409 protein-coding genes, 2 tRNA genes, 3 rRNA genes, 1 other RNA gene, 4 pseudogenes, 4 riboswitches and 7 other annotated features (2 of these 430 cut by a window edge) are annotated in these 461,373 nt (G+C 38.0%); of the genes and pseudogenes, 109 read left to right on the top strand and 310 right to left on the bottom strand.

The annotated features are described in order from the left end of the window. From NYE61_RS03335 to NYE61_RS03370, 8 genes are all read left to right on the top strand, one after another. A protein-coding gene (locus NYE61_RS03335; protein WP_303447286.1) for a Na+/H+ antiporter subunit A crosses the window boundary here: on the top strand, nt 1–1,400 show its 3' portion. It extends 1,018 nt beyond the left edge of the window; only the last 1,400 of its 2,418 coding nucleotides appear in the window; the start codon falls outside the window, past its left edge; its stop codon occupies nt 1,398–1,400. Continuing rightward, nucleotides 1,397–1,831, top strand: coding sequence for a Na(+)/H(+) antiporter subunit B (locus tag NYE61_RS03340; RefSeq protein ID WP_118889116.1), 435 nt, complete (start codon nt 1,397–1,399; stop codon nt 1,829–1,831). The genes NYE61_RS03335 and NYE61_RS03340 overlap by 4 nt, the downstream gene beginning before the upstream one ends. After that, a complete protein-coding gene (locus NYE61_RS03345) occupies nt 1,831–2,169 on the top strand; it encodes a Na(+)/H(+) antiporter subunit C (protein WP_095307089.1) in 339 nt (112 codons plus the stop codon). Before NYE61_RS03340 ends, NYE61_RS03345 begins: the two co-directional genes overlap by 1 nt. Continuing rightward, nucleotides 2,162–3,646: a Na+/H+ antiporter subunit D gene (locus NYE61_RS03350; protein WP_303447287.1), complete on the top strand. Its 1,485-nt coding sequence runs from the start codon at nt 2,162–2,164 to the stop codon at nt 3,644–3,646. The genes NYE61_RS03345 and NYE61_RS03350 overlap by 8 nt, the downstream gene beginning before the upstream one ends. A 5-nt stretch (nt 3,647–3,651) precedes the next feature. Continuing rightward, a complete protein-coding gene (locus NYE61_RS03355; RefSeq protein ID WP_095307092.1) occupies nt 3,652–4,128 on the top strand; it encodes a Na+/H+ antiporter subunit E in 477 nt (158 codons plus the stop codon). Then, a complete protein-coding gene (locus tag NYE61_RS03360) occupies nt 4,128–4,403 on the top strand; it encodes a Na(+)/H(+) antiporter subunit F1 (protein ID WP_095307093.1) in 276 nt (91 codons plus the stop codon). Before NYE61_RS03355 ends, NYE61_RS03360 begins: the two co-directional genes overlap by 1 nt. After that, nucleotides 4,396–4,737, top strand: a complete 342-nt coding sequence (gene mnhG, locus NYE61_RS03365) for a monovalent cation/H(+) antiporter subunit G (RefSeq protein ID WP_316246654.1) — start codon at nt 4,396–4,398, stop codon at nt 4,735–4,737. The genes NYE61_RS03360 and mnhG overlap by 8 nt, the downstream gene beginning before the upstream one ends. Before the next feature lie 191 nt (nt 4,738–4,928). After that, entirely contained in the window at nt 4,929–6,407 is a 1,479-nt protein-coding gene (locus tag NYE61_RS03370) for a UDP-N-acetylmuramoyl-L-alanyl-D-glutamate--2,6-diaminopimelate ligase (RefSeq protein WP_303447290.1), read from the top strand. A 234-nt stretch (nt 6,408–6,641) separates the two neighbouring features. Here NYE61_RS03370 and NYE61_RS03375 read toward each other — a convergent pair whose 3' ends face one another. The 3 genes from NYE61_RS03375 to NYE61_RS03385 form a co-directional block, all read right to left on the bottom strand. After that, a complete protein-coding gene (locus NYE61_RS03375; RefSeq protein ID WP_303447291.1) occupies nt 6,642–8,138 on the bottom strand; it encodes a sodium:pantothenate symporter in 1,497 nt (498 codons plus the stop codon). A 104-nt stretch (nt 8,139–8,242) separates the two neighbouring features. Further along, nucleotides 8,243–9,610, bottom strand: coding sequence for an LLM class flavin-dependent oxidoreductase (locus NYE61_RS03380; RefSeq protein ID WP_095307097.1), 1,368 nt, complete (start codon nt 9,608–9,610; stop codon nt 8,243–8,245). A gap of 68 nt (nt 9,611–9,678) precedes the next feature. After that, the gene (locus NYE61_RS03385) at nt 9,679–10,344 is read right to left on the bottom strand and encodes a carboxymuconolactone decarboxylase family protein (protein ID WP_095307098.1); all 666 of its coding nucleotides are present in this window, start codon (nt 10,342–10,344) and stop codon (nt 9,679–9,681) included. A 120-nt stretch (nt 10,345–10,464) separates the two neighbouring features. Then, nucleotides 10,465–10,571, bottom strand: a riboswitch (SAM riboswitch). Nucleotides 10,572–11,066: 495 nt separating this feature from the next. On the opposite strand from NYE61_RS03385, the gene sigK reads away from it, so the two are divergent. Beyond that, complete coding sequence (sigK, locus tag NYE61_RS03390) at nt 11,067–11,771, top strand: RNA polymerase sporulation sigma factor SigK (protein WP_095307099.1); 705 nt, start codon at nt 11,067–11,069, stop codon at nt 11,769–11,771. A gap of 85 nt (nt 11,772–11,856) precedes the next feature. Here the strand turns inward: sigK and mtnN are convergent, their stop codons facing one another. The 18 genes from mtnN to NYE61_RS03480 all read right to left on the bottom strand — a co-directional run bounded on the left by mtnN (nt 11,857) and on the right by NYE61_RS03480 (nt 28,672). After that, nucleotides 11,857–12,546 (bottom strand): 5'-methylthioadenosine/S-adenosylhomocysteine nucleosidase, encoded by a 690-nt coding sequence (mtnN, locus tag NYE61_RS03395; RefSeq protein WP_303447293.1) that lies wholly within the window; start codon nt 12,544–12,546, stop codon nt 11,857–11,859. Between the two features lie 24 nt (nt 12,547–12,570). Then, nucleotides 12,571–13,230 (bottom strand): YrrS family protein, encoded by a 660-nt coding sequence (locus tag NYE61_RS03400; RefSeq protein WP_303447294.1) that lies wholly within the window; start codon nt 13,228–13,230, stop codon nt 12,571–12,573. A gap of 342 nt (nt 13,231–13,572) precedes the next feature. Beyond that, complete coding sequence (locus NYE61_RS03405; RefSeq protein WP_095307103.1) at nt 13,573–13,815, bottom strand: hypothetical protein; 243 nt, start codon at nt 13,813–13,815, stop codon at nt 13,573–13,575. 105 nt (nt 13,816–13,920) lie between these two features. Further along, complete coding sequence (locus NYE61_RS03410) at nt 13,921–15,300, bottom strand: type VII secretion protein EssB/YukC (protein ID WP_303447295.1); 1,380 nt, start codon at nt 15,298–15,300, stop codon at nt 13,921–13,923. Nucleotides 15,301–15,325: 25 nt separating this feature from the next. Beyond that, complete coding sequence (locus NYE61_RS03415; RefSeq protein ID WP_303447297.1) at nt 15,326–16,234, bottom strand: serine/threonine-protein kinase; 909 nt, start codon at nt 16,232–16,234, stop codon at nt 15,326–15,328. Between the two features lie 18 nt (nt 16,235–16,252). Continuing rightward, a complete protein-coding gene (locus NYE61_RS03420; RefSeq protein WP_303447298.1) occupies nt 16,253–17,197 on the bottom strand; it encodes a protein phosphatase 2C domain-containing protein in 945 nt (314 codons plus the stop codon). After that, nucleotides 17,194–18,699, bottom strand: a complete 1,506-nt coding sequence (locus tag NYE61_RS03425; RefSeq protein ID WP_251659041.1) for a DUF6382 domain-containing protein — start codon at nt 18,697–18,699, stop codon at nt 17,194–17,196. Before NYE61_RS03425 ends, NYE61_RS03420 begins: the two co-directional genes overlap by 4 nt. 234 nt (nt 18,700–18,933) lie before the next feature. Next, on the bottom strand, nt 18,934–19,452 hold the full coding sequence (locus NYE61_RS03430; protein WP_303447301.1) for an A24 family peptidase: 519 nt from the start codon (nt 19,450–19,452) through the stop codon (nt 18,934–18,936). A gap of 63 nt (nt 19,453–19,515) precedes the next feature. Further along, nucleotides 19,516–20,019 carry a prepilin peptidase gene (locus NYE61_RS03435; RefSeq protein WP_339316854.1) on the bottom strand — a complete coding sequence of 168 codons (504 nt, stop codon included), beginning with the start codon at nt 20,017–20,019 and terminating at the stop codon, nt 19,516–19,518. Nucleotides 20,020–20,063: 44 nt separating this feature from the next. Further along, nucleotides 20,064–20,639: a TadE family protein gene (locus tag NYE61_RS03440; protein WP_303447305.1), complete on the bottom strand. Its 576-nt coding sequence runs from the start codon at nt 20,637–20,639 to the stop codon at nt 20,064–20,066. An 85-nt stretch (nt 20,640–20,724) separates the two neighbouring features. Further along, nucleotides 20,725–21,384, bottom strand: coding sequence for a DUF4352 domain-containing protein (locus NYE61_RS03445; protein WP_303447306.1), 660 nt, complete (start codon nt 21,382–21,384; stop codon nt 20,725–20,727). 21 nt (nt 21,385–21,405) lie between these two features. Continuing rightward, nucleotides 21,406–23,550, bottom strand: coding sequence for a DUF5702 domain-containing protein (locus tag NYE61_RS03450; RefSeq protein ID WP_303447308.1), 2,145 nt, complete (start codon nt 23,548–23,550; stop codon nt 21,406–21,408). A gap of 12 nt (nt 23,551–23,562) precedes the next feature. Beyond that, nucleotides 23,563–24,228 (bottom strand): TadE family protein, encoded by a 666-nt coding sequence (locus NYE61_RS03455; protein WP_339316858.1) that lies wholly within the window; start codon nt 24,226–24,228, stop codon nt 23,563–23,565. 21 nt (nt 24,229–24,249) lie between these two features. After that, the gene (locus tag NYE61_RS03460) at nt 24,250–24,438 is read right to left on the bottom strand and encodes a Flp1 family type IVb pilin (RefSeq protein WP_118889101.1); all 189 of its coding nucleotides are present in this window, start codon (nt 24,436–24,438) and stop codon (nt 24,250–24,252) included. Between the two features lie 47 nt (nt 24,439–24,485). Continuing rightward, nucleotides 24,486–25,322: a type II secretion system F family protein gene (locus NYE61_RS03465; protein ID WP_158586226.1), complete on the bottom strand. Its 837-nt coding sequence runs from the start codon at nt 25,320–25,322 to the stop codon at nt 24,486–24,488. A gap of 33 nt (nt 25,323–25,355) precedes the next feature. Further along, nucleotides 25,356–26,303, bottom strand: coding sequence for a type II secretion system F family protein (locus NYE61_RS03470; protein WP_095307119.1), 948 nt, complete (start codon nt 26,301–26,303; stop codon nt 25,356–25,358). 4 nt (nt 26,304–26,307) lie between these two features. Then, nucleotides 26,308–27,552 (bottom strand): CpaF family protein, encoded by a 1,245-nt coding sequence (locus NYE61_RS03475; RefSeq protein WP_240033757.1) that lies wholly within the window; start codon nt 27,550–27,552, stop codon nt 26,308–26,310. Continuing rightward, nucleotides 27,545–28,672: an AAA family ATPase gene (locus NYE61_RS03480; RefSeq protein ID WP_303447312.1), complete on the bottom strand. Its 1,128-nt coding sequence runs from the start codon at nt 28,670–28,672 to the stop codon at nt 27,545–27,547. The genes NYE61_RS03475 and NYE61_RS03480 overlap by 8 nt, the downstream gene beginning before the upstream one ends. 611 nt (nt 28,673–29,283) lie before the next feature. On the opposite strand from NYE61_RS03480, the gene NYE61_RS03485 reads away from it, so the two are divergent. Next, a complete protein-coding gene (locus NYE61_RS03485; RefSeq protein WP_303447313.1) occupies nt 29,284–30,705 on the top strand; it encodes a hypothetical protein in 1,422 nt (473 codons plus the stop codon). Between the two features lie 265 nt (nt 30,706–30,970). On the opposite strand, the gene NYE61_RS03490 is transcribed toward NYE61_RS03485, so the two are convergent. After that, a complete protein-coding gene (locus NYE61_RS03490) occupies nt 30,971–32,185 on the bottom strand; it encodes a pyridoxal phosphate-dependent aminotransferase (protein ID WP_303447314.1) in 1,215 nt (404 codons plus the stop codon). A 260-nt stretch (nt 32,186–32,445) separates the two neighbouring features. On the opposite strand from NYE61_RS03490, the gene NYE61_RS03495 reads away from it, so the two are divergent. Then, nucleotides 32,446–33,399 carry a LysR family transcriptional regulator gene (locus NYE61_RS03495; RefSeq protein ID WP_303447315.1) on the top strand — a complete coding sequence of 318 codons (954 nt, stop codon included), beginning with the start codon at nt 32,446–32,448 and terminating at the stop codon, nt 33,397–33,399. 46 nt (nt 33,400–33,445) lie between these two features. Here NYE61_RS03495 and NYE61_RS03500 read toward each other — a convergent pair whose 3' ends face one another. The 16 genes from NYE61_RS03500 to NYE61_RS03575 form a co-directional block, all read right to left on the bottom strand. Then, nucleotides 33,446–34,744: an aminotransferase class V-fold PLP-dependent enzyme gene (locus NYE61_RS03500; RefSeq protein ID WP_303447317.1), complete on the bottom strand. Its 1,299-nt coding sequence runs from the start codon at nt 34,742–34,744 to the stop codon at nt 33,446–33,448. A gap of 261 nt (nt 34,745–35,005) precedes the next feature. Continuing rightward, a complete protein-coding gene (gene greA / locus NYE61_RS03505; protein WP_095307126.1) occupies nt 35,006–35,482 on the bottom strand; it encodes a transcription elongation factor GreA in 477 nt (158 codons plus the stop codon). 359 nt (nt 35,483–35,841) lie between these two features. Continuing rightward, nucleotides 35,842–36,468 (bottom strand): uridine kinase, encoded by a 627-nt coding sequence (gene udk, locus NYE61_RS03510; protein WP_095307127.1) that lies wholly within the window; start codon nt 36,466–36,468, stop codon nt 35,842–35,844. Nucleotides 36,469–36,484: 16 nt separating this feature from the next. Next, complete coding sequence (locus tag NYE61_RS03515; RefSeq protein WP_095307128.1) at nt 36,485–37,126, bottom strand: O-methyltransferase; 642 nt, start codon at nt 37,124–37,126, stop codon at nt 36,485–36,487. 84 nt (nt 37,127–37,210) lie between these two features. Next, the gene (gene mltG / locus NYE61_RS03520) at nt 37,211–38,329 is read right to left on the bottom strand and encodes an endolytic transglycosylase MltG (protein WP_095307129.1); all 1,119 of its coding nucleotides are present in this window, start codon (nt 38,327–38,329) and stop codon (nt 37,211–37,213) included. Nucleotides 38,330–38,618: 289 nt separating this feature from the next. Further along, nucleotides 38,619–38,900 (bottom strand): DUF1292 domain-containing protein, encoded by a 282-nt coding sequence (locus tag NYE61_RS03525; RefSeq protein ID WP_095307131.1) that lies wholly within the window; start codon nt 38,898–38,900, stop codon nt 38,619–38,621. A gap of 12 nt (nt 38,901–38,912) precedes the next feature. Beyond that, nucleotides 38,913–39,326 (bottom strand): Holliday junction resolvase RuvX, encoded by a 414-nt coding sequence (gene ruvX, locus NYE61_RS03530; protein ID WP_095307132.1) that lies wholly within the window; start codon nt 39,324–39,326, stop codon nt 38,913–38,915. An 11-nt stretch (nt 39,327–39,337) separates the two neighbouring features. Then, on the bottom strand, nt 39,338–39,604 hold the full coding sequence (locus NYE61_RS03535; protein WP_095307133.1) for an IreB family regulatory phosphoprotein: 267 nt from the start codon (nt 39,602–39,604) through the stop codon (nt 39,338–39,340). Between the two features lie 149 nt (nt 39,605–39,753). Continuing rightward, nucleotides 39,754–42,399, bottom strand: a complete 2,646-nt coding sequence (gene alaS / locus NYE61_RS03540; RefSeq protein ID WP_303447323.1) for an alanine--tRNA ligase — start codon at nt 42,397–42,399, stop codon at nt 39,754–39,756. 209 nt (nt 42,400–42,608) lie between these two features. Then, nucleotides 42,609–42,817: a binding site (T-box leader), on the bottom strand. Between the two features lie 42 nt (nt 42,818–42,859). Beyond that, nucleotides 42,860–43,927 (bottom strand): AI-2E family transporter, encoded by a 1,068-nt coding sequence (locus NYE61_RS03545; RefSeq protein WP_095307136.1) that lies wholly within the window; start codon nt 43,925–43,927, stop codon nt 42,860–42,862. Nucleotides 43,928–43,983: 56 nt separating this feature from the next. Further along, complete coding sequence (locus NYE61_RS03550) at nt 43,984–44,172, bottom strand: hypothetical protein (RefSeq protein WP_095307137.1); 189 nt, start codon at nt 44,170–44,172, stop codon at nt 43,984–43,986. A gap of 66 nt (nt 44,173–44,238) precedes the next feature. Then, nucleotides 44,239–46,557: an ATP-dependent RecD-like DNA helicase gene (locus NYE61_RS03555; protein ID WP_303447327.1), complete on the bottom strand. Its 2,319-nt coding sequence runs from the start codon at nt 46,555–46,557 to the stop codon at nt 44,239–44,241. A gap of 180 nt (nt 46,558–46,737) precedes the next feature. Next, nucleotides 46,738–47,406 carry a tetratricopeptide repeat protein gene (locus tag NYE61_RS03560; protein ID WP_095307140.1) on the bottom strand — a complete coding sequence of 223 codons (669 nt, stop codon included), beginning with the start codon at nt 47,404–47,406 and terminating at the stop codon, nt 46,738–46,740. 15 nt (nt 47,407–47,421) lie between these two features. After that, nucleotides 47,422–48,534 (bottom strand): tRNA 2-thiouridine(34) synthase MnmA, encoded by a 1,113-nt coding sequence (gene mnmA, locus NYE61_RS03565; RefSeq protein ID WP_095307141.1) that lies wholly within the window; start codon nt 48,532–48,534, stop codon nt 47,422–47,424. 110 nt (nt 48,535–48,644) lie between these two features. Continuing rightward, nucleotides 48,645–49,787 carry a cysteine desulfurase family protein gene (locus tag NYE61_RS03570; RefSeq protein ID WP_303447330.1) on the bottom strand — a complete coding sequence of 381 codons (1,143 nt, stop codon included), beginning with the start codon at nt 49,785–49,787 and terminating at the stop codon, nt 48,645–48,647. A 142-nt stretch (nt 49,788–49,929) separates the two neighbouring features. Then, on the bottom strand, nt 49,930–50,349 hold the full coding sequence (locus NYE61_RS03575; RefSeq protein WP_095307143.1) for an Rrf2 family transcriptional regulator: 420 nt from the start codon (nt 50,347–50,349) through the stop codon (nt 49,930–49,932). Nucleotides 50,350–50,480: 131 nt separating this feature from the next. Between NYE61_RS03575 and NYE61_RS03580 the strand changes: the two genes are divergently transcribed. Both NYE61_RS03580 and NYE61_RS03585 read left to right on the top strand, forming a co-directional pair. Next, nucleotides 50,481–51,758 carry a replication-associated recombination protein A gene (locus NYE61_RS03580; protein ID WP_303447333.1) on the top strand — a complete coding sequence of 426 codons (1,278 nt, stop codon included), beginning with the start codon at nt 50,481–50,483 and terminating at the stop codon, nt 51,756–51,758. A 314-nt stretch (nt 51,759–52,072) separates the two neighbouring features. After that, nucleotides 52,073–52,738, top strand: coding sequence for an RsfA family transcriptional regulator (locus NYE61_RS03585; RefSeq protein ID WP_303447335.1), 666 nt, complete (start codon nt 52,073–52,075; stop codon nt 52,736–52,738). Between the two features lie 60 nt (nt 52,739–52,798). Here the strand turns inward: NYE61_RS03585 and ssrS are convergent. The 4 genes from ssrS to NYE61_RS03605 all read right to left on the bottom strand — a co-directional run bounded on the left by ssrS (nt 52,799) and on the right by NYE61_RS03605 (nt 56,751). Further along, nucleotides 52,799–52,993: non-coding RNA, 6S RNA (ssrS, locus tag NYE61_RS03590), on the bottom strand. Nucleotides 52,994–53,185: 192 nt separating this feature from the next. Beyond that, nucleotides 53,186–54,961, bottom strand: a complete 1,776-nt coding sequence (gene aspS, locus NYE61_RS03595; protein ID WP_303447337.1) for an aspartate--tRNA ligase — start codon at nt 54,959–54,961, stop codon at nt 53,186–53,188. Nucleotide 54,962: 1 nt separating this feature from the next. Then, nucleotides 54,963–56,246: a histidine--tRNA ligase gene (gene hisS, locus NYE61_RS03600; protein WP_303447339.1), complete on the bottom strand. Its 1,284-nt coding sequence runs from the start codon at nt 56,244–56,246 to the stop codon at nt 54,963–54,965. A gap of 63 nt (nt 56,247–56,309) precedes the next feature. Next, nucleotides 56,310–56,531 (bottom strand) — a binding site (T-box leader). 46 nt (nt 56,532–56,577) lie between these two features. Next, nucleotides 56,578–56,751 carry a hypothetical protein gene (locus NYE61_RS03605; RefSeq protein WP_158586224.1) on the bottom strand — a complete coding sequence of 58 codons (174 nt, stop codon included), beginning with the start codon at nt 56,749–56,751 and terminating at the stop codon, nt 56,578–56,580. Nucleotides 56,752–56,865: 114 nt separating this feature from the next. On the opposite strand from NYE61_RS03605, the gene NYE61_RS03610 reads away from it, so the two are divergent. Next, nucleotides 56,866–57,921, top strand: coding sequence for an N-acetylmuramoyl-L-alanine amidase (locus NYE61_RS03610; protein WP_095307149.1), 1,056 nt, complete (start codon nt 56,866–56,868; stop codon nt 57,919–57,921). Nucleotides 57,922–58,001: 80 nt separating this feature from the next. On the opposite strand, the gene dtd is transcribed toward NYE61_RS03610, so the two are convergent. From dtd to NYE61_RS03645, 7 genes are all read right to left on the bottom strand, one after another. After that, nucleotides 58,002–58,448, bottom strand: a complete 447-nt coding sequence (gene dtd / locus NYE61_RS03615) for a D-aminoacyl-tRNA deacylase (RefSeq protein ID WP_303447342.1) — start codon at nt 58,446–58,448, stop codon at nt 58,002–58,004. 37 nt (nt 58,449–58,485) lie between these two features. Then, nucleotides 58,486–60,687 carry a bifunctional (p)ppGpp synthetase/guanosine-3',5'-bis(diphosphate) 3'-pyrophosphohydrolase gene (locus NYE61_RS03620; RefSeq protein ID WP_095307151.1) on the bottom strand — a complete coding sequence of 734 codons (2,202 nt, stop codon included), beginning with the start codon at nt 60,685–60,687 and terminating at the stop codon, nt 58,486–58,488. 181 nt (nt 60,688–60,868) lie between these two features. Next, nucleotides 60,869–61,381 carry an adenine phosphoribosyltransferase gene (locus tag NYE61_RS03625; protein WP_095307153.1) on the bottom strand — a complete coding sequence of 171 codons (513 nt, stop codon included), beginning with the start codon at nt 61,379–61,381 and terminating at the stop codon, nt 60,869–60,871. Next, entirely contained in the window at nt 61,371–63,686 is a 2,316-nt protein-coding gene (gene recJ / locus NYE61_RS03630; RefSeq protein ID WP_303447344.1) for a single-stranded-DNA-specific exonuclease RecJ, read from the bottom strand. The genes NYE61_RS03625 and recJ overlap by 11 nt, the downstream gene beginning before the upstream one ends. A gap of 56 nt (nt 63,687–63,742) precedes the next feature. Continuing rightward, the gene (locus NYE61_RS03635; RefSeq protein ID WP_095307155.1) at nt 63,743–64,060 is read right to left on the bottom strand and encodes a lipopolysaccharide assembly protein LapA domain-containing protein; all 318 of its coding nucleotides are present in this window, start codon (nt 64,058–64,060) and stop codon (nt 63,743–63,745) included. 122 nt (nt 64,061–64,182) lie between these two features. Next, nucleotides 64,183–66,435 carry a protein translocase subunit SecDF gene (gene secDF, locus NYE61_RS03640; RefSeq protein ID WP_095307156.1) on the bottom strand — a complete coding sequence of 751 codons (2,253 nt, stop codon included), beginning with the start codon at nt 66,433–66,435 and terminating at the stop codon, nt 64,183–64,185. A 54-nt stretch (nt 66,436–66,489) separates the two neighbouring features. Then, on the bottom strand, nt 66,490–66,792 hold the full coding sequence (locus NYE61_RS03645; protein ID WP_095307157.1) for a post-transcriptional regulator: 303 nt from the start codon (nt 66,790–66,792) through the stop codon (nt 66,490–66,492). Nucleotides 66,793–66,907: 115 nt separating this feature from the next. Between NYE61_RS03645 and spoVB the strand changes: the two genes are divergently transcribed. Further along, nucleotides 66,908–68,458: a stage V sporulation protein B gene (spoVB, locus tag NYE61_RS03650; RefSeq protein ID WP_303447347.1), complete on the top strand. Its 1,551-nt coding sequence runs from the start codon at nt 66,908–66,910 to the stop codon at nt 68,456–68,458. A gap of 33 nt (nt 68,459–68,491) precedes the next feature. On the opposite strand, the gene NYE61_RS03655 is transcribed toward spoVB, so the two are convergent. After that, the gene (locus NYE61_RS03655; protein WP_303447349.1) at nt 68,492–69,784 is read right to left on the bottom strand and encodes an ArsB/NhaD family transporter; all 1,293 of its coding nucleotides are present in this window, start codon (nt 69,782–69,784) and stop codon (nt 68,492–68,494) included. A 149-nt stretch (nt 69,785–69,933) separates the two neighbouring features. Here NYE61_RS03655 and NYE61_RS03660 point away from each other — a divergent pair, with 149 nt between their 5' ends. Next, nucleotides 69,934–70,314 carry a TIGR04086 family membrane protein gene (locus NYE61_RS03660; RefSeq protein ID WP_095307161.1) on the top strand — a complete coding sequence of 127 codons (381 nt, stop codon included), beginning with the start codon at nt 69,934–69,936 and terminating at the stop codon, nt 70,312–70,314. 172 nt (nt 70,315–70,486) lie between these two features. Here the strand turns inward: NYE61_RS03660 and yajC are convergent, their stop codons facing one another. From yajC to NYE61_RS03790, 26 genes are all read right to left on the bottom strand, one after another. Beyond that, a complete protein-coding gene (gene yajC / locus NYE61_RS03665; RefSeq protein ID WP_095307162.1) occupies nt 70,487–70,747 on the bottom strand; it encodes a preprotein translocase subunit YajC in 261 nt (86 codons plus the stop codon). A gap of 29 nt (nt 70,748–70,776) precedes the next feature. Further along, complete coding sequence (gene tgt, locus NYE61_RS03670; RefSeq protein ID WP_095307163.1) at nt 70,777–71,916, bottom strand: tRNA guanosine(34) transglycosylase Tgt; 1,140 nt, start codon at nt 71,914–71,916, stop codon at nt 70,777–70,779. A gap of 16 nt (nt 71,917–71,932) precedes the next feature. Then, a complete protein-coding gene (gene queA / locus NYE61_RS03675) occupies nt 71,933–72,961 on the bottom strand; it encodes a tRNA preQ1(34) S-adenosylmethionine ribosyltransferase-isomerase QueA (RefSeq protein WP_303447350.1) in 1,029 nt (342 codons plus the stop codon). A gap of 21 nt (nt 72,962–72,982) precedes the next feature. Continuing rightward, the gene (locus NYE61_RS03680; RefSeq protein ID WP_168927290.1) at nt 72,983–73,183 is read right to left on the bottom strand and encodes a DUF2905 domain-containing protein; all 201 of its coding nucleotides are present in this window, start codon (nt 73,181–73,183) and stop codon (nt 72,983–72,985) included. Continuing rightward, on the bottom strand, nt 73,180–74,181 hold the full coding sequence (gene ruvB, locus NYE61_RS03685) for a Holliday junction branch migration DNA helicase RuvB (RefSeq protein ID WP_095307167.1): 1,002 nt from the start codon (nt 74,179–74,181) through the stop codon (nt 73,180–73,182). Before ruvB ends, NYE61_RS03680 begins: the two co-directional genes overlap by 4 nt. A 17-nt stretch (nt 74,182–74,198) precedes the next feature. Next, nucleotides 74,199–74,804 (bottom strand): Holliday junction branch migration protein RuvA, encoded by a 606-nt coding sequence (gene ruvA / locus NYE61_RS03690; RefSeq protein WP_095307168.1) that lies wholly within the window; start codon nt 74,802–74,804, stop codon nt 74,199–74,201. 161 nt (nt 74,805–74,965) lie between these two features. Further along, entirely contained in the window at nt 74,966–75,697 is a 732-nt protein-coding gene (locus NYE61_RS03695) for a YebC/PmpR family DNA-binding transcriptional regulator (protein ID WP_095307169.1), read from the bottom strand. Between the two features lie 115 nt (nt 75,698–75,812). After that, entirely contained in the window at nt 75,813–76,370 is a 558-nt protein-coding gene (locus NYE61_RS03700; RefSeq protein ID WP_095307170.1) for a YhcN/YlaJ family sporulation lipoprotein, read from the bottom strand. Between the two features lie 67 nt (nt 76,371–76,437). Then, nucleotides 76,438–77,178 (bottom strand): NAD(+) synthase, encoded by a 741-nt coding sequence (nadE, locus tag NYE61_RS03705; RefSeq protein ID WP_251659052.1) that lies wholly within the window; start codon nt 77,176–77,178, stop codon nt 76,438–76,440. Between the two features lie 176 nt (nt 77,179–77,354). Then, nucleotides 77,355–78,302 (bottom strand): SafA/ExsA family spore coat assembly protein, encoded by a 948-nt coding sequence (safA, locus tag NYE61_RS03710; RefSeq protein WP_118889091.1) that lies wholly within the window; start codon nt 78,300–78,302, stop codon nt 77,355–77,357. A gap of 237 nt (nt 78,303–78,539) precedes the next feature. Beyond that, nucleotides 78,540–79,391, bottom strand: coding sequence for a prephenate dehydratase (gene pheA, locus NYE61_RS03715; protein WP_095307174.1), 852 nt, complete (start codon nt 79,389–79,391; stop codon nt 78,540–78,542). A 33-nt stretch (nt 79,392–79,424) separates the two neighbouring features. Next, nucleotides 79,425–80,705, bottom strand: a complete 1,281-nt coding sequence (obgE, locus tag NYE61_RS03720) for a GTPase ObgE (protein ID WP_095307175.1) — start codon at nt 80,703–80,705, stop codon at nt 79,425–79,427. 17 nt (nt 80,706–80,722) lie between these two features. Continuing rightward, entirely contained in the window at nt 80,723–81,259 is a 537-nt protein-coding gene (locus NYE61_RS03725; RefSeq protein WP_095307176.1) for a Spo0B domain-containing protein, read from the bottom strand. 216 nt (nt 81,260–81,475) lie between these two features. Then, nucleotides 81,476–81,766, bottom strand: a complete 291-nt coding sequence (gene rpmA, locus NYE61_RS03730; protein ID WP_095307178.1) for a 50S ribosomal protein L27 — start codon at nt 81,764–81,766, stop codon at nt 81,476–81,478. Nucleotides 81,767–81,779: 13 nt separating this feature from the next. Beyond that, nucleotides 81,780–82,109, bottom strand: coding sequence for a ribosomal-processing cysteine protease Prp (locus NYE61_RS03735; protein WP_118889089.1), 330 nt, complete (start codon nt 82,107–82,109; stop codon nt 81,780–81,782). 11 nt (nt 82,110–82,120) lie between these two features. Beyond that, entirely contained in the window at nt 82,121–82,429 is a 309-nt protein-coding gene (gene rplU / locus NYE61_RS03740; RefSeq protein WP_095307180.1) for a 50S ribosomal protein L21, read from the bottom strand. A 13-nt stretch (nt 82,430–82,442) separates the two neighbouring features. Further along, nucleotides 82,443–82,513: a sequence feature (ribosomal protein L21 leader region), on the bottom strand. A gap of 177 nt (nt 82,514–82,690) precedes the next feature. After that, on the bottom strand, nt 82,691–83,551 hold the full coding sequence (locus NYE61_RS03745; protein WP_095307181.1) for a M50 family metallopeptidase: 861 nt from the start codon (nt 83,549–83,551) through the stop codon (nt 82,691–82,693). Next, a complete protein-coding gene (locus tag NYE61_RS03750) occupies nt 83,538–84,308 on the bottom strand; it encodes a M23 family metallopeptidase (protein WP_303447358.1) in 771 nt (256 codons plus the stop codon). Before NYE61_RS03750 ends, NYE61_RS03745 begins: the two co-directional genes overlap by 14 nt. A 163-nt stretch (nt 84,309–84,471) precedes the next feature. Beyond that, a complete protein-coding gene (gene minD / locus NYE61_RS03755) occupies nt 84,472–85,272 on the bottom strand; it encodes a septum site-determining protein MinD (protein ID WP_095307184.1) in 801 nt (266 codons plus the stop codon). Beyond that, nucleotides 85,265–85,951 carry a septum site-determining protein MinC gene (gene minC, locus NYE61_RS03760; RefSeq protein ID WP_095307185.1) on the bottom strand — a complete coding sequence of 229 codons (687 nt, stop codon included), beginning with the start codon at nt 85,949–85,951 and terminating at the stop codon, nt 85,265–85,267. Before minC ends, minD begins: the two co-directional genes overlap by 8 nt. A 70-nt stretch (nt 85,952–86,021) precedes the next feature. After that, nucleotides 86,022–86,561 carry a rod shape-determining protein MreD gene (mreD, locus tag NYE61_RS03765; protein WP_187393142.1) on the bottom strand — a complete coding sequence of 180 codons (540 nt, stop codon included), beginning with the start codon at nt 86,559–86,561 and terminating at the stop codon, nt 86,022–86,024. Further along, a complete protein-coding gene (mreC, locus tag NYE61_RS03770; RefSeq protein ID WP_118889088.1) occupies nt 86,561–87,442 on the bottom strand; it encodes a rod shape-determining protein MreC in 882 nt (293 codons plus the stop codon). Before mreC ends, mreD begins: the two co-directional genes overlap by 1 nt. A 16-nt stretch (nt 87,443–87,458) precedes the next feature. Further along, nucleotides 87,459–88,496: a rod shape-determining protein gene (locus NYE61_RS03775; RefSeq protein ID WP_095307189.1), complete on the bottom strand. Its 1,038-nt coding sequence runs from the start codon at nt 88,494–88,496 to the stop codon at nt 87,459–87,461. Between the two features lie 224 nt (nt 88,497–88,720). Next, nucleotides 88,721–89,404, bottom strand: a complete 684-nt coding sequence (gene radC, locus NYE61_RS03780; protein WP_095307212.1) for a DNA repair protein RadC — start codon at nt 89,402–89,404, stop codon at nt 88,721–88,723. 203 nt (nt 89,405–89,607) lie between these two features. Beyond that, the gene (locus tag NYE61_RS03785; RefSeq protein WP_158586222.1) at nt 89,608–90,474 is read right to left on the bottom strand and encodes an SPOR domain-containing protein; all 867 of its coding nucleotides are present in this window, start codon (nt 90,472–90,474) and stop codon (nt 89,608–89,610) included. Nucleotides 90,475–90,599: 125 nt separating this feature from the next. Continuing rightward, nucleotides 90,600–91,871, bottom strand: a complete 1,272-nt coding sequence (locus NYE61_RS03790; RefSeq protein ID WP_303447362.1) for a folylpolyglutamate synthase/dihydrofolate synthase family protein — start codon at nt 91,869–91,871, stop codon at nt 90,600–90,602. 56 nt (nt 91,872–91,927) lie between these two features. Between NYE61_RS03790 and NYE61_RS03795 the strand changes: the two genes are divergently transcribed. Both NYE61_RS03795 and NYE61_RS03800 read left to right on the top strand, forming a co-directional pair. Continuing rightward, nucleotides 91,928–92,818 (top strand): RimK family alpha-L-glutamate ligase, encoded by an 891-nt coding sequence (locus NYE61_RS03795; protein ID WP_303447363.1) that lies wholly within the window; start codon nt 91,928–91,930, stop codon nt 92,816–92,818. Continuing rightward, nucleotides 92,815–93,666: an ATP-grasp domain-containing protein gene (locus NYE61_RS03800; RefSeq protein ID WP_303447365.1), complete on the top strand. Its 852-nt coding sequence runs from the start codon at nt 92,815–92,817 to the stop codon at nt 93,664–93,666. Before NYE61_RS03795 ends, NYE61_RS03800 begins: the two co-directional genes overlap by 4 nt. A 48-nt stretch (nt 93,667–93,714) precedes the next feature. Here NYE61_RS03800 and NYE61_RS03805 read toward each other — a convergent pair whose 3' ends face one another. Beyond that, nucleotides 93,715–96,360, bottom strand: a complete 2,646-nt coding sequence (locus tag NYE61_RS03805; protein WP_118889083.1) for a valine--tRNA ligase — start codon at nt 96,358–96,360, stop codon at nt 93,715–93,717. Between the two features lie 60 nt (nt 96,361–96,420). Then, nucleotides 96,421–96,655, bottom strand: a binding site (T-box leader). A gap of 120 nt (nt 96,656–96,775) precedes the next feature. Between NYE61_RS03805 and NYE61_RS03810 the strand changes: the two genes are divergently transcribed. Further along, on the top strand, nt 96,776–96,994 hold the full coding sequence (locus NYE61_RS03810) for a hypothetical protein (RefSeq protein WP_251659056.1): 219 nt from the start codon (nt 96,776–96,778) through the stop codon (nt 96,992–96,994). Here NYE61_RS03810 and NYE61_RS03815 read toward each other — a convergent pair. The 8 genes from NYE61_RS03815 to hemA form a co-directional block, all read right to left on the bottom strand. Next, entirely contained in the window at nt 96,991–97,998 is a 1,008-nt protein-coding gene (locus NYE61_RS03815; RefSeq protein WP_118889082.1) for a phosphotransferase, read from the bottom strand. The genes NYE61_RS03810 and NYE61_RS03815 overlap by 4 nt on opposite strands. A gap of 64 nt (nt 97,999–98,062) precedes the next feature. After that, complete coding sequence (gene spoVID / locus NYE61_RS03820; protein ID WP_118889081.1) at nt 98,063–99,208, bottom strand: stage VI sporulation protein D; 1,146 nt, start codon at nt 99,206–99,208, stop codon at nt 98,063–98,065. Nucleotides 99,209–99,509: 301 nt separating this feature from the next. Next, nucleotides 99,510–100,799 (bottom strand): glutamate-1-semialdehyde 2,1-aminomutase, encoded by a 1,290-nt coding sequence (gene hemL, locus NYE61_RS03825; RefSeq protein WP_303447368.1) that lies wholly within the window; start codon nt 100,797–100,799, stop codon nt 99,510–99,512. Nucleotides 100,800–100,814: 15 nt separating this feature from the next. Next, nucleotides 100,815–101,801 carry a porphobilinogen synthase gene (gene hemB, locus NYE61_RS03830; RefSeq protein ID WP_095307201.1) on the bottom strand — a complete coding sequence of 329 codons (987 nt, stop codon included), beginning with the start codon at nt 101,799–101,801 and terminating at the stop codon, nt 100,815–100,817. Between the two features lie 6 nt (nt 101,802–101,807). Continuing rightward, nucleotides 101,808–102,563, bottom strand: a complete 756-nt coding sequence (locus NYE61_RS03835) for a uroporphyrinogen-III synthase (protein WP_303447370.1) — start codon at nt 102,561–102,563, stop codon at nt 101,808–101,810. Further along, entirely contained in the window at nt 102,563–103,492 is a 930-nt protein-coding gene (gene hemC / locus NYE61_RS03840) for a hydroxymethylbilane synthase (protein ID WP_095307203.1), read from the bottom strand. The genes NYE61_RS03835 and hemC overlap by 1 nt, the downstream gene beginning before the upstream one ends. Before the next feature lie 32 nt (nt 103,493–103,524). Continuing rightward, a complete protein-coding gene (gene ccsA / locus NYE61_RS03845) occupies nt 103,525–104,334 on the bottom strand; it encodes a cytochrome c biogenesis protein CcsA (RefSeq protein ID WP_303447372.1) in 810 nt (269 codons plus the stop codon). Between the two features lie 110 nt (nt 104,335–104,444). Continuing rightward, complete coding sequence (hemA, locus tag NYE61_RS03850) at nt 104,445–105,818, bottom strand: glutamyl-tRNA reductase (protein ID WP_303447374.1); 1,374 nt, start codon at nt 105,816–105,818, stop codon at nt 104,445–104,447. Between the two features lie 498 nt (nt 105,819–106,316). On the opposite strand from hemA, the gene NYE61_RS03855 reads away from it, so the two are divergent. Further along, entirely contained in the window at nt 106,317–106,802 is a 486-nt protein-coding gene (locus NYE61_RS03855; protein WP_285844516.1) for a DUF5668 domain-containing protein, read from the top strand. 34 nt (nt 106,803–106,836) lie between these two features. Here NYE61_RS03855 and NYE61_RS03860 read toward each other — a convergent pair whose 3' ends face one another. From NYE61_RS03860 to NYE61_RS03940, 17 genes are all read right to left on the bottom strand, one after another. After that, nucleotides 106,837–107,577 carry an amino acid ABC transporter ATP-binding protein gene (locus tag NYE61_RS03860; protein WP_303447375.1) on the bottom strand — a complete coding sequence of 247 codons (741 nt, stop codon included), beginning with the start codon at nt 107,575–107,577 and terminating at the stop codon, nt 106,837–106,839. 17 nt (nt 107,578–107,594) lie between these two features. Further along, nucleotides 107,595–108,257, bottom strand: coding sequence for an amino acid ABC transporter permease (locus NYE61_RS03865; protein WP_303447376.1), 663 nt, complete (start codon nt 108,255–108,257; stop codon nt 107,595–107,597). A gap of 61 nt (nt 108,258–108,318) precedes the next feature. Continuing rightward, a complete protein-coding gene (locus NYE61_RS03870; protein WP_187393139.1) occupies nt 108,319–109,128 on the bottom strand; it encodes a transporter substrate-binding domain-containing protein in 810 nt (269 codons plus the stop codon). A 513-nt stretch (nt 109,129–109,641) separates the two neighbouring features. Next, complete coding sequence (gene yihA / locus NYE61_RS03875) at nt 109,642–110,229, bottom strand: ribosome biogenesis GTP-binding protein YihA/YsxC (protein ID WP_303447378.1); 588 nt, start codon at nt 110,227–110,229, stop codon at nt 109,642–109,644. Beyond that, a complete protein-coding gene (gene lon, locus NYE61_RS03880; RefSeq protein WP_303447379.1) occupies nt 110,216–112,546 on the bottom strand; it encodes an endopeptidase La in 2,331 nt (776 codons plus the stop codon). Before lon ends, yihA begins: the two co-directional genes overlap by 14 nt. A 532-nt stretch (nt 112,547–113,078) precedes the next feature. After that, nucleotides 113,079–114,356: an ATP-dependent protease ATP-binding subunit ClpX gene (clpX, locus tag NYE61_RS03885; protein ID WP_095307219.1), complete on the bottom strand. Its 1,278-nt coding sequence runs from the start codon at nt 114,354–114,356 to the stop codon at nt 113,079–113,081. A gap of 488 nt (nt 114,357–114,844) precedes the next feature. Then, nucleotides 114,845–116,134 (bottom strand): trigger factor, encoded by a 1,290-nt coding sequence (gene tig, locus NYE61_RS03890; RefSeq protein ID WP_095307220.1) that lies wholly within the window; start codon nt 116,132–116,134, stop codon nt 114,845–114,847. Between the two features lie 135 nt (nt 116,135–116,269). Continuing rightward, complete coding sequence (locus NYE61_RS03895; protein WP_095307221.1) at nt 116,270–117,250, bottom strand: tetratricopeptide repeat protein; 981 nt, start codon at nt 117,248–117,250, stop codon at nt 116,270–116,272. A 1,042-nt stretch (nt 117,251–118,292) separates the two neighbouring features. Further along, the gene (locus tag NYE61_RS03900; RefSeq protein WP_251661677.1) at nt 118,293–119,297 is read right to left on the bottom strand and encodes a metal-binding protein ZinT; all 1,005 of its coding nucleotides are present in this window, start codon (nt 119,295–119,297) and stop codon (nt 118,293–118,295) included. A 354-nt stretch (nt 119,298–119,651) separates the two neighbouring features. Further along, nucleotides 119,652–119,725 (bottom strand) — tRNA-Arg (locus tag NYE61_RS03905). Between the two features lie 10 nt (nt 119,726–119,735). Continuing rightward, nucleotides 119,736–119,809 (bottom strand) — tRNA-Gly (locus tag NYE61_RS03910). Between the two features lie 185 nt (nt 119,810–119,994). Further along, nucleotides 119,995–120,504, bottom strand: a complete 510-nt coding sequence (locus NYE61_RS03915) for a metallophosphoesterase (RefSeq protein ID WP_095307224.1) — start codon at nt 120,502–120,504, stop codon at nt 119,995–119,997. Nucleotides 120,505–120,543: 39 nt separating this feature from the next. After that, a complete protein-coding gene (locus tag NYE61_RS03920; RefSeq protein ID WP_095307225.1) occupies nt 120,544–121,137 on the bottom strand; it encodes an XTP/dITP diphosphatase in 594 nt (197 codons plus the stop codon). A gap of 13 nt (nt 121,138–121,150) precedes the next feature. Next, the gene (rph, locus tag NYE61_RS03925) at nt 121,151–121,906 is read right to left on the bottom strand and encodes a ribonuclease PH (protein ID WP_095307229.1); all 756 of its coding nucleotides are present in this window, start codon (nt 121,904–121,906) and stop codon (nt 121,151–121,153) included. A 185-nt stretch (nt 121,907–122,091) separates the two neighbouring features. Beyond that, the gene (locus tag NYE61_RS03930; RefSeq protein WP_095307230.1) at nt 122,092–123,159 is read right to left on the bottom strand and encodes a GerMN domain-containing protein; all 1,068 of its coding nucleotides are present in this window, start codon (nt 123,157–123,159) and stop codon (nt 122,092–122,094) included. A 165-nt stretch (nt 123,160–123,324) separates the two neighbouring features. Further along, a complete protein-coding gene (gene racE, locus NYE61_RS03935; protein WP_095307232.1) occupies nt 123,325–124,149 on the bottom strand; it encodes a glutamate racemase in 825 nt (274 codons plus the stop codon). A 21-nt stretch (nt 124,150–124,170) separates the two neighbouring features. After that, the gene (locus tag NYE61_RS03940) at nt 124,171–124,629 is read right to left on the bottom strand and encodes a MarR family transcriptional regulator (RefSeq protein WP_095307233.1); all 459 of its coding nucleotides are present in this window, start codon (nt 124,627–124,629) and stop codon (nt 124,171–124,173) included. Nucleotides 124,630–125,044: 415 nt separating this feature from the next. On the opposite strand from NYE61_RS03940, the gene NYE61_RS03945 reads away from it, so the two are divergent. Then, nucleotides 125,045–125,269 carry a response regulator transcription factor gene (locus tag NYE61_RS03945; protein ID WP_010651078.1) on the top strand — a complete coding sequence of 75 codons (225 nt, stop codon included), beginning with the start codon at nt 125,045–125,047 and terminating at the stop codon, nt 125,267–125,269. A 59-nt stretch (nt 125,270–125,328) separates the two neighbouring features. On the opposite strand, the gene NYE61_RS03950 is transcribed toward NYE61_RS03945, so the two are convergent. From NYE61_RS03950 to NYE61_RS03965, 4 genes are all read right to left on the bottom strand, one after another. Continuing rightward, entirely contained in the window at nt 125,329–125,796 is a 468-nt protein-coding gene (locus NYE61_RS03950) for a thioesterase family protein (protein WP_251661408.1), read from the bottom strand. Between the two features lie 705 nt (nt 125,797–126,501). Continuing rightward, a complete protein-coding gene (gene sdhB / locus NYE61_RS03955; RefSeq protein ID WP_095307236.1) occupies nt 126,502–127,266 on the bottom strand; it encodes a succinate dehydrogenase iron-sulfur subunit in 765 nt (254 codons plus the stop codon). A gap of 16 nt (nt 127,267–127,282) precedes the next feature. After that, on the bottom strand, nt 127,283–129,034 hold the full coding sequence (gene sdhA / locus NYE61_RS03960; RefSeq protein ID WP_095307238.1) for a succinate dehydrogenase flavoprotein subunit: 1,752 nt from the start codon (nt 129,032–129,034) through the stop codon (nt 127,283–127,285). Between the two features lie 41 nt (nt 129,035–129,075). After that, on the bottom strand, nt 129,076–129,696 hold the full coding sequence (locus NYE61_RS03965; protein WP_095307239.1) for a succinate dehydrogenase cytochrome b558 subunit: 621 nt from the start codon (nt 129,694–129,696) through the stop codon (nt 129,076–129,078). A gap of 385 nt (nt 129,697–130,081) precedes the next feature. Here NYE61_RS03965 and NYE61_RS03970 point away from each other — a divergent pair, with 385 nt between their 5' ends. Then, a complete protein-coding gene (locus NYE61_RS03970) occupies nt 130,082–130,519 on the top strand; it encodes a YslB family protein (RefSeq protein WP_095307241.1) in 438 nt (145 codons plus the stop codon). Nucleotides 130,520–130,604: 85 nt separating this feature from the next. Here the strand turns inward: NYE61_RS03970 and uvrC are convergent, their stop codons facing one another. The 12 genes from uvrC to zapA all read right to left on the bottom strand — a co-directional run bounded on the left by uvrC (nt 130,605) and on the right by zapA (nt 144,291). Then, nucleotides 130,605–132,383 carry an excinuclease ABC subunit UvrC gene (gene uvrC / locus NYE61_RS03975; protein ID WP_095307242.1) on the bottom strand — a complete coding sequence of 593 codons (1,779 nt, stop codon included), beginning with the start codon at nt 132,381–132,383 and terminating at the stop codon, nt 130,605–130,607. Between the two features lie 96 nt (nt 132,384–132,479). Then, nucleotides 132,480–132,794 (bottom strand): thioredoxin, encoded by a 315-nt coding sequence (gene trxA, locus NYE61_RS03980; protein WP_095307243.1) that lies wholly within the window; start codon nt 132,792–132,794, stop codon nt 132,480–132,482. Nucleotides 132,795–133,046: 252 nt separating this feature from the next. Then, complete coding sequence (locus NYE61_RS03985; protein WP_095307245.1) at nt 133,047–134,018, bottom strand: electron transfer flavoprotein subunit alpha/FixB family protein; 972 nt, start codon at nt 134,016–134,018, stop codon at nt 133,047–133,049. 217 nt (nt 134,019–134,235) lie between these two features. Beyond that, a complete protein-coding gene (locus NYE61_RS03990) occupies nt 134,236–135,009 on the bottom strand; it encodes an electron transfer flavoprotein subunit beta/FixA family protein (RefSeq protein ID WP_095307246.1) in 774 nt (257 codons plus the stop codon). 32 nt (nt 135,010–135,041) lie between these two features. Continuing rightward, nucleotides 135,042–135,815 (bottom strand): enoyl-CoA hydratase, encoded by a 774-nt coding sequence (locus tag NYE61_RS03995; RefSeq protein WP_251661406.1) that lies wholly within the window; start codon nt 135,813–135,815, stop codon nt 135,042–135,044. 47 nt (nt 135,816–135,862) lie between these two features. Continuing rightward, entirely contained in the window at nt 135,863–136,447 is a 585-nt protein-coding gene (locus NYE61_RS04000) for a TetR/AcrR family transcriptional regulator (RefSeq protein WP_095307249.1), read from the bottom strand. Between the two features lie 135 nt (nt 136,448–136,582). Further along, nucleotides 136,583–138,286 carry an AMP-binding protein gene (locus NYE61_RS04005; protein WP_251661404.1) on the bottom strand — a complete coding sequence of 568 codons (1,704 nt, stop codon included), beginning with the start codon at nt 138,284–138,286 and terminating at the stop codon, nt 136,583–136,585. Between the two features lie 241 nt (nt 138,287–138,527). Continuing rightward, nucleotides 138,528–138,935, bottom strand: coding sequence for a DUF350 domain-containing protein (locus NYE61_RS04010; protein ID WP_095307254.1), 408 nt, complete (start codon nt 138,933–138,935; stop codon nt 138,528–138,530). 127 nt (nt 138,936–139,062) lie between these two features. Further along, nucleotides 139,063–141,408 carry an endonuclease MutS2 gene (locus NYE61_RS04015; protein WP_303447384.1) on the bottom strand — a complete coding sequence of 782 codons (2,346 nt, stop codon included), beginning with the start codon at nt 141,406–141,408 and terminating at the stop codon, nt 139,063–139,065. A 194-nt stretch (nt 141,409–141,602) separates the two neighbouring features. Continuing rightward, a complete protein-coding gene (polX, locus tag NYE61_RS04020; RefSeq protein ID WP_095307256.1) occupies nt 141,603–143,321 on the bottom strand; it encodes a DNA polymerase/3'-5' exonuclease PolX in 1,719 nt (572 codons plus the stop codon). Between the two features lie 151 nt (nt 143,322–143,472). After that, a complete protein-coding gene (locus tag NYE61_RS04025) occupies nt 143,473–144,024 on the bottom strand; it encodes a CvpA family protein (RefSeq protein WP_251661400.1) in 552 nt (183 codons plus the stop codon). A gap of 3 nt (nt 144,025–144,027) precedes the next feature. Then, nucleotides 144,028–144,291 carry a cell division protein ZapA gene (gene zapA / locus NYE61_RS04030; protein ID WP_095307258.1) on the bottom strand — a complete coding sequence of 88 codons (264 nt, stop codon included), beginning with the start codon at nt 144,289–144,291 and terminating at the stop codon, nt 144,028–144,030. 128 nt (nt 144,292–144,419) lie between these two features. Between zapA and rnhC the strand changes: the two genes are divergently transcribed. Both rnhC and NYE61_RS04040 read left to right on the top strand, forming a co-directional pair. Further along, nucleotides 144,420–145,361, top strand: coding sequence for a ribonuclease HIII (gene rnhC, locus NYE61_RS04035; protein WP_095307260.1), 942 nt, complete (start codon nt 144,420–144,422; stop codon nt 145,359–145,361). Nucleotides 145,362–145,384: 23 nt separating this feature from the next. After that, nucleotides 145,385–146,080 carry a uracil-DNA glycosylase gene (locus NYE61_RS04040; RefSeq protein WP_303447387.1) on the top strand — a complete coding sequence of 232 codons (696 nt, stop codon included), beginning with the start codon at nt 145,385–145,387 and terminating at the stop codon, nt 146,078–146,080. A gap of 207 nt (nt 146,081–146,287) precedes the next feature. On the opposite strand, the gene pheT is transcribed toward NYE61_RS04040, so the two are convergent. The 3 genes from pheT to NYE61_RS04055 form a co-directional block, all read right to left on the bottom strand. Continuing rightward, complete coding sequence (gene pheT, locus NYE61_RS04045; RefSeq protein WP_303447388.1) at nt 146,288–148,717, bottom strand: phenylalanine--tRNA ligase subunit beta; 2,430 nt, start codon at nt 148,715–148,717, stop codon at nt 146,288–146,290. Nucleotides 148,718–148,743: 26 nt separating this feature from the next. Then, nucleotides 148,744–149,778 (bottom strand): phenylalanine--tRNA ligase subunit alpha, encoded by a 1,035-nt coding sequence (gene pheS / locus NYE61_RS04050; RefSeq protein WP_095307264.1) that lies wholly within the window; start codon nt 149,776–149,778, stop codon nt 148,744–148,746. A 410-nt stretch (nt 149,779–150,188) separates the two neighbouring features. Then, entirely contained in the window at nt 150,189–150,926 is a 738-nt protein-coding gene (locus NYE61_RS04055; RefSeq protein WP_095307265.1) for an RNA methyltransferase, read from the bottom strand. A gap of 96 nt (nt 150,927–151,022) precedes the next feature. Here NYE61_RS04055 and sspI point away from each other — a divergent pair, with 96 nt between their 5' ends. The 6 genes from sspI to NYE61_RS04085 all read left to right on the top strand — a co-directional run bounded on the left by sspI (nt 151,023) and on the right by NYE61_RS04085 (nt 157,018). Further along, a complete protein-coding gene (gene sspI, locus NYE61_RS04060; protein WP_118889061.1) occupies nt 151,023–151,250 on the top strand; it encodes a small acid-soluble spore protein SspI in 228 nt (75 codons plus the stop codon). Nucleotides 151,251–151,647: 397 nt separating this feature from the next. Next, nucleotides 151,648–153,231 carry a DUF6583 family protein gene (locus NYE61_RS04065; RefSeq protein ID WP_303447392.1) on the top strand — a complete coding sequence of 528 codons (1,584 nt, stop codon included), beginning with the start codon at nt 151,648–151,650 and terminating at the stop codon, nt 153,229–153,231. A gap of 104 nt (nt 153,232–153,335) precedes the next feature. Further along, on the top strand, nt 153,336–154,514 hold the full coding sequence (locus tag NYE61_RS04070) for an ABC transporter permease (RefSeq protein ID WP_303447458.1): 1,179 nt from the start codon (nt 153,336–153,338) through the stop codon (nt 154,512–154,514). Beyond that, complete coding sequence (locus NYE61_RS04075) at nt 154,511–155,644, top strand: ABC transporter permease (protein ID WP_303447394.1); 1,134 nt, start codon at nt 154,511–154,513, stop codon at nt 155,642–155,644. Before NYE61_RS04070 ends, NYE61_RS04075 begins: the two co-directional genes overlap by 4 nt. Further along, a complete protein-coding gene (locus tag NYE61_RS04080) occupies nt 155,637–156,308 on the top strand; it encodes an ABC transporter ATP-binding protein (protein WP_303447395.1) in 672 nt (223 codons plus the stop codon). Before NYE61_RS04075 ends, NYE61_RS04080 begins: the two co-directional genes overlap by 8 nt. Nucleotides 156,309–156,373: 65 nt before the next feature. Next, on the top strand, nt 156,374–157,018 hold the full coding sequence (locus NYE61_RS04085) for a lytic transglycosylase domain-containing protein (RefSeq protein WP_303447396.1): 645 nt from the start codon (nt 156,374–156,376) through the stop codon (nt 157,016–157,018). Between the two features lie 201 nt (nt 157,019–157,219). On the opposite strand, the gene NYE61_RS04090 is transcribed toward NYE61_RS04085, so the two are convergent. The 7 genes from NYE61_RS04090 to dut all read right to left on the bottom strand — a co-directional run bounded on the left by NYE61_RS04090 (nt 157,220) and on the right by dut (nt 162,894). Next, the gene (locus tag NYE61_RS04090; protein ID WP_095307273.1) at nt 157,220–157,414 is read right to left on the bottom strand and encodes a hypothetical protein; all 195 of its coding nucleotides are present in this window, start codon (nt 157,412–157,414) and stop codon (nt 157,220–157,222) included. Between the two features lie 294 nt (nt 157,415–157,708). Next, a complete protein-coding gene (locus NYE61_RS04095; protein ID WP_303447397.1) occupies nt 157,709–158,662 on the bottom strand; it encodes a calcium/sodium antiporter in 954 nt (317 codons plus the stop codon). Between the two features lie 299 nt (nt 158,663–158,961). Then, entirely contained in the window at nt 158,962–159,141 is a 180-nt protein-coding gene (locus NYE61_RS04100) for a hypothetical protein (protein WP_095307275.1), read from the bottom strand. A gap of 98 nt (nt 159,142–159,239) precedes the next feature. Continuing rightward, nucleotides 159,240–159,788, bottom strand: a complete 549-nt coding sequence (locus NYE61_RS04105) for a hypothetical protein (protein WP_303447399.1) — start codon at nt 159,786–159,788, stop codon at nt 159,240–159,242. Nucleotides 159,789–160,008: 220 nt separating this feature from the next. Then, nucleotides 160,009–160,992, bottom strand: coding sequence for a ring-cleaving dioxygenase (locus NYE61_RS04110; RefSeq protein WP_303447400.1), 984 nt, complete (start codon nt 160,990–160,992; stop codon nt 160,009–160,011). Nucleotides 160,993–161,201: 209 nt separating this feature from the next. Continuing rightward, nucleotides 161,202–162,287 carry a M42 family metallopeptidase gene (locus NYE61_RS04115; protein ID WP_303447401.1) on the bottom strand — a complete coding sequence of 362 codons (1,086 nt, stop codon included), beginning with the start codon at nt 162,285–162,287 and terminating at the stop codon, nt 161,202–161,204. A gap of 169 nt (nt 162,288–162,456) precedes the next feature. Further along, nucleotides 162,457–162,894 carry a dUTP diphosphatase gene (gene dut, locus NYE61_RS04120; RefSeq protein WP_303447402.1) on the bottom strand — a complete coding sequence of 146 codons (438 nt, stop codon included), beginning with the start codon at nt 162,892–162,894 and terminating at the stop codon, nt 162,457–162,459. A 244-nt stretch (nt 162,895–163,138) separates the two neighbouring features. On the opposite strand from dut, the gene NYE61_RS04125 reads away from it, so the two are divergent. Beyond that, entirely contained in the window at nt 163,139–163,534 is a 396-nt protein-coding gene (locus NYE61_RS04125) for a sigma-w pathway protein ysdB (protein ID WP_095307282.1), read from the top strand. 63 nt (nt 163,535–163,597) lie between these two features. Here the strand turns inward: NYE61_RS04125 and NYE61_RS04130 are convergent, their stop codons facing one another. The 20 genes from NYE61_RS04130 to citZ form a co-directional block, all read right to left on the bottom strand. Further along, complete coding sequence (locus NYE61_RS04130; RefSeq protein ID WP_095307283.1) at nt 163,598–164,197, bottom strand: VTT domain-containing protein; 600 nt, start codon at nt 164,195–164,197, stop codon at nt 163,598–163,600. Between the two features lie 93 nt (nt 164,198–164,290). Beyond that, the gene (locus NYE61_RS04135) at nt 164,291–164,569 is read right to left on the bottom strand and encodes a DUF1294 domain-containing protein (protein ID WP_095307284.1); all 279 of its coding nucleotides are present in this window, start codon (nt 164,567–164,569) and stop codon (nt 164,291–164,293) included. A 101-nt stretch (nt 164,570–164,670) separates the two neighbouring features. After that, nucleotides 164,671–165,027: a 50S ribosomal protein L20 gene (gene rplT / locus NYE61_RS04140; RefSeq protein WP_095307286.1), complete on the bottom strand. Its 357-nt coding sequence runs from the start codon at nt 165,025–165,027 to the stop codon at nt 164,671–164,673. Between the two features lie 64 nt (nt 165,028–165,091). Continuing rightward, a complete protein-coding gene (rpmI, locus tag NYE61_RS04145; RefSeq protein WP_095307287.1) occupies nt 165,092–165,286 on the bottom strand; it encodes a 50S ribosomal protein L35 in 195 nt (64 codons plus the stop codon). A gap of 77 nt (nt 165,287–165,363) precedes the next feature. Next, nucleotides 165,364–165,867, bottom strand: coding sequence for a translation initiation factor IF-3 (gene infC / locus NYE61_RS04150; protein WP_118889054.1), 504 nt, complete (start codon nt 165,865–165,867; stop codon nt 165,364–165,366). Nucleotides 165,868–165,931: 64 nt separating this feature from the next. After that, nucleotides 165,932–166,060, bottom strand: a sequence feature (ribosomal protein L20 leader region). A 157-nt stretch (nt 166,061–166,217) separates the two neighbouring features. Then, complete coding sequence (thrS, locus tag NYE61_RS04155; protein ID WP_303447403.1) at nt 166,218–168,161, bottom strand: threonine--tRNA ligase; 1,944 nt, start codon at nt 168,159–168,161, stop codon at nt 166,218–166,220. A 450-nt stretch (nt 168,162–168,611) separates the two neighbouring features. Continuing rightward, nucleotides 168,612–169,460 (bottom strand): putative sporulation protein YtxC, encoded by an 849-nt coding sequence (gene ytxC, locus NYE61_RS04160; RefSeq protein ID WP_095307292.1) that lies wholly within the window; start codon nt 169,458–169,460, stop codon nt 168,612–168,614. Nucleotides 169,461–169,666: 206 nt separating this feature from the next. Continuing rightward, nucleotides 169,667–170,593, bottom strand: coding sequence for a primosomal protein DnaI (gene dnaI, locus NYE61_RS04165; RefSeq protein ID WP_303447404.1), 927 nt, complete (start codon nt 170,591–170,593; stop codon nt 169,667–169,669). A gap of 26 nt (nt 170,594–170,619) precedes the next feature. Further along, entirely contained in the window at nt 170,620–171,960 is a 1,341-nt protein-coding gene (locus NYE61_RS04170) for a DnaD domain protein (RefSeq protein ID WP_303447405.1), read from the bottom strand. A gap of 222 nt (nt 171,961–172,182) precedes the next feature. Further along, complete coding sequence (nrdR, locus tag NYE61_RS04175) at nt 172,183–172,647, bottom strand: transcriptional regulator NrdR (protein ID WP_303447406.1); 465 nt, start codon at nt 172,645–172,647, stop codon at nt 172,183–172,185. Nucleotides 172,648–172,675: 28 nt separating this feature from the next. Further along, a complete protein-coding gene (locus NYE61_RS04180; RefSeq protein ID WP_339316910.1) occupies nt 172,676–173,125 on the bottom strand; it encodes a cytosolic protein in 450 nt (149 codons plus the stop codon). A gap of 239 nt (nt 173,126–173,364) precedes the next feature. Then, nucleotides 173,365–174,396: a glyceraldehyde-3-phosphate dehydrogenase gene (locus NYE61_RS04185; protein WP_303447408.1), complete on the bottom strand. Its 1,032-nt coding sequence runs from the start codon at nt 174,394–174,396 to the stop codon at nt 173,365–173,367. 181 nt (nt 174,397–174,577) lie between these two features. Beyond that, the gene (coaE, locus tag NYE61_RS04190) at nt 174,578–175,177 is read right to left on the bottom strand and encodes a dephospho-CoA kinase (RefSeq protein ID WP_303447409.1); all 600 of its coding nucleotides are present in this window, start codon (nt 175,175–175,177) and stop codon (nt 174,578–174,580) included. A gap of 13 nt (nt 175,178–175,190) precedes the next feature. Further along, nucleotides 175,191–176,018, bottom strand: coding sequence for a DNA-formamidopyrimidine glycosylase (gene mutM / locus NYE61_RS04195; RefSeq protein ID WP_095307307.1), 828 nt, complete (start codon nt 176,016–176,018; stop codon nt 175,191–175,193). A gap of 14 nt (nt 176,019–176,032) precedes the next feature. Next, entirely contained in the window at nt 176,033–178,675 is a 2,643-nt protein-coding gene (gene polA / locus NYE61_RS04200) for a DNA polymerase I (protein ID WP_303447410.1), read from the bottom strand. Nucleotides 178,676–178,938: 263 nt separating this feature from the next. Continuing rightward, nucleotides 178,939–180,303, bottom strand: coding sequence for an ATP-binding protein (locus tag NYE61_RS04205; protein ID WP_303447411.1), 1,365 nt, complete (start codon nt 180,301–180,303; stop codon nt 178,939–178,941). Further along, on the bottom strand, nt 180,303–180,995 hold the full coding sequence (locus tag NYE61_RS04210; RefSeq protein ID WP_095307311.1) for a response regulator transcription factor: 693 nt from the start codon (nt 180,993–180,995) through the stop codon (nt 180,303–180,305). Before NYE61_RS04210 ends, NYE61_RS04205 begins: the two co-directional genes overlap by 1 nt. 361 nt (nt 180,996–181,356) lie before the next feature. Further along, entirely contained in the window at nt 181,357–182,295 is a 939-nt protein-coding gene (gene mdh, locus NYE61_RS04215; RefSeq protein ID WP_095307312.1) for a malate dehydrogenase, read from the bottom strand. Between the two features lie 257 nt (nt 182,296–182,552). Continuing rightward, complete coding sequence (gene icd, locus NYE61_RS04220; protein ID WP_095307313.1) at nt 182,553–183,827, bottom strand: NADP-dependent isocitrate dehydrogenase; 1,275 nt, start codon at nt 183,825–183,827, stop codon at nt 182,553–182,555. Nucleotides 183,828–183,894: 67 nt separating this feature from the next. Then, complete coding sequence (gene citZ, locus NYE61_RS04225) at nt 183,895–185,016, bottom strand: citrate synthase (protein WP_095307314.1); 1,122 nt, start codon at nt 185,014–185,016, stop codon at nt 183,895–183,897. 407 nt (nt 185,017–185,423) lie between these two features. Between citZ and ytvI the strand changes: the two genes are divergently transcribed. Beyond that, complete coding sequence (ytvI, locus tag NYE61_RS04230) at nt 185,424–186,530, top strand: sporulation integral membrane protein YtvI (RefSeq protein WP_095307316.1); 1,107 nt, start codon at nt 185,424–185,426, stop codon at nt 186,528–186,530. A 5-nt stretch (nt 186,531–186,535) separates the two neighbouring features. Here the strand turns inward: ytvI and NYE61_RS04235 are convergent, their stop codons facing one another. From NYE61_RS04235 to dnaE, 8 genes are all read right to left on the bottom strand, one after another. After that, entirely contained in the window at nt 186,536–186,925 is a 390-nt protein-coding gene (locus NYE61_RS04235) for an FxsA family protein (RefSeq protein ID WP_303447414.1), read from the bottom strand. Nucleotides 186,926–187,077: 152 nt separating this feature from the next. Then, on the bottom strand, nt 187,078–188,838 hold the full coding sequence (pyk, locus tag NYE61_RS04240; protein WP_095307318.1) for a pyruvate kinase: 1,761 nt from the start codon (nt 188,836–188,838) through the stop codon (nt 187,078–187,080). Between the two features lie 73 nt (nt 188,839–188,911). After that, nucleotides 188,912–189,871 (bottom strand): 6-phosphofructokinase, encoded by a 960-nt coding sequence (pfkA, locus tag NYE61_RS04245; protein WP_095307319.1) that lies wholly within the window; start codon nt 189,869–189,871, stop codon nt 188,912–188,914. A 253-nt stretch (nt 189,872–190,124) separates the two neighbouring features. Continuing rightward, nucleotides 190,125–191,081: an acetyl-CoA carboxylase carboxyl transferase subunit alpha gene (gene accA, locus NYE61_RS04250; protein ID WP_303447415.1), complete on the bottom strand. Its 957-nt coding sequence runs from the start codon at nt 191,079–191,081 to the stop codon at nt 190,125–190,127. A 2-nt stretch (nt 191,082–191,083) separates the two neighbouring features. Then, nucleotides 191,084–191,938: an acetyl-CoA carboxylase, carboxyltransferase subunit beta gene (gene accD / locus NYE61_RS04255; RefSeq protein WP_095307322.1), complete on the bottom strand. Its 855-nt coding sequence runs from the start codon at nt 191,936–191,938 to the stop codon at nt 191,084–191,086. Between the two features lie 428 nt (nt 191,939–192,366). Then, nucleotides 192,367–193,020, bottom strand: a complete 654-nt coding sequence (locus NYE61_RS04260; RefSeq protein ID WP_095307323.1) for a GntR family transcriptional regulator — start codon at nt 193,018–193,020, stop codon at nt 192,367–192,369. 28 nt (nt 193,021–193,048) lie between these two features. Beyond that, nucleotides 193,049–194,284 carry a malic enzyme-like NAD(P)-binding protein gene (locus NYE61_RS04265; protein ID WP_095307324.1) on the bottom strand — a complete coding sequence of 412 codons (1,236 nt, stop codon included), beginning with the start codon at nt 194,282–194,284 and terminating at the stop codon, nt 193,049–193,051. Nucleotides 194,285–194,604: 320 nt separating this feature from the next. Then, the gene (gene dnaE / locus NYE61_RS04270; protein WP_303447416.1) at nt 194,605–197,955 is read right to left on the bottom strand and encodes a DNA polymerase III subunit alpha; all 3,351 of its coding nucleotides are present in this window, start codon (nt 197,953–197,955) and stop codon (nt 194,605–194,607) included. A 140-nt stretch (nt 197,956–198,095) separates the two neighbouring features. Here dnaE and NYE61_RS04275 point away from each other — a divergent pair, with 140 nt between their 5' ends. The 3 genes from NYE61_RS04275 to NYE61_RS04285 all read left to right on the top strand — a co-directional run bounded on the left by NYE61_RS04275 (nt 198,096) and on the right by NYE61_RS04285 (nt 199,238). Then, a complete protein-coding gene (locus NYE61_RS04275) occupies nt 198,096–198,428 on the top strand; it encodes a YtrH family sporulation protein (protein ID WP_095307327.1) in 333 nt (110 codons plus the stop codon). Beyond that, complete coding sequence (gene ytrI / locus NYE61_RS04280) at nt 198,428–198,931, top strand: sporulation membrane protein YtrI (protein WP_095307328.1); 504 nt, start codon at nt 198,428–198,430, stop codon at nt 198,929–198,931. The genes NYE61_RS04275 and ytrI overlap by 1 nt, the downstream gene beginning before the upstream one ends. Nucleotides 198,932–199,034: 103 nt before the next feature. Continuing rightward, nucleotides 199,035–199,238 carry a hypothetical protein gene (locus NYE61_RS04285; protein ID WP_336623541.1) on the top strand — a complete coding sequence of 68 codons (204 nt, stop codon included), beginning with the start codon at nt 199,035–199,037 and terminating at the stop codon, nt 199,236–199,238. A gap of 44 nt (nt 199,239–199,282) precedes the next feature. Here the strand turns inward: NYE61_RS04285 and NYE61_RS04290 are convergent, their stop codons facing one another. Then, nucleotides 199,283–200,230, bottom strand: coding sequence for a bifunctional oligoribonuclease/PAP phosphatase NrnA (locus NYE61_RS04290; RefSeq protein ID WP_303447417.1), 948 nt, complete (start codon nt 200,228–200,230; stop codon nt 199,283–199,285). Between the two features lie 118 nt (nt 200,231–200,348). On the opposite strand from NYE61_RS04290, the gene NYE61_RS04295 reads away from it, so the two are divergent. Continuing rightward, nucleotides 200,349–200,645 (top strand): YtpI family protein, encoded by a 297-nt coding sequence (locus tag NYE61_RS04295; RefSeq protein ID WP_095307332.1) that lies wholly within the window; start codon nt 200,349–200,351, stop codon nt 200,643–200,645. Nucleotides 200,646–200,700: 55 nt separating this feature from the next. Here the strand turns inward: NYE61_RS04295 and NYE61_RS04300 are convergent, their stop codons facing one another. From NYE61_RS04300 to NYE61_RS04325, 6 genes are all read right to left on the bottom strand, one after another. Next, nucleotides 200,701–202,008 carry a DRTGG domain-containing protein gene (locus NYE61_RS04300; RefSeq protein WP_095307333.1) on the bottom strand — a complete coding sequence of 436 codons (1,308 nt, stop codon included), beginning with the start codon at nt 202,006–202,008 and terminating at the stop codon, nt 200,701–200,703. Between the two features lie 71 nt (nt 202,009–202,079). After that, nucleotides 202,080–202,307 carry a hypothetical protein gene (locus NYE61_RS04305; protein ID WP_095307334.1) on the bottom strand — a complete coding sequence of 76 codons (228 nt, stop codon included), beginning with the start codon at nt 202,305–202,307 and terminating at the stop codon, nt 202,080–202,082. A 332-nt stretch (nt 202,308–202,639) separates the two neighbouring features. Then, nucleotides 202,640–204,493 carry an LTA synthase family protein gene (locus NYE61_RS04310; RefSeq protein WP_303447418.1) on the bottom strand — a complete coding sequence of 618 codons (1,854 nt, stop codon included), beginning with the start codon at nt 204,491–204,493 and terminating at the stop codon, nt 202,640–202,642. Next, on the bottom strand, nt 204,481–206,100 hold the full coding sequence (locus NYE61_RS04315) for an aminotransferase class V-fold PLP-dependent enzyme (protein ID WP_303447419.1): 1,620 nt from the start codon (nt 206,098–206,100) through the stop codon (nt 204,481–204,483). The genes NYE61_RS04310 and NYE61_RS04315 overlap by 13 nt, the downstream gene beginning before the upstream one ends. Further along, nucleotides 206,097–206,657 carry a glycerol-3-phosphate acyltransferase gene (locus NYE61_RS04320; RefSeq protein ID WP_339316922.1) on the bottom strand — a complete coding sequence of 187 codons (561 nt, stop codon included), beginning with the start codon at nt 206,655–206,657 and terminating at the stop codon, nt 206,097–206,099. The genes NYE61_RS04315 and NYE61_RS04320 overlap by 4 nt, the downstream gene beginning before the upstream one ends. A gap of 495 nt (nt 206,658–207,152) precedes the next feature. Then, entirely contained in the window at nt 207,153–207,914 is a 762-nt protein-coding gene (locus tag NYE61_RS04325) for an A24 family peptidase (RefSeq protein WP_303447421.1), read from the bottom strand. A 181-nt stretch (nt 207,915–208,095) separates the two neighbouring features. On the opposite strand from NYE61_RS04325, the gene NYE61_RS04330 reads away from it, so the two are divergent. Beyond that, nucleotides 208,096–208,926, top strand: a complete 831-nt coding sequence (locus tag NYE61_RS04330; RefSeq protein ID WP_095307339.1) for an STAS domain-containing protein — start codon at nt 208,096–208,098, stop codon at nt 208,924–208,926. A gap of 146 nt (nt 208,927–209,072) precedes the next feature. Here NYE61_RS04330 and NYE61_RS04335 read toward each other — a convergent pair whose 3' ends face one another. Further along, nucleotides 209,073–209,753 (bottom strand): metal-dependent hydrolase, encoded by a 681-nt coding sequence (locus NYE61_RS04335; RefSeq protein WP_095307340.1) that lies wholly within the window; start codon nt 209,751–209,753, stop codon nt 209,073–209,075. Between the two features lie 336 nt (nt 209,754–210,089). Beyond that, nucleotides 210,090–210,755, bottom strand: a complete 666-nt coding sequence (locus tag NYE61_RS04340) for a PspA/IM30 family protein (RefSeq protein ID WP_303447422.1) — start codon at nt 210,753–210,755, stop codon at nt 210,090–210,092. A 268-nt stretch (nt 210,756–211,023) separates the two neighbouring features. Between NYE61_RS04340 and NYE61_RS04345 the strand changes: the two genes are divergently transcribed. After that, complete coding sequence (locus tag NYE61_RS04345) at nt 211,024–212,121, top strand: Xaa-Pro peptidase family protein (protein ID WP_303447423.1); 1,098 nt, start codon at nt 211,024–211,026, stop codon at nt 212,119–212,121. Nucleotides 212,122–212,357: 236 nt separating this feature from the next. Here the strand turns inward: NYE61_RS04345 and ald (NYE61_RS04350) are convergent, their stop codons facing one another. Next, a complete protein-coding gene (gene ald / locus NYE61_RS04350; RefSeq protein ID WP_095307343.1) occupies nt 212,358–213,479 on the bottom strand; it encodes an alanine dehydrogenase in 1,122 nt (373 codons plus the stop codon). A 196-nt stretch (nt 213,480–213,675) separates the two neighbouring features. After that, nucleotides 213,676–213,834, bottom strand: coding sequence for a hypothetical protein (locus tag NYE61_RS04355; protein WP_168927288.1), 159 nt, complete (start codon nt 213,832–213,834; stop codon nt 213,676–213,678). Between the two features lie 136 nt (nt 213,835–213,970). On the opposite strand from NYE61_RS04355, the gene NYE61_RS04360 reads away from it, so the two are divergent. Continuing rightward, a complete protein-coding gene (locus tag NYE61_RS04360) occupies nt 213,971–214,399 on the top strand; it encodes a universal stress protein (protein WP_303447424.1) in 429 nt (142 codons plus the stop codon). A gap of 205 nt (nt 214,400–214,604) precedes the next feature. On the opposite strand, the gene NYE61_RS04365 is transcribed toward NYE61_RS04360, so the two are convergent. The 5 genes from NYE61_RS04365 to NYE61_RS04385 form a co-directional block, all read right to left on the bottom strand. Further along, nucleotides 214,605–215,789 carry an acetate kinase gene (locus NYE61_RS04365; RefSeq protein ID WP_118889045.1) on the bottom strand — a complete coding sequence of 395 codons (1,185 nt, stop codon included), beginning with the start codon at nt 215,787–215,789 and terminating at the stop codon, nt 214,605–214,607. Between the two features lie 93 nt (nt 215,790–215,882). Continuing rightward, complete coding sequence (locus NYE61_RS04370) at nt 215,883–216,866, bottom strand: class I SAM-dependent methyltransferase (RefSeq protein ID WP_303447425.1); 984 nt, start codon at nt 216,864–216,866, stop codon at nt 215,883–215,885. A gap of 254 nt (nt 216,867–217,120) precedes the next feature. After that, nucleotides 217,121–217,621: a thiol peroxidase gene (tpx, locus tag NYE61_RS04375; RefSeq protein WP_303447426.1), complete on the bottom strand. Its 501-nt coding sequence runs from the start codon at nt 217,619–217,621 to the stop codon at nt 217,121–217,123. A 150-nt stretch (nt 217,622–217,771) separates the two neighbouring features. Next, nucleotides 217,772–218,242 (bottom strand): GerW family sporulation protein, encoded by a 471-nt coding sequence (gene ytfJ / locus NYE61_RS04380; RefSeq protein WP_095307349.1) that lies wholly within the window; start codon nt 218,240–218,242, stop codon nt 217,772–217,774. Further along, entirely contained in the window at nt 218,242–218,838 is a 597-nt protein-coding gene (locus NYE61_RS04385; RefSeq protein ID WP_095307351.1) for a DUF2953 domain-containing protein, read from the bottom strand. Before NYE61_RS04385 ends, ytfJ begins: the two co-directional genes overlap by 1 nt. Nucleotides 218,839–218,981: 143 nt before the next feature. On the opposite strand from NYE61_RS04385, the gene NYE61_RS04390 reads away from it, so the two are divergent. Continuing rightward, a complete protein-coding gene (locus tag NYE61_RS04390) occupies nt 218,982–219,782 on the top strand; it encodes an NAD kinase (protein WP_303447427.1) in 801 nt (266 codons plus the stop codon). Nucleotides 219,783–219,832: 50 nt separating this feature from the next. Here NYE61_RS04390 and NYE61_RS04395 read toward each other — a convergent pair whose 3' ends face one another. The 6 genes from NYE61_RS04395 to refZ all read right to left on the bottom strand — a co-directional run bounded on the left by NYE61_RS04395 (nt 219,833) and on the right by refZ (nt 227,074). Beyond that, the gene (locus NYE61_RS04395) at nt 219,833–221,422 is read right to left on the bottom strand and encodes an amidohydrolase (RefSeq protein ID WP_303447428.1); all 1,590 of its coding nucleotides are present in this window, start codon (nt 221,420–221,422) and stop codon (nt 219,833–219,835) included. Nucleotides 221,423–221,604: 182 nt separating this feature from the next. Then, nucleotides 221,605–221,802: an alpha/beta-type small acid-soluble spore protein gene (locus NYE61_RS04400; RefSeq protein WP_095307354.1), complete on the bottom strand. Its 198-nt coding sequence runs from the start codon at nt 221,800–221,802 to the stop codon at nt 221,605–221,607. A gap of 149 nt (nt 221,803–221,951) precedes the next feature. Further along, nucleotides 221,952–223,154 carry a tRNA uracil 4-sulfurtransferase ThiI gene (gene thiI, locus NYE61_RS04405; protein WP_095307355.1) on the bottom strand — a complete coding sequence of 401 codons (1,203 nt, stop codon included), beginning with the start codon at nt 223,152–223,154 and terminating at the stop codon, nt 221,952–221,954. A 7-nt stretch (nt 223,155–223,161) separates the two neighbouring features. Continuing rightward, on the bottom strand, nt 223,162–224,301 hold the full coding sequence (locus tag NYE61_RS04410) for a cysteine desulfurase family protein (protein ID WP_303447429.1): 1,140 nt from the start codon (nt 224,299–224,301) through the stop codon (nt 223,162–223,164). 116 nt (nt 224,302–224,417) lie between these two features. Beyond that, nucleotides 224,418–226,112, bottom strand: a complete 1,695-nt coding sequence (gene ezrA, locus NYE61_RS04415; RefSeq protein ID WP_303447430.1) for a septation ring formation regulator EzrA — start codon at nt 226,110–226,112, stop codon at nt 224,418–224,420. A 329-nt stretch (nt 226,113–226,441) separates the two neighbouring features. Further along, nucleotides 226,442–227,074 carry a forespore capture DNA-binding protein RefZ gene (gene refZ / locus NYE61_RS04420; RefSeq protein ID WP_118889043.1) on the bottom strand — a complete coding sequence of 211 codons (633 nt, stop codon included), beginning with the start codon at nt 227,072–227,074 and terminating at the stop codon, nt 226,442–226,444. A 427-nt stretch (nt 227,075–227,501) separates the two neighbouring features. On the opposite strand from refZ, the gene NYE61_RS04425 reads away from it, so the two are divergent. Both NYE61_RS04425 and rpsD read left to right on the top strand, forming a co-directional pair. Continuing rightward, complete coding sequence (locus NYE61_RS04425) at nt 227,502–227,984, top strand: GAF domain-containing protein (protein WP_303447431.1); 483 nt, start codon at nt 227,502–227,504, stop codon at nt 227,982–227,984. Between the two features lie 469 nt (nt 227,985–228,453). Then, nucleotides 228,454–229,056, top strand: coding sequence for a 30S ribosomal protein S4 (gene rpsD, locus NYE61_RS04430; RefSeq protein ID WP_095307362.1), 603 nt, complete (start codon nt 228,454–228,456; stop codon nt 229,054–229,056). Between the two features lie 219 nt (nt 229,057–229,275). On the opposite strand, the gene NYE61_RS04435 is transcribed toward rpsD, so the two are convergent. The 5 genes from NYE61_RS04435 to tyrS form a co-directional block, all read right to left on the bottom strand. After that, the gene (locus NYE61_RS04435; protein WP_118889042.1) at nt 229,276–229,986 is read right to left on the bottom strand and encodes a hypothetical protein; all 711 of its coding nucleotides are present in this window, start codon (nt 229,984–229,986) and stop codon (nt 229,276–229,278) included. Between the two features lie 416 nt (nt 229,987–230,402). Further along, nucleotides 230,403–232,106, bottom strand: a complete 1,704-nt coding sequence (locus NYE61_RS04440) for a methyl-accepting chemotaxis protein (RefSeq protein WP_303447432.1) — start codon at nt 232,104–232,106, stop codon at nt 230,403–230,405. 278 nt (nt 232,107–232,384) lie between these two features. Further along, a complete protein-coding gene (locus NYE61_RS04445) occupies nt 232,385–232,852 on the bottom strand; it encodes an SRPBCC family protein (protein ID WP_118889040.1) in 468 nt (155 codons plus the stop codon). Nucleotides 232,853–232,883: 31 nt separating this feature from the next. Then, a complete protein-coding gene (locus tag NYE61_RS04450) occupies nt 232,884–233,459 on the bottom strand; it encodes a GNAT family protein (RefSeq protein WP_303447433.1) in 576 nt (191 codons plus the stop codon). Nucleotides 233,460–233,569: 110 nt separating this feature from the next. Then, nucleotides 233,570–234,838, bottom strand: a complete 1,269-nt coding sequence (gene tyrS / locus NYE61_RS04455) for a tyrosine--tRNA ligase (protein ID WP_095307368.1) — start codon at nt 234,836–234,838, stop codon at nt 233,570–233,572. 132 nt (nt 234,839–234,970) lie between these two features. Further along, nucleotides 234,971–235,263: a binding site (T-box leader), on the bottom strand. Nucleotides 235,264–235,453: 190 nt separating this feature from the next. On the opposite strand from tyrS, the gene NYE61_RS04460 reads away from it, so the two are divergent. From NYE61_RS04460 to NYE61_RS04475, 4 genes are all read left to right on the top strand, one after another. Next, complete coding sequence (locus tag NYE61_RS04460) at nt 235,454–238,363, top strand: transglycosylase domain-containing protein (RefSeq protein ID WP_303447435.1); 2,910 nt, start codon at nt 235,454–235,456, stop codon at nt 238,361–238,363. Between the two features lie 181 nt (nt 238,364–238,544). Then, a complete protein-coding gene (locus tag NYE61_RS04465; RefSeq protein ID WP_095307371.1) occupies nt 238,545–239,198 on the top strand; it encodes a GNAT family N-acetyltransferase in 654 nt (217 codons plus the stop codon). Nucleotide 239,199: 1 nt separating this feature from the next. Then, a complete protein-coding gene (locus NYE61_RS04470; RefSeq protein WP_095307372.1) occupies nt 239,200–239,847 on the top strand; it encodes an acetoin utilization AcuB family protein in 648 nt (215 codons plus the stop codon). Then, on the top strand, nt 239,847–241,004 hold the full coding sequence (locus NYE61_RS04475) for an acetoin utilization protein AcuC (RefSeq protein ID WP_303447436.1): 1,158 nt from the start codon (nt 239,847–239,849) through the stop codon (nt 241,002–241,004). Before NYE61_RS04470 ends, NYE61_RS04475 begins: the two co-directional genes overlap by 1 nt. 98 nt (nt 241,005–241,102) lie before the next feature. On the opposite strand, the gene motP is transcribed toward NYE61_RS04475, so the two are convergent. From motP to NYE61_RS04490, 3 genes are all read right to left on the bottom strand, one after another. Then, nucleotides 241,103–241,927 carry a flagellar motor protein MotP gene (motP, locus tag NYE61_RS04480; RefSeq protein WP_118889034.1) on the bottom strand — a complete coding sequence of 275 codons (825 nt, stop codon included), beginning with the start codon at nt 241,925–241,927 and terminating at the stop codon, nt 241,103–241,105. Nucleotides 241,928–242,059: 132 nt separating this feature from the next. Further along, nucleotides 242,060–243,061 (bottom strand): catabolite control protein A, encoded by a 1,002-nt coding sequence (gene ccpA, locus NYE61_RS04485; RefSeq protein ID WP_095307375.1) that lies wholly within the window; start codon nt 243,059–243,061, stop codon nt 242,060–242,062. Nucleotides 243,062–243,435: 374 nt separating this feature from the next. Next, on the bottom strand, nt 243,436–244,509 hold the full coding sequence (locus NYE61_RS04490) for a bifunctional 3-deoxy-7-phosphoheptulonate synthase/chorismate mutase (RefSeq protein ID WP_095307376.1): 1,074 nt from the start codon (nt 244,507–244,509) through the stop codon (nt 243,436–243,438). 233 nt (nt 244,510–244,742) lie between these two features. On the opposite strand from NYE61_RS04490, the gene NYE61_RS04495 reads away from it, so the two are divergent. After that, nucleotides 244,743–246,875, top strand: a complete 2,133-nt coding sequence (locus NYE61_RS04495) for a cell division protein FtsA (protein ID WP_303447438.1) — start codon at nt 244,743–244,745, stop codon at nt 246,873–246,875. A 51-nt stretch (nt 246,876–246,926) separates the two neighbouring features. Here the strand turns inward: NYE61_RS04495 and NYE61_RS04500 are convergent, their stop codons facing one another. The 17 genes from NYE61_RS04500 to NYE61_RS04580 all read right to left on the bottom strand — a co-directional run bounded on the left by NYE61_RS04500 (nt 246,927) and on the right by NYE61_RS04580 (nt 270,819). After that, nucleotides 246,927–247,418, bottom strand: a complete 492-nt coding sequence (locus NYE61_RS04500; protein ID WP_118889032.1) for a YtxH domain-containing protein — start codon at nt 247,416–247,418, stop codon at nt 246,927–246,929. 21 nt (nt 247,419–247,439) lie between these two features. Then, nucleotides 247,440–247,847 carry a DUF948 domain-containing protein gene (locus NYE61_RS04505; protein ID WP_118889031.1) on the bottom strand — a complete coding sequence of 136 codons (408 nt, stop codon included), beginning with the start codon at nt 247,845–247,847 and terminating at the stop codon, nt 247,440–247,442. 449 nt (nt 247,848–248,296) lie between these two features. Beyond that, complete coding sequence (murC, locus tag NYE61_RS04510) at nt 248,297–249,607, bottom strand: UDP-N-acetylmuramate--L-alanine ligase (protein ID WP_095307381.1); 1,311 nt, start codon at nt 249,605–249,607, stop codon at nt 248,297–248,299. Nucleotides 249,608–249,743: 136 nt separating this feature from the next. Then, entirely contained in the window at nt 249,744–250,859 is a 1,116-nt protein-coding gene (locus NYE61_RS04515) for a nicotinate phosphoribosyltransferase (RefSeq protein WP_303447443.1), read from the bottom strand. A gap of 240 nt (nt 250,860–251,099) precedes the next feature. Further along, entirely contained in the window at nt 251,100–253,466 is a 2,367-nt protein-coding gene (locus NYE61_RS04520; protein ID WP_303447444.1) for a DNA translocase FtsK, read from the bottom strand. Between the two features lie 489 nt (nt 253,467–253,955). Next, a complete protein-coding gene (ytpR, locus tag NYE61_RS04525; RefSeq protein ID WP_095307385.1) occupies nt 253,956–254,561 on the bottom strand; it encodes a YtpR family tRNA-binding protein in 606 nt (201 codons plus the stop codon). A 14-nt stretch (nt 254,562–254,575) separates the two neighbouring features. Next, complete coding sequence (locus NYE61_RS04530) at nt 254,576–255,382, bottom strand: DUF1444 domain-containing protein (RefSeq protein ID WP_095307386.1); 807 nt, start codon at nt 255,380–255,382, stop codon at nt 254,576–254,578. Between the two features lie 29 nt (nt 255,383–255,411). Continuing rightward, nucleotides 255,412–255,729 carry a thioredoxin family protein gene (locus tag NYE61_RS04535; RefSeq protein ID WP_095307387.1) on the bottom strand — a complete coding sequence of 106 codons (318 nt, stop codon included), beginning with the start codon at nt 255,727–255,729 and terminating at the stop codon, nt 255,412–255,414. Between the two features lie 77 nt (nt 255,730–255,806). Beyond that, the gene (locus NYE61_RS04540) at nt 255,807–256,331 is read right to left on the bottom strand and encodes a hypothetical protein (RefSeq protein WP_095307388.1); all 525 of its coding nucleotides are present in this window, start codon (nt 256,329–256,331) and stop codon (nt 255,807–255,809) included. A gap of 335 nt (nt 256,332–256,666) precedes the next feature. Then, a complete protein-coding gene (locus tag NYE61_RS04545; RefSeq protein ID WP_303447445.1) occupies nt 256,667–257,368 on the bottom strand; it encodes a 4'-phosphopantetheinyl transferase superfamily protein in 702 nt (233 codons plus the stop codon). Continuing rightward, the gene (locus NYE61_RS04550) at nt 257,361–258,785 is read right to left on the bottom strand and encodes an MDR family MFS transporter (RefSeq protein ID WP_303447446.1); all 1,425 of its coding nucleotides are present in this window, start codon (nt 258,783–258,785) and stop codon (nt 257,361–257,363) included. The genes NYE61_RS04545 and NYE61_RS04550 overlap by 8 nt, the downstream gene beginning before the upstream one ends. Nucleotides 258,786–258,787: 2 nt before the next feature. Next, nucleotides 258,788–259,009 carry an MbtH family protein gene (locus NYE61_RS04555; RefSeq protein WP_245347693.1) on the bottom strand — a complete coding sequence of 74 codons (222 nt, stop codon included), beginning with the start codon at nt 259,007–259,009 and terminating at the stop codon, nt 258,788–258,790. A gap of 14 nt (nt 259,010–259,023) precedes the next feature. Beyond that, on the bottom strand, nt 259,024–266,178 hold the full coding sequence (locus tag NYE61_RS04560) for a non-ribosomal peptide synthetase (RefSeq protein ID WP_303447448.1): 7,155 nt from the start codon (nt 266,176–266,178) through the stop codon (nt 259,024–259,026). Nucleotides 266,179–266,200: 22 nt separating this feature from the next. Next, nucleotides 266,201–267,112: an isochorismatase gene (locus NYE61_RS04565; RefSeq protein ID WP_095307394.1), complete on the bottom strand. Its 912-nt coding sequence runs from the start codon at nt 267,110–267,112 to the stop codon at nt 266,201–266,203. Nucleotides 267,113–267,140: 28 nt separating this feature from the next. Continuing rightward, nucleotides 267,141–268,754, bottom strand: a complete 1,614-nt coding sequence (locus NYE61_RS04570; protein WP_303450113.1) for a (2,3-dihydroxybenzoyl)adenylate synthase — start codon at nt 268,752–268,754, stop codon at nt 267,141–267,143. Between the two features lie 49 nt (nt 268,755–268,803). Next, nucleotides 268,804–269,979: an isochorismate synthase DhbC gene (dhbC, locus tag NYE61_RS04575; RefSeq protein ID WP_303450239.1), complete on the bottom strand. Its 1,176-nt coding sequence runs from the start codon at nt 269,977–269,979 to the stop codon at nt 268,804–268,806. A gap of 54 nt (nt 269,980–270,033) precedes the next feature. After that, nucleotides 270,034–270,819 carry a 2,3-dihydro-2,3-dihydroxybenzoate dehydrogenase gene (locus NYE61_RS04580; RefSeq protein ID WP_303450116.1) on the bottom strand — a complete coding sequence of 262 codons (786 nt, stop codon included), beginning with the start codon at nt 270,817–270,819 and terminating at the stop codon, nt 270,034–270,036. Nucleotides 270,820–271,437: 618 nt separating this feature from the next. Between NYE61_RS04580 and NYE61_RS04585 the strand changes: the two genes are divergently transcribed. Further along, nucleotides 271,438–271,614, top strand: a complete 177-nt coding sequence (locus NYE61_RS04585; protein WP_303450119.1) for a hypothetical protein — start codon at nt 271,438–271,440, stop codon at nt 271,612–271,614. A 45-nt stretch (nt 271,615–271,659) separates the two neighbouring features. Next, nucleotides 271,660–272,100, top strand: coding sequence for a YtoQ family protein (locus tag NYE61_RS04590; protein ID WP_095307397.1), 441 nt, complete (start codon nt 271,660–271,662; stop codon nt 272,098–272,100). Nucleotides 272,101–272,180: 80 nt separating this feature from the next. Here NYE61_RS04590 and NYE61_RS04595 read toward each other — a convergent pair whose 3' ends face one another. Continuing rightward, a complete protein-coding gene (locus tag NYE61_RS04595; RefSeq protein ID WP_303450123.1) occupies nt 272,181–272,699 on the bottom strand; it encodes a DUF84 family protein in 519 nt (172 codons plus the stop codon). Nucleotides 272,700–272,744: 45 nt separating this feature from the next. Beyond that, complete coding sequence (locus NYE61_RS04600; RefSeq protein ID WP_118889025.1) at nt 272,745–273,809, bottom strand: M42 family metallopeptidase; 1,065 nt, start codon at nt 273,807–273,809, stop codon at nt 272,745–272,747. Nucleotides 273,810–274,003: 194 nt separating this feature from the next. On the opposite strand from NYE61_RS04600, the gene NYE61_RS04605 reads away from it, so the two are divergent. The 6 genes from NYE61_RS04605 to NYE61_RS04630 all read left to right on the top strand — a co-directional run bounded on the left by NYE61_RS04605 (nt 274,004) and on the right by NYE61_RS04630 (nt 277,652). Beyond that, entirely contained in the window at nt 274,004–274,318 is a 315-nt protein-coding gene (locus NYE61_RS04605; RefSeq protein ID WP_095307401.1) for a PepSY domain-containing protein, read from the top strand. 276 nt (nt 274,319–274,594) lie between these two features. After that, the gene (locus NYE61_RS04610) at nt 274,595–274,729 is read left to right on the top strand and encodes a BA3454 family stress response protein (RefSeq protein WP_095307402.1); all 135 of its coding nucleotides are present in this window, start codon (nt 274,595–274,597) and stop codon (nt 274,727–274,729) included. 368 nt (nt 274,730–275,097) lie between these two features. Then, the gene (locus tag NYE61_RS04615; RefSeq protein WP_095307403.1) at nt 275,098–275,283 is read left to right on the top strand and encodes a hypothetical protein; all 186 of its coding nucleotides are present in this window, start codon (nt 275,098–275,100) and stop codon (nt 275,281–275,283) included. Continuing rightward, nucleotides 275,283–276,752: a sodium:solute symporter family protein gene (locus tag NYE61_RS04620; RefSeq protein WP_095307404.1), complete on the top strand. Its 1,470-nt coding sequence runs from the start codon at nt 275,283–275,285 to the stop codon at nt 276,750–276,752. Before NYE61_RS04615 ends, NYE61_RS04620 begins: the two co-directional genes overlap by 1 nt. A gap of 144 nt (nt 276,753–276,896) precedes the next feature. Next, nucleotides 276,897–277,352: a YndM family protein gene (locus NYE61_RS04625; RefSeq protein ID WP_095307406.1), complete on the top strand. Its 456-nt coding sequence runs from the start codon at nt 276,897–276,899 to the stop codon at nt 277,350–277,352. Between the two features lie 111 nt (nt 277,353–277,463). Further along, on the top strand, nt 277,464–277,652 hold the full coding sequence (locus NYE61_RS04630) for a hypothetical protein (RefSeq protein ID WP_303450133.1): 189 nt from the start codon (nt 277,464–277,466) through the stop codon (nt 277,650–277,652). Between the two features lie 109 nt (nt 277,653–277,761). Here NYE61_RS04630 and NYE61_RS04635 read toward each other — a convergent pair whose 3' ends face one another. From NYE61_RS04635 to NYE61_RS04665, 7 genes are all read right to left on the bottom strand, one after another. After that, nucleotides 277,762–277,950 carry a hypothetical protein gene (locus tag NYE61_RS04635; protein WP_095307408.1) on the bottom strand — a complete coding sequence of 63 codons (189 nt, stop codon included), beginning with the start codon at nt 277,948–277,950 and terminating at the stop codon, nt 277,762–277,764. Between the two features lie 265 nt (nt 277,951–278,215). Further along, nucleotides 278,216–278,710 (bottom strand): Cys-tRNA(Pro) deacylase, encoded by a 495-nt coding sequence (gene ybaK, locus NYE61_RS04640; protein WP_118889022.1) that lies wholly within the window; start codon nt 278,708–278,710, stop codon nt 278,216–278,218. Nucleotides 278,711–278,810: 100 nt separating this feature from the next. Continuing rightward, the gene (locus NYE61_RS04645; protein WP_118889021.1) at nt 278,811–279,353 is read right to left on the bottom strand and encodes an isochorismatase family protein; all 543 of its coding nucleotides are present in this window, start codon (nt 279,351–279,353) and stop codon (nt 278,811–278,813) included. A gap of 36 nt (nt 279,354–279,389) precedes the next feature. After that, nucleotides 279,390–280,229 carry an alpha/beta hydrolase gene (locus tag NYE61_RS04650; protein ID WP_095307630.1) on the bottom strand — a complete coding sequence of 280 codons (840 nt, stop codon included), beginning with the start codon at nt 280,227–280,229 and terminating at the stop codon, nt 279,390–279,392. Between the two features lie 127 nt (nt 280,230–280,356). Next, the gene (locus tag NYE61_RS04655) at nt 280,357–280,674 is read right to left on the bottom strand and encodes a hypothetical protein (protein ID WP_118889019.1); all 318 of its coding nucleotides are present in this window, start codon (nt 280,672–280,674) and stop codon (nt 280,357–280,359) included. 328 nt (nt 280,675–281,002) lie between these two features. Then, entirely contained in the window at nt 281,003–281,233 is a 231-nt protein-coding gene (locus NYE61_RS04660; RefSeq protein ID WP_095307411.1) for a hypothetical protein, read from the bottom strand. Nucleotides 281,234–281,477: 244 nt separating this feature from the next. Continuing rightward, nucleotides 281,478–282,374 (bottom strand): DMT family transporter, encoded by an 897-nt coding sequence (locus NYE61_RS04665; protein ID WP_095307412.1) that lies wholly within the window; start codon nt 282,372–282,374, stop codon nt 281,478–281,480. Nucleotides 282,375–282,467: 93 nt separating this feature from the next. Here NYE61_RS04665 and NYE61_RS04670 point away from each other — a divergent pair, with 93 nt between their 5' ends. Further along, nucleotides 282,468–283,130 carry a GntR family transcriptional regulator gene (locus NYE61_RS04670; RefSeq protein ID WP_303450148.1) on the top strand — a complete coding sequence of 221 codons (663 nt, stop codon included), beginning with the start codon at nt 282,468–282,470 and terminating at the stop codon, nt 283,128–283,130. A 216-nt stretch (nt 283,131–283,346) separates the two neighbouring features. Here NYE61_RS04670 and NYE61_RS04675 read toward each other — a convergent pair whose 3' ends face one another. The 7 genes from NYE61_RS04675 to pruA form a co-directional block, all read right to left on the bottom strand. Then, nucleotides 283,347–285,311, bottom strand: a complete 1,965-nt coding sequence (locus NYE61_RS04675) for a methyl-accepting chemotaxis protein (RefSeq protein ID WP_339316948.1) — start codon at nt 285,309–285,311, stop codon at nt 283,347–283,349. A gap of 231 nt (nt 285,312–285,542) precedes the next feature. Further along, the gene (locus NYE61_RS04680; RefSeq protein ID WP_251659991.1) at nt 285,543–286,592 is read right to left on the bottom strand and encodes an aromatic acid exporter family protein; all 1,050 of its coding nucleotides are present in this window, start codon (nt 286,590–286,592) and stop codon (nt 285,543–285,545) included. Between the two features lie 261 nt (nt 286,593–286,853). Continuing rightward, nucleotides 286,854–287,819, bottom strand: coding sequence for a bile acid:sodium symporter family protein (locus NYE61_RS04685; RefSeq protein WP_095307416.1), 966 nt, complete (start codon nt 287,817–287,819; stop codon nt 286,854–286,856). Nucleotides 287,820–288,055: 236 nt separating this feature from the next. Further along, a complete protein-coding gene (locus NYE61_RS04690) occupies nt 288,056–289,447 on the bottom strand; it encodes an NAD-dependent succinate-semialdehyde dehydrogenase (RefSeq protein ID WP_118890292.1) in 1,392 nt (463 codons plus the stop codon). A 154-nt stretch (nt 289,448–289,601) separates the two neighbouring features. Then, nucleotides 289,602–291,083: a sodium/proline symporter PutP gene (gene putP / locus NYE61_RS04695; RefSeq protein ID WP_095307418.1), complete on the bottom strand. Its 1,482-nt coding sequence runs from the start codon at nt 291,081–291,083 to the stop codon at nt 289,602–289,604. Between the two features lie 182 nt (nt 291,084–291,265). After that, nucleotides 291,266–292,273, bottom strand: coding sequence for a proline dehydrogenase family protein (locus NYE61_RS04700; protein ID WP_251659987.1), 1,008 nt, complete (start codon nt 292,271–292,273; stop codon nt 291,266–291,268). A gap of 95 nt (nt 292,274–292,368) precedes the next feature. Next, entirely contained in the window at nt 292,369–293,916 is a 1,548-nt protein-coding gene (gene pruA, locus NYE61_RS04705; protein ID WP_303450161.1) for an L-glutamate gamma-semialdehyde dehydrogenase, read from the bottom strand. Between the two features lie 262 nt (nt 293,917–294,178). On the opposite strand from pruA, the gene NYE61_RS04710 reads away from it, so the two are divergent. Further along, nucleotides 294,179–295,546, top strand: coding sequence for a sigma 54-interacting transcriptional regulator (locus tag NYE61_RS04710; RefSeq protein ID WP_095307421.1), 1,368 nt, complete (start codon nt 294,179–294,181; stop codon nt 295,544–295,546). A 156-nt stretch (nt 295,547–295,702) separates the two neighbouring features. On the opposite strand, the gene NYE61_RS04715 is transcribed toward NYE61_RS04710, so the two are convergent. Together NYE61_RS04715 and NYE61_RS04720 are read right to left on the bottom strand one after the other, a co-directional pair. Beyond that, the gene (locus tag NYE61_RS04715) at nt 295,703–295,852 is read right to left on the bottom strand and encodes a hypothetical protein (RefSeq protein ID WP_158586301.1); all 150 of its coding nucleotides are present in this window, start codon (nt 295,850–295,852) and stop codon (nt 295,703–295,705) included. Between the two features lie 433 nt (nt 295,853–296,285). Further along, on the bottom strand, nt 296,286–296,564 hold the full coding sequence (locus NYE61_RS04720; RefSeq protein ID WP_095307422.1) for a CD3324 family protein: 279 nt from the start codon (nt 296,562–296,564) through the stop codon (nt 296,286–296,288). Nucleotides 296,565–297,077: 513 nt separating this feature from the next. Here NYE61_RS04720 and NYE61_RS04725 point away from each other — a divergent pair. After that, nucleotides 297,078–297,650: a biotin transporter BioY gene (locus NYE61_RS04725; protein WP_303450168.1), complete on the top strand. Its 573-nt coding sequence runs from the start codon at nt 297,078–297,080 to the stop codon at nt 297,648–297,650. Between the two features lie 40 nt (nt 297,651–297,690). Here the strand turns inward: NYE61_RS04725 and NYE61_RS04730 are convergent, their stop codons facing one another. After that, on the bottom strand, nt 297,691–298,143 hold the full coding sequence (locus NYE61_RS04730) for a hypothetical protein (protein ID WP_303450170.1): 453 nt from the start codon (nt 298,141–298,143) through the stop codon (nt 297,691–297,693). Between the two features lie 181 nt (nt 298,144–298,324). On the opposite strand from NYE61_RS04730, the gene NYE61_RS04735 reads away from it, so the two are divergent. Genes NYE61_RS04735 through NYE61_RS04745 form a run of 3 tightly spaced genes read left to right on the top strand, consistent with a single transcriptional unit; the run spans nt 298,325 to nt 300,337 of the window. Further along, the gene (locus tag NYE61_RS04735) at nt 298,325–298,699 is read left to right on the top strand and encodes a GntR family transcriptional regulator (protein ID WP_095307428.1); all 375 of its coding nucleotides are present in this window, start codon (nt 298,325–298,327) and stop codon (nt 298,697–298,699) included. After that, nucleotides 298,699–299,574 carry an ABC transporter ATP-binding protein gene (locus NYE61_RS04740; RefSeq protein WP_095307431.1) on the top strand — a complete coding sequence of 292 codons (876 nt, stop codon included), beginning with the start codon at nt 298,699–298,701 and terminating at the stop codon, nt 299,572–299,574. Before NYE61_RS04735 ends, NYE61_RS04740 begins: the two co-directional genes overlap by 1 nt. Then, complete coding sequence (locus tag NYE61_RS04745) at nt 299,567–300,337, top strand: hypothetical protein (RefSeq protein ID WP_303450177.1); 771 nt, start codon at nt 299,567–299,569, stop codon at nt 300,335–300,337. The genes NYE61_RS04740 and NYE61_RS04745 overlap by 8 nt, the downstream gene beginning before the upstream one ends. 221 nt (nt 300,338–300,558) lie before the next feature. Here NYE61_RS04745 and NYE61_RS04750 read toward each other — a convergent pair whose 3' ends face one another. The 3 genes from NYE61_RS04750 to NYE61_RS04760 form a co-directional block, all read right to left on the bottom strand. Beyond that, a complete protein-coding gene (locus NYE61_RS04750; protein WP_095307434.1) occupies nt 300,559–301,914 on the bottom strand; it encodes an MATE family efflux transporter in 1,356 nt (451 codons plus the stop codon). A 537-nt stretch (nt 301,915–302,451) separates the two neighbouring features. Next, nucleotides 302,452–303,618, bottom strand: coding sequence for a hydroxymethylglutaryl-CoA synthase (locus tag NYE61_RS04755; protein WP_339316956.1), 1,167 nt, complete (start codon nt 303,616–303,618; stop codon nt 302,452–302,454). A gap of 194 nt (nt 303,619–303,812) precedes the next feature. Beyond that, complete coding sequence (locus tag NYE61_RS04760) at nt 303,813–304,466, bottom strand: reverse transcriptase-like protein (RefSeq protein WP_303450188.1); 654 nt, start codon at nt 304,464–304,466, stop codon at nt 303,813–303,815. A gap of 237 nt (nt 304,467–304,703) precedes the next feature. Beyond that, nucleotides 304,704–304,809: riboswitch (SAM riboswitch) on the top strand. 187 nt (nt 304,810–304,996) lie between these two features. Between NYE61_RS04760 and NYE61_RS04765 the strand changes: the two genes are divergently transcribed. Continuing rightward, a complete protein-coding gene (locus NYE61_RS04765) occupies nt 304,997–306,862 on the top strand; it encodes a bifunctional homocysteine S-methyltransferase/methylenetetrahydrofolate reductase (RefSeq protein ID WP_303450191.1) in 1,866 nt (621 codons plus the stop codon). 37 nt (nt 306,863–306,899) lie between these two features. Next, the gene (gene metE / locus NYE61_RS04770) at nt 306,900–309,191 is read left to right on the top strand and encodes a 5-methyltetrahydropteroyltriglutamate--homocysteine S-methyltransferase (RefSeq protein ID WP_303450194.1); all 2,292 of its coding nucleotides are present in this window, start codon (nt 306,900–306,902) and stop codon (nt 309,189–309,191) included. A gap of 121 nt (nt 309,192–309,312) precedes the next feature. Here metE and NYE61_RS04775 read toward each other — a convergent pair whose 3' ends face one another. The 3 genes from NYE61_RS04775 to NYE61_RS04785 all read right to left on the bottom strand — a co-directional run bounded on the left by NYE61_RS04775 (nt 309,313) and on the right by NYE61_RS04785 (nt 315,592). Continuing rightward, the gene (locus NYE61_RS04775; protein ID WP_303450197.1) at nt 309,313–312,405 is read right to left on the bottom strand and encodes an SMC family ATPase; all 3,093 of its coding nucleotides are present in this window, start codon (nt 312,403–312,405) and stop codon (nt 309,313–309,315) included. 30 nt (nt 312,406–312,435) lie between these two features. Next, nucleotides 312,436–313,629 (bottom strand): exonuclease SbcCD subunit D, encoded by a 1,194-nt coding sequence (locus NYE61_RS04780; protein ID WP_339316961.1) that lies wholly within the window; start codon nt 313,627–313,629, stop codon nt 312,436–312,438. Nucleotides 313,630–314,128: 499 nt separating this feature from the next. After that, nucleotides 314,129–315,592, bottom strand: coding sequence for a DHA2 family efflux MFS transporter permease subunit (locus NYE61_RS04785; protein WP_095307446.1), 1,464 nt, complete (start codon nt 315,590–315,592; stop codon nt 314,129–314,131). 468 nt (nt 315,593–316,060) lie between these two features. Between NYE61_RS04785 and qoxA the strand changes: the two genes are divergently transcribed. The 4 genes from qoxA (at nt 316,061) to qoxD (ending at nt 319,868) form a co-directional block, all read left to right on the top strand. Further along, a complete protein-coding gene (gene qoxA / locus NYE61_RS04790; protein ID WP_118890290.1) occupies nt 316,061–316,969 on the top strand; it encodes a cytochrome aa3 quinol oxidase subunit II in 909 nt (302 codons plus the stop codon). 73 nt (nt 316,970–317,042) lie between these two features. Further along, entirely contained in the window at nt 317,043–318,992 is a 1,950-nt protein-coding gene (gene qoxB, locus NYE61_RS04795) for a cytochrome aa3 quinol oxidase subunit I (RefSeq protein WP_095307449.1), read from the top strand. Then, entirely contained in the window at nt 318,989–319,585 is a 597-nt protein-coding gene (locus NYE61_RS04800) for a cytochrome (ubi)quinol oxidase subunit III (protein WP_095307450.1), read from the top strand. The genes qoxB and NYE61_RS04800 overlap by 4 nt, the downstream gene beginning before the upstream one ends. A 1-nt stretch (nt 319,586) precedes the next feature. Further along, nucleotides 319,587–319,868: a cytochrome aa3 quinol oxidase subunit IV gene (gene qoxD / locus NYE61_RS04805; RefSeq protein ID WP_095307453.1), complete on the top strand. Its 282-nt coding sequence runs from the start codon at nt 319,587–319,589 to the stop codon at nt 319,866–319,868. A gap of 362 nt (nt 319,869–320,230) precedes the next feature. On the opposite strand, the gene NYE61_RS04810 is transcribed toward qoxD, so the two are convergent. The 3 genes from NYE61_RS04810 to NYE61_RS04820 all read right to left on the bottom strand — a co-directional run bounded on the left by NYE61_RS04810 (nt 320,231) and on the right by NYE61_RS04820 (nt 322,763). Continuing rightward, the gene (locus NYE61_RS04810; protein ID WP_095307455.1) at nt 320,231–320,464 is read right to left on the bottom strand and encodes a hypothetical protein; all 234 of its coding nucleotides are present in this window, start codon (nt 320,462–320,464) and stop codon (nt 320,231–320,233) included. A gap of 191 nt (nt 320,465–320,655) precedes the next feature. Then, nucleotides 320,656–321,789 (bottom strand): DUF4145 domain-containing protein, encoded by a 1,134-nt coding sequence (locus tag NYE61_RS04815; protein WP_095307457.1) that lies wholly within the window; start codon nt 321,787–321,789, stop codon nt 320,656–320,658. A 137-nt stretch (nt 321,790–321,926) separates the two neighbouring features. Continuing rightward, the gene (locus NYE61_RS04820; RefSeq protein WP_095307458.1) at nt 321,927–322,763 is read right to left on the bottom strand and encodes a TetR/AcrR family transcriptional regulator; all 837 of its coding nucleotides are present in this window, start codon (nt 322,761–322,763) and stop codon (nt 321,927–321,929) included. A gap of 100 nt (nt 322,764–322,863) precedes the next feature. Here NYE61_RS04820 and NYE61_RS04825 point away from each other — a divergent pair, with 100 nt between their 5' ends. Further along, nucleotides 322,864–325,959, top strand: coding sequence for an efflux RND transporter permease subunit (locus tag NYE61_RS04825; RefSeq protein ID WP_303450209.1), 3,096 nt, complete (start codon nt 322,864–322,866; stop codon nt 325,957–325,959). A 103-nt stretch (nt 325,960–326,062) separates the two neighbouring features. On the opposite strand, the gene NYE61_RS04830 is transcribed toward NYE61_RS04825, so the two are convergent. Further along, on the bottom strand, nt 326,063–327,160 hold the full coding sequence (locus tag NYE61_RS04830) for a hypothetical protein (protein ID WP_095307462.1): 1,098 nt from the start codon (nt 327,158–327,160) through the stop codon (nt 326,063–326,065). A gap of 221 nt (nt 327,161–327,381) precedes the next feature. Here NYE61_RS04830 and NYE61_RS04835 point away from each other — a divergent pair, with 221 nt between their 5' ends. After that, nucleotides 327,382–328,602 (top strand): helix-turn-helix domain-containing protein, encoded by a 1,221-nt coding sequence (locus tag NYE61_RS04835; protein ID WP_339316967.1) that lies wholly within the window; start codon nt 327,382–327,384, stop codon nt 328,600–328,602. A gap of 111 nt (nt 328,603–328,713) precedes the next feature. Beyond that, nucleotides 328,714–329,844 carry an alanine dehydrogenase gene (gene ald, locus NYE61_RS04840; protein WP_095307467.1) on the top strand — a complete coding sequence of 377 codons (1,131 nt, stop codon included), beginning with the start codon at nt 328,714–328,716 and terminating at the stop codon, nt 329,842–329,844. 420 nt (nt 329,845–330,264) lie between these two features. On the opposite strand, the gene argH is transcribed toward ald (NYE61_RS04840), so the two are convergent. Further along, nucleotides 330,265–331,665: an argininosuccinate lyase gene (gene argH, locus NYE61_RS04845; RefSeq protein ID WP_303450214.1), complete on the bottom strand. Its 1,401-nt coding sequence runs from the start codon at nt 331,663–331,665 to the stop codon at nt 330,265–330,267. Between the two features lie 527 nt (nt 331,666–332,192). Here argH and NYE61_RS04850 point away from each other — a divergent pair. The 4 genes from NYE61_RS04850 (at nt 332,193) to NYE61_RS04865 (ending at nt 336,319) form a co-directional block, all read left to right on the top strand. After that, the gene (locus NYE61_RS04850; RefSeq protein WP_303450243.1) at nt 332,193–333,101 is read left to right on the top strand and encodes an ROK family protein; all 909 of its coding nucleotides are present in this window, start codon (nt 332,193–332,195) and stop codon (nt 333,099–333,101) included. Between the two features lie 61 nt (nt 333,102–333,162). Further along, the gene (locus tag NYE61_RS04855; protein ID WP_303450216.1) at nt 333,163–334,452 is read left to right on the top strand and encodes an extracellular solute-binding protein; all 1,290 of its coding nucleotides are present in this window, start codon (nt 333,163–333,165) and stop codon (nt 334,450–334,452) included. Between the two features lie 64 nt (nt 334,453–334,516). Next, entirely contained in the window at nt 334,517–335,491 is a 975-nt protein-coding gene (locus NYE61_RS04860) for a sugar ABC transporter permease (RefSeq protein ID WP_118890284.1), read from the top strand. Nucleotides 335,492–335,509: 18 nt separating this feature from the next. After that, nucleotides 335,510–336,319, top strand: coding sequence for a carbohydrate ABC transporter permease (locus tag NYE61_RS04865; RefSeq protein WP_095307476.1), 810 nt, complete (start codon nt 335,510–335,512; stop codon nt 336,317–336,319). 50 nt (nt 336,320–336,369) lie between these two features. On the opposite strand, the gene NYE61_RS04870 is transcribed toward NYE61_RS04865, so the two are convergent. The 3 genes from NYE61_RS04870 to NYE61_RS04880 form a co-directional block, all read right to left on the bottom strand. Next, nucleotides 336,370–338,871, bottom strand: a complete 2,502-nt coding sequence (locus NYE61_RS04870) for an NEW3 domain-containing protein (RefSeq protein ID WP_303450221.1) — start codon at nt 338,869–338,871, stop codon at nt 336,370–336,372. A 294-nt stretch (nt 338,872–339,165) separates the two neighbouring features. Beyond that, nucleotides 339,166–339,867, bottom strand: a complete 702-nt coding sequence (gene chbG / locus NYE61_RS04875) for a chitin disaccharide deacetylase (protein ID WP_303450223.1) — start codon at nt 339,865–339,867, stop codon at nt 339,166–339,168. A gap of 26 nt (nt 339,868–339,893) precedes the next feature. Beyond that, nucleotides 339,894–340,622, bottom strand: coding sequence for a GntR family transcriptional regulator (locus NYE61_RS04880; RefSeq protein WP_095307482.1), 729 nt, complete (start codon nt 340,620–340,622; stop codon nt 339,894–339,896). A gap of 230 nt (nt 340,623–340,852) precedes the next feature. On the opposite strand from NYE61_RS04880, the gene NYE61_RS04885 reads away from it, so the two are divergent. From NYE61_RS04885 to NYE61_RS04900, 4 genes are read left to right on the top strand one after another with little or no spacing between them, the layout of a single operon-like run. Continuing rightward, on the top strand, nt 340,853–342,178 hold the full coding sequence (locus NYE61_RS04885) for a 6-phospho-beta-glucosidase (RefSeq protein WP_339316973.1): 1,326 nt from the start codon (nt 340,853–340,855) through the stop codon (nt 342,176–342,178). Then, nucleotides 342,175–343,461 (top strand): PTS sugar transporter subunit IIC, encoded by a 1,287-nt coding sequence (locus NYE61_RS04890; protein WP_095307485.1) that lies wholly within the window; start codon nt 342,175–342,177, stop codon nt 343,459–343,461. The genes NYE61_RS04885 and NYE61_RS04890 overlap by 4 nt, the downstream gene beginning before the upstream one ends. 2 nt (nt 343,462–343,463) lie before the next feature. Beyond that, on the top strand, nt 343,464–343,805 hold the full coding sequence (locus NYE61_RS04895; protein WP_118890280.1) for a PTS lactose/cellobiose transporter subunit IIA: 342 nt from the start codon (nt 343,464–343,466) through the stop codon (nt 343,803–343,805). Further along, on the top strand, nt 343,802–344,107 hold the full coding sequence (locus NYE61_RS04900; RefSeq protein WP_095307488.1) for a PTS sugar transporter subunit IIB: 306 nt from the start codon (nt 343,802–343,804) through the stop codon (nt 344,105–344,107). Before NYE61_RS04895 ends, NYE61_RS04900 begins: the two co-directional genes overlap by 4 nt. 265 nt (nt 344,108–344,372) lie before the next feature. Here the strand turns inward: NYE61_RS04900 and NYE61_RS04905 are convergent, their stop codons facing one another. The 9 genes and pseudogenes from NYE61_RS04905 to NYE61_RS04945 all read right to left on the bottom strand — a co-directional run bounded on the left by NYE61_RS04905 (nt 344,373) and on the right by NYE61_RS04945 (nt 351,115). Continuing rightward, nucleotides 344,373–345,725: an LLM class flavin-dependent oxidoreductase gene (locus tag NYE61_RS04905; protein ID WP_095307490.1), complete on the bottom strand. Its 1,353-nt coding sequence runs from the start codon at nt 345,723–345,725 to the stop codon at nt 344,373–344,375. A gap of 56 nt (nt 345,726–345,781) precedes the next feature. Beyond that, nucleotides 345,782–346,630 (bottom strand): MetQ/NlpA family ABC transporter substrate-binding protein, encoded by an 849-nt coding sequence (locus tag NYE61_RS04910; protein ID WP_095307491.1) that lies wholly within the window; start codon nt 346,628–346,630, stop codon nt 345,782–345,784. A gap of 32 nt (nt 346,631–346,662) precedes the next feature. After that, nucleotides 346,663–347,313: a methionine ABC transporter permease gene (locus NYE61_RS04915; protein WP_095307494.1), complete on the bottom strand. Its 651-nt coding sequence runs from the start codon at nt 347,311–347,313 to the stop codon at nt 346,663–346,665. Then, nucleotides 347,255–348,332: pseudogene (locus NYE61_RS04920) on the bottom strand (methionine ABC transporter ATP-binding protein). The gene NYE61_RS04915 and the pseudogene NYE61_RS04920 overlap by 59 nt, the downstream one beginning before the upstream one ends. Nucleotides 348,333–348,364: 32 nt before the next feature. Continuing rightward, the gene (locus NYE61_RS04925) at nt 348,365–349,183 is read right to left on the bottom strand and encodes a MetQ/NlpA family ABC transporter substrate-binding protein (protein WP_095307497.1); all 819 of its coding nucleotides are present in this window, start codon (nt 349,181–349,183) and stop codon (nt 348,365–348,367) included. Continuing rightward, on the bottom strand, nt 349,173–349,295 hold the full coding sequence (locus NYE61_RS04930) for a hypothetical protein (protein ID WP_285844896.1): 123 nt from the start codon (nt 349,293–349,295) through the stop codon (nt 349,173–349,175). The genes NYE61_RS04925 and NYE61_RS04930 overlap by 11 nt, the downstream gene beginning before the upstream one ends. A gap of 33 nt (nt 349,296–349,328) precedes the next feature. Further along, complete coding sequence (locus NYE61_RS04935; RefSeq protein ID WP_251659964.1) at nt 349,329–349,847, bottom strand: GNAT family N-acetyltransferase; 519 nt, start codon at nt 349,845–349,847, stop codon at nt 349,329–349,331. Further along, entirely contained in the window at nt 349,840–350,850 is a 1,011-nt protein-coding gene (locus NYE61_RS04940) for an LLM class flavin-dependent oxidoreductase (protein ID WP_095307499.1), read from the bottom strand. The genes NYE61_RS04935 and NYE61_RS04940 overlap by 8 nt, the downstream gene beginning before the upstream one ends. 100 nt (nt 350,851–350,950) lie before the next feature. Beyond that, entirely contained in the window at nt 350,951–351,115 is a 165-nt protein-coding gene (locus NYE61_RS04945; protein ID WP_095307500.1) for a DUF2292 domain-containing protein, read from the bottom strand. Nucleotides 351,116–351,213: 98 nt separating this feature from the next. Further along, nucleotides 351,214–351,316: riboswitch (SAM riboswitch) on the bottom strand. Nucleotides 351,317–351,955: 639 nt separating this feature from the next. Here NYE61_RS04945 and NYE61_RS04950 point away from each other — a divergent pair. From NYE61_RS04950 to NYE61_RS04960, 3 genes are all read left to right on the top strand, one after another. Further along, complete coding sequence (locus NYE61_RS04950; RefSeq protein WP_095307502.1) at nt 351,956–352,222, top strand: DUF1292 domain-containing protein; 267 nt, start codon at nt 351,956–351,958, stop codon at nt 352,220–352,222. Nucleotides 352,223–352,520: 298 nt separating this feature from the next. Next, a complete protein-coding gene (locus NYE61_RS04955; RefSeq protein ID WP_303451298.1) occupies nt 352,521–353,024 on the top strand; it encodes an Lrp/AsnC family transcriptional regulator in 504 nt (167 codons plus the stop codon). Next, nucleotides 353,021–354,226, top strand: a complete 1,206-nt coding sequence (locus NYE61_RS04960; protein WP_095307506.1) for an aminotransferase — start codon at nt 353,021–353,023, stop codon at nt 354,224–354,226. The genes NYE61_RS04955 and NYE61_RS04960 overlap by 4 nt, the downstream gene beginning before the upstream one ends. Before the next feature lie 159 nt (nt 354,227–354,385). On the opposite strand, the gene NYE61_RS04965 is transcribed toward NYE61_RS04960, so the two are convergent. Both NYE61_RS04965 and NYE61_RS04970 read right to left on the bottom strand, forming a co-directional pair. Continuing rightward, nucleotides 354,386–355,402 (bottom strand): aromatic ring-hydroxylating dioxygenase subunit alpha, encoded by a 1,017-nt coding sequence (locus NYE61_RS04965; protein WP_303451294.1) that lies wholly within the window; start codon nt 355,400–355,402, stop codon nt 354,386–354,388. Between the two features lie 129 nt (nt 355,403–355,531). Further along, a complete protein-coding gene (locus tag NYE61_RS04970) occupies nt 355,532–356,887 on the bottom strand; it encodes a solute carrier family 23 protein (RefSeq protein ID WP_303451309.1) in 1,356 nt (451 codons plus the stop codon). Nucleotides 356,888–357,151: 264 nt separating this feature from the next. Beyond that, nucleotides 357,152–357,253: riboswitch (purine riboswitch) on the bottom strand. Nucleotides 357,254–357,463: 210 nt separating this feature from the next. On the opposite strand from NYE61_RS04970, the gene guaD reads away from it, so the two are divergent. After that, nucleotides 357,464–358,834, top strand: coding sequence for a guanine deaminase (gene guaD / locus NYE61_RS04975; RefSeq protein WP_118890276.1), 1,371 nt, complete (start codon nt 357,464–357,466; stop codon nt 358,832–358,834). Nucleotides 358,835–358,942: 108 nt separating this feature from the next. Here the strand turns inward: guaD and NYE61_RS04980 are convergent, their stop codons facing one another. The 3 genes from NYE61_RS04980 to NYE61_RS04990 all read right to left on the bottom strand — a co-directional run bounded on the left by NYE61_RS04980 (nt 358,943) and on the right by NYE61_RS04990 (nt 361,214). Further along, the gene (locus NYE61_RS04980; RefSeq protein ID WP_118890275.1) at nt 358,943–359,302 is read right to left on the bottom strand and encodes a CHY zinc finger protein; all 360 of its coding nucleotides are present in this window, start codon (nt 359,300–359,302) and stop codon (nt 358,943–358,945) included. A gap of 270 nt (nt 359,303–359,572) precedes the next feature. Further along, a complete protein-coding gene (locus tag NYE61_RS04985) occupies nt 359,573–360,433 on the bottom strand; it encodes a Cof-type HAD-IIB family hydrolase (RefSeq protein WP_118890274.1) in 861 nt (286 codons plus the stop codon). A 1-nt stretch (nt 360,434) separates the two neighbouring features. Continuing rightward, complete coding sequence (locus tag NYE61_RS04990; protein ID WP_303451285.1) at nt 360,435–361,214, bottom strand: DeoR/GlpR family DNA-binding transcription regulator; 780 nt, start codon at nt 361,212–361,214, stop codon at nt 360,435–360,437. Between the two features lie 239 nt (nt 361,215–361,453). Between NYE61_RS04990 and NYE61_RS04995 the strand changes: the two genes are divergently transcribed. From NYE61_RS04995 to NYE61_RS05005, 3 genes and pseudogenes are all read left to right on the top strand, one after another. After that, nucleotides 361,454–362,389 carry a prenyltransferase gene (locus NYE61_RS04995; RefSeq protein ID WP_339316983.1) on the top strand — a complete coding sequence of 312 codons (936 nt, stop codon included), beginning with the start codon at nt 361,454–361,456 and terminating at the stop codon, nt 362,387–362,389. A 191-nt stretch (nt 362,390–362,580) separates the two neighbouring features. Then, nucleotides 362,581–363,114, top strand: coding sequence for a helix-turn-helix domain-containing protein (locus NYE61_RS05000; protein ID WP_303451402.1), 534 nt, complete (start codon nt 362,581–362,583; stop codon nt 363,112–363,114). Continuing rightward, a pseudogene (locus NYE61_RS05005) lies at nt 363,075–363,941 on the top strand (IS3 family transposase); the annotation flags it as partial. The gene NYE61_RS05000 and the pseudogene NYE61_RS05005, both read left to right, overlap by 40 nt. Before the next feature lie 110 nt (nt 363,942–364,051). Here the strand turns inward: NYE61_RS05005 and NYE61_RS05010 are convergent. Further along, nucleotides 364,052–364,999, bottom strand: coding sequence for a DUF4349 domain-containing protein (locus NYE61_RS05010; protein ID WP_303450927.1), 948 nt, complete (start codon nt 364,997–364,999; stop codon nt 364,052–364,054). 229 nt (nt 365,000–365,228) lie between these two features. On the opposite strand from NYE61_RS05010, the gene NYE61_RS05015 reads away from it, so the two are divergent. Continuing rightward, a complete protein-coding gene (locus NYE61_RS05015; RefSeq protein ID WP_303450924.1) occupies nt 365,229–366,785 on the top strand; it encodes an ABC-F family ATP-binding cassette domain-containing protein in 1,557 nt (518 codons plus the stop codon). Nucleotides 366,786–366,962: 177 nt separating this feature from the next. On the opposite strand, the gene NYE61_RS05020 is transcribed toward NYE61_RS05015, so the two are convergent. Continuing rightward, a complete protein-coding gene (locus NYE61_RS05020; RefSeq protein WP_303450921.1) occupies nt 366,963–373,793 on the bottom strand; it encodes a lamin tail domain-containing protein in 6,831 nt (2,276 codons plus the stop codon). A 449-nt stretch (nt 373,794–374,242) separates the two neighbouring features. Between NYE61_RS05020 and NYE61_RS05025 the strand changes: the two genes are divergently transcribed. The 3 genes from NYE61_RS05025 to NYE61_RS05035 all read left to right on the top strand — a co-directional run bounded on the left by NYE61_RS05025 (nt 374,243) and on the right by NYE61_RS05035 (nt 377,346). After that, nucleotides 374,243–375,436 (top strand): LL-diaminopimelate aminotransferase, encoded by a 1,194-nt coding sequence (locus tag NYE61_RS05025; RefSeq protein ID WP_303450917.1) that lies wholly within the window; start codon nt 374,243–374,245, stop codon nt 375,434–375,436. A 49-nt stretch (nt 375,437–375,485) separates the two neighbouring features. Next, entirely contained in the window at nt 375,486–375,956 is a 471-nt protein-coding gene (locus NYE61_RS05030) for a DinB family protein (protein WP_118890266.1), read from the top strand. A gap of 460 nt (nt 375,957–376,416) precedes the next feature. After that, nucleotides 376,417–377,346, top strand: coding sequence for an AEC family transporter (locus tag NYE61_RS05035; RefSeq protein WP_303450913.1), 930 nt, complete (start codon nt 376,417–376,419; stop codon nt 377,344–377,346). Nucleotides 377,347–377,405: 59 nt separating this feature from the next. On the opposite strand, the gene NYE61_RS05040 is transcribed toward NYE61_RS05035, so the two are convergent. The 13 genes from NYE61_RS05040 to NYE61_RS05100 all read right to left on the bottom strand — a co-directional run bounded on the left by NYE61_RS05040 (nt 377,406) and on the right by NYE61_RS05100 (nt 392,855). Further along, the gene (locus NYE61_RS05040; protein WP_303450908.1) at nt 377,406–378,815 is read right to left on the bottom strand and encodes an amino acid permease; all 1,410 of its coding nucleotides are present in this window, start codon (nt 378,813–378,815) and stop codon (nt 377,406–377,408) included. Nucleotides 378,816–379,045: 230 nt separating this feature from the next. After that, nucleotides 379,046–380,398 (bottom strand): aspartate aminotransferase family protein, encoded by a 1,353-nt coding sequence (locus tag NYE61_RS05045; RefSeq protein WP_303450905.1) that lies wholly within the window; start codon nt 380,396–380,398, stop codon nt 379,046–379,048. Between the two features lie 284 nt (nt 380,399–380,682). Next, nucleotides 380,683–381,369, bottom strand: coding sequence for an aspartate/glutamate racemase family protein (locus NYE61_RS05050; RefSeq protein WP_303450902.1), 687 nt, complete (start codon nt 381,367–381,369; stop codon nt 380,683–380,685). After that, on the bottom strand, nt 381,369–382,721 hold the full coding sequence (locus NYE61_RS05055; RefSeq protein WP_095307543.1) for a TRAP transporter large permease subunit: 1,353 nt from the start codon (nt 382,719–382,721) through the stop codon (nt 381,369–381,371). Before NYE61_RS05055 ends, NYE61_RS05050 begins: the two co-directional genes overlap by 1 nt. A 5-nt stretch (nt 382,722–382,726) precedes the next feature. Beyond that, nucleotides 382,727–383,902 carry an FAD-dependent oxidoreductase gene (locus NYE61_RS05060; RefSeq protein ID WP_303450893.1) on the bottom strand — a complete coding sequence of 392 codons (1,176 nt, stop codon included), beginning with the start codon at nt 383,900–383,902 and terminating at the stop codon, nt 382,727–382,729. A 50-nt stretch (nt 383,903–383,952) separates the two neighbouring features. Next, the gene (locus NYE61_RS05065; RefSeq protein WP_251659949.1) at nt 383,953–385,164 is read right to left on the bottom strand and encodes an FAD-dependent oxidoreductase; all 1,212 of its coding nucleotides are present in this window, start codon (nt 385,162–385,164) and stop codon (nt 383,953–383,955) included. After that, nucleotides 385,154–385,459 (bottom strand): (2Fe-2S)-binding protein, encoded by a 306-nt coding sequence (locus tag NYE61_RS05070; RefSeq protein WP_095307546.1) that lies wholly within the window; start codon nt 385,457–385,459, stop codon nt 385,154–385,156. The genes NYE61_RS05065 and NYE61_RS05070 overlap by 11 nt, the downstream gene beginning before the upstream one ends. Next, the gene (locus NYE61_RS05075) at nt 385,459–385,749 is read right to left on the bottom strand and encodes a (2Fe-2S)-binding protein (protein ID WP_118890372.1); all 291 of its coding nucleotides are present in this window, start codon (nt 385,747–385,749) and stop codon (nt 385,459–385,461) included. The genes NYE61_RS05070 and NYE61_RS05075 overlap by 1 nt, the downstream gene beginning before the upstream one ends. Before the next feature lie 324 nt (nt 385,750–386,073). Continuing rightward, complete coding sequence (locus NYE61_RS05080; protein ID WP_303450886.1) at nt 386,074–387,033, bottom strand: ornithine cyclodeaminase family protein; 960 nt, start codon at nt 387,031–387,033, stop codon at nt 386,074–386,076. Between the two features lie 242 nt (nt 387,034–387,275). Then, nucleotides 387,276–388,766: an aldehyde dehydrogenase family protein gene (locus tag NYE61_RS05085; protein WP_303450883.1), complete on the bottom strand. Its 1,491-nt coding sequence runs from the start codon at nt 388,764–388,766 to the stop codon at nt 387,276–387,278. A 22-nt stretch (nt 388,767–388,788) separates the two neighbouring features. Next, nucleotides 388,789–390,456, bottom strand: a complete 1,668-nt coding sequence (locus NYE61_RS05090) for a thiamine pyrophosphate-dependent enzyme (protein WP_339316992.1) — start codon at nt 390,454–390,456, stop codon at nt 388,789–388,791. Then, nucleotides 390,453–391,619, bottom strand: a complete 1,167-nt coding sequence (locus NYE61_RS05095; RefSeq protein WP_095307555.1) for an aminotransferase class I/II-fold pyridoxal phosphate-dependent enzyme — start codon at nt 391,617–391,619, stop codon at nt 390,453–390,455. The genes NYE61_RS05090 and NYE61_RS05095 overlap by 4 nt, the downstream gene beginning before the upstream one ends. Before the next feature lie 69 nt (nt 391,620–391,688). Next, entirely contained in the window at nt 391,689–392,855 is a 1,167-nt protein-coding gene (locus NYE61_RS05100; RefSeq protein WP_095307556.1) for an FAD-binding oxidoreductase, read from the bottom strand. Between the two features lie 158 nt (nt 392,856–393,013). Here NYE61_RS05100 and NYE61_RS05105 point away from each other — a divergent pair, with 158 nt between their 5' ends. Next, a complete protein-coding gene (locus tag NYE61_RS05105) occupies nt 393,014–394,198 on the top strand; it encodes a sugar diacid recognition domain-containing protein (RefSeq protein ID WP_095307559.1) in 1,185 nt (394 codons plus the stop codon). Between the two features lie 403 nt (nt 394,199–394,601). After that, nucleotides 394,602–396,038, top strand: coding sequence for a sodium/proline symporter (locus NYE61_RS05110; protein WP_251659942.1), 1,437 nt, complete (start codon nt 394,602–394,604; stop codon nt 396,036–396,038). A 126-nt stretch (nt 396,039–396,164) separates the two neighbouring features. On the opposite strand, the gene NYE61_RS05115 is transcribed toward NYE61_RS05110, so the two are convergent. The 9 genes from NYE61_RS05115 to nadC form a co-directional block, all read right to left on the bottom strand. Then, on the bottom strand, nt 396,165–397,709 hold the full coding sequence (locus NYE61_RS05115) for a sodium/solute symporter (RefSeq protein WP_095307561.1): 1,545 nt from the start codon (nt 397,707–397,709) through the stop codon (nt 396,165–396,167). After that, nucleotides 397,706–398,053, bottom strand: a complete 348-nt coding sequence (locus NYE61_RS05120; protein WP_095307563.1) for a DUF485 domain-containing protein — start codon at nt 398,051–398,053, stop codon at nt 397,706–397,708. Before NYE61_RS05120 ends, NYE61_RS05115 begins: the two co-directional genes overlap by 4 nt. An 88-nt stretch (nt 398,054–398,141) precedes the next feature. Then, entirely contained in the window at nt 398,142–399,866 is a 1,725-nt protein-coding gene (gene acsA, locus NYE61_RS05125) for an acetate--CoA ligase (RefSeq protein WP_303450871.1), read from the bottom strand. Nucleotides 399,867–400,008: 142 nt separating this feature from the next. After that, entirely contained in the window at nt 400,009–400,761 is a 753-nt protein-coding gene (locus NYE61_RS05130) for a LytTR family DNA-binding domain-containing protein (protein WP_095307564.1), read from the bottom strand. 7 nt (nt 400,762–400,768) lie between these two features. Next, on the bottom strand, nt 400,769–402,508 hold the full coding sequence (locus tag NYE61_RS05135; protein WP_303450934.1) for a LytS/YhcK type 5TM receptor domain-containing protein: 1,740 nt from the start codon (nt 402,506–402,508) through the stop codon (nt 400,769–400,771). Continuing rightward, complete coding sequence (locus NYE61_RS05140; protein WP_251659940.1) at nt 402,508–404,052, bottom strand: cation acetate symporter; 1,545 nt, start codon at nt 404,050–404,052, stop codon at nt 402,508–402,510. Before NYE61_RS05140 ends, NYE61_RS05135 begins: the two co-directional genes overlap by 1 nt. 298 nt (nt 404,053–404,350) lie before the next feature. After that, a complete protein-coding gene (locus NYE61_RS05145; protein WP_303450865.1) occupies nt 404,351–406,288 on the bottom strand; it encodes a TRAP transporter permease in 1,938 nt (645 codons plus the stop codon). A gap of 89 nt (nt 406,289–406,377) precedes the next feature. After that, entirely contained in the window at nt 406,378–407,385 is a 1,008-nt protein-coding gene (locus NYE61_RS05150; protein ID WP_095307573.1) for a TAXI family TRAP transporter solute-binding subunit, read from the bottom strand. Between the two features lie 23 nt (nt 407,386–407,408). Further along, complete coding sequence (gene nadC, locus NYE61_RS05155; RefSeq protein WP_251660028.1) at nt 407,409–408,254, bottom strand: carboxylating nicotinate-nucleotide diphosphorylase; 846 nt, start codon at nt 408,252–408,254, stop codon at nt 407,409–407,411. Nucleotides 408,255–408,499: 245 nt separating this feature from the next. Here nadC and NYE61_RS05160 point away from each other — a divergent pair, with 245 nt between their 5' ends. Then, nucleotides 408,500–409,027, top strand: coding sequence for a transcription repressor NadR (locus NYE61_RS05160; protein ID WP_095307577.1), 528 nt, complete (start codon nt 408,500–408,502; stop codon nt 409,025–409,027). A gap of 90 nt (nt 409,028–409,117) precedes the next feature. Continuing rightward, on the top strand, nt 409,118–409,249 hold the full coding sequence (locus NYE61_RS05165) for a hypothetical protein (RefSeq protein WP_262366407.1): 132 nt from the start codon (nt 409,118–409,120) through the stop codon (nt 409,247–409,249). A 27-nt stretch (nt 409,250–409,276) separates the two neighbouring features. On the opposite strand, the gene NYE61_RS05170 is transcribed toward NYE61_RS05165, so the two are convergent. Next, nucleotides 409,277–410,371: a glycerol dehydrogenase gene (locus tag NYE61_RS05170; RefSeq protein ID WP_303450860.1), complete on the bottom strand. Its 1,095-nt coding sequence runs from the start codon at nt 410,369–410,371 to the stop codon at nt 409,277–409,279. Between the two features lie 353 nt (nt 410,372–410,724). Here NYE61_RS05170 and NYE61_RS05175 point away from each other — a divergent pair, with 353 nt between their 5' ends. After that, complete coding sequence (locus tag NYE61_RS05175; RefSeq protein WP_158586311.1) at nt 410,725–411,135, top strand: CHRD domain-containing protein; 411 nt, start codon at nt 410,725–410,727, stop codon at nt 411,133–411,135. 238 nt (nt 411,136–411,373) lie between these two features. Here the strand turns inward: NYE61_RS05175 and NYE61_RS05180 are convergent, their stop codons facing one another. Further along, on the bottom strand, nt 411,374–412,591 hold the full coding sequence (locus NYE61_RS05180) for an EAL domain-containing protein (protein ID WP_303450855.1): 1,218 nt from the start codon (nt 412,589–412,591) through the stop codon (nt 411,374–411,376). A gap of 218 nt (nt 412,592–412,809) precedes the next feature. Here NYE61_RS05180 and NYE61_RS05185 point away from each other — a divergent pair, with 218 nt between their 5' ends. Next, entirely contained in the window at nt 412,810–413,946 is a 1,137-nt protein-coding gene (locus NYE61_RS05185) for an acyl-CoA dehydrogenase family protein (protein ID WP_303450850.1), read from the top strand. A 54-nt stretch (nt 413,947–414,000) separates the two neighbouring features. Here the strand turns inward: NYE61_RS05185 and NYE61_RS05190 are convergent, their stop codons facing one another. Further along, nucleotides 414,001–414,450, bottom strand: a complete 450-nt coding sequence (locus tag NYE61_RS05190; protein ID WP_303450847.1) for a MaoC family dehydratase — start codon at nt 414,448–414,450, stop codon at nt 414,001–414,003. 181 nt (nt 414,451–414,631) lie between these two features. Continuing rightward, complete coding sequence (locus NYE61_RS05195) at nt 414,632–415,051, bottom strand: lipocalin-like domain-containing protein (RefSeq protein WP_303450845.1); 420 nt, start codon at nt 415,049–415,051, stop codon at nt 414,632–414,634. Between the two features lie 191 nt (nt 415,052–415,242). Here NYE61_RS05195 and NYE61_RS05200 point away from each other — a divergent pair, with 191 nt between their 5' ends. After that, on the top strand, nt 415,243–415,689 hold the full coding sequence (locus NYE61_RS05200; RefSeq protein ID WP_303450842.1) for a MarR family winged helix-turn-helix transcriptional regulator: 447 nt from the start codon (nt 415,243–415,245) through the stop codon (nt 415,687–415,689). Nucleotides 415,690–415,805: 116 nt separating this feature from the next. On the opposite strand, the gene NYE61_RS05205 is transcribed toward NYE61_RS05200, so the two are convergent. Further along, complete coding sequence (locus tag NYE61_RS05205) at nt 415,806–416,849, bottom strand: hypothetical protein (RefSeq protein WP_303450838.1); 1,044 nt, start codon at nt 416,847–416,849, stop codon at nt 415,806–415,808. Between the two features lie 129 nt (nt 416,850–416,978). Between NYE61_RS05205 and NYE61_RS05210 the strand changes: the two genes are divergently transcribed. Continuing rightward, a complete protein-coding gene (locus NYE61_RS05210) occupies nt 416,979–417,164 on the top strand; it encodes a hypothetical protein (RefSeq protein WP_339317003.1) in 186 nt (61 codons plus the stop codon). Between the two features lie 995 nt (nt 417,165–418,159). On the opposite strand, the gene ptsG is transcribed toward NYE61_RS05210, so the two are convergent. The 3 genes from ptsG to helD form a co-directional block, all read right to left on the bottom strand. Beyond that, on the bottom strand, nt 418,160–420,172 hold the full coding sequence (ptsG, locus tag NYE61_RS05215; RefSeq protein ID WP_303451253.1) for a glucose-specific PTS transporter subunit IIBC: 2,013 nt from the start codon (nt 420,170–420,172) through the stop codon (nt 418,160–418,162). A gap of 167 nt (nt 420,173–420,339) precedes the next feature. Beyond that, a complete protein-coding gene (locus NYE61_RS05220) occupies nt 420,340–421,182 on the bottom strand; it encodes a PRD domain-containing protein (protein ID WP_118890383.1) in 843 nt (280 codons plus the stop codon). A 159-nt stretch (nt 421,183–421,341) separates the two neighbouring features. Continuing rightward, nucleotides 421,342–423,648, bottom strand: a complete 2,307-nt coding sequence (helD, locus tag NYE61_RS05225) for an RNA polymerase recycling motor HelD (RefSeq protein ID WP_303451250.1) — start codon at nt 423,646–423,648, stop codon at nt 421,342–421,344. A gap of 401 nt (nt 423,649–424,049) precedes the next feature. Here helD and NYE61_RS05230 point away from each other — a divergent pair, with 401 nt between their 5' ends. Together NYE61_RS05230 and NYE61_RS05235 are read left to right on the top strand one after the other, a co-directional pair. After that, nucleotides 424,050–425,612 (top strand): peptide chain release factor 3, encoded by a 1,563-nt coding sequence (locus tag NYE61_RS05230; RefSeq protein WP_118890385.1) that lies wholly within the window; start codon nt 424,050–424,052, stop codon nt 425,610–425,612. A 134-nt stretch (nt 425,613–425,746) separates the two neighbouring features. After that, complete coding sequence (locus NYE61_RS05235; protein ID WP_095307602.1) at nt 425,747–425,953, top strand: YjzC family protein; 207 nt, start codon at nt 425,747–425,749, stop codon at nt 425,951–425,953. Nucleotides 425,954–426,031: 78 nt separating this feature from the next. Here NYE61_RS05235 and uraA read toward each other — a convergent pair whose 3' ends face one another. Further along, on the bottom strand, nt 426,032–427,291 hold the full coding sequence (gene uraA / locus NYE61_RS05240; protein ID WP_095307605.1) for a uracil permease: 1,260 nt from the start codon (nt 427,289–427,291) through the stop codon (nt 426,032–426,034). Between the two features lie 479 nt (nt 427,292–427,770). Further along, complete coding sequence (trmB, locus tag NYE61_RS05245) at nt 427,771–428,406, bottom strand: tRNA (guanosine(46)-N7)-methyltransferase TrmB (protein ID WP_095307608.1); 636 nt, start codon at nt 428,404–428,406, stop codon at nt 427,771–427,773. 137 nt (nt 428,407–428,543) lie between these two features. Here trmB and NYE61_RS05250 point away from each other — a divergent pair, with 137 nt between their 5' ends. Next, a complete protein-coding gene (locus NYE61_RS05250) occupies nt 428,544–428,831 on the top strand; it encodes a YtzH-like family protein (RefSeq protein ID WP_303451256.1) in 288 nt (95 codons plus the stop codon). Here NYE61_RS05250 and NYE61_RS05255 read toward each other — a convergent pair. From NYE61_RS05255 to NYE61_RS05280, 6 genes are all read right to left on the bottom strand, one after another. Continuing rightward, nucleotides 428,818–429,633, bottom strand: a complete 816-nt coding sequence (locus tag NYE61_RS05255; protein WP_095307611.1) for a phosphotransferase family protein — start codon at nt 429,631–429,633, stop codon at nt 428,818–428,820. The two genes, NYE61_RS05250 and NYE61_RS05255, sit on opposite strands and share 14 nt — an antisense overlap. A gap of 91 nt (nt 429,634–429,724) precedes the next feature. Beyond that, nucleotides 429,725–430,654, bottom strand: coding sequence for a diacylglycerol kinase family protein (locus tag NYE61_RS05260; RefSeq protein ID WP_303451246.1), 930 nt, complete (start codon nt 430,652–430,654; stop codon nt 429,725–429,727). 3 nt (nt 430,655–430,657) lie between these two features. Next, complete coding sequence (locus NYE61_RS05265) at nt 430,658–431,620, bottom strand: NERD domain-containing protein (protein WP_336623572.1); 963 nt, start codon at nt 431,618–431,620, stop codon at nt 430,658–430,660. A gap of 32 nt (nt 431,621–431,652) precedes the next feature. Beyond that, on the bottom strand, nt 431,653–432,207 hold the full coding sequence (gene thpR, locus NYE61_RS05270; RefSeq protein WP_303451244.1) for an RNA 2',3'-cyclic phosphodiesterase: 555 nt from the start codon (nt 432,205–432,207) through the stop codon (nt 431,653–431,655). Nucleotides 432,208–432,221: 14 nt separating this feature from the next. Then, on the bottom strand, nt 432,222–432,938 hold the full coding sequence (locus NYE61_RS05275; protein WP_303451242.1) for a pseudouridine synthase: 717 nt from the start codon (nt 432,936–432,938) through the stop codon (nt 432,222–432,224). 38 nt (nt 432,939–432,976) lie between these two features. Then, nucleotides 432,977–434,593 (bottom strand): polysaccharide biosynthesis protein, encoded by a 1,617-nt coding sequence (locus NYE61_RS05280; RefSeq protein WP_303451240.1) that lies wholly within the window; start codon nt 434,591–434,593, stop codon nt 432,977–432,979. 301 nt (nt 434,594–434,894) lie between these two features. On the opposite strand from NYE61_RS05280, the gene NYE61_RS05285 reads away from it, so the two are divergent. From NYE61_RS05285 to NYE61_RS05295, 3 genes are all read left to right on the top strand, one after another. Next, nucleotides 434,895–436,169 (top strand): NAD(P)/FAD-dependent oxidoreductase, encoded by a 1,275-nt coding sequence (locus NYE61_RS05285; RefSeq protein WP_095307622.1) that lies wholly within the window; start codon nt 434,895–434,897, stop codon nt 436,167–436,169. A gap of 66 nt (nt 436,170–436,235) precedes the next feature. Further along, a complete protein-coding gene (locus NYE61_RS05290; protein ID WP_095307624.1) occupies nt 436,236–436,442 on the top strand; it encodes a hypothetical protein in 207 nt (68 codons plus the stop codon). A gap of 259 nt (nt 436,443–436,701) precedes the next feature. Further along, the gene (locus NYE61_RS05295) at nt 436,702–437,889 is read left to right on the top strand and encodes a dicarboxylate/amino acid:cation symporter (protein WP_095307626.1); all 1,188 of its coding nucleotides are present in this window, start codon (nt 436,702–436,704) and stop codon (nt 437,887–437,889) included. Nucleotides 437,890–438,132: 243 nt separating this feature from the next. Here NYE61_RS05295 and rrf read toward each other — a convergent pair. The 4 genes from rrf to NYE61_RS05315 form a co-directional block, all read right to left on the bottom strand. Then, a 5S ribosomal RNA gene (rrf, locus tag NYE61_RS05300) occupies nt 438,133–438,248 on the bottom strand. 118 nt (nt 438,249–438,366) lie between these two features. Next, nucleotides 438,367–441,285, bottom strand: a 23S ribosomal RNA gene (locus NYE61_RS05305). A gap of 202 nt (nt 441,286–441,487) precedes the next feature. Further along, nucleotides 441,488–443,049: ribosomal RNA gene (locus tag NYE61_RS05310) — 16S ribosomal RNA — on the bottom strand. The 16S, 23S and 5S rRNA genes sit together here, the layout of an rRNA operon. 395 nt (nt 443,050–443,444) lie before the next feature. Beyond that, nucleotides 443,445–443,753, bottom strand: a complete 309-nt coding sequence (locus NYE61_RS05315; RefSeq protein WP_303447873.1) for a rhodanese-like domain-containing protein — start codon at nt 443,751–443,753, stop codon at nt 443,445–443,447. Between the two features lie 210 nt (nt 443,754–443,963). Here NYE61_RS05315 and NYE61_RS05320 point away from each other — a divergent pair, with 210 nt between their 5' ends. Further along, nucleotides 443,964–444,677 (top strand): hypothetical protein, encoded by a 714-nt coding sequence (locus NYE61_RS05320; protein WP_339317010.1) that lies wholly within the window; start codon nt 443,964–443,966, stop codon nt 444,675–444,677. Between the two features lie 67 nt (nt 444,678–444,744). Here NYE61_RS05320 and leuS read toward each other — a convergent pair whose 3' ends face one another. Then, a complete protein-coding gene (gene leuS, locus NYE61_RS05325) occupies nt 444,745–447,159 on the bottom strand; it encodes a leucine--tRNA ligase (RefSeq protein WP_303447875.1) in 2,415 nt (804 codons plus the stop codon). 212 nt (nt 447,160–447,371) lie between these two features. Next, nucleotides 447,372–447,591 (bottom strand) — a binding site (T-box leader). 153 nt (nt 447,592–447,744) lie between these two features. On the opposite strand from leuS, the gene NYE61_RS05330 reads away from it, so the two are divergent. Further along, nucleotides 447,745–448,326: a class I SAM-dependent methyltransferase gene (locus tag NYE61_RS05330; RefSeq protein ID WP_095309109.1), complete on the top strand. Its 582-nt coding sequence runs from the start codon at nt 447,745–447,747 to the stop codon at nt 448,324–448,326. Nucleotides 448,327–448,496: 170 nt separating this feature from the next. Here NYE61_RS05330 and NYE61_RS05335 read toward each other — a convergent pair whose 3' ends face one another. The 11 genes and pseudogenes from NYE61_RS05335 to NYE61_RS05385 form a co-directional block, all read right to left on the bottom strand. Continuing rightward, the gene (locus tag NYE61_RS05335) at nt 448,497–448,763 is read right to left on the bottom strand and encodes a hypothetical protein (protein ID WP_303447877.1); all 267 of its coding nucleotides are present in this window, start codon (nt 448,761–448,763) and stop codon (nt 448,497–448,499) included. A 36-nt stretch (nt 448,764–448,799) separates the two neighbouring features. Continuing rightward, nucleotides 448,800–449,360: a GNAT family protein gene (locus tag NYE61_RS05340; protein ID WP_303447878.1), complete on the bottom strand. Its 561-nt coding sequence runs from the start codon at nt 449,358–449,360 to the stop codon at nt 448,800–448,802. 20 nt (nt 449,361–449,380) lie between these two features. After that, nucleotides 449,381–450,140 (bottom strand): annotated as a pseudogene (locus NYE61_RS05345) (AAA family ATPase). 86 nt (nt 450,141–450,226) lie between these two features. Continuing rightward, nucleotides 450,227–450,427, bottom strand: coding sequence for a hypothetical protein (locus NYE61_RS05350; protein ID WP_339317014.1), 201 nt, complete (start codon nt 450,425–450,427; stop codon nt 450,227–450,229). Nucleotides 450,428–450,445: 18 nt separating this feature from the next. Continuing rightward, nucleotides 450,446–450,697 carry a hypothetical protein gene (locus tag NYE61_RS05355; RefSeq protein WP_339317016.1) on the bottom strand — a complete coding sequence of 84 codons (252 nt, stop codon included), beginning with the start codon at nt 450,695–450,697 and terminating at the stop codon, nt 450,446–450,448. A 40-nt stretch (nt 450,698–450,737) separates the two neighbouring features. Then, a complete protein-coding gene (locus tag NYE61_RS05360) occupies nt 450,738–451,076 on the bottom strand; it encodes a DUF1992 domain-containing protein (RefSeq protein ID WP_095309120.1) in 339 nt (112 codons plus the stop codon). Nucleotides 451,077–451,171: 95 nt separating this feature from the next. Then, nucleotides 451,172–451,570 carry a VOC family protein gene (locus NYE61_RS05365; RefSeq protein WP_303447881.1) on the bottom strand — a complete coding sequence of 133 codons (399 nt, stop codon included), beginning with the start codon at nt 451,568–451,570 and terminating at the stop codon, nt 451,172–451,174. 196 nt (nt 451,571–451,766) lie between these two features. After that, nucleotides 451,767–452,327, bottom strand: a complete 561-nt coding sequence (locus tag NYE61_RS05370) for a VanZ family protein (RefSeq protein WP_095309124.1) — start codon at nt 452,325–452,327, stop codon at nt 451,767–451,769. 15 nt (nt 452,328–452,342) lie between these two features. Further along, nucleotides 452,343–453,566: pseudogene (locus tag NYE61_RS05375) on the bottom strand (FtsW/RodA/SpoVE family cell cycle protein). A gap of 35 nt (nt 453,567–453,601) precedes the next feature. After that, the gene (locus tag NYE61_RS05380) at nt 453,602–454,015 is read right to left on the bottom strand and encodes a PadR family transcriptional regulator (RefSeq protein ID WP_303447884.1); all 414 of its coding nucleotides are present in this window, start codon (nt 454,013–454,015) and stop codon (nt 453,602–453,604) included. After that, nucleotides 454,016–454,552, bottom strand: a complete 537-nt coding sequence (locus NYE61_RS05385; RefSeq protein ID WP_303447885.1) for a sigma-70 family RNA polymerase sigma factor — start codon at nt 454,550–454,552, stop codon at nt 454,016–454,018. 222 nt (nt 454,553–454,774) lie between these two features. On the opposite strand from NYE61_RS05385, the gene NYE61_RS05390 reads away from it, so the two are divergent. From NYE61_RS05390 to NYE61_RS05400, 3 genes are all read left to right on the top strand, one after another. Beyond that, nucleotides 454,775–455,842, top strand: a complete 1,068-nt coding sequence (locus NYE61_RS05390) for an AI-2E family transporter (RefSeq protein WP_251661349.1) — start codon at nt 454,775–454,777, stop codon at nt 455,840–455,842. 549 nt (nt 455,843–456,391) lie between these two features. Further along, nucleotides 456,392–456,748, top strand: a complete 357-nt coding sequence (locus NYE61_RS05395; RefSeq protein WP_303448032.1) for a PadR family transcriptional regulator — start codon at nt 456,392–456,394, stop codon at nt 456,746–456,748. Further along, a complete protein-coding gene (locus tag NYE61_RS05400) occupies nt 456,738–457,496 on the top strand; it encodes a hypothetical protein (RefSeq protein WP_303447886.1) in 759 nt (252 codons plus the stop codon). Before NYE61_RS05395 ends, NYE61_RS05400 begins: the two co-directional genes overlap by 11 nt. Nucleotides 457,497–457,551: 55 nt before the next feature. On the opposite strand, the gene NYE61_RS05405 is transcribed toward NYE61_RS05400, so the two are convergent. Together NYE61_RS05405 and NYE61_RS05410 are read right to left on the bottom strand one after the other, a co-directional pair. Further along, nucleotides 457,552–457,989: a DUF1801 domain-containing protein gene (locus tag NYE61_RS05405; protein ID WP_095309139.1), complete on the bottom strand. Its 438-nt coding sequence runs from the start codon at nt 457,987–457,989 to the stop codon at nt 457,552–457,554. After that, the gene (locus tag NYE61_RS05410; RefSeq protein ID WP_095309284.1) at nt 457,982–459,004 is read right to left on the bottom strand and encodes a tetraprenyl-beta-curcumene synthase family protein; all 1,023 of its coding nucleotides are present in this window, start codon (nt 459,002–459,004) and stop codon (nt 457,982–457,984) included. The genes NYE61_RS05405 and NYE61_RS05410 overlap by 8 nt, the downstream gene beginning before the upstream one ends. 152 nt (nt 459,005–459,156) lie before the next feature. Between NYE61_RS05410 and NYE61_RS05415 the strand changes: the two genes are divergently transcribed. Further along, nucleotides 459,157–459,678 (top strand): gamma carbonic anhydrase family protein, encoded by a 522-nt coding sequence (locus NYE61_RS05415; protein ID WP_303447887.1) that lies wholly within the window; start codon nt 459,157–459,159, stop codon nt 459,676–459,678. A 42-nt stretch (nt 459,679–459,720) separates the two neighbouring features. Here the strand turns inward: NYE61_RS05415 and NYE61_RS05420 are convergent, their stop codons facing one another. Both NYE61_RS05420 and metK read right to left on the bottom strand, forming a co-directional pair. Continuing rightward, the gene (locus NYE61_RS05420) at nt 459,721–460,161 is read right to left on the bottom strand and encodes a DUF4181 domain-containing protein (protein ID WP_251661355.1); all 441 of its coding nucleotides are present in this window, start codon (nt 460,159–460,161) and stop codon (nt 459,721–459,723) included. Between the two features lie 101 nt (nt 460,162–460,262). After that, nucleotides 460,263–461,373: the 3' portion of a methionine adenosyltransferase gene (metK, locus tag NYE61_RS05425; RefSeq protein WP_251661357.1), read on the bottom strand. 86 nt of this gene lie beyond the right edge of the window; the window shows 1,111 of its 1,197 coding nt (coding positions 87–1,197); its start codon lies off the right edge, out of view; it ends in the stop codon at nt 460,263–460,265.

The raw sequence follows: 461,373 nt of genomic DNA on the forward strand, positions 1-461,373 counted from the left end.
CTGCTGTTTTCCATTTAATAAACCATGCGACATTTAAAGGTAGTTTATTTATGACAGCAGGCATCATTGATCACGAAACAGGTACACGTGATATTCGTAAGCTTGGTGGTTTAATGACACTCATGCCGATTACTGCTACTGTTTCTTTAATCGGGTTAGCAGCAATGGCCGGACTACCGCCGTTTAATGGCTTTCTCAGTAAAGAGCTTTTCTTTACTGCAATGGTAAACGTAACTGAATACGGCATTTTCAGTGTGGAAACATGGGGAATAGTTTTACCTGTTTTGGCGTGGATTGCTAGCATCTTTACATTTTTATATTGTGCTATTCTTTTCTTTAAAACGTTCACCGGAAAATTCCAGCCTGAAAAGCTTGCAGTCAAACACGTGCATGAGGCTCCAATTGGGATGCTGATCAGTCCAATTATTCTGGGTTCACTTGTAGTTATTTTTGGTTTATTCCCAAATATTCTTGCTTACACATTGATTGAACCGGCTATGGCTGCCATTCTTCCAGGTATTCTAGAGCCAGGAGAGCAATTTTATGTGAACATTTACCATTGGCACGGGTTTATTCCAGAACTGTGGATGACGATTGGTGTCATTGCTATAGGAACCGTTCTTTTCCTAACCATGAAAAAGTGGTCACAGTCTGCTTTTTATCAACATGAGCAAGATATATTTAACCATGTATATGACAGTGGCTATAATGGATTGATTAAAGGTTCACAAGTACTTACCAGAGCACAAATGACAGGAATGTTACGGGATTATTTTCTTTATATGTGTACGTTCATCGTCCTGCTCATCGGTTATACGATGTTCCGTTACGATGCATTTGCAATCAATACGGATAACTTGTCACCAATTGATCCTTATATGTGGATCGTTGCGATTCTATTAGTAATTTCTGTTGTAGCTGTACCATTTATTAATAATCGAATTACAGCTATTATTGTGGCGGGTGTTGCCGGTTTCTTAGTAGCACTAATGTTTACGATATTCCGTGCTCCTGATTTAGCATTAACACAGTTATTAGTAGAAACAGTTTCTGTTATCTTGTTTATGCTTGTTTTCTACCACTTACCTGAACTTCGTAAAGAGAAGATTAAACCGTCGTTTAAACTCATTAATTTAATTGTTTCAATTGCTGTAGGTGTTATGATAACTCTCGTTTCACTGAGTGCATTCGCTCTAGGCAGTGAAACAGATTTCACTTCCATTGCAGCATATTTTATTGAGAATTCCAAGGTTTTAGCTGGTGGATACAATATTGTCAACGTTATTCTCGTCGACTTCCGTGGACTTGATACGATGCTTGAAATCCTTGTATTAGGAATTGCAGCTATTGGAGTGGTATCAATGATCAAATTGCGACTAAAAGGGAGTGAAGATGTGTGAAACAAATGAGACCAAATGATATGATGTTACAAGTCTCTATGCGGCTCATAACATTAATCATCTTTGCTTTTTCATTCTACTTATTCTTGGCTGGTCATAATAATCCAGGTGGTGGTTTTATCGGTGGATTAATGACAGCAAGCGCTATTTTAGTTTTATATTTAGCTTTTGATATGAAAACAATTAAGAAGGCAATACCTTTCAATTTCACGACCATGATCGGCGTTGGATTGCTGTTCGCTGTTTTTACGGGAGTCGCATCCATGTTATTTGGATTTCCGTTCTTAAAACATTTCTTTGATTATTTCCAATTTCCGATCTTTGGCGAGGTAGAATTAACGACTGCACTCCCATTTGATTTAGGAGTGTATCTCGTTGTAGTCGGAGCTGCCTTAACAATTATTTTAGCAATTGCGGAGGATGATAAATAATGGAAGTACTAATGTCAATTGTAATAGGTATCATCTTTACCGTAAGTGTCTATTTATTCTTGTCGAGAAGTATCATACGCGTTATTTTAGGAACTTTACTGTTATCTCATGGTGTGCACTTACTACTGATCACGATGTCAGAACTTCAGCGTGGTGCACCACCACTATTAAATTTAGATGCCGATGCCTATACAGACCCATTGCCACAAGCTCTCGTCTTAACAGCGATTGTTATTGCTTTTGGAGTTACTTCGTTTCTTTTAGTAATGGCTTATCGGACGTATAAAGAACATAAGACAGATGATTTAGAAGAATTAAGGGGATCTGCTGATGAATAATTTAATTATCCTTCCGATAATTATTCCATTTATTATCGGAGCTGTATTAATTATATTCCCAAAACACCATCGCCTTCAGCGAGTGGTGAGTGGGTTCACTGCTGTTGGGATGCTGTTGCTGTCAATCTATTTAGCAATTGTTGTCTATCAGAATGGGATTATTGTTTTAGAAGCAGGAAATTGGTCTGCACCATTTGGTATTGTACTGGTTGCTGATATGTTTGCAACATTAATGATCTTACTTACCAGTCTATTAAGTGCAGCTTGTTTATTCTTTGCATTTAAAACCATTACACCACAGCGTGAGAAGTTTTACTTTTATCCTTTCTACTTTTTCTTGCTGGTTGGGGTAAATGGTGCTTTTTTAACAGGTGATATATTTAACTTGTTTGTATTTTTTGAAGTAATGCTGTTGTCCTCTTACGCTCTTATTGTTAACGGTGGGACAAAATATCAGCTTCGTGAGTCATTTAAATATGTCATTATAAATGTTTTTGCCTCAGCGCTATTTGTCGTTGCAGTTGCATGGCTATATTCTGTGACAGGCACACTAAACATGGCTCATATTTCGGAACGAATTGCTGAACTTGAACAAACTGGAGTGGTAAATGTCATTGCGATTATGTTCTTTATTGTATTCGCATCTAAAGGAGCCTTATTCCCACTTTATTTCTGGCTTCCAAAATCATACTTCGGTCCACCTGCTGCTATCGCTGCCCTGTTTGGAGGCTTGCTAACAAAGGTTGGTATTTATGCTATTATTCGTGTATTCACATTGGTTTTCTACCACGAACCGAGCTATACACATAAAGCTGTTATAGTTACAATTGCTGGATTTACAATGTTGTTTGGAGTGTTAGGTGCAGTTTCTCAATTCGATTTCAAACGAATACTTTCTTATCATATCATTAGCCAGGTTGGCTATATGGTAATGGGACTTGGAATCTTCACCCCTCTAGCAGTTGCCGGTGCAATTTATTATATTGTACATCATATGATTGTGAAAACCGCTCTCTTCTTATTTGCAGGAGCTGCTGAGCGAGTTACTGGTACAACGGATTTGAAGAAAATGGGTGGGCTGCTTAAAACGCACCCTGTATTATCTTGGTTGTTTTTTATTAGTGCTATTTCACTTGCTGGTATTCCGCCTTTCAGTGGTTTTTTCAGTAAGTTCCCGATTATTTTAGCTGGTTTTCAGGAAGAACAATATATTATTTCCGGTGTTGCTTTACTAGTCGGTTTACTAACCCTTTTCTCTATGATGAAGATATTTAGTTATGCTTTTTGGGGAAAACAAAAACATACAAATGAACGAGCAAAGCTGCCTATCGGTAAACTTTTATTACCAATTGCGCCTCTCGTAGCACTAACAATCATTTTAGGTATTGCTGCTGAGCCTATTTTCCAATATTCGTTACAAGTAGCTGAACAAATCATGGATCCATCAATTTATATTGAATCTGTTCTGAAGGAGTAGTTGCTATGGCTTTCCAAATTTTAGTCAATATAATAATTGCCGTTACATGGATGTTTCTACAGAATAGTTACACGGCTACTAGTTTTCTTTTTGGATACATAATAGGAATTATTATATTGTTCATCCTGCGCCGTTTTCTTGTTTTTAATTTTTATATGAATCGAGTGTGGGCAATTATTAAGTTGATCATGCTTTTCATTATCGAGCTCATTAAAGCTAATCTTGATGTCATTAAAATTGTTCTAAGCCCAAAACTTAATAATCAGCCTGGAATTGTAGCAGTAGAAACGAGATTAGAAACGAATGTTGAAATAACCTTACTTGCTGCACTTATTTCCTTGACACCTGGTACTGTATCAATGGATTTCTCAAGCGACGGAAAGACTATTTATATTCACTCTATCGATGTACCGGATAAGGAAGATATGATCGAACAAATTCGTAACTCATTTGAACGAGCGATCATGGAGGTGACGAAATAATGTTTCAAGTTATTCTTTATTTTTCACTTTTAGTATTATCAATTTCTTTGGTTCTGTTCTTAATAAGAATAATTAAAGGTCCCTCCACTCAAGATCGAATACTTGGATTGGACTGTATTGGAGTAACATTAGTTGGTTTTATCGGGATTATCATGATCCTTCAAGAAACCATTGCATACTCCGACATTATCCTTGTGTTAAGTATTCTGGCTTTTGTTGGAACGGTGGCCATGTCAAAATTCATGGAAAGAGGTGCTGTCTTTGACCGTGATTGAGATTATTACGAGCATATTCATTTTAATCGGTACGTTTTTCACTATTTTAAGCGCAATTGGTGTCATTCGCCTTCCGGATGTATATAGTAGAATGCACGCTGCTGGTAAAAGTTCAACCCTTGGGGTTGTCACATTGATGCTAGCTACGTTCATCTATTTCATTCCGACAGGTATAATCAACGGAAAGGTTTTGCTAGCCATTCTATTTCTGTTTATCACAGCACCTTTATCAGCGTTGATGGTTAATCGTTCTGCATATTACAATGGGGTACCTCTCGCTAAAAACAGTATACAGGACGATTTAAGAAAGAAATTTGAACAAGATAAAGAATAAAGATAAATCTTATTCGTATTGATAAAGAATTAAATTTTAAAAAATGGATCATCACAAGCTGATGATCCATTTTTTAATTTCCTCTCCTGCTTCATATGTAAATTCTCGATTAAAAAATAATAGAAACGGGAATACCTATGGTTAGATGAATTTATTCGTTTTGTTAACACTGAATAGAGAGGTTTTCCACGTTGAATACTTACGAGTTACTAAGCAGCTTAAAAATAAAATCAATATATGGTGCACTACCAGAAGAAGTCCATTCCATTGAACAGGATTCCAGAAAAGTTAAAAAAGAATCATTATTTGTTTGTATTAGAGGCTTCCGATCAGATGGTCATTCTTATTATTCACAAGCCATTCATAATGGAGCAACAATTATTATTGCAGAAGAAAAACTTCCTATTGACCTTACAAAGTTTGCTTTAGTTATTGTAAAAGATACTGCAAAAGCACTGGCAATTCTTGCAAATAAGTTTTATCATTATCCTTCAAACAAAATGACTGTGTACGGTGTGACTGGAACAAATGGTAAAACAACAGTCACAACACTAATTAAGCAGTTACTTGAAAAGAATAATCAGCAAGCTGCATTGCTTGGTACAAATGGAATTGATCTTCTAAATGAATCCGTAGAAAGTGATAACACCACATGTGATGTACTAACGAATCAAAAAATACTTCATAGAGTAGCCGAGCACGGAATGGGTCACATAGTTATGGAAATATCTTCTCATGGTCTCGCACAAGGAAGGCAACGTGGAGTTAATTTTGATGTAGTAACTTTTACAAACCTTTCACAGGATCATCTTGACTATCACAAGACGATGGAGCAGTATGGCTACACAAAAGGTCTCCTTTTTGCGCAGCTTGGAAATAATTTGACAGAAGAAAAAAATGTTATTCTAAATCGGGATGATCCGTGGTATGAGATATATAATGGCATGACACCATTTGAAGTAATTTCTTACGGCATTTATAACGAAGCTGACTTTCGAGCAACCAATATTATCTACTATGAGGACCATACCTGCTTTACATTAGGATCTCCAGAAGGGAATTTTCCCGTCACTACAAAATTAATTGGCGAATTTAATGTATATAATGTAGTAGCTGCAATCGCAACCGTATATAGTAAAACAATGATTTCTGTAAAAACGTTAGTCCGCTCACTCGCTAATATAGCCCACATAAATGGCAGAATGCAAAAGCTCGACCTTGAAGCACCAATATCAATTTACATTGACTACGCACATACCCCAGATGCGATAGAAAAAGTAATCGCTTCTGTCCAACCATTTAAGCAGAATCGTATTCTATTAGTGGTTGGTACCGGCGGAGATCGAGATGAATCGAAACGTCCCATTATGGCTGAGAAAGCATCTGTAGCTGATTTTGTAATTTTAACAATTAATGACTCAAGATATGAGGATTCTAATGCTATCTTAACGGATATGGAACAAGGAATGAAGCACAATAATTATATCTGCATTCCGAATCGAAAGGCTGCCATAAGCCTTGTTATCGACAAGAGTGAACCTGGAGATATTATTATCATTGCTGGTAAAGGGCTTGAGAAGTATCAAATCACAGAAGATAAGAAACACCCGCATAGTGACAAGGAAATCGCAATACGAAATTGTTCGATTAAGTATAATCTAAGTGTGTAGATCTAGAATCAGTAAGGACTAATTTACATTCAAACTGCAAACATACAACAAATTGCCTTAGGCTCTATCAAAGATCCCAGGGCAATTTGTTATTTAAAGAAAAGGTTAATCTTTTCCAAAGTACCATTTCCAAAGAGAAAAACCAACAATAGCATATATAGCAATTAGACCATATAGCCAAACTGTTAACATTTCATTAACAAACAATCGCTTCTCCCCCATTCTCTAATCCATTCACTTTGCTTCTTGTATACTTTCATATTCTTGGTCGGGTTCCTTAAAGATTTTTGACAAAATCAATATGACTGCGATTCCAATAAATGTTGCTACTGCACCGGCAGACATTGTACTGGGGATGATCCCGCCAAAATATAAGATAAGATATGATAATAATCCAATAAACATCGATCCTTCTGCTGCGCGTGGAGATACTTTCCTTTTAGCATAAACAGCATACAAGATTGGACCGAGGGTCCCCGCTGCTACACCTGAAATCCCAATCCACATGACGTCCCCCATATACCTTGGTGGGTTAAGCACAAGCAGAAATGCTGCTAATCCGACTAGTGGAACACTCCATCTGCTAATGAGAAGAGCGATTTGTTGCGCCTTTTCTTCACTCACATTTACATATCCGCGTTTCACTAGAAATTTAAGAAAAATATCATTAGCAAATACGGTTGAAATCGATACAAATAACCCATCAGTCGTTGACATAGCTGCAGCAAGTATAACTACACCAAATATCGCAACAAAAATTGCTGGGAATGCCCATGCGATATACTCCATAAGGGCTAAGTCAGTTGTTTCTGTTCCACTACCAATAGCTACTCTGCTATACAATCCACCAAACAGTACTAACACACATAGGGAAGCTGTTATAACATAAACTAAAATCATTTTTCCTAAATCACTTTCTCTTTTCAAACCCAATACCTTATTAAATAAATGGGGTGCCGAGGCAAAAGCCCACTGGATTGTTATGGCACCTATTACCGGTCCGATTGAATAAAAATGTAGTGATTCCGGATTAAAAACCTTAACAAGGTTACCATCCTGCGCAGCTAAATTATCAACAATACCTGCAAAAGTTGAGGTGACTCCCCCATCCCAAAATATAACAATCCCTGAAATAAATACTGCTAATCCAGCAATAGCCATCATAATTACCTGTACAGCATCTGTATAGATATCCGCAAGTGCGCCACCTGCAAACACATATAACACCACAATAGCCGTAATAAGAATCAAACCTGTTGAATAATTCATACCAAGCAGATACTCAAATATCCTTGCACCAGCTACAAATTGCGCAGCTATGTAAAAAATATTAAAAAGTAAAATTAACCCTGTTCCCACTCGCAAAATATCACTATTATAAAAATCGCCAAGCCAGTCTGGTAATGATAGTGATTTTTGTTTGGTATTCAACTTTCTTACCTTTTTTGCAACCATTAGCATTCCTATTGGGCCGCCACCTATCATTGCTAAGAAAAGCCATAAGTTAGATAGACCCCAGTCATAAGACCATCCTGGATATCCTAGAAAGGTTGCAGCGCTCAAATAGGTTGCAGCAAAAGATAGGCCTAAGATGACTGGTCCTAACGTTGTTCCTCCAGTTGCAAAATCACGGACATTTTTCGTTTTTCTGGCGCCAATATAACCAAGAAAAAGCATAACCACAAGAAAGAGTGAAAAACCTATCCATGTATATAATGTGGTAGCTTGCATGCACTGACCCCTTTCTCTGAATTATCAGCTAATTAATCGTAGTAAAAACACTATGTGCTTGGTTTTTGAATGTAAGTATAAGAATTTAAAAATACCATCACACCTTATACATGTAATTTCAATTTTCTTGCCGGATGATTGTTGGGCAAATATGGACTTTTGGTTTCAAAAAGATTTTCTCTTAATGTATTACCTTCGTAATCTGTTCTATATATTCCTCGCCTTTGTAATTCAGGTACAACATGGTCAACAAATTCCCGAAAAGTTTCTAATGAATACGATTGTGCAATATTAAAACCATCTACGTTAGCCTCAACAGCCCATTTCTGTAATTTATTTGCTATTTGTTCTGGTGTGCCAATAAATTTTGCCGTGCCATTGCCTAGACCATGATTTTGAAGTGCCTCACGAAGTGTCCACCTTTTTTGGGGATCCTTTGTATACATGTCTAAATTCCCCTGTACTGCTTCTGTTTCCATATCATCTAAATACTGATCCGGATTATATTTAGATAGATCGATACCTGTATGCCCAGAAAGCAATGCAGCTGTCCCCTCATAACTAACAAGGCTTTTTAATTTCTCGTATTTAGCAAATGCTTCTTCCTCTGTAGAACCAATAATGGGAAGAACCATTGGAAAAATACGAATATCCGTTGCATTTCTTCCCTGCTCTACTGCACGTTTTCGAATATCTGCAGCGTAATTTTTCATTGCTTCCAGTGAATGTCCCTTTGTGAAAACTGCTTCAGCGTGTTTGGCTGCAAAATCTCTTCCTCTCGAAGAAGCACCAGCTTGAAAAAGTACTGGAGTCCGTTGTGGTGATGGCTCCGTCAAATGTGGACCAGGTACATGATAAAATTCACCTGTGTGATCGATCGTATGTACTTTTTTAGGATCTGCAAAGGTATCCGTCTCCTTGTCATAAACAACCGCTTCGTCTTCCCAGCTGTGTTCCCATAACTTGTAAACGACTTCAAGAAATTCATCAGCACGGTCATAGCGTAAATTTTTAGGCAATCTACCTGACAGGCCCAGATTAATTGCCTCACTCTCTAAATACGATGTGACTACATTCCAAGCAATTCTTCCTTCTGTCAAATGGTCCAGTGTTGAAAGCTGGCGTGCAAGTGCGTATGGCTGGGCATAGGTTGCTGAAATCGTTGGAGCGAATCCGATGTGCTTTGTGACCGCTGCCATAGCTGCAATTGGCATTAATGGATCATGTGCCGGCAATTGCACAGCATGCTTAATTGCAGCATCATGATTACTACCATAAACAGAATACGTGCCTAGCACATCGGCAATAAATACGGCATCAAATTTTCCTCGCTCTAACACTTGCGCTGTTTCTGTCCAATAATGAATTCGATTATGAAAAGCCCCCTTATCTTTTTCATGTTTCCATAACCCCATGGAATGAGGCGATGGTGAATTTTGTACAAAGCCGTTCAGATGAATTTGTTTTTCCAACTGGAACACTCCTCCTATAAATTTGCTTAGATATGGCTTTACTGCTCGCACGATTATCAGAAACAATACTACTCGTCAAAAGCGTTTAAGGCATTTACACTATGTGCGATTGCCGATCCAGCTTTCAGTGCTACAGCAACAAAAATTGCTTCAGAAATCTCTGCTAAGTTTGCTCCTGTATTTTTTGCATTTTTCGTATGCAAATTAATACAATACGCACAACCTGTTGTATGTGCACAAGCAACTGCAATTAACTCTTTTTCTTTTTCACTTAAGTTTTCTGCTTTTATGGAATGGTGATCAAAATTTAAAAATGCCTTAAAGGTTTCATCGTTCAACTTAGAAAATTCCTTTATTCGGTTGAAATACGATGCTTTATACAATTCCTCGTCACTATTTCCATCGTAAGCATTTAGTGCATTTACTCCATGTGCCGCAGCTGATCCCGCCTTTAATGCTGTTGCAACGAAAATCGCCTCTGCCACCTCTTCCTTACTTGCTTTCTGCTTTTTGACATTTTTCACATGTAAATCAATACAATACGGACATCCAGTAATGTGTGCCACAGCAACTGCAATTAATTCCTTTAACTTTACGGATAATTCCCCTTCAGCCAATGCTCGATTATTAAAAGCAAAAAATGACTCGAAGGCATCTGGTGCATATTTCTTTAGTTCCTGAAGCCTTCCAAAATAATCCTTTCTGTACAAGCTATCTGTTTTTGTTACACCCATTTTCTTCGCTCCCTTTTCAAATTTACCTATTCATCGCAATATAATCTTTCCCATGATATTACTTGGTTTTTAATCAAATGAAAAAACCTCTTCTGATGAGGAAGAGGTTCTAAATCACTCATCTCATCTTTCAAGCATTTGCTTGCTGGAATTAGCACCTTGTTACATCATTGTAACGGTTGCCGCAGGATCGTAGGACCAGTTCCTCCCCTGACTCTTGATAAGAAAAATCATATTCAATTAATAGGAATTGTTCACATCATACACCTGGTAACGAATCATGTCAACTCTGTTTTTTGAATTTAATACAAAAGTTAGATATTTAGTGCAAGATGACGTTCATTTGACCTATATGAAACTATTTATTGTAACGTGCTCATTCCAAAGTTATATCGTCAAAATCTATTGCTTTGCTAGCTCCTGTGCTACTCCAATAATCCAATCCTCTTGACCACCTACTGCACCCATTTATTGGATGCGATGAACGTTTTTTTAATCTTATCGCTAGTATGTAATATAGGTACGAGTTACAAACCAACCTTTATCTTTTCACAAAGTATTTGATGAATAAGTCCGTTATCAAATCAACTAAAACCTTAAAAAGCCTGTTTCCATAACAAATTTTCGTGGACAGACACGAATCCTCTCTTTAAGTCATAAAGATGTTATATAGGCAAAAGCCCAATCTTGAAGCAGACTGTTCACTTAGGAGGTGATTGCGTTTGTCCGGGATTTTATCTGTGCTTGCTCTTCTAATTAAGGAAGCCCTCTTTTTTGTTTCTTATGTAAAAAACCATGCATTCCCGCAACCATTACCCTCTGATGAAGAAGCGAAATACATCGAGGAAATGCAAAATGGAAGTGAAACAGCCAGAAACAAACTTATTGAACATAATTTAAGACTCGTTGCTCACATTGTAAAAAAGTTTGAGAATACTGGTGAGGATATGGAGGATTTAATTTCAATTGGAACCATTGGTCTTATAAAAGGGGTCGAAAGCTTCTCAACAGATAAGGGAACAAAATTGGCAACATATGCTGCTCGTTGTATAGAAAACGAAATATTGATGCACCTTCGCGCATTAAAAAAGGTGAAAAAAGACGTTTCCTTGCACGATCCAATTGGTCAAGACAAAGAAGGCAATGAAATCAGTCTAATTGATATTCTTGAGGCAGAGAATGATAATGTAATTGAATACATCCAATTGAATATGGAGATCGCCAAAATGCAAAAGTATTTTTCTGTTCTCGATAAACGAGAGCGAGAGGTAATTGTTTATCGCTATGGATTAAATGACTATAACGAAATGACACAGCGAGAAATCGCAAAAAAGCTAAACATATCACGAAGCTATGTCTCACGAATTGAAAAAAGAGCGCTCATGAAAGTGTTTCATGAGTACTATCGAAAAGAGCGCAATAATTAATTTGGAAGGCTTCCAAATTATAAAAAAGCCCAGAAACATGAATTTATCATTGTCTCTGGGCTTTTGCTTTTTATTTAATTCTCGTTTATAAACTCTTAACTACAGCGATAATGAGCTGGGCTGCATTTTTAGCCGCTGTTTCAAGAAATTGATCAAACGAGATGGACGATTTTTTTCCGGCAATATCAGATAATGCACGAATAATAACAAATGGCTTGTTATACTGATGGCAAACCTGTGCAACAGCTGCTGCTTCCATCTCTGAAGCAAGCATCGTCGGAAATTTTTCATGAACAAATGCAACACGCTCGGGATCTTCCATAAACGAATCACCAGTTGCAATAATTCCCTGTTCACAATTTATATCCATATTTTTTACTGCAGCTACTGCTTTTTCAACTAACGTTTTATCTGCCTCGTACATTGGAGGTAGTCCAGGCACCTGTCCATAGCTATAATTAAAGGAAGTTACATCAACATCATGATGTACAACCTCAGTAGAAATGACGATATCTCCCACTTCCAGATTGCTAGCAAAACCGCCAGCAGATCCTGTATTAATAACATGTGTTGGTGCAAAACGTTCATGCATGATGGTAGTAGCCATTGCCGCATTCACTTTCCCAATCCCTGACTTTAACAGAACTACAGATTTATCCTGTAATTTCCCTTGAACAAATAAGCAATTTGCTACTGTTTGTTCTTGTTTTTCTGTCATCTGGTCTAATAATAGTGCAACCTCTTCATCCATTGCACCAATAATTCCGATTGTCATACTATATCCTCCATCAATCTACTTCTATTTTTTATCATTTTCAATTAGAATTTCAACCTTCGTAGGCTGCCATCCTTCATTATCAACCCACGATAGAAATACTCGAAATACTTCCGTTTCTGCTGTGTCAGATACAGTAGCAATTACCTTTTGATCGCCACCATTTTCAATCCACCATTCAATCATATCATCTCCGGTTAAACCAGTAGCTTGTGTAATTGCTCTTCGCATTTCGATTCGATCTTGTGAGCCTTCATCAAATGTTGTTGTATGTGGACCTTCTTGTTCAGTTCCAACAGGTGACCAATCTCCAGTATATGCTTCTGCAACATTATCATCTGAAGGTTCAGCGGTCTCTGTTTCAATTTCCTCATCAGCATTATTTTCTTCATTTTCATTTTCAGCTTCCTCGTCTGAAGCTAAATCATTTTCGCTTTCTTCCTGTTCAGGATTATTACCCTCAGCGTCCTCCTCATCCTCTTCCGTAATTAGAAAATCTGAGGATTCATTTTCATTTTTTCCTGTTTGCTCTTCAGTTTCATCATCGCCACCGCCAAATAACCACATACCAAGCAATATGATGATGAGAAGTGCACCAGCGATAAGGAAAATGGAAATTAATTTTGTGTTTTTTCTGCGTTTTTCAAATTTGTTTAAACGTGAATGTTTGTCTGATTCACTCATTTCATTTCCCCCTTCCTAAAGTTCATGTTCAAAATAAAGAATAACATAAGTTTATTACATCTGTTACGGGAAAATCAACCGAACTCCCAATGACATACTGATAGTTTATTGAATATCATCTATCTCTATTATAGTATCATACCATATATAATATGCTGATTCATATACATCAATCACTTTTTGCTTTTACGGTTCTTATGTCGATAAAAACCCTTTTGATAAACACTTCTTTTGTATATCGGACCGATAATGATAGGTATACAGAAAGCAACCTCTCCAGCATTATCTGCGTGAAAAACAGTGGTTCTTTGCGAAAAAGAGCATATGTTATATATTATTCATTTAATCAGATCCATAAGTTCTTCGTATTGGTCCCCATATCCATCCTACCAATACTAGGAAAATACCTAACAGCACTACAATAGGTATGACAGTAGCTGTTATAACACTGTCAACAATCCCTGTTTGAAGCAATAGATCTCTAAAGAATATAATTACCCATAGTATTGACTCAAAAATAAAGCGAAAGATAGGCTCAATTATACCTCTGACAAAATCAATTATGGTTGCAAAAAAATCAGCCATTCATGAATCCCTCCTTCTAAATTAATTAAAGCTGTATAATGCAATATTATACAGCTTTCTCGATGTATCAGTACCAATTTACGCAGTAAAATTCAGATTTACACATTAATTAAGGTCATCAATCTGATCATCAATTTTCTCGATTGCCTCTTCTTTTTCATCTTTATCCAAATCATCATTTGCTTCAATCAGCTTTTTTTCCCTTTTCAGTGCTGTAATGTGAAGCTTTTTATTATCAAGATCTTTTGCTAGTTTAATTGCTTCCTCTGTATCATCTAATTGAATATAACTTCTTGCTGCTAATAATTTTGCACGCTTGTTATCTGCTAATGCATCATGAAGCGTTACAACTTCCTCATAAGATTTATTGATCCAAGCTTGTTCAATTTGTACCTCGGCCAGACTGGATTCAATTGCTAAAATTGCTTCTTTTGCCTTATCTGAATTCTTTGCAACAAGTGATTTTATAACCTCTTTATGATAAGCTTCCCCCAGGCCAGCTGCAGCTGTAAGACTTTCAACAGTATCTAATTCAATATATTGTTCCATTAATGTACGTTCTGCACTTTCATCCAGTTGATTTGCTGATTCAAATTGCGTAATTGCTTCTTCAGTATCTCCTACAATCGTAGAACGATATGCATGCATAACGGTTCGGTTATCATCTAGTAACTGCTGAATCTCTTTATTTTTCTCAGTTAGCATTTCGATATTCTCCGCCGACTTCGCTTCCCCTTCAGCTGCTGCGGAATTTACTTCGTTGTTAAGTGGAATAACTTGAATCACATAAATGACAAGCATCCCAATAATAAGACCGAGAAGCACTCCTGACAAGAGCGTCATTTTTTTATTCGGATTTTGCGTTTTTTCAGCTTGCTGCTTAATCGGTGGCGGTGCAGGTGATCTTTGTTCCGTATGAAGGATTTGTTTTAAATCACTTATTGACTGAACGCGACGAATACTTTCTGCAATCGGCTCATTAAATTTCAGGCCGGCCAGCTTTTCGCTAATTTCATTAAATTGATAGGAACTGTAAACGTATAACAAAACCCTCTTCAGTTCTTCTAAAAGCTCAGCTGTATTCATTTCCTCTTTTGGAAAGACAGAACGAATTCCTCGGTGAGCAAATTTAATATCACCTTCTGCATTTACATAAATATTTTCCGGATGAACCAATGTTGTATACTGGGTACCAATCAAGCTCTCTATCTTCAACATGTTCAATGCAGCTTTTTTCTTTAATTCATTGGATACATGCCTATAATCTTTTAATTTTTTATAATTGCTTTCTTTTTTATAAAATATCCGAATGATTTGCTGTTCAACTACATAATGCTGACATTCAAAAAACAAAGCATCCTTTCGTTTCAACTCTTCAAGCTGCTCTGCTTCTACTAGATTCGTTTCCGCTATTGGTATTTCATATACGACGACATCATCTTTTTCCTCAATCGTTCCAAATTGCAGCTTTTCTTGCTCTGCCATGCATGTTACCTCCTCAAATTTTAGTTTAGATAAATGAAATGATAATGTAACCAATTAATAAAATCGATATCGATACAATTGAAATGGGACGAATAATCGACCAATCCCACTTTTGGCTCCTTTTATTTTCCCATTCTTCTTTTGCTTTTAGCATTAATATCTTTGCCTCTCGAGCATCTTGAAGGCGATCTTCTGGCTGGAGTTCAACTAATTGTGTAACACATCTATCAAGACTTTTGGGAAGCCTTTTATGTAATTTTTTGATTGGCTTTTGAACGATATAGACATATTTCCCTTGGGATAATAAGTAATATAATAATGCTCCGAGTGAAAATAAATCAGTTCGCGTATCGGTTTGTTTTTTTTCAAATTGTTCCGGGGCTGCAAAACCAACTGTGCCAACTTGAACGGTGTCCTTCATCCGATTATGCTGAAACTTCCTTGCAATTCCGAAATCAATTAGCTTTATCTCTCTATCCTTATTGATCATAATGTTTCCTGGTTTAATATCTCGATAAACAATAGGAAATGGTTTCTGTGTATGTAAATAGTGAAGTACATCGCACAGCTGTACTCCAATTTTTATGATCGTATCTACTGACAATTGATTATTGTATAGCTGAAAGTAATCCGATAATGACACTGCATCAATGTATTCCTGAACTAGGAAGAAATAATTCTCTGTTGAGAAAAAATCAATGACACGTGGCAAGTTAGAATGTTCTAGTTCACTTAGCAGCTTTGTCTCGTCAATTAATTTGGATGCTAGCTTACTTTCCATATTTGTAATTTTTACCGCCCAGCGCCGATTTGTATCGTTCACTTCCTCAACGAGATAAACTTCTGACATACCGCCTGAAGCTATATGTGACAGAACGTGGTATTTTCCATTTAAAATATCGCCTTTCTTAATATGGATATTATGTTTATTCATCGCAAAACACCTCGTCTATCACAATTTGGTTCCTTTTAAGAATGAAAAGAACCCTTTCTTTTCTGCTGCATAATCCGTATTTACATATAAATTACGAATAAGCATGAGCGTAATATTATCATTTGCATCGGAAAAATTAGAGAAATTAATTAAGTAATCACAGATCGCTTGAAGATTGGTGTACTCTTTTTCCAAACTAACCAGCATATTCTTAATTTCTTCATTGGAGAACAATGAGTAAAATCCATCACTGCAAACTAGAAAAAGGTCACTTGCTTGATAAGTTCCTTTATGGCTATACACATTAATTGTACTTTCAATTCCAAGACATTGCGTGAGTACATGTCTTTTTGGGTGACTTCTTGCCTCTTCTTCACTCAATATTCCATTTGTTACTTGTGCCTGCACCCACGAGTGGTCTTCCGTCAGCTTTAGAAGCTCAGGCTCTGTTTCAAGAATTTCTGTGTGCTGTTCCTCTAATAGACTCGACAGATATTGCTCGTTTACAGCTTCTTGTTGAAAATATTGCTGAAGACCGTAATTCCAGTTTTTCATATGATAGATTCTACTGTCACCTATATGAATAACTGCGTACGATCCTTGATACATGACAATCATCGAAAGTGTAGTACCCATCTTCTTCCCTGTTTGCTGTGATAGAGCTTTAATTCCTTTATTAATCTGCTGCAATATATGTTCAGTTTCTTTTAAAACACGCTCGATTGTATCTTTTCTTCGAATTAACTTTGATATTCGCTTATTCCACCATTTCTCCAGCTCTGCAATCGCAAAACGACTTGCAATATCACCAATTTGATAGCCACCCATGCCATCTGCAACTACAAATAAAGCAATTTCATTTCCATTTGTATCTTTCTCCATCAAATGTAAATAGGAATCTTCATTTTTACTTTTTTTCATACCTTGGTGTGTAGCTACACCGGTTTGCCAATTTCTGCTCATTGTGAACTGCTCCACTTGAATGTATAATGTGCTTTTCCAAGTTCGAATTCATCATCTTCCTTTAATGCGTAGACCTTATATGGAACCATTGGATCTCCATTTAATTTAGAGCCATTCTTCGAGCCTAAATCCTTAATACCAAAGCTTGAACTATCAATTTTAATAATTTCAGCATGTATTCTTGAAACGCCAACAGCTGTATCAGGGTAGTTAACTGCCTCTTCGTTTCTGCCGATTAAGAAGTTATTTGTATGGATTGCAATCGTTTGTGGTGCTTCATCTGCTGACGTACGGATGAGTGTAGCCGAAATGTCAACTTCCTTCTCCATCGTAGCAACGGATAAATTAGATTCTTCCTCTAAAAGCACTGTATCTTCATTATCTGGTGCTAATAACGTTGTATCTGCCTGCGCTGCTGCAACTGGCGCAACATTTGAAGGACTAAACTGTGTTTGATACTGTTGTTTCGGTATCTGTACATTAAATCTTTGCTGCTTTTGTCTTACTTTTGGTTCCGGATTTGATTGATTATGTATTGGTTGATCTATTGCTTGTGGTACTTCTGTCTCAACTGCAGCAACACCTGGTCGCCAGATTTTCCAAAATACAAATACGGCTACAATGACAGCAACTGTTAAGATACTGCTTGTTAGCAGTACGGCTGGATTTCTATACATGTCGTAAAGCTTCCAAATGAGAGCTATGGCTAATAATGAGCCCATGATTAGATATACTTTCGTTCTAGAAGTCAATGGCGGTAGCTTCTTTTTCCCTTTTTTCTTCGTCATACTTTGACTGCCAGCAACAATTGGCTCAGAACGCGTCTGCTCTGCTGCGTTTTGATTTTCCGTAAAGCTTCCTTCCATCTGGTTACCATTCAGATAATCATGATTCGAATACATTTGGTTGACATTAGAACGAAGTGAAATCAACTCTAATAATAATGTTTTTAACCCACTTAAACTAAAGGATGCATTTTTAATGTAGTTCAAAATACTTTTAAATTCATTTCCTTGTAGACCTTCAATTTCACCAGCGACGTCCGTTAATAGTTTTTTCATATCTTCTATTACACTAGTATTTTTATCAAGGTCAATAACTGGTAAATAGGTTAAATATACATCGCTCGCATTTTGCCCGATAAATAGAAATTCCATCTGTAAGATATAATTTTTCTGATCAAGCATATAGGAACTGGCTTCCTCAAGTGTATTGATAAGAGAAAGAAATAACTGATAATAATCATTCATTGATGCTTTATTATCACGAAAGTAGGAAATTAGCTTCTGTTTTGAATTTATATCATAATGGAGCTTTGTAACCAGGTCAATATGCTCCAATGACATTGGCAGCATATGTGGTATTCGATTAGACTGAATCATCTTCAATTGAACCGCATTTAAATCATCTGCCGTTAATTTTTTGTTGTCTTTTTTGGAAAATACGATTGATTGACCATTCTCTGTCGAATAATCATATTCCAGATTGTAAATTGTTCCCATTCTTTTTCCTCCTACATGATTATGTACTATTTAAATAAATAGTTGATTGTTTTCCAGCTAGCCTTAAATACCATTCTTAATCTTTAATAGACACAACTATTATTGCTGTGCATCAGCATTCTTAAAAGGAAAACAAGTTGCTTTTGTGACTTTATATTCATACAGCTTCCTAAAATCTCGATTTAATATGAAAATGAGGTGTTGGAAAAATGCGTTTGTTCATTTTTTCATGCATCAAATAATTGGATATATGTAAGTGATAACAACTGCTGGAACTACTGCATACATAAATGGAAATCTTGTAGCCTTGTTTTTTTTATAATCCTCTAATTTACGATAGTCTTTCATATATAATGAATCTCTTAAATAAAAAAACGCATCAATCATTTTTTTCATAAATGTTTTCGTTAATAATAAAATTAGTGCACTAAGTATTCCAGCAAAAACGATTGAAAGAACCATCATATTAACCACCATATCGAAGCCTACCAAAGAACCAATTGCTCCAAATAACTTAACATCCCCAGCTCCAATAGCTTTAAAGGTGTACAAAATCAGGAAAATCCCGCCAGCAGTTAATAACCCAAGAAGAGAAAATAAAAGACCGCCAAAACCATCTGTAATGAAATGATAAATTATCCCGACAACTATCCCGCCGGCAGTTAGCCAGTTCGGTAGTTTTTGATTTTTAATATCGGAAATGAAAGCAATTATTAAAAATAGAAAAAGTATATAATCATGAACCCCGAGCATCTGACTCTCCCTTTCTCGTAACTAGAAACTTCCTTTACATACAAAAAATGAAATTAAGAATACTTAAATGAATAGAAAGGTATAAGTTAATATAACCCCTGGAAGGACTGCATACATAAAAGGGAAAGAAATAATTTTCGATTCTTTATCAATAATGGCAAATTGTTTATCCCATTTTCTATTTAAAAAAAGGATTCCTTTATTATACAAAATATACAGCTTCGTTCTAGTAATTATTAATAGAAGTATACCAATTACCCCTCCACAAACAATGGAATACATAAGGATATATAATACGATTTGAATCCCTACAAATCCACCTATTGCTGCAAATAGCTTCACATCACCTGCACCAATTGCTTTAAAACCATAAAGTACCAGGCATACCACAGTTGCAACGATCAAACCAAAAACAGAAAACAGGAATCCATCAATACCATTTGTAATAAGATGCAAGATAAATGCTAGCAACATCCCACCTGCTGTTAACCAATTTGGTATTTTTTGGATTCGGATATCCCATAAAAATGCAATTATGATAAATAAAAAGAGGAAATAATCATTCATTTGCAACATGTGTTCACCTTACCTACGTATTATTCTTCTTCAAATTAGTATCCGCCAACCCAAAGACGTTCATATGCCTGCTTTTTAATTGTTATCGTCCTATCAACAAATGGTACAGTTAAATCTAAGTCGTAAGTTGCCGTAATGCCAATGTACGAGTCAGCACCACCATTGATCGATCCTGGTAATTCAACTTCAACATTTATATTAGATCCCGTGGCGGAATTGGAATTCATATTATCTGCAAATTTCTCCTGAACGATTGGAGTTACAACTGACGCTCCAAGTTGGTCTATATAATTTGAACTTGAAGGATCAAAATCCAAAAGCTCTTTTAACGATTTGCCAACTAATTTTTCAACGTCCTCCAAACTAATAATATTGGTACTAATACCAGACAGTTTATCGCTTGCAAGATTCTCGACTTGATCTGATAGAATCGTTGCCGGATAGGCATGTGTTGAAATGATTTGTGCTGTTTCAGATACAGACTTGTTCAGTGCAATTTCTGCTACAGAGATACGGATGATAGAAGCCATAAAAACTATAAATAACATAAAGAACGGTAAAACTAGCGCAGCTTCCAGTGTAATACTTCCATTTTCACTTTTTAATCGCATTCTGCATCCTCCAAACAGACTTATAAACCAGAACTATTCTTACTATTATAAGAATAGCCCCAGTATGTTCGTCTATATTTCCATGTTATTTAGCTTCGTCTTGTGTAAATTCAAATGCTACTACATTGGATAGACCAGAAAAATTTCTTCCGGTATTTAACACATACAAGTCATTAACTGGAAGATCATACAATAAAACTCCAGTATGTGACTCACCGGGGGCTATTTCTGGCCACTCTTCTGCAACACCATCCATATTAAACCATCCAAATCCAGTTGATTCCCTGTCTGTAGATAGGAATGTATTACCTAATGCATCTGCACCAGGAATCGGTTCATTCGTCAGGTTTTTAACAGTCACGTCTACAAGTACATAATTCCCTTCTCGTGATGGATCATTAGCAACTTCATCTTTTATTTCCACTGAATTTAACGTAATCTCAAATTCGCCAAAGTTGCTGCCGATATGTCCAGTATCGCCAATACCTAAACCTTCTTGATTCTCAGGATACTCCCCGTTGTTTTCTGATGCTGATTCATTTGAATCATCTTCCTGATTATTTTCTTCACCTTCAGAAGTATCTTCATCTTCATTCTCGGTAGCCTCATCCTCAGGTGTTTCTGATGTCTCTTCTTCCGTAACTGGAGTGTCCTCCACTTCTTCATCTTGTTCATCATTATTACAAGCAACGAGCAAGCTTGATAATAATGCAATAGAAAACAGACCCATAAACAGTTTTTTCATTTCATATTCCTCCTGTCATACTTAGTAAGAGTAGTTTGTTTCCGTATCGATATAGTATCTGCCATTTCTTACCTGACCTTCTAATATATTTGTACTTCCAAGCATATCAATGATTCCTGGAAGAAACCACAAATCAATCGAAGCTTCTGCATTTGCTGTGGCATAGATGGGTGCATTTTCTAAATCATCAGATGATTTCTGATCAATGACAGACTGAATTCGAGTGATACGTTCATCATCCGGATCTGGATGCAGAAACAAGAAAAGCCTTAAATAAAATTTGTAATCTGTTGAGAATGATCTAACTCCCCTAATTTTCAATAATGGAACTTCCTCACCTTTAGTCAACTTTGTAATATCATTTACTGTCTCGGTAAAAGACCAACCTACTGCGGCCAAAAATTTTGGTAACGGAAGTACTACTGCTTGCACTTGCGGTTGTGAAAATGATGAAATAAAATTAAACGCAAATCTTGTTGCTGATAATTCCAATAATGCATTTGCATAATTTATTCCCGGTGCATGATGACCATATAAAATATATTCCACTTCTCTATTTATAAATAGAAAATTTTCCGGATAACTGCCAGGTTCCATTATACCTAAACTGTCATCTGCTTCAAATCTCGTAAGAATATACTCATTTATATATGCTTTGTTTCTAATTTCAGTGGATAGGTCCCCAAGACTCTTAAATAAATTTGATACGATATCAAATGCATCTGATGCACTATCTTCAGGATCCTCCAAGTCAAGGTTTCCCGGGTTGTTCAACGAAGCATTGCCATATGTTTGAACTAATGATTCTAGTTCAGTATAGACTGGGAAATCCTGCGTAAAAGCAATTCCTTTTTGAAAGATGTCTTTTATTTTTTCAAGTTCTCTCAATGCATCCGAAAGACCACTGTTATCTTCTCCACCATCAACTCCAGTGTCTGTTTCCTCATAATTATTATCAATATATTTTCTGGCCTCATCTGTATCATTCAGTGCTGTATTAAACTTACTGATAATATTATTGAATGGTGGACGAAATGCTGTTAAATCAAATTCAAGTATCTCAGATAATGTATCAATTTGATATTTTACATATGGCAAAAGCCTTGTCGATGCTCCTGGTTGACCGCCATCATCAACACTATCCAAAGCCTCTTCAATATTAGAACGGGCTGTTGTGAAAAAAGAGCTATCCAAAACATAATCGTTTATCATATCCGTTAATTCACTTATTTCATTTTGAACATCTGACATGGAGCTATCACTACATTGACTATCGGAAAGGTCTCCATATTTTCCTTCAACTTCTTCCCTTGTATCATCAATTTTTTTCTGAATAGCTTCATTAATTTCCTTTGCATTGTTCAAATCAACAATTGCAGCTTCTAATTCGGTTTTATTTGTATTTGCATTATCCCGAATATCTTTCAATAAATTCCTGAGGTCATCTTCAAACTCTGAATCTTCATCTTCAATGTATGTTGGAAAATGATCTATCGCATTACCAAGATTATTTAGGTTAGGATATGTAGATGCATTTGTACCATTAACCTTATTATCAACTGAATCTAATTGATTATAGGCATTCTTCATATGGTTAATTGCTTTTTCCATTTCTGCATCTCTATCTTTAACTAAATCGTTAACATCTTTGGAAATATCAACATATATTTCTGCTTCCAGCATGGTACAGGAATAAGGCAGGATACCATCTAGTATAACTTTCCCAAACTCTATCGGTGCAGTGTATTTCATATCCTCTAATATCTGGTGTTTAACAATTTCCTTATTAGAAAAAGTACGCCCAGAATCAGGTGCGAAGCTAGTACTCTCCATTTTCGTATCTACAAATCTGAAATAGCTACCTTCTTCTACTTGTAAATTATTTTCAAATACCTTCTCAAATATCTCTCCTGGATCTTCAGCATTTTCATTTATGATAAACAATCCTTTATTCTGTACGTCCTTATTGTAGGAAGAGAATGCAGAACGAATTGCGCTTTTAGAAGCCTGCTCCACCTGATTCTCAGCCACCATTATTCGAACAAAATCTATTAATACTGCATTAAATAAGAATAGTAAGAGGGTAACTATAATAACATAAATAGAAACAGCTCCATTTTCATTCACTATAAAGTGCCGAAATGCTGTTTTAAATCTTTTCTTCAAAATTACCCTCCTTTAATTTCCAGATATAAATTTTGTTATATACCCGGAGTAATCTGCTATTGATTTTACAGCATACATAACCAAGTCTGTTGTTCGAATAAATTCAGCAGGTTCTGTAACTACATGACTGGCCTCTGCCTCAATTTCATTTATACCAAACAAGCTGCTTAATGAGGAAGGCAAATTCAAGGGACTTCTTAATTTAACAACGATTTCACTACCTGCTAACCCATTGTTGTATTGCACTTCACCAGTGGCTCCGGGTGGCAGGATATCCGTTGTAGCTCTTCCCAGCTTCTGCTGTGGTAAACTGCCACCACCGCCAGAACCAATTTGTACGGTTGCATTTCCTCTGGAGAATATATCAATTCCAAACTGAGATAGGTACTGATCACTTGTTAATCTCCAGTAGAGACCATCTCCACCAGGGAAAGTAGTATATTTATCAAATTCCCCAGTATCAATATCTTTATCACTGTTATCCCAAACAAATGCCAGTCGTTCTGCTACTGTATTTGCACTGTAGTGGAGAACGGATTGCTGATAGATTACCAGTGCAAAAAAGATAAAACTTAAGGTTAAAAGTAATAATATCGGGAATATTACTGATGCTTCGATCGTAAATGCCCCATGCTCATCCTTTTTAATTCTTTTTAAATATTTTTTCATGAATTGCATAATTTAAGTCCCCTCAAAAGGTTACTCCTGCTGGAATTCACCAATATTCTTATCACCGAAATTCAATAAATCCTCAATCCAAACCATAATTCGATCTCTAAATAGTAATGCAATTACGACAATAACAGCTATAATCAACATAATTTCCAATGTCTGTAAGCCTTCCTCATCATTCCAAAAGTTCTTAATCGATTCTTTAATCATATTCATTTTTCTTCCTCCTAAAATTCTTTTGTTTTATATTTTGTAACCTGTACTTACAAGATGGTAAGTGCAGGAAAACCAACAATAATCATAACCGCTACAAAAATGAGTATAAGCGGGAATACGAGCTTAGATGACGCCTCTTCCCCTTTTGTCTTGGAAATGGACTTTCGCTTCTCCCATAACTCATGAGACAATTCACGTAATGCAAGAATTAAATCATTACCACCCTTACGATAATTTAATAAAATTGTTGTAGTAAAAATCGAGATTTCTTGTACACCACATTTTTTACTTAAATCATTCAATACTTGATGAAAAGGTTCATTACTCACCATTTTATTAACTGTTTCAGTTAATTCTTTAATTAGTGGAGAATTCGGGTCATTTGTTTGCGTAACACATCGGATTAATGCTTGCTGCACTGTTTCCCCGGCATTCACTAACAAAATAATTTTATTCACTACTTCTGGGAGCTCCGTAAGAATTTTTTCCTTCCGTTCCTTTTCTTGACTCGAGAGCTTGCTAATCATTGCATATGGAATTAGAACAGTGAATAAAATCCCAACGATAAAGATCGTCACATCACCTTCAGATAATAACGTAAATAAAAATGTTCCTAATAAACATACAAGTGACGTTGAAATTAGTTGTGCCACATACATTCTCGTATGCTGCAACGCTGTTCTGTTGCCATATAAACTAATCATTTTTTGTTGTATTTTTGCAATTTGACTGTATAGCCGCTCCATAATCTTTAAATTATCAATAATAAATAATGATACAGGAGCCATAAACATTAGCGGATAGTCGTTTTTAAAGTCCTCAACAACTACATCATATTGCTTCCCAACTTTAACGGAAATTCCAAAATATATAAAAATTATCACTAAGGTCAATATGCCATAGACCATCATACTTCATCACACCTTAATATCCATAATTCGTTGCCCAAACCAATAGGAAAAAATAAGGATCCCCAAACAAACTGTCATAATCAGCGGACCGCCCGAACTCCAATCATACATTGGAGCTAAGTAATCCTCTGCACTGTATTTCAATAATAAAATCATTCCTACCGGTGCAACACTTAAAATTCGTGATTCGAATTTCTTGGATGCAATCATGACGGCAACTTCTTGCTGAATATCAATTTTTTCACTAATAATATCTGACGTTCTTCGAATAACTTCTACGAGGTTCCCGCCAGACCGCTTACACGTAATGAAAACATCCGCAAAATTTTGAATATCTTCAATATCGGAACGGATACTGAAATCTAAAATTGCATTCTCGATTGTCTCTCCATTTTCAATTCGTCGATTAATAATCTCGAACTCCTGAATAATTTCTGTTTTTGGATCTGGATATAGAAGATATAGATCTGACACAACTTCTTTGAAGCTATTCTCGATTGACCTACCTGCTGCAAGCGATGAGGACAGCGAGGCAATTGCTTCCTTAAATTGTAATTTTAATTTTTCCTTGCGTTTTTCTAAGAGTGTTTTCTTCTGGATTTTCGGATAAAACAATCCAGCAGCCCCAAAGATAATCGCAGCTATAAAGCTTTCATAAAATAAATAACCGATAAATGCGAAAAATATGATTGCAAGAGCTGCATAAAAGATATACTCTCTCATCAAGAGGTGATACTCCGCGTAATCGACAAGATGTGACTCGATTTGCTTATCTGATCGATGACGCATCCGTTCCATAAAATGCTTCTTTTTTAGTTGTTCCAGCTCTGTATTTTTGGCAACTTCATCCGCCAGTTCCGTTTGGTTTTCCTCTCGTTTCTTTCTTTTTGATACAGCGATAATATACCCTGCTACTAAAGCAACCAATAGGATAACTAAAATAATATCCGCCATAGCATCACCCGCTTACCTTTTCATGATCTACTTCGATACCTGCAAGATTCGCTTTTGACTGGTTAACCAGATTATTACCTGTAGAAACGAGTTTTCCGATTACTTCACCATTCTCTTTTTCTCCTTCTTCCACGAATTCATAAAGTGGATTTAAAACGACTTCACCATTTTCAACACCAAGCACTTCACTTATCGCGACAATTTTCCTTGAATTATCTCGCAAGCGCATTAAGTGAATCATAATATCAATCGCTGAAGAAATTTGCTTACGAATAACTTCCACTGGTAGGGTTGCACCATTCAGCACCATTGTTTCAAGTCTGCTCAGCATATCTTTTACAGAGTTAGCATGACCAGTGGAAAGCGAACCATCATGACCAGTGTTCATCGCCTGCAGCATATCAAGTGCTTCGGCACCACGTACTTCCCCGACGATGATTCGATCTGGCCGCATACGCAAGGAAGATTTGATTAAATCACGAATTGTAATTTCTCCCTTTCCTTCTGTATTTGCATTTCGTGTTTCCAAACTAACAAGATTCGGAACATTTTTAATTTGAAGCTCAGCAGAATCCTCAATCGTAATGATTCGTTCGTGTTGCGGAATAAAATTTGAAAGTACGTTTAAAAATGTTGTTTTTCCTGAACCCGTACCTCCACCAATAAAAATATTATACTTCGAGATGACAAGTTTCCTTAAGAATTCAGCTGCTTCTTCGGAAATCGAATCATATTTGATTAAATCCTCAATGAGCAGCGGTTTATCAGGAAATTTCCGAATCGTCATTACTGGGCCTTTTAAGGCGATCGGTGGAAGAACCACATTTACCCTAGATCCGTCTTGTAATCTGGCATCAACAATTGGTGAAGATTCATTAACCACACGATCCACTTTCGATACAATAGATTGAATGATATCCTCTAATTTTTGCTCACTTTCAAACTGAATATCTACCTTTGTCGTTGAACCAAATCGTTCGATAAAAATCTCTTTATGATTATTAATCATAATCTCTGTAATTGTCTTATCATCAATTAATGGCTGTAGAACGTCATAACCACGAAATGAGTTATAGACTCGCTCAACGAGATATTTAATCTCCGTAGACTTCAAATGTTGCTCCTTCGCATAGTCAAATACTGCAGCCTCTACATATTCCTTTAATTCATCATTCGTAATCGAGTGCATTAAATCTAAGGTTTCTCTAAGCTGCCGAATGAGATTCTTCACAATTTGTTCCTCAACCAATGGTAGAAACCCCCTCCAGTTCGACTATAATCTTATCGTGAATAATGGATTGAAGCTCTTGATTAAATTGTTCATTTCCTAATATTTCAGAGCTGGATTGCATGTTGATCCAGTTTTCTATAAATGGCAGGTAGCCATCTACGGATATCCCATACTCCCCCATCGTACCTACCATCGATCCAGTATACTTATTTAAAAGAACTGTTAGCTTATCTTTAACGATGTTTTCTTTACCCATCAACTTTAGTTCTTCCTCAAAAAACGACTTTGTTTTTAATAAACTTTGCACATCGTTTGCAATTGGCCAGATGATCTGGTCGCATTCTTTGATAGCTGCGATGTTTCTTTCGTGCAAGGAACTATCAAGATCGACAACAATATAATCATAAGCACCTGTTTCAACAATTCCATTAATTAATCGCTTTACATCAGCCTCATTGAATTCAAGCAACTCATCGGCACTGATCTCAATGTCGAAATAATCAACCATTGAATATGCGTCGTACTTTTTCAACGCTTCAATTTTAGACAAAAGCTGAGGTGATTCTGCTTTTACATAATAAAATATTTGCAATGACGGATTATCTTCAGCAGATGTAAAATATAGTCTTGTAGTATTTAATAGCTCAAGATTTAAATAAAATACTTTCGCATGATTAAGTGCCAACTGCTTACTTAAGTTTGTAGCAATTGCCGTCTTACCGCATCCTCCTATTGGAGAATAAACTGTTATTACTTTCGTTTTCTTGCTTCTTGCCAGCAGCTTACCTGCTGATTGATTTCGCTCATAATAGATTGCAAGGATACTGGAAATAAGTTGATTTAACCGCTGGTATCGAAACACAGCTTCCATCGATTCTCTCCTTGTCGATAGCTGATCATCCTCGAGTAGAATAATGCATGTTTCAGGAGCTATATTTAGCATTCGATCATATAGCTCTGGGCTAATTAACATAATGTCGATTATGTCTCCTCGTTTTAAATAGGATTCCAGTTTACCTTGTTCAGAAAAATATGTAACGATAAATCGTGACGCTTCCTCTGATATGCGCAAAAAGGCTGATAATGATTCCATATAGCTACTATTATGGTCTGCCACGACAATTCGTATTTTTTTCAATTCATTCACCACCATATTAATTATGCCTTCACTTTTTACTCACATAATATTACTAAATCTGTCACATAATTTTAAGGGGTTTTACCAAAAACAGTTATATAGTCCTGGTTTAGTTCGGGAATTATCTTGAATTTAAGATAAGGATATAGTTTTAATTTAAGATATTTGGATAAATACATATGATATATCGACAATTTCGATTTAACGTTCGTCTTCTAGTCTCTTTTTGAAAGAATCATTAAAAAATAGAATGCTTTATTTTATTTTCAAAAAATTATTCATATTTCCGATTGGGAAAATAAGGAATTGTATAATCGCATTGACATAGATCAATATAACTAGATGGAGATAATTAGCTGACTTTTTTCGGGAATGTAATGTAAATGTAATAATAATGAAATGTTTGTTAACGTTTTCCATCTTTCAAAAAATCGCTTTTTGATAGTACTTTATAAATAAATATGTGTATATTACGAACTAAAGTTTGAGTTCGACTAATATTAAATATACTAATATCTATTGAAATAAACAGTCTATAAGTAGCATCCTATTTCGTTCGTCTTATGATAATATGAAAATACTTACATAGATTAAAGGGAGGAACTATTTTTATGAAGTGTCCGAATTGTGGCCACAATCTTTCTGGCGTAAAGAAATTTTGTCCGGAATGCGGGTCTAACGTTTCAGAACAAAAAGCACCGAGAAATAAGAAAATATTTCTAGTCATAGGAGCTATTGTAGGAGTATTATTCATTGCAGTCATCAGTTTATATGTAGTTGGAAACAAGTCTTTTGGTACAGAACAAAGCATATCTGCTTTCGAAGATGCAGTTGCTAACGAAGATACAGCAAAACTTAAGTCCTTACTCGTTCCAGCTGTTGAATCATTTGAAATAACCGATGAGAATACAAGTGCATTTATCAATTATCTTAATTCTAATCCCGAATCACTAGATGAGCTTATTTCCAAGTTTCATAGTCAAGCAGAATTTATCAACCAAACCGATGGAAATAATGGCACTGCATACATGGATGATGTTTATGCGACTTTAAATCTTATCCATGATGGGAAGGCCTGGGCATTATTTGACGATTACAAGTTTGAAGTTATTCCTGCTATGATTACCCTAGCAGCAGAAAATGAAAACATTACATTATCCATAAATGAAGAAGAGGTTGCTACTACAACAGAGGAAACTTTTGAAGAAAGCTTCGGTCCATTTATGCCTGGAGTCTATTCTGTGCAAGCTTTATTTGATAATACATATGTAACGGCAGAGCAACATGATGATCTTGAACTTTTTAATAATCGTCAGCAAGCAGGGTTCCATGAATTTGAACTTCCGCTTGCACCGATTACTGTCCATGCACTTGAGGACGATTTTACGTTATATATTAACGATAAAGAAACTGACATAACGATTTCGGAAGGCGAACAATCAATTGGTACCTTTCCAAATGACAATTCTGTTTCCTTGGATATTAGAAAAGATTATCCATGGGGAGTTGTAAAGAGTGAAGAGATAACAATTGATAGTGACCACGTGAATTTTAACAAACTACATGCACTAAATGACGAAGCCCTCCATGCGTTAATGGAACAATTGAATGAAACGATCGCACAGTATCAAATAGCACTTTCTGAAAGAGATGCATCACTACTAAAAGATGGTATTACTGAGAATTTCAAAGAAAAATTAGAAGATCAAATTACTGACGTCGAGAAGGAAGATCCAGATTATACCGGAAAGCTAGTTCACACTACTTATGATCTATCAAAAGTAAGTGATCCGAAATTTGACGAAAACAAGGATGCTTATACGCTTGAATTTTATGTACACCATGTGTTTCATGAACCAAACAGTAACCTAGGATGGCTATTACGGGATAGGGATGAGGATCAGTACACGAGATCGAGAAAACTAACAGTCATTTATGACGAAAATGCAGGAGAATGGAAGCTTGATTCCAATGTAAATGAATACTTCATTATTGTTGATTCTGAAGCTGAGGAATTTGAGATTGCGGAGTAAATGATTTTAATAAGGGTGACAGATGTACGTTCCAAATATACATCTGTCACCTCTTCTTTTATTCCTGCTGAATTGGCATTTAAACTAAAAATGCCGGATAATAATGTTTTATAAACTCCCCAATTCATTTTTATCTTTATGAAAAGCGTATCGACTTCAATATGCCCACTTCCCCACGTTGAGTCAACACACCATTTTTTTTCTTCATCGTGTTGTCAGAACATAGTTCCCTGTGGAATAGGATTGTTTCTCTTTTCTGAGGTAGTCATTTACGGTACTCCTCTACTACTTGAATAATACGGTCAATTGCATCAGTTGCGACCTGATGATTTTGTGAGAAATTTATGCGAAAGCTATCTTTAAACTTTGGTCCAAATTCAGTACCCGGCGTTACTGTAACAGCTGCTTGAACGCGAAGTACCTTTACGAAATCATATATAGAAATAGTTAATTCGGGGAACTGTGGAAATAGATAACTCCCTGCCTCTGTAGCTCTTACCTTAAAGCCTTGCGCATTCCAGAACTTTTTAACCAAATCATCCCGAATTGCCTGGTGTTGTGCAATCCTTTTTTCCATCCATCCTTTCGGTTCAGAAAACCAAGATTTCAATACGGCTTGGTTATAGCCGCCAGCACGCAGGGACACGATAGCCTGTAGTTTCTCCATACGATCGATGATTTTGGCAGACCCAAATGCTACTCCAAGCCTATACCCACTTAACGACTCAGTTTTTGATGGACCCATAATCGTGATTATATTTTCGGGATTTAAGATATTCTGTGCACAAAGATGTGTATACGCACGTCCATCAAAAATTTGACGGGAATACAGCTCATCAACGATAACTGCTACCCCATAGTTTTGAGCCAGTTCTGCAATCTCATAAATTTCTTCCTGTGAATAAATGACGCCTGTAGGATTATTAGGATTAGAGAATAAAAAGAGTCTAACACCAGCTCGGAAAGCATCCTCTAACTGCGTTAAGTTCAAACCTGCTGAATTGTCATTATCGAAATAGTCCATATGGACAGGGACAACCTCACCATCAAAAAATTCGACTAGTTTTCGGTTAGCAAAATAGTCTGGTTCTACAATTGCAACTTTATCCCCTCTTGAAATAGAAGCTCCCATAGCTAGAAAAAGTGCACCTTGCGTGCCTGGCGTAATAATAAGATTCTGCTCTGCATTAATCGTTGTACCCGCAAAAATCGAAAGCTTTTCTGCTGCATCCTCACGAATATTTTTACTTCCACGATACTCCGTGTAGGCCTGTTTCCCACCAGAATTTACACCTTCAATAAAAACGTCCAATGATCCTGGTATTGGCTCGAAAGCATCAACATCACCATGTGAAAAATCAACAGATGACCCAAGCATTCTCTTCTTGTGAATATCAACCTCAACGGTATTCTGTCGTACTTCTTGTCCTGGCGCATATTCAGCACCTAGTTTTAAAAACTTTTCTTCTAATAAGCTCATACGTATTCCCTCCCTCTCTTTGTCATTCCATACCACTTTGCATAATCCTTGATTATTCTCTATAGTTATAATAGTAGCTCTTTAAGGATTACAACTCCAATACGAAAACATTTATAATGATATATCCTTTTCTCTATATGCCAAATAAAATGGTACATAAAAAGTGAATGTACATACTTCTTTTTAAAAATAGTATAAAAGGGAAATTTTTAAAGTACGTCTATAATAAAGGGGATTCCAGGACTCTAATGCTCAAAAATATGGATTATGTATATGAAGTATATTTGAATAGAAGTTTCTCAAAAGCAGCAGAAAAGCTTTATATTTCACAGCCAGCACTTAGTGCGACAATTAAGAAGGTAGAGGCAGAAATTGGTCTTCCTATTTTTGATAGGAGTAGTAATCCAATCCAACTAACACCAGCAGGAAGATATTATATTGAATCAATCGAGTACATCATGCATCTAGAAAAAGAAATGCGATCCTATTTTAATAGCTTAGCGGATCATAAACAGACGTCTATCAATGTTGGGGGAGCTTCCTTCTTCTGCACTTATATTTTACCAACAGTCGTTCAGGAATTTAAACTTAAATATCCAGATTATATGGTGCATCTCCTCGAGGCTAATGCAGATGATTTAATGAAAGATCTGCGTTCAGGCACTGTTGATATTGTGATTGATGTTGAAATGAAAGGAGATCCTAAAGTATTCGATTCTTATGCTTGGGAAAGAGAAAATATTATACTTGCAGTTCCTTCCTATTATAAAATAAACAATGCCTTGGAAAAATATCGTCTAACTTTCAAAGATGTTGTAAATGGGCAATATTTGAGTGAGAAATATCCGAAAGTCAATCTAAAGGCATTTGAAAAGGAAAATTTCCTATTGCTAAAAAAGGGAAACGATATGTATCAGAGAAGTTTGAAGATGTGTAAAAAGGCAGGTTTCACACCCAGTGTAACCATGTATCTAGATCAGATGCTTACTTCCTATTATATTGCTTGTAATGGAAAAGGGATTGCTTTTGTACGTGCTGGAGTTACCCATTACGTAGAGGCAACCGATAAATTATTTTTCTATAAAATTAATGATATAAACGCTTATCAAAATATTATGTTGTATTATAAAAAGCCCCAACTACTTTCAAAAGCCGGTATGGATTTTATTACATTTTTAAATAAGAGGAGTTTGTCTTCCTTTAAATCAGAATAAACGCTCACTCCAAGATGAGCGTTCAAAAATTTGTTCTATTTCTCTTTCATATGATACTTTTTATATTTCTTTCAACGATTTTTTGTGTAACTTCTAGGAATTCTTCAATTTCCTCTACAGTGTTACAGTGTAAAGGCGATATCCTAATTGCACCTTCCATTCCAAATGATTGCAACATTCTTTTGGAATAAATGCTTGATGCTACACGATCATAGACAATAATGTTTTCAGCTCCATATTGATTAACCGCTTCATGATAGTCAAAAGACTCTATACGAATAGCAACGATAAAATCCCTTTTGGACAAATCTTCATAGTCAAGATAGACGGTGATGCCCGGGATATTTCTTAACCCTTTTGCTTTATCTGTTCCATCCAGCATAACTTCAAGAAGAGATCGTTCATGTAAAGCAATCCGATTCATTCCTTCTACAAACATTTTTCTTCTATCATGCTCATCGGAAAATTTACTTCCTATCCAGCAAACATAATTTACAACCTCACTGATGGAAGCAAAATGTCCAGGTGTTGAACTGCCAAGTTGTAAATCACTGTGATCCTTTCCAAACAGGCGGTGATGTAGAAGTTTTGCAGCTCTTTCAGAAAGATAAGCAATCCCGCTTCCCCTCACTCCGAAAAATTTATACGGTGCTATATTCATCGCATCTACAGGGGTTTTTTCGATATCAATTAAACCATGTGGGGCATGCTGCACAGCATCAATAATAATATATAAATCTGGTTTTATTCTTCTCGCTTCTTTTACAATTGTCTCAATATCTAAAATGGCGCCTGAAATATTCGATGCATAAATAACACTCAAAAAACAAGTGTCGCTGTCAATAAGTTTCGTTATTTCATCTACATCCACTCCTCCTGTTACAGGGTTAGTGTTAGCAACACGAAATTCCTTTCCTAACTTATTTGCATAAAACTTGGCTGCATCAAATGCAGATGGATGCTCTAATGCGGTAGTAACAATATTTGATCCCTCAATATTCTCAGCAATCACACCAGTAATTTCAAACATAGCCTGGGAAGCAGTTAGGTAAGTTGCAATGCTCCCTTCTTTCGCATTAAATATTGTTCGCGTATCATTTATTCCCTGTTGTTCAATTTCAAATAAAAATTTTGCTGTTTCATGGTCACGTCCGGGATGATCTGGAATCAAATCGAACTGCGCAAATTTTTCATTGGCGCTTTTCAGTCGAAAGGATCCTCCTGCGTTGTCAAGAAACAGTCGCTTCTTCTGTGTATGGGGATCAATATCAACAAATGCAAACTTATCTCTGATTTGACTTAGTAAATCATTACTAAACAATGTTTCAGTCGTCAGCTTAACCAATTAGTAGCACCTCCATTATTTTCTAATAGGTCTTACAATAATAGTAATACTTCTAAATTGGTAACTCCAATACGAAAAAGTTTATAATGATATACATTTTTCTCTATGATTATCTAATAAAGATCGAATGTGTTAGGATTAAAAATACATAATATGTTGTTACGGGGAATAAAAAGTTGGGTATACCTATAAAAAATAGTGGCTACCATGTCCATTTAAACATAGTATCCACTACTCATTGTAAGATTGATTTATAAATTACTACTCCACTTTCGTAATTTTAACTTGAATATCGCCACCAGGGGTTGCTACTGCTACCTCTGTCCCAATTTCATGACCTAATAAGCTTTTTGCCATTGGAGAATCATTGGAAATTTTTCCTTCAAATGGATCCGCTTCTGCACTTCCAACGATTGTATAGGTTTCTTCATCTCCATCAGGTAATTCCATAAAAGTTACAGTTTTACCTAAAGAAACAACATCTGGATTATCATTATCATTTTCAATGATGACTGCATTGCGAATCATTTTTTCCACTTGTGTAATACGTTGTTCAACAAATGCTTGGTCATCTTTTGCCGCATCATACTCGGAGTTCTCAGATAGATCGCCAAAGTCTCGTGCAACTTTAATTCGTTCCACAACCTCTTGACGTCGATCTGTTTTCAAATAATGTAATTCCTTCTCTAATTTTTCTTTCCCCTCTTGTGTCATATAATAACTTTTCTCTACAACCATTCAAAACACTCCTTCTTTTCACTATACAAATAAAAATAAGCGTTAAAGCTTATGCTGACGATAAAAAAAATATACTAAAGATTACTATGGCAGATTTGTAACCGTTTTTCAATCTTTTTGTTTTAGTGGTCGTTCAAAAAGTCCGGTGAAAATGACACTTCGAGAACAGATGACCTTCAACTAACTTCCGACACGTCCTGTGTCAACGTCGAAGTCACCACATGCTATAGAAGCTCGTTGGCTTACTTTTCCACTCTTTGGAAAAGAAAATCACTTTTCCTGCGTGTAAAATCGCCCGCTCCAAGCTACGCCGCCTCGAACTGCTCGGTCCTTTCCATCCTTCTTTTTGAACCTACACTTTATTTTTTTGCTAAGATTGTTTCGATTTTAGAAGCCATTATATCAATCGCTACATGGTTTTGTCCACCTTCAGGAATTATAATATCTGCATATCGCTTCGAAGGCTCGATAAATTGTAAATGAGCAGGTCGTACACTATTAATATACTGGTCAATAACGGAATCTAATGAGCGACCTCTTTCCTTAATATCCCTTAATAACCTGCGAATAATACGAAGATCGGCATCTGTATCAACAAATACTTTAATATCCATTAAATCAACTAGCCGTGGATCTTCAAGTATTAAAATTCCTTCAACAATAATTACTTCTTTCGGTTTTACATGTATTACTTCATCTGATCGTGTATGAATTTTATAATCATAAACAGGCTTTTCGATAGGTTTATGATTCATTAAATCACGTAAATGGTCAATTAGCAAATCATTATCAAACGCTAATGGATGGTCATAATTCGTGTTTAACCTTTCCTCCAATGGAAGATGACTTTGATCTTTATAATAATAATCTTGTTCTACAACAAGAATGGTTTTATCTGTAAAGCGTTGACAGATGGAGCGTGTTACAGATGTTTTACCACTGCCACTTCCACCGGCTACACCGATAACTACTGGCTTGTCCCGCACGAAAAAGCACCTCTCCTTATTTCATTTTATAACTTACTGCTACTCCATCTCCTATTGGCAAAATCGTTGTTTTGAAGTCGGGATGATTCGTTAGCATCTCATTGTAATTTCTTATTTTATCTACCATCTTCTGATAACGCTTCGGAACATCAAGAGGGTTCGCGACGAATCCTCGGAATAACACGTTATCCGAAATGATAATGCCATTTGGATTTAACATTGGGTTAGCAAGTTCAAAGAAACGCTCATATTGACCCTTTGCCGCATCAATAAAAATCAAGTCAAACCGTTTTCCATGTTCAGCTAGTTCTACAAGTATGTCTAGAGCATCCCCTTGTATTACCTCGATGTGCTCTTGTTTACCTAATGCTTCAATGTTTTTTACTGCTTGAAGATAGCGTTGTTCGTCTTTTTCAATTGTTATAATGAAAGCATTCGAACTCGCTGCTTGCATTCGTAAAGCAGAATATCCAATCGCTGTTCCTATTTCTAATATTTGCCCGGGACGTGTTAATCGCACGAGCTGTGCTACAAAGTTCATGCCTGACCTATCCATAATCGGCACCTGATCAGCTTTGGCTTCCGATTCGAGTTTAGTTATCCAATCTTCTTGATCTGGTAATAGAGCTGTTAAATATTTAGTTATTTCTTCGTTCATTCTTTTACCTCTTTGCTCGTTATAGTACCTTTTATACTTATAAAAACGGGAAATGTGAAATAGATATTTCACATTCCCAGATAATTATTTCATATATTCATCCCTGTTTTGTAAATGCTCCTCGTACGTTTCAGCATAATATATTTCCCCTTTTTTGTCATGCAGGAAATACATATAATCCGTATCTGCTGGTTCAACTACGGCGTTTAAAGAGCTTTCCGCAAAATTGGCAATTGGGCCAATTGGCAATGCAGTGACTTTATATGTGTTGTACGGGGAATCTATTTCCAAATCCTCATACGTAACAACCTCATTATGCTCTCCTAAAGCGTATAGAACAGTAGGGTCTGTCTGAAGTGGCATCTCCGCTTCCAAGCGATTATAAAACACTCCTGAAATCTGTTGTCTTTGTTCCTCGCTTGCCGTTTCTCTTTCAACGAGTGAAGCAAATGTAAGTGCTTCGTGTACATTAAAATCTAGTTCCTCAATAGCTGGCATATATTTAGATACTACGTTTTGTGTTTGATCAAGCATTCCCTCAACGATTGATTCAATGCTTGGGGATTCGACGTAATAATCATAAGTCGAAGCAAATAAATAGCCTTCTAATGGTGTTCGAATATCGGGATCGAGAATTTCTTCTGATAAAAGATTTGGGTATCGTTCCATCAATTCTTTAACATAAGCTCGATCATTAACGGTTTCGAGAAATTCCTCTTTTGTAAAGTCAAATCGCTCACTATATATTTCAGCAATTTGATCAATTGTTAATCCTTCAGGAATGGTCACGGTATGGACCGCATCCAGTATTACGCGTCCATTTTTCAGTGACTCTATAATTTCATCAAATGTCATGGCAGGTGTAAAGGTATATTCACCCGCTTGAAAATCAGACTCATTATTAAATTTTACATAGAACCGAAAAACTCTTCCATCTTTAATAATTCCGTTTTCCTCTAAAATTGCAGCAATATTTGAGCTTGAAGAACCGATTGGTATTTCTACTGTAATTTCTTCTTCACTTTCTGCATCTACAGGCTCCAGAGCCGATTTCACGTATAAATAGCCTGAAATTGCACCAATGGCTAATATCAGGAACAAAGCAACAAGTATAATCAATACAATCTTTCTTACAGTACTTGCCTCTTGGCTTCTGGTAATAAGGTTGTCCTTAAAACTGCCTGACCCTTTCTTTTTGGACATCCAATATCCCCCTTTCATCCGCTATATTATACTAAAAAATGATATTTTTATCCATAATATAGCGGAATTCAACAAAGGCACATGCGGTTCTATAGCAATAATAGGTTGATTTACAGTTTAAAAGGTTTAGCGGATTTTTATCCTTCCACTTTTTTAATGATTTGGTTTGGATAAGACCTACCTTTCTGAAATAAACGTTTTGATATAGATAGCACGTCTTAACCTTCCATCAATCAAGCAAAAGCTGATGTCAAAAATGACATCAGCTCCGTTTTTATGAAATTAATACTTACGATTCATCTTCTTCCTCTGCTAATGTGTTTAGCATTTCTTCAACGATGTCCCATTCTTCATCTGATTCAATCGGGAAGAGTGATAAGTCGGAGTCGTCTGTTTCCTCATATCGGAATGCATATACTTCTACTTCCTCATCATCTGCTTGTTCAGCAGGAACAACTGCAATATATGTTTGTCCTGTTTCATCTACATCAAATGTAAATAATACTTCAAATAGATGCTCTTCACCATTTTCATCTGGTATAATAATTCTTTCCTTTTCTTCTAATCCCATACTATCACTCCTTTATTTTTGATCAAGATAGCCTTGCAGTATCATCACTGCTGCCATTTTATCAATTATCTTTTTTCTTTTTTTCCTACTCATATCTGCTTCCAAAAGTACGCGTTCTGCTGCGATGGTTGAAAGCCGTTCGTCCCACAACTCGGTTGGTATACCATGTACTTCTTCCAAATGACGTGCGTATCTTTTTGATGCTTCACCACGTTCGCCAATTGTACCATTCATATTCTTCGGTAATCCAACGATAGCTTTTCCGATTTCATGCGTTTCTATAATTGATTTTAGTTCAGCATCCGCTGAATGAATATCGGCTTCATCCCATTTTATCGTTGTTACACCCTGTGCTGTCCAACCAAAAGCGTCACTCACTGCTACACCTATCGTTTTTGAACCTACATCTAATCCTACAATTTTCATCTGCTTATCCTTTACTTATCTTTATGCTGTTCCAAATAAAACTTAACCAATTCTTCAATAACTTCATCTCGTTCAACTTTGCGAATTAAATTTCTGGCATCATTGTATCTTGGAATATACGCTGGATCGCCCGACAATAAATAACCTACTATCTGATTGATCGGATTATATCCCTTTTCTTGCAGAGACTCATGTACCGTCAGAAGAATATCTTTTATATCCTGGTCGAATGGTTCCTCTGAGAAATTAAATTTCATTGTCTTATCTATTGAACTCATCGTGACACCTCGTTCCAAGTTTGCCTTGTTATAATACAATCGCTTCTAATTCATATTCTAACATGTTTATACAAATTATTATATCTTTTTCCAAAGAAGGATACAAACTGTCCCTACTTTTCGTTAGAACTTCAGTCCAAAAATGTTGCTTAAGCCTGCTTAATATTTTCAATTATATAATGTTTAGCTGCTTCTAGTGCTTCTGCAATTTTTGCTGGATTTTTACCACCCGCTTGTGCCATATCTGGGCGTCCACCGCCACCACCGCCGCAAATGGTTGCAGCTTGTTTGATTAGGTTCCCAGCATGTAAGCCTTGCTCAATCAAATCTTTTGACACACCTGCAGCTAATTGAACCTTTCCATCATTTTCAGCCGCAAGTAAAATGACACCAGAATCTAACTTTTGCTTCAATTCGTCGAGCATCTTACGTAATTGATTCATATCTTTCACGTTTACCTTTTGAGCTAGAAGGCTTATATCCTGAATGGATTCTACCTTATCTAAGATAGATGAAGCTTCTAAATTGGATAATTTCGCACTTAAGGACTCATTCTCTTTTTGTAATCCTTTAATTTCTTGATGCAATCCTTCGATTCGTTCTGGAAGCTGTTCTTCTTTTGATTTAGCAAGCTTTGCAGATCTGCTAAATACTTCTAATTTATCATTGAGGTATTCATATGCATGTTTACTTGTAACAGCTTCAATTCTTCTTGTACCAGCCCCAATACCGCTTTCTGATACAATTTTGAATAAGCCAATTTCAGAAGTGTTCGTCACATGGCAACCACCACATAACTCTAGACTGTAATCACCAATTTGAACAACTCTTACAACATCGCCATATTTTTCACCGAATAAAGCCATTGCACCCATCTCTTTTGCTTCATCCAGTTTCTTATTATCTATAAACAAGAAAATTGATTCCCACACTTTTTCATTAACAATGTGTTCAATCTGTTTCAGTTCATCCTTCGTTACAGGATTAAAATGGGAAAAATCAAAGCGTAATCGCTCTGGTGTCACTAATGAACCCGCTTGGTTTACATGTGTGCCTAAAACGTCCTTCAACGCCTGATGGAGCAAATGTGTTGCCGTGTGGTTTTTGATGACTGCTGTACGGAAGCGCTCATCCACCATTGCTTTTACGCTCTCACCTGCATGAAATTCACCTTCTTTAATTTCAACACGATGAATATGCTGGCCTTTTGGTGACTTCTGTACATCCAGTACATACGCAGATGCATTTTCTGTGTATATCCAACCATGGTCTGCAACCTGCCCACCACTTTCAGCATAAAAAGGAGTCCGATCTAAAAATAATAAAACTTCATCACCTTTTTTCATGGTGTTTACAACTTCTTTTCCACCAATAATGGATGCTATCGTTGTATCCACTTCAAGCTGATCATAGCCGACAAATTCACTTTCAATCTTGATTTCACTTAAAACTGTATCTTGAACTTGCATGGAATCTACCTTTTGTCTTGCATTTCTAGCACGCTCACGTTGCTTTTCCATTTCCTGTTCGTAACCTTCCTGATCAATAGTGAAACCTTGTTGTTCTACATATTCTTCAGTAAGCTCTTTCGGGAAACCGTACGTATCATAAAGTCGGAATACTTCCTCACCAGGAAACATCGTATTTCCTGCAGCTTTTTCTCGATCCATAATGGATGATAGTATATGCAATCCATCATTTAGCGTTTCATGGAAACGCTCCTCTTCCACCTTGATAATATTTTGAATAAATTCACGCTGACGTAAAACTTCTGGGTAGAAGTCTTTCATTATTTCACCAACGGTATCGACTAACTCATACATAAATGATTTCTCAATTCCAATTTCTTTTGCAAATCGAACTGCTCGTCGTATGAGTCTTCGTAGTACATAGCCTCTGCCTTCATTTGATGGAACCGCACCATCACCTATTGCAAAGCTTACCGTGCGGATATGATCAGCAATGACCTTAAATGCCGTATCACCCTCATCACTATTTCCATAGGTAGTATTTGCAATAGCTTCCGTTTTACGGATAATTGGCATAAATAAATCCGTATCAAAATTCGTTGGTACCTGCTGAATGATCGATGTCAATCGCTCAAGGCCCATCCCAGTATCAATATTTTTCTTTGGCAACGGTGTGTACGTGTCATCTGGATTATGATTGAACTGGGAAAATACAAGATTCCACACTTCCAAATAACGGCTATTCTCTCCACCTGGATAAAGCTCTGAATCATTGGGATCATTTCCATATGCTTCACCACGGTCATAGAAGATCTCCGTATTTGGTCCACTTGGTCCTTCACCAATATCCCAGAAGTTTTCCTCTAAGCGAATAATTCTCTCTTTTGGAATTCCAATTTCATTCAGCCAAATGTCATATGCTTCATCATCCTCTGGATGTACGGTAACAGATAGTAATTCTTTATCAAAACCGATCCATTTCTCATCCGTCAAAAACTCCCAGGCCCAAGTTATTGCTTCTTTTTTAAAATAATCACCAATGGAGAAATTCCCTAGCATTTCAAAAAATGTATGGTGTCTTGCTGTGAAGCCAACATTTTCAATATCATTTGTGCGAATGGACTTCTGTGCATTCACAATACGCGGGTTTTCCGGAATTACTCGACCGTCGAAATATTTCTTCAATGTTGCAACCCCACTGTTAATCCATAATAATGTTGAGTCTTCGACAGGAACAAGAGAAGCACTTGGTTCTACCTGATGTCCTTTCTCTTTGAAAAAGTCAATAAAGAGTTGTCTTATTTCTGCTGAGCTTAATTGTTTCATGAATCATTCCTCCAAACGTTTTATAAAGCGAAACTTCATTCAGTGGGGTTTTCGTTCTTCCTCCACTGAATGTTAGTTGAACAAAATTAGGAATTTACAGGCTGTTTCCCCCAACCTTCACGCGATTCGGGTTCCCTCACACTTAAAAATGGGGGGATTACAGCTCGTTAATGCGTGATAAAATTAAAAAATCCCCTCTCTGCATTGAATGCAGGGACGAGATTTGTTCGCGGTACCACCCTAATTATGAATGATAAAATCATTCATCACTTAAACATGGTAACGGTATGAGACCGACGGGGATTAGCCGTACTCCAGCTTAGCTTTCCATGAGGCTATGTTTAGGATTTCTTTCAACCAAGGAAACCCCTCTCTTTAAACTAGCTGCTCATGTACTTTGTGCCTTCTTCGCGTTTCATTTATTATGATAGCGTAATTATAAAAAACTTTTGTTGCATTGTCAATGATTAGACCGTAGAGAAACAAACTGTATGGCAATCACTTTTAAAATCGTTAATGCAGGGACAGCCAATATCATACCCCAGACCCCAAATAATTGACCACCTAATAATAAAACAAAGATGATTGCTACAGGATGAATTTTAACCGTTTTCCCCATAATATACGGAGATAAAAGGTTCCCTTCGATTACTTGAATGACAAAAATAGCAATAATCACAAATATTACAGTGTTCCCCCCTATTGTATAGGAAATCATCACCACAGGGATTGCACCAATGATTGGTCCGAAATACGGAATAATATTTGTAACTCCCATTACAATCGCTAAAAGCAGCGCGTAATTAACATCAAGCAATTTAAAAATGATTAGACATGCAATACTAACAAATAAACTGACTATCAGCTGTCCTCGAATATAGCCTCCAAGTCCTTTATCAACTTCTCTCAATAATTCAGCCGCTTCATCCTTATATTTATTTGGAATAAACCACATAAAAAAAGATTCGATCTTCACATAATCCTTGATGAAGTAAAAAACGAGTACTGGTATAACCGTTATAATAAGAATCATGTCGAAAATTCGTGTAAAGCCTAAGGCAAGCCTACCAAGTAAATTATCCAAGGAAGTTTCTAAAGTTGCTATCAGCTGATCAATTTTGTCATGTACTGTTTCAGGTAAAAACGAAGTATAGCTGTATACTTGATAAATCCAGCTTTCATACATGCGAATAAATTCAGGGAGATTTTCGTTTAAATCACGGACCTGGTGAACAATAGCTGGATATCCTTTGTAAAATAAATAACCAACCCCGCCAAAAAATATTAAATAGATTAACAGGATCGCTAGACCTCGATGGATATTCCACTCATGTAGTTTTTCCACTAATGGATGAAGCAAATATGCAATTAATGCTGCAATTAAAAACGGAATGAAAAGCTTCCATAAAAATGAAAAAAAGGCTTCGTAATATGGCATTGTTTTTACAAGTAGAAAGGAAAATATAAATAACACAATCCCAATTAATAGCCAATACAGTAATCGAAAGCGCTTTTTGTCCTCAACCATGATAAACACTCCTCGGGGGCATTTTGTATTATCTCGCTATCCTAAGCCAGGAGTGTTTATGGTAATTTTCTTTCCTCTTTGGTAAACAAATCATCCAATGAGCTTAAGCTTCCATCAGCTTCGATTTGATGCACCATTAATTCATTGCTTGTCACTGTCATTTCAATAAAGCAAGTCCAGCAATAATAATCCTGTGTTCCTATCTTTCCAATGTCTTTTCCATTACAGTTCGGGCATCGTAGCATGATTTTAACTCCTTTTCGAGTATTACGCTACTATACTTGCCCGCTTGTATATTTTTTATACCTTCATTACATGAAATCATACGGTGAGATTTCTTCCTCATCCACTTCTTCGGATTCTTCCATTTTCAAATCTTTCATTCTTCCACTTAATTGCCCTTTCAAGGACGTATAGCGTTTATTTGTATCAATTGTTTGAATCCCTTTTAAAAATGCCTGTTGTTCACCACAAATAATTAAAGACTCTTTGCTTCTCGTAATTGCTGTGTACAATAAATTTTTTCGCAGCATTCGATAATAGGTTGATACAACCGGAAGAATTACAATTGGAAATTCACTGCCTTGTGACTTATGAATCGAAATACAATAAGCATGTGTAAAATTAATATAGTTGTTTCGTTCATAAACAACTTCTTTATCATCAAAAGCAATCACAACCTGCTCCACATTATCTACATTCTCTTCCTCTCGAAAAATAGCAACAACTTCTCCAATATCGCCATTATATACGCCATCCTCTGGTTGATTGACAAGCTGAATCACTTTATCTCCAACTCGGTAAACCACATCATGGTACTTTACTTCCCGCTTCGTTTTTGTTTTTGGATTAATCAACTGCTGTAACTGTTGATTAATCATCGTGATCCCTGCCTGACTTCGATACATAGGAGCCAATACTTGAATCTCCTTGACATCAAGTCCTTTCTCTTTAGCCTTTGTGAAAATTGATGTTACTACTTGAAGCATTTGATGTTCATTACATGCAATAAAACTAAAATCTTTATCATTCTGTAACGATTGGACTGTCAGTTGATTATTTTTTATTTCATGTGCGAGCTGAATGATTTTCGATCCTTCTTTTTGGCGGTATACTTCATTCAGACGAACTAGCGGTAGTAATTTACTATTTAATAAATCTGTTAATACTTGTCCAGGTCCAACAGATGGAAGCTGGTCTTCATCACCAACAAGCAATACTTGCATTTCATCTGGAATTGCCTTAAATAAACTGTTCGCAAGCCAAATATCTACCATGGAAAACTCATCAACAATTAGAATTTTTCCGGATAGCTGTTCTTGTTCATCCTTATTGAACCCATTGCTCCCATTCCAACCCAGTAGTCTATGAATGGTCAGTGCTGGAAGACCAGTCGACTCATTCAAGCGTTTTGCAGCTCTGCCTGTTGGCGCAGTTAAAACGAATGGAAATTCAGCTGGATCATCATAATCTTTCGGATTAAGTGAAACATCATGTATTGTCGCATATGCTTTTAAAATCCCTTTAATAACCGTTGTCTTTCCAGTTCCAGGTCCACCGGTTAGAATCATTACTTTTGAATGCAACGACTGATTAATCGCAGAAAACTGTTCTTTCCCATAGCTAAGTACTTCCGATTCTTCAATATCACCCGTTATTTTCATCATTTCAGCTAGCGGTGTTTCATCTTTAATGGGCTTCTCCATAATCCGTTTTAAATTCGCTGCAAAGCCATCTTCTGCATAATAAAGCGAAGGTAGGTACACCTTATTATCTTTCATGATAACTTTCTTCTCTTTATTCAATTCTTCCATTTGTTCAGTAATAATACGAACCTCTTCGGAATGGATGCTAAGTAGCTCTCCAACTTGGTCTACACAAAGTTCTATGGGAAGATATACATGACCATCCTGAATACATTTTTGCAGGATATAAATACACCCAGCTCCAATTCGGTTTGGGTGTATCATTGATAATCCATTCTGTTTTGCGATGTCATCTGCTGTCCGAAACCCAAATCCTTCTATTGTGAACACATACTGGTACGGATCTTCTTCTAAAACTTCAATAGCTTCATCTTTATATTCTTTATAAATACGCTGTGCCATTTTTAAACCAACACCATAGTTGGCCAAATAAACTGCAACATGTTCAAATCCTTGATTCTCCTGTATACTCGATGCTAAACGTTCAGCAGTTTCTTTTTTTAGTCCTGGAACTCCCTGCAAAATACTTCCATCATTCAAAATTTTGGTGATTGCTGTTTCGCCTAAATGCTCAACGATTCGTTCCGCAGTCTTTTTCCCAACACCATAAAAGAGATCGCTTGATAAATAGGCTACTAAACCATCCTTTGTATTTGGTACAATCGTTTTATAGGAAGAAACCTTATACTGCAGTCCAAACCTGGCATGTCTTTCAAACGTTCCATAAAAGAAATAGGGGGTTTGCTCTTGGAGGTTGGAAAAATAGCCTTTTGCAACTATCTCTTTTTCTTTAAAATCTTCATTTGTATCCTGAACTCGGATCTTAATGATAGAAAAATGTTCTGTTTCATTATGAAAAATGGTATACAAAATTTCACCTTTAATATACCCTCGTTCATCTATTGTTTGTTGATCCTGTTCCATTTGAAACAACCCCACTATCTTATTTCAGCTCCAGACCCCCCTCACCGCATGTCCCATGATGCAAACATCGACACCATACAATTTTTTGGGTCGCTATCTTCTTCGATGGGACGGTCGATACGGCAAATCTCACTAAATGAGGAAGTTATTCGTAAATCGCTAAACTGGAAGCTACACCTTTTATTTCTTGTTTTCGTTTATAAACTGCTCCACGTTTTGCTTACCGTTTAATGCAAGCAGATGGTCTGGTTGAATGCGTAATGCTTCATCAAAATGTTTCAATGCATCTTGCACCTTTTCATTAAACAATGAAATAACGCCTAAATTGTAATGGGCATCACTATGTGCCTGATTGATTTCAAGTACCCGTTTAAAGATCGCCTCTGCATCAGCTAAACTATCACTTTGTGCGAGCGAAAGCCCATATTGGAAAAGCACTTCTTCATCATCCGGATTTAGTTCCGTTGCCCTTAATAAATAGGGTAATGCTAGGCGTGGTTGTTCTTGACTTTGCAAAGTTATACCGAGCATGAAATAGACATCACTTTCTTCTAATCCTAACTCAATTGCTTTTTGAAAATTGGCCTGCGCTTTTGGAAATGCAGACTGTTCAAAATATAGATTACCTAATCCATAATAAGCAGTAGCAGCCGATGGATCTAATTCAACTGCCCTTTCTAAAAAAAGCAGTGCGCGATCATTTTCATTCACTTGCATTAACAAATTGGCGAAATTTATATAACCAACTGCGTCATTTGGATGCTTTTCAATCACTTCATTGAATAACTTTGCTGCTTCTTCAAAATTTTGTTCTTTCATATATTGTATTGCTTGTGCATTCTTGTCCACGATAAAACTCCTTACTTAACCAACATAATCCAATGCGCGATTATTTTTTATAATTTGATCGATTGTAGCTCCACCAAGACAAATATCTCCATCATAAAATACGACTGCTTGTCCCGGAGTAATCGCACGTTCGCTTTCAGCAAATTCCACATAAACGTTTCCGTTTTCTTGAACAGTAACTGTTACATTACTATCTTTTTGACGATAACGGAATTTTGCTGTACATGTAAACGTTTCAGTAATGACATCCGGGTTTATCCAGTTAACATCTGTTGCAACTAAAGCATCTGAGTAAAGTGTTTCGTGACTGAAGCCCTGTTCAACATACAAAATGTTTTCTTTCAAATTTTTCCCCACAACAAACCATGGATCCCCTGAACCGCCGATCCCCAAACCTTGACGCTGTCCAATTGTATAGTACATTAAACCATCGTGACGACCTTTTACCATGCCATCCAATGTTTGCATCTCACCAGGCTGTGCCGGTAAATATTCGCTAAGAAATTCTTTGAAATTCCGCTCACCAATAAAACAGATACCAGTAGAATCTTTTTTATCAGCCGTAACAAGACCGTTTTCCTTTGCGATCTTCCTTACTTCGGATTTTGGTAAATGGCCGAGTGGGAACATCACTTTTTCTAAAACATCGGATGATAATTGATTTAAGAAATATGTTTGATCTTTATTGTCATCTACTCCACGAAGCATTTCGACACGTCCATCTATTTCACGTACTTGTGCATAATGACCAGTAGCTAAATAGTCTGCACCAAGTGCCAAAGCATGATCGAGAAACGCTTTGAATTTAATTTCTTTATTACACATAACATCTGGATTTGGTGTACGTCCAGCTTTATATTCATCAAGAAAATATGTGAACACTTTGTCCCAATATTGCTTTTCAAAGTTTACAGAGTAATACGGAATATCCAGCTGATTACAGACGCGGACGACATCATCAAAATCCTCCGTAGCCGTACAAACACCGAATTCATCTGTGTCATCCCAGTTTTTCATAAAGATGCCAACAACATCGTAGCCTTGTTCTTTCAAAAGCAATGCAGCTACAGATGAATCAACACCTCCACTCATGCCAATTACGACACGTGTATCTTTATTATTTTTCATTTTCTTCACTATCCTTTATAGAGGTTGTTCCAAGTACTTGAGGTTACGGGTTTAATCCGTTCAACTAACATTCAATGAGGTTGTAAAGATCCCCATGTCAAAATTTAACTTTATGCTGTTAATCGTTTGACGATTCGAGAAACACGTTTAGCTGCTTCTTTCACATTTTCCTCTGTATTAAAAATGCCGAAACTGAATCGAACCGAATTCGTTGTGCATGGGTTATCCTTTCCAAACATAGCGGTCAATACATGTGACGGTTCAACGCTTCCTGCCGTACATGCGCTGCCACTAGAAGCCGCAATTCCATCTAAGTCGAAATTCGCTAAAAGTGCTTCAACATTTGTTCCTGGAAAGCTAATGTTAATAATCGAAGCTATAGCCGCTTGCATGTCTCCATTCACTTCAAATTGTACTCCATTTTCTTCTAACGTTCGAATAAATAGCTCTTTATATGCCTGATACTGTTCTTTCCTGCTCACTTTATTTTCCATTGCTAGCTCAACAGCTTTTTGAAAACCAAAAGCACCAGCAACATTTTCCGTCCCTGGGCGACGTTTACGTTCCTGTTCCCCACCATGTTGCAGTGATTTTAACATGACTTTTTCATTTGCATACAAGAAACCGATACCTTTTGGCCCATTTATTTTATGCGAAGAAACCGTAAGCATATCAATTCCCAATTCCTTCACATCTATATCAATTAAACCATATGCTTGTACGGCATCTGTATGGAAATATGCTTGATGGTTATGCAGAAGTTCTCCTATTTCCTTAATCGGCTGAATAATTCCCGTCTCATTATTGACAAACATTATTGACACAAGAATCGTTTGTTCTGTTAATGCAGCTTGTACATCCTCAATCCGTATTTTTCCATTTTCATACACCGGAAGATACGTAACATCAAAACCAAGGGTCTCAAGCTCTTCAGCTGTATGAAGTACTGCATGATGCTCTTGTACCGTTGTTATAATGTGATTTCCTTTTTGCCGATTTGCTAACGTCGTTCCTAAAAGCGCGAGGTTATCTGCTTCGGTCCCTCCACTTGTAAAGGTAATTTCTTTTTCATTCGCGTTAATGCTTAACGCCATAACACGCCTAGCTTCATCAAGTATCTGACGTCCTTTTCTTCCAAAAGAATGCACACTTGATGGGTTACCGAAACTTTCTTTATATACTGGAAGCATTGCTTGAATAACTTCCTCATCCATTGGCGTTGTTGCAGCATGATCCAAATAAATTGGTTCCATAATACATTTCCTTTCTGCTTCCAGCTTAGCGCCCAACGACAAGCGAGACTGACCTCACTTCCGCAAGAATGATCGACAAGCCAGGCTACCCCTAAGTACGGGGAGTCCATATATCGTTACCCCGGCGCTTCCGCTTTTGTCCTTAAATATAAAACATGTAAGAATCCTGCACTTCATCATCATCATGATTTGCTAAATTTTCTAAAGTGGTATTATCTAAAACGTTCTTTACCGCATCACGAATTTGTAACCACAACGCTTGCTGTGCAGGTTGCTCATCTTCAATTCCCTCCACAATTGTAAGGGGACCTTCCAGAACACGGATAACATCCCCTGCCGTAATTTCCTTCGGTTCCTTCGATAAAATATATCCACCATATGCACCACGGATACTTTTAATCAATCCGGCATTTCGTAGCGGTGAAGCAAGTTGTTCTAAATAATGCTCCGATAAGTTATTTTCTTGGGCAATTGCCTTTAACGATAAAGGACCATCCCCGTGCTTTTTTGTTAAAGCTATCATAATGGTTAAACCATATCTACCCTTAGTTGAAATTTTCATCTATTATGCACCTCTGTTTCTTTCAAACGCCCATTCGTTTATAATATTTGTTATTATAGCATGAATGGAGTAGGTCTTGCATTTTAGCAATCCTAATACAATTAATTAATTATATATAAAGGGAGATATAAATGAAACAAAAACCTCTCGCATTTCGAATGAGACCTGAATTAGTTACAGATATTATTGGACAGGAACACCTTGTCGGCGAAGGAAAAATCATAAATCGAATGGTACAAGCCAACCAATTAGCATCGATGATTCTTTTTGGACCACCTGGAACGGGGAAAACTTCCATGGCATATGCACTTGCTAAAAGTGTCGGTCTTCCAGTTAAAATGCTTAACGCAGTTGCTGACAAGAAAAAAGATATGGAAATAGTAGTCGAAGAAGCAAAGATGATGGGACAGGTCGTCTTAATACTTGATGAAGTACATCGCTTAGATAAAGCAAAGCAAGATTTCCTGCTGCCTCATTTAGAAAGCAATTTAGTAACATTAATCGGCTGTACGACAAGCAATCCCTATCATTCAATTAATCCAGCAATTCGTAGTCGATGTCATTTATTTGAATTGCATGGTTTAACTTCAGAAAATGTAAAAACTGCGATTCACCGTGCTTTGGAAAATAGTGAAAATGGTTATGGAAATAAAGATATTGTTATTACAGATCCGGCAATTGACCATATTGCGAATTCAGCTAATGGCGATTTAAGATCTGCTTTAAACGGACTGGAGCTGGCGGTCGCATCCACGCCTGAAAATAACGATAACCAAATTATAATTGATTTGGACACAGCTGAAGAATGCATGCAAAAGAAAAGTTTTTCACATGATAAAAATGGCGACGCACACTATGACGTGCTTTCTGCTTTCCAAAAATCAATTCGTGGAAGCGATGTTAATGCTGCGCTGCACTATTTAGGCAGATTAATTGAAGCAGGTGACCTTGATAGTATCGCCCGTCGAATGATTGTCATTGCCTATGAAGATATTGGTCTTGCAAATCCACAGGCTGGTCCACGTGCTGTTGCAGCAGTTCAAGCTGCAGAAAGACTTGGGTTCCCTGAAGCTAGAATCCCATTAGCTGTAGCGATTGTTGAACTTGCCCTTTCCCCCAAATCAAATACGGCATATAAAGCGCTTGACGCAGCTTTATCCGATATTCGAAGTGGAAAAAGCGGTGATATCCCAGCACACTTAAAAGATGCACATTATACTGGCGCAGCAAAGCTTGGTCGAGGGATTGATTATAAATATCCACATAATTACGATGGGGCTTGGGTTCAGCAGCAGTATTTACCTGACTCTATCAAAAATAAAAACTACTACCAACCAAAAAATAGTGGTAAATTCGAACAAGCATTAAAGCAGGTTCATGATAAAATTCAGAGTGAGAGTAAAAAATAACCTATAAGTGCGTATTCAAAAGAAGGATGAAAAGTACGCTGCAGTTCGACCGGTGTAGCTTTGAGCAGACAATCTGACACAGGTAAAGAAAGCCAACGACCTTCCGCAAAATGTGGTAACTTCAACGTTCGACAAAGGACGTCTCGGGAGGTAGTCGAAGATCCTCTGTTCTCGAAGCGTCATTTTCACCGGACTTTTTGAACGACCTCTATAAGAGATTTTCCCAATATGTATAATTCCTTTTTTATGCGGTAATAATAGACTTAAAACATGCAATCTATTGTTGTGCTACTATGAAAAAGGAGTTGAATATATTGGTTAAAGTTAGACAAGACGCTTGGTCACATGAAGATGATTTACTACTTGCAGAAACAGTGCTGCGCCATATTAGAGAGGGCAGTACACAATTAAATGCATTTGATGAGGTTGGAGACCATTTAAATCGCACATCTGCAGCTTGCGGTTTCCGCTGGAACGCCGAAGTAAGGTCAAAATATGAGAGTGCTATCGATCTTGCAAAAAGACAACGAAAAGAAAAGAAAAGAGCATTATCTACTTCGACAAAGAAAACAAGAGTACCTGCCATTTCATTGTCTCCAGTAAAAGAAGTGGTAGAAACTAATCTTAATACGCATTCTATTGTTGCAGCAGAAGCACCAAGCTTAAACATTGATATGGTGATTCAGTACTTAAGAGAATTAAAAAAGGAATCGAATGCTTCCTCTCAATCAAAAGCAGTATCAGAGGCACTTGAAAAAGAAAATAACCTGTTAAAATCAAAAGTTCAAGAACTAGAAAAACAGCTTTCATCTACAGAGGATCAACTGGTCTCAATTCAAGAAGATTACCAGACTTTCATTCAAATTATGGACAGAGCCCGAAAAATGACTGTACTCGATGATAAAGAAAGTCGTACAGCTCCCGCCTTCCGAATGGATAAGAATGGTAACTTAGAACAATTAGCTCATGGATCAAATTAATATAAACGAGAAAGGAAAAAGGACCCTTTGGTCCTTTTTCCTTTCTCGTTTATGTATTCGGTCAATCCCGATTGTGCCGTTCTATCTTGAGCTTTGATCCCGCTTCAGACAGGTGGGTGCCCAGTTTTATAGATATCATGCTTCCAGGAATGAATAATCATAAAGGCATGCATTCACTACAAAAACAAGAACGAGCTCCCAAGTATACAATTGTTCGGTCAAAATACTTATAATAGACGAACACATCAGGATTGAAATGAAATTTGCTGATTTGTAAATTTATCTTAACACACCAGATGATTTTTTTCAATATTTACAACTATTAAATTTGAACTCATCATTTCTTCCTTCCTAGTTTGAAAATGACTTGTTAGCCATGGTCAATCTAGGAAGGATTGCTTAATTGCTTTCCGTAATATCCGCACTCATTGTAAAAGTGTTTGTAAATTATTTAGTTGCACTTTTCTCTGAAAGCTTGATAGCAAGTTCATCTAGCTGTGCATGACTAACTTCACTTGGTGCATTTGTCATTAAATCAGATGCAGAGGCAGTTTTCGGGAAAAGAATTGTATCCCGCAGGTTCGATCTACCAGCAAGCAGCATGATAATCCGATCAAGACCAAGCGCTATGCCACCATGTGGTGGTGCTCCATACTCTAAAGCTTCAAGCAGGAACCCAAATTGTTCTTGAGCTTCTTCTTCTGTAAAACCTAACACGTTAAACATATGGTCTTGCTGTTCTTTCTGATAGATACGAATCGATCCTCCGCCTAGCTCATAACCGTTCAACACAAGATCATACGCATTTGCTTTAACATTAGCTGGGTCAGTTTCTAATTTACCTAGGTCTTCCTCAACTGGCGATGTAAATGGATGATGTGCCGCAAAATATCTGCCTAATTCCTCATCATACTCAAGTAACGGCCAATCTGTTACCCAGAGAAAGTTGAATTTTGATTCATCGATAAGCTCAAGCTGTTTAGCTAGCTTCAGGCGTAGTGCTCCAAGGCTGTCATATACGACAGAGGTTTTATCTGCTACAAATAAAAGCAAATCTCCATCTGTTGCTTCCGCTTTTTCCAAAAGACTTGATTTTTCATTCTCCGTGATGAATTTAGCAATAGGTCCTTTTAATTCGTCTCCTTCTACCTTCACCCAAGCAAGTCCTTTGGCACCATACACCTTTACAAAGTCGGTTAATTTGTCAATATCTTTACGAGAGAAGGTAGCAGCCTTACCTTTTACATTTAAGAGTGCAACCTTCCCACCTGATTCAATTGCCCCTTGGAACACTTTGAACGTTGAGTCCGCTAAAACATCCGATACTTGGACTAATTCAAGTCCAAATCTTGTATCCGGCTTATCAGAACCAAAACGCTCCATCGCCTCATCATATGGCAATCGAGGCAAAGGAAGTTCAATATCAATGCCTTTTACTTCCTTAACAACCTTCTGCATCATGCTTTCCGTCATTTCCATGATTTCGTCACTCGTCAGGAAGGAGGTTTCAATATCAATTTGTGTAAATTCAGGCTGGCGATCTGCCCGTAAGTCTTCATCTCGGAAGCATCTAGCAATTTGATAATACTTTTCAAATCCACTTACCATAATGAGCTGTTTAAATAACTGTGGTGATTGTGGTAATGCATAAAATTCACCTGAATGCACGCGACTAGGTACGAGATAATCCCTCGCTCCTTCTGGAGTGCTCTTTGTCAATATTGGTGTTTCCATTTCTAAAAATTCATGGTCATTCAAGAAGTTCCGAATGATTTGGGTTGTTTTGTGACGCAGCTTGAACGTTTCCTGTAATTCATTTCTTCTAAGATCTAAGTAACGGTATTTTAACCTTACATCCTCGGAAACATCAGTCTCATCTTGGATTGCAAATGGTGGTGTTTTCGCTTTATTCAAAATCGTCACGGATGAAGCAACAACCTCAATGTTTCCGGTCTTCATATTCGGATTTATTGTTGATTCATCACGTTTAACAACTGTTCCTCGTACTTCTACAACATACTCCGAACGAATCCGCTCCGCAATTTCTAATGCTTCCTGTGAGTTATCTGGATTAAAGACAACTTGAACTAGTCCTGATTTATCACGTAAATCAATAAAAATTAAACCACCTAAATCACGTCTCTTCTGTGTCCATCCTTTTAGGAGTACTTCCTGGTCTATCATTGCTTCTGTTAATTTTTCTGTATAAATTCTTTCATTCATTCTATTTTCCTCCTAAAAGCCTTTTTCGCAATTCTTCAATTAGATTCTCTACTGGCACTTCTAATTGTTGTCCGGTTTCCATTTCTTTCAAATTAATGGTTTTCCTTTCAAGTTCTTCATCTCCAAGTACTAAAACATATTTCGATTGGAAACGGTCAGCAGCTTTGAATTGTGCTTTCATTTTTCGACCTTGATAATCTTTATCCACTTGGATTCCGTTCGTTCTTAGTTCATGTACGAGTCGTGTTGCTTCTTTTTCAACTTCACCTGATCCGGTTGCAACAACAAAGCAGTCAAGACTCTCATCAATTGGAATATCAATGTTTTCTGCCTCAAGTGCCATAAGCAGACGTTCAAATCCCATACCAAACCCTATTCCAGGGGTTTCTGGTCCTCCAAGATCCTCGATTAAACCATTGTATCGCCCACCACCTGCAAGCGTTGTAATAGCACCAAAACCCTCTGCTTCACTCATAATTTCAAATGCAGTATGGTTATAATAGTCAAGTCCACGAACAAGATTTGGATCAACTACAAAATCGATATTCATTATCGTTAAATATTCTTGAACTTGCTCAAAATAGGTTTTCGATGCCTCATTTAGATAGTCAAGAATTGAAGGAGCTGTTTTCATTGTTGGGTGATCACGATCTTTTTTACAATCGAGCACACGAAGTGGATTTTGCGATAATCGTTTTTGACAATCCGAACAAAGCTCTTCTTTATATGGTTCAAAGTGATTGACAAGCGCTTGTCTGTGGTTATCTCTACTTTCTTTATCTCCAAGTGAATTAATCACTAATTTTAATGATGTTAATCCGAGCTCTTTATATACTGTCATCGCAAGGTCGATTACTTCTGCATCAACTGCTGGATCAGCACTACCAAGTACCTCTACACCAAATTGATTCAATTGACGCATACGCCCTTTTTGAGGACGCTCATAACGAAACATTTGAGCAAAATAGTATAGTTTAACTGGCTGATTTGGATCCCCGAACAATTTATTTTCAACAAATGCCCGTGATACGGATGCAGTGCCTTCTGGGCGTAATGTAAGACTTCTTCCTCCACGATCTTCAAAAGTATACATTTCTTTCTGAACGATATCTGTAGAATCTCCAACTCCGCGTTGAAATACTTCCGTATGTTCAAATAAAGGGGTGCGGATTTCTTTAAAATGGAATCGACCACACACATCTTTAATTTTATTTTCTGCATATTGCCATTTGGCTGCGTCTTTTGGTAAGATATCCACCGTTCCTCTTGGTGCCTTCATACTCATCTCAAAACCCCCTGTTTCCTTATTAATTGTAATAAATTAGAAAAATCCCGTCCCTTATATAAAATAAGGGACGGGATTTTTCCCGCGTTGCCACCCTAGTTGATGCTAAAATAACAGCACCCGCTCTTCACAGTTAACGCCTGCAAAACGTTCATACCTACTCTATTTCGATATAAAACCTCAGGAGTGTCTTTCATTAAGCCATCTGGGAAAATGCTCACAGCCATTGACATTTTCTCTCTACACCAGTGGTACTTCAATTACTTTTTCCTTCAACGGTATTTAATATATATTGGAATGTCTATTATATTAAGCGGAACCGAAATGATTGTCAAGCACGATTCAGCTTTTTCTTTAATAATTTGACATCTTCGATTGCAATTCCTAACTCACTTGCTATTTCCAGATTGGTTCCCCTTCCTTCTAATTCGGTAAATCGATGTAAATCTGGAGATAAAATATCCTTTTGATTTCCAATGTTCCATTGTTTTTCATTCATTCGCACGGACGAACTCCTCCTTATAATTGTACATCACTTTACCTCTAGCTTTGCCTTTAAATGAGATTTTTATTATACTTAGTAAATGAAATAAACTACTTAAGGTTAGGGAGGAACGTCGTGCATTCAAGAAAAATTATATTATTTTTATTTATAGCGGTATTTTTCTTGCTATCGGAACCATTTAACGTTCGTGCAGCTGAAGCTACCATAAATGTTTCAAATTTAAATGTCCGTAGTGGACCAGGTACAGACTATGAAAGCATTGGAAAACTTGATTCTGGTCAAACATTTACCGTCACTGGCCAAGAAAACGATTGGGTAGAAATTAATTTAGAAGATGAAACCGGCTGGGTTGCATTGGAATTCGTTACGCTTTCCGAACCTCAATCGAATGAAACAGAGGAAGGCGAAGTACATAGTGATATGGATAGCATCATTATCCAGCATGATAATACACAGCTTCGTGAAGGGCCTTCTACGGATTATGCCATTGTACATTTTGCTGAAAAAGATACTAAATTAGAAGTTATTTCGGCTACAAATAATTGGTATGAAGTTGCAAATGATGAGATTACTGGCTTTGTTAAGAAAAGTCTTGTCGAATCTAAAGACACTAAATCAAACAGTAATATATGGAAAAATAAAACGATTGTTATCGATGCTGGTCATGGCGGACGTGATGTGGGTGCGATTGGCGCATCCGAATCTTATGAAAAAGATATCGCTTATTTAACTGCACATGAACTCGAGAAAGAACTTTTAGCACTAGGGGCAAATGTACTTCTCACTAGGAAGGAAGATGAATTCATTTCACTAGCTAGCAGGATCACCTACTCCAACATTCTCGACACGGATGCATTTTTAAGTATCCATTATAACAGCATCCCTGAATTCCCAAATGTTTCTGGTATCGAAACCTTCTATTACACAGATCAGGGTGAAAATCTAGCAGAAAAAGTTCAACAGGGCATAATTGAAGAAAGTGGAGAACGAGACAGAGGTATACATGAGGGTGACTTATATGTAATTCGTCAAAACCTTAAACCCTCAGTGTTGCTAGAACTTGGTTTTATATCTAATCCTGAAAAAGAGGCACAGCTACAAACACAAACTTATCAGCAACAGCTTGTACACGGTATTATGCAGGGTCTAGCTAAATACCTTGCAGAATAACAGCATTAAAAAATTCAGTTTAATGAATTCCCTAATAAAAAAATAAGGGATGGCAGATTAGATTGCCTCCCTTATTTTTTCTATTTATCCTTGCTATCAATAATTAGTGTAACAGGTCCAACATTTGTTAATTGTACATCCATCATTGCACCAAATTCACCTGTCTCCACAGGAATTCCTTGCTCTTTAATCGATGCGTTAAAAGACATGTACAGTTCATTTGCAAAATCTGGTTTCGCAGCTTGTATAAAGCTTGGCCTTCTTCCTTTTCGTGTATCACCGTACAGCGTGAACTGGGAAATCGACAAGATACTTCCACCAATGTCTTTTAATGATAAATTCATTTTTTCATTCTCATCCTCAAAGACACGCAAATGAACAATTTTATTTACAAGATACTGAACATCTTCAATGGTATCATCATGTGTCACCCCAAGTAACACGACAAATCCATCGGTTATTTCACCTATAACTTCACCCTTTACCGTTACACTGGCATCTTTTGCTCGTTGTATTACTGCCTTCATTATCAAAAACTCCCTTAATCCAATCAATCAGCACAATTTATTGAACAGTTCGTGTTACTGTATATACATCTCTAATTTGCTTAATGCGTTCAACAACCTTACGTAAATGTCCTGTATTATGAATGAGTATTGTAATTTGTATAACGACAATTCGATTGCGATCAGACTTACCATTTACATGTGTCATATTCGTCTTCATCTCATTGACAACCTGAAGGACTTCGTTAAGCAGACCTCTCCGATCATATCCTGTAATTTGAATATCCACATGGTATTGTTTACGATCTGAGTTGCCTTCTTCCCATTCTACATGCAAATAGCGTTCCTTTGCTTCCTGTGTTTGTACGTTAGGACAGTCTGAACGGTGTACCGATACACCTCTACCTTTCGTAATATACCCAAGAATATCGTCACCAGGAACCGGGTTGCAGCATTTCGCGAGTCGAACTAGAAGATTATCAACACCTTCAACTTTTACACCAGAATCCCGTTTATGCGAACGCTGTGTTTTAGTTTCCGTTTTAACTTCTTCGAGCGTTGTTTCTAAATCTTGTACCTTCTGCTTTGTCTGTCTGATTTTTTCTGTCAGCCTGGTAGCGATTAATGCAGCTGTAATTCCTTGGTAACCGACTGCTGCATACATATCTTCCTCGCCAGTAAAATTGAATTTATCAAACACGCGCTGCATATTCTCAGGAACAAGTACTTCCTTCGGTTCAATATTCAATGCCCGAATTTCTTTTTCAACAGCTTCTTTTCCTTTAATTACATTCTCTTCTCGACGCTGTTTCTTAAAAAATTGTTTAATTTTACTCTTCGCTTGCGAAGTTTGCGTCATCTTCAGCCAATCTTGAGAAGGTCCATAAGAATGCTTTGATGTCATAACCTCCACAATATCGCCATTTTCCAACTTGTAATCCAGTGGTTCCATTTTTCCATTGATTTTAGCACCAATCGTTTTATTTCCGATTTCAGTATGGATTTTATAAGCAAAATCAAGTGGAATGGAACCGGAAGGAAGTTCGATTACCTCGCCTTTTGGTGTGAAGACATAGACCATATCGGAAAATAAATCGATCTTTAAAGATTCAATAAATTCTTCTGCATCATGGGTGTCATTTTGCCAATCAAGAATTTCTCTAAACCACGTTAATTTTTCCTCAAATGATTTCTTCCCACTCTTCACTTGCTTTCCTTCTTTATATGCCCAATGAGCAGCAATTCCGTACTCTGCGATTTCATGCATTTCTTTTGTACGAATTTGCACCTCGAGTGGATCACCCTTCGGCCCAATCACAGTCGTGTGAAGTGATTGATATAAATTTTGCTTTGGCATTGCAATATAATCTTTAAACCTTCCAGGCATTGGCTTCCAGTTTGTGTGGATAATTCCCAGAACTGCATAACAATCTTTAATGCTTTCCACTATAATCCGAACGGCTAATAAATCATATATTTCATTGAATTGTTTATTTTGCTTGACCATTTTTTGATAAATACTATATAGATGTTTTGGGCGACCAGACATCTCTGCTTCAATATTGACATCATTCAATTCGACAGCTAATTCCTGAATTACTTCTTTAATATATGATTCCCGTTCTTCACGTTTTTGCTTCATTAATTGAACAATACGATAATATTGCTGTGGATTTAAGTAGCGTAGAGCCGTATCTTCCAATTCCCATTTAATAGTTGAAATTCCCAGTCGATGAGCTAACGGCGCAAAAATCTCCAGGGTTTCATTAGAAATTCGACGTTGCTTTTCTGGAGGAAGGTGCTTCAATGTCCGCATATTATGCAGTCTATCTGCAAGTTTAATCAAAATTACGCGAATATCTTTCGCCATTGCCACAAACATTTTTCGATGATTTTCAGCTTGTTGAACTTCCTTCGACTCGTATTTAATTTTTCCGAGTTTTGTGACACCATCTACAAGCATTGCTACCTCAACATTAAATGCTTGCTCTAAATCGGCAAGAGTTACTTCCGTGTCCTCCACAACATCATGCAAAAATCCGCCTGCGATTGTTTCTGCATCCATTTCGAGTTGAGTAAGAATACCTGCTACTTGCACTGGATGAATAATATATGGCTCGCCAGATTTTCGAAATTGATTATGGTGTGCCTCGTTTGCAAAGTCATAAGCGCGTTTAATTAGCGCCACATCCTCAGTAGCTAGATACTTTGTTGCCATATTGATAATGTCATTAATTGTTACATTTTCGTCTTTTGCCATGAAATCACCTTTACTAGCCGTCTGCATTATTTAATAATTGATATTCTTCAACAATTGTAGCACATAGAATACGAAACCCTTAAATATTTTTAATTATATGCTTTTCCGTATAATGTGTCCATTGTAAAATCTCTATAATAAGAGGTCTGACGAGAAATAGACGTCAGACCTTATAAAAAATTTAATATGTCATTAATGTTAATACATCATAGTCTTTTAGCTTTTCTTTACCGTTTAAGTAGCCGAGTTCAACTAAGAAAGCACAGCCGACAACGATACCGCCGAGCTCTTCCACTAACTTTATCGTAGCTTCAATTGTTCCGCCAGTTGCCAGCAGATCATCCGTAATCAAAACCCGTTGTCCCGGTTTGATTGCATCTCTATGAATGGTCAGTACATTCGTACCATATTCGAGACCATAATCTACTTTAATTACTTCACGCGGCAACTTGCCTTCCTTTCGAACAGGAGCAAAGCCTATTTCGAGTGCATAGGAAACTGGACACCCTACAATAAACCCTCTAGCTTCGGGTCCAACAACAATATCGATCTGCTTTTCTTTCGCATATGTTACGATTTCATCTACTGCTGCTTTATATGCTTTTCCATCCGCCATTAATGGTGTAATATCTTTAAATTTAATTCCTTCTTTTGGCCAATCTTCAACAATTTTTATATGTTGCTTATAATCCATTTACTACTTCCTCCTCGGGGATATTCAAGTAATCCATACAGCTTTCCATCCACATTTTCAATTCTTCATAATTCGAATAATAAAGCTGTTTCTCAATATCCGCTCTATTCAACCGTTCTTGATATAGCTTCGAGTCACTTAAATCCTTTTTCTCCGGATTTGTCTCCAACTCAATAACTCCATTTTCTATTTTAACAAATCCCAGTTCAAAAAACACGTTTGAAATAAAGATAATTCGATCCTTACTCCAGCCTTTATGGTTCATAATAGTCTGTAGCTCTGTTTTTAAATCAAGCACTTTTCGTTTTCGAACAAGTGCGTAGAACCAAACGAACTCTTCCCTAGATGGAAAAGCTGATAGATACGCACTGTCTTCAATATGATAACACGCAACTATATTAACCGGCTTTGTTTGCTTTATAATAGCCTTTAGCTGTGCAAGGTTAGCCGGCAGGTCATAAATATACAGTGTTTGCTTTTCCTCCAAAGCATGAATTGATGTATCATAGTTAATTTGCTCAACATCTGCATAAACAGGTTCACTGGATGTGGTAATTACAAATGCGTTATTTGTATCTAAGTGCACGTTGCGATTTTTCTTTCCCCTATAATCAAATAACTGCCATTCATCAATCTTCATATCCTCAATAAGAAACTGTGCTTTACGATGACCATTCCACTCGTTGATTCCAAGCTCTCCAACTAATGATAATACTGCACTTGGAGAAATATGCTCGTACAATTCCCCCATACCAAAGCCTATACTATCTAGTGTTTGATCATTTTTTTTGAATAGAAGCTTCAGATGGTTCTTTGCACTACCAATCTTCCTGGCATCAGCCGGTGCTTCCTTCAATTCAAAGACTGGTTTAGGGTTCTTCATACCAAATGGTGCGAGTCTATCGATTTCTTGGACAAGTTCTTCATCGATTTCTTCCACTTTTAGCTGTGCACTAATTTCAATTACCTGTTTAAAATCTGATTCTGTAAGCTCTTCTCGAATAAACGTATCTAACTTTTCTTGTACAAGTGGTAGATTATCAAGTGGGAATGTCATTCCTGCAGCCTGTGCATGTCCTCCAAAATGTGTAAATAACTCTCTAATCCGCATCCCATTTTTGAAAAAATCAAAAGCAGGTATGCTTCTTGCTGAACCTTTAACAGTATTCAATTCTGGTTTAATTGTTAATACAATTGCAGGGCGATCATATTTTCGAACTAATTTGGACGCAACAATTCCAAGCACGCCTTCATTCCATCCTTCTTTCGCAACGATAATTACATCGTGTGTTGCAGAGGATTCCACGATTTGCTGTGCCTCTTGAAAAATGTTATTTACAATCTTTTTGCGTTCGTCATTTATCACATTAATTTCTTCTGCCATTTCCTGTGCAATTTCATCGTCATCTGTTAATAACAATTGAACTGCTAAATCAGCGTTTTCCAGTCGGCCAACGGCATTTATTCTTGGGCCGATCAAGAAACCGACATCTTCTTCCGTCACATTGCCCTCAACTTTACAAACCCGTTTAAGGGCTTTAATTCCTGGATTTTGCGATATCGTTAATGCATGCAATCCATAAAATGCGAGTACTCTATTTTCATCCACGAGTGGAACGAGGTCTGCTATTGTTCCAATTGCAGCAAACTCTAGCAAGTGCTTCGGAAAATAGCCGAGTAGACTTTGGGCAAATTTAAATGCTACACCGACACCTGCAAGCTCTTGGAATGGATAACCTTCTGAGCATTTTGGATGAATGATGGCAAAGCAATCCGGTAATTCTTCTTGCGGCTCATGGTGATCTGTAATGATTAAATCAATTCCTAATTCCTTCGCCACATGCGCCTCATAAACGGACGCAATGCCTGTATCTACTGTAATAATTAATGTGAATCCATTTTCTGCTGCTGCTCGAAAAGCTGCTTCGTTCGGCCCGTATCCTTCTGTAAATCGGTTTGGTATATAGAAATCACAATTCGCCCCAAGCTCTTCCAAAGCTTTTATTAAAACTGTAGTTGAACTGACACCATCCGCATCATAATCTCCATAAATTAAGATTTTTTCATCATTATCTATCGCTTTATGTACACGTCCTGCTGCTCTTTCAATTGAATCAATTTTAAGCGGACTGTGTAAATTTTTAATATCAGGTGATAAAAATTGTCTTGCTTCTTCAATACTCGTTATTCCTCTTTGCTGCAATAGTTGTTTGACAATTGGAGATAATGCAACTGCATCGTCTTCCCAATCTACTGCTGCTTCTTGTAGTGACGTATATTTCCAATTTGCTTTACTTTGTAACATGATTTCACCCCTGACTAATCTATTATACTAGAGACAGGCAGGGGTAGCAATTAGAATTATTTTGTTTTCGTTAAATCACTTCTTTTTTTGCGCTCAGCCGTTTGACCGTTCTCTTCTGATTTAGCAAGCAATCTCGTATTTTCGGCCTTTAATCGCTTGAGTTCCCTTTGTATACGATAAAATCGTATTGCGCCCACAGAAGCTGTTATAATCCCACCCATTAACACCGAAAATAGAATAACAAGTATTAATGGGGATTCCTGCGTCCAGAATAAATAGTTCACCTCGACTGCATCCACATTTGTAACAGCAAAAACAGCTACAATAATAACGAAAATAATGGATAAAATAACGTAGGTTTGTCCTTTTGTCATAACTATTCTCCCTTCTTGTGTCTATCTATTTTGTTAGATTACCCTTTCTTGGTAAACTTCAATCAACTTAAAGCAAAAATCCCTTGTCTATTAACTCTAAAGACAAGGGATTCTCCGTCTAATTATACCTGTGGTCCTTCTGCCGCTTTTTTCTTCGTGAAATCTAATGGTTTTTCTTTTACTGATTTACCACGCCATACGAGCCATAACTGGGAAGCTAACAATAAGGAAGAATAAGTTCCTGCAACAAGCCCAATTGTTAATGCAAATGCGAAGCTTGTGATAGAAGAAGCTCCGAGTATTAGGAATGCGATTACGGCAACAATTGTAGTAATTGATGTATTCATTGTTCTTGTAAAGGATTGGATAATGCTTGTATTCACAATAGTTGTAAGTTCCTTAAACGATTTGACACGTTTCTTCTTACGTATGTTCTCTCGAATTCGATCGAAGATAACGATCGTATTGTTAATGGAATAACCCACAATCGTTAGGATTGCCGCAACAATGGTAATATCGAATTCAATTTGTGCAACACTGAATATAGCCAGCATAAAAAACACATCATGCAGAAGTGTCAATAATGCCGTTATTGCAAAGAAAAATTCAAAACGGAATGTGACATAAATAATCATGAAGATCGCTGCAATTCCAACTGCGTAGATAGCATTCTTTACGAGTTCCTGCCCTACAATTGGCGAAACGACACTGACACTAGGCTCATGTCCATATCGTTCATTAAAATAAACGCGAACCTCTTCCACCTCGGTATCCGATAAAACACCATCAAATCTTGCTACTGCAAGCTCACTATTTTCACCGGACAGGACGATTGATTTAACCTCATGTCCTAGCTCTTCAAATCCAGATTCTACCTCTTCTGCAGTCAAGCTGCTTTCCGAAACAACTTCAACTCTGGAACCACTTGTAAAATCAATTCCGGGATTAATCTGAAATATTAAGATAGAAATGGCACCTAGGATAACAAGCACAGATGTTCCAATGAAAAATTTATTACGGTGTTGAACGAAATTAACTTTTCGATTGAACAGTCTAGGTTCTTTTTCTTCTTCTGCAATATCTCTTATCTGATCCTTTTTCACACCAAACCATGTTTTTCGTTTTGTAAGGAATCCGCTTTGCACCCAGAGTCCAAGAAGTATTCTTGTTCCTAAGACAGCCGTTAAAAAGCTAATCAAAATACTAATGATTAACATCGTTGCAAACCCTTTAACAGAGCTTGTCCCAAAAATAAATAATACGACTGCAGCAATAATTGTTGTTAGGTTTGCATCCAGGATGGTCATAAAGGAACTTTTATTTCCTGCTTTGAATGCTGCTTTAACAGATTTTCCAATTCGTAATTCCTCTTTAATACGCTCAAATGTAATAACATTCGCATCAACTGCCATACCAACCCCTAATATAAGGGCTGCAATTCCGGATAATGTTAAGACACCATTTAAGAGCTGAAATACTAATATAACCAAATAAATATAGAAGGCTAAATTAATGGTTGCAATGAAGCCTGAGAATCGATAGAAAACTAACATGAACAATACAATTAAACCAATCCCTATAGCTCCAGCAAAAATCATTTGATTTAACGCTTGCTCTCCAAATTGCGCACCAACTGAAGTTGAGAATATTTCTGTCATATGCACTGGCAATGAACCAGAATTAATAATATCCGCTAATTGTTTCGCAGATTCAACTGTAAAATCACCACTGATCATTACATTTGTTGTATGTAACGGTTCACTAACATTTGGTGCAGATACAAACTTTGGCTCACTCTTAGAAGCTTCTTCTTCATACGAATCCCCCTCTTGGAAATCCATCCATATGACAAGCTTGTTGTCAGGGATATTCATTTGGCTGATTTGTGTTGTCACTTCTCCAAACTTTGCTGCATCTTTTAATTCTAAAGTTACAATTGGAGCATTTGTATTTGGATCGAAATCCTGCTTTGCGCTGCCTTCTTTTACATCCGTACCATCTAATAGCTCTTGATCGTTCACATCTCGAAAGGACAGTTGAGCAGAGGTGGACAGCATATCTCTTGCCTCTGACTGGTTTTCAATTCCTGCGAGCTGGACACGAATTCGATCTTCACCCTCAATATCAATAACCGCTTCACTTATTCCTAAACGATTCACGCGATCATTTAATGTTTGAACCGTCCCTTCCATTAAGCCTCTCGTTACTTCCTGACTGCTATCAACAGGTTCCACTTCGTAGAGGACCTCAAATCCACCTTGAAGATCCAAACCAAGATTAATATTTTTTGTAATTCCTGGTACCGTTGTTCCAATCGTCACTGCTAAAGCAATAACTACTAGAAAAAAGGCAACAATTCTGCCTCTCTTTTTCATTAATTTGGTGCCTCCTTTTATACCAATAACTATTACGATATGTATATGTAAATTTTATTCTTTTATCGTCTCTCCTGCTCCAGTTAGTGCGGCAATTGAAGCCATCAAATCTTCGTTTTGGTATGAGCTTATTGTTAAATAGCTTAAATACGTGTTGGATGCCATATGAAAAATATCCTGTATAACTTCATGAATTCGTTTATCCGGTTCGCCTTTCCATACTTTTTGTACGAGACAATTCCAAACATCATCAGGTGTTGCCTGCGAATAACCCATCATTTCCAGTTCATCCGCTTTACTTTCTAAAGCCGGTTGAACGACCTGCTTCCACTCGTTAACGCCCTGTATAATTTCCATGTTATCCCACCAATTCCTATCGTATACTTTTTTAGCTTGTCATGCTTTGTCCACTATTTAGCATATATATCATTGTATAGTAATTTTTATTATTTGAGAAGGCGGGTCGAATAAAATGACCAAACAAACATTTCTACAAGGGGCAATCATCTTAATCGTTGCTGGAATGATTACTCGTTTTATGGGGTTCATTAATCGAATTGTTGTGGCAAGGCTAATGGGAGAAGAAGGTATTGGCTTATATATGATGGCTCTCCCAACACTCTTTTTAGTAATGACATTAACACAACTTGGTTTACCGGTTGCAATATCCAAAAGAGTAGCCGAGGCGGACGCTGCTAATGACCAAGCAAAAGTAAAAAAGATTGTTGTAATATCTCTCATGATTACCTTTATCTCAAGTATTGTATTTACCATTGTAATGGCTGTTGGCGCTCCATACATCGCTTCTACTTTGTTAACCGATAGTCGGGCAATGCTCCCTATTCTTGCAATTAGCCCAATTATCCCGATTACTGCAATTGCAGCTGTGCTAAGAGGCTATTTCCAAGGAAAGCAAAACATGAAGCCGCAAAGCTATGCACAAGTGATTGAGCAGCTTGTAAGAATTACCTGTGTTGCATTTTTCGTAAATCTTTTACTTCCATATGGCATTGAATACGCTGCTGCTGGAGCAATGATAAGTGTCATCATTGGAGAATTTATATCCCTAATGTATATGATTTATACATTCAAGCGAAAGAAAACCTTACGATTAAGACATCGTTTTTTCTCTTATTTGAAATCAAGTAAAAATGTTGTCAGAGAACTGCTATCCATTGCCCTTCCAAGCATGGGAAGCAGAATGATTGGGTCTATTTCGAACTTTCTAGAACCAATACTCGTTGTCCAAAGCTTGGCAATTGCCGGGGTTGCAAGTGCTGTCGCTACGAAGCAATATGGAGAACTAACTGGCTATGTGATGCCATTACTTTTTCTCCCAACTTTTATTACCCATTCCCTTGCTGTTGCACTCGTACCATCTATTGCGGAAGCAGAAGCAAAGAAAAATATAGCCTTAATTCATTACCGGATTCACCAATCAATCCGTATCTCATTTGCATCTGGAGGTATTTCAACTGTAGTCCTCTCGATATTCGCCGTACAATTACTTACGTATATGTATGGAACAGGAGATGCAAGCCATTATTTAGTGCTGATGGCTCCATTCTTTTTACTGCATTACATTCAGTCACCGCTTCAAGCTGCACTGCAGGCCCTCGACCTTGCAAAGCCTGCCATGTGGAATAGTCTCTTTGGTGTTGCACTAAAGTCCGTTGTATTAGTTATACTTGCCTCCAACCCAAATTTTGGAATTATGGGGGCAGCAATTGGATTATGTACAGGGGTTGTCCTGGTTACATTATTACATTTGGCAGTACTGAGAAAAGTAATTGGGTATTCTATCCCTTTTCTAGATATTTGTAAAATGATTGTTCTTCTTGCTTTCACTTGGTTGTTTGGTAGTTTTCTGAAACGTATCTATGAAACGATGGAACCACATGTAATTCTTTTTCTATCTGTTTTAGTTATACTTGGAGCCATCTATATCATTCTTTTGTTTGCTTTAAAATTTATTACGAAAGATGAGCTTAGACAAATACCATTTTTCAATAAGAAGAAATAAAAAAATGACACTTGAATAACAGGTGTCATTTTCTTATCCCATGTAAGGAATCAAATAGCGAATATATATATACACTGTTGAAACGATTAAAGATAATACGACAATCACAATTCCATATTTCATAAAACGCAGAAAGGAAATTCTCTGATTATCAGCTTCTGCTAATCCAGCAACAACTACATTTGCTGATGCACCTAAAAGCGTTGCATTTCCCCCTAAACAGGATCCTAGCGCTAACGCCCACCAAATCGGGTCTAAATATACCATGCCATATGTTTCAAACTCTTGGATAACTGGTATCATCGCGGCAACAAATGGAATATTATCGATAAAGCCGGAAGCAAAGCCGGATATCCATAAAATGAGTAATGTTGTTTTCACATAATCCCCTTCTGTTGAAACAACAATTAATCTAGCTATTTCATCAATAACACCTGTATGCTGCAGACCTCCAACAATTGTGAATAAACCAATAAAAAAGAATAACGTTACCCATTCTACCTTAGATAAGATTTCTTCTGTTTTCACATCTTTTTCTGTTAGCAATAATAATAAAATTGCTCCTGTTAAAGCGATTGTGGTCATTTCAACATGTACTGCAGCGTGTAGAAGAAAGCCTGTAACGGTCATAATTAGGACTGTGACCGATTTATATAATATAGTGGACTCTACCAGGTTTTCTTTTGCATCAATGGAGAGGAGTTCGCTTAGATTTGGCTGATACGTTTTTAATCTTTTTTGGAATAAAAGATAACTAATCAAGATGAGTAGAATTAACAAAAATAGTGCTACTGGTGCAGTATGTGCGAGAAAGGTTAAGAATGTAAAATGCTCTACCGCCTGTCCAATCATGATATTCGGTGGATCACCAATCAGTGTTGCCGTCCCTCCAATATTCGAACTGAAAATAATCATTAATAAGTAAGGAAATGCCGGAAGCTTCAGAAGCTTTGTGATTTTTAGCATGACTGGAACAAAAATTAAAACCGTTGTTACATTATCCAAAAAAGCAGACCCTATTGCGGTGAGTACTATCGAACCGATTAATAAGAACATAGGGTCTCCTCGTACACTTTGCGCAAAGCGAATGGCAATAAACGTAAATAGACCTGTCTTTTCTGTAATTGATATGATCACCATCATGGAAAACAATAATGCAATCGTATTCCAATCAATATAGTGGAAAAATATATCCTCTGTTGTATAGATCCCTGTTAATAGTAAGAGCGTTCCACCAAATAGTGCAGCTGTTGCACGATTAATTCGTTCGGTCATAATAAAAAAATAGCTGACGATAAATATTACTATTGCTAGTATGACATCCATATTAGCCCTCTTTCAACATAATTTGTTCGCATTTGGAGATCTGGGTACTAATATTGTATGCTTGGAAAATTATAAATATTTTCTTCTAAATACAATTTGTCCGAATAAAATGGACATAAGCAGACAATCATGAGAGAGGAGAATGGAATATGCAAAAAAATCAATTAACTGCATTGTTGTATGGCTGGATTGTAGTACTTGGTATTATTTTATTGTCTAGTGTAGTTTTAGCACTTGTCTTACAGTTTACAGCTTTTGATGAACCAGGATTAAAGTGGACTACATTAATTATTGGTATACTCGCTTTATTTCTAGGCGGAATTACCGCAGGAGCAAAAGGGAAATCAAAAGGATGGTTAATCGGTACAACCATTGGGCTAGGCTTTACATTACTGATTTTTTTAGTGCAATATTTAGGATACCAGCAAGGTTTTTCATTAGAGCAGTCAATCCATCATCTTGGCTTTCTAGCTGCTGCATTAGTAGGCGGAATTATTGGAGTCAATCTTATTGGCGGTCAAGTTGAATAGGTACGCTACACAATTAAATCCATATAAAAAGAAGTTAATGCAAATTGCACTAACTTCTTTTTATTTTTAACTGCCTGCTGAGTATTTTGTTTATTCTATGTACGTTCATACATAATACATGTATCTGTATAAGCCAAAGACCAACGTTCCTTAGCTTATAACATGGATACACTTACCCTTGTTTTACTTCACGAATTGCAGAGCGGTCATACGTAAGCTTGGCACCATCATTTGTGATAAGAACAACTGTTCCTTCATCTAGTGCATGAACCTTTGCATGAAGCCCACCAATTGTTACGATATCATCGCCTTTTTGTAAATCGCTTTGCATTTCTCTAACTTGCTTTTGACGCTTTTGCTGTGGTCTGATAAGCAGGAAATAGAAAATAACAAACATCAAAATAATCGGTGATAATGAAACGAGCATTTCCATGAACATTCACCCCTTTCTATTCTTAAGCATTAAAAGTTCTTTGCATTCGGTTTATTTAAACCATATTGCTCAAAGAAGGACTCCTTGAAGTCTCCAAGACGATCTTCTTTTATAGCAGCTCGAACTTGCTCCATTAATTTTAACAGAAAATGCAGGTTATGATAAGTCGTAAGTCTGAATCCGAACGTTTCATTGCATTTTATTAAATGACGGATATATGCACGTGTATAATTTTTACATACATGACAATCACAATTTTCATCAATTGGACCAAAATCGCGTGCATATTTCGCATTCCGAACAACTAATCGCCCATTTGAAGTCATGCATGTACCATTTCGTGCAATTCGGGTTGGCAGCACACAGTCAAACATATCAATTCCACGAATTGCTCCATCAATCAATGAGTCTGGTGAACCTACCCCCATCAAGTAACGTGGTTTATTTGCAGGCATTAATGGTGTCGTTGATTCGAGCACGCGGTTCATAATATCCTTTGGCTCACCTACAGATAAACCACCGATCGCATAACCAGGGAAATCTAACGATACTAGGTCCTGAGCACTTTGCTTTCGGAGATCCTCATATTCGCCACCTTGAATAATGCCGAATAAGCCTTGTACATCTTTTCGCTCATGCGCTTCTAGGCAACGCTCTGCCCAGCGAGATGTCCGCTCAACAGAAGCTTTCATATATTCATGAGAAGCTGGATATGGTGGACACTCATCAAATGCCATCATAATATCAGACCCAAGTGCGTTTTGGATCTGCATTGCCTTTTCTGGAGATAAAAAGAGCTTGTCCCCATTTAAATGACTTCGGAAGTGGACACCCTCTTCCGTGATTTCACGCATATCACTCAAACTAAACACTTGGAAACCACCGGAATCCGTTAAAATCGCTCCATCCCAGTTCATGAATTTATGAAGTCCACCTGCTTCACGGATAATATCTTCCCCAGGCCGTAACCATAGATGGTATGTGTTTGACAAGATAATATTCGCATTCATTTGCTGCAACTCTTCAGGGCTCATTGTTTTTACTGTTGCAAGTGTTCCTACCGGCATAAATGTTGGTGTATCAAATGAACCATGTGGGGTATGAACTCGACCAAGCCGAGCACCTGTCTGTTTATCTGTTTTAATTAATTCATATGTTATTGGTGTCATTTTATTCTTACCTCTTTTATAAAATTAACATCGCATCTCCAAAGCTGAAGAATCGATATTGCTCTCTAACCGCTTCTCGATAAGCATGTAAAACTGTTTCCCTATCTGCAAGTGCACTAACTAACATAATTAATGTTGACTTTGGAAGATGGAAATTTGTTATTAATCCATCGATTGCTTTAAATTGATAAGGTGGATAAATAAAGATATCTGTCCAACCACTGCTTGCTACAAACTTGCCGTCATTGTCCCTGGCGATTGTCTCTAACGTTCTTGTTGATGTAGTACCCACAGATATGATTCGACCGCCATTTGCTTTTATTTCATTCAATGTTGCAGCTGTTTCTTCTGTCATCTGATAGAATTCAGAATGCATCTCGTGTTCATCAATATCATCGACGCTAACAGGTCTGAACGTACCTAAACCAACATGTAACGTGATAAAAGCGATGTTTACACCAAGCTCTTTAATTTCTTCTAAAAGCTCGGTTGTAAAATGAAGCCCTGCCGTCGGTGCTGCAGCTGATCCTTCTTCCTTTGCATAAACAGTTTGATAACGTTCTTTTTCTGGAAGCTGTTCTTTAATATAAGGCGGAAGCGGCATTTCACCAAGCTCATCGAGCACTTCATAAAAAATACCATCATAAGAAAATTTCATTTCTCTTCCACCATGCTCTTTTAATCCAGTACAGGTCGCTTTCAGCTTTCCATCACCAAAGATTAACTCTGTGCCTACTTTCACCTTTTTAGCTGGCTTGGTAAGTACTTCCCATGTATCCTGTTCTTCTTGATGCAATAAAAGGACCTCAATATTAGCACCCGTATCTTTTTTAACACCATATAGCCTTGCAGGCAGTACGCGAGTATCATTTAGTACGAGGCAATCCCCTTTTTTAAAATAATTTTTGATATCTGCAAAATGCTGATGTGTTATTTCCTTCGTCGCCGGATTCAACACAAGCAATCGGGATGCCGTACGATCCTTCAACGGTGTTTGTGCGATTAACGATTCAGGTAAATCAAAATCAAAGTCTTCAATATTCATAATGAAACTCCTTACTGTATCTTAACGGAATCGACCGAAGATGAAAAATATAATGGATAAAATAATACTAATCACGATTGATGTCACAATCGGAAAGTACATCGTAAAATTCCCTTTTTTAATTACGATGTCCCCCGGTAATTTCCCAATAAACGTCCAGACTAACCCGATAATGACAAATAAAATACCGATTACGATAAAAAGCTTACCCAATTTTATCATTCCTCATGCTTTGTTATGCCAAAATGCTGGTATGCTTTAGCCGTTACAATTCTTCCTCTTGGTGTTCGTTGAATAAATCCAATTTGCAGTAAATATGGTTCGTAGACATCCTCAATCGTTTGTGGTTCTTCACCAATCGTTGCAGCAATTGTATCTAATCCAACTGGCCCACCTTGGAACCCATCAATTATACCTTTTAATAACTTATGATCAATATGATCAAGTCCGGCATCATCTACTTGAAGCATGCCTAGTGCCTGATCTGTTGTTTCAAGCGAAATTTCCTCTTCCCCTTTTACTTGGGAAATATCTCGTATTCGCTTTAGCAATCTGTTTGCAATTCGCGGTGTGCCCCTTGATCTCCGTGCAACCTCGATTGCACCTTCCTTTGTTATGGTTGTATGGAAAATTTCAGCTGTTCGTTCCACAATCGCGCATAAATCTTTTGCTTCATAGAATTCCAGCCTGCTTAACACACCAAAACGATCACGGAGTGGTGCTGTCAGCAATCCTGCTCGTGTTGTCGCTCCGACAAGTGTAAATGGTGGTAAATCAATTTTAACCGATCGTGCGCTAGGTCCGGTTCCAATTACGATATCAAGAAAGAAATCCTCCATTGCAGAGTACAATACTTCTTCCACCGAACGTGGCAGGCGATGCACCTCATCAATAAATAAAACATCGCCAGGCTCAAGGGAAGACAAGATTGCTGCTAAATCTCCCGCCCGTTCGATCGCTGGTCCTGATGTCGATCGAAAATTAACCCCCATCTCATTTGCAATAATTGCTGCAAGGGTAGTTTTTCCAAGACCAGGAGGTCCATATAACAATACATGATCAAGTGGTTCATTCCGCATTTTTGCAGCTTGAATAAAAATGCTCAGATTCTCTTTTACTTTATCTTGTCCAATATATTGCTTTAAACTTTCAGGACGAAGACTCAATTCAATCGACGTATCATCTTCTTGTAATTCACCAGTTACCATCCGATCCTCCATCTTCCGTCCCACCTTTCCTAATTTCTAACAAGTAACCCTAGTGCTTTTCGAATAATTTCATCTGTATTGGAGATATTTTCTTTTCTTAGCAATGGAATTACAGCTTTTAATTCTCGGTCTGTATAGCCTAGCGCTTGCAATGCTTCTTCTGCTTCCTTGTAGACTGCAGCATTCGAGTCTGCTGAAGCTGTAACTTGTTCAATCTCAACTTGAATCGAGAATACGGAAGTTAGTTTTCCTTTCAAATCGAGAATCATTTGACGGGCTGTTTTTTTTCCGACCCCAGGAAAGCTTGTCAAAAATTTGTCGTCTTCCCTTTCAACAGCAGCTACAAATTCAGAAATATCGACACCTGCAAGAATCGCTAAGGCACCCTTTGGGCCAATACCAGAGACCGATATAAGTTTAATAAACAAATATTTTTCATCTTCATTTTTAAATCCATATAAGATTTGACTATCTTCACGGACATGATGGTATGTATGTATAAGTAATTCTTTGTTTAATGCAGATTGAAATGCAAATGGATTGGCACAAATTATTTCATAACCTATCCCATGTACATCAACGACAACCGACTCATTTAAAACAGACACAAGCTGCCCCTTAATATACGCTATCATATAATCATTCCTTCACTTATTTTAACATAAAAGTTCATTCATTGGAGAGGTTACCTTCTTACTTATCGAATGTTGTCACCCTATGACTTAAGGTCATAAGCAGAATTCATAACACAAAGATAAACTTCTATTCCTAATCGAAATAGAAGTTTATCACAGATTTAATCGGACGTTTCCAAATTGTGATGGATATCCTGAACGTCCTCACTCTCTTCTAATGTATCAAGAAGTGTCATCATCTTTTCTTCATCTTCAGTTGAAAGCTTGTTATAATTTTGTGGAATTAACGTTACCTCACTATCCGCAATTTCATAACCATTTTGCATAAGGTGATCGACCACTTCTTGGTATTCATCTGGTGTAGTATAAATCTCAAATGCATCCTCATGGGATTCGATATCTTCTGCGCCCGCTTCAAGTACAGCTAAAGTTAATTCATCTTCTTCGATGGAACCGTCTGTGTTAGAAATAACAATGTAGCCTTTTCGGTCGAACATAAAGGCTACACTTCCACTTTCACCTAAGTTCCCGCCATTCTTTTTAAACGCATGCCTCACTTCTGCGGCTGTACGGTTTTTATTGTCCGTCAATACATGAACAATAACAGCTACACCACCCGGACCATAACCCTCATACGTAATTTCTTCATAATTTGCTCCATCAAGTGTTCCCGTAGCCTTTTTAATATTACGCTCAATATTATCATTCGGCATATTATCAGCTTTCGCTTTTTCAACTGCCATTCGAAGCCCGGCATTTGTATCCAAGTCTGATCCACCTTGTTTTGCCGCTATATAAATATCTTTAGCATGACGCATAAAGATTTTTCCTTTTTTTGCATCCTGTGCATTTTTTCTTTTCTGTATATTTTTCCATTTAGAATGACCAGCCACTCGGATATTCTCCTCTCTAGAAATTCTTTCCTTACTATATCAAAAAAAGCAGTGCAGGAAAAGAATAAACCATATAGAGGATATTTCAAGGTTAGTATATAGGTCGGTTCATTAGTTAGTCTTTTAATTGAAAAAGGTCTTCAATAAACGTTTCTAGATCATCTCCATTATTCTTCGCCCGTAATCTTGCGTCCAGGTTTTTCATACGGTCCCATTCAATATCATCAGTATATACAATAACTTGCTTGTCAGTATTTGGTATAATTTCTCTAACCTCTTGTTTGATATTTTGTGTAACATCATGGTTAAAGTGTTCGCGAAGTATGACGGCAACCACAATACGATCTTCTGTCGATGCAACCTGTGCTTGTATAATATCCTTTTGTTTGCTTAACTCTTCTGTTATACGAGCTGACTCTTCGTTCGTAAAGGCATCCGAGTAATGAGTAAAGTCAGAGGCGTTAACACCCTCCTGCTTACTTTGTGGATATCCACCCCGCTCGCCAATGGATGGCTGTTTGGATTCATAACGATTATTTGCATCCGTCTTAGGCTCAAAATGGATTGGTTGAACGACGTCATCCTTTCGCTGCTCAGATGTTTCATTTTCTGCATTACAGCCGATGAGAAGCATAAACAGCAGAATGAAGCATATCGATTTTCTTCTATTCATAAACATAGACCTCCTTACAGGTAGTTTGTATAATGGAGGTCTATTTACACAGTTAAATTAAGGAAAACTAGTTTCGATTATATTTCGGTAAGCTTGTACGTTTATGTTCACTTCGCTCGTGCATTCTTTCAATTGTTGCTTTATCTTCAGCCGAGATTTCTTCACCTTTCAAATAAGCGTCGATGACATCGTAAGCGACTCCCATTTCCTTCTCATCTGTCTGATTTTCCCATAAATCAGCACTTGGCTTCTTTGTAACCACTTGTTCAGGAACACCAAGAAATGCAGCCATTTCTCTAACTTCTGTTTTTGTAAAATCAACGATCGGCAGTATATCTACGCCACCATCACCATACTTTGTAAAGTAACCAGTATACCATTCCGCTGCATTATCAGTACCTACAACTAAATAATTATAGTTAGTAGCAATGGTATATAATGTACTCATACGAAGTCTTGCTCTGAGGTTTGCACCCGCAAGCTGATCATTCGCTTTATTGAACTGTCCCTTTTCTTTAAGACGGTTCTGAATTTGCTCGTACATTACGTGATGTGTATCCGTTAAATCAACGATTAGTGAATCAATGGATGCTTGTTCAATAACATCTCGCGCATCATAAAGATTTGAATCTGATGTATAAATTGGCATCATTACACCAAGAGAGTTATCTGGACAAGCGCGCTTAATTAAATTCGCAACCACAGCTGAATCAAGCCCGCCACTTACTCCCACAAGTAATCCGTCTACTTGAGCCTGTTTTACTTGCTCCTGTAACCACTTAACAATTTTATTTACTTCATTTTCCATGCTATTCTCTCCTTGCAAATTGCCTGTTTATCATTTATTTTATCACTAATTTAACTTTTTTCAATTTAAAGGATGCTGTTCCATGAAGACAAATGAGCATTCAAAATACTGCAGCAAAAAAGACGCAAAATAAAAGAGACGAACTGCATTCGTCTCGTTAGAAAATATAATTATGATTATTCACTTTCATGGTTATTATTTGTTGAATTAAACTGTGGGAACATTGGTGGTTTCGGGTAAGTAATACCATCTGTCTTCTGTCTCTCAAATTGTGGTGGATACGTTTGGCCAGTCGTTAGCGGTTGGATTGGCTTAAAACGTTCTTCTCCAGAAATGTCAGCTGTATTTGCTGGATAGTAATCCACCAACTCCCTTGATCCACATCCGCAATCTGACATATCAGCTGCATACTGTCCACCTTGATGAGGAGGCATAAATTGAGGTGCCATAAACCCTCCATGAGGATGTGCCCCGTGATGATGATGATGACAAGGTGAAGGCGGACAAGGATGGATAAAAATCGGGATCATTGGAGGGCAACACGGTTGAATGGGATGATGATACATTGGCATTTGATAATGCATTGGTTCCATCATGGGCTGATGCATCGGCTCCATAACTGGTTTCTGTTCAGGAATCGGTTGCTTTACTTCTTTTTTAACCTCCTTCTTTATTTCCTGTTTAGGTGGTTTCATTTCTTGCTTTGGTTTAATCTCCTGCTTTGGTTTTCCTTCAGGTGCTTTCATGGGATAAGGCATCTGCTGAAAGTTTATTGTCGTATATTGATTTATATCCTGATCCATAATTGGCATTTGCGGCAGTGATGGAACAGGCATTTCTGGTTTTACAACTTGGTGCAATTTCGTATCGTCTTCTTTAATTACTGGCATCGGCTTTGGTGACATGTCGACATACGGCTGCTTAACTTCTTCTTTTTTGACTTGCTTTACTGTTTCTTTTTTAACAGATTTTGCATCTCCTGGAATTTTTATTTTCATTCCTGGCATAATCATATCTGGACTTGATAACTGTGAGTTCATTGCTTTTAACTCTTCAAAATCAACGCCATACTTTTTGGAGAGTTCCCACAAAGTGTCTCCTTTTTGTACAATGTGTATTTTCAAAATGAACCATACTCCTTTCATTGCTTTAGAATCTGGGCTAATTACTCTATATCAGCATATGCACTACTTGAATAAAAGTTGCCCATGAATTATGACAGTCTTTTGCAGGAAATCATTTAAATAAGTAAGCTATTTTTACAAAAGAGATAAAAAAGCGATTCCCTAAAATTAAATCAATCAAGGTCATTCTGTAAAATAAAACACTAAAAAAGCCAGGCTTTTCGACCTGACTTTTTTCTAAATATTCATATGGTAAACTGGATATGTACCGAGAATGGTTACTTCACAACCTAATGCTTCCAATTCTGCCTTCACACCTGGGAATAGTACATTATCGTACGGTTGGTCAACATCTATAATAAAGAAATAATTTCCAAGTCCTGTTTTCGTTGGACGTGATTCGATTTTTGATAGATTCATTTTACGCCAAGAAAATGCAGATAGTATTTGATGTAACGCTCCCGGCTTATCACTTGGTAATCCAATTAGTAAGCTTGTGCGCTCCAAATGGGCTTCATGCTTAATTTGCACCAAATCTCTGTCCTTTGTAAGCACTAAAAAGCGCGTGTGATTATTTGGATAATCATGTATGTTAGCCTTATATATTTGTAAGCCATACTCACTAGCGGCAAGCTTATTTCCTATTGCAGCGATCGGTTCGTTTTGCTCGCTTACAATCTCAGCTGCTTTCCCTGTAGAAGTTGAGAAAACAGTGCTGGCATGTGGCAAATTTTGATGTAAAAATTGATGGCACTGCGCTATCGCATGACTATGCGAATGCACTTCTTGAATATCCGATAGTTTTCCATTAAAATCTTTTCGTACTAACAAATGCTGTTGAATTGGTACAACGATTTCAGCAACCACTGGAAGCCTTACCTGATGAATTAAATAATCAACCGTAATCTGCACTGTTCCCTCTATCGCATTTTCCAGGGGAACAACACCAATATCAATGGCGCCATTATCGACAGCATCAATACATTCCGGTATCGTTTGAAAGCTTTGCTTCACTTCATCGCCAAAAGCAGTATCAACTGCTAATTTTGTAAATGTCCCTTTTGGTCCTAAATAGCCTATCTCCGTCAAAAACAGTTCCTCCCCCTAAAAGCAAAACTATGCTTATTCAATGAATTCAAATTCAAAATCTAATAAGCGAATCGTATCGCCATCTTTTGCACCTTTTTCCCTTAATGCCTTGTCTACACCCATGCCACGCAGTTGTCTTGCAAAGCGTTGTGTAGCTTCATCTCGCTGAAAATCTGTCATTTTAAATAGCTTTTCAATTTTATTTCCGTAAAGTACAAAGGCACCGTCTGGATCTCTTGTAATATGGAATGGTTCTTCTTCTTTCTGATAACGGTAAACAACCGTTTCATCGATATCCTCTATTTCTGTCTTATTTTTAGGTATCGTTTCCAAGAGGTCAGCGATTGCAAATAGAATGTCTCTTAATCCTTCTCTTGTCAATGCCGAAATTTCATAAATAGGTAAACCTTCCCCTAATTGTTCTTTAAATCTCTCTAGATTTTCTGTTGCTCCAGGCATGTCCATTTTGTTAGCCGCAATAAGCTGCGGTCGTTTTGATAAGTTCGCGTCATACGCTTCTAATTCTTGATTAATCTTCAAATAGTCATCATATGGGTCTCTGCCTTCAATACTTGCCATATCAATAACATGAACAATTACACGTGTTCGTTCCACATGCCTAAGGAACTGATGGCCAAGGCCAACGCCAACCGATGCACCTTCAATTAACCCTGGAAGATCCGCTAAAACAAAGCTTCGCTGATCACCTGTGTCAACAACACCTAGGTTTGGTGACAGTGTTGTGAAATGATAATCCGCAATTTTAGGTTTAGCTGCACTTACTACTGACAAGAAGGTAGATTTTCCAACACTTGGAAACCCAACGAGTCCAACGTCCGCAATTAGCTTTAACTCCACTTTAATGTTTCTTTCCTGTCCTGGCTCTCCGTTTTCAGCCATATCTGGCGCTGGATTTCTCGGTGTTGCAAAACGCGTGTTCCCACGTCCGCCTCTCCCACCACGAACGATGACAGCTTGCTGGTTATGCACCGTTAAGTCAGCAATTACTTCCTCAGTATCTTCATCAAGAACTGTCGTGCCTGGGGGAACAGGTAGAATTAGAGGCGCAGCATTTTTGCCATGCTGTGTCTTACTCATTCCATTTTCTCCGCGCTTTCCTTTAAAGTGGCGGTTATATCTAAAGTCCATTAACGTGTTAAGTCCTTCATCCACTTTAAATATAATATCTGCACCGTTACCGCCATCGCCGCCGGCAGGACCGCCCATCGGTACATATTTCTCTCTTCGATAAGCTACAAGACCATTACCACCGTCTCCAGCTTTCACGTATACACTGACTTGATCTACAAACATTGTGATTCACCTCATTATTACTGCGAAATAATTAAACCAAAGCATAGTCCAACCATCGTTTTAGCAATCACTATTTCCGCAGCTCCATCTCTTTGCATTTTCTTGATGCTTTCCATTAATTGTTCTGCTTCATCCGTTTTGCAAGGGATTGAAAGCATTATTTTCATGCTTGTATCCGAGCTTTCTTCTATGACTAGAGTAACCTCATAAAGCTCTTCTGGATTAAGAATATCCACACATCGTTCCATAAAATCCTGAAACTGTTTTACAAGTATAGAATCCGATACATGCAGGTTTTTATACTCCGAATGAACTTTATATGTTAGCCGTAAATTTTCATAACGCACATTAAATTGGATAATCCAAATCATAAATTCTGGCATATTCAAACTCATTAGTTTCCGTTCTTCATTGTAATAATCTACAATTTCGCCAAGTTTCTTCTCAGCTTTCTCTATGTTTCTCATCCCAACATATCCTTGGACAATTTGCAAATGATTCATTAAATCATGACGATAATGCTGTAAGATTTGTACAACCCGCTCCCCCATCATGCTCTCCCCCCATTATTATGAAAGTATAGCAGAAATAAACCAAAAGCGGAAGCAAGCCAATAAAGCTTCCACCTATTTCTTTTCAGAAGAAAAATTGCAGTCCAAAAATTTTTAGTATATTTTACGCAACATAGCATTGATGAGATAAAGATGTTAAATATTATCGATAAACAAAAACTCCAGCCAAAATGATTGACTGGAGTTTGATGAATTTCATTAAGCTTCTTGAGCAACCGGATATACACTTACTTTTTTGCGGTCTCTACCATAGCGTTCGAATTTAACAACGCCATCGACTTTAGCAAAAAGTGTGTCGTCACCACCACGGCCAACGTTTTCACCTGGGTAGATTTTTGTACCGCGTTGACGGTATAAAATTGAACCACCAGTTACAAACTGACCATCTGCACGTTTTGCGCCAAGTCGTTTAGATTCAGAATCACGACCGTTTTTCGTACTACCTGCACCTTTTTTCGTTGCGAAAAATTGTAAATCTAGACGGATCATGGACTGCACCTCCTTACTTGTTCTCGATTTTTATAAATTGACTATATTCAAGTTCAATCGATTTCAGTGAAATAAGCATTCCCTTGAATAAGAGCTGGACTTTTTCCATTTGTTCAAATGGTAGCCTTTTCGGTAATGTTACGTGTAAGTAACCACCTTCTGCTCCTTGTTCAATTTCCAGATTTGTATCACATAATTCCATTACTGCATTTACTGCACCAATTGATACAGCAGATACACCTGCACATACAAGATCATAACCATATGGGCCACTCTCCGCATGACCAGATAATTCAAAAGCAGTAATTTGCTTGTCTGTTTGAAATACAGTAACATGAATCATATTCAAAACCCTTATGCGTTAATTTTTTCGATTACTAGTTTCGTATAAGGCTGACGATGACCTTGTTTACGATGATAGTTTTTTCTGCGTTTGTATTTATAAACAATAACCTTCTTTTGACGGCCTTGTTTTTCAACTTTAGCAGTAACTGTTGCACCTTCAACGAATGGAGCACCAACTTTAACATCATCTCCACCAACGAAAAGAACCTTATCAAACGTAACAGTCTCATTTGCATCAGCTGCAACTTTTTCTACGTAGATTTCTTGTCCTTCTACAACTTTAACTTGTTTTCCACCTGTTTCAATAATTGCGTACATACTTGCACCTCCTTAATAGTCTCAGACTCGCCATACAGGTACTTCAAAAAGTTTAAAACCTGTTCTGCGCGGTTGTAGCACGGGTGCTACGATCAATAACGTATTGATGTTATCATGTATTGACACTGTTTGTCAAGAACTTGCTTATAATTACATACTAAGATTTTAGCATCTTATATTTATGATACAACGCAATTCATAATAACACTATCTTACATCATAAAAAGACTCCAAAGCAAGGAGTCTTCTGTTTCAGAACAATTATTTATATAAAAATGCATCTCCAATGGATTGGTTATATTCTCTTTCATAAAAATAGCTTTGCAAACAATCTGATTCATCAACAGATTTTCGATTATTTTCAGCGTACACAATATAAATCGGATGTTTCTTTTCCCTTCTAAAACGTGAGAATAAGTCAAGAAAGGAGATGTCAGAAGGAACTGTAAGCGGGAGTACTCCTTTAACTGCTGCATCACCTTCATACCGCCTTAATAAAAAGCGCATAAAGACATACGAACGCTGCTTCCAATCACTTCTATTTTCCATAAAAAGAAAGACCCATATAAAAAATACACTTAACGTAAATGGGAAAAATAAAAGTTGAAGTATAAGTACTATTGTAATAAAGACCATTGAAAATATGAGCGTAAATTGGTACGCTTTTTTGTAAGGAAAAAAATATGAAACAGCAAGTAAAAGCAGTTTCCCTCCGTCCAATGGCCATACTGGTATTAAATTAAAAAGAAGGAGTATTGTATTGTAGTATAATATCAATTCTAGTATTGATGCCGGCATAAGCTGAAAGGTCTCGACAAGAAAGCAGAGAAAATAAACGACAAGATGTTGATAAGGACCAGCAAGTGTTACAAACGCCTCCTCCCTCATCGTTTTATTTCCATGCTCTTCCGTGTCCATAACCCCTCCGAATGCCCAAAGTACAATATATCTGATTCGCCACTTCATCATCCTTGCTGCAATATAATGTCCAAGCTCATGGAACAATACTAAAGCAAAGATAATAAATAATTCCAGAAATGTACCTGTCAAAAAAGAAATGACAATAAATATAAATAAGATCGGATGGATATGAATTTTCGGGAGATAGTTAAGGAAGCTCATCAACCTGAATCACCTGGACTGGATCGACATAATCGTTATTTTTTTCAATGGAGAAAAACACCGTCTCATTGTCTGCTTCCGGAGTAAAGCTCCCTATTTGTTGATTACTTGCAATAAATTGATAGAGATGTACATCAATAGAACTAAGATTTCCATAGTTGGTCACAGTTCCATCCGCATGCTGTATTGTTATCGTTTTATTGGTTTCTCTGTCATTCCCTGCAAAAATAACAACACCTTCCTGAATGGAAGTTACATTGGTTGTTTCTTCAGGGGTGATCATAATTCCTGTCCCATTTGTTTGAAATGTTTCCGTAATGTTACCATTTACAGGGAGCGCCATTGACTGATCTTCATTCGTTTCTAAAACTGGTTGTGGTGAAAGAGATAAAGGTCTTCCAAACGTTTCTTTGTACCATACATTTACCTTTGCAAAAGGAAATTCATTCTTCATAACTTGGCTTGTCCATTCTCTGGGCTTCTCCAGTAATGTTGTATCAGTCTGCCACAGCAAGGCTGTTCCAAAGAAAAGCATGGCTGATAATATTCCCTTCATTGCCATACTCGTCACAACACGATTATTACGACTAGACACTTCTTCATGATGAGTGAACATCGAGTAGTAACCATGCTTTTCTTCCTCTCCTGGAATGGATGGAAGTAATTGCTTTGTTGTTCCTCCAGAAGGAAGTCCTCGCATTTTTTTTCGTTGTTCAATCGCCTTGCGAACCTTTTTGATATCTTTATCTTTGTCCATTTTCCTCACATTCCTTCAAAGTCATTTGTACATGTATATGTACATTAGGAATGCAGTATGAACAAAAAAGCTGGAATGAAAATTAATGTTTTCATTCCAGCTTTTATTTCATATTTCGTCAATTAGGTATAATAATTTGCTTCATTTTATGCTGATGGCTCATTTACGCACGCATGCCGAAGAACTTTTTAAAACGCTGAAACACACCTTTTTCATCCTCGAGAGATTGTAAAGGTACGGTCTCACCAAGTATTCTTCTAGCAATGTTACGATAGGCAATAGACGCCTTTGAATTAGGGTTCATTGCAATTGGTTCTCCCTTGTTTGATGCTTTTATCACTTCATCATCATCAATAACCACACCAATCAAATCAATGGATAGCAATTGTACGATATCTTCAATATCAATCATATCCCCGTTCTTCATCATATGGTTTCGAATTCGATTAATAATTAAACGGGGCGATTCACTCATATCCTCTTTTTCTAGTAATCCGACGATTCGATCGGCATCACGTACACTAGATTTCTCAGGAGTTGTTACAACGATTGCTCGATCCGCGCCTGAAACAGCATTTTGAAATCCTTGCTCAATTCCAGCAGGGCAATCGATAATGATATAATCATATTCTTGCTTCAGTTCAGCTACGATTTCTTTCATTCCGCTTGTAGTAACAGCCGTTTTATCACTTGTTTGTGCTGCAGGCAATAATGATAGATAATCAAATCGCTTGTCCTTAATCAATGCTTGTTTAAGCTTACAACGCCCTTCAATTACATCAACGATATCATAAATAATTCGGTTTTCCAGCCCCATAATGACATCTAAATTTCTTAAACCAATATCTGTATCTATTAAACAAACTTTTTTTTCCATTAGTGCCAAAGCGGTTCCGATATTAGCTGATGTCGTTGTCTTACCGACACCACCTTTCCCAGATGTAATAACGATTGCCTCACCCATTATTTATTCTCCTTTCAAATCCGCTTATTTCCTTACGCTTACGGGAAAGAACCTTTAACGAATCAATAATGATCTTATCTTGTTCTTCATCGATAATTCCACACTCCATGTACACACCATCCGATTCATAATCAGGGGCTCGACTTATATAATCAGCGATCCGAAGTTGTGTCGGCTTCATATAAGAAGCCGTTATGAAAGCTTCCCGGTCTCCCATTACACCAGCATGAGCAATTCCATATAAATTGCCCATAATATATATATTACCTGTAGAAACTACCTTTCCACCAGGATTGACATCTCCAACTAATAGGAGGTCTCCCTCAACTTCCAATATTTGACCAGATCTTACAATTCGATTAATGGCTTTTATTTCACTTTCTTCCCGCCATTTTAAAGCATCTTCTCTACTTATTAAATCAGATTCAATCGCAGTAATTTCAAAACGATTATCAACACTTATAATGTTTCTTAATGCTATTTCTTGTTCCTCATTTAAAAGTCGATTGCCTAATTTAACCTTTACAGAAACAATTGGTTCATTTTCCTTTGGCTTGCTTGCCATAATCTTATCTTTTAGTTCTTTTATGACATCATGGAAGGATGCTGATTCATCTATAAATAAACTCAACCCTTCTCTCGTACCTTTAATTAATATTATTTGCTTCTTGTCAAGCACAGCAAGTTCACCTCGTTACAAAATAGCCTGCGGTAGTTTCATATGTAAACACACAGGTAAGTTTTTTCACTCACAGTGTGCTACTTCCAGTTAACTGTTCTCTTCCCCATCTAGCAAGCCGTTTTGCTATGAAAGGATAAACAATTAGTAAAAACACTAAATTTGAAGCGCCTGTTGGCAGAAGACGTCCTGTTAAATAGTTCTCCCAGACCATATCTGTTAATCCTACAACCATGTAAATAACATAAATAGAAAGATCTACTAGAATAAATCCAACGGCTCCGAGTAACAATAAAACATAAAAATTCCCCTGGAGCATTTTCTTAAGGCCATGAATTATATAAATTATTAATGCATACGTAAACATGTAAATACCGAGTATTCCCGTATATACAATATCAATTAATAATCCAAAAAGTAATGCATAGACGACAGAATGGTACGTATTATCATTGTCATAGAAAACTGCCATATATACTAGAAACGCAAAAACCCAATGCGGTACCATAAGCATATCGCTCATTATAAGTTCAGATGGCAAGAGATCTAGTGCAACACCCTCTAAAATAGTTAACAGAAAAAGAATGAGAGGAATGTATAGTCGTTTCATCACTCAACTTCCTCCTCATCATTGCTTCCCTCTGCTGACTCCAAAGCACGGTCAACAACGATGACGTGACCTAATTCGTATAAATCAGCAGCTGGCTCAACCATCGCAATACGGGTTAATCCATATTGATCAGATACAACTTCCTTGACCTTCCCAATGGGAAGCCCAGCAGGAAATTCTCCGCCTAGCTCAGAAGAAACAACAAGTTCTCCTTCTTCTAAATTTTTGTCTGACTCTTCAATGATCCGGAACAGCAATGAATTTGTTTCTTCTTCAAATCCTTCAATCATTCCAAAGATATTTTTCTCATCGTCACCTCTAGAGATTGTTGCAGAAATACGATTAAACTGATCAAATCCAGTTAAAAGCTGCACTGTTGAAGTAAATTCGGAAGCACTTTGAATTTTGCCTACCATACCTTCTGCGGTGATAACAACCATATTATTGGCTACACCGTCCTGTCTACCTTTATTGATTGTCACCTGCTCAACCCAACGTTCAGGTGACCTAGAGATAACCGTTGCTTGAATCGGATTATAATCTCTAGCTGAGTCCTCAATTTCCAATAAAGCCATGAGCTCTTCATTTTCCTTTTTGATTTCTTGAACTTCATAAGTCAATGTTTGATATTGTGACAGCTGTTCTTTCAATAATTGATTTTCTTCATATGTGTTTTTAAAATCATTAATATTTGAAACAATATTCGTAATGAATTTGACTGGAGTATGAATCACTTCCTGTGTCCACCCAACCGCATCATTAATAAATTTTACGGGAGTACTTAAATTTTCCCGATTATTTAGTGAATAGCCTATCAAAGCTACCAAAACTATAAAACCAATTAATAGAATAAAAAGTCGTTTATTACGAAAAAATTGCACCTAAGACACCTACTTATTAATTTAAAGGACGAGATGAGACATTTGGGCTAGAGCGGAACTGCTGAATATAGTCCAGTGATTTGCCCGTACCAATTGCCACACTTTCCAAAGGTTCCTCTGTAACAAAAACAGGGATTTTCGTCTCGTCACTTATTACTTGATCTAAATTTTTGAGTAATGCTCCTCCACCAGATAGGACAATGCCACGATCCATTACATCAGCTGCAAGTTCAGGTGGTGTTCGTTCCAGTGTAACTTTTACTGCATCAACAATGGCATCAACTGTATCATCCAAAGCGAGGGAAATTTCTTCCGCTGTTACCGTAACGGTTTTCGGTAAACCTGTCAATAAATCCCGCCCACGAATATCCATTTCAACATCGGGATCTGCTTTACGAGCCATCCCAATATCCATCTTAATCGATTCTGCAGAACGCTCACCAATAAGCAAGCTGTATTTTTTACGTATGTGACTTATAATGGACTCGTCCATATTGTCACCTGCAATACGAATTGATTGACTCGTTACAATTCCACCTAGTGAGATGACAGCTACTTCTGCTGTACCCCCACCAATATCAACTATCATACTCCCAGTCGGTTCCCAAACCGGCAACCCTGCTCCAATCGCTGCCGCAAACGGTTCTGAGATTGGAAAAGCGTCTCTTGCCCCCGCCTGTTTTGTAGCATCAATAACTGCACGCTCTTCAACCATCGTAATACCGGATGGTACACAAATCATAACATTCGGCTTTTTTGCAAACATGGAACGATTTTTCATTGCCTTTTTAATATAATATTTCATCATCGCTGCTGTCGTATCGTAATCTGCAATAACACCATCCTTCATCGGGCGTATAACAGAAATATTGCCAGGTGTTCTTCCAATCATGTTCTTTGCTGCACTGCCTACTGCTTCGATCTGGCCAGTTTCTGTATTACGAGCAACAACTGACGGCTCACGCACAACAATACCTTTTCCTTTTACATAAACCAATGTATTAGCTGTACCCAAATCGATTCCAAAGTCCTGTGAAAAACTAAAAATGCCCAATAAAATCTTCCTCTCCGAATCACCTTTCGCTTTACATATGTAGTCTAACTATATCGATTCATCTTATCCGTTGCAACCTATCATCCAATCCACATTAAAAAACTGACATACCTTGCACTCATCTCGTAATCATAAGAAGCGCCACTTTCATTCTAATCTTGAAAAATGGCGCTGCTAGTAAATCCTTCTATAATTATACGAAAAAATCCACAAAATAGATAGTGTTATAAGTAGCCTTTTTCTTTTAATGATACAAATTTTCGATCTCCAATAATTAAATGATCCAAAAGATCGATTCCAATCATTTTTCCTGATTCAACTAATCGTCTTGTTACATGAATGTCTTCTTGAGATGGTTCGGGGTCTCCACTGGGGTGATTATGGGCAACGATAATTGATGCGGCTGATCGTTTAACAGCTTCTCGATAGATCTCACGGGGATGTACAATTGCTGCATTCAGACTCCCTATAAAAATTGTTTGCCTGTGAATAATTTGATTTTTTGTATTCAAAAATAAGGCTACGAAGTGCTCTTGATTTAAACTCCGCATTTCCTCCATAATGTAATCTGCACCGTCCTCTGGTGAACGAATAACATATTTATCAATCGACTTATATGCATGCATTCGTCGACCAAGTTCGATTGCTGATAAAATCAGTAATCCCTTCGCTGTACCAATACCTTTAATTGAAGTTAGTTCCTCAATCGTAGCTCCTCTTAATAGCTTTAACCCTTCAAAATGCATAAGTACACGATTGGCAACTGACATGACGGATTCATCTCTCGTGCCACTGCCAATAAGAATAGATAGTAATTCTTGATTGGATAGTGGCTCAGCTCCATGACTTAGCAATCGTTCCCGTGGTCGTTCTTCTTTTGGTACATCTTTTATCATAATTTCTTGCATATTCAATATGGCTCCTCCTCTCTTTATGATTAGGATTATCATATCTTCTTCTAGACAAGCCAACAACTTACTAAAAATCTATTTTAATAAGGAAAGCAGCCTACAAAATCTTATTTTCCCAAATAGAAAACAATTCTTTCACTAGTGAATACGATTAAAAAAATAAAAAACAGGTAATTTTCCACCTGTTTTTTGACTTCAGATTATTGTTTAAGTTGTTCATAATAATACATCATCTGCAACAGTTGTGTTGCTTGTTCATCTGGGTCTTTAATAGCCGACAATAGCGGTGTTAACGTTTCAGAGTTCTCAGGGGCAGTACCAGCTAGTTCATTCCAGGTCTCCGCTGACAAGGTTTGTTCTCCAGTCCAACCAGCTAAAGCGTTATTCCAAACCTCCTGAAATTTAAGAATCCACTCTTGTTCACTTTCTGTTAGTCGAACTTCTCCAGTTGATGTACTCCATTCCTTCACATAGATTTCAATTGAACCCTTTGCTTTCAAACTATCTGCCAGCTGTGCCGCCTCTTCCTTTGTAGCCGCAATTCCAGCTAGAAGAAAATACTGATCATCCTTCTCCCAAATCATGGTTGGAACCCCTTTTGCTAGATAGCTGTCCGCCCATTCAACTGCATTGGCTTCTTCCGAAAAAATACCAGCCTGTAAAACATGCGCTTGTAACGAGTCCAGTTGAACATCGGTAGAATCCGCAGCAGGAGCGTTATTTTCAGCTAATGCTGCACTAGGTACATGGTCTGTCGCTTCGCCTGCTATTTGTCCTTCTACATCAACAAATAAGCGAAGCAAGAAGAATCCAAGTGCAGACCCTATAATAAGTGCAGATATAATTGCAACTATTAGTGGTTTAAATGTGTGAAAGTTCCCAGGTCTCTTTTTACTAAAAGCATTTTTTGATTTACTAGACCCGGTTAATACAGGAATTGATTTATCAGAATCTTCGACGGAAGCTGCTGTTTGTTTAGTTGTTGTAGAAGAGTGTTTTTTATCATGCAGCTTGTATTTAAGCTGATCACCATTTTTTTCTACAAGAATTGCCTTATGTTTTCCCACAATTTCCCCTCCTGTGACCGGTTATGGATTGTTTCTATAACTCTAGCACAGGATTTTTAAAAAGTAAGACGAAAAATGACAATCAATTAAAAAATCGTTCAACATAATTTGGCTTTTTCCTTTGTTTAATTTCTCGAAAAGATATATTCTCTAACAAGCGAAATAAAGTTGAGAGAACCTGTAATAAACCACACGCCGTTACCCTTGCCTTGTAGTATTTGATTTACTTCCTGTTTCCAATCATCAGCAATGCGCTTTTGTTTTGCAGGGGCTAAGCGATATAGGTCCACTGCCTTTGCTGCACGTGGATGCTGAAAGGTCGTTAGCGTAATTGACGTAAACGAAGTACTCAGTTGCTCAAGCATGGCATCAAGCTCTTTATCTTTAAATACAGCAACTAATAATTGCTTATCCTTTTCCGCAAAGTGTTCATTAACGGTTTTTATAAACGCAGCAACTCCAGCAGGATTATGGGCGCCATCAAGAATTATTAGCGGGTTCTTATTTACGATCTCAAATCTTCCCGCTAGCCTAGTTTGTTCTATTGCTGGTGATGCTTTAGAAAAGGAAATTTGATAACCAGCATCATTGAGCTTTTCGAGTGCCATTAGAGCAAGCGCCGCATTTTGGAACTGGTAGTCACCATACATCAGCAGCTTTAAATGTACCGTTCTCTCTTTACTATACCATGTCATGCTTTGACCTTGATTGTGATTATAAATAACATCTTTCCCCAATTGATAGACAGGTGTATAATGTTTCTCAGCTTCCGCTTTAATCACTGTAAATGCTTCCGTTTCTAAATGGCCAACAACAACAGGAGCACCCGTTTTAATGATTCCTGCTTTTTGATAGGCAATTTCAGAAATAGAATTCCCCAGAAAAGCTGTATGGTCTTTTGCAACATTTGTTATAATGGACAGGATTGGTTGGAAACAGTTTGTTGTATCCTCTCTTCCGCCCATCCCTGCCTCAATCAGAGCAATATCAACGCGTTCTGAAAAATAAAGAAAAGCCAGCGCGGTAATCATTTCAAATTCCGTGGGAGGATCATTTTCTTGGTCAAGCTGAATTACATGAGGATACAGTTCATTACATAGATCAACAAATAGCTGCTCCGTTATTTCAGAATCATTTAGCTTCATATGCCCAGTTAATCCAGTTAAGCTTGGTGATGTAAAAACACCTACCTTGTAACCATTTGCTTGTAAAGCATTTTTTATAAATTGAATTGTCGAGCCTTTCCCGTTTGTGCCCGCCACATGAATAGCAGGCGCGCTCTTTTCTGGATGATTTAATAATGCAAGCAGCCGATGAATTCGATCTAAGCCAGGCTTAATACCAAAAGCTTTTCGGCTATTGAAAAAATCTTCAATTTCTGGAAATGTCGTAAACATAATTACACCACTTTCGATAAGAAGTAACGTTATTATAGCAGAAAGGATAAAATCAAATGAAACCAAATGGATGGATTATTTACAATGGAAACCTGCCAGGAAATAAATTTCTTGATTATGCGGAAATGATTCAAGAGTCTGCAACAAAACAAGGCATTGACATGAAAATTTTAAAAAACAATGCATTACTCAGTCTATTAGCTACAGATCAGCTTGGAATTGTTCAACTAGATAAAGCAGAGCTTCCAGATTTTGTCGTTTTTGCTGATAAAGATATTTATTTGGCAAGACAGCTTGAATTACTAGGGATAACAGTTTTTAACAGCTCAAAAGCAATTGAAATTAGCGATGATAAAATCGCTTCCTATCAATACATGGCAACTCACAACATCCCGATGCCTAAAACAATTGTTGCACCGAAAATCTTCACAACCGGAAACATTGATCATAAATTAGTCGAGAAAGCTATCGAACAATTAGGTCTACCGTTAATTATTAAAGAAGCCTTTGGGTCCTTTGGAGAACAGGTCTATTTATTACATAGTCTAGAAGAGATTATTACTAAAATCGATGCCATCCAAGGCAAACCTTATTTATTCCAACAATTTATTCCCTCCAGTTACGGAAAGGATTTACGCCTACAAGTCGTTGGCAACCAAGTTGTTGCAGCGATGGAGCGAGTTAATATAAATGATTTTCGCGCGAATGTGACATCTGGAGGGGCAATGAGCATGTATACGCCTACGAAGGAAGAAGCAGTGCTAGCCGTTGCCGCAACGAAAGCAATTAATGCAGATTTTGCAGGAGTCGATTTATTAATTGGTCCAGATGATAAACGGCTTGTTTGTGAAATTAACTCGAATGCACATATCCGAAACTTACTAGACTGTACTGGTATTAATGCAGCCGACTACATCATGGAACATATTTTGGGGGTATTATCATGAAAACTGGTTGGCTCATTTATCAGGAAGAAGATGCCATCCGAAACAAAGCATTTATTGAGTGGTTTATCGAGGAAGCAAGTTTACAAGAATTGTCGTTACAGCTTGTTCACCGAGAAGATCTGACAATCAGAATCATGCAAAATAAACAGCAAGCGCTTATTCATAACGAGCCCGTACAGCTGCCGGATTTCGCTATCGTTAGGACAATCGAGCCTTTATTGAACCTTCATTTGGAGACAAAGGGTGTTACCGTTTTTAATTCCTCTACCGTAGCTACGATCTGTAATGATAAGGCGCTTACGCATCATCATATCAATCAGCTTGGATTACCGATGGTTGATACGATATACAGTAAAAAAGAGTTAATGCAGGACATTCCGTCACTTGACTATCCATTTATTGTGAAAGAAGTGAGTGGCAGAGGCGGCAAGCAGGTTTTTTATATAACGAACAAGCAGGATTGGCTGACATGCAGAAAGTCAATCCAGGGCAACATTATCATGCAACCAACAGCCGTTCAGATGGGGAAAGATCTTCGTGTGTTTGTCGTTGGGAAAGAAATTATTGGTGCAGTATTACGCGAAAGCACGACCGATTTTCGAGCCAATTTTACATTAGGTGGAGACGCGAGACTCTATTCACTAAATGACTCGGAGGGAAAACTGATCCATAAAATTATCGATCACTTTGACTTCGGTATGGTTGGGATAGACTTTTTAATTGGACATGATGGTAAGCTTCTGTTCAACGAGATTGAGGATGTTGTCGGCTCGAGAACATTAAGTGCGTGTAGTGATATAAATATCCTTGAGACATATGTTGGTCATATAAAACAGCGCATTAGATAAAAATCGAAAGTCCTCAAATTGGACTTCCGATTTTTGCATTAGTTTGATTTAACCCTTTAACTCCTCAAGTCTTGCTTTCACTTTTGCTTGTTTATCAAGATAATCTGCTTCTTTTTGCTTTTCTTCCTCCACAACTGCGGCTGGTGCTTTGCTAACGAATCCTTGATTGGAAAGCTTCTTCTGAACCCGCTCCACTTCTTTCGTCCATTTTGTAAGCTCTTTCTCTAACCGTTCAATTTCCTTATCGAAATCAATCAGCCCTTCTAAAGGAAGGAATATTTCAGCGCCAGTTACGACAGAAGCCATCGCTTTTTCTGGAACATCAAGGTTAACAGAAATTGTTAGTTCGCTTGGGTTACAAAAACGCTCTAAATAACCACGATTTCCTTCTAATTCTTGCATTACGGCTTCATTTTCAGCTTGGATTAGCATTTGAATTTGCTTCGACATCGGTGTATCTACCTCTGCACGGCTATTACGAACCGATTTTATGATTGCTACGAGCCGTTTCATTTCAGCAGCTGCTGTTTCATCATGATACTTCTCTTCAACTACTGGCCAATTTGCTATCGTAATTGAGTCCCCTTGATGTGGAAGCTGCTGCCAGATTTCTTCTGTAATAAATGGCATATATGGGTGCAGCATCCGCATTGTCTGATCAAGAACGTGTGCAAGTACAGATCTGGTTGTGTTTTTCTTCGCTTCATCGTCACCATATAATGGAAGTTTTGCCATTTCAATATACCAATCACAAAGCTCATCCCAAATAAAGTTATATAAATGACGACCAGCTTCACCAAACTCATATTTCGCTGTGTTTTTCGTCACATGATCAATCGTTTCATTTAAACGCGTTAAAATCCATTTATCTGCTAGTGTTAGCTCTCCAGTTAAATCAATATCTTCATAGGTGAAGCCTTCCATGTTCATTAAGGAGAAGCGAGATGCATTCCATACTTTATTCGCAAAGTTCCACGTTGACTCCACTTTTTCCCAATGGAAGCGTAAATCTTGACCAGGTGTTGATCCAGTTAACAAGAAATAACGTAATGAATCGGCACCATATTTCTCAATAACATCCATCGGGTCAACACCATTTCCTAGTGACTTACTCATTTTCCGACCTTCTGCATCGCGGATTAATCCATGAATAAGTACATCCTTGAACGGTTTTTCACCAGTAAATTCCTTCGATTGGAAAATCATCCGCGCTACCCAGAAAAAGATAATGTCATAACCTGTTACAAGTACATCGGTTGGGAAGTAGCGTTTAAACTCTGCAGATTCTTCATTCGGCCAGCCCATCGTTGAAAATGGCCATAATGCAGAGGAGAACCATGTATCCAGTACATCTTCGTCCTGCTCCCAATTTTCGATGTCAGCCGGTGCTTCTTTTCCAACATATATTTCTTTTGTTTCTTTATGGTACCAAGCTGGAATGCGATGTCCCCACCAAAGCTGACGAGAAATACACCAATCACGGATATTTTCCATCCAGTTAAAGTACGTACGCTCAAAGCGTTCTGGTACAAAATTAACTTTACCTTCTTCATGTTGTAAATCCAGCGCCTCTTTAGCCAATGGTTCCATTTTAACGAACCATTGTGTTGACAAGTATGGCTCAACAACTGCACCACTGCGCTCCGAGTGTCCAACTTGATGGATATGGTCCTCAATTTCAAATAGAACGCCCTGTTCCTGCAAATCTTTCACTATTTGCTTACGGCATTCAAAACGATCCAACCCTTGATATTTACCGGCGTTCTCATTCATGGAGCCATCTTCATGCATAACGAGAACGCGTTCTAGATTATGACGGTTACCAATTTCAAAGTCATTCGGGTCATGGGCCGGTGTAATTTTAACCGCTCCTGAGCCAAATTCCATATCTACATAATCGTCTGCAACAATTTCAATTTCACGACCAACTATTGGCAACACTACTTTTTTGCCGATTAAATGCTTATAACGCTCATCTTTCGGATGTACAGCAACTGCGGTGTCACCAAGCATTGTTTCTGGACGTGTTGTCGCAATTTCAATTGTTTCATCACTATCTTTAATTGGATAACGCATATGATAAAACTTACCTTGGACCTCTTCATAAATTACTTCAATATCGGATAGGGCAGTTTTTGTTTGCGGATCCCAGTTAATAATGTATTCTCCACGATAAATAAGACCCTTTTCATATAGTTTAATGAATACTTCCTTTACCGCATCAGACAAACCTTCATCCAGCGTAAAACGCTCACGTGAATAGTCCAGTCCTAGACCTAGCTTTTCCCATTGAGAACGGATAAAGTCTGCATATTCTTCTTTCCACTCCCAAGATTTTTCCAGGAATTTCTCACGTCCTAATTCATAACGATTTGTTCCTTGCTCCTTTAATTTCGCTTCTACCTTCGCCTGTGTTGCGATTCCAGCATGGTCCATACCGGGTAACCATAATACATCATAGCCCTGCATACGCTTCATGCGAGAAATAGTATCCTGCATTGTTGTATCCCATGCATGACCTAAATGCAGCTTACCTGTAACGTTTGGTGGCGGAATAACAATCGAGAATGGCTCCTTATCTGGATCACCAGTAGCTTCAAAATATTTCCCTTCTAACCAAAATTGATAACGACCTTTTTCCACTTCCTCCGGATTGTATTTCGACGGAAGGGACGTTTGTTCATTTGTGCTCATTGCTTTACCTCCTATTTTTAACAGTCACTAAAAATCAAAAAACCCTTTTCATCCTTAAAAATAAAGGACGAAAAGGGTTAGATTCCGTGGTACCACCTTTGTTTACAAACCAAAATTGTTTGTACACTTCATTGATTGATAACGGTCAATACCGGCTTCTTCTACTTTAAATTTTAATTTCAAAGAAACTGCATCAAGGGCGACCTTCCAAAACAATCTACCTAGGAAATTTTCAGCTCATGATTTCCCTCTCTAAAGGCGTTTATTTTGTACTCTTCCCTATCATCGCGTTTACGTTATAATTTCACATAATTATATATATTATTTTATAGCTTACTTAGAGTATCGTCAACTATTATTATTGTTATCCGCACCAATTTGGTGTATTCATACATAGTATAGAAAAAGAGCGTAAATGTGCTTAGAAAGGAAAGAGGTGCTACCTGTGGCAAGATTTTATCGTTACAAACTTCCACCATGGGCAAGACAATGCCTTTTTGTCTTCGAGAGAATTCTTTTACCGATCACGATATTCCAGTTAATCCGCACGTTGTTAATCCCAACGACTTTTGATGTGCTTTTATTAGGTGTATTAATTGGACTATTAATCGCTTTTTATTTGGAATGGATTTAATTTGACAGATCATCAAAATTTATTGTTTCATATTCTTCTTTTATAAAATCTGTCCATTTTAATGCAAAAATAAGCTTGCGATATTGTTTCTGTAATGCACTGACTTGATAAGTCAGTGGTTTTTCTTTTGTACTTTTCACATAATCTCGGATGATCGTCATATAATCAGCTGGATTAAGTAAATAAATGGATAGTAATTTCATATCAAACATTTCAAGATCATACTTTCGTTTATATACTTTGAAACCTTCCATTATTAACTCATTTGGTTGATCGTATTCACCGGTTAACTGATGGAAGTAGTTTGTTAAATCCACTGCGACATGATCATAACGCGCTTGCTCCCAATTAATAATATGGTTGTTCAAAACATGATCAAGCGCGAGATTTCCATGGCAAAGGGAAAGATTCCATGTTATTTCTTCTTCTGACTGATCAAGAAATTCACTTACCTCTCCATTTATCCGGTTTAATGCAGTTTCTATATCTCGATAATGCGTGCAAACCTGCAATTCAAACGGAGACATGTAGGCTTGTTGTTCAAAGCGAAGCACATAGGAATATAATTCATTTGGAAGCTGCTCACAGAACGTTTGGTATGTATGAAAGTTTTTATTTAAGCTGGATTTTGAAATCCGTTGACTTTGCTGAGTTCTGTCATGGATATGTGCTAATAGTCCCATCGTTCGCTCAATCGATGTTTCACTGCTTGAACGAGGCGCAAAAAGCAGCCAAGGGCTAAGGTAGTAAACGAAACCATCTACATCTTCATATAGCTTGCCATCTTTTGTTAGATAAACGGGCACAATTTCTGACAGATTTTTCTCATTTGCTACATAATAAACATGTTCCCATGCAGCAATATCCTCTTGCTTTAATGTACTTTTCTTTAAGGCATAGTCACGACGACTGTCTTTAATGTGATAGAGACGATCGGTAACCTTTTCGATTTCAGTTGGAAAGATTCGATAAGCCTGCAGTATGTCTTTCACTACTTCCATCATTTATCACCACCTACTAAAGGAGATACCCCCTTGTTTCGTAAGTGTCAGGGGGCATTTTCGATTATTAATTGACAGGTATATACAACAACTGTCCCTCATGGACCTCAAAGTCATCCTCAAGCTGGTTTTGTTTTATCAATTGGAGTGGGCTTACGGAAAATCGTTCAGCAATTGTTTCTATTGTGTCTTGATTTTGTACAATACAAAGTCTCATTTTCGTAAACTGCTCTTCTTTTGCTTCTCTAAAAATATCCGATAATAAACTTGCATCTTCTGGAACACGCTCTTCATAATTATCTGTTTCATTTACTTCAGCTGCAACAATATCCTCTTCAGTGACCAACTCTTCTGTCTCTTCTGCTTCTATATCCGTTGTCTCTGCCTCTTCATCTGACAATTGTTTGAAAAATTCTGCTAATGTTTGTGATTTCTTTTTCCATCGATCTGGATCATGATCTTCTTGTTCCGCTTCTTCTGACCTAATGTCCCCGGTATTCTCCACTGTTTCTGCTGCTTCCTCTGTTTCTTCTACTTGAACGAAATCCTTCTCTTCTCTTGTTTGTATTTCTTCTTTTTCAACAGTTTTTTGTTCATCTAATGGTCCTGCATCAAGCTCTGTCTCCGATAAATCGGTAAGAGCTAGTTCCTCTTCTTGTGGTTTTCTTAATTCAAATTCGAATGAGTCTAATTCAGAGACAGAATTACCCTCCACCACTGTATCTACTTCTTTTTCTTCTGTATCCTTAACTTCCTTCGTTTCTTGACGCTGGTGCTCTACTTCACTATTAATCCCGTGTATTTCAATGGTTGCGTACAACTTTAAGTGACTTGGTTCTGGTATTTCATAATCAAAAGAATCTACATGTACCGTAACCTCATTCAAGTCTGCTACACGATAAGGCGGGACAGAAATTTCTACCGGAAACCGATGAGAAAATGCAGCTAATCCTTCCTCATCTATTACCTTTTCTACATAACGTTTCGCTTGAAAGTCTTCAAAATCCAGTGAGCGATCATCTTGCTCAGACTCTACTTTTTCGTATTCTCCTTGAAGCTCAATATTCCCGCGAATCGAAATATATTCCTCATAGGGCTGGATAGATATTTCAGGTTCTAATGCTATTCCTCTTAACTCCGCAACTTCCTGTCCCTTTTCAAAATAGAGTGATTCCTCTAGATCAAAAGTGAATGCTTTGGAATCGCCTGCCAAATGAATTCCCTCCTCTTTAAAAAACTTGGCATTCGTTAATATCCTTGAGCGAACGCCTTCGCCTGCACTTTTGCAAAAAGGAAAGTTTTATACTTTCTTTTCTGCCAACATATAACCAATATGCCGATATGTCTTTATAATCTATATGAATCCACCTACAGAGATATGCATGAAAAAAGCCATTCCAATCTGGAACAATCCTAATATAAGGATGTCCCCATTGGAATGGCTTATTTTTTCTCAATGTGAACGCCACGTCCAGTCCGCATGTCACTAGCCGGGAGTTTTCACGATTGATTTTTTACTTTTCAATTTTAGAAAAAGCTGTTCGGATTGCTTGGATTGTTTTTTCAATATCTTCATCGGTATGCGCAGTTGATAGGAATAATCCTTCAAATTGCGATGGCGGCAGGAAAATTCCCTCTTCCATCATGGCACGATAATATTGGGCAAAGTAATCCAAGTTTGATTGCTGAGCTGTTTCAAAGTTGATGACTTCTTTATTTGTAAAAAACACACCAAACATTGAACCTGCTCGATTAACATGTAAAGGAATATCATATTCCGCCGCAGCTTGCTTGAATCCTTCTACAAGTCGATCTATTTTCTTGCTTATTTCCTCATATGATTCCTCTGTCAATGCAGATAAGGTTTCATAACCTGCTGTCATTGCAAGTGGATTTCCTGACAAGGTTCCTGCTTGGTAAATGGAACCTGCAGGAGCAATGCTTTCCATAATTTCGCGTTTACCACCATAAGCTCCAACAGGTAATCCCCCACCAATAACCTTACCAAGACAAGTCAGGTCTGGCGTAACATCAAAGTGTCCTTGTGCACAGTGGTAACCAACACGGAATCCAGTCATGACTTCATCAAAAATAAGGAGTGTACCATTTTGCTCTGTGATTTGTCGCAAGTTTTGCAGAAAATCATTTTTAGGTGGTACAACACCCATATTCCCTGATACTGGTTCAACGATAACTGCTGCAATATCTTCCCCGTACTTTTCAAAGGCAAGTTTAACACTTTCTACATCGTTATATGGAACCGTAATCGTATTCTGAGCAATGGACGCTGGAACTCCCGGGCTATCTGGTAATCCAAGTGTTGCAACACCTGAGCCAGCTTTAATTAATAACGAATCTCCATGCCCATGGTAGTTCCCTTCAAATTTAAGAATAATATTTCTGCCGGTATACCCTCTAGCAAGACGAATCGCACTCATCGTTGCTTCCGTTCCTGAGTTTACCATTCGAACCATTTCAATTGAAGGAACACGATCAATCACTAATTTCGCTAGCTTGTTTTCAAGCAGCGTCGGTGCACCAAAGCTTGTCCCTTTTTCAGCGACTTCCTTTAGCTTTGTTACAACATGGTCGGGAGCATGGCCTAAAATTAATGGCCCCCAGCTTAACACATAATCAATATATTCATTGCCATCAATGTCATAAATCTTAGATCCTTTACCAGACTCCATGAATACTGGTGACATGCCAACAGACTTAAATGCACGTACAGGAGAGTTCACCCCGCCCGGCATTAGATTAACTGCTTCTTTGTACGCATCTACAGATTGATTATATCTTACCACTTTAGTCCGCCTCCTCTAGTTATCTTCTTTAAGCCATTTCGCAACATCTTTTGCAAAATAGGTAATAATTAAATCTGCTCCGGCACGCTTCATGGATGTTAGCTTCTCCATTACTAATGCTTTCTCATCAATCCAGCCATTCTGAGCTGCAGCTTTGACCATGGAATATTCACCACTGACATTGTAAGCAACTACTGGCAAATTAAAATTGTCACGTACTTCGCGCACAATATCCAGGTATGACATAGCTGGTTTTACAATTAAGAAATCCGCACCTTCCGCGACATCTGATTCCGCTTCTCGAAGGGCTTCCAGTCGATTTGCTGGATCCATTTGATATGTTTTTCGATCACCAAATTGTGGTGTGCTGTCTGCCGCATCACGGAAAGGACCATAGTAAGCTGAAGCATATTTGACAGCATAGGACATAATCGGAATGTGTGAATAACCCGCTTCATCAAGCGCCTGTCGAATAACAGCTACAAATCCATCCATCATATTAGAAGGTGCGATAATATCGGCTCCCGCTTCTGCCTGTGAGACAGCTGTTTTTGCTAAAAGCTGCAAGGATTCATCGTTGTCGACGTCATGATTATGGATAACGCCACAATGACCATGTGAAGTATATTCACAAAGACATGTATCTGCAACAACAAGCAATTCTGGAAATTCCTTTTTAACTAGTCTTGTTGCCTGTTGAATGATACCATCTTCAGCAAAAGCTCCCGTTCCTATCTCATCCTTCTCTGATACTACGCCAAAGAATATTACTGAACGTATACCGAGTTCAAAAACTTCTTTTACCTCATCAAGCAGCAAATCAAAAGAAAGCTGATAAACTCCAGGCATGGAAGGAACTTCGCTCTTAATATTTTCACCTTCAATAACAAAAATCGGGTAAATAAAATCCTCTGTTCTCAGATGGTGTTCGCGCACCATCGAACGCATCGCATTTGAAGAGCGTAACCGTCGATGACGTTTAAAATTGATTGATTGTGACATCGTAATCTATCCTTTCTTTATGTAGTTACATATCGTTTCCAGCATCGCTTCAATTGTAAATTCCTTAGGCGGTGTGATAGATTGGATTCCGAGTTCAGTCGCACGCTGCTCGGTTGTTGTTCCAATACAAATATAGTTTTTCTTTGGAATCGTATCAACCATTTTGACAAACGCCTCAACTGTTGAAGGACTTGTAAAAGTAATAAAATCGATCAAGTCTTCCGTTAACAGTTCGTTTAATCGACCTTTCATTGCATAATTATATCCTGTTTCATAAACCTCCAACAAAACATGTGGCACGTTGTGCTTTGTAAATTCCACTGGAAGCGTATCACGCGAAAGATTCCCTCGAACCAGCAAAATTTTCCCCGCCTTAGGGAACTGCTGCAGAAACTCCTCTGCCATTGCCTCAGCATGATATGTTGTCGGAATAAACTCCGCTTGATAGCCATATTTTTTAAGTGCTAAATCTGTCTTATGACCAACAGCAGCTAATCGTTGCCCTTGAAGCTGTTTCATATTATATTTCTTCGCAAGGGTAAAAAAACAATGGACCCCATTTGCACTTGTAAAAAAAATCCACTTGAATTCACCCATTTTGGAAAAGATGTGCTGGGATGCTTCTGTATCTTTACATGAAATCGCAAGCAAAGGAACCTCAATCGGTATACCACCAAGCTCTCGTACCTTTTTCGAGAATTCTTTTGCTTGGCTTGCTTCTCTCGTTATTAGAATTTTGCTTTCATGTAAGGTTTGCTCCATTACTTGTCGAGCTCCTCTTTTACGCGATTTACAATTTCCTTAGCACCCTGGCTGATTAAAGCCTCCGCAGCTTCTTTTCCAACAGCTTTCGGATCTGTTCCTCGCACCGTTTCTTTTAAAATCGTTTTACCGTCTGGTGTTCCTACGAGTGCTGTTAATATGACTTCATCTTCTTCCAGGTAGGCATAGCCTCCAATAGGCACTTGACAGCCACCCTCGAGTAAATGTAGAAACGTTCGTTCAGCAGTAACCGTTCTCGTTGTCAAATCATCATTAATAGCTTGCAGGATTCCCTGAATCTCTTCGTCATCTGCTCGACTTTCAATTGCGAGCGCCCCTTGTCCAACAGCTGGAACAACGATTTCCGGATCAAGGTATTCTGTAATCAACTCTTCACTTAAACCAACACGTTTCAATCCAGATACAGCAAGAATAATCGCGTCATAGTCTTCTTCGTTCAGTTTGCGAAGTCTCGTTTCAATATTTCCGCGGATCCACTTGATCGAAATATCTGGACGCTCTGCAAGAATTTGGGCTGAGCGACGTAAGCTACTTGTACCTATTATGGCGCCTTTTGGTAGATCAGTTAGCTTCACATTGTTTTTAGAAATAAAAGCATCTCGATGATCTTCTCTTATCGGGATTGATGAAATCATTAAGCCTTCCGGTAACTCTGATGGCATGTCCTTCATGCTATGTACTGCTAAATCAATTTCTTTATCATACATAGCTTGCTCAATCTCTTTGACAAAAAGACCCTTTCCACCTACTTTGGATAATGTTACATCCAAAATTCGATCACCTTTTGTAACAATTTCCTTGATTTCAAATTCATTTTTAACACCAGCTGCCTTCAACTGATCAATCACCCATTTTGTCTGTGTTAAAGCTAAATTACTTTTTCTTGAACCAACGATAATTTTCCGCATTCGTTGTGTACCTCCTTAACATTTCTTGTTCTTTAAAAGTGAAAATTCGATAACGTGCTGAATAGAAAGAAATTCACTAACAATATTAAAAATGCTCCAGTATTGTAGGTTGCTAACGGCTTTCCAACATATCCTACAACGAGGCGCAAAACCAAATATCCGACATACACAATTAGAACAAGCAGTGAGCCAATTGTTTTCATGTCAAACCAATAAAATTCAGAGGCAGAGAAATAAGCCCAAACTACCCCTAAAATAATCGCAATTAATAATAGCGGTACCCCAATCGAGATGGCTATAAAACTATAACGATCCAATTGCTTCAAATCTCCTAATTGCCACATCCATTTTAACCCTTTTTTCCTTTTTAGGAAACGATATTGAATTAAATACATAATAGAGAGTAAAAATGCAACCGTAAAGAAACCATAGGAAACAATTGCAAGCGTAATATGTGCAATTAATATTTCATGGACAAATTGAATCGAGTCATTCAATTGGTTATGCGTGGTGCTCGCAGCAAAATATAATAATAATATAAAAAAGCCGAATACTTGAATGAAAAACACAATAAACCGGATTTTGAAAAGCTTATTGATGATTATGGATAGTGTAATCAATACCCAAGAATAGAAAAATAGACTATCCACTAGATTCGTAACAGGAAAGCCTTTCTCACCAAATACTTCATAAAAGAAAAAAACGGTTTGCAATAACCAAACCATACAAATCAACCAGAAAGCAATTTTATTTGCTTTCCGGTTGTGATGTATAAAATCGATAAAAAAACCAATTAAACTAAGGCTAAATAGAATCAAAATTATTTCGTAGATCCACTTCATCTCATGTAATAATCCTTTCTGCGAAGATAGAATTGTTTATAATTTTGAAGGATTAACGTCCACGAAGCATAAAATCCCTATACAACCGCCAGAACGATTGCTATGATTTTCTACGCCGTTGTAAACTTATTTTGAGCCGAAAAGGAGGACTTCTCTTCTTTTGATATTAACTCCATTGTTTCATTTTTTTTTGCCTGTTTTTCAAATTCTGCTTTTACTTCTTCTTCAATACCAAAAATATCGATGAATAACTGTAAGGACTGATCGGCATTATCGGTTCCTGCAAGCTCTTTCGCCTGTGTTACAGGTTCTTTCAGCAGCTGATTAATAATACTTTTTGTATGCTTGCTGATTACTTTCTTTTCTCTCACCGTCAAATCCGGGATTTTTCTTTCGATACTTTTCATTGTTTCAGATTGAATAGATAGCGCCTTTTGACGTAGAGCCGAAATAACCGGAACAACACCAAGCGTTTTCAGCCATTCCTTGAACAGCACGATTTCTTCTTCCATCAAAATTTCAATTTGTTCTGCAGCTGCTTTTCTTGTTTCTAAATTTTCATCCACTATATGATTTAAATTATCAATGTCATATAAAAAGACATTGTCTAAATTGCTAATGTCTGGATCAATATCTCTAGGTACAGCAATGTCCACAAGGAACAAAGCTTTTCCCTTACGCTTTTTCTGAATTGGTTCAAGCATGTCTTTCGTTAGTACGATTGAATCTGACCCTGTAGAACTAATTAAAATATCCGCTTCTTGGATAACAGGTAATAAATTATCCATACTCTCTGCTTTGGCTTGGAATTTCGCAGCTAAGTCTTTAGCGTTTGCTAATGTACGATTAATAACAGTTATTTTAGTTGCTCCAGACCCTTGCAGGTTCTTAGCGGCAAGTTCGCCCATTTTACCGGCTCCAAGAATAGCTACGTGCTTATTTTGTAAGTCTCCAAATATTTTTTTAGCCAGTTCGACAGCAGCATAACTAATGGAGACTGCATGTTCACCGATTGCCGTTTCTTTATGAGCGCGTTTCCCAAAAGTGATTGCCTGTTTAAATAATTCATTAAATACAGTTCCAGTTGCTTTCATTTCTTGTGATGTTAAAAATGCCTGTTTCACTTGACCGAGAATTTGGGTTTCTCCCAGTACCATCGAATCAAGACCTGTAGTTACACGGAAAAGATGCTCCATGGCGCCATCATCTTCCGTTATCCGTAAATAGGAGGAGAATTCTTCCTTATCAAGATGGAACCAATCAGCCAAAAATTGTTTAATATAGTAACGGCCAGTATGCAATTGATCAACAACCGCATATATTTCTGTACGGTTACATGTCGAAACGATCACATTTTCCAGAATGCTTTTTCGTTTTTTTAATTCAGTCATCGCCTCGTGAAGCGATTGCTCTGAAAATGTAAGCTTTTCCCTAACTTCTACAGGGGCTGTTTTATAATTGAAGCCAACTTTTAAAATATGCAATTTGTCTACCCCCAAAATAATTTACACGGTTTAAATCCTAGTTCAAAAAGGAGGATAAAAAAGACCGAGAAGTTCGAAGCGGCGTAGCTTCCCGTAACGGGCTTCCACAGGATGTGGTGACTTCTGTGTTGTCCACAGGACGTGGACGGTTTTAACAGAAGTTCATTGAATATCCCTTAATACGTGAGGAACGGAAAAGTAAGCCAACGAAGAAATTCGATGTGTCATTTTTACCGGACTTGTTGAATTTCCTTAATAAACGATTGTATATGCTATATAATAACTCACCTACCATTATAACATGCATTCCCTTTTCCATTTTCTGAAATTGTGAACAGAAAAGGAAACAATATGTTAGTATAGAAAGGTATTAAAGAAATGTTTCTTTCAAAATATAGCATTAAAATAGTTTCTACATAATAATTATTATAACTAGTGTGTACTTTACCATACTGCACACAGATAATCAAGAATTCAACACAGGTGTAGAGGGGTTTTATGAAAGTGAAAAAACAACATTCATTGCTTGCTTATTTACTAATTGGTATCGGGATTTATTTTCTGCTTCGCGAATTAAAAATACCTATCTTAACAAATTTTTATTCATGGCAAACCTTACTTATTATTATAGGTCTTGCATTATTGATTCATGGATACAGCTCAAAATATTACCAAAATTTACTGGCAGGTACAATTGTACTTGGAATTGGCATTCATTTACATGGTGTCCAGCACTATTCCTTTTGGATTGATCATTGGGCTGTTTACATACTGATTGTCGGGATTGCCTTTCTTGTCCGATTTATTAAAACAAAGAAAGGGTTATTTACTGGTCTAATTCTTATCACGCTAGCTGTATTTTTAATTTTTTCTGTCAATCTACCAATCTATTTTGATTGGCTGTATACTGTTATCGATTTATTGGAACGCTTTTGGCCAGTACTCCTAATTATAATCGGCTTTTTCTTATTAAAACGTAAATAAAAAATCCCGGGGATTGAAGAGACCCCGGGATTTTTTACAATACAGAACTCAGAAAATCCCGAGTTCGCTGTTCTTTCGGCTTATTAAAAATTTCATCTGGATGACCATACTCTACAATTCTTCCTTCATGCATATATACCAACCAATCCGCAACTTCACGAGCGAACCCCATTTCATGTGTCACCACAACCATCGTCATGCCCTCTTCTGCCAATCCCTTCATCGTTGCAAGCACTTCATTGACAAGCTCTGGGTCAAGCGCTGAAGTTGGTTCATCAAAAAGCATCACATCGGGATTCATCGCTAACGCACGTGCAATGGCTACACGCTGTTTTTGCCCACCGGATAATTTAGATGGATACACATCATATTTATCTCCTAGTCCGACCTTATCAAGCAATATCTTTCCTTCTTTTATTGCTTCGCTTTTTTTCACACCTTTAACTTGTGTCGGTGCTTCAATTACGTTTTCAAGCACTGTCATATGAGGAAATAAATTAAAATGCTGGAATACCATCCCAACTTTTTGCCTGATTTTATTTAAGTCATGTGATTTTTTTTCAATTTGTTCTCCATCAATAGTAATACTTCCGCTATTTTTTATTTCTAAAAAGTTAAGGCAGCGCAGCAACGTACTCTTACCAGAACCACTAGCTCCAATTAATACAACAACATCGCTTTCTTTTACAGTTAGATCGATATCCTTTAAAACATGCAGTTCACCAAATGACTTGTTTAACTGCTCTACACGAATCATTTCTCTTTCTTCACTCATTTAGGTTCCCCTCTTTCTTAATCACTAACTGCTAATCGTTTTTCGATCTTATTCACGATAAACGTCAATACAAGTACGATTAGTAAATAATAAACGGCTACCGTCATGTAGTAAGGCAAATAGTCAAAGGTGTTCGAGCCCATTGTGCTTGCTACACCAAATAAATCTTGCATGCCAATAAAGGAAACTAAGGATGAATCCTTAATTCCAATAATAAATTGATTTCCCAATGATGGAACCGCTCTTCGGAATGCCTGGGGCAAAATAATTCGTTTCATCGTCAAACCTTTATTCATCCCAAGTGATAAACCTGCTTCTCGTTGACCTTTATCTATTGATTGGATGGCTCCGCGAATAATCTCCGCAATATAAGCTCCACTATGAAAAGCTAATCCTGCAGCACCAGCCCAGAACATCGGAATTAATAAAATATCTGTTAAACCATAATATAGGATAAAAATTTGTACGATTAATGGTGTTCCACGAACAATCCATATGTAAGCGTCGGCAATCCATTCAAAAATTTTTATGTTTGATATTTTAAGCAATGCTACAAATAATCCAATAACGATGGCAATTAATAAGGATACAACAGATAGCTTCACCGTAATCCATAAACCATCGAGAAATACATCATAACTACCAATGAAAACTTCAAAAAAATGCAGTATGTCTTCCAAGTGCTTCAACTCCCCTTTAGATAAGAATGTGCGCATGCTCGGATGCGCACATTCACATGTTTTATTCTTCTATCTCAGGCTCTTCGGTAATGTCACCGCCAATCCATTCTTCAGATAAGGCGGCAAGCTCGCCGCTTTCTCTCATCTCCTCAAGGGCCTCATTTACAGCTTCAAGCAATGCAGTGTTATCCTTTTTTACCGCTACTGCTTGCTCGGCGACATCAAGCTGAAATTTCCCTTCAATTTCTAATCCTGCATCAATGGCTGTAAATCCTGTCACATCATCCGTGATTACGGCATCGTGATGACCACTTGCTAACGATTGAAGAGCAACTACATCGCTATCTACTTGAGGTATGCTTGAAGTATATTGCTCTGCCACTTCAAGATATGTTGTACCTCTGGCCACAGAAATCTCTTTTCCTTCTAAGTCGTCTTCTGTCTGTATATTACTATCAGGCCTAGTATAAATAACCGGTCCGGAATAGTAATAAGGCTCAGAGAAATTTACCTGCTGCAAACGTTCTTCTGTTATTGTATGACTTGCAACTGCGATATCATAACGACCTTCCGTTACTCCAGTAACAATGCCTGAAAATTTTGCCCGCTGCGGATTCGGCTCAAGGCCAAGTTTTTCAGCGATCGCTTCTCCAACAGCTACATCATAACCAACCATATCACTGCCTTCCATATAGCTAAATGGTTTGAATTCACCAGAAGCTGCAAATGTTAACTTGCCATCTTCAACTAAATTATATGCAGCACCATCACCAGCTGCATTTGAATCTCCATTAGCAGATTCGCTATTTCCACAAGCTGCTAGTAAGATCATAGATACCATCAAAAATAACGCAATTTTCAGTTTTTTCACCTTTCTCCACATCCCCTTTTTCATTTAAATAACAGCTATCATCTCTGATCTGTAAGTTGAAATAGTATCAGCCACCACCATTCCACTTTTACCATGTATTAAAGTATAGCAATAATTGAAATAGCACACGAACTGGCTATAATACGATATCCATCAGTATATGTACATTTACAGATCCTACTGCATAATAACTCCCTTCAGCATACATATACCCATCTTTTCTAAAATATACTCCTGTTTTCTAAAAAATCTTTCTAATCAAGAAGTTTTCAGGACTGTCACTAATATGTGGTTGGCAATTCGAGAATGTGCAACAGAATGTTAATATTCTGTGATCGGTTACTAGGTGTGAGATGCGTTACCAAGGTTGAGGCAATAAGATCTGGATAAAATACGATTGTTTATTTCCTAAATCTGATCGATAATATGACAAAGATAATGAACAATACAGTTCTAGGCTGAACGACAAAAAACCTTGTCAGAGATTGATCCCAGACAAGGTATTTTTTTTCATTAGTTTTTCAAATAATGGGTAATGACAGACCATGATTCGTCCTTCCCTTCACCTGTTTCAGCTGAAAATGGAATGACAATATCATCTGGTGCTACTTCGAATGTTTGTTTTGTTCGTTTTACATGCTGTGCTCGTTTATTCTTTGGTATTTTATCAAGCTTCGTTGCGATGATAATTACTGGAAGCTCATGATATTTAAGAAAATTATACATTTGCAAATCATCTTTTGTTGGTTCATGACGAAGGTCGGTGACAAGGATAGCGGCTTTTAATGTTTCTCTTGTCGTAAAGTACTCCTCCATCATACCTCCCCATTTTTCACGTTCCTTTTTTGAAACCTTCGCATAACCATAGCCCGGTACATCCACGAAATAAAAGGCTTCATTAATCTTATAAAAATTTAAAGTTTGTGTCTTCCCCGGCTTTGATGAAGTACGGGCTAAATTTTTCCGATTAATTAGCTTGTTTATAAATGACGATTTCCCTACATTTGAGCGTCCTGCTAATGCTATTTCTGGTAGCATATCACCTGGATATTGCTTCTTGCTAACGGCACTAATGACGATTTCGGCGTTAGTTACTTTCATTTTTCTCCTCCACGAGTGCGTGCTCAAGTACTTGATCAAGGTGATTCACCGTGATAAAAGTTAAGTCATTTCGAACACTTTCTGGTATATTTTCTATATCTTTTTCATTTTCTTCTGGGATAATCAAGGTTGTTAATCCAGCTCGATGTGCACTCAATGATTTCTCTTTTAAACCTCCAATTGGCAACACACGTCCACGGAGTGTAATTTCCCCAGTCATCCCTACTTCTTTCCTAATTGCCCTGCCTGTTAAAGATGATACAAGAGCTGTTGCTATTGTTATTCCAGCAGACGGTCCATCCTTTGGCGTTGCGCCTGCTGGTACGTGAATATGAATATCATATTTCTCGTAAAAGTTGGACTCTATATTAAATTCCTTTGTTCTGGAACGTACATAGCTAAATGCAGCTTGGGCAGATTCTTGCATTACGCCGCCCAATTTCCCTGTGAGCGTTAATTTGCCTTTACCAGGATAATGGGTTACTTCAATGGAAAGAATATCACCACCTGCAGATGTATATGCTAAGCCTGTTGCTGTTCCTACTTGATCCTCTTGCTCCATTAGGCCATAGCGAAAAACTGGCTTCCCTAGTAAATCTTCCAGGCTTTTTTCGGTTACAATTACTTTTTCCTTTTCCTTGGAAATAATAATTTTGGCTGCTTTTCTGCATAGTTTTGCCAGCTGTCTTTCTAACCCACGAACTCCAGCTTCTCTTGTATATCTGCGAATCAGCTTAAGAATTGCGTTTTCCCGGATTTGTAAATTAGCTTTTTTCAATCCATTTTCCTTCAATTGCTTTGGCAGTAAATGCTGTTTTGCAATATGCAGCTTCTCTACCTCCGTATAACCCGCAATGGAGATAAGCTCCATACGATCCAATAAGGGACCAGGTATACTGTTTACGTTATTTGCAGTAGCAATAAAAAGCACATTAGATAAGTCATAGTTTTCTTCAATAAAATGGTCACTGAACGAACTATTTTGTTCTGGATCCAACACCTCAAGCATCGCGGAAGACGGGTCCCCGCGAAAATCATTTGACATTTTATCGATTTCATCCAGTAAGAATACTGGATTAACCGTTCCAGCTTTCTTCATTCCTTGAATAATACGACCCGGCATTGCTCCAATATAGGTTCTGCGATGTCCGCGTATCTCTGCTTCGTCCCGAACTCCTCCTAATGAAATACGTACGAAATTTCGATTAATCGCCTTGGAGATTGATTTTGCTAAAGAAGTTTTTCCTACTCCCGGAGGTCCTACAAGGCAAAGAATCGGTCCTTTTATTGTATTGGTTAGCTTTTGTACAGCTAAATACTCTAAAATTCGTTCCTTTACTTTTTCGAGACCATAATGATCATGATTTAACACTTTCTCTGCACGTTTAATTTCAATTGTATCTTGTGTTTTTTTTGTCCAAGGTAAGAGAATTAGCCATTCCAAGTAATTACGAATAACAGAGCTTTCAGCAGAACTTTGTGGTACTTTTTCATATCTTCCTAACTCTTTTAAAGCAACCTTCAAGATATGCTCCGGCATATCGGAGTTTTCAATCTTCTCCCTTAATTGATCTACTTCACTCGTTTTGCCGTCTTTATCGCCAAGCTCCTTTTGAATCGCTTTTAGTTGTTCACGAAGATAATATTCCTTTTGTGTTTTTTCCATGGAGTTTTTTACACGTTGTCCAATTTTCTTTTCTAAATCCAAAACCTTTTTTTCGTTGGAGATAACTTTAATGAGATGCTTCATTCGAACAGCCACATTTATCATCTCTAAAATTTGCTGTTTGTCCTTTATTTTCAACGTTAAATGAGATGCGACGAGATCTGCGAGTCTACCTGGTTCCTCGATATCAGAAACCGTTGCATAGGTCTCATCTGTTAACTTCCTGGAAAGCTTTATGTATTGCTTAAATTGCTCAAGCAGGGAACGCATTAACGCTTCTTCTTCATGCTTTTCGCCATGCGTTTCCTCCAAATTTTCGATTTCAACTAAAAATTCATCTTGAGATTCCGTATATCGGAGAATTTCTCCACGCGAAATTCCCTCAACAAGCACACGCATCGTACCATTTGGAAGCTTTAACATCTGTTTTACTTTTGCCAATGTACCAACATTAAAAATATCGCTTGGTTCCGGATCATCTAAGCTCACTTTTTTCTGGGTTGCCAGGAAAATATGCTGATTGTCCATCATTGCCTTTTCCAATGCAGCAATCGATTTATCTCTACCTACGTCCAAGTGTAGAACCATTGATGGAAACACGAGTAGTCCACGTAAAGGAAGGAGGGGGACTTGAATGTTTTCTTTCGTCATTATTTGTACCTCCATAAAATATGTATTTAATTAGTTATCTTAAACCATTCGTGTTAAAAAATTCATTATGTATTTCTTCAGTTTATAGAAAAATCTTCCTCTTGTAAATGGTTTCATTTCTAAATCTGTATTCTATTTATTTCAACGTTATTTACAGGCAATAAAACAAGAATACAAAGGTTATCGTAACTCCCGGAACAGCCACATCCAGCTTCAGCGCCCAACGACTAGCGAGACTTCCCTCACCTCCGTACGATAAGTCAACATCGACTCCCTACGGTCGCCGTGTTTCCTTTATCTCCTACGGCTCAGTCCAGTCCGTACGTCGCTAACCGGACGCTTCCGCTTTTGTGCTTATTATTACCTAAGTTTATAATTATAAACAAAAAGGAGCTGACTGAGTCAGTTCCTTTTAGGCAGTTAAGTAATAGTAAAAAAACTAACTGCATAAGTGCAACTAAGGCACTCCCAAAAATTCTGGCGAATGCCCTAGTTTTTCTAACAATGTAGTACCTGCTCAACCAGCCTCAGCTTATGCACTTTCTTTCGGATGCTTTTCATTTCCTTCTTTAACGGTTCCATCATGGAAAACCAACTTAGGGCTCCCGTTTTCGTCAGTAACTGTTTCTTTCGTAATGATGCATTTTTCCACATCTTCACGAGAAGGCAGATCAAACATTACGTCAACAATAATCCCTTCGATAATGGAGCGTAATCCACGGGCACCTGTTTTGCGCTCAATTGCTTTTTTAGCAATTTCAATAAGTGCATCATCTTCGAATTCTAAATCCACATTATCCATATCAAATAACTTTTGATATTGTTTAACGAGTGCATTTTTCGGCTTAGTTAAAATTTCAATTAGCGCATCCTCGTCCAATGGCGTCAAGCTTCCGATTACTGGAATACGCCCGATAAATTCTGGAATTAAGCCGTAGCGTAATAAATCCTCCGGTAATACTTTGGAAAGCAGCTCACCCATATCCAGATCTTCCTGCTTCTCGTTCGAGCCAAAACCGATTACTTTCTTACCTAGACGACGTTTAATTACTTGGTCAATTCCATCGAATGCTCCACCAACGATAAATAGAATATTTGTCGTATCAATTTGAATAAATTCTTGATGCGGATGCTTACGTCCTCCTTGTGGTGGTACACTTGCAACTGTACCTTCAAGGATTTTCAGCAACGCTTGCTGTACACCCTCACCCGATACATCTCTTGTTATCGAAGGGTTTTCCGATTTACGAGCGACTTTATCTATTTCGTCTATATAAATAATTCCTTTTTCTGCCTTTTCAACATCATAGTCTGCAGACTGAATGAGTTTGAGTAAAATATTCTCGACATCTTCTCCAACATATCCTGCTTCTGTTAATGAAGTCGCATCTGCCATCGCAAACGGAACATTAATAATACGAGCAAGCGTTTGAGCAAGCAATGTTTTACCACTACCTGTTGGTCCAATCATTGCAATATTACTTTTTGATATTTCTACATCATCTGTGCTCTTGGTTGAGTTAATTCGTTTGTAATGATTATATACTGCAACTGCAAGGTTACGTTTCGCTTTATCCTGGCCAATGACATAATCATCAAGAATATTACAGATTTCCTTTGGCTTTGGAATTTCATTCATTTCCATATCCTCGTCTGTACCTAGTTCTTCTTCAACGATTTCTGTACAAAGTTCAATACATTCATCACATATATAAACACCAGGTCCGGCGACTAATTTACGTACTTGTTCTTGACTCTTACCACAAAATGAACATTTCAATTGTCCTTTTTCTTCATTAAATTTAAACATACCATTTCACCCCTAAACGAGCTAAATAAATTCAGCTTTCAACTTTTATAGTCATCATATCAGATACAATTTAAAAAACAAAACAATATACTTTTTCCATCAAGCTAAATACGGTAAATCGACGATTCTATTTTCAAAAACAACAAACTAAAAATAAATTTACCTTGTTTTATCTATTATGGATATTTAACAGAAAAAGTCAATAAATTTAACTTCAGCATTTTGGTTATTGTTACTATATGATGTAGACACAAGATAAATTTCACTTATTTACAGAGGTTACACAGAAATCTCAGTGAAGATGACACTTTGCCATGTCAACGGACGGCTGACAATCAAAGTGCGGGATTCTCGAAGTCACATCGCAACATGCGAAAGTCTCACTGGACCTACTTATCCACCTTTTTTAAACGTACAATTACATCTCTAATAATGTAAAACAAGGTGCGATATGAATCGCACCTTGTTTTACTAATAATTTGATGTTATTACTTTGCAACCTTACTGTTGTCCACAAGGAAATCAATTGCCGCTCTAATTTTTAAGTCGTTTTTAATTGTTTCATTGCTTCCACCTAGCATTTGTACTAATTGATCAGCTTCAACGCCATACATAGATGCCATTTTTTCAAGCTCTGCATTTACATCTTCATCAGATGCTTCAATGTTTTCAGCTTTCACGATTGCTTCTAGTGTAAGATTTGTTTTAACACGTTTTGCTGCATCTTCTTTCATTTGCTCTTTTAATGCATCTTTATCTTGTCCAGAGAATTGAGCGTACATTTCAAGTGTCATACCTTGCATTTGTAATTGCTGTTCAAATTCTCTCAGCATTTGATCAAGTTCTGTCTCAACCATTGCATCTGGAATATCAACTTCCGTATTATCTGATGCTTGCCCGATTAAAGCTTCGCGTTTTTTATTATCTGCATCCTGTTTTCTTTGTGATTCAAGCTCTTCACGTTTTTTCTTTTTCAATTCATCAAGTGTTTCCACTTCGTCATCAACATCTTTAGCGAACTCATCATCAAGTTCTGGAAGTTCTTTTGATTTTATTTCATGGATCTTAACTTTAAATACAGCATCTTTGCCAGCTAAGTTTTCTGCATGGTATTCTTCAGGGAAAGTAATTTCGATTTCTGTTTCTTCTCCTGCTTCTTTACCAATTAATTTTTCTTCAAATCCTGGAATAAATGAACCTGAACCAATTTCTAGTGAATGATTTTCACCTTTACCGCCTTCGAATGCTTCACCATCTAAGAATCCTTCAAAGTCGATAACTGCTGTATCGCCATCTTCTACTTTTCCATCTTCTTTCACAACAAGTTCAGCGTGACGCTCACGGATCGTATTAATTTCGTTTTCAACATCTTCATCTGTAACTTCTACAGACTCTTCTTCTACTTCAAGTCCTTTATAGTCACCTAACGTAACTTCTGGTTTCACTTCAACAATCGCAGTGAATACCAAATCTTTACCTTTTTCGATTTGCTCAATGTCTACTTCTGGTTGTGCAATTGGGAAAATATCTGTTTCGTCAATTGCTTTTGAATATGCCTCAGGTAATACGATATCTACCGCATCCTGATAAAGTGACTCTACACCAAAACGTTTTTCAAACATTCCGCGTGGAATTTTCCCTTTACGGAAACCAGGAATTTGTACATCCTTAGATACTTTTTTAAACGCTTTGTCCAATGCTAGATTAAATTCCTCAGCAGGTACTTCAAACGTTAACTGTCCTTTGTTACCTTCTTGTTTTTCCCATTTTGCTGTCATTCAAAATCCCTCCAAAATCTATTGTATCAATCAATTTTCATAATCTAATGTGTGAATGATAGTTATATTCGAATTTGCAACCATCTCATTATAACATAATTCGTACGGCTTTCAAGCATTTACTGCTTCGTTAATCTATTCTTCGATTATACTTAAGTATAAAGAATCACACATACTAATCTCTTTCATAATTCGTGCTATTGCTTCTGATACTTCTTCGTCACTATTTGTAGGTATATGTAAATACTGCTTTCCTATTTTCTTAATCGCTTCTGCAATTTCGTCAACTTCTTCAAAGGGCGGCATAAACGGGTAAATAACATAAACATAGCGGTAGAGAAGCTGCTTCAATAATTGAAAAAGTGTCGGGTTTTCCTGCTCCATATCCCGTAAAATAAATAGGATTTTGTTATAGATGTCATTGTCCTTCATGTCTTCTAAATCAAAAGGTACTATACCCATGCTTAAACTAAATTTATGTATTTCTATTTCGTCAGATACATTATTTTCCTTCAACCAAATCAGAAGAGACGTTTTAATTACAGGATGAACATGTTCATTTGTTAAAAGTAATGAAACATCCCGATCAGGCTGCACTTTCATAGTCCGCATTCGATCTACAATACGCCATTGTTCTAAATGATTATCCTGATTAATAGCTTCATACAATTCTTCTATGATAGATCCTTTATTCTCTACTGCTAAATCCATTTTCATTTTTTCACTCATATCGTACAACTGCCTAAATTGCTCCTCAAGCAAGTCAGGAATCTCGCCACTCTCAAATTCATATTCTACCTGCTCCATTAACAAATCATATTGATTCGTCTGAAAAAGGATCGTTAAGTAAATATGTACATAGTGATAATAATCTTCATTCCTGAATTGAAGCAATTCTTCGCATAGATCTTGTGCTTCCGCTGTTCGACCTAGCTCCATTAGACAAATTAGCTTTCCGATTAGAATTTCGTGATTATCGATATGGTAGCTTAACAGGAGATTTAGCTTACTTAAAGCCTCTTCATAGCGTTTCTCTTGTAAAGCAAATAAACTTTCTTCCTCAAGTCTTTTCTGAAGCTTCGGAAAGAGTATTACATTTTCTGATCTCGAACTCATTGATTCACCTCTTTTCTCTATAGTATATAGTATATGAATTTCTTTAATTTGTATAAATACCCAAACTGAAAGAAATTAAACACAACAATATAGAAAGAGAAACCTAATTGCAATGATAGGTTTCTCTTTAGCAGCATTTTAATTAAGCAATAAAACTCTAGACGCCCAATTGTAAGCGCTACTATTATACTCGATTTTTAAAAAATCAGCTCCGAAGCTTAATAATTTTACTCATTTAAGTATAAATGAATATGTGAATGATTGCAATTTTCAAAGAAAAGGTTTGAGGTGGAATAACCATTGTTGTTCTATAGAAGCTCGTCGAACAGCGCGTATTGTGAAAGAGGGATCGTTATTAAAATCGATTCGTACTTTTTGAACCTATAGACACTATAGATTTAGTCCATCTTCAAATTCCTCAACTCTTATCTTTACTTATATTATATCATACGGAAAAAATTCAGAAAAAGTATATACGTACGAAGTAGCACTTTTTGAATAAATTTTAGTAAAAGTCCCCCGCCGAGTTTGGCGAGGGTTCGATCAAATACATTAAGAGATGTGGGGGGTGACTGTTTTGCTCTATACAATATCCAAATGTGAAGAAAGTATGGTCTAACGTTTATAACGATAGGATTCTAAAATCCTCCACATCTTCGAGAACGTCTACGGCTATTGCGCCTGCATCCATCTCGTCTATCACGGTCCCTGTCACGGTTCCGATCACGATCTCCCCTCAATTCTCGGCATTCGCAAACAAATCTTGAGCGATTACGGTCACGATCTCTGCGACCTCTTACATCTCCGAAAAAGAAATTATCGAAAAAACACATACTTTTCCCTCCCTCATAACGTATAAATCGGCCGGCCATACTAATAATATATTGCTGTATGGAGTTGTTTGATTGTACAAACCGTCTGGTATAAATGAACATTTTACTGGGTATGGGAGTTAAATTAATACGGGAACTATAAAACTAAATAAGGATTGGTGCGTATAATTCCAATTCAACGCACCAATCCTTCTATTCCATTTTATCCTCTAATGCGCAATCATTTCGTGCACGATACTAGCTCCATCCATATCTTTTGGATAGTAAGTGGGCCAGTTTTCTACTTCATCTAATAATGCTTCACGATCATTTCCCCAATACAGATGATAGTGTCCAGCATCTGTAGGATAAATATTATGATCACTGAATTGGATGAATTGAGGGAGCTCATCACTATCTTCTGCTAATTTAAAAATATATCGAACCCCTCTATTTCCTGCTTCATATGTTAAAATCTCATAACCATCGTAAGCATATTCACCTGTTAACTCTTTGTCACTTTTTAAGAATGTTACAGTATCCTCTTCTATGATGATACGATCAACATCTGTTTCGTATCCTTGTGCGTAATATTGCTTATATTCTTCAGCAGTTCTATCTCCATTATGTTCTGATTTATAAGTAAACACTTCATCTAATGTACCATCTTTTAGATATGGATATACAGATTGCCAGTCTCCTTCCCAATCAGAGAGTTCTCGATCTTTAACTTGGCTGTCTTCAAAATAGCCATTGTAGATTTGTTCATCATGTGGATGATGACCATGACTACCATGGTCATCAATGACAATTTCTATCGGTACTGATTGTACATAGGCTTCATGTTCATCATTATATAGAACTGCCTTTATCTGCTGACCATTACGATTTGCCTCGCCTTTAAAACTGCTGCCTTTTTGTTCTGTGATAAGATTCCATTCAGCATCCTGATTATCTCTTATGTACCAGTGCCAATGATCAGACTCGCTTTCTTCTTCATATACAGCTGTTAATTCAACAATATCACCTGTATGATAATGATCTGCTCCCCCCTGGACGTCAACATCCTCGGCTACTTGATGATCGTTACTGCTGTTATGATCATGCAATGCACTTGAGGATGTATCCATATGCCCTTCTGCAACTCCTTCTTGCGGTTCAGCTTCCTGACAACCAACCAATACTAGTAGACTGAGTGTTAGTATACCTAACCCTTTTGAAAATGAAGTTCTCATTCCTAACACGCTCCTTTTCAACTTAACTTATTCGTAATCATTACTATTCGTAATGTTTACGATTTAGATTATACACAGTTCGATTGAGGTGCGTCAATATAAATATTTAAATATAATTGAAATATTTATTAGATAAGAAGATTGAATCTAGTAGATTCTCAGCAAAACGTTGAAGTTAATATTACTGATGATAGAGCATGAACAATGCTGCTTTTTAAGTTTTAGTATAGGAAAGTCGTTAATTATTTACGGGAGATATTAATTGATACCTAATCAGTAGCTTAAACTGTTCTCTATGCAATTTTTAAAATAAAAAAAGCCTTGTAAACAAATGTTTACAAGGCTTTTAAGAAGCGTCCCAGGCAGGATTCGAACCTGCGACCCACAGCTTAGAAGGCTGTTGCTCTATCCAGCTGAGCTACTGGGACAATTATGTTTTGGAGCGGGTGAAGGGAATCGAACCCTCATCATCAGCTTGGAAGGCTGAGGTTTTACCACTAAACTACACCCGCATCTTTTTTCTGTAAGTATGAATATGTTGTGAAAGTATGCACTACTTAACTGTATATGTAAAATAATATAGATTGTTCTCGCTGTTTTTAGCGGACAAGAATTATTATAGGCAGGAATCAATCTTTTGTCAACACTTTCCACCTAAAAATTTCAGGAAGTGTCTAGACACTTCCTGAAAATAATTTTATAATGATGCACTTTGTTTTAAATCTTCCACATGTTCCCCATCTAAATTATAAAAATGAATTGTTATATCAGAAGGGTCATCCCATTGCATAATGGCATACGTTTTTTCCATTCTATTTTTAGGTAATCGGACACTTCCTGGATTGATAAAAAGCTTATGATCAACTTGTTCTGCTCCAGCGATATGTGAATGACCAAAGCAAACTACTTGCGCTCTCTCTTCTTCCGCTCGGTACGATAAACGAATAAGGTTCATTTTCACATCATATAGATGTCCATGTGTAATATAAAAAGTTAAGCCATCAAGCTCAATTGTTTGTTCATCTGGGTACCGAACATCGAAATCGCAATTACCGCCCACTCGGTAAAATCCTTGCAGTTCCTCTGAATCAAATTCCAGCTCTGAGTCACCACAATGAATTAACCATTTCACATCGTGTCTTTCTTTTATAGCAACAACTTCATTTGTCAAACCATGGCTATCACTTAAAATTAATACTTCTGCCAAATCATCACCTCCAGTTTAAAGGCAAGCATATAAAACTACTTATAACGTATGTATCCATTTTTCCAACTGAATAATCGCATTTCTACGGTGACTGATTTGATTTTTCACTTCCGGATTCAATTCTGCCATTGTTACTTCATATCCATCTGGTATGAAAATCGGGTCATATCCGAAGCCATTTTCTCCCTTTTCCGAAAAGGTTATTTTGCCTTCACAATATCCGGTCCGGAAGGTTGTTGCTTCACCAGGAATAGCTACAGCTAACACACAAATAAACCGCGCAGTGCGTTTGTCTTCACTTACTTCTTTCAATTCTTCTAGAACTTTATTAATGTTTGCCTTGTCGTCTTTCGGCTCTCCAGCATATCTGGCAGAAAAAAGACCAGGACGCCCATCCAGTGCATCAATCATTAAACCCGAATCATCAGCAAGTACTGGTATGTCTAATAGTGTAGCAATTTGCTCCGCTTTTAAGGCAGCATTCTCCTCAAAAGTTGATCCCGTTTCCTCCACATCTGGGGTCGATTGGTCTAAATCAAGTAATGATAATGCTTCGATTGATTTCTTAGCAAAAAAATCCTTGAATTCTTTTGCTTTTCCTTGGTTTTTTGTCGCAATTATAATTTGTTTCATCATTGATCTCCTATTATTTTGCAGGATTTGTTTCTCCTATACGATCTGCTAAATTACCAATTAGTTCTTTCTGAACTTCAACGATTTGCTGGAGCCCTTCTTCAGCAAGTCCTAGCATCGCCTGTAACTGCTTATTTGAAAAAGTTGCTTCCTCTCCAGTTCCTTGGATCTCTACAAATTCACCAGAGCCAGTCATAACAATATTCATATCAACATGTGCTTGGAAATCTTCCTCATAATTTAAATCTAATATTTCCTTACCATCCGGTAAAACCCCTACAGAAATTGCTGCTAAGTAGTCACGTACTGGCATTTTTGAGATTGCTTTTGTTTCCAGAAGCTTTCCAAAAGCAAGCACAACTGCAATAAATGCTCCTGTAATCGATGCCGTTCGTGTACCTCCATCTGCTTGAATAACATCACAGTCTACCCATACTGTTCGTTCACCAATTTTATCTAAATCCACAACTGCACGTAACGCTCGACCAATTAATCGTTGGATTTCCATCGTTCTTCCGCTTACCTTGCCTTTTGAAGATTCACGAATATTACGTTGGGCAGTTGCTCGCGGCAGCATCGCATATTCTGCAGTAATCCATCCTTTACCTTGTCCTCGCATAAACGGAGGAACACGGTCTTCAATACTTGCATTACAAATCACCTTCGTATTTCCAACCTCTATTAAGACAGAGCCCTCAGGATGACTAATATAGTTTTTCGTAATCTTTATTGGCCTTAAATTATTCACTTCTCGTTGATCATTTCTCATAAATATTCCTCCTCTTACAACAATAGCTTATCATATTTTTTGCAAAAGCAACACGTTGATACACTTAATATTACATACTCTTATTGAATCATAAAACATGTGTAAGCTTCAGCTTTTTGCATGCTGAATCTAAAAATCTCCCATCATTTAAGAAAGAGGCTTGCAAAAGTTGCAGCCTCTTTCGATTAAAGTTTCTCTGTTGGAGTAAATGCTTGCTTCGTTACTGGTTCCGTATACTCTTCACCATTTTCATTAACGAGCTGGTCCACATCTTCCACTTTCACATCAACTGCCTCGACGTTCTCCTGTTCTGTTAATGTCCTTACCAACGTTTCCATTACTTCATCAGCAATTACAGCTTGTTCCGAATCCTGTAAAATATCTTTGCTAAAAACAAGCTCGAGTATACCATCATTTAAATCAGGCGAATTTGTTAATAGTGTATCCGGGTTAAAAACATGAACAACATTTGTCTTATATCCTGGTCCATCAATAAGCGCTTGAACGATCGAGCTATATTCATTTTCCTCCGTTACTTCGATATGTTGTGTGACTGGTACGTAATAGCGATTCTCGCCATGTTCTGAAGGATAGTACATTGTAACAGCTCTGCTTTCAAGTAAATCTAATGTGTCTGTGTCTGCAATGTTAATACCATTTGTCCGCGAATATCCTTCACCAATTGGCGTACCGTTTACTGGCATTTCTGTTTGTGGATGTCCGTTTATCCAAAGCTTCACTTTTGATACATTTTCAAATTGTGTCAATGTGTGGGTAATTGATTCTAATATTTTCAGCTCATCCGCTGCCTCATATGCCTTAAATTCTTCTGATACATCTACAATCATTGTGCCATCTTCTTGAAGATTTATCCCCAGCACCTCTGTTCCCTCAGGTAACACAGCTTGAAAACCATTCGGTAACATCTCGGTCACGGGACCACCTTTAACAAGGTATTCAACCACCTGGGTAGCAACTTGTTTTGTGTTTGGCAATTCAATTGTTTGAGGTGCCACCATTCCATTTGCATCAATTAAAAATAATTGTCTTGCAACTGTTTCTTCCGGATCGACTTCTCCTTCAGCATTTTCTTCATTCATAACGTCTTCCTCAGATATATTTTCCAAATTATCAACTGCCTCAGCATTCGGAGGTGGGTCCATCTCTTCCATCGATTGTTCTCCCTGAAAACAGCCAGATAGAATCACCGAAATACTAATCGTACCAATCAAAAGCTTTGCTCGCTTATGCATGCCATTACCTCCTACGATGGTTTGTACTATTATATATACGAGCCCTCAACGAAAATAGACCAATCAATAACAGAAAAAATATATTCGGGTAGATGACAAATCGCATTCTACACAAATGAAAATATGATATTTTCTTCTTCAAAAAAAAATCAGGCTCTGATTTTTTCAGAATACCTGATTTTTACTAAGGTTCGCTTTTTTGATTGTAAGCATTTGGAAGTTTGAATCCTTAAAAATACTTTTCGAAATTTCGATAAAAATTTCCAAGTCACCAGTTGCATAAAATTGATGAACAGGTGATTGTTCATCTTTATTCAACAAATGATGAACATCTAAAATGGTACTTGTTTCTCTAGCAGTCTCTTCACTTGAAGAAATAACGGTTACATGATTTCCAATCACTTCTTGTATCGTATTTTTTAATAGTGGGTAATGGGTACACCCTAAAATCAATACATCCATTTCTTTACCATGTTTTAGTGGAACCAGCGATTCTTCCACCACTTCTCTTGCCTGGTTCCCTGCAAGAACTCCTTTTTCTACCATCGGGACAAATAAAGGGCAGGCTAGTGCAGTTACATGAATATCAGATTTAATTTTCTTTAAAGCTAGCTCATATGCACCACTTTTTACAGTGCCTTCCGTTCCGATAATCCCGACTTGATTATTTTCTGTAAATTTAATTGCTGCCCTTGCACCAGGCTTAATCACACCAATAACAGGAATATCCAATTTTTCCTTAAGATCTTTCAATGTAAATGCCGTTGCTGTATTACATGCAATTACCAGCATTTTAATATTTTTTGTTAATAAAAATTCTACCATTTCCCAAGTGAATTGCTTTACTTCCTTTTCAGACCTTGGCCCATATGGGCATCTTGCCGTATCCCCTAAATAAATTAACTTCTCCTTTGGCAGCTGACGCATGAGTTCATGAACTACTGTTAAGCCACCAACTCCGGAGTCGATTACACCAATTGCTCTATCCAAAATTGTTTCTCCTCTTTGTTGTTATTTCTCATTCACTATTTTCATTTCCTGATAGAGGAAATCTAACAATTGATTTAGTGAATGTTTCTCATCTTCGCTGAATTTATTGAGAACTTTGCCTAAATAATCCTGCCTTTCCAGAATTACTTCACGAATAATTGTTTTCCCTTTTTCTAATAAATGTATTCGAACTACCCTTCTATCGTTAGTATCACGTACCCTTTCAACAAGTTCATTTTTCTCCATGCGATCAACCAAATCTGTCGTTGTACTAAAGGCTAGACTAATCTTGTTGGATAGCTCTCCAATCGTTAAATCACCTTCTTCTAACAGCCATTGCAAAGCAACGAATTGTGGTGATGTGATTGGATAATTATTTAAGATTTTTCGACCATTCTGTTTGATCATTCCAGATATATAACGGAGCTGCTTCTCCATTTTTTTTATCGATTCAGCTGGTTCTAATACTTCTTTTTCCAAAGTTTTACCCCCTAGATTTTTCCTTAACGAATAGTTTATCACATGATGTCCCTAAATAAGGGATATATTCTTTGCATAGTATATTCAAAACAAAATAATTTTGCCTATCATAGGAAAATCCCTACTTGTCCAAGAAACCGTCAGTTAATCAAAAAAACACTTTTTATGGATTACTTTATTATATATTAAACGATATCCGCTAAATTGGGAACTAATCATTACTTTTTCAATAAAAAAGCATATATATGGTAACGTTATCTTTTTTCGCCTTTAATTGTTTAAAACCGGTCATTATATTTTAATTCGATATTTCCATTAAATGTACGCACCGATTCTGACGGTCTTCATAAGCTATTATTGACTAAATAATTTCCCTTCATAACTGTAGCTCTATAGAGCAAGGAGGGGGTAACATTTGAAGGACAACGAGTATAAACCGAAGCAATTACTGACCAAACGCGAAAAAGAAGTGTTTGAACTATTAGTGCAGGATAAGACAACAAAAGAAATAGCACAAGAATTGTTTATTTCCGAAAAAACTGTCCGGAACCATATTTCAAATGCTATGCAGAAACTGGGAGTTAAGGGGCGGTCTCAAGCCGTAGTTGAACTTCTTCGCATGGGGGAATTAAAGCTTTGAAAAAATCGACTTCCCTTTTACAGGGGAGTCGATTTTGTTTGGCAAATAAGAAAGAAAACTTACTTATTTGCATAAGCGCAATTAGGACATTCACCTAAAAGCTTTTTCATTTCGTCAGGCATTGGAGTGGGACGACCTTTCTGCGGATTAATGTAAACGATTCGTCCTCGTCCAGTTAGAGCAATTTCTTCGTTGTCTTTTACAGCCATGTAATGTACATCGAACGAAGTATTACCAATCGTTGCTACTTTTACATACATTTTAAGACGCTCATCGAAGTACATTTGCTGCAAGTAATCACATTGCAAATCTGCTACTATAATTGCCTCTTCTTCGCTCTTGAGATTGTTAAAAATACCCAGCGAATTAAGATAGTCGACTCGCGCTTCTTCAAAATAAATGAATGCTGAAACATTATTTACATGTCCATACATATCCGTTTCTGAAAAACGTACTTTTATAGGTGTAAAAAAGCTAAATTCAGAACGCCATTGATCCATATTATCAATATAATTAACCGATTTCATACGATCCCCTCCAAGCTGGTTACTATCAAAATTCTATATACACATAAGTAGAATAAACAAGATTGAGTAGGTAGTTACTTAACTTACACATATTTTTAGTTACAAATTGATATAAACTATGGATTAGTGTATTTAAATGGATTGTGCGTCTACCCGCTCCGGAAATATAATTCCCGCATCCAAAGGGGAGCTGGTGAGCCTCCTTGTGCTGCCGCACTGCGTAGTCTCACCGATGCTCTTCTTCCCACAGGAGTCTACGTATATTTCCTCCGCTAGTATATGCTCACCAATTATTACTTGTGGAATTAATAAAAACGATATCGATGCGCTACCAGTCCGGGTGAGCGCAGGGCGGTGACTCCTCATAATAAAAACCAATTTTATTCGTGCGATGTAAAAGCTGTCGAAGCATTCCTTGTCCTGTGTGGGAACAGCACGTGTCTGAAGTCTCGCAGGAAGTGGTTTTCTTCCGAAGAGGCTGAAGCCATGCCCACGGATAGCATCCGCCCGGAGCGATCCCGGACGGCGATTGTTCCACAGATTAAGCAAATAATCATTAGTTTGGAGTTTCTTTCAATTGCGCTGCAACATACACGTAAAAAAGTCTTGTCATCTAAATGTACCTAGAGTCAAATCCGCGTGGTTAAACAAATGACCCTCACCACCAATACGGAGAGGGTCATTTATAATCTATAAACCTAGTAATTAATGTGCGTTGTCACTTCCAAAGAAATTTTTGAACGCTTGAATGTTTGTCGCACGGTTCATTGCTGCAATAGATGTTGTTAATGGAATACCTTTTGGACAAACCTGTACACAGTTTTGTGAGTTTCCACAGCCGTCAATACCGCCATCCTCCATTAATCCATTCAAACGATCACTTTGATTCATTTCACCAGTTGGGTGCGCATTGAATAAGCGAGCTTGAGAGATTGCAGCAGGCCCAATGAAATTTGATTTGTCATTAACATTCGGGCAAGCCTCTAAGCAAACCCCACACGTCATACATTTAGAAAGCTCATAAGCCCATTGGCGTTTCTTTTCAGGCATTCTTGGTCCAGGACCTAAATCATGTGTACCATCAATTGGAATCCAAGCTTTTACTTGTTTTAGTGCATCAAACATCCGTTCCCGGTCAACAATCAAATCACGAATAACTGGGAATGTTGACATCGGCTCGAGACGAATCGGTTGTTCGAGCTGATCCACTAAAGCTGCACACGATTGCCTGGCCGTTCCATTGATAACCATGGAACATGCCCCGCAAACTTCTTCCAGACAGTTCATATCCCACATAACAGGCGTTGATTTTTCCCCTTTTGCGTTCACTGGATTTTGTCTTATCTCCATGAGTCCGGATATAACGTTCATATTTTTCCGGTAAGGTATTTCAAACGTTTCCTCATAAGGAGCAGAATCCGGGCCGTCTTGTCTAGTTATAATAAATGTAACTGTACTTTGTTCAGCCATTACTACTTACTCCCCCTTAGTGTTTTGTAGTGTAGTCACGTTTACGAGGTTTAATCAACGATACATCGACTTCCTCGTAGCTGAATTCCGGTGACTTGGTCTCTGCGTTAAATTCAGCAATTGTTGTTTTTAGCCATTCCTCATCATTACGTTCCGGAAATTCCGGCTTGTAGTGTGCACCACGACTCTCATTACGATTTAAAGCACCGATCGTAATAACACGAGCAAGATGAAGCATATGTTTCAACTGACGTGTAAACATAACGCCCTGGTTACTCCAACGAGATGTATCATTGATATTAATATTATTCCAGCGCTTGAGCAGCTCTTTTATTTTCTCGTCAGTTTTCTCGAGCTTCGCATTTTCCCGAACTACTGTTACATTATCTGTCATCAATTCACCGAGTTCCTTATGAATTTGATAAGCATTTTCTGTGCCTTCCATATTCATAAGCTCTTCAAAATTAGCTTTTTCTTCACTTTCATAGGAAGCATACATTTCTTCAGATAAATCATCGACATGGACATCAAGTTTATCAATATATTCGATTGACTTCGGTCCAGCAACCATTCCCCCGAAGATAGCAGACAAGAGGGAGTTTGCTCCAAGTCGGTTTCCACCGTGCTGTGAATAATCACATTCTCCTGCAGCGAATATTCCTGGAATACTTGTCATTTGATCATAGTCAACCCATAAACCACCCATAGAATAATGAACTGCTGGGAAGATTTTCATCGGTACTTTACGTGGATCCTCTCCAACAAACTTCTCATAGATTTCAATAATTCCGCCTAGTTTAATATCCAATTCTTTTGGATCCTTATGCGATAAATCCAAATAAACCATATTTTCGCCATTAATACCGAGTTTTTGGTTTACACATACATCAAATATTTCACGTGTTGCAATATCTCTTGGCACAAGGTTTCCATATGCTGGATATTTTTCTTCAAGGAAATACCATGGTTCACCATCTTTATATGTCCAAACTCGACCACCTTCACCACGGGCAGATTCACTCATCAAGCGAAGCTTATCATCACCAGGTATTGCAGTCGGATGAATTTGAATAAATTCACCATTTGCATATTTAGCTCCTTGTTGATATAAAATACTTGCTGCAGATCCTGTATTAATCATGGAATTTGTTGATTTACCAAAGATAATTCCTGGTCCCCCAGTAGCAAAAATCGTTGCATCCGACCGAAACGCTTTAATTTCATGTGTCTTAATATCCTGAGCAACTAGCCCTCTACTTACACCGTTCTCATCAAGTATTGCTTTTACGAACTCCCAGCCTTCGTATTTCGTTACAAGGCCTTCTACTTCAAAGCGACGAACTTGCTCATCAAGCGCATATAATAACTGCTGCCCTGTTGTTGCACCTGCATATGCTGTTCTGTGATGCTGTGTACCACCGAATCGTCTAAAATCTAGTAACCCCTCTGGTGTACGATTAAACATAACTCCCATACGATCGAGCATATGTATAATTCCAGGTGCTGCCTCACACATTGCTTTTACTGGTGGCTGGTTTGCTAGAAAATCCCCACCATAAATACTGTCGTCAAAGTGGATCATCGGAGAATCTCCTTCTCCCTTCGTATTAACAGCGCCATTAATACCACCTTGAGCACACACAGAGTGAGAGCGTTTAACAGGAACGATAGAAAATACATCTACTTTTACGCCTGCCTCGGCTGCTTTTATGGTAGCCATTAATCCAGCTAATCCACCGCCGACAACAGCGACTTTACGATTATTCATTTTGTTAGCTCACTCCTATTCTCTTTCTAGAGGTTGTTCTATTAAACTCCGTACGCAAATTGAATCAATGTTCTAACACCGAGATAGCTGATTGCAAAAAAGACAACAATTACTGCATATGTAGCAATCTTCTGCGATTTTGGTGACTGCGTAATGCCCCATGTAACCAAAAAGCTCCATAAACCATTAGCAAAGTGAAATACTGCGGAAACTACACCAATAACGTAGAACCAAAACATGAATGGATTTGTTAAAATCCCTTCCATCAAGCTGTAATCAAGGTCTACATTACCTAAGCCGATTTGCACTCGTGTTTCCCATACATGCCATGCAATGAAAACAAGTGTTACAATACCAGTGATTCGCTGTAGCCTAAACATCCAGTTACGGAAGAAGCCATAAGTTCTCGTATTGTTTCGTGCAACAAAAACAATATATACCCCTAAGATTGCGTGAAACAAAATTGGTAGATAAATGACAAATATCTCCAAAAGCAATACAAATGGAAGCCCTGCCATAAATCCTGCTGCCCGATTAAAACTCTCTTCTCCATACACAGCAAAATGATTGATTACTAAATGCTGAACCATAAAAAGGCCGATTGGAACAACACCTAATAACGAATGCAATCTTCTGTAAAAAAACTCACGATGCTCTGCCATGTTTACCCCCCTTAGTCTCGTTCAATAATATAAGATAATATGTAGCTATCCACAAAGTAATGAAGCGCTTTTATTTGAAAAAGGCAGACTTTATAAAATAGCACAAATTCGTAACACATTTATTGTACTTCTAACTACAAAAAGCGTCAAGAAAACTAGATTCTCAATTAGAATAGAATAGAAACCCAGACTTCTAGTTAAATAAGTTTACATATCCTTAATAAAACAAAGGAAAGATCCTTGTTTTTTTAATTGAGAATAAGAAAAAAATGAATGACATGACTTGTTTTTTTATCAATTTAAATAGATAATATGAGTAGTTCTTCTGATCGTACTTTATGTGAGAAAGGAAACTATTTTGGATTTGTTGGAAAGGATGAAAAGGATGTCAAACAAGCATCAACCATTAAATTTGTCACATCTTGAAGAATTAAACACACCAGGGGCTGGCTACGACATCCTAAGATATGTAAGCTTACCTGATTTACTTGGACAAGATACAGAACCAATACTATATTTTATGGGAAGAAATCTCGCACGTAAGTTTGAAATAACGACACTTGATGACATTGTATACTTGTTCGACAAGCTTGGCTGGGGAACATTGGATCTCATGAAACAAAATAAAAAAGTATTTGTATTCCACTTACTATCCGACTCCGTTGTTTTACGGTTAAATGCACCTTTCAATGTGGACTTTCGCTTTGAAGCTGGATTTTTGGCAGAAGCCATTCAACAAGTAGAAGGAATTGAGTGCGAATGTGTGGAAGAGATTAACAAACGTATTCACCAAATTGAATTTTCTGTTTTTATAACGAACTAGACTACATAAAATATAATTTTACCAGCATTGTGTGGATCCACAAAGAAAGGCAGGAGCATTTACGAAACATGCTCCTGCCTTTCTTTTAATCTTCTTTATTCAAGTGACTAATTACGATTTCTGCTATGTTGCTAGGTATGCCAAGTTTTGTAATATCCATTATTTTCGCGTTCCGAATTTCATTCACCGATTTAAAATGCGTTAGCAATAACTTTCTTCGCTTCTCTCCAACTCCAGGTATTTTATCTAGCTCCGATTGGAATAAGTTTTTACCACGAAGCTGGCGATGGAATGTGATAGCAAACCGGTGCACTTCATCTTGAATACGCTGCACAAGGTAAAATTCCTGAGATTGACGTTCCAGCGGTACCATAATTGGAGGATCTCCGTAAAGCAACTCACTTGTTTTATGCTTATCATCCTTAGCTAGTCCTGCAAGCGGTATATCAAGACCAAGCTCATTTTCCAGTACATCCAGAGCTGCTGACATTTGACCCTTTCCACCGTCAACAATTACCAAATCGGGCAGTGGCAGGTTTTCTTTCAGTACTCTTGTATACCTTCTTCGGATTACTTCTCGCATTGTTTCATAATCGTCTGGACCTTTTACATCTCTAATTTTATATTTGCGATACGCTTTTTTATTTGGTTTTCCATCTTCAAACACGATCATCGCTGATACTGGATCTGTCCCTTGAATATTGGAATTATCAAAAGCTTCAATACGACGCGGCGTTTCAATGTGAAGTCTCTCCCCTAACTTCTCAACCGCCTGAATCGTTCTTTCTTCATCCTGTTCAATTAATAGAAATTTTTCCTCTAGCGCAATTTCTGCATTTTTCATAGCTAGCTGCACCAGTTCTTTTTTTCTTCCACGCAATGGGGTATGCACGTCGATTTCAAGTAGCTTATGCAGTAGTTCATCTTGTGTACCAATAGGCACTAGTATTTGCTTTGGTTTTAAATGGTTTTCATGTAGATAAAATCTACCAACAAAGCTAATGAAGGTCTCCTCATGTTCATCAAAGAATGGGAAAATCGTCACATCTCTTTCAAGCAGCTTTCCTTGTCTCACAAAAAATACTTGAATGCACATCCAGCCTTTGTTATAGCTGTATCCAAAAACATCTCGATCAACTTGATCATTCATTGTCATTTTCTGTTGTTCCATTACGACTTCAATATGCTGAATTTGATCACGCAGTTCCTTTGCACGTTCAAACTGAAGCTGTTCACTAGCCTCATACATCTTCGCCATTATGTTTGATTTAATTTCTTTGTATCCCCCTTGCAGAAAGGAAGCAATTTCTTGAACAATGGACTGATATTCCTCTTTTGACGGGGGGTTCTCGCTGCACGCCTTGCATTGGTGCATATGATAATATAAACAAGGGCGTCCTGGTGGGTTATTACATTTTCTTAACGGATAAAGTCGATCCAGTAATTTCTTTGTTTCTCTTGCTGCCAAAACATTTGGATACGGTCCGAAATACTTGCCTTTATCCTTTTTAACTTTACGTGTAATGAGCAAGCGCGGATGTCTTTCCGATGTGATTTTCAAATATGGATAAGATTTATCATCCTTTAGCATCACATTATATTTTGGGTCATATTTTTTAATCAAGTTCATCTCTAGTATAAGTGCTTCGATCTCAGAAGAAGTTACAAAGTACTCAAAATCCTCTATTTCTTGTACAAGACGTTGTGTTTTCTGGTCATTCGCACCTCTGAAATAAGAGCGAACACGATTTTTCAACATCTTTGACTTTCCAACATAAATAATGATTCCATGCCTATCCTTCATCAAATAACAACCCGGCTGTGCTGGCAATATAGCCAATTTACCCTTTATTGTCTCATTCATCTGCATTCAAATCCTTTAAGTATCCCCTTTTTCTTTAGAACAAATCCCTTGTCACATTCGTAACAAGGGATTTGTTCTAATTTCATTATACACGTTTTACGCGTGTTTGTTAATTAAGTCTACTAAAGCTTCTTTTGGTTGGAAACCTACTACTTGGTCCACTACGTTGCCATCTTTGAACAGTAATAGTGTAGGGATACTCATTACACCGAATTTACCAGCAGTCTCTTGGTTTTCGTCCACATCAAGCTTAACGATTTGTACTTTTTCTTCCATTTCTCCATCTATTTCTTCCAGAACTGGAGCGATCATTTTACACGGTCCACACCATGGTGCCCAAAAGTCAGCTAAAACAAGCCCCTTAGAAGTTTCTTGTGCGAAGTTCTGATCTGATACATTTTTAATTGCCATTATTATATACCTCCTAATAAAAACTCAAGATTGAATAAATCTTATTATGAGTATATCACCTGATGTATATACTTCCTAATAGTTTGCTTCATATTATAACGTGAAACTTCATTCATTAGGGATTTACGGATTGTTTCCTCCCTCTTTCACTACTTTTGGATTCCGCTACGTATAGAAATGGGGGGTATTACAGCCTCTTAATACGTGATAAAAAATAGGGACCTGATGAATATTATCACCAGATCCAATTGATTATTTCACTTTCTTAAATTCCTCAATCAGTAACGGAATAACTTCAAATAGATCACCAACAATTCCATAGTCAGCAATATTGAAGATATTTGCTTCTGGATCTTTGTTAATTGCTACAATTACTTTGGAGTTAGACATCCCGGCTAGATGCTGGATAGCGCCTGAAATTCCAACTGCAATATAGAGATCTGGTGTTACAACCTTTCCAGTCTGCCCAATTTGTAAAGCGTAATCACAATACTCTGCATCACAGGCCCCACGTGATGCACCGACTGCTCCACCTAACACCTCTGCAAGCTCATATAATGGCTTAAATCCATCTTCGCTTTTAACACCCCGGCCGCCAGCAATAATTACATTTGCTTCTGATAAGTCTACTCCCTTAGAAGCTTTACGAACGACATCTTTTACGATGGTTCGGATATCTGCTATATCAACGTTTTTTGTCTCTATATCTCCTGAACGGGATTCATCTTTTTCTAATGCGGAAATATTATTCGGTCGAATCGTCACAAAAGTAATTCCGTTTGTAATAATCTTCTTTTCAAAAGCTTTCCCTGAATAAATTGGACGAATAAATACAGGCTGATCATCGTCCTTTTCAATTGCAACAGCATCTGAAATAAGTCCTGTCTCTAATTTGCTCGCTAATTTCGGTGATAAATCCTTCCCAATCGAAGTATGCCCCATAATGATACCGGCTGGATTTTCATCATTAATAATTGCCATTATCGACTGCCCATAGCCTTCAGATGTATACGTTTTCAGTTTTTCATGAGAAACACTTATTACTCGATCTGCACCATAATAAATAAGTTCTTTTGCCAAACTTTCCAAACTTCCATCACCAACAACTACACCAACGATTTCAGCATCAGCATTAATTTCTTTCGCTGCCGCAATTGCTTCAAATGATACATGACGCAATTCTCCATCTCTCACTTCACTAATTACTATATATTTATCACTCATGTCATTTCTCCTTTCATCCTTAAAGGAAGTTGTTCAAAAAGTCCTGTAAATTAACACATCTACACAAGAGATCTTCGACTAAGAACCGATACGTCCCTGTTAAACGTCGAAGTCATCACGTCCAGTGTAAATCGGGCTGAGTAATCTCAGTCCAATGACGTTTCAAATTTAGCAGACCTCGGTCCATTTTATCGTTTTTAAACTCGTTATTTTTTCTTTACAACACTTTCTTTTCGTTTTTAAGTAAGGAAACTAATTCACTAACTTGATCTGAGATTTCGCCTTCTAGTACTCTTCCAGCTTCCTTTTCAGGTGGTAAATAGATATCGATTGTTTTCGTTTTCGCTTCCACATCTTCTTCATCTAAATCTAAATCATCAATTTCAAGCTCTTCCAACGGCTTTTTCTTTGCTTTCATAATTCCTGGAAGTGATGGATAGCGAGGTTCGTTTAAGCCTTGCTGACAAGTTACTAATAAAGGCAAGCTTGTTTCAATAATCTCTACATCACCCTCTACATCTTTTTCAATCGTAACTGTTTCATCTTTGATATCCAAATTAGTAATGGTTGTAACATATGGAAACCCAAGTAATTCAGCTAGTCGTGGTCCAACCTGTCCACTTGCTTCATCAATTGCCACGTTTCCTGCTAAAATTAAATCTACTTCTTTATCTTCAAAGTACGCCTCTAAAATTTTAACAGTTGTAAAAGAATCTCCTTCATCCAAGTCTTCTTCTGTATTAATTAGTACTGCTTTGTCTGCTCCCATCGCTAAGGCTGTGCGTAACTGTTTTTCAGAGTCTTCATCTCCGACTGTCACAACAGTTACTTCCCCTCCATGAGCATCACGCTGTGTAATTGCCTCTTCAACCGCATACTCATCGTAAGGGTTAATAATGAATTCAGCACCTTCATCTTCAATTGTTCCGCCAGCTACACTAATTTTTTCTTCAGTATCGAAGGTCTTCTTTAAAAGTACGTAAATATTCATCTAGTATCCTCCTAATCAATTTAAATATTATCTTATTTATCTTTAAAATCAGCTTGACGCTTTTCTAAAAATGCTTGAATCCCTTCTCGCGCATCCTCATTTCCAAAAACTTGCGAAAAAGCATTAGCTTCTTCTTCTTCCCCTTTGGAAAATGCCTCTGTTTTAGCTACGGAAACAAGATGCATGATATGCTGAATAGCTGGTTTACTTTTAGCCGCAATCTTGTTTGCTAGTTTCGTAGCTTCACTTAAAAGCTCTTCTTCAGCGACAACGCTATTCGCGAGACCCCATGCAGCTGCCTGACTTCCACTAATTGGTTCACCAGTAAGTATCATTTCATATGCTTTTGCTGCACCTACATATCTAGGCAATCGCTGTGTACCTGCAAAACCAGGTATAATTCCAAGGTTCACTTCAGGTAACCCAAGTTTCGTATTTTCTGTTACGATACGGATATGGCAAGCCATTGCCAGTTCTAACCCTCCACCTAATGCAGCACCATGAATAGCAGCAATAATCGGTACAGGGAACTGTTCCATTCGACTGAAGACACGCTGACCATTTGTTGCAAGTGATGCATAATCGGATGCGTTCTGTAAATCGGTAAATTCCTTAATATCAGCTCCCGCGGAGAAAAACCTACCATCCCCTTTTAACACAACAGCTTTTACACGATTTTCTTGTTCGATTCGGTTAAGCTGTTCACTTAGGTCTTTTAGAAGACCCCGTGATAATGCATTTGCGGGTGGACTTTTAATGGTTAAATACGCTACATTTCCTTCAACTTCATACATAATCATCGTCAATTTAAATATATCCTCCTTCTATATACTTAGATTTAATCTGATTCGATTCAATCTACCGAAAGCCCTTTCATTAACAAGTCATGAACAGCTGGAACTTGTTTATTCAGGTCATATTTTTGCTCATTCATAACCCAATTCGTTACGATTTCATCTAAAGTACCAAAAATCATCTGGCGTACCAATGGAATCGTTAGATCATCACGAAATAGTTGTTGCTGTATTCCTTCTTTCAGGATATTATCCAATACAGTTAAATATCGCTTTAAAACATTATTGATTTGAATGCGAAGGTCGTAATTGGATTGTCTTAGTTCCAGCTGGGTAACAATCGCTAAATGATAATCGGCAGAAAGCTGTTCAAAATGCATTTTAATTAGTGTAAATAATTTCTCATTTGCATTTTGCTTTTGATTGGTTGATTCTTCGATTTGCTTAATAAATTCACCCATCTTCTCTTCAAAAACAGATACAAGCACATCTTCTTTGTTCTTAAAATAAAGATAGATTGTACCATCCGCAACACCAGCTGCTTTAGCAATTTTAGATACTTGCGATCCATGATAGCCGTTCTCTGCAATGACTTTTACTGCCGCTTCTATAATTTGGTTATATTTGGGTTTGTTATTTTTCATGCGTCTTCTCCTAAGATGTGTTTCACTTTGCAAACTGAGTGAATAGTCATTCATAATTTCATTTTAACTGCTACAGACTATTCTGTCAATAATATACCTTGTCCATAATCAAATAAAGAAAGAAGAGCACAAGGCTCAAATAGATGTTACAGACTCTTCTGTCTGTCTGGCTACCTCTTCGTCAACTAACTTCCTTCTTAATATCTTACCAACTGCAGTTTTAGGTAGTTCTTTGCGGAATTCATATATTCTCGGAACCTTGTATGCTGCGAGATGCTTTCTGCAATATTCGTTTAACGCATCTTCAGTGATACTGTAATCTTGCTTAAGAACAATATAGGCCTTGACTGTTTCTCCACGATAAGCATCTGGTATACCAGCTACCACCGCTTCCTGAATGCCTTCATGATCATAAAGAACCTCTTCTACTTCACGTGGATAAATATTATATCCCCCTGCAATAATCATATCCTTTTTCCGATCAACAATATAAAAGTAGCCTTGTTCATTCATATAACCTAAATCACCTGTAAATAACCATCCGTTTTTTAATACATTATTCGTCTCTTCTTCGTTATTCCAGTAACCTTTCATGATCTGCGGCCCTTTTACCGCAATCTCTCCAACTTCCCCAACTTCTGCTTCTTCATCGATTGCATCCATCTTAAAAATCTTACAATCTGTGTCTGGCCATGGTACACCGATACTACCATTCACTCGGTTTTCCCAGACAAAGTTCGCGTGTGTTACTGGTGACGATTCTGTTAATCCATAGCCTTCAACTAATTTCCCATTCGTTATTTTCTCGAACTGTTCCTGAACCTCAGTTGGTAATGGAGCTGAGCCGCTAATACATGCTTTAATCGATGAAAGATCATATTTCTTCAAATCTGGATGGTTCAGTAAAGCAACATAGATGGTCGGCGCACCGGGAAATAAGGTCGGCCTTTGTTTATCAATTGCTTTAAGTACGTCTAATGCATTGAATTTTGGCATGAGAATCATTTTTGAACCTTGCTTAATCGAGAGATTCATGACGGTGGTCATTCCATATACATGGAAAAACGGAAGCACACCCATCACAATTTCTCTTCCATTCTCTGTTTTATATAACCAGCTTTCACACATCTCGACATTCGATGTAAGGTTATAATGGGTAAGCATAACACCTTTTGGATGACCAGTTGTACCGCCTGTATATTGTAATAATGCTAAGTCCTCAACTGGATCTATTTCAGGCTCCAAATATTCCGCCGGTGTCTTTTCCATCATTAATTGCCATACATGCGTATCTATACTTTGTTCTACTTTAACAACCATGTTATACTCTCGTTTCTGGATAAACGGATAAATCAGGTTTTTCGGAAATGGCAAGTAATCTTTAATTCCTGTAACAATTGTATGTTTTAATTCTGTGTTTCCTTTTACTTTTGTAACTCGAGGAAGCAAGATATCTAAACAAACAATTACCGAAGTGCCGGAATCATTTAGCTGATATTCCAATTCACGTTCTGTATACAGTGGATTTGTCTGAACCACCGTTCCGCCCGCCATCAGAATACCATAATAGCTTATAACAGCCTGCGGACAGTTCGGTAACATTATAGCTACTTTATCCCCCTTCCTCACTCCTAGAGACTGTAAATAATTCGCCATTTGCTTTGATTTCAAAAACAATTCATGATAGGAAAGTTCCTTCCCCATAAAATAAAGCGCTTTCTTTTCTTTGTACGCTTTTGCACTTTCTTCCAAGTATACATGTAAGGCTTTTTTCTCATACTTCAGTGACGTAGGTATTTCAGACGGGTAATGTTCATACCATTTTCGGTTAGGTTTCATTTTTCACTCCCCTTTATAATATACTATAACCATTATACCGATTAATTTCTATTTTTTGAAATCTTTTTAATTAATTTTTGATTTTTTATTATGTAACAAAATAAAAGAGGAGTGAATAAGAAGCTGGTCATATAATAACCACTTATATTAAGTAAAATATACCTACTACTACAAAAATCACTGCCACAACAATTAATATTTTTGCTAAACGATCTAATACCACTGTTGATCTCCCCTCTCTTTATCCAATGCTGGCTCCGATTACAAATGCTAATCCCGCGGATATAATCATGGAAATGAAGCCAACAGCCTTATTTCCATTCCCGATTTCCTCATCTACTTTCATAAGCGGGGTAAGAAATTCAAACATGAGATAACCCATTAATAATAAAACAAAACCAAAAACACCCCATCCAACTGACTGCAAAAGAGAATCATTATGTTCAATTGAATAGCGAAAAATCGTTGCAATCCCAAATAGCTTTCCTCCCGTTGCCATCGCAACAGCAAGATTGCCTTTTCTTATTTCTTCCCAATTTTTATAAGATGTTACAAGTTCAAAAATTGCTAAGAAGACAAGTGTACATAAGACAAATACACTGTAGCGGGCTGCTGTAACTACGATGATATGTTCCCAAAATCCTTCCATAACAGTCGACCTCTCCTACTTCTCTAGAAATTTGCCATACCATTTAGCAACGCATCAATTGTAGATGCAGTTAGGAAAGTAAGATACTTTCCTAACTAAAATAGTAACAAGCACAGGTATCCGCTTATTAAAATTCAAGAACAGTTACACCACTGCCACCTTCGCCACTTCCTCCTGGCTGCGCATTCTTAATTTGAGAATGTCGCTTCACGAATTCCTGTACTCCTTTTCTTAAAGCACCGGTACCTTTACCATGAATAATATAGGCTTTTGGATAGCCAGCTAACAAAACATCATCAATATATTTCTCTAGTTTCAGTAAGGCATCCTCATAGCGTTCCCCACGCAAATCCAGCTCTGTACTTACATGATAATTCGATCCTTTTATCGTTGCTATTGGTTTTTCCATTGTTTGCTTTGGTTTACCAAGAAACTGTAATTCATGTCGTTTCACTTTAACCTTCATGATTCCGACCTGCACTAAAAATTCATTATCATTTACTTTTTCTAAAACTTCACCTTTCTGATTTACAGTTAGCAACTTAATTTCATCACCAGGTTGAAGTACTCTTTGTTCAGCAGCTTTTTTGTCTGGCTGTCTATTTTGCTTTTGGGTCAAATGTGGCTGAGCTTCCTCAAGCATTTTCTTAGCCTCAATCCACTCATGCTCCTTTAGTGAGACATTTGTTTTCATTTGACGTATTTCGTTTACAATTCGTTCCGCCTCTTCTCGAGCTTTCGTCAGGGCTTTTTCTGCCTTTTCTTCAGCTTTTTTATACAGCTCTTCCTTCTTTTGCTCTAATTGCTTCCATTCTTTTGTGATGTCTTCACGTAATTTCTCACTTTCAAGTAATACTGCATGTGCTTTTTCATAATCCCGTTCCGCCTCTAAATGCGATTTTTCCAATGAAGCGATCATTGTTTCAACGCTTTTCGAATCAACACCTACAAGTCCTTTAGCTCTTTCAATTATATGATTATTCAAGCCTAATCGGTTCGATATTTCAAATGCATTACTTCGACCAGGCACTCCGATAAGCAACCGGTAGGTAGGCTGCAAGGTTTCGACATTGAATTCAACCGATGCGTTCACAACATTGCTGCGATTGTATCCATATGCCTTTAACTCTGGATAATGTGTTGTTGCAATTACCCGTGCATTGCGAGAAACAACTTCATCAAGAATGGCCATTGCTAGTGCAGCACCTTCCTGTGGATCTGTGCCTGAACCAAGCTCATCAAAAAGCACAAGTGAATGATCATTTACTTCCTTAATGATTTCTACTATATTTGTCATGTGTGAAGAAAATGTACTTAAATTTTGTTCAATCGATTGTTCGTCCCCAATATCAGCAAACACTTCCTTGAACACTCCGAGCTCGCAGCCATCTAGTGCGGGAACTTGTAAACCGGACTGCGCCATTAATGTACAAAGACCCACCATTTTCAGTGTAACGGTCTTTCCTCCTGTATTCGGACCTGTTATTACAATCGAGGTATACGTTTTTCCAATTTCCACATCATTAGCAACCACTTCATCAATTGGAATTAATGGATGTCTTGCTTGCTTCATTTGAATGAACCCTCGGTCATTCATTTTTGGTCGGGCTGCTTTCATTTCTTGACCTAATTTAGCACGTGCAGATATGAAATCAATTTGACCAAGCAGCATGACATTTTGGTCCAAATCATGTTCTTCTACTGCAATGGATTGGCTTAATTCTTTTAAAATCCGATCTATTTCCTGTTTTTCCTTTGTAATCACTCCATGCAATTGATTATTTAAGTCTACAATAGCTTTAGGCTCCATAAACAAGGTTTGACCTGATGACGACTGATCATGAACAATCCCACCAATTACCCCTCTATATTCTTGTTTAACTGGGAGCACATAGCGATCATTTCGGATCGTTATAATTGCATCAGAAAGCATACTGCTATTATTTCTTGTGTAGCTCTCTAATCTTTCTCGAATCCGATTCTCAAACGTCCGGATAGAGCTTCTAATACTGCGTAAGCTTGCTGATGCGCTGTCTATTACGTGGCCGCGGTCATCAATACAATTTTTTATCTCCATCTCCAGTTCACGAAGTGGTGTTATTCGTTCCACCAATCCTTCAAGAATTGGTATTTCTTCTTCAAGCTCGAGTTGATCAAAAAACAACTTTACCTGCCTTCCACCATAAATCGTATTGGCAACATCAAGACATTCATGTGTTGAAAGCACACCACCGATGGCACTTCGTTTCAAGCTAGGGCGAATATCTGTGACGCCCCCTAACGGAATAGTTCTGTTTAAACGAGCAATTTGGCTCGCTTCGTCTGTTTCATTCTGCAGCTCGATAACCTGTTTTAATTCTGTCGCAGGCTTTAACTTAGATACAAAATCCTTTCCTAATGTTGTAGCTGCGTGCATGGATAGATTTTCTATTATTTTTTTAAATTCGAGTACACGGAGAATTCGTTCGTTCATGCTTAATTACTCCTTTAAATAGGCTTCTTATTTAAATATCACATGTTCAAAAAGAACCGATGAGTTCAATCAGCTTAGCTCTCCGCGCCCGGTAACCACAAGACGCGCTGTTTTCGAAATTGACCACAGAACGGAGCCGCTGTTAGCTGAACTGATTCCTACTTGTCATTTTAAAAGGATTTTTCAAAATTCCTTTATTTATTACGATTAAAATAATCCATGAGTTTCTTTTTAGACCACGTGTTCATAACGGTATCCTTCTCAAGCCATCCTCTTCTAGCTACTCCTACTCCGTATGCCATATGGTCGAGCATTTGGTAGCTATGAGCGTCTGTGTTGATTGCGATTGTTACACCCGTTTCCTGAGCTTTACGCACCCAATCAGCAGATAAATCAAGTCTGTTCGGATTGGCATTGATTTCTAATGCTGTATTTGTTTCTTTTGCCTTCTCAATCAATTTCTCTACATTAACATTGTAACCTGCTCGTCTTCCAATGAGCCTGCCAGTAGGGTGGGCGATCAATGATACATATGGATTTTCTAATGCTGAATATAGTCGCTTCATTATTTTTTCTTGTGATTGGTTGAAGCTAGAATGAATGGCACCAATTACATAATCCATTTCACGAAGAAACGCATCAGAGAAGTCAAGTGAGCCATCTGGTAGAATATCCATTTCTACCCCTGCGAAAATATGAAAATCTGTCCACTTTTCATTTAAAGCTGCAATTTCCTCTCTCTGCTTGCGCAAGCGCGATTCATCTAGCCCATTTGCTACGCGGAGGTATTTGGAATGATCGGTAATTGCCATATAGGCATACCCCATGGCACGAACATGGCTCGCCATTTCTTCCAGTGATTGCGCACCATCGCTCCAGGTTGTATGCATATGTAAATCGCCTTTTATATCAGCAAGCTCAATCAATCTTTTTTCTTCTTTAAATGCTTCCACTTCCCCCGTGTTCTCTCTTACCTCTGGCGGAATAAATTGGAGTCCAAAATAACGGAAGAACTCTGCTTCATTTGAAAATGTCCGTACTTCGTTTGTTTCCTCTACTTCTACTCCATATTCGCTAATTTTCTCTCCTCTTGATTTAGCAAGCTGTCTTAATGCAACATTATGATCTTTTGAGCCAGTAAAGTGATGCAAGGTCGTTGCAAACTCTGTCTTTGAAACTAACCTGAAATCGACATTGATATCATACACATCCTCCAATGTTACCGATACCTTTGTATCTCCTTTAGCGATGACTTCCTTTAAATTCGGGATGACAAGTAGTGCCTCTCTTACAGCGGATGGATTGGAAGTTGCAATGATGAAATCAAGGTCCTTTATTGTTTCCCGCATTCTGCGAAGACTTCCAGCCCGTGAAAAGGATTCAATTTCTTCAATTTCAGTTAAATATGCTTCAATTCTCTCTGCTAATGGAAGCATGATCGCTATTGGCAGTCTTTCTGGACGTTTCCCTGACTCCTCTAATGCAGCGACAATTTTCTCCGCTGACTTTTTGCCAAATCCTGCAAGATTTTCTACTTTCCCGCTTAGACAAGCCTCTTTTAATGTATCCGCATCAATAACTCCAAGCTCTTGATAAAGCTTAGACAATTTTTTGCCACCAAGGCCTGGCAGATTTAGTAGCGGAATTAATCCAGGCGGTACTTGCTCAGCTAGTTCCTTCAAAGCTTGAGATTCACCCTGCTCAATAAATTCTACAATGACATTGCTTGTACCTTTACCAATTCCTTTGATTTTTGTAAAATCCTCAATGTCAGCTAATGACCGATCATCTTGTTCTAAGCCTTGAGCTGCCTTTCGATATGCCGATATTTTAAATGGATTTTCTCCTTTTAGCTCCAAGTAAATGGCTATTCTCTCTAATAATTGAATAACATCTTTTTTATTAATTGCCACAACTATCACCTATTCCATAAGTATTCATATAAAACTGCAACCTCTAAAAAAAGACTGATTCTATTTAGTTCATACCACCTGCTCCGAACTTACAAGCGTATCCCTAATACGATGAATCAGTCTCCGGTAATCAAATCATAACGATTTAAATTTAACTTGCTTCCCCACCTGTATAGGTAAACCAAAGCTCCAATAGCTTTTCTGAGAAATAAGGTGTTTTCTCAATAATGAAAACTGCTATTGAAGAGTTGCTAATCCAATTCTGGATTGTCTCAACTGGTGTTAATGCCAGAATATACAGCAAGATGAATATAATTAAATATACTTCTAAAAACCCCAGAACGGAGCCTAGAATTTTATTAACGGATTTAATAATGGGTATGGATGCTACAAAGTCGAGCATGGAAGCTATGATTTGCAATGCAATTTTAACCGCGAAAAAGATAATCGCAAACGCAATTGCATTATAAAAAGCTGTCTCAAGTGGTAACGACTGCAGAAAGACTGCCCATGCACTTTCCTCCGACAGTTCTGGATATGGAATCCAAAGTGATAGCTTTGGACCTAATACATCATAATACTTCACTGCCACAATAAATGCGATAATATATCCAGTTAAGTGGAGTAATTGTAATATAAATCCTCTTTTCAGGCCCATGAAAAACCCGAAAAGCAACATAATGAATAATATAAAGTCTAACATAACTTACTTATCCTCTTTCTTTCTAAGCGACCCCAATAAGGTTGCGTAATCTTCTTTCAGTTTTTGGTAATCATTCATTGTATTTACAGCAGTTAAGACTGCTAATCTTGTTGTATCTAATTGCCGGTTCATTTCATGCAGCTCTTTCATTTTCTGATCGACAAGACCTGCGACTAATCGAACATGACTTTCTGACTCTGGTCCCACTATTGTATATGTTCTATTATATATATCAACTGTAATACGTTGCTTTTCGCCCTCGTCCATGTGGTGTTACCTCCTGCAAACAAAAAATTCTTCACTTAATATTAACACGAAGTACTTTTAAAAAGAAGTATTTCATTATGAAAGCTATTTTGCTATAGTCAATATATGCAAGGATTGGAGAGATGTAGATGGGACAAGAGGTACATGTATTACCAATAGATACAATAAATGAAATGAAATTACATTATAAAAGCGCTTTGACACAAACCCCACCTGGAGCTGTCTTTCGTGCGAAAACAAGCGCTGCTGTCATAACAGCCTATAAATCTGGCAAGGTTCTATTCCAAGGGAGTGCACCTGAATTAGAGGCAGGAAAATGGCAGACAAGCTCGAGTACCTCAGCAACTAAAACAGTAAAAAAGACGAGCCAAAATCAAATCAAAACACGATATACGCCGGATACCAGCTTATTTACAAGTAGTCACATTGGTTCGGATGAAGCTGGAACTGGTGACTATTTCGGTCCAATAACCGTTGCTGCAGCATATGTGAACAAAAGTCAGTTTGCCACTCTAAAAGAGCTTGGAGTAAAGGACTCGAAAAACCTTACAGATCCGATTATTTCTAAATTAGCAAAGGATATCGTCAAGCTTCAAATTCCATACTCGTTGCTTGTTTTACATAATGAAAAGTACAATAGGCTACAGAAAAAAGGCTGGTCACAAGGAAAAATGAAGGCCATGCTTCACCATCACGCAATTACAAATTTATTAAATAAAATTGGTAAGGTTGAACTTGATGGCATCCTGATTGACCAATTTTGTGAACCAGCTGTCTATAGTAGACATATCGGCACAGAACAACAACAGCTGCCGGAAAAGACATATTTTATTACAAAAGCCGAAAGCCATTCAATCGCCGTTGCTACAGCATCTATTATTGCCAGAACAAGCTTTGTGAAAGAAATGGATAAGCTTTCTGAGGCCATTGGTATCCCGCTTCCTAAAGGAGCCTCTGCTAAAGTGGATCAAACAATCGCAAAGGTTATCAATACAAAAGGTGCTGCCATATTAGATAAATACGCCAAGACACATTTTGCCAACACAAAAAAAGCTCAGCGTTATTTATAGACTTATATAGGAAGGGTTTTATAATGAAGCAAAACATTTTACAAAACGACTGGGAACCCTTACTTGCAAGTGAGTTCCAAAAACCATATTATCTGCAATTACGAGCATTTTTGAAAACAGAATATGAAACACATACGATTTACCCAAAGATGCAAAATATTTTTAATGCATTACATTACACCCCGTTTAGTCAGGTAAAAGTTGTGATTCTTGGACAAGATCCGTATCACGGGCCAAATCAAGCCCACGGGCTTAGTTTTTCTGTACAGCCTGAGGTGAAAATTCCACCATCATTACGTAATATATTCAAGGAATTACACGCTGATCTTGGGCTGCCACCCCCTGCACACGGTTATCTGGTTGAATGGGCAATGCAAGGGGTACTTCTTTTAAATACAGTTCTAACTGTGAGGTCTGGCGAAGCCCACTCACACCGAGGCAAGGGATGGGAGACGTTCACTGACCGTGTAATTGATGTGTTAAACACAAAAAAAGATCCTGTTATTTATATCCTTTGGGGAAGTGCAGCACAAAGTAAAACAAAACTAATCGATACAAACAAGCATTACATTATTCGTGCACCACACCCTAGTCCATTATCTGCACATAGGGGCTTTTTCGGGAGCAAGCCGTTTTCAAAAACGAACGCTATCTTGCAAGAAAACGGACTGGATGAAATTAGTTGGGAATTACCACCTAAAAAGAATTATAACGATTGATAATTACTGCATGTATTGGTGTAGTATAATGAATTGGAGCATTCCAGTGCTGTCTGGTATGCTCTATTTTTTGTAGCGTGTTTTGAGTTGGTTGGGTAGCGTGTTGGAGCAGCAACGATCGCTTTGATACTTCCCGGTGCTTGTTTTTATTTAAACCTGAAAAAAGCTTTCCCACTACAACGAGTAGCAGGAAAGCCTTTTATCTGTTTAAGATCTTACATAGGCGTTGAATTTTTCGTTAACGGCTGCGATTATTTTTTGGTAAGATTCTTCTACTTCCTCATCCTTCAACGTTTTTTCTGGATGTTGATAAAGTAGGCTGTACGCTATGGATTTCTTACCTTTTTCCAAGTTGTCACCTTGATACAGGTCAAAGATATCTACACGATTAACAAGTGGTGCGCCAACTTCCTCAATAACCTTTTTCACGTCTCCAGCATGTACATTCTTGTCTAAAATAAACGCAATGTCCCTAGCAATGGAAGGATACTTCGGAATTGCAGTAAAGGATGGTACAGCATCATATGCCGCAAAGACTTCTTCCAGATTTAAATCAAATACATACGTTTCTTTTAAGTCAAGTTGTTTTTGAAGTGTTGGGTGCAGCTGACCAATGAACCCAACAGTTTTATCAGCAACTTTTACTACCGCACATCTTCCTGGATGCATATCAGTCACCTTGGTTTGACTATATGTCACTGGGATTTGCAGAAAATCAAATAATCCTTCAACAATTCCTTTCACAACATAAAAATCAACCTCTTTTTTCTCTTGCTGCCAAGCTTGCTCCGACCATATGCCAGTTAGAGCTCCGGAGATACGAAGTTGTTCATCTGGCTGTTCTGATAGTTCATTTTGTCCCGAAATAAAAATACTTCCCATTTCATAATAGCCAAGGTTTACTTGACTACGGGCGCGGTTATAGGATAGAACGTTTAATAGTTCCGGTAAAATACTAAGACGAAGATATTTGTGATCCTCGCTCATTGGCATTGCCAAAGCAACAGGTGACGCAGCTGAACTTGCAACCTCTGGGCTGATTAGACGTTTTACATCCCGCTCATTTGTTAAAGAATAGGTTAATGTTTCCATTAAACCTGCACCTTGAACAAAGTTTTTAACCCGGCGCTTTAATTGCTGTCTTACGGTCAAGCCTCCAGACTGTCCAGCACCTTCTGGCAATGTAAATGGAAGATTATCGTACCCGTAAATTCGAGCAACCTCTTCAAGCATATCTTCAAATAGTGTAATATCACCACGACGAGTAGGTACGTGAACCGTGAAATGATCGTCATCTTGCTTATAGTCAAATTGCAGTCGCTTAAGGATAGAAGCAATATCATCCGTTGTCATTTCTGTTCCTAGTCGATTGTTAATATGTGGTGTATCAATTTCGACGACTTTTTCTGTTCGGTCTAACCTATCAAATTCAGCAGTCCCAGCTATTACTTTACCACCAGCATATTGCTGCAGCAGTAAGCATGCACGAGCTCCTGCTTTACGGACACGGTTTGGATCGACTCCTTTTTCAAACCTGGTACTGGACTCACTGCGCAGACCAGTTTGTTTTACCGTCTTTCTAACTGTAATGGCATCAAAATAAGCAGCTTCCAGTAAAACATTCGTTGTCTCACTCGCAACCTCTGAATCCAATCCGCCCATAACACCAGCTAATGCTACAGGTTCCTTACCATTTGTGATTACAAGATTCTCGTCAGTTAATATTCGCTCTTGTCCGTCCAATGTTGTTAGAGTCTCATCATGTTTCGCCCGGCGTACAACAATTTTTTCAGAGCCAAATCTATCATAATCAAACGCATGTAATGGCTGGCCATATTCGAGGAGTACATAATTTGTAATGTCAACAACATTATTAATTGGACGAATGCCAGCTGCCATTAAGTAATTTCTCATCCATAATGGAGATGGTTTGATTTCCACATCCTTTATCATAAATGCCCCGTAATAGGGATTTAATTCTGCTGCTTCGACTTCAACGGAAACATAATTAGCTACTGTTGCTGATTCTTCCACTTGAACTGCCTCATCCGGCAGTTTTACCGGCTGATCAAGTATTGCTGCAACCTCATATGCAATACCAAGCATGCTTAAAGCATCTGCACGATTTGCTAAAACATCCAATTCAAGGACAGCGTCATTTAAGTTGAGCAGCTCATCAACAGGTTCTCCGACTGTTGCCTCTTCTGGAAATACAAATATACCATCTGCAATATCGGTTGGGATATATTTTTCTTCGATACCCAGCTCTTTTAAGGAACAAATCATACCATTCGATTCAATTCCACGAAGCTTCACTTTTTTTATTTTGAAATTACCTGGAAGAACTGCTCCCGGCTTTGCTACAGCAACCTTTTGACCTTGTGCCACATTCGGTGCTCCACAAATAATTTGTAATTTCTCTTCACCTACATCAACTTGGCATAGGTTCAACTTATCTGCATCGGGATGTTTTTCACATGACTCTACATAGCCGACTACAACATTGGTACTCTTTTCTGCCACATATTCGACACCCTCTACTTCAATCCCTGACTTCGTAATTTTTGCGGCAAGCTCTTCAGGCGTTAAATTTCCTAAATCAACGTATTTTTTTAACCAGTTATATGATACTAACAATTGTTTTACCTCCTTCGTGATCTCACTTATGCTTTATGGTACTGTTTTAAGAATCGGATATCATTTGCATAGAAGTTCCGGATATCATTCACACCGTACTTCAGCATGGCAATTCGTTCAGGTCCCATTCCAAATGCAAATCCGCTGTATACTTCTGGGTCATATCCGCCCATTTCAAGTACTTTAGGGTGAACCATTCCTCCACCAAGAATCTCAATCCATCCAGTACCTTTGCACACACTGCATCCTTTTCCATCACACACCTTACAAGAAATATCCATCTCTACGGAAGGCTCTGTAAACGGGAAAAAACTAGGACGCAAACGGATTTCACGGTCTTCACCAAACATTTTCTTAGCGAATTTATCCAACGTACCTTTTAAATCACTCATGCGCACATTTTTGTCTACATAAAGCCCTTCAATTTGTGTAAATTGATGAGAGTGTGTTGCATCATCTGTGTCCCGGCGGTACACTTTTCCAGGACAAATCATTTTAAAAGGCTTTTCACCGTTATATTCCTGCATCGTACGTGCTTGAACTGGTGATGTATGGGTACGAAGCAATAATTCATTCGTAATATAGAACGAATCCTGCATATCACGCGCTGGGTGGTTCTTCGGTAAATTCAATGCTTCAAAATTAAAGTAGTCTGTCTCGACTTCCGGGCCTTCTCTTACTTCGTAGCCCATGCCAATAAACAAATCCTCAATCTCTTGAACGATATTCGTTAATAAGTGAGGGCCACCTACCTTCACTGGACGGCCAGGTAATGTAACATCAATTGTCTCTTCTTCAAGTTGTTTCTCCAGTTCCGCTTGTTCTAGCTTTTCTGTTTTTTCTTCAAGTGCCGTTGTGATTGCAGTTCTTACATGGTTAGCAATTTCCCCGACAACTGGACGCTCTTCCTTCGAAAGCTTGCCCATTCCGCGAAGAACTCCCGTTAAGGATCCCTTTTTCCCTAGATACGCAACTTTAATATCTTGTAATTCTCGAATTGTCTCCGTTGCGGCAATTCTTTGCAACGCATCAGCCTGTAGAGCCTCTAATTGTTCTTTCATTGATAATTACCTCCTTGAATATGTGATTTTAAAAACTTGGCAAGTCGACCACGCCATCTAAGTGGAATACCTGTTGCTTTTGTACAAATAAAAAAAGCCTTCATCCCAAAAAGGGACGAGGCTATTTATTATTTCGCGGTACCACCCTTGTTGACAGAATGTATGTATGAAAAGCATACGTTTGCTGCCCAACTTAAACTTGATAACGGATTTATATCCGGAACACCTTTACTTCAGATTGAAGGTCCAAGTGCCAGCTCCAGAGTGAATTGTTCGTATTATTGCGATAGAAATGCTCCCAGTCTTAGGCATTTCCTCCCTGAATCACATTCTAAATAGGAACGAGCTCCTTCTTTGCTTACATATTGAGATTACATTCATTATAGATAATTTCGAACCCACTTGCAAGATTATCTTTTTAGGTGATACATAAGAATTCCTGCTGCAATACTTACATTTAATGATTCCGCTTGGCCATAGATTGGGATCTTTACCGACCTGTCTGCTTGCTCAATCAAATCAGCTTGTACTCCAGCCCCTTCATTACCTAATATAATCGCCACTTTATTACCTGGGATTATATCATTATAATTGGACGCATTTTCTAAAGCTGTTGCCCATATTGCAAAGCCTTCTTCTTTTAATGCTGAAACCATCTCTCCCAGGTTTGCATGAATAATTGGGATATGAAAAATAGAACCTTGCGTTGAACGAATGACCTTATCATTATAAAGATCGACTGTTCCATCTCCAAGCATAATCCCATCCATCCCTGCAGCATCTGCAGTTCGAATAATTGTTCCTAAATTTCCAGGATCCTGTATCGAATCAATAAGGAGTAAATGATTGCCACTGCGCTGTGTCTGTTGTCGACTTTCAATAACAGCAATAATTCCTTGTGGTGCCGCAGTTTGGGAGATGTATGCCATCACATTGTCGCTAATTGAAACGACTGGATAGTTGTCTGTCCAGCTTGGCAGCTCGACCCCCTCCTGTATAATAACTTCACGAACCGTCCAATTACTCTTTACCGCTTCCTCCACTAAATGGAATCCCTCTACAAGAAACGCACCAGCCTGTGTTCTTTCTTTTCGCTTATGGAGTTTTTTCCATTGTTTTACTTTTTCATTTTTTACTGACGTAATCATTGGTTTCATCCTTCTTATTATTTCTTTATCCATCATACATATTTTTATATACGTTGGTCAAACTATCCATAATTTGAAAAGTGGAGGAGTGTCTATATGGATTTAAATTTACGAAAAGCAATTCTGTCTAATATCGCAACCAACGATCAGCAGCAACTGGAGTCAACGATTGTTGACGCTATACAAAACGGTGAAGAAAAAATGCTTCCCGGTCTTGGTGTGCTATTTGAATTAATTTGGAATCAATCGGAAGAGCAAGATAAAAAAGAAATGGTTGATGCATTAGAACAAGGTGTTAAAGCCGCGACACAAAATTTACAATAAGAAACTATTCGGAGGAGGTTGTCAATCACCTCCCCCTCCCTTATAAAATCCATCATATTCCCTTGAACATCCTCAACTGTGACTTTTTCTTTAAACTGTAAAATCAAATAAAAATAAGTATTTTTACCTAACCAGTGGTAAGATTCCTATAATTACTTCTTGTTTCACAGATTGTTTTTTACTTTTTATACCATTTCAATAAGTTGAATTACCTACTAAATTATCTTGAATTTAAAACGATCAAAAGCCTTTTGGATTACGATGTTTCGTATTTTTTTTAGCACCATTTGACTAGTTTGTTTTTAAATGATATAAAAAGTTGAAACAGTTTGTTATTATATGTTTCAGAGATTCATAATAAACTAAGTAAGAGGAAGGAAAAGAAAGGGGTAAGTTTGTGGAAGGTACAACGAATGAACAGCAGAAAAAAGGAATTTCCAAAGGGTTAATTGCACTTATTGTCGGTATTGTCGTATTAGCCGGAGGAACAGCCTTAGCATTTATGCTAATTAAGGATTCTCCGAAAAATGCATATTTTCTAGCTGAAAAAGATACGTGGGAATACATGGTGGAACGAGCGGAGGAACGTTATCAACCGGAATTTGACTGGTATGAAAAAACGCAAACTGACAAAACTGCTTCATCACTTGAATTAACTGCTGAATACAATGATCCAGCAGCAGGAAGCATGGGATACGGCATGGATCCTGCAACATTAATCAACAACTCTAGTATAAAGCTTGATTCTCAAACCGATATGGAAAACAAACAAGTTTATACTGGGATTTCAGCTAATATCGCTGGGATGGAGATAAATGATCTTCAAGTTTTTGTAACAGATGAGAAAGTTATGGTTGGGGTGCCTTTCTTAGAAGAAGTTTTACAATTAAATGATCAAGATTTTGGTCCACTCCTTCATGAAGTAGATCCAGCAACATTTACTGGTGAAGAAACACTTGGGTTAGATACGCTGTTTGAAAGTGCAGGAGAAATCTTCCCTGAAGAATACAAAACACATATAGAAGATGAATACTTTAAATTGATTTATGATGAATTGCCAGATGACGCATTTACAAGCAGCGATGAAACGGTAGAAGTTAATGGCGAATCTATTAATTCCGAAAAAATTGAGTTACACCTTACTGAGCAGCAATTTAAGGACATCTTAACTACTGTATTGGATAAGATGGAAAAGGATGATAAACTAAAAGAAATCATCAAGGAACAAATGGTTGCCCAGCAGTTTGGCGGTATCTATATGGAAGATGAATTGGATACATTTACTGAAGATTTTGAAGCTAGTATCACAGAAGCAAAAGATGGTATAGAAGAATTGCAGATTCCAGATGGATTAACATCATCACTATGGATTGCTGACAATAAGATTGTCCAACGTGAATTCGTTCTTGAAATGGGAACGAATGCTGAGGAACTAGCGAAAATTTCTATTACTGGTTCACAATTGTTAACAGATGAAAATCAATTCTTTGATTATGACGTTGCATTCTCAGATGCATACGAAGAAGGAACAATGAATATTACAGGTGATTTGAACTGGAAGGGTAACGAAGCTACAGATTCTATCAATCTAACAGTTGAAGATTTTGTTCTATCCTATGACGGAACAGAAACACTTGCAGATGGTACACGTGAATTTAATCGTGTGTTCACTGTTGAAGATCCTGCTAGCGGCGGCGGAAGCTTGTATTGGACAGGAAATGCAACATATGAAGCTGATAAAATGAATGCAGCACATCAAATTTCTTTAGAGACTCCAGACTTAAGTCAAGATATGTTCACATTAAATATGAATACAGAAGGCCAAACAATTGATTCTGTTGAAACATTGAGTGATGATAATGTGAAGGATTTAGGTAGCATGTCTACTACAGAACTACAGGAATACTTTGAAAACGATGTAGCACCAAGCTTCCAGCAATGGCTGTTCGGCCTTATGTCTAGTGGCGGAATGGGATTCTAATTAGTTCTAACGGCTTTTAAACTACCTTTAATTTATAAACACGAAACGAGCGTGCCACAATGCATTACATGAGACACATACAATTATTTATAAAAAATCATTTAATGCAGCTAAGGAGGAAGTGGTCATCACTTCCTCTTCTTTTCATGTTTCCGGTTATTATTGTCGGGTTAGCTGCTGCAATTATAATTACATATTTTATACCTTCAGAGAATGAAACCGTTCAAGTTGGCTTAGTCAATTTAGATGAAAATGAACAAACTGAGCTGATCGTCCAGCTTATCGAACATTCTTCCCAACTTGGATCATTTATAGAAATACATAGTATGACTGAAAATGAAGCTAAAACAGCCATAGAAAATAATGAAATCAGTGCTTACATTACGTTTCCGGATAATTTCACAAGCCATCTAATGCAAGGGCAATCAGTGGAGATTCCTGTAACCGGAAATGCAAAGCAACATGCAGAAAGCCTTATGGTAAACGAGCTTATTGAAAGTGTTTCCCGTCACATACGTGCCTCACAAGCAAATATTCTTGCAATTAATTCCTATGCACGGGAATTCAATATGGATGATGAAGAGCGAAATGATTTTGTTTTCGAGCAATTTAAGGAGTTTTTATTCTATACAGTTGGACGTGACCGCGTTTTAATGGAACGAGAAATCACAAACCTAGCAACGTCGTCTCCCATTCAATATTTCACTGTCGGGAGCTGGTTTATTCTTGTTTCGATTTGGCTCTTAGCCATTTATATTTTTTTTACAAAAGAAAATCCAACACGTCTAAAAAATCGGATGCGACTTTATGGTGTACTCGAAATTCAGCAGACAATCGCAAAATTGTTTATTACCATCATCGTTACAGCATCCTTTGCTGGGCTATCTTTTATCGCTTTAGAAACTATCTTGGTGGAAACCGTTATTCTGGAGGATTACATTCGAATTACGTTACTCACATTGTTATATAGTGGAATTTTCGTGCAATGTCTTGCTATTATCGAATCACTTACCCAGTCACATAAGCTTCGATTACTCGTACAATCCGTATTCACGTTTGTGTCCATTATCATAAGCGGTGCGATTATTCCAGTTATTTACTATCCATTGTGGATTCAAAATCTGCTGCCCTATTTATTTTCATATGAAGCTTTAAGCTGGATACAAGATATTTTATTAAACAACCGACTCTATGCAGATTATATTCCCCTCCTTCTAATGAACGCTGCTGCAGCATTCATATTGACTAGTATTTCAATTTGGAAGGAGCGTGTTGCCATATGATGTCAATCATCCATACTCGATTGATGCACTGGAAGAAACACTGGATTTCCCATCTATTTTGGTTTCTCCTTCCAATACTTGCGACTGTTTGTATGATACAAATTACAAATGTAGTACAGGAGGATAGTAAAATCCCGATTGGTATGGTAGTTAAAGAAGATAGCGAGCTTGCAAATTCATTACTTGAAACAATGAAATCTTCCCCTCTTCTACGCGTCTATGAATTGAGCGAATCAGAAGCGCGCAGTCAGATCGAAAGTCATGAATTGGATAGTGCATTTATAATAGAAGACGGATATGAAGCAAAGATTTTACGCGGCAGTCGTAATCGCCTTATAACGAGCTATCAATCCAACCTTTCTTTTGCCTATACACCAATTCGAGAAATGCTTATTTCCTATGTGCAGCAGGACACGGGAAAAGTGAAAGCAGCTCATACCATTACCGATTTGCAAGAAAGGTTACAACCTGAAGCAATGGTTTCTTTTGATGAAATTATTGCGAAAACAAATGAAATTCAAGCACAGGAAAATTTACTTGCCACGACATTTTCTTTTTATAATGATGAAGGCGTAGGAATGAAGAATGACATCTCCATTTTAAATACATGGGGACTGTGGGCGATTTTCAGCATCTTATCCACGCTTTTATTGACCGATTGGCTGATTAAAGAGCGGCGTCCAGGACTTATGCCGCGTTTTGCTTTTATGCGTTTTACGTATAAAAATTATGCAATCCAAAATCTTGGATTTTATGTAATAGCTTTCTTGTTATTTGACGGTTTAAGTATCGTTGTTTTTAAACAATTGCTCAGTGAAAGTATCGATTTCAACCTGATTGGCGCAATTATTTCATTTAGAATTCTTATCAGTACAAGTGCTTTTTTACTAGCATTACTGTTTAAAAACAGCTACTTCTATTACAGTGTTTCATTTATTCTAGTCTTATTCTTAATTATTTTAAGCGGGGCTATACTTCCTATCGATGGACTGACAAAACGTTTTCCCTGGTTGTTAGATGTTAACCCGATTCAACCGTTCTTGGATCAAACATTCTGGAATCCATGGCTTTTAGTCCCCCTTGCCCTAGTTAGTATCTGGATTGCAAAAGGAGAGAAATTAAATGCTTGAAGTACAATCGATTACAAAATCCTATGGAAAAAAACTAATTTTAAACCAAATCTCCTTTTCCGTGCAGCCCGGTGAAATTATTGGTCTTGTTGGAGAAAATGGCGCGGGTAAGTCTACGTTATTAAACATTCTGGCTACCCTAGCAAGTCCTACAAACGGTAATATTGTACTTTATGAAAAGTCATACCGTGAAAAACGAAAAGAGGTACGTAAGCAGATTGGTTATGTTCCTCAGGATATTGCAATTTGGGAAGAGTTTTCCGTCGAAGAAAACATGGTCTTTTTTGAAAAGCTTTCATGGAAAAGAAGGTCGAAACAAGAATTACAACAGCTTTGTCTGGATATGGAGCTGGATAAATGGAAAGAACCTGTTAAAACGTTATCCGGTGGAATGAAACGGAAGCTGAACATGGCGATTAGTTTAATCCATGATCCCGACCTGTTGCTTCTTGATGAGCCAACCGTTGGCATCGATTTGAAATCCAGAAAGGAAATTGGTAATCACCTGAAAAATCTCGCGATAAAGGAAAATAAAATGATTATGTATACTTCTCATGATATGGATGAGATCAGCACGCTTTGTGATAGCATTATTTGTATTGGAGAAGATCCATTTTATAAGAATCTGCTTAAGGAAGCAAATAAACAAATTGTCACATTTTAGTATTGCTAAACCTGTCCACTAATCGTAAAATAATAGATAGAAGGATTGGAAAGGAGTGATTCCCGATGGAAATACGAGATTTACAGCAAATGATACAATATCAAGCACTATCGATTATGTCAGGTAATTCTGCTGCAACGTTATCAGAACCCAGCCAAACGTCGGCGATACCCTTTCAACAGTTATTATTAGAGAAAATAAATCAAGCGCAACGACTGAATAGCATACCTACAGATTATCGAAACAACATGCCATATAATATATACAATGCAAAACCAGATATTAGTTATAACGTTGTGGCTGCTGCACCAAACTATAGTGATCAGCCAGGTCCTACGAATTATCAAGCGCATATAACCGAAGCAGCACAAAAATATGGGGTTGATGAAAACCTGATCCACGCTGTTATTAAGCATGAGTCTAATTACAATGCGATGGCAAAAAGTTCTGCTGGCGCGCAAGGATTGATGCAGCTCATGCCAGGAACAGCAGCAGGCTTAGGTGTAACGAATTCCTATGACGCACGCCAGAACATTGATGGTGGTACAAAGTATTTAAGCCAAATGCTTACACGTTATAACGGAAACATTGAACTTGCTTTAGCAGCTTATAATGCTGGTCCAGGAAATGTAGAAAAATATCAAGGTATTCCACCGTTTAATGAAACACAAAATTACGTTCGAAAAGTTATGGGGAGTTATCTTGCTTAGATTTATTTTAAAGGAAATTCCGATGATTTGGAGTTTCCTTTTTTATGTTGCCGAGAATCGGTTTGTATTATGGGGAGATGCTTTCGAGTACAAACCTTCCCTGTAGAGCAAGCATTTCAAATGGTAGTTGGGTGGCCATTCTTTAAGAACGCTCATAGCTCCTCCTATTAGTGTAAGTTAACACTTATAAGAAATGAGTAGTTATGGTGTAGAACTTGTGAGGTACGATAACATGTAGGTTATTGCTGCTAGAATTAAAAAAGCAGAAAACAATAACCCTTTTTGAAACTTGGTCCAATTCTTCGTCCAACTCCAACGTTTTCCTTCCCTATCCAACCAAAAGTAATCGAAGACCACTGCTATTACAATAATTAAGAAAACTAATAATTTATCCAAGGGCTTTCTCTCCTTTGAATATCACTATACTATCTAAAAAGCCTAATCAACACTATAGATTTCCTCTTGTGTCGGTGTCGTATTCAACTCTTCTGCCCACTAGTAAGATAACTCCTTTTGTAATAATAGCATACTATTCAAACAATAACCCTCGAAGAAAAAAGCGACTGTTCTAATATTCGCTTCGTTTAACTTTTGCGTCCGTTTGTATTATATAAGTATATTATCCGGGTAAGCTAACAATCTTGCATGTATATCAAGAACTACGCCTATAAAAAATGAACGGCTATTTCATTAATTCCGTAATATAATATACACTAAGTAAATAATGTAGGCGGCGACAAGCACTAATCCTTCCCGCTTTCCAACTTTGAAGCTGGTTCTTGAGAATACCAATAATATAATAGTCAGTGCAATCATAAGAATGACATCAATAAACATTTTATCATTTGCCGCTAATGGAGAGATAGAAGCCGAGGCACCAAGCACAAATAAGATATTAAAAATATTACTCCCGACAATATTGCCGAGTGCGATTTCACTTTCTTTTTTCAGTGCTGCAGAGACGGAAGTAACAAGTTCAGGAAGGGATGTTCCAATTGCAATAATCGTTAACCCCACCAATGTTTCACTCATGCCAAGAGAGTAAGCAATTTCTGTACCGTTAGCTACTACCAGATCCCCTCCAAATATAATTGCAGCCAACCCTAATATGGTAATTAATATATTTTTACCCCAGCTGATCTCCTCAGTGACTGGTTCGTCTGCTGTATCTTTTCGGCTTTTAAGTCCAATTTCAATTACATAGTACATAAAGATGGATAAGAACAATAAAAAGATAAATCCATCATTGCGTGTCAGCAAGTTGCTACCCGATCCTTGCAATGCAATATCACTCATAAGAATTAGCAATGCCGCACTTGCGAGTAAGGTAAATGGGATTTCTTTTCTAATAGTCTCATTTTCAACTCTCAAAGGATATAAGAAAGCTGCCACGCCAGCAACAAGGGTAATGTTAAAAATATTGCTTCCAACTACGTTCCCCAGTGCAACATCTGCATTTCCTTCCAGTGCTGCAATAATACTGACAGTTGCTTCCGGTGAACTGGTTCCAAAAGCCACAATGGTTAAGCCGATTAAAATAGACGGAACCCGTAACAGTTTAGCAATATTGGAAGATCCGTCAACAAAAAGGTCAGCACCTTTTATCAACAATGCAAAGCCAATAATTAATAAAATATAAGCCATATATTTGTTCTCCCTATCTCGTTCAGTTTGTATTTTTTCTAATTACTATAAATACATACCCTATTATTACGGAATTAAAAATGATAATGTAAAACTACTTCTAAAAGGACGCACTAATTCAGGGGCACAGGCTATTGCAGTACAATCTTTTCTGATGTTAGCTGGTATAGTGGAACGGCGTCAATACCTTGATTATTACTTCTATTTTTTTAAAAATAAATCGGATTAGCCCATAACCAAATTGCTACACCAGCAAAAACCAAGTCTTGCTTCACTCTTGCACCCGTTAGTGAAACAATCTATTCGATATCATCTATATGGTTTCCCTCCTCATCGATTTGGAAACTACCTCCACCAAAACTCCAACCTCTATTTTCAACAAATTCAATAAACGCATCTAAAAATTCTTCTTGTGTTAAATCGTCACTGTTATTTGCATAAATACTGCCCTCTATCTGAACTCTAATTGGTCTCTTCAATTCTAATCCCTCCAAGAACAAATTTAATTACTTTATATAAATAATACTTAATCAAAATCAAAATCAAAACCAAATACGGTATGACAGATAGTATTGACCTAATATTTTACAATTGTTGTGACACCATATTGAGTTAAGTAATTTTTGTAACTTAATTCCTCTACCCATCTTTTAGGGTTTAACTGATATTTTCCATTTTTATTTTGATAAGTGAAACTTCCAACATTAATTATAATCGGTTCAGTCTCTTCTAATAACTTTCTCTTGTAGTATTCGAAGGCGTGTTGATCTGGAATATCTATAAGTTCCAAAACATCTCCTTCTTCCATATACTTTTCAAGATATAATAAAAACAATTTATTATTTGCACCAGATATCTCATAAATGTAAGGCATTGTAAAAAGTCCTACTACAGATTGCTCCCATACAGAATTATCTACTTCATTCACCGATAGACTTACCCAATCTTCCATTTTTTCAAAAATAGTCTGATTATTATAATCTTGAATTTCATCTGGTATTATAAAAGGTTTGGATGACGCTAAAAATGTAATTCCAGACATTTCTTTATTACCTCCAATAACTACTGTAAAAAATATATTTCCATGTTCAACTCTTCTCTCCGTTAATTTAAGTAGATTTTTCACACACCTCCATACATCATTCCTATATAAATTCAGTTTACATTAAACTACTTATTTAAGAAAATCCTTTAAAAGATTTACTAAATGCTCGTTTTCTAATAAAAAATGCTAAGTTGAACAGGAATTTTTGTTAATCTTTACAATTCATTATCAGCTATACTGACTTTAAAAATTATAAATTAGATCGTAAAAAGCACGGCTGCATCACAGCCGTGCTCAACTCTTATTCATATTCTTTTTCAATTTGAATAGTGCTTCTCACTGTATCAATTGGACGCACCATTTTTTCAATCTGTTCACGTTTCTTCTCAAGGAATGGCGGCAATGATAATTTTTCACCAAGTGTTTCATATGGCTCATCGCCCATGAATCCAGGTCCCTTTGTTGCAAATTCAAATAAAATTTGTGGTGCAACACGAGCATAAAGCGATCCAAAGAAGAAACGGTCAACAAAGCCTGACGTCTGGAAGCCAAATCCCTGCATGCGTTTGTTCCATTCATCGAGTTCAGCGCGATCTTCTACTGCGAAGGCAGCGTGGTGTACTGTACCATAGCCTTGACGAGCAACCGGAAGCACGGTATTATGTTCAACAACTACTTGTGCTCCATTTCCACCCTCTCCAACTTCAAATAGATGAAAATCTTTCTCTTGTGCAATTTCTTTAAACCCGAATACTTTTTCAAGCACCTCTTTAAAATAATCAAATTGAGCAATTCGGACAAAAATTGGTCCTAATCCGGTAATTGCATACTCTAATGGAATTGGCCCATTTTTCCAAGGAGTACCTGAAGCAATCCCTGCATTATGTTCATCAGAAATTAACTGGTAGTGCTGTTCATCAAAATCAATAAATGATAATGTCTTTTTACCGAATTGTTCTTTAATACCTGTGTGCTTCACTTCTAAACGATCGAAACGTTTTACCCAATATTCTAATGCTGCATAACTCGGCACGCGGAAGGATGTTTTAGCTATCTCATTTGTTCCATGAACTCCTTTTGGTATTCCCGGAAAATCAAAGAACGTCATATCTGTTCCAGCATTTCCTTCATCATCTGCGAAGAATAAATGATAGGTTTGAATGTCATCCTGGTTAACTGTCTTTTTAACAAGACGCATTCCTAATGTAAAAGTAAAAAATTCATAGTTCTTTTCCGCACTGCTTGTAATGGCAGTAACATGGTGCATCCCTTGTAACTGGTTCATTTATAATTCCTCCATGTAGTTAAGAATATATCGTAATTAAAACATCTTTAATTCAATATAAATATAACATGTACATTTCTTACTGTCAATAGTTACAAATTATAACTAACGAGTAATTTGCTAATAAAAAACCCGGAACCTGGCTTAAATCTGCCTGTTCCGAGTTTACAAAAGTCAAAAAGCATGTGTATATAAAAAAGTCCATCTATTTATGCTAATGCAAGCTCTCTAACCGTGGTTGCATCTAATTTCTTAATCACTTCCACAATTAATTTTACTGCGTTTTCGAAGTCATCTCGATGTAAAATGCCAGCATGGGAATGAATATAACGTGTTGCAATCGTAATAGATAGGGATGGTACTCCGTGTCCTGTTAAATGAATGGATCCGGAATCGGTGCCCCCACCTGCCATCGATGTAAATTGATATGGAATATTCTTCTCATCAGCAGTTTTCACAACAAGATCACGCAAGCCTTTATGGGATACCATGGAAGCATCATATAAGACAATTTGTGGACCCTTTCCGAGTTTACTATCTGCATCACTCTCTTTAATTCCAGGAGTATCTCCGGCAATTCCTACATCAACACCAAAGCCGATATCGGGTTGAATTGCATGAGCTGAAGTCTTTGCTCCACGTAAGCCTACCTCTTCCTGAATCGTACCTACACCATAGACAACATTCGGATGTTCTTCATCTTTTAATCGCTTCAATACTTCGATGGCAATTGCAAGTCCAATTCGATTGTCCCATGCTTTTGCAAGCAATAATTTTTCATTTTTCATTGGTGTAAATTCAAAATAAGGTACAACCGAATCGCCTGGCTTCACACCAAATTCTGTTACTTCCTCTTTGCTGGATGCCCCAATATCAATAAACATATCTTTAATTTCGTATGGCTTCTTACGTGCTTCTGCACTTAGAATATGCGGAGGTTTTGAGCCGATAACACCTGTTATATCTCCTTTACTTCCCATAATGGTAACACGCTGTGCTAGCATAACTTGATTCCACCAGCCTCCAACCGTTTGAAAGTAAACGAAACCATTATCATCAACGCGCGTAACCATAAAGCCAATTTCATCCAAGTGACCCGCAACCATAATTTTCGGGCCATCCGCTTTGCCAACTTTTTTAGCAATCGAGCTTCCAAGATTATCTACTGTTACCTCATCAGCAAGTGGACGAATATAGGATTCAAATACGTCCCTTACTTCTTTTTCATTACCCGGAATGCCATTTGCATCCGTTAAGGCTTTAAGCATGGTTAGCGTTTCATCTAACTTGGTCATATGTAAAAAAACCTCCCGTGTTTAGTTTATGTACTACTCATTATACGCTTCATAAAGAAAACCACAAACCTGAATACGTTTTATCTACTTCTACTAATGTATCTCTTTTTTAAAAAAGTATGTATCAAACGAACAACGTCAAATAGGGGTATCTTTATTAGCTTTACTTTTATACACCAGAAGAACCAAAACCTCCGCTGTCTCGATCAGAGCTAGATAATGCATCCTCCTCTTGAACTAGTTTTACTTTTAGGACCGGAGCAATAACCATCTGAGCTATTCTCATTTGTTTTTCTACTTTAAAATCTTCTTTTCCATGGTTAATTAAAATAATCTTGATTTCTCCTCGATATCCTTCATCAATTGTTCCTGGGCTATTCAATACCGTGATAGCATGTTTTAAAGCTAACCCACTTCTCGGTCTAACCTGTGCTTCTGTCCCCTTCGGCAATTCCATCTGGATTCCTGTACGTATTAATGCAGTTTCTCCAGCTTTGATAATTTCTTCCTCTATTGAAAATAAATCTAAGCCCGCATCGCCTTCATTCGCGCGGTATGGCATTTTCGCATCTTCATGGATTAGCTTAATTTTTAATGTATGTGTCATTTCTATCCCCCATTTTATTCATATTTTATGCCAGTCAATTATATATAACGTGTTATGTTATTTCATATATGTATACTGGTAAGATCTTTTAAAGAAGAAAGTCCTGATTCAAGCTAGATTTAGTACGCTTCCATATTGTATCATGTTTTTTTAAAATAAGTGAAACCTATCTCGACCTTAGTTCGTATGAACATCTAAAAGGCTTTTTATGTTTCTAAAAGTAAAAACAGGGAGACGATGTGACATGGTTGTAGTTCTTTTATTCCGCGTTTTAATTGTAATTGCCTTAGTTCTCCTCGTCTATACGTGGATTCAATATATTCGTAATCCTGAAAGAAGGGTGCGGATCGCTAAGGAATCCAATGACTTCTTTTTCCACGATGATACGTATGATAACAAGAGAAACTTGCAGCTTGTTTATAAAGGCTGCCTATTTGATGGTGAAAAATATCTTGGAACAACAGAAGATTCTTTTGAAGTAGTTGATATCCATATTACTGTACGGGATCCAATCGAGCTACGTGGTTTTACAAGAGATGATTTATATTTTTTAGAGAAAGAAATCCTGATTCATTATCCATATGCAAAAATCACGTGGAAACATCCAATCAATGAATTAATTTTGACACCGATTGAATAAAGTGAAACTTCATTCATTGGGGTTATTACAGATCGTTTATGCATGGCAAAAAAAATCACTCACCTATATTTTAATAGATGAGTGATTTTCATGTTCGGATATCGGGAAGAAATCCTGCCATTTAATAATAATTTCTTTGCTCCTTAAAATATACAGCAGTGGTAATAAGGTTACTAAAAATACGAAGAGATGAAGTGGAGTTAGGTTGGACAACCAACCACCGATAAAGGTATAAATCGCTGCTAAAGGAATATTGGATAATAAGGATGATTTCATATACCCTTTGAAACTTGAGGAAACCTCAATAAGGCAAAGTGACAACAGATGGAAATGGATAAACGGTATGAGCCGAAGTAAGGTAACCTGTGACGTGTTCAATTCTCCATGCTTTCCCAATAGCTTCTGTTTGACACGAATTAGCCGATCTAATGATTTCGGCATGCGGTCAATCATTAGATAGAAAAACATGCTAGATAACGTAATGCCTATAATGGAGTAAACGGTACCTGCCATCGGGCCAAATAATACACCACCAGAGATACAAATAAATACGACTGGCAGGAAAAACAATGGCCGAAGTAAATGGAATAAAATAAAGAAAAGCGGTGCGAATAAACCTCCCATCTCAACAAAAGCCAGTACGTAGTTCCCAAATAACTCCATAAACAACCTCCTTGGTCTTGCACCAACCTGAAACCAAATCATGCCCGGCACCATCCCCGCTTACAGTACATGTATATGACAAGAGACGAGCCTTTATGACATAAAGAAGAAAATATAGATACAGCAAACGATATTCACAATGAATAAAATTGGCATACCAATCATAAAGGAGCGATGCTTTGTTTTATGACGGAATAATTTCATACCGATATATGTTCCAAGTGCGCTACCAAGAATAGCCAATGCCCAAAACGTTCGCTCTGGAATGCGATATTGCTTTTTCATCGCCTTTCGTTTATCAATATACATTAGGATAAAGCCTATGATATTGACACTAATTAGATACATAATAAACGAGCTATGTTCTTCCATTCTCGTTCCTCCTTGATATTCGAGTTTTTGTCTATGTATTCTGTTATAAAGAGAAAAAGGCCAAATCCAAGCATAATTCGGATTTGGCCCCTTTAATATCATTATTTTAAAGCGTCTTTTGCTTGACTTACTAATTGTGCGAATGCTTTTTCATCATTAATAGCAAGCTCTGACAACATTTTACGGTTTACTTCAATTCCTGCTAATTTAAGACCGTGCATTAATTTGCTGTAAGAAATATCATTCAAACGAGCAGCAGCATTAATACGTGCGATCCATAATTTACGGAAATCACGTTTTTTCTGTCTGCGGTCACGATAAGCGTATTGACCTGATTTCATTACTTGTTGTTTTGCAACTCTAAATAAAGTACTCTTTGCTCCATAATAACCTTTAGCTAATTTAAGGACGCGTTTACGACGTCTGCGTGTTACTGTTCCACCTTTTACACGTGGCATAATAATTCCCTCCTAGTACAATTGTAAAACAATATATATTCAATCGTTTCGTTTATTTTTTAACTTATTTAGGTATCATTGCTTTGATACGTTTGAAATCTCCTGAAGAAACCACTGCACTTTTACGCAATTTACGCTTCTGTTTTTGAGATTTGTTTGCAAACATATGGCTTGTATATGCATGAGATCTTTTTAATTTTCCAGAACCTGTACGTTTGAAACGTTTCGCTGTTCCGCTATGAGTTTTCATTTTAGGCATAATAATTTCCTCCTTGAATTGGTTCAAGCACCTCAGCTTAAAAAGATTTTAACTTGAACACTTTACTATAAGCTAGATTATTTTTCAGCTAATGGCGCAACCATCATGAACATGTTACGACCTTCCATTTTCGGTTTCGTTTCAATTGTAGCAATATCTTTAACTTCCTCTGCAAAGCGATCTAACACTTCACGACCAAGTTCTTTATGCGTAATTGCACGCCCACGAAAACGAACTGCTGCTTTCACTTTGTCCCCTTTTTCCAAGAATTTACGAGCATTTTTCAACTTTGTTTCAAAGTCATGATCTCCGATTCCTGGAGTAAAGCGAACTTCTTTAATATTAATTACTTTTTGTTTCTTACGTGCTTCTTTTTCTTTCTTCTGTTGCTCAAATCGATATTTCCCGTAGTCCATGATACGACACACTGGTGGTTTTGCGTTTGGAGCAACAAGTACTAAGTCGAGATTGCGTGTTTGTGCAATTTCCAATGCTTCCTGACGTGTTTTAACTCCCAGCTGATCACCATTTGAATCGATAAGTCGTACTTCTCTCGCACGAATCTTCTCATTGACGTTCATATCCTTGCTAATAGCCAGCCACCTCCAAATATTTTTGTTACTGATCTATCTTGACAAGATTTTATGCATGAAAAAAGTGTGGGCACTTCATGCACCCACACGTCTCCAATAACTTTATAAAAAAGAGTTCGGAACCCGTCAACTACCATAACGGCGTCAATCAGGTGAGAAGCGGGTGCTTCTACTTGTCTTAAGATCATTCAATTTATCAACTTTGTTAGTGTATCATTATCTATCATTTATGTCAACTTTTTTTGAAGATACACATTTTCTATTAATTCTAGTATAGCATAGTGCAGGTACAATACAAAGAAATAGGTTTTCTACAGAACTTTTACGCTGAAAATACCTTACTTTCTTAATTTTTTCTCTGCAATCTCCTCTTTAATAAGTGCTTCAAAATCATCGTATGCAAGTGACTCTGTTTTTTGTTCTCCATAACGGCGATAGCTCACAGCATTTCCTTCAACTTCTTTATCGCCTAATACGAGGGCAAATGGAACTTTTTGTGTCTGTGCTTCGCGGATTTTATAGCCGATTTTCTCATCGCGTTCATCCAATTCGACTCGTACACCTTGTAATCTAAGTTTGTCTACAATATCTTTTGCATAATCAAGATGTACTTGTGGAGAAACTGGGATAACCTTCACTTGAACAGGAGCAAGCCAAGTTGGGAATGCACCTTTATATTCCTCAATTAAGAATGCAACAAAACGTTCCATTGTAGAAACAACACCACGGTGGATAACGACTGGACGATGTTCTTTTCCATCTTCCCCAATATAAGTTAAATCAAAACGTTCTGGTAAGTGGAAGTCCAATTGAACCGTTGATAGTGTTTCATCTTTTCCAAGAGCAGTTTTTACCTGGATATCAAGCTTCGGACCATAGAACGCTGCTTCACCTTCTGCTTCCACATATTCAAGGTTCATATCATCCATTGTTTCTTTTAAAGTTGCTTGTGCTTTTTCCCACATTTCATCATTATCGATATATTTCTCTTTATCTTCCGGATCGCGATAAGAAAGTCGGAAATAGTAATTATCAATACCAAAGTCCTTGTATACTTTTTGAACTAATTCAACAACGCGGACAAATTCATCTTTCAACTGATCTGGACGGGCAAAAATATGCGCATCATTCAACGTCATTCCACGAACACGCTGAAGCCCTGCAAGTGCTCCACTCATTTCGTGACGATGCATTGTACCAAGCTCTGCAATACGAACAGGAAGTTGTCGGTAGCTCCATAAATTATTTTTAAATACCATCATATGATGCGGACAATTCATCGGACGAAGAATTAACGTTTCATTGTCCATCTCCATTGGCGGGAAAATATCATCCTGATAATGATCCCAGTGTCCACTTGTTTCATATAATGTTTTACTTCCCAGTACTGGAGTGTAGACATGATCATATCCTAAACGCTCCTCCAGATCAACAATATAACGCTCTATGTTGCGACGGATAGTTGCTCCTTTTGGTAACCATAATGGTAATCCTTGACCAACCTTTTGTGATACCGTAAATAAGTCGAGTTCTTTTCCTAATTTACGATGATCACGTTCTTTTCGCTCTTCTAAAATACGTAAGTGTTCTTCAAGCTCTTTTGGCTTTTCAAATGCAGTTCCATAGATACGTTGCAATTGTTTGTTGTTACTATCTCCACGCCAATAAGCTCCAGAGATGCTTAGTAATTTAAATGCCTTGATTTTACTCGTAGATGGGACATGAATTCCGCGACATAGGTCAAAAAATTCACCCTGCTCGTAAATGGTTACTTGCTCACCTTCAGGAATCGCATCAATTAATTCTAGCTTTAGGTCATCACCGATAGCTTGGAATCGAACTTGGGCTTCATTACGTGATACCTCTACGCGCTTAATTTCTAAATTTTCATCGATGATACGCTTCATTTCTTTTTCAATCTTCGGAAGATCTTCTGGAGTTAAGGTATGTTCCATATCAATATCATAGTAGAATCCTTCTTCGATGACAGGACCTACACCTAACTTCACATCTTTATAAAGTCGTTTCACAGCTTGTGCCAGCAAATGCGCAGCTGAATGACGCATCACTTCGATGCCTTCTTCATCTTTGTACGTAATGATTTCAAGCTTCCCGCCAGATTCTAGTCCACGGCGTAAGTCTACAAGCTCACCATCCAGTTTAATTGCTAATGCTTGTTTCTTTAACCCTGATGAAATGGATGCTGCGATTTCTTCCCCTGTTGTGCTTTGCGGAAAGCTCTTTTCAGCTCCATCGGGAAATGTAATGATAATTTCTGCCAATTGAAACACTCCTTTTCCTCGTTTAAACCTATAAATTTGAATGATACGAATAATTTAGCTGCCAAAACAGCCACGTCCACTCTAGCACCCAGCAACTAAAGGAACTTCCGCTTTTTGGATACAAATTAAAAAACACCCATCCCTCTGCACTTAATGCAAAGGGACGAGTGTTGGATACATCGTGGTTCCACCCTAATTCCCGTAATTTAATTACGGCTTCATTCATTCTTTAACGCAGAAGCTACGCTGTCAATTACTTTTAGGTTCACTGACAGAGTTCAAAGGTGGTAATTATTTGTTTGTATAGAGGAAGCTTCCAGCCTTTGACTTCCTTCTCTTCATAGCTATACGAATGCAAATAATCATGTCCTTCTCAATACTTTTCATTCATTCCAATTGTATAATGTGTATTATAGCTTTACATTCGAGGAAAATCAAGTACTAGATAAATCATTTATTCAAATAATAAGGAAAAGGAAAATTGCTAATTGGTTCGAAATCCACTTTTTCTTGGAAAACATTAATTACCGTTAATGTTTTCGGTTCTGCAGGATCATCGCCATAAATTTTTAGCTTTTCAGGTGCCATTGCAATTAGTGGCGCAAGATTAAATTCATTGTCATGCAGGCCAACAATATAGAGTGGCTCCTGTTTCATTAAAACCCGTAGCTCTATGTTTGTCATCTGCTTCCCATTTTGTTTAAAAAAGGCAAAGTCACTTCCTTGTAATATATGAATAACTGGTAAACCTGGTTCTTTCTTCTCCACATATGCCCGAAGCATGTCCACAAACGCTTGATGGTCTTCTTCTCGCCTGAATTCATCAATTGCTAAGCCAACAAAATAAATAAGTTTATCCTTAAATGGTTTCAAACGGAAATTCACGATGGAATCAAAGTGAATAACAAAACTCTCTTTTAAGCTTTCAGTAAATAAAGACTTTAAAAATGCATGATGATTTTTGTTCTCTCGAAGCCGCTTACTTTCTTCATCCTCACCAGTTATAATCCAATAGGTCAGATCATGAATTCGCTCGATCTCTTCATTGTTCGTATAATAGTAGTGCTCCTGAATAATTCGATTTACCATTGTACGTAACCGGTGAGTCATAAACACATTTGCCATTGTATCTGTAATGGCATCCATCAATTCCTTTGTAGCTACATGCTCCTTAAACTGCAGATGATTCCCCCACTTATCATCTGTTTTCCAATTCAACTCAATTTGTTTATGACTGCGAAATAAATGTTCACAAAAGCTAATTACTTCTTTGTCTGATTCAAAATATACCTCCAGCAATCAATATCACCCTCATCCACGACCAAACTGTTACATTATATGGACAAACAATTGAAAAAATGAATAAAGTGCGAAATTTAAAACAGGAATATTTTAAATCATACAGATTACTGGCTTGATAACAGGTCTTATTTTAACTTGGAGTGTTAGTTGCTAGAGATATTCTCTTGAAAAACAAAAAGCCCGAGGGTTTATTTCCTCAGACTTTATAAGCGCCGATTTGGCCCATCCATTTTCACAGGTTTACTCACCTGTCTAATACGTTCTATAATTCTGCCGGCTTTTACCGATTCTACTCCACTTTTGGTTGTGGCTAACTGTAATTCCAATTGTTCGAGGTCATAATTCGACGTAAAGAATACAGGTAGTCGCTCCATCATACGGTATTGAAGAACCGAACCGAGAATTTCATCACGGAACCAAGCCGATTGCAGCTCTGCACCTATATCATCGAGCATCAGCACATCTGCTTTCTTAAAATAATCAATTTTCTCGTTTGTCGAGTCATCTTTAAAAGAAGCTTTTATTTCTCGAACAAATTCTGGCATGTAGATAAGTGTTGACGATAAACCAAGCTTTTTCAATTCATTGGCGAGTGCACCTAATAAATATGTTTTTCCTACACCAAACTGACCGTGAAAATATAGACCTTTGCTTGGAAGCTTTGTTTTTGCTTGATCTAGAAAGTCAAGCAACTCTGCAATAGCCTCAATTCTACTCTCATCATTGATAATATCTACCATTGAAGCTTGAAGTATTTCTTTAGGAACATGCAAACTTTGAATCAATTTTTGCTGTTCCCGTTCCTTCTCATACATAACCCTGCTATGACACTTTTCATAAGATAGTCTAATTTCATCTTTTTCCACATGTAAAATTGGCGAATAGCCAGGAACCATATTTTTACATGATCCATATGAAGCACATTGGTCACACTGTTTTGATTGTGTTGTATATTCATAAAGTTTAATAAGGCTTTTATTAATCTCTTCTTGTGACAGATTGGGATGAAGGGAGAGAAACTCCTTGATTTCAGGGTCATTCAGTACTTCATTTCTTATTTTGACATAATTATCTTTAAAGCTTTCATTCTTTTGCATCCATGCCTTTAATGTGGATTGTATTGGTTTCAATGCCATCATCCTAACACTACATAAATTTAATTTCCATTGGAGTATTGTCTAAGTCGGGCAGCAATTCGCTTCTGTTCTTCTGTCATCACGACGTTTTGATTTGCTGCTGGTTGTGTTTCTTGCTTATGCTTTCTATCTTTAAACCAATCTGGTATTACTTCCTTCGAAACCGGCTTTTTGTTATAAGCAGTTTTACGTTTTACAGCATTTTGGAAGCTTGCTTGCTCCTTCTTCGCAAAAACCATTGCCTCTTTAGCAGTTTGAATATTCGCTCGCGACCAGTGGCTAGCAATTTTTTCAAGGTATGCCTTTGATAATTTCATGTTCGTCTGTAGCAGTACATAATGAATGAGTACATTCATTACAGGACCAGGCAGACCCTGAGTTGTCATAACATCACGAATAGCTTTCATATCCTGTTCAGAGGCATGATTTCCATTCGATAAATCTTCTAAAAGCTGTTTTGGTGACATCGTCTCTAATCTTTCGACGAGGATTTCCTCTTTGGTTTTCGGTTTATCCGAAATCTGCTTTGTTTCTGAGACGTCAACTTTTTTGGCAAGTCGGATTGGTTTTTGGTGATTTTTTGCCTTAAACAAATCATGACAAGCTGTTTTAAATTCTTCTGTATCCAATCGATTTTCATCGTTTAGCGCCCAAAGTAAAGACTTGTCTATTTCATGCGTATCTAATTCGTATAAAACCATCATTTGCGAAATCAAACGACGATTTTCCGTGGTTAATACTTTTGCATGAGGAACCATTCGTTGTTTCAGCATTTGTTCAATCCAAGTAAAATCAGTTGTTTCCGTATCTTCCTTAGGTTCTGCTCCCCTATTATCATCCACTTCTAATATTTCTGCAGATGGCGTAAAGGTTTGAAATACTTCACTAAAGGCAGCTGTAATATTTACACCATATCCTGGTGTTGTTTGCCTTCCATAATAGTTTTTCAACAGCTCGAATTTTTGATCACCTAAATGATGATACAGTAGCTGAGAAAGCATCGCATCTTTAAAAAAATTACTTGGCGCAAATGGGCTCTGTAATTCATATGTATATAAATCACTTGACTCCCAATTTTGCTTATAGGTTTTCAGCAAACCTATCCCCTCTAGTTTCAATCGAGCTTGAAAGATTTCATCTAAAGGAAGGTCCAAGTAATTCATTAACGTATGATGTGTCTGTGGAGCTTGTTCCTGATTTAAATCGATGTCATGCAAAAGGGTTTGGTACAGTGCTATCGCCTTTATACCAAGCAATGGCTGATACAGATGGGTCAATGATTTGGCATAGTCTACCGGCAACGTTTCTTTTTGTGATACGATATAGCCGTCCACCGGCAAGATTTGTCCAATAAAATTCATGTTTCACACACCTCTATACTTACAAATAAGTAACTTACAAATAACTGTTCAAAAAGGAGGATGAAAAGGACCGAGAAGTTCGAGGCGGCGACGCTTTGAGTACCGGGCTTCCACAGGATGTCGTGACTTCGACGTTCGACACAGGACCTGTCGTACTTAGTCGAAGATCTACTGATCTCGATGTGTCATTTTCACCGGACTTTTTGAGCAACCTTCCAAGGACTATTTGTTTTTATCCGTATTAATAATATCCTTTAATTCATCTAAAAAGACGGTAATGTCCTTAAATTGCCTATATACCGAAGCAAACCGAACATAGGAAACTTCATCAACCTTAGCTAATCTCTCCATTACTAGTTCACCAATTTCATGACTGGATACTTCGGACATGCCTGAATTACGCATCTCTCTTTCTACATCTAAAGCCAAGGCCTCCATTGTTTCTAATGGCACTGGTCGTTTCTCACATGCTCTAATAAGACCTCGTGTTAGCTTTTCACGGGAAAATTCCTGTCTTGCTCCATCTTTTTTGACGACAATTAGTGGAAGTTCTTCGACCCGTTCAAATGTAGTAAAGCGAAAACCACATTTCTCACATTCTCTGCGTCTTCTAATGGATCTTCCCTCTTCGATTGGTCGGGAATCTAAAACCTTTGTATTCTTATTTTGGCAATTCGAACATCGCATTTTCGTTCAACCCCATTCGTCCGTTCATTCACGCTCTTCGATACTTATCGTCGATTAAGGGCAATTCCGTATTCACCTTTTCATATAGCTGTGCAATTACTTTCGTACTATATCCTAAATCAAATGGCATAATCGATTCAGTCGTAACTGAAAAATCAATTGCTGTATGAAATGGTCTTACCATAATCACAGTTGCCACAATAAATACCTTTTTTCCCTTCGTGCGGTTTACACTTATTTCCCCGTGTTCCTGAGAAATTGCATTTACTTCATATGTTCCATGATTACTGAAATAGTTCTCTAATATCGCAAGTGCTTTTTCCTTCGTTGTCTTATAATAATGCGTTCGTAAAGCTGGATCAAAATGAGCCTCAGCTGTTTCCGCATGATTACTAAAATACTTTTTCAACGTATTGCCAATCGACATTTTTCGCACCCCAACCTGTAAGTTTTCTATTTGAACGTGTTTGTAGTACATTCTATTTTAACATGTTTTATATAATTCCACTAGTTGAACTCAAAAAGCGTATGGAAAGAAAGTCATTAATGATATTTTTTAAAGCTATGAAAATAAAAGATTGTATATAAATCGATTTTCTCATAAATAACATCTAGTAAAATTTTATTTTACACGATGAAACTTTACAATCAAGTCCTAGCTTATGATTTCAGCCTAAAAAAAACCGCTTCAACTTGAGAAGCGGGTGTTAACATTTTTTATGAAATTTTAACTTCTCGTTGATATAAATAGCTTCCAACATATTTTGTTAAGTCAAGTACCCTTTTCGAATATCCCCACTCATTATCATACCAAGCAATTATTTTTATTTTATTCTCACCCATAACAATTGTTGATAATCCATCAACAATTGCTGAGTAATCGGTAGTTGTATAGTCTATCGATACAAGCGGGTCCTCAGAATAGTGAACAATCCCTTTTAATTCGTTTTCTGCAGCTTCTTTAAAAGCTTGATTTACTTCCTCTGCCGTAACAGCAGTATGCACATCGACAACCAAATCAACAAGTGATACATTCGGTGTTGGTACACGTAAAGCCATACCATGTAATCTGCCCTTTAAATGTGGTAACACCTCGCCTAATGCTTTTGCTGCCCCTGTAGTTGTTGGAATTATCGATTGTGTGCATGCACGTGCACGGCGCAGATCCTTATGTGGGTTATCCAAGTTGTTCTGATCTCCTGTAAAAGCATGTACAGTCGTCATTAATCCATTATCGATTGAAAACTTGTCGTCTAACACTTTCACAATTGGTGCAAGACAGTTTGTTGTACAAGAGGCATTGGAAATAATGTCATCCTCGTCAGGCATATATGCTGCCTCATTTACACCAATTACAATCGTTTTATCCACCTGTTTTCCTGGCGCTGTTATGACAACCTTTCTTGCTCCTGCTTTCAAGTGCAATCCAGCACTTTCCTTTGTTTTGAACTTTCCTGTTGCTTCAATGACGACGTCAATATCCAAAGCTTTCCATGGAAGCTTTTCTGGTTCTCGAGAATTTACAAGCGTTACTTTTTTTCCGTTTACTTCAATCCCGTCATGAAGCGCTTCGACTTCCCCATCAAAAATTCCGTGAATACTGTCATACTTAATAAGATGTGCGAGTGTCTCAGGAGGATAGCTTGCATTGATAGCGACTACATCCAATTGATTATCTGCAATTGCTTGACGAAATACCATACGCCCGATTCTACCAAATCCTGTTATGGCCACACGAGTTTTGTTCATAAGAAACTTATTCCTCCCATATATGTTATACTTTTAATCTATTTTATATTAAATAGTATATCACATTATAACGCAATTGTGTCGCACAATTTCCCTGTTTTTTAAATATATTTCTGCATTTATGCTATTGTCTTGAACACTAAAACCCGGAAAATGGCTGTCCATTTCCCGGGCTTCTCTGTTAACGTATGTTCCACAAACTTAAAAGGTTTTTCAACTGCTCACGAGATTGTGCTATCGTTCCATTGTTATCAATGACAGCATCGGCTAACTTAGCCTTCTCTTTTATTGAAAGCTGGGAATTAATTCGCTCTCTCGCCTCTTCCTCTGTGAGCTCGTTACGTTTCATTAATCTTTCCAATTGAACAGCTTCATCCACAGCTACAACAATCGTACGATCAACAACTTTCGAATAGTCCCCTTCAAATAATAAAGGTACATCAAGCACGACACATTGTTCTCCCGCTTTAATATGAGCATCTTTCCGCTCGAAGATTCTTTCACGGATTGCTGGATGAATAATGCTATTAAGGAGCTTACGCTTTGCTTTATCTTTAAAAATAAGCGAGCCTAGTGCTTTTCGGTCGAGCGTCTGATTGGGAAGCAAAATTGATTCTCCAAAGACTTTTACAACCCGCTCATATGCTTCTTCACCGGGATTTACGACCTCTCTTGCAATTTTATCCGCATCGACTACTGGTATCTCGAAGTCTTTAAACATTTGTGAGACAGTGCTCTTTCCTGTTGCAATACTTCCTGTTAGACCAATAACCATTGCCACTTTTTTTCACCTCTTACAGCTTCTGACATGACGTACATATATGGGTTCCTCGCCCACCAATTTTCATTTTCGTAATCGTGTTACTGCAATTTTTACAAGCTTTATTTTCCTGTCCATAGACGTATAATTCTTGCTGGAACATTCCCATATCGCCCTGACCATTTACATAGGAACGTATAGTTGTGCCGCCTGCTCGAACAGCTTCTTCAAGTGTATTGATTGCTTGCTCGCGAATTGCTTTTACTTCTTTCTTCGATAGCTTGCTTGCCCTTTTTAATGGGTGGACACCGGCTCTGAATAAGGTTTCATCCACATATATATTACCAAGCCCGGTGACAATGGTCTGATCTAATAATGTTGATTTAATATAGCGATCTGTTTTTTTTAACTTTTGATAGAAATAATCCAATGAAAATGCTTCATCGAACGGTTCTGGTCCGAGCTGATTCAACGGTTTATTCAAAAACTCTTTTCCTCTAGGATAGACATGCATCGTACCAAATTTCCGTACGTCATTGTACCGGAGTTCTTCTCCATTCGTAAAACGGAAAGTAACATGGGTATGTTTTTTTATTGGTTCACTTGAATCGTATACACTATATTTCCCTTCCATACGTAGATGGGAAACAAGTACAACATCATCAAAGTAAAACATTAAAAACTTTCCTTTTCTTGAAAGCTCACGAATCGTTTGTCCTTGCAGCAAGGTTTTAAAATGCTCGGTATCATTTGGTTCTTTAATAATGTTTGGCCATTGTATATCTATCGTGTCAATCGTTTTATCTAATACAAATCGTTTGAGTGTATTTTTAATTGTTTCTACTTCTGGTAATTCTGGCATCTCGCTGTTTCTCCTTATTTTGCATCGAACCAGTTTGCTCCATATTCATAGTCCACTTTTAATGGAACATTTAATGAAACAGTCTGTTCCATCATTTCTGGTACGATTTCTTTCAATTTTTCTATTTCTTCCTTCGGTGCTTCTAAAATTAATTCATCATGCACCTGTAATAGTATTTTTGCTTGCAGCTTTTCTTCCTTTAATTTACCATCTAAATCGATCATTGCTTTTTTAATAATATCTGCTGCACTTCCTTGAATCGGTGTATTCATAGCTGTACGTTCTGCAAAACTTCTTAGATTAAAGTTGCGGCTCGTAATTTCAGGCAGATATCTTCTTCTTTTCATTAAGGTTGTCACATAGCCTTTATGCTTTGCTTCTTGGACGATTTCTTCCATATATTGCTTCACGCCCGGATAACTTTCAAAATAACGATCAATAAACTGCTTCGCTTCCTTTCTCGAGATTCCAAGGTTTTGCGATAGTCCATAATCGCTAATTCCATATACGATACCGAAGTTAACTGCTTTTGCTTGTCTTCGCATATTCGATGTCACTTCATCCATCTCTACATGAAACACATCCATTGCTGTCTGTGTATGAATATCGACATCCTCTTGGAAAGCTTTCACTAGCTTTTCATCATTTGCAATATGTGCAAGTACTCTTAGTTCTATTTGCGAATAATCAGCAGCAAACATAATCCAGCCTCCCTTTGAAGGAACAAAAGCCTGTCTTATTTTCCGCCCTTCCTCTAGTCGAATCGGGATATTTTGTAAATTCGGATCAACGGAGCTAAGTCTTCCTGTTTGTGTTAATGCTTGGTTATATCGTGTATGAATTTTATTCGTATCTTTTCTAACTACTTTTAATAGTCCTTCAATGTAGGTTGATTGAAGCTTTCCGAGCTGGCGATATAGAAGCAGTTTTGGAATAATTTCGTGCTCGTTTTGCAGCTGTTCTAATACATCGGCAGCAGTAGAATAGCCAGTTTTCGTTTTCTTAATCACTGGAAGCTGTAATTTTTCAAACAAAATAGGTCCAAGCTGCTTTGGAGAGTTCAAATTAAAATTCTCACCAGCAAGCTCATGTATTTCATTCTCTAATGTTTGCAGTCTTTCCTTTAAATCGACGCCCATTTCCTCTAAGCGACTAATATCCACCTGGACACCAACATGTTCCATTTCTGCAAGAATAATGGCAAGCGGCATTTCCAATTCTTTTAACAGCTCGTATTGCTCGTTTTCTTTCAATTCCTTAATCATTTCATCCTTTATCACATGCATCGTCATCGTTTTTCTGACAACATGTTCGGAAAGTACAGGCACTTCAGGTACTTTTAGCTTCGCGCCTTTTCCGTATACTTCCTCATCAAATAAAACATCTGTTTTTCCCATTCGATTACCGATTGCTGGAATATCATGATTATTTTCGGCTGGGTTGAGCAAATAAGAGGCAAGCAGCATGTCATATGTTATTCCCTGAATATGAATATTATTTCTCAGTAAAGCAACCATTGTTTTCTTTGCATCAAAAACAATTTTCTTTTTAGTACTGTCCTCTGCCCATTGCTTGAACAAATCGGATGCCAATGCAACCTCTGTCCGAATAAAATAAGCGCCATGTTCATTCACCATTCCAAATCCAATAATTTCTGCCTGATGGTAATTGTCATGAAGCATTTCCACAACAAATGACGTTTCATTGGCTAAGATAGACTCCGTTATTTCATCGGCAACAGTATACGTAATCTCATTCATTTCTGATTGCAGTTCCTCACCAGCTTCTACCTCATCATCAGAAACCCGATTTAACAATGACTGAAATCCAAGCTCTTTAAACACAGTACGAACAGCAGACTGGTCAAAGCCATCATAGGAAATATCATGAACTCCTATTTCAATCGGCGAATTGCGATTAATTGTGACAAGCTCTTTACTCATATATGCATCCTCTTGATGATTTGTAAGGTTTTCTTTTAATTTCTTACCACTTACATCATTCAAATGTTCATAAACTGCTTCTAATGTACCGTATTGCTTGATTAGCTTCGTTGCGGTCTTTTGCCCAACGCCCGGTACTCCTGGAATATTGTCAGAGCTGTCACCCATAAGCGACTTCAGATCAATAATCTGCTCTGGCGTAACCTCCATTTTTTCTAGCATATAGCTTGGAGTGTACTTCTCTATATCGCTAATCCCTTTTTTCGTTACATATACGGAAACATGATCCGAAACAAGCTGCAGCATATCCTTATCCCCAGAAATAACCGTTACTTCAAACCCTTCCTCATTTCCTTGATTTGATAACGTACCAATAATATCATCCGCTTCATATTGCTCGAGCTGATAATGCTTAATTTGAAATGCGTCGAGTAATTCCTTTAAGACTGGAAACTGCTCCGATAACTCTGGTGGCGTTTTCTGACGACCGCCTTTATATTCTTTGTACGTAGTATGGCGGAATGTCGTTTTCCCTGCGTCAAAGGCTACAAGTAAGTGTGTCGGCTTTTCTTCTTCTAAAATGCGCAACAGCATTGTTGTAAATCCATAAACTGCATTCGTATAAACACCCTTATCATTGTTTAAAAGAGGCAATGCGAAAAATGCCCGATAAATAATACTGTTGCCATCAATTAATACTAATTTTTTTGTCATGATAACCTCCAAATAAAGTGAATCTTCATTTAGTGGGGAGGTTCCTTCCTCTCCCGTCTTCACTTTTTTTAATTTCCACACGCTTATAAATGGGATTTTACATTGCGTTATTGTGTGATATATAACTCGCTGTTTTCATTTTATCATTGTAAATAAAGAAAGGAAAAAATTAAGTCGTTAGTCATAAATAAGTTAGTACTGATCATCTGTATTACTGTGATTCCTTGCTCTACGAAAAAACACCCTCAATGACATGAGGATGTTTATTTCGGTAAATACACATGAATTATTGTTCCTTGATTTACTTCACTTTCAACTTCTATCTTACCATCATGCACTTCAACAATATGTTTTACAATCGCTAACCCTAAGCCAGTTCCCCCTGTATTTCTGCTACGTGCCTTATCAATACGATAAAACCTTTCAAAAATCCGTGGGATTGATTTTTCGTCAATACCAATTCCAGTATCAGCGATTTTAATATGAATAAAATCAGCTGTTGAATCTAGACTAAGCTCAACCTTTCCATTTTCTGGTGTATAGTGAATAGCATTATCTAATAAATTAACAATAACTTGTTTAATTCGTTCCTTATCAGCCTTCATTTCAGTTTCTTCATCAACATTTATCAAAAGCTGCAATTTTTTTTCCATGGCTTTATGCTTTAATGCTGGAATTACTTCTTCAATTAGATCTTTTGCCTTAAAAGTATGAAGAACGAGTCGAAATCCATCTTTCTCTAACCTTGATAAGGATAATAAGTCTTCAATTAACAACTGAAGACGATGACTTTCATGGTAAATAATACCAAGAAATTCTTTCGTCGTTTCATCCTTATTTTCACCACTATCCAACAATGTTTCGGTAAAACCTTTGATGGAGGTAATTGGAGTACGCAGCTCATGTGATACATTCGCAACGAAATCTTTTCTAGTCTTCTCCATTTTCTTTAATTCCGTAATATCGTGCAGTACTAAAACAGCACCTTTTAATAGATTGCGTTCATTAAACATTGGTGCTCCAACAATTTCGAAATAGCTTTTATCTACTCCATGTGTTTGTGTGAAAGTTTCTTTGATATTTCGTTCATATAAAAACGTTTTTTGAACTGTTTCATGAATCGTTTCATTTTCAAGTACCTCATAATAAAGATGTCCCCGATATTCCTTTTCAGTTTTGCCAAACATCGTAATGAATTTTAGGTTTACCACATGGATAAATCCTTTTTCATCAATCAGTACAAGCCCACTTTGTATACTATCAATTAAAGTCGATAATTGTTCCGACTGCATCTGTTCTTGCATTGATATCGCGCTCATATTCCTTGCTAAAGTATTGATCTTATAGCTCAGTTCTTCTATCGCTTCATTGGATGAATTATGAAATCTAGCATTAAAATTGCCTTTAATAAATTCGTCAATCGTGTATGTGGCTTTTTGCACTGGCTTGACGTAATTCGTATATAAAAGGAACACAATAATCTGTATGATGATAAATCCAAAGAAAAGAACTGCGATTATTATAATCGGCTCATCTGCTGCTTGAAATAGGATAACGCCCATCGTAATAAAAGTTAACAGAACTGCAAACATATAAGGCCGGATAGGTACCGAAAATAATACTTTCATCAAGTAGGATCCTCCAATTTATATCCAAGCCCTCTTACGGTTTTTATATATACAGGTTTTTTTGTATTAGGTTCTATTTTATCCCTTAGGTGGCTAATATGTACATCGACTATCCTTGTATCACCAACGAAATCATAATCCCAAACACTGCTTAACAGCTGGTCTCTGGAGATAACTTTTCCTTTGTTTTTAGCAAGATGGAACAATAACTCAAACTCTTTTCTTGTAAAGGTAATAACATTTGAGTTCATTTCTGCTTCATAGCGTTCCGGATAAATTGTCAACTCACCAATTTTCAGTGAACTAAAATTTGGTTTATCATTTCTCGTACTTCTTCTTAAAATAGCTTTAATTCGTGCGACAACTTCTTTTGGGCTAAATGGCTTTGTTAAGTAATCGTCGGCTCCTAATTCCAGGCCTAGAACTTTATCAAATTCTTCATCCTTTGCTGTTAGCATTAAAATTGGTGTTTCGATTTTATTCATTCTTAGATGCTTACATACTGCCATTCCATCCATTTCCGGAAGCATTAAATCCAATACGATTAGGTCGTATTCATTTGTTTCACATTTAATAACTGCTTCCTTTCCATCATAGGCAACATCCGTCTGAAAACCAGCATTTTTTATATTATAATCCAGTAGCGTTACTATTGGTTTTTCGTCATCTACAATTAATACCTTCTGACTCATTTGAACATCCCCCATTTTGTTAGTAAACTTAGTATCGCCTGACTTTTGGACGATAGCTTAGTTGCATTTATGCGAGAAAAGAGAGTTGTATATTTTCTTTTCTGCCAACCATAATATTTACATTCTTATTTATCTTATCATTATTAATAGAAAACACATAACGAATAAAGGTTTGTAAACAAAATTTTACAATAGTTTCCGTATAATTAGCTTATTTTATGTGTTTTATTTTTAGCAGGGGGATTTAGCCGGAATATTGCGTGTTGTATTGGACAATAAACACGGTAACTAGTTCGCAGATCAAACGCAAAAAAAGCTCTGGCTACTTGATGGTAACCAAAGCTTTTTTCTAAGTATCGTTTTAATTTAGTACACCTAGTACGTTTTTAACAGAATCTGCTGATTTATCTAGTGCTGCTTTTTCTTCTGCAGTCAGATCTAATTCGATAATTTCTTCAATACCTTTCCCACCTAGAATTGTTGGTACGCCAAGGTAAATATCGTCATAGCCGTATTCTCCTTCTAGATAAGCAATTGCCGGAAGAACTCTACGTTGATCCTTTAAGATTGCTTCAGCCATAACTGTTAGAGAAGCAGCTGGTGCGTAGTATGCACTACCATTTCCTAATAGGTTAACAATTTCACCGCCGCCAGTACGTGTACGTTGCACGATTTCATCCAAGCGTTCCTTTGAAATTAAATTTTCTAATGGGATTCCACCAGCATAGGAATAACGTATTAGTGGAACCATATCATCACCATGTCCACCAAGTACAAAACCAGTTACATCTTTAACAGATAGATTTAATTCTTCTGCAACAAATGTACGGAAACGTGCTGTATCAAGTACACCTGATTGCCCAATGACACGCTCTTTCGGTAAACCAGACTCTTTAAATACAGTGTACGTCATCGCATCAACTGGATTTGTTAATACAACAATGGTCGTATCTGGAGAATATTTCACAATATCCTTTGCAACGGCTTTCATGATTTTCGCATTTGTATTCACGAGATCATCACGACTCATCCCTGGTTTACGCGCAATACCTGCAGTAATAATAACAAGATCCGAGTCTTTTGTATCCTCGTAATTTGAAGTACCAATAATTTTTGCATCAAAACCTTGAACAGGCGCTGCCTCTGCCATATCAAGCGCTTTACCTTTTGTAGGATCTTCCATGTTTGGGATGTCTACTAGGACAACATCACCAAGCTCTTTTTGTGCAATCATTAATGCTGTTGTTGCACCTGTAAAACCAGACCCAATAACTGAAATCTTTTTTCTTTGTAACCCCATCGTACATATCCCCTTTATTGTAGATTAACAGATTAGAATCACTTTTCACCCGTTCATAGCGGATTGGCGAACAGGGAATTCATCTCCCTATTCGCCACCAAAATCACGTTCAGCTCCAGCTCCCATCGACTAGCGAGACTTCCTTCACCTCCGTACGATAAGTCAACATCGGCTTCCTACGGTCGCCGTGTTTCCTTTATCTCCTCCGGCAAAGTCCAGTCCGTACGTCGCTAACCGGGCGCTTCCGCTTTTGTGCATTACTTAGCCATATTCTTGATTAATTCTTTACCAAATTCGGAGCATTTAACTTCTGTTGCGCCATCCATCAGACGCGCGAAGTCATATGTTACTACTTTAGAAGCAATTGTTTTATCCATAGAATTTGTAATTAAATCAGCTGCTTCTCTCCATCCAAGATGTTCAAGCATCAAGACTGCTGAAAGGATAACAGATGAAGGATTCACTTTATCTAGTCCTGCATATTTCGGAGCAGTACCGTGTGTAGCTTCGAAAATCGCATGTCCCGTATCATAGTTAATGTTCGCTCCTGGCGCAATACCGATTCCGCCAACCTGTGCTGCAAGTGCATCAGAAATGTAATCGCCATTTAAGTTCATTGTTGCAACAACATCAAACTCTTTCGGACGAGTTAGAATCTGTTGAAGGAAAATATCTGCAATTGCATCTTTAACAAGGATCTTGCCTTCAGCGATTGCATCATCTTGTGCTTTATTTGCAGCATCTTTGCCTTCTGCTTCAACTAAGCGATCGTATTCAGCCCACGTAAATACTTTATCACCGAACTCTTCTTCAGCTACTTCATAGCCCCAGTTTTTAAATGCACCTTCTGTAAATTTCATGATGTTACCTTTATGTACTAAAGTAACACTTTTACGTCCTTCTGTTAACGCATATTCAATTGCTGAACGAACAAGACGCTTCGTGCCTTCTTCAGAAACTGGCTTAATACCAATTCCAGATGTTTCAGGAAAACGAACTTTATTGACGCCCATTTCGGACTTTAAAAATTCAATTACTTTTTTAACTTCGTCAGTTCCTTTTTGCCACTCGATTCCAGCATAAATGTCTTCCGTATTCTCACGGAAAATAACCATATCTACATCTTCTGGACGTTTAACTGGTGATGGAACACCTTCAAAGTAACGGACCGGACGAAGACAAGTAAATAAATCCAGCTCTTGACGAAGTGCAACATTCAATGAACGAATTCCTCCACCAATTGGAGTTGTTAATGGCCCTTTAATCGCAATTTTATATTCATTAATTTTATCTAGTGTATCCTGCGGCAGCCATTCGCCAGTTTTATCGAAGGCTTTCTGGCCAGCGTACACTTCTAGCCATTCAATTGTTTTCTCACCATCATATGCTTTTTCAACTGCAGCTTCAATAACTTCGCTTGCTGCTGCCCAGATATCTGGACCAGTTCCATCTCCTTCGATGAAAGGAATGATTGGAGTGTTTGGTACATTCATTTTCCCATTTTCTACGATAATTTTTTCTCCTTGTGCCATAAAAAAACCTCCTAAATATATTCAATAAGAATAGCCGGATTACCCAGCTATATTCTTAATCTAATTATTAGCCACGCTTGTTTAATTCGACATAATCCTGTAAGTCAGGACCAATATATTCCGCGCGTGGGCGAATCAGACGATTATTATCGTACTGTTCTAAAATGTGTGCCAACCAGCCTGATGTACGGCTTACAGCAAAAATCGGCGTGAATAAGTCATGGTCAATTCCTAAGCTATGATAAACTGATGCACTATAGAAATCTACGTTCGCTGGGAGACCTTTATTTTCTTTTATATAATCTTCAATTTTAACAGACATATTGTACCATTTCTCTTGCTTGGTCAATGTCGTTAATTGCTTAGACATTTCTTTTAAATGTTTTGCACGCGGATCACCGTTACGATATACACGATGCCCCATACCCATAATTTTTTCTTTGTTTGCTAATTTTTTCTCAACATATGGAATGGCATTTTCTTCTTCGCCAATTTCACTCAGCATTTTCATTACATTTTCATTTGCTCCGCCGTGCAATGGACCTTTTAAAGCGCCAATTGCAGCAGTAATACCTGAATAGATATCGGATAAAGTTGCTACACATACTCTCGCTGTAAAAGTAGAAGCATTCAGCTCATGATCTGCATGCAGGACGAGTGCCTTGTTAATAGCTTCTATTTCAATCGCATCTGCTTCTTTTCCATTAAGCATATACAGGAAATTCTCTGCATAGCCAAGGTCAGCTTTCGGCTTTACCGGCTCTTGACCATTACGGATTCTCGAAAACGCAGCTACAATTGTAGCAATTTTGGCTTGAATGCGAATAGCTTTACGTTTATTGGCTTCTGGTTCCATAATATCTGATTCATCATCATACAATCCAAGTAGAGAAACAGCAGTACGCAATGCTGCCATCGGATGAACAGTTGATAAATCATAGGAGCGTAAATGATCAATAACCTCTTCTGGAATCTCCATGTTTTTAGCTAGTTCCTGTTTTACGTTTTCCAACTCTGCTTTTGTCGGCAGCTTCAGATTCCATAGTAAATAAATGACCTCTTCAAAACTTGCATGCTCAGCTAAATCATCAATACGATAGCCTACATAAGATAGCTGATCATCTATAATGGAACTAATGGACGATTGAGTTGCGACAATACCTTCTAACCCCTTTGTAGATGTTGTCATAGTAAACCCTCTCCTTTTTTTAAAGTAATTGTAGCATTTGGTTGAAATGTACAATGTTAACGACAATAATAACCATCCTTATAATCTAGTTATTGTGATACTAAATGGTAATAGCAGATTATATTCACCCCAGTACATATATCTACTATTTGAATAAAGTAATTCTATTATTGTCCAGCCCAAAATCTATTATAAAGTATTATGACTAGAAAGTGAATTGAAACCGTTTAACATTTAAATTTTTTGACTTCAATCATCCGATATTTATCGGGATTTAGTCGGTAATTAAATATTTTACTTGAATTTCGAAAATGCATGTCTATTTCAACAGCATTTATCATATGTAACTATAGTACAGGCTTTCAACTATTTGCAATTTCTAGTCGTTAAATTGGGGGAGCTTTCCAATGCAAAAATTTATTCTACTGCAACTAATCCGATTTTTGATTGTACTTGGCGCTCTATTTACAGTCTACCTTATTTTCATGCATACTTTCAAATTTATCTATCCAATACTTATTACATGTATCCTGTCCTTGTTAATATACCCATTAGTCGTTTTTATTGAAACTAAGCTAAAGTTTCCAAGGCCACTCGCTATAACCGTCGTTATGCTCGGTTTATTATTGTTTTTTGTTGGGATCGTGTTATTAGTTATAACAGAGGTATATCAAGGTACTGCCTATTTAGCCGTAAAGATTCCGAGCTATATACAGACATTCGTTTCATTTTTTGAAGCCTTTTTCAATACCAACATTCTTCCACTCTATGAAAAAATAATTTCTTTCTTTCATTCCCTTGATAATGAACAGCAAACGACAATACAAGACTATATAAGCTCCATCACAGGCTTTATAACATCAACCGGTTCAGACATGCTCCAAAATAGTTTAGCTAAAATTCCTGAAATTCTTGCGGTTGTTCCTGGTTCATTAACAACACTGACATTTATTCTATTAGCAACTTTTATGATGACCAATGACTTAGAAAACATTAAACGGATTGCTTCGCGTATACTTCCTGGTACAGTCAGACGGTCTACTTACGATTTTTTTCATCATGTTAAACTTGCCATTACCGGCTATTTACGTGCACAGCTATTGCTTATCTTTATTTCAGCTTGTATTATCCTTACTGGGCTCATGATTTTACGTGTAGAACATGCATTAACGATTGCGCTTATAGCTGCCGCTGTTGACTTAATTCCTTATCTTGGGACAGGCATCATCTTCATTCCTTGGATCATCTATTTATATGCTGTATCTGACTATTCCCTCACAATTGGGATAACCGTACTCTATATGGTCGTTATTATTTCAAGGCAAATTCTTGAACCTAAAATTCTTTCATCGAGTATTGGTGTTCACCCACTTATTGTACTGACAACGATGTTTTTTGGAATGCAGCTTTGGGGGATTGCAGGACTCTTTGTGGCACCAATAGTGACGGTTTTAGGAAATGCGATCTACCAAGCTGGGATTTTTCAAGCTCTGTGGAATTTTATTAGAGGATAATTCATCTACCATTTTCGGTAGATGATTGTTCCACCTTTTGCCAATTTTAACAATAATGCACGAATCGAGTCTTTAAATAGCTTTCTTGAGAAGGGAAGCACTAAAATGAGTCCGACTGTGTCCGTAATGAATCCTGGGGCAAATAAAAATACCGACCCAATCAATATACAAATGCCATCCATTAGTTCTTCAGTTGGTGCCTGGCCCTTGCTCATTCTTACTTGGGCTCGCTTCCACGTCTCCATTCCATGGTGTTTAGCAAGTAGGATTCCTAAAGCTCCAGTCAGAATAATGATACTTATAACCCACCATGGACCGACCATGCCACCTACCCAGATAAAAACACCGATTTCCATCGCTGGAATGAATAGAAGTAATAGGAATAGCCAACGCATAAAGAACACTCCCTTCTAAGCTTATTTTATCATGAATTTATAAAATCTTCTTTTCTAAACGATTTGCAGATGAACAGCCTTTAGAAAAATAGAAGCCGGCATTATGCCAGCTTCTATTTCAAGAATGGAGTTATCCGAAAACATCTAACTGTTTACAGTACGGATGCATGTCCTTTATAAATATCGCCCTTTGCACCATCTACTGTAATGTCAGAACCTTCTTCAAGTGCTGTAAAGACGTCTTTTACGCCAACGATTACTGGAATGCCTAAGCTCAAGCCAACAACTGCAGCGTGTGACGTTAAGCCGCCTTCTTCCGTAATAATTGCAGCAGCTTTTTCAATTGCCGGCATCATTTCACGTTCTGTGCCATACGTAACTAGAATATCTCCTTCTTCTACTTTTGTTAGAGCTTCTTCATTTGACTTAGCAAATACAACTCTACCATACGCTGTACGTTTCCCGATACCTTGTCCTCTGGCAATTACATCGCCAATAACATGAACTTTTAACAAGTTCGTTGTACCACTCTCACCTACCGGAACGCCAGCCGTTATAATCACTCTTCCACCACGTTTACACATGTTCGTGCTTAACGCTTTATCAATTGCAACATCTAGCATTTCATCTGTTGTGTTTGTTTGTTTACCAATCACCGGGTGTACACCCCAAACTAGAGAAAGCTGACGCGTAACGTGTGCAGCAAATGTCACAGCTAGAATAGAAGCCTTTGGACGATATTTGGAAATCATTCTTGCTGTATGTCCACTTTCAGTTGGTGTAATGATCGTATCAACGTCCAAATTCATCGCTGTATGTGTCACCGATTGACTAATTGCTTCTGTGATGGTCATATCTACATTTTTCGAGCGTTCATTTAAAATAGATTTATGTTCCAATGCTGACTCTGCCTTCAATGCAATATTACTCATCGTCTGTACGGATTCAACCGGATATGCTCCAGCAGCCGTTTCTCCAGAAAGCATGATTGCATCTGTGCCGTCAAAAATCGCATTCGCAACGTCAGATGCTTCTGCCCTTGTTGGACGAGGATTACGTTGCATCGAATCAAGCATTTGTGTAGCAGTAATAACTGGCTTACCTGCATTGTTGCATTTTTTAATAAGCTCTTTTTGTACAAGTGGAACGTCTTCTGCTGGGATTTCTACACCAAGGTCTCCACGTGCAACCATTAGCCCTTCACTGACCTCTAGAATACTGTCGATATTGTCGACACCTTCTTGATTCTCAATTTTAGGTATGATTTGAATGTGTGACCCATTGTTTTTTTCTAAAACTTCTTTTATTTCAAGGACATCAGATGCACGACGTACAAATGAAGCAGCGATAAAGTCAACGTCTTGCTCAATTCCAAACAGAATATCAGCCGTATCCTTGTCCGTAATCCCAGGTAGGTTCACCGAAACATTTGGTACGTTTACACCTTTTTTATTTTTGATGACACCAGAGTTCAATGCTTTCGTTACAATTTCACCCGCACTCGCATTTACTTCGATAACTTCTAATTCAATTAGTCCGTCATCAAGTAAAATTTTCGAACCCGGATGTACATCATGCACTAAACCGTCGTAAGTAACGGAAAACCTCTCAGCAGTCCCTTCTACTTCGAGCATTGAAATAACGACCGTATTTCCTTGTACAAGATCAGCAAAGCCATCTTTAAAATTCCCTGTTCTTATCTCTGGCCCTTTTGTATCCAATAAAATTGCGACAGTTTTGTTTTTATTTTCGGCAGCTTCTCTTATGTTTTTAATTCGAGCGCCATGCTCTTGGAAATCACCATGAGAAAAATTAAGTCTAGCTACATTCATTCCTGCATCGATTAACCTTTCTAAAGTTTCTATTGACTCAGAAGCAGGTCCAATCGTACAAACGATTTTCGTATTTCTCATTAATTTTCTTCCTCCCTGAACGTTTTACATAGTTTAAATAACCAAACAATGCGATTAACTTTAGCCTTCCTAATTAGATCGATAACTCTTTCGAAAGGTTGTACATTTCTTCATTAATTGTATGGGATTGTGCAAAGATTTCATCAAACGGGTAACTTACCAAATTGTTATTTTGAATTCCTACCATCTTGCCACCCTCGTTGTCCATTAGCAATTCAACTGCTTTAGCACCTAATCTACTTGCTAGAACACGGTCTGTAGCCGTTGGGGACCCACCGCGCTGAATATAACCTAATACGGTAACACGGGTTTCAAGCTGTGTTGTTTCTTGAATTCGCTCTCCAAAATCAAACCCGCTTCCAACGCCTTCTGCCAGAAGAATAATACTGTGCTTCTTACCACGGTCATGACCGCGTTTAAGTCGGTCGACAATTTCTTCAAAGTCTTCTTTCTTCTCTGGAATCAGAATGCTTTCTGCTCCTCCAGCAAGACCGGCCCAAAGTGCTAGGTCACCAGCATCTCTACCCATTACTTCAATGATATACGTACGCTCATGTGATGTTGCGGTATCACGCACTTTATCAACTGCTTCAATTATCGTATTTAGTGATGTATCAAATCCAATTGTAAAGTCTGTACCGGAAATATCGTTATCAATCGTTCCAGGCACACCAATACATGGAAACCCTTTTTCCGTTAACTTTTGGGCACCGCGGAAGCTTCCATCGCCACCGATAACAATCAAACCTTCAATTCCAAACTTTTTTAATTGCTCAATTCCTCGCATTTGACCTTCTTCTGTTTTAAATTCTTCACTTCGAGCCGAGAATAAAATCGTACCGCCGCGTTGAATAATATCTCCCACTGAACCAAGATCCATCTGTTCTATATTACCTTCCATGAGACCTTGAAAACCATTTTTAATCCCATACACCTCTAAATTATGATAAATCGCTTTTCTGACAACCGCACGGATTGCAGCGTTCATCCCAGGGGCATCTCCGCCACTTGTCAACACACCTATTTTCTTCATGTTTAGTTCACCTCATGTCAAACGAAATTTGCTCTATAACTGTACTATACCCTTTAAAGATAAATAAAAACAGCGCAAATAGCAATTAATATCTTGTTTATTAAAGATATTTTATATTTTTACAACCACAATAAGAGACTGATACTATAAAATATCAGTCTCAACTAATACAGTTAAGAAATGGATGTTCAAAAGTCCGCAAAAAGGATGTATCGAATTACTTGCTCCTTTTCAGCTTCCGTTTGAGCAAAAGTTAAAGCACTTCAAATTCACCCATTTGTTTATATTTTTCCCATCTATTCTCGATTAATTCATCATCTGTCAATGTCTGGAGATTTGTAAGGGATTGCTTTAATACCTCATCGATATACGCTGCCTGCTGTTCTAGGTTTCGATGTGCGCCACCTTTTGGCTCTGGAATAACATGGTCAACAATGCCTAATTTTTTCAAGTCATAAGATGTTATTTTCATTGTTTCCGCAGCACGCTGAGCAAGGCCTGCATCCTTCCATAAAAGCGCAGCAGCCCCCTCAGGTGAAATAACGGAATATGTTGAGTTCTCAAGCATCAGTATACGATCACCAACACCAAGTCCCAGCGCACCACCACTTCCACCTTCACCGATAACGATACAAACGATTGGTACCGTTAAACCAGCCATTTCCATTAAGTTTTTTGCAATTGCTTCACTTTGTCCACGTTCCTCAGCAGCTTTACCTGGATAAGCACCTTTCGTATCAATAAAGCAAACGATTGGACGATTAAACTTTTCTGCTTGCTTCATATGGCGTAATGCTTTTCGATACCCTTCTGGGTGTGGCATTCCAAAGTTTCTGCGAATATTTTCTTTTGTATCTTTTCCGCGCTGATGACCAATTACGGTTACTGGGATTTCATTATAATATGCAATACCAGCTACAATCGCCTCGTCATCTCCAAAAAATCGATCGCCATGAAATTCTATAAAGTCGGTGAACAACTTATCAATGTAGTCCATTGTTGTGGGACGCATCGAATGACGAGCCATCTGCACACGATCCCATGGCTTCAGGTTGCCATAAATATCATTCTCTAAAATAGCCAGCCGCTTTTCCAGCGTTTCAATTTCCGCTGTTAAATCAATTTCACTATTCGCTGTGAAATTTTTCAATTCGTTTATTTTTTCTCTTAAATTCACGATTGGCTTTTCAAACTCGAGTATTTGATTCACTTTTATTCCACTTCCCTTCTGTGCATTGCAACCAGCTTGGAAAGCAATTCTTTCATCTCATGACGGTGGATCACTTTATCCAATTGACCATGCTTTAATTGGAATTCTGCAGTTTGGAAATCATCCGGCAGCTTTTCGCGGATGGTCTGTTCAATGATTCTTCTTCCAGCAAAGCCAATTAACGCACCTGGCTCAGCAAAATTATAATCTCCAATGGAAGCAAAACTAGCAGAAACCCCACCAGTTGTCGGATGGGTCATAACAGAAATCATTAATCCGCCAGCATCGCTGAATCGTTTAATTGCAATCGACGTTTTCGCCATTTGCATTAAACTAAGCATGCCTTCTTGCATCCGAGCACCACCAGAAGCTGTGAAAATAATAAAGGGAATCGATTCTTCTTTCGCATTTTCAATAGCACGTGCGATTTTCTCACCCATCGCAGATCCCAAACTTCCCATGCGGAAGCTAGAATCCATCACAGCAAAGGCAACAGGATGATTTACTATCATTCCTTTACCAGTGACTACTCCTTCATTTAACGTCGTTTTCTCACGGTCCTTTGCAATCTTCTCTTTATAACCCGGAAAATCGAGTGGGTTTCCTGAAGTTAGACCCTTGTCCCATTCCCTGAAAGTTCCTTCATCAAATAAACTATCAATCCGCTCCCAAGCAGTCATTGGGTGATGATAGCCGCAATTTGGACAAACATTTAAAGACTTCTTCATTTCTTTTCGATAATATATTTTATTACAACCATGGCATTTTTGCATAAGTCCCTCTGGAACATCGATTTTTGATTGTTCACTTGGAATGGTTGCATATTTTCTTCTCTTGCCAAAAAAATCTTTAAGCAAGGTTATTCCCCCTTCACAACTTACATCAACATAATAGTAGAGTTTGTCCAAAAAGTCTGGTAAAAATGACACATCTGAGAACAGCAGATCTTCGACTTACTTTCGGCTAACATAATCACCATATCCTGTAGAAGCTCGTTGACGATAGAGCCACCTCTACTAAGAACGTACAAGTCCTGTGGACAACGCAGAAGTCAGCACATCCTGTGCAAGCCAGGTACGGGGAGCTTCGCCGCCTTGAAATTCGACGTACAGGACGTGCTAGTGTCGGCGTTGCAATAAAGCACTTTGATGGGAAGAGCAATCGCAGCCACTGGACGTTGCGAATTTAGCTGACCTCGATCCATTTCATCATTTTTTTGAACACGCATATACATACCTATTTAAATCATTTTATTCATCATAACGGCTAGTAGTTAAAAAGAGTGTCAAAAACAGTCGAGGGAAAAAATTCCTCTCAACTGTTCACCTTCACTTGGCCCCGAAAATAATGGATCAATGGATTCATAATCTCTTTCACTGTAGTGTTTAAGTAAAGTATTATAGAAAGATTCCTCAAAATGGTATACACAAACAGCATGTGAAAACTCATCCATTAGCGACCATATTTTCATTAACAATAGATTTTCCGTTTTCTCAAATAAATATTTAAAAAAGGCACGATGTTTTGTAAGTGGATTACTACTATTTACATCAAGTATTGCTTTTAATTCCTGTATATCAGATACACTGATTCGGGCAAAAGCTAACTTTGCTGCTTCCTTTTCCAAAATTTTCTTCGTAAAAGTTAAATCATCTTTCATATTATCTTGCCTTAAAATAAAGGATGATAATAACTCTACAGTTTGAAAGGAGCGATATTCCCTTAAGTAGGTGCCTTCGCCATGTCTCGTTTCTACAAGACCAATAAGCTCTAACGCCCGTAATGCCTCCCTAACAGATGACCTGCCAGCATTAAGTCTTTCAGAAAGCTCTCGTTCAGATGGAAGCTTGTCCCCCGGATTTAGATTATTTCTCTCAATATATCGTTGTAATTCCTTGATTACTTCCTGATATACCTTTTGTTTAATTGAAAAGGACAAAAATAACACTCCACTCCTAGAAAACCGTCTATTTCTTAACTCCGGTTAAACTTCGCGTTTTTTCAGCTACTTCATTCGGATCTATCTTGATTCGAGCTACACCTGAGTCCATTGCAGCCTTTGCAACATCTGCTGCCACTAATGGGGCAACACGCGCATCAAATGGTGACGGAATCACGTAATCCTCTGTGATTTCATTTTCTTCAATTAGGGATGCTATTGCATTTGCAGCAGCAACCTTCATTCGTTCATTTATTCTTGTTGCTCGCACATCTAATGCACCTCGGAAAATACCAGGAAACGCAAGCACATTATTCACCTGGTTTGGAAAATCCGATCTTCCTGTACCAACCACGCGTGCACCGGCCGCTTTTGCATCCTCGGGCAGAATCTCTGGATCGGGATTAGCCATCGCAAAAATAATGGCATCTCTATTCATTGTAGAAACCATTTCCTTTGTAAGCGCACCGCCAACAGATACACCAATAAAGACATCAGCACCCACTAGAACTTCCTCCAATGATCCCTCTACTTTATTGATATTCGTAAATTTAGCAACTCTATCTTTCACACTATTCATACCATAGGTTCTACCTTCAAAAATAGCTCCTTTTGAGTCACACATAATCATATCCCTTACACCGAAGCTCTCTAATAAGCGAATTATTGCAATGCCAGCTGCACCTGCACCATTTGCTACTACTTTAATTTCAGAGAAATCCTTTTCAACAAGCTTCAATGCATTGATTAAACCTGCAACTGTAACAATAGCTGTTCCATGCTGGTCATCATGGAAAATCGGGATATTTGTTTCGTCTTTTAAGCGTTCTTCAATAATAAAGCAATTTGGTGCTGCAATATCTTCTAAGTTTACTCCACCAAATGTTGGTTCTAACAATTTAACAGTTTGGACAATTTGATCTACATCATGTGTTGCGAGACAAATCGGAAATGCATCTACACCTGCAAATCCTTTAAATAACACAGCTTTCCCTTCCATTACTGGCATTGCAGCTTCAGGTCCAATATTACCAAGGCCTAACACGGCTGAGCCATCACTTACTACGGCGACCATATTCCCTTTCATTGTGTAATCGTAGACTCGATCGTTACTTTCATAAATTTCTTTACAAGGCTCTGCTACACCAGGGGAATACGCTAGACTCAAATCTGCCGCATTATTAACAGGAACCTTTGATTGGATCTCCAATTTCCCTTGCTTTACCCTATGCATATGTAACGCTTCATCTCTCAAGCTTGCCATTTTAGATTACTCTCTCCTTTTTGATGTAGAAATTGTATTATATCCTCAGTATGTCTTGTTGTATAATATCCCAAACAAACATAACCAGCTAAAATAAAGTAGAATAATTGCCTTTAATAAGCTTGCTGGCTTTTGTTTGATTCAATAGTGGTCAGACCACCAATAACTCCTCTATTATAACAGATGCATCTCACCTGTAAAGTGATAATCATGCGTTACGGTGAGACCCTAAACAAGCTAAGCACTGAAACGATGCTTTAAGTGCTTCCTATAATTAGCATCCATTTCAATGCCATAAATACTTACAATCTCAAACTACTTCACACTTCTCGATTTTGCAAAACAACATTTTCATTCCCAAAATACCGTTTTAGCATATTTAAACAACTTTTGTCGGGATAGAGGCAATAAGATTCTGCTAGCTGATAAGATTGTTTTTTTTGTTCATCATAAAGAATAATCGATGCGCCACCAGGATAACGTTCCGCTACCTTCTCGATAAGTTGCAGTGCTTGTTGATTCGTCATGTTCACCACTTTAATAAATAGACGCTGTTTATAATCTGACTGTAATGTTTCTTGATGAAATGGCTTGACGGAATTGATTACCATTTGTAGCTTATTATTTCTAGATTCTACTTTCCCTTCCAGACAAACGAGCATTTCTTCTTGCAGCCAGGAGCTTATCTCTCGGAATACATCAGGAAAAATAACGGCTTCCATTTCCGCCTGCTCATCATCAATCGTCAGAAATGCCATTTTATCCCCTCGTTTTGTTCGAATAACTCGTATCGCTTGAATAATTACCGTTACGTCTAAATTTCGCTTTCCAAGCATTTTAGCTGCTTGTCTAAGTGTGACATGACCATTAGCTCGCAGCTGCTTCCTAAATTCCTTTATCGGGTGACTCGAAACATACATGCCAAGCAGCTCTTTTTCATCTGCTAATTTCTTAACTTGACTAAAGTCATCGATCTCAACATATTTGGCATCTAGCTCGATTTGATCCTCAAAAAGACTAGACCCACCAAAAAATTCTTTAAAAAGCTCTCCCTGCTCCATCGCTTGTTCTATTGAAGCAAGTAAACTTGCGCGATTGGAATACGTTTCATCAAATGCCCCAGCAATAATAAGATTTTCGAGTGTTTTTCGATTAACGAGCTTTGGTGAGGTACGAAGGCAGAAATCGAATATATTTTTAAATGGTCCTGCTTTTCGCGCGCGAATAATTTCGCCAATTGCTTGATTACCTACCGACTTAATCGAGGTAAGTCCCATCCGAACTTTTTTGTTCTCCACACTGTATTTCCCGAAGCTCCGATTAATATTAGGTGGTAATAGTTCAAGTCCAAGCGCTTTTAGTTCTTGCATATAGAGATGCAGTTTATCGTATTGACTTCGAGAAGCACTTAATAATTCCGCAAAGAAGCTTGCTGGATAATGTGCTTTCAAGAAGGCGAGCTGATAAGAAATCTTACTATAGGCAACCGCATGGCTTCTTGGGAATCCATAATTTGAAAATTTAACAATCCAGCTAAATATCTCTTCAGCAACACTTCGCTCGTAACCATTGTTTAGACAACCTTGAATAAATGCTTCTTTTTGTGCATCCATAACATCTTGCTTCTTTTTACTTACTGCACGACGCAGCATATCGGCCTCACCAAATGTAAAACCTGCAATTCGATTAGCAATTTGCATGATTTGCTCTTGGTAAACAAGCACACCAAATGTATGGGCAAGAATTGGCTTTAAATCAGGATGTGGGTAGGTTACTTCTTCCTTCCCATGTTTTCGCGCTATATATACCGGAATAAAATCCATTGGACCTGGGCGATACAAGGCGTTGACTGCTACTATATCTTCAAAACTGCTAGGCAAAAGTTCAGTTAGTACCTGTTTCATTCCTTGGGATTCAAGCTGAAACACACCATTTGTTTGCCCATTTCGTAATAATTCATAGGTACGGGTATCGTTTTCAGGAATTTCATCAAGTGAAATCGGGTTAGCACCTGTATAAGCTATCGACTGAATAACCTTCTCCAATAAGGTTAAATTCCGAAGCCCAAGGAAATCCATTTTTAATAAGCCAATTGCTTCTAAATCATTCATTGGAAATTGGGTAAGATGTGTATCGGTCGCACCTTTTGTTAGTGGAACATGTTCCTTTAACGGTTTCTCACTAATAACCACGCCTGCTGCATGGGTCGAGATATGACGTGGCAGTCCTTCAAGCTTCACAGCTACAGCAAATAACAGCTTTAATTTAGGAGATGTTTTGACATAACGATACAATTCTTCCGATTCCTTTACGAGCTCTGGGATTCTTTTTGTTGACTGCAGCGGAATTTCTCTTAGCATAAAGCTAGCATCCTGCCCGTCCACATCCATTGTTTTTATTAATTCTCGAATTAATGAACGGGCAGCAAAGGTACCGAATGTAATGATTTGCGCAACATGTTCCCTGCCATATTTTTCTTGGACATACGTGATAACCTCATCACGCCTCGCATCTGAAAAATCGACATCAATATCTGGCATTGTTTGTCTTTCAGGGTTTAAAAATCGTTCAAATAATAGACCGTATTCCATTGGATCGACGTCTGTAATACCTAGTATATAGGCAACAATCGAACCAGCTGATGAGCCCCTACCAGGTCCCACAACAATCTGATTTGCTTTTGCATATCCAATAAAGTCCGCTACAATCAGAAAATAATCGCTAAATTCCATGGATTGAATCACACGGAGCTCATAGGAAAGTCGCTTTTTTATAGGATCGGTTAAAGATTGGTACCTTTCTTTTACTTTTGCCCAGCATAATTTCTCTAGATAATCAGCTGCACTTATTTCTTCAGGTACAGGAAATGATGGCAGCAGACGCTGTTCAAAATCGATCGTAACATTACACTTCCCTGCGATTGCCTCTGTTTCAGCAAGCACCTCCGGCCAAAAGGAACCAAATAAACTTTCCATTTCCGTTTCGGAACGAAGATGTCTATTTTTAATGGTGGAATCCGCAATCTTCATTCCCCACTGTTTTCCCGTTTTCATCGCTTGGAGACAATCAAAAGCCATGGCATCCTTTTCATCAAGATAAATGACATCATTAATCGCCGTAACCGGAATACGGGATACTTTATGAAATTCTTTTACCAGTGTAAATATCGACTCGTCTCTCTCCTGCAAACCAAGGTAGAAGTCACCTTGGGCAAATAATGCTTGCCACTTTTTGAAATAACCGGCAATACCTGCATGTGTTTGGTGTTGAAAAAGCTGCGTTATTTTATCATGTTGAACTGGTACAATACAAATCAATTGACCAGCTGCCTGCTGTATTGCCCCTAAGTCGATGCCATTTATAGAATCCTGCTGAATAGTTGTACTAAGTTTGATTAACTGGTGATAACCAGCATTATTTTTCGCTAATAAGATACATGGAATAACTTCTTCCTCATTGTCCAGTAGTCGTACAGACATTCCAATAATTGGCTTAATTCCATAGCTCTTACATGCACGATAGAATGGAATAATTCCATACAGCACTTCTTCATCCGTTAATGCAAGCGCATTAAAATTTAATTTATGTGCCCGCTCGACCAATTTAGGAATCGTTATTGTACTATTCATCAAACTATAGCCGCTTTTAACCTGTAAATGTGTGTATGACATACTATCCCGCCTTTTCTTTCTAACTATTATTATAACAACCATTTTCGAACATGCATACGCTTTTGCATTCTTTTCTTAGCATAACTCGTCCGAGACAATCATAAAATGTATAGACCATGCCTCAAAGGAGTGCATAAATAATGGAAGAACGGTTTTTTGCTGCATTTATTTCGTGCTTTTTTATTGCTCTCGGTGTAATTATTGGAGGATCTTTCATCGGCAGTATCGGGGATTTCGCAACGGGCGATGCCCCACTTACATCAATGGGACGAATTGCTGACCGCTTGCGAATTTGGGCTATTGTTGCGGCAATTGGAGGTACCTTTGATGCGATTGCAAACTTTGAAAAGGGATTAACAGATGGATCTACAATCGATTTCGTTAAGCAAGTTTTACTTATTCTGTCTGCTATGGGTGGTGTAAAAACTGGCATCATCATTATTGATTGGTTTTTACAAAAGGGGAGCCCGTAATGCATATTCCACCATATCATAAAAAGCCTTCCTGGCAACTTTTTTTCGCAGGTGCATTCATTGGGGGTATTATTGCATACTTCATCCTGATTTATATGTACGGCACGATGTACGAGGAATTATTAGCGGAAAATCTCGAACTGTCATCGCAAGTAAATGACTTGAAAGAACAGAATGCAGCATTGCTGCAAGACAAGGAAGATTTAAGTGAAAAATCCGAAGAGCCATTAACCATTAACTCTATTTCCGTTACGATTGTTGATGGCGAGAGACTGAAGCTGGACCGACTCATTGAACATCAGCTGGAGGAGATGGTTAAGGAACAAATTAGCCATATAATTGGACAAGAAATTTCGATTATAGATAAGAGCGATCAATTGCTTCAATCTACAATAGAGAATAAAGGATTTACCATTGATGATTTCACCTACTATTTTGAGGTGAAGAAATTAACGATTTCAACGGACTTAAAAATAGAGATAATCCCGCAATTGTCAAATTAATTTGTATTTTTCGTGACACATCGAACAATCGTATGGATTTCCTTTGTCGATAATCATAGAATAGTAATGAAAGCAGTTACACTCCATATATTGAAGGGAGTCGATGTCCGTGTTGCCTATCAACCTAAGAAGAATACGTGATGAAAAAATGAATCAATTAAGAAAAGGGCAAAATGCATACGCAGAATCAGAAGAACTTGTCCGTTTAATGAAACGAGCAATTGAAAAAGAGAAAATGCCTGTCCAGTGCGATGAAACTGACTCTGGTTATTGGTTTATCCCATTAACAACGAGTAAAACGAATTAAAGCTGGAGACTGTCTTGATGGCAGTCTCCAGCATAATCTCTAGCTTATCGCATAAATGCAAGACAAGCTGATTCCAGTTCATTTGTCAGGTTATCTGCTTCTTCCCATGAATAGATCGTTGCCCCTGAAGCCAATGGATGTCCCCCGCCATTGTTATTTGCGGCAATTTCGTTAATTACTGGACCTTTCGAACGTAATCTGACACGAATCTGATCTTCCTCCTCAATGAAAAACACCCATGCTTTTATACCTTTCATGTTACTTAATATATTTACAAGCTGCCCAGATTCATCAGGAGAAACACGGAACTTCTCTAATATTTCCTTTGTTAGCCTGATTGTACAAAGCCCTGATGGTAAAAGCTCAAACTCTTGCAAAATGTACCCCTGCAAACGAGAAATGTTATCTTCCACACTATACAATTCAGCATATAATGCTGGTCTGTCAAAGTCATAGGTTACCAATTCAGCTGCAAACTGAAATGTCTTTTTCGTTGTACTTGGAAACATAAACCTTCCCGTATCGCCAACAATTCCAGCATATAATAAACGTGCAGCAGCATCATTTAAGCTAAATCCTTCTTCCTTCCCCTGATCATACAACTCAAAAATCATCTCGCTCACAGAACTTGCAGCTGTATCAACAACACTCGCGTCACCATATTCATCTACATTGGGATGATGATCTATTTTAAGAAGCTGCTTTCCAAACGTATACCGCTGGTCATCAATTCGCGGCCTATTAGCCGTATCACATACGATGACAAGCGCGTTTTCATATACATCATCGGAGACATTGTCCATCTTAGCCAAGAACGTTAATGTAGGCTCATCTTCCCCTACCGCATAAACGTGCTTGTTCGGAAAGGAGTGCTTGATGATTTCCTTTAAACCAACCTGCGACCCAAGTGCATCTGGATCCGGTCTAACGTGCCGATGAATAATAATCGTATCGTTTTCCTTAATCGCTTCAATAATCTGTGTCCATTTCATATTTTTGCTCCTACTCCTTTAATCTTATTTGGTTTCTCTAGATTTATTTATAAAAACAAGTTACAATTATATGAGAATTTTACTTACATAAACTTTAAATTAATTTAGGAGAGATTCCATGTTTATTTTCCCTGCCATCATTGTTGTCGCAGCTGTTCTCTTTATCTATTATAAAGTTGCCATTCTTAAAAGCAAAGATGAACTTATTCAACGCTATTTTAACGCAAAAGCACGTATATGTCTTGGTACATTTGTTTTCGTGTTTGGAATTAACCAATATATTTTCTATAAAACACAGCTGTCCTTATTTATAGGGATTGTTTTCCTTATTCTCGGAGGGCTTCAATTTTACAGAGGTCTTATGGAGGCAAAACATTATCGCAGTGAATGGCGTCGCCTAAACCCGAGTGAATAACTGAATCGTGCAAGAATGAAAGAAATCGGCTGTTTCGGCCGATTTCTTTTTTTTACTAACGATTAATTAGCTGAGCCATAATTAATCCTTTTCCTACTAAATTACGCTCATTAAATACTTCTACATCCATTTTTGCATAAAGTCGTCCAACATCAAGTAGTTGCGGTTTAATAATTAGTTTACTGTCGATTTGAACGGGCTTGCTGAAATAGACGGTTATATTTTCAATGGTAACATCTGCTTTTTTCACTTTTTTCAGCAAACGACTGCTTGCCTCTGTAATCAATGTTGTGAACACGCCATTTGATAGCGTCCCTAATTGATTCGTCATTTGCGGAATAACCATCGATTCGAAAACATTCTCATCATCTTCACTTGTTTCTAAATTTCTGGAAACTATATCATCTATGGTTTCACCAACCTGTGGCTGTCGTTGAATTTGCTGCATGGCTTTTAATACATCCTGTCGTGATACAACACCCTGCAACTGATAGGACTGATCCACAACAGGAATAAGCTCAATGCCTTCCCAAACCATCGTATGTGCTACAGAGGCGAGCGAAGTCTTGCTTAGAACTACTTGTGGTTTCTTACTCATCACGCGATCAATTACAATGCTTCTGTCCTTCCCAACAATATCCTTTGAAGAGACCATCCCAATAACTTGCAGTTTATCATCTACAACTGGAAAACGTGTATGTGAGGATAAACTATTCAGCTTGTACCACGCTTCAATCGTATCCTTTGAACGTAAATAATGGGATTCTTCAAAAGGTGTAGCAATATCACCAACAAAAATAATTTCTTTCTTTATCAATTGGTCATAGATCGCTCGGTTAATCATAGCAGCAACGGTAAACGTATCATAGCTCGTTGAAATGATTGGCATTTCTTTATCATCTGCTAGTTTCTTAATATAATCTTCTGTATCAAATCCACCTGTTATTAGTACAGCCGCACCAGCATTCAATGCCAGTTCATGAGCCTTAATTCGGTTTCCGACAATCAATAAGGAATCCGCTTGAGTATAGCGCATCATAGCTTCTAACTGCATGGCACCGATTACAAATTTACTCAATGTTTTATATAATCCGTCGTGGCCGCCCAATACTTGTCCATCAATGATATTAACGACCTCAGCAAACGTAAGGCGATCAAAGTTCTCTTTCTTCTTACGTTCAATTCGAATCGTACCTACACGCTCAATTGTACTGACAATCCCTTGATTCTCCGCTTCTTTAATCGCACGATATGCCGTTCCATCACTTACATTCAAATCTTTCGCTATTTGCCGCACCGAAATTTTACTGCCAACCGACAACGAAATAATATGTTGAATAATCTGCTCATGTTTAGTTGTCATTTTATTTCACCAGCTTTCAACTGTACTATATCACTTATTATTATTTATTATACAGTTGAAAGTGCAGAAACTCAATAATTATCCCGTCTCAGCTCGTTATATTGTTCCTGTTCCATAACTGGAGGGCTTGTCATTTGTAAAAGCGTTGCCAAATTTGCTCCAATTACTAACACTAGAAATAGCAACCAACCTCCCCAGAAAATTAGCTCTGTATTCGTAGAAGCTGATGGAATTACTGGCCAAGCAATGTATAGGAAAAAAGCTGCTAATAGTAGTCTTAGTATAGCGTAGTGTCGCATGGGATATCCTCCTTTTGGTTTTGTATTAGTTTATGTGAGGAAGGATGGATTAAGAACTTAAGATAGACTAGTGGATTATGTTATTATTTATTCTGGTTTTTCCCATGAAACAGCTTGATAAATTATGGGGCAAATTCATTTCCAGATAATAATGGTCTCGTGTCGCCATGATATTTGCTCCCAAATTTCCAGCAAAATTTGCTATGATGTCAACAGCTCCACCAAATACTTTATAGTGAGTCAGTACAAAACATGGAGTTACTTCAATTCTATTATATTTTCAAACGTAATTAATAATCCTTATACAGTGAAGATGAATTGTGTTGATATTTCTAACTTTCCTCCCCCGCATGTGGAATGAACCGAAATAAATCTCCAAATATGATATTATCCGATTGCTCCAGTTCTTCACGTGCCGTTTTCAGATAGGAAGAGCAGTTTTTATTGCTTACCTTCTTTTTAGAATCTCTCTCATAACAAACATTATTTGTAAATGCATAACTTTCTGCGATCATATCCCCATTCCTGAAAACAACTGGCATGTCTGCAGCTCTTGTGAATAAATCCCGGCTGAAGGATAACCGGTTTTCAGTAGGAACACCTAGCAGATGAAGGAGTGTTGCCCGAATATCAATTTCACCGCCATTTGCCTCAATTGTTTCCCCCTGTTGTCCCGGTACATGAATGACAACTGGTATCTGCTGCAGTTCCAAATGATTAAGCGGTGTATTATCCTGCCCAAGCAATTCATGGACACCAGCTTCATATTTTTTCGAAATACCATAATGATCGCCAAAAATCACAAAAATTGTATTTTCATACAATCCTTCTTCTTTAACCATTTCAAAAAAACGTTCCAATGCCCTGTCCTGGTATCTGACTGTAGCAACATACCGATTTACAACATCAACTCCTGTTTCAGCTAGCTCAATCAACTGATCCTCCTCTTCTAACAGAAAAGGGAAATGATTTGTTAATGTAATGAATTTTGCCAAATACGGCTCAGGCAATGAGATGAGGTCTTCCATCGATTGTTCAAAAAAAGCAATATCCTTAATCCCATAATTTATCGAGTTTTCCTCAGTTACGTCATAGTTTTCTTTGGCAAAAAAATGCTCATAGCCAAAATTATCATACATTTGTTTGCGATTCCAAAAGCTGGCATCATTTCCATGAAAGGTATATGCTTTATAACCGGAATACTCCTGCAGAATATTAGGCAGTGATTCAAATTCATTTTTAGGGCGGCGCACAAAAACAGACCCACTTGGAAGCGGATATAATCCAGTATCGATCATAAACTCTGCATCAGATGTCTTCCCTTGTGCTGTCTGGTCATAAATATTGGAAAAATAAAAGCTATCCTGAATAAGATCGTTCAAAAATGGTGTAATTTCTTCCCCATTTACTTTTTCATTTACAACAAAATTCTGTGTGGATTCCATACTGATCATGATTACATTTTTTCCTTCTGCAATTCCAAATAATTCAGTTTGCTTTCTTTCCTCCTTCTTGAGATAACTGCTCACCGTATTCGCATCAACTTCATCTGAAAAAGCCTTTTCAATCGGTGCCATTGCTCCAAAGATCATATTGACTACCTGATAATTATACAATCCAAGCGATTGAACAAGACCTTCCCTATCATACGCCGTTTTGAATAAATATTGATTTTGCATCATGCCAATAATAACGGTAAGAACTATTATTCCAATGCTGGCAAGTCCGTATTTTCTTTTGTTTGGCATGTTAATTTGTTTTTTTCTTTTCGAAAATAATACAAACGCAACCACGAAAATGTCAATAAACAATAAAATATCGAACGGAGAAAACAGTTCCAACGTACTTGCCCCAAGTCCGCCAACATTATTTAATTGCAACAAAACAGAAACCGTTACAAAATCAATGTAAAAACGATAATAAAGTAAATTTGCATACAAAAGTCCTGTGATCAGAATATAAATAACCATTAAACCTAACGGGTGAACCTTTTTGCTGAATAGAAAACTGAATCCGATGAACAGCATGAGCGTTCCTATAGGACTGACGAACAAAAGGATGATATCCAGCCAGGATATGAACGACAGACTAAATCCAAACACCATGACAAGGACAGTTTTTAGCCATAAAAAAATAATTGCTGATGCTATTATATGATTAGATAATAATATTTTTATTTTGCGCATTGCGGTTGCCCTTTTTCTTTAAAAAAATAATCAAATTGCTGCTTAATAATTTCAATAGCTTTCCAAACTTTTGCGGGTTCTTGTTTTCCCATTAAAGCTATCTGGAACCAATTTCTTTTTACTAGATAACTGCTTTCATAGCTTACGTGTACACCAAGTGTTTTTAACTGATCGCCAAAATCCTTTGATGCCATATTCTCTGGCAAGCTTACTGTTATAATTCCAGGTGAATATTCCCTCCCTCGAAGTACTGTCATACCTGAAGCTTTGAAAACACGGCAAATCTCCATAGCCAATTCCTCGCTTACTGGCTCGAGATTACGTAATGCTGCCTGTAACGCAGCCAGTCCATTGGATGAATGCGTGAAAGGTACACTTGCTGAAGCCTGATAAGTGCCAATATCCAAAATAGCTGGGATCTGTTTATTCGGAAAGATTTCCTCCTGGTGAAAAAGAATAGCAAGTCCGGGATAAGATCCCAGTCCCTTTCCGCTAACAGTGCTTGCCATATACACCCCACCGAAGTCAACCGGTAGAACACCGACCGTACTGCATGCATCAAGACAGAGTTTCACACGATTTTTTTTACAGATTTCCTGCAAGTCTTTGAGGGGATATACATATCCAGTAGACGTATCACAATGAACTGTCCAAAGCCACTGAATATCGGGACTTTGCTCTAATACATTTTCAATTTCATCCAGTTCAATAGCAGTCCCCCATTTCATTGTTATTTGTTCAAAAGAAAGTCCCCATCTGACTCCATGATCAATTAACCTTTCCCCGAATTCACCATTGGCCAATATCAGCCCCCTTGAGCGGGTGTTGGACAAATGTGCTGCAATCATTTCATTTGCTAGTGTTCCTGTACCCACCGCTATTTCCACGTGCTTAGCATTAGTGAGCTGACAAAGGCCTTGTTGCACGTCATTCATAACCTTTTTAAACCTAGCAGAACGATGAGAAATTGCTGGTTTACCCCATGCTTTTTTCACATTTTCAGAAATCTCTACAGGGCCAGGAAGAAAATTATGATAGAAGTTCTTCTCTTCCCTATGAATAAGTCTTTCGAAAAGCCTGGATGCTAATTCAAAGTTCTTTTTTGTTAAATACATGGGCTGATAAGGAGCTTTCTCTGTACCGACAAGTGGTCCAAATGCCTCAAATCCGATATGCCTGTACAGCTTTGCTTGCCTTGTTGTTCCGGAGATTAAAGCCATGTTATATCCTTTTTCCAGGCAATAGGAGACAAGCTTTTCACATAATCCATAAAAAGTACGTCCACCTCGATAAGCCGGTTTTATTGAAAGCAGTCTAATCTCACAGGGTATCGCTTTTTCAGGCAAATAGGTTTCAAGATGATCAAGCTTTTGATCGAGTGAAAAAGGTCGGTTTCCTCTGATAGCAATCATTCCGATGACCTCACTATTCTTTTTTGCAATGATATATGTATTCTCATCATTAAAACGGTCGACTAATTTCTTTTGATTATTTGCATTGTGCTGTGGAATTTCCTCCACAAACGTTTCATAATTCAGTTGATGAATTTGTTCTATTTCATCAGCAAGTTCTGCAATTTTATATAAAGTAGGTGTTGATTGACTCATCTTGGTTCCCCTTTTCTGTGTAGAAGTAAAACGATGATCAGCATCAATAAAAATATTCCAAACAGTATATATTCTGAAATGATTAACAATGTGATTGGAATAATGGCAAGGGCAGCTAGACCGGCTATTGTAAAGCTTCTTTTTAGACACAAGCCTATTAATAAGATCACTCCGGTTGCAATCAGTGTCAAAGGTGTAAGCACGAGAGCTGCCGCCAAATAGACAACGACGCCTTTACCACCACGAAATTGTAGCTGCACTGGCCAGATATGTCCAACTAAAACAGCTAAAGCTGCACATCCCAATAAGAAACTGCTGACAGTAAACACATAACCGGCTATGAGTAATGGGATAATTGTTTTTAAAGCATCTATAATTACCGTATAAATAAAAGCACTCCGCCCCAATACCCTTCCTGCATTTCTAGCTCCGGCATTTGTGCTACCAAGTTTTCTAATATCCTGATTAACAGCTAGCTTCCCCACATAGTATGCACCATTCACACAACCGAATAAATAAGACAGGAATATCAATATAAAAGTAAACAGAGGTTTCACCCCTTACTTTTCGTAATTCATACTATTTGCTATTTTATCATTTCCTCGAATCATGTGAAAGAGTGTAATTGTCAATAAAACAGGGAATTCCCATTGTTAATTGGATGTTCGCCCGGTAATAATATAAATAGCATCAATTACTTCTTCTAATGTTTATCCATCCTAGCTGATTGAACAAAAACCGTTAAAAAAATTTTTGCCTATATGACATGTCATGTTAACAATATGCATTCTTCCTATTCCCCATAATAAAAAGTCGTCACTTCAATAGTAGCGCTTGTTTAATTCGGATTTTCAGCTACTGTTTGCATAGGTATGAATACAAGACTAACCGCAAAACAATCTCTATTTAATGATTTAGTAATTTACCATGCGGTACTGCAATTTCAACTAGAAGGATGCTTTAAGTTAAGCATTTTAGAAAGAAGGTAGATGTCTTCCTAAGCATTACCATGACAATATATTCCATAGAAAGATTTGTTAATTTTTCGTTAATTAAATTAATAAGCTAACATACCAAGCAACCATCGCATCTCCAAAGAAGTAAGAAATTAATGCTGCAATGACAATAAATGGACCAAATGGGATTGGCTGTTTACGTTTGACAATTTTCAACACCATAAGGACAATTCCTACAAACGCTCCAATCAAACAAGCGAGGAAGAAAGCTAATATTACTTTTTCAAAGCCTAACACAAGTCCTAAAACACCAAAAAGTTTCATATCTCCTGCTCCCATCCCACCTCTTGATAGGAGAATAATAATAAAAATCAATCCGAACCCAGTAACGGCACCTGTAACGAAAGACCACCAAGGATCTAACGGCTGAATAATGCGTACGATAATAAAGAATGGTAAGAAAAACAGTAATATCTTATTTGGGATAAGCATGTAGCTTATGTCAGAGATGAAAATAATCATAAGCATAGATACAAAGGAAACTCCCATAAATAACTCCACTTCTAAGCCAAATCTAATATAACTTAGCGCAAACAATAATCCAGTTAGCAGCTCACCGGTCGGATAAATAAAGGAGATATTGTGTTTACAGCCTCGGCATTTTCCACCTTGCACCATATAAGAAAGAACGGGAATGAGCTCCCACCAAGCTAACTGTTTCTTGCAATTAGGACAATACGAGCGATCACCCTTTTTATAAAAAGATTCTTTATTCGGTAATCGGAGTCCAACAACATTATAAAAAGATCCTAGCGTAGTGCCTAGAATGAAGAAAAAAATAATCAATAGAATTTCCATGAATATAACTCCCTATTATCAGTAATATAGAACTAGTATAATTGTATTATAAAACGCATCACAACTCTTTTTTGCAGATTTATGAGTCCATTAATCACTTAGTATAATATGATATAATTAGAGTATGAGAAGGAGATTTCAAGTAATATCGAATAAAAAAAGCGCTCTGAAACAGGAGGTAATGAATGTGACAACAACTAGTAAAATTGATAAATATATTTTAAATAATAGAGAAGAATTCCAGTCTTTACTATTATCAGAGGCAAGTAATGTAGCTACGAAAATTAATTCTATTTTAGAAGAAGGAAATATCGATTTATTAAAAAATGCAGAAAAGATTGCCCTCTTCGTTGCGGGAAACAAAAGAGAGGAGCTCATCGATTTTGCCGAAGTGGAAGGAATATCTTGGGCTAAACATTCATTAACCCTGGCACTTAAATTAGAATGGATTCATGCACTTAGACGTACTTTATGGCATTTGCTCCGTGAAAATAATCCTTTAAACAGCAATTCTAAATCTCTTACCGATTTTTACGAACTCGAACAGAATATTAATGATGGAATTGATGAATTCTTAAATAATTTTTTTATTAGCTATTCTAAATATAAAGATGAATTAATTATGACACAGCGAAATTTAGTTGAGCATCTGTCCGTTCCGATTATACCAGTTAGTGCTTCGATAGCAATATTGCCGATGATTGGTAGCTTTGATTCCTATCGCATGGATATTATTAAAGAAAAGATATTAAATGAAATATCAAGACTACGGGCATCAGTATTAATTATGGATCTCTCTGGAATACCTGAGATGGATGAATATACGATTTCTAATTTTCAAAAGGTATTAAACGGGGTAACGTTGATGGGCACTAAATCAATTCTCACAGGCTTAAGTCCACAACTTGCCAATAAGATGATCCAGTTAGGATGGGGCATCGAGAAGGACATTGAAATAAAAGGAACGTTACAACATGCTTTGAATGATTATTTGGTAGTCAATTCGAAGTGAACTGCGGTTTGTTTATGCTTCAATCGCAGCACTTGCTATTGTCAAACATTTTATGAGGTATTGATCTCGGTTTATTTGGTCTTATTAGTACTCCAAATAAACCGAAATCATATAAACACATGTATTCCTCGATGAAACTCATATTTTTATAATTCGATTACATCACCAATATTAAGTGCGCGTCCTTCACCAGTTTTCACTTGTTCAGCCCACGCTTTCGCATCTTGATCAATAACTGGGAAAGTATTGTAATGAACTGGAACGGAAATCTTGGCATTAATCCAGTCCGCTGCAACAAGTGCGTCTTCTGGTCCCATTGTGAAATTATCCCCAATTGGTATAAATGCAAGATCAATGGAATGCATTTCGCCATACATTTTTAGATCCGTAAATAACGCAGTATCCCCAACATGATAAATTGTTTTCCCATCAATAGTCAGCAATATTCCAGCTGGCATTCCACCGTAAATGACGGTTCCATCCTCTTCCGTATAAGATGAGCCATGGAAAGCTTGTGTGAATTTTACCTTGCCGAAGTCAAATTCACGCGCTCCCCCGATATGCATTGGGTGTGTAACCAACCCTTTCGTACCTAGATAAACAGCAAGCTCGTTTGGAGCAACGACCAATGCGTCATTTCTTTTAGCAATTTCAAACGTATCACCCACATGGTCATTATGACCGTGTGTCAGCAAAATCACATCAGCTTTTGCCGTGTTCGCATCAAGGTCACATGCTTCATTCCCTGAAATAAATGGATCAATTAAGATTGTATGACTATCTGTAACCACTTGTACTACAGAATGTCCATGATACGATACCTTCACAAATATCTCTCCTTTTTTTATTCATTTACTCTAATTATTCGACAAGAGTATCTCTTTTTCCTTTACCCTTTTGATACATTTCTTACACCAGAACAAAAGCGCAAGCGCCCGTTTAGCGACGTACGGACTGGACTGAGCCGCAGGAGATAAAGGAAACACGGCGACCGTAGGAAGCCGATGTTGACTTATCGTACGGAGGTGAGGGAAGTCTCGCTAGTCGTTGGGGGCTGGAGCTGGACGTGGCTGTTCCGGTAACTAAGTTATCCACAGCATTCAAATTTTATAGTTTCCTAAGCGATTAGAAAAGAGCAGAATAATCTGCTCCCCTACTATATATTATTTCCCTAATTTTGCTTTCAAGGCTGCAAGCTCGTCGTCCACGTCATTGTTTGCTAACTCCTTGAATTCATCATCTAACGTACGGGCAGATTGAGCTAAATCCTCTGATGTTTCAGCTTCTGCCTCATACTGCATTACTTTCTCTTCCATTCGCTCAAACCCACGCTTTGATTCATCGTTTCCAATTGAGGACATGGTACGATTCATTTTTGTTCTGGTTTTCGCTGATTCTGCACGTGCTTTTAATGTATCCTTTTTCAATTTCATTTCTTGATATTCTTTTTTCATTTCGGTTAATTTTTCTTTTAATGCATCAACATCTTTACTTGTACGTTCCCATGACTCATTTAATCTTTTGAATGTTGCTTCATGGCCTTTTTTATCCTCCAAAGCACGACGGGCTAAGTCATCATTATCTGCTTCAATTGCTTGTTCTGCTTGTTGCGTGCGTTTTTCAATCATTGCTTCAGCGTCATTCGCTTTACGTTTTAGCATTTTTTCGCTTGCTATTTGTTTGGCAACCGCAGCTTCCACTTCTTGAATATCTGCTGCCATTTCACGCATAAATTGATCAAGCATTTTCACTGGATCCTCAGCCTTATCAAGCATAGCATTTAATTCTGAGCTTACGACTGTCTTGATTCGATTAAAAAATTTAAACATGAGTCTTCCTCCTTTTAAATTTATACTTGTTATAACAATCTTATCATTTTTTTCGAGAAGTTTGCATTCACTAGGTTCATAATAGAGTGCATTTGTACATTGACTCTCTTACTACCAACGCCTTGTCACTTCTCTTCCCTTTGTAATACGAGTAAAACGATGAAAAGTTTCAGTATCATATAGAATTAATTTATAATCTTCCTTTATTTGAACACAGATGAACACATTGCTATACTAAGAGTAGTCTATTTTTCGAGGTGAAACAAAAATGAATGAACGATTAAGTAATTTATTAGCAGAGTTAAAAAGTGAAGGAATCGATAGTGCCCTGATAACTTCAAAAGCAAATTTCTATTATCTAAGCAATTATTATACCGATCCACATGAGCGTTTGATTGGTGTATATGTTAATGCGGAGCTTGATCCTGTGCTGATCGTGCCTAAGATGGAGGAGGAAGACGCTAAAGCTGCTGGCTGGTCTAGTGTTGTGATCAGCTATTACGACCACGAAGATCCATGGAAACTATTTTCCGATTACTTAAATAAAAACAATAAGATTCCAAAATCAATGGCAATCGAGCATGATCACATCACATTGGAACGGTCACAGGCAATAAGCCAAATTTTACCGAACACCACAATTGTAGATGCAAAAGAAATCATGGCTAACTTACGTGTGATCAAAAATAAAAAGGAATATACCTTATTAAAACAAGCGGCGGCTCTTGCTGACTTCGGGATTGAAACTGGTGTAAAGGCAATTACTGAAGGCATAACTGAGCTTGAACTTGTTGCTAAAATAGAGTATGAGCTCAAAAAACAAGGTGTGCGAGAAATGTCGTTTACAACGATGGCACTTACTGGAGCAAAAACGGCCTCTCCACATGGTACACCTGCATCCGCGAAGGTTGCACCAGGAGACCTTGTACTATTTGATCTCGGTGTTATTTTTGAAGGTTATTGCTCCGATATTACAAGAACGGTAGCCTATAAATCCGTTCGCGATGAGCAACGAAAAATATATGAAACCGTGCTTGCTGCAGAACTGAATGCCATTGCTGCTTCTAAATTGAATACGTCAGTCGGAAAAATCGATCAAGCTGCACGGGAGACAATTACGAAGGCTGGCTACGGTGATTACTTTACACATCGAATTGGCCATGGTCTAGGAATTGAAACACATGAATATCCATCCATGCACAGCAATAATGAGCTATCCTTAAAATCTGGTATGTGCTACACAATTGAACCAGGAATTTACGTTCCCAATTCTGGTGGTGTACGAATTGAAGATATGATTTTCATGACAGAAAAAGGACCGGATATCTTAACCGCTTATCCAAAAGAGCTGCAAATTATTGAATAAGTAAAACGTAGTCGGGACAGTTGAAGCTATTGGGCTGTAGAATAGCGTCATCATTTTGTTTTTGGCGCTGTTTTGAAGTGGAATGGTGTCATAGTTCTGGATTTGGCGCTATTGAGAAGTAGAGCGGTTCCATGTTCTGCGTTTGGAGCATAAATGGCGAATACAGGATGATGGTGCCACGAGGTGAGACACCATCAACTCTGCGTTCGGCCGCTTGACTTAAGAGCCTAGTGCTCTTATTTTTTTTGCAGCAATACACGAGCATCTTCGTATGCTAAGTTATGTGCTTCTGCAACTGCTTCATACGCTACAAAACCATCTATAGTATTAATCCCTTTTAAAAGTGCTTCATTTTCTAGACTTGCACGCTTAACCCCTTTATTTGCTAATTGCAATGCATATGGTACGGTAACATTCGTTAACCCAATCGTCGATGTTCGCGGTACAGCTCCTGGCATATTGGCAACGGTATAGTGTAGTACACCATGCTTTGTAAATGTTGGATTATCATGTGTAGTAATTCGATCACTTGTTTCAAAATTACCACCTTGATCAATCGCAACGTCGACAATAACAGAGCCGGCTTCCATCTCACTTACGGTTTCTTCTGTTACAAGCTTCGGTGCTCTTGCGCCTGGAATTAAAACCGAACCTATTACAAGATCTGACTTTTTCACAGCTTCTTGTACATTCAATGAATTGGAAATCAACGTATTGATTGAGGAACCGAAGATATCATCAAGCTGCCGTAAACGATCTGGGTTCAAATCAATAATTGTAACCTCAGCACCCAATCCAATCGCAATTTTCGCCGCGTTTGTTCCAACAACGCCCCCACCAATTATGGTAACCTTACCGCGACTAACACCAGGGATTCCGGATAAAATGATTCCTTTGCCACCTTTAGACTTTTCCAAGAACTGTGCACCAATTTGCGTTGCCATTCTTCCAGCCACCTCACTCATTGGAGTTAATAGTGGCAGTGTTCGGTTCGGCAGCTGAACCGTTTCATAAGCAACCCCCACAACTTTTTTAGCAATTAACGCTTTCGTTACCTCAGGCTCATTTGCTAAATGAAGGTAGGTAAATAAAATTTGTCCTTCAATGAAATATTCAAATTCCTCTTGGAGCGGTTCCTTTACTTTCATCACCATTTCTTGAGACCAAGCTTCCTTGGCAGTGTTCACGATGACTGCACCAGCTGCAACATACTCTTCGTCTGTAAAGCCTGACCCCATCCCAGCTGACGTTTCAACATAGACTTCATGTCCAGCATTTTTTAAAGTGAGAACTCCGGATGGCGCCATAGCTACCCTATTTTCATTGTTCATCAATTCTTTTGGTATTCCAATTTTCATGATTACGCCCCCTTATGCTTTTATATGTAGTCAAAATTATCCAAACAAATCACTAATCTAATTGTATCAAATGCATGTATAAAAAGCACCGATTAATAGGGAGAATCGATAATTCACCGTTCTCCCCTATCAGTGCGAGTTCAAAAAGAACGATGATGAACCAGACTTTTTAAACATCTTCAGTTGTTAGCCTTTATTACTTCTTTTGATTATTAAATGTGTAGATTCCTTTATTATTATGCAGTTGGTCTTCAATAACACCACTTTGATAACTTTCATTTAATTGGTTCTGAACAGCGGCAACTCCTTCGTTATCTTCAAAAAGCTTTTCATGTTTCCCTGCCTTTTTCGACATCGCATTTCACCTCCATAGGTATAGTATGTTCTAAAATCTGTAACAACCGCATAACTTTTATTACCAAATTACTATTACCACGCTTACATTCAGCTAAATCTGGGTATATACTAAGTATAGAAGGGAGAGATAAATTATGGAATATAATAATATAATTGTTGCCGTTGATGGATCAGAAGCTGCTGAAAAGGCGTTTCAGAAATCATTAGATATCGCAAAACGTAACAATGCTCGTCTTATCCTTGCACATGTAGTTGATTCCCGTAGTTTTGCAACAGCAGAGGCATATGATCGTACATTATCAGAGCGAGCAGAGGAATATGCAAAGGAATTACTCGACGCATATGTTGCGAATGCAAATGCTGTTGGACTAACTGACTTAATTAGGTGTGTGGAATACGGTTCTCCTAAAGTAAAAATTGCGAAAGATATCGCTGAAAATTTTAATGCTGATTTAATTATTTGTGGTGCGACTGGTATGAATGCAGTTGAGCGCTTTCTAATTGGAAGTGTATCTGAAAGCATTACGAGATATGCATCCTGTGATGTTTTAGTAGTAAGATAATAACGCGCGGGAAGGGAAGAGTCTCGCTAGTTGTTGGATTGGACGTAAACAAAGCGCTTTGGGGTAACCCAAGGCGCTTTATTTTTCCATATCTATGTTTATTTATTTTCATAGTAATTGTGTTCAAGTTCCGACAGATTTATACTCAATTTCATCGAGAGTAAAAAGGACCTGTCATAAATAGTTTGACAAAGCCCTCAATGGTTTATTTGCTTAAACGTACGGTATCTCTCGCAATCATTATTTCTTCATTGGTTGGAATAATAATAACCTTTACTGGTGAATGTGGGTAATTGATAAATTGCTCTTTCCCACGAACATCGTTGAGTTTAGGATCCCAATAGATTCCCATGAACTCTAATCCAGTTAGGATTTGCTCACGAATGGTTGTACTATTTTCTCCTACACCGGCAGTAAAGATAATTGCGTCTACCCCGTTCATTTTTGCAGCATAAGAACCGATATATTTATGAATACGGTCTGCGAAAACCTTCAATGCTAGCTCTGCACGTGGATCCGTATCTGACTTTTCTTCGATATCGCGTAAGTCACTGGAGAATCCAGACAATGCAAGCATTCCGCTTTTTTTGTTTAACACATTAATAACTTCATCGGCCGTCTTACCAGTCTTGTCCATAATATACGGAATAAGCGCAGGGTCAATGTTACCAGAGCGGGTACCCATTGTTACACCAGCAAGTGGAGTGAAGCCCATGGAGGTATCCAATGACTTACCATCTTTGATCGCTGTAATACTTGCTCCATTTCCAATATGGCAGGAAATCAAACGTAAATTATCAAGTGGAACATCCATTAATTCAGCTGCACGTTCCGAAACATACTTATGTGAGGTGCCATGGAAACCATATTTGCGAATACCAAAATCCTCATAATATTCACGTGGCAAACTATATAAATAAGAAGATTTCGGCATTGTTTGATGAAAAGCCGTATCAAATACAGCAACCATTGGTATGTTCGGTAAAATTTCTTTAAATGCATGAATTCCTGTTAAATTCGCAGGATTATGCAATGGTGCAAGCTCAGATGTTTCTTCAATTTTTGCAATAACTTCATCTGTAATCAATACAGAATCACTGAAAAATTCCCCACCATGTACAACTCGATGTCCAACAGCATTAATCTCATCAAATGATTGAATCACACCAGTAGAAATCAGAGAATCCAATAGCATCTTAACAGCAACACCATGATCTGGAATATCGATTACTGTTTTATTCTTATTTCCATCTACTTCAATTGTAAAAATTGAATCACTCATTCCAATTCGTTCAACTAATCCGATCGCCGTAACCACTTCTTCTGGCATTTTTATCAATTGAAATTTTAATGAAGAACTACCTGCATTAATTGCTAATACATTACTCATTGCTGTCAACTCCTAAAATTAATGTTGATAAAGTGAAATCATTTGACGGGATCCCTCTCCCCACACTTAGAGGTTGGGGCTTTTACAGTCCATTTATGCTTGGTAATTTTCAAACCATCTGTTCATTTGGCCTAGGATGTCTGCTGTCGCATTTGCATTCTTAAAAGATGGCATTTGTACAAGTAGCGGCTGTTTTGGCGCACTTGTTGCTGCGGATTTTCTCTGCAACAAGAGAATGCTCTTTGCATTCTTTTCTGATTTAAATGCTGATTCAGGTAAGCGAATAACCCCAATTATATGAGCATGTTCTTGAAGATATGCATGCAGCTTATCTGATTGGTCACTGTCAAAAAGAAATTCAGGGATGACTAGAATCAGATAACCCGCCTCTTTTGTATAACGCAAACTTTGCTCGATAAACAAGTGATGTGCGTAAGAATGACCAGCATCTGCTTTTAACTGGTACTCATTCGCTACGATATCGTCTGGATAGTATCCAATTGGCAAATCGGCAACAATTAAGTCGACTGGATCAATCAGGAATGGTCTTAAGCTGTCCTGATGAAAAAACTCAATTTCCTTTTTCTGTAGGTTCGCATTAATAACAGATAACTGAATTAAGGTTGGATCAACTTCACTAGCATAAGCTTTTACATTTTGCTTGAGCTGACCAAGAACAGTTGTCAGTAAATTAGCCGTTCCACTAGCCGGATCAAAAATACGCAGCTCTTCTTTATCTTTTGTGAGCTTGCCGGCAAGATACCCTACAATTAACCCGACTGACTCTGGTGTCATCACATGTTGCTCTTGCGTTGCGTCTTTCATTCCTTTTAAGATTACGAGTTGAACTGCCTTACGGATATCTTCAACTTCAAAAGAATGAAAATCTATGTTTGCTAAAGCGCTATGTAATTTTCGATTTAAAATATCGTCCATGTCTTCAGGTGCACCTTCATAAAATAAGTATTCCATCGCAACTGTTAGGCTATCGAGATACGGTTCATTCAGGTGCTGCTGAATGATTGTCGTTGTTTCATCCAACCAGCCGAATAATGTTTCGACACTTGATTTTTCCATGAACTATCCCCCATTCTATTCTTTCACAACTTTTCCAGTGTAACAAATTATACAACAACATGTAAACTAAATTGTAATCAGTCTTAAAAAACCTCAAAATTTAAAATAACATAGGGGCTGACCCCCATTGCTTTTATGTAAAAAATCTCACTGTTACTTTTTATCCTTCTAAAAAAAAGACTATTTGGTGAACTGTTGAGCAAGCCTTTACCAGGAAAATCTCTCCTCGTAAAACGGGAGAGATTTTTCTTTCCTTATTCTGCTTCACCAGCAGCTTTCAATGCTGCTTCGTAGTCAGGGTGTGTAGATACTTCCTCAACGTATTCTACATGTCTGACATCATCATTGGAATCAACGACAAAGATTGCTCTTGCAAGCAGTCGCAATTCCTTCATTAATACACCGTAATTTTGGCCAAAATCTGCATCGCGATGATCTGATAGTGTGTCAACTTTCTTAATTCCGTTAGCAGCACACCAGCGACTTTGAGCAAATGGCAGATCCATGCTAATCGTTAAGACAACAACATTATCTAACTTATCTGCCTCTTCATTAAAGCGTCTTGTCTGCTCGGAGCAAACGCCAGTATCAATAGAAGGAACAACACTGATTAATTTTACTTTTCCACTATAATCCTTTAACGTAACCTCTTTTAAATCATTGGATAACACTTTAAAATCAGGAGCTTTATCTCCTACTTTAACCTCAGTCCCAACTAACGTAACAGGCTCCTGCTTAAAAGTAACATTTACCATCGTTTGTATTCCTCCCTTTATTTAAACCTACCATTATTATGAAGATAACCACTTTGCCTGTCCAATAATTCGAGCTGAAAAACTGTTAAATTTATGTGAACGAGGCATTCATCATACAATTACCCAAAATAGTTTGAGATAAAACCTATTCTAGATATCAAATTGAAGCGGGCCATCCCCATGTCGCTCATCTTTTTGTTTTGCTTTTTCCTCTTTATTATTATCTTTTTTTGAACTAGCAGATTCTTTCATGAACTGTTGCACCTTATCAACTACTTGAGGAGCAAAGTCTATCATCTTTTCGTACAGTTGAATATGCTGATCCATATGAACCATTTTAATGCCTTTCTCGTTAACAATTAAGAAGGCGACTGGAGTAATTGAAACTCCTCCCCCACTTCCACCTCCAAACGGCAGCGTAGCCTCTGCGTCACCATTAGATTGATTCGGGCTAAATTCGCTACCTCCAGCAGCAAAACCGAAACCTACTTTCGATACAGGGATTATCAAACTCCCATCCAACGACTTAACTGGGTCTCCGATAATCGTATTTACTTCCACCATTTTCTGTAGATTCTCCATGGCGGTTGTCATTAAACCTTGTATTGGATGCTCTTCCATTATTCATTTCCTCCTTTATCAGCTTGTAAAGCTTCCTTCATCAATTGAAGATACTTCTTCCGCTTTGTAAAAACGTACATAGCTTTCCCTAAACGCATCGATAACATACAATCTAGATTTGTATATAAAAATCGATGTTGAAAATTAGGTTCAACATGAATAATTGGCTTACATTTCAATTGTAATTTGTTTATTAAATAGAGACTCACAGTGTTTTTAATTGTCCATATCCCCCCAATCATGATGCCGGTAAGAGCTGCATCTCCGGTACCCCCAACTGTACTCCATGTAAAATGACGCAAGCAAATTGGCTTTAGAACAGTATTTAAAAGCTGATCAACCTTTTGAAGTTTTTGATGATACGATTTTATTCTTCCTGAAAAGAAATTCAAATCAGTTTCACTGCTTGTATTCGATTTTTCATTGATGTTGGAGAGATCGTAGTATTTTTTATACAATCTGATTCGCAAAATAAATACAGAAACAGTAACATGCTGTTTCGTCTGGTCATAAATGTACTGCATGGAAATGTAAACATGAGATAGGAATATTAGCCATAAAAACAGAATAATTACCAGTAAAATGATAAGCAGCATATCGTGCCAACTTTCTTACACAATCTTTTGTCACTAGTCTGTAGCATTTACAATATTTTTAAACGTTTTAATGCCTGATTATTAGGATATTAAAAAAAGGAGTGCTATGATAAAGAAAATGGTAGCAATTGGAGGGTTTAGTAATGGACAATCGCAAAAACATGTTTTTTTATTATAATAGAGACGGAGAAACAGATGATAAAGTTGAAACCTTACAAAATTTAGCTATTGAAAACGGATTCACTATCGTTGATAACCACAAGGATGCCAATCTTATCGTGAGCGTTGGCGGTGATGGTGCGTTCCTGCAAGCTGTGAGAAAAACAGGCTTCAGACAGGACTGTCTCTATACTGGAATCACACGTGAAGGGCAATCTGGGTTATATTGTGATTTCAACATTGATAACTTTGATCAGATGCTCCATTCCCTTCAACATGATGAATTAGAGGTACGACGATTTCCGATTATTAAAGCACAGATTAATGATGGCAATTCCTTTTATTGTCTTAACGAGGTAACCATTCGTTCGACAATTGTAAAAACAATCGTAATGGATGTAGAAATTGATGGAAACCATTTCGAAACATTCCGTGGTGATGGTCTAGTTGTCGCTACACCTACTGGCAGCACCGGCTACACGAAATCTGCCAACGGTGCCGTTATTGACCCATTAACAGCATGCTTTCAAATTTCTGAAGTTGCGTCATTGAATAATAATCAGTATCGTACACTTGGTTCCTCATTCATTTTAAATAAGAATCGTCATTTAAGACTTAATGTACTTCAAACAGGAAATGATTATCCAATTATTAGTCTCGATAATGAAGCACATCCAATTCGTCAAATCGATAATATTCAGGTTACGATGGACGATTGCGTCATCAAAACCGTAAAATTGAAAAATAACTCTTATTGGGATCGCGTAAAACGAACATTTTTATAAAAGCTTAAAAAATCCTTCTCGTTATCTCCCGAGAAGGATTTTTGGATACGCTACATACGACTGTAAACAATGTCCCCATCAATAACTGTCATCGCAATTTGAATCGCATGAATCTGATCTTCTTTTACTTGAAAAATATCATCTTCTAAAATAGTGAAATCTGCTTTGTAATTTTCTTTAATAAATCCTCTTGATGATTCCCTTCCAATAGCATATGAACTGCCGGTTGTATATAGATGTACTGCCTCAAAGACTGATAATTGTTCAGCGCCGTTGTATATATTCCCATCAAATGTAGACTGACGCCGTACTGCTGCTTCTATACCAAGCAAGGGATCTACCTGCTCTACAGGTGCATCTGAACCACCTGCACACCTTATGTGATTATCGAGTAATGTTTTCCAAGCGTAGGCAAGTGGAAGACGTTGATACCCAATTCGTTCAATAACCCATGGAAAATCGGAGGCAACAAATGTCGGCTGGATATCAACCACTACCGGAAGACATTTAAGCCTTTGCAATGTGGATTCATTTAAAATTTGCCCATGAATAATCCGATCTCGCTTTTCCCCTTGTATTGGATATTTTTCAATAACAGCTATTACCTCTTCTAGTGCCTGATCACCGATCGCATGGATTGCAACTGGTAGGTCACGGGATCTTGCTTTTGCAACAAGTCCTTCAAGATCTGCCTTCGTATGCATTGGTACACCCCTATTTTCTGGATCATCACAGTAGCTTTGGCTGAGCCATGCTGTTCTTCCCCCGAGAGCCCCATCAGAGAAAATCTTAATGGCTCCGAGTTCAACATACTCAGTTCCGCTCCTAAAACCTAGATTTGCTGCAAATAATTCATCCATCACTTCATGATGAACTAGCAAATGCGCCTTAAATTTATTAGAAGTGTGTATTGCACGATAATATGCGTCCAAAGTTTTTTTGAAACCTCCATAATAAAAAAGGTCTTCCGTATGGCCACCAACCAATCCTTTTGATACGAGATCATTTACCGCTATTTTAATTACATTTTCTAAATAGCTCCCCGTTACTTCCGGCATCATTCCTTTTATGATGTCTTGTGCGGCATCATGAAAGTATCCTGTAGCCTCCCCTTGTTCGTCTCGTACTATTATTCCGCTATCTGGATCTAGGGTTGTATTATCAACACCAGCTAGCTCCATCGCCTTGGAATTAGCGAGCAATGCATGTCTGCAAACACGAGTAAGCATCATTGGGTTATCTGGGCAGATTGCATCGAGTTCTGATTTATGAATGATTACTGGATCATCCCATTGATTTTCATTCCACCCTTCTCCTATTAGCCATTCTCCCTCGGCCAGCTGCGCTACTCTTCCCTTTAATGCAGCTTTGACATCACTTGCTGACTTCATTTGTGATAAATCCAGGCGTAATAGCTTTTCACCATGACCAATGATATGCAGGTGACTATCAACAAATCCAGGAAGCATCGTTTTACCTTGAAGATTTATTTCATGCTCAATTTGTTTATCAAATTGCTTGTGTATCGATTCATATGTACCAACTGCCTTAATTGCATCTTTTTCAGTATAGACTGCATCAACAGCTTCTCCTTCATTTTCCAACGTATAAATCTGTCCACCAAACCATAACACTCCCATGTTTTTCCCCCTAGATCTGTAAAGTATTCGATTATTTAAAACTCTACGCATTGGTAGTGGAAAATGCAAGCAACATTTTTTGCTTGCAAGTTTAGAAATGCCTAAAAATGTTAGCCTCGAATAATACTAAAGAGCTACTCTTGAATTCAAGAGTAGCTCCAGCCAATTTTATTTAATTATTGTTATTGCATACCACCAAACTGTTGTTCAGCCATTGAAACTAGACGTTTCGTAATTTCTCCACCAACAGAACCGTTAGCACGAGAAGTTGTGTCTGGACCAAGTTGTACACCAAATTCTTGAGCAATTTCATACTTCATTTGATCTAGTGCTTGTTGAACACCAGGAACTACTAATTGGTTTGAATTGTTTGTCGCCATGTTAGTTCACCTCCTTGGTACTTATAGAATGTGTCACCTGGAGGGAAAACATGCAGAAATAAAATTGGTATTTCCTGTTAGTTCTGTCTAATATTTGTTAAAAGCGGTTGTTCAAAATTCCGGTGAAAATGACACATCGAGAACACACACTAAAACAAATCACTAAAGGACTCTTCGATATCCTTTTTGTCGTAAACCGTTATGGTCTCGATATTTTCGATTGCTTCTTCAATCGATGCTGCGAAATCATGCTTTGATTCATAATGATTGATCTTTACCCGCTTCGGTTTTGTTTTTGGAGACTTTGGTACAAAAATCGTACAACAATCCTCATATGGCAGTATGGAGGTTTCGTATGTTCCAATCTCCTGTGAAATCGAAATAACTTCCAGCTTATCCATCGCAACTAACGGACGTATGATTGGATAATTCGTTACTTCGTTTATTGCGTGCATACTCTCCATCGTCTGACTTGCTACCTGGCCGAGGTTTTCTCCTGTTGTCAGTGATAGAATTGACTCCTGTTCGCATACGCGTTCACTAATACGGAACATCATCCGTCTCATGATGGTCATCGCATACTCGTCAGGCATCTCACGGAAAATCTCTTGCTGCAGTTTCGTAAACGGTACGATATGAATTTTAATCGCTTTTCCATATTTCGTCAGCTGTTTTGCCAGATCCAATACCTTTTGCTTCGCACGTTCACTCGTAAAAGGTGGAGAGTGAAAATGAATTGCTTCTAGTTGTACACCACGCTTCATCGCTAGATAGCCTGCAACCGGACTATCAATTCCACCCGAAAGAAGCAAAAGTGATTTTCCTGATGTTCCAACAGGCAGCCCTCCTAGACCAGGAATTACACTGGAAGTAATATACGTTGCTTCTAATCGAACTTCCACCTTTATTTCCAAATCAGGCTGGTGAACATCAACAAGAATATCTTCTGTGTTTTTTAATAAATGTCCACCAAGAATTTGATTAAGCTCCTGTGAGCGTACAGGGAAATCTTTATTAATACGTTTAACAGACACTTTGAATTTTTTTACATCTGTATTCTCTTTCAACGCGTATAATGCTGCTTCTTTAATTTTTTCTAAATCATTGTCCACCATAATGGCCAAGCTTAAGCTGTGGATGCCAAATATCTTTTGAAGCTTGTCCATAATTGGTTTCGGATCTTCTCCATGTAAAAGAACGAACATTCTTCCTTGAGTTCGTTTAACTTTTACATTTGGAAAGTCTTTTAGCTTCGCTTGAATATTTTCCTGCAAGCGAATAATAAACTGCTTAATGTTTTTACCTTTTAATGACATTTCACCATAGCGAATTAATATATGATCATATTGCATAGATAATCTACTCCATTGCTTCTTTAAATTGTTTGATTGCTTTACTTAATGCTTGAATGAACAACTTCATTTCTTCCATCGTATTATCATAGGATAGGCTTACGCGTAATGCAGTTGTTGTTCGTTCACGCCCATAACCGCAAGCAGCTAATACTTTACTCTCATCCTTCAGTTTAGATGAACAAGCGGATTTCGTCGAGATATAAATCTCCTGTTCCCCAAGCATATGAATAATTACTTCTGGTTTAATACCCGGTACAGACATATTAATAATATGAGCTGCAGCAAGTTCCGGAGTGTTTACTTCTACTCCATCCATCTCATTTAATTCGTCGTACAAGTAGTTTTTCATGTTTAATAAATGATGGTGTTCATTTTTTTCACGTTCTTTTATTATACGTAATGCTTTTACAAACGAAACAGAACCAGCGAGGTTTTCCGTTCCTGATCTTATGGAGTACTCTTGATTTCCCCCATGAAGGAGCGGGAACAGTTTGGTGCGATTGTTTATATAGAGCATACCAGTACCTTTCAAACCATGAATCTTATGACCAGAAAAGGTACATATATCAATTCCACTATTTTTTAACTTGAGCGGGACCTTGCCAATACTTTGAACAGCGTCCACATGGAAGAATAGCTTCGGGTATTTCTTTGCAATTTCACCTATTTTTTCTATAGGTTGGATTGAGCCTGTTTCATTATTGACATGCATAATACTTATTAAAATCGTATCGTTACGAATTGCTTTTTCCAATTCTGTTACAGATACAACTCCGTTTTCATCTACTGGTAAATAGGTAACTTCAAACCCTAATGTTTCCAAGCTTTGACATGTCTCATATATCGAAGGATGTTCAATAGAAGATGTGATAATATGCTTTCCTCTCCCTTGATGCTCGAGGGCAATCCCTTTTACCGCTGTGTTATTCCCTTCGGTTCCACCAGAAGTAAATACAACCTCATCCACACCGATTCCAATTATGTCTGCTGCTTGTTTTTTCGCAGTCAAAAGGAGTTTCTCCGCAGTTCCACCTAATTGATGTATCGACGAAGGATTAGCAAAGTACGTGCTGGATACTTGCTGAAAGCTTTCCAGCACGGATGGATGTGGTTTTGTTGTTGCGCTGTTGTCTAAATAAATCATTTCATTAAACTCCTCATTTATAGATAGTCAAAAACAAAAAGGGAAGGCTGACCTAAGAAACTGAATAACGTTTCTTAAAGACAGCCCTCATTCGCTTATGCGGAATACCTTTGTTATTAGCTATTAACAGCCGTTTGGTTTGCTTCGATTCGCTTCAAAGCACCTGGCTCTACTTCTTCAATAGCTTTTGCTGCATTTTCAAGTGATAATTCATATTCACACGCACGGAAAAGACGCTCCGCTTCTTTCAGTTTAGCAGCAAGTTCTGAATTCTTGCTTCGGTATCTGTTTGCATACTGAATAACCTGTTCTGTTAAATATGCCTGATCTAACATAATTTCTACTTGTTCTGCAGATTGCTCCAGGGAACTTTGCGCTTCTGTTAATGCTTGCTGTACAGCCGCCATGTCCAATGGCTGCTTCTCTAACGCTTCAATAACTTTACCGTTTTTAGCAACAGCCGTCTCTATACTTGACCAAATAAAGTTTGGTACACCGGGAATATTGCTTTTCTTTAACCGGCGATTCAGGTACGTAATTTGATTTCGCATCTCAGCAAGCTTTTCTCTAGCTTCCATCTCATCTTTGCGTAAATTATGGATGCTTTTCTTAAACTCTTTATGCTTCTCTTCTAGTTCTGTTATTTTCTTAAAGCCATCCTCTACCTGCTCACGTAACTCTGTATGCGTCTTTCCTTCTTCTTCCATGTTATCAGATAGCTTTTGTAATTGTTCACTTAACTTGGCAATTGTCTTACCAACTGATAAAAATCGTTCTAAATCATTATTTTCAACATAATAAGCTTTTTTTATTTCTTCCACTTCGATTTTCGTCGCGTCGAAAGTTGCTCCAAGCTCTTCGAGGGAATTTTCATATTCAGGAATATGTGCTTCGAGATAATTTTTCGCATGTGCTTCATTCTCCAAAAGCTCATACATTTCTTTAATTCTCTCTTCACTTTCCGAGATGAGTCCATCTGCTTCAGACATGTCACCAGCTTCCAGCTGCTCCAGTACGTCCGAAATTCTTTCCTGATATGTATAGATTTCTTTTTCTAAGGAAAGATGCTCGACTCGATAACCGTCTTCTTTCATTTCCTTAATCCCTGCAAGTAAATTGTCGAATTGAGAAGGAAGATCGTGTTTACATTTTTTGTAGATTGCTGGAAATTCATTCAGAATCTCTTCTAATTCAGTTAGTTCAACTTTTACATGTTGAACAATTTGGCTCGCTTCCATATAGTCACCAGCCTCAACCAATTCATGATAAGAAGCTAATTTGTCTTCCAGCTCATCCAGCTTATTATCAAACTGAAGTTCTGCTTTTCCATAGAGATAGCGACTTTGTGAAAGTTTCTTCCGTAACGCCTTCAACACTGGTGTTAAATCAGCAACTTCCTGCCTGCTTAATTCCTCGGTTTTAAGCCATTCATCCAACTCACCTAAAATACTTTCAATGCTTTTTTCTATTCCTTGAAGTGTCTCTTCCAATTTACTCAAGACCGCATTTGCCTTCTTGATAAGGAATCGATCAGCCGCTTCTTCCGCATCAAATAAATGTTCTTCTATGTTTGGAAGTTCTTTTGTAATGATGTATTCCCAACGCTCTTTCCATGATTCGAATTTCTCTTGCGTTTCTCCGGATAAATTAAGCTTCTTAATTTTACTCAGCTGGGATGCGACATTTCTCTCCATAATATCCATCTTCCAGCTCTCTAATTGATCCACCCTGTCATAAATTCGTTTCCGGTAAATAAGTCCAATGATAATTAATACGATGATTGCTAAAATCGCTCCGATGATGTACCCCATACTATGCCTCCCAACCAGTTTCAATAAGAGGTTTCCCTGTCAAAAGTTCTATTTCTATAAAAAAATCACTTATAAATGGTCTTATTTTTTTATTGGAATATTCATTTCGTAAATATAATACATATGATACCATGGAATGAGCATTTTTGGCTAAAAAAATACAAATTAATTGCAGATTCGCCACGTTTTTTCATTTTATCACAATATGATGAAAAAACTGGAGCGGTTCAGTTCTGTTTTTTCCACACTTCAGCGTGCTGTAATACCCTCATATCTAAAAGTGCGGGAACTAAAGCCATTGAATATGGAGGGTCCCAATGAATAAAGCTTCATTTTATAAATTGATTCCGTTTCGTGGAAGCTCCCTCAATTATAAAATCAAGCCAATTTTGCATTGTTTTAACATATTTCCTTACAAAAGCTTGATGTGAATACGCCCCGACAACTTGTTCCTTCCAATCGTTGTGTAAAATGTAAGGCGTTATTAAGAGTCCTTTCAATTGCATTAGCATATACTCACGTGTATCTCCTTTTACTCTACCATTTAACGCTTCAAAGAACGTTTGCTTAATATAAAAGTTTTCCTTTGCCAAATACGTAACAGCCATCTCTCGAACGAATACAGAATCTAAAGATAGCTCACGTTGAATGAAACATGTCAATTGATGATTAGTTTGTTTATACTGTATAATAGTAAAAATTAGTCCATTCAGCTTTTCTAATGGAGATAGATTAGCAGCATTTTCCAATGATTCTTCAACTGTTTTCAGGTATTCTTCATAATAATTCGTAACGGCATATTCCAAAAGACCTTGCTTGCTTTTGAAATAATAGCTGATCAATGACACGTTAACACTTGCTTTATCTGCTATATCACGTACGGAAGTTCCATGAAAACCTTTTTGGAAAAACAGGGAAGACGCTGCCTCAATTACTTTTTGTTTGGTTGGGTTCTTTTTCATTAATTCTCATCTCCTTACATCAGTAATACGACAAAGAACCTTGTCTTTCCTGCAATTTTCGCTCGACAAAAACTGTATGCATGTCGAAATTGCACAAAAGCAGAAGCGCCTGGTTAGCGACGTACGGACTGCGCCCCGTATTTTGGGGTGGTTCGGCTTGCCGAACATTCTTACGTAGGAGATAAAGGAAACATGCCCCTTTAGGGGTATGCCGACGTTAGGCGCAGCCTGGTTTTAGTCGGCCATCCTTTACCAAGAGTCGATGTTGACTTTCACCACAAGGGTATAAGTGCGACTAAGCCTCTGGCACAGCCAGTCGGCAAGTCTTCTTTATCGTACGGAGGTGAGGGAAGTCTCGCTAGTCGCTGGGCGCTGGAGCTGGACGTAAGAACTTGTATTTTTTAAATTTAGAAAGGGGGAATTTACTTTGTTTCAGGCTACAACTTATTCAGACGACAGAGTAAAAAGTTACGAACTATTAATTAAACAATTAGATGCTTTAACAGATGGTGAGAAGGATGAGGTTGCTATTTTATCCAATGCATCAGCACTATTAAATCAATTCTTAAAAGAGGTAAACTGGGTTGGTTTTTACGTTTGGAAGGATAATGAACTTGTACTCGGCCCATTCCAAGGACTCCCAGCTTGTATTCGCATCGGCTTCGGTAAAGGTGTCTGTGGTACTGCTGTAAAAGAAAAACAAACACAACGCATTGCCGATGTCCATCAATTCCCAGGGCATATCGCATGTGACAGTGCGAGCCAATCGGAAATTGTAGTACCAATCATAATCAATGATGAAGTATACGGTGTACTTGATATTGACAGCCCTATTAAGAATCGATTTGATGAAATCGATCAAACCTACTTAGAAAAATTTGTTACTACTTTAGAAAAGCATTTACAATAACCTTAGTATAACAAAACTAGCAGCGAATCCAAGCTGCTAGTTTTATTTTTACTAAAGGGATCGACTCAGTGCTGGGACAATTTATTGTACGGCTAATTGTGAACATCAGTCTTTATTACCTAAATATCAGCTTTTCTCTCTTGATGATCAGCCAATTTTGCTTGAATATCAGCTTTTTTACCAGAAACAGCATTCATAGCCTGATTTACTCCCTGCCTTCATTTATTTTGCAATTTCTCCTTGACTTTTATCTCTAATAATTATATACTATCCTTTGTGTAAAATAATTAAGTAGCCTAAGTGAACCGACGCTTGCACTCATTTTGTTCCTTCGCGGTGGCACTAGCCCCCCAAGGTGTATCGTGTAACTCTCTGCTGCTGGAGCGATGGTACATGAAAACAAAATGAACAACGACCCGGACACGCTCGTTTTATTTTATGCAAATAAAACATAAAGGAGATATGTCCTATGTCACGTTATACTGGATCTATCTGGAAAAAATCACGCCGTCTTGGCATTTCATTAACTGGTACTGGTAAGGAATTAGATAAACGCCCTTACGCACCTGGTCAACACGGACCAACTCAGCGCAAAAAAATGTCTGAATATGGCTTGCAAATGCAAGAGAAGCAAAAACTTCGCTTCATGTACGGGTTAAACGAACGTCAATTCCGCAACCTATTCAACAAAGCTGGTAAAATGAAAGGTATCCATGGTGAAAACTTCATGATCTTACTTGAATCTCGCCTAGATAACTTAGTTTTCCGTCTTGGTCTTGCTCGCACACGCAGACAAGCACGTCAGCTAGTTAACCACGGTCACGTGTTAGTTGATGGCAAGCGCGTAGATATTCCGTCATACTCTGTAAAAACAGGTCAAACAATCAGCTTACGTGAAAAATCACAAAAGCTTGATATCGTTAAAGAAGCAATTGAAGTGAACAGCTTCGTACCTGAATACACTACATTTGACGCTGAGAAAATGGAAGGAACTTACTCTCGTTTACCTGAGCGTTCTGAACTTCCAGCTGAAATCAACGAACAACTTATCGTTGAGTTCTACTCTCGTTAAGCCAAGCGCTTATATTCAATAGTATTTCAACCCCTAGAAACCTTGTTTTATCAAGTGTTCTAGGGGGTTTCTTTTTTTATAGTGTAGATTAATGTATTTAAAGTTGGTGATTTTTGGGCGTTTTTTTCCCTATATTTTGAGGAAAGTCGCCAATCAATAACATGAGACGATACATGTGAGCAATTTTAAAACGTTCACCTCTTTTTAAGGTGTCTTAAGTTATCCTATTTGAAAGATTCCTAATACTTCTGTGCTTTGATGTTGTAATACTGTATTTATCCAATCACCTAGTAAATATAATTCTGGAATATCTGAAACAAAAACAAATTCATATTCATACTTTCCCACTTTGTTGTATAGGATGTTTTCACCTTTAAAATGTTTAGCAATAACTTTACTTATGAATTCCATTGTTTCTTCACTATTCTCTACTCGAATTTTAAATTGGTATTTATATTTGCGGTTACTCTCACCTAATGTACTAAATTCCAGAAACTTGTTGTATAATTTTATCTTCTCCTCTTCCTCTTTTGATGTTTTTGTTTTTTCTCCTTGCACTACGTTTTCTTGTTTATCTTGTTCGTGTTGTTTTTCCTTACCACCACCATCGTTCATTTTTTTATCCAGAATTTGGACCAAATCTGTTATATCGGTCATCGATATTTTATCTACTTTTATACCTACATCTTTTATATGATTTATTACTTCATTTCTCATATCAGCTACAGATGTTAAGGTACGCTGGTTATCTTTACTTTGTTGCATGGACATTGATATAGCAACTATAGCTAAAGCTATAGACACGGAACTGGAAATTATATTAAAATTAATACTGTAATCACTTAGCCAAAAAGAAAAAGATAGTATTATAACTGCAACGAGAATACTTGTTAGCCATTTCCAATCTTTATTTGTCCACCCGGAATTCATATACACTCCCTCCTCAACTATTAAATTTCGACAAACAATCTTAGAATTACCAGTTTGCTTTTATTTCAACTATTCTTTGGTAACAATGTTTCTCTTTTCCTGCTGAATCCTTTAAAATTGAAGGCTATTCAGATGCTTATGCTATTTTTCTGCTATTATCCCTCATATCTTCAAGCAATCTTACCTAATGTAGTTAAGACAGTGCCTATTGAAATATTAATTATTAATGTTGCTAATCCTGGTATCCAGATTGAGATTAAATCATCTTTCACTATTACAAAATGAACTAAAATTTTAATGACAAACGAAAGTGTTCTATGTAACCATTTTTCATTTACAAATAAAAATGTCCTTGGGCTAAAACCAGAAAACAGGATCGTTCACCATCAGTAGAACGACCCTGTTTTAACAACCATCTATAGCTTAAACTGCCCTACCAACCCATTCAATTCCTCTGCTAACTTAGCTAATTCATCTGCACTTCCTGCAACTTCCTCCATTGAACTGCTTGTTTGTTGTGAAGATGCTGATGTTTGCTCAATACCTGCTGCTGATTCTTCAGATACAGCAGCGATTTCTTGAATGGCATGATTCATTTTCTGACTGTTTGATGCTATTTCAGAAACATTTGCAGTAATGTTATTTATATTGTCTATCATTTCACTTACCGATTTTTGAATTCCTGTAAATTTTTCTCCTGTTAATCGTATTTGCTGTGTTCCATGTTTAACTTCTTCGTATCCACTATTTAGTGAAGTCGTAACGATACTAAATTCATTTTGGATATTATCCACGATACCGGAAATATCTGTTACGGAATGCGCGACTTGTTCTGCAAGTTTTCGGACTTCATCTGCAACAACAGCAAAGCCCCTCCCATGTTCACCAGCTCTCGCCGCTTCAATAGCTGCATTCAAAGCTAATAAATTTGTTTGATCGGCAATATCCCGAATCACAACTACTAGCTTCGAAATTTCTTGAGATTGAACGTCTAAACCTTGTACTTTTTGTACTGCATCTTGCACAATGGTATCAATACTTTCCATTTGATTCATGGATGAGTCCATTAAAGTAGAACCTTCACTAGTCATCTGTATTACTTGGCTAGACTCCCCTTGTACTTGGTCTGCATTTTCATTTACTTCCTCTAGTTGCTTTGTATAGATTGCCATCATGCTAGATATTTCGCCTGACTGATTTGCTTGCGTTTCTGATCCGGATGCCAATTCCTCCATCGTAGTGGATATTTGCTCTGTTCCTGAACGTACTTCATTCGCTGATTGTGTAAGCTCCTCACTGTGGGCAGTTACAGTAGTAGATACATCATTGATCTTAACCATAATGTTTCGCATGCTTTCACTCATATCATTGGAAGCTGTCACAAGCTGACCAATCTCATCAGTAGTTTTCGCCTGAAGCGGCTCTTGATTCAGGTTACCATTAGCAACTAATTGCATGCGATTCATTACCATCCGTAAAGGTCTAGTAATGGATGCAGCTGTAGCGATGGCAACGATAATGCCTAAAACGATAACTAACGCGGAAATAACAATCCCTAGGATCATGATGAAATCTCCGTTTGCTTTTACCGTATCTCCTAATTCTTGTATAATGACTTCTCTTTCGCTCGCCAATTCATTAAAACCAGCAATTAATTCATTACCGAGTGGCTGTACGGAATTTTCCATGATTTCTGTTGCGCTTTCCTCATTCCCATTTTCGAATTCAGCAAAAACCTCATCCGTTAACGTTCCCCACTCTATTTTTTTATCGATTAATACTTGCAGCTCATCTGAATCACTTAACTCCAATGCACGATTCTCTAAAGCAATGCTTGCTTCAATTCCATTTTGAAAATCATCCTTATATTGTTGGCTATCAAATAATAAATACCCACGAATCAAACTCTCACGCTCGACCATATCATATGCTAGCCCTTCGTCTACAATTAACAGCTCAAGCTCCGTATCGATTATCCCTTCTAAATCACTGTTTATTTCATTAATCGAATAAATGGTAAAGCCACTTAAAAGGATAGTTAATACAATAACAACAGAAAAGCAAAATAATATTTTAGCTCGTAAGGTTTTAAAACTAAATAGGTTTGAAAACTTCTTCATGCTGTGATACCCCATTCTATATAATAGTAGTCTACTATATTTCTTCTATTGACTCCTTTTCCGAAATCAACTTGATAAATATATAGCTCTTTCTATTCTATATCGTATTACTTCAAAAATAGTTTAAGTAGTTATCCTAATTTTACAGAGAATTAACCATTCTAATTATTATGATAACTGTTTATTTCCTTATAATAATAGACCTCAAATCCTTGTCTCTCAAGAATTTGAGGTCTATTTATAACGAGGTTCATGTTTTTTCCATACATTGACTCACATTAATCATTTAACCCATTTTCTATATATTGTTTCAACGCATCCAAATCTTTCGCACAAGCTTTTTTAAACGTACCACCCATCATTTTACCGAAGAATTTCGCCATGCCAGTTAGTTCATTAATTTCTCCAGATAACGTAACATCCGTATCCATATCGTTTTCCGAAAAGAGATTGTACGTGTAAATAAACTCTCCCTTCCCTGTTGTTCCTTTTGTTCCATCACAGCGAAGAACGATTTTCTCTGGATGTACTAGCTGAACAACTTCAAAGTGCTCTGTCGCTTTTTGTCCGAATATTTTTCTTGTTTCCAGCCACTGACTCCCCTCTTGAACTGGGCCCTCATCTAATCGCTCAATTCCTCCAAAGCCCTGCATCCACTCTTTTGCATCATCTAGATCGATCAGGCTTTCATAAACTTTTTCTTGTGATGCATGAATGGTTCGATGCACTTGAAATCGAATACTCAAATGAACTTCCTCCCTCGAATCGTTTCATAAACTAATTCATTTCTATTAATTCAAATTCTTCCTTCAAAATCGAATACAGCTTTAAGTCTTCATGTTTTCCCTTTACTAGCATCCCTTTACGGACAATCCCTTCAAACGTCATTCCGAGCTTTTCCATTACGCGCTCGGAACCGATATTTGCGACAAAGCACCTTGCTTGAATTCGGATTAAATCCATATTGGAAAATCCAAATGCTATGACTGACTTAGCCGCTTCTGTCGTTAAACCACATCCCCAGTAGTCTTGGTGGATACAATATGCAATTTCTGCACTTTGATGAGTTGGGTTCCATGATGCAAGGTCAACCGTTCCTATAATCTTTCCTGTCTTTTTATATTCCATCCCCCATGGTGCTAAACTTTTCTTTTTATAATTGTTTAAGATGAATTCGACGAACGCTTCTGTATCTGCTAGCGATTGATGCGGGTTCCACGTAACAAATCTTGTTACCTCTGGATCTGAACAGTATGCATACATATCTGGTACATCTGGTTTCGTTATTTTTCTAAGTATGAGACGTTCTGTTTCAATTTTTGGCAAATCACTATAAGTGTCTTCTTTAATCATCGAAACCCTCCATTCGTTCTACTCATTATAAAGGATTTTTTCGAATATTAAAGCAGCTAAATTAAATAAGGCACGAATGTCATTACATCCGTGCCAAGTATTCGTTCTCTTTAAAATTGCACAAGAAAATATTTCTTCTTTCCACGGCGAATGATTGTAAACTGGTCTTCAATACGATCATCCGCTGTTACCACATAATTAACATCTTGTTGTCTTTCCCCATTAATAGATACAGCCCCATTGCCAATATCCTCTCTTGCTTGTCGTTTCGATGAAGAAATGGAAGCTTGCACTAATAGGTCCACCAAGTTAATATCCTCTTTTTCCGCTTCGTATGTTGGTACATCCTTAAAGCCTTGCTCAATATCACTTGCGGATAACTCCTTCAAGTCACCGCTAAATAATGCTGCTGATATCTTAATGGCCTGATTCAGCGCTGCTTCGCCATGAATCGATCTTGTCATTTCTTCCGCAAGACGTTTTTGAGCAACACGATTTTCCGGATGCTGTTCTACTTCTTGCTCAAGGACTGCAATTTCTTCCTCAGGTAAAAATGTGAAATAACGTAAGAATTTAGCAACATCACGATCATCTGTATTAATCCAGAACTGGTAAAATTCATATGGTGTCGTTTTTTCTGGGTCTAACCATACCGCGTTTCCAGCTGTTTTGCCGAATTTTGTACCATCTGCTTTTGTAATGAGTGGTACTGTTAGTCCGAATACTTTTATTTGTTCGTCTTCATCTTCTCTGGAACGGCGGATAAGTTCCATCCCTGCAGTGATATTTCCCCATTGGTCACTACCGCCAATTTGTAAAGTACAATTTTCCTGTTCGTACAATTTAAGGTAGTCAAGCGACTGCAAAATCATATAGCTGAATTCGGTAAATGTAATTCCTTGTTCAATTCGGGCAGAAACAGATTCCTTTGCAAGCATGTAGTTGATTCCAAAATGTTTTCCTGCATCCCGCAGAAAATCAATAATTGTCATATTGCCAAGCCAGTCATGGTTATTTCTTGACTGTACCGGATTATCACCTTGATCAGTATCAACTAGTTTACTAATTTGCTCTCTGATTTTCTCTGTAAACCCGTGGACAACCTCGCTCGTGTTCAAGGAACGTTCACTGGACCTTCCGCTTGGATCGCCAATCATTCCTGTTCCTCCACCTACAAGCGCAATCGGCTTATGTCCAGCTTGTTGGAATCTTTTTAACATGGTTAATGGCACTAAATGGCCAATATGCAGACTATCGGCTGTTGGGTCAAAGCCACAGTATAATGTAATTTGGTTTTCTTTCAAATGCTTTTCTAGCCCTTCTCGGTCCGTTACTTGATGGACCAGCCCTCGGTTTTCAAGATCTTGTAAAATGTCCATTCTCCACACTCCATTACTTTTTTATTAAAAAACCTGGCATTTGCAATCCTTTTAGCAAATACCTTAGTTCACTTATGCAGATAAGGCAGTTTCACACTTTCTTATCTGCAAACCAAAAAACTCGCCCCTAAAAAAAGGGACGAGCTGAACACGCGGTACCACCCTTGTTGCTAAAAAAATAGCCACTTGGGATTGTTAACGATGTCTCCACCGTTCTTTCCGTAAAGGAAGTTCAACAGTCGGTAAAAATGGCACTTCGAATTTCTTCGTTGGCCCTTTTTATCCTAGTTTAAAACATACACTACTCCTACCGAAAGAAATGCTCCAGATTGTAATTCACTTGCAAATGTATACTGGCTTGCACCTTCCGCCAGCTCTCTTTAATAGGGATTTGCTAAGCTACTGCGATCTTTCATCACATCATATCAAAAGATGCTCAACAAGCAGCTAAATAGAATTGAGAAATTCCTCTTTATCCTTGTTCTTGAACATGCAATATGTATTATATACATTCATAACACATCTGTAATGCAATTGCAATATTTAATTTCTAAATACGATACAACAAAAAACACTCATATGCTATAATATATATGAAATTTAGGGGGTTCACAAATGGAATTTAAAGAAAAAATGCTCGAATATAAGAAGAAGCTGTCGACCCTATGGAAAACAGGGAAAATCCAGCGTTCATCACGCGTTACCTACGATGTGGTGTGGAATGTTATTTTATTCGTTCTTGTTATAGGTTTTATTGGATTTATTTTTGCAGGAGCTGTTGGAGCGGGCTATTTCGCATCGCTTGTAAAGGATGAACCAATTCGTAGCTATGAGACGATGGCTCAGGATATTTATGATTACTCAGAAACATCGAAACTATACTTTGCTGATGATGTTTACTTTGGTGATATAAACTCCGATATACATCGTGAAGAAACAACATTAGAGAATATTTCACCAATTTTAACGCAGGCCGTTATTGCTACAGAAGATGAATATTTTAATGAGCATAAAGGAATTGTACCAAAGGCAATTCTTCGTGCAATGGTTCAGGAAGTTACCAATTCTTCTATCCAAACTGGTGGGAGTACATTAACACAGCAATTGATTAAAAACCAAATTCTTACTGATGAGGTTTCTTTTGAAAGAAAAGCAGTTGAAATGTTGCTCGCGCTGCGCTTAGAAAGATTTTTTGAAAAAGAGGAGATTCTGGAAGCCTACTTAAACATTGTGCCGTATGGCAGGGATGCTTCAGGCAGAAATATTGCTGGTGTTCAAACAGCTTCAAAGGGGATTTTTGGTATTGATGCTGATGAAGTTAATCTTCCTCAGGCCGCATATCTCGCTGGACTACCCCAAAGCCCTTCATCCTACACACCGTTTGTCAATAGTGGTGGTCTAAAGGATGAAGCAGGTATCCAACCAGGAATAAACCGAATGAAAACAGTACTTAATCGCATGTATGATATGGAGTACATTACAAAGGAAGAATACGAAGAAGCATTAGAATATGATATTGTCGCAGATTTCTCTGAAAAAAGTCCATCTCCAAGGGAAACATATCCAGTATTAACCTTTGAAATTGAGGAAAGAGCGACCAAGCTCATTAAAAAAATTCTCGCTGAAGAAGATGGGTATACATCAGGGGATCTTAATAAAAATGAAGCTTTAAACAAGGAATATGAAGAGCTTGCATCACGTGCGCTAAGAAATAACGGTTATGAAATTCATTCCACAATTGACAAAGAAATTTACGATGCTTTCCAGGAAATCGGTAAAAATTATGAGCACTATGGGCGCGATCATACGTTTACAGTAACGGATGATGAAACGGGTGAAACAACGAGCTGGACAGAGGAAGTACAGGCTGCCGGAATGATGATTGAAAACAATTCAGGCAGAATTATTAGCTTCTTTGGTAATCGTGCTCCAAGCTTAGATAATCATTATAACTATGCTACTCATGCAGTCCGTTCGAACGGAAGTACGATCAAGCCTATACTGGATTATGCACCAGCACTTGAAAAAGGTGCCGTCCAACCTGGAACTCCGATAGCAGATTACCCAAGAACATTCCCAAACCCTGGAGGCGCACCGTATGAAGTAAGCAACTATGGTAACGCCAGCTATGGAATGGTTTCTGCACGGAGAGCATTAGCTGGTTCTTACAACATCCCAGCAGTGGATACGTATATGAAAATAATTCAGGACAATCCTGCTAAAGAATATTTAGAGAAAATGGGGATCACTACATTAACATCCGGTGATTACGTCCAACCTTCCCTTTCCTTAGGAGGAATGGATCGAGGTGTAACCGTAGAAGAAAATATCAATGCATTTAGTACACTTGGTAATAACGGTAATTTTTCGGACGGTTATATGATCGAAAAAATCGTATCAAAAGATGGAGATATCCTATATGAACATAAATCCGATCCGGTAGAAGTGTTTACGCCTCAAACAAGTTATTTAACACTTGATATGATGCGCGATGTCATTACATCAGGTACCGGGGCATACCTAAACTCACAATTAAAACATGGTGGAGTTGATTGGGCAGGTAAAACCGGAACATCGAACGATTATAAGGATGCCTGGTTTGTTGCCATCAACCCTAACGTTACCTTTGGTACTTGGATTGGGTATAAGACTCCAGCATCCGTTTATGATCCAAGCTATCCACTTAACTATAGCCAGCGTAATATGAAGCTTTGGTCCGAATTTATTAATGCAGCATCAGATATCAAACCAGAGCTTGTTGCACCGAAGGATAAATTCGAACGTCCTGGTGGAATCGTCGAGCGTAGCTACTGTTCTATTTCCGGAATGCTTCCATCGGAATTATGTGAAAAAGCTGGATTAGTAAAAACTGATTTATTTAATGAAAAATTCGTACCTACCGAAAAGGATGATAGTCTTATTTCTGGAAACCAAGTGCTTGTCGATGGAAAATCAGTAAAAGCTGGTTCCAATACACCTAGTGAATTTACGAATGGCAATGGAGTTACCTTTAATCCTGAATGGTTAAAACGAAATGGATTTGATAAACTCAGTGATCTTTCTGTCCTGTACCCTAGAGGTGAGGATGGAGAGAAGTGGAGGAAAATTGGCATTCCTAGTGGGTCTGCGGGGAGCTCGATCGAAGATGATGGCAAAGCACCTGGGGCACCAACATCAGTTAAAAAGTCAGGTAATAAGCTAACTTGGAGTAAGCCTGATAATAACGATATTGTTGGTTACCGTATTTATCGCGCAAACTCATCCGGCGGAGATTTTAAACTGGTCGGCAACTCCAGTCAAACCGAATATAATATTGGCGATGAAAATGCTGTATATACGATAAAAGCAATCGACTACTCTGGAAATGAATCCAAAGCATCGTCTGAATTTACGGTTGGTGACAAACCAAAGGATGATAATACATCCAATAAGGATAAAGACGATGATAACAAGGATGAAAAAGCAACGGATAATAAAGATAAAAAAAATGACAGCAATAATAAAAACAAATCAGATGATGATTAATGGATGATATATTTTTGAGGGAGCTTTTTAGCTCTCTCTTTTTTTATCACTCCACCTCCCCTACTATGCCTCTAAATGCCAGCCTATTCTTTTCGATAAACTTTCACAAAATACTAAAAATAGTAATTGAAATGCTGTATAATAGATGTATGAAAGCGGATTAAATACAGGTGGTGAACAAATGGAGCATGTAAAGACTTTTCACAGTATTTCTTACGAGACCGCTCAAGGAACCATCATTATTGAAGGACCATTATCTGCAACCGAGTTAAGCCAGTACTATTTCCATGAACAACTGACCGCTTTCCGGCCTGCAGCAAAACAATTCGAAGCCCTCCTTGAGATAGCTGAATTTCCAGAGGGAAGAATTATAGTTGCCAGAACAACAGATACAATTGTCGGCTATGTCACATACTTACATCCCGATCCCCTTGAAAGATGGTCAACGTTTAATATGGAAGATTTGATAGAATTAGGTGCAATTGAAATGATTCCTGCGTATCGCGGGGAGAGGGTTGCCTCAAACCTTTTAAAGGTTTCCATGATGGACGAGTATATGGAAAACTATATCATTATCTCTACTGAATATTATTGGCACTGGGATTTAGAAGGAACGAAATTAAGCATTTGGAATTACCGCAAAATCATGGAGAAAATGATGGCTGCAGGCGGATTGCTTCCTGCACCGACAGACGATCCTGAAATAATTTCTCACCCAGCAAACTGTTTAATGGTTCGAATCGGGAAAAATGTTCACGAGGAGTCCATTCAACAATTCGATAAACTTCGCTTTTTAGCACGAAATAAATATCGGGACATGAGAGAAGGTTTATAATATGCATGTTGAAGAGGTTATGAAAAAGGAAGTCGTAACACTCAAGCCTGGAGCAACAATTTCAAACGCATTAGAGCTACTGGAAAAGCATCGCATCCGTCATATTACCATCGTGGATGATGCTAACCAGGTGATTGGAATTGTTTCCGACCGCGATGTACGTGATGCTAGTCCATCAACATTTATTAAAGATGCAGATAACAGTGAATTGCAAAATGAAATCCAAACAATTATGAGTCATCCCGTGATTACGATTCATCCAATGGATTTTGTCGAAGAAATTGCTTCGATTTTTTATGATAAAGAAATTGCTTGTCTTCCAGTTGTCCGTAATAATCGTTTAGTTGGGGTTGTTACAGAAAAAGACATGCTTTATACATTGATCCAATTAACAGGCACCCATGTTCAAAGTTCCTTAATTGAAGTAAAGGTTCCTGACAGACCTGGAATTCTGCCTGAAGTTACAGCTATTTTCGGAAAAAGAAAAACGAATATTGCCTCGGTCTTAGTTTATCCGTATAAAAGTGATTTAGATTATAAAGTTCTCGTATTCCGTATCCAGACAATGAATCCAATGCCTATTATCCAAGACTTGCGCAATGCTGGCTATGAATTGCTGTGGCCAAACGATGGGCTTGGGCTGACATAATGCGAAACAATTCGGCCTTTGTCTTTTCCAATGATTATCTTACCTATCATTTTCATAAAGATCACCCCTTTAACCACAAAAGGGTGCAATTAGCGAAGGAATTATTGGAATTGAGTGGTGCTTTAACAAATCAGGATATTATTCCTGCAAGGATGGCAACGGATGAAGAGCTTGCACTATTTCATGATTATGATTATATCGATGCGGTGAAACGAGCTGGGCGAGGCGGGTTAAACGAAAAAGCAGGACAGGAGTATGGTTTAGGAACGGAAGACACACCGATTTTTAAAAATATGCATGAGGCAAGTAGCTTTTTAGTTGGCGGTACATTAACCGCTGTTGATGAAGTAATTAGCGGCAACAAAGATCATGTGCTTAATCTTGGAGGTGGGTTACATCATGGTTTTGAGCGAAAGGCTTCTGGATTTTGCATTTACAACGATAGTGCAGTTGCAATCAAATATATTCGTGAAAAATACAAATTAAGAGTGTTATATATTGATACCGATGCCCACCATGGTGATGGCGTACAATGGGCGTTCTATGATGATCCAAATGTATGTACCTTCTCGATTCATGAAACAGGAAGATACCTTTTCCCTGGAACAGGAAATGTGAATGAGCGTGGTATTAAGGAAGGGCATGGGTATTCCTTTAACCTTCCAATTGATGCCTTTACACAGGATGAATCCTTTCTGCATGTCTATGAAACTGCAGTAAGAGAAATTGCAGCATTTTTCAAGCCGGATGTCATTGTGACCCAGAATGGGGCTGATGCGCATTGTTTTGATCCTTTAACACACCTTTGTGGCACAATGGCAATTTATGATCGAATACCGTTCGTGGCACATGAATTGGCACACGAGTACTGTAATGGAAAATGGATTGCAATTGGTGGTGGAGGGTATGATATGTGGCGTGTTGTTCCGCGTGCCTGGGCACAAATATGGAATGTGATGAAGCATGGCAAACCAGCAGCAGGAGCTATTCCAGTTCAATGGATAGAGAAGTGGCAAAACGAATCTCCTGTCAGGCTACCAGCCAACTGGCATGATAGTGAAGAAGCTATTCCAGAGATTCCTAGAAAGGCTGAGATCTCAGAGAAAAATGAACAATTATTAAAAAGTCTATTAAAGTATACGAAACCAATTCGGTAGACATCGAAAATTAGATTCCTATAAGTAAGGCAAGAAGCTGTCCATTCTGGACAGCTTCTTGCCTCGTGAATCGATATTAGATTCTGATCTTCATATCCTTACGCTTCATTTATACGCTCTCCAACGAAGCTTTCGTTATGCCCAACATCTTTTCTTTCTTTTGCTTCATTTGAAAGAAAGGCACTAAGCTTCTCTTCTAAAATTCGCGGATTTTGTCCCGATTGAACACCAATAATACCTTCAATAATAATTTGCTTTGTAAAAACCTCTTCCTCTGTCTTTGCTTCAAGCTTGCTAGCCATAGGATGGAAAAACAGATTAGCCAGTACAGTTCCATAAAGGGTCGTAAGGAGCGCTACTGCCATACTCGGACCTAACGTTCCAGGATCCTCTAACGTATTCAGCATGAGAACAAGACCGATTAATGTTCCAATCATTCCCCATGCAGGTGCATAATCTCCTGCCTTTTCAAAAAGTACTCTCCCTTTGTAATGTCGGTCTTCCAAAGCTGTAATTTCAGCATTCATAATATCAGTAATAACCTCTGGATCAATACCATCTACCGCAAGCAGTATACCCTTTTTAATAAATGGGTCTTCAACTTCCTCGAGCTCATTTTCCAATGCGAGAATGCCTTCCCTTCTCGCCCGCTCTGAAAGACGCACGAATAGTTTAATTAGTTCAGGAAGCTGCATATCATTTTTATGAAATGCCTCCTTCATGATCTTACCTGTTAATTTAATTTGGTCCATTTTGAATGTGACCAGCATGGAAGCAACTAAGCCTCCGAGTACAATAAATACGGAAGGTATGTCAGCAAACGATGCAACCCCCTCCGTACCACTATTCGTCATAATTGCTAACATAAGCATAATAAAACCTAGAGTAATACCAATTGGAGTTAGGAAATCGCGTTTTCTCATATTCATTTAGCTCCCTATGTTACTTTACTAAAACAAGAAGAGTTCAAAAGGTTACCTATTTCCGCAGCATAAGCTCTTCAAATTGGTTGGTAACATTTTGAACATCTATCTAATTTACTATTTATATCGGTATTATTTTTCTAATGTTGAGTTTCTTAATTCAAGTCGATGTGGTAATACAACATTATTATCTTCTACTTCTTCTTTATTCATATATTTTGTAAGCAGACGCATTGCTACTGCACCAATATCATAGGTTGGTTGTACAACTGTAGTCAATGTAGGTCGCACCATTGTTGCAAGTCTTGTGTTATCAAAGCCAAATACTTCGAGATCATTTGGTACATCTAATCCCCTGTCCTGTGCTCCATGAATAACACCTAGTGCAAGCTCATCATAAGTTACAAATATAGCAGTCGGTTTTTCATCCAAGTTTGCGAAATATTCTACTGCATCTAATCCCGTTTGATAAGCATAAACGCCTCTGTAAATGAATTCTTCATTAATTTCAATAGAAGCTTCCTTGAGCGCACGAACGTATCCATTATATTTTAATGTATTAACACCAAAATCTAAATTACTTGCAACTAATGCAGGGTGTTTGTGTCCTTTATCGATCAAATGTTTAGTCGCTTCATATGCCGCGAGTTCATAATCGATATTTACTGAAGGAATCTGATCTGCGGGATCATACGTAGCTGCAAGTACAACTGGTACAGAAGACGTTTTGAATTGTTGGATATGATCCTCGTCGATGCTGCCTCCCATAAATAAAATTCCGTCCACTTGTTTTTCTAGCATCGTATTGATGAGTTGCAGTTCTTTATCTTTGTTCTGATCCGAACTACTCAAAATAATATTATATTTATACATCGTTGCAATGTCTTCAATTCCTCGGGCAAGTTCGGAAAAGAAGATATTCGATATATCTGGAATAATCGCTCCTACAGTAGTTGTTTTTTTACTTGCCAATCCTCTAGCCACTGCATTTGGACGATAGCCTAATCGTTCAATCGTTGCTAATACTTTTTTACGTGTTGTTGGTTTTACATTCGGATTTCCGTTAACAACACGAGACACTGTAGCCATTGAAACATTCGCCTCACGAGCTACATCATATATCGTTATGTTCATCTAAAGTCTACCTCCTAATATTACAAATCGACTTCTATTCTTTATATAATACTCTAGGATGAAAAAAATTACAAAAAAAATCTTAAAAACCAAGAAATTGTCCTAAAATGTACACAAATGCGAGTTCATCCACTATTAGTTTTAACAAAAAACAATACTAGCATACTTCTATTACTTACTGAAGTGAAAGTTATGAAAATGAATTTCCAAAAATGCTATACGATCATACGGCTTCATAAGCATATCATTATATAAGCGTCAGTGATAGTCGACAATGTTAATGGCACTCATTATTATAACGAAAGGAGGATTTTCATTACCTCCTCCCAAAAAAAAGAAAGGCTGCATAATTGCAGCCTTTCTTCTACTATTATCTATTTCAATCGATTTTCGATACCTTTAAGCTCTTCAAAGAATATATCGAATGTTGGAATGTCCATTTGCTGTGCAGAGTCGGATAACGCCACCGCAGGATCTGGATGTACTTCAGCCATAACACCATCAGCTCCAATTGCAAGTGCTGCCTTTGCAGTCGGTAGTAGTAAGTCACGTCTTCCTGTCGAATGTGTAACATCAACCATTACCGGAAGATGTGTTTCTTGTTTCAAAATTGGAACTGCTGAAATATCTAATGTGTTACGTGTTGCTTTTTCGTATGTTCGGATACCACGTTCACATAAAATAATATTCCCATTACCACGGGAAATAATGTACTCTGCTGCATTGATGAATTCAGAAATCGTTGCCGATAAACCACGTTTTAATAGTACTGGTTTATTTGTATCCCCTGCGGCCTTCAATAATTCAAAGTTTTGCATGTTTCTTGCACCAATTTGAATCACATCAATGTAATCAACAGCTTCTTCAATATGTGCTGGGTTTACAATCTCACTAATTACCGCTAAATCATATTCATCAGCAACTCGTTTTAAAATTTGGAGTCCTTCTACGCCAAGTCCTTGGAAATCGTAAGGTGAAGTTCTAGGCTTAAATGCTCCCCCACGCAGTAATTTAAGTCCTTTACTTTTTACAGATTCCGCAACTGCAGCCACCTGCTCATAGCTTTCAACTGCACACGGTCCAAAAACATAGCTAGTGTTACCATTTCCTACTTTAGCACCTTTAATGTCAATCACTGTATTTTCAGGTTTCTTTTTTCGAGAAACGAGTAATGCTTTACTATGATCATCTTCCTGCAATTCCAAACTCGCTTTAAAAATTTCTTTAAAAATATGCTCCAGTGTTGAATTTTGAAAAGGACCATTATTGTTATCCTTAATTTTATCCAACATTTCTCTTTCACGTACTGGATCAAATCGTTTGATACTTTGCTTTGTTTTCAACTGACCGATTTGCTGAACAATCTCTGCACGACGGTTTATTAATTCCAAAATTTCTAAATTCACATCATCCATCTGAACTCTAAGCTGTTCCATTTCATTACTCATTTCCAGTCCCCCTGAAGTCATTTTTTAATAATTAGAGACAATTATAGCTAAAATTCTTTTATTTGTCACCAATAAGTTTATAATATAATAGATATCTTTTTACTATTCTCTTTTTTGAGACCCGTTTTGGAGAGACTGAGATCAGGCACTAAGAAGCACAACTGCCTGGCATGACACCGGACGGATAAGATTGTAAAAAACTATCATACTATTAAAAGGAAGGAGTTTAAGCGATGGGAGAACCTATTTTTGCCCTCGATATTGGCACTCGTTCCGTTACTGGCATTATATTGGAGAGTCTCGATAACAAATTCAAAGTTATTGATTATTATATGAAAGAACATACAGAACGCTCAATGCGTGATGGACAAATACATAATGTAGTAGCGGTTGCTCAAGTCATTCAAGAGGTCAAAGAAAAACTTGAAGAAAGAGCAGGTAGCCCGTTTACCAAAACCTGTGTTGCCGCAGCCGGAAGATCATTAAAAACAGTGGAAGCAAGTGCTTCCATTTCATTGCATCATCACCCAATTACAGATTTAGATGTTATCAAGCATTTAGAGCTCACTGCTGTTCAACACGCACAGCAAACGCTAGCGAAAAAAGATAAAAATAATGATTACAATAACTATTACTGTGTTGGGTATTCTGTTCTAAATTATAAGTTAGATCAAGAACAAATCGGCTCGCTCATTGACCAGAGCGGTGAAGAAGCTGCAGTTGAAATAATTGCTACGTTTCTTCCTAAAATAGTTGTCGAATCATTGCTAGCAGCCCTTCGACGTGCAGATCTGGATATGGAGGCTCTAACACTAGAGCCAATAGCAGCGATCCATGTGTTAATACCCGAGTCGATGCGCAGACTGAATGTAGCGCTTGTTGATATTGGTGCAGGAACGAGTGATATCGCAATCACAGATAGAGGTACTGTTGTAGCCTATGGAATGGTTCCTATAGCAGGTGATGAAGTAACCGAAGCGATAAGTGATCATTATCTACTTGATTTTCCTAAGGCGGAGGATACGAAACGAGCAATCGTGAATAACGGGGAATATACGGTTGCAGATATATTAGGTTTTGAATCTGTCATCACCTATGAGACACTTGCCAAAGATATTGCATCATCTGTCGAGCGTCTTGCAGAAGCAATAGCTACTGAAATTCTCCAGTTAAATGCAAAGGTTCCGCGCGCAATAATGCTTGTTGGTGGTGGTAGCTTAACACCAAATTTAACGACTACCCTTGCAGATAAACTGGATCTTCCGCATAATCGCGTTGCTATTCGTGGAAGCGACGCAATCCAAAATTTACGTCATGAAGGTGTCCCAACGGGTCCTGACTTTGTTACGCCAATTGGTATTGCAATTGCCGCCAGACAAAATCCTGTGCATTATGTGAGTGTAACAGTGAACAAGCAAGTCATTCGACTATTTGAGATGAAGCAACTTACTATTGGCGATTGCTTGATTCAAGCTGGGATCAAATTGAATAAGCTTTATGGAAAACCAGGGTTAGCCTCTATTGTTACTGTAAATGGTAAAGAAATAACACTACCTGGCAGCTTTGGCAAAGCACCGCAAATCTATTTAAACAATAACGCCGCCCACGTTGATGACTTAATTATAGATGGGGATGATATTGAATTTGTTGCTGGTGCCGATGGAAAGCCAGTACAGACGACCTTAAAGGAACTTATTGGTGAAGCGCCATCTATGACTATCTTCTATAACAAAAAGCCTTATAAGCTGCAAACAGATTTTTATGTAAATGGCAGTATTAAAAACTCAAATTATAGTATAAAAGATGGCGACAAAGTCACCTGGAAACAAACAAGAACAATCCGTGCATTTTTACAAGAGCGAAATTTGGTTCCGAGTATCACTACAAAACCATTTACAATACGACTCAATAACCATTCTATCACGCTAACTACTGGGACAACTAGAATTTTGGTCAACAATGAAGAATCAGCGTTAGATGACACCTTAAAACAAAATGATCGAATAGAAGTCATACTAGCAAAGCAACCGACCGTCCATGATCTGTTACAGCAGCTTGATAAAAAAGCTTTAAATAAGGTCACTGTCACGTTTAATGATGAAAAGGTTATATTGACACAACCTCTTGTTAGAATCAAGCGAGATGAGGATTTATTAAGTATAGAGGACCCTATTCAGCCACACGATGTACTTACGCTGAAAGAAAGAAAAATAGAGCCATTCATTTTTCAGGATGTTTTTCGTTATGTACACATCGATTTAACCAAGGCAAACGGAAAGTTTAAATTGTTGAAGAATAATCTCCCCACCTCGTTTGATGAGAAAATTATCACTGGAGATAAGCTAGAGATTCGCTGGGAAGACTAAATAAAAAAGGTTTTAAAAAGGCTGTCACTTTTTTGTGACAGCCTTTTTATCTTATTTTGTTGCTGCTTTTGCAGTTTTTTTAACCTCTTCTTTTTTGCTCGATGCATCTGCCTTTACTTCTTCTGCCTTCTGCTCGGCATCTGCTTTTACTTCCTCAGCCTTTTCTGCAGCATCTTTTTTCACTTCATTCGCTTTTTGAGAAGCATTTTCTTTTAATTCTTGTGATTTTTGAGCAACATTCTCTCTTAATTCCTGAGACTTTTGTGCAACATTTTTAGTAAGTTGTGATGTCGTATCAACAGCTTTCTTAGTCAGGTCAGCACTTGTAGCGAATGCTTTATCTTTCAATTCCATCCCTTTTTCTTGGGCTGCATCCTTGAATCCGCTGGCACGATCCTTAACTTGTGTTGCACCTTGGTTAATATCACTTCTTAACTCTCTTCCTGATTTTGGGGCAAACAGCAATGCTGTTGATCCACCAATAATTGCCCCTACTAATGATCCGATAATAAAATCTTTCGTATTAATATTGTTTTCTGGCATCCTTATTCCTCCTAGAGTTAATTATTTTCTTTTTCTTTTATTCCAATATTCCAATATGGAAGCTCCCCATTTCACTGCTTGTGCAGCCTTTTCCTGATCTTCTTTAGAATATCGGGAAACTGTATTGGAAAGTTGTCGCAATGTTTGGTTGAAATCTTTGACTGTATCACCAATACCACTAGCACCTTCAAATAGACCATCTAACTTTGCAGATTTATGATTGATATCGTCAGCTAAACGATTAGTTTTATTCAAAAGCTGCGTTGTTTCCGTTGTAACACCTTGTATTTGTTTTTCTAGTCCTTGCATTGTATTTGATACGTTGTTTAGCGTTTCTTTTGTTGCTTTTAATGTGATAACTACATATACTACCAGCACGATAAATGCGATAACTGCAAGAAGTGCGGCAATATATAATATAACTTCCATTTCTAAAATCAGCTCCTTTTTCGTGTAGTATTGCTATTGTATTGGTTCTAATAAGAGCATTTCTTTATTAATACAATCATACACTTTTTAAAATAATACCCCAAATTATGAAGGGTAAACCTATGTATGAGCGAAGAAACGCGCTGAATAAGTACAATAAAGCACAAAACCTTCTATTCCATAGCGGCTTGCCACTTCATTCCTTTGCCCTTATAGTATAACCCTTTCCTTTAACAATTTCGACAAATATGATAGAATTCCTGCCTACTCATATGAAAAATATATCTTACTTGTATAGCTTATTTTCCCATATAATTTATTCCGTAAACATAAACAGCAAATTTCTATTATTTTATCTCAACCGTATAAACGTGGTCTAATTAAAATACTTTGATTTTATTACAAGTAAAAAATAAACCACCAATTACTAGAATTGATGGTTTACGGCATTAGTTTTTTATTGAGTTTTTTAGCGTCTCTTCATACGCCTTTTGGAATTTTTGAATATCTCCAGCACCCATGAAAATTAGAACACTGTCTTTAAACTGCTGTAACACTTCTGTTTGATTTAATTCGAGGATTTCACTTCCTGAAATTAATTGCTGTAAGTCATTAATTGACAGCTGACCCGATTCTTCTCGAGCAGAGCCGAAGATATCACATAAATAAACGTGATCTGCTTCATTTAGGCTATCAGCAAACTCTTGCAGGAATGTTTTTGTTCTTGTAAATGTATGTGGTTGAAAAACAGCTGCAATTTGCTTATTCGGGTATTTCTTTCTCGCAGACTCAATTGTAGCCGTAATTTCCCTTGGATGATGTGCGTAATCATCAATAATTACTTGACCAGCAATTTCTTTTTCACTAAAGCGGCGCTTAACCCCTTTAAATGTAGATAGATTTTTAATATCTGCTGCTTGAATACCTTCATAATGGCAAATCGCAATGACAGATAGCGCATTTAGAATATGATGATTTCCATACATCGGAATCGTAAACGTTTCATAGTACGTATTTCTTACAAACACGTCAAACTGCGTTCCATTTTCTGTTTCCTGCACATTCTGAGCTTGGAAGTCATTTGTTGCAGCAAACCCATAATAAATTACCGGAACCTTCGTATGAATCTTTTGCAGTTCTTCATCATCACCACATGCAATAATACATTTTTTTACTCGGTCTGCCATGGATTGAAACGCATCGACTACGTCATCAAGACTCGTAAAGTAATCTGGATGGTCAAAATCAATATTTGTCATAATCGCATAATCAGGCTCATAGCTTAAGAAATGACGACGGTACTCACAAGCTTCAAAAACAAAATACTGGCTGTCAACATGACCATTGCCTGTACCATCACCTATTAAATAAGAAATAGGGAATGTTTCATCTAACACATGGGCTAATAACCCAGTTGTTGATGTTTTCCCATGTGCACCTGTGACGGCAATGCTTGTATACTGCTTCAACCATTCGCCAAGGAATTCATGATATCTGTAAAATGTACAGCCTAATCTTTTCGCTTCCTGAATTTCTATATGCTCATCTGAAAATGCATTTCCGGCAATAACGGTAAACTCTTTTTTAATATTACTTTCAGAAAAAGCAAGAATTGGAATCTGCTTTTCTTCAAGTGCTTCCTGCGTAAAAAATTTTTTCTCATAATCAGACCCTTGCACCTTTTCACCCGAATCATGAAGGATCTGCGCAAGAGCACTCATTCCTGTCCCTTTAATACCAATAAAATGGTAAGTTGTCATAAACGAACCTCCAACTTGTTCATACAAACGTTACATCTGCAAATAATTGTATGAAAGGATATTCACACCGATTCATTATAGCAAAAATTGATATAGATTCAAATACTTTTCTCTTATTTTCAAAAGCACGGCTGTATCATGCGTTTGGAGCGTTATAGTCAACCTTTTCCAATCGTGGATTTGGTCTATATCTGCGTCCTTCTTTCGCTTCCGGACTTCCATTAAGCAGTACTAAATCTCCTGTAAACCCAACATTTAAGCGTAGTAAACTTCTTCCAACACCATACATATCTACAGGTACTCCAGCTTTTTCAAATTCGGTAATCCGTTCTTCTGTGAATCCGCCAGTAACCATTATTTTAACATGCTGGAAGCCGTCATCATCCAATGCTTCTCTTAATGCAAAAAGTAATTCGGGATTCACACCTCTTGGATCAAAAGTTCCCATTAAATGATGGTTTCTTAAAAAGTACTTATCCACTAATGTACGGGATGTATCGAGACGAACGGATTTAAGAGCACCTCCAAATTCTCTGGCAACCTTTAATGAATCTGTTATCACATCGTTATTGTAATCAACAAGCGCAGCCAAATCATCTTCAGGAAATAGTTCATGATAGGCTTTAGCAGCTGCTACGGTATCTCCACGGAACATTTGAATCAATGCATGCGGCATTGTTCCCATTCCTTCTTTACCCCACCATTCATTCATGGCGTGCGTAGCTTGTGCAGTGGACCCACCGATAAATGCAGCATATCCGTCCCCTGCCTGAGTCGTGTAGTGGTCATCACGATCTCCCATAAAAACAACTGGTTTTTGCTCCCCGGAGGTTCGTGCAGCTTTTACCACATTGTATACATTTGTCGCTACAGATGTTCTTCTTGCAAGGATTCCATCAATAATTCCTTCTAAAAAGCCAAATTGCTGATAAGACCCAGAAATTGTGAGAACTGTTTCGTACGGACTGATTCTATCTCCATCTTTTAGCGAGTGGATTTTCAGCGTTTCTGGACGGTCTGCAAATGTATGTAACAATGCAATTACCTCATCAGTTCCACATAATACAGCATGCTCCTTTTGAAAAAATTGCATCGTTACATAATTATTTGCTAATTTTTCCTCTGCAATTTTTTTCGTTTTAAGAAAATAAACGGCTGAAAACCATCCCTCACGGATTCTTTCGTCAAATTTAAAGGTTCTGTTCGTTAATCGTTTAATTTTACCTTCTAGCTTTTGTTCAATTTCTTTCATAATAGGCTCTCCTTATCAGTAACAATTCGTTCTTTTATCATATAGAAAATTCCCCAACTAGACAAATAAAGTGAAATTTCATTTTGTGGGGGTCCTTTCTCCACTAAATGGTAGCACCACAAGGGAGACCCGCAGGCCTTTGAATAGAATCAGGAATTTACGGGATGTTAACCCCACTTTCACGTTTTTGCTTTTCTCACACTTAAGGTGGAGGTGTTAAGCTCGCAAATGCATGGTAAATTACATTTCATCTAGTTGGGATGGACTAATTAATACTTCTCTCGGTTTACTTCCATTTTGTCCAGAAATAATACCTCGTTCCTCTAGTGCATCAATCAAGCGTGCTGCCCGGTTGTAGCCAATTTTAAAATGACGCTGCAAGAGCGATGTGCTTGCACTTTGGTGATTCATAACAAATTGAATTGCTTCATCCATTAATTCATCCGCATCCTCATCTACGGTAATTTGCTCCAGCAATTGTTCCTGTTCAAATAGATAGTTCGGCTCAGCTAAGCTTCTAGCATAACTTGTTACCCGTTCGATTTCCTCGTCGGAGACATACGGACCTTGTAGACGGACACTTTGACCAGCACCATTCTCTACAAATAACATGTCGCCCCTTCCAAGAAGCTTTTCCGCCCCGCTAGAATCAATAATAGTCCGCGAGTCAATTTGGGACGATACACTAAATGCAATCCGTGTTGGGATATTTGCTTTAATTAGTCCTGTAATAACATCAACAGATGGACGCTGTGTGGCCAATAATAAATGTATCCCGCATGCTCTCGCTTTTTGGGCAATTCGGCTAATTGAATCCTCCACATCCTGCGGCGACATCATCATTAAGTCAGCAAGCTCATCAATCACAATTACGATGAACGGCATTTTTACACTGCTACGACCTTGTTTGATTACCTTCTGGTTGTAGCGTTCAATGTCTCGCACACCTTCCTGAACGAATTTCTCGTAACGGTCTTCCATTTCATTCACTGCCCACTTCAAACTTTGTGTTGCAGCTTTCACATCTGTTATAACTGGTGCAACTAGATGTGGAATGCCATTGTAAGGTGCTAGCTCGACCATTTTCGGGTCAATGAGCAAAAATTTAACATCCTCATGATTTGCTTTGTAGATGAGACTAATTAAAATCGTGTTAATACAAACACTCTTCCCGGAACCTGTTGCACCTGCAATCAAACCATGTGGCATCTTTTGGATATTTGTGATCTTTGGATTTCCTTCAATCGTTAAGCCGAGTGCAATGCTAAGCGGTGATTTACTTTCTTTAAATTCTTCCGTTTCAAAAATACCTTGCAAGCCTACCATCTCTGCTTTCAGATTCGGCACCTCAATTCCAACTGTATTTTTCCCCGGAATCGGAGCTTCGATACGGATATCTCTTGCAGACATGTTCAATTTCAAATCATCGGAAAGATTTTTAATCTTGCTTACCTTAACGCCTAACTCTGGATGAACTTCAAATCTTGTAACAGATGGTCCTTGTGTCGCTTTTACGACACGTGCACGTACATTAAAATATTTTAGCGTTTGTTCTAGCAACTGTTGTTGTTCTGTTACCCAAAGCTTGTCGTCATTGTTTTTTTCTACCGGATCATTGAGTAAGTGAACAGGGACTTCCCGTACAAGCTCTTGTTGCTGTATGATATCAATAACTTCCTGCTCCACTGCTCCTTGTTGAGTTACAGGTTCTTCTTCCTGCTGCGTTTCCTTTGTTTCCATCTTTTCTATTGTCGCTGCCTGTTGCTTCCATACTTCATTACGTTTTCGGTCATAAAGTCGTTTTTTATCACGAGGTGTCATGATAACATTAAATGGTTCCGACTTTCTTTCACTTCTTCTTTCCGATACTCGCTGATTCTGTTGTGTGCTAATCGGATTAATTTTTTCTTTTCGATTTCTTTCCTGCACTTCGGAACTCGTATCTTCTGTTTTTATTACATTTTCTAGAGGAGCTTCTGTAGCTGCAGCCTCTTTCTCTGCCTCGATTACAGGGCTTGTCTCTTCTTTATAAAGAGAAGATTCCTTTGTAATACTTTCAACTGCCTTGTTTTGCACTTCTATTGGTGACGCAGATTTTTGTTTGCGTTCCTCTATCTTTGAGAAGATAGGAATCTGTTCTTCATTACGTTTTTCTTCCTGTATTTGATCCTTCCGTTTATATGCAGGAACATTTTCTATTTCCTTCTCTTTCTGCCTCTTTTGATAGCCATAAATTGGCGATGGTACGTCTGTAGGCTCGAATGGAATGTCAGGATTCTTTTTGTATACTTTCCTGTCATGTCTTATCGGTTCTTCAAACTTTCTTTCTTCCCGCTTCTTCTCCTTTTTAAATGTGGGCGCAGACGTTTCATAATCAACTTTACTTTCAGCTGGCCGGTTTACCGTTTTTTTTGTTGGCACATCAGGTATAACAGGAAAACGAAATGAATTTTTCTCAGGATACTGATACATCATTCTCGCTTCAACTTGTTTATTTTCTTTATTATGAAGGCTAGGGTTTGCCTTAATCTCCACAATTTCTTCAACTTCCACTTCTACTTCTTCTGTAAATATATTTTTTAATTTTTTCTTCCATTGTTCAAACATATCTATCACTCTTTCTTTTCTTTAGCGGACAGGAAAATAGAAACCTTTCCTGCCTATCCCCATACAATAATGGTATAACATTATAGTTAATCATTTTCTATTCTAGCAGTTTTTAGGTTTTTTTGAAACGTATGTAAGAAAACATAAGTTGAATTACCTGGTTTACCATCATCTTCTCTGGGTCTCAAGCAATGTCGATTATCTATGTAACTTGATGAAGATGAAAAAACTTAATTAAAAGTAGGCAGGTAAACGAAAAAAACAACCTCGCACTCATGTGAAAGGTTGTCCTTTTGCCTTATTTAAACGATAAAGTAAAACTTCATTCAGTAAAGGAGGTTCTTTTCCTCCCTTACTGAATGTTAGTAGAACAGAATCTGGAGTTACGGGATATTTATCTCCCTCCCACCTTCACATTTTTGTATTTCTTACGCAAAGAGGGTGGGTATCACAACGCACAGGACGTCGCGATCTAAGTCGACCAGCCCGTTAATGCGTGATAAATTCTTCTCCTACTGAATAAGAATCATCCAATACATAAATTCCTTTTTCCGCTGGCGCATTCGGGAGCCCTAATTCTTTTTGTGAACAAATCATACCATTTGATGGTACTCCTCGTAATTCAGAAGGTTTGATTTTCAAACCACTTGGCATTGTTGCGCCAACTTTAGCCACGACTACTTTTTGACCTGCATCCACATTCGGTGCTCCACATACAATTTGTAATGTTTCGGTACCCACGTCAACTTGGCAAACACTCAATTTATCGGCATTTTCATGGCTATCCTTACTTGTTACATAGCCAACTACAAATTTTGGACTCAAGTCAAAATCAAGCTGATCACTAAGTTGATTTACCGCGAATAATTGCTTAATCTCTTGTAAGAAGGATTCCGTCAACTTTATCTTTCCCTTTTCTGCTAAATCAAAATGCTTCGAAGCTTCAAATATATTGTAGCCAAGCACCTCACCTTTTTTTGAAGTGATTTTTGTAATTGGACCGAATCTTTCGTGTTCGATTTCATAACGGTCTCCATCCTTGATTGGAATCAGTAACACGTCACCAATACCATCTGGATTGTAAAAAACATCCATTACATTCATCCTTTCTAGCTTTTTTCAGGTCTATTTTTTGCAAGTATAAAGATTGGTTCTAACTTCTTATTTTCATAAATAAATGGAAGAGAGGTAATTGGTATACGTCCTTCCGCGAAGAACTTCATTGTCATCTGCGCTAAAATATCATACCCCATTTTATTTTGAATGTCAGCTATGATTAACACATCTTGGTGGGGAACGGCTACAGTTAAATCACCTTTGGCATTCGCCTTCATCTCTTCTAAGAAAGCTTCATTTAATATTCTGCTTGCATCATAGCCATCCTGTGTTGCAACAAAATAAAAATCATTATCAGCTACTTGGTCGTGCTTATAATCAAGACTCAAGGAACGTACATTAAATGTTGCTATTTCATCAATGCGTGAAGCAGTCCAACCTTCTTGTTCAAGAAGCTTTTCATCTATCAGCCGATAGGATTTACCTAAATCTAGCGCATAGAAAACACGCGTTTCTGCTGTATGATCCTTATAGACAAGCTTTGTACCGGCTTTGGTTTCCGTTGGAAAGGACGGTGAACGCATAACAGGGTATATATGTTTCTCCATTCCCGCAAGCTGATGCTCCTCATTCATAATTCGGAGCGCCTCTCTCACATGCTCCTCCAGCTCATCAATAGCCACTTCTCCACGCTGATTGTATTTTACGATTACATTTGGTAATGTAATTGTAATTCCTTGGTTCGATTCCTTCCATTCTACTCTGAATGTATCTTTATCACGATTAAACGAAGTCTTAAAATATTCATTCGCAAAACGTTCTTCCAATACTTTTTTCATTTTAAAGCTCGTCATTTTCATGCAATCGTCACCTCCTGTACCACTTGAGCTTATACCGATAGTCCGTTAATAAATTGCTCAATCTCTTCTTTTGTTTTCCGGTCCTTACTAACAAAGCGACCAGCTTCCTTGCCGTTTACGAAAGCTAAGAAGCTTGGAATGCCGTATATATCGTAGTCCTGACAAAGTTCAATAAAATTATCTCGATTTACTTCGACAAATTGATACTGTGAATAGGCTTGTTCAATTTCAGGTAATATCGGCTCAATAACACGACAATCTGGGCACCAGCCAGCGGAAAATATAAAAATAACACGTTCATTATCTTTTAAATCATTAAATTGCTCAACTGTTTCTAACTGTTTCATTTCGTCTCAACTCCCTTTCCTTTACTATCATAGCTTTGTTTCAAGTATGATTCAATTATCAAGGGTTGAACATGTGTTTACTCTATGCTCTCCTGCTCGATAGCAATTGATTTTGCAATGTTCATTAACTCACTTGCATCATTCTTGATTCTAGACTTTTGGGTATATGTGGTGATTTTAGCGCCTCCAATGCCAATTTGTAATTCGTAGCCCTCTCCATCGTCAGGCAGAATTCGCATATACCCAAATTTATCACCATCACTGTACGAATCCAGCACCAGTGCTTGATCTGACTGAGCAGCCTCGTAATTCAACTCACTTGAAGCGGGTTCAAATTCGTTATAAAAAACGATGTATGTTTGCTTCCCATCAACAAGAATCAAATTACTTTCATCTTTGCTCTCTACTTCTAAACGATCAGGTATATAAATAGAATTACTTTCCATTTCATAATTTGTTTCAACCGGTGTATCACTATAAAATACCGCTTCAGCCGCTTCTTTTGCATCAGCTACTGCTTCTTCCTCTGATTTAAATCCACACCCAGCAAGCAATATAATAGCTAAAGCTGTTACAGATAGCGTAACGATTAAATTTTTCACGACGCTTCCTCCTAGTACGTACTTTTTAGCCATTGTTCATGATACTATGAAATGATTTATTTTTAAAGAACAAAAGCGGCTGTGCCCAGTTAGCAACGTACGAACTTCATCCATATTTTTGGGAGTTCGATAAATCGAACATTTTTGAAAGGTGATAAAACTGGAGGCAGTCGATGAAAACAGCTAAAGAACCAATAACACTTTAGAGTCTATTTGGTTATAATCAGTTCACCCAAAATAAACGTGAGCAGTAGAGGACCACCGCTCACGTTTTATAATTTATAAAAACAATTTGTATGCTATTATAGGTTATCCTTTTCCAAAGCTTTTGACTTCTACATAACATCGTTACATAAGTGGTGAAAACTTATCTGATCCGGATATTTACAAAAGTTATATTCACTTGCACCATGTGCACATACAGCAAGCTTGTAGTCTTTTGCAATTGTAAATTGCTTTAGCATGAAGCCCTTAATCTCTTCATTTCTATCCATATCTATAATAACAGCCTGGTCCATCTTTATTTTTTTCACCCGAAAAGAATCAAGAGGAATAGCCAACCCTTTTCCTAATGCCTTCACATAGCTTTCTTTCATTGTCCAAATATCAAAGCATACAAGGCTTTTATTCTCTGCTGCAAGTATTTCCCAATATTCAAACTCGGTAAAAAGCTGCTTAGCCATACATAAATCAAATACCCTTACCTCTTCTACATCAATGCCCACCTGCTGATCGTGCACCGCACAGACAACAAAATCACCAGAATGTGAAATATTGAATTGTAAAGAAGGATAATCTGGAAAATATGGCTTACCATATGCATTTTTTTCTATTGTAATATCCTTCGCTCGCTTCCCTGACTGTTTATAAAGCACATGCTTAATCAACAGTTCACCGACCAGTGTACGGTAAGCATCTGCGAGGTGAAAGAATTGCATTAATCGTTTTTGCCTTTCGCCAGATACATATGCCAGCATGGATGTTAGCTCTGATTGGCTTTTTTGTTCGGGTAATTGACAAATATAAACTTCAACCAATCCCTTTGCTCCTTTCCACATCTTCCGATTGCAACTGTGGCTTACGCTTATTTTCCGTTTCTTTAAATCTCATTGCAATGATCCATGCGATAATTAGAAATATAGCAGCGCCGAACAATGCATACTGGTAGTTCAATAATCCAATATGTTCAGCCCCTGCTGCATCCGATGCACCGAGTACACTGGACAATATAGCTACACCAAGTACAGAGCCTAGTCTGTTCTGCATATTAAATAATGTTGTTGCTCTGCTCATAGAAGCAGAATCGATATGTTTAAATGCAGAAATTTGTGCAGCTCCTACGGTCTGGCCCAGGAAAAAGCCAATACCAAACATCAATACTCTGAGCAACCATGGATTAGATGATGCCGATAGTGCAATGAGTATAAATACAATAATGGTTCCTAATAGTGAAAAGACTAGCAGACGCTGCAATCCAAGTCTTTTCAGGGTCCAAGGCATGATTTGAGAAGCTGCCATTAATCCAAGCGCTTCTAGAAATGTTGTTAGTCCTGTGTGTAAAGCACTTACATTTAATGCGTTTTGGTACATGAGCGGAAATACGTAAAGCATCCCCAATAAACCAGCCGCTGAACAGAGACTGATTAGACTCATTATGCGAAACATCGGATCTTTCAAGAGGCTTAAATTGATCATCGGTTTGTCGATACGAAGTTCTACAAGAACGAGCGCAATCATGAAAGAAATACCGACAAGACCAGTAATTAGAATTTCCGGAGAAGTCCAACCTTTTATCGTACCTTGTGTGAGTGCATAAATTGACATCGAAAAACCTGATAGCGACAGTAAAAAACCTTTATAATCAAATTTCCCTACCGCTTCCTCCAGATGTTCCTGCAAGTATACCTTCCCAATTACTAAGGCTAGTATGCCAACTGGAATATTCATATAAAATATCCATCGCCAGGAAAGAACATCTACAAGCAATCCGCCAATTACCGGGCCAAGTGCAGGTGCAAGTGCGATTGGTATAATTAGTATACGTGAAAGCTTTGGCCGTTCTTCATGGGTAAACGTTCTAAATAAAATCGCCATACCAACAGGGGTAAGAAAACCTGCCCCTATGCCCTGCAAAATTCGATACAGATTCAATGTAAACATATTGTGAGCTATTCCGCATAATGCTGATGCAATCGTAAATAGTGCAAGCGCGGCTAGAAATACACGTTTCGTTCCAAAACGGTCACCAAACCAACCAGCTGCTGGAAGAAACATTGCTAAGCTAACGAGATAGCCGATGTTGATTGTTCCAGTAGCAGAAGGGGGAACGTCGAACGCTTCCCCAATTGCCGGTAATGCTACATTAACGATGGTACTATCAAGAGCAGACATAAACATAGCAAGTACATAAACAATGACAACTGCTACTCTAGCATTATTAAAATATTGCTTCATTCCTAAGCCCTGGAACCAATGCTTTCAGATACTCTCAAACTATTTGGCATCTGATTATGCCAATGTGATTTAATATAATCCAGGCACTTTTCGCGATTGTCTGCTCCGTAAACATTTTCCCATCCTGATGGTATATCCAGAAAGTCGGGCCAGAGTGAATACTGGCCTTCCTCATTGATTAAGACTACATAAATTCCATCCGGGTTTTCGAAAGGATTGCTCATCATCTATCTCTCCTCTATGAATCTATTAAGATACGTCGATACATACTGTTTAGCTTTTCAGAAATAATTTCTCCGATTTCCGCCAACGGTTCCGGCTGACACATATCCTTATGACGGCAATGAATATCATACGCTTCAAGGGTCCCATGAACATAAGATTCCCATGCGTTGACATGTATCGGCTCAAACCACTCTGGAATAATAGTTGACCGGAAAAAGAGAATATCACCAACAAATAGTTCCGGTTCTGATTGGCTCAAAATATGTACAGACTGTACATATGTTTTCTTCAAGTTCATAATCACAGAATCATCAAGGCTTGCTAATGCACTACCGTCTTTCTTAAGCAACTCAATTACATGCTCCAATTCCAATGGCTTCTCCCCAAAACTTTCAGGATCATATCCTCCCAAGGCAAGTAAAGCAATCTGTGCTTCTGATTCGTCAGGCATATTGTTTATCGGCAGAAAATGATTTGGATATGCATCCAGCATAGCGACAAGTGCAACCTCCTCCCCTTGTTGTTGAAGTTTTGTGGCCATTGCTTGAACAACATTTCCACCTAATGACCATCCAATCAAATGATAAGGACCCTCAGGCTGAACACTTTGTATCTGCTCAATATAATCTGCAGCCATTTCATCCAATGACTTCGGATAGTTGCCTGGCTCCGAAATTCCTCGTGCCTGTAAGCCGTATATCGGAAAATCCTTCCTTAATGCTTTGATCAGCCCCGCATAGCACCAACTAAGCCCTCCTGCAGGATGTACGCAGAATATCGGTGGAAGACTTCCGCTTCTACGCAGTGGCAGCAACACGTTAAGTGCATTATGATCATCACCAAATTCCAATCGTTCAGCAAGCCCTGCAACAGTCGGAGATTCAAAGAGATTACCAATACTAAGCTCTATGCCGAACGTTTCTTTAATTCGCGTCATCAACTGTACAGCAAGCAGAGAATGACCACCAAGATGGAAAAACTCATCATCGATCCCTACATATGGCACTTCAAGTACTTCCATAAACAGGTTACAAAGGACTTCTTCTTGTGGTGTTCTTGGCCCACGTCCGTTCATTTCTGCTGTATAGTCAGGTTGAGGCAATGCCTTGTAATCGAGTTTGCCATTAGGTGTTAATGGAAATTCGCCGATCACTGCAAACGCTGATGGAACCATATAATCAGGCAAATGTTTCGCAACCCAATGCCGTAAATCAACATGCTCTCCATTTTCGTTTCTCTTTAAGACAACATAAGCTATAAGCCGTTGATCACCCGGTTGATCTTCCCTGCTTATCACGGTTGCTTGCTCTACTTGAGGATGTTCAGAAAGCACATGTTCAATCTCTCCTAATTCAATTCTGAATCCTCTTATTTTAACCTGCTGGTCGGCTCTGCCTAAATAATCCAGGACCCCGTAGTCTTTCCAACAAGCTAAATCCCCGGTGCGATACATTCTTGCACCTCTTTCCCCATAGGGATTAGCGACAAAGCGACCTGCAGTTAATTCAGGACGCCCAAAATAACCTCTCGCTAATCCAGGACCGGATACATATAATTCCCCTACGACACCTAATGGAACCGGCTGGAGAAAATTATCCAATACAAATACATCAAGATCCGGTATACCTTGGCCAATGATACTAGCTGCTCGTGCTGAAAGTGTTCTCTTGCTAAGCTCCATGTACGTAACATGAACAGTTGTTTCTGTAATACCATACATATTGATTAGTTTCGGTGCATCATCAGCATGTCTTTCATACCAATCGTCTAATCGACTTAGTTCGAGTGCTTCCCCTCCAAAAATGACATACCTTAATACTAGATTCTGCCCGATTACTTCCTGTTCACGATCTGCCTGCATTAACTGATAAAATGCGGAAGGTGTCTGATTTAATACGGTAACTCCTTCTTGAACAAGCAACCGCAGAAAGTCAGCAGGTGAACGGCTAATCGTATGCGGTACAATGACAAGACGACCTCCATACAATAGAGCACCCCACATTTCCCAAACAGAAAAGTCGAATGCATAAGAGTGAAACAGCGTCCATACATCATCTGCTCTAAATTGGAACCATTCATCAGTTGCTGTAAGCAAACGATGAACATTTTGGTGAGGAATAACAACCCCTTTTGGAAGACCCGTTGAGCCGGAAGTATAAATAATGTAAGCTGGATGAAGCGGCATCAACGGCTGGACTCGTTGTTGATCTGTCGGATTTGTAACCTTATTTTCATTTAACTTTTCTACAATTTCTTTTTTGTCCAAGACAATACTTGGAGTCACATCCGTTTCCGGAAGTTTGGCAGCATATGCTTCATTTGTAATAATAAACTTCGGCTTTACATCTTCCAGCATAAATGCGATACGTTCACTTGGATAATTCGGATCGAGCGGTACATATCCTGCTCCAGCCTTCAATATCCCTAATAAACCGATTATCATTTCAAATGACCTTGGTAGAGCAAGTGCGACAAACTGCTCCGGGCCAACACCTTCAGCTATTAATAAATGTGCAAGCTGATTCGCTTTCTGATTCAATGTTTGGTAACTCATTTTTTCGTTTTCAATTACGAGTGCAATGTTTTCTGGATGAAGCATCGCTTGCTTTTCAAATAGTGATGGCAAGGACAGCTCTTGCATATCCTCCTTCACACTTCCAAGTGTAAGCAACTTTTGCTTTTCTTCCTGTTCCAATATTTCAAGACGCCCAATCGGTTGCCCCTGATCCTTCACAGCTGATTCCAATAACAGGATAAGCCGTCTTACCATCAATACGATCCTTTCTTCCGTAAAAAGATCCGTACTAAATTCCAGGAAACCATCTAAACCATCTGCATTTCCAATGTCATTAAAACGTTCACGAAACTCTAACGTAAAATCAAACTTAGCTGCCCCTACACTATAAATCGATAGATCACTCTCTAGATCAGGTAAATTCAGGTCTGGAGCAGTTGTATTTTGTAGTGCGAGCATAATTTGAAATAATGGATGCTTTGATCTCGAACGAACTGGATTTAGTACCTCTACTAATCTTTCAAACGGTAGATCTTGGTTTTCATAAGCATTGATATTGACCGTTCTCACTCTGTCGAGCAATTCCCGGAAACTTGGATTACCGGATGTGTCTGTACGCAATACCAATGTGTTTATAAATAAACCAACAAGGTCGGTTAGCGTATCATCATTTCTTCCCGCTACAGGGCTCCCTAAAGGTATATCCGTTCCTGCTCCCAGTCTTGTCAGCAATGCTGTCAGCCCTGCTTGTAATGTCATAAATAAACTGACCCCGTTTTGTGCAGCGATATCCAGCAACTGCTGATGCAGTTCCGGACGAATCGTAAATTGGTATGTCTCTCCCTGATAGCTAGACTCCAATGGTCGGGAATAGTCTGTCGGTAATTCTAGGTAGTCAGGCAAGTCTGCTAATGTTTCTTGCCAGTAAGCGAGCTGTTCATCAGCTAAAGTTTTGGTATCCTGTTTGTTATCTAGCAGTTTTTCTTGCCAAAGCGCATAGTCTGTATACTGCACGGGTAATGCTGTCCATTTTGGAGCTTCTTCTTGACAACGACTGACATATGCCCGCTTTAGATCCTCTGTTAATGGTGTGAGCGACCATCCGTCACCCACAATGTGATGCAGTAATAGGAGAAGCACATACTTATCCGCTTCCACTTCAAAAAGTTCAACCCGAAATGCTGGCTCCTCTGCCAAGTTAAAGCAATACCTTACAGCTTTGTTCAATTGATCATTTAATTTCACTTCTTCAATTTGATGCACATGCAGTACAGGTTTGGCCGCCTCGGTATCCAATATCAGTTGCTGGGAGGCCCCAGCTTCTTCCGGAAAAATTGTTCTTAAAGATTGATGCCGCTCAACCACATCCACGAGCGCATCCCGTAATGCATCGTAATTTAATATTCCTTTTAAATGAACGACAACTGGGATATTATAAGTTGGACTAGGTCCTTCCAGCTGGTATAGGAACCATAAACGTCGTTGTGCGAATGATAATGGAATCATTTCTTGAGCTTCTGCCTTCTCAATAGGTGGTCTTACTTGCTTACCCTTGTCCAGCTGCTTAACAAGAGTTGCAACAGTCGGAGTCTCAAAAATTTTTCCAATGCCGATCTCAACCTCAAACACTTCACGAATTCGATTAACTAACTGGGCAGCGAGCAGCGAATGTCCACCAAGATCAAAGAAACTATCATCAATGCCTATTTGCGAAACACCTAGAACTTGTTTATAAAGATCACATAATATTTCTTCTTGTGGGGTTCTTGGCTCTCGGCTTTGATCGCCTTTCATGATATCCGGTTCCGGTAACGCTTTTCGATCAATTTTCTTATTAGGTGTTAATGGCAAGTCATCTAATATAACGAATGCGGAAGGAACCATATGGACGGGCAGCTTATTTCGTGCAGATTGGCGAAGTTCAGTAAGATTAATTTCTTCCCCTGTCTCTGGCACAAGATAAGCAATTAAACGCTTATCCCCTAACTGATCCTCCCGAACGACAGCTACTACCTGATTAACAGTGCAGTCTTTTGCAAGAAAAGCCTCAATTTCCCCAAGCTCTATTCTAAAACCTCTTATTTTAATCTGATGATCTGATCTACCTATATATTCAAGCCTGCCATCTGCTCTCCGGCGGACAACATCGCCAGTCCGATACATTCGATCTCCTGGTGACCCATATGGGTTGGCAATGAAGCTTATCGCAGTTAAATCAGGTCTGTTAAAGTATCCTCGTGCCAGTCCTTTTCCAGCTATATATAAATCTCCGCTCATTCCAGGGGGCACAGGCTGCAAGCTGGAATCCAGCACAAATACCTGAGTATTTCCAATCGGGCACCCGATGGAAGGAATACCTGTTTGCTTCTGATTAAGGGTCATCGCTGTAGACCATATCGTTGTTTCTGTCGGTCCATAAAGGTTTGTTACTTCACAATCAAGTTCATTAAGTGCTTCTGCTAGATTAGCTGTAAGCGCCTCTCCACCGACAAGCACCCGTAGTCCCCGTAATTTTTGCGGGAATGACGAGACGAGGGCATGCCAATGAGTTGGTGTTGCCTGCATGACAGAAATACTGTTTTCTTCAATCAGATGCGCTAATAAAACGGGATCTTTAACTACGTCCTTTTCTGCAATAACACAACTTGATCCGCTAATAAGCGGGAGAAACATTTCCAGTGCCGATATATCAAAAGCGATTGTTGTAACAGCTAAAAGTCGATCCTCCTCCCCTAATTTAAATCTGTTTTGCATCGAATGAAGGAAATTCATCAAGGCTTCCGCGGTCACAACAACCCCTTTCGGACGACCAGTCGAACCAGATGTATAGATCATATATGTTGGCCGATGAGGTGCTATTGGTACGCAAGGAAAATCGATATTAGCATAGGCAGCTAACCTTTCCTGAACAACTAAATCATCTAACACGAGATTCGGAACTTCGCTTTCTGGCAAACCATACTGTATTGACTGATGTGTCAGTATACACATAGGCTTGGCATCATCCAGCATATAAGCAATACGATCAGATGGGTAATCCGGATCAATCGGTAAATAGGCTGCTCCCGTTTTTAGAACAGCTAAGATGGCAATAACCATATCTTCTGATCGCGGCAGTGCTAATACAGCAAATTTCTCAGGTCCCAGCCCATGTTCTTTTAGTAAGTGGGCAAGACAATTAACTTTCTCATTCAATGCAGAATACGTAAGCGTCTTTTCATTAAATATCAACGCTTGAGACTTCGGTGTAGATATCGCCTGTCTTACGAACATTTCCTGTACAGTTACTTGCTCTTGCTCTAACGAAGTACGATTCCATCTGTATAAGACATTATCTTTTTCCTCTGGTAAAAGGACATTCATTTTCGAAACGTTCACATCTGCTTCTGTCATTGCAATATTTTCTATTACATGTAAAAGACGCCTGAGATGAAGTTCTATTTCCTGTTCACTATAAATATCTGCATTCGCGTTAAGATCGACTCTTAGCCCTTTGCCATCACGCTGATCATAAATATTTAGAGAAAGATCATCGACTGGTCCTGTATGAAGCTTATGCGTTTTCCCTATACTTCCAGCAAAATTTAATTCATAATCAAACGGCATCATATTAATTTGCGGACCGAATAATCGCTGATTTCCACCCACCAATTTCAGGTCTCGCCGTAATGTTTCATGTCGGTAATTCTGATGCAAACGAACTTCATGCATTTCTCGCTGCACGTGCTGCATTAATTCTGAAAAAGTCATACCTGGACGCACCGCAAGACGTAATGGCAGCAAATTCATTACCATTGCAGGTACCTTTACCGATGATGTGCCCATACGGCACATCATCGGTAAACAGAGAACAACATCTTCAGCACTCGTTAAACGCTGCATATAAACAGCTACAGCCGCAACAATTACTTCATACAAACTTCCTCTATTGGCCATTTGTTTCAATTGATCCACTGTATCAGTTGGTACATAGCCTGTCTGATAGATGATCTGGTTTGATAATCGCGACGAAGTATCTGCGAAACTTACTACGTCGGGTTGATCGCTAAAACGGTTCATCCAGAAAGTGCGATCATGCATGTATTTCTCTGAAGTTAGATATGCCTCATTTTCCTCTAACACATCTTGATATGACCCCAGCTTGTCTACAGCAGGATGGCGATATACAAGTGATGTATAAATATCTGCCACTCGCTGTGCGATGAGCGCAAACCCATATGCATCCGCAGCAATATGGTGAATACGCTGATACCAGAAATACTGATCCGAACTCACCTTAAATAAGGCTTGCTTAAACAGCAAATCTTGCGTCAGATCAATTGCTTCAGCAAGGTCGACCTTCATCCAACTTTCAGCAGCTTGTCGCGGATTTTTCTCCCCACTTACATCTATAAAATGAAAGGAAAAATCTCTCTGTTCACGAACTTCCTGCCATGGACCGTCTTCACTCTCTCCAAACCTGGTATGTAGCGAATCTGCCTCTTCGATTGCCTGCCGTAGTGCTTTTTCAAAGTGTTCGAGCTGTAGACTACCGTTAATCTCAACATATTCAGCCGTATTATAAATAGGATTCTCTGGTTCCAGTTGTTGTGCATACCAAATACCGGCCTGAGCACCAGTCAATGAATGGTGCGCCACTATCGATCTAGGCATATCTTTGAACCTCCTTTTTCATTTATACCTTGTCACTTACCCTATCGATTAAATTCCACCATGCTGATAAGTTACCTTTTTCTGCCAACCTGATAAAATTAACTTCTAATCCGTTTTGTCTCCACGATTCAACCAAACTCATCAGCCGAATGGAATCAAGCCCTAAATCGAACAGATCATCAGTATCTGAAAGTTCTTCAGCCTCCAAATCCAGAAGTTCGGCAACTTGTTGGCGCATTGCTTCAAAAGTAAATGATCCTGTCATGTCTGTTTCTTCCTTTGTATTGCTCCCCTCAATCACTTGCAATTCTCGCAGTATGTCAGCAGTAGAAGTTGTAGCTGCACATCGTTTTGTTGCATATTCGATCGCCATTTTATGCTCATCCAATGAAAAGTCTGCAACTGCATCAGCAACAAAGAAAGGCTGTATATCATACATAAATGCTTCAGCTGCAGTTAGAAGACACCCGATATGTGCATAAACACCACAAATAATTAACTGGTCACGCCCTTGTTTCTGTATAATATCCAGAAAGTCTGATCTTTTAAATGCACTATACCGCCATTTCGTAAGCATTAAATCATTTTCCTCGGGTGTGAGTGCATCAATGATGCTAGTCTGCGCTGGATCATCCGAAAGCCCTTCACCCCAGAAATCTGTTAGCAGTGCCCTATCCTCAGGATTCTGATCACCTGGCTGTGCTGTATAAACTACTGGAATAGATTGTTTTTTACATTGTGCTTTCAGTAATTCAATATGGTCTACCAGCTCCGTCACCGGTGATTGACCTCTGTCATAAAAATTTAAAAAGTAATCTTGCATATCATGAATAAGCAGAACAGCCCTGTCCGGGTCCACCTGCCATGAAACTTTATTTTCTGGAAAATCCGATACATTCGGCATTGAATAAGATGGAATCTTAGGAATACCCATTAAAACACTTCCTTTCATATTTTTGATTTTATACATTTGCTAATTTTTCTGTAATCATCTTACGTAAAGCTTTTTTACTGACTTTCCCGAAAGGTGTTTGCGGAAAGGAATTAACGATCTCGATTCGATCAGGAATTTTATAAGTTGCAATCCCTCTCTTTTGCAGAAACGCCTTTATTTCAGCGGCAGACGGTGTTTGCTCAAATGGGATAATAAATGCACAAGACCGCTCACCGAGAAATTTATCAGGCATGGAGACAATCGCGACATCTAATACATGACGATGTGCAATCAGATGATCTTCCACTTCTTCTGCTGCTATTTTTTCACCACCACGGTTAATTTGATCTTTGACTCGGCCTTCCATAACGATATATCCTGCTTCATTTAAACTCACTAAATCCCCTGTACGGTAAAATCCATCTGAAGTAAATGCTTTTGCATTATGGTGATCTGCTTTATAATATCCCCGGATTGTATATGGGCCACGAGTTAACAATTCTCCGGCTTCTCCTTGTGCTACTTCACGATCTTCCTCGTCAACAATCCGGATTTCATCGTAAGGGGACATCGGACGCCCTTGGGTATGGATGACAATTTCATCGGGATCATCTAATCTGGTATAATTCACTAAACCTTCAGCCATCCCATAAACCTGCTGCAATTTGCAATCAAATGCTGGCTGAATTCTTTTAGCAGTTTCTGAACTGAAATGTGCACCACCGACTTGAATAACCTGAAGACTGGAGAAATCGCAAGAACGTGTTTTGACAGCTTCCAGCCAAATAATTGCTAGTGGCGGAACAAGTGCTGTAATACTTACTTTCTCTTTTTCAATCAGTGGAAAGGCTTCATCTGGACTCGGACCAGGGGAAAGAACAATCCTGGCACCAGCATAAAGTGCGCCAAGCACCCCCGGTGAACTTAACGGATAATTATGCGCAATCGGCAAAACGGCCAAATAGACGCTCTGCTCGTTTAGGTCGCATATTTCATTGCTCCTGCGCAAGCTATAAATATATTCATCATGTGTTCTCGGTATCAGTTTAGAAAGCCCTGTGCTTCCTCCTGAAAGCTGTAGAAAAGCAATGTCACTAGGTGATACTTCAGGCTGTATATATTGATCATCGATATATAAATCGGCTAATTTCATAAAATCCTCTGATTCACCAAGTGTAATAACATGCTGCAAGGAAGGTGTATTTTCACGTACTTCCCGAGCCATGTCGAAATAATTATAGCCATTGAAATGATCTGGCATAATATACGCCTTCGCTTCCGAAAATGCGCAGAAATATTGGATCTCACTATATCGATGCGTCGGAAGTGAAAACACTGGCAATACACCCAGCCTAAACAATGCAAAACAAACCTCAAAAAATGCAATTGTATTTGGTAATTGAACGACAACACGGTCTTCTTTTTTTAATCCTATTCGCTGAAATCCTGCAGCTAATTGGTCTACTCTCTCATCCAATGTTTTATAGCTCACATGCTCTTCACCATACGTTAAAGCAATATTCTCACTATACATAGCGGCTCTATCACGCAATATTTGCCCAAATGTTTCACCCCGCCAGCAATCTGTATCACGGTAAAATGCGGCAATTTCATGGGGCCAAGGTTGACATCCATCTAACAAAATAGTTTCCTCCCTGCTCGTTCGTTTATAGTTTCCTGCAAAACTTCTATCAGTCTTTTATACCCATTGCCTGGAGCATCGTTCGAAACTTGGCTGAAGTCTCGTTCAATTCTTCTTCTGCTTTTGAACCAGCTACCACTCCCGCACCTGCAAACAGCCGTATAGAACGTTCCTTTACTTCGGCACAGCGTATTGTTACAATCCATTCTCCATCCCCGTTTTCATCACACCAACCGACCATTCCGGTAAAGAGACCTCGGTCAAATGGCTCTATCTCATAGATAGCTTCACGAGCTAATGCTGTTGGATAACCACAAACAGCTGGTGTCGGATGCAGTGCAATAGCGAGTTCCAGCGAAGATGTTTCGAGCTGTTTTAAAGTTCCACGTATCTCTGTCGAGAGATGCCACATTGCTTCTGTCTTCACTAAGGACGGTGACTCTGGCACTTCCATTGTTTCACAGAAAGGAGCAAGTGCTTCCTTCACCATGTCAACTACGACAGCATGCTCATATAAGTCTTTTTCCGAATCTAGCAGCTCGTTGGCCCGCCTTTGATCTTCGACTGAATCATCACTGCGAGGACGGGAACCTGCAAGGGGATTTGCAAATACAGTATGTCCGCATTTGGATACAAGCAGTTCTGGGCTTGCGCCAACTAGCGTACGTTTTCCTTTAGATTCCTTTTGTTTTCTGGTCGGTTTTTCATCCGTTAAATCGACTGCAAATGTATACCCTTGCTTATTATGTAGCGCCAGATTTCTTAAAAGCTGGTTAACATCAACCTGCTCCACTGTGCTAAAATGCAAAGCCCTGGAAACAACAATCTTGTCGATATGTCCTGTTGCAATCTTCTTCAACCCCTGGTTAACACCATTCATATATTCCTCTGGTTCTGGTATAGGCTGCATTTCATATGGATACATGTCGAATAAAGATTCCTGCTGTTCTTCGTCTATATCTAAAGGCTCGGAAACATCCACTTTCTCAGGAATAATTATTTCCGAATCTTCCGAGTAATCAAAAGGTACTGCTCCCACAGCAACAGGATAAGGGTGTCCAGCCTGCTTCGCTTGATTGAGAGCAGCCTCTACACGTGATGGTAGGCTAAATAATTGATTTTCAGTTTCCATTGCCTTCTCAATAACTGAAAATATACCTTTTCCTACCATCGTTTGATTTGGCGATGCTAGGAAGAAATCTCCTGCTGCATACTCATCTAGCATCGATTTATGTTTTGCAACACTTGTTTTACTCACTTTCTAATTACCTCCTCCATGTTATATGCCTAAAGTAGCTCCTCCATCGATAACCATATCGTGCATGGTTATATGGGATGCATGATCGGAAACTAAAAATAGTACCGTTTCAGCAATATCCTTTGGTTTGCCTAGCTTACCCAGAGGAATTCCAACTCGGTATGCCTCAGATTGGCCTTCTATCGTTTTTTGGGCACCGTGTTCATCTTTCCAAAGTTTTTTCAGCATACTTGTTTCCGTGGAACCGGGAGAAATAACATTACAGCGAATGTTATACTGGGCGAGCTCTAGTCCCATACATTTTGTAAACATTGTTGCGGCCGCTTTAGAAGCTCCATATGCAGCCATTGCCATTCTTGGCATATGAGCCGCATTAGAGCTTACCGTAATGATGGCTCCACTTTTACGAGGGATCATGCGCCTAGAAACAGTACTTGATACATGAAACACGCCGGTAGCATTGACAGCAAAGCTTGCATTCCAATCTTCTTTATCGAGCACATCGATCTCTCCTAATCGCAGCATACCAGCCGCATTTACTAGGATCTCGATAGGTCCGACATCGGATTCAATAAAAGCAACAACTTCCTCAACAGCATCTAAATTGCTGATATCTATTGAAAAACCTGTAGCCTGATAGCCTTTATCCTGCAATTCTTTTACGCACTTTTTCAGTACTTGACTATTTGTATCGATTGCCGCAATTACTGCACCATTCTCAGCAAGCTTCTCGGAAATAATTTGTCCCATCCCTCCTGCCGCCCCAGTAACGACAGCAATTTTCCCATTGATTTCACTCACATTCATAGCACCATTCCTTTCGAATAATTGGTTCTGGGTGAAAAAAATAATTGAGAATGATTTTCATTATCAATCATTGACACCCATCATAGACGCTATTAACGTGAAAATCAACTATTTTTCTTAATTTTTTATCATTTGGTAATTTTGTACTACACCTGTATTTCTTAAGTATAAATACATAGTTTTTTCTTTGTTTATCACTTTTTAAAAACGTAAAATATTGTACTTTTACAATAAAACACAATTGAAAATGATTATCAATATCAACTAAAGATATATGATAGGCTTGAAAATTTTAAAAATCAAGTGTTTTTCCATCGTTTATGTTATTTGCTCTTCTGTTCCTATTGCTAAGGTAATGCTTTATTTTTTCGAGTACTATAAAGGTCATTTATTAATGGATAAGTAAAATTGATTATGTGTAATAAAACAAAATCAGCCTTAAGACATGAATGAATTTTTTTTTAGTAATTTAGGGCTTATTTTCAAAGACTACCTGAAATTTGTGAGACTCCATATTTTGTTGTTAACTATTTTCGTGAAGAATTTATTTCATAAAAAAAGGGTATATATACACTTTAAGAAAGATGCTGTTAATGACATTGCACTAGGCATAACAGCATGGAATATATTTTCTTTCCCAGAAGCAGAGTTCTTGATTTCGGATTCCCTGAAATTATCATTGCTGGCACTGCTATTCAAGGTTTGCATTGCGAGAAACGCGTAATAGTTTATCCGATAGGAGAATTACTTCTGGAAAATAAAATTTCAACAGCGATTCCTTTGCAATCAGTTTAAAATTCGTTACTATTAATAGTAGAATCAATCTTGGGAGGGATAAAAATGGAACTAACTGTATATTTAGCGGGGCAAATTCATACAGATTGGCGTGATGAGGTACAACAAAAAGCAAAGGAACGAGATCTTCCATTAAAATTTGTTGCACCACAAACCAATCATGACCGTTCGGATGATATTGGAGAGGATATTTTAGGTGAACAGCCTGGCAAGTTGTATAAAGACGACGCCGCTTCCAGTGTAAATAACTTCCGTACACAAGTATTAATGCAGAAATCGGATGTTGTGATTGCGCTATTTGGAGAGCAGTATAAGCAATGGAACACTGCAATGGACGCAAGTGCTGCCATTGCAATGAATAAACCAACTATTATTATTCGTCCAGAATCTTTAATTCATCCGTTGAAAGAGCTTTCCAATAAAGCGAATGTTACAGTAGAAACAGTCGATCAGGCATTAGAGGTATTAGCATATATTTATGAATAAGAAGAACAAAAGCGCAAGTGCCTGATTAGCGATGTACCGACTGCGCTCCGAACGAAAGAACCGAAAGTAAGGGGTCTCCCTTACTTTCGGTTATTTTTTTCACTCCAGTATTCCCATTGACCGCGTAACAGCTTCACAACATGCACGAACATTTCCTGTCGCGATACCAGATCATTCGTGAAAATTCCAATCGCTCCTTCTCGAGTCCGTACTGCTTGCTTTTCTGCATAGCGATCCATTAGATCGCCTAGCTCTGCACCATCACGCAATCCAGCTTCTAGTTCTTTTGGTAAAGCAACTCGAGCACCACTAGCCGTAAATATCTGGCCCTCTGGTGTAACAAGTGCGCCCCAATTACATAAATATAACCTGCTGTCGACGTACATGACACCGCCCTCTAGTCCGATGCCAATTGCTATGTCTTCAACTTCCGCACATTGCGTTGCTCGATTTACTGCTCCAAGCATTGTTTCTTCGTCTGAAAATGGCTGTTTCGATACGCCAGAACTTGCATTGAAAGCAGTTATCGAAGCATCTGGAAAAACTTCGGAAACTGCATTAATTTTCGTTGGGTTTTTTGAACCAATTTTAATCTTCATCCTCATTCACCTCGTGCTTGTATAAACAATAAACTCGAAACTCCTTTACGCCTTTCTTATTACTTCAAGCATGTTTTGGTCTGTCGTTTTAACTAGCTTCACTAACAATTCTTTCGCTGCTGCATAATCGTCTACATGAATGATGGATGCAGACGTATGAATGTAACGTGAACAGATTCCAATAACTGCTGACGGCACACCATCACCAGACAGGTGTACACGCCCGGCATCTGTTCCACCTTGCGAAATAAAATATTGATATGGAATGTTGTTCGACTCTGCCGTATCCAAAACAAATTCACGCATACCGCGATGTGTAATCATCGTCCGGTCAAAAATACGAAGCAATGCGCCTTTGCCTAATTGACCAAACGCTTTTTTATCGCCTGATGCATCATTTGCTGGTGAAGCATCCAGTGCATAATAGATATCTGGTCCAATCATATTCGCTGCTACTTGTGCTCCGCGTAACCCAACTTCTTCTTGTACAGTTGCACCAGAATACAATTGGTTTGGCAATGTGTCATGTTGTAATTCCTTCATTAATTCGATAGCAAGCCCACAGCCGTAGCGGTTGTCCCAAGCTTTAGCAAGAATTTTTTTATTGTTTGCCATCGGCTCAAAAGGTGTGATTGGGACGATGGAATCTCCTGGACGTACGCCAATCTTCTCTACATCCTCCCGATCATCTGCACCGATATCAATGAGCATATTCTTAATTTCCATCGGCTTCTTACGTTGTGCCTCTGTTAAAAGATGTGGCGGGATTGAACCAATCACACCAATTACAGGACCGTTTTTCGTCATTACTTGGACACGCTGCGCAAGCATTACTTGATTCCACCAGCCACCAAGTGGTTGAAAGCGAAGCATACCATTGTCTGTTATTTGCGTCACCATAAAGCCGACTTCATCCATATGGCCTGCCACCATAACGCGCGGTCCTTCTCCATGCTTTACACCAAAAACGCCACCAAGGTTATCCTGAATGATCTCATCTGCATACTTTTCTAATTCTTTTTTCATAAAAGAACGGACAAGATGCTCATTCCCCGGCGCACCTTGCAGCTCTGTCAGATTTTTAAATAGCTCAAGTGTAACTTGTTTCATCTTATTTCCCTCCAAATAGGTATAAACGATTTAGAACATCCAATTTTAGTATAACTGAAACCGTCGAAAACTTTCCACTTATCACGCACTATCGTTTTCATTTTATGCGATAATCCTGTATACTTGCACATAATAGAGGTGTTCAACACGCACTTCATATACAGTCTACTAATCTTTTTCAAGAGGTGAACGTATTGAGCAGAAGAAAAGTGATTCTTGCCGCTGCATTCGGTTTTGCAATCGGATACTTGGCAAGGGAACAAGTCAACCACTATCAAAAAGTAACTCCAGAGAAAGCTTTAAATCATGCAAAAGAAATGTTTAAACGCAAAGGGCCAATTAGTGGATCATGGATTTATATGAAACCAGAGGAAGTCGAACGTAATGGCCTTCTTTATAATGCCTATCGCGGCGGCATTACCCGTAATATCGATGGTGAAAATAAGCAATATGAATTTTATGTAGATGTAGAAACTGGTGGGATTATCGACACGAAACAAACTGTATAAGAAGACAACAAAAGCTACTTTAGAAGATAATTACTTTTAAGGTAGCTTTTATTGTCTTCAAGTTATCTTTACCGCTTAAAGCCATTGCATCAATTCCCCTCCCCGGACTAGTCACAGTCTAACCAGCAAACGTTCATATTAATTCCATACTAAGTTTTTGTAAAATTGCAGGCAATTACCTATACAAACAGGTAAACTTATCGTATAATAAATGTAATTGATATAATATTTAGTCAATTCGACATTAATTTCATTTTTTTGACAGGAGGACACAAAATGATTCAAATTAATCTTACCATCGACTATGACGGTAAGCTCTACAACACGAATGTAATCACAACAAACGATACAAGTGATGAAGAAATATTGCAAATAGCTATTTCACAAATTGAACAGCAATGGAAAGAATGATTTCATAAGTAGGCATCTGTTAACGATACCTGCTTTTTTTAATTTCCTCCATAGATCGTCTATTGTATAACTATTTCAAGATTCTCCCCCCCAACTCCAATATCCACTTAAATAAAACCTATTATAAATTCAAATAAAATATGGCAAAAATTAAATCTATTTGCTATGATAATTCTTATATATTTTAAATGTTGATATAGGAGGTTTGTCCAAAATTTATACTAAGTAGTCCTTTTAATGTGAATTTTTTCACATTAAATATCATATTCATGCTTTAATTAGACAACGACAATTTGTAAACGATTTACGGATGACCTTATCTTTCAGTGGCAAAATAGATTATTGATTACATGTTTCGGAGGTATTTGATGAAAACAAATGAGTTAACATGGGCATTACTTATCTTGGTTATTGTTTTACTAGCATTTATCCTTCCCTATACCGTGCTCGCGAATGTTACAAAATGGTATGGAAGCTTCTTGTTATGGATTGCTTTGGCACTTATTACAATTATCATGAATTATTTCTTGACAAAGAATTGGGGTAAAAAATAATGACAACTTCTCTTGTTTGGTGGGCTATTTCGATTTACGTCTTGCTGGCCCTCGTTATTGCATTTCTATCCAGAACGGGCAAACAGCATAATATGGAGAGCTATTTTCTCGGCGACCGAAAAATGGGTGGATTTGTCTCAGCACTTAGCTACAGCGCTACCACTTACAGTGCATTTATGCTCGTGGGGCTAGCTGGTCTAACCTATAGTGGTGGTGTAGGAGCACTCGGGTTTGAACTAATATACTTGATGGGTGTTTCATTAGTTGCCTTCTTTGGTCCTCGATTTTGGGTGGTGGGGAAAAAGTATGGGTATGTGACACCATCTGAAATGCTTGGTGATCGTTATGATAATAAATATGTTGCAATTGTTGTTGCGGTTACAAACTGTTTGTTTCTTATACCGTACAGTGCTGTTCAGCTTTCAGGTGTCGGTTACTTATTGCAAGGTGTTACGAATAATGCTATTCCTTATACGACAGGTGTCCTTATTGCTACACTACTTGCGATTGTTTTTACATACATTGCCGGTATTCGTTCTGTAGCATGGACAGACTCCCTTCAAGCATTGTTTATGATTGTTAGCTCTACAGTGGTTGTACTTATTCTTGTGAACGGATTAGGTGGGTTTACTACATTCTTTGAAACGATTGAAACGACGCAACCTGAATTATTAACGGTTCCAGGTAACGGATTTTTTAGTTTTCTTACATTTCTAGGATTAACGATTCCTTGGTTCTTCTTTAGTCTTTCCAATCCACAAGTCAGTCAACGTTTGTATATGCCAGCATCCTTAAAAAGCTTAAAAAATATGCTGATGGGCTTTCTTGTATTTGGTTTTATTTATACCTTTGTTGCTATTATCTGGGGCTACTCTGCTGCAATCATGTTTCCTAACTTAGAAAACGCTGATCTTGCAACACCATTGGTGCTTTCTTCAGATTTAGTACCTCCTGTCCTTGGAGTTATCGTCATGGTTGGGATCATGGCGGCGGCAATTTCAACAATCGATTCGATTTTATTAACGTTATCATCCCTTTTTGCTAAGGATGTTTATGGAAATATCAAAAAGAATACGAGTGACAGGTTACAGCTTCGAGTTGGAAAAATTGTTATTCCAATCATCGCTCTCCTTGCCTATCTTTTTGCTGAAATGCAACTGAATTTAATTGCAGTGCTTTCTGTAGCTTCCTCGGCTGGATTAATTGTAGTTGTGCCAGCAATCATTGGAACCTTCTTTTGGAAAAGAGGAAGTGCAGCAGGTGTTCTTTCCAGTGTTTTAGTTGCTGGGATTATTGTTATTCTTCTCGAGTTTTTCCAAGTGAAACCATTTGGACTTGCCTCGGGACTTTGGGGAATTGGAATTTCAACGATTCTTTTTATTGGAGTTAGTTTACTAACAAAAGCTCCCGAAGCAAAAGCAAATGAATTTCTTACCTATATCCGCCAAGCATTAAAAAAAGAAAGCTAGGAAGTTGAGTCCCTTCAATTTTGAAGGGGTCTTTTTTATTGTCATGAATAGTTAACTCACCATGTTTATTTTCCAATGAATGACTTCTCTTAGAATGGGATAACCTATAAAAAGTATGTTCACTATAGAGAGGATGCGGATTCTATGAAATATATCAAACCGTTAATCATTAAATTTATTTTAACAACTGTCATTGTAAGCATTGTCCTTGGACTCTTTTTCAATGTTTCTTTTGCAGGAGTAATAACAACAAGTGTGCTTCTTACTGGACTGGCTTTTCTTGGTGATGTGTTTGTTATACCATTGATTGAAAAAAGCATGGCATTAATCAGCGATTTTATCCTTGCATGGGTAGTTGTGCTTTTTATTGGAAATATGCTCTTTAACGCATCCGTTCCAATTGGTTCAGCAGCATTTATAACTGCCGCCGTCATCACCGTTGGGGAAGTATTTTTCCATCAATATATGAGGCGAGAAGTGTTACGAAATTTAAAAAATACGGAGAACAAAGTTGTTTACCTTCCAAAACGATATTTCCAAACAGAGTTTAGTTCGGAGTTAGATAAACCAAATGATCCAACAAATCAAGATGAAAAATAATATTTTGTATTTGTAGGAGTATTTTTTATAAAATGGTACACAATATGGATTGTAAAAGCCACTTTATGATGTAGTGAATTGTTTTTACAAACAAATCCTAGGAGGAATAACATGAATAACAGACAGAACAACCGCAATAGAAACAACAATAACAACAATCATAACAATAATAACCAGGAAGTTAATAACGTTGAGTTCGCGAACGAATTTCTAGATGATTTAGATAACAATAACAACAACAACAATAACAACAACGATAACAATAATAAACGTAACAGAAACAATAACAACAATCGTTAATACGGAAACCTGTCTCGCGGATCAGTGAGACAGGTTTTTTAAGTGATAACATCATATCCTGATTGGAATCGGTAAATAAAGAAACCCGAGTAGTTTATACTCAGGCTCATTAACGAAAAGATGATAACAATTGATTATGTGCTGCTTTCGCAGATTCTGCAGCTATTTTCAGATTCGATTTGATTTTAGGGTTTGCTGAAGTTTGTGCAAGCACTTCTAACTGATTGGCAATTTTCTGATGTTCACCTATCAAATAATGTAAGTTCTCTAATTCCGTATGTGTTAAATACTGGTTCATAACTCATTTCCCTCTCTTTGTGTATATTAAATTATTCTTTCCTTAAGAATGGTGAATCATACCGGTGAATCACGAAAAAAACTCCAATTATAGTGTATGAAAGTGCAAGGTTGTCTCATTACGAATTTTTTCTAGGTTGTGTTGAAAGGTGTATGATGTAGATGCAATGTTTTTTCTTTTAGTGAAGTTAAAGGAGATAACTAGGTAATAGGAAAAAAAATCAATCCACTTATAGGGTGAATTGATTCCTAAGGTAATAAATTATTTAACTATTTCTTGAAGCAATTTCTGCATAGGCTGCTTTTGTTACAGTTATCAAATCAAATGGTGCTAATTCGATTTGCATCCCTCTTTTTCCAGCTGAGACAACGATTCTTCCCATCGTTTTAGCTTCAGCAGCAAGATACGTTGAAAAACTTTTTTTCATTCCAATCGGTGAGCAGCCACCACGTATATAGCCTGTTGTTTTTTCTAAATCCTTCATCGGTAGCATTTCCATCTTTTTGTTGTCACTTACTTTTGCTAATGCTTTTAAATCGAGTTCATTTTCAGCTGGGATACAGGCTATCGTCACACCAGTCTTATCACCGACTGTCACTAAGGTTTTATATATTTTATCAAGTTGCATACCTACTTTTTCCGCAGCAGTCCGAGCATCTAACTGCTCCTCGTTCCACGGATATTCATAAATGGTATAGTCAATTTTTTCTTTATCCAACAAGCGGATGGCATTCGTTTTTTGTATCTTTTTTTTCTTCATTGGGTAGTGACCTTCTTTAACGATTTTGTATACAATCATCTTATCATAAATCTGATAGTTCCCTATAGGAAACTGCCCATTCACGTACAGGTTCTATCTTTTAAGCTTTGGTTGAAGATTGATACTTCCCCACATACTCCTCTTGGTCGAGTACTTCTATAACAGTTGACCAATGCAATACAGTTCCAACGAAATCTCTTATATCCAATCCTTTCATTTCATAAGTAGCTTCGTCATTAACCGTCCCAGTTGCATCTTCAATAAACGTTACCCGATAGCCTCTGTCATAAGCAGCGATTGCAGTAAATTGACAGCAAAATTCTGTTTCGAATCCTGTTATAAAGAGATGATTTACTCCGAGTTGATCTAACTTTTCACTCAGATTTGTCTGAAAAAAGGAACTTGGCGTCTTCTTTTCAATTACAATATCTGCATATTTTTTTAAAGCATGATGCAATTCTGAGCTTGGGGATTCCCTATAAAATGGACTTTTTTCATCACCTTCTAAATGTCTTATAAAAATTATGGGCTCCTCATTTTCTTTAAAATCACGAATAATAGATTCTATATTGTTCAGTTCTTGCTGGAAATCTTTACATTCTACAATAGCATGTTGCACGTCGATTACGAGCAGAGCTCTCATTATTACACCACCTAATTTATATTCTAAATAGTTAACCTAATTGCTTACCGTACTTTGAACAAACTGAACAAACGACTCTTCCTCTTCTACAAATGGATTATGATTGCTTCTCTCAAAAGTTGTCATACTTGCATTTGGCATTAAATCTGCTGCTTCTTTTGAAAAAACATGCGGACATTGCGCATCATAAAGCCCGCAATAAATAGATGCAGGAATTTGAATACTAGGTAACAAGGGTCTGACGTCGTAGGTTTTCAATTCTTGGTATGAAAAATAGTTGAGACGTGGACTGACCGCTTTTCCACTGTTTGGACGATTTATAATTTCTTCGTACTGTTCGTAGTCGAAGATAGACATTAAAAACCACTCTTTATTTAATGCTCTTCTTTCTTCAATCGGGGTTGTTGGTGAATCAAGCAAGCGTAAAATTTCAATTATACGAGCGTTATTCGGATTCTCTTTACAATAGATACTTCCTGGGTGATCCATATATGCAGCTGATGCGCATAGCCCTCCGCCAATTATTTTTGTTAGGCTCTCCTGTGCTGTTGCTCCATACATTAATGCAAGCATTCCTCCTGTTGAATGCCCTGCAAATCCCCATTTCGCAATGTTTAATGCTTCCCGAATTGCCTCTAAATCCTTAACCGTTTCAGACATACGATACTCTGATTCATGCACTGCTTTCACCGAGTTACCGCATCCTTTCAAATTCACTAAATAAACCGTATAGTGATCCGTAAATGGTTGGGCAAATGTATTTCCATTTGTATTATATTCGCTATACAGGTGAGTTACACATAGTGGCTCTCCGTTTCCCTTTTGAAAATATTCAAATCTTCCTCGGCTTGTCTCAATAAAGCTCTGTTTCCACACCATACCTACCTCGTTTCTCGTCTGTGTTTTCAAACAATTACTCTCTGTTTTATTAATTAAAAGCGCACCTTCTCTAAATTTACTGATTATTGTAAAGATAATCAGAATGCACCCACCCGTGAAAAATTCAATCGTCCAGACTGGCGACCATTATTGTACTGACAAACCAAATTATTACTGCTGGAATATAATATATAATAGCAATACCTATACCACCAATTAGAGGGTAAAGATTATTAAAATATATAATGTTATAGGAGAAGAAAAGAAGAAAAAAGATAAGAGCTTTTAAAAAAGAGCTACCATAGAAGACAAATCCAATTCCAGGAATAATTATGTTTGCAATAGTGCTGACACGTCGCTTGAATGATTTTTGTTCGTTTTTCAAAACAATAATTTCTTTGTGCAGTTCCCTTTTTAACATTTTTACTTCTTCATTTTCCATTTTCAAACTCCCTCGTTTAAAACTTTTTAATTTTCTAATACCGCAGAACAAACCTGTACCTTCATCAAAGAAAAAGATGCTAGTAGTCAATCCCAATATTTGCTTATTCGTTATTGCTAGGTCTTTAACAGCATGGCTCGATTGTTGAACACAATCCAATTGGACTCTTTAGCTACTTTGCCGCTTAAGCAATATCTCCTTCTTAAATAATACCATAATATTCAATTAATACACCCTAAAAAAAGGACGACCAAATTAATGATCGCCTTACTTAACACTTTCACCAATGACTTCAAGAAGAGTCCTATCATCATGCAGTACGAACGATTTATTTGTCCTCGCCATCAACAAATCGCAGCATTCCTTTACCAACAGATATAACATCCTCCTGATTAAAAATAATATAAGCTGTTTTTCCAATATATTTCTCACATTCAAATTCACCAAGAACTGTCACGTACCCCTTTTCAAAAAAGTATATGAGTTGCCTACCATGTTCCTCAACAGCACTTAAATCGTTATGTAAATATGCTTTAATCGGCTTATCGTATAATCTCATGTAAAATCATATCCTTTCCAATTACCTCCCAAATAAACTGCCCTTTTTTACCATGGTAAAAACATCCGATCAACGTAAATTGAATAGTCGCTCGAGTTTCTTGATAAGGATTCCTGTTATTTTAATAACTTAATACGAATCCTTAAAAAACCAAAAAAAAAGGTTATTAACCCAAAATGTCTAATCAACTTTTAAATTATGCTCTTTTAATATTCAAATTCTTATCTGTGGGATTAATCAGTCATTAAGCATTTTTTGCTTGTTTTGATAAGACCTTGTTTGTACCACTTTGCCATTTTAAGAACAGATAAATCCCAATAATGATTAAAGAGCCGCCAAATATCTCTACAAATGTTAACATTTCATTCAAGAAAACAATAGCTAATAATGAAGCACCGATAGGTTCACCTAAAGTACTCATAGATACAGTGGTTGTATTTACATAATTCAACAATAAGTTATATATGATATGTGCCCCAGTTGGAAAAATGGCAAGTAATATAAATACCATCCAATCATTAGCTGAATAACCGTTAAGAGGAATTTCACCAATGATATTAAAAATAATCATGGTTGTACCCGCAAAAAAGAAAACTAGAAAGCTGTAAACCCAATGATTAAGTGATTTCACGTTTCTTTGACCAATTAACAGATAAAATACTACAGAAAAAACAGATAGTAGTGATAATATATTTCCAAATAATACATCTCTGCCTAATCCAAGGTTACCTCCTCCAACAATAGCAACTCCAAAAAAAGCAATGCCCAAAGTTAAAAGTGTACGTAAATGTATTTTTTCTTTAAAGAAAATAAGCCCTCCAATTAGTGCTATCGCTGGCTGTAGGGCTAATATCAAAGTAGAACTTGCAACAGATGTATGATTAAGTGATTCAAACCACAATCCAAAATGACCAGCTAAAAACATACCCGCGAAGATAATAGCAAGCCATTCTTTTCTTGTAATCTGTTTTAGTGTTTTTCTATACTTTAGAACAAACGGCAATAATAACAGACATCCTAAAAACATCCGATACATAACCATAATGGTAGAAGGTGCATTAGATAATTTAACGAAAATAGCTGATAAAGAAATACAAACAATTGTAATAACAAGTAAAACATTTATGTTTTTCGGCTTCATATAAATTCCCCTCCAGACTTGAATAAACTCATCATAATTGATATATTACATATTAGATATCAAAAAGTAAATACTTTTTTTGCAGGTGATAAAATGAATTTAAAAGGGAATAAAATTAATCGTGTATCGATGCGTAATAATGCTTATGAAATCATTAAAGATGCCATTATATCTGGTGAATTAAAACCTGAGATGAAGATTAAGGATAAGGAATTATCAGAGCAATTAGGTATAAGCCGGACACCAATAAGAGAGGCTATGTTAAGGTTAGAGGATGAGGGTTTTATTGTTAGCAAACCGAATAGTTTCACCATGGTTGCACCTATTAACATTACGGAGGTTAAAGAAACTTATAGCATAGTTATTGCTCTGGAATCACTTGCACTACAAGAAGCATTCATTCACACCACTCCTTCACAATTGAAGCAGCTGGCAGAAATAAATAACCTTTATAAGAGTGCTATTGAAGAAGGCAACGCCAAAAAATGTCTCCAATACGATATTGAGTTTCATGGGCATATTGTTAGAATGTCTAAGAATAAAGAGCTTGAAAAGCTATTAACTAAATTAAAAGAGAAAATAATAAGAATAGAATCATTCTACTTTCATAATGCCATCCCAAAACAAAAGTCTATTAATGAGCATGATATGATTATTGATGGGTTGGAAAATAAGAAATATAAAGAAGAAGCGGTAGACACGCTTAAAAATAATTGGTTGAATAGCCTTAAAAACATATTATCTGAAGATAAGTAGTTTAAGAGGTGAAACAAACTATGAATAAGTCGGAACACACCTCGCTTTAAAGGATATTGAGATAAACCTTTTATTATTATTTGTTAAGAATACTACATAAGATCCTTGACATCTAATAAAGAAAGCCATCTAAGTAGATGGCTTTCTTTTGTCATATTATCCTTTGTCTAGTAATTTCGTAAATGCTCCTCAAAACAACACCTTGAAGCCACAGACTTATAATTTAAATTTCTGTACAAGCCCATTCAATTCTTCTGCTAGGTTAGCAAGCTGGGATGATCCTGCAGCAATTTCATCCATCGAACTGCTTGATTGCTCCGAGGTTGCTGCGGCTTCTTCAACTCCTGCAGCTGCTTCTTCTGAAACAGAAGCAATCTCTTCGATTGAAGCATTCATCTCCTGACTGCTTGCGACTACTGCAGACAAGTTTTCTGCTGTTGCTTGAATATTTTCAGCCATATCCGTTACAGAAGCGCTGATTTTATGGAATGTTTCTCCTGTTGACTTAATTTGCGCTGTTCCAGCTTCAACCTCTTGATATCCCGTCATTAACGCATTTGCAACATCGCTGGATTCGCGTTGTATGTTCGTTGCAAAACCGGTGATATCAGAAACCGACTCTGATACTTGCTCAGCCAGCTTTCTCACCTCATCAGCTACAACGGCAAATCCTTTTCCTGATTCTCCTGCTCTTGCCGCTTCAATCGCAGCATTTAAAGCAAGTAAATTGGTCTGACTGGCAATATCTTGAATCACTTCGACAAGCTTTGTGATTTCCTGCGATTGTTTATCCAACGTTTCCATCTTTGTAACCGCTTCTTGGACAATGGTATCGATTTTCACCATTTGAGAATCCGAGGATGCCATCAATTGCATGCCCTCCTCTGTCATGTCTATTATATCGAGGGAAACAGTTCGAATTTGTTCTCCTTGTTGATTCGTTTCTTGGACACTGGAAGCAAAACTTCCCATCGCACTTGCAAGCTCACTTGCGCTATTTGCTTGTTTTTCAGTACCTTCAGCAATTTCCTGCATAGTAATTGCAATTTGCTCGGAGCCAGTTCTTACCTCCTGCGATGATTGTGTCATTTCTTCGCTCTTTGCCGAAACATTTTCTGATGCTTCAGCTACCTTTGATAAAGTAGCATGCAAATTGTCACGCATGGTTTGCATTGCACGTGTTAATTGTCCAACTTCATCTTCTTGCTGATTATCTTTAATGGCTATTCGTAAATTGCCTTTCGATAACTCTAGCATAAGCTCTGAGATTCTCCGTATCGGATTCGCTATCGTTCTGCTGAAGCGAATTGATACAAATAGAGCGATAATAATAAAGCCGACAACCATGATTACACTAATCCAGGAAAGCTGACTGTTTGTCGCACCAATTGTAGATATATCTTGTGAGATGCCAATGACACCAATTATTTCATTTCCTGTTGGACTAAGCATTGGTAAATAGGAATCCAATGTTTCCTCATTATGGTGTGAAACCTTTTGACCATTCATCACATTAGCTAGAATAGAAGCATCGCTCATCGTTCTTTCAATATTTTCTTCTTCAGAGGATTCCACAATTGTACCTTCCGTATTATACAAATTAATGTTAACGCCCTTTAGTTTTTCTTGTAATGCTTCTAGAAAATGATCATCGACACCCATCTGCAACGTTCCGATAATTTCCTGCTGATAAGAGATCGGAACAAAGGCTCTTACCGAAAGTCCAGATGTCCCAAATTCAAAACCAGAAATAGACTCGCCATCCAACGCATATTGAATTGCTTCCAAATTACTTTTGTCATCCCCATACTGAGTCGGTTCATGACCCCTTAGAAATACAATTCCATCTGTATCGCCATACTCAATTTTGTCAATCCCATGCTCTGAAAACAGTCGTGAATAAATGTCATTTACAAGATCTACTAATGTTTCACGGTCTCGTTGATGGTAAGCTTGTACGAACTCCAAATCTTGTGAATAGATTTCCGTTATTTTTTGGAGCTCTTCTGCAATGTTATCAAATTCTGATTGAATAATATGCTCCATCGTTTGCTGCTGGTCATCAATCAAATCATTGAACCCACTGTTCGTTGTTATCCAGATGACCGTTATGGTTATCCACATCGGTACAATCGTTAATACCAAAAATATCGTTAATAGTTTCTTTTTTAAACTGTCCATCCTTAAAAACTTTCTCATTCAATGCTCCCTCTCAACCTCTTTTAGAATATTGCACCCATTATAGTATCGGTAAACAAACAAAAAATTGAAGCGGAATGGTTGTTTTAATTCATTTCATAAAAACATATAATTAGAAACAGTAAAAACCAAAAAGGCTATGACCATTTTATTTTGGTCACAGCCTTTTTTCACATCCCATTTCGATTCATATAAAAAAATTGAATCAAAGCCCTAGCTCTTATTTCGTCTTTGTTGATTAATTCGAACCAGACGCTCTAATTTATCAAGCTCATAAAATAACTCAATAATACTATTCGCAATTGGAAAAACGTACGTCCACTTTTCAAAGTCAGATCCTTGCAGGGCATCAATGATATTGTTAATGGTAACCTGCATTGCTACTTTCGTTTCTTTTTGCAAATCCTTATCCAAAATAACCTTATCTTCATACATTAATAAAACATTTTCGCTGTAAGCATTAATTTCAATAACCAACTTTTTGATTAAGTGAAATTTAGCACTCGATATATTTTCGATATTTTTAAAATTATTCTCCAGGTGCTGAATCAATGTATGTTTTTTTCGTAAAACTTTAATCATATGCTTATAAAGAATAATTGTTCGTAAGAAATCCGGACGCTTCTTAATGAACAAGCTATTTCGTTCATCGGAAATAATTTCATAATAATCTCGTGTACGCTGGATCATCTTCTCTAATTCTTTATCTTCATCCTTCATTTGCGGAACGCTCATTGTTTGATTCGGAATAACCCGGAGAAGGAAATTCGTTTTCTCACTTGCATTTTTTATCATCGAAAACAAGATTTTCTGATGGTCTGGTGGATATACAAGCACATTAACGATAAATGCGGATAGTACACCAATTGCAACAAGTGATAAACGTTCAATAATGTAAATGAAGTTAATTCCAGCGTCACTGACTAGCATAATTGTTACAATAGTCAGCACTGTTAAACTAACCGTCTTATTCAAACCGAGCCGTATGTTAATCGCAATTGAAATAATAACAACTGCGGCAACAGAGATTGGATGATTACCAAGCAATACCAATCCAGCTAAAGCAAACGCCACTCCCACGCTGTTTGAAATAACTACTTCTTTAATATACTTGAACGAACGCATGATAGATGGCTGCATCGCTAGTACAGCCGCAATTGCTGCTACAAGCTCCAACTCTAATCCAATTAAACCGGTAACGAGTAATGTCAAAGCCACCGCAAGGCCGGTTTTTACCATACGGGGCCCAATATTAAATTCCATTCTTTGCACCTCTCTAGCAGTAGTATACCCTTTTCATCTATAACTGTCACTATTAGGTTTTCGGCAATTTTTTTACAACTTTATTACGAAAGATTGTTATGAAAATTAATTGCTTACAAGCCTTTTATCATTAGTAGCGAATATTCGCGACTTCAGTTGTGTAGATGAATCAACTTCTCGTAACATCAGTTATGAGAGGTTCGAGCAAACGGTATAATCTTACTTATGCAAACAGGAATGACTTTATACGAAGTACTTAATTTAACCAGCTTCCTTCGTTTGTTCCGATTTATTCGATTGTTCGATGCTTCGCTTTCCCCACCATGTTGCTAAAATAGGACCAGAAATATTGTGCCATACACTAAAAATTGCACTTGGTACTGCAGCGATTGGTGCAAAATGCGTCAGTGCCAATGCGGCGCCAAGTCCTGAATTTTGCATTCCAACTTCGATTGAAACAGCTTTCTGATCTTTAAAATTCAACTTAAACAACTTCGCAATAACATAGCCCACAAGGAGACCCAAACAATTATGCAAGACTACAACAGCAAATATTAACAGTCCTGTCTCAGCAATCGAGCCTTTGTTTACCGCGACAACAGCAGCAGCCACTGCAACAATACCAATAACTGAAACTAATGGCAAAACTGAGACACTTTTATCTACTTGTTTACTAAATAAAAGACGAACGATTACTCCTAGCACAATCGGCAATAATACGACCTGTACAATCGACATAAACATATCACCAAACGATACTGGAAGCCATTGACTTGCTAGTAAAAATGTAAGTGAGGGTGTCATAATCGGTGCAAGCAAAGTTGAAACAGAAGTAACTGTAACCGATAATGCCGTATTACCTTTCGCCATAAATGTCATAACATTCGATGCTGTTCCCCCAGGACAACATCCAACAAGAATGACACCAACTGCAACCTCTGGCGGCAATTGGAAAAGATGTGCTAAACCAAATGCTAATAACGGCATAATGGTATATTGTGCCACCACTCCAATAAGTACACTTTTCGGTTGTTTAAAAATGCCTTTAAAATCATTTACGGATAATGTTAATCCCATCCCGAACATGATAATTCCTAAGAGGAGTGGGATACGTGGAGCAATCCACGCAAAGCCAGCAGGATATAAATAACTAAATATTGCGAAAATAATGACCCAAAGTGCGAATGTACTTGTTGCAAAATTACTGATTTTTCCTAATGTCTTCATCTAGCTGTTCCTCCTGCGTTCCTAATTATGTATTGAACGTTTTTCGTGTAAATGATTCGTTAAATGAAGATTCTATCATAATTCTATATAGAAAGATAGCTATTTTCTGTTAATTTAAAATAAAGCGTATTCATTTTAATTTAACAATGGACGGCTTGCCAACTATACATTGCATTCAATTTTAATAAGGAAAAACCTGCAAGAGAACGCTGCTCCTACAGGTCTGGTTTTTTTAATTAGATACCAATTGAAAAATACTTCACTTCTAAATATTCTTCCATACCATGGTGACCACCTTCGCGACCGAGTCCGCTTTCCTTGAATCCCCCAAACGGAGCTTGTACAGTAGAAGGCATGCCATCGTTAATTCCAACAATTCCATATTCCAGCTTTTCTCCTATACGGACTGCTTTTGATATACTTTCTGTGAATAGGTAAGCAGCTAGCCCATATGGCGTGTTGTTAGCGCGATCAATCACTTCCGATTCTGTCGTAAATGTTGATATCGGTGCCAACGGTCCGAATGTTTCCTCATTCATACACAGCATCTCTTCGGTTACCCCTTTCAGTACAGTTGGTTCAACAAAATATCCATCTGATTCCTGATAGGATTCCCCTCCGTGAATAAGTTCAGCACCTTGATCAAGCGCATCCTTTAAATGTTGATTAACTTTTTCATATGCATCTTTGTCAATTAATGGGCCAATATCTACCCCTTCATCCATGCCATTGCCAACCTTTAGCTGGCTAACTTTTTGCTTAAATTTATCCGTAAATGCATCTACAACGTCCTCATGCACATAAATTCGGTTACTGCAAACACAGGTTTGCCCTGCATTTCGGAATTTCGAACGTACTGCCCCTTCTGCCGCTTTATCAAGATCCGCATCATTCATGACAATTAGTGGTGCATGTCCACCTAATTCCAAGGATATCTTTTTCACCGTGTCAGCCGATTTACGCATCAGAACCTTTCCAACCTCGGTAGATCCCGTAAACGAAACCTTGCGTACACGTGTATCCTCCATCCAAGCGTCACTAATTTCACCTGAATCTCCAGGTAGAATTTCTAGAACCCCCTCTGGTATCCCAGCTTTTTGCGCTAAATTCCCAAGTTTTATTGCTGTTAGCGGGGTTGCACTCGCAGGCTTCACAACCGCTGTGCAGCCTGCAGCCAGAGCGGGGGCTACTTTTCTAGTAATCATTGCCGCAGGGAAATTCCATGGTGTAATGGCAGCAATTACTCCTACTGGCTGCTTATGTACCATGATCCGTTTATTACGGGCCGAAGCTGGGATTGTTTCCCCATAAACGCGTTTTCCTTCCTCAGCATACCAAGAAATGAAGTTATTGGCATACGTAACTTCACCCTTTGCTTCTTCAAGTGGTTTTCCTTGCTCCAGCGTCATTGTCTTCGCAATATCTTCCACTTCTTCCTGAATCAAGTGATGCCATTTCATTAACAGCTCACTACGCTCTTCTGCCGTTCTCTCCGACCACTCCTGGAATGCTTTATAAGCACGGTCTACTGCTGCAGTTGCTTCTTCCTTACCAGCACGTGGGATGGATTCAATCTTTTCACCGTTCGCAGGATTAACAACATCAATCATTGCTTTTGTTTCTGACATCTTGCATTCCTCCTACATATTATTTGTCCTCTATTCCATACTATTACCTACTTTTAAATCTATGAAACATTTTAGTAGAAATCAAGTATCCTTTTGATGGACATATGTAAAACGAGCCCTGCCAATAGCAAGACTCGTTCGTTCATAATCATTCCTATTTTTCTCTTTTAATAATTTCAAGTGTTTCATTGAATTCATGCTCTACCGCTTCATTTCGCTTATATGTCAGTAGACTGACAACGACCGCAACTAGTAAACATAATAAAAAGCCTGGTACAATTTCATATAGGTATTTGGAAAGTTTGGAAGTTCCCCAAACAAATACGGTAACCGCACCAACAATCATACCCCACATCGCACCGATTCCTGTAATTTTTCTCCAATATAGTGTTAGAAGAATAATTGGTCCAAAGGAAGCCCCAAAGCCTGCCCAGGCAAAGGATACAAGATCAAGAATCGTATCGTTTTGCTGCCAAGCAAAAATCATGGCAATGGCCGAAACAAATAATACAGCCAACCTTCCAAGATTCACAAGCTGCTTATCACTTGCATCTGATTTAAATACAGCCTTATAAATATCTTCAACCAATGCCGAGGAGGTTACGATTAATTGTGAGGACACCGTACTCATAATCGCTGCCAATACAGCTGCAAGCATGATTCCGGCAATAAATGGATGGAAAATAATTTGACCTAATTGGATAAAAACTGCTTCATGGTTTGTTAATGTAATATCAGGATTTTGCTGAAAATATGCAACACCCACTAGAGCAGTAGCTGCTGCACCAACTAAAGAAAGAAACATCCAGCCAATTCCGATTCTCCTTGCTTTTTTCGTTTCCTTTACCGATTGAATCGCCATAAATCTTACAATAATATGTGGCTGTCCAAAATAACCTAATCCCCACGCTAAGGAGGAGATGACTCCAGTAGCTGTTGCTGTTGCAAAGAAGCTAAGCAGTGTTGGATCAAATTCTTGAATTGTACTTATCGTATCGCCAATCCCACCAGTTAGAAAAACACCGAAAATCGGGACAAGGACAAGTGCAAGAAACATCATCGTCCCTTGTACCACATCCGTAAAGCTAACCGCAAGGAAGCCACCAATAAATGTATAGACAATGGTTACACCTGCAACAACAAGTAGACCCGTATGATAGTTATAACCAAATGAGCTTTCAAAGAAAACTCCACCTGCTACCATCCCTGACGAAACGTAAAATGTAAAATAAACTAAAATTATAATACCAGATACGATTCGTAATACTTTTGAGTTATCTTTCAACCGATTATCAAAAAAGCTCGGAATGGTAATCGAATTATTTGATACTTGTGTATAAACGCGAAGTCGTGGTGCAACAAAAATCCAGTTTAACCAAGCACCAAGAAGCAGCCCAATTGCTATCCAACCTTCTACAAGCCCTGAAAGATAAATAGCACCAGGAAGTCCCATCAATAGCCATTGTGACATATCTGAAGCTCCAGCACTAAGTGCCGACACCGTCGCATTTAGATTTCTTCCTCCAAGCATGTAATCATCTAAGTTCGTTGTTCGCTTGTATGCATACAAGCCAATGGCTATCATTGCAATTAAATAAAGGATAATTGCAAGTAGCTGATATGTATAATCTGACATGTAATTCCCCCTTTGATTGAGCATTTTTCAATTTTAAAATTTTTATAACGCGGTTTAACTGAATTAGTTTTTTAGAATTATCGCATAAAAACGTGGATAAAACCAATTTTTAATAAAAAAACATAGAGTTAAATTGGTATGCAAGTAAAAAGTTTTGCTCGTACTTGCATCAAATCTTTCTGCTATACTAGCTTTTTATTTCGCTTCTTTCTCCATAATACAAACAACGAGAAAGCTGCTGCCCCAGTAATAATTGGTGATTTTTTCAGTTTATTTTCTTTCGTATAAAAGACATCCTTCATTACGAGATTCAGATTTTGCGGTCGCTCTGCTAAGCGGCGCATGAAATAGCCGAACCAATCCGTCCCAAAAGGAATATATGTGCAAAATTTATAGCCTTCTTGCCTCAGCTCACTATGCATTTCTGTACGAAATCCATAAAGCATTTGAAACTCAAACTTATCCTTACGTATATTATTCTCCTTTACAAACGCTTTCATTTCATTGATGATTTGATGGTCATGCGTAGCAATTGAAGTAAAAGCATCACCTAGTAAGCGCCCCTTCGCAAGCTTAACAAAATTGGCATCAATATCTTCCTTTGATTGAAAAGCTACCGCTTCGCTTTCTTTGTATGCACCTTTCACCATACGAATGCGAACATCCTGAAGCTGTTTTAGATCGTCCTCTGCTCGATATAAATACGTCTGTATTACGGTTCCGATATTATCAAATTTTTGTCGTAATACTTCTAGAATCTCGAGTGTCTTTTCATAATGTATATATTTTTCCATATCGATATTGATAAAAATATTATAGGATCCAGCTTTCTCCAAAATCTCAACCATGTTCTTTATGCAGAATTCCCGGTCAATATCAAGACCGATCTGGGTTAATTTCAAGGAAACATGACAATCTAAATTTTCTTCGTGAATTTTATCTAACACACTTAAAATTTCAGCTTTAGCAAAAGCCGCTTCTTCTATCTCATACACGAATTCCCCTAAATTATCTAATGTACAGGATATTCCATGAGCATTTATTTCTTTTACTGTCTCTACTACACTATCAATATCGATTCCTGCAACAAACTTTTCTGCCCCAAGCCGAAATCCCCATTTTTTTGCATTTGCATTTAAAATTTTATTGTTTGATAAACTAATAAAAAAATCTCTTGTTAGATTTCCCATAGCTGCCGCTCCTTTAAAAGTTACTTGTTCTAAGTTAAGCCCTAGCCTGAACGTTAGTTTTGCGGCAAGCCTTTCACCTGCCGCAAAACCATCCATTAAAATGTTTCTGATACAATTTTAGCTTCTAGAAAATGCTGCAAGTAATCTGGTCCACCTGCTTTGGAATCAGTGCCTGACATCTTAAAACCGCCAAATGGCTGGTATCCAACAATGGCAGCTGTACAGCCACGATTGAAATAAAGATTTCCAACATGGAAATCATAACGTGCTCGGTTTAAATGCTCACGGTTATTTGAAATAACTGCACCAGTTAAGCCATATTCTGTGTTGTTCGCGATTTCCAGCATTTCATCAAAATCTTGAGCTTTGGCAAAGGCTACAATCGGTCCGAAAATTTCTTCCTGCATGATTCTAGCGCTTGGATCTACATCTTTGAAAATCGTTGGATGAATAAAGAAACCAGTGGAGTCATCGGTTTTGCCACCATACGCAAGCTCGCCCTCTGCTTTTCCAATTTCAATGTAATCTTTAATTTTATCAAACTGCTTTTGATTCACGACGGCACCCATATAGACATTTTCTTCAGTTGGGTTTCCAACCGACAGCTTCTTCGTAAGAGCAATCGATTTTTCAAGTACTTCATCATACACATCTTGGTGAATTACAGCTCTCGAGCAAGCAGAACATTTCTGTCCAGAGAAACCAAATGCAGAGTTAACAATCGCATCCGCAGCCAAATCTAAATCCGCATCTTTATCCACAATAATTGTGTCTTTTCCACCCATCTCAGCAATGACACGCTTTAGAAATTGTTGTCTTTCCTGTACTTTGGCGGCACGTTCATAAATTCTTGTTCCAGTTGCACGAGATCCAGTAAAGTTAATAAAATGTGTTTCTTTATGGTCTACAAGGTAGTCACCAATTTCTGCTGGATCTCCTGGTACAAAGTTCAATACTCCTCTTGGCAAACCAGCTTCCTCTAACACTTCGACTAGTTTATAAGCAATAACTGGCGTGTTTTCCGATGGCTTTAACAGCACTGGATTTCCAGCTACAATCGGTGCTGCCACGGTCCCGCATACAATCGCAAAAGCAAAGTTCCATGGTGGGATAACAACACCAGGTCCCATTGGTTGGTAAAAATACGCGTTATGCTCATTTGGACGATCTGCTAACGGCTTTCCTTTTCCTAGCTCAATCATTTGACGACCATAATATTCTAAGAAGTCGATTCCTTCAGCAGTATCTCCATCAGCCTGATCCCAGGGCTTTCCAGCATCGAGAACTAGCCATGCGGAGAATTCATGCTTGCGTCTGCGTACAATTGCTGCTGCTCGGAATAATAGATCGGCTCGCTCCTGTACTGACCATGTTTTCCAAGTTTTAAAGGCACGCTGTGCACTCTCCATAGCCTGCTCAACATGATTCTTCGTTGCTTTTGACACTTTCCCGATAATTTGTTCTTTATTGCCAGGATTTATTGAAACAAGCTTATCTTCTGTAAATATTTTCTCTCCATCAATTACGAGTGGATATTCTTTTCCTAACTCACCCTTAACCTGCTCAAGTGCTTCTTGAAACTGTTGACGATTTTGATCATCTTTAAAATCTGTAAATGGCTCGTGTTTAAATGGCAAAACCATTGAATATACCTCCTTAAAATTAATAAGAATTCAGCTAGAATAATAGTTTTATTTCCTGCCTCATCAATGAACAAGCAAATTTCATGCCAACTTTTTATTTTTTTTACCTTTTCAACGAAAACGCTTACAGTGATAAGGTTTTTTTTATTGTTTATGTTCAAACATGTATAAAAATGGCCAGGCATCGTTGTACACTCTGTTTACATAAGTGTAAAAAATATATACAATATTCTTTACACTAGAAATTGTATGGAGTGATTTGATGGCTCATGAAAAGTTCTACCTTAATACAATTCTTTCTTTAGAAGATGATGCAATTACAATTATTGATACCGATCAACAAGTTCATTTTTGGAATGCTGCTGCTGTTCAAACGTATAATATTGAACAATCCGCTATCCTTCACCAACCAATTACCAACTTTTTTCACAGTGATGATTTAATTGTGTTACAGGTGCTTGCATCACAGGAACCAGTTAAAAACACGTATCATCAGCCGCGTAAAGATAAGCATGTCGTAATAAACGCTGCTCCAATATATAATGAAAAGCAGGAGTTAGTGGGCGCTGCGTCCATTGAAAGAGATATCACGCAAATTGTAAAGTTAAATAACAATTTGGAAACAACAGCTGCAGAGCTAAATGAACTTAGGCAGAGAGTGAATATGAACCATGAGGAAACACCATTTTCAAAATTAAAAGGAAGGAGCTTTTCCCTTCAACAGACGATTCAAATTGCTAGAAAAGCTGCAAAAACAAATGCCACAACACTCATTCTTGGCGAAAGTGGAACCGGAAAAGAAATATGCGCAAGAGCCATTCACGAAGCAAGCGATCGAAAGAGTGGACCCTTTGTTCCAGTGAACTGCGGAGCTATCCCAAGTGCATTATTTGAAAGTGAGCTATTAGGCTATGAAGGTGGATCATTTACAGGTGCAGAGAAGAATGGAAAAGCAGGAAAAATTGAAATGGCACATGGTGGGACTTTGTTTCTCGATGAGGTTGGAGAGCTCCCATTAGAAATGCAAGTTAAGCTGCTTCGGGTGCTTCAGGAAAACCGGATTTATCGAATTGGCGATTCTACCGGCAGGAAAGTAGATGTACGATTTGTCGCAGCAACAAATCAAAATCTAGGAGTGCTTATGGAAGAAAAGGAATTCAGATCAGATTTATTTTACCGATTAAACGTCATTCAACTGACCATGCCCCCGCTCCGAGAGCGGATTGATGATATCCCTGAGCTGACGCAATTATTTCTTAAACAATTCGCTATCCAGCATCAAGTTCCGACCCCAGAAATTGAACAGGACGCAATTCACATTTTACTCGAATACGACTGGCCAGGAAATGTTCGTGAACTTCGAAACTTTATGGAACGCATTATAATTCTTTCCGAAAAACCATTTATTACAAAACAGGATATATTAGATTACTTTCCTAATCCTACAATTCAACAAAACCGTAAAGAATTAGTGACGAGCCATTTACTGCCGCAAGAAAAAGCAGCGATGGAAAGGCAACGTATTGAAGAAATGCTGAGGCAAACGAATGGAAACAAAGCGCTTACCGCGAAGAAATTGGGTATATCCCGTATGACACTGTATAATAAAATAAAAAAATATGGGATTTAAAGGATTAGGGATCTATAAAACAGACTTCATTTTATCGTAAATTACAAAAATGCCACAGCGTGTTTATTCACTCATTGTGGCATTTTCTTTATTCCGGCGTATTATTTCTCAATATCGAATTTCTCTTCCGTTCACTGTTAACCAGTCTTCCCACTATTATCCAAATACGTTCAATAGCATCGCAATGCTCATTTTCCAATCTATTTGATAACTTTTATTAAATGTTCGATTCCCATAGGTTTCATTTTTTATTTTTTCCATTCGGTCATACGCAATACTTTTATAAATAGCAATGTCCATTTGCACGATTGCTTCCTCCCTTATTGTTGATTCTATTTCATCATACAACTGGGAAGACTTCTGGTCGTCGGCTCAGGGCCTGAAATTCGGTAACAATTATTTCCTACCGTAGCTTCAGAACCTCTACATCTTAGGTCTGAAAATATGTTCTATATAACCTGGCAGAGAAAGCTTCTTACGGTAGAGTAAAATCATTTGTTTAGGGTCTCAATTATACGAGAGCCACCTCATTTAATTTAGTTAACATCCCTGTTACCTCCTTTCTTAAAAATCAATTGCTACATACTTATTAACGCATGGATAGGGCTGTACAAACAAGTGAAAAAATAATTATAATCGTTTTATACAACTCTTCAACCGGCGCTAAATTATTTGAACCCGAAAAAGCGTGAAGCTCCATTTAGCAGCTTCACGCTTTTATAACATATATGATAAGCACTCAATCATGATTATTCCGCACTTTATAAATGATTTTTCGAATGCTGTCAATTGACAAATGAAACTTCCGTTCTAATTCTTCCAATGTTTTTCCATTATTGTATAATTGGAAAATTTCTTCATTCCGTTTTGCGATTAACGCTCGCGATCCACTCACTTCTCCCCAGCCTGCCCGCTCACTTTTTGCTTTTGGGATATAAATCAAGTCACCCTGAATATATTTCTGCATTTCTTTCAGCAAACTAGGGGGAAGGACCTCTTTTGCATTTTTGTATTGCACGATTTACGTCCTCCTTGTTAACCTGTACATCTATATCAAAATCGAATTGTATGATGCTCATCTCACACCTACTCCTTTCCTTGAATTTTATTTATAATAACATACTACTCTACTGAAAAGTATAAACGATCTTTCCGATTATGGAAAGATGCTAATTTTCTGAATGAAAACTCCAAATAAATGGGGCCGCAAGACACGGCCCCAGGTAGAGATTCCCGCTATGCGGAAATCACCTCTGCATTTGTAATCAATATAATCAGCCTCCTTTCACAAGAGTCTATCGGTCCGACATCTTAATTAACGCATACCTACCCTACTGCTCTCAAGAGAAAGAATAATTATAATTGTTTTATCCTTTCCCGCATTTGCAAACTAAGATTATTTCATCATTGTCAACTAATTACAATTTAGGTTGACAATGAAACTTCCTTCGACGTATAATCCAAATAGTAAGATAATTACCCAGCCAAATAAGCCTTCTAAAAATTTAATTTGAATAAGGAGCTTTGTATGATGAATGAAAAAAGCAAGAGACTTAGAATTCTACTCAATTGTTCGATTTTCGCAGCAATAACAGCAATTTTAGCGCAAATCGAAATCCCACTGCCATTAATTCCGATAAGCGGACAAACTCTAGCTGTCGGAATTGCCGCTACTGTTTTAGGCAGTCGTCAGGGTGCTCTAGCAATGTTATGCTATGCAGCCATTGGCGCAGTCGGAATTCCTGTTTTTGCAGGCTTTAGTGGCGGACCACAAGTATTAGTAGGTCCATCAGGAGGTTACATTTTCGGCTTCATTGCAGCCGCCTATATCACCGGGTTAATTTTAGAAAAAACTAGGTTTACGGTTCGTATGGCCTTGATTGCCAATATTGCGGGGATGTTTGTTACACTGGTATTTGGTACAATCCAACTAAAAATTGTTTTAGATTTAGGCTGGAATGCAGCTTTAACAGCTGGAGTGTATCCATTTCTTATCGTCGGTTTCATCAAAGCATATCTAGCAAGCTTGATTGGTATCGTTGTACGACAACGATTAATTCAAGCGAAGCTGATTAATGGTGCGCAAAAAGAGATTGCTTCTTAAATGGATGTCGAGGGACGCCAATGTTCGTCCCTCCTTCGCTTTACAGATCTCCAATTAGACTTTTAGCGAGATAAACATTTATTAATAGACAATTATTTTCATTCCTCACAAGCTTAGTAGTCCAATTTCCTGAAATCATTTCTTCAAGCTGCTTCGCCTGCTCCTCACTTATTCTCAACTGACAAAAACCATCATCTTTTAACTCATAATCACGATCTTCGAGTTTATCAAATTTCAGTTGCAATAAATTTTTCAGACCATTGAATGTAACAAATTTTATGGAATACCCTTCAATTAAAATCTTTTGAAACTCCGCTGTCCCTAGCCTTTCTTCAAGCTGAATCAATTCATTAAAATCAAAGCTTGCATGATAAGTACGAAAGCCTTCCATATCTTTTCTTTCTACCTGTTGCATAATTTCCTGATTAGACACACCGTTTTTTCGGAGTGTTTCAATTATGTAAGCATCCATTAACGAAATCTTGTTCACCATTTCCATTACCTCCTGTATGTATTTCTGCTTTCCTTTATTGATTACAAAGTAAGACTCCCAACTCATTATACCTTTTCACCCATTTTATCAAAAATTTATTGACAGTATAAATTCCACCTGTTATGGTTATACACATAAGTATATAACCATAATAGAAGATAACCAAAAAGGAGGGTAGCCAATGAAACGTAATTTTGATGAAGATAAACCAATTTATATACAAGTACGAGAACAAATTGAAGATCAGATTATCAATCAGCAGTTGAAAGCGAATGACCAGGCACCTTCTACAAATCAGCTCGTTCATTACTATAAAATCAACCATGCGACAGTTTCTAAAGGAATAAACCAGCTTGTAGACGAAGAAATACTATTTAAGAAAAGAGGTATCGGTATGTTTGTAGCTGAAGGAGCAAGAGACAAACTGCTTGAAAAACGACGTAAATCATTTATGGAGGACTATATCGTCACACTTGTTCAAGAAGCCAATAAATTAGAAATTACGACAGAGGACATTCTCACCTATATTAAAAAAGTGAAAGGAAGTGGAAAGTAATGCATATTAAAGCTACCAATCTGCAGCTTGCATATGGACGTGACCCGGTACTCCATGACATGAATTTTGAGATACACGAACCAAAAATCTATGGACTGCTTGGAAGAAATGGTGCAGGTAAAACATCGCTCCTATCCATTATTGGATCATTCCGCGAAGCTACTTCTGGCGATTTACGAATTAATGGTGTCGCCCCATTTGAAAATGCTCAGATTATGCAAGATGTAACATTTATGTACAATAAGGATTTTACTGGTGAAACAGATTCCCCATCAACTATCGTCAAATATCTTGGGCGCTACCGTCCACATTTTGATTTAGAATACGCGATGAAACTAATAAGAAAATTCAAATTAGAAGGTAATAAATCAGTAGCCAAACTATCAAAAGGTAAGCAATCTGCATTTAATGTCGTTGTTGGATTAGCGAACAGGTCACCAATTACGATATTTGATGAAGTATATCTTGGAATGGATGCACCAGCTCGCGATTTATTTTATAAAGAACTATTAAAGGATCAAGAATTGCATCCACGAATTATCATTCTGTCTACCCATCTTGTCTCAGAAATGGATTATTTATTTGATGAGGTAATGATTATTCATGAAGGAAGAATACTTCTCCAAGAACCCTACGATGCAATCGTTTCTCGTGGTGTAACTGTAGTCGGAGGCAAGGATGCTGTGGCCAGATTTGCTGCAAACAAAGAAATACTTAACGAGGAGCAATTAGGAGACACAAAATCTGTAACGATTTACGGTGAAATGAATGAAGCCGATCGATTAGCTGCTTCAGAATTAGGGCTTACAATTGGTCCCGTATCACTCCAAGATCTATTTATCCAGCTTACAAAGGAGGATGATGAACATGAATAGACCTAGTCTTTTCCCTAAAGTTTCCTTGGATTTATTTTGGGTACAGCTTACTTGGACGTTTTGGGCACTCGGTATTCACCTCATCATTAATATCGGTAAAATTTTCTTAAGCGAACACCTAGATACATTCTACAGTGCCAGCTATGTAGCAGGTAATATTTATATGTTCGTCATCGGTATTATTGCCATAAATTTTCTGCCCTATTATGTAGAACATGGTATAACACGTAAAGATTATTTCCTTGGAAATGTGATTGCAAGTTTTGGCTTATCTATCGTTATTCCGATTCTCACCTATCTGATTAGCTTGGTAGAAAAATTAATTGTTACTAATTTTTCTCAGATTGCATTAGCAGACCGTACGTTAGAGGATATTGTTATCGATATTGACGGTAATATTATTGGTGAGGTTCTTTTATCGTTCCTACTAACACCATTTATTAGTCCGGAATCTAATATTTTTCTCTCACTTGGCTTATTCAGCCTACATCTATTCGTATTTTATCTTGTTGGCTGGCTGATTAGTGCTGCATTTTATCGCATAAACGTTCTTTTCGGTATATTATTTATTGCTGTGGCAATTGCAATCATCGCAGTTAAGGACTCCATGATACGAATAGTGCTAGATATACCGCTATTCGAAAACTTCTCAGCATTAGATATTGTTCCAAATGGCTTGGCATGGCCGATCGTATTCGTTACAGTACTTATAACAATTATACTTATTCGTCTGTTAACGAAACGTGCTGCATTAAAAATATAGAGTGAAACTTCATTCAGTGGGGATTCTCTTCCTCCCTACTGAATGTTAGGACTGTATAGAAAATCCACAGATCCTTGAACATAATATTAACAGGACTATCCCCCAACCTATCATGTTTTGGTTCTCTTCTGCTTAGAGGTGGGGAATTACAGCCCGTTAATACGATAAATATAGAAAAGGCCGATGCTTTCAACAGCAGCGGCCTTTTTACTTCAAAATACTTAGGCAGGATCTTTCCTCACTTTCTTCCTTAGCCAAGGCTGTGATTTCCAACGTCTAAAGGCAAATATTCCACGTACCCATTCATCTACACCTTGAGCTAGCCAGACTCCCAAAAGTCCTAGTCCAAGAGAAATCCCAAACACATAACTTAGCACTACCGCAAGTCCCCACATAGAAATGATCCCTATAATTACAGGGAACCGGACATCCCCTACTGATTTTAATGAACCCATCAAGACCATATTCACCGCACGACCTGGTTCTATAAATACGATTGCCCATAATACTGGAAGTGCAACAGCAATAATCATTGGATCCTCTGTAAATAACCCAAGAAGGCTTTCCCCAGTAAATGCAATAATAAAGGAAATAACTACTGAAACGAAAAAGGCAATCCGAAGTGTTTTTAACCCTCGCTTTAATGTTCTTTTATACTGTTTTGCCCCTATATAACGAGCAACTAATATTTGTGTCCCTTGTGAAATTGCCATGGTAAACATGAAACAGAACATTGAAATATTTAAAATATACACCCTAGCTGCTAAAGCTGCATCCCCAACTATTGCTACAAAGCTCGTTATCACGACTTGCGACAGTTGATAAGATAACTGTTCTCCCGCAGACGGAATTCCAATACCCATTAAATTTTTTGTGTTCGTCTTGTCGATCTTTAAAATATCATTGATTCTGTATCGAATCGCAAGGCGTTTATAAACGAAAAATAATAGCGCAAATACTAAAAATAACCTTGCAACAATTATTGAAATGGAGACTCCAACAACTCCTGTCACCGGAATTCCAAACAAACCATTAATCGCTATGAGGAAACCGATGATACTAATCACATTCATCACGATCGTTACAAACATTGTCTCTCTCGTATGTCCATAACTGCGTAAAACTGCACTTAAAGCCAAAGCGACTGCTTCAAGACAAAGAGATAAGCCAGTAACAACTAAATAAGTATGCGCGTAACCATAGACCTCCCCACTTAGCCCATAAAAGTTTAGAAAGATCCCTCCAAATATAGCAACAATAATCGTCATACCAATACCAATCCAAAAGTTAAGTCCGAAAGCGGATCTTGCAATGGTACGAGCCTCTTTAATCTGGTTAGCACCTAAATTCTGACCGATTAGAATGGTTGCTCCAATCGCTGTTACGTTAAATACCAAAATAAATATGTTCATTATCTGGTTTGCAACACCAACACCCGCAACAGCATTATCAGAGTATCCACTCAAGATTAATGTAGCAATAATACCCACGCTCATATGAAGAGATATTTCAATAAACAGTGGCCATGTAAGGTTAAACAGCGACTGGTCCTGGTACTTATTTTTTTCAACACTCAATTTTGCTCATTTCTCCTTCACGCTAAATTTCAGTCATTAGAAAACTTGGCATTTGTTAAAGGAATTCTTAAGAAAGTGTTCTTTGCTTTCTTAGAAACCTCTATACATCGGAGTGCAAGCCTTTAAGCCAATGCCTTAATTGCACTTATGCAGATTGAAAATTTTATATTTTTCTATCTGCCAACATAATTTTCAACCAATTTAATAATGATAATGCATATTAACTAGAAATCTCCCTCTGTAATGTGAAACGCTTTGCTGCAGGGTATTAGCACATTAATGCTAAATGTATTCCAAAACCCATAAAAGAATGCAGTATTTGCATTAAAAAAGACCGTCTGAGAAATCGCAAAATCGCGACCTTCCAAGACAGCCTCATCTGCTATAAATTTGTTTCACTAGTATATTTCCCTAGGAAGAAGTGAATATTATCTCAAAATGTACTATTAGAATATTCTAACATAAAATTAAGCTAATTTCAATTTTTTATGATAACGTGTTTGTATATAATCTAGAAGTTTCTAGTATACTGAATTCCTACTTCCTTACATACAAACGCTTATTATCTTCTACTCCACTTAGACAAATTGCAGCAGTATCCTTTGTAATATCAAGCTCTAATGTCGAACCATCAACTGGTAGGGTCTCCTCAAATAGTTTTTCATATTCGGGAACAGTTACTTCCATTCTTGAATCAAATAAATGTTTATGATCATTGATGTGAAGATGCTCACGATAATCGGACTGTAGAATCCCAGTAAAAAATTCTCCAACAGCGCCTGAACCATAGCTGTATAAACCAACCCTTGATCCGGCTTCTAATCCCTCGTTAAGTTCAAGAAGCGATAACAAGCTTAAGTATAAAGATCCCGTGTAGATGTTTCCAACGCTTCGATTATATTGCGTACTTACTTGATAATTCGCAACCAATCTTTCGTTGTCTTCCTCTGTACCTTCATCTAAAATCGTACGTAACGCCTTTAATCCCATCTTTGTATATGGCAAGTGGTAACAAATTGCCTCAAAATCTTTCAATTCAAGACCTGACTTTTCTTTATACTGCTCCCAAACCTTCGAAAAGAAGTATATGTATTGCTCATTGGAAAACTTTCCATCAACAAACGCTTTGTCAGAGTAAATCGGTCTCCAGAAATCCATAATGTCATTTGTAAAATAAGCACTATGCTCTTCAAGGACCATGATTCTTGGATTTGCACTAATCACCATCGCAACTGCTCCTGCACCTTGTGTGGATTCACCGGCGGTATTTAGACCGTACCTCGCGATATCAGAACCTATTACCAATACCTTGCTTTCCGGATTTAATGCAATATGCCCTTTTGCCAATTGAATTCCAGCAGTTGCACCGTAGCATGCCTGCTTCATTTCAACAGTACGTGCATGGGGATTTAACCCAAGTAAATTATGTACATAGACCCCTGCAGACTTCGAGTTATCAATACCTGATTCGGTACCAAAAATAACAAAATCGATTTTCTCTTTATCTGCCTCGTTTAAAATCCCAAGTGCAGCGTTCGCAGCCAATGTAACCGGGTCTTGTGTAATAGGCGGAATCGCCATTTTTTCCTGTCCAATTCCAACGGTGAACTTTTCCGGCTCTATGTCTCTTGCAACAGCTAATTTGTTCATATCTACATATAAATGCGGTGTATAAAAACCTATCTTATCAATCCCTATATTCAATGCCCTGCTCCTTTACAACTACCAAAATTTTATACTGTACTGCTTCGTGAAATAGTGCACAACTATTATTTTTTAAATTAAACAACAGTTAAATGATAATATAATGTATTACGAAAAACAACTCATTTGAAGTTAGATGGAAAGGTTTTCTAAACTACCGGATTAGCTAATTTGTCTGTATGATTGATTATCTATCAGCGCTCACGATGACTCATAATTTCAATCTCTTGTAGGGCCTGTGTTGCTAATTGATCAGCCTCACGGTTCATTTTCCGGGACACATCTTTATAAGTTGGGGCAATTCCAAGCTGTTCTAACTTTTGTTCAATCCGATTAATCCATGCTGATAGCTCCTTTTCATAGCATGGCCATTCCCCATCCAACTGATGAATGACAACCTTTGAATCTCCAACAAATGTTACTGGTAAGTGGTGCACACCTAATAGCTCTAATTCAGTTAATCCTAAATGAAGCGCCGCATATTCTGCTTCATTATTATTTATAAGGCCTTCCACTAAAGCATTTTTTCTTATCCGATAGGCCTTTTCATTTTGCTCATAGTAAATGACACAGCCAAGACCTGCTTTATCTGTCTTCAAGTCAAATCCACCATCAAAATAGACAGTTATATCATGCGGTTCCGTTTTAATTTCTTCCATGTATTTCTTTAATTGCTTATAGGTCCAGCTTCTATCATTGCTATCAATAAATGTTAATTGCTTGATTCTTCCAGTTTTCTCCATGTCTTCAGCAATGATGACGGCTTGTCCAGCTTGCATCATATCTGAGCTAAGCATCGTCTCTAATCCCTTTTTTGTACGATATGTTAATTCCATTCTCACTTGCAAAGATAAAACCTCCTTTTTACTTGGATATAAAACAAAATAAATGACATGAAATTTGAATAAAACACATTTAATGAATGAACCTTTCATTCATATTATTTTATATTGTATCCTAAAAATGCACATATCTTAGCAACACCACAAATTTGTTTTAATAATAACAAAAATGTATTTAATAAAACAATTGACAAAACTATAAAATTTATGCAAAATGGATTTAACAACTGAATATTCGTTATTTTCTTATCCAGAGAGGTGGAGGGATTTGGCCCTACGATACCTCGGCAACAGGCTTTTTTAAGTACTGTGCTAATTCCAACAAGCATTAATGCTTGGTAGATAAGAAGAGTAAAGTGAATAATACATACATGACCTCTTCTTTTCGGAAGGGGTCTTTTTATGTTTTCCCACCTTTTCTTATCACCACGAATACAATTTTCCACTAATGACAGCTTCAAAGGAGTGAATTAAAAGGTAGTGAAGAAAATGAAATGAGGTAATTGCTACTTTTAACGATAAAGGAGGACAGAAAAATGAGTTTATTAAGTGCTCTTGAAGAAAGGATCCTTATTGGTGACGGTGCAATGGGAACTTTGCTGTATTCATACGGCGTTGACCGTTGCTTTGAAGAATTGAATTTAACACATGAGGAACAAATTACCCGTATTCATCGATCATATATTGAGGCGGGATCCGATTTAATCCAAACCAATACGTACGGAGCAAATTACATTAAGCTTGCTCGTTATGGCTTAGAAGATCAAGTTAAAAAAATCAATACCAAAGCAGTGGAACTTGCTAGAAAGGCTGCTAAAAAAGACACTTTTGTTCTCGGAACTATCGGAGGGATACATGGCGCACAAGCATTAAATGATACAAAAGAAGAAATCAAACGAAGCTTTCGAGAACAGCTATATTGCTTACTGTTAGAAGGTGTAGATGGCCTTATTTTAGAAACCTATTACAATCTTGATGAGCTATTAACCGTATTAGAAATTGCCCGAGAAGAAACAACAATACCGATTATCACAAATGTCTCCATGCACGTACCAGGTATTCTTGAAAATGGTATCCAGCTAAAGGATGCTTTACAACGGCTAGAAGATACGGGTAGTAATATTGTTGGCGTCAACTGTCACTTAGGTCCATTTCATATGCTGCAATCATTAAAAGATGTTCCATTGTCAGATAAGACATTCTTAGCGGCTTACCCAAACGCTAGTCTGCCAGCTTATCACGAGGGCAAGCTCGTTTACGAAAATAAACCTGACTATTTCACTCGATGCGCCGAAGATTTTCGCAATGAAGGTGTTCGCTTGCTTGGCGGTTGCTGCGGAACAACCCCTGAGCATATCAAAGGATTAGCGCAAGGAGTTCGTAATTTAAAGCCATTAACGGAAAAGAAGATTATTAGAAAGCCTTCCCCTATTGAAGTAACACGTAATCAGACGACTAAAGAGACCCCTTTAGTCGATATCGTAAAGAAAAGACATTCCATCATCGTTGAGCTAGATGCTCCGAAGCATCTGCAAACAGACGCATATATGGAAGGCGTGAAGGCATTAAAGAAGGCTGGTGTCGATGCAATTACATTAGCTGACAACTCGTTAGCATCACCAAGAATTAGCAATATTGCGATCGCCGAAAAAATAAAACAAGAGGTTGGGCTAAGACCTCTCGTTCACTTAACTTGCCGCGATCGTAATTTAATCGGGCTGCAATCCCATTTAATGGGACTCGACACGTTAGGGATTCATGAAATTTTGGCAATTACGGGAGACCCAACGAAAATCGGCGACTTCCCAGGTGCCACTTCTGTTTTTGATGTAACATCGTTCGATCTAATTAAACTAATCAAGCAATTTAATAAAGGGCTTTCCTTTTCTGGTAATTCCTTACGACGGAAAACTTCTTTCAAAGTTGGTGCAGCTTTTAATCCAAATGTGGCTCATCTTGATAAGGCAGTCAAACGAATGGAAAAAAAGATTAGCTATGGTGCCGATTATTTTCTAACACAACCGATCTTCAATAAGGAGCAAATCATACAGCTGCATGAAGCAACAGCGCACATCCAAACACCTATTTATATAGGAATTATGCCGTTGACATCAACAAGAAATGCTGAATTTCTCCACAATGAAGTACCAGGAATTAAATTAAATGACGATGTTAGAGATAAAATGCGCTTTGTCTCGAACGATCGAGACAAATCGATTGAACAAGGGATTTCAATAGCAAAGGAACTTATTGATGTATCCTTACGATATTTCCATGGTATCTATTTAATTACACCTTTCGCACGTTATGACATGATTATTCGTCTTATTGAATATATCCAGGAAAAAGTCCCCAAAAGTAACTTCGAGGAGGTGTTGTCAGCAACCCCGCACAGCCTATAGGAAGAATTAAGATGAAAACAAATGAGGAGGAAATGAAATGACAAATGTGATTAGCTCAAACTTAGGTTACCCAAGAATCGGGAAGAAAAGAAAATGGAAGCGCGCCTTGGAAGGATACTGGAATAAGCAATTATCCGAAAAGGAACTTTTAGAGAAAACTGATGCCATTAGATTCGCAAACTTAAAAAAGCAAAAAGAAATTGGTATCGATCTTGTACCGGTTGGCGATTTTACACTATACGATCACGTCCTAGATACTTCCGCTATGTTCGGTGTTGTACCAGATCGTTTTAACTATGATGGCGGAAAGGTTAACCTCGAAACATATTTTGCTATTGCTCGCGGTACAGAAAATGCGGTTGCCTCTAAGCTTACGAAATGGTTTAATACAAACTATCATTATATCGTTCCAGAGCTTGAAAATGTGACACCAACGTTAACAGAAAATCTCCCGCTAAAATTCTATAAAGAAGCAAAAGAAAAGTTAGGAATCGATGGGAAGCCTGTCATTTTAGGTCCAATTACATACCTAAAATTATCAAAAGGATACGAAGAAAATGATTTCTCTAACGTCTTGCAACGCTTTATACCTTTATATGTCCAACTATTAAAAGAGTTAGAGGAAGCCGGTGTCTCTTGGGTACAAATCGATGAACCGATTTTAGGAACTAATCTATCAAAAGAAGTTATCCAAAAAGCAAAACAAGTTTATGAGCAATTTCATAATGCAGCACCTAAATTAAAGCTAATTTTACAAACCTATTTCGAGCATATTATTCACTACGAAGAAATTATCGAGTTTCCTGTTCAAGCAATCGGACTTGACTTTGTCCATGGAGAGTCGCTAGAGCTTATCAAACAATTCGGATTCCCAGAAGATAAAGTACTCGCAGCCGGGATTATTAATGGGCGCAACGTTTGGAAGGCTGACTTGGAAGCTAAAACCGACCTGCTCGAAACAATCTATCAAACTGTTAAAAATAAGCAAATCATTATCCAGCCTTCCTCATCATTATTACATGTTCCAGTCACGAAAGAATCTGAAGCACAACTTGATTCCAATGTAAAAAATGGTCTGTCCTTCGCGAATGAAAAGCTTGATGAAATTGTAACACTTACAAAGGGATTACAAACTGGGAAACAGACAATCGTCCAAGAACTAGCTAGAAATAATAAGGAACTTGAACAGTTTAACCATTCTACACACAGAAATAATGAAATTGTTCGAAAGGAAGTCGAAGCACTAGGAATTACGGATGCACAACGTTCCTTACCATTCGCTGAACGAATTCAGAAACAGCATGAGGTCTTGCAATTACCATTACTTCCGACGACAACTATTGGCAGCTTGCCACAAACCCAGGAAGTTAGAAAAAAAAGAACAAAATGGCGTCAGGGAACAATTACAGAAGCTGAATATGAACAATTTATTAGAGATAACATAACAAAATGGATTCATATCCAAGAGAAAATTGGGTTAGATGTACTTGTACATGGCGAATTCGAACGCACAGATATGGTCGAATACTTTGGAGAAAAGTTAAACGGCTTTGGTGTGACAGAATTCGGATGGGTCCAATCCTACGGTTCACGATGCGTAAAACCGCCATTGATTTTTGGTGATGTTTCGTTTGACACAGCGATGACTGTAAAGGAAAGTATTTTCGCGCAATCCTTAACAGACAAACCTGTAAAAGGAATGCTCACTGGTCCAGTAACTATTCTAAACTGGTCTTTTGTCCATGACGACGTTCCAAGAGAAACGGTGCAAAACCAAATCGCTCTCGCTCTACGAAAAGAAATTAAAGCACTTGAGACAAGTGGAATTAAAATTATTCAAGTTGATGAACCAGCATTACGTGAAGGACTTCCACTAGATGAAAAAAAACAAAAAGCGTATTTAGATGCTGCAGTATATGCATTTCGCTTGGCAACATCTTCTGTTCAAGTTCAGACACAAATTCATACCCATATGTGCTACTCTGAATTCCAAAAAATCTATGATGCAATTGACGGTCTTGATGCAGATGTTATCTCAATTGAAACCTCACGTAGTCATGGTGAAATTATATCTGCCTTTGAGGAAAATACGTATGAGAAGGAAATCGGACTTGGTGTCTATGATATCCACAGCCCACGTGTTCCAGATAAAAATGAAATCAAACAAAATATTAGCCGAGCATTAAAAACGATTCCTACAGAGCAATTCTGGATCAATCCGGATTGTGGATTGAAAACAAGAAGCGAGGATGAAACAGTTGAAGCATTAAAAGCGATGATCCATGCTGCAAGGGAAATTCGCGAGGAACAATTGACTTTTCAAAAATAGCATCCAGCCGATTCATTACATTCAAATCCAAAAGCCCCTAAACGCAAATTAGCGTTTAGGGGCTTTATCAACTATTTCTCATTCGTTTTTAGACATATTTTGAATAAAACGCAATCCACCATTACTGCATCACAAATCTTGTCCTGCTATAGCCTTCTTTCATCTTTTTAACCTCCAGCATTGCAGGGAACATGCTTTTCAGCTCCTGCACATGGGATATAACACCAATCATTCTACCTGATTGCTGTAGGGCAACCAAAGTGTCAATTGCCTTTGTTAACGACTCTTCATCTAATGAACCAAAGCCTTCATCGATAAACATTGTATCAATCGAAATATTGCCTTGAAAGCTTTGAATAACATCAGACATGCCAAGCGCAAGTGCAAGGGATGCATTAAATTTCTCTCCCCCTGATAATGTTTTAACATCGCGGGTTTGCCCGGTGTACGCATCATAAACATCCAGTGCTAGTCCACTTTGCTTACCATGTGATTCTTGGCGATCACTTCTCGTTAGATAATATTGACCATTTGATAGCTCTCTCAATCTCATATTGGCTGCATCAATGATTTGTTCTAAATATTCGATTTGTAAATAGCGTTCAAAGGAAATCTTCCGATCGTTTTGCCCTCTGAGCACATCATATAATTCAGATACTGCAGCTAACCGTTTCTCATGCTCTTTCACATGGCTCTCCGCTTCCATAATATGAACCTTCAAATCAATTGCTCCTTGATAGCTATCTTTTGAACGATTCCAAGTACTTAAAGCAAGCTCGTATGCTTGTTTTAATTCATCTAGTTGCTGCTTGAGGGCCGTTAAATCGATTCTTGATTTTTCTTTTAACACCTCTTTCAAATCAGCGACCTGTTCAGTTAACGTAGATAGACTTTGTTTAAATTGATCAATCTCATTTTTCAATATCTGTTGATCTGGCGGAGACATTTTCGCCTCTCGATATACTTCAATAGACTCGAACCCAGCATTTAGCATTGCTTCATGAAACTGATTCTCTGCTAGCTGCCTTTTCTTGTTCGTTTCGTTTAGCTGTGTTTTTGCATGCGTTCGATTTGCAGTAACGCTTGTCTGCTCTTCTTTCGCCTTTTGCAATCCAGATTGAGCTTGTTCCCACTCTTTCTCTAGCTTTACTTTCATTTCTCTTGTTTCTTTTAATTGTTTCTCTAGCTCTGTTAGTACCTTCACTTCATCTGGAATATTACGTAAGCGTTCTTCATAAACTGCTTTTTTCGATTCATAAGAAGTTACCAAATCTTGATATACTTTTTCAAACTGATCTCTTTTTGGTTCTAATTGTTTAATTTCAATAGCTATATTTTCTTGAATCTCTTTTTGTTCCTCTAACTTCTTGCGTTTTTTATCCAATTCCGTTACGTCAGACGCTAGCTTTTTCCCTTCTTCTACTAATTGTTCAAAAATGGACGAAACAGATTCAAGAGGTATCGTGCATTTCTTTATTTCTGTTTCCTTTTCCTGTAACTGGGATAGTTTTGCCTTTAGATCAGCTAAAGTATTCCGATATGAATCATCCTTTATGTCTAAATCTTTTTTCAATGTTTCCAGTTGCTCTTTCGTAAAGGCGTCCTTCTCCATCGTCGCTTTATTCGGATGTTCGATACTCCCGCAAACCGGGCAAGCTTCTCCATCATGCAAATGATTTGCCAACACAATTGCTTGATTAGCAATCCACGCTTCTTCTTGGCGCTGATACTGTTCCTTCGCTTTTGAAAAATGCTCTTTTTTTAGTGTAACAGCTTTTTCCAGCTCATCTTTTTGCTTTGATAGATCAATATAACCTTGCAGCAGCTTTGCACGTTCCCTCATCTCGAGCAGTTGCTGTTTCTTATCATGATATTGGTTTACAGCCTCCTCAAGCTGCTTGATTTGAATTTGACATTTTTCTGCCGCTTCTCTTTTGGTTTTAATCTCTTTTCTGATTTTTTCCAAATCAGCTCTAGTCAGCTTTCCCTCTCGAACAAGCTGATCTAATTCACCCTTTTGCATGTCGATATCTTTTACAATAGGTAGATAATCCGTTAATCGATCTAGTTTTTTTCCAGTTTCTTCTCTTACATCTTTTTTATTTTCCGCTTCCTTATAATAGGATGTCGCTTGCTCAAGTTTTGTATCAGCATGCTTCTTAGCTGCTTCTGCATTTTCTAATACACGTTCTTTTTCAGCTGCTTCTCTTTGCCAATCCGAGACCTGCTTTTCATAAATTTCAATCGTACTAGCTCGTCCTGCTGCTTCCAATTGTTTTTCTTTTGCAGCGAATACTGGGACTTGCTCTTTTTGTTGCTTCAGACGCTTTTCTTTTACATCCAATTCATCAAACCGCTCATTTTGTGCATGTGCTTCATGGAAAGCATTTTGCTTCTCATCGTGTTTGCGATACGCTGCATCATAGGCTTTTTCATCAATCTCGATTTGCCTAAGATAATAATCAGCTTCCACTTCCAGCCCTGCAACTATTTGTTGTGTATGGTAATGTTCTGCTGATAAAACATGAGTTAAAAGAGAATCCTCACGTTCTGGCAATACCGAATAAATCGTAGTTATATAGTGATCAAGCGTCTGCCTTACTTGGTTATATTGCTGCTCCACTGTGTTTTTCTTATTTTTCAGCAACTCACTAAGATGTTTATAGTGCTCTGTTTTAAAGAGCCTTCGTAATATAGCTTCTTTATTTTCTGTATCCGATGTTAGCAGTTTACGGAATTCACCTTGTGGCAGCATAACAATTTGTTTAAACTGGTCTTGTGTTAATCCTATAATCGCTTCTACCTTTTTATTTATTTCAGAAACGATTTGTCTATCAACACATGGAATCTCTTTGTCGTCTATTTTTTCAAAGAACTCATAACGTTCACCTGTTTTTGATTTGTTTCCTTTTTTCACATGACCTAACTGCCGGAGTATGCGATACACACGTCCGTTTAAGGAAAACTCCAATTCTACAGCTGTATGGGTATTATCATCGGCAAAATCACTGCGCAATGCCTTTATATCTTCGCGATCCGAACCACTTGCACTGCCATATAATGCAAAAGCAATGCCATCAAAGATTGTTGTTTTCCCCGCACCAGTATTACCAGATATAACAAATAAATTCGTCTTATCCAGCTCTCTAAAATCTACGGTTTCTGTATTTTTATACGGACCAAATGCCGTCATTGTTAACTTTAGTGGCTTCAACTGGTTTTTACTCCTTTCTGCTGTATCGCCTTAATTCGTTAGAGATGCTTTCTGTTTCGGTATTACTCTTGTTTCACTTGCATCCTTTAGAAGTTGATCTAATGTTTCTTTAAAAATAGCTTCCATTTCTTCTGTTGCACTATTACCTTTTACTTCATTATAAAATGCCTGAAAAAGATCCATGTCACTCATCTTGCTTCGATTAATCGAACGATCTTCTGCCTGCGCAAGAGGTGTGACAGAATAGTTTTTACGTTCCACATGCATCGCGTTCGGATAGACAGATCGCACCTTTTCCATCGGCGACAATACCGGAGTCTCATCCAATAACCGAACAAAAACATAATCTTGATTAATTGGGTGATTTAATAAATCATCTATGTATGCTTCAACGGTACGAATGTCTCTCCGCGGTTTCAAGAGACGTTTTTCAACTGTGGCATTTCCTAAAGAATCCATCTCGACAATATGAAATCCTTTTTTATGATGCTCCTCGGATAAAGAGTATTTTAAAATCGATCCAGCATAACGAATTTTCTCATCCATTACATAATGAGCCTGATGCAAATGCCCTAATGCCGTATAATGAAATGGCATATAGTGTTCACTAGCAACATATTCTGCACCACCAATTGAAAGCGGCCGCTCCGAATCACTTGTATTTTCTTCTTCTTTCGCATAGGGAGTCACAAATGCATGACCAACAGCAACATGTCGGGCATTGGCATCCATCTGCATGGTAATTTGTTCGATAATCTTTTTTGTTGCGTCATCATGTGTTCGGATATCCTCATCTTCCAAAACATTCCTTACCACACTTGGGTCGCAGTACGGAATGAGGTGAAAATGCACCTCTCCAAATTCGTCTTCTAAAACAACTGGCTCTATATGGTTTGTCAGATTACCGACAATATGAAAACCATGATGTTTCATTAAACTGCTCCCAAAATTCAACCTGCTCGGACTATCATGGTTACCTGCTATCGCGATTACAGGTGTTTTTAATCGATGCACAATTGTCTCTAAAACTTCGTCCAATAAGTGAACTGCTTCAATTGGCGGAACCGCTCGATCATATAAATCACCTGCGATAATGACTGCATCTGGTTTTTCTTCCTCCACTGCTTGAATAAGTTGTTCTAATACATAACGTTGATCTTCGGTCATATAAATTCCCTGGACAAGTTTTCCTAAGTGCCAATCCGCAGTATGAAAAAACTTCATTGTATCTCCCCTCTCCAGTACACTAGATAAATAATCTGCTTGCACTTAATCAAAAACTACTTAATTCTTCTGTTTTAATAGTATTGATTACTACTATAATAAGAGAAAAGGAACTTAGCCCCTTTCACAAAATATCGAATCTAAATCTATAATGAGTATACTGCTCTTCTTCCATTGAATCAATGTTAGGAAGCCTGGTCATAATTCATATTTCTACCAGCTATATTTAGTAGATTTGCGAATTTCGAAACTATTATCCGATTAAATTCTTTGTTTTGATGTGGAATTTAGCTATTAAAATAAATTCTATTAAAGTTAAAACTTTTTGAAAAAGTAAAGTTTAGACTCGCATGCAGCCATTGTGTTAATGAGTAAACCTATTCGATTCGGTTGCTCAATTTACTTCCTGCCTTTCCCGGATGCAGTAGTCATGCTCTGACACAGCCAGAACGAACACAAATAAATAACCCCGATACACGAATCGTATCAGGGTTATAAACTATTTACTCATTTTTATATCCCCTTGCTTGGCTCGTTTTAAAAAGCTGGCAAGGATTATAGCTACTGCGATAATAAAGGTCGAAATAAAGAATGCATCATTAATTCCACCTAGCATTGCTTCTAAAGCTATTTGTTGCTGCACCTCCGAAGTCGGACCGCCTACTACTGCCTCAGTTAAACGGTTTGCATACACATTTTCTCGAATTGACATGATCGTTATTAACAATGCAGTTCCAATCGCTCCAGAAACCTGATTCAGCGTATTATTCATCGCTGTTCCATGCGGGTAATATTCAGCAGGCAACTGATTTAAGCCGTTCGTAGATACCGGCATCATAACCATGGATAGACCTAACATACGCATTCCATGCAGTGCCATTAACGTAATGTAACCTGTCTCAAACGTTAAGTTACTAAAGCAATACGTTGTAATTGTCATAATCGATAAACCAACAAGCGCCAGTACTCGCCCGCCATATCTATCAAACAGTCTACCTGTGATTGGTGACATAAATGCATTCAGAAGAGCTCCCGGTAATAGCATTAACCCCGTATCCATTGGCGAAATCCCACGAATCGTTTGTGCATAGATCGGTAACAAAAGAAAACCAGAAAACATTGCAATATTAACGACCATCGATATGATGGATGCCAACGTAAACATGGGATATTTAAACACATTGAAATTTAACATGGGCTTCTCAAGCTTTGATTGACGAAGGATAAACCAGATAAGCGCAATAACCCCAAGGATAATTGTTCCATATACCTGTAAGCTATCCCAGCCCTTTGATCCAGCAGAGCTAAAACCGTATAATAATCCTCCGAATCCAATACTGGACAAAATTAAAGAAAGAATATCTAACGTAATAAACACTTTTTCTTTCTTATCCTTTAATAGAAAAAAGCCGAGCAAAAATACAACAGCAGCAATTGGAGTTATAAAATGAAATAGCATTCTCCAATCATAGTGTTCAATAATCCAACCAGAAAGCGTTGGTCCAATTGCTGGAGCAAACATTAAAATCAAACCGAAGACTCCCATTGCAGTTCCTCGTTTAGCGATTGGAAAGCTTATTAACATAACATTCATTAATAATGGCATCATAATTGCGGATCCAGATGCCTGAACCATTCGCGCAGCCAGCAAGATCGGGAATGTATGCGCAATACCTGCAATTAAAGTTCCACAAAAAAACAGACCCATTGCAACTAAGAACAATCGGCGAACAGAATATTTTTGAATTAAAAAAGCTGTCGTTGGAATCAATATACCATTAATTAACATATACCCCGTCGTTAACCACTGGACGACAGATGTACTTACATCAAGGTCTAACATGATAGATGGCAGTGCAACATTTAGCAGTGTATTATTTAAAAATGAAATAAATGCACCAACCATAAGTATTGCTAAAATACCATACTTTGGCCGGTCATTATGATTGATTGATGGTTCCATAAATTCTTCTCCCTTACATTAAACTATACATTGATCACCCGAATTTTTCTAATGACATAAATCATATCATATACCTTTAGTCCACATAATACAAATAAATTTTTTATTGTCTTTATCAAGTTTATGAACCGATTCATAATTCATTCAATTTTTAATAGACTATGAGTCTAGTATGAAAATACAGCTAAATTAGAAAAAACTTTCCTTCATTAATAGTGGGAAAGTTTTTCATTAGCTAACCGCAAAAATACGGAGCACATTTTTGCAATTAAAGCAACTATTTTTAATACCTACGTGTCCAAAATTTGCCTATCTCCACCAAATCTACAAATCTTCATGAACATTTTGTGAAGCATTTCTCATACTCTTGTATTTTTATCGTTTGCGTACTATTATATAGGACGATAATTGTGTTTACCTTTATATTGGCGCAAAAAAACAGATAATTTAACAGAAAGGGGTATATACATGAAACTTAAATGGACCCTACTAACATTCATTTTCACTATAGCTACAGTGTTAACAGGTTGTGAGCCATTACTTGTCTTAGATCCAAAAGGACCACAAGCTGCAACGACTGCTGATGTTATATGGTTATCCATCATTACTATGGCATTCATTGTTATTACCGTACTTGTATTACTTATCATTATCCTAGTAAAATACCGCGCATCTAAACAGGATGATGATTATGAACCACCACATATTGAGGGGAATCCTATTGTCGAAGGAATTATTGTTGGTATTCCAATTTTAATTGTTATCTTCTTATCTATCGTTTCTGTTGTCTCAACATACCAAGTTGAAACAGTACCAGAAGGATATGAGGATCAGGAACCGTTGGTGATATATGCTTCTTCATCTAACTGGAAATGGCATTTCAGCTATCCAGAGCAAGATATTGAAACAGTCAATTATGTATTTATCCCAACAGATCGTTCCGTCCAGTTCAAGCTTTACTCACATGGTCCAATTACAAGCTTTTGGGTACCGCAGTTAGCCGGACAAAAATATGCGATGGCAGACATGGTAACGACAATTAATTTAGCGGCTGAATCAGCTGGAGAGTTTATGGGTAGAAATGCAAACTTTAGTGGTGAAGGTTTTGCTGAAAACACATTTAACGTTATCGCAATGCCGCAAGATGAATTCGATACTTGGGTAGATGATATTCATGCTACGGCTGATCCATTAACAGAAGATATATTCAATGAATTATTAGAACCTGGTCATCTAGGTCAACTTGCTTTCACTGGAACACATTTAGAATTTTCACCACCACCTGAGGGTGAGCATGGTGGGCATAATCACGGTTCATCTGATGATACGGAACAATCCGAGGATGAACATGATGATTCAGAACACGATCATCATTAATTGAAAGACTACGAACAAAACAGCTAGATTACTAATCTAAATGTACTTGAACTTCTCGAAAGGAGTAACAAACATGGAATTTTTTGAAAGATTCGCTATACCCCATCCAGATCCAATGATCTATGCATCTATGGTTGCAATTGTTCTTGTTTCCATCGCAATCGTTGCAGGATTAACTTACTTTAAAAAATGGGGCTATTTATGGAACGAATGGTTAACAACAACTGACCATAAACGAATCGGGATTATGTATTTGATTTCCGCTTTAGTCATGTTATTCCGTGGTGGTGCGGACGCTGTCATGATGCGTCTTCAGCTTTCTAGCCCGGAAATGGAATTTTTAAACGCTCAACATTATAATGAGGTTTTTACAACGCACGGAGTTGTAATGATCTTCTTTATGGCAATGCCGTTCGTTATTGGTTTAATGAACTACGTTGTGCCACTGCAAATTGGTGCTCGTGACGTTGCTTTTCCGCGACTAAACGCACTTAGCTTTTGGCTATTCTTTGCCGGAGCAATGCTATTTAACATATCGTTTGTTATCGGTGGATCACCTGACGCTGGTTGGACCAATTACTTCCCACTAGCAAGTAATGAGTTTAGCCAATCTGTTGGTGTTAACTATTACATGTGGGCTCTTCAAATTTCTGGAATTGGTACACTAATGACAGGAATTAACTTTGTTGTAACGATTTTCAAAATGAGAGCTCCTGGTATGAAATTAATGAAAATGCCAATGTTTACATGGTCAGCTCTTATCACAAATGTTATTATTGTATTTGCTTTCCCAGTGTTAACTGTAGCGCTCTTAATGGGAACGTTCGACCGTCAATTCGGTACATCATTCTTTGCAACAGGTAATGGTGGTATGGATATGTACTGGGCCAACCTTTTCTGGGTTTGGGGCCATCCAGAAGTTTACATTTTAATTCTGCCAGCATTCGGTATTTACAGTGAGATTATTTCGACCTTCTCACAACGTAACTTATATGGGTATAAATCAATGGTAGCTTCCATGGTACTAATTTCCCTACTCTCATTCTTTGTATGGGTACACCATTTCTTTACAATGGGACAGGGAGCATTAACTAATAGTATCTTCTCGATTACAACAATGGCAATCGCCATACCAACCGGGATTAAGATATTTAACTGGCTCCTAACGATGTGGAAAGGTAAGATTAGGTTCACCGTTCCAATGCTTTATTCAGTAGCCTTCATCCCACTTTTCACAGTTGGTGGAGTAACTGGAGTAATGCTTGCAATGGCAAGTGCTGACTATCAGTATCATAATACGATGTTCTTAGTAGCTCACTTCCACAATACAATTATTCCTGGTGTTGTTTATGCGATGCTAGCTGGTCTTACGTATTGGTGGCCAAAAATGTTTGGCTTTATTCTGAACGAGCGAATTGGAAAATGGGCTTTCTGGTTTAATGTTGTCGGCTTTGTTTTAGCTTTCTTCCCGATGTACATCACTGGATTAGACGGGCAAGCTCGCCGTATGTACACATACTCAGAGTCAACTGGATTCACTCCATTGAATATGCTTTCGTTTGTAGGAGCAGGTTTAATGGCAATTGCATTTATCCTGATCGCCTATAATATTTTCTATAGTATTAAAAACTCACCTAGAAACGTTGGTGACGATCCATGGAACGCACGTTCATTAGAATGGGCAACGCATAACCCGGTTCCTGAATACAACTTTGCAATTGAACCTGAAGTAAATTCCAGTGAAGCATTCTGGGATCATAAGAAAAAGAAACATACTTTATTCAAAGGTAAAATCGATAAAATCCATATGCCAAATAATAGTGGTATTCCAATTATAATGGCAGGTATTTTATTTGTATTTGGATTCTCGTTCGTCTTCAGTATTTGGCCGGCTGTTATCATTGCTGCCATTGCCTTCTTCGCATGTATGATGTACAGTTCATTCGAAAATGATCAGGGACGCTATATTTCTGCTGACGAAGTGAAGGAAACGGAAGAGAAATTTGGAGGTGCTTCGAAATGAAGATAGATCACTCGCAACCTCTTGAATATAGCACACACAAAAATGAAATGAATATATTAGGCTTCTGGATTTTCCTGGGTGCTGAAATTATGCTTTTTGCAACACTATTTACATCCTATTTCATATATGAAAACAGATTTGGAAATGGGCCAAGCGGTGCTGAAATCTTTGAAATAACACCTGTTTTAATCGAGACAGTTGTACTTTTAACTAGTAGTTTTACAATCGGTCTTGCAATTAACGCTATGCGTTTAAACCGACCAAAAGCAATGTTGTGGTTCTTAGGTATCACGCTCCTCCTTGGAGCGACGTTCCTTTCGGTTGAGATTTATGAATTTGTTCACTATTATCATGTAGGAGCAACATTACAAACAAGTGCATTTACTGGTATTTTATTAACAACACTTGGAACACACGGTGCTCACGTAACATTTGGATTGTTCTGGGGAATAGCTATCTTCTTGCAAGTTAAAAAGCACGGGCTAAATCCAGAAACAGCCAATAAATCATTTAATTACTCACTGTACTGGCATTTTCTAGATGTTATGTGGATTTTCATTTTCAGCTTCATCTACTTGAAAGGAATGATGTAACATGAAGGAATTATTTCCAATAAAGCAAGTCAATGGCTTTATCTTCTCATTGCTACTTACCGTAGTTGCGCTGAGCGTATACTTCATGGATATGTCATTTACCGCAGGCATGACTATCTTGCTTGTAACAGCTTTTGTTCAAGCAATTGTACAGTTCGTCCTGTTTATGCATGCTGGTGAGAGTGATGATAAGAGAACAATTTACACAACCTTATACTACAGTGCCTTAATTGCTTTAGTGACCATTTTTGGTTCATTACTTGCAATGGTATGGGATATGTAAAGCACAAAAGCAGAAGCGCCCGATTAGCGACGTACGGACTGCGCCCCGTATTTTGGGGTGGTTCGGCTTGCCGAACATTCTTACGTAGGAGATAAAGGAAATACGGCGACCGTAGGGAGTCGATGTTGACTTTCACCACAAGGGTATAAGTGCGACTAACCCTCTGGCGCAGCCAATCGGCAAGTCTTCTTTTCGTACGGAGGTGAAGGAAGTCTCACTAACGCTTCAGCGCTGGAGCTGGACGTGGCTGTTTCGGTAACTAAGTTATCTACAGCATTTAAATTTTATAGTTTCCCAAAGAAACAATAGCAAAGCGAGCGTCTGATTATAGGCGCTCGCTTTTTCATTTACAATTTAATGCATTACAAAACGCTTCTCTTCCCCTCGCCAGGTTTGTGAATCATTTCTTCGGTCACAACGAGAAACGTACCCATTATCCATATAAACGCAGCACTCATGACTGTACCTACACCAATACCAACTAGCCCTTGGTAATCGCTTACATATACCCCGTAAGAAAATATGGCAATTCCAAGGAAAACTAACGTACCACAAATATATTTTACTGCATTCAACATTGCCGCATGTGTTTTCATTTGAAATGACCTCCCTTTGTATTTATTATTTACCACGTTCACATTTTTGTCAAACATTTATTTCTAATTTATGAACTTTTGTATTTGATATTGACAAAAATCCATGGATGCCTATTTTTATAAAAATCTTCACATACAAAAATAAACCGGGAGTATTACCTCCCGGTTATTATGACTGTTACACCACTGCCTTAATTAACAGCAGCGGTAGTGCTGGTTGTTTGGATTTGTTTCATTTGCTCAAATAGACTTTTAATCGTGCCAATTCCCACATTGTCATACTTAGCTAAAATAACCAATTCTTTGGGCAACTGCCCAACTGTGACCATTTGATCCTTACGCAGTTGTTTTAATAAACTTGGGAAACCTGAAAATATATCCTCATTTAATGCTAGCTTAGCCAGTTCCTCTGTTACAACGAGGTACTCTTCTTTGAAAAAGAAAAATAATTCGCCAGGACGATCTAACATAATTTCTCTTCTTTGTTTCTCTTCCTCGATAAAAACTTCTAATTCTTCAAATAGTATTTCTTCATTTTTAGCTTTGTAGCGTTTTACATGTGTTGAAAGCCCTTCTAGATTATTTGGAAGTTCACTCATGATTCGCGCTTGCTGCTCTGCACCAAGTCGAATCAAGAACATCTCTGAACGCTCAAAACGCTGCGGTAACAGAAATGCATCCCTAAGGAAATACGGGATTTCCAACTCCATCTTTTTATATACAAGCTTTCGAATTGTAGTAAAGCCTGGTGGTAGTGGATCAGAAGTTTCTTCTGCAACTGATTTCCTCTTTTCATCAGATTCAAGATTTTTATCATGCTTCCCTACCGAAGCATTTAACAACTGCTCCAATGCACCTAAACGAATTTCTATCTCTGAAATATCGTAGAATTCTTGTCCCTTCGCTGCTGGATCCTGGTATTCCGGAAATATAAATTCAATCGGTCCATATGTCTCCACATACCATCTTACAATTACATAAACAGCTTCCCATGATTGCAGCGCCTCTGAGTAACGGAATTTCCGTGTATCATGTGCAGCTTGATTTCCTAGCATTCGTACAGAATGTAAAGCATCCCGAACCTCTATTGTTATGTATCCATTATCATTTAGCGTATCAATTCTCTCGATTAGTGTCAGGCTTATTTTAGAAGGAAGTTCTTCCTCTTTCATTACAAGCTGCAAAATTGTTTCTACAAAAACCCTTGCATGTGTCAGCATTGTCCGCGGGCTGGCAAATATACTATGTTCAAGTTCTCTAGCAACAAATGCCAGCTCTTTATTCATCTGTTCCAAAAAATGATAATAATAATTGTCCATCTTCATTTTATGTTATCTCCTAGCTGTAAATATTCAAGTCAAACTATTATTTTACCACAGAACGAAAGCTATCTGCTTTATTTTTCTGCATCCATAGAAAAAACTACTTATCCATTCGCATAAGTAGTTTTCCGATCTGCCCATTATTCAAAACTAAAGTGATGTCGCAGTTTAAAATAGATCGCTTGACATTCTCCATGATGACGAATATTTTCCAGCAAACCACTTATTAATGCCCTGCTTAAGCTTGGATTCCAAAGCTCTTCCTTCAATAAAGTCAGTGATTCTCTTTCAATTTCCCCTTCAACTTCGTCTAATGCATGGTCCATCAGCATCATCATTTCTTCTCTTGTTATTTCTTCATTTAATGGTTTTTTCATTAATTGAACGAAATCTTTAGTCAAAAATGGAATTGTTGTATATGCAGCTAATAAATTCGTTTTTTCAACGAGCGATTTGCAAAGTGTATCTAAATTAACTTGTAAATTAAGGAAGAAAAAAAGTTCTGAATATGTTTTCATGAAACCTTGAATACAATATACGAGATCGTATTTCATTTGTTCTACTTCATAACCGTATATTTTCTCCACCATATATAAAATGGACTCCTCGATTAACTGACTATAATAACGCATTTTTATTATCAATTCATCATTTAATGAATGTGCCTGTTCTTGAATAAAAATTTTCGCGAATTCAGAGTGCTCATAGTACGAGTCAAAACATAAGTGGTAAAATTCATATAAGAGTTTTTCCTTATCATCTTCACTTCTGACCAAGTAGTCAATGCTTGATACATATTTCATCATAAAGTGGTCAATTATAGCTAGAATCAGTGCATCCTTTGACTTAAACGATAAGTAAAAAGCTCCTTTTGAAATCCCGCAATGATCGGTTATTTGCTGAATCGAGGTTGCGCTAAAACCTTGCTTTGCAAAAAGCTCCAGTGCCTTATCCATAATTAGTTGTTTTTTTGCCACATTTTCCACTTCCTTTCCCGCTTCTAACATTGACAATTGACCAAGTAGTCATTATTATAAATAACGTAGTATCATAAGTCAAATAAGGGCAGGTGTAAAGGTGAAAGGTATTGTAAATTTTGTCCTGAAAAATAAACTGGCAGTATGGCTGCTGACTATTATTATTACTGCTTCAGGTATTTATTCAGGGACGCGAATGAAAACGGAGATGATTCCGGATATTAATATTCCTTACCTCATGGTGATGGATGTATATCCAGGTGCAACTCCAGAACAGGTTATGGATGAAGTTTCCATACCAATTGAAAAAGCAATTAACGGGCTTGAAGACATTAAGGCCGTTTATTCCAATTCATCATCTAATATCGCAAATATTCAAGTTGAATATGATTACGGAATTGATATGGATGAGAAAAAACGTGAACTGCAATCAGCACTGGATAATGTCACATTGCCAGATGATGCACAGGAACCAATCATCTCATCGATTAGCATGAACATGATGCCAGTCGTAGCATTAAGTGTCAGTAGTTCAACAGAAGATATTGTGGAGTTAACATCAACCGTTAACGACAACCTCCTACCAAAAATCGAAAAACTCGATGGTGTTGCATCTGCTACTATCACAGGGCAACACATTGAAGAGGTAGAGCTGACATATGATCAGGAATTGATGGCAGAGCTTGATATCACAGAAGATACTGTTGAGGAAATGATACAAGCTAGTGATATGGCTGTTTCTCTAGGGCTGTATGAATTTGAAGAAGGTGAACAGGCGGTAGCAGTAGATGGAAAGTTCATGACAGAAGATGAGCTTAAAGGAATGCTTATACCTGTTACACCATCAGAATCAAACCCTGCTCCATTTGTAGAACTAGGAGATATTGCAACTATCGAGACTGTTGGTAAAGTAGAGTCTGTCTCCCGTACAAATGGCGAGGACGCAATAGCAATCCAAATTGTCAAAGGTCAACAGGATAATACGGTCGACGTTGTAAATGAAGTAAAAGACCTAGTTGAAGAAGAAGTAGAAGCGAATGAAGGATTAATTATTGATGTATCCCTTGACCAAGGTCAGCCAATTCAGGATTCCGTCAATACTATGATTGAAAAAGCATTGTTCGGCGGCTTAATTGCTGTTTTGATTATATTACTTTTCTTGCGTGACTTTAAATCAACGATTATTTCCATTATCTCGATTCCAGTATCCGTATTTATGGCATTACTTCTGCTAAACTGGATGGATATTACATTAAATATTATGACGCTGGGTGCAGTCACCGTTGCAATTGGCCGGGTAATTGACGACTCCATCGTTGTAGTAGAAAATATTTATCGCAGGATTCATTTGAAAGAAGAAAAACTTTCTGGAAGAGCGCTTGTCCGCGAGGCAACCATAGAAATGTACAAACCAATTCTATCTTCAACCATCGTTACTGTTGCGGTTTTCGCACCACTTATTTTTGTCGGTGGGATGGTTGGCGAATTGTTTATGCCATTTGCATTAACCATGACATTTGCACTTCTTGCTTCACTAATCGTTGCGATTACAATCGTACCTGCACTTTCACATTTCTTATTTAAGAAAAAATTATATAGTGAAAAAACAGAAAGCCAGCATAAGGAACAAGGAAAACTTGCGAGAAGCTATAAAAAGGTTCTCGACTGGACACTAAATCATAAAGTGATTATGTCCATCGTATCAATACTATTGTTAGTAGGCAGCTTGATGCTGACACCACTAATCGGCTTCAGCTTCTTAGGCAGTGAAGAAGAGAAGGTTATGTACCTAACGTATACACCTGAAGCCGGCGAATTAATGGATGATACACTTGAAAACATTACAGAGGTTGAAGACGAATTATTAACACATGAAGATATCGATATTGTTCAGCTTTCTGTAAATGATTCAGAAACAGCAGATCCAAATGCAGCTATGATGGGCGGCGGAGCTGGCGGTGCATTAATGTACTTGATCTTCGACCCAGACATGGAAGATTTCCCGCAGGCACGTGACGAAATCTTAGAGTATGTCACAAACATCGATCAATCAGGTGAGTGGAAAAGCCAAGACTTCTCTTCTATGGGAATGGCAACGAATGAAGTAAGCTATACATTCTATAGCGAGGATTTAGATAATCTAACCGAAGCTGTCCACATGGTTGAAGAAGAAGTAGTTAAAATAGATGGAATTGATGATGTTTCGTCAAGTGCAGAGGATGCATATGTTGAACATGTATTAAAAGTAGATCAGCAAGACCTACTGCAATACGGTTTAACAACTGGTCAAATTGTTATGATGCTAAATACCTCGTCAACAAAGGATATCATCACAACAGTTGAAAAAGATGGCGAAACACTTGATGTTATCGTACAACAAGAGCAGACTTTCGATCCGCAGTCAATTGAGGAAATGCTGGATATTCCAGTTCCATTACAAATGGAGCCCGGAACAACAATTCCACTTTCGGAACTTGTAACGGTTGAAGAAGGAACAACGATGAATACACTATCACGTAGTAACAATGAGTACTACGCTACTGTTACCGGAACGATTACAGAAGATGATATTTCAAAAGCAACTGCTGACGTTGATGCAGCAATTGAAGAGCTCGACTTACCAAAAGGTGTAACAATGGGGGTCGCTGGTGTTGCAGCAGATATGGAAGAAACATTTACCCAGCTCGGTATTGCAATGCTTGCTGCAATCGCGATCGTTTACTTTATTTTAGTTGTCACGTTTGGTGAAGGACTTGCACCATTTGCAATTCTATTCTCCCTACCATTCGCGATTATCGGTTCATTTGTCGGATTACTTATCGCCGGGGAAACCATTTCAGTTTCCGTTATGATGGGTCTCCTCATGTTAATCGGTATTGTTGTAACAAATGCAATCGTCCTTGTCGATCGAATCATCCACATGGAGCGAGATGGAATGGGATTACGAGAAGCTATTCTCGAAGCTGGAGCAACACGTCTTCGCCCAATCTTAATGACAGCTCTAGCAACAATGGGCGCATTACTTCCATTAGCATTTGGTAATGGCGGTGGCGGTTTAATCTCAAAAGGCCTTGGTATTACAGTAATCGGAGGTCTAGCAAGCTCAACCTTATTAACATTGCTTGTTGTACCGCTTGTTTATGAATTACTATCCAAGCTATTTAAGAAAAACCGCAAAGAAATCGAAGAAAACTAAGTTAAACCCTACAGGAATTTTGTCCTGTAGGGTTTTATTATTTTTCAATTGCACAAATGCTGATATGTTACAATCCTTTTGAATTTATAAACGCTATACTCTGTTACCCTAACTCCCTCTGTTGCTCATCTTCCATTTCTAGATGGCTTTCCTTTTCAATTTTTTTCATTCTAAATGGCGTAATGATTAGTACTGCAATAAGAACAAGCCCGAGATACCCAATCAGCGGATAAAAATAACTGACTAAGTGTGTAAATCCTGCAAAGCTTGCAACATATGCAACAATCATCGTTCCTATTAGGAATGGCTTATAACGTTTTGTTCCAACCTCTGCAAATCGTACGACAAATGAGAAGAACATACTGACCGCTGTATTATAAATCATTCCAAATATAACAATTGACATCACCACACCAAGTAGTGGCGATAAATTATTTACGATGCCCAGCATTGGCATATCTAAGCTGCCAACCTCTTCTATCTTAGCAAAAATAGCAAAGTGGCTAAGTAAAATTAAAACTCCTAGACCAAGCCCCCCAACTAGCCCACCGATTGCAGCTGTTTTTCTATTTGCTTCAGTCCCACCCATAACAATTGCCATTGATGCTCCCACTGCCGTATTAAAGGAAACATAATTAATTCCCGAGATAAACCAGTTCGGTAATGAAGTTGGCTGTTCCCTCGCGAGACTATCGAGAGCTGCGAACGATCCATCCAATGTTAGAAAACTATATACTGAAATGATTAAGACAAACAGTACTAGAAAAGGAGTAATACTCCCAATGATGGAAACAATCCGATCAACTTTTAACATCCCTGTTAAGATTACAAGCAACAACATCAAGGTTGTCCCAAAAACATACGGCATGCCAAATTGCTGATTTAAATTTGATCCTGCTCCAGCAATCATTACTACCCCTACTCCAAACAAAGTAAAAATAAGAATATAGTCAATAACCTTTCCAAGATATCGACCGCTTATATTATAGATTACCCCTTTATGAGATGTTGTTTGTGCACGGCTGCCCAACCAAACAAGCACCATCCCAACATACGCAAATAAAGCGCTTGCAATAATTGCACCAACAATACCCATAACTCCAAAGCTAGTAAAGTACTGTAATACTTCTTGTCCAGAAGCAAATCCTGCTCCAACAATCACTCCTATAAAAGCGCTTCCAATTTTAAGTGTATTTTTCATCGTGTCTCCCCCTTCAGATGTTTCCTTTTAAATTATAACAGCTAAAAGATGAAATCTATTTGTGTATATACTAAAATGTGAATTAGAAAGTTCGTTTATCTACTCAAATCCTATTTGTGTTACGTTTATTTTACTAACATAACAGGCTACAACAGCTACTGAAGAGGAAGGTATATTTCATGCGCGATAAAACTAATCACCTAGAGCTTTTAAAAAGCAGAATGAATGAAGAATTTGATTCAGCCGATCAGTTAGCTGATTGGATAGGTGAAATATTCGAGTGTCCTATTACAATAGAAGATTCTAACCATCATGTTGTATCCTACAGTAAGCATAAAGAAAATATTGACGAAGCACGAATCGGCACCATTATGAATCGAAAAGTCCCGGATAATGTAATTAATGGGCTCTGGAAAAAAGGTGTTATGTCTAAACTTATCGATCAAGATGAAGCTGTTGTCATCCCACAAATTAATGAAATCGGGCTCGGAAATCGTGTAGCTATATCCATTCGTGAAAAAAATGAAATTCTGGGGTTTATATGGGCACATACTGGTAATAAAAAACTGGGTAAAGATGAACTCGAACTACTGCAGGAAGTCGCTAAGCAAGTTCGTAAATTATTCTTCAAGCACCCGAAACGGAATAGAAAATCAGAAGAAAGTTATAATGACCTCTTTTGGCAATTACTTACTGGACAAATTAAAGACACCGATAAATTAAACCAGCAAGCAAAACAACTTAACGTTCAATTAGAGGGTGAGCTTGCAGTCGTTGTCATACGATTTGAAGATCAAATAACGGAGCAAATTGAAAAGTATGCATACTATTTAGCAGAAACACAGTTACAAGTTAAATCCCTTTTTCGCCTATTTGATAGTCACGAATTTATTGTCCTTGTTCGTCATCATCGTAAAAAGGAAGATCCGGCCTATTTATTAGGGGAATTTATCAAACAAATTATAGAAAAAATCAGTAACCAACTTGCATTAAAAAATGTCAACGGTTCAGCTGGAATCTTTTATGGTGAAGCGAAGCAAATAAATGAGAGCTATAAACAAGCACTAAGCGTATTAAATCTAAAAGAAAAATATGCAAAAGATCTAAAAGGTATCTATTTATATGAAGACCTCGGAGTCTATCAATTTATAGAAGAGCTGTTTGCGATTCAAAAAGCAAGTAAAAGTCGGAAGAATAAATACATTGAAAGATTACGATCATATGATAAGAAACACCACACTTCCCTTACCGATTCTTTACAAGCTTATTTAAACTGTGATTGCAATGTTTATCAAACAGCAAAGGAATTATTTATTCATCCGAATACGATGAACTATCGTCTAAAACGAATTCGGGAAGTCGCTATACTGGACTTAAAGGACCCAAAACAGAAGACTCTCGTTTATTTAGACTTTATTATGGAACGCATGCATGAAGGGTGATTTGTGCAAATACACAAACCACCCTTCTTTTTTTCATCTTTTTTAATGAAGAAAATACCAAAAGAAAGCGTTATCATAAGATTATAAATAGCTTTTGAGGAGATGGTAAACATGATTATAGGGGTACTCAAAGAGATTAAAAATAATGAAAACCGTGTTGCAATGACACCTGCAGGGGTAGTGAATTTAGTAAAAGCAGGGCAAACAGTCATTATTGAAAAGGACGCGGGCTTAGGAAGCAGCTTTACAAACGAAGAGTATATCGAAGCTGGTGCTTCCATCATTGATAGCGCTTCAGAGATTTGGTCAAAATCCGAAATGATTATGAAAGTAAAAGAGCCGCTCCCATCTGAATATAAGTATTTTCGTGAAGGGTTAATACTATTCACATATCTCCACTTAGCAGCAGAGCCAGAATTAGCCCAAGCGTTAGTGGAAAATAAAGTAACTGCAATTGCTTATGAGACGATTACGGTTAACCGTACATTGCCATTGCTTACTCCAATGAGTGAAGTTGCTGGTCGAATGGCAACTCAAATCGGAGCACAATACCTTGAGAAATCAAAAGGCGGTAAAGGAGTTCTGCTAAGTGGAATTCCAGGTGTTAACCGTGGAAAAGTTACTATCATTGGCGGTGGTGTTGTAGGTACGAACGCTGCTCGCATTGCACTTGGTCTTGGAGCTGAAGTTACCATTATTGATTTGAACCCAACTCGTTTACGTGAACTAGATGATATCTTTGGTTCAAGCATTCAAACGTTAATGTCTAACCCTTACAATATTGCAGAAGCAGTGAAAACTTCTGATTTAGTTATTGGGTCGGTTTTAATTCCAGGTGCAAAGGCACCGAAGCTTGTTAGTGAAGACATGGTTAGGTCTATGCAGCCGGGATCCGTGATTGTCGATGTCGCAATTGACCAAGGTGGAAATTTTGAAACTGTTGACCACCCTACTACTCATGATGATCCAATCTATGTAAAACATGATGTACTTCATTATGCAGTTGCGAATATCCCTGGTGCTGTACCACGTACTGCAACAGTTGGCTTAACGAATGTTACCGTACCATACGCAGCACAAATAGGCGCAAAAGGGGTTGCTAAAGCGATCCAGGATAACCCTGCAATTGGTACTGGTGTGAATGTCATTAATGGAAAAGTAACCTATGAAGCCGTTGCCCACGATCTTGGATATAATTACATTTCATTAGAAGAAGTAATAAATGAACCTGCAATAATATAATCCCCATGGAAAATACCCTTCTTGCATCCTTAGAAGGGTATTTTTTTATTTGCACCAGGAAACTATAAAATTTGAATGCTGTGGATAACTTAGTTACCTAAACGGCTACGTCCAGCTCCAGCGCCCAGCGACTAGCGAGACTTCCCTCACCTCCGTACGATAAGTCAACATCAGCTCCCTGCGGTCGCCGTGTTTCCTTTATCTCCTACGGCTCAGTCCAGTCCGTACGTCGCTAACCGGGCGCTTGCGCTTTTGTTCTTGTATACATATATGATAGGCAACACAATACTTATCATGATTAGCAAGTAGAAATATGAAAGAATTCGTTGATTAGTTAATGCCTTAATTGCAAGAAGATCGACTTCCATATTTTCACGTGAAAGCTACCTTCTCTCAGCTTAATATACTACTAACCAGGAACTACTTCTTTCTCCTCTCAATCATCCCTCTTACGACATCAGGGTTTGTCCCACCAGTTATGCTTCTTCGTGCTACAAATTGTTTTGGATCAATAATTGCTTGCCAATCTTCATTTTTAAGTTGAACATCGCTAAGCCATTCATTTACTTTCGATAGTGAAATTTCATATAGTTCTTTTCCTGCTTCTTCTACGTTTTTGGCAATTACACTTGCTTTTTTATGTGCTGCTCGAAATGAAATATGGTAATCCCTTGCCAATACATCCGCAAGCTCTGTAATCGTTATCAAATTTTCTCTCGCTTGTTGATAAGCACGTCCCTTATTAAACTCCAATGTAAGCATAACAGCACGCATTAATCGCAACACTCGTGTAGCTTTTTGATAACCTGCATATAAATGTGGTTGCAGATCGTCTTCCGTATCATTTATATCTCCAAAAGGGGTGTTATGAATCATATGAACTACCGCCAGCCCTTCTGCAGCCGCACTGCTTGCAATTGCACGAGAATGCTCAATCGAAACTGGATTTCTTTTTTGAGGCATAATACTGCTAATTTGAACGTATGCATTAGAAACCTTTATTAAACCTACCTCTTTTGATGCCATACGTAACAACTCTTGAAGCCACCTCCCCATATTCGTCATTAAACTAACTAAAGCCTGCGCTGCTTCAATTAGATAATCACCTGTTCCAATTGCATCATATGAATTCTCTATTAGTCCATCAAATTCAAGCAATTCTACCATACGCTCTCTATTTATAGGAAACCCTGTAGTAGTAATTGCAGCTGCACCCATTGGTGATTTATTCACTGTTGCATAAGCCTGTTTCAATCTTTGAATGTCTCGATCTAAATTATCATAAATAGCTACAAGGTAGTGTCCGAATGTTGTTGGCTGAGCAGGTTGTGTATGCGTATGAGCTGGCATAATTGATTCAGTATGTTTTTCTGCCTGATAAAGAATTGCTTTATTTAATTGTTCCGCTTCTATAATCACTTGTTCAATATAATCTCTAATAACAATGCGATACATCGCTTCTCCCATATCATTTCTGCTTTTTGCAATATGCATTTTTCCTGCTAGATCAGTCCCAATAAGATCCCCTAACCGAGACTCAACAAGAAAAAAAAGATCCTCATGTTGAGAAGAATACATTAATTCAGTTCGGTCAATACATTCTACCTGCTTCACAGCTTCTAAAATTTCAGTACACTCATCACCTGTTAAAATCCCCTGCTCCATCAACATAATAGTATGTGCTTTATGGATTTTAAACATTGCTTCAAATAAATACTTTTTTTGATCATCAAATACCGGCTTTAGCAGTTCATCCATATAGGTCTTACCAGGAAATTCAACTCCTTCAGCCGCTTCAAACTGCTCCTTCATTCTATTCATATCTACACCTCAATATTGTGTATTATATTTCTTTACAGTTAGTTAACCTTACTTACCAATCATTGTAGCGGATTGTATTCTCTTTTGTAAAGTGTTAATTTTAAAAATAGTAACTCAAATTAAAATTAACTTTATTTTTAGTTATGTAAACGTTGACATTCAGAGAGATTAATAGTATTATAATTTTCAATTAATAAGTTAACTTTACTAACCTATCGAAACATTATTGATTTTGAAAGGAGTGAAAAACTATCGCTATCCGTAATGTCCCCACAGATTCCAACTTACTAAAACATTTAAACAAACGGAAAGTTTTACATTATATTCAACGAAAAGATGGACATTCTCGATCAGATATTGCAAAAGCACTAAAACTAAGTAAACCTACAGTCTCTAATATAGTTGATGAACTTTTAGAGGAAGGATGGATTCGAGAGAAAGAAAGTGAAAGAGCAAGTTCAGCAGGTGGTCGGAAACCATTTCAAATATTCTTTAATGAAAACGCAGCCTATATTGTTGGAATTGATATTGGCGGGACATTAGTTGAAATGGCCATTATGAATTTAGCAGGAAAAATTATAAGTAAGACCGCTTTTTCTACACAAAAACATGTAGGTAGTAACTTTATTCAATCAATTGCCGACTACGTAAACACCCTTATAGAGCAAGAAGGATTAGAAAGCAGCATGTTATTTGGAGTTGGCGTTGGCGTTCCAGGTATTACGGATGTTGATAGCGGAATTGTCATTGATGCGCCAAGTCTAAGCTGGAAAAATATACCGCTGCAATCTCAACTTGAATCCCATCTCTCATGTCCTGTTTATATCGATAATGATGTAAATGTTGCGGCGCTCGGTGAATATTGGAAAGGCGCCGGCAAAAAAAACAATAATATGATTATGATTACACTAGGAACTGGTATCGGGTGCGGAATTATAATTAACGGACAGCTTTATCGCGGAGCATCATACGCTGCAGGAGAAATTGGTTATATGGTAACAGATAAAGATGCTGCTGATAAAAAATACGAGCAAACTTTTAGGGGCTACGGATTCTTAGATAGTCACGTAGGAGGACCGTCTATTGCCAAAAGAATGCTTCAACACAGTCAGAAAAGTGAAGAAAAATGGACTGCAAAAAAGGTTTTCCAAATGGCAATTGATGGCGACCAAATAGCATTGAAAACAGTAAATGATTCCCTATCCCATCTTTCTTTTGCATTAATTAATGTTATTTCAATTATCAACCCTGAGAAAGTTGTATTAGGGGGCGGGATTTCTAAATCAATGAACCACTTTTTGCCATATTTAACTTCCAACTTAGAAAAACACTTACCTGTACAAACGGACATCACTATCACAACAGTTGAAGATGTCTCTTTGCTAGGTGCCGGGTACCTCATACTTAAGGAACATGAATCAATTTTAAAAGTATAGATTTTAAATTTAATTTAAAGAGACTCCGGTCCTTTAAAATATTATATTAGGGGGTTTTATTATGTTTAAAAAGTGGCAATTGACTCTGCTTGCAATATTGTTATCGGTTGTGTTTGCAGCATGTTCTAGTGATGATGAAAGTTCTGCTAATCAAGAAGATGGCGACATCACACTTGAATACTGGCAATACTCATTTGATTCTAAGGTTAACTTAATGGATGAATTAATTGCGGAATTCGAAGAAGCAAATCCTGGAATTAAAGTAAAGCAAACCAATTTTCCATATGATCAATACAATGAACAGGTTGCTGCGCAAGTTCCAGCTGGTAAAGGACCCGATGTTATTAACTTATTCTACGGATGGGTGCCTACCTACGTAGATGCAGGTTACTTACAGCCACTACCACAGGACGCTTTCCCACATGAAGAAATAGAGAGTGAATTCTTTCCATTAGTGGAAGCCACGAAAATGGATGGCGAATATTGGACAATACCAACTTCAGTAAGAACACTCGCACTGTTTTATAATAAGGATTTATTTGAAGAAGCAGGCCTTGATCCTAACTCTCCTCCACAAACATGGGAAGAGCTTGAAGACTATGCCGTTCAATTAACCAAAGCTGATGGTAATGGCCGTCTAGAACAATCTGGAATGGCATGGGAACCAGCACAACAAGGTCACCATTGGCTTAGAGATGGTCTTACACTACAAGCAGGCGGACAAGTATTAAGTGAAGATAGAAAGGAAGTTGTCTGGGCAGATAACCCAGCTGGTTTAGAAGCATTTAAATATTGGTTAAGCTTCCCTACTGAGCTAGGAACATCTGAACAAGGTTTTTATACAGATGATGTGACAGCATTTGTAACGGAAAAAGCTGCAATGAATATTGACGGTTCTTTTAGGGTAGGTACATTGCAAAGTGATGCACCTGATTTAAATTATGCAATAGCACCACTTCCTGGCAAAGACGTACAATCAACAAATGCTTCTTTCTGGACAAATGGGATTACTGCCCGTGTTGAAGGAGAAAAACTAGAAGCAGCCACTAAATTTTTAGAATTCCTAACAAGTGATGATGTTATGGAAAGATGGTTAGATGCAACTGGTGAATTACCTGCAAAAGAATCGGTTGCCATGCAGGATAAATATGTAAACGATGAAATTTATGGTCCTTTTATCGAATCCTTGCCTTTTGCTAATGCGCATTTCTTTGTAGATGAAACTCGGGAACGGGATCTTGTAATAGATGCTGCTAATCGGGTGTTAATGGAAGGTCAAGATCCGGAAGAAGCGTTTAATCAATTAGTAGAAGCTACTCAAAAACTTTATGATGAATACTGGGAAAAATAAGCAATCTTTAACGAAAGGATCAAGGTGACACACCTTGGTCCTTACCACTTAAAGGAGGTGCAGCATGGAGCAATTCAAATCACCGCAGAATCAGAACAATAAAACAACACAAGTTAAAAAGGAAAAAACCTCCCTTCTTCATAAATTTAGAGGGAATCTTAGATATCAAAAATATTTATTTGTATACACTTGTTTATTGCTTCCAATTATATTTTATCTCGGGATCCGAATTTTACCTACTTTATTTACGTTTAACGTGGGATTTAGAGATTGGAACCTTCTTTCAACAGATATACAACCTTTCGTTGGTTTAGAAAATTATGTAACACTATTCCAGGATGAAATCTTTATTAAATCCATTTTTAATACTTTCATCTATATTCTTTTAGGGGTTTCTGGTCAATTATTATTTGGGATAATTGTAGCATTATTACTTCATAAAATTAATCGATTTGTTGGTTTTTTCAGAGTTATCTATTTCATTCCCTATGTAACTAGTATTGTTGCAATCAGTTGGGTATTTCAGTGGATTCTAATGGGTAACGGGATTATTAATGATATATTAGTTAATTTAGGTTTCTCTGCTCAACCATTCTTAAACTCACCAGATCAAGCAATTTATGTCATCATCGCTGCAATGATTTGGCAATCCATTGGTTTTCAAATGGTTCTCTTCTTAGCTGGGTTAGAGAATATACCAGAAATGCTTTATGAAGCTGCTGAAATTGATGGAGCGACCGGTTGGCAAAAATTTTGGTATGTAACGGTTCCTTTACTGAATCCAACGATTGTATTTTCTGCAGTAATTGGAACGATTACCTTTATTCAAGTTTCCTTTACCCAAGTCATTAATATGAGCATGGATGGAAGTGGCGGTCCTTTAAATTCAACCATTTCAGTTGTAGTTTACATCTACCAGCTAGCCTTTAAGCAATTCGATATGGGATTAGCTTCTGCGGCAACCGTTATCTTATTCCTGTTCATACTTGCTTTAACAATTTTCCAAATGAAAGTTTTAACCAAGAAATTTGATTACTAGAATAGGAGGTGTAGAAGGATGAGGTTCCGAAGATTATTGCCGTATGTACTTTTAATAATTGGTTCTGTTATTATGTTGTTTCCATTCATTTGGATGGTTTCTACTTCCTTAAAAGCACCATTCGATATATTTAATTTGAGCATTATCCCAGAAAATCCAACCTTAGCGAATTATATTAAAATTCTTGAGGAAAGCATGTTCATCAAATGGTTTATGAATAGTATTATTGTGGCTCTAATTACGACGATAAGTGTTTTATTTTTTGATACACTCGTTGGATATATAATTGCGAAATTTTCCTTTGTAGGTCGTACGGTTATTTTCATCTTAATATTAAGTACATTAATGGTTCCAACAGAAATGCTAATTATCCCGTGGTATATGATGAGTTCAGAATTTGGATGGACGGACTCCTATTGGGGTGTTCTTTTTCCAGGTCTTATGACAGGTTTTGGAGTGTTTTTAATGCGACAGTTTATGGAACAAATCCCTGATGATTTACTCAACGCTGCACGAGTTGATGGAATGAACGAGTATGCCATCTTCTTTAAAATTGCTGTTCCGCAGGTTTGGCCAGCGATTTCAGCATTAGGCATTTTTACATTCCTTAGTAACTGGAATGCATTTTTATGGCCATTAATTGTCATCGAATCACCTAGTTTACGAACACTTCCGGTTGGACTATCATTCTTTTCTTCCGGCGAAGCTGAATCACAGTGGCATCTCATTATGACTGGAGCAACTATATCAGTTATCCCTTTGATTCTGGTATTTATCCTCCTGCAGCGACATATCATCAAAGGTATTACCTTAACTGGTATGAAATAAATTACGTTAAAATATCCCAATAGGATTGCTCGAATCCCATTGGGATATTTTTATTCTACTCCATAGCTAATTAGGTTTGTGAATATCCGGTAAGCACCAGGGACTTGATTATCAATTTGACGGTAGAATACTAAATTCGTATATAGATAGGTACCCTCGCCATATTCGGCAAGCAAGATCCCACTCGTAAATGGATCTTCATCTGGATCAGCCATACTAACAAATGTCTCATAGCGATTATCCCAATTCATTGGAAAATAGAGCCCTCTTTCTTGTACCCAATTATCCCAGTCATGATTCGTAACTTCATTTGGGTAGTTAAATAACTTGTGCTCGGGCTGGGTTAACGTTACCTCTGCATGCTCATCCGTTACACGCCATTGAATGGACGGATTACCAATTTCTAATGAATATGGAGCGGTTGCATCTATATTCCAGTTGTCATCTGGTTTATGGTACTGCACCACATAATGTCCTCCGCCCTCTACATACTCTAGCAATCTTTCATTATTTTCAGCTAGATCAGGTCGGGAAAGATATGCTCTTATTCCAGTAACAATTGCATCATACTGTGTCAAATCACCTGAAGCAAGGTCTACTTCTGTAAGTTTCGTCACGTCCATCCCTGTATCTATTAAATAGTCGGCAACTTCATCAAAACCACTTTCGATATAACCAACTTTTAAGTTATCAGGTAGCAGCAACTCAAATGCAACGGTGTTCACTGTTGCTGGATACTGGAAATACGAATCTTTAATATGGTCATAACTAATTTCCTGAACGGTCGTATTAAAGATTGCTCCATTTGCTTCAGCGACAACATCGAAAGAATAATCGCCTTCTGCAATATCTGATGGAGGGCTAACAGTAAACGTAACCTCTTCCATTTCATGCTGCTCCGTAAATGAAACTTTCTTCTCTACTGGATTACTTGCCCAACCCTCTGGTAGATTTAACGAAACAGTTGCATCTTTCTTGCCGTTATAATAGTTCTTTACTTGAACTTTAACTGGAATTTCTTCTTGTATATCAGCTGTATTAATTGTTAAGTTTTCCGAACTTGGAGCTACACTTAACTCAGGCAAGACGGCAACTGTATGATTAAACTCTATTAATTTACCAGATGTTTGCCCTTTTTCTTTAAATTCAACCTTCCCCATTAGGGTTGACTCGTCATATGGTGTATTGTATGGTTCATCTTCTGGCACCCTTACATCAAAAGTTACTTTCTTGGATTCATTCGGTTTTAAATGTTTCACTTTTTGTGTTTTATCTCTACCCCAGGATTCCGGCGTCACCAGTGTAGCATCAATATGTTTTATTTTCTGATTGCCCTCATTTGTAATCGTCATGGTTACTTGCCCTTTCGAACCGGGTGTTAATACTTCCGTGTCGATTTCCATTTCCACATGAAGGCTGGAAGCTACAAAACTCACCTCCTGTAATTGCTCTTCTTTTAATTCAAGCTTATGAAGTAAATCATTTTTAAGATTGCTTGGCATTTTCGCTTTTCCTACTAATTTTTGAATTCTCTTTACATCCTTATGCGCAGATTGTGATACCGATAAAATCGCTTCTCTATCTGGATAGAGCTCGACAATTTCATCCAACTTTTGCTGTAACTTATTTAATTTCGCTTTCACATTTTTCGCTGGAACAATTTCTGCCCATTCATTAAAGTTGTATGGGATACCCGCAAACAACGCATTCGGATAATCTGTATGAACAGCTTCCTTTATTAATTCTAAGTGTGTTTGTCTGGGTTCGGCTGGAATATCTCTTCCCATCCCTTGACTTTTATGCATATATCTTGACTCTTCACCCAGCTGGGGATATGTCATTTCATATACAGGATCATAATCACCAATTTCTATAGAAGTTGTTGCAGTTTCTTCCGATTCAGCAGGTAAATACAACTTTTTTACTTGCCACGTCGATAGTCCCTCTTCTAACTGTTCCGGGAAAACAGTTGGGTCAGCCGCATCTTCAAATGCTTGTTCAGATAAGATCGTTATCGCCCTATGGTGACCATGTTGACTTTCAACATCCCGAAAAGAGGGCATTACAATGTCAGGCTGATAAGTTCGAATGAATCGAATAAAGCGTTCGTAGGTTAATTCCTCTCCCCATTTCTCCAGCGTTTCATCTGGGGATTTGGAAAATCCAAAATCATAGATAGGGTCTGATGTAGTCTCACTTAAATGATATGCCTTTACCCCTGTAATTTTTGCTGCTTCAATCATCTCATTACTACGGATAATTCCTAAACCATTATCCAGCTCTGTCCCGATCTCATTCTGTCCTCCTTCACCCCGATTCGCAATTAAGCTTGAAGTTTTCACACCCAACCCTCGAGATAAGTAAGCAAGAAAATCACTGCGTTCATCATCTGGATGTGCTCCTGTGTTTAAAAATGTCACTGTAGTATTTAGTGGTTTTACTGCATTCCATAGTTCAACATCATGATGAACATCTTCCTTCGCATTACCTTTTAAAGGAATTAAAGATACGATAAGCAGTAGAATCAACAAGTAATAAAGCACCTTTTTCATTTAATGTAACCCCTTTCATTATTAGGTTGATACTTAATACCAACTACCTCCTTTTCACATTAGGGTTAGTTAGTAATCTAAACTTACTAACTTTTCTGAATTAACTTCTCATGAAAACAATATCAATTTAATACTTCATTGTAAATATTAGATTTGTCCTATTTTTCTAATAACAAGAGGCGTAAAGTGGTATAAAAGGATGCAATTGAACATAAAAAATCTTGATATAGAAAAAACTAAATAACCTTTCTATATCAAGATTCAATCATTGCTCTATCCTATTTATTGGTTATTTCAACTACAATCCTCTACCCAATTAGGCACTTGTAAACCACATAGTATCTCAAGTTCCTGTTCTCTTTTCTCTATATAAGAACTAAATTCTTTGAGATCTTCATCAATGATCGCTGGATGTGTCATTACTTCAACGGAAGTCGTGTCTAGCTGCTGTAATTTATTAAAGATTTCATAATCAACACCCTCACCGTAAAAATCCAGCCACAGTGTTTCCGTAAGTAGGATTTCAGGGTTTCCTTTTAATGATTCTACATAGCGAACAGGCACGTTGTATCGCTGAGCTAATTTAACAACCACTTCTTTCAATAGGCCCCATCCATGTATATGGTGATGGCTGTCAATGTGATGAAGGGGCAGACCTGTAGCTAAAAATGCATCGATCTGTGCACACCATTCTCGCTCTACTGCATCTACATCAACGTCTTCCACTTCCAAAAATGTATTTTTAAATTTAAAAAATCCTTGATTATCGAGAAGTGACGGGACATTCCCACTAATCGGTTTACCCCAGGTTAGCACAAGATGAATACCTATATTTAGCATTGGATACTTTTTTGCTTGTAAAACCGCATAATCTACTGCTTTTCCGTTCATCATTAAAGTTGCCGAGCTGACAACTCCATCCTTATACGCCTTAATAATTCCATCCGTCACACCTTTTGTTAATCCAAAATCGTCTGCATTAAACAACACTTTCATCGATAGTCCCCCTTAAATACTTCTGATTATTCTCCCGTTGGGTAATTCCGCTCAATCATGAAATTAGTTTTATCACCACGGAAGAATGAACGTGAAAATTCTACTTTTTTGCCCTTATCGTCTTCGGCAATTGTTTCGATATAAAAACATGGTGTTCCTACTTCACAGCCTAAATGCGAACAAGAACGTTCATCTGCAAGTGTTATCTCAATTTGTTCAGTTGTTTTGGCGATGTGAACATGGAATTCTTCTTTTAATGACGCATACAAAGATGTTTCTGCATGTTCTTTCATTATCCCCGGGGCAATATCCCACGGAATATAAGCTATTTCATATTGTGTTGGTTCCCCATTTGCCTTGCGAACCCGTTCAATTCGCTGAATTGGATCATTTATAGATACATCAAGGGATTGCTGCATAATTTCATTTGCCGGAATAACATGAATATCTATTAAAGTTATCTCTGCTTTTTTACCCTGAACAGCAATCTGATCACTATATCGCTTCACAGTCTGGGACAGTGTCTGCTTCACTTTTTGTTCAGCGACAAAAGTGCCCTTCCCCTGCTGCCGTACTAAATAGCCTTCAAGAGTAAGCTGATTTAGAGCTGTTCTCACAGTGGTTCTACTAACATTAAAGTCCTTACAGAGTTCCAATTCCGGAGGTATTTTTTCTCCCTTTTTATATTCATTTGACTTAATACGATTCAATAATTCTTCTTTTATATAGGCATGCAGTGATTGGTTTTTTTCCATGTCTGTACTCCTTCAAACATTGTATATATAAAGTGTACAAGATATAAGATATAATGACAATACTTATAAATGTAATTACAATTATAAAAATATGTATGGACATCATAATAATTGTATGATACATTTTTATTACAGTTAAGCATATAACTTATCACAAAGAAGTTAATGCGCCTACTAAAAGCGACTAATTTTAAAGCGTTTCCAAATACATCATAAGGAGTTCAAACAAAATGACACTAAAATTAGTAATTATCGGTGGAGGATCTAGTTATACACCAGAAATTATTGAAGGTATTATTCGTCGTCACGATTCATTTCCTGTAACAGAAATCGTTCTTGTTGATATTAAAACAGGGCAAAAAAAATTAGAAATTATTGGGAATCTATCATTACGAATGATCGAGAAATCGGCAAAATCTATTAAACTATCATGGACATTAGATCGAAAAGAAGCACTAAAAAATGCTGATTTTGTTTCAACTCAAATTCGTGTTGGTGGTTTAGAAGCTCGTTCTAAAGATGAGAGAATCCCTTTGAGTCATGGATTTATCGGACAAGAAACGAACGGTGCTGGTGGAATTTTTAAAGCTTTTCGTACCATTCCGGTATTAATGGAACTTGCTGAAGATATTCATACAATTTGCCCAGATGCATGGATGATCAATTTCACCAACCCGGCTGGAATTGTAACCGAGGCACTGTTGAAGCATTCAGCACATCAGAAGGTGATTGGTGTATGCAACATTCCGTTTAACATGCGTCATTCAACCGCAGAAATTTTAGGGGTATCACCAGACGATGTAAAAATTCAATTTATTGGTATGAACCATTTCGTGTTTGGTCAAAAAGTATTCGTCAATGGGATGGATCGCACAGAAGATGTTCTGGAGAAACTAGTTGGGGATCATTTTGATTATTCACCAGCTAACATTGTAAATCTTGGGTGGTCCAAGACCTTTATCGAATCAACTAGACTGCTGCCTAACCCGTATCATCAGTATTACTTCCAAACCAAAGACGTTCTTGAGAAAGATCTGCAAGCCTATAAAGAAAACGGCACTCGTGCAGAGGTAGTACAACAATTAGAAGAATCGTTGTTTGAACTATATCGTAACCCGGAATTGCGTGACAAACCGAAAGAGCTGGAAAAACGAGGAGGTGCATTTTATAGTGATGTAGCATGTAGTTTGATGGATTCTATCTATAACAATAAGGAAGATGTTCAAACAGTCAACACATTTAATAATGGTGCAATCCCAGATCTTCCAAATGATGCAGTAATTGAAGCCAATTGTATCATTACAAATCATGGTCCTAGACCAATTTCTATTGGACCATTACCAGCAACAATAAAAGGATTAGTCTATCAAATGAAGGCATTTGAAGAACTTGTCATTCGGGCTAGTATCTCAGGGGATTACAATGATGCTTATACAGCTTTATTAATGAATCCATTAATTGGCGATGAAAAGCGTAGTAAAGTTTTACTTGATGAGCTATTAGAAGCACATAAAGCTTATTTACCACAATTCAATTCAAGGGGGGAATTAGAATGAACAATAAGTTTATGCAAAAATTTATTGAAATTGCCGGACGCATCGGTGCACAGCGTCACCTTGTGGCGATTCGTGATGGTTTTGTTGCCATCATGCCATTAATTATCGTTGGCTCACTTGCAATATTGATTAATAACTTTCCGCCGCTTGGCGAGCTTAACTTTGTAGAGTGGATGAATGGAATATTTGGTGAAGGCAATTGGCAAGCAGTTGGGGGAAGTATTTGGAATGGCACATTTGCTGTACTAGGTCTATTAATTGCGTTTTCTATCGCTTATAATTTAGCTAAGTCCTATGAAGTTGATGGACTATCTGCAGGTTTAATTTCAGCTGCAGCCTACATTATGCTTGTGCCAGAAACACCTGATTGGGGCTTGAGCTTTGCTTGGTTAGGTGCCCAGGGATTATTTGTAGCTATCATTATCGCACTCGTGCTTACGGAGATATTCCGATTTCTCGTTAAATCCAAATTCACAATAAAAATGCCAGAAGGTGTTCCAGATGGTGTCGCAAGATCATTCACAGCACTTATTCCAGCTACAATTATATTAATCATCGTAGGATTCTTCCAAGCTATGATGAATGTTTTTGCAGAAATAAGTATATTTGAATTAATCTTTAATGTCATTCAAGAACCGCTTCAAGGGCTTGGTAACACATTACCGGCAGCAATAGTTGTTTCATTCCTTAATCATTTACTATGGTTCTTTGGATTACACGGCACAAATATTATCGGCTCTGTTATTGAGCCTGTATATTTACCACTAATCCAAACAAACTTAGAACTGTTCCAGGGTGGAATGTCCGCATTTGAAGTACCTTATATTGTTACGAAGCCCTTCTTAGATTCGTTCGTATTTATGGGAGGATCTGGAGCAACTATTGCATTACTGATTGCTATCTTTATCGTCATTCGGCATGAAAAAAATCATCCGTATCGAGAAGTTGCAAAGCTTTCTGCACCAGCAGGATTATTCAATATCAATGAACCAGTTATTTTTGGATTACCGATTGTGTTAAACCCTGTCATGTTAATTCCGTTTATTTTAGTACCTGTTACATTAACCGTAACTTCTTATATCGCACTCGCGACAGGTATTGTACCAAAAACGGTAGCTATTCTACCGTGGACCACTCCACCAATATTGAGTGGTTATCTTGTAACAGGTGGAAGCTGGCGTGGCATTGCACTACAATTATTTAATTTGACACTTGCTGTATTAATGTATATTCCATTTATAATGGCAGGCGTTAGAGCATTAAAACAACGAATGGAGGGCTAATCATGTCCACAACAACAGAAGAAATGCAAATGCTTTCATTTAATATCATTTTGCATGCTGGAAATGCTCGTTCACATGCGATGGAAGCAATTGCACTTGCAAAGGAATATAAGTTTTTAGAAGCAAATAAAAAAATCGAACAAGCAGAAGAAGAATTCAACGAAGCTCATCATATCCAAACCGACTTACTACAAAAAGAGGCAAATGGTGAGAAAAATAATATAACGGTCATTCTCATTCATGCACAAGATCACCTGATGACAGCAATGACGGTGAAAGATCTTGCCTTGGAGATGATTGATATGTATAAAAAAATGGAAGCAATTGAGGAGGCTAACCAATGAAAATTATCCTTGTTTGTTCAGCAGGTATGTCAACATCCATGCTCGTAAAGAAAATGAAAGCATCTGCTGATGAAAGAAATCTAGAGGTAAATATAGAAGCAGTAGCAGAATCTCAGCTTAAAAATAACTTAGAAAATCTCGATGTCGTATTAATTGGACCACAAGTACGCTATCTCGAGAAAAAAATTAGAGAACAAGTAGAGCCTAGAGGAATTAAAGTAGATATCATCGACCAATTAGCATATGGTATGATTCAGGGAGATAAGGTGTTGGATCAGGCAATCCATTTAAATAATAAGTAATTAAAAGCAGCTTGTTTATGAACTACTTTTACCTTCAACCTTATTCAAGCATTCTGTAAGATAATCAACTATCGAGGAAATTAAAATTGCGATGGATGTAGACAACAAGAATTGGAAACCAGTGCACTCAAAACAATTGGAAGATTTTAAAGGAAAAGCCATAGAAGTAACTATGACTTCTCCCTTAGTTGTTACACACACTGACTTTTGATACCAAAACAGCCTTGAACTAATGGAATCTAGATTCAAGGCTGTTTTAATTTAGTCATAAATTTATAGTGTTTTTCATTCTTCCCTTTACAAACCGATTTTCCGGTACCTTTAGACCAAGATGATCGCGTAACGTATCACCTTCGTAATCCAGTCGAAATAAATCTCTTTCCTGCAATAGTGGAACTACCAATTCAACAAAATCTTCCAAATCCCTTGGTAACAGAGGAAATTGAATCATAAAACCATCTGTCGCCTTTTCCTTAAACCACTTTTCCATCTCGTTTGCTACTTGAGTTGGTGTACCAATAAATCCGTCTCTTCTAGCTGCGCCGAAAAATCTTGTATAGAGATCTCCAACCTTTAGGTTCTCTTTGTCAATAATCTTTTTCATTTCATTGAATTGACTTTGGATACTATTTACTTTTGGAAATTCCACTTCTTTCGCTAGCGTATCTAGGGAGTATTTTGAGAAGTCCACATTTCCCATATATCCGGAAACAAATTTCAAACTTTCATATGGATCAATCAGTTTTTGTAACTCATTATATCTTTCATGTGCGATTTCTTCCGTTTCACCTACAATTGGCGAAATTCCATGGAGTATATGAAGTTCCTCTTCACTCCTGCCATAATCCGTTAATTGTGATTTTAATGTTTGATAAAATTCTTTCGATTCTTCGATACTATCCCAATGGGTGAAAACAACTTCCGCAGTACGGGCTGCAAGTCGTTGCCCTGGAATAGACGCCCCTGCTTGAATAACTACTGGCTGACCTTGATTCGACCTCGCAATGTTTAATGGGCCTTTTACAGAGAAAAATTTCCCTTTATAATGAAGCTCATGTACTTTATCAGAATCAAAGAACTTCCCTGTTTCTTTGTTATATAAAAAAGCGTCGTCCTCCCAAGAATCCCATAATCCTTGCACAACATCAACGAACTCCTCAGCTCGTTCATATCGGTGATCATGTTCCCAATGCTTTTCTCGGCTAAAGTTTAATGCCGTTTGTCCAGTCGCATCGGCAGTCGTCACAACATTCCATGCAGCACGACCTTCACTTATATGATCTACAGAAGCGAACTGACGCGCAAGTGTATATGGTTCGCTGTATGTTGTAGAGGCTGTGGCCGCAATACCTATTTTCTCCGTTGCCGCAGCCAAGGCTGTTATGAGTACAATCGGGTCAAATCGGTTGACGATTTGTGGATGTGATTCATGGTTGATCGCTAAACTATCCGCAACAAACGCAAGATCAAATTTTCCCTTTTCAGCAATTTGTGCTAGTTTTTGCAAGGCTTTCACATCAATACTCGCATTTGGATTTGATGCTGGATGCCGCCATGAGGAAACATGCATACCCGTTCCAATTAAATATGCCGCTAATTTTAGTTGTCTTTTTATCACTTTTTTCTCTCCCTAACCATTTTCTAATACTTCTTGGGTAAAATCAGTACCCGTTCTTAATTGCTCGAATAGGCTTCTTTATACGTACTTAATTCCTCTAAAGTAATACTTGTTGGAAGATAGTTTCCTTTATACGTTTCCTCAATAAACTCAGCTGTCTGTTCTGATTGATAGATTTCAACTATCTTTTGAAACGTTTCATTCTCTTTATCTTGTTCCCTAGCTGCAATAACATTTATATACGGTTTTGCAGTTTGACTTTCATGAATAAGCGCATCTTTTAATGTTAGGCCTGCCTCTAATGAGACTCCGTTATTTATGACCGAACCAGCTGTATCTTCCATTACGCGAGGTGCATTTGCACCGTCCACTGGGACAATTTCAATGTTTTTTGGATTTTCCTTAATTTTATCTTTTCCACCATTTCCATCAAAGTCATCCACAACCGTTAACAGTCCCGCTTCTTGTAATAGTAGCAATGCCCTTCCCCAGTTAGGTGCATCATTTGGAACAGCAATTTGTGCTTCATCCGGGATATCACTCACAGCATCATACTTACTAGAATACAACCCAAGTGGAGCAATAATTGTTGTTCCAATTGGAACAATATCCGAATTCGTATTGTCATTAAATGAATCTAGATATGCTACATGTTGAAATGCATTTATATCAATATCCTCTTCAATCAGGGCTTGGTTTGGATCATATGCAGATGAGAAATTGACAATTTCAATTTCCAGCCCTTCTTTATCTGCTTGTTCCTTTAAATATTCCCAAGTTCTAAGTTCAGAATTTCGAATACCAACCTTTACTTTTGATTGTTCACCTTCTGCACTTGTATCATTTGAACATGCAACTAATAACACACCTAAAACTAGAAATATAGGAAACATCCATTTTTTCATTATTTACACCCCTCACTGATTTATTCGATTCCTTACACTCTTCTTGCCTTTCGTTCTAGTTTATTTCCTAACCCTTGAATTCCTTGAACGAGAATCACTAAGATAATAACAGTTACTAGAATCGTAATCGTACTAAAACGCTGATAACCATATGTTATTGCAACATCGCCTAAACCTCCGCCACCAATCGCACCTGCCATTGCTGTCGCTCCTATTAATCCAATAGTTGCTGTCGTTATACTTAAAATTAATGAAGAAAAGGCTTCCGGCATTAAAAAACGATAGATTATTTGAAGTGGTGTCGCTCCCATCGATTTTGCTGCCTCAATAATTCCTTCGTCCACTTCTAATAACGAATTTTCTACTAGCCTTGAAAAATAGGGCCCAATATGAAGCACAAGTGGAACAATTGCTGCCGTCGTTCCGATAGATGTCCCTACAATTAGTCTAGTTAAAGGAATAATTGCTACGAGAAGAATAATAAATGGAATCGACCTAAAGATATTAACAATTGGATTCACGATTGAAAAAATAAAACGATTTTCCAGGATATGTCCTTTTCTAGTTACAACTAATAAAATCCCTAAGAAAATTCCGATAATCCCTCCAAAAAAGAGTGAAACACTAACCATGTAAAGCGTTTCCCACAAAGCATTCACGATCAACTCTGTACTTACTTCCATCTTCCAAAACCTCCTTTACTTCAATATTTTGACTAATGATAAATGCTATTCCCCGTTTAATTTCATAGTCATCACCAATTAACTCAACAATTAAATTACCGAAAGGAATACCTTGCAACTCCGTAATATTTCCAAACAGAACGTTAATTTCCACATTATATATTTTCGCTGTTTTCGAAACGATTGGTTGCCCGGAGTCCGTTCCAAAAAATTCAATTTTGAAGATACGACTGTCATCATTATTATCTTTTAATAGTCGATACACACTTTCCGGTACTTCCTTGAACAACTGATCTGACAAAGTTTCGTGTCGTATCAGTTTTTGGTTGAGCAAAAATATCAAACACATTTCCCGTTTCAATTACATGGCCATCTTCCATTACCGCAACCCGATTACAAATTTGTTTTATGACTTCCATTTCATGGGTGATTATTAATATCGTAATCTTGTATTCCTCGTTTATCCGTTTTAATAAATTTAAGATGGATGTTGTCGTTTCCGGATCTAGTGCCGATGTAGCTTCATCGCATAATAATATGGAAGGATTCGTTACTAGTGCTCGAGCAATTCCAACACGTTGCTTTTGGCCACCAGATAACTGATCGGGATAATTGTTCGCCTTCTCCTCTAATCCAACAAAACGAAGGATTTCATATACTTGCTCTTTTACTGCTTTCTTATTATATCCACTTAGAAATAATGGCATAGCCACATTATCGAAAACCGTTTTGGAGTTTAGAAGATTAAAATGTTGGAATATCATACCAATATCTTTCTTAGCTTGTCGTATTTCATTTTCAGACAGTTTTGCCAGATTTCTTCCTTCGACAATAACCTCGCCCGATGTGGGATATTCTAACAAATTAACGGTGCGAATCAGCGTACTTTTCCCAGCTCCACTGAAGCCGATAACTCCAAATATATCACCTTTTTCAACAGTCAATTGAACATCACTTAATGCCTCAACTTTCTTTCCTCCACTATCAAATACTTTTGAAACCTGGTTAAATTCTATCAATATACACCCTCCTATTCACGTAGTACATTTCATCAAAATGCAGGAACGACTGCACCTTCGTATTCTTCCAGTATAAACTCCCTAACCTTTTCCGTTGTTAATGCTTCAGCAAGCTTTTGGATCAATTCCGTATCCTTGTTGTCAGTACGAGACACTAAAACATTGACATATGGTGAATCAACGCCTTCAATAATTAATGAATCTTCTAGCGGTTTAAGATTAGCTTCTAACGCATAGTTTGTATTAATTGCAGAAGCATCTACATCATCAAGTGAATGAACTAAGAGTGGTGGGTCAACCGGAACGAATTCTAAGTTTTTATTATTCTCAGTAATGTCTTCCAGTAAATAATCACCTGATTTTTCATCATCCAGTTCAATAATTCCATTTTCTTCAAAGAGTATGAGTGTTCTTGAGAAATTGGAAGGATTATTCGGAATTGCTATTTGTGCTCCATCAGATAAGTCGTCGATTGAATTGATCTTTTTCGAATACACCCCAAATGGTTCAATGTGAATCCCTTCCACCACTACTAAATCTAATCCACTGTCCTTGTTGACTTGGTCTAAATACGGCGTATGCTGAAAGAAGTTTGCATCTAAATCCCCATCTGCTGTCTGTTGATTTGTTTGAATACCGTCTGTTGTATTCACTATTTCTAGTTTCACACCATCCGCTTCCAAATCTGGTGCAATAAACTCCAAAATTTCCGCATGTGGTACAGAAGCAGCACCAACTTTCAATGTCACTTGCTCATTTTCGGAAGCTGTCCCCGTTTCATTTCCGCAACCTGCTGTCACAAACAATCCCACCGTTATAATCGTTAAAAGAAAAACCCTTCTAATTTTCATTTTCTGCACTCCTATTTTTCAAATTGTATTTTTCAACCTGTTTCACTGCAGGAACCTTGTTTAAGCTTGCTTTCTCATCTTGATTAACTCCATTATTAAATTTAGCGTTCATTCAACTCTGATCGAGACATGCTAATGTACTCCTCTAAATATCTAACCTGTAACATTTCGATAGAATATTTCTTCTGGAAAAATCCTTTGACTCATCCCGTTCGAATCCCAGCTTTTCATAAATTTGTATAGCACTTGCCATGAAGTCGGTCGTATGCAAATATACGTTGGACTCTCCAAGAGCTTGAGCATCATTGATGACGGCTTTTAATAGCGCTTGGGCAACACCACGACCTCTTGCACTAGGGTGAACTCCGAGTAATCTAATGATAGGTGCTTGAATTTGAAGTTCTGGTTTTTCATATGCTTTTTCCGCAGAACGAAATAGCTGCAAGCTGCCTAGGATATCCTGATTAATTTTAGCTACAAGAATTTTATCTACATTTGGATTATCAATAGATGAGACAATCCGTTCTGAATAGTCCTTCCACCCTTGTGGGGTGAAATAAGCCTCGTACTGTTGATAGCTATCGATCAAAACGCGACGAACTATTTCAATATCCTCTCTAACCAATTCATTGACAATGATTGGATTGCTCATTAATTTACGCATTGCTACCCCCTATACATACCTTTTCAAGTGGACGCATTAATTGGAAAGAACGAAAACGCTCTGTTTTTTTTCGAATTGGCGTATGCAAAATAAATTCATCTACCTGGTATGCATGATGAAGCCTTGTTAATTCTTCGCTTACATATTCTTGCGTTCCAGCAATTATATCCGCTGCTTTTTCTTCTATTTCAAATGGTCCTCCTGCTTGTTTTTTAAATGCCTGTACTTGCTCTTTCGATTGGACGGTTAATGTCCGCCCATCATGAAGGTGAAGTGTGAATAATTTATGATCTTCTACTAACTTTTCTGCTTCTTCTTGGGTTGGTGCTGCAAGTGCGGCCAAAGCTACAATAAATTCCCCTTCATTAAAATTCCGTTTAAAAGTTTGAGCAGCTTCTTTAAGCTTCTTTTCATCGCTATTTAAAAATTTTGCAAAAACAAAATTAATCCTTAAATCCGCGGCGATCTTAGCACTATTTGCACTTCCGCCGAGCAAATAAATTTCAGGTTTCTTATCTGGCCTTGGTAAAGCTTGGATGCCTGACAGTGGGTGATCATGCTCAACGGAATCGTCTACTAATCTTTTCAAAAAATTTAAACGCTCATTAAAATCTTTTCCATCATTTCTTTTTCCATTTTGTAATGCTCTCGTTGATAATGGAAATCCACCAGGTGCTTTCCCAATACCCAGATCTACCCTTCCAGGGGCAAGCGTCGCTAAGACATGAAAATTCTCTGCAACCTTATACGGACTATAATGTTGTAACATAACTCCCCCCGATCCTATTTTTATTGAATTTGTTCGTGCTAACAAGTGTGACATTAATACTTCGGGTGATGAACCAGCTACCTGTTCCATATGGTGATGCTCAGACACCCAGAAGCGAGCGTAACCCCATTCTTCCGCTTTTATCGCCAATTGAATGGTGTGTTGAAGTGCATCAGCAGCTGTCTTTCCTTTGAAAACTGGACTTTGATCAAGAATTCCTAGTTTATATGTCATTCATTTTCCTCCAATTTTTTTACACCTATTTAATTGCAAAAGGCAGCTTTCCATTCCGGTCGGAATAGAAGGCTGCCTTTAGTTGTCTAATCGGCATTCCTTATTTAGTTCGTTGTTTTTTTTCTTGTGCTTGGTAACGTTTTTTCTCGGTCGTTTCAATTTGTGTAACTTCATCATCATGAACGGTTATGATTAAAGATCCAAATTTAAGTTTTTTTAATTCAGATATGATGTCTGTAATTTTCTTGTCATCCACACTTGCCACAGGATCTCCCCCTTTAACGGAATGATTATACAATAGAAAAATTAAAAAACCTCTTCTACGCAAATAAGAAGAGGTTTTGTCATGTATAAACATGGCTCTTCTTATCTGCCAAGCACATAGGCTTGCTGGAATTGGCACAGTACTGAATAGTCTGTTGCCGAGGTTTCAAAGGGCCAGTCCCTCCACCTCTCTGGATAAGAAAATAAATGATTTAGTTTTTAAGAAGAATAGTTGCAATGTGTTGTACGTATTAAACTCAAAGGACTCACCTACATCCTTCGATAAAGTCAATCCAATTCTAATATTTTAAATATTAGCACTCATGGAATCGCCTGTCAAGAGCAAATAACAAATTCACCATAAATTCCGATGTGAATGCTTGTATATTAATTTAATAGACCATTGAGACAGGATTCCATTGAACAGACCCATTAAAAAAGCCAACTTATTCGGTAACATTCTCCGCACCTTATCTCCATGGTAGGAGAAAATCTAGCTGCTGGCCAAGCAAGCTGTATTTTTGCCATGAAGGATTGATAAACTCACTCGTCCACCGTGAAAACAAATTGCATAAAGATTTTCAATCACTCGCAGGCGGGGTTTCATTTAATACCGCATCACTACCATGTAACAAAGTCAACTCTCTATATCTCACCCTCACCTTGTATAGCGAAAGCGGAGATTTCTAACATTACTTTCCGATCATATATGATTCATCCATCCGTTCTTTACTACCTTTCGAGAAGATCGTTGCTTAAATTTGCATTATTTCCATACATGAAGTAAAACTTAAGAAAGCTATTACAAATTCATTCTAGATGAGGAAACGGAGGGTAATGTATGGATAAAATTGAAGTTGGTGAAGTTTTTACAATTAGTGATGAAACAGATGTTGATCAGGAAGTAGAAGTACTTGCCAAGGTTACATTGGAAAATATAGATTACGTCGCAGTCAGCTTTTTAGAAGATTTGCAAGAGGATAGTGATGAGGACATTGATATCTTCTTTCTCAAAATCGATGATGATGGTGAATTATCTGCAATTGAAAGTGATGAAGAGTTCGATAAAGTATCCGAGGCATTTGATCAAATCCTAGAAGAAGATTAACAAAAGGAGCGATAATCTCTTATATAGAGGGATTATCGCTTTTTTTCAAGGCTTAGAACTCTATATCCTATTAAACAGTCGTTTCCATATTACTGACATCATTTTATAACCTACAGATTAGAATAATTATAGTACGAATAATTCTAAACTGATAGAGGGATTTGGAAGTACGCGTTTTTCTATATAGAATCAAAAAACCTTAAATTTTAGTTTTGATTACAGTTTAAAAATGATATAATTTCATCATTGCTTCGTTTAATTAATGTTACAAATTAACAGCAATGGAAGGCGGATTGGAATGAAACTAACAAAAGAGGAATTAAATATTTTATCGATACTTGAAGAAAACCATAATGTATCAACAGAATCCATTGCATTGCAGCTTGGAATAAGTGAAGAACAAGCACAAATGACCATCCGAAAACTAGAAGATGAAAAAATTATTGTTAGCTACCCAACACTTATTGATTGGAATAAAATAGAGGGAAAAGAAACAATTGTAGCAATGATTGATGTTAAAGTAACACCAGAACGTGGTGTTGGCTTTAATGAGGTAGCTGAACAGATTTACCGCTACCCAGAGGTTCAATCACTGTACCTTATGTCAGGTACCTATGATTTATCTGTAACCGTCGAAGGTAAAACAATGAATGAAATTGCAGCTTTTGTATCCAATAAATTAGCTACAATTGATAATGTCGTATCCACTACAAGCCACTTTATGCTAAAGAAATATAAGCATGATGGCGTAATTATTGAAGGAAATGATGATAAAGATCGGAGAATGGTGATTACCCCATGAGTATAGACTTTCAAAACTACTTATCAACTACAGCAAAAGGATTAGAACCATCTGGAATACGAAAATTCTTTGACTTAGCAGCAAGTATGGAGGATGTCATTTCACTTGGTGTTGGAGAACCAGACTTTGTTACACCGTGGAATATTCGCGAGGCAACAATTGAAGCACTAAAAGACGGTCACACATCGTATACAGCAAATGCCGGGTTATTAGAATTACGTCAAGAAATATCTAATTATTTGAAAAGAAATTTTAAACTTAGCTATCAACCAGAGGACCAGGTCATCGTCACCGTAGGCGCAAGTCAGTCCTTGGATTTAGCATTCCGAGCGATTTTGAATCCAGGAGATGAGGTACTTATTATCGAGCCTGCCTTTGTTTCTTATACAGCGCTTGTAACATTGGCTGGTGGGATTCCAGTCCGCATTGCAACATATGCAGACAACGACTTTAAAGTAACGCCAGAGCAGCTGGAGGCAGCCATAACAGATCGAACAAAAGCAATTTTATTATGCTCCCCTAGTAACCCAACAGGCTCCTGTTTAAATAGAGCAGAGCTAACAGAAATTGCCCAGGTTGTGGAAAAACATGACCTGCTTGTCGTTACCGATGAGATTTATGCAGAGTTGTCATATGATGAGGAATTCACTAGCTTTGCTGCAATTCCTGGCATGTATGATCGTACAATCGTCGTTAATGGATTTTCAAAGGGATTTGCAATGACTGGCTGGCGTTTAGGTTTTCTCGCTGCACCCCGTGAATTTATACAAGTAATGGTGAAAATTTACCAATTCACGACAATGTGTGCACCAACGATGCTTCAGCTTGGAGCACTCGAGGCCTTACGTAATAGTGCAGATCAAGTTGAAAAAATGAGGCAAAATTACTGGAGACGAAGAAATTTCATGGTCCAATCGCTGCGCACGATAGGATTGGATTGTCATACACCAGGCGGGGCATTCTATGTTTTCCCTTCTATTCAGAAAACAGGACTCACATCCGAAGAATTTGCCGCTCGTCTTCTGCAAGAAGAAAAGGTTGCCGTTGTACCAGGGAATGCCTTCGGAGCATCTGGAGAAGGCTATATTCGATGTTCCTATGCAGCTTCCATTGAACAGCTCGAGACTGCAATGAAACGAATTGGACGATTTATTCAATCATTAGAATTAAAAGAAGAAAAGGTTTTAGAGAAAGTACGATAAGAATAAAGCAATGTGCCTACTTGGTCATCGTAGTAGCACATTGCTTTATTTGTTTCATTTAATTTACAATAAGATCTACATAGAACTCCATATACAATAAAAAACGCCTTACAGATTGTCATTTCTGCAAGACATTTTATTTTTTCGAGGCTATAGTCTCTAGTTCAATACTTTCTTCCGTTTACTTCGTTTCGATTCATCAATCGCTAATGTTCCAGTTTCCACTCCTAGTTCATCCAACCATCTGCGATATGCAATGGTCAACGCGTCTGATTTAAGGTGCATTTCTATTTGCAAGTCTAAAGGAAGCAGTTCTGGTTTTTGACTCTCCACAATATCTAAATCTTGATAGAAAATCGTATCCTGGAATTCAATAAACGAATCATCAGACTGTTCAAGATCATAATTTCTCGTTAATAGCATAAACACCTTCGTTTGTTCGTTATCTTCTTGGTTTACAGTTGCGAGTATCGTCAATGCTTCGTCTGAACCCTCCGTTGTTTTTGTAAATCGTGCTGTCGTTGGATTAAGAATTTCATAAACGTAATCTGCGTAGCCGCCTTTTGAACGTCCATCTGGATTCGGTTGATACACAGGTATCTTACTTGTAATAAAACGATTATCGATAAAATTCACATCGTAATCAACAATCTCAGCATGGTCTTCATCTCCAAGCATACCTTCATGCACAAACATAAGATGCGACACATCCAGGAAATTTTCGATAATTCTTGGTGCATTTGCTTTTACATCATATGGACCGCAAATAGCAGTACGATATCCCGCTTTATCATATTCCGGATAAGCAATCATTGGATCTGGGTCATCACCCAAATTAACCCAAATCAAACCGAAAGATTCCTGCGCATGGTAAACCGTTGCTCTCGCTTTCTTCGGAATAGGTCTTTCACATGGCAATGCCGGTATTTTCACACATTCGCCAGTATCATTGTATTCCCAAGCATGGTAGGCGCAAACAAGGTTTCCATTCTTTACCTTTCCAAGCGAAAGTGCCGCTCCGCGGTGGATACATAAATCTTTAAATGCATGTACGCCCTTCTCATTACGAAAAATCACGACACGCTCACCCAAAACAAATACCTGCTGTGGATCTTCTTTTAATTCATCCGCTTTATAAACCGGGTGCCACTGGTTCCATAATCTATCTTGTTGCATAACGATAAACTCCCCTTTTATTTAGAGAACTTAGCATTCGTCAGGAATTCTTAAAAGCGTTATTTTGCTTTATTAGAAGTCCTTGTAATTTGGAGTGCAAGTTGCTCTTTTTTGAAAAATCTTCTATATCTAATTAACGTTTAGTTTTGGTGCTAATCCAGTATCTTCTTTCTTCTCCGGAAGTACTAAATTAAGTATTAATGCTGCAATTGCTCCAATAGCAATTCCAGATGAAACAAAATAAGTTACGATACTTGGAAGGCCATATAAAATATCTGCCGGCATAAGCACCGCAAATAGTGCGAGCATAATTGGAATACCGATCACAAGCATATTCCGTTCTGTAAATGGCGCTTGCTTTACCACTTTAAAACCATTCATCATGATTACAACACAAATAATTGCAAACACACTGCTGATGACTACTGGCGGGATACTAGCAATTACGGTCATAAGCTTTGGCATCATTCCAAACATGAGAAGAAAGACACCACCTGCAATTATCGGTTTCCTACTTTTCACACCAGTGATGGCAATAATTCCTGCATTCGTGGAATAGCCTGTAACTGGTGTGCCACCGAAGAAAGATCCAGCAAAGCAGCCTAGCCCTTCACCAAAAGCTCCGCCGTTTAATCGTTTATCATCCAGCTTTTCTTCCGTAACATTACCTACTGTGAACCACGTTCCAGTTGTTTCAATCATAATAATGAAGTAGATAGCAAGCATAATCAAAATCGCATCCAATTCAAAGGTTGGGGTCCCAAGAGCAAATATACTTGGCATCGCAAACCATGCAGCGTCACGTACCGAAGAAAAATCCACCATTCCAAAGAAAGATGCAACAATTGTACCTATACCCAAAGCTAAAATAACAGATGCAACTTTAATATGTTTCCATTTCGTTTTGGCTTTTTCACCAATGTACATAGAGCTAATCAGTACTGCTACTGTAACAAACGCGATAAAAATGTTTGTATTAAAGCTACCTTCCGCGCTATAGATCGAATTGATTGCTGTTGGCATTAAGGAAAAACCAACAACGACGATGACTGTACCTGCAACAATCGGTGGTATGAATTTCCGTACGACCTTACTGAAAATTTTCAATGGATAACCTAATAGTGCGATTAACAAAGCACCTGGTATTAAACTACCAATCATCGCTCCCATTCCAGACGTTGTTCCAATTGCTGCAAGTGCACTGAGTGGCACAAATGATGGTCCTTGCATAACAGGCAGCTTCATCGCGAATCCAGCCTGAATAATTGTTGCAATTCCACAAGCAATAAATGTCATCTGAATTAACAATGCACTATCAGCAACCGAAAAGGATAATAGCCCAGCTAAAATAATCGGCGGAATAAATAAATCCATTGCTAATACATGCTGTAACCCTACAAAAATAGACTTTCCTACTGAAATATCCTCTTTTTTTCTACCTTGCTCATTCTCATTCTTTACTGTCTTTGTCTCTAATTCTCTCACAGCATTCTCCAAGCTCTTATCTCCCTTCGTCTAGTACGTTACTAGATTTTTTTTAAAATTTACTGTAGTGCTTCTCATATAATGGAAACATAGAATAAAAAAAGCTCGAAATACATGCCCCTCTTTGGAGAAAGCAATGTACTTCGAGCTTTAGATATCGAAATACCGTGAAAAGACAAGACTTCAAACAAACCATATTTCATGGTCGCTAGTTACGAGTAACACACTGAACCAAACCTAAAATAGGTAAGTTCCAATGGATGTCTATTCACGATTGCTTCTCATAGTCAGTTTATTTACGGTAAACCGGTAGATACTTGTAGGCCATATCCCTACGATTATATGAAAATAACAATACATATTTTTTAGAATGTTTATAGTATAGCACCCATTTGGGCAAAAACAATACCTGAAAAATAAAAAACAACCTTCCAATAATTTAGACAAATACACTAATTGTTGAATAATGAAGATTATTACTGGCTAAAAAGATATCTTGGATTTCCATAGACGAAGTTATTTTTATGTCTTATAATGACAATCATAATACTAAAATACGAACATTAAGGTGATAACATGAAACAATATATGCAAATATTTCACGGAACTGCTTTTACAAGTAAATCAGCGAAAGAAGTGGAACAGCTAGTAGACTATCTTTTCTGTATTAATGAGGATGGGATAATTGAAAAAATTGTTGCACCATCAGATTCAGAATATGAAAAACTACTCGATGCCTATAGTGAAGCAGAGAACTTTCATCGTTTAGCAGATGGACAGTATTTACTACCTGGTTTTGTTGATTTACATGTCCATGCACCTCAATGGGCGCAATCTGGAACAGCATTAGACCTCCCACTTTACGATTGGTTAAATACGTATACCTTTCCGGTTGAGTCGAAGTTTTCCGACTTGGATTATGCGAAAAAAGTCTATGAAGATTTAGTCAGCACATTTCTTGCAAATGGTACGACGACTGCCCTTTATTTTGCAACCGTCCATAAGGAAGCTAGTTTGTTACTCGCCAAAATTTGTTCTGAGAAAGGCCAACGTGGTCTAGTTGGAAAAGTTGTCATGGACGATCCCGAACAAAATCCAGACTACTATCGAGATCAGGACACGCAAACCGCGCTTGCCGATACGGAGGAATTTATTTTAGCTGTAAAGGACTTAGCTAAGTCAACAAAACAAGGGGTTTACCCTGTTGTAACGCCCCGGTTTATTCCAAGCTGTACCGATGAAGCATTAAAAGGCTTAGGCGAATTAGCAGCAAAATATGATACCCATATCCAATCACATTGTAGCGAAGGTGACTGGGAGCATAATTATGTACAAGATCGCTTCCAAAAGAACGATGCGTTTGCCTTAAATGATTTTGGTCTTTTACGTGATAAATCGGTGATGGCACATTGCAATTTCTTAGATGATAACGATGCCGAATTATTTGCTAAAACGGGTACAGCGATTGGTCACTGTCCAATATCCAATGCATACTTTGCCAATAGTGTCATTCCAATCGCACGCTTTCACAAAAAAGGAGTGGATATTGGACTAGGTACCGATATTTCTGCTGGGTCGACACCGAGCATTTTTGATAATGCAAGACAAGCTGTTGTTTCATCAAGGATGCTAGAGGATGGTGTGAATACTGCACTTCCAGCTGCAAAACGCGGCGTACCAAATTCACGGATTACGATTAATGAAGCATTTTATTTTGCCACTGCTGGTGGGGGCGAAAGTTTGAGTTTACCAATTGGCAGACTCGAGGAAAACTATGCATGGGATGTACAAATTATCGACACGAAACTATCCACTGCAAAATTACCAATTTTTAATGCAAATGAAGATTTATATGATATTTTCCAGAAAATTATGTACCTCACTCGACCGGAGAATATTCGTGAAGTTTGGGTGCAAGGTGAACGCGTTCATTCACGAGCAAACTAATCATAAAAAAGAGCCTATTTAAACCATTCGGGTTGGGTACTGCCCCCCGAAAGTTAGTTTTCTACTCTAACTTTCGGGGGGCGGTACCGTTGCATAGACTCTTTTTTTCTAACCATCATCCCCAAATGGACAAGACGGATGAAAATGTTCGAAATACAAATGATAGTGAAGCGAACAGCCGCTGTTGAATGATGCTTGACAGTTTGGACACGTGTTGTCACTGTTTATATATTGGTTAATTGTCAGCTCTTCCTTGCAGCTTCCACAGAGGATAGCTTTTTCATTGAACTTTTCACGTGGCCAAACCTCTCCCTTCCCACAACCATACGCTTCGTGACATAAATGACAAGGAAAATAACGATTACAGCAATAAAAACGAATAGCGATGATGTCTTTGCCGGTATGATAATGCTGACAGCGTGTTGCTTGATCAATTGCTCCTTGAATATCAAACTCAGAAATCTTCATTTGCCGCCCCCCTTTTTTGCTATTTTATCACATTTAGAAAGCGGAATGGGCTGGCAGACTATAAAGTGAAATGCAAATAGCCCCCTTCTGTTACGCCGCATTTGCGTTACGCCAGAAAGCGGGCCACGAATCGGGTTTCAAGCAAACCCAATGAAATATTAGGAATAGCCAGTGGCTATGAATGTTAAAACAAAATCACTCGTATCATGACACACGAAGTCAGATACTTTGAAGGCATGGTGTTTCTATACTTAAATAATCCGCCTAGCTTTATTGTTTACGAAGTGAATTAATAAAATGAGCAACTCCATTTTCATGATTGGAAAGCGTAACTTCCCCAGCCGCTTCTTTAATTGCATCAGGAGCATTTCCCATAGCAGCACTTCTGCCTGCTGTTGTTAACATTGATAAATCATTAAAACTATCTCCAACAGCTGCAGTATCCGCTATATGAATACCTAATTTATTCGCAAGGATTGCTAAGGCATTTCCCTTAGATGCATTTTTGTGCTCCAACTCAAAATTATGATTTGCTGACGATACAATCGTTAAGTCATTGTGGTCTTTAAATTGTTCCCAGCCCTTATTTAGTTTTGCCTCATCAAATGAAAATGCAAGGATGTTATAAATATCAATGCCCATTTCACTCACTTCTTTATGAGAATCAATATAAGAAAATCCCGTTTGACTGAACTGCTTATTGATTGCCTGTTTTAGTTCTTCCACACTTATATTTGGGTTGCCGCTCAGCACACGATCCATTTCAATCGTTAATCGTTCCCGACCATTTTGTGGTGTTAGGATAGCTTCATTGCTAAAGATTTCATAATAAAATCCCTCTTGTTCAAGCCAATTTAAGCTCTCCAGTGCATCTTCATGCTTCATCGGTAGATGGTGAAATAATTCTCCGTTTGGACGATGAATTGTTGCTCCGTTTGCTCCGATAATCCATGTCTTCATATTAGTATTTTTAAAGATCGTTTGCACATCAAAATGAGCACGCCCAGTAGCAATAACAACCTCAATTCCTTGCGCTTGTGCGGCTAGAAGTGCTTGTTTGTTGTTCTCACTTATTTCACTTTTTTCATTAAGCAGGGTTCCATCTAAATCAATTGCAATTAATTTTGTCATCTTATTTATCACCTTTCGTTTCACCGTCTGCTATTAGTAATTCTACATTGTTTTTTCGCAAGACTTCCATAAAGGCCTTTGGTGGTGTTTTATCTGTAATTAATAGATCTACATCATCTAAGCTTGCAAATTTGAAAAAGTGATTCGTTCCGAGCTTGGTATGATCTGCTAAGACAATCACCTGTTTCGCTTGCTTAACCATCTTTCTTTTTACAACACCGTCTTCTTCATGCGCAATGGTCAATCCAGTTTCTGATATACCAATAACACCAACAAAAAGTTTATCCACGTAGTAATCCGAGAGCTTCTCCACTACAGAAGAGCCGTATAAAAAGCGATGCTCTTTATGCAGTGTGCCACCCAGAAGTTGAATATTGATATGGGATCTATTAGACAATACTTCTGCCAGGTTAATTGAATTCGTAATGATTGTACAATCCATATTTTGAATGTGCTCTGCACAGGCCTGAACTGTCGTTGATGTATCTAAAATAATATTGTCATTCGGATAAATTAAAGAAGCTGCCTTCTTCCCGATTATCTTTTTTTCCTGTGATACAGTCTCCAGACGCTTTGAGTAGTTTTTAATTTCTTCCTGAATAGATGGTAAGATTGCTCCGCCACGTGTACGTATAATAGAATTTTCCACTTCTAACTTAACAAGATCCCTTCGCGCTGTATCTCTTGAAACATGAAACATCGTACATATTTCTTCAACCGATATTCGTTTATTTTTTTGAAGGAAGTCTAAAATAGATAACAATCTCTCTTCTTGGTACAATGCTTCTTCACCAACTTCAGTACGTATTTATAAGTAATTATACATATTTTACACAGATTTACAAGTATTTATAAGTAATTGTAAGTGATATATTCAAATTCCCTTAAGAAATTGAAATTCATTTCTAAATAGGTAGCATTTTTTGGCAAAAAGGGAATGATATATTCACCACTGTTAAAATAAAATACTTTTTGGTAATAGTTTTATTAGGTTCATATTCAAAATTATAAACGAAAGGAGTGCTACCATTGTCAAATCAAGTTTACGCAATATTTCGCGGAGGATGGGTGTTGCTGCGTTCTATCGCGGTTATCTCATCAAGTGTTGCGACTATTATTTCTAGCTTACTTCCTTTATTTTTATATTCATCAATCTCTTCGGACCGGCTCTGGCTGCTATTTGTTTTCCTTACGATCGCTGCATTCGCCATTCACGGCGTCCTAACACATGCTTTTAACGATTATACCGATCATTGTTCTGGTACGGATAGCTTTAGTCCAGCTATTTTGTCTGGGGGAAGTCGCGTAATCCAGAATGGAATGTTTTCTTTGCACGCAGTTCTCAAACTAGCTTTCGCCTTTACCTTTATTCTTTTAATCCTTGCTTTAGTGCTCGCTATTTTTGCACAATACAAGCTCGTCATTTTATTATTGATTGGAATCTGGAGTGCCGTTTCTTACTCGGTCTCTCCTTTGCATCTAAGCTATCGGCCTTTTTTAGGTGAATGGGCAAGTCTTTTTCCAGCTATCTTTTCACTTGGTTTGGCTGGACCTTGGTTGATGTTAAATACAATTCCATTATGGGCAATCCAAAATTCCTTGATTAATGCCCTTTTTTGTATGGCATGGGTAATGGTTCATCACATTCCAGATTTACAAGCTGACAGACGAGCTTTACCAAAAAAACAAACAAGTGTCGTTTGGTTTGTTGAGCGATTCGGACTTTATTATGCACGTTTCCCAGCGCTGCTCTATTTTTCCTTTGCAGCATTATGCATGCTTTGGTTAGGATTCGACCGAATTTGGGCTGCAGGCTTTCTATTGATTATGCTCACTATAGCGATAATACTTGTTCTGAAAATGGATGTAACAAATCATGAACAGGTAAGTAATTATGAAAAGATCTTACTTTTTCTTGCGATGCTAACAGCTGTTGGATTAGGTATTTTGGTTTAAAATGTACTTAATTCCTTTCTTTCCCATTGATTGTCCTCATCTGGCGTTTCGACGCTTTGCTAGATTTAACAGTGTAAATGTAAAAAGTGACCAACATATAAAAATATGGTGCTGCACCCCAAAAGTTAGAGTAAGAAATCTAAGTTTTGGGGTGTTTTTGCATTGCAAAATATAGTGAGCAATTTAAATTAATGATTGTTAAGGAATATATGGAAGGTCCTCTTGGTTACACTTTATTAGCTAGGAAATATGATATTCCAAGTAAGGCTCCTATTGAAAGATGGGTAAAGTCATATAAAGCATTGGGTGAAGAGGGGTTACGTAAAAAGCGTTGTAAAAAGGTTTATTCTGTTCAATTTAAGTTAAATGTACTAAACTTTATGAAACAAACGGGCGCTTCTTACCAAGATACCGCAATAGAATTTCAGATGAATAATTCTACTCTTATTGCGAACTGGAACAAGATTTTCCTTACTGAAGGGATAGAAGGCCTCAAAGAAAAACCGAAAGGACGGCCCCCTATGTCTGGGAAAAGAAAAGCAAAGTCAGTAAAACAAGAGAAAGCAATGAATCGCGAGGAACAATTAGAGCGTGAGATTGAACTTCTTCGGTTGGAAAATACCTATTTAAAAAAGTTAAAAGCTTTTCAGGAAAATCCAGAGGCCTACCTCGAAAAGCACAAGCAGCGTTGGCACTCGAACTCAAGAAAGAAGGATTCAGATTAAAAGATGTACTCCGAGTTGTAGGTATACCAGAGGCAACTTATCATTATCAAGTTAAACAATTGAAGAAGGAAGATACGAATAAAGAGTGGAAAGAACTCATTCATGAATTGTTTAAGAAGCATGAAGGTAAATATGGATACCGTCGGATCCATTTAGAATTAAGAGGCAAGGGCTATAAAATCAATCATAAAAAAGTACAACGGATTATGAGAGAATTGGGCTTGAAATGTATTAAGTTTACACGAAAGTCTCGATACAAGTCTTATAAAGGAACGGTTGGGAAGGTAGCGGAAAATCGTTTAAACCGACGGTTTAATACGCCTATTCGTCTACAAAAGTTAGTCACCGACATCACGGAATTCAAGTGTACTGGAAATGAGAAACTTTATTTAAGTCCAATACTAGATTTATATAATGGTGAGGTAATCTCTTATGGTATCTCAAATAAACCAACATTAGATTTTGCGGTCAAGCCACTTAACCAAGCAATAGAAATAATCAAGAGTAAGGCCAAATATCGTACAACCATTCATTCTGATCAAGGCTGGCATTACCAACATATAAAGTGGGTCAAAACGTTGAATAAAAGCAGAATCTTTCAAAGCATGTCTAGAAAAGCCACATGTGCAGATAACGCTGCGATGGAGAATTTCTTTGGGATTATGAAACAAGAAATGTATCACGGTGAAGCATTAATGTCTTATCATGAACTGAAACGAAAGATAGAGAAATATATTTATTACTACAATAACGAACGAATTAAAACGAAATTGGCTGGTTTAAGTCCAGTGCAATACCGAACTCAAACCAGCCAAACAGCTGCATAATGAAAACTCTAACTTTTAGGGATCACTACCTATCGGTCACTTTTTACTTTTCAAAGCCTGTTAATGTTCCAATAAATTGATTTCCCCTCACTGAACTTCATCAAATGAACCTAACCATTCTGGTTATTTTTCTTTATTCTTCTGTAAACAAAAAATCCAATCACCACGATAACTCCGAGTAAGATAAGCACAGGCATATTACCTATAATGAACACAAAAATCCCTGAGAATACTGCGAGAAGAAAATTAATGCTATTCAAAAATTGCTGTTTGGTTTTTTCCAGGGTGTTTAGTTCCCCTTCACTCATCCCCGAAATCGTTACATTTTTTTCCTCCATATAGATCGTAACCGTTGCCAAGTCAGTTCTGTTTTGTAAATAATTCATTCGTCCTTTTATCTCCTCTATTTCACCTTGAACTTCAGCTAAATCAGCTGAAATGGTTAATAGATCTTCTGTTTTCTCTGCTTGCTCCATAAAGGAAAGCAATCTTTCTTCAACAACTCCTCTTGATTTTAAACGAGACTCTAGATCAATAAATTCTTCTGTTACATCCTGACCTGAAATGGAACTTTCCAAAACTTTACTGCTCCCATCTTCCACAATCTGAATAAATTCACGAAACTGATCCTGAGGAATCCTTACTGTCACCTGTCCGGTAGTTGAATCATTTTCTGCGTACCCTTGCATATTCGAATCTACAACGTACCCACCACGGTTTGCAACCTGAGACTGAATCGTATTTAATGTCTGCTGATAATTTTTTACTTCAATTTGCAGATCAGCAGTGTAAATTATTTTTCGATCAGACTCGACGATTTCTTCTTGTGATGAACCACTTTCTTCTTGTGAATCACTCACTTCTGGTTCAGTAGTGCGATCAGCTTCTCCACTAATCGAATTGCTGCTTTCTATTTCTATACTTTCTATTTCCACGCTTTCTTCCGAGTCATAATTAGCCCTATCGCTGCTTACATTACTATTTTCCACATCATTACTGCAAGCAGCTAGCAACATGCCGATCCAAAGAACAATCAAAATAATCAACCCATTTTTCATAAAGACCCCCACCTTTCATTTCCATCTCTTTTAGAATAATTACTTATCATTACAGACGTAATTTACTGAAAAATGTTACATCTATACTCGAAATAAAATAACAGTGACAGGCACTGCCTCCTCGAGTTTTGTAAAACCTACCTGCTGGAAGCAAATCTTGACTAGCCGTTTTCTGTAATGACCTATATAATAGAACAGAATGTATTTTAGAAGGAAAAGGTGTTTTATAATGAGTTTACTTACCGTTAAAAATTTAAGTCACGGATTTGGGGATCGCGCCATTTTCGATGACGTTTCTTTTCGTTTATTACAAGGAGAACATATTGGACTAATCGGAGCGAATGGAGAAGGCAAGTCCACTTTTATGAATATTATTACACAGAAACTTGAGCCAGATGCTGGAAATGTGACATGGGCAAAAAATGTCCGTGTAGGTTACTTGGATCAGCATGCTTTACTCAAGCAAGGGATGACTATCCTAGACGTGCTAAGAACAGCCTTCCAATATTTATATGATATGGAGGCTGAGATGAATGAACTATTCACAAAAATGGGTGAAGTCGGACCTGACGAATTAGAAAAACTGCTCGAAGAAACTGGACAAATACAAGACGCCCTCACGAACAGTGACTTCTATATTATCGATGCAAAAGCAGAGGAAGTTGCTAACGGGCTTGGCTTAGACGAATTTGGTCTAGATCGTGATGTCCATGACTTAAGTGGTGGACAAAGAACGAAAGTATTACTTGCCAAGCTATTATTGGAAAAACCAGATATTTTATTACTCGATGAGCCGACAAACTATCTTGATGTGGAGCATATCGAATGGCTAAAAAACTACCTGTTAGCGTATGAGCATGCATTTATCCTTGTATCACATGATATCCCATTCCTAAATAGTGTTGTGAACCTCATTTACCATATGGAAAATCAACAGCTGACACGCTATCCTGGAGACTACGATGAATTCTTGCGTGTATACGAGATGAAAAAACAGCAACTTGCTGCTGCATACAAGAAACAACAACAGGAAATTGCTAATTTAAAGGACTTTGTTGCGAGAAATAAAGCAAACGCAGCAACAAGTCGAATGGCGATGTCTCGTCAGAAAAAATTGGATAAGATGGATGTTATTGAGCTAGATGCCGAGAAACCAAAACCCGAATTTAACTTCAAACAAGCTCGTACACCAGGTAAGTACCTATTCGAAGCGAAGGACCTCGTTATCGGCTATGATGAAGCCTTGTCTAGGCCTCTTAATTTATCAATGGAACGTGGACAAAAGATTGCATTGTACGGTGCCAATGGTATTGGTAAAACTACGTTACTACGAAGCATTCTCGGTGAAATCCCTGCTATTTCGGGCTCTGTACAGTTAGGTGAGCACCTTCATATCGGATATTTTGAACAGGAAATTAAAACGGAAAATGTTAAAACCTGTATTGATGAGGTTTGGGATGAATTCCCTCATTTCACGCAATACGAAGTACGTGCTGCTCTTGCAAAATGTGGACTAACAACAAAACATATTGAGAGTAAAGTTCAAGTACTAAGTGGTGGAGAGAAGGCCAAGGTCCGACTTTGTAAATTAATTAATAACGAGTCCAACTTACTCGTATTAGATGAACCTACAAATCATCTAGACCCGGATGCAAAAGCAGAACTAAAACGAGCACTAGACGAATACAAAGGCAGCGTCCTCCTCATTTCCCATGAACCTGATTTTTACGAGGGTATTGTAACGGATAAATGGAATTGTGAGGATTGGACGACGAAAGTGTTCTAAATATATTTATATTGTTATGGACGTAAGGCTTAGAGATAATTTTCTCTAAGCCTTATTTGATTATAATTGTAAAGAAAACTTGGTATTTGCCAAGTCTCTAGGCGAATGCCTTAGTTGCACTTTCTTATCTGCAAAAAAAGAACTCCAGCCTTAGCTGAAGTTCTTTCATCAAATCCATTAATCCACCGATCGCTGTCTTCTATAATGTCCAACATACCATATCCCCACACCACTTATTATGAACACTATACCGATTAATAAATAGTTAAACATATCAGTAGCTGTATCTGGCAGGAATCCGCCGGATGCTGAATCATCATTTGAGCTTACTTTTTCAATAATAGGAGCTTTCTCTTCCCCAGATCCGTCACCAGATACTGGAGCAGAACCACCATTTGTATTTGCTTCTTCGACTTTTTCGAATGCAGCAAATGTACTCAAATGGTGTACTGGTGCAGTAACTTTATCATCTGCAAATTCACTTCCATTGACTAGCTTCCACTCATTCGAATCCTCATTGAAATAATATAAATGAAGATGTTCAGGCTTTGTAACTTTTGCAGTGAATACACCCAACGTTAATGTTAGTGGTTCTGCAAATTCACTGATCAGTGCACCGCCCTGTGTAATCGTAATATCATATATATTACTTAATGCATCCGCAATTTGTTCCAATCGTTCGATTTTAATGATGACATCGCCTGCTCCGCTGAATGCAGATGCCGGGATATCCAGCGTAATGTCACCTTTTTGAATCGATAGGATAATATTTTTTTCCTTTATAAGCTTAATTTGTTCTTCCGTTAATTCGAGTTCCACGATAGTTTGGTCTGCATATTCATTTAAATCAACAATGATATTGCCGTCACTTGCTACCTCATAAAATGCGTCACTATCAAGCTTGGCTTTGTTACTTTGTACTTCAGGTGTTACGGTTTGCTTCTTGTTGTTTGGTAGTTGCTCGTTTGGAACTTCACCAGGATCCTTGTCGTTTCCATCATCAGGTGTTTCACCTGGCTTTTCAGGCTTATTCGGTTCTTCTTCCGGATCAGGAACCTCCGGCACTTCTGGTTCAGATGGGTCAACCACTTCTCCGTCCACTGTTTGGAAACTCCAAATGTCTGAACGAACTATACCGCCGAAATCATCAGATGCAATAACATACCAGAAATATTCGCTATTAGGATCTAGATTTTCCCAAACAACTGTTGCTGTATCTCCGCTCTCTACATTTTTCACCGAATCAATCAGATTATTAGTGTACACATTTACCTCTACGTAATCAGTTGCAACTTCTTTCAGCTGCGGTTCTAGATCCCAGTCCAAATTGAATTCATCCTTCTCCGGGAACTCTTCTGGATCATAGTAATTGTATTCATCCATATACGGAGAATAGGTACGTACTTCCATTTGGTTTGTTTCCATATTAAAGGTTAACAGTCGCATATAGCCTTGACCGCCTTCTGGTCCACCCTGGTAATCTGCAAGCAATTGGTATACAGTGCGATCAGCAGCACCATCGCCATTATCATCAATTTCGTCTATTAATTTTTGGCTATTATGGTAATGTCCCGATAGGACTGCATGGACATTTTCATTTGGAACAACAACTTTTTCAAAAAGCTCATCCCCTATTGGACTTCTTGTCCCGCTGGCAAGCAAGTATTCATGGAATCCTAAAATCGCTTTATGGTTTGGATGCTCTTCCAGAACATCATTGATCCAGTCAATTCCATCCTGATCGACACCCCATCCCATGTAAACAATGATAAAATCATTTCCATTGACTGAAATAAGGTCATAGTGTCCGCGGTTATTTTTATAGGAACCAGCAAAATAGGAACGATCCTCAAACCGTTGATCACCAAAGTACGTATAGTAATTCGTATAATTATTATCCTTTTGATCAACATCATGATTTCCAGCAAGAACTCCATATGGAATACCAGCATCATCAAGTACTTTCATTGCCTTGTCTGCAACTTCCCATTGGTCAAAATCATCCCAAATATTAACGATATCACCAGTATGGATGACGTACTCAAGATTTAACGCTTCCTGATTGGCTGCAATCCAATCCACTTGTTCGTTATAAATATTCGGATAGCTCTCAGAGTAGTATTGTGTATCGGACATCCATACAAATGTAAAATCCTCCCCTGGATTCGCTATTTGGTCTTGAACAATAACACTTACTTTACTGTCCTGTAAATATGCATCTCCAGTAACAGAACCGACTAGCTCAAACGCCGCTTCACCTGCAATAATCGATGTAAGCTCATCCCACTCGGTTGTTTTATAATTCCAAGCATACATTGTTACCTTTCGGCCATCCAACGAGGAGCCATTCCATACAATTTCGATTTCATCATCAGGCTGAACATTTTTATTAACGGTAACATCGAAGCGATGGTACGGAAATTCCGTAGTTGATTCAGTTGACACTTCTTTTCCATCCACATCGGATAATTGTGCCAACTCATCTTCTGTAAATTCGGTTTCTCCTTCTGGTAAAAATTCTCCAGGAGGTTCCGTACCAACACTATTTTGTGAAATCGTGAGGTGCTTTGAATCATCAGCTTTATACTGATACGACTGATAAAAGTCGACTTTCATCTTGTCTCCAGTTGGATCATTTATTTTCACCGATAGATCAGCACGCGTTGCATCCGGCTGGTTATTCATCCAATCTGGAAGCCATGGATGTTCCTCCACGACAAGGAATGTAATTGTCTCTGTTCCGGTATTTCCTGCTGCATCTGTTGCAGTATAGGTGATTTCATGTTCACCTGGTGCAAGCTGAGCAGATGATGTCTCATATGGAAGTGTGATTGTTTTCCCATCTAATGTCGCCGTAACTTCTGCAACATCACTCGCGTCTTCAATTTCTGCATCAATAGTAAAGTTACCTTTATACTCCTGTCCTTCTTTAATGCTTGGTTTAATAATCGGTGCTGAATTATCAACAATCACATTTGCAATTGTCTCGTCATCAGCTAATGTTGCTTTTATTTCATGCGTCCCATCTGAGACTGTTGTTGTATCGTATAAATAAGCAAGTGATGCAAATTTTTCTTCTTCAATCGTAAAATCAAAGTCGTAAACTGGATCCTTTCCAGGACTGTCACCGATAGAATAATTTGTATCCGGGTTATTATAGTTTGGATCATAGATAACTGTTCCATCTTCTAATACTAAGCGAACATTTTTAATCGTAAAATCATCACGGTTTTCAGTTGATGTTTCATCAAACGGGCTTACTTTATTTCCGGCACGAATGGTAATCGTATTTTCTCCAGGCTTCAGCATGTCAGCAGGAATAGGGACTGTTAATGTAACAAAGTCTGTATACGTATCATCGAAAATTTCTAGGATTTCATCCCCCATCGTCACACCATTTTGGAAATAAATATTCGTTTCACTAACATCAAATGCGAAATACGCTTCATTTTCCATCGCCATAAACGTATCGGTCACTTGCTCGTCATCAAGGAACAATAGCATATCATTCGTATAAGCATCTTCAGTCGCTTTGATGACTTTTTCACCTGCAATTAATTCATCCTCTTCCACATTTAAGCGAAGTCCCGTTTCTGCATTTGGATGTTCAATCGTTACGGATTTTATTTCTGTTGAACTTTCATTACGTCCATCACGTGCAACAAAGTAATATTCAAGCTCTTGTTGTCCGATTAGTTCGGGTTCATAGATGGTATGTTGAAATGTATCTTCTGTTTGTCGTTCCAAGTTTACTTGTCTAAAGTTCTCTCCATCCATCGTACGGTAAAAAAGACTAACAGATTTCACTTCGATATCATCTGTAATGGTTGCTGTAATTTGAACAGGTTCCTCCGATGTGATGGTATATTTTCCAGTTGTATCTTCTATGTTTGGTTCCGCGGTGTCATCAGGTAATTGTACCTTTTCTCCCGGCACTTGTTCTGGAATGACTTCTCCAGGTGTTGCATCCAAAACACCGGCACTGATTTTTTTCAACGTTTGGCTTCCGTCACTAGGATAACGGAATAGGATCCCTTTATCAGCAACTGTATCGTCAACACCTGCTTCATCTAAGTAGCTTACATTGGATAGTTCATACCCGCTTTTCGTTGCCATCACAAATGTACGCTCTGCACTATTTGACATTCCATTGTTATAAATCTTAATTAAGTTCTTACCTTCTGTCAGGTTTGTTCCATAATGGGCATTAAAATCCGAACCCGTTAAATCCGAGTTTCCAGAATTGATAATCCAGAAAACAACCGTTTCACCAGACGGAATAATAATTTCCTCATGGTCTGCAGGTGGGCCCCAAAGTAAGTCCCCCTCTGGTCCAGTATTCGGGTAACGATAGCGAATGGTATAATCTTTATAATCAATTGCTTCTGTTGTATTGTTATATACTTCAATAAATTCATAGGCGTCCGCACCATTTGCATTTGTTGAATCTGGTACAACCTCCGTAATAAATAGAGGTGGGACTTCTTGATAGTCTATAGCTGCTTGAGGAATATCGAATTCACCTATTTCTGACGTTGCCCTGCCAGCTTGGTTCGATGCGACAATATAATAGTTAAGCTTGTCGCTCCATATTTCTGCACGAGGAATACTTGCCGTATAGAGCGCAGCTCCCTCTGTCTCTTCCATCGTGATGGAATCAAATCCCATCGCTTCACTTTGGCTTACATAAAGATTAACGCCTTGTATAGCTTGTTCAGAAATAACTTCAACCTGGATCGTTATTTCTTCATCTGTCACTTCAAATTCAGGTTCACCAATTACTGGAACCTCTGCATTCATTTCAATCGCAACAGGCTCTTTAGGTACTTGCTCTTGGTAAACTGTAAGTGGGGAAATACTTTCTGCAATTCCGAGCTTTTGCACCGTATTTCCTTCTGATGGATATTTATACATAACCCCTTGATCGGTAAAAACATCATCCGTACCATCATTATAGGAAGCTTGTACAATCTCATTCCCAAACTCATCTGCAAGAATTAGTGTGCGCTCACTTCCATTTGCCATCCCAGCACTTTGAATGATCGCCACTCGATCCTCGGTTAACTCAAGTCCATATTGTTCATTAAAATCATCAAGTGTCGCCTGTTGGTTCCCTTCATTATGAATCCAAACAATAAAGCTTTCCTGAGAGTCGATTACCTTATCATCGGTAATATCCCAAATCTGATCGGCGGTTTCAGTCGGATATCGGTAAATGATCTGGTAATCCTTCATATTAATTGGCTGATCCGTATTGTTATAAATCTCAATAAACTCATACGCATCGGCACCATTCATGTTTGCTGTGTCTGGTGTTAATTCCGTAATTAATAGCTTCGGCATAGCTTGTGAATCGGCTTCGGGCCGGGGAATAACTGCTTCATAAGTTTCTGACGTAGTAGTACCAGCGTCATTTGAAGCAGTAAAGTAATACTGAACCTGCTCACTCCAAATTTGATTGCGTGGTAAGGTAAGCTTATAAACAGAATCTTCTTCCTGCATTGGCAAGGTTTGTTCCTTAATGGCACTGCTTTGGCTAAAATGTAGTTGTACTTCATCTAGTTCTTGCTCTGAGGTCACTTCAATTTCTACTGTTACAGTATCATCCGTTAGGGATACGGTAGGCTCTCCAATGATAGGAGCTTCAACATCTTTTACTGTGTCTGCCTTAACATCCATCGTTTCCGTTTCTACTGGCTCACTTGGAACTTGTCCGTTGATAAGGTTTAATGGAGTAGCAGTTTCCCCAAGCCCAACGAATTGCATCTCATTACCTTCAGACGGATATTGATAAACAATTCCTTGATTCTTCTCTTCCTGTTCACTATAAGCAGCACGTATAATTTCCTCACCCATGTTATCACGGATAATTATGGTTTGGTCTTGATTGTTTTCCAATCCGCTGCTTTTAATTGTTGTTACACGATCTTCTGTTAATGTAACATCATAATTCTTATTAAAGTCATCTGTTGTTAGTGCTTTATCTTGCAACCAAAGGATGTATGTTTCCTCTGGCTGAATAACTTTTTCCTCTTTCTCTGTTAGATCCCATACTAGGTCTGTTGCGTTATTTCCGTCATGGTACGAAAGTTGATAATCCTTCAGGTTTATCGGCTGATTACTATTATTGTAGATTTCAATAAATCCATAGCCATCTGGCTGAGGTGCAATTTCTGTAATAAGCAGAGTTGGAAGCTTTTGTGTATTCGGTTCTTCTGATTGTACAGCTGCTTCTATGTAGCCTTCTTCAGGATAAGTTATTTCCTCTCCATCTGCATCACGTGCGATTATGTTGTACTTAAAGTTATCGGACCATAAATGTATTTCTGAAACTTCTACTGTATAATTTTCTGTACCTTCAACCTTTGTAAATGGTAATTCCTGCTTAGCCATCTTTACACCCGATTGGAATTGTAAGATTACATCTTCTGCATTTTTAATATTCGCCTCAAATGTAATATCCGCTCCATCATTGATATTCGTTATAGCTTCATGCTCAATTGCCAATACTTCTTCAGTTGCCGCAGTAGCAGAATCTTGGTCATCCTGTGCCTCTTCTTGTTCTTGATTTTCTGGTTGCTTTTCTTTTACCTCCGTAATATAAGGTAAAGATGTAACACTCTCGTTCTCATTCCTTACTTCAAACCAATATTCCAATTTTGAGCTTGATATAGCATCCCCTGGAATCACTGCAATATATAAATCCGTATTCTCTGAACGCTCCATTGGGATTGCTGTCGCTTCAGCGTCTTGCTTATAATACAACGACACTTTCTCAGCATCTTGAATCGTTGCTATTACTTGGAATTCCTCTCCTTGTATCAGCTCCTTTGGCTGTTCATGTTGAATTGGTAAAACCTCTTGTATTTCCTCTCCTTCGACTTCCTTCTCGGCAGCTTTTGCATCCGCTTCATTAATAGCTGAGGCAGCATAAATAGGCGCTGCTCCATGGAAGAATGTCGTAAATAAAAGCATCAAAGCCGATATTAGTGCAAAAATTCTCCTCATTCTCTTCCCTCCATGACTAAGTTTACGTTCATATTAAGTATAGATTTCGCATATTAACCGGAATTAAATAATGTATGAAAATTCCGTAAAGTTTTTTAGGTCTAAGGTGATAGTGGAAAAGTTATAGGCGTAAGGTAATGAATTACCGATGTTCTCAATATGTCGTAAATTGACTTTCCAGCTAACTGCAAACTGCACCTTGGAAAGGCTTGTTTTCTCTAGTATTTTTTCCATTTGCTTCTCTTGTTGCTTTTGCTTTAGAAACCAGTCTGAACAGTACCTTCCGCAACTCTGCTTAAATAAATCGGATCACCTGAACAGTTATTTTTTAATAGCTTTTGATCCATCATCGATATGTCGATTCATAATCCTGAAAAAATCAATTCCATTCCCTTAATAAATGTTATAATATACTGAGTTTTAAGTTCTATTTCAAAGAGGTGGTTTAAATGAACATAACACTATCGGATAAAATGCATCATTTTCAAACTTCTATTTTTAATGAGCTTTCCAATTACAAAAAGAAAAAAATTCAAGAAGGAAACGAAATGATTGATTTAAGCGTAGGCAGCCCTGACCTTCCCCCAGCAAAGTATGTCATTGATGAGCTTGCGAAGCATGTTACCCAACCTTGCAACTACGGCTATACATTAACTGGGATTGATGAGCTTCACCGGACTATCGCAACATACTACCATAATCAATATAGCGTTACCGTAGATCCAGTCAATGAAACATTAATGGTCATGGGATCACAAGATGGCCTCGTTCACTTACCAATGGCGCTCACAAACCCTGGTGACATTATTTTATTACCTGATCCTGGATATACAGCTTATGATACAGGTGTTGCATTGGCTGGTGCGGCTGTTTATGGCATGCCACTTAAAGAGGATAATAACTTTTTACCAGATTTAGAAGCTATCCCAGGAGAAATTCGGGAAAAAGCTAAGCTCATGATTTTAAACTTCCCAGGTAACCCTGTTCCTGCTTTGGCAACAAAGAAATTCTTCGAACAAGTGGTAGCTTTTGCAAAGAAACATCAGATTGTTGTTGTTCATGACTTTGCATATTCAGAGATTTACTATGAGGATAAACCAGTTAGCTTCCTATCCATAAAAGGAGCAAAGGAAGTTGGTGTCGAGTTTAATTCATTCTCGAAAAGTTTTAACTTAGCAGGCTGCAGAATCGGCTATATTGTTGGCAATCCAACAGTTGTAGCTGGGTTAAATCGACTTAAATCGAACCTTGACTATGGTGTGTTTTTTCCGATTCAAAAAGCAGCAATTCGAGCATTAGAGAATTCTGTTAGCTTTAGTGAAGAATTAAGAGCGATTTATAAAAGACGCAGAGATATTCTAGTAAGTGGTTTAAATGCGCTCGGCTGGAAAGTTGATACACCTAGTGCTTCTATGTTTATCTGGGCAAAAGTTCCGAAACCGTTTACTTCAACCGAATTTGTCTATCGTTTAATGGATGAGACTGGGATTGTTGTTGTACCAGGTAATGCATTTGGAGAAGGTGGTGAAGGGTATGTACGGATTGGGCTTGTCCAACCAGAGGAAGTTCTTAAAAAGGCAGTGGCGAAGCTAAGATCAAGTATATTGTTTTCAACTACCGAAGTACCAATTACGAATAAATAACTTAATGAAATAGTCGATACCAAAATCTAATTTCAGGAGTGAATAATAAATGGCGCACACAAAAGAGCTTTTACTTAATCAATTGTTGGCAAATGCAAATGATCCTAGTTGGTACCTTCCATTTACAAGTTCCGTTAAGAACTTGTCTGAAGAAGATGCCTTTTGGAAGCCTAATGAAGCTAGTAATAGCATTGCAGAAATTGTGCAGCACCTTATTTACTGGAATAAAACATGGCAAACCAGGTTTACCCAATCGGATGTGCATGCTGTACCTGCATTGGAAAATAACGATCAAAGCTTCACCCTTCCAGAGGGACAAACGTTTAACGACTTAAAGAACACATTATTAGACGTGCTCTTACAATGGCAAAAGCTATTAACAGAGGAAAAGTTAGATGAATCTGTTCGCTGGGCCTATGAACCGGCTAAATGGTGGGAGCTTGTTGGTAATGCAACGACGCATAATGCATATCATATTGGTCAGATTATTTATATTCGAAAGCAACAAAAAAGCTGGTAGATCGAATACTACATGTGAGAACATTTGATTCAGCAAGGTTTTGTACATCATCCTATACGTCAATATTTGTTCATTATCAAAAGCAGTCTGTGTTAAGTTCATGAATTTGCCTACCATCCAAACTAAAAAGTGGAGCTGGGACATAACAAAAGTGTTATACAAAAAAAAGGAACGATGTATAAACTTAGCGTAGGAAATATATGTAGACTCCTGTGGGAGGCTCACCAGCCGCCACAGGATGCGCGAATTATATTTCCGGAGCGGGTTATTTTCGTCAATCATGTTCGGAGTTTATGTGATAAAAACACTTTTGTCTCAGTCTCTACATAAAGGAAAAAATCATTATCTTCCCCCTACCTTTAAATAAGGGATTATATAAACATATTATTTAAGAGAGTCCTCCAAACAGCAGAGACCAATCAGGTCATTTGCACATATAGTACTTCGAGGGGGGATCATATTGGATTCAACGTTGAATTTCCTGCAAGAGATGATACAGTTGTACAGCATTGCACTGCTTGGATTTTTAGTCAGGAAATTTGGGATTTTTAATGAAAATACCAATCATGTACTGACACAGCTTATTTTATATATCACCTTACCAGCACTCATCTTATACTCTTTAAATATGCCGTTTTCCTATCATTTAATGAAAGATTTCCTTTGGCTTATTGCGATGTCCTCCTATGCCCTTCTTTTATCCATTTTTCTTGCTATTTGGATGCGGAATCGCTCCCAGCTGAACGAAAATCAGAAAAGCGTTTATGAGGGACTGATCATTTTCGGCAATCAAGGATATATTGGTTTCGCAGTTATTTTTGCTATTTTCGGGGAGCAGGGAATCGTTTATTTGACGATGTATAATATTGTTTTATTCATTCTTATCTGGACATATGGAATCTATTTATTTTCACGTTCGAAAGCAACGATCAATTGGAGCAAAGTATTCTTGAATCCTGGAACTTTTTCTACATTCGTCGGATTAATTATCTTGTTTCTTCCCATCAGTATGCCAAGTGGGATCGCAAACACATTGGAAAGTCTCGGAAAAATGACTGTGCCGCTTTCCATGATTTTAATTGGCAGTTTAATCGCAGATGTGAAATACAACGATTTTCCGTTACTACTTAAAAATAAATACATTTGGAAAGCAGCTCTAGCGAAGCTGCTTATCGCCCCACTCCTTCTACTCCCTTTTGCTTTTCTTTCTGTACCATTACCATTACTAACCATTGCCGTTCTCGTCGCTGGGATGCCTTCTGCGCCTACTATTTCAATTTATGCTCAGGAATACAATGGCGACACGCTTTTTGCATCGATTGGGGTTATTGTTTCAAGCTTGTTGTGTGTAATTACGATTCCATTTTTATATTTTATCCTATCTCTTTAAACATCCTAATGAAAAGGAACAGCTAAATTACAACTGTTCCCTTTGTTGTTTTTTTAATTCTAAGCGATACGGTCAATTTCGTTTTTCATATGCTCATCAGCAAATTCCTTTCCATACTTGGTCATTGACACATTATACAAGATGATTCCTAAAACAGACCATACACCGATAATAATCCACTCAGGACCACCGAGTGCTGATGGCATACCTGGCATATAAAGGGTGGCGATTCCGCCTGCCATCACAGCTGCAACCCAGCCTAGTGTTGTGCCACCAGGTAGTTTAAATGGCCGTTTCATTTCTGGATCTTTTTTACGTAAAATAATGAAGGATATGGCTACCATAAGCCACGCTACGACCAGTCCAAGTCCTCCTGCATCCACAAACCATACTAATGCAGGCCTGCCTAATAATGGTGCAGCAGTTGACAGGAATGCAATTAACAAAATAGCTTTATGCGGTGTTTTATACCTAGGATGAAGTTCACCTAAACTTTTTGGAAGCATGCCGGCATTAGCAAGCGCATAGATAGCGCGACTTCCTCCTACATAAAAACCAATCCAGCTTGTCAAAATCCCGCCAATACCACCGAGAACAAGAATATTAGACATCATTTGACTGCCTCCAAATGCCTTACCCATTGCATCGGCAGTGACCAGGGTCGATTCATTTAACTCTGCAGGCGTTAAAATACGTGACACACCAAATATAACGGAAACATACCAGACAATCGCAAGCACCACCGAGAATATTAGTAATTGTCCAATTCGCTTTTGTGGTAAATTAATTTCTTCAGCTGATTGCGGAATAACATCAAATCCAACAAACATAAATGGCGTCATAATGAGTACTGTTAATAGCCCTGCCATCCCATTGTCAAACAAAGGCTCCATATTTTGCGTACTTCCGCCAATCGTACTGCCTGTAATCAGCAAGATACCTGCAATAATAATTAACAATGTTAGAATGAACATAATCGAGGTCGAGAACTTTATTCCTCGATAATTTACCCAAGCAATTAAAATAGACCCTAGAATCCCAACACCTGCCCATGTAAGTGTGACATCCCACTCTGCAATTGTGTACAAATAGCCCTGACTGTAATTTGGAATTAAATATTCAAAAACAGTAGGAAGGGCAACTGCTTCAAATGCTACAACAGAAACATATCCAAGAATAATTGCCCATGTTGTAATAAATGATGCCATCCTCCCCATTGCTTTAAAACTGTATACATGTTCACCTCCAGCTAAAGGTAGTGCTGAAGCTAGTTCTGCATAGGTGAGCCCGACAAATATTACCATCAATCCACCGATTGCAAAAGCAAGAATTGCCCCTAACGAACCTGCACCTGTTATCCACAAGCCAGCAGTTACAACCCATCCCCAGCCAATCATAGCTCCAAATGCAAGTGTAAGTACATCTCGATTCCCTAGTATCTTTAACAGCTTCTGTTCATTTTCCAACATGCATCCCCCATTTACTTCGTGATTTCAACACGCATTAACCAGCTGTAATGCCTCCTGCATCAGGTATAAAAAAGACATGAAGGTGGGGGCATTATAGCCCGTAAATCTCTGATTCTGCTAAAAGTTCTGCGGTTACCCCTTTTGGTGCCAGGATTTGCAGGTAAGGAAAGGATTTCCTGCTAAATAAAATTTCATTTTATGTTAAATCTTAATGCATGAGCTATTTGCTATTATTCATTCACCATATGAGGAATAAGTTGTTTTTGAACAGATAAAATAGCATCATATAATTTTTCTACCATGCTATCAATTTGTAATTGATCCATAATTAAGGGTGGTGAAAAACAGATAATATCCGTGTTTTCATACGTAACAGCCCGGCAAATTACACCTCTTTCATGTAAAGCTTCTACGACTTTCGAAGCCACTTGCAATTTTGCAGAAAAGCGCTTATTGTTAGCCGGATCTTGAACTAGCTCGACTGCTCCTAATAAGCCAATTGCTCTTACATCACCAACAATTTTTAATCGTTCTTTTATTTTTTTAAATCCTTCGAGTAGGTATGCCCCCATTGCTTTAGCATTAGCTACCAGCCCTTCTTTTTCGATAATATCAATATTTCTCAATGCTACAGCTGCTGCTGTCGGGTGTCCGCTATAGGTAAAACCATGGAATAATGTCCCTTTTGATTTATCCTTCAATACGTTGTGGATAGAATCGGACACAATTACCCCACCCATTGGGATATAGCCACTTGTAACTCCTTTAGCAAACGTAATTAAGTCTGGTGTTACTCCCCAATTTTCAATACCAAAGAATTTTCCAGTTCGTCCAAATCCAGTAATCACTTCATCTGCAACAAACAAAATCCCATATTCATTACATAAATTACGGACTTCTTTAAAATAATTGGATGGGGGAATTAATACACCACCCGCACCTTGTACTGGTTCGGCAAAAAAAGTAGCAATATTCTCAGCTCCTTCTTCTTCAATCACAGAACGAAGCGATGCAATAGCCTTCTCTGTTCCCTCCCAGTAAGGGGTGTCTGCATGGAGAAAGTCATTCATTAAATGGCCAGCCATATCCCAAAACTCAGGAATTCCTGTGACACTTGTTGAAGCCGCAGCAACTCCGTGATAACCTCGCTTTAATGCTACAATTTTCCTGCGTTGCGGATGTCCTTGTATTTTCCAGTAGTGGCGCACTAATTTAACAGCAGAATCATTGGACTCCGAACCTCCTGACGTAAAGAAAACAGCATTTAAATCTTCTGGAGCAAGTGAAGCAATCTTTGCTGCTAGTTTAATAGCTGGCTCATGGCTAAATGTTGAAAAGGCAGAGCTATATGCCAGTTTTTTCATCTGGTCTGCAGCAGCTTCCGCAAGTTCATTTCTGCCATGACCAATATTTACATTCCATAATGATGACATTGCATCTATGAATACGCTTCCATTTATGTCAGTTAAATAAATTCCTTCTCCTTTTTCTACGATCAATTTCGCTCCCTTTTCCTGTTGCTGCTGGATAGATGATGTTGGATGAATGAAATGCTTCTTGTCCAGTTCGATTAAATTTTTCATTATGATTCCTCCCTGATTTGTGCCCATTTTGGAAACTTCTTCATTTTCTCTTGTATAAAAACGAAAAAACCAGAAATATGGACAGATTTATAAGTTTAGACTGTCGATATAACTGGTTTTCACCTAGGTAGTGCGTCGCTTCGTCAACAACGTCATTTAGGTGAAGCAGTTATTTATTATCTTATTATTTTTAATTTAACAAAAACTACACTAATGGTCAACTTCGAATTTTAGATTGATTACCATTATAACGAAATCGATCATGACAAAACTTCTTAACTATATTAAACTTTGAAATTCGATAACCCGGACGCTACATATTCCGTCAACGTATTTATATCAAAAATTGGCAAACTCGTAACCTCTCTCAACGCACTTTTGTATGGTGGCATATTCGTACACTCTAAAACAATTGCCTTAACCATCGGGTTTTCAGCTAGCAGACTTGACGCTACCTGCTGCATTTCGCATGCTATTGCTTTTCTATCTAGATCAATTGTTTCCTTCACAATGGCATTTGTGAATCCTGGCATATCGTCCATACCAGCAATTGCAATTGGTGTGTGATGAGCTTCAACACCTTGTAAATGCGTTTGCGTCAGACTTGTCCTGCGAGCCGTAATAACCCCTACTATCCCGCCAGTTATTTGCTGTACCATCGGAATTTGAATTAAGCTTGATGAATAAAAAGGTACGCGCAATTCACGTTGAATCTCTTTTTGAAATAAAGCAAGAAAACCACAGCTCGTTGTGATTGCTTTTACCCCTTTATTTTCTAATTCCTTAGCTTCTGTAACAAAGGGTTCAATTAAACGCGTATCACCCAATTTAACAACACGGTCTGTTGTTGCATGATCAACAACTTGATATGCAACTGGAAAAGAATATGTCTCTGGATTACCAATATCACCCTTTAGTCTGTGAAAATTTGTATTCAACATCAGTATGCCAATAAGTGGTTTCTCACCCATTAGATAAACCACAAGATTAAACCTATTATTAAAAAATAAAAGGAGTTTGGTAATGCTAATGTCATCACTTTAATCGGATCCACCTTTTTATTTAATATCCCACCAATTAACCCACACACAACAAATGCGGTTAATCCTACTGGCGGCATGTTTTGCCCAGCTGCTGCAATATGGGAAGCACCCAATGCAATTAATGTTGGTTCAACATGCATTGATTCTAGTATCGGGCCCAAGAATGTAACAACGACAGATTGAGCAGTAGTTTGAGAACCAGTTAGCATCCCGACAACTACCATAGCTATAGCTCCTCCCACTTTTATCATCGAAGAAGCTAACCCTTCTGTCATAAGTGCAACCTTTTCAATTAAACCTGAAGCATAGAACACTCCTACCATAACGCCGGCAGAAAGTTGGATTTGGACGGTTTGGTTCACTTTTCCTAGTCCGTTTTTAATTACACCTTTTGTTTGCTTTCTAACAGACGGGAATAAGAAACCGACAAGCAGTGCGATAATAATTGCTGCTACAATTTGATTGGTTAACCCCTGTAAAATAGGTATCCCGATAAGCGGTTCGAGAATATAAACAAAAATTGCGATTTCAGTAAAAATATTATAGTCAAATAATGTGTTTGCGATAACAATGGCAATTAGTACAAAGAGAGGTATGAGCGTCTTCCAGTTTTCTTTCAGGATTTGGAAAACAGATTGATTGGGAATTAATTCTGGTGGCATTTTTTTCCCGCGGACAAAACGAAATGATTCTAAAATTGCTAGAATTCCACCAATGGACACAGTTATATACGCAAGCTTGGCAACTGGTCCTGGATCGATACCGATAAGGGATGCAGACAAGAAAACGCCTTGTGTAATAGGTGGCATAATGGAACCAATAGATGCGCCAATCAAGATAATCATTCCGATTTGCTCAGGCTTTAGTTTCAATTCAGTTAGTGCGTGGATTACGAGAAATCCAATAACCGTAGCTGCAGCGATAGCATCTCCAAGAAAAGACCCAGCCAAAATTAAAGTTATAAACACGGCGGCAATCAAACCTTTTGGAGAATTACCGAATGCAGCTCGTAAACTATTCAATGTTGTATCCATTGCACCTAATTTCACTTGTGATTCAGCATATAAACTGCCAAATATAGAAAGCATAATAACCCAAGATAAACGATCAATTCCATCAATAAATGCAACAATCATTTCATTAAAGTTTAAGCCTGAAATAAATGCCGATGAGAGTGCAGCAACGAGAAGCGCTGCCCTTATATCACCACCTACTTTTGGTATTTGTTTAACAAAAACAATGGTAAAAAGCAACACTAAAGGTATTATTATTTCCAACATCTTTATCACCCCTGTTTAGGTGAAGCATGGGACGCATTAAAACGATCGAGTTGTAATTGATCCAAAAAATCCTTGTACTTCAAATCTTTATTTACCAAGCTGGCAACTAATAAACCGGTAATTGGAGCAAGTGCAATTCCATCTCCTTCATGGCCTGCCGCAATAATAAACCCTTTTAAATACGGCACTTCACTAATAATAGGAAGCCCGTCACTAGTAAATGGACGAAACCCTACCATTGCACGAATAATACGGACAGGTTCTAAGGATGGTGCTATTCGGCGAGCATGCATTGCAACAGCTGATAATATTTTCGGTTCAACCGCTTTATCATATCCTTTAAACTCCCTGCTTCCACCTATTAATAAATTTCCACTTTCCGTTTGTCCAAGTGAAAGTCCAATTCCATAAGATGGGACGTCTGTGTTATTGGATAGATGCTTCGCAGCAATGTACTGTGAACATAAAATATTCCCATGAACAATTGGTTTTACTTTTTCTGAAATTAGAATCACTCCGCGGCGCGGTATAATCGGCAGTCCAATCCCGACCATTTCCGCTATTTTAGGAGCAAAAGGACCAGCAGCATTGATAACAAGTTCCGTTTCGATTCTTCCATCATTGGTTTGTACTCCAATTACTCGACTATCCTTTGTTACAATCCCGGTTACTTCGGTATGCCTGCGAATGATTAAACCCTTTCGTTTTGCAGCTTCAGCAAAGGCTCGTGATAATAGCAGCGGATTGACTTCTGCATCTACCGTACTATAGGTCGCACCAACAATTCCCGGGGATAAACATGGCTGAAACGCCAATGCTTCTTTTTGATCTACTAATTTCACATTTATACCTGCCTTATTTTGTTGCTTTACAAATTTTCTCATAAAATCAAGGTGGCTTTCATTCTCAATAACAATCATGCCGCCATTTTTTTGAAATTCAATATTCATTCCTAATTCTTCTTCCAGATTCTCATATACCATTCGGCTCTCCTGAGCTAGTTTAATAGGAAATCCAGGCTTTTTGGATTGTAAAAAAATTGCTTTGTCACAGGAACCAGAAGTCTCAGCACCAATTTCTCCTTTTTCGATTAACACTACCTTGCGATTTCCAGCAAGCCTGTAAGCAATCGATGTACCGATTACCCCGCCTCCAACAATTACAACATCAGCTGTTTCCATGAATCTCAACTCCTCAAACAGCTTTTTCATTCTATAAAGTGAAACTTCATTCAGTAATGATTTACCTCACTGATCCGGGATAAACGCTCTAGCTTTTCCCTGCCGTTTTCAAGCCCTGGGTGAAATTTAATAACAGCGTTCTTTCGCTCTAGGCTAACTTTTTCTTTTGCCTTTTTTATTAATTCCGGTCCGTCCTTTACTAATCCTATTTGATCACTAATGACGGTACCTACTAGTTCCCCTTGTGCCATGGCAACCTTTGCCCCCTCAATACCAGTGCTGTTTCCTGCCACAAAAACACCTGATTGTGTTGTTTCCAATTGGTCATTATACAAAGGTATAAGACCACCCAATTCCTCGATATGAACACACTCACAACCAGCTGCACTCGCAAGCTCCACTAATGGAAGGAGCCCTCCAGATATACAAACACAATCAACAGAGATTCGTTTTTCTTGTTTTCTTCCAAGCTGTCCATTTCGATCCACTGTTGCTATCTCAATTTCTTCCACTATGTCATTGCCAATAATTTCAACTACTGCCTTTCTTAAATGTAACGGAATCCCCCATACTCTCATGCCAAATGGCGGATAGTAGTTTACCCCAAGTTTTTGCACAGATTCTTTCTGTCCTATCTTTCCAAGTAATTTAAGCATTGGATTTGGAGCTAAATGCGATAAACTAGAAAGATAGGCAATCATCTTTAATGGATTCGATTTATCCGATGAAAATGCATTTAATGGCGGAAGATAGATGCCAACAACATCAACTCCAGCCATTTTAAGGTCATAGGCAATTGTTAAAGAAAGTACATCAAGTCCGATGATGGCAACTCGGTTTCCTGGTTTTACACGCTGAATATTTGCCAATACTTGTGCTGCTCCAATCGCCATAACTCCTGGTTTTGTCCAGCCTGGAATTGGGATTGCTTTTTCCGCAGCACCTGTTGCAATTAAAACAAAATCTGATTCTAATTGTTCTCCATTATTCAACATCACTTTCCATTTTGGATAAATTCCCCAAACCTCACACTCGAGGAAACATGGAACACCTAATTGTTTTATTTTATTTTCCATGTTTCGTGCAATTTTCTCGCCAATCCACCATCCCGATTTAGGTTCTTTATAGATCTGACCTCTTAATTTTCCACCGGGAACTGGATTTTCATCGACCAATGCTACTCGTGCACCGTGAGATGCTGCAATAATGGCTGCCCCCATTCCTGCAGGACCAGCACCGATAACTACTAAATCATATTTCATCAGCATCTATCCCTTGAGAAATGATCTTCATCTGATCTTTTACACCTGTTACACATGCTCTTACACTTCTTTCACCATCAACTGTTACACGACATTCATAACAGTGACCAATCCCGCAATAGATTCCCCGTGGTTTTTTTCCCTTTTCTGAATACCGTAAAATCCGTATATGATTAGCAAGTAATGCTGCTGCGATTGTTTCTCCTTCAAATGCTGGGTAATCCACACCATTGTACGTGATTCGTACTTCTTTTTTGTCGATATAACCAAGGATGGGATGTTTTTCTATTCTCATTACGAAGGATCCTTTCTACTTTGAGATAGATCAGCTAAACTTATTGGACGTACTGGGTTCTTATATGATACATTATTGAATTCTCGGATATCTATATTTGTATAAAAAGTCATAGCCTGCTCCAACAACACGCGACACGTACGCCCTTGACATATTCCCATTCCAGCTCGTGTTTCCATTTTGATTGCTTTTAAAGTTTCTGCTCCGTTTTGAATGGAAGTGATAATGTCACGTAACAATACTTCTTCACATCTGCAAATGATCATGTTTGAATCATCAACTCCCTCCATCAGCTTTCAATAAAGTGAAGCTTCATTCAGTGGTTTTTTTCATCTCCACAGAATGTTAGCACCACAAGGGTATGCCTAAAGGCCCTTGAACAGAATCGGAATTTTACGGGCGGTTAATCCCCCATTTACATTGTTTTAATTACCTCACATTCTTGATGTGTGAGTTTTACTGCCCGTAAACTCGTAATAAATAAATTTTCTATTAGTTCAATTTATGAAAACGGATACTAATTCATACATGAATAACAACAGATTACATTTAAAATTTGTTCCTTTGCGCGAGAGAAGAGAAGGTATTACTTATTGCAGAAGACTATATTTTCTTTACAAAGTAAGCGCCGTACCAACTCCTTTATCCATAGCCTTTTGATAGATTGTATTCGCAACGACTACATCAAATAATGCCATTCCAGTTGACTTAAATACAATTGTATTTCCAAGAGTTGGTTTTGGTTCACTTCGAATATAAGTAGATATTTTTTGTACAGCGTCAGGTTCTATCAAGCCTTGAGCTAGAGGATAAATCAGGTCACCCGATTCAGCTATTGCATGTTCCGTATCTACTAAAATGGTGTCTGTAAGTTCATAGAGCGCTTCCGGAAATTCTTGCATGGATGGTTGATAGGAGCCGACCCCAATGATAAGCTTATTTCTAAGAAGATGCTTTTTATTTGGAAGAACGGGTTCACTTGAGCTTGTGGAAGTAATAATAATATCAGCGTTCTTTATCGCTTCTTCTGCAGTAACCATAGGATGCAACTGAATCGATGTACCAATCCAGCCCTCTAGCTGTGTGATAAAATTGGAAAGCTTCTCTGCACTCCGATTATAAAGGTAAATATCCGTAATCGACCTTTGGGAGCAGGCAGCCACAGCCTGGTAAAGACCTTGTACTCCTGTTCCAATAATCGCAAGTCTTGCAGCATTCTTTTTTGCTAAATGGCGCACTGCCGAGCCACCAACAGCGCCTGTCCGTAAACCAGTTAAAAAAGATCCTTCTAGAATACCTTTTACCTCCCCTGTTTCACTACTATTTAGTATGACAATCCCTTGAAGCATTGGTACATGCTTATTATTTGGAAACAGTGTCACGAGTTTCGTTCCTATTGCTCCTGTAGTTATGCAGGGCATTAACAATAATGTGTTTTCCTTTTCTGAAACATGCATTCTATGCGGCATTTGAAATTGATTTTCTTCATATAATTGATAAGCTGAATCAACCGCGTCAACTACATCATTCATTGTAACTGCTTTTTGTATATCCTTTTCATTTAGAAATAACATACACATTCGTCCTCCTGCCTCCATTAGGTCTTTTTAAACATTTGAAAGCAATCCTAATTTCCTCTCCCTAATTCAACATCTGAATTGTTACATTTATATTATTTCTAGAAGAGATAAGACATTATATCTACTTGTTAAAATGATGTGGATTAAAAACAATCAGGAGCCTGATGCTGGTCAAGCTCCCAATCCATCCATGTTTATTCACATAATGCAATTTGCCACATGTAATCGTTACTACCTCATACATCAATCTGCGCACGCTGAAGTGTTCCACTATAATCAACATACACTGCCTTCCATTCTGTAAACACGTCGAGAGCCTGGACGCCAGAATCACGATGACCATTACCCGTTCCCTTTGTTCCCCCAAACGGCAAGTGAATTTCTGCCCCAGTTGTACCTGCATTCACATAGACAATTCCTGTATCCAGATCCCGCTGTGCTTTAAATACACGATTGACATCATTTGTGAAAATTGAACTGGATAGACCATACTCGACTCCATTATTTACTTCAATTGCCTCTTCAAAGCTTTTTACAGGTATCAAGGATACAACAGGACCAAAGATCTCCTCTTGTGCAATCCGCATATCTGCTGTTGCATCGGTGAACAATGTTGGAGCAAAATAGTTTCCTTGGCGATATTCTCCTTCCGTTAATTCATAGCCGCCAGCAAGCAGTTTAGCACCTTCATTTTTTCCAATTTCAATATAGCTTTTTATCTTATCTATTCCGGCTTTGTTAATAATTGGACCAACCTTAATGGACTCATTTAAACCATTACCAATCGTTAAATTTTCCATCGCTGCTAGTAATCGTTCTTCCAATGTTTCTTTGACAGCTTCATGCACAATTACTCGGCTGCATGCTGTACAGCGTTGACCGCTCGTGCCAAATGCGCTCCATAAAATCGCTTCTACGGCAAGTTCAAGATCTGCATCATCCATAACAATCACAGCGTTTTTACCGCCCATTTCTAATGAAACCTTCTTCAATTGCTTTCCGCATGCTGCAGCAATATTCCGCCCCGTATCATTTGACCCTGTAAACGAAATAACCCGAATGTCTGTATGATGAACGAATGCATCACCAACTGTAGATCCAGAGCCAAATACAACATTTATTACACCTTTTGGCAGACCAGCTTCTTCAAAGATTTTGGCTAATTCATACGCCATAATTGGAGTTTCCGTTGCAGGCTTCCATACTACTGCATTTCCAGCGATGATTGCCGGAAACGATTTCCACGTAGCAATCGCAATTGGAAAATTCCATGGGGTAATAATTCCAACAACACCAACTGGTGCTCGCTGACTCATCGCGAATTTATTCTTTAATTCTGCTGGTGTCGTTTGGCCAAAAAGCCGGCGCCCTTCCCCAGCAATATAAAAGGCCATATCGATTCCTTCTTGCACTTCTCCACGAGCTTCTTCAATGACCTTCCCATTCTCCTGAGTTAAAAGCTGCGAAAGCCTTTCTTTCCGTTCTTTCAAGAGATAACCAACACGATATAGTACTTCAGCCCGTTGTGGTGCTGGAACTAGCGCCCATTCCTTTTGCGCTTCCTTGGCTGCCTGCACTGCTTTCTCTACATCGCTAGTATTAGAGAGTGGTACTTGAACAATTTCCTCACCTGTCGCTGGGTTAGTAACACCAGTAGACTCGCTTACTTCTACCCATTCACCATTAATGAAGTTTGCTAGTTTTCTTGTTTCTAATTGTATTGCCATTTTGACACTCCTCCCTAACTATTCATTTTCCACGTAATCCCGTAATTGTCTGTGAAACAGAGATTTGTTCCAATTCGGTCATAATTTCAATCACAGCTACTCGCCCTTTCGTTAACGCTTTGTCAAAAGCAGATGCAAATTCCTCTGGAGAATTAACTACATATCCGTCTGCTCCCATACTGATGGCTAGATCTTTAAAAGAAACCTGTCCTAAATCTGTACCAATTACTTTTTCTGGGTAATGCATTTCCTGGTGCATCCGGATTGTTCCATACATATTGTTATTAAACACAAGGCAAATAATCGGAATCTGATAGCGAACCGCTGTCTCGAGTTCTTGCACTGTCATCATAAATCCACCATCACCTGATAAGGAGACCACCTGTTTCGTCGGAAAAGCAAGCTTTGCCCCAAGTGCTGCTGGCATGCCATATCCCATTGCACCCGATGTTGGTCCAATGTATGTATGCTTTTCCTTAAATGTATAAAATTGGTGCAGCCAGCCTGCGAAATTACCTGCGTCATTCGTTAATAAGGCATCATTCGGTAGTTTGTCCTTCAAGATTTCGATTACTTTTCGATTAATCACGTCATTCCGACGAGCTTTTAAATCAGTTGCTTTTTCATAAGCTTGCCGTCTTGCTAATGTCCAATCCTCCCAATTTATAGGCATCGATAGTTCATTTAGTAAGCGTAAGGTCTCCTTCGCATCAGCTACAATCCCAACTTCTGGTGCATACACCTTGCCAATCGTGTCATAGTCAATATCAATATGGATTAATTTTTGGCTGGAGCTTATAATCGTGTAATCCTGTGTGGTCACTTCTGATAACCTTGTTCCTAGTGCGAGAATAACATCTGCTTCACGAACGGTTTCAAGTACTTCTTTTGGCGCACCTAGTCCAAGATGACCAGCATAATATTTGTTCTGATTTGGAAAGACATCATGCCTTCGAAATGCTGCAAGTACAGGTAGTTTGTTTTTTTCCGCAAATTCAATTAATAACCTTTCTGCCCGTGCGCTCTTTATACCACCTCCCGCAATGATGATTGGTTTTTTTGCCTCTAAGAGATGTGCCTTCACCTGGCTCAATTCCTGATTAGATGGTGCAGGTCTAGGCGGCGCTAGCTTCGGACCAAATTTCATGAGCGCTTTTACGGGAAGAATGTCTTCTGGTAAAGAAACAACAACGGGTCCTGGTCTTCCAGTTTGTGCGATTCGAAAGGCCCGGCTAACGATTTCCGGTGTCCGTTCCGGATCTGTAATTTCAACAGCCCATTTCGTAATTGGTTGAAAATAGCGATCTAAATCAACTTCTTGGAAGCCTTCTCTTCCTCTGAACTTACTGCTGACCTGACCAAGGAAAACAACCATTGGAGTTGAATCCTGATAAGCTGTATGCACACCTATCGCCAGATTACTTCCACCTACAGCTCTTGTTGCTAAAACAACGCCTGGCTTTAATGTTGCTTTCGCATATCCTTCTGCCATAAAAGCGGCACCCCCCTCATGCCTAGCAGAAATAAGCTGAATGGATTGTTCATCGTAGAGGGCATCCAGCACTGGCAAGTAGCTCTCACCAGGCACACAGAAAACCTTTTGTATTCCTTCTCGTTTCATACATTCAACAATCGCCCTAGCAGCCGTCATGTTTTCTTCTTTCCTAATCAAGATGGGTTCACTCCTCATCCAGCTAAGTTTTTCATTCGCTTGATTACTTCATCTAAACGCTCTTCTGATACGGACAAAGATATTCGAAAATGCCCTTCCCCACCAGGACCAAACGCAGTTCCCGGAGTTACAATGATACCTAATTCGTCTAATAGCTTATCGGCAAATCCAGCTGATGTAAATCCATCCGGAACGTCTACCCAAAGAAAAATCGTGCCTTTTGGCTTATATGCTGTCATCCCCATTTCAGCCAGAGCGTTGTAGAGTTTTTCCATTCTCTTTTTAAAAATTGCACTGTTTTCTCTAACCGTTCGATGATCACTTTGCAATGCAGCTGCTGCAGCTAACTGGATAGGAAGAAATTGACTTGTGTCAATATTGCTCTTTAATGTTGCAAGCGCTTGAATAATTTCTTTATTGCCAACAACATAGCCGATTCTCCACCCAGTCATGTTATAGCTTTTGGATAATGTACCAAATTCGATCGCAATATCTTTCGCATTCGGAACCTGAAGCACACTAGGTGATTTATACGTATCAAATGTTATAAGGTCATAGGCAGCATCATGAGCAAGCAGGATATTATTTTTAGCAGCAAAATCAACCGCCTCGGTAAAGGTCGATAATTCAACCGTAGCTGCTGTCGGGTTACTTGGATAATTTAAAAAAAGTAGCTTTGCAGCTTCTCGCTCGCTCTTGGTTAGTGCATCATATTGTGGAACATAGCTGTTTTGCTTATCAAGTGGTAAAGATACTGCATCTCCACCAGCTAGATGAACGCCCATTCGATAAACGGGATACCCCGGATCAGGGATAAGCACTGTATCACCCGGATTGATTACTGCCTGAATAAGATTCACAATCCCTTCCTTTGTACCAACGAGTGTTAACACCTCGGTATTCGAATCCAGCTCGACACCATAATGTTTTTTATAAAAGGAAGCAACCGCTTCTTTAAATTCCTGATTCCCGCTGTATGGAGAATAACGGTGGTTCGCAGGGTGCTTTGCTTCTTTTACTAAAACATCATAAATAAACTCTGGTGTTGGTAAATCTGGTGCACCAATTCCTAAATCAATCACATCGACCCCTTTTTCTTGCAAGGCTTTTTTCTTCCTATTAAGCTCTGAAAACAAATATGCCGGCATATTCTTCACGACGTCGGATACAAAATCGTTCATTCTGTCTCCCCTTTTTTAATACCATCATTTTTCACTGTTACAAATTCTTTTTTAAACACAAAATAACCATCATACAATTGCCTCTTCAACAATCAATTTATTGTTGGCAAATCTTTCGAAACATAACGGAGTTAAATCTAGTGTTTCATAAGCACCAGTAAGAATGAGCTCTGATAATCCTTTACCTACCGCTGGAGCTTGTTGCATGCCATGCCCGCTAAATCCACATGCCAAATAATATCCTTGCAGCTCAGGATGACCTCCTATAATAGCGTTCTGATCAAGTGTGTTATGGCTATACATCCCTGCCCAGCCTCGAATTATTTTTGCGTTTTCAAAGTTTGGCACCCGATGGCTTAATACCGCCCATAAATGTTCATAAAAAAAATCGCGTGACCATTTGAAGTCAATACCCGGCTTTACTTTTTCGGAATAACCCGCAATCAGGAATTTACCTTCATGCCGGAAATAAACACCCGTTGGATCAATGGTTAAAGGCAATTCATTCGTTAAGGGTTCCGAAATATCAAATTGAATAATTTGGCGCTTTAATGGGACAACAGGAATCGGCAAACCAATTGTTTCATTTAATGCTGGTGCCCAAGGACCTGCACAATTTATAACAATTGGTGCATGGTATATCTCATTATTCTTTAACTGAACACCCACAACTCTGTTTCTTTCTTTAATAATTGTTTCAACTTCTACATATTCGTACACTCCACCAAGCTGCTTGGTTTTGCGAATGTATCCTTGCATAACAGAGTAAGGATCTAAATATCCATCCTCCTTACAATAAAGCCCTCCTTGTAAATCATCGATATGCAACTCAGGAATAATTGTTTTCAGTTCCTCACTTGATAACAGCTCGGATGGCACACCATATCTCGCTTGTAATTGCTGTTGCTTAATTAGTGGATTTCTATTTTCATTAGTTGATAGAAATAGGTAACCATTTTGCTTAAAATCAATTTCTGCTTTTTCAGAGTCAACAGCCATGTCTTCCGCAAATGTCACATACTTCTTTAAGCTATACCTGCTAATCTGAATATTAATTGCTGTCGTAAACAATTGCCTAATACCTCCTGCACTTCTTGGTGTAGAGGCAAATTCATACATCTTATCTTTCTCAAACAAAGTAATTTCTCCTTCAAACCCATCGTTTAAAAGGTTAAATGCGATACTTGATCCAATAACCCCGCCACCAACAATAATGATATCTGTCTTCTTAACCAAATCCGCACCTCCAAGCCCATTTAAAAATCATATAATTTATTTATAGCTTCGTAATATCAATAAATCTATAGGCAAGATGTACAAAAAATTAAGTTTTCTATATTTTCTTAATTATGTTACTGTGTTAATATGGTGTTAAATAAATCAAAAGAAAGGAGGTGGCGATTATTAAAGGTTTCGTGCAATTTGCACAGAAAATAGTTAAATCGACTTCAGATATATTACCTTTTCCCATCAGCTTAATTGATGAAAATGGCTGGATCATCGGATCAACCAACCCCGACCGGATCGGAACAGTTCATCCCCCTTCCAAAGAGGCTTTAAAGAAAAATACTGTATTAATATATGATGAGGAAAAAACAAAAAATATGAATAATGTTCTTCCTGGTGTCGTCATTCCACTGACATTTGAGAATAAAGCTGTTGGAGTACTTGGTATTATCGGTCCACCAGAACAAGTAAAGCCATATGCATACCTAGTGAAAAGCTATGTAGAAATAATGTGGCAGGATGCAATTCATCGACAAACAAAAGAACTAAGTGTGAAAGCGGCCGAAACATTCGCACAATATGTTTTATTAAATGATACACATAATCAGCAAACACTGGAGCAGTACTGTGACATGTTTCAGATAAATTATAATTCAAATTGGTTTTGCATTGTTATAGACATCGGAAATGCTTTATTAAAAAATACATCGATACACCATAATGTTGGGGATATAAAAGCAGAATTGCTGGAATCAACACGTCGAGTATTCCTATGCAAGCAGGATAGTCTTTGTACATTTTTAAACTCGGAAAAGATAATTTTATTAACTTCGGTCCTAAGCAAAGAGGCATATATAGATAAGCTTCGTTGTTTTGAAAAGCTAAGTTTAAAATTAATGACTGTTCTACGATCCTTTCAAATTATGCATACCTCTATTGCAATTGGCAGCCTATCACAAACAATTGCAGGAATATATCAATCATTCCGAGAAGCAAACAGCTTAATTCAATATGGTGGCCAATTGGACATCACACCTAAAATTTACAGTTACCATGATTGGAAAATGCTACTCGGTTTGCTTCCAGAACAAGTGAATGCTATTTACAATGATAAGCTTGCATTCAGGTTATCACCATTATTCCAGGATAAATCTGCTTCAGAGCTCGCAAAAACATTTATGACTTACTGTGAGGCAAATATGAATACGAGTAAAGCAGCAAAAAAGCTCTTTATTCACCGCAACACACTTATTTACCGGTTACAAAAGATTGAAGAAATAACATCACTTGATACAAAAAGCTTTGAACATTGTATGCTTCTATACTTAGGGTTAAAGAAACATTTTTCTTAACCACCCAACCCACCATTTAATGAAGGTGATTATTGTAATCGCTTTCATATCTTTTTGTGCAATTTATATAGATACATTAATTACCCTTAACCTCTTACCTGCATAAGCATGTTATCCATTTATTTATACATTCCAAATATATCGGTGGAAATGGTATAAATTTTTTGTGCAATTATGCTGTATTTTTTATTCTCTCATTCTTATATAAATAGAATAATATTATTAATCTATTTTCATAAACAAAATAACTCGTTCATCCATTGCAATCAACAGAAACGATTGAGTTACAGTTCCCTCAACACATGTTCTAGAAAAAAATATGCAACAGGAGTTGGTATATGACCAATAAATAGTACTGATTTCAACTTTTTGCAGTATTTGAATTTAACATTTGGAGGTTGTTATGAATACGATTATTTTAGTTGAATTTATTCTTTACTGTATTGTAATTGTTTGGATAGGCTACTATTTTAGTAAAAAAACGAAGACTCAAGCTGATTATTTATTAGGTGGAAAAAAACTGCCTGGCTGGGCTTTAGCCTTTTCTGAGCGTGCAACAGGAGAATCTGCTTGGCTACTATTAGGTTATACCGGCTTTGTATTTATGACTGGTTTATCAGGTATATGGGTGGCTGTAGGAATTGCATTAGGAATTATTTTTGCTTGGTTAGTTTTAGCAAAAAAATTTATGGCAGAAACAGATAAATATAATGTGATAACACTTCCCGATTATTTAGCTGTTCGCTTCGGTGAAAAAGCAACCATAATACGCTGGTTAACAAGTATTTTAATTGCTGGATTTTTAATGTTTTATATTAGTGCTCAGATGGCTGGTGCTGGAAAAATGTTATTTACAACATTTGATATCCCTCCGGTCATTGGTATTCTAATAGCAACAGCAATTATTATTTTAACGGCTTTTGCTGGTGGGTTTATTTCGGTTGTTTGGACAGATATGGTACAGAGTGTGATGATGTTAATTACATTGGTCGGCTTACCGATTGTCGCACTCGTTTACATTTATACAAATGACTTATCAATTAGTCAATCCCTAGCTGCTTCAGATCATTCATTTAATTCTTGGTTTGGTGGATTGACTGGGTTTTCATTAGGTGTTCTTTTTTTCAATAATTTTTCCTGGTTCTTCGGTTTTTTAGGTGGGCAACCACAACTTAGTGTACGCTTTATGGCCCTGAAGAATAATAAAGAGGCAAATCAGGGTAGTCTCGTTGCGATTGTCTGGACATTCCTTGCATATGGAGGCGCATTTTTAATTGGTCTAGCTGCAATAGCAATATATGATCAAGGAACATTCACCGATGTTGAAACCCTTTTGCCTGCAATGGTGCTTCATTTAATGCCACCGTGGATAGCGGGGCTTTTACTAGCCGGTGTATTAGCAGCAATTATAACGACTGCAAATTCACAGTTATTAGTAGTTACGAGCTCTGTTACAGAAGATATTATCCATAAAGCATTAGGTATTAAGCTTACGGATGGGCAACTTGTATGGCTATCCCGGCTGTCAGTTGCATTTTTTGGGCTTGTCGGTATGGTCATTGCGTTGGTATCAGAATCATTAGTCTATCTTATAGTCAGCTGGGCATGGGCTGGTGTTGGCTGTACCCTTTCTCCCGCTATTCTAATGACATTTTTCTGGAAACGTTATTCAAGTGCAGGGGTTATTGCTACAATTTTGTCTGGATTATTCGCAACAATCATTTGGATAAGTACACCACTTGAAGGAATCGTTACCTCACGTTTTACAACATTCTTCATCGCAGCTTTCTTTGGAATTGTCTTTAGCCTTTTAATTCCAGATAAAAAAGAAAACACATAAGCACTCCCTGCACTAAATAGTAGATTCAATTAATATTGATCAAACTATAGCATAATGACAACTAATATATTCCCTACACAAAAATGCTTGCAACATTTCAGCTGCAAGCATTTTTTCTATTTCTCTCTAGTGACTCACACCACTCCGCTTATAACCTGTATTTGCCTTCACCTTCACTTCTGCATAACGTTTCTTATCCGTTTCTTTCGATAATATCGTTCCTAAATATCCCCCCAGAAACCCAAGTGGTACCGATACAAGTGCTGGATTTGTAAGCGGGAAAATTGGTTCTCCTACAAATAATGCTGCACCTTCAACTGGTGAAAAAACACTTGGGCTAATCGATACAAGAAGTAATGCAGATAGTAATCCCGTCAGCATTGCTGTAACTGCCCCCGCAGTATTGAATCTTTTCCAATATACAGTATAAAGAATAACCGGTAAGTTTGCACTTGCAGCAATACAAAAGGCAAGTGAAACTAGAAATGCTACATTTAAATATTGTGCAAATAATGCTAAGACTATAGATAGAACAGATACGGCTAATGATGCGTAACGAGCTGCTCTTACTTGCTCTTTTTCCGTTGTTTTCCCTTTTTTTATAATTTGACCGTATAAATCATGAGCGAATGCCGATGCACCGGATAGTACAAGACCGGCCACTACTGCTAATATAGTGGCAAAGGCAACTGCCGAGATAAAGGCAAACAAGAAATCTCCACCGATTGCTTGTGCGAGTAGCGGTGCAGCCATATTCCCACCAGGGTTTGCTGCAATAATTGTGTCATAACCAACAAATGCCGCTGCTCCAAAACCGAGAAACAGGGTGAGAACATAGAAGATACCAATCACCCATGTTGCGATAACAACTGAACTTCTTGCTGTTTGCGCATCTCTAACCGTGAAAAACCGCATAAGAATGTGTGGTAATCCTGCTGTACCAAGAACTAACGCCAACATAAGTGATAATGTACCAAGTGGTTCTGTATACTGTAAACCAGGCATTAAATATGCTTCCCCATGTGCCGTTACAGACTTTACATCGGTAAACATCTGTCCAATATTAAAATTAAACTTCAATAATACGAGAAAAGTCATGATGACCATCCCAGCCATTAGTAGTACAGCTTTTACAATTTGAACCCAACTCGTTGCAATCATACCGCCAAATAATACGTAGATTGTCATCATGACACCAACAATGAGTACAGCCATCCAGTAATCTATGCCAAACAATAGCTGGATGAGTGCCCCAGCACCAACAAGCTGTGCGATCATATAGAACGTACTAATAGTAATTGTGTTCAGCGCAGCCGCTCCTCGAACCTTCCTGGCATCAAAACGAGAATTAATCATATCAGCAAGTGTGTATTTACCAAGATTACGCAACGGTTCAGCAACTAGGAATAGCACAACTAAATATGCAATTAAAAATCCGATGCTATAGAAAAACCCATCAAATCCAAATAGTGCAATGGCACCCGCAATTCCTAAGAAGGATGCCGCTGACAAATAGTCACCTGCAATTGCTAGGCCGTTTTGCATGCCAGTGAGTCCACCGCCGGCAGTATAAAAATCACCAGCCGTTTGCGTCCTCCTGGCTGCAAAAAAAGTGATGATTAGTGTTAATAGAACAATTGCGAGAAAAAGTATTATGACTGTAGGGCTCATCGACCATCTCCCCCTTGATCCATTTCTTTTATAATTTGATCTGCTTGCTTATCAAAGGAAGCAGCTTTTTTCACATAAACTGTGCATAACACCCATGTCATCACAAATTGAGCCAAAGCGAACAGCCATACCCAAGAAATATCTCCAATCACTGGTGTATTTAAAAAGGTCGTATAAGAAGTTAAAATTGGCAGTAAAAAGTAAAATACTAGGAAAAAGATTGTTAATGGTACAATAAATTTCTTCCGATCATGCATTAGCTTTTTAAAAGATTTACTTTCGGTTACTTGAACATAGTCTACCTCTTTTGTAACCTTTTGCTTATATTCTTTTTCTGCACCCATATGCATCCTCCTCGGATTTTGAGCTAGGAGGTTTTCTAAGCTCCCTGTCTTAGAAAACCTTTCCATCCCTAAAATAGTTTACTAACCTCTATTCTTCCATCGTTGATAAGTCACCTGTTGGCAAACCGAGATCCCATGCTTTTAAGACACGGCGCATAATTTTTCCACTTCTTGTTTTTGGTAAAAAGTCCCGTATTTCAATTTCCCTAGGTGCAGCATGTGCCGCAAGCCCTTGCTTAACATATAATCGAAGCTCCTCTTGCAATTCATCTGTTTTCGTATAACCATCCCTTAAGGCAACAAATGCTTTAATAATTTCGCCGCGGACCGGATCAGGCTTTCCAATTACGGCCGCTTCTGCAACAGCAGGATGTTCAACGAGCTTGCTTTCGACTTCAAATGGCCCAACACGTTCACCTGAAGTTTGAATAACATCATCATCCCTGCCACCAAACCAAAAATACCCATCTTCATCCATTGAAGCCAAGTCCCCTGACTCAAACCAACCATCTACTGGAAAATATTGATTAAAGCGTTCTTCATTTTTCCATACCGCTCGAAGCATGGATGGCCATCCAGCTTTTACACAGAGCTTACCCATTTGCCCTTGTGGAAGTTCATTGCCTGCATCATCTAAAATTGCAGCTTCAATACCTGGAAATGGTTTGCCCATCGAACCTGGCTTCATTTCCATGGAGCGATAATTGGCAATGATAATGCCACCTGTTTCTGTCATCCACCAATGATCGTGAATCCTCAATTTATAAACTTTCATTCCCCAATGTACGACTTCTGCATTTAACGGTTCACCAACACTTAAAATATGCCGCAATGAACTTAGATCATATTCTTCTGAAACATTATCACCTACAGACATCAATCTTCGAAATGCTGTTGGGGCACTTAGCCACACCGTGACACCGTACTTTTCAATCGTTAAATACCAATCTTCCGGACTAAAACGCCCTCCACGAATGAGGTTGGATGCGCCGTTTAACCAAGGTCCAAAAATCCCATAGGAGGTACCAGTTACCCACCCAGGATCAGCTGTACACCAATAAATGTCCTCTTCCTGCAAATCCAATACCCATTTAGCGGTTTGATAATGCTGAATCATTGCATTATGAGCATGTAAGATCCCTTTCGGCTTTCCAGTTGAACCAGAGGTATAGTGTAAAATCATTCCGTCCTCACGGTCTACCCATTCAATTTCTAAATCGCGCGAGGCTTTTTTCATTTCTGTTTCGTAATTGTAAAACGTAATATCTTCCGTGTTATCTGGCAGCTCATCTTCACCAACTAAAATAATCTGATTTAAATGAGCAAGCTCTTTATATGGCACACGCGGCAAAAGATCCTTCGTTGTAATCAACGTCGTCGCATCACTATTTTCTAACCGATCCCGTACAGCCTGCTCCATAAAAGCTTCAAATAATGGGCCAACAATGGAACCATTTTTCAAAATCCCTAGCAAACTAATATAAAGCTCGGGTGATCGTGGCATGAATAAGAAAACTCGGTCACCTTTTTCGACTCCAATAGTTCGCAATACATTTCCAAATTGATTGGATCGTAATTTCAAATCCCGGAATGTATATTTTTCGTCCCGATTTTGATCACTGTAATAAAGTGCAACTTTGTTCTTTCTCCAGCTCTCTGCATGGCGATCAATTGCTTCATAAGCCATATTTACTTTTCCAGTTTCGTACCAAGAAAAGTTCTTCTCTACATCTTTCCAATTAAACTCCTGATATGCTTGGTCATAATCTGGCATATTTACTTTCTCTTTAACGGCTGCAAATGTCTCAGTCACTCTGTATTTCCTCCCTTTATTATATTTCCAGCTTTTTTGTAAGCGCTTACCGAGATTATAAAGGAAGTTAACATACAAGTGAGGAAATCCGCTTCAATGGTTTAAATTTACGATTGAATTGTTTTAATAGTGTTATTAATGGTTAATTTCCAAATAGATCAAAAAGATGTTTCCTCGCAGCCCGACTAACGGGAATTGTTGTTTGTTTTTTATCTTTTAATGTGACATTACTTGTTCCGTTGAACCAAGGTGTAATCTCCTGGACATGATTCAAATTGACAAGGTAACTGCGATGGGTCCGAAAAAAAGCATAGCCCTGAAGCTTCTTTTCTAGCTCTTGTAATGTCATCCTGCTGTGAATTATCTTATCCTCTGTATGTATCTCTAACATCCGCTTGAATGGAACGGCATAATAAATTGCATCCGGAGACAAAACAACCGTTCGATCGTTATCATCTATCAATAATTTCGTCGCCTGAGTCCTGCCTTGAATTGATAAATCCTGGCCATTTCTCTCTGCTTGCTGCATTCGTTTGCGGATACGATTCATTGCTGTTTGAAACCGTTCTGTATCATATGGCTTCAGCATATAATCAATCGCTTCTATTTCGAAGGCTTCTACTGCATATTCATCATACGCAGTGGTAAAAACAAATAATGGGACTTTCATGTAAGCAAGCTCTGTTATTTTCTTCGCTGCTTCTACACCACGCATACCTGGCATATGGACATCAAGAAAGATAACATCTGGTTCATGTTCAAGGTATAGCTCTACTAATTGTTCCCCAGTTTCCGCACTTGGCAACAGCTTTACATCTTGTTCTTTTTCTAATAAATAGATTAATTCTTCACGTGCCAGTTGTTCATCCTCCGCAATTATCGTGTGAATTTTCATATAAAACCTACCTTTCTTTATATGGGATCGTAAAATAAACCTCACTACCACTCACAGGTAAATTCCGAACATGTAAGCGTGCTTCCTCACCAAGCAGATTTATTAATCGCTGATTCACATTATATAAACCGGTCCCGCCATGCTGGTTTTCCGTCAGCACAACATTTCCAACCTGAGATAGAATTTCTTCAGAAAACCCTCGCCCGTTATCTCGAACCCTTATTTTCATTCGATCACCTTTTCGTTCCATCATTACCTCAATTCTTCCTCCTTCTGTAACGTGCTCCAGTCCATGCCCGACACTATTTTCAACAAGTGGCTGGATTGATGACGGTGGAATAAGCAGATGGGAAATTCCTTCTGGCTGTGTAAATTTAATTTGCAAGCGACTCGTAAATCGGGTTTGAATAATCGCAATATATGCTTTGACATGTTCCGCTTCCTTTGTAAGTGGCACGAGATGTGTGGAGACAAGCTTCAAATTGAACCGCATAAAGTGCGCTAATTGAACGGTGATATGTCTTGCGTTTTCAGGGTCTTTACGAAATAATGCTGCAATCATATGCAGGGTATTAAATAAAAAATGCGGATTGATTTGCGCTTGTAAACTACTCAGCTCTGCATCGCGCGTATGTAATTCAATCCTTTCCGCTTTGATTGTTTTTAATTGATTTTCGATCAATTGTCCGAGACCCTCTGCTAGCATGAGCTCAACCGGACGAATATGCTGTGCTTTAAGAAAGTATAATTTTATCAGTCCAATTGTTTTACTTGCTTCTAATATTGGAATAATAATGACAGCTTCTAATGGGCAATTTTTATTGGAACATTGAATTTCCGACTGTGAATAAGCAACAAGCATCCCCTGGGTTTCCACTGCCCGGTGTGATAGTTTTGTCGTTAACTGGTTACCTTTCTTGTGATGGTCACTCCCTATCCCTTTATGTGCCATTACTTCTTTTTCATTTGTAACCGTAACCGCTGCTAATTTTAAACGGGCATAGAGAAGACCCGCAATCCCTTCAGCTTTTTTTTGAAAGGAATCTTCCTTTAAAAAAGGTAGTGCTTCTTCTGCTATCGTCAATGCTTGCTTTGTTGCAAATGCTGCTTCATTTTCCTGCTCTCGCATTACAATGGCAATCATTGCTGTAAAAATTGCAATGGCAATACTATTCGATAATACAACTGGTAATCCGATCGTATTAATCATGGCAATCATTTCCCTATCCTGCGAATCAAAAATAAGTAATAAATGCATAAGTAAAATGGGTGGGAAAATCCCAATAAATAGTGCTTTTATTGGTGAGATAACTCGTTCTTGTGAAAAAAATCGCGCCGTAAATCCTGCCATTATTCCTGTTAAGGGATTCACGAGGCTATTCGCTAAAAATCCTATCCCCCCTAAAAAAAACAAATGCGTACCAGTAATAATCCCAGCTCCAAGACCAACGATTGGTCCTCCTAATAACCCCGCAATTACAATAGCAACTAAACTAGAACTAACAACCATTTGATTATCCCTTACATCCCAAACAAATGCTTGGACTACCGTAAAGTCACTCCCGATAACGACTCCGGTTAGTGTCCCTGCAATTCCAAACAAACCAAACACACACGCATGAATAACTGCCATTTTAAAACTAAATTCACGATAAAGCAGTGACCTAAATCCAGGGCTTCTTGTAAGGACAAAGGCAATAATCAATAATAAACCTAAACGTTCGAATAAAACGATTGTCAAATACATCACGGACGATCTCTCCTTGCATCAATCCCTGTTTGTGATTTTAGATAGAAAGCATGGAATGGAACCGTATCTTCTTGTCCTTTACGAGATATTTTCGCTCCAAAATACGCCCCTAAAAATCCAATTGGTATTGCAATTATTCCTGGGTTATAGAGTGGTATGAAGGCATCTCTTGCAATCCAACCTCCATCTAAATTCATCACGTGTGGTCCGACTAATAGCAGCAATAAAGATGCTGTTAAGCCACAGACCATTCCAGTAATTGCTCCAGTTTGATTAAACCGTTTCCAATAGATGGTTAATAATAGTACTGGCAGATTACTAGATGCTGCAACAATAAATGTTAGCGAAACAAGAAACGTTACATTCATATTCCTTAACCCAAGTGCACATAACGTTGATAGAAGGCCAATAAAAAAAGCGGTCCAGCGCGCAGCACGTAAGCGTTTCTTCTCTGTTGTATTACCTTTTTTAAGGATATGAAAATAAATATCATGCGAGAAAGCAGTCGTAGCCGAAATGACTAAACCAGCTACAACCGCTACAATTGTTGTAAAGGCAATCGCAGCGATAAATGCCATTAGAAAGTCGCCACCCAAGTTCTCCGCTAATAATGGTGCAGCTAAATTTCCGGATGGATCAAGCAAAACCAATTCCTCAAACCCAACTAGTGCAACCGCACCCAGCCCTAAAACAAGCGCAATCAAATAAAATACACCAATAATCCAGCTCGCAGTTAAGAGAGATTTGCGCACTTCTACCGTATTACGGACGGTAAATAATCGAATTAAAATATGTGGTAAGCCGGCAGTACCAAGAATTAAGGCAAGATGAAGCGAAATTGTTTCAATCGGGTTATTAAATAAATGACCTGGTAACGAAAATTGATCACCTAATGGAGAACCGAGTGCAACTTGTTCTAAGAGGGCTGAAATACTCCAATTAAACCGAGAAAAAACAATGAGTGCGAGTAGAAATGTACCAGATAAAAGTAATACTGTTTTAATGATTTGGACCCATGATGTAGCAAACATTCCACCAAAAACAACATAAATAGTCATTAATAATCCTATAATTAACACAGAAGTTGAATAATTAATATTTAACAATAAACGAATCAACAATCCTGCAGCAACTAATTGAGGAATCATATAGAGAACCGAAATGATTAATGCACCAACAGCCATCACTCCACGCATTTTATAACTCGGAAAGCGTGCGCAAATCACATCTCCTAGTGAATATTTGCCCAAGCGGTGTACTGGCTCAGCAATAAAGAACAATACAATTAAATATGAAACTAAAAATCCAATCGCATACAAGAAACCATCAAAGCCATTAATCGCAATGGTACCAACAATTCCTAGAAAGGAAGCTGCACTTATATAATCCCCTGCAATGGCCATCCCATTTTGTGTACCTGTTAAACTACCAGCAGCAATATAGAACTGGTTGGTTGTTTTACTTTGCCTTGCCGCCCAATAGGTAATAATTAAGGTACTAACGACAATACAGAGAAAAAATAGTAGATAGGTAATGTTCATCGGCTCACCCTCGTTTTTTTAAGGTAGAGGATCATTATTCGAGAGCTAAATCCTCATGCTGTATTGTTAAATGCACATTTTTTAAAATATGTAAAAATAAATTCAATTCTATATTTTTATTTTACTATAAATTTTATATGATAGGGGGTTAGAAGTAAAGGCTTGCGCGTAGGTTGATTCAGTGTTCTTGAACTACCTGAAGTCTTGGCAGCTCTCGTTCTCCTACTTCATAACATACAAAACGAGGCATTATCAAGCTACAATATTACCTTGATAACACCTCATTTGATAAAGCTGACTAAGATCGAAGTTCAGTAGCTCTAACAGGCATTTCTTCTTTTCTTCTATTCTGTGAAACATAGACTAAAATAATAATTACGATACCAAGTGCGCTCGTCCATAGATTAGCATACATAGATAGCGCACCGCTCACAACTAATAGAATCCGCTCCAAAACATTCGTCCGTGTTTTTAACCAGCCAATCACCCCTCCCGCTAGAGCCGTGACACCAATAACAGCAGTCAAGAGTGCCAGTAATACTTCTACAAAACTTCCGTCCATTAAGAGGGCGGGTTCTAAGACAAACATGAATGGGACAACAAAACCGACAATACCTAGTTTGACAGCCTCTAGTCCTACGCGGTTCGGGTTTGCCTCGGCAATTCCCGCTGCGGCATATGCGGCAACAGCAACAGGTGGGGTAATTGCTGAAAAAATTGAAAAGTACACAATGAAGAGATGTGCAGCTATCACTGACACCCCTAATTCGATTAAGGCTGGACCTGCAAGCATCGCTGTTAGGATGTATGCAGCAGCAACCGGCATTCCCATCCCTAATACGATACAAATCAGCATCACAAGAATTAATGTCGGAAACAACATCCCTTCTGTTAATCCAAGCACAATACTCGTTACCTTTCCACCAAGACCAGTTGTCATAATACCAGCAATAATAAGACCTGCGGCGGCACAGGCTGTTGTTACAGGAATTGAGGACCTTGCGCCATCCACTAATGCCTCATAAGTCTTTCGCACGCCCATTCGTGTCTCTTTGCGAAACCAGCTAACAATGATTACTGCAAGGAGGCCATAGAATCCTGTACGTGAAGCACTGTAACCTTGCACTAAGAGAACAACTAGTACAATTAATGGAATAAAATAAAACCAGCCTTCTTTAAGCACTTCGCTGACTTTCGGAATATCTTCCTTGGCAGGTCTTGGTAAATCAAGGCGCATGGCCTCAAAATGAACCATCGCAAATAAAGAAACATAATATAGAACGCCAGGAATCAATGCTGCAATTACAATGGACCCATATGACATTTGTGTCACTGCGGCCATTAAAAACGCCGATGATCCCATAATCGGAGGCAAAATGCTTCCCCCTGTAGAGGCAGCAGCCTCCACTGCTGCTGCAACCGCTGGTGTATAGCCTGATTTTTTACTAACCGGAATCGTAAAGTTACCCGTAGTCACAACATTTGCTGTAGGACTGCCAGAAATCGAGCCGAAAAATGCACTAGCAAGAACTGCTACCTTTGCAGATCCTCCTCGCGTTCTTCCTGCAATAGCTGTTGAAATCCGAAAGAAAAACTTCCCGGCACCTGATTTTTGCAAGAACGCACCAAACAACATAAACATAAACACAAATGAAGCCGCTACAGAAATTGGCGATCCCCAAAGTCCATTAAAGCCGTAGGTGAGCTTTTCAATAAACTCAACCGCAGACATTTTCCGATGACCAAATAGCCCATCGAAATGATGGCCCCACAATGTATAAGCAAACCCAATAAACACAAGAACAATAATTGGAAAACCAATCGTACGTCGTGTTGCCTCAATCGTTAAAACAATAAACACAAGTCCGAAAAAGAGATCCCAACCTGTTAATGGATTCATAATTGGTATTCGAACTGCAATCCGCTCAGCATGGAACGTGAAATAGATACCCGCACTGATTGCCAACACAACAAAGGAATAGTCAATCAAGCTAGGCTTATGACTTCGAACTGCTTCCTTTAGTGAATAGCCATAAAGTAAAAATGTAAGTGCAAGAATAAATGCTAAATGGATTGCCATTTGATTAAGTGGATCAAGATTCCCAAAAATTACAGACCAAATTTGGTAAACAGACAATCCAAATGCAAAAAATATAAAAAGCTTCATTGGGAGGCTGGATAGATTACGCTTGTATCCTTCCACCAGCCATCTGGTTAATACTGCTTTCCTGTTCACGCAATGACTCCTTTCGAGAAAAAGCAAAACCTAGTAATCTTTTCTAAAGCAAGCAATCTGGCGCGCCCTCAATAGAACACAAAATAATATTATGGAAGCATTCCTTTCTCTCGGAAAAATTTTTCCGCACCTGGATGCAGTGGCACATTACCAACTTTCATCATGTTATCTTCTGATAGACTATTAAATTCCTTGTGTACCGTTCTAAGATAGTCAAAGTTTTCATAGATCGCCTTTGTCATCTGATAGACATCTTCTTCCGGAACATCTTTATGAGCAATAAGTATTGCCGGGGTGCTAACGGTCGCTACGTCTTCCTCTAAAAAGGGATATGCCGTAGCATTAATCGTTCCTGCATCCATTCCAAGCTTTTCGGATACACGCTCGATCACCTTTCCATTTAATTCAAGCATTTTCAGACGCATCAATGTTGACGCTTCGATAATATCGCTTGAAGGCGCTGACACCGCATCTCCACTAGCGTCAATCCGATTATCGGCCATCATTTCAAATGTTTTCGATCCAGATAAATAATCAATCGATCCTCCCCAAGAAATAATGTCACCATAGGAGATTCCATATGCTTCTAAAATGTTGCGGGTAATAATTTCACCGGCTGCTCCCTTTTGATCGACTGCCAATCGAATTGGAGCTTTTTGCTTAATCATCTCTTCAAAGGAATCATAGTAAACGTCCGCAGCAACTATAAATTGATAGTAATTTGCCGGGATCACAACACTTACAGATCGAATATCTTCATAGGGCTGATCATATGGCTCATCACCACTATATGCTGCGTAGGAAGTCATCGCATAGGATAATCCATACGGAACAGTTCCCGTAGCGACAGTTAGTGGGTTTTCCACGATTCCACCTGGTTCCACCGTAATAATAGCTCCTTCATGTTCCCTGCGAATTGATTCTGCGATTCCTTCAGCAAAAACAGACCAAGCACCACCAACCCTTCCACCAACAATCGTTGTGTGAAAAGTCGCTTCCGATTGAACCGCCCCTTTTGCTTCTTGTTCGTTATCTTTTTCACATGCAGTTAGGAAAACAAACCCAAAAATAATTGCAATAACGATGGTTTTGTTCATCAAACGGCCTCCTGTTGCTGGCTTTATTTTTTACTTCCTTCATTCACCTGCAAGCTAATATCCAATGCTTGAACAGAATGTGTTAATGCACCTAATGATATGTATTGCACCCCAGTATTTGCATACGTTGCTAGATTAGCAAGCGTAATTCCACCAGATGCTTCGGTTACGATAGAAGCGGGTACAAGATCGACAAATTCTTTTACTTCCTCTGGACTGCGATTATCGAACATGATAACATCTGCTTCTGCATCTACGGCTTCCAAGACCTCGCTTTTATTCTCTGTTTCCACTTCAATCTTTATCATATGACCAAGTGCAGCACGTGCTTTTTCAACCGCTTGTGTAATTGATCCACAATAGGAAATATGATTATCTTTAATCATCACACCGTCATATAATCCATTTCGATGATTCTTCCCTCCGCCAGAAGTAACTGCATATTTATCAAACATTCTTAGACCTGGCATTGTTTTTCTTGTGTCACAAATACTGATCGATGGATCGTTCAAGGCTTCTGCACAGTGGTTCGTCATCGTCGCAATTCCACTCATACGCTGCAAAAGATTTAAGATTACACGCTCTCCAGAAAGTATGGAACGGACAGATCCATAAACTTTTGCAATCACCGTTTGTTTTTCAATTTTATCACCATCATTAAAATGCAGCTCCACCTCCACTTCAGAATCCAGTAAATGATAGGTTTCCTTAATAATAGAGAGTCCAGAAAGAACTCCCGCTTCTTTCACGATAAACAAGCCTGTTCCCAATTGTTCCCTTGGGAAAATAGAATCGCTCGTCAAATCTTGATCACCAATATCTTCGATTAAAAATGTTTCGAGTGCTTTTCGTAGTTTGATTGGATTCATAATCGTTACTCCTTCACTTGTTGTCAGTCTGATTGTGATTGTTTTCACATTAAAGACATTAGAATACGCTTACTTCTAGAAAGACTAGCAATCCTCTAGAGACAAATCTAGGTTCAGCTACTAGATAAATAGTCATCTGTCTTGACATCTATATTTACATAGAATTAATATATTATCAAGTACTACTTACAAAATCACACGTAATTGGACTAAATGTCACAGAAATGTTTAAGGAGGGCAATAAAATGCAGCACGAAAAAATGCCTTCAGCAAAAAGACAGCAGCTCATCATACAAAAACTAAAGCAATCGGATCAACCAATAAGTGGCAGTGATTTCGCCAAACTTACCAACGTATCCAGACAGGTGATTGTTCAGGATGTGTCGATATTAAAGGCGAAAAACGAACCGATTATCGCAACAAGCCAAGGGTATCTCTATCTTAACGAGCAAACAAATAATCAAAAACAACAAGTAATTGCCTGTAAGCATGATGCTAGCCAAACACAAGAAGAGCTATACTTGATTGTTGACCATGGGGTAACGATCAAAGACGTTATTGTAGAACATCCTGTATATGGTGACATAACCGCTTCGATTCGGGTCAGCAACCGAAAGGAAGCTGACGAGTTTATCAAAAAGATCCAGTCCACGGATGCTTCATACTTATCTGCACTAACCAATGGAATTCACCTGCATACTCTTGAATCCGATTCAATCGTTAAAATTGAAGCTGCTTGTAAGGACTTAAAAAACTCCGGCATTCTAATTTAATTTGTTTCGGTCGAATCATGTTTGAAATGGAGCTACAACGGTTACAGGACTATATAGAAATACATCCTAGTTTGTCAGCGAGGTGATAACATGTCCAATCAAGACAAAGAAAAACAAAGCGATGACTCGCTAGAGCAAAAGCAAAAAAACAATGATCCAAACCAGGATATCGAGCCACAACGTGAAACAGATTCAAAACCTCAGGAAAGTAATAGAGAGTAAGGCTGGTAACCGCCTTACTCTCTTATTTCATTTAGTTTTACTCAATTGATCCACCGCGAGAATTGCCGTAGCAACATCATCTGGAGTAACATCCTGGGAAAGATTTCCCATTGTTTCTCCCTCCTGTGTAGCTGCTTCTCCAACTCTTCGCAAATCTTCGTAGGATACTTCTTCTAAATGCATTTCCTTTAATGTTGTAGGTAATCCAAGCGCTCGATAAAATTCAATATATTTAAGTATTTCATCTTGTGAATGCAATTCTAACACGAGCTGCGTTAATGTTCCATACGCTACCTTCTCACCATGTGTCAAATGGTGAATATCACCCTCGAGTACGGTAAAACCATTATGAATTGCGTGTGCAGCTGCTAGTCCACCACTTTCAAAACCAAGACCGGATAGCAATGTGTTCGCTTCAACAACGGCTTCCACATGCTTCGTGACCAGGCCCTTTTGCACTGCTTTATAAGCTGCTTGTCCATAAGCGAATAATGTTTTTTCACAGGCTTCAGCAATTGCTCGTGCGGCAATACTAGTCTTGCCGCCTGCCATTGCATCTCCATTGCTTTTAATTGTTGCTCTTGCCTCTACCCATGTTGCCATTGCATCCGCAATTCCAGAAGCAAATAGTCGTGGTGGAGCACCTGCAACCACTTTCGTATCTACGAGTACCAACTCCGGATTTTTATCATAAAATTTATAGGACTCGAACACACCTTCATCACTATAAATAACAGATAAAGCACTGGTTGGTGCATCAGTTGATGCTGTTGTAGGAACAATCACAACACTCACTGCCAGAACATCAGCAACTGCTTTCGCTGTATCAAGTGTTTTTCCTCCGCCAACTCCGATGACGCTATCAACTGCTTCGTTCTTCCCATCTTTTACAATTCTTTCTACTTCATTTAATGAAGCTTCTCCATTAAATTCTACGTAATGAAAATCTAAATCATCTGCTTTCAAGCTCTCCTCTATTGTGGAGCCTGTTATTTTCCAAACGGTTTCATCTGAAAGGATTAAAGGCTTTTTGCCAATTGACTTAACATGCTGTCCAATATCTTTTAATGCATTCTTCCCTTGAATATACTTACTAGGTGAGGTAAAAATAATATTCGCCATGTTTTCGCTCCTTTTTATGTAGTTTCATCTCTATTATGCCATACCCATTAAAATTTATTTTAGGTACGCCATGAACCATATATTCCCTTTATTCCTCTTTTTAAAACGCACCTATTCCTTATAGGTGTTAGCCAAAATTATACTAAACCATTTACATAGGGATAGTCGTACAAGCAAAATTGCTTCTTGGTAATAGAATACATTAGAAAACGTGGCATTCGTTGAAGGGATTTTAATAAGTTCCTGCTTTTAAGAATTCTCATACTTTGGATCGCGAGCTTCCTTTAGTAAATGCCTTCGTTTCACAAATCCGGATGGAGCTTATTGATAACTATAAATGGAGGGTAATTTTGATGTATAATGACTATTTTTATATTGCAGAATTAACAGGCTCACAAGAGTCACCACCAGTTCGGACATATGCTGATGGTACAACACTCTTTCATGTGAGTAGAAATGGGAATGAAATCCGCTATCGACTTGCTGCCAATAATATTAACAATATGACGCAAGCACATATTCATGTCGGACGCAGAAATATTAATGGACCTGTCGTCGCTTTTTTATCCAGTGAAGCTGCCAGTCTTGAAGAACAAGAAACTATTTTAGAGGGGTTCCTAACATCCGCTGATCTTACTGGACCACTCAAAGATAAATCAATCTCAGACTTAGTTGATCTAATGAATGCTGGAAAAGCATACGTCAACATCCATTCAAAATCATACCCGAATGGAGAAATCCGAGGAAAGATCACGCAACACTAAAAAATGCAAGATCATCCCATATGATACTACCTTAGGCTGATTTTTTATCAGCTTTTTTATTTTCTTGAAATTTATTAATCTTATCTAAGTCTAAATAGAAATTCTATTTTACCATAAGGATAAACGGCCAATATACCAATTAAAAAAAATCCATTTTGACTTTGACTAAGCTGTTGCAAAATGGATTTTTTACATAGTATACAAACAATGGTTCATTCTTGGACTTTCAAACAGTTAATTATAGCAAACCTTCTTGTTCATACAAATAAGCATATGGAATATCTAAAAATACATACAACGTTTCTGAAATCGGGAACGAATAGGTTCTAATGCGTTCATCTCTTTCAATATCTGTGTATAAGTCAGATAAGAGCCCTTTTTTCTCGACATTCATACGCATCACATTTTCGAAAAAGTACGGGCGCCAGCTCCAGTTTTTATTCCTACCTTCATAATGCAGTTCCCACTCTCCTATAGCATTTTTCTCTGCATTTGATGACAGTTGAATCCCTTCCTCATTACAAATATAGATACGAAAAGCAAAGTTCGTGCATGCCTCACCAATTTTCAGGATAATATCATCATAAGCATCATCTGATTTTACAGATGGCAGCATCATTTTAAATTGCTCATTAATCCAACTGGTTAATTCAAGCTGGGCTTTCATTTTTTTACGTTCAAATAATACAAACCGTTGAAAGTCTGTTTTAATCTTTTCTTGAGAACAATCTGCTTCGACAAAATTAGATTGTGGCTGTTTTAGATAACTTCCCTGGTAATAATGCCCACCATGACGCCATGCGTAGTTTAATTGACTATATGTAGTGATTCCCTTAAACAGGAGTGCTGCTCCAATTTTACGAGAAAGCATCGATAACGAATGATGGACATCGCCATATAGCTGCGGTAATAGGTCATCATCTAAAAATCCAGCATCTACTTTTACAATGTTTGGTTCTAATTGAACTAAACGTTCTAAACTAGCATTTCGTTGTTCAACATCAATGGCAATCCGAATACCAAGCGTCTTCATATATTTGATGAGCTTTCTTAAATCATTGCTTTGCTCCGTGATTGAAGCCTCCTTTATTTCTATGATAATTTTATGCAAATCCAGTCCTTTTTGGGCACTAGATTGTAAAAGAGTTAGCAATGATTCTCCATCATCTTTCATTAATAGTCTAGCATTATAATAAAATGTCAGATTCATTGACTGATCACTTTCCATAAACGTATGCAATGCCTTTTGTTGAACATCATTATTCAGTTCAAAGTGGAAATCTCCAGGGATTGAACCGTCATCAAAAAACCAGTCCAACTGCTTTAGATTGCCGTTTTCTTCTTTAAATAATGGAAGTACTTCATAACCAACAATCAATTGCGTATCCGCACTGATAACCGGTTGGTAATATGGTATTACCTGCTTCAGATTTAACATAACCTCTAAAGGATCCAACCCAATCACCTCCGTTAGACACATGCTGCTTCCCTATTACCTGTCAGCTTTCATTACGACATTTTTAGGGGATACTAAGAGTATACTCCAAAATTGATATTTTCTTAACTAACAACTTCAATTTACTTTTTTAAGAAGGAATGAAATAATAGATATATTAATCCAATCTGTTTTATAAGATTTAGAAACCAATTCTTTTATGTACAGGAGGATCACAAATGAAGCTTACAACATTAAATACTATGTCAGAACGAATAGAACTGTTAAAAAAAACAGTTGAACCTTTCAAAGTTCGCGCCCAGGTGCATGATGAAAACGGGACATTTCCTCATGAAAATTTTGAAGACTTAAAAGCAGTTGATTATCCTGCTTTAACAGTTCCAAAGCAATTTGGCGGAATGGAAATATCGCTAACTGAAATGCTGCAGCATCAAGAAGTCATTGCCCAGGCTGACGGCTCAACAGCACTTTCAATCGGCTGGCATATGGGCATTGTCAAGCATCTCGGTGAAAATGAACGTTGGCCTGAAGGGCGCTACGCAACTGTTGCTAGAGATGTCGTTAAACATGGCGCATTATTAAATAACGCCGCTTCTGAGCCGGCAACCGGAAGCCCAACGCGCGGTGGCAAACCGGAAACCTTCGCAACGAAAACAACAGGTGGCTGGATTGTAAATGGAAGAAAAACCTTCACGACACTCTCACCCATTCTTGATTATTTTATAGTCAGTGCTTCCATTGATAGTGAAGATCAAGTTGGGAATTTCTTGATAAAACGTGATAAACAAGGTGTGCGTGTTGATGAAACATGGGACTCAATCGCAATGCGCGGAAGTGGAAGCCATGACTTAGTCTTAGAAAACGTTCATGTAGATGCTGATGACCTTGTGGAACGAATCAAACCAGGTCGAAAAAAGCCCGCTGGATGGCTATTACATATTCCTGCATGCTATCTTGGAATAGCACGGGCCGCACAAGCTTATGCAGTTCAGTTTGCAACAACTTACTCGCCTAATAGTATTACAGGAACAATCGCTGATTTACCAAATATTAAGCAAAAATTAGGCGAAATGGAGCTTGCAGTATTAGAATCGGAGCATTTCCTTTATTCTGTTGCAAGAAAATGGGATGAAAATGGAGATACAATCCGACAAACGATGGGACCTGAGCTTGGTGCAGTTAAATTATCTGTCGTAAATAAGGCGATTCATATTGTTGATTTGGCAATGCGAGTTGTCGGTGCGCGCAGCTTATCGAAACAAAATCCATTACAGCGTTATTACCGTGACGTGCGTGCAGGACTCCATAACCCACCGATGGATGATATGACGATTATGCAGTTGAGTGGGAGATAAGGTTTTACTCACTTCAACATAAAAGTGCACATAATCAGCGCATTATGTGCACTTTCATCTTCCCCTACGAAAACTTAAAAGTTTAGCAACTAAATGTTGACAAACCTCATTATGTTGATTTATCGTTTCACATTCCACAAATAAAAGAGCTTGGTTCGGTTTCGTTTTAGAAGGTTTGATTTCTTTAATGGTGCTTTTCACATGTAGAACATCAGTTGAGCGAGTAGGACGTGGCCATTTTATTTCTCCGCCGGCGCCAATAACCCCATGCGCAAAAGGGAGACTTTCTGTCAATAACCTCATCGTAATCGAAGCAGTATGCCAACCACTAGCAGCTAAACCCTTAAAAAAAGTATCTTCTGCCAGGTTTTCATCACAATGGAAAACTTGCGGATCAAACTCGTGCGCAAATGCTTTTATTTTATCTGTACTTAATTCATACGTTTCACTGATAAACACATCACCTACTTTTAAATCCTCCAGAAAAAGTGTTTGTTTAGCCAAACTAATCCCCTCCTTATAAGCGTGTATTTTTGATTACGAATAGTTTTCATATTAATTTTTCCAGCATAACCCTATGAATTGAATTGTTTATCTACACCTCTAATAGGCTCGATATAGCTTCACCCTTTTGCCATTATCAACCCCTTTTAAATGTCTTCTTTGCTATGTTCGGAATAAAATACTATGGAATGCGCTTCCAAATAAGCTTTTGGTTTGGATTTAAACCGTTGCGAATTCTAAGAATATCTCCTTCAATTGAAGCAATACGCGGCTGCTGTTGTCCGAGCCAAGTCGGATTCATACTTACTTCCATATGATGGGTTAACGTATTTGTTTCTTCGATCACCTCATATTTCCCTGCATAGGACATGTACCCTAACGCAGCCTTAGCCATTTCATCCTTTGTTCCTTTATGTGAATCACCTGATACATATGCCGGGCGTTTTTGTCGCATCAGCTGAGCCGACATGTAACCTTCTGGATGATACATAAGAAATCCTGTCGCATCTTTTCCCAGTGGGTATATGATATTCCTCTCCTTATCTTTGGACTGATAGGAAATAAGTGACCATACTCCTATTATTTGTTCTTGTAATGTCATAAACATTCTCCTTCTAATAATTTAATATATTTATATACATATATTAATAAAAAATTAAAGTTCGATTACCATTGAAATTAATGTATATACATATATAATGGTATTAATAATTGCATTATCTGTCAAGAATTAATTTTCAGTTAATTATTGATACCTATTTTTAATTTACAGATTGAAAGGAGATCTACTTTATGAAAAATCTAGACAATGAGTTGGATTTTATTATTCAGACCTGCGCTTGTGCCAATATTAGAAAGGCAGCGCGAATCGTTACACAAGTTTATGAAAAGCAAATGGCATCGACTGGTTTAAAAGTCACGCAATACTATATGCTAGTAAACATCGCTCGCCATCGAGAAATTTCCATTAGCAAGCTGGGAGACATCATGTTGCTTGACCAATCTACCATTACTCGTAATGTGAACATATTAAAGAAAGATGGATATGTAAACATTACAAGAGATAAAAATGATTCAAGAACTAAATTCGTTTCGATAACCGAAATGGGACTTAGCAAAATAGAAGAAGCAACTCCCATTTGGTTAGAATTGCAAGAAAAGGTGGAACATGAATTAGGTAAGAAAACGTATAACGATTTGTTAGAGAAACTCCAAAGGTTACAGCAATCCATGGAATGAATGCTAATACGTCCCCTCCTCATCTATGATATGGAATTATTTTTGTGAAATCATCTAGAAATAAAGCAGGGACTCGCCTCCTGGACTTCATCCCTGCTCCGCATCAATTAAGGATTTCACTTCTCCGGCATCCGCTTAACAATCAATAAAAAGAGCATAAACAATCCCAGATAGCCAAATAACGGATAGAGAACGGTCAGTAATTTCCCATAACCCGCTTGGCTAATAACAAAAATAACAAACAGAATAAGTAAGACCGCATGCTGATAACGCAGACCAAATGCTGCCTTTAATTGCCGCGTGATTCCGAAGACATTCCCAACAACGGTATTAAATATCTCCCCAAAAATAACGAGCAGAAAAAAGACATGAAGCACAGTCCCAAATAACTTAACGATTTCCGCCATCGGAATATCATATGAGAATGTCGCTGGAAAAGCAGACAATGAAAAATGACTCATGATTAATATGAGAAATAGACCGAATCCACCTAAAAATCCGCCCCATTTTAAAATACGCTCATCTCGAATCTCATTCCCTAAAGGTACAAGCACGACAAGTGCTGTCATTAAATTAAACGAAGAATAAGTTAGTGGTGAAATAATCCACTCCCAGCTTTCTGAATGGAGGATTGCCATCACTTGTCCAACCAGACCATCTGTTTTCCCACTAAAAATAGAGATAAATACAAACAGACTAAATAAAATCATTAGTGGAACAATATAGGAATTAATTGCAAAAATACCCCTCATTCCTTTTAACACGACAATATAACAAAGAATAATCGTTATTATAATTCCGAATTGGAAAGAAAGACCGAGCTGTTCGTGGAAAACCGCTCCAGCTCCCGAAAGCATAACCGAGGTGACGCAAATGACAACAATAAACATAAATATATTAACGAACTTGCCGCCTTTTGAACCAAATAAATATACATTTAAATCCTGATACGAGTAAGCCCCAATGCGAGCAGATATAATCATAATTTTCGTGCCGACAAAGATAAATAAAAAGCCCGTGATAACAATCCCGATTGCTCCAAATGTACCGTGCACACTAAAAAATGTAACAATTTCCTTCCCCGTTGCAAACCCCGCTCCAACAATCGTGCCAATATACGTTGCAGCAACTAAAAGAATCGAAAAAATCTGCTTTGCCAACGCCTCACCCCCGTTTTATATATATGATGGGAACCTCAATAAAAGACGAGCATCTCGCATTGGGTCGTCTATTATCACGAAGCAGATAATGTATTATTGGCTGGGGATCTTTTTACATCAAAGCGTGGAATGATTCAACAACCAATGGCTCTTTTTACAGGTGATATGCATGAAGCCGTAAAAAGCAGCACAATTCTAGAGCAATTACAGCCAGAACGGTTAGAAGTATGTTATGGTGATTCCGTTTTATATCCTGCCGTTCAACTGAAAACTTACGTGAGCAAAATGGAAAGAAAGCTAAGGTTAAATAGTTGATCGTTGCCTCCTTAAAAATTTCATATATGAGGAGTTGCGTCAATGACCATCATGCCATATATTTTATAAGGTATTCTATTTTTATTGGAATTATTTGCGCTTGTTGCCTTTTCCATTTTGGGCTTCCAACTTATGAAGCCCCTATTTTTTAATTTTATTTGGTATCGGAATTCCCTCCGTCATCGCAACGTTCTGGGGATTGAACCTTTCCCCAAAAGCAGCAATTAAACTTCCTTTTTCAATAAAGCTTATACTTCAGTTTACTATATTCGTCTTAGCTGCACTTTCCCTGCACACCATCGGAAAAAGCGGCATTGGAATTGTATTTATCTTGACTATTGTGATTAATAAGATGCTGTGATTTTTATTAAGTGACTAAACTGCTGGGGTTTTCTGCTGTTGAGGTGTTCATTCTTCCGATGAGTGACCAATATTCTGAGATTTACTGCTTTTCGGGCTTTCATCACATCTATGAGTGACCAATAAACTTAGATTTACTGCTTTTTGGGCTTTCATCACACCTATGAGTGACCAATAAACTTAGATTTACTGCTTTTTAGGCTTTCATCACATCTATGAGTGACCAATAAACTTAGATTTACTGCTTTTTGGGCTTTCATCACATCTATGAGTGACCAATAAACTTAGATTTACTGCTTTTTGGGCTTTCATCACATCTATGAGTGACCGATATTCTGAGATTTACTGCTTTTTGGGCTTTCATCTCATCTATGAGTGACCAATAAACTTAGATTTACTGCTTTTTGGGCTTTCATCACACCTATGAGTGACCAATAAACTTAGATTTACTGCTTTTTGGGCTTTCATCACATCTATAAGTGACCAATAAACTTAAATTTGCTGGTTTTCGGGCTTTCAATTGCACTTACTTTTCAAACTCATTGAATTAGATCCTAATGGCATAGCAATCGCTTCATCATGCAAAAACCCCCTAGCTACATTTTAACGTAGTAGCAAGGGGGTTATATTTCATATTAAGCAATCGTATCTCCAGCTTTTACATTTGCTTTTTCCGGAACTGCTATCGCTTGTCCATCAGGAACACTTGTAAATACAATCGGTGTTACAATGGATTTTGCCTTTCTGCCAATAACGTCAAGGTCTGCTTTTAATATAGCTTGTCCAGCTTCGACAATATCTCCTTCACCAACGAGCGTTTCAAACCCTTCACCTTGTAGATTGACCGTATCAAGACCTACATGAATCAGAATTTCTTTTCCACCATCGGATAGAATGCCGATTGCATGCTTCGTAGGAAATACAGTCATGATTTTACCGTTTACTGGTGAAACAACAGTACCTTCTTCTGGAACAATCGCAAAACCATCACCCATCATTTTTCCAGAAAAGACTTCATCCGGTACTTCTGTGATGGAAATGATTTCGCCTTTCATTGGTGAGACAATTGTTTCATCGAAGTCAGTTTTTACAGCTGCCTCACTAGCTTTATTTTCTTCGACTTTTACAGGACGTGGTGTTTTTCCTGATATTATATCCTGCATTTGACTTTTAATGATATCAGATCGCGGTCCAAATATTGCTTGAATATTATCACCTACTTCAAGTACACCAGCAGCTCCCAACTTTTTCAATTTACCTTTATCAACATTCGCTACACTGCCTACAGAGACACGCAAACGCGTAATACATGCATCTAAATGCGTAATGTTTTCTTGTCCGCCCATCGCTTCCAATACATTATAAGCAAGTTCACCAGCATCTGCTGCTTCACTTTCGTCCTGCTCCTCAACCTTTTCACGACCTGGAGTCATTAGATTGAATTTTTTAATGAAGAAACGGAATAAGACGTAATAAATAACCGCAAACACAAGACCAGCTAATATCGCGAGCCACCATGGCTCTTGTCCAGGTAAAATACCAAATAACGCAAAGTCAATGGCTCCACCTGAGAACGTATAACCGATATTAACACCTAAAAATGTCATGAGTACAAATGATAACCCATCTAAGAATGCATGCAGTACGAATAACAGTGGTGATACAAACATGAACGAGAACTCAAGTGGTTCGGTAATACCGGTTAAGAACGATGTTAATGCACCAGATGCAAGAAGACCTGCCACTAACTTTTTCCTTTCTGGACGTGCAGCGTGGTACATTGCAAGCGCTGCTGCCGGCAGACCGAACATCATAATTGGGAATTCACCAGCCATGAAATTACCAGCAGTAATTTCCACACCATCTCTTAACTGCGCAAAGAAAATCGTCATATCACCACGGACAATTTCTCCTGCAGCTGTTGTATATGCACCAAACTCATACCAGAATGGTGCATGGAAAATATGATGCAATCCAAATGGAATTAATAAACGTTTAATAAAACCAAAGAAAAATACCGCTAAATACGTACCTTCTTCAATTAACCAGTAAGATGCGCTGTTCATTGCCTCTTGTACAGGCGGCCAGATGAATAATAGTACTAAGCCTGCAACAAAGGATACTGCCGCTGTCATTATTGGCACAAACCGCTTCCCTGCAAAGAAGCCAAGGAATGATGGCATTTCAATATCATGATAGCGATTATAACAAAACGCCGCGATTAACCCGACGACAATACCACCAAAAACTCCTGTTTGCAGCGTAGGTATTCCTAGCACCGCCGCAAATCCTGGGTCACTTTCAATCATTTCTGGCGTAACTGCCAACCACGATCCCATTACTTGATTTAAGACAAGGTAACCAACAATTGCTGCCAAAGCAGCTGCTCCATCACCAGCAAGTCCGATTGCAACACCAACTGCAAAGATAAGTGCGAGATTCGCGAAAATAATATTTCCGGCATCTTCCATAACTAAAGCGACTAATTGAATCCAATCCGCGCTTAGAAACGGAAGGTAATTTAGCATGGTATCCTGCTGCATTGCATTACCTATCCCAAGCAAAAGACCTGCGGCTGGTAGCAATGCTACCGGCAGCATTAACGCTTTTCCGACTTTCTGCAACACACCAAAAGCCTTTTTAAACATTGTTATCCTCCTCCAATTTTTACTATCCAACAAACACTTTTGAAGAACAAAAAAGACATGAGTAGAGATCACGATAAACGAATGGCAAGGAGCTTGTAACCCTTGTCATTTATTCATGTGATTATCTCAACTCATGCCTGATCGAATCAGTAACACGTAAGATAGCATTAATCTATTTTATTGTTTAGCCGCTGGAGATGCATCGTTAAGTAAACAACTTCTCCATCGTAAACAGAAGTATTTAGTGTTTGTTGCATAATTTTAATTAGCTTCCATGCAAGATTATAGCATACTGGATATTCCGTTTTCAAGAGGTTTGCTATTTTTTCTGGTTCCTCAATAAACTCATTGTTAGTTATTCGTTCAATTGTATAACGCAAATGTCTTACAAGACGTAGGTAATGAATGCTTTCTCTATCAATCTGTATTTCTAATTGGTCTTCAATCACATTAATCAGTTTCGTCACAAGCTGAGAATATTTATTTAAATCAGCAATTGCTTTATCTGTAATTGCACTATGAATATGCAATGCAATAAAACCAATTTCCCCTTCTGGCAGTTCGACCTGCAGCGATTGATTAATATAATCAACAACATCAGCGGCAATTTCATATTCTGCAGGATAAAGCGCTTTTGTTTCTTTTAAAAACGGATTTTTAATCGCCATTCCTTTTAATAAACGCGTAATTGCAAATGCGGTGTGGTCCGTGAGTGCAACATGCACCTTTTCATGTAAAGGTGTATTTGATCTTGCTTGAATGATATTAATTGATTCAATAATCGTTTTTAATACCGCTTCATCCACCTGAGGCAAAAGCTTAATATAATTTGCTTGTTCCCTTTCATTTCTTAATACAAATAGCTTTTCAATCGCATCCTCCGTAATTGTATCATTCTTTTTCCGGTTAAATCCGATACCTTTCCCAATTAAAACTACTTCCTGCCCCTCGTCATCACTTGCAATCAACACATTGTTATTCAATGCCTTTTTTACTGTATATAAGACCAAGGTCTTTCTCTCCTCTTCCTAAGGGCTTCTATCTGTATTACTGAATCCTCGTTCCTCAATTGTTTAATATAGCACAATAGGAAAAGAGTTTCATCCATTATCCTATCGAAACAAGGAATAGCCGCACTATTCGTTATGCGACGAACAGCGCGATTCCCTTTATTCCTTCACATCATACAACTCTTTCGGAACAAGTTTGATAAAAGGAGATATCTTTTGTCGACAGAGTATTGTCAAAGCATGCATTGCCCTTGTACAGGCAGTATAAAATAATGATTTATCCGATTCCAATGAATAGTGATCTGCTGATGCATCAGGTATGATGACAGCATCAAATTCAATTCCCTTCGCCAAATAGATTGGCAAAACAAGCACACCTTTTTCAAATGTATAGGTTTCTTCATTTACCAAATGGATGGGTAGCTTATCTTGTAATAAATGATAAATCTGTTCACTTTCCTCTAATGTCTTACATATTAATGCAATTGTCTCGTTCCCCTTCTTCAATTGCTCCTCCACACACGTCAATACAGTTGTCATCCATTCATTTTCATTTTGCAGGTTGATCAGTTCTGGCTTACTTCCTTCACGATTAAACGGTTCAATTGGTTCATGGCCAGGTGCAAAATACGTTGTAAAATCAACAATTTGTTTTGTTGAACGATAGCTTTTTGTCAGTGTAATTCGTTCATGGCTTTCTACATGCTCCACTGGTATGAGCGGGTTTTCTTTCGCAACATGCGTATAAATAGCTTGATTAACGTCTCCTAATAGTGTCATTCTCGTATAAGGAAAAAGATGCTTAATATAGGCAAATTGAAAGGCAGAGTAATCCTGTGCTTCATCGATAATCAACTGCCGGACAGAACGATCGGCACTGTCCCCTAGCAATCTCCCTTTAAAATAGAGATATGGTGTAGCATTCTCCCACGTTAGAAACTTCTGAGATAAATCCGTTGCAATTTGGGCACGGATATCCTGCCAATTGTTTGGTAGCTCTTTTGTATTCCATTCAGTAAACAACTGTTGATAAGTGGCTAATATATTTACAAACGCGAACTGCTTCACACGTTTTTTCAGCGGTTGAAAAAAACGCTTCACCATATATCTTCTTAATATTTTCTCTTCATCTTGAACTGTACTCGATTGCATCTTTTCTTCTGCTCGCTGATATGCACGCATATAATCCTCTTTATCCAGCAATTCGATTTGCTCCATTACCCAGTCCTCAGCAATTTCCTGCTGCTGATATTTACTTAGTTCCTGCAGCAACCATTTCGATACCATTTCCATCTTATTTGGGATTGCTATCTCTTTATCCAAGGAATAAAAATATTCTCCGATTTGCCCCTGATCGATGAGTGTTCTTCCACGAAATTTAATAGGTTTAAATTGAATACCGCTACCATTCAGATCCGAAGTAAAAGCATCAATTAACTGCATAAAATCAATGGTCGATAAATAATCCATATTCTTCATTCGAATAGGATAATGTTCACTCTCTGTTTGCGTTAATACATATTCCATCTGCTCAAACGGTGATTCAATTGTAAGGTTGCCGCCAATTCCATTTTTTAAGTAATCCAAAAACGTCATTTGTCTAACATTCGTTTCGCCTAACTCAGGAAGCACATTGGAAATATAACTGCTAAATAACGGATTCGGTGAAAATAATACAATATTATCTGCATGTAACTCCTCGCGGTAGCGATACATTAAATATGCAATTCGCTGTAAAGCTGCAGACGTCTTTCCGCTTCCTGCTACCCCTTGAACGATTAAAAGCTTACTACGCTCATTTCGAATAATTTTATTTTGTTCTTTCTGTATTGTTGCTACAATGTTTTTCATAGACGTACTCGCATTATTCCCCAACGCTTGCTGAAGTAGCTCATCACCGATTGTAATGCCTGTATCAAACATCCCCTCAATGACACCTTGTTTTATAATGAATTGCCGTTTCAATGTCATTTCACCAGATATAGTGCTATCCAATGTTTGATAATGGGCTGGTCCTGGAGAGAAATCGTAGTATAGACTCGAAATCGGTGCACGCCAATCATACACAAGAAAGTCCTCTTCATCTTGATCCATCAACGAGGCTATTCCTATATAAAGCGACTCTTTCTCAGTTCCTGGCTCTTCAATAAAATCAAATCGCCCAAAATAAGGAGCGTTCCTGAGTCTTTGTAATGTTTGTATTTCTGCACTTATTTTCCCGTGGAATTGCTCTTTCTGGGATAATATTGCAGCTTGCTGCTTAATACTTTCCTGCGTTTCTATGATATCATCCATTTCTTCAAGATTAACCGTTACATCATCCCAAAATGTTTTACGCAGCTCAACAACGCTTTGTTTTAATCCTGCAGATCGTGCCTCAAGATTTTCTTCTTTATTGTTGATCACTTCTACTACCTTCTCAACCCGACGCTGTTCATATTGGCGATTTTCAGTATCGTGACTCATTGCATCCATCCCTCTCTCAATAAATTTCATTTTTTAGTTGACAACAGCAGAAATTGTTTGATATAATATAGTTGGATAGTTATGATATCACAAAATGATATTTAATAACTAAGTTAGTATAGCATATTTATTTACCTGTGACAATATATTATTTACTTATTTTATAACACGTTATCCGAGAAGCAGCGCGACACACGCGGCTTCTTTTTTTGCACTTATAATAGAGAACAATCATCTTTCCCCTCCATAATTATGAGCTTTAGAAGGACTATCAGCATTTTACAAGTAAACGGCAATTAATCAAACTCAAGCTGCATCGATCGCTAAAAATCAAACAGTGACAGGCACCTCTTTCATATAGTATGATAAAAGAATCTTTAAGAACAGAAGGGATTATTGGAATGGCAATACATGAAGAAGTAAAAAAACGAAAAACATTTGCGATTATTTCGCATCCCGATGCAGGAAAAACAACAATGACAGAAAAGCTGCTATTATATGGGAATCTGATTCGTTCAGCTGGTACCGTAAAAGGGAAAAAATCAGGGAAATTTGCAACATCAGACTGGATGGAGATCGAGAAACAACGTGGGATTTCCGTTACCTCCAGTGTAATGAACTTTTTCTATGAAGGCTATCACGTGAATATTCTCGATACTCCTGGACATGAGGATTTTAGTGAAGATACGTACCGCACATTAACAGCTGTCGATAGTGTTGTGATGATTATTGATTCCACTAAAGGAATCGAGCCCCAAACAATCAAGCTGTTTAAAGTATGCCGTATGCGCGGTATTCCTATATTTACGTTTATAAATAAATTAGACCGTGAAGGTAAAGAACCACTTGAGTTATTAGAGGAAATTGAGCAGGTGCTTGAAATTGAAACATATCCAATGAATTGGCCAGTTGGAATGGGCAAACAATTCCTTGGCATATTCGATCGTTATGGTAAGCAATTTGTGAAGCACCATACCAATGAAGAAGAAACCTATATTCCATATGCTGAATTAGATAATGTCGAGCATAAGGAGCTGACAAGGAACCCGACGTACGAAGCAGCCAAGGATGAGCTGGAATTAGTCGCTGAAGCAGGCGATCAATTTTCACTTGATGCAATCATGAAAGGTGAGCAAACACCTGTCTTTTTCGGTAGCGCCCTTGCTCCATTTGGTGTCGAGCTCTTTTTCAATACATTTATCTCGATGGCACCAACACCAACACCTAGAAAGACAACAGAGGGAATTGTCCAACCAGACCATGAAGATTTTTCTGGATTTATTTTCAAAATCCAAGCCAACATGAATCCTGCTCACCGTGATCGAATTGCATTTTTAAGAGTTTGCTCCGGGAAGTTCGAACGTGGGATGAGCGTCAAATTATCACGAACAGGGAAAATATTCAAACTTTCCCAATCTCAACAAATGGTTGCTTCAACTAGAGAAACTGTTGAGGAAGCATATGCGGGCGATATTATTGGCATTTACGATCCAAATGCTTATCAAATCGGTGATACATTAATAGCTGGCAAGGAAACAATCGAGTACGACGAACTGCCAGTATTCCCTCCAGAATTATTTAAAAAAGTGGCTGCAAAAAACGTTATGAAATCAAAGCAATTTAGAAAAGGAATCGAACAGCTCGTTCAAGAAGGAGCTATTCAATTATTCCGCGACCGGCTTACCGATTCCTTTATTTTAGGAGCTGTAGGCGAGCTACAATATGACGTATTTAAATATCGAATGCAAAATGAATATAATGCAGAGGTTTTATTTGAATCGATTGGGGAGCGAATTCCCCGCTGGTTAAAAGAAGATCAGGTTGATGAATCTTTATTTGATAGCGGGAATTTACTTGTTAAAGACCGTCACGGCAATCCACTCGTTTTATTCCGAAACGAATTCTCATTAAATTGGTTTCAAGATAAGAACCCCAAAATCGAATTAATTGACCTATTAAGCTGATTTAGTTAGTAAGTGTGTGTCCATCAAATGGATGCACACTTTTTCTTTACATTGTCTATCCTTATATTGCCATGTATGAAGCAACCCTAGATAATCATAATAAGAAAAACAAAAATCAAGGGGTGAGTATAGAAATGGGTGAAAGCAGACAGTTTCGAGCTGGACAAAAAGCACCGAATAACGGGGTTTATATCGAAATTGGTGAAACTGGCGGGAATGTCAATGACCCTCAGAAGGTCGAATTAAATGCAGGAGACACATTTCCCGAAAACACGAATCATAATCGATTATGGACAAATAAACGTCACCTTACAAGACCAGGTAAACCAGGGGTCCAATAAGTTCCATATCATTCCTCAATTCTCAGAAAATTAAAGCTCTGCAGTTCATCGTCTCCTGCAGAGCTTTAATATGTCTATTTATTCATTTGATAACTTAAGCGTATTGAACAATTTAAACAGTAAGCTGATCACAATTGCTACAACTGTCGCTAGACCCATACCTGTTAACGCTACTGTTCCGATTGTAATTGACGCACCACTAATTCCGATTGCTAGGACAACACAAGTCAGAATCAAATTTTGCGAGTTATTATAATCAACCTGCTGTTCTACTAACATCCGAAGTCCGCTAACCGCGATGATTCCGAAAAGAAGCAAGGAAATCCCACCCATTACTGGTGTCGGAATCGAGGAAATAAGTGCAGCGAGCTTTCCACAGAAGGATAGAATTACCGCAATGATTGCTGCCCCTCCAATTATCCAAGTCGAATAGACACGAGTAATCGCGAGTACCCCTATATTTTCACCATACGTTGTATTCGGAGTGGAACCAAAGAAACTGGAGAGCATTGTAGAAATACCATTACCGAATAAAGAGCGGTCCAAGCCAGGATCCTTTGTTAAATCTTTATCAACAATATTTCCAGTCACAACTAGATGACCTATGTGCTCGGGTATAAGTACAAGCGCTGCTGGCAGAATAATTAAGATATCAGACCAATTAAACTCAATTTGGTAGTACGTAGGCATCTGAATCCATGCAGCTTCCTTTACAGCTGTATAGTCAACAATACCGAATAGTGTTGCGATAATATAACCAGTTATAATTCCAAGTAAAATCGGAATTATTTTCAAGAAACCACGCATTGTTACCCAATAAATTATGGTCGCTCCTAGTGTCAGCAATGAAACCGTTACGTTAACCGCCGTATCTGTTGCACCTTCTGACGGTAATAGACCAGCCATATCCGCTGCTACTGGAACCAGCTCTAATCCAATTACCGCAACGATAGCCCCCATTGCTGCCGGGGGAAAAATAACATCAATCCAGGAAGTACCCGCATATTTCACGATAATACCGACTAGAACCAGCACGAACCCTACAACAAAGAATCCGCCTAGTGCCGCTCCATAGCCTCCCCCAACAGTTAATACTGCTGTTACTGGGGAAATAAAGGCAAAGCTAGAGCCTAAATAAGCCGGGATTTTTCCTTTTGTAATCAAAATGTATAGTAATGTCCCAACTCCATTCATGAGCAAGATTGTTGCTGGATCGACTCCAAATAAAATTGGTACTAATACAGTTGAACCGAACATTGCGAATAAGTGCTGAAAACTAAGTGGCAAACTTTGTAATAAAGGTAACCGTTCATCAACTTGTATCTCCCGCTGTTTCATTTCTTTCTCTCCTCTGTTTACCTTTTAAAATTCCAGTGTTTTCACATAAAAAAACACCTTTCCAAAAAGAACTGGTAAGGTGTTTGCTTTAGCAGCACATGATAGCAGGCCTAGCCCGCCACTAGTTGTGCATCCATATCCGTCTCATCCTTACCAGCCTCACAGGACTGATTTAAAGGTAATTCATTTTATTGTTATACCTATTATTGCAAGAAAAGGCCTAATATGTCAAGCTATTTTTTAGTCCTTTGCCACTAACTCAAAAACCTCCCTTTTATCGTCCCATTCAACCGTAACCTCTATAGTTTGGTTTTCTCGAACAGTTATACCATTCCTTCCACCTGAGTTTGTAATCTCGCACCGACGAGAACAGTGATAACCATCTTCCAATTCGACGCAAACAATTCGCCTTAATTTCCTTACTATTATTACAACAAAAAAATCATCACACCATATCATGCGATGACCTTTTTCGTATATTAAAAGCTTGCTTTACTGCGATAGATAACTTGTCCCTTCGAAGAGAACTTTTCCTCATATTCTGTCATGATATTCAATGGATCATTTATTGCATGAAGATCTAAGTTCACTTCTTCCAGCTTCATTCCAAAAGCATTGAAGCTGACTAGGGAATATTCAAATAAACCACGATTATCTGTTTTAAAAATAACCTTGCCAGTTGAATCAAGAATCTCTTTATACTGCTCTAAAAATGTATGATATGTTAACCTTCTCTTCTCATGGCGATTTTTCGGCCATGGATCAGAGAAATTTAAATAAATCGTTGCAATTTCATTTTCAGCAAAAATCTCTCTTAAATCAGCAGCATCTACATTTAATAGCAATAAATTATCCACTTCTGCATCTAACGCTTTCTGACCCGCTGTTACAATAATACTCTTCACTACTTCAATCCCAATAAAATTAATATCTGGATGCTGCTTAGCCATCCCTACAATGTACTGGCCTTTACCAGTTCCCACTTCAATGTGAATCGGATGATCGTTATTAAAAAGTTGTTGCCATTTCCCCTTATGCTCCATTGCATTTGGAACAATAAGCTGGCTATTTTCCTGCAAAAAATCATCCGCCCACGGTTTATGTCGTTGACGCATTGTCTAAACCCTCGCTTTATTACTTTTTGTATAGAAATATGAAAAGCCACGCCCAGTCCGCACTTCGCTAATCAGGCGCTTCCGCTTTTGTGTATAGAAAAAATGAAACAGACTAAACTAACCTTGAGGTGATTACAATGACGCTTTCTGTTAACAATCAATTAACATTATTATACGATATTTTAGATGAACAGCAAGCTGACTGCTGCGCTAGTGTCAGTGAATACGAGCAGATTATTCGTTTAGTTGAATCAATGGTAAGAAACAATAGCATTTCAAATGAACAACTGCTAAGTCTCTTACCAGAAATTTATCATTATGGCAGACAAGGTGTGTCCGCACAAAACATGCCAGATTACATTACAGCACATAAAAAAAATATGGATGAATGGATTAAAGCCTTACAGCATACTACTTTAGAATAAATTGGCGAATATGCTCATTCAATTCCTTCAAATCGCGTAACCGTTCCGCCATTTTCTCTGGTTCTTCACGCTCGGCATGCCAGCATAAGAACCGAAGTGCATCCTGCACCAAATACCAGTACATGCGCTCAAATAGATTTTTATCTGGAGTAATCCCATATTTATACAACCAGTCATTCCAGTTCTCTTTTGGAATGTACCATTTAAGCAGCATACCAAAGTCTGTCACAGGGTCTGCAATCATCGCATTATCCCAATCCACTAGAAAAACATCACTGTCCTCGGTAAGAATAAGATTATTATGATTAATATCGCAATGGCAGACGACAAGGTTTTGATTCCGTGTTTTTGGGAGTAACTGTGCAAGATGCTTCATCGCCTCTTGAATTTCTTGATGCTTCATTAGACCCAAAGATGTTAATAGCTGCTTTACATAGCTAAAACTATCATCCGACGTGACAGGCTTTTTCCCCATCCGCATAAGCATATGCAACAGTTCAGACGAATGATGGATTTTATACAATATATCCGCTACTCGCTGATGCTGCATTTCATATGATTTTAGTGCTCTTCCTTCAAGCCATTCCTGCGCCGTAATAACATCGCCATTTTCCAATCGTTTTGTCCAAATAAGCTTGGGAACGATTCCTTCAGCAGATAATACAGCAAGAAATGGAGATGAATTACGTTTCAGAAAAAGTCTTCTATTATCCTTTTCTGCAACATATGCATCCCCAGTAAGTCCGCCCGCCGGTGTTATTTTCCATCCAACACCTAATACTTGTCCAAGCCACTCGATCATAATTCGTTCACATCTTTCAAAATTAGCATTCAATAATACATTTTATAGTGATTTCCATTAAAACACAAATAACTTTTTCTATAAATTTTATTTATTTTGCCCACGCTTCATTAATTCCAGTAATATGTACTGCTTCCTTTTGCTTCGATATCAAACTGGAAGAACATTTTCCCGTTTGTCCATCCGTTTGAAAAGGGATGCTCGTTTCCGCAGTTATTTTCAATGTCGTTGCTTCTAGTATCTCCACTTCTTTAAATCGTGTATGTATACCAAGGAAGACGGTTATAAACAATGCAAGCACCTTCCATTTCGAAATGGAATGGATAATTAATAATGGGAATACATTCGGTTGTATTACTGCAGTAGGTATAATCTTCATCCCGCCGCCATAATAAGGATGATTTGCAATTGTCACCATCCAGCAATCCTTTAGTATTCGTTTTTCATTATCGATTTCAAGCTCCATGGACATTGGTTTATAATACATTAAAACATATATCAATGCTATTACATAACTAAGCGTTCCAAGTCCAAGCGCGTTCAAAAACCTTCGATAACTTGATTGATTTGCAGCGTGTGCGATTGCAGCATCAAAACCAAAGCCGATACTGTTGACAAATTTATGCACTCCATACCCGTCTGCTGTATAATTTCCAATCCAATATGGGCGTACCATATTATGTTCAATAATTTTTCGTAATATTTCTTCTGGCTTTCCTTTAATTCCACAACCTCTAGCAAAATCATTCCCGGATCCAGCCGGTATAAAGGCTATTCGAATTTCGGTCGATATTAAACCATTCATAACCTCATGAATCGTCCCATCGCCACCAACGACGATAATGGTTTTCCCTTCTGGGTCTGCACTAATCTTTCTTGCAATAGCTTCTCCATGACCTTCATACTCAGTGAAGAAATACTGACTATCCATCTGCCTGTAAACAGCACTGTTCTGAATATCAGAAAATACTTTTAGAGCCCGACCAGAGCCTGCTTTTGGATTAATAATAAATATATACATATACTATTCCTCCAAATCAACAATCATTGTTGGACTCGTATCCACTTCCCATTCTGGACGTCTGAAGGAGGTTGAACTGCAATGCTTTAACAGAGCCTCTATAACCTTCAGCTGTGAGCTTTTTAAAGGAGATGTTAGCCTCCGCTTTTCTTGAAACCAATCTGGATATTTTGATTGGTCAACCAGCTTCGTTTGATATGGCTCTGTTGCAAAAACGATTGAATTTGTTCGCGATAGTACTGTCTTTTCTATCGGAAAATCAATGGAATAAGTTTGCAAGATACTGCGAATAAGTTTTTCAGTGCGCTTTAAAGCAATAATTGGACTTAAAATTTTCGTTTGCTTCTTCTCTTCTTTAACCAACCATGTTCGTTCATCCCCGGCCATAATAACCGCACTAGTTTGTTTTTCGACAAAATAGATAATCTCGATACCAATAGGACTAATCAAGATTATTTCCGTTTCAACTGGTGCGTTTTTTATCTCAAAAACAGGAAAATACATTACCAAATACGTATCTGGAAAACGTTGCAGCAAATAGCGTAATAGTGGATCTTGATAATATTCTCTATCTACTATTGATGTGTGTGTAATGGTGGAAGTGGCCCACTTCATTTGGAATTGAAACAGCTTATCTAAAAAATAGTGCTTCAGTTCCTCTTCCGATTCAGGTAAATCAGCGTATTGATTGCTTTCTTGTTTCGGCTTCGTTTCCTCCACCAGATCTTTACCTCGTTTAAATTTTGTTCTTAACTTCGAAAATACGGATCGCTCATTTCGATTCTGCTCAGCTGCTTCATCTGTTCCCGTGATCGACTCCCCGTTTTCTGGATTCTCCCAAATATAATATAGCTTATTCCAATTATCTTTTTTTAGTCTGATATATTGTGTTGGATAACGATAAGCATCCCATTCATAACGTGATAGATAATCCTGAAGCTTAATTAACTGCGCGATTGCTACCACCTCCTTTGATTTTACAAGATCGTCCCTGCTCGTTACTGCAAACAGTACCGTTTTACAACTTCATATTTTGGAGTTTGCTTGGGATGAATACGAATTAACACTATTTCTGCGACACTTATTGACCACGTTTCATTCCACGTATTCTTTAGATCTTTCAAGGTATCTTTGCCTAGATTATCCGTTCCGTCCCATTTTTTTGCCAATGTGATATGCGGGGTATACGCTCGTGTTTCTTTCGGAAAACCGACAGTCATTGTACACGATTCAACGTATCTTTGAAGCTGTGCCAATGCATTTGTCTTGTTAACCCCTGCCCACAGTACACGTGGTTTATTCGGATTACCAAATACCCCAACTCCACCGACCTCAATATCGAATGAAGATATACGTTCAATCTCCTCTAATGCTTTTGTTAAATGCCTTATTCTATTATCGTCCACTTCACCTAAAAATTGTAGTGTGATATGCAAGTCCTTCTGATGTGTCCATTGCTTATACACTAATTTCTTCTGTAGTTCATTTTGCCAGCTTGTGAAATATGCTTGTAGCCTCTTCGGCAGTTGAATTGCAATAAAATAATGAGCCATCCCTATTCCCTCATTTATTTTTTTAATGACTTACAATAAGCTAATTCGCTTTCTGTTAATGGACGATAAGCGCCAAGCTTTAAATCTGGGTCTAATTGAAGCTCCCCCATGCGCAGGCGCTTTAAATATATAACACGCTTCCCAACCGCTTCAAACATCCGCTTCACCTGGTGAAATTTGCCTTCTGTGATTGTCAGTTCAATTTCAGATATTGCATCACTTTGTAAAATAGTAAGTTCACCAGGCTTTGCTTCATAACCATCTTCAAGCACAACTCCCTCACGGAAAACAGCTATATCATCGACAGTTACTTTTCCATTTATTCGTGCAAAATAGGTTTTACCAATGTCTTTCTTTGGCGAAACAAGCTCATGAGCGAGTTCTCCGTCATTCGTAAGCAAAAGAAGACCCTCTGTATCTTTATCCAGCCTGCCAACAGGGAATGGCTTAAAATGTTGCACATCTTCTCCCAGGAGGTCAATAACCGTCTTCTCTCGCTTATCGGTTGTCGCCGAAATATAGCCAGGTGCTTTATTCATCATCAAATAAATATACTGCTCATAACGAATGATTTCCCCATTCACAGCAATCTCATCTTTATTCGGGTCTATCTTTTCACCGCTATCTTTTGAAACAATACCATTAACTGTAACTTGTTTCTTCTTCAGTAACGCTTTAACTTCTTTTCTGCTCCCAACGCCCATGTTGGATAGCAATTTATCGAGTCGCATCTTTATTCTCCTTTTAGAGGCACATTTAAACAGTTATTTTATCTTCCTAAAAATCTTCCCACTACAGGGATTCTGCCCCCAAATATATGTTCAAGCAGGGTTGATTTATAAGCTAATACAAAATAAACAATTGCACCGCTGCCGGCACCTATACCAAGCATCACAATCGTAGCCCAACGTGATGTCTCATAAGGAAGAAAAAGTCCCATAACAGCTTTTAATGTCCAAACAACGATACACATGATTAGGGTGAAAATTCCAATCAATATCGTTCGTTTAATGGTTTGTTTTAATTTAAAATTGAGGGCTTTTTTTAGACGCCAAAGATTTAACGTAACTGCAATTCCTGCCGCTAGCGCCGTACCAAAGATTGCCCCTTTTGCTCCAAATACGTGAATCAGCTGACTATTGAGTAATACTTTTGCTAATACACCCGCCATTAAGCTTAACACTGCGTAATTTTGCTGATCGATGCCTTGCAGAATTCCGGCTGTCACTGTAAATAGAGCAAATAACAAGGCAACCGGTGCATACCATGCGAGCAATGAACCTGTTACTCCAATATTCTCCATGCCATATAATGCACCATATGCTTCGTTGGAAAGAATCGCAATGCCAACGGAAGCAGGAATAACGACCACTAAAATTATTTGCAGCGCTTGGTTAATCTGCTTCGTATACATGACCTCGTTTTTCTGCGTAAAGGACTCGGTTAGACTTGGCAACATAGCTAAAGAAAGCCCTGTTGCCACTGTCATTGGAATAATGACAACCTTATGTCCGTAAGTCATTATTGCAGAAGCAGCTGAAACCCATATATCCTCACGACCGCTAGCTAGCATCGCAGGTTGAAATGTAAACTGATCAACGAGCTGATACAACGGAATTGCCAGCCCAACCAAAACAAATGGACCCGCATAACGAAACAGTTCTTTAAATAAATCTCTTGTTGGTATTGCATACGTATATTTTTGCTGTGCAATTTGCTTCTTGATAAAAGGCTTGCGTTTTTTCCAATAAATCGCTAAAACTAGACAAGACGCAACCGCACCAATAAATGCTGCAAATGTTGCGAAGCCTACAGCTGTCACAATTGTTCCACCTAAAAGATGAATAATAATATAAGCTCCGATTAAGATAAAGCCAATTCGAACAATTTGCTCGACAACCTGTGACACAGCTGTCGGGCCCATCGATTGATGCCCTTGAAAAAAACCACGTAAAATACTCATTGAAGGGATAATAATTAAAGCGATACTGACCATACGTGTAACAAACGCTACATCATCAGCCGTAATAGGTGTATCCTCACCTTTTATTTGGAATCCGGCAATCCAATCGGCACTAAAATACAACATTAAAAAGGCAAACAGCCCGGTACCAAGCATAAGTAAGCTCGCAAGCCTAAACATACGCATCCCGGTTTCATAATCACCAAGCGAATTATACTTAGATATAAATTTCGAAACTGCTGATGGTATTCCGACTGTTGATATACTGAGGAAAATACTATATGGCGTATATGCATAACCATATAATGCACCACCAACAGCTCCAACAAGTACATTAAAAGGTATAACATAAATCATTCCTAGAAATTTTGATAAAAACGACGCCCCTGTTAGAAGCATCGTACCTCTTATAATTTTCGACATTATTTCACCCGCATCTTTTTTACATTCCGAATTTCATTCTACTAATACAACTAACTTCTTTTAAAAAATACCAATCTTCATTTTACCACACTTAATCAGCAGTTTCTTCCTATAATGTTCGTCTGGAATCATCAATTTTTGGCAAATAGGACTGTAAATAACTTTTCTTTTTTCATACATTCGCTTAGATAAAGGTTTAGAGGATCAGAAGTTTTCTAAAGAGCTTTTCAAATTTATTCTGTCATCTATGGCGAAATGTAGTGTATAAGTGGTAATATACATAGGAAAGGAATGAATCAAATTGAAATATGATGTAATTGTAATTGGCGGAGGTCCATCTGGGCTTATGGCAGCCATATCAGCAGCCGAGCATGGTGCAAAGACAATGCTCCTTGAAAAAGGAAAAAAGCTCGGGAAAAAGCTTGCCATCTCTGGTGGCGGCAGATGTAACGTAACAAACAGACTCCCGCAGGATGAAGTGATTAAACATATCCCTGGAAATGGGAAATTTCTATATAGTGCATTTTCTATCTTTAATAACTATGATATTATCGATTTTTTTGAAAATATGGGCGTAGCATTGAAAGAAGAGGATCATGGCAGAATGTTTCCTGTTTCTAACTCTGCACAAAGCGTTGTTAATGCCCTTATCGATAAATTAAATGATTTACATGTATCAATAAACATGAACACGAAAGTCAAAGCTGTACACTATGATAACACGACACACACGGTTATCTTAGAAGATGGAGAAAAAATAAACACCAAAACGATTGTTATTGCAGCCGGCGGAAAAGCTGTCCCTCACACCGGATCTACAGGTGATGGCTATGCTTGGGCGAAGAAGGCGGGACATACGATTACAGAGCTTTACCCTACAGAGGTTGCACTGACATCAAAAGAGCCTTTCATCCAAAACAAAAGCCTGCAAGGTCTTTCCTTACGCAACGTTGCTTTATCTGTTTTAAACAAAAAAGGTAAGCCTATTATCACGCATCAAATGGACATGCTCTTCACCCATTTTGGTGTATCTGGACCCGCGGTATTACGTTGCTCTCAATTTGTAGTTAAAGAATTAATGAAGGGAAATAAACAAGTTCCCGTTTTATTGGATGCTTTACCTGATAAAGACGAAGACAAATTGGTACAACATCTTTTAGAAACAATGGAATTAAATCCTAAAAAATCATTCAGAAATGTGATAAAAGGAATTGTACCCGAACGTTTATTAAACTACATCCTTATACAAAACAATGTTACAGATGAGCAAAAGTGTGCGAATGTGTCAAAAGAAACGGTTCGCTCGATCGTGCACACAATTAAAAACTTTCACTTCTATGTGCATGGTTCGTTGCCGCTTGAGAAAGCCTTTGTAACAGGTGGCGGTGTTACCATTAAGGAAATTGTACCGAATACGATGCAATCTAAATTAATGCATGGGCTTTATTTTTGCGGGGAAATATTGGATATTCACGGCTATACCGGTGGTTACAATATCACCTCAGCACTTGTAACAGGTAGGCTTGCCGGAATGAATGCAGCCACTGAAGCGTCTTATATGGTATATGATTCCTAGGATTTTTTTGCTCGCTTCGGTCAACCTAAGATTGTCTGATACTTTGACAGAAAGGGTTGATGATACATGCAAAAGAACGGTGCTTGGTTACCACTTCTTGCTTCCGTCGGCGTTGGGGCAGCTACCTATTATACCATGACAAGAAATAATCAAAACCTTGGTCAAGTTGCTCAAAAATTCTTACCATTCATGTCTGGTGGAATGGGTGGTAATAACAGCAATAGTGGAAATAATAGCAGTAGTGGAAGCATGGGTCCCTTTGGGATGAGCTAATCAGATAAAGCCTTCTGTAGCAATAATTTCCAGCATGAAATGTCATGAATTATTCTCTGATATTTCGCTTGGAAAATGCAATTCACGATGCAGTAAGAAAGTATCCTATTACTTACTTAGCTGCAAAAAAAGCGTGCCATTTTGGTACGCTTTTAAAATTGTAGTTTAATTGCGAATTATCCCACTTTTTATATAGTATGGTCTTCACTGTATCAGTTAGTGTATACTAAAAAAATATATATCTTTAGGGGGAACAAAAATGAAACGATTTGGTTTACTCGCACGAATTATTACTGCCATTATTTTAGGTATTGCCATTGGTTCCTTCAGTAATGATTGGCTTATACAATTCTTTGCAACATTTAATGGGCTCTTTGGTAACTTTCTGAGCTTCATTATCCCACTTATTATACTTGGTTTCATCACACCAGGAATTGGAGAAGTTGGACGTGGTGCAGGAAAATTGTTAAGTGTTACTGCCGGCCTTGCGTATACTTCAACAATCATTGCCGGAATCATTGCTTTCTTTACTGCTAAAAGTCTTTATCCCACAATGCTAAGTGGTCAGTCTCTTCAAGCATTTACAGATCCTACTGCTGGATTAAGTGAAGCATTCTTTGTAATTGATATGGCTCCACCAATGGAGGTTGTAACAGCATTATTGCTTTCATTTGTTATCGGTATTGGAATTGCAGCGGTTAGAAGTAATACATTACTAAATATAGCGAATGACTTTCGTGATATCGTCCAACTTGTTATCGAAAAGGTAATTATTCCGTTACTTCCTTTCCATATCTTTGGTATTTTCGCCAATATGACGCATGCAGGACAAGTTGCAACGATTCTAAGTGTTTTTGCAAAAGTGTTTGTTATGATTATCGTACTTCATATTTTATATTTAGTCGTTCAATATACTGTTGCTGGTTCATTAAGTAAACAAAATCCATTCATTATGCTAAAAAAGATGACTCCTGCCTATTTTACTGCATTGGGAACACAATCATCAGCAGCAACGATTCCGGTAACATTAGAACGAACGAAAACCATAAAGGCTCGAAAAAATATCGCAGATTTTACCGTACCATTATTAGCAAATATTCATCTATCTGGAAGTACAATTACATTGATGAGCTGTTCACTTGCTGTTTTATTTTTACAAGGAGAAGCAGTCTCATTTATCTCAATTTTACCATTCCTACTTATGTTAGGTGTTACAATGGTAGCTGCCCCAGGAGTTCCAGGTGGAGCGGTTATGGCCGCAATTGGATTATTAGAGGTTATGCTGCACTTTAATCCTACAATGGTATCTTTAATGATTGCACTATACTTAGCACAGGATAGTTTCGGAACAGCATGTAATGTAACTGGTGACGGAGCTATTACTGTCATCACTGATTCGATAAGCACTAAATTTAATATTACAGAAGCTGATAAATCAGAAGCTTAACAGCTAAAGAAAAAGCGCCCTTAGCAACTGTAGAGTAGGAAGCCTATCTTCAATACTGCACTTATAAGACGTAGCTAATTAGGTACTATGGCAATCAAATTTCATAGTAACATAAACAATAAAAAGGGATGTCCTCATCACATATGAGACACATCCCTTTTTATTGCTCAACGAAAACAATGTACTTCGTATATAATTGTAAAAAGGAGTTACGAATTATTTTCGTAACTCCTTTTTACATGTGCCTGGCGGCGTCCTACTCTTGCAGGGGCAAAGCCCCAACTACCATCGGCGCTGAAGAGCTTAACTTCTGTGTTCGGCATGGGAACAGGTGTGGCCTCTTCGCTATTGCTACCAGACAATCCTCAAAAACAAGGACAAGTTTTATTATATGCATTTCCGAATAAAAATGCAAGGTTTTTTTAAATTTATACCTTAAAAACTAAATAAGAGTAAACAAGACATCAAATAAAGAATTTAGTTAAGTCCTCGATCGATTAGTATCCGTAAGCTCCACGTGTCACCACGCTTCCACACCGAACCTATCAACCTCATCGTCTCTGAGGGATCTTACTCACTCGAAGTGATGGGAAGTCTCATCTTGAGGGGGGCTTCATGCTTAGATGCTTTCAGCACTTATCCTTTCCACACGTAGCTACCCAGCGATGCTCCTGGCGGAACAACTGGTACACCAGCGGTGTGTCCATCCCGGTCCTCTCGTACTAAGGACAGCTCCTCTCAAACTTCCAACGCCCACGACGGATAGGGACCGAACTGTCTCACGACGTTCTGAACCCAGCTCGCGTACCGCTTTAATGGGCGAACAGCCCAACCCTTGGGACCGACTACAGCCCCAGGATGCGATGAGCCGACATCGAGGTGCCAAACCTCCCCGTCGATGTGAACTCTTGGGGGAGATAAGCCTGTTATCCCCGGGGTAGCTTTTATCCGTTGAGCGATGGCCCTTCCATGCGGAACCACCGGATCACTAAGCCCGACTTTCGTCCCTGCTCGACTTGTAGGTCTCGCAGTCAAGCTCCCTTGTGCCTTTACACTCTACGAATGATTTCCAACCATTCTGAGGGAACCTTTGGGCGCCTCCGTTACCTTTTGGGAGGCGACCGCCCCAGTCAAACTGCCCGCCTGACACTGTCTCCGAACCGGATCACGGTCCTGGGTTAGAATGTCCATACAGCCAGGGTGGTATCCCACGGATGCCTCCACCGAAGCTAGCGCTCCGGTTTCCAAGGCTCCCACCTATCCTGTACAAGCTGCACAGACATTCAATATCAGGCTACAGTAAAGCTCCACGGGGTCTTTCCGTCCTGTCGCGGGTAATGCGCATCTTCACGCATAGTATAATTTCACCGGGTCTCTCGTTGAGACAGTGCCCAAGTCGTTGCACCTTTCGTGCGGGTCGGAACTTACCCGACAAGGAATTTCGCTACCTTAGGACCGTTATAGTTACGGCCGCCGTTTACTGGGGCTTCGGTTCAAAGCTTCGCCTTGCGGCTAACATTTCCCCTTAACCTTCCAGCACCGGGCAGGTGTCAGCCCCTATACTTCGCCTTTCGGCTTCGCAGAGACCTGTGTTTTTGCTAAACAGTCGCTTGGGCCTATTCACTGCGGCTCCATGTAAATGAAGCACCCCTTCTCCCGAAGTTACGGGGTCATTTTGCCGAGTTCCTTAACGAGAGTTCTCCCGCTCACCTTAGGATTCTCTCCTCGCCTACCTGTGTCGGTTTGCGGTACGGGCACCTATGATCTAACTAGAGGCTTTTCTTGGCAGTGTGAAATCCGGAACTTCGGTACTAAATTTCCCTCCCCATCACAGCTTGAAATTGCCAGACGGATTTGCCTATCTGACTTTCTCACTGCTTGGGCGCACATATCCATCAGTGCGCATTCCTTATCCTACTGCGTCCCCCCATCGCTCAAACAATCATGAGGTGGTACAGGAATATCTACCTGTTGTCCATCGCCTACGCCTTTCGGCCTCGGCTTAGGTCCCGACTAACCCTGAGAGGACGAGCCTTCCTCAGGAAACCTTAGGCATTCGGTGAAAGAGATTCTCACTCTTTTTTCGCTACTCATACCGGCATTCTCACTTCTAAGCGCTCCACCAGTCCTCACGGTCTGACTTCACAGCACTTAGAACGCTCTCCTACCATTGTTCGTAAGAACAATCCGCAGCTTCGGTGATACGTTTAGCCCCGGTACATTTTCGGCGCAGAGTCACTCGACCAGTGAGCTATTACGCACTCTTTAAATGATGGCTGCTTCTAAGCCAACATCCTGGTTGTCTGGGCAACTCCACATCCTTTTCCACTTAACGTATACTTTGGGACCTTAGCTGGCGGTCTGGGCTGTTTCCCTTTCGACTATGAACCTTATCACCCATAGTCTGACTCCCAAGTAAAAGTAACTGGCATTCGGAGTTTGACTGAATTCGGTAACCCGGTGAGGGCCCCTAGTCCAATCAGTGCTCTACCTCCAGTACTCTATTTCTTGAGGCTAGCCCTAAAGCTATTTCGGAGAGAACCAGCTATCTCCGTGTTCGATTGGCATTTCACCCCTACCCACACCTCATCCCCGCATTTTTCAACATACGTGGGTTCGGGCCTCCAGTCAGTGTTACCTGACCTTCACCCTGGACATGGGTAGATCACACGGTTTCGGGTCTACGACCGCATACTCATTCGCCCTATTCAGACTCGCTTTCGCTGCGGCTCCGTGTCTTCCACTTAACCTTGCATACGATCGTAACTCGCCGGTCCATTCTACAAAAGGTACGCCGTTACCCATTAACGGGCTTCGACTACTTGTAGGCACACGGTTTCAGGTTCTATTTCACTCCCCTTCCGGGGTGCTTTTCACCTTTCCCTCACGGTACTGGTTCACTATCGGTCACTAGAGAGTATTTAGCCTTGGGAGATGGTCCTCCCGGATTCCGACGGAATTCCACGTGTTCCGCCGTACTCAGGATACACTCCGGAGGGAATTCTTTTTCAACTACAGGGCTGTTACCTTCTGTGGCTGACCTTTCCAGGTCGATTCATTTAAAGAATTCCTTGGTAACTCCGAGTGGAGTGTCCTACAACCCCAGAAAGCAAGCTTTCTGGTTTGGGCTCTTTCCGTTTCGCTCGCCGCTACTCAGGAAATCGATTTTTCTTTCTCTTCCTCCGGGTACTGAGATGTTTCAGTTCCCCGGGTCTACCTCATGCACCCTATGTATTCAGATGCATGTACTGTTCCATTACGAACAGTGGGTTCCCCCATTCGGAAATCCCCGGATCAAAGTTTACTTACAACTCCCCGAGGCATATCGGTGTTAGTCCCGTCCTTCATCGGCTTCTAGTGCCAAGGCATCCACCGTGCGCCCTTATTCACTTAACTAAGTTACAGTAAATAAGCGTACTAATTTATTAGCCTTGCTTTTATTTAATCCAGCTTTAGCTCCTGAGAACAGTCGCTTCAGCCTTTTACATTAATATTGATGTCGTTGTTACTCTTATTTAGTTTTCAAGGTACAAATAGAGAGATTTACTCTCTCAAAACTGAACCAAACAACCAAGTATGTTTCCGTAATAATCCTTAGAAAGGAGGTGATCCAGCCGCACCTTCCGATACGGCTACCTTGTTACGACTTCACCCCAATCATTAGTCCCACCTTCGGCGGCTGGCTCCAAAAGGTTACCTCACCGACTTCGGGTGTTACCAACTCTCGTGGTGTGACGGGCGGTGTGTACAAGGCCCGGGAACGTATTCACCGCGGCATGCTGATCCGCGATTACTAGCGATTCCGGCTTCATGTAGGCGAGTTGCAGCCTACAATCCGAACTGAGAATGGTTTTATGGGATTGGCTTGACCTCACGGGTTCGCTTCCCTTTGTTCCATCCATTGTAGCACGTGTGTAGCCCAGGTCATAAGGGGCATGATGATTTGACGTCATCCCCACCTTCCTCCGGTTTGTCACCGGCAGTCACCTTAGAGTGCCCAACTGAATGCTGGCAACTAAGATCAAGGGTTGCGCTCGTTGCGGGACTTAACCCAACATCTCACGACACGAGCTGACGACAACCATGCACCACCTGTCACTCTGTCCCCGAAGGGAAAACTCTATCTCTAGAGGTATCAGAGGATGTCAAGACCTGGTAAGGTTCTTCGCGTTGCTTCGAATTAAACCACATGCTCCACCGCTTGTGCGGGCCCCCGTCAATTCTTTTGAGTTTCAGCCTTGCGGCCGTACTCCCCAGGCGGAGTGCTTAATGCGTTAACTTCAGCACTAAGGGGCGGAAACCCCCTAACACCTAGCACTCATCGTTTACGGCGTGGACTACCAGGGTATCTAATCCTGTTCGCTACCCACGCTTTCGCTCCTCAGCGTCAGTTACAGACCAGAGAGTCGCCTTCGCCACTGGTGTTCCTCCACATCTCTACGCATTTCACCGCTACACGTGGAATTCCACTCTCCTCTTCTGTACTCAAGTCCTCCAGTTTCCAATGACCCTCCACGGTTAAGCCGTGGGCTTTCACATCAGACTTAAAAGACCGCCTGCGAGCGCTTTACGCCCAATAATTCCGGACAACGCTTGCCACCTACGTATTACCGCGGCTGCTGGCACGTAGTTAGCCGTGGCTTTCTGGTTAGGTACCGTCAAGGTTGGGTCAGTTACTACCCAACTTGTTCTTCCCTAACAACAGAGTTTTACGATCCGAAAACCTTCATCACTCACGCGGCGTTGCTCCGTCAGACTTTCGTCCATTGCGGAAGATTCCCTACTGCTGCCTCCCGTAGGAGTCTGGGCCGTGTCTCAGTCCCAGTGTGGCCGATCACCCTCTCAGGTCGGCTACGCATCGTCGCCTTGGTGAGCCGTTACCTCACCAACTAGCTAATGCGCCGCGGGCCCATCTGTAAGTGACAGCCGAAACCGTCTTTTATCTTCTCACCATGAGATGAAAAGTGTTATCCGGTATTAGCTCACGTTTCCGCGAGTTATCCCGATCTTACAGGCAGGTTGCCCACGTGTTACTCACCCGTCCGCCGCTCATTCCATAAACATTACCCCGAAGGGTTCTGTTTATTTCCTGCGCTCGACTTGCATGTATTAGGCACGCCGCCAGCGTTCGTCCTGAGCCAAGATCAAACTCTCCATAAAAGTTTGTAATACTTAGCTTTTGTAGAAGCTGACTTCTACTTGTTTTAAAAAGAAAAACGAGTTTCCTTTTTCTTGACATACTGGTTGTTTTGTTCAGTTTTCAAAGAGCAAATTTGTTAACTTATAATTACAATACCACACTAGTAATCAACAATAAATCTGAAAAACAAATCATTTTCGACTTTTCCTAACTAGTGGATGTTTATTATAGCATTTCTCATAAATACTTGTCAACATTTATTTTTAATTTGTCGAGTTCATTTTGAAGCTGAAAACTTATTTCATTTGCTTCTCTTCTTGACAGCAAAATTTATACTACACCCCTTAAGTTCAAAATGCAATACCTAAATAAAAAGAAGTTATTTTCAGAATTACTGAAAATAACTTCTTCTCTATTAATCGACGATTACTTCGCCTTCCCACTCCAACATGCCGCCTTTCATATTGGAAACCTTAAAACCTTGTTCATCCATATATTTGGACGCATTCATACTTCTTGCTCCTGATCGACATACAAGTATATACGATTTATTTTTATCTAAGTCATCTACTGCTTCCGGAATATTTCCTAATGGAATATGCTTGGCTGTTTCAATTATTCCTTGAGCAACTTCTTCATCTTCTCTTACATCAATGATTATAATATCTTCCTCGTTCATCAGCTTTTCAACTTCTTTAGGTGCTACTTCATTTATTTCTGGCATATTGTCATCCCCTTTATTGTATTCAATTTCAATTTTACGTATTTCACGCATAGGATGCAAACACAATGCGCAACCTACAAGAACTAACAAAGCAAGAAGTAATTCATTTTATTTGCAAAGGTGAAGTTACATTCAATTCACCTTACATATACCACATTATTATTTCAAATAAAGGAAGTGATGAACGTGAAATATTTTTTTCTCATATTGATGATTGCATTTCCAACAATTACATTTGCTGCAGAAACAGCACCAGATAGTATCTTAATTGAAACATACCAAGCTGATGTAACAGGAGATGGAGAAAACAATACAATCGAATTGAAAGGAAAGCTTTTTGCTCCAGACGCACAATATTATCAAGATATTTGGGCTGAGATTCGATCTTCTGATAAAGAAGAGTGGAAAATCAATTATGGTGGTGGTTACGAACCAAAGCTTCAATTCATTGATCTGGATCATGACGGAATAAAGGATATCTTCTATCAAAGTCCGACTGGTGGGAGTGGCGGTTTATACACTTCTTTCTTACACACATTGGCAAATCAGGAGTTAAAAGAAATCCCTTTACCAGAACAGCGCTATGTTAGTGGTAATTTTGAAGAGAATTTTCAAGTAATTATTGAAATTGTCCCTAATGGCAAGCCAATTGTGATGGATGTTAAAGACCGTGCAGAGGATTATATACGTCTTGGAATTTATGATAAAAAAGGCAACCTTTTAAAACCTACTTCATTAATGATTGATCCAATTGCTTTTTATGAACCAATATCGATTAGCGAAAGCAAAGGGTATGGTCTAAAAAGCTATCAACAAATTAGCGGTGCCTACCACGCAGATCGTCTTGGCACAATTGAAACATTATGGTATTTCGAAAATGGCGAGTGGATTATTTTACAAACGAATTGGGTTGAATCCAGTTAAATGGACGTGACACTTCATAAAAAAAGATCTCCTCTTTAAATATAGAAGGAGATCTTTTTGGTTTCATTTAGTTCGCTACTACGTTTACTAATTTTCCTGGCACGACGATTACTTTTCGAATTGTTTTTCCTTCGATCCATTTTTGCAATCCTTCATCTGCTAATGCTAATTTTTCCAAGTCTTCTTTCGAAATATCTTTCGGCACACTTAATTTCGAACGAACTTTGCCCATGACTTGAAGAACTACTTCTACTTCATCTTCCACTAATTTCGATGCATCGAAGACCGGCCATTCTTCGTAGGTAATCGTATTTGAGTGGCCAAGTTGTTCCCAAAGCTCTTCAGCAATATGTGGGGCAACTGGAGAAAGCATCTTCACAAACCCTTCCACAAATGCTTTTGGAATTTGATCTGCTTTGTAGCCTTCATTAATAAATACCATCATTTGCGATATTCCGGTATTAAAATGCAGATTTTCAAAGTCATCTGTTACCTTTTTCACCGTTTCATGGTAGACCTTATCTAAAGCTGTATTTTCTGCTTCCACAATTTTCTCAGAAAGGGTACCATCATCGTTCATGAACAATCTCCATGTACGATCAAGGAACCTTCTAGCACCGTCTAATCCATTTGTTGACCATGCGACAGACGCATCCAATGGCCCCATAAACATTTCATAAAGACGTAATGTATCTGCACCATGAGATGTTACAATATCATCCGGGTTTACAACATTACCTTTTGATTTACTCATTTTTTCGTTACCTTCGCCAAGAATCATCCCTTGGTTAAATAACTTTTGGAATGGTTCTTTTGTTGATACGACTCCAATGTCATATAAGAACTTATGCCAGAAACGTGCGTATAGTAGATGAAGCACGGCATGCTCTGCTCCACCGATATAAATATCGATTGGCAACCATTCTTCCAGTGCAGCTGGATCTGCTAGCTGTTCGGTATTTTTCGGGTCAATGTATCGTAAGAAATACCAGCAGCTTCCCGCCCATTGCGGCATGGTGTTTGTTTCACGGCGCCCTTTCATTCCGGTTTTCGGATCAACAACATTTACCCAATCACTGTTATTAGCAAGTGGAGATTCCCCTGTACCAGATGGTTTAATCTCTGACATCACTGGTAGTTCCAATGGAAGTTCTTCTTCTGGAACAGTTGTCATTGTACCATCTTCCCAATGAATGATCGGAATTGGCTCACCCCAATAACGCTGTCTCGCAAAGAGCCAATCGCGCAGGCGATACGTAATTTTCTTCTCGCCTTTTCCTTCAGCGACAAGCCATTCAATCATTTTGGAGATTGCCTCTTCTTTTCCAAGCCCATCTAAGAATCCTGAATTGATATGTTCTCCATCACCAGTAAATGCTTCTTTTGTTATATCTCCACCTGAAACTACTTCCACAATTGGCAATTCAAATTTTGTTGCAAATTCATAGTCCCGCTCATCGTGTGCTGGAACCGCCATTATTGCACCAGTTCCATATGACATTAATACGTAGTCTGCAATCCAGATTGGCATTTTTTCATTATTCACAGGGTTAACTGCATATGCACCAGTAAATACACCTGTTTTATCTTTTGCTAAATCAGTACGCTCCAAATCGGATTTCGTTTGGACTTCGTTCAAGTAAGCATCTACGGCAGCTTTTTGTTCTGCACTTGTTATTTTTTCGATAAACGGATGTTCTGGGGCAAGCACTGCATACGTTGCACCAAATAATGTATCTGGACGTGTTGTAAATACAGTAAATTCTTCTTCATGTCCATCAATTGCAAATGTTACTTCTGCGCCCTCTGAGCGGCCAATCCAGTTACGTTGCATTTCTTTTAAGCTGTCTGGCCAATCTAATTCATCTAAATCTTCCAACAAGCGATCAGCATATGCAGTAATTTTCAGCATCCACTGCTTCATTGGTTTACGTACGACCGGATGTCCACCGCGTTCACTTTTTCCATCAATTACTTCTTCATTCGCCAAAACTGTACCTAATGCCGGACACCAGTTCACCGCAACCTCATCGATATAAGCGAGCCCTTTTTCATAAAGCTTTGTGAAAATCCACTGTGTCCATTTATAATAATTCGGATCTGTTGTATCGATTTCACGATCCCAATCATACGAAAAACCAAGTTCTTGTATTTGGCGTTTAAATGTCGCAATATTTTTTGCTGTAAATTCAGCTGGGCTATTCCCTGTATCAATTGCATATTGTTCTGCCGGAAGCCCAAATGCATCCCATCCCATCGGGTGCATTACTTCATAGCCTTGCATTCGTTTCATACGCGATAGAATATCCGTTGCCGTATAGCCCTCGGGATGTCCTACATGCAGCCCTACTCCTGAGGGATATGGAAACATATCAAGTGCATAGAACTTCTCTTTTTCAGAAAAGGTTTCCGTTTTAAACGTTTTATTTTCAAGCCAGTGTTTTTGCCATTTTTTTTCAATTTGCTGATGGTTAAAGCTCATCTAATTTTCCTTCCTTTCGCTGTACAACGCTTGTATTTTCCATTAGAAAACTTGGCATTCATTAAAGGGATTCTTACGAAAGCGTTCTTTGCTTTTTTAGAAGCCCTTATACTTTGGAGTGCAAGTATTTAGGCGATGCCTTAGTTGCACTTATGCAGATAAGAAAGTCTAACACTTTCTTATCTGCGAAAAAAAAAGCCACTCATCCCCAGAAAAGGGACGAGAAGCTGTATCTCCCGCGGTACCACCCAAATTAACGCATATATTCGCGTTCACTTGTTATCTTTAACGTGGATAGACGGCAGGAATTACTCCTATTCATTCCTGCAACATTAAAGGTGAGTTCATAAAATCTTTCAACGGCAGTTTCCACCGAGCACTGCCTCTCTATGCCTGAAAAAAATTACTACTAATCCTTATCAAAGTCGTTAGATTATTTAACCGAATTATAATGAATCCGGTAACTATTGTCAAGGTAACCTCATTTTAAAGGTTCGCCTCAGTTTTTACTGCATTTCTTGATTGGCATTTTCGTGATAACATGAAGGAAGAGATAAATCTAATGAAAAGGAATGTGCTGCATATATGCTAAAAGGAATTCTAAATTATGCTCATTATTTATTAGAAGAAACGATACAATCGGGTGAAAAAGTAATTGACGCAACGTGCGGAAATGGAAATGATACCTTATTCTTCAGTAAGCTAGTCGGTGAAAACGGTCATGTTTATGCCTTTGATATACAGGACCAAGCAATTGCAAATACGAGAAAAGTATTAATTAACAATAATTGCTCCAATGTATCTTTAATCCACGATAGTCATGAAAGAATTCTGGATTATTTTCCAAAGGATAAAAATGAAGAAATTGCAGGTGCGATTTTCAACCTCGGTTATTTACCTAGAAGCGATAAAACAGTAATTACAACACCTGATTCAACGGTGACTGCTGTAGATGCTATTTTAAACCGTTTGAAAAAAGATGGACTTGTCGTTCTTGTTGTATACCACGGCCATGAAGGTGGCAAGGAAGAAAAAGAAGGACTATTAAAGTACCTGCTTCAACTAGATCAAAAGCAGTTTAATGTCTTACGCTATGGCTTTATTAATCAAAAAAATGACCCACCTTTTATACTTGCTATTCAAAAAAAAGTTCTTAAATTAAAATAGGTACAATGAATTGCAATGTATTATTCTCTGTTTTTTGGAAATGCCAACACGAACAGAATCATTTTTTAATAAAGGCAATTAATAACTGGAGCAGGATTCTCTTTTGAGATGACGGCTCTTTGTTTCAATACTGCGAGATTCACTTCCAAGCCCTTTTTTAAAAATCCCAATTAACTTTTTCCCTTTAGACTAGAAAAGGCATCTTTCATAAGGCTGAGCGCAAGTATCATAGCAACAAGCGCTCCTGCAAAGAATGCAATCGTATAGGATGCCATGTTTTCCGAATCAACTTGATTATTTATTTCAAAAGATAGGAATCGAACTGCAATTGCTCCATCTTCTCTTGAAGCACTAAGCAATTCCAGTCCTGTTTGTAGTGTAATAATTGCAAAGTATGTAAAAAATATCGCCAGCAACCAGCGAATGACGGTCCCCATCTTCTCTCTCCTTTTCTAGAAGTTACGTATGCCTTTTCATATTGAGTCGTTATTCCGATAATAGATTAATAAATCTGTCCAACGTCCACGCTCGTAAGTAAATTCATTTCTTGTACATTCATAAATAAAACCAGCACTTTCTGCTAATCGAATCGACGGCTCGTTATCCATATTGATATGCAGTTCGATACGATGATAGTTTAATTGTTTAAAAAATAAATGTGTGGCAGCAATAACACTTTCTTTTCCATACCCCTTCTCCCAAAACTGATTATGTATAAAATATCCCATCATAGCCCATTGGTATTTCGCCCGTAATATTGTCGATAACTCGACAGTCCCAACATTGGCTCCATCTTCTTTTCGAAAAACACCCAAAATATATATATCATCTTTTTTTGCACCTTCACGGAACCCTTGGACCCATTTACTAAACCAATCCTTTGTAAAACGAGACATGTCAATATAACCTTCATCGTATTTGGATTGCGATGGCAATCGCCGACTAAATTGCGTATACCAATTTTCATAATCCTGCTTCTGATATGGTCGAATAATTAATCGTTTTGTTTCACTCGTTAAATCTGGTGCTTTCATAGCCTCACTCCTATTCAATATCATTGAAACAGGTGATGCAGTAATCTATCTTTATCATCAAAAAATTGCTTCATCACTTTATAATGCTCTGTATCTTCTAAACGCTGTTTTTCCATACCGACCTCCGTAAGCTGAATGATTCGTGCATCTGGATAAGCCATAAGAATCGGTGAATGTGTGGAAATGATAAATTGTGATCCTTGATTAACGAGCTCGTGGATTCTTACAAGCATTGATAATTGTCTTATTGGAGATAATGCTGCTTCTGGTTCATCAAGGATATACAAGCCTTGGCCACGGAAGCGATTCGTAAATGTTGCAAAAAAAGATTCACCATGTGATTGCTCGTGAAGAGATTTACCACCAAATGAATCGATAATTCTTGATCCACTATATGGTGACGCATCCATATCCTTTTACAATATTGCTCGCAACATTGTAAAAGGATTCCGCTCTAAAGAAGAAGCTATCATTAGGCAGGTATGGCCCCTTTGCGATTCTTAAAAACTGATCTAAATTTGAATGCGAGTCAAAGCTTGAGAAATTAAAGTTCTTCGTTCCACCTTCTGGATTAAATCCAAGTGCAATTGCAATCCCTTCCAGCAAGGTTGATTTCCCCATTCCATTTTCTCCTATAATATAGGTTACGTTCGGGTGGAATAATAACCTTTTAAAATTTTTAATAACCGGAAGATCGAATGGAAATGCGTCGTATGAATGAATACTATCTTTATGTAATTGAATCTCTTTAATAAATTGATCCTCTTGATTTAATTTCATTTTTTCCCTCCCTATACGTATATGTAATCTAGTCACGCCATTGCATCTGGACAAGCAAATGAAAAATCTAAGACTTCCGAGTCTGCTTAATCCCAATGATTGAACAACACATGACCAACTGTTTCAGGCTGCCAATAGACTAAGTCAGCTAATTCTTCTTGAATCAATTCATTTTCGTTAAGTAAAGCACCCTTTTTACGTCCTGACCTGAGCTGAATTCGCTCATTCAATTCCGCTTTCAGCAAAATTGTATAGTAAGGTGCAAATTGCTTTGTTAATATTGGCACATCAATAAAAGTTATGTTTTAAAAATCAACCTCACTTGCAACAGCAAGATATGGATAATTCTCATTTAAGAGCAGATGCAATCGCTTATTAAAAACCTCCAGATCGACATGAAAATAATTTGTATCGATTTGCGGTTGTGTAAATGCTTTTACGCTCCCACCTAGCTGCGCGATAAGTGTATAGCATAATCGCTTAAAGTCTTTCCCATCTGGTTTTGGCAAATCATTTGAGTTTTGAGTTTTTCCTGTAATCCCTTTTTGGAGAATCACATAATCTCCTTCCTTATAGTGTTGACTGGCAACAAATACCTTACCAGATTACTTTAGCCTCCTCTAGCTTATCCAGCTCAACTGGGAGCTTTTGCATGGATGGGGGACAAACAGTATTATACTCTTTGATTTTCTTATTAATTTTCTTTATGTCTTTTTGCGTTTTAGCAGTTAACAACATGGCTGCAATTTGCTTTTGAATCTTCAGCCAATACGGCAAGTACCCTGCATCTTTTGCAATCTGCTGGAAGTTTTGAAAAATATCTCTTTCCACATATCCCTTTGGCAACGGCCTTCCCGCACCCTTTAAGTTAAAATTATCTTTTTCACCAGCTGCTTCGAGTATCTCACCGATTAAATCATTGTGTTTTTTGTCCATTGTTCATCTCCCCTTTTCGGTTTACAACTAATAAGCTCTCACATAACTTTTATAGTATATAATATGCAATTATGCTTTAAAAATTGAACCAACAATTAAACGGTTGCGACAAGCTCCACCTTTATTCTATCTGGATCCTCGAAAAAAACAGCATAATGCTTCTTTCCACCAGCAAAGGGATGATGCTCCCTGTATAAAATGGAAATGCCCTTTTGCTCTAATCGCTTTGTCATTACATCAACATGTTCACGTGATTTAGCGTAAAAAGCAAGATGATTAAGACCAACACGCTTCCGATGGTAAGAAGCATCTAGATAAATTTCCTCAGTTTGAACAAAAACGAGGTAACTGTCCTTTAGCTTCCAACTGCGTCCCTCGTTCCAACTTTGGTAAAGCTCATATCCCAATTCCTCCAATAACCAACCCCAAAATGCTATTGAACTTTCCAAATTTGACACGTTAATTTCCACATGATGAATAAGGCCCTTTGTCATCGTCTATTCTCCCTTAAAAAACTTTTCAATCTAACATATATATTTCGCTATTTCTTTCATGAATTCCTCTATTTGATAAAGGGCTTCCCTCTATTAACCACATTACACTTCGACAGCAAGCTAAAAGATTCTTGTCTATCCCCATCAAAAAATAAGCTTAGGGCAGTTCCAACTGCAGGCTAAGCTTATATTCATTTTAATATTTATGCTGAATGCGTCTCCTGAATCTCATAGCTACTCGCATACACATAAAACCTATCACACCACCAAACGTATTTAAAAGTATATCATCGACATCAAATCCTCTCGCCCAAATAACTCCAAAATAACTGAGGATTAATTGGAAAACTTCAATTGCTAAACTGAGAATAACGATCATTAATGCTGCTTTCGAAATTTGTTTAACTTGAAATAAAAGTGCTAAATAGACTCCAAATGGTACGAGCATGATCAAATTATAGAATGTTAATTTCACCGAATTCCAAAAATAGAAATCTAAACCATTTGCCTGATAATGCATCACCCAGTCATTGACAAAAAAGAAAGGTATCCACTGCACTTTAATCATTCTCGCTTCCAACGGCGGTATGGTGATCCCTCCCATTGTAAGCTGCAGGACATACACAAAATAAAACATAAACGTATAAAAAATAAATTTCCTTAACAGATTTCTTCCTTTATTGCGAATCAAATCGATCACTATATATAAAAGTATTAATATTGTTCCAAAAAATGCAATGTTAATAGTCAAATGCATAAGCTTCGTTCCTTCCTACGAATGGATATTAAATTGTAAATCTTTTTGTCGATAAGCACTTAGAACAACGCCAATAACAATTGCATGAATCAATGTTGGCATCAAGCCATAACTAATAAACGGCAGTGGCATACCAGCTAAAGGCAAGTACCCAAAATTCATCCCGATATTGTAGATCAATTCAATCGTAATGAGCGCAATTCCACCAATCGTCAGGAGTTTTCCAAACGAATCTTTCATCATATTACTAACAGCAATTAGTCTACTTATTAAAAGAAGCAAAATGAGAATGATAAAAAAAGACAGTACCAATCCGTACTAAGCTAACAGATTGAGAAAAACAAAATCGGTATGTCCTTCATATAGGAATAATTGCATATCGGACTTCCCAAACCAATTTAGATGCTGTAGTTGTTGTTTAATTATCAAATAAAAATAACCTTCGTCAGAGGCGAATTGCTCTGGTTTCAAGTATCCCATCAAGCGATTATGAATATTTTCGGCAAATAGCCATATGTAAATTAACGAGCCAAGAAGAATGATACTTATCGGTGCTAAAGTCTTTATTCGTTTCCGATAGCCCTTTGCATTTATCCAAATCATCACTACCACCATGACACTATAAATCAATGCATTATGGTCGTTATATAAAAGCAAATATAAAATGTATGGTATAGCAAACAAAAGAATCGTTTTACTAACCGTTTGTTTTTCATTACTTAACAGACAAGCAAAACCTATCCAGAAAAACGGCAAACAGATTGTATCTTCAATGGATAATGGCCCTAACATCAAAATTGGAGACCCATTTACGAGTGTTTCTACGAAAAAAAACAGATAGAATTGAATAAAAAGTGCAACACCATAAAATAACCATCCGTATTTTCTTAACTTAGTATAATCTAAGAACATGAGACCAATAATGAAACATAGTCCGATTATAGTCATCATAGTTTTTTTAATCATGACTAAGATATCGGTTTGAAAACTATCTTGAAGTAGAGGTAAAAAGCCAAGCGAGATAATAATGGAGACGATAATCAGCAACCACCAATCCACCTTAGGGCGATGGATTTTATTCAATTGCTGTCCTAGTAATAGTGGACTGCCCATTTGCTGAACCGCTTTTTCTTCTGCCTCACTGTCTATTAATCCTTTTTTCAGCCAATACGCCTTTTCACTAGCAATATGGTGATCCAGCTCTTTCACGATATACTTTTTTGCTTTCTCTGATTTCATTTGCAACCGAACTGCATCTAGAAAATATTTTCTTTTCACCTTCCCTTCACCTCGGCAAGTAAGCCTAAGATAACGTTTTTTCTATCCTTTTCCTTTTCTGCCTTTTCCAATAGCTTCCTCCCCTTTCGATTTAACTGATAAAGTTTCATTTCTTCCTTATTCCAAGCAGCATCTAAATAGCGTTTCTGTTCCAGCTGATGCAATAAGGTATACAAAAATCCTTCATTCCCCTCAAATTTCTTAACACCCCGCACACGCAGCTGTTCTGTTAATTCGTAGCCAGTCTTTTCCTGTACAAGTAACTGCATAACGAGATGCAGGATATCTGCCTCCGCTTCTTCCTGTTGGATTTGCTTGAGTACTGTCATTCGATGCTGTTCCGTAAATTTCAGCTCGTTAAACCTTGTTTTTTTCATGCGTTTTCGTAAGTTTTTCAAATCGTCTTCCATTCAGCGGCCTCCTATCTGTTCTTTTAGTAGTTGCTTCGCACGTCTTAATCGTGTTTTTACGGTATTGGAATTGATACCAGTTACGCTAGCAATCTCTTTAATTGGCATTCCTTCAAAGTAAAACAGATAAATAACTTCTCTAAATTCAACTGATAAAGACATGACATGTGCGACTAATCGATCATCCTCATCCTGTTGAATCACTTTGCTCTCTAGTTGATTGGCTTCATCGAACTCGGAATCGAGAACCTCATTTGAAAGAACTACATTTTTGTTATACCAGCTTTTCAAATAATCTTTACAATGATTGATTGCAATACTCCAAAGCCAGGTTTTCAATTTAGCCTTCTTCCTGTAGGTATGTATGTTCCGATAACATTTTATGAAAATATCCTGTGTCAAATCCTCTGCAATCGTTTGATTTTTCACGTACGAATAGACAAGCTGTAAAATATCTTGTCCATAATTTTTCATCATTGTATCAATCATAATTGCTTTATCATCAGATCCGATTGATTCTACGATATACTCATCCACAATTTCCCCTCCTATTAAGTTAGACGAAGCACAAACATGAAAAGTTTTCCCTTCAGCATCAGCATACTATGAAACTCTTTTCAACCCATATGTATAAACAGGCAATATTGTTGGCACAATTGTATCAAAATACTTTCTATTATCTTCCTCTCCATGTAAAATAGAAATAAAAATGGTCGAAAGTAGTGATATTGATTGGTTCATAAACGATGGTTTCAAGTAATGCTTTTTTTAATTATGCTTTTTCTCTTAATCTGGCTTGTTTCAATTACACATTTCATCTTTTTTCCTGTTATTAGATTGATTGGTGCTGTTGCACTCCCAATCATTGGCGCTGGAATTTTGTACTACTTAACGAAGCCATTAATGCATTTGTTCATGCGTCTAAAAATAAATAGAATATTTTCGATTATATTTGTGTACTTAACACTTATCTTAATTGCAACGTTATTCATTATTTTCATTTGGCCGATTGCGCAGAATCAGTTCTCTACAATGATTGACAGCATACCACAAATGGTAAAACTTGCTGAAGAAACAATTCAATGGGTACAAAAGAACTATGAAGCTATTCCAGAGCAGGCAGTTTCGATGATTAATGACTTCGTCGCTGACCTCCCAACACATTTGGAAGGGATAGCAAATAATATCCCAAGCTTTATTGGTGGCTTTTTAGGGCAAGTTGTTTCAATTGCAATGGGAATTGTACTTATTCCGTTCTTCCTTTTCTTCATGCTGAAGGATGGGGATAAATTAATTCCTTTTATCACACAAGTATTTAGTAAGAAAAAAGCAGCCAATGTTAGCAGTTTACTCGTTAAGATGGATAAGGTTTTATCTTCGTTCATTCAAGGACAGTTACTTGTTAGTTTCTTTGTAGGAGTATTGCTGTTAATTGGCTATCTCATTATCGGGTTGGAGTACGCTCTAGCATTTGCCCTTTTTGGGATGATTACCAATGTTATTCCTTTTCTCGGTCCGTATCTAGCTGTTATTCCCGCATTAATCGTAGGTGGATTTCAGGATCCGATGAATCTTATTTGGATTTCGTTAATTATGTTCATCGCCCAGCAAATTGAGAGTTCAGTCATCTCACCTAATGTAATGGGACAAGTATTGCAATTGCACCCGTTAACGGTGATAACAGTTATCCTTGCTGCCGGAAGCATTGCAGGCTTCCTCGGTATTTTGTTCGCGGTACCGTTCTATGCATTACTACGGACAATCATTATGCACTTCTATAATACGTATCGGGATTCTAAGAAAGATAAGGAAGATGCATTGATATAACGTTTCACTTCCACAAAACCGCAGAGAAATTTAATTTTCTCTGCGGTTTTTTTATGGATTCCGGTCACATGAAAGGTCACCAACAGACAATTTGATCGCTGCATGGATGCGCGGGCTATTTTTGTTGCTCTTCATTGCTGGTTTATCAGTTTTAGATTTATTAAAACTCTGATTTGTACTTACCTGCTCTAAATTAAGATTAATCAAAAATCAATTTGATAGTAATTCATGATGCTCCGCTATTCCTGGACATTTGGACTCGACTTCAGTGACCGAATAACACCACTCCTTCTATGATCAGGTCTTCATGCTGACTTTGAGTTACCGTATAAATTGAATATCTCTTCGCCCGGCTACTCATCACTACACCTGGTTTAAAATACTTATAGTTGTTGAACAAGATAATCAAGTACTTCTAGTTTTTAATAAATCGACAATAACACTTGCATTACAAGGTAATAAAACATATACTAAGCATATACCTTGTAATACAAGACTAATATTCCAGAAAACAAATATCTTGTTATACAAGATAAGGGAGGTTTGGTTATTGTGTCGACAACCCAAATGATGAAAGGGATCTTAGATGGTTGCATACTCGCCATCATTAAAAACAAAGAAGTCTACGGCTATGAGCTAGCTGAAAAATTGGAAGGATATGGTTTCTCTAACTTCAGTGAAGGTACAATCTACCCATTATTATTACGCATGCAAAAAGAAAAATTAGTAACCTCTACATTAAAGAAGTCCACAGCAGGACCGAAACGAAAATATTATCGCCTGACAGAAAACGGAGAACAAGAATTGCAAGATTTTATAGAAAGATGGGAGAACTTAAAGACGAACGTTAACCATGTCTTAAAACATGAAACGAAAAAGGAAAAGGAGATTAAACATGATGCCTAAAAACGTACCGCTATCCAAAAAAAGCAAACAATTTTTAGAAAACCTTCGCGTTTACCTTTTTTCAACTGGGAAAAAGGAAAAAGAAATTGATGAAATCGTCGAGGAATTAGAGGATCATTTAATGCAAGCAGAGAAAGATGGGAAATCAATTGAACATATTATTGGTCAATCGCCTAGAGCATACATGGAACAACTTGCTAGCGAAATGCCAATTGACCTTAAAGCTTGGATGAAGTATATTCCAATGATTCTATTTGGTGCTTTTTCGTTCACAGTTGTCAGAGATTTATTTGAAGGAACGCTTGCTTACTCCCTTTTAGAGATTATCGGATTTCTTATCATAGCCATCTTATTCTTAACAAGCATTTCACTTACATTTCGGTATATTGCTGGAAAAAACCTGTCTACCGGAAAACAATTTGCTATACTTTATCCAGTTGCACTGTTACCGATGGCCCTTTTTATCGGTCTGATTTTCCTTAACCAGCATGTTACGACACCAGTCATTAGCTTTGGCATGATTGGAACCATTATCATTGCAATCGTAACATTGATTTTTATAATTGGGATTTCCATTTGGTCTAAAACCTGGGTACTTCCAATTGTTTTAACTTTCGTTTCCCTGCCAGATTATCTGCTCGGCTTTACATCATTAACAGAATCTGCCCGATTAATTACAGGCACTTGTATTACATTTGGCGGCATTTTCATTTATCTTTGGATCTCAAGTAAACTGGCAAAAGCCTAACACACATGAAGGGGATTACCGATTATTCTCTGACTTGGTAATTCCCTTCTTTATGTTACGCATCTTCCCCTGCTTCATTTGGATATTTCTCCTGTAAAAACTCCACAGATTGATTGATCAATGCTTTCAAAACATCCACATTAATATCAGCAAGTTTATTAATATACACACAAGCTTTTCCGGTTGTATGCTTTCCGAAATCTGTCAGCAGATCCTCTCTTCTGTCATCACCGGCTGCAAAATATAAACTATGCTTTGCCCTGCGTGGCGAGAATCCGACTAATGGCGCATCTCCTTCATGACCAGATGCATATTTATAATGATAGGAACCAAATCCAATAATGGTTGTTCCCCACATTTTAGCCGGATATCCAGTTGTTTCTGTAAAAATTTCAAGCAGCTTATAAGCATCCTCTCGCTTTTTGGCATTGTCAATATCCTCAATAAATGCCACAACATCTCGATCATTTTCTTTCATTTTTTGCTCATACATCTTTCATTTCCCCTCTCTTTCCCTCTGCTTTATAATACATACGAATATTCCAATTAAACATTTTAGCAGTAACTCCTCCGGCTTGCAGCAAAGCCTTTCGCATTTTATCACTATATGGAATTGTTTTTACTTTTTTATCACCTAAGTATAGGCCAATTAAGCCTTGATGGATCATTTCATGAAATTTCCGATCTGGCAACCCGCGTACATCTGTTTTTGTCTGTTTAATAAAATAAAGGAAACGCTCTTTCATTTTATTCCAATCCTCATAATAACTACAAAAGTTAAGATCTCCTTCGTCACGATCCTCTTGTTGATCAATATAGTAATCAAGCAAGATATGCAGCCCCTGCATGTAAGGAAAATAGCCATCATAAATAGCTTGCGCTGTATTTGATTTGAGTTTTCCGCCAAGTCCGTAAGATACAAGACAAAAAATTCCCAAGGTTGAACCACTCGCAGCAGAAAATTCATACCATGAGAGATTTTCATTCGTATCTTTATTTTTTTCAAACCATGACGTTAACCGTGGAATTCTTTCTCTTAACTGTACATGCTTATGAACCTGTAAATCTGCGTATAATCCTTGGAGTTTGAGAAGCTGATTCTGGATTTGTTCAAAGGATGCTACATCTCTTAATGTTTCTTGACATGTTTGAACTAACTCCGCAAGATAGCCTCCATCAGCTTGATCATCTCGCAGTTCATAATAATTTTTCATTGGATTCATAGGCGTTAAAGCATCCTTCATCGCTTCATGCAACATACGGAAATCCTTAGGATCAAGCGAAGTGCTTCGATCACAAAGATTATCCAAATAATCACTGATTGTTTGATACGCAACAATAAAACGAACTGCTTTTTTCTCTCTTTCTCCAGCAAGCAGTGCATAAACACTTCCACCTTGACAGTGAAATCGTTTATCTTTTATGCTAGCAAGAGCTTGGGTGCGCAACTCATCATTCGGTATCTGCTCTGCTCTACGCTTCCAGTAATTCATTTCCTCATCAACCATTGGAAAGATTCGTTTAAACACGATTCTTAGTAATGTAATCGCATTTTTTGGTACCTTTGTCAATCTATTTCCTCCATTCCAATTGGTGAAATTTGCTATACTAATTATAGCATCATATACAATAGGAAAACAAAAAACAAGGGGATGTAAACATGATTAGGCCTTACAAAAATATTTATCCAACCATTCACGAAACTGCTTTTATTGCAAAAGATGCTGTAATAAATGGAGACGTTACGATTGATGAGGAATCTAGTGTTTGGTTTAAAGCAATTATCCGCGGTGATGTTGCGCCAACTCGAATTGGGAAACGGGTTAACATCCAGGATTTTTGTATGCTGCATCAAAGCCCAAATAAGACACTTCTCATTGAAGATGATGTCACAATCGGCCATCAAGTTACCTTACACTCTGCTATCGTTCGGAAAAATGCCTTAATTGGAATGGGATCGATTATCTTGGATGGTGCGGAAATCGGAGAAAATGCATTCGTTGGTGCAGGAAGTCTTGTGCCACCCGGAAAGAAAGTACCTCCTAACACGTTAGTAATGGGAAGACCGGCAAAGGTTGTACGCGAGCTATCTGAAAAAGATTATGCGGAAATGGAACGGGTTCGTACATCTTATGTAGAAAAAGGTAAATATTATAAGGAAAATACAAATATGGGACATTAATCAGTTAGGGGCTTGAAATAATAGATCAAGCTCCTCTGTTTATCACCCTAGAAGACCAAAGAACTCAGACCTCAACGCTACAATGACAAGTGTGGAAATAAATATAACTTGACTGAGCGTAAATAGATAATCATTTTTCCCTTCTAGGTATTTCCACTCCATGTATGCTCGAAACAATTCCTGTATACCAGTGAAGATCATGCCAAGTAAAAATAAATACAGCGTAACATCAGAACTCGAGGAAATAGTTGTATAAATGAAATAAAATCCAGCACCTATGTATGCAATGACAGCTATTAATCGTAACCTTTTATCATACTTTTCATGTATATCGTTCACATAATTATTAGAAAACCATTTTGGACGCTTCACGTGCAATAATATTCTCATGATCGAATTAAATATAAAAATAATAAGTGAAAGCACACCTATTAATATGACAATATCCAGTAGTAGACCACTATTATCTTCATAATAGTACATGAGCATTCCTCTCTTTCTAGATTATAAATCGTATGCTAGCCCAAACTCCATCAGCTAAACAAAAAGCTGCACAACTCAATAAGAGCTGTACAGCTATAATATTATTTTGTCAATGCGATTAACTCATCAACTTTATCTGTTTTTTCCCATGAAAATGCAACATCCGTTCTACCAAAATGACCATATGCTGCTGTGTTTTTAAATATTGGCTGACGAAGGTCGAGCATCCGAATAATTCCTGCTGGGCGAAGATCGAATAATTTGCGAACCGCAGCTACAAGTGTTTCCTCGCTTACCTTTCCAGTACCAAATGTATTAATCGCAATGGATACAGGCTCTGCTACACCAATTGCATACGCCAATTGAACCTCACATGACTTCGCAAGACCTGCAGCAACGATGTTTTTTGCAACATAGCGAGCTGCATATGCAGCAGAGCGATCTACTTTCGTAGCATCCTTTCCACTAAATGCTCCACCGCCATGTCGTGCATACCCACCGTATGTGTCTACGATGATTTTACGACCAGTAAGTCCTACATCCCCCTGTGGTCCCCCAATTACAAAACGACCAGTTGGGTTAATGAAATACTTTGTGTTTTCATCCAAGAGATCAGCAGGTACAACGGCACGAACCACATGCTCAATCATATCTTTTTCAATTTGTTCAGTAGTGGTATCTTGGTGATGCTGTGTAGATATAACGATTGTGTCGATTCGGATAGGCTGATCATTTTCATCATATTCTACAGTAACCTGTGTTTTCCCATCCGGGCGCAGGTAATCTACAATTTTTTCTTTTCTTACATCAGCAAGGCGCTTCGCTAATTTATGCGCTAATGAAATCGGTAGTGGCATAAGCTCTTCGGTTTCATCACAAGCAAAACCAAACATTAACCCTTGATCTCCAGCACCTATTGCATCAATTTCATCCTCACTCATTTTTCCTTGGCGTGCTTCTAGTGCGGTGTCAACACCGCCAGCAATATCTGCTGACTGCTCATCAATTGCCGTCATTACAGCACATGTTTCCGAGTCAAAACCATATTTAGCTCGAGTATAGCCAATTCCTTTTATCGTTTCTCTTACAATAGCAGGAATATCTACATATGTGCTTGTCGAAATTTCCCCCGCTACTAACACTAATCCAGTTGTTACAGTTGTTTCACACGCAACTCGTGCATTCGGATCCTTTTTTAAAATTTCATCTAGG

The sequence above is a fragment of the Oceanobacillus sp. FSL W7-1304 genome (genome assembly GCF_037969805.1).
GTDB classification, from domain to species: Bacteria; Bacillota; Bacilli; order Bacillales; family Amphibacillaceae; genus Oceanobacillus; species Oceanobacillus profundus.

What these genes read in the sequence shown, in the direction of transcription:
- NYE61_RS03345 (WP_095307089.1), top strand. Translation starts at nt 1,831, where the DNA reads ATGGAAGTACTAATGTCAATTGTAATAGGTATCATCTTTACCGTAAGT.
- NYE61_RS03350 (WP_303447287.1), top strand. Translation starts at nt 2,162, where the DNA reads ATGAATAATTTAATTATCCTTCCGATAATTATTCCATTTATTATCGGA.
- NYE61_RS03355 (WP_095307092.1), top strand. Translation starts at nt 3,652, where the DNA reads ATGGCTTTCCAAATTTTAGTCAATATAATAATTGCCGTTACATGGATG.
- NYE61_RS03360 (WP_095307093.1), top strand. Translation starts at nt 4,128, where the DNA reads ATGTTTCAAGTTATTCTTTATTTTTCACTTTTAGTATTATCAATTTCT.
- NYE61_RS03375 (WP_303447291.1), bottom strand. Translation starts at nt 8,138, where the DNA reads ATGCAAGCTACCACATTATATACATGGATAGGTTTTTCACTCTTTCTT.
- NYE61_RS03385 (WP_095307098.1), bottom strand. Translation starts at nt 10,344, where the DNA reads ATGGGTGTAACAAAAACAGATAGCTTGTACAGAAAGGATTATTTTGGA.
- mtnN (WP_303447293.1), bottom strand. Translation starts at nt 12,546, where the DNA reads ATGACAATCGGAATTATTGGTGCAATGGATGAAGAGGTTGCACTATTA.
- NYE61_RS03400 (WP_303447294.1), bottom strand. Translation starts at nt 13,230, where the DNA reads ATGAGTGAATCAGACAAACATTCACGTTTAAACAAATTTGAAAAACGC.
- NYE61_RS03405 (WP_095307103.1), bottom strand. Translation starts at nt 13,815, where the DNA reads ATGGCTGATTTTTTTGCAACCATAATTGATTTTGTCAGAGGTATAATT.
- NYE61_RS03410 (WP_303447295.1), bottom strand. Translation starts at nt 15,300, where the DNA reads ATGGCAGAGCAAGAAAAGCTGCAATTTGGAACGATTGAGGAAAAAGAT.
- NYE61_RS03415 (WP_303447297.1), bottom strand. Translation starts at nt 16,234, where the DNA reads ATGAATAAACATAATATCCATATTAAGAAAGGCGATATTTTAAATGGA.
- NYE61_RS03420 (WP_303447298.1), bottom strand. Translation starts at nt 17,197, where the DNA reads ATGAGCAGAAATTGGCAAACCGGTGTAGCTACACACCAAGGTATGAAA.
- NYE61_RS03425 (WP_251659041.1), bottom strand. Translation starts at nt 18,699, where the DNA reads ATGGGAACAATTTACAATCTGGAATATGATTATTCGACAGAGAATGGT.
- NYE61_RS03430 (WP_303447301.1), bottom strand. Translation starts at nt 19,452, where the DNA reads ATGCTCGGGGTTCATGATTATATACTTTTTCTATTTTTAATAATTGCT.
- NYE61_RS03435 (WP_339316854.1), bottom strand. Translation starts at nt 20,019, where the DNA reads ATGAATGATTATTTCCTCTTTTTATTTATCATAATTGCATTTTTATGG.
- NYE61_RS03440 (WP_303447305.1), bottom strand. Translation starts at nt 20,639, where the DNA reads ATGCGATTAAAAAGTGAAAATGGAAGTATTACACTGGAAGCTGCGCTA.
- NYE61_RS03445 (WP_303447306.1), bottom strand. Translation starts at nt 21,384, where the DNA reads ATGAAAAAACTGTTTATGGGTCTGTTTTCTATTGCATTATTATCAAGC.
- NYE61_RS03455 (WP_339316858.1), bottom strand. Translation starts at nt 24,228, where the DNA reads ATGCAATTCATGAAAAAATATTTAAAAAGAATTAAAAAGGATGAGCAT.
- NYE61_RS03460 (WP_118889101.1), bottom strand. Translation starts at nt 24,438, where the DNA reads ATGAATATGATTAAAGAATCGATTAAGAACTTTTGGAATGATGAGGAA.
- NYE61_RS03470 (WP_095307119.1), bottom strand. Translation starts at nt 26,303, where the DNA reads ATGGCGGATATTATTTTAGTTATCCTATTGGTTGCTTTAGTAGCAGGG.
- NYE61_RS03485 (WP_303447313.1), top strand. Translation starts at nt 29,284, where the DNA reads ATGAAGTGTCCGAATTGTGGCCACAATCTTTCTGGCGTAAAGAAATTT.
- NYE61_RS03490 (WP_303447314.1), bottom strand. Translation starts at nt 32,185, where the DNA reads ATGAGCTTATTAGAAGAAAAGTTTTTAAAACTAGGTGCTGAATATGCG.
- NYE61_RS03495 (WP_303447315.1), top strand. Translation starts at nt 32,446, where the DNA reads ATGGATTATGTATATGAAGTATATTTGAATAGAAGTTTCTCAAAAGCA.
- greA (WP_095307126.1), bottom strand. Translation starts at nt 35,482, where the DNA reads ATGGTTGTAGAGAAAAGTTATTATATGACACAAGAGGGGAAAGAAAAA.
- NYE61_RS03515 (WP_095307128.1), bottom strand. Translation starts at nt 37,126, where the DNA reads ATGAACGAAGAAATAACTAAATATTTAACAGCTCTATTACCAGATCAA.
- mltG (WP_095307129.1), bottom strand. Translation starts at nt 38,329, where the DNA reads ATGTCCAAAAAGAAAGGGTCAGGCAGTTTTAAGGACAACCTTATTACC.
- NYE61_RS03525 (WP_095307131.1), bottom strand. Translation starts at nt 38,900, where the DNA reads ATGGGATTAGAAGAAAAGGAAAGAATTATTATACCAGATGAAAATGGT.
- ruvX (WP_095307132.1), bottom strand. Translation starts at nt 39,326, where the DNA reads ATGAAAATTGTAGGATTAGATGTAGGTTCAAAAACGATAGGTGTAGCA.
- NYE61_RS03535 (WP_095307133.1), bottom strand. Translation starts at nt 39,604, where the DNA reads ATGAGTTCAATAGATAAGACAATGAAATTTAATTTCTCAGAGGAACCA.
- alaS (WP_303447323.1), bottom strand. Translation starts at nt 42,399, where the DNA reads ATGAAACAATTAAGCTCAGCAGAAATAAGACAACTCTTTATTGACTTT.
- NYE61_RS03545 (WP_095307136.1), bottom strand. Translation starts at nt 43,927, where the DNA reads ATGGTTGAGGACAAAAAGCGCTTTCGATTACTGTATTGGCTATTAATT.
- NYE61_RS03550 (WP_095307137.1), bottom strand. Translation starts at nt 44,172, where the DNA reads ATGCTACGATGCCCGAACTGTAATGGAAAAGACATTGGAAAGATAGGA.
- NYE61_RS03555 (WP_303447327.1), bottom strand. Translation starts at nt 46,557, where the DNA reads ATGGAACAGGATCAACAAACAATAGATGAACGAGGGTATATTAAAGGT.
- mnmA (WP_095307141.1), bottom strand. Translation starts at nt 48,534, where the DNA reads ATGAAAAATAATAAAGATACACGTGTCGTAATTGGCATGAGTGGAGGT.
- NYE61_RS03570 (WP_303447330.1), bottom strand. Translation starts at nt 49,787, where the DNA reads ATGGAACCAATTTATTTGGATCATGCTGCAACAACGCCAATGGATGAG.
- NYE61_RS03575 (WP_095307143.1), bottom strand. Translation starts at nt 50,349, where the DNA reads ATGAAAATTTCAACTAAGGGTAGATATGGTTTAACCATTATGATAGCT.
- NYE61_RS03580 (WP_303447333.1), top strand. Translation starts at nt 50,481, where the DNA reads ATGAAACAAAAACCTCTCGCATTTCGAATGAGACCTGAATTAGTTACA.
- aspS (WP_303447337.1), bottom strand. Translation starts at nt 54,961, where the DNA reads ATGAATGAAAGAATTTATACAGAAAAATTAACAGAAGCAATGATAGAC.
- hisS (WP_303447339.1), bottom strand. Translation starts at nt 56,246, where the DNA reads ATGAGTATGAAGGCACCAAGAGGAACGGTGGATATCTTACCAAAAGAC.
- dtd (WP_303447342.1), bottom strand. Translation starts at nt 58,448, where the DNA reads ATGAAGGCAGTAATACAACGAGCAAAAGATGCCAGTGTAACGGTAAAG.
- NYE61_RS03620 (WP_095307151.1), bottom strand. Translation starts at nt 60,687, where the DNA reads ATGGCAAAAGACGAAAATGTAACAATTAATGACATTATCAATATGGCA.
- NYE61_RS03625 (WP_095307153.1), bottom strand. Translation starts at nt 61,381, where the DNA reads ATGGATTATAAGCAACATATAAAAATTGTTGAAGATTGGCCAAAAGAA.
- recJ (WP_303447344.1), bottom strand. Translation starts at nt 63,686, where the DNA reads ATGTTACAAAGTAAAGCAAATTGGAAATATACGTCACTACAAGAAGCA.
- NYE61_RS03635 (WP_095307155.1), bottom strand. Translation starts at nt 64,060, where the DNA reads ATGACAAAAGGACAAACCTACGTTATTTTATCCATTATTTTCGTTATT.
- secDF (WP_095307156.1), bottom strand. Translation starts at nt 66,435, where the DNA reads ATGAAAAAGAGAGGCAGAATTGTTGCCTTTTTTCTAGTAGTTATTGCT.
- NYE61_RS03645 (WP_095307157.1), bottom strand. Translation starts at nt 66,792, where the DNA reads ATGGAAATTATACAGGGCGTTAACGAGTGGAAGCAGGTCGTTCAACCG.
- spoVB (WP_303447347.1), top strand. Translation starts at nt 66,908, where the DNA reads ATGACCAAACAAACATTTCTACAAGGGGCAATCATCTTAATCGTTGCT.
- NYE61_RS03655 (WP_303447349.1), bottom strand. Translation starts at nt 69,784, where the DNA reads ATGGATGTCATACTAGCAATAGTAATATTTATCGTCAGCTATTTTTTT.
- NYE61_RS03660 (WP_095307161.1), top strand. Translation starts at nt 69,934, where the DNA reads ATGCAAAAAAATCAATTAACTGCATTGTTGTATGGCTGGATTGTAGTA.
- yajC (WP_095307162.1), bottom strand. Translation starts at nt 70,747, where the DNA reads ATGGAAATGCTCGTTTCATTATCACCGATTATTTTGATGTTTGTTATT.
- tgt (WP_095307163.1), bottom strand. Translation starts at nt 71,916, where the DNA reads ATGACACCAATAACATATGAATTAATTAAAACAGATAAACAGACAGGT.
- queA (WP_303447350.1), bottom strand. Translation starts at nt 72,961, where the DNA reads ATGAATATTGAAGACTTTGATTTTGATTTACCTGAATCGTTAATCGCA.
- NYE61_RS03680 (WP_168927290.1), bottom strand. Translation starts at nt 73,183, where the DNA reads ATGATAAAATTGGGTAAGCTTTTTATCGTAATCGGTATTTTATTTGTC.
- ruvB (WP_095307167.1), bottom strand. Translation starts at nt 74,181, where the DNA reads ATGGAGGATCGGATGGTAACTGGTGAATTACAAGAAGATGATACGTCG.
- ruvA (WP_095307168.1), bottom strand. Translation starts at nt 74,804, where the DNA reads ATGATAGCGTATATTAAGGGGCAGCTTGTGTCTGTTTTAAATGAGTCG.
- NYE61_RS03700 (WP_095307170.1), bottom strand. Translation starts at nt 76,370, where the DNA reads ATGAATAGAAGAAAATCGATATGCTTCATTCTGCTGTTTATGCTTCTC.
- nadE (WP_251659052.1), bottom strand. Translation starts at nt 77,178, where the DNA reads ATGGAAAATGAAGTAAATAAAATTGTTAAGTGGTTACAGGAGCAAGTA.
- obgE (WP_095307175.1), bottom strand. Translation starts at nt 80,705, where the DNA reads ATGTTTGTAGATCAAGTCAGTGTATACGTGAAAGCTGGAGACGGTGGT.
- NYE61_RS03725 (WP_095307176.1), bottom strand. Translation starts at nt 81,259, where the DNA reads ATGATGGGGGAGCGGGTTGTACAAATCTTACAGCATTATCGTCATGAT.
- rpmA (WP_095307178.1), bottom strand. Translation starts at nt 81,766, where the DNA reads ATGATCCGTCTAGATTTACAATTTTTCGCAACGAAAAAAGGTGCAGGT.
- NYE61_RS03735 (WP_118889089.1), bottom strand. Translation starts at nt 82,109, where the DNA reads ATGATTCATGTTACTGTATTTCAAACAGACAAGCAAATTACTGCTTTT.
- rplU (WP_095307180.1), bottom strand. Translation starts at nt 82,429, where the DNA reads ATGTACGCAATTATTGAAACAGGTGGAAAACAAGTTAAAGTTGTAGAA.
- NYE61_RS03745 (WP_095307181.1), bottom strand. Translation starts at nt 83,551, where the DNA reads ATGAGCTTCCTTAACTATCTCCCGAAAATTCATATCCATCCGATCTTA.
- NYE61_RS03750 (WP_303447358.1), bottom strand. Translation starts at nt 84,308, where the DNA reads ATGGACAAAGATAAAGATATCAAAAAGGTTCGCAAGGCGATTGAACAA.
- minD (WP_095307184.1), bottom strand. Translation starts at nt 85,272, where the DNA reads ATGGGTGAGGCAATCGTTATTACATCTGGGAAAGGTGGTGTCGGTAAG.
- mreD (WP_187393142.1), bottom strand. Translation starts at nt 86,561, where the DNA reads ATGAAACGACTATACATTCCTCTCATTCTTTTTCTGTTAACTATTTTA.
- radC (WP_095307212.1), bottom strand. Translation starts at nt 89,404, where the DNA reads ATGCAAGAAATTATGATAAAAGATGTACCAAAAGAAGAACGACCACGG.
- NYE61_RS03790 (WP_303447362.1), bottom strand. Translation starts at nt 91,871, where the DNA reads ATGTTTACGACATTTCCAGAAATTGAAGATTTTTTCAATAGCCGAAAA.
- NYE61_RS03795 (WP_303447363.1), top strand. Translation starts at nt 91,928, where the DNA reads ATGAAACCAAATGGATGGATTATTTACAATGGAAACCTGCCAGGAAAT.
- NYE61_RS03800 (WP_303447365.1), top strand. Translation starts at nt 92,815, where the DNA reads ATGAAAACTGGTTGGCTCATTTATCAGGAAGAAGATGCCATCCGAAAC.
- NYE61_RS03805 (WP_118889083.1), bottom strand. Translation starts at nt 96,360, where the DNA reads ATGAGCACAAATGAACAAACGTCCCTTCCGTCGAAATACAATCCGGAG.
- NYE61_RS03810 (WP_251659056.1), top strand. Translation starts at nt 96,776, where the DNA reads ATGTGCTTAGAAAGGAAAGAGGTGCTACCTGTGGCAAGATTTTATCGT.
- NYE61_RS03815 (WP_118889082.1), bottom strand. Translation starts at nt 97,998, where the DNA reads ATGATGGAAGTAGTGAAAGACATACTGCAGGCTTATCGAATCTTTCCA.
- hemB (WP_095307201.1), bottom strand. Translation starts at nt 101,801, where the DNA reads ATGTCACAATCAATCAATTTTAAACGTCATCGACGGTTACGCTCTTCA.
- NYE61_RS03835 (WP_303447370.1), bottom strand. Translation starts at nt 102,563, where the DNA reads ATGGAGCAAACCTTACATGAAAGCAAAATTCTAATAACGAGAGAAGCA.
- hemC (WP_095307203.1), bottom strand. Translation starts at nt 103,492, where the DNA reads ATGCGGAAAATTATCGTTGGTTCAAGAAAAAGTAATTTAGCTTTAACA.
- ccsA (WP_303447372.1), bottom strand. Translation starts at nt 104,334, where the DNA reads ATGAAGTGGATCTACGAAATAATTTTGATTCTATTTAGCCTTAGTTTA.
- NYE61_RS03855 (WP_285844516.1), top strand. Translation starts at nt 106,317, where the DNA reads ATGAAAGTGAAAAAACAACATTCATTGCTTGCTTATTTACTAATTGGT.
- NYE61_RS03860 (WP_303447375.1), bottom strand. Translation starts at nt 107,577, where the DNA reads ATGAGTGAAGAAAGAGAAATGATTCGTGTAGAGCAGTTAAACAAGTCA.
- yihA (WP_303447378.1), bottom strand. Translation starts at nt 110,229, where the DNA reads ATGAAAGTAACTAACGCCGAAATCGTCATTAGTGCCGTTAGCAAGAAG.
- lon (WP_303447379.1), bottom strand. Translation starts at nt 112,546, where the DNA reads ATGACGAAAGAAAACATTCAAGTCCCCCTCCTTCCTTTACGTGGACTA.
- clpX (WP_095307219.1), bottom strand. Translation starts at nt 114,356, where the DNA reads ATGTTTAAATTTAATGAAGAAAAAGGACAATTGAAATGTTCATTTTGT.
- tig (WP_095307220.1), bottom strand. Translation starts at nt 116,134, where the DNA reads ATGACAGCAAAATGGGAAAAACAAGAAGGTAACAAAGGACAGTTAACG.
- NYE61_RS03895 (WP_095307221.1), bottom strand. Translation starts at nt 117,250, where the DNA reads ATGAGTTCGAGATCAGAAAATGTAATACTCTTTCCGAAGCTTCAGAAA.
- NYE61_RS03900 (WP_251661677.1), bottom strand. Translation starts at nt 119,297, where the DNA reads ATGAGAACTTCATTTTCAAAAGGGTTAGGTATACTAACACTCAGTCTA.
- NYE61_RS03920 (WP_095307225.1), bottom strand. Translation starts at nt 121,137, where the DNA reads ATGAAACAAATTATAATTGCGACAAAAAACCAAGGAAAAGCAAAAGAA.
- rph (WP_095307229.1), bottom strand. Translation starts at nt 121,906, where the DNA reads ATGAGAAATGATCAACGAGAAGTGAATAATTTAAGGCCAATAAAGATT.
- NYE61_RS03930 (WP_095307230.1), bottom strand. Translation starts at nt 123,159, where the DNA reads ATGCATAAGCGAGCAAAGCTTTTGATTGGTACGATTAGTATTTCGGTG.
- NYE61_RS03950 (WP_251661408.1), bottom strand. Translation starts at nt 125,796, where the DNA reads ATGAAATCGGTTAATTATATTGATAATATGGATCAATGGCGTTCTGAA.
- sdhB (WP_095307236.1), bottom strand. Translation starts at nt 127,266, where the DNA reads ATGGCTGAACAAAGTACAGTTACATTTATTATAACTAGACAAGACGGC.
- sdhA (WP_095307238.1), bottom strand. Translation starts at nt 129,034, where the DNA reads ATGAATAATCGTAAAGTCGCTGTTGTCGGCGGTGGATTAGCTGGATTA.
- NYE61_RS03965 (WP_095307239.1), bottom strand. Translation starts at nt 129,696, where the DNA reads ATGGCAGAGCATCGTGAGTTTTTTTACAGAAGATTGCATTCGTTATTA.
- NYE61_RS03970 (WP_095307241.1), top strand. Translation starts at nt 130,082, where the DNA reads ATGTCAAACAAGCATCAACCATTAAATTTGTCACATCTTGAAGAATTA.
- uvrC (WP_095307242.1), bottom strand. Translation starts at nt 132,383, where the DNA reads ATGAATGAGACAATAAAGGGTAAATTGGCTATATTGCCAGCACAGCCG.
- trxA (WP_095307243.1), bottom strand. Translation starts at nt 132,794, where the DNA reads ATGGCAATTAAAAATGTATCAGATCAGAACTTCGCACAAGAAACTTCT.
- NYE61_RS03985 (WP_095307245.1), bottom strand. Translation starts at nt 134,018, where the DNA reads ATGAGTGATAAATATATAGTAATTAGTGAAGTGAGAGATGGAGAATTG.
- NYE61_RS03990 (WP_095307246.1), bottom strand. Translation starts at nt 135,009, where the DNA reads ATGAATATTTACGTACTTTTAAAGAAGACCTTCGATACTGAAGAAAAA.
- NYE61_RS04000 (WP_095307249.1), bottom strand. Translation starts at nt 136,447, where the DNA reads ATGAAAAATAACAAACCCAAATATAACCAAATTATAGAAGCGGCAGTA.
- NYE61_RS04005 (WP_251661404.1), bottom strand. Translation starts at nt 138,286, where the DNA reads ATGAAACCTAACCGAAAATGGTATGAACATTACCCGTCTGAAATACCT.
- NYE61_RS04010 (WP_095307254.1), bottom strand. Translation starts at nt 138,935, where the DNA reads ATGGAAGGATTTTGGGAACATATCATCGTAGTTACAGCAGCCCGCTAC.
- NYE61_RS04015 (WP_303447384.1), bottom strand. Translation starts at nt 141,408, where the DNA reads ATGAACGAACGAATTCTCCGTGTACTCGAATTTAAAAAAATAATAGAA.
- NYE61_RS04025 (WP_251661400.1), bottom strand. Translation starts at nt 144,024, where the DNA reads ATGTTAGACTTTATATTATTCATTATGTTGCTTTTCGGGTTTTTCATG.
- zapA (WP_095307258.1), bottom strand. Translation starts at nt 144,291, where the DNA reads ATGGACGAGGGCGAAAAGCAACGTATTACAGTTGATATATATAATAGA.
- rnhC (WP_095307260.1), top strand. Translation starts at nt 144,420, where the DNA reads ATGGGACAAGAGGTACATGTATTACCAATAGATACAATAAATGAAATG.
- NYE61_RS04040 (WP_303447387.1), top strand. Translation starts at nt 145,385, where the DNA reads ATGAAGCAAAACATTTTACAAAACGACTGGGAACCCTTACTTGCAAGT.
- pheS (WP_095307264.1), bottom strand. Translation starts at nt 149,778, where the DNA reads ATGAAAGAACAATTAGAGGCTCTACAGGCTGATGCGTTGCAAAGAATT.
- NYE61_RS04055 (WP_095307265.1), bottom strand. Translation starts at nt 150,926, where the DNA reads ATGATTACGTCAGTAAAAAATGAAAAAGTAAAACAATGGAAAAAACTC.
- sspI (WP_118889061.1), top strand. Translation starts at nt 151,023, where the DNA reads ATGGATTTAAATTTACGAAAAGCAATTCTGTCTAATATCGCAACCAAC.
- NYE61_RS04070 (WP_303447458.1), top strand. Translation starts at nt 153,336, where the DNA reads ATGCAGCTAAGGAGGAAGTGGTCATCACTTCCTCTTCTTTTCATGTTT.
- NYE61_RS04075 (WP_303447394.1), top strand. Translation starts at nt 154,511, where the DNA reads ATGATGTCAATCATCCATACTCGATTGATGCACTGGAAGAAACACTGG.
- NYE61_RS04080 (WP_303447395.1), top strand. Translation starts at nt 155,637, where the DNA reads ATGCTTGAAGTACAATCGATTACAAAATCCTATGGAAAAAAACTAATT.
- NYE61_RS04085 (WP_303447396.1), top strand. Translation starts at nt 156,374, where the DNA reads ATGGAAATACGAGATTTACAGCAAATGATACAATATCAAGCACTATCG.
- NYE61_RS04095 (WP_303447397.1), bottom strand. Translation starts at nt 158,662, where the DNA reads ATGGCTTATATTTTATTAATTATTGGCTTTGCATTGTTGATAAAAGGT.
- NYE61_RS04110 (WP_303447400.1), bottom strand. Translation starts at nt 160,992, where the DNA reads ATGAACCAGTTACAAGGGATGCACCATGTTACTGCCATTACAAGCAGT.
- NYE61_RS04115 (WP_303447401.1), bottom strand. Translation starts at nt 162,287, where the DNA reads ATGACCAAGTTAGATGAAACGCTAACCATGCTTAAAGCCTTAACGGAT.
- dut (WP_303447402.1), bottom strand. Translation starts at nt 162,894, where the DNA reads ATGACACATACATTAAAAATTAAGCTAATCCATGAAGATGCGAAAATG.
- NYE61_RS04125 (WP_095307282.1), top strand. Translation starts at nt 163,139, where the DNA reads ATGGTTGTAGTTCTTTTATTCCGCGTTTTAATTGTAATTGCCTTAGTT.
- NYE61_RS04130 (WP_095307283.1), bottom strand. Translation starts at nt 164,197, where the DNA reads ATGGAGTTATTTGGGAACTACGTACTGGCTTTTGTTGAGATGGGAGGT.
- NYE61_RS04135 (WP_095307284.1), bottom strand. Translation starts at nt 164,569, where the DNA reads ATGGAAGAACATAGCTCGTTTATTATGTATCTAATTAGTGTCAATATC.
- rplT (WP_095307286.1), bottom strand. Translation starts at nt 165,027, where the DNA reads ATGCCACGTGTAAAAGGTGGAACAGTAACACGCAGACGTCGTAAACGC.
- rpmI (WP_095307287.1), bottom strand. Translation starts at nt 165,286, where the DNA reads ATGCCTAAAATGAAAACTCATAGCGGAACAGCGAAACGTTTCAAACGT.
- infC (WP_118889054.1), bottom strand. Translation starts at nt 165,867, where the DNA reads ATGAACGTCAATGAGAAGATTCGTGCGAGAGAAGTACGACTTATCGAT.
- NYE61_RS04170 (WP_303447405.1), bottom strand. Translation starts at nt 171,960, where the DNA reads ATGAATTTTATTGGACAAATCTTGCCGGTGGACGGCTATATCGTATCA.
- nrdR (WP_303447406.1), bottom strand. Translation starts at nt 172,647, where the DNA reads ATGCGATGTTCGAATTGCCAAAATAAGAATACAAAGGTTTTAGATTCC.
- NYE61_RS04180 (WP_339316910.1), bottom strand. Translation starts at nt 173,125, where the DNA reads ATGTACTACAAACACGTTCAAATAGAAAACTTACAGGTTGGGGTGCGA.
- NYE61_RS04185 (WP_303447408.1), bottom strand. Translation starts at nt 174,396, where the DNA reads ATGAACAAAACTCGTGTGGCCATAACAGGATTTGGTAGAATCGGGCGT.
- mutM (WP_095307307.1), bottom strand. Translation starts at nt 176,018, where the DNA reads ATGCCAGAATTACCAGAAGTAGAAACAATTAAAAATACACTCAAACGA.
- polA (WP_303447410.1), bottom strand. Translation starts at nt 178,675, where the DNA reads ATGACAAAAAAATTAGTATTAATTGATGGCAACAGTATTATTTATCGG.
- NYE61_RS04205 (WP_303447411.1), bottom strand. Translation starts at nt 180,303, where the DNA reads ATGAAAGTATTATTTTCGGTACCTATCCGGCCTTATATGTTTGCAGTT.
- NYE61_RS04210 (WP_095307311.1), bottom strand. Translation starts at nt 180,995, where the DNA reads ATGAGTCAGAAGGTATTAATTGTAGATGACGAAAAACCAATAGTAACG.
- mdh (WP_095307312.1), bottom strand. Translation starts at nt 182,295, where the DNA reads ATGGGGTTACAAAGAAAAAAGATTTCAGTTATTGGGTCTGGTTTTACA.
- icd (WP_095307313.1), bottom strand. Translation starts at nt 183,827, where the DNA reads ATGGCACAAGGAGAAAAAATTATCGTAGAAAATGGGAAAATGAATGTA.
- citZ (WP_095307314.1), bottom strand. Translation starts at nt 185,016, where the DNA reads ATGACAACATCTACAAAGGGGTTAGAAGGTATTGTCGCAACTCAATCG.
- ytvI (WP_095307316.1), top strand. Translation starts at nt 185,424, where the DNA reads ATGCAAAAATTTATTCTACTGCAACTAATCCGATTTTTGATTGTACTT.
- NYE61_RS04235 (WP_303447414.1), bottom strand. Translation starts at nt 186,925, where the DNA reads ATGCGTTGGCTATTCCTATTACTTCTATTCATTCCAGCGATGGAAATC.
- pyk (WP_095307318.1), bottom strand. Translation starts at nt 188,838, where the DNA reads ATGAGAAATACGAAAATCGTTTGTACGATTGGACCTGCTTCTGAGTCA.
- pfkA (WP_095307319.1), bottom strand. Translation starts at nt 189,871, where the DNA reads ATGAAGAAAATAGGTGTGTTGACAAGTGGCGGAGATGCCCCTGGGATG.
- NYE61_RS04265 (WP_095307324.1), bottom strand. Translation starts at nt 194,284, where the DNA reads ATGGCAAGCTTGAGAGATGAAGCGTTACATATGCATAGGGTAAAGCAA.
- dnaE (WP_303447416.1), bottom strand. Translation starts at nt 197,955, where the DNA reads ATGTCATACACACATTTACAGGTTAAAAGCGGCTATAGTTTGATGAAT.
- NYE61_RS04275 (WP_095307327.1), top strand. Translation starts at nt 198,096, where the DNA reads ATGGAAGAACGGTTTTTTGCTGCATTTATTTCGTGCTTTTTTATTGCT.
- ytrI (WP_095307328.1), top strand. Translation starts at nt 198,428, where the DNA reads ATGCATATTCCACCATATCATAAAAAGCCTTCCTGGCAACTTTTTTTC.
- NYE61_RS04285 (WP_336623541.1), top strand. Translation starts at nt 199,035, where the DNA reads ATGTCCGTGTTGCCTATCAACCTAAGAAGAATACGTGATGAAAAAATG.
- NYE61_RS04290 (WP_303447417.1), bottom strand. Translation starts at nt 200,230, where the DNA reads ATGAAATGGACACAGATTATTGAAGCGATTAAGGAAAACGATACGATT.
- NYE61_RS04295 (WP_095307332.1), top strand. Translation starts at nt 200,349, where the DNA reads ATGTTTATTTTCCCTGCCATCATTGTTGTCGCAGCTGTTCTCTTTATC.
- NYE61_RS04300 (WP_095307333.1), bottom strand. Translation starts at nt 202,008, where the DNA reads ATGACAACTAAACATGAGCAGATTATTCAACATATTATTTCGTTGTCG.
- NYE61_RS04305 (WP_095307334.1), bottom strand. Translation starts at nt 202,307, where the DNA reads ATGCGACACTACGCTATACTAAGACTACTATTAGCAGCTTTTTTCCTA.
- NYE61_RS04310 (WP_303447418.1), bottom strand. Translation starts at nt 204,493, where the DNA reads ATGCGCAAAATAAAAATATTATTATCTAATCATATAATAGCATCAGCA.
- NYE61_RS04315 (WP_303447419.1), bottom strand. Translation starts at nt 206,100, where the DNA reads ATGAGTCAATCAACACCTACTTTATATAAAATTGCAGAACTTGCTGAT.
- NYE61_RS04325 (WP_303447421.1), bottom strand. Translation starts at nt 207,914, where the DNA reads ATGGAAATTCTATTGATTATTTTTTTCTTCATTCTAGGCACTACGCTA.
- NYE61_RS04330 (WP_095307339.1), top strand. Translation starts at nt 208,096, where the DNA reads ATGAATGTGACAACAACTAGTAAAATTGATAAATATATTTTAAATAAT.
- NYE61_RS04340 (WP_303447422.1), bottom strand. Translation starts at nt 210,755, where the DNA reads ATGTTTAAATTTTTTAATCGAATCAAGACAGTCGTAAGCTCAGAATTA.
- NYE61_RS04345 (WP_303447423.1), top strand. Translation starts at nt 211,024, where the DNA reads ATGAATGAACGATTAAGTAATTTATTAGCAGAGTTAAAAAGTGAAGGA.
- ald (WP_095307343.1), bottom strand. Translation starts at nt 213,479, where the DNA reads ATGAAAATTGGAATACCAAAAGAATTGATGAACAATGAAAATAGGGTA.
- NYE61_RS04355 (WP_168927288.1), bottom strand. Translation starts at nt 213,834, where the DNA reads ATGTCGAAAAAGGCAGGGAAACATGAAAAGCTTTTTGAAGATAACGAA.
- NYE61_RS04360 (WP_303447424.1), top strand. Translation starts at nt 213,971, where the DNA reads ATGGAATATAATAATATAATTGTTGCCGTTGATGGATCAGAAGCTGCT.
- NYE61_RS04365 (WP_118889045.1), bottom strand. Translation starts at nt 215,789, where the DNA reads ATGAGTAATGTATTAGCAATTAATGCAGGTAGTTCTTCATTAAAATTT.
- NYE61_RS04370 (WP_303447425.1), bottom strand. Translation starts at nt 216,866, where the DNA reads ATGGAAAAATCAAGTGTCGAAACATTATTCGGCTGGTTGGATGAAACA.
- tpx (WP_303447426.1), bottom strand. Translation starts at nt 217,621, where the DNA reads ATGGTAAATGTTACTTTTAAGCAGGAGCCTGTTACGTTAGTTGGGACT.
- ytfJ (WP_095307349.1), bottom strand. Translation starts at nt 218,242, where the DNA reads ATGGAAGAGCATCCAATACAAGGTTTAATGACAACCGCCATGGAGAAT.
- NYE61_RS04385 (WP_095307351.1), bottom strand. Translation starts at nt 218,838, where the DNA reads ATGCTGCTTATCATTTTACTGGTAATTATTCTGTTTTTATGGCTAATA.
- NYE61_RS04390 (WP_303447427.1), top strand. Translation starts at nt 218,982, where the DNA reads ATGGACAATCGCAAAAACATGTTTTTTTATTATAATAGAGACGGAGAA.
- NYE61_RS04395 (WP_303447428.1), bottom strand. Translation starts at nt 221,422, where the DNA reads ATGGGAGTGTTATGGTTTGGTGGACAGATTTATACGTTGGAAAATGAA.
- NYE61_RS04400 (WP_095307354.1), bottom strand. Translation starts at nt 221,802, where the DNA reads ATGGCGACAAACAATTCAAACCAATTAGTAGTTCCTGGTGTTCAACAA.
- thiI (WP_095307355.1), bottom strand. Translation starts at nt 223,154, where the DNA reads ATGCAATATGATCATATATTAATTCGCTATGGTGAAATGTCATTAAAA.
- NYE61_RS04410 (WP_303447429.1), bottom strand. Translation starts at nt 224,301, where the DNA reads ATGATTTATTTAGACAACAGCGCAACAACAAAACCACATCCATCCGTG.
- ezrA (WP_303447430.1), bottom strand. Translation starts at nt 226,112, where the DNA reads ATGGGGTACATCATCGGAGCGATTTTAGCAATCATCGTATTAATTATC.
- refZ (WP_118889043.1), bottom strand. Translation starts at nt 227,074, where the DNA reads ATGAAAAAGAACCCAACCAAACAAAAAGTAATTGAGGCAGCGTCTTCC.
- rpsD (WP_095307362.1), top strand. Translation starts at nt 228,454, where the DNA reads ATGTCACGTTATACTGGATCTATCTGGAAAAAATCACGCCGTCTTGGC.
- NYE61_RS04435 (WP_118889042.1), bottom strand. Translation starts at nt 229,986, where the DNA reads ATGAATTCCGGGTGGACAAATAAAGATTGGAAATGGCTAACAAGTATT.
- NYE61_RS04440 (WP_303447432.1), bottom strand. Translation starts at nt 232,106, where the DNA reads ATGAAGAAGTTTTCAAACCTATTTAGTTTTAAAACCTTACGAGCTAAA.
- NYE61_RS04450 (WP_303447433.1), bottom strand. Translation starts at nt 233,459, where the DNA reads ATGATTAAAGAAGACACTTATAGTGATTTGCCAAAAATTGAAACAGAA.
- tyrS (WP_095307368.1), bottom strand. Translation starts at nt 234,838, where the DNA reads ATGGACATTTTACAAGATCTTGAAAACCGAGGGCTGGTCCATCAAGTA.
- NYE61_RS04460 (WP_303447435.1), top strand. Translation starts at nt 235,454, where the DNA reads ATGGAATTTAAAGAAAAAATGCTCGAATATAAGAAGAAGCTGTCGACC.
- NYE61_RS04465 (WP_095307371.1), top strand. Translation starts at nt 238,545, where the DNA reads ATGGAGCATGTAAAGACTTTTCACAGTATTTCTTACGAGACCGCTCAA.
- NYE61_RS04470 (WP_095307372.1), top strand. Translation starts at nt 239,200, where the DNA reads ATGCATGTTGAAGAGGTTATGAAAAAGGAAGTCGTAACACTCAAGCCT.
- NYE61_RS04475 (WP_303447436.1), top strand. Translation starts at nt 239,847, where the DNA reads ATGCGAAACAATTCGGCCTTTGTCTTTTCCAATGATTATCTTACCTAT.
- motP (WP_118889034.1), bottom strand. Translation starts at nt 241,927, where the DNA reads ATGAGAAAACGCGATTTCCTAACTCCAATTGGTATTACTCTAGGTTTT.
- ccpA (WP_095307375.1), bottom strand. Translation starts at nt 243,061, where the DNA reads ATGAACATAACGATATATGATGTAGCTCGTGAGGCGAATGTTTCAATG.
- NYE61_RS04490 (WP_095307376.1), bottom strand. Translation starts at nt 244,509, where the DNA reads ATGAGTAATGAAATGGAACAGCTTAGAGTTCAGATGGATGATGTGAAT.
- NYE61_RS04495 (WP_303447438.1), top strand. Translation starts at nt 244,743, where the DNA reads ATGGGAGAACCTATTTTTGCCCTCGATATTGGCACTCGTTCCGTTACT.
- NYE61_RS04500 (WP_118889032.1), bottom strand. Translation starts at nt 247,418, where the DNA reads ATGCCAGAAAACAATATTAATACGAAAGATTTTATTATCGGATCATTA.
- NYE61_RS04505 (WP_118889031.1), bottom strand. Translation starts at nt 247,847, where the DNA reads ATGGAAGTTATATTATATATTGCCGCACTTCTTGCAGTTATCGCATTT.
- murC (WP_095307381.1), bottom strand. Translation starts at nt 249,607, where the DNA reads ATGACAACTTACCATTTTATTGGTATTAAAGGGACAGGAATGAGTGCT.
- NYE61_RS04515 (WP_303447443.1), bottom strand. Translation starts at nt 250,859, where the DNA reads ATGAAAGAAATTGAACAAAAGCTAGAAGGTAAAATTAAACGATTAACG.
- NYE61_RS04520 (WP_303447444.1), bottom strand. Translation starts at nt 253,466, where the DNA reads ATGTTTGAACAATGGAAGAAAAAATTAAAAAATATATTTACAGAAGAA.
- ytpR (WP_095307385.1), bottom strand. Translation starts at nt 254,561, where the DNA reads ATGGATGTTTTTTACAATCCAGATGGTATTGGTGACGTGTTACTGATT.
- NYE61_RS04530 (WP_095307386.1), bottom strand. Translation starts at nt 255,382, where the DNA reads ATGAAAATGACGAGCTTTAAAATGAAAAAAGTATTGGAAGAACGTTTT.
- NYE61_RS04535 (WP_095307387.1), bottom strand. Translation starts at nt 255,729, where the DNA reads ATGAAACAGTTAGAAACAGTTGAGCAATTTAATGATTTAAAAGATAAT.
- NYE61_RS04550 (WP_303447446.1), bottom strand. Translation starts at nt 258,785, where the DNA reads ATGAAGCAATATTTTAATAATGCTAGAGTAGCAGTTGTCATTGTTTAT.
- NYE61_RS04555 (WP_245347693.1), bottom strand. Translation starts at nt 259,009, where the DNA reads ATGAGCAATCCTTTCGAAAACCCGGATGGAATTTATGTAGTCTTAATC.
- NYE61_RS04560 (WP_303447448.1), bottom strand. Translation starts at nt 266,178, where the DNA reads ATGCCTAGATCGATAGTGGCGCACCATTCATTGACTGGTGCTCAGGCC.
- NYE61_RS04565 (WP_095307394.1), bottom strand. Translation starts at nt 267,112, where the DNA reads ATGGGTATTCCTAAGATTCCATCTTATTCAATGCCGAATGTATCGGAT.
- dhbC (WP_303450239.1), bottom strand. Translation starts at nt 269,979, where the DNA reads ATGCTAGATGAGTATGCAGCAGGAGATTTCTTCCTAGCATCGCCAAAT.
- NYE61_RS04580 (WP_303450116.1), bottom strand. Translation starts at nt 270,819, where the DNA reads ATGAATGTGAGTGAAATCAATGGGAAAATTGCTGTCGTTACTGGGGCG.
- NYE61_RS04585 (WP_303450119.1), top strand. Translation starts at nt 271,438, where the DNA reads ATGGAATATATTTTCTTTCCCAGAAGCAGAGTTCTTGATTTCGGATTC.
- NYE61_RS04590 (WP_095307397.1), top strand. Translation starts at nt 271,660, where the DNA reads ATGGAACTAACTGTATATTTAGCGGGGCAAATTCATACAGATTGGCGT.
- NYE61_RS04595 (WP_303450123.1), bottom strand. Translation starts at nt 272,699, where the DNA reads ATGAAGATTAAAATTGGTTCAAAAAACCCAACGAAAATTAATGCAGTT.
- NYE61_RS04600 (WP_118889025.1), bottom strand. Translation starts at nt 273,809, where the DNA reads ATGAAACAAGTTACACTTGAGCTATTTAAAAATCTGACAGAGCTGCAA.
- NYE61_RS04610 (WP_095307402.1), top strand. Translation starts at nt 274,595, where the DNA reads ATGATTCAAATTAATCTTACCATCGACTATGACGGTAAGCTCTACAAC.
- NYE61_RS04615 (WP_095307403.1), top strand. Translation starts at nt 275,098, where the DNA reads ATGAAAACAAATGAGTTAACATGGGCATTACTTATCTTGGTTATTGTT.
- NYE61_RS04620 (WP_095307404.1), top strand. Translation starts at nt 275,283, where the DNA reads ATGACAACTTCTCTTGTTTGGTGGGCTATTTCGATTTACGTCTTGCTG.
- NYE61_RS04625 (WP_095307406.1), top strand. Translation starts at nt 276,897, where the DNA reads ATGAAATATATCAAACCGTTAATCATTAAATTTATTTTAACAACTGTC.
- NYE61_RS04630 (WP_303450133.1), top strand. Translation starts at nt 277,464, where the DNA reads ATGAATAACAGACAGAACAACCGCAATAGAAACAACAATAACAACAAT.
- NYE61_RS04635 (WP_095307408.1), bottom strand. Translation starts at nt 277,950, where the DNA reads ATGAACCAGTATTTAACACATACGGAATTAGAGAACTTACATTATTTG.
- ybaK (WP_118889022.1), bottom strand. Translation starts at nt 278,710, where the DNA reads ATGAAGAAAAAAAAGATACAAAAAACGAATGCCATCCGCTTGTTGGAT.
- NYE61_RS04645 (WP_118889021.1), bottom strand. Translation starts at nt 279,353, where the DNA reads ATGAGAGCTCTGCTCGTAATCGACGTGCAACATGCTATTGTAGAATGT.
- NYE61_RS04655 (WP_118889019.1), bottom strand. Translation starts at nt 280,674, where the DNA reads ATGGAAAATGAAGAAGTAAAAATGTTAAAAAGGGAACTGCACAAAGAA.
- NYE61_RS04660 (WP_095307411.1), bottom strand. Translation starts at nt 281,233, where the DNA reads ATGAGATTATACGATAAGCCGATTAAAGCATATTTACATAACGATTTA.
- NYE61_RS04665 (WP_095307412.1), bottom strand. Translation starts at nt 282,374, where the DNA reads ATGAAGCCGAAAAACATAAATGTTTTACTTGTTATTACAATTGTTTGT.
- NYE61_RS04670 (WP_303450148.1), top strand. Translation starts at nt 282,468, where the DNA reads ATGAATTTAAAAGGGAATAAAATTAATCGTGTATCGATGCGTAATAAT.
- NYE61_RS04675 (WP_339316948.1), bottom strand. Translation starts at nt 285,311, where the DNA reads ATGGACAGTTTAAAAAAGAAACTATTAACGATATTTTTGGTATTAACG.
- NYE61_RS04680 (WP_251659991.1), bottom strand. Translation starts at nt 286,592, where the DNA reads ATGGAATTTAATATTGGGCCCCGTATGGTAAAAACCGGCCTTGCGGTG.
- NYE61_RS04685 (WP_095307416.1), bottom strand. Translation starts at nt 287,819, where the DNA reads ATGAAGACATTAGGAAAAATCAGTAATTTTGCAACAAGTACATTCGCA.
- NYE61_RS04690 (WP_118890292.1), bottom strand. Translation starts at nt 289,447, where the DNA reads ATGTCAGAAACAAAAGCAATGATTGATGTTGTTAATCCTGCGAACGGT.
- putP (WP_095307418.1), bottom strand. Translation starts at nt 291,083, where the DNA reads ATGTCAGATTATACATATCAGCTACTTGCAATTATCCTTTATTTAATT.
- NYE61_RS04700 (WP_251659987.1), bottom strand. Translation starts at nt 292,273, where the DNA reads ATGGGAAATCTAACAAGAGATTTTTTTATTAGTTTATCAAACAATAAA.
- pruA (WP_303450161.1), bottom strand. Translation starts at nt 293,916, where the DNA reads ATGGTTTTGCCATTTAAACACGAGCCATTTACAGATTTTAAAGATGAT.
- NYE61_RS04710 (WP_095307421.1), top strand. Translation starts at nt 294,179, where the DNA reads ATGGCTCATGAAAAGTTCTACCTTAATACAATTCTTTCTTTAGAAGAT.
- NYE61_RS04725 (WP_303450168.1), top strand. Translation starts at nt 297,078, where the DNA reads ATGAATGAAAAAAGCAAGAGACTTAGAATTCTACTCAATTGTTCGATT.
- NYE61_RS04730 (WP_303450170.1), bottom strand. Translation starts at nt 298,143, where the DNA reads ATGGTGAACAAGATTTCGTTAATGGATGCTTACATAATTGAAACACTC.
- NYE61_RS04735 (WP_095307428.1), top strand. Translation starts at nt 298,325, where the DNA reads ATGAAACGTAATTTTGATGAAGATAAACCAATTTATATACAAGTACGA.
- NYE61_RS04740 (WP_095307431.1), top strand. Translation starts at nt 298,699, where the DNA reads ATGCATATTAAAGCTACCAATCTGCAGCTTGCATATGGACGTGACCCG.
- NYE61_RS04745 (WP_303450177.1), top strand. Translation starts at nt 299,567, where the DNA reads ATGAATAGACCTAGTCTTTTCCCTAAAGTTTCCTTGGATTTATTTTGG.
- NYE61_RS04765 (WP_303450191.1), top strand. Translation starts at nt 304,997, where the DNA reads ATGAGTTTATTAAGTGCTCTTGAAGAAAGGATCCTTATTGGTGACGGT.
- metE (WP_303450194.1), top strand. Translation starts at nt 306,900, where the DNA reads ATGACAAATGTGATTAGCTCAAACTTAGGTTACCCAAGAATCGGGAAG.
- NYE61_RS04780 (WP_339316961.1), bottom strand. Translation starts at nt 313,629, where the DNA reads ATGAAGTTTTTTCATACTGCGGATTGGCACTTAGGAAAACTTGTCCAG.
- NYE61_RS04785 (WP_095307446.1), bottom strand. Translation starts at nt 315,592, where the DNA reads ATGGAACCATCAATCAATCATAATGACCGGCCAAAGTATGGTATTTTA.
- qoxA (WP_118890290.1), top strand. Translation starts at nt 316,061, where the DNA reads ATGAAACTTAAATGGACCCTACTAACATTCATTTTCACTATAGCTACA.
- qoxB (WP_095307449.1), top strand. Translation starts at nt 317,043, where the DNA reads ATGGAATTTTTTGAAAGATTCGCTATACCCCATCCAGATCCAATGATC.
- NYE61_RS04800 (WP_095307450.1), top strand. Translation starts at nt 318,989, where the DNA reads ATGAAGATAGATCACTCGCAACCTCTTGAATATAGCACACACAAAAAT.
- qoxD (WP_095307453.1), top strand. Translation starts at nt 319,587, where the DNA reads ATGAAGGAATTATTTCCAATAAAGCAAGTCAATGGCTTTATCTTCTCA.
- NYE61_RS04810 (WP_095307455.1), bottom strand. Translation starts at nt 320,464, where the DNA reads ATGAAAACACATGCGGCAATGTTGAATGCAGTAAAATATATTTGTGGT.
- NYE61_RS04815 (WP_095307457.1), bottom strand. Translation starts at nt 321,789, where the DNA reads ATGAAGATGGACAATTATTATTATCATTTTTTGGAACAGATGAATAAA.
- NYE61_RS04830 (WP_095307462.1), bottom strand. Translation starts at nt 327,160, where the DNA reads ATGAAAAATACACTTAAAATTGGAAGCGCTTTTATAGGAGTGATTGTT.
- NYE61_RS04835 (WP_339316967.1), top strand. Translation starts at nt 327,382, where the DNA reads ATGAATGAAGAATTTGATTCAGCCGATCAGTTAGCTGATTGGATAGGT.
- ald (WP_095307467.1), top strand. Translation starts at nt 328,714, where the DNA reads ATGATTATAGGGGTACTCAAAGAGATTAAAAATAATGAAAACCGTGTT.
- argH (WP_303450214.1), bottom strand. Translation starts at nt 331,665, where the DNA reads ATGAATAGAATGAAGGAGCAGTTTGAAGCGGCTGAAGGAGTTGAATTT.
- NYE61_RS04855 (WP_303450216.1), top strand. Translation starts at nt 333,163, where the DNA reads ATGTTTAAAAAGTGGCAATTGACTCTGCTTGCAATATTGTTATCGGTT.
- NYE61_RS04860 (WP_118890284.1), top strand. Translation starts at nt 334,517, where the DNA reads ATGGAGCAATTCAAATCACCGCAGAATCAGAACAATAAAACAACACAA.
- NYE61_RS04865 (WP_095307476.1), top strand. Translation starts at nt 335,510, where the DNA reads ATGAGGTTCCGAAGATTATTGCCGTATGTACTTTTAATAATTGGTTCT.
- NYE61_RS04870 (WP_303450221.1), bottom strand. Translation starts at nt 338,871, where the DNA reads ATGAAAAAGGTGCTTTATTACTTGTTGATTCTACTGCTTATCGTATCT.
- chbG (WP_303450223.1), bottom strand. Translation starts at nt 339,867, where the DNA reads ATGAAAGTGTTGTTTAATGCAGACGATTTTGGATTAACAAAAGGTGTG.
- NYE61_RS04880 (WP_095307482.1), bottom strand. Translation starts at nt 340,622, where the DNA reads ATGGAAAAAAACCAATCACTGCATGCCTATATAAAAGAAGAATTATTG.
- NYE61_RS04885 (WP_339316973.1), top strand. Translation starts at nt 340,853, where the DNA reads ATGACACTAAAATTAGTAATTATCGGTGGAGGATCTAGTTATACACCA.
- NYE61_RS04890 (WP_095307485.1), top strand. Translation starts at nt 342,175, where the DNA reads ATGAACAATAAGTTTATGCAAAAATTTATTGAAATTGCCGGACGCATC.
- NYE61_RS04895 (WP_118890280.1), top strand. Translation starts at nt 343,464, where the DNA reads ATGTCCACAACAACAGAAGAAATGCAAATGCTTTCATTTAATATCATT.
- NYE61_RS04900 (WP_095307488.1), top strand. Translation starts at nt 343,802, where the DNA reads ATGAAAATTATCCTTGTTTGTTCAGCAGGTATGTCAACATCCATGCTC.
- NYE61_RS04910 (WP_095307491.1), bottom strand. Translation starts at nt 346,630, where the DNA reads ATGAAAAAATGGATGTTTCCTATATTTCTAGTTTTAGGTGTGTTATTA.
- NYE61_RS04915 (WP_095307494.1), bottom strand. Translation starts at nt 347,313, where the DNA reads ATGGAAGTAAGTACAGAGTTGATCGTGAATGCTTTGTGGGAAACGCTT.
- NYE61_RS04925 (WP_095307497.1), bottom strand. Translation starts at nt 349,183, where the DNA reads ATGAAAATTAGAAGGGTTTTTCTTTTAACGATTATAACGGTGGGATTG.
- NYE61_RS04930 (WP_285844896.1), bottom strand. Translation starts at nt 349,295, where the DNA reads ATGAACGCTAAATTTAATAATGGAGTTAATCAAGATGAGAAAGCAAGC.
- NYE61_RS04935 (WP_251659964.1), bottom strand. Translation starts at nt 349,847, where the DNA reads ATGCGTAAATTAATGAGCAATCCAATCATTGTCAATGAATTGGTTAGA.
- NYE61_RS04940 (WP_095307499.1), bottom strand. Translation starts at nt 350,850, where the DNA reads ATGACATATAAACTAGGAATTCTTGATCAAAGTCCAGTTTTCAAAGGA.
- NYE61_RS04950 (WP_095307502.1), top strand. Translation starts at nt 351,956, where the DNA reads ATGGATAAAATTGAAGTTGGTGAAGTTTTTACAATTAGTGATGAAACA.
- NYE61_RS04955 (WP_303451298.1), top strand. Translation starts at nt 352,521, where the DNA reads ATGAAACTAACAAAAGAGGAATTAAATATTTTATCGATACTTGAAGAA.
- NYE61_RS04960 (WP_095307506.1), top strand. Translation starts at nt 353,021, where the DNA reads ATGAGTATAGACTTTCAAAACTACTTATCAACTACAGCAAAAGGATTA.
- NYE61_RS04965 (WP_303451294.1), bottom strand. Translation starts at nt 355,402, where the DNA reads ATGCAACAAGATAGATTATGGAACCAGTGGCACCCGGTTTATAAAGCG.
- guaD (WP_118890276.1), top strand. Translation starts at nt 357,464, where the DNA reads ATGAAACAATATATGCAAATATTTCACGGAACTGCTTTTACAAGTAAA.
- NYE61_RS04980 (WP_118890275.1), bottom strand. Translation starts at nt 359,302, where the DNA reads ATGAAGATTTCTGAGTTTGATATTCAAGGAGCAATTGATCAAGCAACA.
- NYE61_RS04985 (WP_118890274.1), bottom strand. Translation starts at nt 360,433, where the DNA reads ATGACAAAATTAATTGCAATTGATTTAGATGGAACCCTGCTTAATGAA.
- NYE61_RS05000 (WP_303451402.1), top strand. Translation starts at nt 362,581, where the DNA reads ATGATTGTTAAGGAATATATGGAAGGTCCTCTTGGTTACACTTTATTA.
- NYE61_RS05010 (WP_303450927.1), bottom strand. Translation starts at nt 364,999, where the DNA reads ATGAAAAATGGGTTGATTATTTTGATTGTTCTTTGGATCGGCATGTTG.
- NYE61_RS05015 (WP_303450924.1), top strand. Translation starts at nt 365,229, where the DNA reads ATGAGTTTACTTACCGTTAAAAATTTAAGTCACGGATTTGGGGATCGC.
- NYE61_RS05020 (WP_303450921.1), bottom strand. Translation starts at nt 373,793, where the DNA reads ATGAGGAGAATTTTTGCACTAATATCGGCTTTGATGCTTTTATTTACG.
- NYE61_RS05025 (WP_303450917.1), top strand. Translation starts at nt 374,243, where the DNA reads ATGAACATAACACTATCGGATAAAATGCATCATTTTCAAACTTCTATT.
- NYE61_RS05030 (WP_118890266.1), top strand. Translation starts at nt 375,486, where the DNA reads ATGGCGCACACAAAAGAGCTTTTACTTAATCAATTGTTGGCAAATGCA.
- NYE61_RS05040 (WP_303450908.1), bottom strand. Translation starts at nt 378,815, where the DNA reads ATGTTGGAAAATGAACAGAAGCTGTTAAAGATACTAGGGAATCGAGAT.
- NYE61_RS05045 (WP_303450905.1), bottom strand. Translation starts at nt 380,398, where the DNA reads ATGAAAAATTTAATCGAACTGGACAAGAAGCATTTCATTCATCCAACA.
- NYE61_RS05050 (WP_303450902.1), bottom strand. Translation starts at nt 381,369, where the DNA reads ATGGGTGAGAAACCACTTATTGGCATACTGATGTTGAATACAAATTTT.
- NYE61_RS05055 (WP_095307543.1), bottom strand. Translation starts at nt 382,721, where the DNA reads ATGTTGGAAATAATAATACCTTTAGTGTTGCTTTTTACCATTGTTTTT.
- NYE61_RS05060 (WP_303450893.1), bottom strand. Translation starts at nt 383,902, where the DNA reads ATGGAAACAGCTGATGTTGTAATTGTTGGAGGCGGGGTAATCGGTACA.
- NYE61_RS05065 (WP_251659949.1), bottom strand. Translation starts at nt 385,164, where the DNA reads ATGAAATATGATTTAGTAGTTATCGGTGCTGGTCCTGCAGGAATGGGG.
- NYE61_RS05070 (WP_095307546.1), bottom strand. Translation starts at nt 385,459, where the DNA reads ATGAGAATAGAAAAACATCCCATCCTTGGTTATATCGACAAAAAAGAA.
- NYE61_RS05075 (WP_118890372.1), bottom strand. Translation starts at nt 385,749, where the DNA reads ATGGAGGGAGTTGATGATTCAAACATGATCATTTGCAGATGTGAAGAA.
- NYE61_RS05080 (WP_303450886.1), bottom strand. Translation starts at nt 387,033, where the DNA reads ATGTTATTTCTAAATGAAAAGGATATACAAAAAGCAGTTACAATGAAT.
- NYE61_RS05085 (WP_303450883.1), bottom strand. Translation starts at nt 388,766, where the DNA reads ATGGCAATACAATTAGAAACAAGAAAACTAGCAAACTTCATTAATGGT.
- NYE61_RS05090 (WP_339316992.1), bottom strand. Translation starts at nt 390,456, where the DNA reads ATGAGGAGTGAACCCATCTTGATTAGGAAAGAAGAAAACATGACGGCT.
- NYE61_RS05095 (WP_095307555.1), bottom strand. Translation starts at nt 391,619, where the DNA reads ATGAACGATTTTGTATCCGACGTCGTGAAGAATATGCCGGCATATTTG.
- NYE61_RS05110 (WP_251659942.1), top strand. Translation starts at nt 394,602, where the DNA reads ATGAATACGATTATTTTAGTTGAATTTATTCTTTACTGTATTGTAATT.
- NYE61_RS05115 (WP_095307561.1), bottom strand. Translation starts at nt 397,709, where the DNA reads ATGAGCCCTACAGTCATAATACTTTTTCTCGCAATTGTTCTATTAACA.
- NYE61_RS05120 (WP_095307563.1), bottom strand. Translation starts at nt 398,053, where the DNA reads ATGGGTGCAGAAAAAGAATATAAGCAAAAGGTTACAAAAGAGGTAGAC.
- NYE61_RS05130 (WP_095307564.1), bottom strand. Translation starts at nt 400,761, where the DNA reads ATGAAAATTCACACGATAATTGCGGAGGATGAACAACTGGCACGTGAA.
- NYE61_RS05135 (WP_303450934.1), bottom strand. Translation starts at nt 402,508, where the DNA reads ATGTATTTGACAATCGTTTTATTCGAACGTTTAGGTTTATTATTGATT.
- NYE61_RS05140 (WP_251659940.1), bottom strand. Translation starts at nt 404,052, where the DNA reads ATGAACATTACCTATCTACTATTTTTTCTCTGTATTGTCGTTAGTACC.
- NYE61_RS05150 (WP_095307573.1), bottom strand. Translation starts at nt 407,385, where the DNA reads ATGAACAAAACCATCGTTATTGCAATTATTTTTGGGTTTGTTTTCCTA.
- nadC (WP_251660028.1), bottom strand. Translation starts at nt 408,254, where the DNA reads ATGAATCCAATCAAACTACGAAAAGCACTCGAAACATTTTTAATCGAA.
- NYE61_RS05160 (WP_095307577.1), top strand. Translation starts at nt 408,500, where the DNA reads ATGCAGCACGAAAAAATGCCTTCAGCAAAAAGACAGCAGCTCATCATA.
- NYE61_RS05165 (WP_262366407.1), top strand. Translation starts at nt 409,118, where the DNA reads ATGTCCAATCAAGACAAAGAAAAACAAAGCGATGACTCGCTAGAGCAA.
- NYE61_RS05170 (WP_303450860.1), bottom strand. Translation starts at nt 410,371, where the DNA reads ATGGCGAATATTATTTTTACCTCACCTAGTAAGTATATTCAAGGGAAG.
- NYE61_RS05175 (WP_158586311.1), top strand. Translation starts at nt 410,725, where the DNA reads ATGTATAATGACTATTTTTATATTGCAGAATTAACAGGCTCACAAGAG.
- NYE61_RS05185 (WP_303450850.1), top strand. Translation starts at nt 412,810, where the DNA reads ATGAAGCTTACAACATTAAATACTATGTCAGAACGAATAGAACTGTTA.
- NYE61_RS05195 (WP_303450845.1), bottom strand. Translation starts at nt 415,051, where the DNA reads ATGACATTACAAGAACAAATAATAGGAGTATGGTCACTTATTTCCTAT.
- NYE61_RS05200 (WP_303450842.1), top strand. Translation starts at nt 415,243, where the DNA reads ATGAAAAATCTAGACAATGAGTTGGATTTTATTATTCAGACCTGCGCT.
- NYE61_RS05210 (WP_339317003.1), top strand. Translation starts at nt 416,979, where the DNA reads ATGATTCAACAACCAATGGCTCTTTTTACAGGTGATATGCATGAAGCC.
- ptsG (WP_303451253.1), bottom strand. Translation starts at nt 420,172, where the DNA reads ATGTTTAAAAAGGCTTTTGGTGTGTTGCAGAAAGTCGGAAAAGCGTTA.
- helD (WP_303451250.1), bottom strand. Translation starts at nt 423,648, where the DNA reads ATGAGTCACGATACTGAAAATCGCCAATATGAACAGCGTCGGGTTGAG.
- NYE61_RS05230 (WP_118890385.1), top strand. Translation starts at nt 424,050, where the DNA reads ATGGCAATACATGAAGAAGTAAAAAAACGAAAAACATTTGCGATTATT.
- NYE61_RS05235 (WP_095307602.1), top strand. Translation starts at nt 425,747, where the DNA reads ATGGGTGAAAGCAGACAGTTTCGAGCTGGACAAAAAGCACCGAATAAC.
- uraA (WP_095307605.1), bottom strand. Translation starts at nt 427,291, where the DNA reads ATGAAACAGCGGGAGATACAAGTTGATGAACGGTTACCTTTATTACAA.
- trmB (WP_095307608.1), bottom strand. Translation starts at nt 428,406, where the DNA reads ATGCGTCAACGACATAAACCGTGGGCGGATGATTTTTTGCAGGAAAAT.
- NYE61_RS05250 (WP_303451256.1), top strand. Translation starts at nt 428,544, where the DNA reads ATGACGCTTTCTGTTAACAATCAATTAACATTATTATACGATATTTTA.
- NYE61_RS05255 (WP_095307611.1), bottom strand. Translation starts at nt 429,633, where the DNA reads ATGATCGAGTGGCTTGGACAAGTATTAGGTGTTGGATGGAAAATAACA.
- NYE61_RS05260 (WP_303451246.1), bottom strand. Translation starts at nt 430,654, where the DNA reads ATGTATATATTTATTATTAATCCAAAAGCAGGCTCTGGTCGGGCTCTA.
- thpR (WP_303451244.1), bottom strand. Translation starts at nt 432,207, where the DNA reads ATGGCTCATTATTTTATTGCAATTCAACTGCCGAAGAGGCTACAAGCA.
- NYE61_RS05275 (WP_303451242.1), bottom strand. Translation starts at nt 432,938, where the DNA reads ATGCGACTCGATAAATTGCTATCCAACATGGGCGTTGGGAGCAGAAAA.
- NYE61_RS05280 (WP_303451240.1), bottom strand. Translation starts at nt 434,593, where the DNA reads ATGTCGAAAATTATAAGAGGTACGATGCTTCTAACAGGGGCGTCGTTT.
- NYE61_RS05290 (WP_095307624.1), top strand. Translation starts at nt 436,236, where the DNA reads ATGCAAAAGAACGGTGCTTGGTTACCACTTCTTGCTTCCGTCGGCGTT.
- NYE61_RS05295 (WP_095307626.1), top strand. Translation starts at nt 436,702, where the DNA reads ATGAAACGATTTGGTTTACTCGCACGAATTATTACTGCCATTATTTTA.
- NYE61_RS05315 (WP_303447873.1), bottom strand. Translation starts at nt 443,753, where the DNA reads ATGCCAGAAATAAATGAAGTAGCACCTAAAGAAGTTGAAAAGCTGATG.
- NYE61_RS05320 (WP_339317010.1), top strand. Translation starts at nt 443,964, where the DNA reads ATGATTGCATTTCCAACAATTACATTTGCTGCAGAAACAGCACCAGAT.
- leuS (WP_303447875.1), bottom strand. Translation starts at nt 447,159, where the DNA reads ATGAGCTTTAACCATCAGCAAATTGAAAAAAAATGGCAAAAACACTGG.
- NYE61_RS05330 (WP_095309109.1), top strand. Translation starts at nt 447,745, where the DNA reads ATGCTAAAAGGAATTCTAAATTATGCTCATTATTTATTAGAAGAAACG.
- NYE61_RS05335 (WP_303447877.1), bottom strand. Translation starts at nt 448,763, where the DNA reads ATGGGGACCGTCATTCGCTGGTTGCTGGCGATATTTTTTACATACTTT.
- NYE61_RS05340 (WP_303447878.1), bottom strand. Translation starts at nt 449,360, where the DNA reads ATGAAAGCACCAGATTTAACGAGTGAAACAAAACGATTAATTATTCGA.
- NYE61_RS05360 (WP_095309120.1), bottom strand. Translation starts at nt 451,076, where the DNA reads ATGGACAAAAAACACAATGATTTAATCGGTGAGATACTCGAAGCAGCT.
- NYE61_RS05365 (WP_303447881.1), bottom strand. Translation starts at nt 451,570, where the DNA reads ATGACAAAGGGCCTTATTCATCATGTGGAAATTAACGTGTCAAATTTG.
- NYE61_RS05370 (WP_095309124.1), bottom strand. Translation starts at nt 452,327, where the DNA reads ATGCATTTGACTATTAACATTGCATTTTTTGGAACAATATTAATACTT.
- NYE61_RS05380 (WP_303447884.1), bottom strand. Translation starts at nt 454,015, where the DNA reads ATGGAAGACGATTTGAAAAACTTACGAAAACGCATGAAAAAAACAAGG.
- NYE61_RS05390 (WP_251661349.1), top strand. Translation starts at nt 454,775, where the DNA reads ATGCTTTTTTTAATTATGCTTTTTCTCTTAATCTGGCTTGTTTCAATT.
- NYE61_RS05400 (WP_303447886.1), top strand. Translation starts at nt 456,738, where the DNA reads ATGATGCCTAAAAACGTACCGCTATCCAAAAAAAGCAAACAATTTTTA.
- NYE61_RS05405 (WP_095309139.1), bottom strand. Translation starts at nt 457,989, where the DNA reads ATGTATGAGCAAAAAATGAAAGAAAATGATCGAGATGTTGTGGCATTT.
- NYE61_RS05410 (WP_095309284.1), bottom strand. Translation starts at nt 459,004, where the DNA reads ATGGTTGATGAGGAAATGAATTACTGGAAGCGTAGAGCAGAGCAGATA.
- NYE61_RS05415 (WP_303447887.1), top strand. Translation starts at nt 459,157, where the DNA reads ATGATTAGGCCTTACAAAAATATTTATCCAACCATTCACGAAACTGCT.
- NYE61_RS05420 (WP_251661355.1), bottom strand. Translation starts at nt 460,161, where the DNA reads ATGTACTATTATGAAGATAATAGTGGTCTACTACTGGATATTGTCATA.